Source organism: Curtobacterium sp. ABR8, from assembly GCF_057812125.1.
Window position 1 is genome coordinate 1,295,216 of sequence record NZ_CM173818.1, and the last position, 449,654, is coordinate 1,744,869.

Consider the following 449,654-nt stretch of genomic DNA (forward strand, 5'->3'; position numbering starts at 1 on the left):
GACGTACCGCAAGCTCACCCGCGACTGACCCGCGTGGCGAGACTGCACGCTCCCATCCGCATGCGGTGGAGCGACATCGACGCCTACGGTCACGTCAACAACTCCGCGATGCTGCGCCTGCTCGAAGAGGCGCGCATCGTGGGGTTCTGGGGGCCGGATGCGGGCGAGCTGACGGATGACGGCAGCCTGCCCGAGCCGATCATCGACGGTCGGCCGGGCTCCGGCACGATGACGGTGATCGCCGGACAGCGTCTCGAGTACCTCGCGTCGATCCCGTACCTCCGCCAGCCGCTCGACATCCAGATGTGGATCGGGCGCCTCGGCGGGGCGAGCATCGACGTGTCGTACGAGGTCTGGTCGCCGGTCGGGCAGCAGCCGGCCGAGCTCTACACCCGGGCGACGACGGCGCTCGTGATGGTGGACGCCGCCACGAACCGTCCTCGGCGGCTGACCGAGGCCGAGCGTGCGGCGTGCGAGCCGTACCTCGAGGCCCCGGTGGAGTTCAGCCGCCCGTAGGCACCCGCATCATGCCCTCCTGCGCCACGGTCGCCAGCAGGCGGCCGTCGCGGGAGAACATCCGACCGAACGCGAGCCCCCGGCCGCCCTGCGCGCTGGGGGACTCCTGCGTGTACAGGATCCACTCGTCAGCCCGACCGTCGCGGTGCCACCACATCGCGTGGTCCAGGCTGGCGCTCTTCACACCGGGTGTGCCCCAGGCGACACCGTGCCGCCGCATGATCGGTTCGAGGATCGACAGGTCGCTGGCGTACCCGAGGACCGCGCGGTGCAGGGCCGGGTCATCGGGCAGGTCGCCCTGCACGCGGAACCAGACCGCCTGGTGCGGGACGTGTTCGCCCTGCACGTCGACGAACACCGGGCCCTCGACGTGCCGGAGGTCGATCGACCGCTCGGCCCAGGCCTTGGCGACGGGGTGGTCGATGGCGGACAGGATCGACGCGGCCGACGGCAGCGACTCCGGCGCCGGGGTGTCGACCGGGTACGGGTCCTGGTGCTCGACCCCGGTGTCCGGCACCTGGAACGACGCGATCATCGAGAAGATCGGTACGCCGCGCTGGTAGGCCTGCACCCGCCGGGTCGCGAACGACCGGCCGTCGTGGATGCGTTCGACGCCGAAGGTGATCGGCACGTCGATGTCACCGGGGCGCAGGAAGTACCCGTGCATCGAGTGGATGTCACGCCCCTCGATGGTGGCCTGCGCGGCGACGACGCACTGGGCGAGCACCTGGCCGCCGAACACCCGCCCGCCGGGGGACCAGTGGTTCGCGCCGGTGAGGATCGTCTCACCCGTGCTCGCACCGGTGTCCTCGAGTCGGAGTGTCCGCAGGAAGTCGGGTTCGCCGTTCACGAGGTGCAGTCTACGAACACAGGGTGCGCCGGTAGGATCGGTGCGACATGGGCACCTCGTTCACGCTTCCCGACGCCGCCTCCCTCGGGGACCTCCGCACGTACCTCGGACGTGCCGCTCGGATCGAGGACGGCTCGGTCCGGTTCATCGCCGACTCCGGCGTCCTCGCGGTCTACACGGCGATCCTCTACCCCCTCGGACTCCTCGACGAGCTGCCGACGGTCCTCGGACTCCGGACGTTCTCGCTCACCGAGCCCGCGACGATCGACGCCGTCGTGCCGCTGCAGTCCCTGCTCGAGCGGCTGCGACTCCTCGCCGAGGAACAGGACGCCGAGCACGCCGACGGTGCCGACCCGACGCGGGCCACCCCGATCGAGGTCGAGCTCCCGCACGAGGTCCACACCGTGACCTGGGCAGCGATCTCACCGCCTCGTGGTGGGTGGGTGCCGCTGCCCGACATCTCGCCGGAGCTGCTGCGCCGCGCCACCCGCGACGGCATCGCCGAGGTCGCCGACGCCGTCCCGACCAACGCGGGCGAGGCGATCATCCGCAAGGTGCGCTCCGAGGTCTGGGGCCGTCCGGTGCCGGGCATCGAGCACCTGCCCGCTGGTGCAGGCTTCGCGGGGGAGAGCCTCGGCTTCCTCGGTCACGACCCCGTCCGACTGTTCGAGACGGGTCCGTGGAGCCGTCTGACGACGTCGCGCGGGCACGTCCTCGTCAAGCGCCGCGCCTGGACCCTGAACCCGTAGCGAGCGTCGCGTCCTGCCCGGGTGGTTGGCTGGCGGCATGCACGTCTTCCTCACCGGCGCGTCCGGCTACATCGGTTCCTCCGTCCTCCGCGCCCTCGTCGCCCACGGGCACCAGGTGACCGCCATCGTGCGCTCCGACGAGAAGGCGCAGCGCGTCCGTGACGCCGGCGGGCACGCCCTCGTCGAGGACGTCACCGACACCGAGGTCGTCGAACGGCTGCTGCACGAGACCGACGGCGTCGTCCACACCGCGTCCGCTCCCGATGTCGACCCCGACTTCGTGGCGACGGTCCTCCGCGCCTACTCCGGCACCCCGAAGCCGTTCGTGCACACGGGCGGCATCTTCACCTTCGGCAACTCGACGGACATCTCCGAGCAGTCCCCGATCGACCCGCCCGAGCTGACGTCGTGGCGCACGGCGAACGAGGCAGCAGTCCGGGCGAGCGACGTGCGGACCACGATCGTCGCCCCGGGCATCGTGTACGGGCGCGGTGCGGGGATCCCCGCGATGTTCGTCAGCGACGGCACACAGCCGGTCACCCTGGTCGGCGACGGCTCGCAGCGCTGGACCACGGTGCACGTCGACGACCTCGGCGAGCTCTACGTCCTGGCGCTGGAGCGGACCGAGCAGGACGGGTACATCGTCGCCGCCACCGGGGACAACCCCACGGTGCGCGAGCTCGCCGAAGCGGGGGCGCACGGCGCTCCTGTCGTCCCCGAGAGCGTCGACGCCTCGCGTGAGCGACTCGGCGCGGCGTTCGCCGATGCCCTGCTCCTGCACCAGGAGGCTTCCGGTGCGCATGCCCGCTCCGCGTACGGCTGGAACCCGACGCACCCGTCCCTGGTCCAGGACCTCGCCACCGGCTCGTACGTGCGCTGAGGACGACCAGCGGCCCTCGACGACGGCTTCAGCGCCGCCGAGGTTCCACAACATGCCGCGCACCGTTCGCCGAGGTTCCACGAACGGCGCGAGAGGCCGCCGAGATGTGCAGATTTTGGAACCTGAAGGGCAGTCGGGACCTGCCGGCAGTCAGGACCCGACGGCAGGGGTCAGTCGAAGGTGTTCGTCATGGCGTGCGCGGCGCGGTCGAGGTACGCCCAGAGCTCGGCCTCGTCCAGGGGCGCGAGTTCGAGTGACTCGACGGCCTCGCGCATGTGGTGCAACCACCGCTCGCGGGCCTCGGACGTGATGCGGAACGGGTTGTGCCGCATGCGCAGCCGGGGGTGTCCGCGCTCTTCGCTGTAGGTGCCCGGCCCGCCCCAGTACTGCTGCAGGAAGGCCGACAGGCGCCAGATCGCGCCCTCGAGGTCGTCGGCGGGGTACATCGGCCAGATGACCTCGTCGTGCTGCACACCCTCGTAGAAGCGCCGGACGAGCCGGTCGAAGGTCGGAGCTCCGCCGATGCGGTCGAAGAGCGAGCCGGTGGCCGAGACCCCGTGCTCGCCGACCCGCAGCGTGATCGGCTGCGCCGGGACGCCGGGCACGCCGAGGCCGCCAGCCCCGCCGGGCACACCGACGCCGCCAGTCACACCGGGCTTGCCGGGGCTGTTGCTCGGGGGAGTGGGATCGGTCACTGGGGGTCCTTCCCACCGTCGTGGTGGTCGTCGGTGCGGATCGGCTGCCCGAGCACGTTGCGCTTCGTGCGGCGCGGCTTGGTCGGTGCCGGGGTGGGCCGGGTCTGGACGGATCGCAGCCCGTTGATCGAGGTCGCGTTCTCCCAGCCCTCGGGCATGATCATCGCCATGGCGGGAAGGGTGATGCCGAGGCCGTCGACGGCGTGCTTCAAGCGGGCGCGGAGTTCGCGTCCGACGACGTCGAGCTCGGATGCGCGGGTCTTCACGACGAGCCGGAAGACCATGCCGTCCTCGGAGATCGACTGCAGCCCCCAGATCTCGGGCTTCTCGACGATGCGCTGGCGCCAGCGGGGCTCCTGCGACATGGCGACCGCGGCCGCGAGCAGGGCGTCCTGCACGGCGTCGATGTCGGTGTCGTAGGGGACCGTGATGTCGACGAGGACCCGTGACCAGCCTTGCGACAGGTTGCCGACGCGCAGGATCTGGCCGTTCGGCACGAACCACAGGATGCCGTTGACGTCTCGCACCTGCATGACGCGCAGCCCGACGTTCTCGACCACGCCCGTGGCCTGTCCGGTGTCGACGACGTCCCCGACGCCGGCCTGGTCCTCGAGGATCATGAAGATGCCGGACACCAGGTCCTTCACGATCGACTGCGCGCCGACGGCGAGGCCCGCGGCGACGAGCGAAGCGCCACCGACGATGCCGACGGCGGCGTTCGGAACCAGGAGCGGAATGATCACGACGAGGGCGATCACCACGACGATGACCGTGGCCAGGTTCTGCAGGACGCTCCCGAGTGTGCGGGTGCGCTGCACGACGCGTGCGGTCTGCACCGGCGACGCGATGAGCGCCTGCGTGTCGGTCGCTCCCTGTCGCTTCTTGACGCCCGAGACGACGCGGTCGACGACCTGACGGATCACTCGGCGCAGGATCAGCCGGAGGACGACGGCGACGAGGATCGTGATCACGATGACGATCGCGTCGTGCCAGGTGGTCACGAAGTCGGTGAAGGCGTTCGAGACGGCCTTCGTGGTCTCATCGGTGGTTGCAGCGAGGCTCATGATCCGGACGATGCTAGAGGGCGGGGCCTCGGCGTTCCATGAGGAACGCCAAGACCCCGCCGATCAGAGCTCGATGCTCAGGCGTCCGCCGCCTGCACCCGGAGCGCGCGCTCCGTGCCCGCGACGCTCTCGGAGACGATGCGCCGCAGCGCCGGGGTCTCCGGGTGCGCCTCGAGCCACGCGTGCGCGGCGTCGCGGAGCTCGGCGGACGCGAGCGGCGCCGGGTACAGGCCCGAGACGATCGTGTCGGCCATGTGGTAGCTGCGCTCGGCCCAGATGCGCGTGAGCACCTCGAAGTACTTCGGCACGAGGCCCTCGAGCACGACGGGGCTGTTCACGTGCTGGAACCCGACCGTGGTCTGCCGCACGATCGCGTTCGGCAGCTCGGACGAGTCGACGAGCGACGCGAAGGCCGCGAGCTTGCCCTCGGCGGTGGGGATCGTCGCACGGGCGCGGGCCGCGGCCTGCTCACCCGACGCGGTCTTGTCCGCCGCGAGTTCGGCGTCGACCTCGGCGTCGGAGGCGGCACCGGCGAGCACGAGGCCCTCGAGCAGCTCCCAGCGCAGGTCGGTGTCGATCTCGAGGCCCTGCAGCGTGACCGATCCGTCGCGCAGCCCCTGCAGGGTGGCGACGTGCTCGGGCGTCGACGCGATCTGCGCGAAGAACTTCACGAACTGGAACTGCGCGTCCGAACCGGCCTCGGCCGAGGCCGCGAGCTGCCAGAGGGTGTCGCCCACCGTGCGGACCGTGGCGTCGACCTTCGACGGCGCCACGTAGTTGCGCGTCGTCAGGAGCAGCTGCGACAGGGTCGTGCGGATGGTCGTCGACTCGGACTCGGTCGCGATGTTGCCGAGCGCGAGCCGGACGTAGTCGCTGGCGGGCGACTCGGCGTCGCGCGTGGCGTCCCACATCGCACCCCAGACGATCGAACGGGCGAGCGGGTTCGCGATGGCCGCGAGGTGCTCGATCGCCGTCGTGCGGGACTGCTCGTCGAGACGGATCTTGGCGTAGGCCAGGTCGTCGTCGTTGAGGAGCACGAGGTCACCGCGCTGCACACCGACGAGCTCGGGGACCTCGGTGCGTGCGCCGTCGACGTCGATCTCGACGCGGTGCACGCGCTCGAGCTTGCCGCCGGACGACGCGGTGTCGGCACCGAACGGCGCGGAGTCGTCCGTCCCGAACGCGTAGACGCCGATGGCGAGGCGGTGCGGGCGGAGCGTCGGGTGGTCGGCCGGCGCTTCCTGCAGGACGGCGAACGAGGTGATCGCGCCGGACTCGTCGACCTCGATCTCCGGGCGGAGCGTGTTGACGCCCGCGGTCTCGAGCCAGAGCTTCGACCACCCGGACAGGTCGCGGCCGCTGGTGGCCTCGAGCTCGACGAGCAGGTCACGCAGTTCGGTGTTCGAGTGGTGGTGCTTCTTGAAGTAGGCCGAGACACCCGCGAAGAACGCGTCGATGCCGACCCACGCCACGAGCTGCTTCAGGACGGAGCCGCCCTTGGCGTAGGTGATGCCGTCGAAGTTGACCTGGACGTCCTCGAGGTCGTTGATCGTCGCGACGATCGGGTGCGTCGAGGGGAGCTGGTCCTGGCGGTAGGCCCAGGACTTCTCCATCGCCTGGAACGTGGTCCAGGCCTCGGTCCACTCGGTGGCCTCGGCGGTGGCGATCGTGGACGCCCACTCGGCGAACGACTCGTTCAGCCAGAGGTCGTTCCACCACTTCATGGTGACGAGGTCGCCGAACCACATGTGCGCGAGCTCGTGCAGGATCGTGACGACCCGACGCTCCTTGATGGCGTCGGTCACCTTCGAGCGGAAGACGTAGGTCTCGGTGAACGTGACGGCGCCCGCGTTCTCCATCGCGCCGGCGTTGAACTCCGGCACGAAGAGCTGGTCGTACTTCTCGAACGGGTACGGGACGTCGAACTTCTCCTCGTAGTAGGCGAAGCCCTTCTTCGTGGTCTCGAACACGTACTCGGGGTCGAGGTACTCGGCCAGCGACTTGCGCGCGAAGACGCCGAGCGGGATGGTGCGGCCGTCGCTGCTCGTCAGTTCGTCGCGGACGACCTCGTACGGGCCGGCGATGAGCGCCGTGATGTAGCTCGAGATGGTGGCGGTGGGCGGGAAGGCCCAGGTCGCGACGTCGCCGTCGACGTGGGGCTCGGGCGTGGGCGAGTTCGACACGACCTGCCACCGTGACGGTGCCGTCACGGTGAAGGAGAACTGTGCCTTGAGGTCGGGCTGCTCGAACACCGCGAACATGCGGCGCGAGTCGGGGACCTCGAACTGGGAGTACAGGTACACCTCGTCGTCCACCGGGTCGACGAAGCGGTGCAGGCCCTCGCCCGTGTTCGTGTACAGCGCGTCGCTGACGACCACGAGCTCGTTCTGCTCCTGCAGGTCGTCGAGCTGGATGCGGACGCCGTCGTTCACCGCGGCGACGTCGAGCGCGGTGCCGTTCAGGGTGACGGAGTGCACGGTCTTCGTGATCGCGTCGATGAACGTGGAGGCACCGGCGGTCGCGGTGAAGCGCACGCGGGTGGTGCTGCCGAAGGTCTCGGCGCCGCGGGTCAGGTCGAGCTCGACGTCGTACGTCTGCACGCTGACGATGCCGGCACGTTCCTGGGCTTCGGTTCTGGTGAGGTTCTCTCCGGGCACGCAACGCTCCATCTTCGCTGGGGACGCGGACGATCGTGTCCGCGAGGGGAGTCCCGGCACGGCGTCGTGCACCGGCGGGACGATGGGTTCCAGCCTAGCGACGCCGCGTACCCTCGGAGCGTGAGCGAGACGACTGTGGACAAGACGACGGAACACCCGACCGGACACACGACCGAACGAACCACCGTGGAGTTCTGGTTCGACCCGAACTGCCCCTGGGCCTGGATGACGAGCCGCTGGGTGGGCGAGGTCGCCGAGCACCGCGACCTCGACGTGACGTGGAAGGTGATGAGCCTGTTCGTCCTCAACGAGGACCAGGACGTCCCGGACACCTACAAGGAGCGCCTGCAGGCGGGTCAGGTCTACCCGCGCATCGTGACGGCGGCGCGGCTCCGGCTCGGCCAGGACATCGTCAAGCCGCTCTACGACGCCCTCGGCGAGCACGTCCACCACCGCCAGGAGCAGGACCCCGACCAGGTCGTCCCCGCCGTGCTCGCCGAGCTCGGTCTCGACGCCGACCTGCTCGAGTACGCCTGGACGGACGAGGTCGACGCCGCCGTGCGCGCGAGCCACCAGGACGGCATCGACCGGGTCGGACAGGACGTCGGCACGCCCGTCATCGCGGTCGCCGGCACCGCGTTCTTCGGACCGGTCATCTCCCCGGCACCCAAGGGGCAGGAAGCGCTCGACCTGTGGGACGGCGTCGTCGCCGTGGCCAAGTACCCCGGCTTCTTCGAGCTCAAGCGCTCGCGCACCGTCGGCCCGGTCTTCGACACCACCGACTGACGGGAGGCGCGGCTCGCCACCGCCACGTCCGTCCCGTCAGGCGAGGGGCAGGCGCATGAGCGTCAGGTCCAGCCAGCGGTCGAACTTGCGTCCGACCTCGGGCACGACCGCGACCGTGCTGAACCCGAGCTTCTCGTGCAGGGCGATCGATCCGGTGTTCGTGCTGCAGATCCCCGCCATCATGACGTGCCGGCCCTCGGCGGTCGCCCGCTCGACGAGGGACCGCATCAGGGTCGAGGCGATGCCCCGGCCGCGGAACGACTCGACCACGTAGACGCTGTGCTCGACGGTCAGGCGGTACCCGTGGTGCGGCCGCCACTGCGAGTACGTGGCGTACCCGGCGACGGTGCCGTCGACCTCGGCGACGAGCACGGGGTACCCGTCGCCCTGCCGTTCGGCCAGCCAGGTGTCGAAGTACGCGCGCGGGTGCGGCTCCTCTTGCCAGATGGCGGTGGAGTGCAGCACGGCGTCGACGTGCAGGGCGTGCACGACGTCGAGGTCGGCCGGGGTGCAGTCGCGGACCACGACCCCGTTCGTCGCATATGCTGTCGTCATGTCTCACATCGTAGACGACGAGCCGGGCCTCGCGGAACGGGCCCTCGGCGAGCGACTCCAGCGCCTCCGGACCGAACGGAAGTGGAGCCTCACCGAGCTCGCCGAGGAGTCCGGCGTCTCCCGCGCCATGATCAACCGCGTCGAGCGCGGGGTCTCCAGCCCCACCGCGACGATCCTCGGGCGGCTCTCCGGCGCCTTCGGCCTGACGATCTCGCAGCTCCTCGACGAGGCCCTCGAGCACGAGGTGCCCAGGGCGACCGATCCCGACGACGCACGCGGCATCCAACGCGGCGCGACCGCCGAGTCCTGGACCGATCCCGACACCGGGTACCGCCGCCGTCCGGTCTCGAGCGCGGCCTTCCCCGCTGACGTCACCGAGGTGCGCCTCCCGGCCGGCCGCGAAGTGGCCTACCCGGCGTCCGCCTACGCGTTCCTGCGCCACTGCATCTGGGTGGTCGACGGCGTGCTCGAACTCGTCGTCGGCGGCGAGTCGACGCGGCTCGCCGCGGGCGACCGGATCGAGCTCGGCGACCCCGCCGACGTGGTCTACCGGAACCCGGGCGACGGGTCCACCCGGTACGTCGTCGTGGTGGTCCGGGGGCAGTAGCCGCAGGAATAGGATCGGTTCCATGCGCATCCACCTCGGAACGGACCACGCCGGCCTCGAGTTCAACCAGACCCTCGCGACGCACCTGTCGGAAGCCGGGCACGAGGTCGTGGACCACGGACCGACCGAGTACGACGCGCTCGACGACTACCCCTCGTTCTGCATCAACGCCGCGCACGCCGTGGTGCAGGACCAGCGCGCCGGTGTCCAGGCGCTCGGCGTCGTGTTCGGCGGCTCCGGCAACGGCGAGCAGATCGCCGCGAACAAGGTCGAGGGCGTCCGCGCAGCGCTCGTCTGGAACGAGTCGACCGCGCTCCTCGCGCGGCAGCACAACGACGCCAACGTCATCTCGATCGGTGCCCGCCAGCACACCGAGGACGAAGCGATCCGCTTCGTCGACCTGTTCATCGCCGAGCCGTTCTCGGGCGAGGAGCGTCACGCCCGCCGCATCGCGCAGCTCGCCGAGTACGAGCAGACGGGGCACATCGCCGGCAAGCAGATCGACGGCTCGGCCGAGTAGACAGGTCCCATGCCCGAGGGTCACTCCGTCCACCGAATCGCCAACCAGTTCACCCGGCACTTCGTCGGCAAGCGCTGCGAGGTGTCCAGTCCGCAGGGGCGGTTCGCCGCCGGGGCCGCGCAGCTCGACGGCAAGCGGATGATCGCTGCCCGGGCGGTGGCGAAGCAGATGTTCCTCGAGTTCGAGGGCGACCTGTTCCTCCGCGTGCACCTCGGCCTCTACGGCGCGTGGGACTTCGCGGGGGTGATCTCCACCGCCGAGGCGCTGTCGGACGACGACGACCGCGAAGAGTCGCTCAGCTCGATCGGCGCACCGCGGCTGGCCCGCTACCGGATGGCCGAGCAGGAGAAGGCGGAGGACCCGATCGAGTCCTTCCCCCCGGACCCCGTCGGCCAGGTGCGCGTCCGGATCCTGACCGAGGACACCGTCGCCGACCTGCGCGGCCCGACCGCGTGCGTCGTGGAGACGCCGGCCGAGGTGCAGCGCGCCCTCGACAAGCTCGGCCCCGACCCGATGAACGACGACGGCCCCGAGGCCGAGAAGGTGTTCGTCGACAACGTCCGGAAGCGCAACGTCGCCATCGGGCAGCTGCTCATGGACCAGTCGGTCGTGGCCGGCATCGGCAACATCTACCGTGCCGAACTGCTCTTCCGGCAGCGGATCGACCCGTACAAGCCGGGCAAGAAGATCACCGTCAAGCAGGCGAAGGCGCTCTGGGCGGACTGGTCGAAGCTGCTGCACGACGGCGTCCGTGACGGCCTGATGATGACGATGGACGACCTGTCCGAGGCCGACCACAAGAAGGCCCTGCGCTCGCGCAAGGACCGCCACTGGGTCTACCACCGGCAGGGCGAGCCGTGCCGGGTGTGCGGCACCGAGATCCGGATGGCGGACATGGCCGGTCGGAAGCTCTACTGGTGCCCGAAGGACCAGAAGTAGCGCGCCTCAGAACCGAGAGCTCAGAGTTCGCAGTACGTGAACCGCCCGGCGATCGCGGTCGCGAGCACCCGCATCGAACGCAACGCGGACGACGACGCCGTGAGCGGGTCCGACCCGACGAGCACGAGGTCCGCGACGTCGCCGACGGCCACGCTGACCCGTCCGTCCGTCGACCCCCGCCACGCGGCGAGCGCCGAGAGCCGTTCGGCGGGGTGCCAGGGGTCGCGGCCGTCGCGGTCGCGCCCGACGGCCGCGGCCATCGACACCCACGGGTCGAGGGGCGCCACCGGGGCGTCCGACCCGAGCAGCAGTCGGGCTCCGGCTCGGGCGAGCGACGCGAACGCGAACGCCCGGTCGGTGCGGCCGGCCCAGTGCCGGTCGGCGATGTCGCGGTCGTCCATGGCGTGCTCGGGCTGCACCGAGGCGGCCACCCCGAGCCTGGCGAACCGGTCGACGTCGGTGTCGACGAGCAGTTGCGCGTGCTCGATGGTGCCGCGGGCGCCGACGGCCTCGAAGACGTCGAGCGCGAGGGTGTTCGCCCGGTCGCCGATCGCGTGGATCGCGGGGACGAGTCCGGCGTCGACGGCCCGGCGGGTGACGGCCACGAGGTCGTCGAACTCCCACGCGAGCACGCCGGACCCGTCGGTCATGGCCGCGGTCCGGGTGCCGAGGGACCCGTCGGTGACGACCTTGAACGGCCCCATCGTCAGCAGGCCGCGGGTCCGGTCGACGACGTCGCCGGTGCGGAGCCCGCGGTCGATCGCGGCGTCGAGTTCCGCCGGGTAGACCCCGGACGCCACCCGGAGCGCGTCGGTGCCGGCGTGGATCCGGCGCGCCCAGCGGTCGAGGCCGAAGCGCATCTCGAGGTCGACGATGCCCGTCACGCCGCGGGCGGCAGCGGCCTCCACCGCGTCGGCGACGTACCCGTCGAGCAGGTCGTCCGGCACCTGCGAGAGCGCACCGGTCACGTCGAAGGCGTCCTGCTCGCGCAGGACCCCGTCGGCACCCGCCTCGAGCGAGCGGCCGACGAGCGCGGAGAAGTGGGCGAGCGCGAGGGCGTTGCACCAGACCGCGTGCAGGTCACCGCTGATGACGACGGTCGGGAGGCCCGGTGCGGCCTGGTCGAGCAGCTCGCGTCGTGCGGGGGTCGGCCACAACCCGTCGCGGTAGCCGTGTCCGATCAGCACGCGGTCCGGCACCCCGGTCCGCGCGACCGCTGCGAGGAGGTCGGCGGTCGACTCCGCCGAGTCGCAGCCGGAGACGTCGACGCGGCGGCGCACCAGGGCCCACTGGTCGAAGTGCGTGTGGTGGTCGCGGAGGCCGGGGCCGAGCCACGCGCCGGCGGTCTCGACGACCTCCGTGTCGGGTCCCGAAGGGTCGAGCGTGCCGGCCGGCGCGATCTCGGCGACCCGGCCGTCGGCGATGCGGACGTCGGCAGGGGCCCCGGAGGTGCCCACCCTGCGGACGGTCCTGAGCAGGATCTCCGTCACCGTTCCTCCCGGTCGTCAGCGCGCGCAGCGTGCGCTCGTTCCATCTCGTCGGCGAGCGCCGGCGACGCGTAGGGGCCGTCGCCGCGCAGGCCGGCGATGATCCGGTCGACGACCTCGGGCGCCTTGTTCTGCGAGAGCTTCGCGCGGGCGTCGAACCGGGTGATCCGGATGCGGATGCCCACGGTGCCCTTCGCCATCCGGCGTGCGGTCTCCTCGTCGATCTCGAGGGACACCGGCTCGGGCATGACACGCTCGAAGTGGTCGACGAGCTCGCCGAGCACCCGGAAGTTCTCGTCGTCGGACAGCAGCTCCGGCGTGCCCCACAGGTGTGCGGTGACGTGGTTCCAGGTGGGCACGAACTGTTCCGGCGGGTACCAGGCGGGGGACACGTACCCGTGCGGACCCTGCACCACGACCAGGACCTCGTGGCGGCCGAGTTCGTGCGCGACCTCGTCCGGACGGCCGACGTGCGAGACGAGCACGATCTCGCCGGGGTCGTCGTCCGGCCCGGGCGCCTCGAGCAGGAACGGGTAGTGCGACGCGACGATCCCGGCGTCGGTGTGCGACACGATCGTGGCCCACGGGTTGCCCGCGACCAGGCGCTTGACCTCGTCGACGTCCGTCATCAGGAAGTGGGGTGTGTGCCGCATGATCCGAGCGTGGCACACGGCTCCGGCCGAGCGCGACACCTGTCGTTTCGCGAGTGTTTCAGACCGGTAAAAGTTTCAGAGTTCATTGAAAGAAGCATTGTGCCGGGGGTCGCTGCGGGCCTAGCTTCACTCATCAACGACGACCCGGAGGAGACCCCATGCGACGCAGGACCATCGCCACGCTGGCCACGGCGGCCACGCTGGCACTCGTGGTGACCGGCTGTTCGGCGAGCGGCACGGCCGACTCCGACGGCGGATCGAGCCTGGTGTACGCCACCGGCGAGCCCGACCACCTGACGCCCGGACGACAGACCGTCGCGTTCGACCAGGTGCAGAGCCTGTTCGCACCGCTGACGCAGACCGACGCGAAGGGCGAGCTCCACGACGTCGCCGCGAAGAGCGTCGAGAGCGACGACGCCACCACGTGGACCATCACGCTCCGGGACGGCTGGACGTTCCAGAACGGCGAGGCCGTCACCCCGGAGAGCTACGTGACGGCCTGGAACCACGTCGCCTACGGACCGAACGCGTGGGAGAACAGCGGGCAGCTCGCCGCGATCGTCGGGTACACGGACCTCAACCCGGCGAAGGGCACCCCGAAGACGAAGGAGATGTCGGGGCTCAAGGTCACCGGCAAGGACACCTTCACGGTCACGCTCACCCACGCCGACAGCCAGTTCCCGCTCCAGCTCAGCCAGGCCCAGACGGCGTTCTACCCGATGCCGTCCGCCGCGTACGACGACCTGAAGGCGTACGACAAGAAGCCGATCGGCAACGGCCCCTACGAGATGCAGTCGGCGTGGAAGGCGGACAAGGAGTTCACCGTCACCGCGTGGAAGGACTACGAGGGGACGAAGCCGGTCACGAAGGACGTCACGTTCCGGAGCTACTCCGACATGAACACCGCCTACACCGACGTCCTCGCGGGCAACGCCGACGTGCTGTTCCTGCCGACCGACAAGATGACCAGCGCGGAGGCCGACTTCGGCGACCGCCTGCACTCCTTCGACGCCCCCGGCATCGACTACCTCGGGTTCCCGCTCTGGGACGACCGGTACTCCGACCCCGACGTCCGACGCGCGATCTCGATGTCGATCGACCGCGACGAGGTGAACACCGCCATCTACGGCGGCCTGTACGACCCCGCCACCGCGCTCACGCCGCCGTCGATGTCCGGCACGGAAGAGGGCATCTGCGGCGAGGCGTGCGAGTTCGACCCCGCCGCGGCCAAGAAGCTCCTGGCGAAGTCCGGCGGCTTCGACGGCACGATCACCCTCGTCTACCCCGGCGGCAGCGGCCTCGACTCGCTCTACGAGGCGTACGCCAACCAGATCCGGCAGAACCTGGGCGTCGACACCGTCGCGAAGGCCACCACCGACTGGGCCTCGTACTACTCCGAGCTGACGGACAAGAAGGTCGCCGGCCCGCACTTCGGCCACTGGGGCGCGCTGTACATCAGCCAGCAGAACACCCTCCGCGCCCTGTTCACCACGGCCGGCGGCTGCGCACCCTGCACCGGGTACTACCAGTCCGACACCGTGGACGCCCTGCTCGCGAAGGCCGACTCGGCCGGGTCCCAGGACGAGGCGAACGAGTACTACACGAAGACGCAGGAGGCCGTGCTCGAGGACTTCCCCGTCGTCCCGACCTTCTTCGACAAGTACTCCTACGTGACGAGTGACAAGGTCACGAAGCTCCCCGCGGTCGCCGGCAGCCCGGTCGTCACGCAGATCGCCGTGAAGTAGGGCACCGCATGGACCAGCGCACCATCCTCCGTCTGGCGGCCGAGGTCCCCGACCGCGACGGCTTCCCGCTCGTCGACGACCTGCACGCCCGGTTCGACGCGCTCGCCGCGGCCCACCCGGACCGGGTCACGGTCACCCGGATCGGCACCAGCCGGCTCGGTGAACCGCTGCACTCCTACCGGATCGGCACCGGGTCGCACGCCGCCGTCGTGGTCGGCGGCGTGCACCCGAACGAACCGATCGGCTCGTGGACGGCCCTGCACCTCGCCGAGACGATGACCACCGACGACGAGGCCCGTGCGCTCGACGTCACCTGGCACATCGTCCCGACGATCGACCCGGACGGCATGCGGCTCAACGAGGCCTGGTTCCACGACCCGCACGACCGGGTGTTCTACTCGCGGCACTTCTACCGCCCGGCCCCGGACAGCCAGGTGGAGTGGACGTTCCCGAACAGCTACCGGTCGGTGTACTTCGACCAGGTGCTGCCCGAGACGCTCGCGTTCATGCGGCTCATCGACGACACCGAGCCGGACCTGCTGGTGTCGCTGCACAACGGCGAGATGGGCGGGGTCTACTACTACCTGTCCGAGGACCTGCCCGACGTCGTCGACACCCTGCACGCGGTACCGGCCGCGCTCGGGCTGCCGCTCGACACCGGGGAGCCGGAGTCGCCGTTCCTGCGTGCACTCGCCCCCGCGGTGTTCGCGATGGACGGGATCGAGACCGCGTACGACTACCTCGAAGGACTCGGGGTCGATCCGGGCGAGCACATCCACGGCGCGTCGAGCGCAGCGTGGGCGATGCGGCACGGGGCGCTGTGCATGGTCGCCGAACTGCCGTACTGGAGCCATCCGGACGCCGACGACCAGACCCCGACCGACGAGTCGTACGCCGACCTGCTCCGGCGCTGCTCCGCCGAGCTCGGTGCCTCGGGCGAGGAACTCCAGCAGCTCCTCGACGAGGCGTCGCCGATGCTGTCGATCGAGTCGCCGTTCCTCGAGGCCTCGCGCGCCTTCGTGCCGATGCTCGTCAGCACGGCCGACACGGACCGCCGTCGCGCCGACCGCGAGCCGGCCGAGCGGATGGCCACGGTCGCGGAGCGTTTCGGCTGCGAGGACCTGGTCCGCTGCTTCCGACTGCGCTACGGCGGCATGCTGCTCCGTGCGGTCGAGGCGGAGACCACCGCCGGCACGGCGTCCGCGCCGCTCCGGCGCCTGTGCGACCGCCTGGTGGAGCGGTACGCGCGCTGGCAGGCGGACGCGTCCACGGACGCCCAGCCGATCCCGGTGCGGAAACTGGTGGGGGTGCAGTACGGGGCGATCCTCGCCTGCGCGAGCCACGTGTCGGACCCGGCCCGCGCCTCCCGTCCGCCCCTGGTCACCACGAGCAGGTCGGGAGGCGCGTGATGCGTCCGACGCTCGCCGTCGGTCGCCGGCTCGGCGGCCTGGCCATCGTGTTCCTCGGGGTGACGTTCCTCATCTACGCGATGACCTTCGCGCTGCCCGGCGACCCGATCAAGGCGCTCGGCGGCGAGCGACCGCTCAGCGACGCGGTCGTCCGCACGCTCCGCGCCGAGTACCACCTGGACCAGCCGCTCTGGCTGCAGTACGTGCAGTACCTCGGCGGGCTGTTCCGCGGCGACTTCGGTACCGACTTCAACGGGCAGTCCGTCGGCGAGCAGATGGCGTCGCGCTGGCCGGTCACGATCACCCTGGCGCTCACCGCCTGGGCCCTCGAGATCGTCCTGGGCATCGGGCTCGGGGTGCTCTCCGCCCTGCGGCGCGGCACCGCCCTCGACAAGACGGTCCTGGTCGGCACCATCGTCGTCGGCGCGATCCCCGTGTTCGTCCTCGGGGTCGCCCTGCAGCTGGTGTTCTCGGTGCGGCTGCACTGGTTCCCGGTCGCCGGCGTCACCGCGGGCTGGCCGACGGCGTACATCCTGCCGGCGTTCGTCATCGCGCTGTTCGGCCTCGCCGCGGTGTCCCGCCTCACCCGCACCTCGATGATCGAGACGCTCGACGCCGACTACGTCCGAACCGCACGGGCCAAGGGGCTCGCGCCCGGTCGGATCGTCGGCGTGCACGTGATGCGGAACTCGCTCATCCCCACCGCCACCTACCTGGCGACCGACCTCGGGTACCTGATGGGCGGCACCGTGATCATCGAGGGCATCTTCAACCTGCCCGGCGTCGGCAACCTGCTGTTCCAGGGCATCCGGTCGCACGAAGGCGCGGTCGTCGTCGGCATCTCGACCGCGCTCATCCTGGTGTTCCTCGTCACGAGCGTGCTCGTCGACCTGCTGCACGCCGCCCTCGACCCCCGCGTCCGGACCGGAGCAGCCGCATGACCACCTCAGCGCTCAGCGCCACCGTCGAACCCGTCGTCGGCGGTCGCCGCCGGCCCCTGCTGGCTGCGGCCCGCACCCCCGGCTTCTGGGTACCCGCCTCGGTCCTGGTCGTCGTGCTGCTCGTCGCGTCGTTCCCGCAGCTGTTCGCCGGACTGTTCGGCCACGGCGACCCCCGGGTGTGCGACCTCGGGCAGAGCGGCGCCTCGCCGACCGGCGGGCACCCGTTCGGCTTCGACCTGCAGGGCTGCGACGTGTACGCCAACGTCGTGTACGGCACCCGGTCGTCGATCGCCGTCGCGGTGCTCACCACCGTGCTCGCCGGCATGGTCGCCGTCGTCGTCGGGACGATCGCGGGCATGGTCGGCGGCTGGGTCGACGCCGTGCTCGCCCGCCTGACCGACGTGTTCCTCGGCTTCCCGTTCCTGCTCGGCGCCGTCGTGGTGCTCAACAGCGTGGGGGAGCGCTCGGTGCTCACCGTGTCGCTCGTGCTCGCACTGTTCGGGTGGCCGACGATGGCCCGGCTCGTGCGGTCGAGCGTCCGCAGCGTGCGGAACGCCGAGTTCGTGCTCGCCGCCCGCACGATGGGGCTGTCCACCTGGCGGATCACCACCCGGTACGTCCTGCCGTCGTCGATCTCGCCGCTGCTCGTGCTCGCGACGATCACCGTCGGCGGCGTCATCGTGTCCGAGTCGTCGCTGACCTACCTCGGCATCGGGCTCGAGAGCCCCGCGATCTCGTGGGGACTGCAGCTCTCCGCCGCGACCTCGCAGTTCCTCCGCGCCCCGCACATGCTCATCGCACCCGCCACGTTCCTCGCCGTGACCGTGCTCTCCGTCATCGCGCTCGGCGACACGCTGCGCGCCGCGCTCGACCCGCGGCGGCGCTGACACGCACGGCGCGCGCCGCGTCGCGGCGGGCACCGCCGCGGCCGACGCGCCAGACTCGCTGCAGAACCGTTCTCGAAAGGACCACCGTGACCGACACCCTCTCCGCGTACCGGAAGACCCTGCCCTACGTCCACGAGTGGGTGTCGTACAAGGTCTGGCAGCTCCGGGTGCCCGGCGTGCAGGTCGCCATCGGGTTCGGCGGCGAGGTGCTGTTCGACGAAGCCTGGGGCTACGCCGACGTCGAGGCCGGGCGTCGCCTGACCACCACCGACCTGTTCCGCATCGCCTCGCACTCGAAGACCTTCACCGCGACGGCCCTGCTCCAGCTCGCCGAGCGCGGGTCGCTCCGGCTCGACGACACCGTCGGCACGTACATCCCCGCCCTCGTCGACGGCGGCTCCCCGCTCGCCGACGCCACGATCCGGGAGCTCATGGAGATGGGCGCCGGGGTCATCCGCGACGGCCACGACGGCGACTACTGGTCGCTCCTGCGGCCGTTCCCCGACGAGCAGGAGCTGCTGGCGCTCGTGCTCGACCGCGGTCAGAAGGTCCCCACCGGGTCGTCCTTCAACTACTCGAACCTCGGCTACTCGCTGCTCGGACTCGTCATCGCCGCGGTCTCCGGCCGGTCCTACAACGACTTCGTCCGCGAGTCCATCACCGAACCCCTGGGACTCCGCAACACCGGCCCGGACTGGGACCCCACCCGTGCCGACGACTTCGTGGTCGGGTACACCGGGTTCCACACCGCGCGGCGCCGGCAGCGCATCGACCACGTGGACACCCGCGCGATGGCCGCCGCCACCGGGTTCCACGGCACCGCCTCCGACCTGGTCAGGTACTTCTCGCAGCACGTCATCGGGCACGGCAGCCTGCTCGACGACCACTCGAAGCGCCTCGCGCAGCGCAAGGCCTGGAGCGCCACCGACGACCCGGCCGCCCGCGGGTACGGCGCCGGCTTCATCGTCGACCGCATCGGAGGCCGTGAGGTCCGCGGCCACTCCGGCGGGTTCCCCGGACACATCACGCAGTCGCTGTTCGACCCGGCATCGGGCCTCGTCGTCTCCGTGATGACGAGCGCTGCCGCCGGACCCGCCACCCTCATCGCCACCGCCGTCGTGCAGATGCTCGACGCCGCGGCGGACGCGTCCGCGCCCGGCACCCCCGTGCCCGACGACGTCGACACCGCCGCGTACACCGGCCGCTTCGCCAACCCGTGGGGCGTCAGCGACATCGCCCGCATCGGCGACCGGCTCGTCGAGGTCGACCCGTCCGGACCCGAACCGCTCGACACCCCCACCCGGCTCGAGGTCGTCGACGCGGACACGCTCCGGATGACGCACGGCAACCGCTTCGGTTCGATCGACGAGGACATCACCTTCACGCGCGACGCCGACGGTACCGTCCGGTCGATCCGCGCCGGTGGCGGCATGACCGAGGAACCGTGGACGATCCCGACCGAGTCGCCCGAAGTCGCGGCGGGGCTGGCACCGTGAGCGGCGTCGACGGTCGGGACGACGGTGTCGGGCACGACGACGTCGTGCTCGAACCCGAGCGGCAGGCGTTCGTCGAGGAGTTCGCCCTGATGCTCAACGACGGTGCGGGCATGCCCCTCACCGACGCCCGCGTGCTCGGCTACCTCATGATGACCCGCGCGCCGCACTCGTCCTCCGCCGACCTGCAGGACGCCCTCGGCGCCAGCTCGGGCTCGGTGTCGATGGCCACGCGACGGCTCGTCGACTCGGGGTTCGTGAAGCGCCACATCGTCGCCGGCGAACGCAGCCACTACTTCCGTGCCGAGGCGGACGTCTGGGGTTCCTGGCTCGCGAGCGAGCGGAAGTACCTCGACCGGCAGCGCGACATCATCGGCCGCGGACTCACCGTCGTCGAGGCCGCGGGCCGCACCGGCGAGGGCGACGTCGACGCCGAGGTCCGCGAGCGCCTGCTCAACGGCCGCGACTACATGCAGTGGCTGCAGGGGTACCACCGCAAGATGCTCGAGGAGTGGGAGGCGTTCAAGGCCGCCCGCGACCACACCGACCGTTCGGAGACCCCATGACCGACGTCCTGACCGTCGACCACCTGTCCGTGACCTTCGACGTCGACGGCGCCGAGGTCCGCGCGGTCGACGACGCCTCGTTCACCGTCGGCCGCGGGGAGGTCGTCGCCGTCGTCGGGGAGTCCGGGTCGGGCAAGAGCATGACCGCGATGACGGCGATGGGGATCGCCCCCGACGGCGCGCGCGCCTCCGGCAGCATCCGGCTCGGCGACCTCGAGGTCATCGGCTCCGACGAGCGCACCCTGCGCGGGGTCCGGGGCCGCAGCGTGTCGATGGTCTTCCAGGACCCGTCGGCCGCGCTCAACCCGGTGTTCACCGTCGGGTTCCAGCTGGCCGAGGCCGTCCGCCGCGCCGACGCCTCGCACGACCGCGCCGCCGTCCGCGAACGATCGCTCGAACTCCTGCGCGCCGTCGAGGTGCCGGAACCCGAAAGCCGACTCGGCCAGTACCCGCACGAGCTCTCCGGCGGACAGGCGCAGCGCGTGATGATCGCGATGGCGCTCGCCGCCGACCCCGACCTGCTCATCGCCGACGAGCCGACGACCGCACTCGACGTCACGGTGCAGGCCGAGGTGCTCGACGTCCTGCGTGCGCTGCGGGAACGCACCGGCACCGCGATCCTCCTCATCACCCACGACATGGGCGTCGTCGCCGACATCGCCGACCGCGTGGTCGTCATGCGCCGCGGTCGCGTCGTCGAGACGGGCACCGTCGCCGCGGTCTTCGCCGCGCCGTCCGCCGAGTACACCCGCGACCTGCTCGCTGCGGTCCCACGCATGGGCACCGGGTCCGGCCAGGAGGCCCGGGTCGACCCCGTCACGGAGGCCCCCTCGGTCGTCCTCGACGTCCGGCACCTCGTGGTCGAGTACGGCGGTGCGCTGCGCGGGCGGTTCCGCGCGGTCGACGACGTGTCCTTCACGGTCGGTCGCGGTGAGATCGTCGGACTCGTGGGGGAGTCCGGCAGCGGCAAGACCACCATCGGCCGCGCGGCCGTGGGACTCGCACCGATCACGTCCGGATCGGTCGTCGTCGAGGGCACCGACGTGGCGGTCGCCCGGCGAGCAGCTCGTCGCGAGATGCGGCGACACGTCGGTGTGGTCTTCCAGAACCCGCTCCGGTCGCTCAACCCGCGGTACACGGTCGGACAGACCGTCGCCGAGCCGCTCCGGCAGGTCCTGCGCCTGCCGTCGGCGCAGATCGACGAACGGGTGGACCGGCTGCTCGCCGACGTCGGCCTGGACGGCGGGTACCGTGAGCGCTTCCCGCACGAGCTCTCCGGCGGGCAACGGCAGCGCGTCGCGATCGCCCGCGCGGTCGCGCTCGACCCCGCACTGCTCATCGCCGACGAGCCCACGAGCGCCCTCGACGTCTCGGTGCAGGCGCGGGTGCTCGACGTCTTCCGGGAACTGCAGGAGCGCCTGGGCTTCGCGTGCCTGTTCGTCACGCACGACCTGGCCGTGGTCGACACGCTGTGCGACCGGGTCGTCGTGCTGCACGGCGGGGAGGTCGCCGAGCAGGGGACCCGCGACGCCATCCTCCGGTCGCCGCAGGACCCCTACACGCGCCGGCTCATCCAGGCCGCGCCGGTACCCGACCCGGCCGAGCAGGCCGTCCGCCGGTCCGAGCGCCTGGCGGCACGGGTCGGCTGAGGGGCGCACGGAGGCTCGGCGCAGCTGCGGGGTCGGCGCAGCTGCGGGGTCGGCGTCCGTGTGGCGTCAGCGCACCTCGGCTGAGACCCACAGGGCGTTCGCGCCCCGGCCGACCGGACGCAGGAGCGGGACGGCGACGAGCACCGTCGCCGCCAGGTACGCCACGGTCTGCAGCAGCCCCGGGACGGCCAGCACGATGCCCAGCGCCTCCTGTGGGGTCGCCAGGATCAGCACCGTGTTGGACAGGAGCGCCGCGACGAACCACAGCGACGCCGCCACGGTGACGACCCAGCCGAAGGCCCGCTGCACGCCGTCCTCGTTCCGGACGGTGAGCACACCGAACGCCACGAGCGCACCCTGCGCGACCACGAGGAGCACCTCGGTGGCCCAGCCCGGCGCCGGCCACAGGAGCGCGAACGCCAGGACCGACACCGCGAACGCGAGCGCCCGGCGGTCCCGAGCGCGCACCGCTGCGACGAGCACGACCGCAGCTGCCAGCCCGGCGAGCGCCGTGGCGGCGAGGAGCAGCCCGTTCGGCAGGTCCCACGACGCGAGCCAGATCGTCCCCACCAGGCCGCGCGCCCCGAACACGACCGCTGCGACGACTGCCGCGGCCGAGACCACCCGAACCCCCGTGGTGTTCTGCATGCCCGCACACTACGCGCTCGTCGTGCGGCGGGGGAAGCACGATCTGTCCGGGCGGCTGACGGCCCTGGTTCGGGAACCGCGGGATCCGTGGACCAGAACCGTCAGAAGCGCCGAGGGAGGTCGGTCTCCGGTGCGCGGACCCGTTGCAGCGCGCGTCGCATGGAGGCGGTGGTGCTGAAGCCGAAGCGTGCAGCGACCTCGCCGGAACCACCGCCCGAGCTGGGCCGGCGTGCAGCCCGCGGTCTCGGTGCACCGACGTTCGAGCGTGCGCACCGACATACGGACGCCGTCGAGCAGATCCGCGGTCGAGTGTCCGCCCGTAGCGTCGAAGAGCCGGTCGAGGACCCTTGCCAGGCTGTTGTCGCGAAGGAACGGCGGCGGGTTGTCGTGGAGGACGGTCGTGACCACGAGTCGCGCGAGTGCATCCTGCTGCACGCCGTGCCACCGGCCGCCGTCGAGGTGACCGACGTGACGCAGCGCCAGCACGACGTCCGCCGAGGGGAAGCCCGCGGGCTGCGTGGTGGCGATCGGCGGGAGCGCGAGGACCTCGGCAGCGAACGGCCCGAGCGTCGCCGATCCGACGACGACACCGGTGTCGGCGAACAAGGCCTCGTGCGGGAAGTCGTACGAAGGAGCAGTGCGAGGTGGGGCTCTCCGCCCGGGGTCGGAGCCGATCGACGTCGTCGGGTGCTGCTCGACCAGGATCGAGATCGAGCGTCCAGTGGTCGTCGTCGGATCGGATCTCCTCGCCGGAGCCGACCTCGAGGCCGACGGCGTCGATCAGTGCTCGGAGTGCGTCGCCCATCACCACGAGCATGTCGTGCGGATCGCCCCGCGACGGTCGACCTCGGGCGATCTGTGCAGAGGGGGGATAACCCCACCCGGGTTGGGGAGGGGGCAGGATGGGGGAACGGCCCCGTGATCGCGAGGCTGGAGTCATGACCGACACCGACCGCCTCGACCAGGCGCGAACCGTCCCGCTGGACGACGTCACGCCCTCGCCCGACCAGGCCCAGACCGTGCCGCTGGGCGACTCCGTCCCACCTGGAGCCACCAAGCCGATGCCGCAGTACCCGCGACAGCACGACCAGCAGACGCCGCCGGCGTCGTGGGGCGCGACCCCGCCGAACGGATCGGCACCCGTCGGCGGCCACGGCCGCGGTCCGGGTTCCGGCATGACCGCCGGTGCGTTCTACCGCGAGTCCTGGAAGCGCCTGCCGCGCGACTTCGGCTACATGGCCCTGACGGCCGTGCTGCTGTGCACCCTGTACGTCGCGTTCCCCGCAGCGATCTTCGGTGGAGGCTTCCGCGACCTGTTCAACCCGTTCGTGCTGCTGATGTTCTTCATCGCGCTGTTCGTGGCGCGGTGGCTCGGACAGTTCGAGAAGCTCCGCATCGGATGGGCAGACCGGCGTCCGATCCGGCCGGTGGACTGGACGCCCCGCTGGCAGCAGAACTGGTGGACGCGCACGGGGTCCGCGGTCGCCAACCCGCACTACTGGCTCTACCTGCTGCACGCAGCGGTCGTGTACCCGCTCGTCGCCCTGGTGACCGTCGGGGCCGGAGCGATCCTGCTCGCCGGGTTCCTCTGGCCGATCGCCGTCGGCGGGTTGTTCCTGCTCAACAACGTCCGGTCCGGGTACTTCCCGGACGGCATCGGGTTCGCCACGGGCATCGGGTTCCTCGGGCTGCTGTCGATGGCGGCCTCGGTCGTGCTGTTCCCGCTGTGGGCCCGCGGCTCGGTCATCGCGCACTACTGGGTGGACTTCGGCCTGCTCGGCGGGTTCCGTGCGGAGCAGCTCGAGCAGCGCGTCGCCGGACTGCAGGCCTCACGTGCCGGTGCGGTGACCGCCGAGGGACAGGCGCTGCGCCAGATCGAGCGCGACCTGCACGACGGCCCCCAGCAGCGCCTGGTGCGGCTCCGGATGGACCTGTCCGCCGCCGAGCGCGCGTTCGAAAAGGACCCGAAGAAGGCGAAGCAGCTGATCGGCGAGGCATCGGAGCACGCGCAGGACGCCCTCGACGAACTGCGTGCGCTGTCCCGCGGGTTCGCCCCGCCGATCCTGCTCGACCGCGGGCTCGTGGCGGCCCTCGAGGCGCTCGTCGCCCGCACGCCGATCCCGGTCGGCCTCGACGTCCGTCTGCCCGAGGGCCTCGAGCTCGCGACGGAGATCCAGCGCAACGTGTACTTCACGGTGAGCGAGCTCCTGACGAACACCATGAAGCACGCCGGTGCGACGACCGCCGGGGTGTACCTCGGGCTCGTGGTCGACGCCTCCGGGCTCTGGTACCTGACCGTCAGCGTCACCGACGACGGCCGTGGTGGCGCCCGACCCCAGCAGGGCCACGGCATCGAGGGCCTGATCGGCCGGATGCGCGCGCTCGACGGCGACCTGGTCGTCGCGAGCCCCGAGGGCGGACCCACCGAGGCCACGGCCCGCATCCCGCTCGGCGCCCTGAACGGCGTCCCCACGACGGCGAACCCGCGGTCGTGACCCCACGGGAGCGCCCGCGCTCCCACTAGGCTGGTCGGCATGACAGACGGCCCGGATGCAGCACGCATCCGGGCCGTCGTCGTCGACGACGCCGTCCTGCTGCGCGAGGGCTTGGCCCGCGTGCTCGACGAAGCCGGCATCGACGTCATCGGGCAGTACGCCGACGCCCGCGCGTTCCTCGCGACGCTGCCCGACGGCGCTCCCGACGTCGTGGTCATGGACGTCCGGATGCCGCCGACCTTCACCGACGAAGGCGTCCGCGCGGCCGTCGAGACCCGCCGGATCGCCCCGCGCACGGGCGTGCTCCTGCTCTCGCAGTACGTCGAGGCCACCTACGCCGAAGACGTCCTCGCCGCCGGCGCGACGGGCATCGGCTACCTGCTCAAGGACCGCGTCACCAGGCTCGAGGAGATCGACGACGCCGTGCGCCGGATCGCGGCCGGTGGCACCGTGCTCGACCCCGAGGTCGTCACGCAGTTGATGAGCCGTCGGCGCGACCCCCTCGCCGCGCTCACCCCTCGTGAACGCGACGTGCTCGGCCTGATGGCCGAGGGGCGCACGAACGCAGCCATCGCCCGCGCGCTCGTCATCGGCACCGGCGCCGTCGAGAAGCACGTGTCGAGCATCTTCGGCAAGCTCGCGCTCGAGGACACCGGTGAGGACCACCGCCGCGTCCTCGCCGTGCTCGCGTACCTCGGATGACCCGGGCGCGCGGATGAACCAGGCCCGCGGCACCGATCGGGTCCCGGCTCCGCTGCTCGCCCTCACCGCGATGGTGTCCGTCCAGCTCGGCGCCGCGATCGCGAAGACCCACTTCGACGACGTCGGCGCGGTCGGGGCCGCGGCGCTCCGGCTCGTCATCGGTGCGGTGGTGCTCGCCCTGGTCGTCCGTCCCCGCGTCCGGCACTGGACCCGCGCGCAGTGGGTCGGTGCCGTCGGTCTCGGGCTGGCGCTCGGCGGGATGAACGTCTTCATCTACCTGGCGTTCGCGAGCATCCCGATCGGGGTCGCGGTGACGATCGAGTTCCTCGGCCCGCTCGCCCTGTCCCTCGTGCACACCCGACGCTGGCGGGACGCGCTCTGGGCTGCCCTGGCGCTCGCCGGCGTCGTGCTGCTCGGGGTCGGCCCGAGCGCCGTGACCGAGGTCGGCGGGGTCGTCTGGGCCGTGCTCGCGGCGGCGTGCTGGGCGGGCTACATCGTGATGAACCGGCACGTCGGCGCGGCGATCCCCGGGGTCGACGGCCTGGTGGTGTCGATGGTGGTCGCGATGCTCGTGTCGCTGCCGTTCGGGCTCACGTCCGCGGTGGACGGCGTGGTCCGCGAACCCGTGCTCCTGCTGGTCTTCGGTGCGGTCGCGGTGTTGTCGAGCGTGCTGCCCTACGCCCTCGAGATGGCGGCGTTGCGGCGGATGCCGACGCGGGTGTTCGGCGTCCTGCAGAGCCTCGGCCCGGCGATCGCCGCGCTGGCCGGCCTCGTGGTGCTCAGCGAGGGGCTGTCGGTGCTGGAGACGGTGGCGCTGGTGTGCGTCACCGCTGCGAGCGTCGGCGTCACGCTCTCGGCGCGACGCCGACGCCGCTGAACGACCGTCTACTCGTCGCCGAGGAAGTCGGCGTACGTGGGTTCCGTGTGCTCGCCCGACAGCAGGGCGGGGTCGTTGACCCGGGCCTCGACGTAGGCGCTGATGACCTCGGGCGGGGTGAGCACGTGGGCGACCCAGGACGGCACCGCGGTGTTCTTCATGGTGCCTCCTCGTTCCGGAGCGGCACTCGAACGAATGCCTCGATCAGTGAGTTACTTACCGAACCGGTGTTCGCCAAACGATCCTCGGGGTGCGACCGGAAGTCAACGCGCTGCGTTCTGCGGACTCCGGATCGCGCGTTCCGACTGGTCGGCGCGCAGGGTGCGGTGCTTCACGGCGGACCGCCACACCCAGGCGTCCGCCTGCTGTCCGAACTGCGCCCACTCGACCATGACGGCATCGCGGGTCCAGCTCTTGGCGAAGGCCTTCACCCGGACGTGGAAGGTCGGGAACTGGATCCACGCCCAGACCGGCACCGGGGTGACGGCGTGGCAGACGTCGGGCCCGCGGGCGTCCTCGGACAGCGAGTAGGCGCGCGGACGTTCGACCTCCGGGTGTTCCGGGGGCTGCCACCGGTTCTCGCGACGCCGTCCCACGACGGTATTCGAACGTGTGTTCGAACGGGAGTCAAGTCCGCCGCGCGCAGTGGACCTCGGTCGGACGCCCGCTGGGCGTGTCGCAGCGGAGCGCCGGTGCGGCGTCTCAGGACCCGGCGCGCGCCGTCGACTCCCGGACGCTCAGTGTCAGCGGTGGCCCGGGGCGTGACGGCAGCGGCGCGTCGGCGTCGATCTGCGCGCGCAGGAGCGTCGCCGCCCGCTGCCCGAGCTCCACGGTGTCGCGGGTCAGCGAGGTGATGGACGGCCGGACCAGCTGGATCATCGCCGAGTCGTCGAACGACACGATCGAGACGTCGGTCGGCACGGCGACGCCCATCTCGCTCGCGACCCCGAGCCCGGCCACCGCCAGGACGTCGTTGTCGTAGACGATCGCCGTCGGTCGGCTGCTGCGGGACAGCAGCGTGCGGGTCGCACTCGCACCGGCCTCGGCCGAGTAGTCGGTCGGGATCGACACGGCGTCGGCGAGCCCCTCGGCCGCGGCGAACGCCCGGACGCGGCCGATCCGCATGGCGGTGTGCTCGAACTCGGGGCGCCCGGCGACGTGCGCGATGCGTCGGTGCCCGAGCGCGTGCAGGTACCGCAGGACGGTGTCCGTCGCGTCACCGTCGTCGATCCACACGCTCGGTGCGGAGCCCTCAGGCGACGGGTGGGACCCGACGACGACCGTGGGCATGCCGAGTTCGGCGAGCAGGGTCAACCGGTCGTCGTCGCGCCGCGGGTCGATGACGACCACCCCGTCGACGCGGTGCCCACGCCACCACGCCCGGTAGGTCTCGAGTTCCTCGGCAGCGTCGCGCGCCACGAGCAGGTTCATCCCGACGTGGGTGCCGGCGAGTCCGAGCTGGATGCCGGAGATCAGGTCGCCGAAGAACGACTCGGTGCCGAGGGTGCGGGCCGGGCGGTTCAGCACGAAGCCGATCGAGCCGGCCTTGGCGCCGCCCAGTGCGCGGGCTGCGGTGTGCGGTTGCCAGTCGAGTTCGCGGGCGATCGCGCGCACGCGAGCACGGGTCTCGTCGGACACACCGGGGCGGTCGTTCAGGGCGAACGAGACCGCGCTGACGGACACGCCGGCACGCGCGGCGATGTCGGAGATCGTCGTTCGACGGTTCGCGGCCACAGGCTTGACTATAGCGTTTTAGTCCTTCATAGTCACTGCCACGAGCGGGTTCGGGGACAGGAACTGAACCGGTTCAGCACACTGACGAAGCAGGATGACGAGGGAGTCAGACGCCATGAGGACCACCACACGTGCGACGAGGAGCCGTGCTGCGGCGCTGCTCGTAGGAGCTGCCGCCACGGCACTCGTCCTGACCGGCTGCTCGGGCGGCAGCACCGCGGCCGACAACGGCGGCGGGGAGATCAGCGGGTCGATCACGCTGCAGACGTGGGCGCTCACGCCGACGTACACGGACTACCTGAACGGGGTGATCGCCGACTTCGAGAAGGCCCACCCGGACGCGAAGGTGAAGCTGCAGGACCAGCCGGGCGACGGCTACGCCGACAAGGTGCTCAGCCAGGCGTCGTCGAACTCGTTGCCCGACGTCATCAACCTGCCGCCGGACATCGCCCTGCCGCTCGCCAAGCGCGGGTTCCTGCAGGACGTCGCGAAGGACGACACCGAGCTCGCGAGCACCTACGTCGCCGGTGCGTTGGACTCGTACGAGTACAAGGGCGTGGACGGCACGTTCGGGTACCCCTGGTACCTCAACACCGACGTCGACTACTGGAACGCGACGATGTTCGCGAAGTGCGGCCTCGACGCGGAGAACCCGCCGAAGACCACCGACGAGCTGTTCACGCAGGCGAAGACCATGCACGAGAACTGCCCGACCGACTACCTGATGAGCCGCAAGCCCGGCCTCGGCGACTTCACCCTGGCAGGCGTCAAGGTCCTCAACGCGGACGGGACGAAGTTCACCTTCGCCGACTCGTCGAAGGCCGCCGACCTGATCGAGCGGTACAAGGACGCGTACCAGGACGGCTACATGCCCTCGAACGTGCTGAACAGCGACTACCTCGGCAACTCGACGCTGTTCACGCAGCAGAAGGTCGCGTGGACCACCGGTGGCGCCACCTCGCTCGCCGACTTCGAGAAGAACAACCCGTCGCTCAAGGGCAAGGTCACCGTCAGCCCGGCGCTCGACACCCCGCCGCTGTACGTGCAGGGGCTGTCGGTGTCGGCGAAGTCGAAGCACCTCGCCACGGCTGAGGCGTTCGCGAAGTTCATGACGAACGCGAAGAACCAGGAGGCGTTCGCGCACCAGGTCAACATCTTCCCGTCGACCACGTCGTCGCAGTCCGACCCGTACTTCTCGAAGGACGACGGCACCGTGAACGGTGAGGCCCGCGTGCTGGCGAACGAGGCCCTGAAGACCGCGAAGGTCCTCAACCCGGTCGAGGCGAACTCCGCCATGACGGACTTCCTCGACCAGCAGATCGCCCTCGCCATGAAGGGCCAGGTCGCGCCGGAGCAGGCACTGCAGACGGCGCAGACCAAGATGAACAGCCTGCTGGCCAACGGCTGATGCGCGCCAACCGCTGGTTCACGCCCTGGCTGCTCGTCCTGCCGGCCCTCGTCTGGCTCGTCGCGTTCAGCCTCTGGCCGTCGATCAACACCGTCCGGCTGTCGTTCACGAACGCCAGCCCGCTGGGGGGCGTGAGCCAGTGGGTGGGTCTTGCGAACTTCGAGACCCTGCTGGCCGATCCGCAGGTGTGGGAGGCGCTGCTCAACAGCGTCATCTACATGGCGATCTGCCTGCCCCTGCTGACCGTGCTGCCGCTGCTCATCGCGGTGCTCGTCCAGCAGAAGCTCCCGGGGATCGCGTTCTTCCGCACGGCGTTCTACACGCCCGTCATCGCCTCGGCCGTGGTCGTCGGGCTCATCTGGACCTGGATCCTCGACGACCGCGGCGTCATCAACGAGATGGCGCAGGCGCTCGGCGTCGTACAGGGCAGCGTCCCGTTCCTGACCGACCGGTGGCTGCTGCTCCTCAGCGCGATCAGCCTGACGGTCTGGAAGGGCCTCGGCTACTACATGATCATCTTCCTCGCGGCCCTCGGGAACGTCGGCAAGGACCTGCACGAAGCGGCCGCCCTCGACGGCGCCGGATCGGTGCGACGGTTCTGGTCGGTCACCATGCCGGGGGTCCGCGGCACCATGACGCTCGTCGGGATCCTGGTGTGCGTCTCCGCGCTCCGGGTGTTCAGCGAGCTCTACATCCTCACCAACGGCACCGGTGGACCCGGCGGGCAGGACAACTCGCTCGTCATGCTCATCCAGCAGTACGCCCGCGGTTTCACCGGCAACCTCGGGTACGCGTCCGCCCTGAGCCTCCTGCTCTTCGTCGTGACGCTCATCCCGATGCTCGCCCTCGCGCGGATGAACAGCAAGGCGGACAAGTGACGAACACGACGACCACCGAACCCGCACTGGGCGGCGCGCGCGGTGCAGCCAGCCCGACGCCGGACGTGACCGGCGCGACGGACGCGGGACGGGCCTCCCGACCGAACGGGCGAGACGGACGCAAGCGCCGTCGCGCGGTCTGGGGCGTCATGTCCACCCGTGAGAAGGTGCTGCGCTACGTCCTGCTCATCGTGGTGCTCTTCATCACGATCGGCCCGTTCCTGTGGCAGCTGTCCACCTCGCTCAAGGGCGCCGGCGAGGACATCTACACCGCGAACCCGTCCTTCATCCCGACCGAGCCGACCTTCGAGAACTACCTCAAGGTGGCTGCCGCGATCCCGGTCTGGCGGTACATCGGCAACTCGTTGCTCGTCGCCGCGATCGACGTGTTCGGCAACATCGTCTTCGCGACGCTCGCCGGGTTCGCCCTGGCGCGACTGCAGTGGCGGCACCGCAAGCTCGTCCTCGGGCTGTTCCTCGCCACGCTCGTCCTGCCCGGTGAGGCGACGATCATCTCGCAGTTCGTCACCGTCAAGGACCTCGGCCTCGCCGACAACCTCGTCGGTGTCGCCCTGCCCGGGATGATCGCCGCGCTCAACGTGCTGCTCATGTTCAACGCGTTCCGGCAGATCCCGGAGGAGATCGACCAGGCTGCCGTGATGGACGGCGCGAACGCGATGCAGCGGCTGCGGTACATCTCGCTGCCCGCCGTGCAGGGGACGATCGCCGTCATCGCGATCTTCTCGTTCATCGGGGCGTGGGACGACTTCCTGTGGCCGCTCATCGTGCTGCAGTCGCCGGAGAACCTCACCCTGACCGTCGGGCTGCAGTACCTGCAGGGCACGTTCGCGACCGACCAGCGCATGATCGCCGCCGGCACCATGATCGCGTTCATCCCGATCGCCGTGATCTTCGCCGTCCTGCAACGCTTCTTCTTCAAGGGCGTCGAAGAGGGCGGTGTGAAGGGCTGATGCGCTTCGGGGTCAACTACACGCCCTCGGTCGGCTGGTTCCACTCGTGGCTCGACTTCTCGCAGTCGGACACCGCCAGGGACCTCGAGGCGATCGCCTCGCTCGGCGCCGACCACGTGCGGATCTTCCCGCTCTGGCCGGTCGTGCAGCCGAACCGGACGCTCATCCGGGCCTCGGCGCTGCAGGACGTCGCGACGGTCGTGGACATCGCCGGCTCGTTCGGGCTCGACGTCAACGTCGACGCCCTGCAGGGGCACCTGTCGAGCTTCGACTTCGTGCCCGCGTGGCTGGACAGCTGGCACCGCCGGAACATGTTCACCGACCCGGACGTGGTCGCGTCGACCGCGGCGTACGTCCGGGCGCTCGCCCGAGCGGTCGCGGACAAGCCGAACCTGCTCGGCATCACCATCGGCAACGAGGTGAACCAGTTCGCGCACGCGCCGCACCCCGCGCCGCACGACATCACGGCGGAGCAGGGCCACGCGTGGGCGGCGGCGATGGTCGCGGCGGCGCGTGACGGGCTGTCGGCCGGTCCGGCCGGTTCGTCCGGCGGGTCCGGCCTGGAGGCACGGCTCGACCCCGCCACGTCGGCGCCGTCCGGCGCCGGGTCGCGTCCACGGCCGCTGGTCACCGTCGCGCAGTACGACGCCGCCTGGTACGACGACGCGCAGCCCTTCGGCCCGGAGCACGCGGCGGACCACGGTGACGCCACCGTCACGCACTCGTGGGTGTTCAACGGCTCGGCAGCGCTGCACGGCGCACTCGGACCGGGATCGGTGCGGCACGGTGAGTACCTGCTCCAGCTCGCCGCCGCCTGGAACCGCGACCCCGCGCGGCCGAACTGGCTGCAGGAGGTGGGGGCGCCCACCAACGTCATCGCCCCGGAGGACGCCGCCTCGTTCACCGAGCAGACCATCCGGCACGTGCTCGGGGCGCAGCAGGTGCTCGGCGTCACGTGGTGGTGCTCGCACGACGTCGCCCGGTCGCTCGCCGACTTCCCGGAGCTCGAGTACGACCTCGGGCTCTTCACCAACGACGGCCGCGTCAAGCCGGCGGGTGAGGCCTTCGCCGCCGTCGCACGGTCAGGCGCCGCCGCCGCCGCCGCTGCGCCGCCGGCCACCGCGCTCGTGCTCGACGACGTGCTGCCCGACGGCTCGGACCGGCACGGGATGCGTGCCGACTGCGCCCCCGGAGGCCGGTTCGCCGCCGCCTGGCTCGCCGTCGCGTCGGCGGAACCGGACGGTCGCGGTCCGCAGGTCGTCCTCCGTTCCCGACTCGGCGACACCGAGATGCTCGCCGCCCGTGGCATCGACCGCTGCGTGGACGTGCCCGCCGACCTCGACTCCACCACCATCCGCGTCGCGCACCCCGCGACCACGCCCTGACCTGCGACAACGCCCCGACCCTGGAAGGCTCCATGCACGACGACATCCCCCTCACCACCGGACGGGCCCGCCGGGTCCTCGACGAGCGGATCACGCCCGCGGTGCACGCCACCGCCGTGCCGCTGGAGACCGCGTGGCACGAACTGCCCGGTGAGCCGATCACGCCGACCGAGGGCTTGCAGCTCGCCTTCGAACCGTACGAGGTGGGCACTCCGTGGGGTGCGGCTTGGGGCACCACGTGGTTCCGGCTGACCGGGACCGTGCCGACCGAGTGGGTCGGACGTCGGGTGGAGGCCGTGATCGACCTCGGGTTCGACAAGAACATGCCCGGGTTCCAGTGCGAGGGACTCGTCTACCTGGCCGACGGCACTCCCGTGAAGTCGATCAACCCGCGCAACCAGTGGGTCCTGGTCACCGAGCGGGCCGAGGATGGCGAGACGATCGAGCTCTTCGTCGAGGCCGCGTCGAACCCCGTCCTGCTCGACTACCACCCCTTCCTGCCGACGCAGGAGGGCGACGTGCAGACCTCGTCCTCGAAGCGCCTCTACGCCACCCGCCGGATGGACCTCGCCGTCTTCGAGTCCGAGGTGCACGAGCTCGCCCTGGATATCGACGTCCTGCTCGAGCTGCAGGCCGAGCTGCCCGAGGGCCCACGGCGGATGCGGATCCTGCAGGCCCTCGACGACGCGCTGGACCGGCTCGACCTGCAGCACATCGCCGCGACCGCCGGAGACGCCCGCGCGGCGCTCGCCGACGTGCTCGCCGCCCCCGCCGAGGCCTCCGCCCACACGATCTCGGCGATCGGCCACGCCCACATCGACTCCGCCTGGCTCTGGCCCGTGCGCGAGACCATCCGCAAGGTCGCCCGCACCACCTCGACGATGACCGAGCTCATCGACCAGACCGACGACTTCCTGTACGGCATGTCGAGCGCGCAGCAGTACGCGTGGATCAAGGAGCACCGCCCCGAGGTCTACGCCCGGGTCACGGCCGCGGTCGAGGCCGGCCGGTTCCTGCCGATCGGCGGCATGTGGGTCGAGTCCGACACCGTGATGCCGACCGGCGAGAGCATCGTCCGGCAGTTCTCGCAGGGACAGCGGTTCTTCGAGCGCGAGTTCGGCATCCGACCCAAGGGCGTCTGGCTGCCCGACAGCTTCGGGTACTCGCCGGCGCTGCCGCAGCTCATGCGTCGCGCGGGCTTCGAGTGGTTCTTCACGCAGAAGATCTCGTGGAACCAGGTGAACAAGTTCCCGCACCACACGTTCCTGTGGGAGGGCATCGACGGCTCGCGGGTGTTCTCGCACTTCCCGTCGATGGACACCTACAACTCCCGCCTGTCGGGCAGCGAGGTCGCGAAGGCCTCCCGCCAGTTCCGTGAGAACCGGCTCGCCACGGGCTCGATCGCACCGGTCGGCTGGGGCGACGGCGGCGGTGGCACGACCCGCGAGATGACCGGCACGGCCGCACGCCTTGCCGACCTCGAGGGCAGTGCGAAGGTCCGGTGGGAGCACCCTGACACGTTCTTCGACCGCGCGAAGTCCGAGCTGACCGACCCGCCGGTGTGGGTGGGGGAGCTGTACCTCGAGCTGCACCGCGCCACGCTGACCAGCCAGCACGGCACGAAGCAGGGCAACCGCCGGTGCGAGCAGCTGCTCATCGAGGCCGAGCTCTGGGCCGCGACCGCCGCCGCCCGCACCGACTTCGCCTACCCGTACGACGAACTCGACGCCCTGTGGCAGCAGGTCCTGCTCCAGCAGTTCCACGACATCCTGCCGGGCACCTCGATCGCCTGGGTGCACCGCGAAGCGGTGGCGAAGTACGCCGAGACGGCCGCGGCCCTGACCGCGATCATCGACCAGGCGCTCTCGGCGCTCGCCGGCACCGGACAGGCAGCCGTCGTCGTCAACCCGGCCCCGTTCCTCCAGGCCGGCGCACCCGCGCAGGGCGCGGTCCTGGCGACCGACGTGCCGGAAGCCACCGCCGTCACCCTGACCGCGCAGGACGGCGGGTACGTGCTGGCGAACGAGCTGGTGCGCGTCACCGTCACCGGCCAGGGGCTCGTCACGAGCGCCGTCGACCTGGCGAGCGGCCGCGAGGCGATCGCTGCCGGACAGGCCGCGAACCTGCTGCAGCTGCACCAGGACTTCCCGAACATGTGGGACGCGTGGGACGTCGACCGGTACTACCGGAACCGGGTCGAGGACCTCGTCGCGGTGACGTCGCTCGACGCGTCCGTCGATGCCGACGGCGTCGCGCGCGTCGTCGTCTCGCGGGCCTTCGGCGACTCGACCGTGCGCCAGGAGATCACGCTCGCGCCGGACTCCCGCACCCTCGAGTTCGACCAGACGACCGACTGGCACGAGACCGAGAAGTTCCTCAAGGTCGCGTTCCCGCTCGACGTCCGCGCCGAGCACACCGTCGCTGAGACGCAGTTCGGAGCACAGAAGCGGGTGACGCACACGAACACCTCGTGGGAAGCCGCGAAGTTCGAGACGTCGATGCACCGCTACGTGCTCGTGTCCGAGCCGGGCTTCGGTGTGGCGCTCGTGAACGACTCGATCCACGGGTTCGACACCACCCGCGACGCCGTCGACGGGCACGTCACCACCACCGTGCGGCTGTCGCTGCTGCGGGCACCGCGGTTCCCGGACCCCGAGACCGACCAGGGCGTGCAGACGCACCGGTACGGCATCGTCATCGGGACGGACCAGCTCGGGGCCACGGCGGCCGGTGTGCGGATGAACGCCGGCGCGCGGACGATCACCGGGGCGCACGGGTTCGCACCGCTCGTACGCGTGTCCGGCGGGGTCGTGCTGTCGAGCGTCAAGTTCGCCGACGACCGCTCCGGCGACCTGGTCGTGCGGGTGTACGAGCCGGTGGGGCGGCGGGGGACCGGTGGGGTCGCGGTGGACGGGCCGTTCGGTCCGGCTGCCGAGGTCACCCTGCTCGAAGAGCCGCTGGCCTCGGCCGGCACCGTCGACGCGTCCTCGTTCGCCGTCGACGCCTACGAGGTCCGCACCTTCCGCTTCCCACACAACTGAACGACCGACCCATTCAAGGAGGAATGACATGAAGAAGTCCATGAAGTTCGGGATCGTGGCGGCCATCGCCGCGATGGTGGCGGCACCGCTCGTGCCGTCCGCAGCGACGGCCGCGCCCGGTGCGGCCGCCGCGACTGCCATCGGCGCTGCCGCCGGAACCAAGTCCGGGCCGACGAGCATCGCCTACGTCGAGGTCAACAACGACCAGCTCGCCAACGTCGGCCGGTACACGCTGTCCGGTGGGGCGAACGCCTTCGACGTCGCGATCATCTTCGCGGCGAACATCAACTGGAACGGCTCCAAGGCCGTCCTGGTCAACAACGACAAGGTGCAGGCGACGCTCGACGACGCAGCGACGCAGATCAAGCCGCTGCAGGCGAAGGGCATCAAGGTGTCGCTGTCGGTCCTCGGCAACCACCAGGGCGCGGGCATCGCCAACTTCCCGACCCAGGCCGCGGCGTCGGACTTCGCGTCCCAGATCGCCGCCACCGTGTCGAAGTACGGACTCGACGGCGTCGACCTCGACGACGAGTACTCCGACTACGGCGCGAACGGCACCCCGCAGCCGAACCAGCAGTCCATCGGTTGGCTCATCACCGCGCTGCGTGCCCAGATGCCCGGCAAGCTCATCTCGTTCTACGACATCGGCCCGGCGTCGTCCTCGCTGTCGCAGTCGAGCAGCACCATCGGCTCGAAGCTCGACTACGCCTGGAACCCCTACTACGGGACGTACTCGGCGCCGTCGATCCCGGGGCTCGGCAAGGACCGGTTGTCGGCTGCCGCGGTGGACATCCAGAACACCTCGCAGTCGACGGCGGTGTCGCTCGCACAGCGCACGAAGGCCGACGGGTACGGCGTCTTCATGACGTACAACCTGCCGGGAGGCGACAAGTCCGCCTACGTCTCGGCGCTGACGCAGAAGCTGTACGGGCAGGCCGCGTCGTACCGCTGACGCGTTCGCGCTGACGGCAGCGGCTGGGGGCTCGGCCTGGTGCGAGGTTCCGCACTCGGTGCGAGCCCCCGGCCGTCGCACCGAATGTGGAACCTCGCACGGAGTTCCGTCGACCTCGCACCGTGCGAGGGATGCGGCCGTACGATCGCCGCATGGAGCTCGAGTTCCGCGGCGAGGTCGTCGAGTGGCGCGGGCCGTCGCCGTTCTTCTTCGCCGTCGTGCCGCCGGACGCCGCCGAGGTCATCGCCGACCTCGCACCGATGCTCACCTACGGGTGGGGTGTGATCCCCGCCCGGGTGACGATCGGCGCCGTCACCTGGACCACCTCGTTGTTCCCGAAGGACGGCGGGTACCTCGTGCCCCTCCGTGCTGCAGAGCGTCGCCGTGCTCAGGTGGAGGTCGGCGAGGCCCCGCAGATCACGCTCGAACTCGGCGGCCCCTGACATTCCTCCACAGCTCGGGCAGGCGTGGAGCATGTCCACAGTGCTCGCAAGCGCGCCTCGGTGTCGCTGCCGTTCTCCCTACCGTCGAACGAGTGGAAGGGAGGTGGCGATGGTCGAGCTACCTCGACATCCGAAGAAGGACATCGAACGCGTCATGCGTGTTGCGGAGTCGCATGGTTGGCGGTTCGCGAAGGGGAAGAAGTACTACAAGGCGAACTGCCCCTGCGGCGAGCACCTGCACACGGTCCACGTGACGCCGTCGAACCCCTGGTACGTTGTGCATCTGAAGTATCGGTTCGAGAGAACAGGCTGCTGGGACAGGAGGAGCTCATGACGAACTACATCGTGCGCGTCGAGTGCGCAGCACAGCTCGAGGCAGCGGACGACCTCCGCGCCGAGCTCACGGCGGACTTCGACGTCATCGCGGACGCGCTCTTCGATCTCGACGACGTCCACGATCAGGACCTGGCCGTCGACATCGCGACCGGCACCCTCAACTTCTCGATCGGGGTCGTCTCGGACGACGAGTTCGGTGCGCTCGACCGTGCGCTCGGGGCAGTCCGGACTGCGCTGCACGCCGCTGGGCGCGGCACCCCTGGTTGGGAGCGGCAGTACCGGATGCTGCGACAGGAGGTCGACGAAGAGCCGATCGGCGCGCTCTGACAACCGAGCATCGGCGCCGCTACCAGCAGGCATGCGTCACAGCCAGACGGCGACGCCTCCGTGCCCAGAGCAGGTTCCTCGCCGTGACTGGCTGAAGCTGTAAACGCCGTCGACGCACTCGGCTGTCGCGCCAGCGGGCGCACTCGAAGCCGCTTCTGGTCGACAGACCGTTGCTCCCGCCGCGTTGACGTAGGTGCCGTTCGTGCACGTCGGGGCCGCGGGAGCGGCAGGTGCTGCGGGGGCAACGTAGGTCCCGACCGTGGTGACCTGCGTCACTGGCGGCGTCGTGACGCGTTCGCTCCGCAGAACACGGTCGGTTTCCACACCGTCCGTGTACGTGACGAGGTACGTCTTCGTGTTGACACCGCGGACCCCGGGCGTCGTCACTGAGGTCGTGCCCTGGGGCAGGGTCGAGCTCTGCACCGTCGTCGAGCCGAACGCGATCCGTGAGGTCTCCGTCACCGCCTTGGTCGTGACCATCGGCGTGGGGGTCGGCGTCGGCGTGGGCGTCACCGTGCGTGTCGGTGTCGGTGTCGGTGTCGGAGACGTCTTCGGCTTCGCGGCCACCGTCGTGCTCGGAGTCGTCGCGGCGACGACCTGTGCCGGTGCGTCCGGCAACGGGTGGGTCGCCCCGTAGGCGGAGGTGGATCCGATCAGTGCGGCGAGAGCGATGCCGGCACCGATCGCGGCAGTAGCGCGCTTCCTCGGGATCCGGAGCCACGTCGAGCGGCGGAAGGCGACGGCGTAGAGCGTCGTGGGCAGGACCACGAGCGCGATCATCATCAGCATTCCCCAGACTCCGCTCGATGCGAGGCCGGCGAGTGCGAGGACGGCGGTTCCCACGATGCCGATCCACGTGATGATCGGTACCCGTCGACGGGGACGTGGCGCACGTGGGCTTGTGGTCTGGCGGGGGTTCGGCACTGAGCTCCTTGGTATGACGAGGACCGCTCAAGTGTCGCGGAAACAGCTCCGCCGCCCCATCCCCAGTTCAGGGTGGTGCCGAAATGCACGGTGCGCGCGTGTTCGCTCCGTGCGGAGTTGATCGCTCGGTGCGCCGGAACGACCTCGCACCGAACAACCCACCGTGCACGGGCTGGAGAACACCGCACCGTGCGGGGACGGCAGGCAGGGGAAGAAGAGAGGGGATGACGGGAATCGAACCCGCGTGGCCAGTTTGGAAGACTGGGGCTCTACCATTGAGCTACATCCCCGCGCCTGCGCACCAGGCGCAGCCAGACCATCGTAGCGGACGAACGAGCACCGAACGAACGAGCACGACATGCCAGGGCGCGTCATCCCCAAGCCGGACGCCGGCGCCGAGCGCACGATCCGCTGGTCGCGGGTGGTCTCGTACGCGCTGGTGGTCCTCGCGGCGATCGTCTTCTCGATGCGCCCGGAGCTGTTCGGCGATCCGCAGTCGCAGCCCGCGCACGCCCTGCTGCACGTGTGGCGGATCGTCGTCGGGATCGTGCTCGGGGTGGCGGCGCTCGGGGTCCAGGTGCTCGTCGGCGTGCGGTGGCGCAACGGCCTGCGACGCGCCGCAGCGGACGAGTGACGTTCCTCCCGGGAACCGACCGGCCCCGGACCGCTAGACTCATCGGCGTCGCGTGCGCCCTTCGGCGTGCGCGAACACCCTGGCCCAGTCAAACGGGGCGTAGCTCAGCTTGGTAGAGCGCCCGCTTTGGGAGCGGGAGGTCGCAGGTTCAACTCCTGTCGCCCCGACCAGGTCCTCGAGAACCATCGACCACACGAACGTCAACCAACAGGAGAACATCCCGTGGCCACCAGCACCGTCGACAAGGTGAGCGACACCCGCGTCAAGCTCACCGTGAACGTGACGCCGGAAGATCTCAAGCCGAGCATCGACCACGCGTACAAGCACATCGCCGAGCAGATCAACATCCCCGGATTCCGCAAGGGCAAGGTCCCGCCGGCGATCGTCGACCAGCGCGTCGGCCGTGGCGAGGTCCTGAACCACGCCGTCGGTGACGCCATCGACAACTTCTACCGCCAGGCGGTCGAAGAGCAGGAGCTGCGCATCCTCGGCCGTGCCGAGGCCGACGTCGCCGAGCTGCCGAACCTCGCCGACTTCGCCGGCGACCTCGTCCTCACCTTCGAGGTCGACGTGCGGCCCGAGTTCGACCTGCCGGACTACTCCGCGTACGAGCTCACCGTCGACGCCGTCGAGGTGTCGGACGACGAGATCGAAGAGGAGCTGCAGAACCTGCGCACCCGCTTCGGCACGCTCGTGACGGTCGACCGTCCGGCGAAGACCGGCGACTTCGCGCAGATCGACCTGACCGCCAGCATCGGCGACGACGAGGTCGACTCGGCCACCGGCGTCTCCTACGAGATCGGCTCCGGCGACCTGCTCGAGGGCATCGACGAGGCGCTCGAATCCCTGACCGCTGGTGAGTCGACGAACTTCGAGTCGAAGCTCGTCGGTGGCGACCGCGAGGGCGAGACCGCCCAGATCGCCGTCACCGTCACCGCCGTCAAGGAGCGCGAGCTCCCCGAGGCCGACGACGAGTTCGCGCAGATCGCCAGCCAGTTCGACACGATCAACGAGCTCAAGGCGGACCTGAAGGAGCAGATCGCGAAGTCCAAGACCTTCGGTCAGGGCGCCGCGGCTCGCGACAAGCTCGTCGAGAAGCTCATCGAGGACGTCAACATCCCGATCTCGGCGCAGCTCATCGAGGACGAGGTGCACCGTCACCTCGAGCAGGAGAACCGCCTCGAGGACGACGAGCACCGCAAGGAGGTCTCGGAGTCCAGCGAGACGGCCTTCCGCTCGCAGATCCTCCTCGACTCGATCGCCGAGAAGGAAGAGATCCAGGTCTCGCAGGAGGAACTGACCCAGTACCTCATCCAGGCTGCTGCGCAGTACGGCATGGAGCCGGCCGAGTTCATCAAGGTCATCGACCAGAACGGCCAGATCCCCGGCATGGTCGGCGAGGTCGCCCGTTCCAAGGCCGTCGCGACCGTCCTGTCGAAGGTGACCGTCAAGGACACCAACGGCGACGTCGTCGACCTGTCCGCCTTCACGGCGGGCGTTGCGCAGGCTCCTGCTGAGGACGCCGAGTAACGATCTCGACGCCACCAGGACGACGGACGGGAGGCACGGTGCCAGCTGGCACCGTGCCTCCCGTCTCGTATTTCCGCACCACCGCATTGCTGTCGGCGAACACACGCGAAGTGGTGCGTTGCAACCGATAAGTTCGACAACAAGCGACAACTGAACGGGAGCTTTTCCATGGCCGAAGCAACACTGAACCCCAGTGTTTTTGACCGCCTTCTGAGAGACCGGATCGTGTGGCTCGGCTCCGAGGTCCGCGACGACAACTCGAACGAGATCGCAGCCAAGCTGCTGCTGCTCGCCGCCGAGGACCCTGAGAAGGACATCTACCTCTACATCAACTCGCCCGGTGGTTCGATCACCGCCGGCATGGCGATCTACGACACGATGCAGTTCGTCCCGAACGACATCGTCACCGTGGGCATCGGCCTGGCCGCGTCGATGGGACAGTTCCTGCTGTCCTCCGGCACGCCGGGCAAGCGCTACATCACGCCGAACGCCCGCGTCCTGCTGCACCAGCCGTCCGGCGGGTTCGGCGGTACCGCTGCCGACATCCAGACGCAGGCCAAGGTCATCCTCGACATGAAGCAGCGCATGGCGGAGCTCACGGCCGAGCAGACCGGCAAGTCGATCGAGCAGATCCTCAAGGACAACGACCGTGACAACTGGTTCACGGCGCAGGAAGCGCTCGAGTACGGCTTCGTCGACCACCTCCGCGCCTCGAGCGCCGAGGTCATCGGTGGCGGCGGCACCGTCGCCGACGGCGAGACGCCCACCAGCGCGGCCGACCCCGACGCCCAGTCCTGATCCCCACCGAAGAAAAGGAAACGAGAATGCATCTCCCAATGCTCGGTGGCGCGCAGAACGTCCCGGCTCCGTCCAATCGGTACATCCTGCCGAGCTTCGAGGAGCGCACGGCCTACGGCTACAAGCGCCAGGACCCGTACGCGAAGCTCTTCGAGGACCGCATCGTGTTCCTCGGTGTCCAGGTCGACGACGCGTCGGCTGACGACGTCATGGCCCAGCTGCTCGTGCTCGAGTCGATGGACCCGGACCGCGACATCGTCATGTACATCAACTCGCCCGGTGGCTCGTTCACCGCGATGACGGCGATCTACGACACGATGCAGTACATCCGTCCGCAGATCCAGACGGTCTGCCTCGGTCAGGCTGCCTCGGCCGCGTCGGTGCTCCTCGCCGGTGGGACGCCGGGCAAGCGTCTGGCCCTGCCGAACGCGCGAGTGCTCATCCACCAGCCCGCGACCCAGCAGGGTGGCGGTCAGGCGTCCGACATCGAGATCCAGGCGGCGGAGATCCTCCGCATGCGCACCTGGCTCGAGGAGACGCTGTCGAAGCACTCCAACAAGACGCCGGAGGAGATCAACCACGACATCGAGCGCGACAAGATCATGTCCGCGCAGGAAGCCGTGGAGTACGGCCTGATCGACCAGGTCCTCACCAGCCGCAAGAACCTGCCGGCGCTCGTCAAGTAGCACCAGCAGGAACGACGAAGGCCCCGCACCGATCGGTGTGGGGCCTTCGTCGTGCAGCGGTGTCAGTCGTCGGCGTCGTCCGTCTCGGGCGCGGGGCGGCGCCGCAGGAGCAGCAGCACCGCGACGACCGCGGCGACGAGGACGACGCCGCCGGCACCGATCCAGAGCGCGTCGGTCGCGGCCGAGTCGGTGTCGCCCGAGGCGGTGCCGGTGGTGGCGGCCTCGGTCGAGTCGTCGCCCGCGGTGGCGCAGGTCGGCGGCGTCGACGATCCCGTCGCGGCCGAGAACCCGGACGGGGCCTTCCACGTGAAGGCGTACTCGTCGGAGACGGTGTGGCCGTCGGCGGAGACGATCTGCCACTCGACGGTGTACTTCCCGGAGTCGCCGAGCGCGGCGGGCGTGGTCATCGAGGGGCCGTCGACGTCGACGCAGCCGTCCTCGTAGTACTTCCCGTCCGGACCCACGACCCGGAAGGCGAAGCCCGACCCGGAGTCGCCGATGTCGAGCAGCTTGTCGTTCGTGGTGATCTCGAACGTCTTCGGCAGCGCGGCGAGCGTGCCGTCGACCTCCGGTGTGGACGCGATCAGGTAGTTGTGCGCGCTGGCGGGCCCCGCGAGCCCGAGGACAGCACCGCCCGCGATCGCGACGGCCGCGGCGGACCCGGCCACGAGCCTCCGGGCAGAGGACCGCAGTCGAGTCCGACGCGAGCCGCGCTGCGTCACTTCGCGGAGCTCCGGCGGCGCGTGCCGGCGACGGCGACGACCAGGGCGACGGCGCCGAGGACCAGGCCGCCCAGGCCGAGGAAGCGGCCGACCAGGTCGGGGTCCGCGGGGGCCGTCGAGCCGGCTGCGGCCTCGGCGGTCGGCGTGGCCGCGACCGGGTCACCGTCGTCGTCCGTCGCCTCGGCCGCGGTCAGCGTGATCGAGGGGGCCGGGTGCTCGGGCTCGGCCTCGCCGGCCTGCTGCTCCTGGTTCCACTCGACCGAGCCCTTCTCGCAGGTCTGGATCGCGGGGAACTCGACGAGGTCGCCGGCCTTGCCGTCGGGCAGCGAGAAGGACAGCGCGAAGGTGTCGCGCTCGTCGGCGGGGAGCGGGGTCTTCGCGGTGTAGGTGATGCTCGTGACGCGCTCGGCGGCGTCCTCGGCGTGCTCACCGTCGGCCGCGGCGGAGGGGCTCGTGTACGGCTCGGTCGCCTTCGTGATCTTCCAGTTCGGGTTCACGGTCGGGGTGACCTCGATGACCGACTCCGGCACCTGGAACTCGATCTTCGTGGTGGGGGAGCCGTCGCAGCCGTGCGGGACCGAGAAGGTCGCCGTGGTGTACGAGTTCGCGGCGGTCGAGGTGGCCGTCGCGGACACGTGCGCGCTGGCTGCGCCGGCGGTGCCGAGGACGATGACGGCCACTGCTCCGAGGGTGACGACGCCGCCGGCGGCGAGACGCTTCTGCATGGGGATCCTTCGGGGGTTGGTTCGAGGGGGTTTCTACAACTTGTAGAGACGACGGGATCACGGTAGCAGGCCCGAACGCCCTGGGCGAACGCGCGCGCGAAATCCCGCGGCGCCGCACGGTCGGTGTCACCGGTTGCGGTTAGGCTCGTGTCCACGACGAGGTGCCCACCAGCAGCGGTGCACCAGCGGCCGGTGCGAGCGCGCGGGCCGGCATGTCCAACCAGGGAGGCACGGCAATGGCACGCATCGGAGAGAGCGGGGACCTCCTCAAGTGCTCCTTCTGCGGCAAGAGCCAGAAGCAGGTCCAGCAGTTGATCGCCGGTCCGGGTGTCTACATCTGTGACGAGTGCGTCGAGCTGTGCAACGAGATCATCGAGGAGCGCCTGGCCGAAGCCGGCGAGGACACCTCGAGCGGTGACTTCGAACTGCCGAAGCCGCGCGAGATCTTCGACTTCCTGCAGGAGTACGTCATCGGGCAGGACCCGGCGAAGCGCGCCCTCGCCGTGGCCGTCTACAACCACTACAAGCGCATCCGGGCACAGGGGCAGATCACCGCTGCCGAAGACCGCGACGACATCGAGATCGCGAAGTCGAACATCCTGCTCATCGGTCCGACGGGTTGCGGCAAGACCTACCTGGCGCAGACCCTGGCGAAGCGTCTCAACGTGCCGTTCGCCGTCGCCGACGCCACTGCCCTGACCGAGGCCGGCTACGTGGGCGAGGACGTCGAGAACATCCTGCTCAAGCTGATCCAGGCCGCCGACTACGACGTCAAGCGGGCCGAGACCGGCATCATCTACATCGACGAGGTCGACAAGATCGCCCGCAAGGCCGAGAACCCGTCGATCACGCGCGACGTCTCGGGTGAAGGCGTGCAGCAGGCACTGCTCAAGATCCTCGAGGGCACCGTCGCCTCCGTCCCGCCGCAGGGTGGTCGCAAGCACCCGCACCAGGAGTTCATCCAGATCGACACGACGAACGTCCTGTTCATCGTGGCCGGTGCGTTCGCCGGGCTCGAGGACATCGTGTCCTCGCGCGTCGGCAAGCGGGGGATCGGCTTCGGGGCGCCGCTGCACAGTGCGACCGACCACCAGGACCTGTACTCCGAGGTCCTGCCGGAAGACCTGCACAAGTTCGGCCTGATTCCCGAGTTCATCGGACGTCTGCCCGTCGTCACCACGGTGTCGCAGCTCGACCAGGCGGCGCTCATGCAGATCCTGACCGAGCCGAAGAACGCGCTGATCAAGCAGTACCAGCGGATGTTCCAGATCGACGGCGTCGAGCTCGAGTTCGACCAGGGCGCGCTCGAGGCGATCGCCGACCTGGCCGTGCTGCGACAGACCGGTGCCCGCGGCCTGCGTGCCATCCTCGAAGAAGTGCTCGGCCCGGTGATGTTCGACGTCCCCTCCGACGACGACGTGGCCCGCGTGGTGATCACCCGCGAGTCCGTGCTCGAGAACGCCGCGCCGACCATCGTGCCGCGGCCTCGGGCGAAGCGCGTCGAGAAGTCGGCGTAGCGCTCCGGGACGCCACGAAGGCCCGCACCGTTCGGTGCGGGCCTTCGTCGTGGTGGGGCGGTACGCCCGGAAGCGCCCGCTCGCGCGCCCGGGAGCGCCCGCGCGGCGCCCTACTCCAGCCCGCGGCGCCGCAGCAGCGGCCCGACCTCGGCGTCACGGCCGCGGAAGTCGCGGTACGCCTCGAGCGGGTCCTTCGACCCACCGACGCCCAGCAGGAGCGAAGCGAACCGCCTGCCCGCGGACCGGTCGAGCCCGCCGTTCTCGCGGAACCACTCGACCGTGTCGGCGTCGAGCACCTCGGACCAGATGTACCCGTAGTACCCGGCGTCGTACCCGCCCGAGAACGTGTGCGCGAAGTACGTCGACGAGTACCGCGGCGGGACGGCCTCGACGGCGATCCCGGCCGACTCGAGTGCCGAACGCTCGAAGTCCTCGACGGACGTCACCGCTGCGGCCTCCGCGGCGGAGAGGCGGTGCCACGCCTGGTCGAGCAGCGCTGCGGCCAGGTACTCGGTCGTGCCGAAGCCCTCGTTGAAGCCCTCGGACTCGCTCAGGCCCAGGACGAGCTCGGGCGGCAGCGGGGCACCGGTCTCGTGGTGCTTGGCGTAGTTCGCCAGGACCGACGGCCACGACACCCACATCTCGTTCACCTGGCTCGGGAACTCGACGAAGTCGCGTTCGACGTTCGTGCCGGAGAAGCGGGGGTAGGTGGTGCGGGCGATGAGGCCGTGCAGCGCGTGGCCGAACTCGTGGAAGAGCGTCTCGACCTCGTCCTGGATGAGCAGCGTCGGCGACCCGGGTGCCGGCTTCGCGACGTTGAGGTTGTTCACCACGACGGGCAGCGTGCCGAGCAGCTCGGACTGCTCGACGACGGGGTTCATCCACGCGCCGCCGCGCTTGCCGTCGCGCGTGTACAGGTCGAGCAGGTAGAGCCCGACGGGTTCGTCGTCGTCGCCGGTCACCTCGAAGACACGGACCTCGTCGTTGTAGCCGTGCAGGTCCGGACGCTCGGTGAACGTCAGGCCGTACAGCGCTCCGGCAGCGTGGAAGACGCCGTCGTGCAGGACCCGGTCGGCCTCGAAGTAGGGCCGGAGCGCGGAGCTGTCCGCGGCGAACTGCTCCCCGCGCAGGATCTCGGTGGCGTACGCCCAGTCCCACGACTCGATGTCGAACCCGACGGTGCGGGACCGGACGGCCCGCTCGTCGTCGGCGTTCCGTGCCGCGGCGCCGACGAGCGACGACAGCAGCCCGTCGACGGCCTCGGGGGTCTTGGCGGTCTCGTCGGCGGTGACGACCGCGGCGTGGTTCGGGAACCCGAGCAGTTCGGCACGCTCGGCCCGGAGCCGGACGATGCGCAGCAGCACCTCGCGGTTGTCGTACTGGTTCCCGCGGCGACCGCGGGCGAGCGAGGCCCGCATGATCCGCTCGCGCAGGTCGCGGTTCGCCAGCGACGGCAGCCACGGGTGTCCGGTGTAGAGCGGCAGCGTGATGAGCCACCCCTCGAGCCCGCGGTCGGCGGCGGATCCGGCGGCGGCGGACTTCGCACCGTCGTCGAGGCCCTCGAGCTCGGCCTCGTCGGTCACGTGCACGGCGGAGTCGTTGGTGTCCTCGAGCAGGTTGCGCTCGAAGGTGGTGGTGAGCGTCGACAACTCCTGGTTGATCGCGGTCAGGCGCTCCTTGCCGGAGTCGTCGAGTCCGGCGCCCGCCAGGGTCATCTCGGCGTGGGTGCGCTCGACCAGTCGGAGCGCTTCGCCCTCGAGCCCGGCCGCCTCGGCGCCGTCGAGCACGGACTGCACCCGGGCGTAGAGCCGCGAGTCCAGCGTGATGGCGTCGCGGTGGGCGGCGAGCAGCGGCGAGATCTCGGCTTCGAGGTCGTGCAGCTCCGGCGTCGAGTCCGCCGACGACAGCGTGAAGAACACGTGGCTGACGCGGGTCAGCAACTGCCCGGAGCGCTCGAGGGCGATGAGGGTGTTCTCGACCGTCGGTGCGTGCGGATCGGTGGCGATGGCCTCGACCTCGGCGCGCTGCTCGGCCATGCCGGCCTCGAAGGCCGGCCGGTAGTGCTCGAGTCGCACGTCGCCGAAGGGCGGCAGCGCGTAGGGGAGGGTGCTCGGGACGTCGAACGGAGTTGCCATGGTCACCACACTACGGACGTCGCGCCGCGACGGGACGGACGGGAGGCCCGTGGCGGCCTGGCCCCGCGCCTCCCGTCCGCCCTGTGGGCGCGTTCCTTCCCATCGCGACCGGCCTGGAAAACGGAATCGGGCGTACCGGGTCAGAAGAAACGACCCGGTACGCCCGAACCGACCAGGTACGCCCGGAGCGACCAGCTACGCGCGGGACGGCGCCGTCGCGGCGCCGATCAGCGTGGAAGCCGCACGGCGGGCGTGCGCGGCGGGCGCCGTGGTGCCGGCGATGGCGGCCGTGGTCTGCGCGCCCTCGGCCAGCAGCGCGAGCTGGGCGGCGAGCTCCTCGGCACGCTCCGGATCGGTGACGACCTCGGCGGTGAGCTCCTGCACGAACCGCTGGAACGAGTCCTTGTGCTCGCGGGCGATCTCGGCGACCGCGGGCGACGTGGCCCCGAGCTCCCCGAAGGCGTTGATGAAGCCGCAGCCACGGAACGTGTCGTCCCCGAACCACGACTCGAGGAAGTCGTACACGGCGAGCAGCTTGTCGCGCGGGGAGGTGGCGGCCTCGACCGCACCGTGCACGCCGCGCTCCCACAGGTCGTGGCGCCCGGACAGGACGGCCGCGATGAGCTGCTCCTTGCCGGGGAAGGCCGCGTAGAGCTTCTTCAGCGAGACGCCGGCGCCGGTGCGGATCTCGTCCATGCCGACCGACTGGATGCCGCGCGCGTAGAACAACTGGTCCGCGACGTCCACGATGTGTGCGCGGACATCCGGCTCGACGGTGCTGGTTGCCATGACGTACCCCGTTCGCTGTGTGTTCACCGTTCCCGAGTTGCGCCGGGAACGATCGTTCTCTAGTGTAATCCACATCGGCGGAGAACGGTCGTTCTCCGCGATACTCAGGGAAGGAACGATCATGGGTGCCATCACCGTCGGAACCGAGAACAGCGTCGACATCGAACTCCACTACGAGGACAAGGGGACCGGGCAGCCGATCGTGCTGATCCACGGCTTCCCCCTCGACGGCAACTCGTGGGAGGGCCAGACCCCGGCCCTGCTCGAGGCCGGCTACCGCGTGATCACGTACGACCGCCGCGGCTTCGGGCAGTCCTCGCAGCCGAGCACCGGCTACGACTACGACACCTTCGCCGACGACCTGCACACGGTCCTCGAGACCCTCGACCTGCGCGACGTGATCCTGGTCGGCTTCTCGATGGGCACCGGCGAGATCGCCCGCTACATCGGCCGCCACGGACAGGACCGGATCGCCAAGGTCGCGTTCCTCGCCTCGCTCGAGCCGTTCCTGGCCATCACCGAGGACAACCCGGACGGTGCCGGCCCGATGTCGTTCTTCGAGGGCATCGCCGCCGACGTCGAGAAGGACCGGTACGCGTACTTCACGAACTTCTACCAGGACTTCTTCAACCTGTCGGAGAACCTCGGCTCGCGCATCTCGGAAGAAGCCGTCCGCAACGCCTGGAACGTCGCCGCCGGCTCGGGAGCGATCGCGTCCGCCGCAGCACCGCTGACCTGGCCGACCGACTTCCGCCAGGACATCCCGAAGGTCACCGTCCCGGCACTCATCGTCCACGGCACGGCGGACAACATCCTGCCGATCGACGCCACCGGTCGCCGCTTCACCAAGGCCCTGCCGCACGCTGCGTACGTCGAGATCGAGGGCGCCCCGCACGGCCTGCTCACCACGCACACCGCCGAGGTGAACGAGGTCTTGCTCACCTGGCTCGCCGAGTCCTGATCCCTCGGCGATCACGCGGGCGTCTCGGGGCGCCCGCATCGTGAGCAGAAATGGTCGGGTTCCCATCGGGGACCCGACCATTTCTGCTCACCAAGCGAACCGCGAACCGCCGACCGCGCGCTAGTCCTCTTCAGCCGCGTCGTCGGGGTTCGTGACCTGTGCGTGCCCGGCATCGTCGAGGTGGATCGAGGTGCCGTCGTCGAGCTCGACGATCGGCTTGCCCTCCAAGAACGTCAGGGTCCAGCCCCACGCCCCGGTGTCGACCGACTCCGCAGCGAGCTCGTCCTCGACCCCGCGCACGGCGACGACCATCGCCTCGGGCAGTCGCGCAGGTGGTTCCGCACCCACGCCCCATCGTGTGCCCAACTGCATCCGTGCCTCCTGTCCGGTGGTGGACGGGCCGGGTCGCCGACGCGACCCGGCCCGGACGGCCGACCTTACGCCTGCTGCTCCGCGAGCTCGATCTCCGTGACCGCGAGCTCGTCACCGTCGACGAACGACAGGTTCTCGATGCGGCCGACGGCCGCCAGGTCGACCGCCGCGCGCTCGATGAGCACCCGCGTCTCGGCCGGCGCCGCGACCACGGCGCGCGTCACGGGCGTCTTCTGGGACGCCTTCGCCGCCGTCTTCGCGCCGCGGATCCCGATGAGCGCCTGCCCGACGGCCGCGAGCAGCCCGGTGGGGGCCGCGTCGGTCGGCAGGTCGGCAGCGGTCGGCCAGGAGGCCCGGTGCACGCTCGTCTCGTGGGTCCAGGCCCACACTTCCTCCGTCGCGTACGGGAGGAAGGGTGCCAGCAGTCGGAGCAGCACGTCGATCGCGCCGCGCAGCGCCAGGACCGCGCTCGCCTGGGTCTCGTGCGTCGCGTCGGCCGCCGTGCCGTAGGCACGCTCCTTCACGAGCTCGAGGTAGTCGTCGCAGAAGGTCCAGAAGAACCGCTCCACGATCTCGAGCGCACGGGCGTGGTCGAACCCGTCGAACGCGGCGGTGGCCTGCTCGACGACCGCGCCGAGCTCGGCGAGCATGTCGACGTCGAGTGCCTCGGTCACGTCGCTCGCGCCCTCCGGCAGCGGGAACCCGTAGACGAACTTCGCCGCGTTCAGGACCTTGATCGCCAGACGACGACCGACCTTGATCTGCTTCGGGTTCTGCGGGTCGAACGCCGCATCGGTGCCGAGCTTCGACGACGCCGCCCAGTAGCGGACCGCGTCGGCGCCGTGCTGCTCGAGGATCGACAGCGGCGTGACGACGTTGCCCTTCGACTTCGACATCTTCTTGCGGTCGGGGTCGACGATGAAGCCGGAGATGCTCGCGTGCTTCCACGGCACGGTGTCCGCTTCGAGCTGGCTGCGGAGCACCGTCGTGAAGAGCCACGTCCGGATGATGTCCTGCGCCTGCGGGCGGACGTCGTACGGGTACACCAGGTCGTAGAGCGCCGGGTCGGTCTCCCACTTGCCCGCGAGCTGCGGGGTGAGCGACGAGGTCGCCCAGGTGTCCATGACGTCGAGCTCGCCCTGGAACCCACCGGCGACGCCGCGCTGGTCCTCGGAGTAGCCCGGCGCCGGGTCGGACGACGGGTCGACGGGGAGCTGCGCCTCGGTCGGGACGATCGGCTGGTCGAACACCGGGTTGCCATCGGCGTCGAGCGGGTACCAGACCGGGATCGGCACCCCGAAGAACCGCTGGCGCGAGATGAGCCAGTCGCCGGACAGGCCACCGACCCAGTTGTCGTACCGGACGCGCATGAAGTCCGGGTGGAACGCGATCTCCTCGCCGCGGGCGCGGAGCGTCGCCTTCAGGGCTTCGTCGCGGGCGCCGTTGACGATGTACCACTGGCGGGTCGAGACGATCTCGAGGGGCTTGTCGCCCTTCTCGAAGAACTTCACCGGGTGGTTGATCGTCTTGACGTCGCCGACGAGCTCGCCGGACTCGGTCAGGGCGTCGACGACGACCTTCTTCGCCGAGAACACGGTCTTGCCGGCCATCTCGGCGTAGAGCGCCTTGCCCTGCTCGCTCTCGATCCACGCGGGCTCGTCGGAGCGGACACGGCCGTCGAAGCCGAGGATCGCGCGGTTCGGCAGCTGCAGCTCGCGCCACCACACGACGTCGGTGGTGTCGCCGAAGGTGCAGACCATCGCGATGCCGGCGCCCTTGTCCTTCTGTGCCAGGTGGTGCGCGAGCACCGGGACCTCGACGTCGAACAGGGGGGAGCGGACGGTGGTGCCGAACAGGTCCTGGAACCGCTCGTCGTCCGGGTGTGCGACGAGGGCGACGCACGCCGGCAGCAGCTCGGGGCGGGTCGTCTGGATCACGACGTCGTCGCCGCCGTCCGCACGGTGGAACGCGATGCCGTGGTAGGCGCCGGGCATCTCCTTGTCCTCGAGCTCGGCCTGCGCGACCGCGGTGCGGAACGTGACGTCCCACAGGGTCGGGGCGTCGGCCTGGTAGGCCTCGCCGCGCTCGAGGTTGCGGAGGAAGGCCCGCTGGGCGCTCGCCCGCGAGGTCTCGTCGATGGTGCGGTACGACTGCGTCCAGTCCACCGACAGCCCGAGGGTGCGGAAGAGCTCCTCGAACTGCTGCTCGTCCTGCACGGTCAGCTGGTCGCACAGCTCGATGAAGTTGCGGCGCGAGATCGGCAGCTGGTCGGCGGCCTTCGACGACTTGCCGTCGCCGCCCTCGAACGGCGGCGTGAAGTCGGGGTCGTAGGGCAGGGTCGGGTCGCAGCGGACGCCGTAGTAGTTCTGCACGCGTCGCTCGGTCGGCAGGCCGTTGTCGTCCCAGCCCATCGGGTAGAACACGTGCTTGCCCCGCATGCGCTCGAACCGCGCCTTGAGGTCGGTGTGCGTGTACGAGAACACGTGGCCGATGTGCAGCGACCCGGAGGCGGTCGGCGGCGGGGTGTCGATCGAGTACACGGCGTCGCGGTGGCCGGCGGCGTCACGGTCGAAGCGGTAGGTACCGTCCTGCTCCCAGACCGGCCCCCAGACCTGCTCGAGTCCGTCGACGCTGGGCTTCTCGGGCATGGGCTTGGTCATGGCTGCGCCTTCCGTGCGTGTGTGCGGCACCGAGTCCGTGATGAGGTGCCTGAGTGTCCCCGCGCGATGCGAGGTGTCCCAATCGTAGCGGGCGGGGCCGACGCCGTTCGCGGGCGGTCGGAGCGGCGATTACCACACCGACCTGTCGGACACGCCGGACACCTGGTAGTCTGTCGGAGTTTGTCCGGCGAGCGCGGGTTCGCAGGAACTGCACCGTTGCCGTCCGCCGGACGCCCGAAGGACGCACCGCACACCGGAGGAACGACTTGGCACCGAACGACGCACCCCACCCGCACGGCGATCGGCCGTTGCCGCACGGCGACCGACCGCTGCGCTCGAAGGGCGCTGCGAAGCGCGCTCGGCGCAAGCTCACGAAGGACGACGTGACCGTCGTCGAGGAGTCGCTGCTCAAGCGCGCCGTGGCGGCCGCCGCCCTCGGCAACGCCATGGAGTGGTTCGACTTCGGCATCTTCGCGTACCTGACGGTCACCATCTCGCAGGTCTTCCTGCCGCAGGGCGACCCGGCCGCGAACATCGTCGCGACCTTCGGGTTCTTCGCCGCAGCGTTCATCGTCCGACCGATCGGTGGCGCCGTGTTCGGCCCGATCGGCGACAAGATCGGTCGGCAGAAGGTCCTCGCACTGACGATGATCCTGATGGCCGCCGGCACGCTGATGATCGGCCTGATCCCGTCGTACGACTCGATCGGCTTCTGGGCTCCGGTCCTGCTCCTCGTGGCGCGCTTCGTGCAGGGCTTCTCGACCGGTGGTGAGTACGGCGGCGCCGCGACCTTCATCGCCGAGTACTCGCCCGACAAGCGCCGCGGGTTCATGGGCTCGTGGCTCGAGTTCGGCACCCTCGCCGGCTACGTGCTCGGTGCGTCGATCGTCACCGGCCTGCAGTTCGGCCTGTCCGAGGACGCCCTACTCAGCTGGGGCTGGCGCATCCCGTTCATCATCGCGGGCCCGCTCGGTCTGATCGGGCTCTACCTGCGCCTCAAGCTCGAGGAGACGCCGGCCTTCCAGAAGCAGCAGGAGCAGGCCGCCGAGCGCGAGGGGCAGAAGACGCCGTTCCTCAAGCTCTTCGCCGAGAACTGGCGCTCGCTCATCATCTGCATCGGCCTGGTCCTGGTCTTCAACGTGACCGACTACATGCTGCTGTCGTACATGCCGACCTACCTCGAGCAGAACCTCGGCCAGAACGCCACGTTCGGCCTCATCCTGATCGTCGTCGTGATGCTGCTCATGATGGTCGTCATCACCTTCGGTGGCCGGCTGTCCGACAAGTTCGGCCGTCGTCCGGTGCTCGCTGCCGGCTGCATCGGCTTCATCCTGCTGTCCTGGCCGGCGCTCAAGCTCGTCCAGACCGGCACGGGCGTCGGGGTGTTCTCCGGCCTGCTGATCCTCGGTGTCGTGCTCGTCACGTTCACCTCGACCATGCCGTCGACGCTGCCCGCGCTGTTCCCGACGATCATCCGCTACGGCGCCCTCGCGATCGCGTTCAACGTCTCCGTGTCGCTGTTCGGTGGGACGACCCCGCTCGCGACGTCCGCGCTCATCAACGCCGCGAAGGACGCCGGCTACGGCTGGGCGGAGGACATCCCGGCCTTCTACCTGATGCTGGCCGCCGTCATCGGGCTCGTCGCGGTGTACTTCACGAAGGAGACCGCGGCCACGCCGCTCATGGGCTCCGGCCCGACGGTCGGTTCCGAGGACGAGGTCGCCGGCGTGATCGACGACTACAACGACCCGAACTCGGAGTTCGCGCAGTCCGACTGGGCGAAGGAGTTCGCGACGAGTGAGATCCCGATCATCTCGGGTGACACGCCGAAGAAGGAGTCCGCGGACTCCTGACCCCGGTCAGACCCGCCCTGGAGGCCCGGTGCACGTCCGTCACGGACGCGCACCGGGCCTCCGGTCACGTCCAGGGCCGTGGCCGGCGGCGAGCCGCTCGGCCGCCTGCAGCAGGTGCGCGGTCACCGGGTGTGCCGGGCGCGCGAACACCGTCGCGGCGGGGCCGTGCTCGACGACCGCGCCACGGTGCACGACTAGTAGGTCGTGGGCCATCCGGCGTACGGCCCGGAGGTCGTGCGACACGAACACCATCGCCACGCCGGTGTCGTCGCGGAGCCGTTCGAGCAGGGTCAGCACGGCGTCCTGCACGGTGGCGTCGAGGGCGGTCACCGGCTCGTCGAGGACGATCACCTCGGGGTCGGTCGCCAGCGCCCGGGCGATCGCCAGGCGCTGCCGTTGCCCGCCGGACAGCGTGCGCGGGGAGCGCGGTCGGAGCGCCGGGTCGAGGTCGACCTGCCGCAGGGCTGCGTCCACCCGGGCGGCGAGCGGACCCTGGGCACGTCGAGCGTCGCCCCGCGAGAACGCGTCGGCGAGGACCCGCTCGACCGACCACCGCTCGTCGAAGGTGGCACCGGGGTCCTGCACGACGGCCGACACCCGGTGTCGTCGGGGGCGTCGGTCGTGCTCGGGGAGCGGTACCCAGGGCGCTCCGTCGAGTGCGACCGTGCCGGCGTCGGGCGTCTCGAGCCCGAGCAGCATCCGCGCCAGGGTGGTCTTGCCCGACCCCGAGGCACCGATCACCCCGAGCACCCGCCCGCGGTCGAGTCCGAACGACACGTCGTCGACCGCGCGGACGCCCTCGTAGTCGCGTGCGAGGCCCTCGGCGACGAGTACCCCCCTCGCACCGTGCGAGGTCGCGCGCTCGGTGCCGCAGTCGCCGATCGGCGCACGGTGCGTGGTCGTTCGGTCGGTGCGAGGTTGCCCGCTCGGTGCGCCGTCAGAGGACTGCACGGAGCCATCAACCTCGCACCGGTCGACCAGATCGGCACCGTGCGGCTCCGGCTCCGGCTCCGGCTCCGGCCCCGCGACGGCACCGGCACGCGCCGCACGCACCAGGGCCTGCGTCGCTGCGTGCTCGGGCGCGGCGAACACCGAGGCGACCGGACCCTGCTCGACGATCCGCCCCTCGTGCATGACGGCCACGCGGTCGGCCCACCCCGCGACGAGCCCGAGGTCGTGCGTGATCACGAGCAGCCCCGCCCCGCGCTGCTGCGCCGCCCGCAGGTGTTCCATCACGGTGACCGCGACCCCGGCGTCCAGTGCGGTCGTGGGCTCGTCGGCGACCACGAGCGCGGGCGACCCGATGGTGGCCGCGGCGATGAGGGCCCGCTGCCGCATCCCGCCCGACAGCGTGCCGGCGAGTCGGCCGTCGGTCGCGATGTCCGGATCGAGGCCGACCGCTCGCAGGGCATCGCGCACGGCGTCCACGCGCTCGGCCGCACCCATCTCGGTGTGCAGGCGGAGGCTGTCGGCGACCTCGCGCCCGACCGGTCGCAGCGGGTCCAACGCGCCCAGGGCCTCCTGGCCGACGTAGCCGACCCGCGACCCGCGCACCTGGCGCCACCGCCGGTCGGAGAACGCCCGGACGTCGAGACCGGCGACGGTGAAGGCGTCGGCGCGGACGGCGGAGCCGGGCGCGGACAGGCCGAGCGCGGCGCGCGCGGTGACGGTCTTGCCGGAGCCGGACGCGCCGACCAGCGCGACGCACTCGCCGGCGTCCACCCGCAGGGCGACGTCGTGCACGATCGGCGTGCCCGCGATGGCGACGTGCAGCCCCTGGACCTCGAGGACGGTGGTCATCGGACGACTCCTGTTCGGCGGATCGCGCGACCGAGCACGGTGACGGCGGTCGCGAGCACCACGATGGCGAGTCCGGGGAAGGTGCTCATCCACGGCGCGGTCTGCAGATAGGTCCGGCCGTCGGCGAGCATCGCGCCCCACTCCGGGGCCGGGGGCGGTGTGCCGACGCCGAGGTAGCTCAGTGCCGAGGCCCAGACGATCGCCTGACCGACGCCGAGCGTGGCGACGGCGACGACGGGCCAGAGTGCGGTGGGCAGGACGTGCCGAACCACGATGCGGACGGGGGAGCGGCCCTGCAGCACGGCCGTCTCGACCACCTGCGACGACCGGGCGGCACGGACCAGCCCACGGACGATGCGGGCGTAGCCGGGGGCGGTGGCGAAGCCGACGGCGAGCACGGCGGGGACCGGCCCGGGGCCGGTGACGGCGATGACCACCAGGGCGACGAGCAGCAGCGGCAGGGCGAACGCCACCTCGGTCACGCGGCCGATCACGGCGTCGAGCAGGCGGCCGAGCCGGTCCGCCCCGGCACCGAGCCCGGCGACGCCGCCGAGCAGGACGCCCGCTCCGCCCCCGATCAGGGTCGCGGCGACGCCCACGACGAGCGATGCGCGGGTCCCCGCGACCACCCGTGCCAGGACGTCGCGACCGGACTCGTCGGTGCCGAACGGGTGGGCGCCGCTCGGGGCGGTCAGGGCGTCCGTGGGGTGCACCGCGAGCGGGTCGCCGCCGCCGAGCAGCGCCGGCCACGCGGCCGCCACGACGGCGACGAGGACGACCACCGCCGCGGCGGTGCCGCCGACGCCGAGCGTCCCCCCACGGACGCGCTCGGTGCCGGCGGCGGTCTGGTGGCCGGTCGCTCCGGTCTGGAGGCCCGGGTCGGCGATCCCGCTCACCGCGCGTCCGCCGGTCGGCCGGGTCCACGGCGTCGCGCGGTGCCGCCGCGTGCGCCGCCGTTCCGCGCACCGCTGCCCGCCGATGTGCGCGGGTCGACGACGCGCTCGACCAGGTCGGCGACGGCCAGCACCACGACGTACGCGGCTGCGGACACCAGCGCGATCCCGGCGACGAGCGGCATGTCCCGCTGCGTGACGGCGGTCACGAGGGCGCGGCCGATGCCGGGCAGGGCGAAGACGGACTCGACGACCACGGCTCCGGACACGAGCGAACCGAAGGCCCAGGCGGACAGGGCGATCCCGGGCAGCGCCGCGTGGCGGAGCAGGTGCCGGGAGAACAGCCCGAGGCGGGTCTCGCCACGGCCACGGGCGGCGAGCGCGAAGGCGGACCGTTGCGCGTCGACGACTCCGTCGCGGACGGTCTCGGCCAGGTACCCGGCGACCGGGACGGCCACCGTCAGCACCGGGAGCACCCAGCCGCGGGCAGTGCCGTCGCTCACCGCGGGCACCCAGCCGAGCGCGCTCGCGAACACCACGATGAGCACGCTGCCGAGCCAGAAGTGCGGCATCACGCTCGCGGTGACACTCAGTGCGCTCGTCATTCCGGCCGCGAACCGGCCGCGCTGCGTCGACCACCAGGCCGCGACGATCGCCAGGACCCACGCGACGACGAGCCCGGCCACCGCCAGGGTCAGCGTGACCGGGAGCTGCTGGCCGAGCAGGGTGGCGACGGGGGTGCGGAAGGCGTAGGAGTCACCGAGCTGCAGGGTGGCGAGGCGACCGAGGAACACCGCGTACTGCACGAGCACGGGCTGGTCGAGGCCGTACTCGTGGCGGACCTGGGCGACGGCCTCGGCGGAGGCCTGCGAACCCGGACCCCCGAGGATCGCGAGTGCGGGGTCGCCGGGGATCAGCCGGATCGCGACGAAGACGATCGTCGCGACGGCCCAGAGCACACCGATGCCCCCGGCGAGCCGCCGGACGGCCCACCAGACCCATCGCATCCGTGTCAGCGGTCGATCCAGGCGGTGCCGAACCAGGGAGTCGAGACGGAGGTCGTCTGGATGCCGTGCACGGCCGAGCGCTCCAGGAAGTGGTTCTGCTGGTCGTACAGGGGGAGCACGGTGTCGCTCGCGAGGATCGCCTTCTGGGCCTGCTCGTACAGGTCGGCGCGCTCGTCGGCGTCCGAGGTGCGGGCCGCCTGCTCGAGCAGGGTGTCGAGCGCGGGGTCGTCGAGCTGGGCCAGGTTCGCGAAGTAGCCGGACGGTGCCGGTTCGATGCTCGCGCTGTCGTACAGGATGCGCAGGACGTCGGGGCCGACCTTCGTGTACGGGGCGCTGACCACGTCGTACTCGTTCGCCGCGAGGGCCGCGTACCAGCTGGACAGGTCGAGCTCGTCCAGCACGACCTTGAACCCGACGGCCTTCTCGGACGCCTGGATCTGCTGGAACAGGCTGCGCTCGGCCGGCACCGACTGGTTCGTCGACACCGGGAACGTCACGGTGAGCTGCTGGTCGTCCTTCTGCCGGATGCCGTCCGACCCGACCTTCCAGCCGGCGTCGTCGAGCAGCTGCTTCGCCGTGGTGGGGGAGTAGTCGAACCGGCTCTTCTCCGAGTACGCCAGGGGCTCGGCGCTCGAGAGCACCGAGTACGAGCGCTTCGCGGTACCGAGGAACAGTGACTGCAGGCCCGGGTCGATCTCCGCGCCGGCGATGAACGCCTGGCGCACGGCCTCGTCGCGGAACACACCGTGGCCGGAGTTCAGTTCGAGACGGTTCGAGGCACCGGGGCGCGGGGCGTCGAGGTCGCGGATCGCGCCCTTCGCCGACGCGGCCTTGAGCTGGTCGGGCTGCGCGTTGTCGATCACGTCGACCTGGCCGGACTGCAGCGCGGCGTAGCGCGAGGTGGAGTCGGGCAGGAACCGCCACGTGATGCCGGACAGGCGCGGCTTCGTCTTCCCCCAGTAGTCGGTGTTCTTCGTCAGGGTGACGCGGTCGCCGTGCTTCCAGCCGGTCACTTCGAAGGGCCCGGTGCCGACGGGGGACTCGCAGTTCGTCGCCTGCTTGCGCTCGAGCGCCTTCGGGGACTCCATGCCGACCCAGGGCTGCGAGAACGACTCGAGCAGCGCGCTGTCCGGACGGCTCAGCGAGAGCGTCACGGTGTGGTCGTCGGTGGCAGTCGCCTTCGTGATCGACTGCAGCGCCAGGTAGCCGGTGCTCGACGCGGTGGCCGGGTCCTGTACGTGCTCGATGTTCGCCACGACGGCGGCGGCGTCGAACGGGGTGCCGTCGGTGAAGGTGACGTCGTCACGCAGCGTGAAGGTGAGGGTCTTGCCGTCGTCGCTCGTGGTCCACTTCGTCGCGAGCTCGGGCGTCGGCTCGCCGTCCTCGAGCCCGACGAGCTCCTCGATGTACTGCGTCGCCAGGAGCGCCTGCGGGTAGTTGCCGCCGACGTGCGGGTCGAGGCAGGTGGGCTCGGCGTCGCCGGACGCGTACGTCAGGGTCCCGCCGCTCACCGGCTTGCTGCTCGTGGTGCTCGTCCCCGCGCCGCTGCAGGCGGCGAGGACGAGGACGACGGCGGTGGCGCTCGCGACGGCGGCGACGGTTTTCTGTACTGAGTCCAAGATCATGGCTGGACGAGTCTAGCGGTTTACTGGGGCCCATGGACGAACCGATCCGCCGCGGTGGGCGGCCCAGACGCTCGAGCGCCGAGGTCCTCGCGGACGCCGCCGCCGAGCTGTTCCTCGAGCAGGGGTACGGACGCACCACGGTCGACCAGATCGCCGTGCGTGCCGGGGTCAGCCGAGCGACGTTCTTCAACTACTTCACGGCGAAGTCCGACGTCATGTGGCTCGAGCTCGACGCCGCGGTGGCGGGGCTGCCCGGGTACCTGGCGTCCTCGACCGAGGCGAGTGCGGTGCGTGCGGTCGAGCAGGCGCTCCTCGCCGCCGCCCGTGCCCACGACCCCGAGCGGGTGCCGTGGGCGGTCGCGCAGGCCGAGGTGATGGGCATCGGATCCGAGCTCGTCGCCGGCGTCGCCGTCCGGGTGATGGCGCAGCACGGGGCCGTCGCCGCCTTCGTGGCGGGGCGCACAGGGGAGCAGCCGGGGTCGCTCTGGCCGCAGACCGTGTCGGGCGCGATGCTCGGTGCCGCCGCAGCGGCGTTCGGGGTGTGGGTCGCCGACGGGGTGGCGCGCCGGCCGCTCGTCGAGTACGTCGCCGCAGCGCTGTCGCCGGTGGTCGCGGGCCTCGACGCGCGCTGACGCGCGGACGCTCACTCCGTGCGCAGGGTCCCCGCACCGCCGGACGCCACGTCCTCCACGGTGCCGTCCCGCACGACCTCGGGTACGTCGTCGTCGGTCGGCACCAGGGACTCGTCACCCGGGTAGCTCAGGGTGAGGACGGCCTCCTCGATGTAGGGGCTGTCCTCGAGCGACTTCTCGACGTCGCGCAACCGCACCGCGACGTGCTCCTCGTTCTCGTTGCCCGTCAGGTCGACGGCGGCGACGAGGTACACCCGTGACGGTCCGACGAACTCCAGGTGCAGGTAGGTGACGCGTTCGACCTGCGAGCGGCCGAGCAGCTCGACGAGCACGGCGTTCTCGAGCTCGGGGGACGTGCTCTCGCCGAGCAGGAAGCGGCGGTTGCGGTCGATGAGGACGATCGCCACGACCCCGAGCAGCACGCCGATCGCGATGGACCCGATCGCGTCGAAGACCGCCAGGCCGGTGACCTGGTGCAGGAACACCCCGAGGAACGCGACGACGAGGCCGATGAGCGCGGCGGCGTCCTCGGCGAACACGGCTCGCAGCGTCGGGTTCGAGGACTGCAGCACGTGGCGCAGCACCGGCACCTTGCGCTTCGTCGCGGCACCGTGCGCCTGGCGGTACGCCTGCAGGAAGCTCGTGCCCTCGAGGCAGAACGACAGCGCCAGCACGATGTAGTTGAGCAGGACGTCCTCGGCCGGGCCGGTGTCCCCGAGCTCCGAGATGCCGTGGTAGATCGACACGATGGCGCCGGCGGTGAACAGGCCGAACGCGGCGAACATCGACCAGATGTACGTCTCGCGCCCGTAGCCGAGCGGGTGTGCGGTGTCGCGCTTCCGCGCGCCGCGTCGTTCGGCGACGAGCAGGAAGACCTCGTTGCCGGTGTCCGCCCACGAGTGCGCCGCCTCGGCCACCATCGATGCCGAACCCGAGACGAGCGACGCGATGGTCTTCGCGATCGCCACGAGCAGGTTCGCGCCGAAGGCGATGATGACGGTGAGGGAGGACTCCGGGCGTTCGCCGGAGGCAGAGTCGTCGGGCATCCCTCCAGCATGCTCCCGTCCGCTAAACTCGTGTCACACGAGCGTCGATCCGGCCATCACCGGGGAGCTCCCGGAAGAACGCGGTCCGCGCGAGCGGCTCGTCAGTAGAACCGGGCGGACCGGGCCGCGCCGAACCCGAACACGAGCGGTCGTGACGCGCCGAACAGCGCGCCACGGCAAGCGAGGTGGTACCGCGGAGCCCGCTCCGTCCTCGTGGTCCGAGAACCGGCAACCCACAGGAGCCCCGCGGTGCGCTACCCCTTGAACCGTCCCGACGAGCACGACGGCGCCGCTGGCGTCGTCCCCTCGCCGTCCTTCCCCGCCGTCGAGCGGGGGATCCTCGCCTTCTGGAAGCGCGACGACACGTTCCAGGCGTCCATCGACCAGCGCCAGGGCTGCGACGAGTGGACCTTCTACGACGGCCCCCCGTTCGCGAACGGCCTTCCGCACTACGGCCACCTGCTGACCGGGTACGCGAAGGACGTCTTCCCGCGCTACCAGACCATGCGCGGCAAGCAGGTGCACCGGCGCTTCGGCTGGGACACCCACGGCCTGCCCGCCGAGCTCGAGGCGATGCGCCAGCTCGGCATCACCGAGAAGCACGAGATCGACGCCATGGGCATCGACGTGTTCAACGCCGCCGCCAAGAAGTCCGTCCTGCAGTACACCGACGAGTGGCAGCAGTACGTCACCCGCCAGGCGCGCTGGGTCGACTTCGAGGACGACTACAAGACGCTCGACACCACGTTCATGGAGAGCGTGCTGTGGGCGTGGAAGCAGCTCTGGGACAAGGGCCTGGCGTACGAGGGCTTCCGGGTCCTGCCGTACTGCTGGAACGACCAGACGCCGCTGTCGAACCACGAGCTGCGCATGGACGACGACGTCTACAAGATGCGCCAGGACCAGTCCGTCACGGTGTCGTTCCCGCTGCACGGCGACCGCGCTGCCGCGCTCGACCTGACGGGTGTCCGCGCGCTCGCCTGGACGACGACCCCCTGGACGCTGCCGACGAACGCCGCGTTGGCCGTCGGGCCTGCGGTCTCGTACGTGGTGCTGCCGGCCGGACCGGGAGGCGCGGCTGACGGTGCCGACGCCGGTTCCGTCCACTACCTGCTGGCTTCGGACACCGTGGCCGCCTACGCGAAGGACCTCGGCTACGAGAGCGCCGAGGACGCCGCTGCCGCGGTCGTCCGCACCCTGACGGGCGCGGAGCTCGACGGCGTGGAGTACGAGCGCCTGTTCGACTTCCTCGCCGACACCGAGGGCATGGAGAACGCCTGGAAGATCCTCGTCGCCGACTACGTCGAGACCGGCGAGGGCACCGGCATCGTGCACCAGGCCCCGGCCTACGGCGCCGACGACCAGGAGGTCTGCGCCGCAGCCGGCATCCCCGTCGTGCTGTCCCTCGACGAGGGCGGTGTCTTCACCTCGCAGTTCGGCGAGGTCGCCGGCATGCTCTGGTCCGACGCGAACAAGCCGCTCACCAAGGCCGTGCGCGACGCCGGACGCCTGCTCCGCCAGGCGTCCTACGAGCACAGCTACCCGCACTGCTGGCGCTGCCGGAAGCCCCTCATCTACAAGGCCGTGTCGTCGTGGTTCGTCCGCGTCACCGAGCTCCGCGACCGCATGGGCCAGCTGAACCAGGACATCAACTGGGTGCCGGACAACGTCAAGGACGGCCAGTTCGGCAAGTGGGTCGGCAACGCCATCGACTGGTCGGTCTCGCGCAACCGCTACTTCGGCACGCCGATCCCGGTGTGGCAGTCGGACGACCCCGAGTACCCGCGCACCGACGTGTACGGCTCGCTCGCCGACATCGAACGCGACTTCGGTCGCCTGCCGCTGAACGCCGACGGCGAGGTCGACCTGCACCGCCCGTTCATCGACGACCTGACGCGGCCGAACCCCGACGACCCCACGGGGAACTCGACGATGCGCCGGATCACCGACGTGTTCGACGTCTGGTTCGACTCCGGGTCGATGCCGTACGCCCAGGTGCACTACCCGTTCGAGAACCGCGAGTGGTTCGAGTCGCACAACCCCGCCGACTTCATCGTCGAGTACATCGGGCAGACCCGTGGCTGGTTCTACGTCATGCACGTGCTGTCCACGGCGCTGTTCGACCGGCCGGCCTTCAAGAACGTCATCAGCCACGGCATCGTCCTCGGCTCGGACGGCCAGAAGATGTCGAAGTCGCTGCGGAACTACCCGGACGTCTCCGAGGTCTTCGACCGCGACGGCGCCGACGCCATGCGCTGGTTCCTGATGTCCTCGTCGGTGATCCGCGGCGGCAACCTCGTCGTCACCGAGGAAGGCATCCGCCAGGGCGTCCGCGAGTTCATGCTCCCGCTGTGGTCGACGTACTACTTCTTCACCCTGTACGCGAACGCCTCCGGGCCGGACGGCTACCAGGCCACCCGCCGGACGGACAGCACCGACGTGCTCGACCGCTACCTGCTCGCGAAGACCCGGGTGCTCGTGTCCGACGTGCAGCAGCACCTCGACGCGCTCGACACCCCGCTCGCGGCCCAGGCCGTCCGCGACTTCGCCGACGTGCTGACGAACTGGTACGTCCGCCGGTCGCGCGACAAGTTCTGGACCGGCGCCGACGGCGTGGCGGCGGACGACGCGCGTGCCGCGTTCGACACGCTGTACACGGTGCTCGAGACCCTGACCCGTGTGGCGGCCCCGCTCGCCCCGCTCGTCACCGAGGAGATCTGGAAGGGCCTGACCGGCGGTCGGAGCGTGCACCTGACGGACTTCCCGGACGCGGCCGAGTTCCCCGCCGACGACGCCCTCGTCGCGGCGATGGACCGCGTGCGCGACGTCGCCTCGAAGGGCCTCGCGCTCCGCAAGGCGACCGGCAAGCGCGTCCGGCTGCCGCTCGCCACGCTCACGCTCGTGGTGCCGGACCCGGCGGCGGTCGAACCGTTCGCCGACATCCTGCGCGACGAGCTGAACGTCAAGCGGGTCGTGCTCGAGGCGCAGGCCGAGGAATCCCTGGCGCAGTACGGCATCGAGCGGAAGCTCACCGTCAACGCCCGTGTCGCCGGTCCCCGGATCGGCAAGCAGGTGCAGCAGGTGATCCCGGCCGCCAAGAAGGGCGACTGGACCGCGACCGAGTCCGGCGTCACCGTCGGCGGTGTCGACCTGGTCGAGGGCGAGTACACGCTCGACCTCACCGTCGCCGACCCGTCGGTCGCGGTGGCGTTCCTCGACGAGGGCGGTTTCGTGGTGCTCGACACCGTGACCACGCCCGAGCTCGAGGCCGAGGGGCTCGCCCGCGACGTCGTCCGCGCCGTCCAGCAGGCCCGACGCGACGCCGACCTGGACGTCAGCGACCGCATCGTCCTCACCCTCGGGGTCGACGAGGCCGCCGACGCGTCGGTGCGCACCCACCAGCAGCTCATCGCGGGGGAGACCCTGGCGACGAGCGTCGAGATCGTGCCCCTCGGGGCAGGCGCCACCACCGATGTCGGTGACGGCGCGAAGGTGACCGTGGAGGTGTCACGCGCATGAGCGACGACGACCAGTACGACGAGCGCGACCAGCACGACGAGGACGGCATCCGGATCCCGGTGGGTCCGTCCGGTGACGCCCCGGTCGAGGCCGTGCCGTACGGCGGTGACGACGACGAGGTCAAGCGCGTCGAGGCCGCCCTGTACGCCCGGATCGGCGAGCAGTCGCCCGAGCACCGCCTGACCGCGACCCGTCGCGCCGTCGAGCTGCTCGGCGACCCGCACCTGGCGTACCCGGTGATCCACATCACCGGCACGAACGGCAAGACCTCGACGGCCCGGACGACCGAGAGCATCGTCCGTGCGCACGGTCTGCGCACCGGCCTGATGACGAGCCCGCACCTGGTGTCGATCCGGGAGCGCATCGTCATCGACGGTCAGCCGATCGCCGCCGAGCGGTTCGTCGAGAACTGGGACGACATCGCCCCGGTCCTCGAGCTGACCGACCAGGAACTCACCGACAGGGGCGAACTCCCGCTCACCTTCTTCGAGGCACTGACCGTGCTGGCCCTGGCCTGCTTCGCCGAGGCGCCGGTCGACGTGGCCGTGATCGAGGTCGGCATGGGCGGCGAGTGGGACTCCACGAACGTCGTGCAGAGCCAGGTCGCGGTGTTCACCCCGATCGCCATCGACCACGCGAAGCAGCTCGGCAGCACCGTGGCGGAGATCGCCCGCACCAAGTCCGGGATCATCAAGCCGTCGTCCGCCGTGGTGTCGAGCGAGCAGGTCCCCGAGGCCCTCGTCGAACTCGAGCGGGCCGCCGAGCTCACCGAGTCGACCCTGGCCGTCGAGGGCACGGGCTTCTCGGTGGTCGACGTCACCCCGGCCGTGGGCGGTCAGCTCATCACCGTGCAGGGGATCGCCGGCCGCTACGACGACCTGTTCCTGCCGCTGTTCGGGCGGCACCAGGCGCACAACGCGGCCGTCGCCATCGCCGCGGTCGAGTCGTTCCTCGGTCGCGGCACCCAGGCGCTCGACGAGGACGTCCTGTCCGAGGGGCTCGCCGGTGCCACGAGCCCCGGCCGCCTGCAGCCGATCGCCACCGAGCCGACCGTGGTGGTCGACGCGGCGCACAACCCGCACGGCGCCAAGGCCCTGGCCGAGGCCCTGCCGGTGGCGTTCCCGTCCGAGCACGTCGTCGGCGTCGTGGGGATCCTCGGCGACAAGGACGCCCGCGGGTTCGTCCGCGCGCTGAAGGGCACCGTCGAGACCTTCGTCGTCACGCAGCCGCCGGGGGATCGTGCGCTCGACGCGGACGCCTTCGCGAAGGTCGTCGTGGACGAGGTGGGCGCGGACCGTGTCGTCGTCGAGCCGTCGCTGGCCGCCGCGCTGCAGCAGGCACGCGACCTGGCGGACGAGGCGGACGCCGAGGACGCCCTCGTGCTCGTCGCGGGCTCCATCGTGATGGTGGGTGCGGTCATGGACCTCGTCCACCGGGAAGGCGAGACGAAGTGACGGACGCACCACGTGCCTCCCGGCCGGGACGTGCACCGCGCACCCGGAAGCCGCGACGCGACCGCGGGGCGCAGGAGAGCCTGCTGTCGATCGCGCTCGTGCTCGAGGCGATCATGTTCTTCTTCCCGATGCTCGTCGTGTTCGGCAAGGGGACCCTGCCGCCGGCCCTGGCGTTCGGCGGCGGCATCGGTGCCATGGTCGTGCTGGCACTGGCCTCACGCCTGACCGGCAACCCCGCCGGTGTATGGTTCGGGTGGCTGCTGCAGGCGGCCATCCTCGCCACCGGGTTCATCGAACCGTTCATGTTCGCGGTCGCCGTGGTGTTCCTGGCGCTGTGGGTCTTCTGCTTCGTCAAGGGCGGTCAGCTCGACCGTCAGAACGCCGCGCGCCGGGCCGCCATGGGCGAGGACTGACCACCCCTCCGATCCCGCGAACACACTAGGAGTACTGCGTGTCCGACCTCGAAGAGACCCTCGTCCTCGTCAAGCCCGACGGCGTCGCCCGCCAGCTCACCGGTGAGATCCTCCGCCGCATCGAGTCGAAGGGCTACGAGATCGTCGACCTGAAGATGCTCACCGCGCCGCGCGACCTGCTGGACGCGCACTACGAGGAGCACCAGGGCAAGCCGTTCTTCGAGCCGCTCGTCGAGTTCATGCAGTCCGGTCCGGTCGTCGCCGTGCGCGTCGCCGGCAACGGCGTGATCGCCGGCTTCCGGTCGCTCGCCGGCACCACCGACCCGACCAGCGCCGCACCCGGGACCATCCGTGGCGACCTCGGTCGCGACTGGGGCCTCAAGGTGCAGCAGAACCTGGTGCACGGATCCGACAGCACCGAGTCGTCGGCGCGCGAGCTCGCGCTCTGGTTCGCCTGAGCGACGGGGAGAGCATGACGAACAACGACCGACCCACCAAGAACGAACGTCGTCAGCACGCGCGCGAGGTCTCGCGGCAGCGCGCCGACGCCGAGAAGCGTCGCAAGCGCCGCAACAAGTGGTTCCTGCAGGGCGGCATCGGCCTGGGGATCATCGCGATCGCCGCGATCATCACGCTCGTCGTGGTGAACGTGAACAACGCGCCCGCCGTGTCCGCTGCCGGGCCGAAGAACATGGCCACCGGCGCGATCCAGTTCACCGGCGAGGGCGGCGAGGTCACCCCGGTGACGACGAAGGCCGTCACCGCGAAGGGCACCCCGTCGGCGGTCCCGACGTCGAACACCGACGGCGCCGTGGCGGTCACCGAGTACGTCGACTGGGCCTGCCCGGTCTGCAAGCAGTTCGAGGCCGCCTACGCCGACCAGATCCTGGACAAGGTGAAGTCGGGCGACGCGACGCTGGCCATCCAGCCGGTGTCGATCCTCGACCGCAGCTACCAGAGCTCGCGCTACGCCAGCCGGGCCGCGAACGCGGCGATGTGCGTCGCGAACTACGCGCCGGACAAGTTCCTGGACGTCCAGACGCAGTTCTTCGAGAACCAGCCCACCGAGGGCACCTCGGGTCTGACGAACGCCGAGATCGCGAAGCTCGTCAAGGCCGGGGGCGCCACCGGGTCGAACGTCTCCGAGTGCCTGTCGACCGAGCAGTTCAAGGGCTGGGTGACCAAGTCCACGAAGCTCGTCACCGCGGACGAGGCACTGCAGGGCCCGCAGGGCTTCGGCACGCCGACCGTGGTCGTGAACGGCAAGCGCCTGGACAACCTCAGCACGGTCATCACCGCGATCGACGACGCGGCGAAGTAGCGCCACCCGCACGAGCGAAGGCCCCCGCTTCCATCCGGAAGCGGGGGCCTTCGCTCGAGTCGGGCGCCTTCGGGTCAGGCGGCGCCACCGTTCTGCTCGACGAAGGACGCGAAGGCGTCGGTGTCGGTCAGGGAGCCGGTGAACTGCTTCCCGTTCACGATGATCGTGGGGGTGCTCGTCACCTTGTCGAGCGACGAGTTCGGGATCGGGTCGTTCATCACCCGGTTCGTGGCGTCGGCGACCCACCCGGCGAAGTGCTGCCCGGTGATGCACGAGGCGACCTTGCTGCTCGTCGCGCCGGCCTCCTTCGCCAGGGACGCCAGCTCGTCGTTCGTGAGCCCCTTGGTGCTCTCGGACGGCTGGTTCTCGTAGAGCGACGTGTTGTACGCCAGGAACGCGTCCGGGTCGTGGTCTGCCACACAGGCGGCCGCTGCTGCGGAGCGCGTCGAGTACTTCGACCCGAGGGACACCCGGTCGAGCAGGTTGAACGGGTGCAGTTCGAGGGTCGCCGAGCCGCTCTTCACCCACTGCTCGATCTGGTCCATCTGCGCCGTCTCGAACTGGTTGCAGTACGGGCACATGTAGTCCGAGTACACGGTGATGTTCGCCACCGAGTCGTCCTGCTTCGTCGCCGTCGGGGTCCCGCCGTCGGGCGTCGCCTTCGTCTCGACGGGCACGATCTTGCCGCTCTGGCCGGTGAACAGGATGCCGTCGCTCGCCATGTTGCGCGGCCCCGGCCCGGCGGGTTGCACCGAGTTCGCGATCACCAGGACGACCACGGCGACGACCGCCAGGCTGCCGACGATGATGCCGCTGATGCCGAGCGTCCTGTTGCGGCGGCGTCGCGCCTGTTCCTTCACCCGGGCTTCGCGCGCGCGCTCTCGGGCGGCGTCGCGACGGACCTTCTTGCTCTCGTTCTCGCTCATCGAGATCGAGCGTAAGTGCTGCCCGGACGCCGATCGGGCGTCTTGCCTGGGAAGCGCCCAGGAATTCGGTGACACGTCATCGACACGTCATCGACACGTCATCGTCGCCGCATCGGGAACGTCCAGCAGTGGATCAGAAGACCGTAAGGATGGTCGGGAACTTGATGATGATCGTCACGATGATGAACAGGTAGTTCGCCAGCGGGAACGCCCAGCAGAAGGGGAGCAGCACCCGGCCGACGCGCTGGGTCTTCGCGCCGAAGCGACCCTGCGCGGCGTTCCAGATCGTGAACACCCAGAACATCGGGATCGTCATCGACCACACGAGCATGCACCAGGGGCAGAGCGCGCCGATGAACCACACGGTCTGGGTGAAGAGCCACGTCACGAAGACCCACGCCAGGAACACGCCGGCGTTGAACGCGATCCAGAACCACCGCGAACCGTTCCGGAAGCCCGCGAGCATCAGCACGGCGACGGCGATCGGCGCGACGAAGCCCATCACGCCGAGCAACGGGTTCGGGAACCCGAACAGGTGGCCCTGCCAACTGGCCATGACGTCCGAGCAGCTGATGAACGGGTTCACGTCGCACGACAGCACGGTGTCCGGGTCTGCGTACTTCTTGAACTCGTCGAGCACCAGGGAGAACGACCCGTACAGGCCGACGAACCCGGTGATCAAGAGGAAGACGGCCATCGCGACCGGACGACGGGGGGCAGGCGCTGACGTGCTCACGCCGTCATCATCGCACGCGGGTTCCGGTCCTTTCCGGGAGCGGCGTGCGATACTGGCCGGAGGTCGTGCGGGCAACCGCAGACCGAAGAGAGCTTTCCGGGCGGTGCCCCACGGGGCAGTGTCCGGACGATCAGGTGCGGTGAGAGCGCACCGTGGTCGGGACAGCGTCACTCCGACGCCGAGCCGACCCGGGCCGGGTGCCCGGACCGGAACGGCCGCGGACGCAACGAGAAGTTGACGCAGACCGGTCACGAAGACAGCGAGCGCGGGGCGTCGACGCCACCGCCACAACCAAAGAATTCCCGCCGCCTGACAAGGGTGCGAGTGGGGCCGAGGAGTGCGCCAGTCCATGGTGGAGCAGAACAACGACAACACGACCAACGACGAGAACGCCCCGAAGCGTCGGACCCGCCTGTTCGGCGGACGCCGCGCCCGGTCGTCCGGCCTGCAGGGTCAGGCCGGTGCCGTGCAGGCGCCGGCCGTCGACGAGGCCTCCGCGCTGACGGACGGTTCGTCCGCCGACGCAGCGGCCGAGCCGACCGGAGCCGAGACGGTCTCCGTCGCGGTCGAGGCCGTCGCCGCCCAGAGCGCCGAGCCGGACGACGTGAGCACGCTGACCGGCGACCTTCCGGTGGTCACGGCCGAGCCGACCGAGCCCGCGACCGACGTGACGGAGGCGAGTGGTGCCTCCCGTCCGACCGAGACCGAGCCGACGACCGAGGCGAGCGAACCCGCCGCCCCGGCCGAGCCGTTCGTCCCGAAGGCGACGAGCACGCTCAGCCTGATCTTCCACGCCCCCGTCCTGCCGGAGCTGCCGCGCCGCGCCGCGCGGTACGAGCGCGACGAGGACGACCGTGACGACCGCTTCGACCGTTCCGAGCGCGAGGACCGGTTCGACCGCGAGGACCACGACGAGGAGCCCGGCGGCTCCCGCCGTCGTTCGCGTCGTCGGGGGAGCAGCGCCGACCGCGAGTCCCGTGCCCCGCGCGAACCGCGCGACCACCAGGAACCCCGCCGCCGCGAGCCCGAGCTGATCACCGAGCCGCAGCGCATCAAGGGTTCGACCCGGCTCGAGGCGAAGAAGCAGCGTCGCCGCGACGGCCGTGACGCCGGACGTCGTCGCCAGGTCGTGAGCGAGGACGAGTTCCTCGCCCGCCGCGAGAGCGTCGACCGTCAGATGATCGTCCGCTCCAGCTCGTCGACGATCGAGATCGGCGTGCTCGAGGACGGCATCCTCGCCGAGCACTACATCACCAAGTCCGAGAACGTGTCGCTCATCGGCAACGTGTACCTCGGCAAGGTGCAGAACGTGCTGCCCTCGATGGAGGCAGCCTTCGTCGACATCGGCCGCGGCCGCAACGCCGTGCTCTACGCCGGCGAGGTCGACTGGAACTCCGTCGACACCAGCCACGGCCGTCGCATCGAGGCCGCGCTCAAGCCGGGCGACAAGGTCCTGGTCCAGGTCACGAAGGACCCGGTCGGCCACAAGGGCGCCCGTCTGACCAGCCAGGTCTCGCTGCCCGGTCGCTACCTGGTCTACGTGCCGAACGGCTCCATGAACGGCATCTCGCGCAAGCTGCCCGACACCGAGCGCGCGCGCCTCAAGAAGATCCTGAAGGAGGTCCTGCCGGAGCACGCGGGCGTCATCGTGCGCACCGCTGCCGAAGGTGCGACCGAGGAGCAGCTCACCCGCGACGTGCAGCGCCTGACCAGCCAGTGGGAGGCCATCCAGAAGAAGGTCGCCGGTGGCCAGGCCCCGGTCATGCTGCACTCGGAGCCCGACCTGCTCGTCAAGATCGTGCGCGACGTCTTCAACGAGGACTTCACGAAGCTCATCATCGACGGCGAGGCTGCCGGCGGCACCATCGACGAGTACCTGTCGGCCGTCGCACCCGACCTGAAGGACCGCGTCGTCCGCTACGAGGGCCCGGACTCCTTCGAGGAGTACCGCCTGAACGAGCAGATCGACAAGGCGCTCGACCGCAAGGTCTGGCTGCCCTCCGGTGGTTCGCTCGTGATCGACCGCACCGAGGCCATGACGGTCGTGGACGTCAACACCGGCAAGTTCGTCGGCTCCGGGGGCAACCTCGAGGAGACCGTCACGAAGAACAACCTCGAGGCCGCCGAGGAACTCGTCCGCCAGCTCCGCCTGCGCGACATCGGCGGCATCATCGTCGTCGACTTCATCGACATGGTGCTCGAGGAGAACCGCGACCTCGTGCTCCGTCGCCTGATCGAGTGCCTGAGCCGCGACCGCACGAAGCACCAGGTCGCCGAGGTCACCTCGCTCGGCCTCGTGCAGATGACCCGCAAGAAGATCGGTGTCGGCCTGCGCGAGTCGCTCGACGAGGTCAACGCGAAGGTCAACGACAACAACGCCGACCCGGGCCCGAGCAAGGGGCGTCGCAAGGGGCGCAGCGGTGCGGCCGGGAACGGCGGCAACGGGAACGGGAACGGCGGCAACGGCGGCAACGGGCACGGCAACGGCGGGGGCAACTCCGGCGGTGGCTCGGGTTCGTCGAACGGGCAGTCGAGCCAGGCACACCAGATCACGGACGACGTGAAGAACGCGCTGTCCCGGATCGCGGCCTCCACGATCCCGCACGAGGAGTCGCCGGCATCGCCGACCTCGGCAGCGGCCCCGACCTCGGCCGACGCGCCGGCGGGGACCGCCGAGTCCGCAGACGCCGGTGAACAGCCCAGCGGCTCGAAGCGTCGGCGCCGTGGCGGCCGTGGCGGACGGAGCGGTGAGCAGCCGAACGCTGCCACGACCGAAGTCACCGAGTCGGCATCCACCGAGTCGGCATCCGCCGTGGTCGAGCCGGAGCCCGTCGCCGAGCCGAAGCGCGACGAGCCGAAGCAGGCCGCGTCGAAGCGCGACGAGCCGAAGCAGGCCGCGCCGAGTCAGGCTGTCGACCAGTCGGCGGCTGCCGCTCCTGCTGCCGAACCGAAGGCCAAGGCCCCGGCCCGCCGACGGGTCAGCTCCAGCGCGACGGTGACCCCGACCGAGAACACGGTCGCGATCCTGGACATCCCACTCAACGCCGCACCGAAGCGCGAGCCCCGCCAGGTCGCCCCGGACGCCGAGTCGCTGTTGGACTCCGTGCTCCAGGCGCTGCCGGAGCCGAAGCAGCCGGGCCAGGGCCGTTCGCGGTCCCGCCGCGTGTCGTCGCCGAGCATCAGTGCTCCGGCCACGACCGAGGACGCATCCGGCGACGACACCGACGGCTCCGTCATCCTGGGGAACTGAGCGTGGCGAACCCCGGTGACCCGCAGCAGGATCGTGGGTACTACGGTGCGGGCTGGCAGCAGCCCGCACCGCCCGGACCCGGGGGAGCCGGCGGTCCCGTGCCGCCGTACGGTGGGCAGCCTGGTGGGCAGCCGCCGTACGGTGGGCAGCCGCCGCACGGCGCACAGCCGACCGCCGGGGTGCCCTACGCCCCGCCACGGCCGCCGCGCACGCCGGCCGACCCGCGTCGGGCCTTCGCGCCCGGCGCCTCGGTGAACAACACGGCCGGGGCGCTCATCGCCGTGGTGTCGCTCGTGCTCGTCGAGTTCGTGTCCGGCGTCGTCGGCCTGATCGGGACGTCGCTCGTCGTCAGCCCGTTCGCGCACTACGGTGCCGGTGCGAGCCTCGTCGGCAGCTTCATCGCCGGGGTCTTCCTCGCGCCGTTCCCGTTCTACGCCGGGGCCTTCCTGGCGCTGGCGTTCCTGACGCCGATCGCCCGGCGCAGCCCGCTGCCGACGGTGTTGCTCCGAGCGGTGCTCGCCGGCGCCGCGGGGACGATCGCACTCGCCCTCGTCGGGGTCTTCACCGGCGCGTTCGGCGCGATCACCTCGGGCGGGTCCCGCCTGGTCATCGACGTCGTCACGAACCCGCTCCGCAACGGGGTGCCGTACACGGTGATGCTCCTGGCGACCGCCACTGCCGCGTGGCTCTGGCTCGGCCGCCCCCGACGGAACCGCGGTGCAGCGCCGACGTCCGGCCTGCCGGGCACGGTACGGCCCGCAGACGCCGTCCCTCCCGCGACCGTGCAGCCGGGGCCGCAGCAGCCGCAGCAGGGCCCGTACGGACAGGGTCTGGTCCAGCCGGACCCCCACGGGCAGTACGGCGGTCAGTACGGCGCACAGCCCCGTCCGGACCAGCAGCAGCCGCCGGCCGCGCCATGGGGTGGTCCGGCGCCTCGCTGACCCCCGGTCGTCGCCGCGCGGTCGCTGCACGGTGCGAGGTTCTCCGGGCGGTGCGGCGTTCGCGTCGCGGTGCGAGCCTCTGACGCCGCACCGAGCCACCAACCTCGCACGCTGCGGGGAATCTCGCACGGTGCGGCCGGGAGGCCCGGCGCACGCCCGCCACGCGCCTCACCTCGCACGGTGCGACGCCACGTCCAGGGCGCGTGCGCACCGTGCGAGGTTCCGGACACGGTGCGAGCTGGCATGCGTCGCACCGAGTCCGGAACCGTGCACCGTGCGCCGTGCGCCGTGCGCCGTGCGCCGTGCGTTCCGGACGGACGCGGCACGCGGCCCGCGCGTCAGTGCGCGCGCTTGTCGCGCTGCGCCACGCGCAGCCCGCTGCGGATCAGCCGCAGCACGAGCTCGCGTCCGGACACCGCCGACGCCCCCGCGGCGACGAGTTCGTCGTACTTCGCGAGCGGCACGTCGTAGTGGTCATGGTCGAACGCACGACGCGGCACACCGGCGCGTGCAGCGAACGCGTGGAGTTCCGCGTAGGATTCATCACTGACGAGGTGCGACCACAGAGTGTCGTGAGCGGGCCACGTCGGTGGGTCGATCAACACGGTCACCGTGCAATCGTACGTGTGTCGCCGTTTGACCGGACCCATGGGGATCGAGTATTCTCGATCCCTGGTGTCAGCGGGCCGTTCTGCCTGCGTCGCCGATCGGGCCCGGCCTCCCGGGAGCCGCTCGTGCAGAAGTGGGCACCCGAGACTTCCCTCAAGCAGAGTTACGTAAGGATTTCCACGTGGTTTACGCAGTAGTGCGCGCCGGCGGCCGTCAGGAAAAGGTCGAGGTCGGCACCATCCTGACCGTCGACCGTGTCAAGGCGGACGACAAGGGCAACATCGACCTCGCCCCCGTGCTCCTCGTGGACGGTGACAAGATCACGTCGGCGGCTTCCGAGCTCGCCAACGTGACCGTCACCGCCGAGGTGCTCGACGACCTGCGCGGTCCGAAGGTCATCATCCAGAAGTTCAAGAACAAGACCGGGTACAAGAAGCGCCAGGGTTTCCGCGCTGAACTGACCCGCGTCAAGATCACCAAGATCGCGTAAGGGAGTCAGCTCATGGCACACAAGAAGGGTGCGAGTTCCACTCGCAACGGTCGTGACTCGAACGCACAGCGCCTCGGCGTGAAGCGCTTCGGTGGCGAGGTCGTCAACGCCGGCGAGATCATCATCCGCCAGCGTGGGACCCACTTCCACCCGGGCGCCAACGTCGGCCGCGGTGGCGACGACACGCTGTTCGCCCTCTCGGCCGGTTCGGTCGAGTTCGGCACCAAGGGTGGCCGCAAGGTCATCAACATCGTCAACGCGTAGTCGCGACGATCAGCTTCAGCGGGAGGGGCGGGCCGAGTGCCCGCCCCTCCTTCGCTTTTCCCGCCGACGGATGCCGTCGGCACAACGCGCTGACGGATCCCGTCGGCACAACGACCTTCCAGGAGTGGAACCATGGCGACCTTCGTCGACCGCGTGACCCTGCACCTCAGCGCGGGGAAGGGCGGCAACGGTTGCGTCTCGGTCCGCCGTGAGAAGTTCAAGCCCCTCGCCGGGCCCGACGGTGGCAACGGCGGTGACGGCGGCGACATCGTGCTCGTGGCCGACCCGCAGGTCACCACGCTGCTCGGCTACCACCGCTCGCCGCACCGTTCGTCCAAGAACGGTCAGCCCGGCATGGGTGACCACCGCAGTGGTGTGAGCGGCGAGGTCCAGGAGCTCCCGCTCCCGATCGGCACCGTCGTGTACGACGAGGCCGGCGAGGTCATCGCCGACCTGACCGAACCCGGGATGCGCGTCGTCGTGGCCCCCGGTGGGCAGGGCGGTCTCGGCAACGCGGCGCTCTCCACCACGAAGCGCAAGGCCCCCGGCTTCGCGCTCCTCGGCACCGAGGGCTGGGCGGGTGACATCAGCCTCGAGCTGAAGACCATCGCCGACGTCGCCCTCGTCGGGTTCCCGAGTGCCGGCAAGTCCTCGCTCATCGCGGCGATCTCGGCCGCGAAGCCGAAGATCGCCGACTACCCCTTCACCACGCTCACCCCCAACCTCGGCGTCGTCGAGTCGGGCGAGAGCCGCTTCACGGTCGCCGACGTCCCCGGTCTGATCGAGGGCGCGTCGGAGGGCAAGGGCCTCGGCCTCGAGTTCCTGCGGCACGTCGAGCGCTGCGAGGCCCTGCTGCACGTCATCGACTGCGCGACGATGGACCCGGGCCGCGACCCGATCAGCGACCTCGACGTCATCCTCGGCGAACTCGAGCGCTACCCGGTCCCCGAGGGCCAGGTGCCGCTGCTCGAGCGTCCGCAGCTCATCGCGCTCAATAAGATCGACGTGCCGGACGCCGCCGAGCTCGCCGAGTTCGTCACCGCCGAGCTCGAGGGCCGCGGCTACCGCGTGTTCCCGATCTCGACCGCGTCGCACAAGGGCCTGCGTGAGCTGACGTTCGCGCTGGCCGAGGTCGTCGAGCAGGGTCGTGCGAAGCGCGCGGCCGAGCCGGTCGTCGAGCGCATCGTCATCCGCCCCCGCGCGGTCAACGACCAGGGCTTCACGGTCCGTGCCGAGGGCGGCGAGGAGCACCGCTTCTACCGCGTGCGCGGTGCGAAGCCCGAGCGGTGGGTGCAGCAGACCGACTTCACCAACGAAGAGGCGATCGGCTTCCTGGCCGATCGGCTCGCGAAGCTCGGTGTCGAGGACGGCCTGTTCAAGGCCGGCGCCGTCGCCGGCTCGACCGTCGTGATCGGCGGCGACGGCGGCATGGTCTTCGACTGGGAGCCGACGCTCACCTCGACGGCGGAGCTCATCACGAGCGCCCGAGGCACCGACGCCCGCATCGGCGCGACGTCGCGTCCGACCCGCAACGAGCGTCGCGAGGAGTACTTCGAGCGCATGGACGCCAAGGCGGCCGCCCGTGCCGAGCTCGAGCAGGAGCGCGTCGCCGGCCTCTGGGTGAACGACGACGTCGTGACCAGCGACGACCTCGAGACGACCAGCGACCAGAAGGACTGACCGCGGCATGACCGACACGACCGCCCGCACCGACCTCGGACCCGTCACCCGGCGCGAGGACATCCCGCGTGCGCGGCGGATCGTGGTGAAGGTCGGCTCGTCGTCGGTCAGCGGTGACGCCGCCGGTCAGATCGGACCGCTGGTGGACGCCCTGTCCGCGGCGTACGGCCGGGGCACCGAGGTCGTGCTCGTGTCGTCCGGCGCGATCGCCACCGGGTTCCCGTTCCTCGGGCTCGAGGGCCGCCCGGACGACCTCGCCACGCAGCAGGCCGCCGCGGCGACCGGCCAGAACGTCCTGATGTTCCGGTACCAGAAGGAACTCGACCGGCACCGGGTCGTCGCGGCGCAGATCCTGCTGACCGCCGGTGACCTGCAGAACCCGACGCACCGGGTGAACGCGCAGCGCGCCGTCGACCGCCTGCTCGCCCTGCGGGTACTGCCGATCGTGAACGAGAACGACACCGTCGCCACGCACGAGATCCGCTTCGGCGACAACGACCGGCTCGCCGCCCTGGTGGCGCGGCTGCTCGGTGCCGACGCCCTGGTGCTGCTGTCCGACGTCGAGGCCCTGTACACGAAGCCCCCCGAGCAGCCCGGTGCCGAGCGCATCGACGAGGTCCCGTTCGGCGACGAGCTCGCCGGCGTCACCTTCGGCTCCGTCGGCAAGTCCGGCGTGGGGACCGGAGGTGCCGGCACGAAGGTCGCGGCCGCACGGCTCGCGGCCGAGGCGGGCACGTCGGTCCTGGTGACCGCCACGGCGCTCGTCGACCGCGCCCTGTCGGGCGAGCACGTGGGCACCTGGTTCCACGCGGCGCCCCGTTCCTGACACGCGTCGTCCACAGCGGTCGGGAGGCCGGGGTCGCGTCCGTCACACGGGATCGCCTCGGGCCTAGGATCGGTCCATGTCGTCGATCGCGCCCGCCCCGACCCTGACCGACACGCTCGTGGCGGCCCGCACCGCTTCGTCGGCCCTCGCGACCGCGACGACGGCGGTCAAGGACGCCGCCCTCGTGGCGATCGCCGCCGGCGTCCGCGCCGCCACCGACGAGATCGTCGCCGCGAACCACGGTGACCTGGTCGCGGGCGAGGAGAGCGGCCTGTCGTCCGGGCTCGTCGACCGTCTCCGGCTCGACCCCGCACGCATCGAGGCGCTGGCCACCGCGGTCGAGGACGTCGTCGGTCTGCAGGACCCGGTGGGGGAGCACCTCCGTGGCTCGCTGCTGCCGAACGGCCTGCAGCTGACGCAGGTTCGGGTACCGTTCGGGGTCGTCGGTGCCATCTACGAAGCACGCCCGAACGTCACGGTCGACATCGCCTCGCTCGCGCTGAAGTCCGGCAACGCCGTCGTGCTCCGCGGCGGATCGGCGGCACAGCGGACGAACGCCGTGCTCGTGGCCCGCATCCAGGACGCGGTGGAGTCGGTCGGCCTGCCGCGCGAGCTCGTGCAGACCATCGACGAGTTCGGCCGCGCCGGCGCCACGGAGCTGATGCGCGCCCGGGGCCTGGTCGACGTCCTCATCCCGCGTGGCAGCGCCTCGCTCATCCAGACCGTCGTCACCGAGTCGCAGGTCCCCGTGATCGAGACGGGTGCCGGCGTCGTGCACGTGTTCCTCGATGCGTCCGCCCCCGAGCAGCGCGCCGTCGACATCGTCCTGAACAGCAAGGTGCAGCGGCCGAGCGTGTGCAACGCCCTCGAGACCCTGCTGGTGCACGAGCAGGCGGCCGAGCGGCTCCTGCCCGTGCTGGCGGACCGGCTCCGCGCCTCCGGGGTCACGCTGCGCGGCGACGACGCCACCCGGGCGATCGTGCCGGGGGTGCTCCGCGCCACCGACGAGGACTGGGCGACCGAGTCCATGGACCTCGACCTGTCGATCCGGGTCGTGCCGGACGTCGACGCCGCGATGGCGCACATCGCGCGTTGGTCCACCCACCACACCGAGTCGATCGTGACGAACGACGTCGACACGGCCGAGCGGTTCCTGGCGACGGTGGACTCGGCAGTCGTGATGGTGAACGCCTCGACGCGCTTCACCGACGGCGGCGAGTTCGGCTTCGGCGCCGAGGTGGGCATCTCGACGCAGAAGCTGCACGCCCGTGGTCCGATGGGGTTGCCGGAGCTCACGAGCACCAAGTGGATCGTGCGCGGGAACGGCCAGATCCGCGGCTAGACTGAACGGCGTCTTTCCCCGACCGAACGGAGCACCGAACGATGACCTTCCTCGCAGAAGCTGCTGAGCACGCCTCCGGGGCCCCGGCGTTCGTGTTCCCGCTCGTCGGTGCGCTGTTCTTCGTCTTCCTGGGCTTCGTCACCTGGAGCTTCCGCGACGTGGCGTACCGCCACTCGCAGAAGTTCGAGGCGACCCGCCACCACGAGACGGGTGTCGACGAGTTCGGCCACACCAAGATCTGATCTGCACTCGATGCTCGAGAGCACCGGACGACCGCGCATCGGGGTGATGGGCGGCACGTTCGACCCCATCCACCACGGTCACCTCGTCGCGGCGTCCGAGGTGGCTCGGGCGTTCGACCTCGACGAGGTCGTGTTCGTCCCCACGGGGCAGCCGTACATGAAGTCCGGCGTCACGGATGCCGAGCACCGCTACCTGATGACGGTCATCGCGACCGCATCGAACCCGATGTTCACGGTGAGCCGCGTCGACATCGACCGCCCCGGCCCGACGTACACGGTCGACACGCTCCGCGACCTGCACGAACAGCGGCCCGACGCGCAGCTCGTCTTCATCTCGGGCGCAGACGCCGTTCAGCAGATTGTCGACTGGAAAGACCATGATGGTCTCTGGGACCTCGCGCACTTCGTCGCTGTGACGCGTCCGGGACACGACCTGAGCATCAGTGGACTCCCCGAGCGAGACGTAAGCTTGCTCGAAGTCCCCGCACTGGCCATCTCGTCGACCGACTGCCGCGACCGGGTGAGACGTGGTTCCCCCGTCTGGTACCTGGTCCCCGACGGGGTCGTCCAGTACATCTCCAAGCACCACCTGTATCGGAGCGTTGCATGAGTTCGTCCGACGCGCAGCCGCCCCTGTCGCGGCGCCAGGCGCGCGAGCGGGAGCGTGCCGCAGCAGCCGGTTCGCAGCCCGCGACGCCACCACCGACCGTCGCCGCACCCGCCGAGTCGACGGAACCCCGTCCTCGGCCCGGTTCGCACGTGGCACCCGCCCCCGGCGGTCCGACCCAGTCCTCTGCCGCGGCATCCGCCGCGACGGGCACGCCGGCCTCGGCGCCCTCCGTGCCGGTGACCTCCGTGCCCGCGGCCGGGGTGTCGCCGTTCCCGCCGGCCTCCGCGACCGAGATCGTCCCCGGCAGCGGTGGTCTGACCCGCCGCCAGATCCGCCAGCAGCGCGCCGCCGAGAACCAGGCGGTCCTGCCGGTACCGCTGCAGAACCCGACGCCGCAGTCCTCCGACCGCACCGTCGAGGACGTCCTCGGCTCGGTCGACACCATCGAGCCGACCTCGGCGCCGCGCGCCGCGGACGAGCCGTCCGGTCCCGAGGGTCACACGGTGCTCGACCAGGCTGCGGTCGCCCAGGCCACCGAGGCCGACGGGTCGCCCGACGCCCTCGAACCGCTCGACGAAGCCGCTGCGCACGCCGAGGAGCCCCGGCGCCACCGGTCGACCTGGTCACCGCCCGCCGACGACGCTTCCGACGCACAGCCCGCAGCCGGGTCCACGGACGAGCTCGCCGCAGGGACGCCGAGCGACCAGTCGAACACCGACCAGACGGGCATCGACGAGACGGGCGCCGCCGAGACGGGCGCCGACGAGGCGCAGAGCGACGCGGAGACACCGGCCGACGTCGCCGCGCTCGAGCACCCCTCGGCCACGCCGCTCCCGGGGATCCCGGACGGCGCGCCGTCGACCCCGGCGGTGTTCCCGCTGTCCCTCGATCCCGAGGACGACGACACCAACGAGGTCCCGATCCCGGAACCCGCCCGGACCGAGCCCCCGAAGGTCCCCGCGTCCTTCCAGCGGCCGTCGGAGCCGAAGCCGATGACGACGGCCTTCGAGCCGCCCGTCGGGCACTGGTCGCAGCAGGCGCACGGCTCGAACGACGCCGAGGTGCACGACGACTCGACCGGCACCCGCCGGATCGCGGTCACCGACACCAACGCGATCATCCTGCCGAACTCGGCCCTCGCCGACCCGACCGGTGCGCTGAACGCGACGGGCGAGGTGATCCTCACCGGATCCATCGACCTGCCCGCGTCGCTCTCGTCGACCGGGTCGCACCGGCCGATCGACGGCGCCGAGGTCGACCGCCTGCTCGAGCAGCACGACGAGCAGCCCGAGACCGACGCCAGCCCGGTCCGCGCCAGCCGCGCCGTGTCCAGCCACACCTCGACCCGCCAGGTCGTCCTCGCCGCCGCGAAGCCGAAGGAGTCGCGCACGCCGCTCATCCTCGGCGTCACGGTGGGTGCGGTCGGACTGGCAGCGGCCGGTGTCATCATCACCGCCCTCCTCACCACCCACATGGGCGGCTGACCGCTGCCCTCCCCGACGTCCGTCGTGCCCCACCCCGTCGCCCTGGCCTGGCCGCTGTCGGCGGGGTGGCTTATGATCGTGACCCACCAAGCGATCCGGCTCCCTGCCGGGTCGACGACCGGAAGGAATCCGTGACCGCCTCCACTCGCGCACTGGAACTCGTGCAGGCCGCTGCTCTCGCGGCCGACGCCAAGCAGGCCGAGGACCTCGTCGCGCTCGATGTGACCGGGCCGTTGCAGCTCACGGACGTGTTCCTGCTCGCAACCGGTCGGAACGAGCGCAACGTGCAGTCCATCGCCGATGCGGTCGAGGAGCGCCTCCTCGAGCTCGGCGCCAAGACCCTCCGCCGCGAAGGCCGGAGCGAGGGCCGCTGGGTCCTCATCGACGTCGGCGACATCGTGGTGCACGTCTTCCACGACGAAGACCGCCAGTACTACTCGCTCGAACGTCTCTGGGCCGACTGCCCGACCATCCCGCTCGAGCTCCCGGTGGACCACACCGCCTGATCAGCGACGCGCCCGGGTGACGGCTTCGATTTCGTTGCCCGGCGTTCGCATGGTGTACGCTTCTATGGTGCCTCCGGGGAACCGGACGGCACGAAAGTAAGACATCTGGGTCTGTGGCGCAGCTGGTAGCGCACCTGCATGGCATGCAGGGGGTCAGGGGTTCGAGTCCCCTCAGATCCACCCTCAACCCCCGTCGTTCCCCGGAACGGCGGGGGTTTCCTCGTGGTGCGGGTGGCCGCACGCGCCCGATACGCTGAGCGCATGAGCAACGATGCGCCGCTGTCCGGGACCCCGCTGACGATCTCCGCCGCCGGGTACACGGCCGACATCGCAACGGTCGGTGCGACGCTGCGGACGTTCCGCCACGAGGGCCGCGACCTGGTCGTGCCGTTCGACGCCGACGAGGTCCGCCCGGCCTTCCGCGGTGCGGTCCTCGTCCCGTGGCCGAACCGCGTCGTCGACGGCGAGTACACCTTCGGGGGCGTCGACCACGAGCTCGCGCTCACCGAGCCGGCACGGCACCACGCCCTGCACGGACTGGTCGCCTGGACCGACTTCCGGGTCGAGGCCCAGGAGCCCGACCGCGTCGCGCTCAGCACCACCGTGCAGGCCCAGGCGGGCTACCCGTACCGCGTCGAGGTCCTGGTCGAGTACCGACTCGACGCCACCGGGCTGCACACGACGATCACCGGCACGAACTCCGGTGCCGACGACGCCCCGTGGGGGACCGGCCCGCACCCGTACCTGGTGGCGGGCTCCGGCACGGTCGACGACTGGACCCTCACCCTGCCCGCGGCCGAGGTGCTCGAGGTCACCCCGGACCGGCTGATCCCGACCGACCTGGTCCCCGTGCACGACGAGTTCGACCTGCGCACGCCCACCCTCATCGGCGACCGGTTCATCGACCACGCCTTCACGGGCTTCGACCGCGACGTCGACGGGACCGCGGCCATCACGCTGACCGCTGCGGACGGCCGTGGTGTCCGCGCGGTCTTCGGGCCGGAGTGCCCGTGGGTGCAGGTGCACACGGCCGACCACGTGGTTCCCGAGTACCACCGCGCCGGGCTGGCGGTCGAGCCGATGACGTGCGCGCCCGACGCGTTCAACGACGGGGTCGACCGTGGTCTCGTGGTGCTCGCCCCGGGTGTGTCCCACGCCGCCGCATGGACGATCTCCGCGATCTGACCGGTCCGTCGGCCGGCGTGCGCATCGAGGTCCGCCGGCTCGACCCGGCCCCCGACCTCGGTGCATTGGCCGCTCAGGCCCGGGGCGACGTGGTGTGGCTCGACTCCGCGTTGCCGGACGGCGCACCGGCGACCGCACGACCACGCGCGCGGTGGTCGGTCCTGACGTGGACGGACGGGCCGTTCCGGGCACGGTTCCGCCACCAGGACCGGCAGGCGTCCGTCGAGGTCGCCGCGCCCGCCGCCGGGTGGTTCGGTCCGTCGTCCACCGACGACCGCGCGGCCTTCGCCGTGCTGGCGGAGCTGCTGGACCGGACGCCGCACCTGCCCGAGCCGATCGTCGGCTGCGGCTTCGCGCTCGGCTGGGTCGGGTTCCTCGGGTACGAGCTCGGTCGCGAGTCCGGCGGCCCGGACCGCACCGCCGACGGGCACGCCGACGCCGACCTGCGGTTCGTGGACCGCGCCGTGGTCGTCGACCACACCGGAGGCGCCTGGGCGCTGACGCTCGTCGCCGACGCCGAACCGGCGGCCAGCGCGCGGAACCGGGCGTGGCTCGAGACGGTGACCGGGGCTCCGTCGCAGGCCGACGTGACGGACGCGGCCACGGGCCTCCCGGCCGGGGTGTCGTCATCGGTCGGACGCGTGTCGCGTGCCGACCACGAACGCGCGGTCGACGCGTGCCGCGCCGAGATCCGCGAGGGCAACGCGTTCCAGGTCTGCCTCACCACGTCCTTCTCCGTGCCCGTCGCGGACCGGGAGGCCCGGGTCGACCCCGACGCGGATCCGCACCTGGCCGACCCGCACCTGGCCGACTACGTGCGGATGCGGGCGTCGGACCCTGTCCCGTTCGGTGCGTACCTGCGGCTCGGCCCGCTGCGCGTGGCGAGCCGATCGCCGGAGCGGTTCCTGCGGATCGACGCGGACGGGAGCGTGCTCGCGGAGCCGATCAAGGGCACGCGGCGCCGCCTCGCCGACGCTGCCGCCGACGCGGCCGTGCGGGACGACCTCGCGGTGAGCGCCAAGGACCGTGCCGAGAACGTGATGATCGTTGACCTGCTGCGGAACGACCTGCTGCGGACGGCGATCCCCGGGTCGGTGCACGTCGACCGGCTGTGCGCGGTCGAGACCTACGCGAGCGTGCACCAGATGGTCTCCACGATCGGTGCCGTGCTGCCGTCGGGGACGTCACGAGCGGACGTGGTGCGGGCGGCGTTCCCTCCGGGGTCGATGACCGGGGCGCCGAAGACCAGTGCGATGGCGATCGCCGACCGGCTCGAGGGAGCACCGCGCGGGGTCTACTCGGGCGTGATCGGGTACTTCTCGGCGAGTGGAGCGGTCGACCTGTCGGTGGTGATCCGGACACTGGTGACGGTGGTGGACGCCTCGGGTCGGGTCCGGTCGCGGACGCTCGGGGCCGGGGGAGCGGTGACGTGGTCGTCGGTGGCGGCGGACGAGGCGGACGAGGTCGTGACGAAGACGCGGTCGGTGCTTGGCGCGGTCGGGGCGACGGCATCATGGAACGTCAATATGTGAAATACCTTGCATTACGATGTGGTTGCCGCGTCTCGCGGTCCCCCACATCAAGGAGTTCACTTTGGCAATCCCTCGCACAGCACGCCTGACGGCCCTCGGGGTCGTCGTCGCAGTCGGTCTCAGCTGCACGATCGGCGCGTCCGCCGCCGTCGCCGCCGCTGCTCCGTCCACCACCACCGCACCCGCGTCGTCGACCGTCTCCGACGTGTCGGTGCCCGCGCCCGTCGTACAGCGCATCGACACCGAGGCGAACGGCACGCAGCGCATGCTCGGGACTGCCGGGTCCGACCGCGTCGAGGTGCTCGCCGGCGACACCGTCGTCGACGCGTGGCCGGGCGGCGGCGGACTCTTCTCGCTCGCGGTCGGCGAGCGGTACCGCGACACCGAACTGACCATGGTCGCCGAGCGCATCGTCGACGGCGAAGCCCGGCGTTCCGATCCGGTCGTCCTGCCCCGCACGCTGCAGGTGGCAGGGCTCACCACGGACTCCACGACGTTCACCCCCGGAGAGCACGAGTTCCAGGGCACGGCGGCGGCCGGCGCGACCGTCACGGCCACCGACGGCGACGGCACCGAGCTCTTCCGCACCGAGGTGCCGACCGCGAAGGCCGCCGCCGGGAAGTGGTCCGCTCTGGCCGACCTGTCGGACGCCACGCACACCGTCACGTTCACGCAGACGGCACCGTCGGGCATCACCACGCGGATGGCGGACATCGCCTACGTGCCCTCCGTCGTCGCGTCCCCGCAGATCGAACAGGTCGACCGTGGTGTCCGCGGTGAGTACTTCCTGCACGGCACGGTCGGCGGGGAGGGCATCCGTTCCGTCGTCGCCACGGTGGACGGGACCCCGTACACCGCCGACGTCCGCGACGGTTCCTTCTCGATCACGGTCCCGGGCTCGCGAGTCGGTGCGACGGCGCAGGTGGTGGCTCGCACCGACGACGGTGCCTCGGCCCCGGTGGCGGTCGAGCTCGCCGCGGCGTCGGAGGACCCGGGCATCGCTGCCCCGACCGTGCGGGACGTCTTCAACCTGCCGGACGGACGCATCATGGTGACCGGTGACCCGCACGCGCCTGGGGCGATCTGGTTCATGCACGGTGACCGCGTCGTCGCGGGCACGTCGCCGGACGGCGGGTTCTCGTACACGATCGGGTCCGAGTACACCGACCAGCAGATCGACATGGCCACGATGCAGTTCGGCGCGATCTCGGCGCGGACCGCCCTGCCGCGCCTGCTGTCGGTCGACGGCGTGACCGACGGCGCGAACGCCTTCGTGCCGGGCAAGCAGACGTTCTCGGGCCGGGCGGAAGCCGGTGCGACGGTCACCGCGCGTGACGCCGACGGCACGGAGTTGTTCTCGGTCGAGGCTTCGGGTGCGAAGGCGGGTGTCGGCACCTGGTCCGCCGACGCTGCACTGTCCGCCGGCTCGCACGAGGTGACGTTCACGCAGACCACCCCGGACGGGCGGACGTCCGTGATGCGGGACATCGGGTTCACCTCGGACGACGATGCGCCGGTGGCGCCGGTGGTCGTGACCGCGCCGGCCGAGGGGTCGACGGTGACGTCGAAGCGTCCGGTGTTCGAGGGCACCGGTGACGAGGGCGCCACGATCGTGGTGCGGGGTTCGAGCCGCACGGTGGCGACGACCACGGTGGTCGACGGCAAGTGGTCCGTGCCGGCCGACTTCGACCTGAACCCGAACGGCTACCGTCTGCTCGTCGTGCAGGAGCCGGTCCGCGGCGTCCCGACGGACCCGGTCGTCCTGACGTTCACCGTGGACTACGCGGTGGCACCGGTGGCGCCCGTCGTCGTCACCTCGCCCGCCGAGGGGTCGACGGTGACGTCGAAGCGTCCGGTGTTCGAGGGCACCGGTGACGAGGGCGCCACGATCGTGGTGCGGGGTTCGAGCCGCACGGTGGCGACGACCACGGTGGTCGACGGCAAGTGGTCCGTGCCGGCCGACTTCGACCTGTCGGACAACGGCTACCGCCTGCTCGTGGTGCAGGAGCCCACCCAGGGCGTCCCGACCCTCCCGGTCGTCCTCTCGTTCACCGTGCGGCACGCCGCCGCCGCGCCGGTCGTGGTGACCGCGCCGACCGAGGGGTCGACGGTGACGTCGAAGCGTCCGGTGTTCCAGGGCACCGGTGCGGAGGGTGCTCGGATCGAGGTCAAGGGGTCGAGCCGCACGGTGGCGACGACCACGGTCGAGGACGGAACCTGGTCGGTCCCGGCCGACTTCGACCTGGGGAACGGCGCCTACCGCCTGTGGGTCACGCAGGCCCCGACCGGTGGTGCGGCTCCGACCACGGTCGACGTGACGTTCCGGGTCGCCGCGAACTGACGCTGACACCGTCTGCCTGACGCGCCGGGCATCCTCGTCACGAGGGTGCCCGGCGCTGTCGTTGCACGGGTGTGTGTCGGTCGTCCGCTGCAGGATGGGCGGATCCCGGCAGGCTCCCGGCGTGTCGAACGCACGTTCGACCAGTTCTGTCCGCCGATGTCGGACGCGATTGACATCATCGAACACATGTTCGAATATGAGGGCATGCAGACGGCGGCGGCACTCCGGTCGCCCGGCCCGGACCGGGTCGGGCGGAGTGGTGCTGCACGTGGGGGTGACGGTCCCGCGCGCGGGAACGGCGCGGGCGGTGCGCGTGGAAGCAGCGCCGACCACCTCGGCGATGCCCGGGCGGCGCTCGACCGCATCACGTCCCTGCGGTCCCGGGTCACCGACATGGAGTCCACCCGCGTGGACACCGCGGGGCTCCCGACCGCTCCCGCCCTCGAGCCCCTGTTGCCCGGTGGGGCGATCCGGGTCGGCGGCACCTACGCCGTCCCCGAGTCGGTGCTGCTCGCGATCACCATGCTGCAGGCTGCCTCGGCGTCCGGTGCGTGGTGCGCGGTCATCGGGGTGCCGTCCTTCGGGATCGAGGCGGCCGCCGCCGCGGGCATCGACCTCGAGCGGCTCGTGCTCGTCCCCGATCCGGGTGACCAGTGGCTCGCGGTGACCGCGGCGATGGCCGACGTCGCCCAGATCGTCCTCACCCGGCCGCTCGGCCGGGTCGTGCCCGGCGACGTCGCCCGGCTGTCGGCACGGCTCCGGCAACGCGGTGGCGCCCTCGTCGCGCTCGGCTCCTGGCCGGGCGCGGACGTCACGCTGCGGATCACGTCGTCGGTGTGGAGCGGCATCGGGCAGGGCCACGGGCACCTGACCGAGCGTCGCGCCACCGTCACGGCGACCGGTCGTGCGGGTGCAGTGCGCCCCACGAGCACCGAGCTGCTGCTGCCGGCGGCCGACGGCTCGGTCCGGGCAGCCGCCCCGGTGCCGAAGGTGGGCTCCGGCGACACCCGGGTGCTGCGCCCCGTGGCGGTCGCGTCGTGATCGCCGGGGTGTCGTGGTGCGCGGCGGTGGCGTCGTGATCGCGCCGGGGCGTGTCCGGGCCGACGCGATCGCCCGCGGCGGTGCGCTGCCCGAGCCGCCACCGACCCGCACCATCGTGCTCTGGTGCCCGGACTGGCCGGTGATCGCGGCAGCCCGCGCAGCCGGTGCGCCGCCGGAGCAGCCCTTCGCCGTGGTCGCGAAGGGCCTGGTGTTCGCGAGCTCCGCGTCCGCACGGCAGCACGGCGTCGTCCGGGGCCTCCGGGTGCGCGAGGCGCAGGCGCGCTGTCCGGAGCTCGTCGTGCAGCCCTACGACGACGCGCTCGACCACCGTGCGTTCGAACCCGTCATCCGCGCGGTCGAGGCGGCCGTCCCCGGGGTCGAGGTGCTCCGGCCCGGCACCCTCGCCCTGCGTGCCCGGGGGCCGGCGCGGTACTACGGCGGCGAGCGGGCGGCCGCGGCGACCCTGGCGGGGATCGCGGCCGACCACGGTGCCCCGGCGGTGCGGGCCGGTGTGGCGGACACCCCGTTCGCGGCGGAGCAGGCAGCACGGGCCCGGCCGGTGCGTCCCGGCGAACGGGTGCGGATCGTGCCGGTCTCCGGCTCGTCGGACTTCCTGGCGGACCTGCCCCTCGGAGTGCTCGGCGACCCCGAGCTCGCGACCGTCCTCGACCGGCTCGGCATCACCACGCTGGGCGCGTTCGCATCGCTCAGCGACGAGCAGGTCCGCGACCGGTTCGGGGTCGCCGGGGCGTTCCTCCACCGGCTGGCGGGCGGGCGCGACCCGCGGGAGATCTCGGCGCGCGCGATCCCGCCCGAACTCCGGATCGAGGCCGCCTTCGAGCCCCCGCTCGACCGCGCCGACCAGATCGCGTTCGCGTTCCGGCGCTCCGCCGACGACTTCGCCGCACGCCTCCGCGCTGCTGGGCTGGTCGCGACGACCATCCGGGTGGGGATCGTCGACGAGCGGGACATCCTGCTCGAACGCACGTGGGCGCACCCCCGCTGGTTCGACGCCGCCGACGTCGTCGACCGGGTGCGGTGGCAGCTCGCCGGCGGGGTCGACCCGACCGGGCTCGAGGCCCCGGTCACGTCGGTCGTGCTCGAACCGGTCGCCGTCGACGACATGGCGAACCACGAGCGCGGGCTCTGGGGCTCCGGGCCGGACGAGCGCGTGCACCACGGGCTGGCACGGATCCAGGGCATGGTCGGACACGACGGTGTGGTGAGCCCGCGCGTCGGTGGCGGTCGGACCCTGTCCGAGCGGGTGGTGCTCGTGCCGTGGGGCGACGCCCCGCCCGGCGGCGAGCGTGCCCTGGCCACCGTGCGCGACCGCCCGTGGCCCGGCAAGCTGCCCGGGCCGCCGCCCGCCACCGTCCTCGAGCGTCCCCGTCCGGTCGACGTGGTCTCCGGGGACGGCGCGAGCGTCGACGTCGACGACCGCGGCGTGCTGTCCGGCGCACCCGAAGGCTTCCGCGCCGAGGGGGACCGGGGTGGCGGGTTCGCGCCCGTCACCGCCTGGGCCGGTCCGTGGCCCCTCGTCGTGCGGTGGTGGGAGTCCGGCGGTCGACGACTGCACCGGCTGCAGCTCGTCGACGCCGAGGGCCGTGCCTGGTACCTGGTGCTGGCCGACCACCGGTGGTGGGCGGAGGCGATCGCCACGTGAACCGATCCAGGAGCAGGACCTGATGGGCTACAGCAACCCACCCATCCCGTGGTCGCAGTTCGAGCGCGCCCTGTCGGACAAGCGGAGCCCCGGATCGGGCAACGCGGGCGACGGCGGGGACAGCCCGGCGTGGTCGCGGAAGCGCGAGCGCTACGTGCCGACGGCCCTGGACACCGACGGCACTCCGGTCGTGCCGTACGCCGAGCTGCACGCGCACTCGGCCTTCAGCTTCCTCGACGGTGCGAGCCAGCCAGAGCAGCTGTTCGAGGAAGCCGCACGGCTGCGCCTGCACGCCCTCGCCCTCACCGACCACGACGGCTTCTACGGTGCTGCCCGGATGGCCGAGGTGGCCGAGGCGTACCCGCAGGTCGGGACCGTCTACGGCACCGAGCTCTCGCTGGGACTCACCGAACCCCAGAACGGCGTCCCCGACCCCGAGGGCTCCCACCTGCTCCTGCTCGCCGACGGGCAGGACGGCTACCACCGGCTCGCGGGCGCGGTGACGAGCGCGCACCTCGCGGCCGGGTCCGAGAAGGGCAGCCCGCGCTACGACCTCGACGAGCTCGCGGCGCGGGCCGACGGACACTGGCGGGTGCTCACCGGGTGCCGGAAGGGCACCGTCCGACAGGCGCTCGAGCAGGGTGGGGAGTCCGCGGCGGAGACCGCCCTGCGCGTGCTGCTCGACCGCTTCGGCCGCGGCAACGTCGTGGTGGAGCTCCTCGACCACGGCGATCCGCTCGACAGCGCACGGAACGACGTGCTCGCGACCCTCGCCGAGCGGTACGCGCTGCCCCTGGTCGCGACCGGCAACGTCCACTACGCCACCCCGGACCGGTTCCCGGTGGCGACGGCACTGGCCGCGGTCCGAGCCCGGCGCAGTCTCGACGAGATCGACGGGTGGCTGCCGGCCGCCGACACCGCGCACCTGCGTTCCGGTGTCGAGATGACACGGCGGTTCGGGCGCTACCCCGGAGCGATCGAGAACACCGTCACGCTGGCCGACGAACTCGGGTTCCGGCTGCGCACGGTCAAGCCCGGGCTGCCGGACCTCGACGTGCCGGACGGGCACACCGCGATGTCCTGGTTGCGGGAACTCACCTGGACCGGAGCCCGCCGGCTCTACCCGGGCAGCGCCGACGGGGTGGACCCGCAGAAGCGCGAGCGCATCGAACGCGAGCTGGCGGTGATCGAGGACAAGAACTTCCCCGGCTACTTCCTGATCGTGCGCGACATGGTGCAGTACGCCCGTGGTCGGGGGATCCTCTGCCAGGGGCGCGGCTCCGCCGCGAACTCCGCGGTCTGCTACCTGCTCGAGATCACCGCGGTGGACTCGATCCGCTACGGTCTGCCGTTCGAGCGGTTCCTGTCGGCGATGCGTGACGAGGAACCCGACATCGACGTCGACTTCGACTCGGACCGCCGCGAAGAGGTGATCCAGTACGTCTACGAGAAGTACGGCCGGTACAACGCCGCCCAGGTCGCGAACGTCATCACGTACCGGCCGAAGGGCGCCGTCCGCGACATGGCGAAGGCCCTCGGTCACAGCCCTGGGCAGCAGGACGCCTGGTCGAAGCAGGTCGAACGGTGGGGCTCGGTGACCGAGAGTCAGGACCACGACATCCCGCCGGCGGTCGTCGGGTTGGCGAGCGACGTCCTGGGGTTCCCGCGCCACCTCGGGATCCACTCGGGTGGCATGGTGCTCACCGACCGGCCGGTGGGCGAGGTCGTGCCGATCGAGCACGCGCGGATGGACGGCCGCACGGTGCTGCAGTGGGACAAGGACGACTGCGCCTTCATGGGGCTCGTGAAGTTCGACATGCTCGGCCTCGGCATGCTCGCGGCGCTGCAGTACTCGTTCGACCTGGCGGCGGAGCACTGCGGGGAGCGCTGGGAGATGCACTCCATGCCGAAGGAGGAACAGGGCGTCTACGACCAGCTCTGCCGTGCGGACACGATCGGGGTGTTCCAGGTGGAGTCCCGCGCGCAGATGGGCACGCTGCCCCGGCTGCTCCCGCGGCGCTTCTACGACCTGGTGATCGAGGTCGCCCTCGTCCGCCCCGGTCCGATCCAGGGCGGCGCCGTGCACCCGTACATCCGACGGCGCACCGGCGAGGAACCGATCACGTACATCCACCCGTCGCTCGAGCCGGTGCTCGAACGGACCCTCGGGGTGCCGCTGTTCCAGGAGCAGCTCATGCAGATGGCGATCGCGGTCGGCAACTGCTCGGGCGACGACGCCGACCTGCTGCGGCGGGCGATGGGCTCGAAGCGCGGCCACGAGAAGATCGACCGGCTGCGCGACAAGCTCTACGCCGGCATGTCCGACAACGGCATCCACGGCGAGGACGCCGACGCGATCTACGCGAAGATCCAGGCGTTCGCGAACTTCGGCTTCGCGGAGAGCCACTCGATCAGCTTCGCCCTGATCGTCTACGCGAGTGCGTGGATGCGGCTGCACTACCCGGGGGCGTTCCTGGCCGCGCTGCTCCGGGCGCAGCCGATGGGGTTCTACTCGCCGCAGACCCTGGTCGCCGACGCCCGGCGGCACGGCGTCCAGGTGCTCCGGCCGGACATCCTGCGGTCGGGCGTCGACGCGACGCTCGAGCCGCTCGGCGACGACCAGGTGCTGCCACCGTGCGGCGACGACGCCTGTCTGGTCACGGAGCAGCCGCCGGTGCTGCCCTTCGACAAGGCACTGCCCGACGACACCGCCAGGCACCGCCGCGACGGCGCCTTCGCGGTCCGGCTCGGGCTGGCCGAGGTCGCCTCGCTCAGTCGGAAGAGCGCCGAGAAGATCGTCGCCGAGCGCGACGCGAACGGCCCGTTCACCGACATGTCCGACCTCGCCCGCCGGGTGGGCCTGACGACGGCGCAGCTCGAGGCGCTCGCCGCGGCTGACGCCTTCGCCCCGTTCGACATCGACCGCCGCGGCGCGATGTGGTCGGCGGCCCAGGCTGCGGCGGAGCGCGCCGACCAGTTGCCGGACACGCAGGTCGTCGTCCAGCCGCCGCTGTTCGGGCAGATGACGAGCGGCGACGTCCTGATCGCCGACATGTGGTCGACGGGGATGACGACCGACGACCACCCCGTGCGGCACGTGCGCGACCGGCTCGCCGCCCGCCGGGTGCTCAGCGTGCAGGACACCGCGACCGCCGAGACGGGGCGGCGGGTCGAGGTCGGCGGGATCGTCACGCACCGGCAGCGTCCGGCGACGGCGTCGGGGATCACGTTCCTGAACGTCGAGGACGAGACCGGGCTGGTCAACGTGATCTGCAGCGTCGGCGTCTGGGGACGCTACCGGCGGGTCGCCCGCGAGTCCCCGGCGGTGATCGTCCGGGGCATCCTCGAACGGTCGCCCGACGGCGTGGTCAACCTGGTGGCGGACCGGATCGAGCACCTGTCGCTGTCCGTGCGCACGCGGTCGCGGGACTTCCAGTGAGTGGTCGCGGGTGAAGGGCGCGGAACGGGTGCGGCTACTCGACCTCGGGCAGTCGCACCGTGACCTCGAGCCCACCGGAGCGCACGTTCCGCAGCGACGCCGTGCCACCGGCGCGCTCGGCCACCGCGCGCACGATCGCGAGCCCGAGTCCGGAACCGCCGGGCAGCGCGATCGCGCCGGTGGCCGGATCGGGGCTCGGGCGTGACTTGCGGGCTTCGTCCGGTCGGGTGAACCGGTCGAACGCGACCGGGATGAACGACTCGGGGACACCGGGGCCGTCGTCGGTGATCTGCAGGACGCCCTCGCCCCCGGTGCTGCGCCAGGACACGAAGATGCCGCCACCGCGGGGGAGCGCCGACACCGCGTTGCCCGCGATGTTCGTCACGAGCTGCGCCATGCCACCGGTGTCCAACCGGTAGCGGGGCTCGTGGGTCCCGCCGCCGATGCCCGGCCCGGAGCCGCCGACGGCCACGGGGGCCTCGAGGTCGAAGTCGACGGTGATGTCCTTGGCCGACGCGATGAGTCGCACCCGGTCGACGGCGGCCATGACCTCGTCGCCCAGGTCGGACCAGCCGGTCTCCGGCCGCTGGTCGCCGTCCTGCTCCCGCCGCTCGGACTCCTCGATCCGCGACAGTGCCAGCAGGTCGTTCGCCAGCCGCGAGAGGCGGGCGACGCTGTGCTTGGCGCGCTCGATGTGGGCGGCCAGCGCAGCGGCGTCGTCACCGTCGAGCGATGCCAGGTCGAGCTGCGTGGTGAGGATGGCGAGCGGGGTGCGGAGCTCGTGACTGGCGTCCGACACCATCTGCCGCTCTCGCTCGGTGGCCTGCCGCGTGCGGGCGAGGAACGCGTTGAGGGTCGTGGCGAGGGACGCGAGTTCGTCCTGGGCGGGGCCGACGGGCAGTTCGGCACGTTCGGGCGCGACGGACAGCCGCTCGGCTTCACGGCGCATCCGGTTGACGGGGCGGAGCGCCGCGGTCGCCAGGATCCAGGACGCGATCCCGAACGCCAGCAGGATCGCGACGCCCGTGAGCGACAGCGTCGAGGTGAGGTCGTCGACCACGATCGCCTCGGCCTGCGAGTTCCGGGCGGCGACCACCGTCCACCGTCCGGCCTGGTTCACGGGGTGTTCGACGACCACGCGGTACTCGGACCCGGACACCCGGATGATCGAGGTGCCGGCAGCGGTCGAGGTCAGGCTGCCGAGCGCGCTCTCCACCCGGGTGGGCATCGTCGAGAGCACGATGTCGCCGGACGGGGAGACCACGGCGACGAGCTGGGCGTTGCCCGGTGGGGACAGGTCGGGGTCGCTGTCGACCTCGAGCGTGGCGACGTACGGGTCGGCGTCGGCGTCGAGCAGGGTCCGGGTCGCACTGGCGACGACGCTCACCACCTGGAACCGCATCACCAGCACGAGCAGCACGATCACGACCGCCGCGATCGCCGTCGAACCGATCGTGATCCGTGCTCGCAGGGACAGCAGGCGCAGGGGCCGGACCAGACCGCGTCGTGGGCGGTCCGGCTCCGGGCGAGCGGACGCCCTGCTCACGCCCCGAGCAGATCCAGGCGGTACCCGCGGCCGCGGACGGTGGCGATCGCCACGGTGGCCTCGTGCGAGGTCAGCTTCTTGCGGAGGTACGAGATGTACTGCTCGACGACGTTCGGGTCGACGTGCTGCGAGCCGTCCCAGACCTCCTCGAGGATCTTCGGACGGTCCACCACGCTGCCGGCGGAGCGTGCCAGCAGTCGGAGCAGCGCGAACTCGGTCGGGCTGACGGCGACGCGCTGGCCCTTGATCGAGATGCGGCGGGCCTCGGAGTCGATCGAGACGTCGCCGACCTCGATCGTGCGCGGCGCGCCGGCGGACTCGCGGCGACCGAGGGCACGGAGCCGGGCTGTGAGCTCGGCGAAGGCGAACGGCTTGGTGAGGTAGTCGTCGGCGCCGGCATCGAGGCCGAACACGCGGTCGTCCACGGCGTCGCGCGCGGTGACGAGCAGGATCCGCACGGGGTCCTCGCGTTCGCGGATCCGGCGTGCGAGCTCGAACCCGGACATGCCGGGCATCATGACGTCCACGACGGCCAGGTCGAACGCCTGCTCGCCGAGGGCGATGAGCGCCTCGACCCCGTTCTCCACCGCCGTCACGCGGTACCCCTCGGCAGCGAGACCGCGCTCCATCAGGGCACGCATCTCGTCGTCGTCCTCGACCACCAACAGCCGCATAGTGGACCTCCTCGGACCCATCGTGGCATCGAACCGGCGCCGAGGGCCGATGTCGGGGCCGAACTCACTGAATCTCGTCACAGGAGCGGGTACCGTTGCTGCCAGCCCACTGTGCAGAACGGTCTGTCCCGCGTTCTAGGGACATGAGGACTTCTTGCGTCGTTGCTAGGCTCCCGGAGCGGACAGCGCTTACCCGAAGCGCGGTCCGTTGCACCAGGGGGCACCATGAACGACCCGTCCGACCACCCGTCTGTCGACCATCCGGCCATCGTCCGTCTCCGTGCGGAGCTCGATGCCGCGTGGAAGGGCATCGGCGCCCTCGGCCAGTTGGAGGGCGTCCGCCGCGACCGCGTGGTCGCCGAGCTGCGGACGGCCGTGCCCGACGTGGCGAGCCGTGCGGCGCGCGAGGTCGGCACCGAAGCCGTCGTGGCGGAGATCGACCGGTTCGCCGACGCCGGTGCGCCCGGGACGGACCCCGCCGTGCCGGCCGCGGTGATCTGGGAGGACGTCGTGCAGACCGCCGCAGAAGCGGCCCGCGCCACGCGCTGACCCGAGGACCCGCGTCAGTCGTCCTCGCCGAGCAGCTCCTCGCGCACACGCCGGACGTCCTCGAGCAGGGCGCCGATGAGCACCCAGTGGCGTGAGTTCGGTCGGACGATCTCCATCGGCGCGGTCAGTGCGGGTTCGGCGGTCGACACCTCGGCATCGTCGCCGCCGGCGCCTGCGGTGGACGACGGGTCCAGCCGCGTCGACTCGACCCGGGCGCTCAGCGCACGGACGTCCGCGCCGATCCGGGCCACCTCCGTCGCGATGCCGCCGACCACGGGGTCGGCGCGCAGGTCGGGCGCGGTGTTGTCGCGGATCGCCCGGGTCATGCCGGTCACGCGCGTGACCAGGACGCGCAGGTGCTCGGTGATGGCGTCGTCACGGTCGAGGATCGTACGGTGCCGTCCGCCGCGCGGGTTCATCGTCAGCGACTCGCGGGCCGCGTTGAGGGACGCCTCGGTCTTCGCGTGCTGCGCCCGGAGTGCGCGGGCGCGGACCAGGGCGTCCTGCCAGCGGTCGCGGTCCCAGCCCTCGGTCAGGCCGATCGCGACCCGTTCGAACGCCACGGCGGTGTCGCGGGCGAGTCGCGCGACGGCCAGGTGCGCCGGCTCGAGCAGCACCGGCGGGATGATCAGCGCGTTCACGACGAGGGCGACGACCGCTCCGATCACCGTCTCGAGGATCCGGTCGGCCGAGTAGTTCGGCGTGACGACCCCGGCGGTGAGCACGAGCATCCCGCTGATGCTGACCTGGGTGGCCGAGGTCGGGGTCAGCCGGAGCGCCCAGGCGATCAGGATCGCGAGCACGACCACGAGCAGCACGACCCACACCGAGTCGCCGAGCAGCAGGTGGAACCCGGTGGCCAGCAGCACCCCGAGCACGACGCCGGCGCTCCGTTCGAGGCCCTTCACGAACGACTGGTTGATGCTCGGCTGCACGACGAGCAGCGCGGCGATCGCGGCGAAGGTCGGGAACGGCCCCTGGATCAGCAGCCGGCACAGCAGCACCGCCGCCACGACCGCGACCGCGGTCTTGACGACCTGCAGGAACGGCGTGCGACTCGAGCTGCGGAGACGCGCGACCGGGTTCACCCGGACCACGCTAGCCATCGCCCGCACGCCGAGCCGTGCACGAACGCGACGAAAACGCCCGGACACGGTTGACTGATGTCGTGTGGCCCAACCATGAGCGCGTCATCCCGCAGGCCTTCGCCGGCTCCGGGACCTCCGTCGTGGCCGCACGGGCGCACTCCGTCGAGCCCTCGGGCAACGGCTACCTGTACGGCTACGAGGTCGACACGGTCGACCGGAACGGCCAGCGCGCCACCGTCCTGACCTACGTCGACACCGGCGGCACGCACGACCAGAACAGTGCGATCGTCACCGATCCCGCGACCGGCGAGCCGGTCTCGGTGTGGGCGTACCCGAACGACCCCGGCCTGCCGGTGCTGCCGCAGGTGACCTACCGCGATGCGGTCGCCGAGCTCCTGACGACGCTCGGCATGCCCGTCACCGACCCGGTGCTGACGGTCGCCGCCTACCGACCGGGCAAGCGTGCGGTCGTGCGTGTGGACGCCCCCGAGCGCACCCTGTTCCTGAAGATCGTCCGCCCGCACCGGGTCGCGCCGATCGTGCAGTCCCACGAGCAGTTCGTGGCGGCCGGCCTCCCCGTGCCCCGCGTACTGTCCAGCCGCGGCGACGGACTCCTCGTGCTCGAGCGGATCCGCGGGGTGCCGGCCGGCAGCCGCATCCTCGACATCGCCGACGACCCTCGGTTCGTCGCGTCGCTGGCCGCCCTGAGCGGTCGGGTCGCCACCGTGCCGATGACCCAGCAGGCCCGTGCCGACGCGATGGACCACGCCGACTGGCACCGGCGCACGCTCGTCGCCGCACTGCCCCAGGACGCCGAGGAGATCGACCGCCTGTACGACGCCATCGGCCGCCGGTCGATCGGGTGGACGAGCGCGACGAAGCAGGTCGTGCACGGCGACCTGCACCTCGAGCAGGTCTTCGTCGAGGAGGACGAGCCGTGGCGGATCTCCGGGCTCCTGGACATCGACACCGCCGGCTGGGGCTTCCCGGTCCGCGACATCGGCGCGGTCGTCGCGCACCTGGTCGTGACCGGTCTCTGGCACCGATCGCGCGGCGACGCCGAGCGCGGTGCGGCGGCCGAGCGCCTCGCCGACGGGATCGCCCGCGACTGGGTCGCCCGCAACCCCGGCGAGGCCGACCGCATCGGACCCGCCATCGGCGCCCAGCTGCTGGCGCACGCCGGTGGCCAGGCGACCACCGGCTCCGCGAACGGGATCCAGACCGCCGAGCAGCTCCTCGCGGCGACGCGGGCCGCGCTGGCGGACGCCGCACCGGTCCCGCCGGTGGCAGGCCTGGTCCGCCCGCGGTCCGCACCCCGCGTCTGAGGGCTCGCGTCCCCGGCCGCGAAAGCGACAGATCCGCGCGGAAGGTCGGCGTGGATCTGTCGCTTTCGCGGGGTGGTCGACGTGGGGATCCGGGATCTGTCGCTTTCGCGGGGTGGACGCGCCCGGCGTCGGACGGGAGGCGCGTGGCGGGCCTGCACCGTGCCTCCCGGCCGTCCTGCAGCAGGATCCAGGGCACGCGACGCGCGCGGGCGACGCGGAGTCGTCGCTGTCGGGGGTCGGGGAGTAAACTGACCCCGCACGCACCGCGTTCCCGCGTGCCGCGTCGATTCCGGACGCAGCCGTCGATCACTTGATCGACGCGGGAACCGGGCCGTGACCGCCCCGCGGGGGCGTCACGTGCGTGTGACGACGCCGGATCCCGGCGCGGACCGTCGCACCCGGCGCCGAGCAGGCGCTCGTGGTGGAACGGACCGCGGGACTCCACCGGACGTCCCGAAGCGGGGACCGGCGATGCGGTGGGCCACGGTGGCCCGCAGCCGAACCGGAGCCGTGTCAGGACCCGGTGCAGGACTTCCGCCCCACGGGCGGCTCGCCCCGATGTGTGGGCGGAACAGGAGGAGCGTTGGCTCGATCAGGCACCCGGCGAGCTGCCGGCGGGACGCGGACCGCGTCACGTCGGACGAGGCCGCTGGACAACGACGGCGTGATCCCCGTCCTCGCCCGCGCAGTGCGCGAGGTCGAGGCGGCGGCGCAGCGTGGACCGCTCAAGGCGCCGAACCGGACGAAGTTCCAGGCCGTGGCACTGCTCATGCGCGAGGAGCGTGCACGGGTGAAGGGCGATACCGACCTCACCGACTCGCAGCGCGCCGAGCAGCTCAAGCGGCTCGACGGCGTCGCGACGATCCTGGCGAAGACGGCGGCGCGCGACACCAGCGTGATCCAGCTGCTCGCCGAAGAGGTCCAGGTCTCCGAGGCGACCCGAGCCGTCAAGCGCGACATGATGATCGCCGGTGGCATGGAGCTGCAGCCGGAGGACCTCGTCATCGCGACGGAACCCGCCCCGGTCGCCGAGACCCCGGTGCGCGCGGTCACCCCGCAGGCGGTCGTGCAGCGCCAGCTCGCGAATCCGTTCCTGCCGCCGGACTTCGCGCTCGCCGACCAGCCCGTCGCGCATCCGCGCCGCCTGGCGAACTGGGAGCTCTTCGGCCCGCTGTTCAAGTCGTTCGAGTACGGCGCAGGCGGGGGAGCGGCGACGATGCCGTTGCCCGAGCCCACGTCGCTGCACTCGCGCTCGGGCACCACCCTGATGAAGCACCAGGCCGAACTGGTCGCCGCCGCGTCGCAGGGGCACCGCACGTTCCTGCTCGCCGACGAGCCGGGTCTGGGCAAGACGGCGCAGTCGCTCCTCGCAGCCGACGCCGCGAACGCGTTCCCGCTGCTCGTGGTCGTGCCGAACGTCGTCAAGACGAACTGGGCACGCGAAGCCGAGCGCTGGGTGCCGAACCACCGCGCCACCGTGATCCACGGCGACGGCAACGACCTCGACGGGTTCGCCGACATCGTCATCGTGAACTACGAGATCCTCGACCGGCACGCCGGCTGGCTCGGCGGCTTCGGCTTCAAGGGCATGGTCGTCGACGAGGCGCACTTCATCAAGAACAAGGACTCGCAGCGCGCCCGGTTCGTGCTGCAGATCGCCGACCGCATCCGGCAGCGCACCGCAGCGCCGCTGCTCATGGCGCTGACGGGTACCCCGCTGATCAACTCGGTCGAGGACTTCCGCACCATCTGGGAGTACCTCGGCTGGATCGACGACAAGAAGCCCCGCGCGAAGCTCATGAACGAGCTCGAGGAGATCGGGCTGACCCCGGCCGACCAGGGCTTCTTCGTCGAGGCCCGCCGTGCCGTCATCGACCAGGGCATCGTCCGACGCCGCAAGGTCGACGTCGCCGCGGACATCCCGGCCCGTCGGATCGCCGACATCCCCGTCGAGCTCGACGGCGACGAGGGCCGCTCCATCCGCGACGCCGAGCGCGAGCTCACCGCGAAGCTGGTACGCCGCTACCACCAGGCGCTCGACGCCCGCACCGGGCAGGACCCGGTCGTCGGCATCGACCACAAGCTCGTGCGGCAGGTCGCCCGCTGGGAGCTCGAGGACCAGGACGCCTCGTCGACCGGTGAGAACGTGTTCTCGATGGTCCGCCGCATCGGTCGTGCGAAGGCCCAGCTCGCCGCGGACTACGCGGCGCAGCTCGCGTCGAACGTCGGCAAGGTCGTGTTCTTCGCCAAGCACCTCGACGTCATGGACCAGGCGGAAGAGGTCTTCGCGCGTCGGGGCCTGCGCACCGCCACGATCCGTGGCGACCAGACGGCCACGCAGCGCACGGCGCAGATCGACTCGTTCGTGAACGACCCCGACGTCGCCGTGATCGTCTGCTCGCTCACCGCGGCCGGCGTGGGCCTGAACCTGCAGGTGGCGTCCAACGTCGTGCTCGCCGAGCTGTCGTGGACGAGCGCCGAGCAGACCCAGGCGATCGACCGTGTGCACCGCATCGGGCAGGAGGAGCCCGTCACCGCGTGGCGCATCATCGCCGCGCAGACGATCGACACGAAGATCGCCGAGCTCATCGACTCGAAGGCGTCCCTGGCCGCCCGCGCACTCGACGGGTCGGACGAGGAGCTCGTCGACTCCGGCGACATCCAGCTCGACGCCATGGCCGCGCTGCTGACCGAGGCGCTCGGCGGCTAGCGACCGAGTCCGGCGGCGCGAGTCGCGGCGCGAGTTCGTCTCGCACGACCGAAGTCCGTCCGAACCACGCGATCACGCGGTTCGGACGGACTTTGGTTGTGCGGGGCTTCGCGCCGGGGGCGCCGGGGTGCCGCTGCTCAGATGCGGGACTGCACCTCGGCCAGGGACGGGTTCGTCGCCGTGCTGCCGTCGGGGAACACCAGCGTCGGCACGGTCTGGTTGCCGCCGTTGACCTCGGCGACGAGTTCCGCCGTACCCGGGGTCTGCTCGATGTCGACCTCCGTGAACGGCACACCGGCCTTCGTCATCTGGTTCTTCAGGCGGGCGCAGTAGCCGCACCACGTGGTCGTGAACATCGTGACGCCGCCGGCTCCGGGAGTGAACTGCTCGCGCGTGATCGTGTCGCTCATGGCGCCAGGCTAACCCCGCTTTCTGGACGCCCTTGACGCGCTTATCCGATATAGCTAGGTTAAGCCGCATGGATCCGATCCAACGCATCACCGTCCCGACGCTCGACGTGCTCGACGCACTGCTGACCGTCGACGGCCCGGCATGGGGGCTGCTCGTCATCAAGGCCACCGGGCGCCAGGCCGGTACCGTCTACCCGATCCTCGAACGACTCGAGCGGCAGGGGTGGATCACGTCGTCGTGGGACGACGAGACCGACCGACCGGGACCGCGTCGTCGGCTCTACGAGTTCACGTCCGACGGGGTCGAGGCCGCACGCGACCTCGTCGCCGCCCGTCCGTCCGCTGCGACGCCCGCGCGTCCGGCTCGCTCGGCCCGGCCGGTGACCTCGTGAGCGCGCTCGACCGGGTGCTCGTGGGGGTCGCCGTCGCGGTCTCACCCGCGGCACACCGCGCCGCCCGCCGCGAGCAGTGGCTCGCCGACGTCCGCGATGCCCACGAACTCGACCTCTCGCCGACCGCACTCGCGTTCGGCGCGTTCACCACGGCGCTGTTCCACCGACGCGCCGGCCACCGTTCCACCTGGGGGGACACCATGACCGCACTGCCGACGCCCGTCCGTTCTGCACCGCACACCATCCGCACGATCCCGGTGCTCGTCGCGTTCGCAGTGCTGTCCTTCGTCGTCTCGGTGGGCGTCCTCGCGCTCCTGCAGCGGTACAACGGCCTGCCGGAGGCGCGTCCCGTCTTCGACCTGGTGGGGATCGGGCTCGCGGTGGTGCCGGGCGTCGCTGTCGCGACGAGCGTCCTGCTGGTGTCGGAGGTCGCGCGCCGCCGTCGGGTCCTCGGCGCTGTCGCCGTGGTCGCCGTCGCCGCCGTGTGGTGGGCGATCACGAACGGTTCGCTCAACGTCCCCGCGTACGCCCCGGTCCAGGTCGGCGTCATCGCGGCTGGGCTGCTCGCGGTCTGGCTCGTGGTGCTCCACCGACCGGGATGGACGTACTCGCTCCTCGTCCTGCCCGTCGTCGCTGCCGTGCTGGTGTCCCCGCTCGCGGAAGCAGCGAACGGCACGGCCATCCCGTACTCCGTCATGACGCTGGTGTCGTGGGCCGGGCAGCTCGTCCCGTTCCTGGTCGCCGTCGTCGGAGCCATGGTGGCGTCACGGTTCTCCACGGATGCGCCCGCGATGGTCGAGGCGCACGGCGAAGCCCTGGTAGACAAGACCCCGTGAGCGACACCCACCTCGAGATCGAGCGCACCTACGACCTGCCAGAGGGCGGTGCCCTGCCCGACCTCGTCGGCGCCGGTGGCATCCTCCGCACCGAGCACCAGGAGCCGTTCGAGCTCGATGCGACGTACTGGGACACCGAACGGTACGACCTGGTGGCGGCGCGGGTCACGGTCCGCCGCCGCACCGGTGGCCCCGACGCCGGGTGGCACATCAAGCGCTCCGAGTCGGACACCGTCCGCCACGAGCAGCACTTCCCGCTGACCGACGACGCCGACGCGGTGCCGACCGAGGTCCTCGCCGCGCTCTTCACCGAGCGCCGCGGCCGCGGCCTGCGACCCGTGGTCCGCATCACCACCACCCGTACCGTCACACTCCTGCTCGACGAGGACGGCGACCAGGTCGCCGAGCTCGCCGACGACCAGGTCACCGCCCAGCGCCTCGACGACGACGCACCGGAGACACCACGCACCTGGCGCGAGGTCGAGGTCGAGGCCGTCGCGGGTGTCGACCCGCAGGTCGCACACGAACTCTTCACCGCCCTCGAAGGGCGCTTCGCGGCCGTCGGCGCCGGCCCCGCCGCCGTCGCGTCCAAGCTGGCACGCGGGCTGGCAGGAGCACCGGCACCGCGCCTCCAGACCGAGGAGAAGCCGGACAAGGGCACGACCGCCCGCGTCCTGGCGAAGCGGCTGCGGAAGCTGCGCGCTGCGCTGCTCGGCCAGGAATCGCGCCTCCGCTCCGGCGATGCGGCCGACCTGCGTCAGACGGCCGAGACCGCCCTCGAGGTCGCTGCGATCCTGAGCGCCTACCGGCCGGCGTTCCCCACCGGCGACGCCGTCGACCGCGCCGCCGAGGCAGCGGACGGGCTGGCCGCCGTCACGGCGCGCGCCGCCCTGAACGAGTACCTGATCGACCGGCTGCCGCGCGCGTCAACCCCGGCGCAGGACGACCTGGTCGACTCGATGACCCGCGAACGCATCCTGGCCTCGACCCGTGAGCGTCGCGACCAGTCGGTGCGGGACGTCGTCGCGTTCGTGCACGGCGAGCCGTTCCTCGAGCTGCTCGACGCCCTCGACGACGCGGTCGAGCGGCCGGCCCCGACCGAGTGGTCGCTCCGTTCACCGAAGAAGGTCGCACAGGACGTCGGGGCGGTCGTGAAGCCGCACATCCGGGAGCTCGTCCGGGCCGCGGTCGCCGACGACACCTCAGACACCGCCGCCGAGCGCGAGGCCGCCGACCGCGCGACCACCGAAGCCGCGTGGCAGGCCACGATGCGGGCGCGGATGGCGATGGACGTCCTCGGCGACGACGCGTTCCCGCACGCCCTCTGGAAGCGGATCGGCAGCGCGGCCGACGTCCTGACCGAGCGGGTCCGGTCGCTGCACGCCCTCGACGCACTGCGGACCAACGCGGCGATCGCCGAGCGCGGTGGCGAGGGGACGTTCGGGTACGGCGTGCTCGCGGGGGACCGGGTGCGGCTGGCCGAGGAGTCCTACGACGAGGCGGTGCACGCGCTCAACCGCGTGTGAGCCGCTCAGTCGCTGAAGTCGACCGCCGCCGACTCCGGCACCCGGAACCGCCGACCCGGGTAGCGCAGCCCGGACCAGTACATGTTGGTGTGGGCGATGACGTGCGCCGCCGGCACCGTGACGCCGTCGTGTTCGGCATCGGTCGTCGTGTGGGCGTCGGCGACGAGTGAGACGTCGTACCCCTCGGTCGCCGCTCGCCCCGCGGTGGTCCGGACGCAGTAGTCGGTCTGTGCCCCTGTGACGACGAGGTGCGTGACGTCGAGCCCGTCGAGCACCGCTCGCAGGTCGGTGTCGACGAACGAGTCCCGGTAGGTCTTGCGCACGAGCGGTTCGGTGGCGTCGCGTACGAGCGGGGCCGCGAGCCGCCAGTCGTCGGTGCCGAACGGGAAGTCCTGCTCGTCCTGCACCCAGACGACGGGGACCCCTTTGGACCGAGCCCGCGCCACGAGGGCATGGATGCGCGCGATCACGGCGTCGGCGTCCAGGCAGGGGCGGACCACCCCGGCCTGGACGTCGATCACCAGGAGGGCGGTGCTCATCCGGCGGCGATGGGCGCGGCGCTCGCGGCGGCAGGTGCCTCGTCCGCCAGACCCAGCACGTCCAGCAGCCAGGCCAGCTCGAACGCCCGCTCCTTCCACGAGGCGTACCGACCACTCACGCCACCGTGGCCCGCGGACATCTCGGTCTTCAGCAGCACCGGCGCCCCGACCTCGCGCAGCTTCGCGGCCCACTTCGCCGGCTCGACGTACAGCACACGGGTGTCGTTGAGTGACGTCACGGCGAGGATGCGGGGGTACTGCACATCGTCGCGGACGTTCTCGTACGGGGTGTACTCGCTCATGTAGCGGTAGACCTCCGCGTCGTGCAGCGGGTCGCCCCACTCGTCCCACTCGATGACGGTCAGCGGCAGGTCGGGGTCGAGGATGCTCGTGAGCGCGTCGACGAACGGCACCGCGGCGACGATCCCGGCGAACCGGTCCGGCGCGATGTTCGCCACGGCACCCATCAGCAGCCCGCCGGCGCTGCCGCCCTCGGCCACGAGCCGGTCTGCGGTGGTGCGACCGGACGCGATCAGGTGGTCGGCGACCGCGACGAAGTCGGTGAAGGTGTTCTTCTTCGTCAGGGTCTTGCCGTTCTCGTACCAGTGCCGACCCATCTCACCCCCACCGCGCACGTGGGCGACCGCGAAGACGACACCGCGGTCGAGCATCGACAGGCGCATGACGCTGAAGCCCGGGTCGATCGAGTGCTCGTACGAGCCGTAGCCGTACAGGTGGAGCGGCGAGGGGGTGTCCGCGTCGACGGCGTCGCGGCGCCACACGAGCGAGATCGGCACGCGGGTGCCGTCCGAGGTGGTGGCCCAGTCGCGCTCCTGCGCGTAGTCGGCCGGGTCGTAGCCGCCGAGCACCGGCTGGCGCTTGAGGACCGTCACCTGGCCGGTCGCCAGGTCGAGGTCGCTGACCTCGGACGGGGTGACGAAGGACGTGAACCCGATGCGGAGCGTCGGCTGGTCCCACTCGGGGTTGCCGCCGAGCCCGGCCGAGAACAGTGCTTCGTCGAACGGGACCTCGTGCGCGTCGCCGTACCCGTCGCCCTCGATGGGGATGATCGCGATGCGGGGGAGCGCCTCGGAACGGTACTCGAGCGCGAGGTGCCCGGCGAAGGCGTCGACGGACTCGATGCGGCGCTCGCTGTCGTGCGCCACGACCACGCGGCGGTCACGTTCGGACGTCGGGTCGTCGGCGGGGACGTCGACGAGCTCGAAGTTCTCGGCGCCGTCGTTGTGCAGCACGAGGAACCGGTCGCTGCCGCCGACGATGGCGTGCTCGATCTCGTACTCGACACCGTCGCGCCGCGGCCAGACGACCTGGAACTCGCCGGTGGGGTCGGCTGCGTCGAGCACCAGGGCCTCCGAGGTGATCTTCGACCCGAGCTCGATGACGATGTACTGCGACGATCGGGTCACGCCGACGCCGACCCAGTAGCGGTCGTCCGGTTCCTCGAACACCAGGACGTCGTCGGACGCAGCCGCGCCGACCGCGTGCCGCCAGATCTTGTCCGGGCGCCACGACTCGTCCACCGTCGGGTAGAAGACGTACCGGCCGGCGGGGTCGAAGGTGGCGCCGGCCCCGGTGTTCGGGATGGCGTCGCCGAGGTCGGCGCCGGTCGTCAGGTCGCGGACGTGCAGGGTGTACCGCTCGTCGCCCTCGACGTCGATGCCGTACACCAGGCGGGTGCCGTCGTCGCTGATGTCGTAGGTGCCGAGCGAGAAGAACTCGTGGCCGTCGGCCAGGGCGTTGCCGTCGAGCACGACCTGCTCGCCGGGCAGGGTGGACTCACCCTCGACGACGGCCGGCGGGGTCCAGTCGTCCGGACCGGCAATCGGCGCGCGGCAGTGCACGCCGTACTGGCTGCCCTCGGCCGTGCGGGTGAAGTACCACCAGTCGCCCATGCGCACCGGCACCGAGAGGTCGGTCTCCTGGACGCGGCTCTTGACCTCGGCGAAGACGCGGTCGCGCAGCGGCGCGAGGTGCTCGGTCGCAGCGTCGGTGTACGCGTTCTCGGCCTCGAGGTAGGCCAGGGTGTCCGGCGACTCCTTGTCGCGCAGCCACTCGTAGTCGTCGACGAAGTCGATGCCGTGGTGGGTCCGCGTCACGGGCCGCTTGGCGGCGGTGGGAGGGGTGGCCTGGGAGTGCTCGGTGCTCACCGTCCCACCCTATTCGCACCGCCCCGCGGCGAGCCGGGCGTCATGCCACCGCACGGACCGGGTTCGATCGCCCGGCGACCGCAGCCTGCACGCGCTGCTCGAAGGCCTCGAGCTCGTCGACCACCGCCGGCGCCACCCAGGCCCGGTCGCGCCGCCGCTCGGTGACCGGACGCAGCACCCCGGTCCGCACGAGGTCCGCTGCGACGGCATCAGCGGCCCCGGCCGGGACGAGCTCCTGCAGCCGGGCCTCCGTCAGGACCGGATCGTCGGAGAGCGCCCGGCCGACGACCGCGTGCAGCCCGTCGGCGCACGGCCCTGCAGCCCGGTCGGCCGCGTGTTCGTCGAGGAGCAGGGCGGTCACGGTCGCCTCGTCGCACACGGTGCCGATGGCGATCGCGACGTCTGCCACGAGGGCGTCCACGACCCCGTCGCGGTACCGCTCGAGGTGCCGGAAGTACCGGCCCCGATCCGCTGCGAGCGCCGTGGCGATCGGTGCGGTCACCGTCGTCGTGACGCCCCGGCGTCGCAGCACGGCGCTGATCAACGCACGTCCGACCCGGCCGTTGCCGTCGGTGAACGGGTGGATCGACTCGAACTGGGCGTGCCCGATCGCAGCCTGGGCGATCGGGTGCAGGTCCGTCCGGTGCAGGAACGCGAAGAGGTCGGTCATGAGCGGCGCGACGAGCTCCGGCGGAGGCGGGACGTACGTCGCCAGCCGCGGGGTGTCACCGCCACCGATCCAGTTCTGGACGCTGCGGTACCGCCCGGCGTACCGCCCGTCGACCGGGTCGTCCCGCATGAGCAGCCGGTGCGCCTCGAGCAGCGCGGCCTCGGTGATCACGCCCGTGTCCGCTGCTGCGACCAACCCCTCGATCGCACCGGCGGCGCGGACGACGACGGTCGCAGTCGGGTTCGCGCGGATGCCCACGAGTGCTCGGGCGCAGTCGTCGAGCGACGCGGACTCGTCCTCGATCCGTGAGGACGCCGCCGCCTCGGTCCGGCCGATCACCGAGCCGAGCGGCGCGAGTCGGGAACCGTGGTGGACGTCGAGTGCGCGGAGCGCGGCCGCGGCGCGGTCGAGGAGCGCCACGGTGGCATCGCCGGGCACCCACCGGACCCGGGCGATCCGCGGCGGCAGCGACACCCGCACGGACGTCGTCATGCGGTCCTCGCGGGAGCCCCGACGGGAACTGCGCCACGGACGCTCCGCACTGCGGTGCACGGGCCAGCTGCCGGGTGCGGTCGACGTGCCGAGGTGGTCCGCGGGCTCGATCCGATGTGCCATGCCGCGAGCGTAGGGACCTCCAGACGCCCGACGCCAGGAATCCGTATTTCGCCGGCCCGCGTAGCGTTGGTGGCATGCGCAACTCCTTCGCGATCACCGGTGCCCACGTCGTCCCCGTCTCCGCCCCCGCCTTCGACGGCGGCGCGGTCGTCGTCGAGGACGGCCGCATCACGGCGATCGGCCCGGACGTCACGCCGCCCCCGGGGATCGCGGTCGTGGACGCCGCCGGAGCGTGGCTGGTCCCCGGGTTCGTCGAGTCACACGGCCACGTCGGCATCCACGAGGAGGCGAACGGCGAGGCGGGCAACGACACGAACGAGATGACCGGCCCCAACATGGCCGGGGTCCGTGCGATCGACGCGATCGACATCGACGACGAGGGCTTCCGCGATGCGCTCGCCGGCGGCATCACGAGCATCGTCGTGAAACCCGGCTCGGGCAACCCGATCGGCGGCCAGACCGTCGCCATCAAGACCTGGGGCGGCCGGACCGTCGACGAGCAGCTCATCTCGGACTCGGTGAGCATCAAGAGCGCCCTCGGCGAGAACCCGAAGCGCGTGTACGGCGGCAAGGGCCAGACGCCGTCGACGCGCTTGGGCGTCGCGAAGATCATCCGGGACGCCTTCGTCGAGGCGCAGAACTACCGTGCCGCCCGCGACGCCGCCGCGGCCAAGGGGGAGCCGTTCGCGCGGGACCTGTCGAAGGAGGCCCTGGTCCGGGTCCTCGACGGCGAGCTCGTCTGGGACCAGCACACGCACCGCCACGACGACATCGCGACCGCGATCCGGCTGTCCGAGGAGTTCGGGTACCGCCTCGTGGTGAACCACGGCACCGAGGCACACAAGATCGCGAGCCTGCTCGCCGAGAAGGACATCCCGGTCATCTACGGCCCGCTGTTCACGAGCCGTTCGAAGGTGGAACTCCGGGACCGCGGCATCCCGAACCTCGCCACGATCGCTGCCGCCGGCGTCCGGGTCGCGATCACCACCGACGCCCCCGTCGTGCCGATCGGCATGCTCGTCGACCAGGCGACGGCCGCCGTGAAGGAGGGCCTGCCCGCACAGACCGCGCTCGAGGCGCTCACCGTCAACCCGGCCGAGTTCCTGGGCTTCGGGGACCGCGTCGGTCGACTGGCCGAGGGCTACGACGCCGACCTCGTGCTCTGGGACGGCGACCCGCTGGACGCGACCAGTCGCGCGACGCGCGTCTGGATCGACGGTGAGCCCGTCTTCGAGTGGGCGGACGGCGTCGGCGTCACCACCCCGCGCTGGTAACGGGGGAGAGCCGGGAGGCGCGGATCGCGACGTGCCCGGACGTCGCGATCCGGGCCTCCCGTCCGTGGCGCCGGGGCGCTGGGTGGTGACGGTCGGCGGACCCGGCCGGCTCAGACCTCGCGCGCCAGCAGGAACTCGTTGATGCGTTCCGTCAGGTCCGCGTCGATCGCCAGGGTGTCGCCGTTCACCGAGCGGATCGGCGCCGCCTGACGGACGCTCGACACGAGCCAGAGTGCGTCCGCCGCCGCCAGGTCGGCGAGGGTGACGAGTTCGTAGGCGGTCTCGATGCCCTCCTGCTCAGCGAAGCGGAACACGTCGGCCTGCGTCGTGCCGGCCAGGATCCCGATGTCGGTGCGCGGCGTCACGAGCCGGTCGCCGACCTTCAGGACGAGGTTCGCGCGCGTGCCCTCGAGCACGTAGCCGTCGCTCGACACGAACAGGGCGTCGTCGGCCCCGCGGCGGGCGGCCTCGCGCAGGGCGGCCATGTTGACGGCGTACGAGAGCGTCTTCGCGCCCTGCAGCAGCCACGGCGAGGTGCGCTCGACGTCGTGCCGGTACCCGCGGTCCAGCACCACGACGGAGATGCCCTCGGTGCGCGCCGCGGTGGAGTCGACGGACGGCGCGGCGTACACCCACCCGGTGGGGCGGTCGGTGCCCTCGACACCACGGGTCAGGACGGTCTTGGCGAAGGCCTCGCGGACCGGGTCGAGCCGGGCGCAGACGGCCTCGATCGCCTGCCGCCATGCGTCGGGGTCCGGCGCGGGCAGGTCGAGCATCGCGGCGGAGCGGCCGAACCGGGCGAGGTGCGCCTCGAGTGCCTGGGGGCGACCGTCGACCACCGTGATGGTCTCGAACACGCCGTCGCCCCGGGTGATGCCGAGGTCCTGGACCTGCAGGTGCTCCTCGAGCGGCTTCGCCCAGGTGAAGGCGTCCGCTGCGGGGTCGTGCGGCGCGGCGTCGCGGGAGGGCTGGTTGAGGATCGCGAGCACGGTTTCGGTCATGCACCCATCCAACCGCAGCTCAGCCCGCTTCGGGCAGTGCGCCCAGCAGCTTCCACACCGCTGGCGTCAGTTCGGGGTGCTGCAGCGCGATCCGGCGCAGCCGGTGGTACTCCTCGCCCAGCCTGGTGCCCTGCCCGGACGCCGGGTGGCTCGACCACTGCGCGTGCCGCTTGCCGATCGCCTCGTCCAGGTCGACCGCGTCTGCCCGGAGGATCAGCACGACCTGCTCGTCGACCGTGGGGAGCGTGGGCATGAACTCCCACGGGTCCTCGCCCTGTCGGCTGCGGTGTTCGACGAGCATCGAGATCTCCTCGGCCGCCTCGGCGCGCAGCACTTCGAGGCTGCGCCCGGTCCTGCGGGGCTCAGCCATGGTGCCCCCGCAGCCCGCCTGCCATGGGAAGAGCGTACGGCACTTCTTCGGTCACACTGGACGGGTGACCCCGCGCGACGAGAGCAAGTCCCAGCACCCCCGAGTGGTCGTCGTCTACCTGCTCCGCGATGGTGCGAACGGCCCCGAGGTGCTACTGGGCGAGAAGCGCCGCGGCCTCGGCACGGGCCGACTGGTCGGCCCTGGCGGCAAGCGCGAGCCCGGCGAGACGGCGGTCGAGACCGCCGTGCGCGAGGTGCGTGAAGAGGTCGGCCTGCGCCTCGACGCGGTCGACCTGGAGGCCCGTGGCACGTTGGACTACCGGTTCCCGTACCGACCGTCCTGGTCCCAGGTCTCGGACGTCTTCGTGTGCCGCCGCTGGCAGGGCAGCCCGTCGGGCTCCGACGAGCTCGAACCGCGGTGGATCCCCGTCGCCGACGTCCCCTACGGGGCGATGTGGGACGACGCGAAGTACTGGCTGCCGGGGGTGCTGCGTGGGGGTTCGGTGCGTGCACGCTTCACGTTCGCCGACGACGACGCGACGGTCGCGGGTTTCACCGGGACGGGCGTCGAGACACCCGCGTAGTCGGCGTCAGCGGGTCTGCTGGTGGGTGCGGGTGTTGCCGGTGCGCGCCTCTTCGGCAGCGGCGATGACCTCGGCGTCGCCGCTCCGACCACCGAGGGGCCGGACGAAGAAGTCGATGATCCCGAACACGATCGCGCCGACCATGGCGAACATCGCCCAACCGACGTAGAGCCCGGCGGTGTTCCGACCGTCGGCGGGGGCGAGCACGATGCTCGCGACGTAGAAGCCGACCGTCAGCACGAGGAGCACGACGACGACGCTGACGAGGACGCGGTGCCAGGTGATGCGGGGGTTCATGCGACCCAGGATACCCGGCCGCCGTGGCTCACCGGTCGGCGTGCCGGCCGTGCGGCTGCTCGTCCGTGGCCTCGACGCGAGCCGACGTGTCGGACCGGACCGGGCCCCTGGAACCCTCGGTGCGTGGGACGGGACGGGTGCGTGGTCCGGTCCCCGCGCCTCCCAGTCGCTGCACCGGGATGCGGCCGGTGGGGGTGGTCTCGGTCTCGAGACCGTCGCGGCCGCCCGTGAAGACGTCGCCGCCGACGCGGGCGTCCTCCCAGTCGTCGTCGCTCAGGACGCTCAGGGTGCCCGTCTCCGTCGACTCGAGGCCGTGGCGCTCGAGCTCGGCGTCGCGCTCCTTGCCGAGGAACTCGCGGTTCGCGGTGTTGGCGTCCTGGAACATCGTGGTCCGGCCGGTGACGATGGCGCGGATGCGGCGCCGCTCCCACCACTTCTTGCCGAAGTACATGAGCACCAGGCCGGCCGCGGCGTAGCAGCCCATCGTGATCAGGCCGCGCGCCGGACCCGGGCCGACGCCGTAGATCTGGTGCTTGATCATGTCGACCATGCTCGACCCGACGACGACGTTGTTGAGCCAGGCGAACGGCTCCGGCATGAACCACTTCGGGTACGCGCCCCCGGACGACGGCATCGACAGGAACACGAAGCAGATCATGGCGGGGGCGGCGATGAACCGGCCCACGAAGTAGCTCAGCCCGTTGACGGCGAGACCGATCGCGACGATCCACCCCCACGCTATGAGCACGAGCTGGATCCAGTGCCCGTGGATGGCACCGACCACCGGTCCGGCGAGCGTGTTCGTGATGAGGGAGATGACGAGGCCACCGACGACGATGACGGCCATGCGGGTGCGGTGCCGGAGCGGACCGCCCATGATCCCGATGAACATCGCGACCATGTAGCCGCCGATGCACCAGGCGAGCATGACGTACATCGGCACGGTGCCGTACTCGTCCCAGGCGGGCAGGGGAGCGAGCTCGGTGACCGTCGGACTCGCGACCCCGATGCCGGTCAGGACCGCGGTCAGCGTCGCCGGCACGAGGCTCGCGACCTGGAACTGGTGTGCGCTCGCCTTGAAGAACTCGTTCGTCGCGGGGTCGTACGCGACCGCCATCGAGCCGGCGAGGACGTCACGCTTCGCGGCGGCCAACGAGTCGTACGTGTGGAAGACGAACTCGCCCGGCAACGCCTTCTGCACGGCGGCGACGAGCGTCGGGTCGCTGCCGACCAGGGCGATCGGCACGTCGTGCGGGTGCGGTGCGTGGAAGGCGAAGACGTAGCAGAGGCAGAAGCCGACGATGAAGAAGAGCGGCATCCAGAGCTGCAGGCCGATGAGCTGCAGCGACGGGTGCAGGGTGGCGTACCAGCGGCGGTAGGCGCCGTGCTGCTGCGGCTCCGGGACGGGCGCCTGACGACGCGGGGCCGGGCGGGATGACCCGGCGACCTTCGCGCCGCGACGGGGCTTCGTCCCGCGGGCCGAGGGCCGGGTGCTACGTGGCTTCGGGGCCGACGTCGGCCGGGACGCTCCGGGACGTTCCGGGGTGTCGTCGTTCCTGGGGACGTCGTTCCGCGGCGTGCTCACGTTCGCGCTGTGCTCCTGTTCTCGTAACGGAGCGCCAGGATACGCCGGGGCCCTCAGGAGCGGCTGCGTGAGGCCTGCGCCGAGTCCATCGCGAGTTCTTCGGCGTCGAGGGTCACGAGCACGCGGCGCATGACCTCCTCGTCGAGGTTGCCCTTCTCGCGCTCCTCGAGCACGATCTCGCGTCGGCGGTCGAGCAGCTCACGCCGGATGTCCTGGATCTGCGAGCCGCGCAGCCGCATCGGGGCGTTCCGCTCCTCGTCCTCTTCCTCGAGAGCGTCCTGGCGGAAGGTCTCGACCTGCCGCTCGAGCCGGGCCTTCAGCCGGTTCACCACGGAGTCGACGGCGACGGCGCCGTACTGCTTCGACCAGTCCGGGCGGCGCTTCTCGAGCAGCTCGATCGCCGCCTCGGTCGTGCGCTGGTTCAGGCGCATCTCGCTGCGGACGTCCTCCTCGCCCTCGGCCGGGTCCTGCACCTTGAGGGCGCGGATGACGAACGGCAGGGTCAGGCCCTGCAGCAGCAGGGTGCCGACGGTGACGAAGAACGCGATGATGAAGATCGTGTCCTGTGCGGGGATCTGCGTCGGGCTCGCGACCACCGACACCGCGGCGGCGAGCGTCACCACGCCGCGCATGCCGGTCCACGAGATGACTGTCAGCTCGCGCCAGTTGAGCTTCGGTTCGGCCGTACCGCGCATCCACCGCAGGGACGGGTGCCCGCGGGACAGCTTGATGCGCAGTGGACGGAGCCACCGCCCGTTGAAGCGGTTGCGCACGTACGACTCGAAGATGAAGAGGGGCCGCACCAGGATCACGACGCCGAGCACCACGGCCGCGGCGGTGAGGGTCTGTCCGAGGCTCCGCTCGCTCTCGACCAGGTCCTGCACCACCGTGTTCAGCTGCAGGCCGATCAGGGCGAAGACGAAGCCCTCGAGGATGACGTCGATGCTGGTCCACAGCGGGCGCTCCTGCAGCCGGGTGGCGTAGCCCTCCTTCGGCGAGTTGTAGCCGATGTACAGGCCGGCCGTGACGACCGCGATGACGCCGGAGCCGGAGAGGTCCTCGGCCAGGATGTACGCGACGAAGGGCAGCAGGATGCTCATGATCGTCTCGACCACGGGGTCGTTGAGACGCATCCGGATCCAGTGCACGACGACGCCGAGCACGATGCCGACGGCGAGCCCGACGCCGATCGCCAGGCCGAAGATGCCGAGGTCCTGCCAGATCGTCAGCGACGTGCCCGCGATGATCAGCGTGAACACGCGCACCAGGGTCAGGGACGCGGCGTCGTTGATCAGGCTCTCGCCGGACAGCACCGTCATCACCCGGCGGGGGAGCCCGAGCTTGCGGCCGATCGCGGCGGCCGACACGGCGTCCGGCGGGGCCACGATCGCACCGAGCAGGATCGCCGCCGGCAGGGTCATGTCCGGGATGAGGAAGTACGCCACCGCGCCGACGACGAGTGCCGTGACGATGACCAGGAAGATGCCGAGACGCCGGATCTGCTTGATCGACGTGCGGAAGCTCTGCCACGACACGTCGAGGGCCGCCGAGTAGAGCAGCGGCGGCAGGATCACCGTCAGGATCACCTCGGAGTCGATCTCCATCGCGGGGAGCCCCGGCAGGAACGACGCTGCGAGCGCGACCGCCGTCACGAGCAGGGGAGCGGGGAGTCCCTTCGCCCGTGCGAACCCGGTCACCGCGAGCGATCCGACCAACAGGATGAGGAGCTCGACGGTGTCCATGGGACTCATTCTCGCATCGGCATGGTTCCGAATCTGAACGAGTCTGAAGCTCCGGTGAACGGCGGGTTGCCGATCAGGTTTGCCCCGGAGGCCGTCGATGGGGAACACTGGCCCGCGGTGGACATCACACTCATAGTCGTCCTGGTCATCGCGTTGGCCCTCTTCTTCGACTTCACAAACGGTTTTCACGACACCGCCAACGCGATGGCGACTCCGATCGCGACCGGGGCCATGAAGCCCAAGGTCGCGGTCACCGTCGCCGCGGTGCTCAACCTCGTCGGTGCGTTCCTCAGCACCGCGGTGGCGACCTCGATCTCGCACGGCCTCATCAACGAGGGCCCGGGCGGCGTCGCGATCTCACCGGAGATGATCTTCGCGGGGCTCATCGGAGCGGTCGTGTGGAACATGATCACGTGGCTCCGCGGGCTGCCCTCGTCGTCGTCGCACGCGCTGTTCGGCGGACTGATCGGAGCCGCGATCGTCGGCGCCGGGTTCCAGTCCGTGAACTACGTCGCGCTGCTGACGGTGGTGATCATCCCCGCCTTCGCGTCCCCGGTGATCGCGTCGCTCGTGTCGTTCCTGTCGACACGCATCGCGTACCGGATCACGAAGCGCCCGGTGTTCCCGAACGAGCGCGGTGGCTTCCGCGTCGGGCAGATCTTCACCTCGTCCATGGTGTCGCTCGCGCACGGTACGAACGACGCCCAGAAGACGATGGGTGTCATCACGCTGACGCTGATCGCGTCGGGGGCGCAGTCGTCGAACCAGGGCGTGCAGTTCTGGGTCGTCGTGGCCTGTGCCCTGGCGATCGCCCTCGGTACCTACACGGGCGGGTGGCGCATCATCCGCACCCTCGGGTCCGGCATCACCGAGATCCGTGCGACCCAGGGCTTCGCGGCCGAGGCGTCGACCGCCGCGACGATCCTGGCGTCCAGCCACCTCGGCTTCGCGCTCTCGACCACGCAGGTGTCCTCTGGGTCGATCATCGGTGCCGGGCTCGGTCGCCGGGGCTCGAAGATCCAGTGGTCCACCGCCGGCAAGATCGTGATCGCCTGGTTCATCACCCTCCCCGCCGCCGCAGCCGTGGGCGCCGTGGCGTCGGGCATCGCACGCCTCGGCGTCGTCGGGCTCGTCATCGACACGGTCGTCGGTGCCGCCGTGATCCTCGGCCTGTACCTGTGGTCGCTCCGGAAGCCGCACGAACAGGCATCGGCCATCGAGGTCGACGTCGCCGCGAACGCCGTGTACACCCGCAAGGAACTGCGCGACCTGCAGCGCAAGAAGCGTGCGGACGCCGTCGCGGACCGTCGCGCCGCACTGAGCCGCGAGCGCACGCTCCGCCGCATGGCCGCACGCAAGGGAGGCCGTCGCTGATGGGCATCGACTGGTTCGCATTCCTCACCGTGGCGCTCGTCGCCGTGGTCTCGTCCTGCTTCGTCGTCGCCGTCTACTCGGTCGGCCTCCGCTTCTGGAGCGCCGCGGACACCCGCGCCGGCAAGTTCACCGTGAAGGACGACGGCACGATCGGTCCGGCGACCGCCGGGTTCCCGAACCCCGCCGGAGCGACGACCGCGGTGCGTGCTTTCCGTGCGCTCGCGATCCTCTGCTACGCGGTCTGCGGCGCCGTCGTCCTGTACGGCATCTACCTCATCGTCCCCCAGTTCCACTGACGCTCCGGCGCGCGCGACGCGCGCTTCGTGAGCAGCAATGGTCGGGTGCCCTCCGGCGACCCGACCATTTCTGCTCACCATGCACGCGCACGCGCGCGCACGCACGCACCCCGCCCGGCGCGGTCCCGTACACGCCCCGAGCTCGTCCCGGACCGGCCGGACGGACTGGGCTAGCCTCGACGTGTGACCGGCAACGAAGCAGCACAGGCCCCCGCAGGGGCGCAGACCCGTACCGAGAGCGACTCGCTGGGGTCGCGCGAGGTCCCGATCGACGCCTACTGGGGCATCAACACCCTGCGTGCGCTGGAGAACTTCCCGATCACGTCGGTGCCGATCTCGGTGTACCCGGACCTCATCGAGGCCCTCGCCACCGTGAAGCAGGCGGCGGCGCGGGCGAACCGGGCGATCGGGGTCCTCGACGAGGAGCGCGCCGACGCCATCGACCGTGCTGCGCAGGAGGTGCGTGACGGTGCCCTGCGCGAGCAGTTCGTCGTCGACGTCGTGCAGGGCGGCGCCGGCACGAGCACGAACATGAACACGAACGAGGTCCTGGCGAACCGGGCCCTCGAGCTCCTCGGCCGCGAGCGGGGCGACTACGGGTACCTGCACCCGATCGACCACGTGAACCGCAGCCAGTCGACGAACGACACGTACCCGACGAGCATCAAGATCGCGATGATCTTCTCCGCCCGGCGGCTCATCGAGCAGCTCGAGCAGCTCTCCGCGGCGTTCGCCGAGCGGGGGAACGCCTTCGCCGACGTGCTCAAGGTCGGCAGGACGCAGCTGCAGGACGCCGTGCCGATGACCCTCGGGCAGGAGTTCACCGGGTTCTCGCACACCATCCAGGAGGACGCCGACCTGCTCCGCAAGGTCCTGCCGCTGTTGGCCGAGATGAACCTCGGCGCGACGGCGATCGGCACCGGGATCACCGCGGACCCGCTCTACCGCGACGAGGTCCGCCGACAGCTGCAGGACGCCAGCGGCATCGACGTCGTGACGGCGCCGGACCTGATCGAGGCGACGAGCGACGCCGGCGCCTTCATGACCCTGTCCGGCACCGTGAAGCGCAGTGCCGCGAAGCTCTCGAAGATCTGCAACGACCTGCGGCTGCTCGCGTCGGGGCCGCAGGCGGGGCTCGGCGAGATCACCCTGCCGGCGCGCCAGGCGGGCTCGTCGATCATGCCGGGCAAGGTGAACCCGGTGATCCCCGAGGTCGTGAACCAGATCGCGTTCGCCGTGGTCGGCGCCGACACCACGGTGACGATGGCAGCCGAGGGCGGCCAGCTGCAGCTCAACGCGTTCGAGCCGATCATCGCGCACTCGATCCTCCAGTCGCTGCAGTGGATGTCCCGGGGCTGTGCCACGTTGCGCGAGCACTGCGTGACCGGCATCGAGGCGAACGAGGCGAAGCTCGCGGCGCAGGTCGACACGAACGTCGGGGTGGTCACGGCGCTCACCCCGTACATCGGCTACGCGGCGGCGGCGTCGATCGCGCACACGGCACTGACGACGTCGACGCCGATCTCGACGCTCGTCGTCGCGGCTGGCCTGATGGACGAGGACCAGGTGCAGCGTGTGCTGAGCCCGGCGCGGCTGTCCGGCATCGAGCTCGCGACCGGTGCGATCCCGGTGGTCACCGAGGAGATGCTGGACCAAGCGGCGCGCGAGCGCTGAAGCCCCCGCGCGACCGCCTTCACGGCATCGGTGCCTCGCCGACGCGCACCTGCTGCGCGACGTCGCGCAGGTGCTCCTGCGCCGGGGTCGGCTCGGCGTCGTCGTCGGCAGCGACCTGCGCCGCGACGCTCCGGACGTGCCGAGCAGCCGCGATGTCGGCGTCGCGCCAGCGGGCCAGCGTGAAGTTCCGCGTCACGTCGCGCAGCGGCAACCGGATCGACTCGTCGGCCTCGATGCCGGCCAGGAGCTGCCGCATCCGGATCACCTCGGAGTCGAGTTCGCCGCCGACCACGAGCACGAAGTTCGAGATGTACAGGTAGACGAGCAGCAGGATCCCGCCGCCGAGCCACCCGTACGCACGGTTGCCGCCGCCGATCGTCTCGACGTAGACCGCGAAGCCGACCGTCGCCAGGGCCCACGTGACGATGGCGAACGCGGCACCGGCGGACACCCACCGCAGCTGCGGCGTCTTCACGTTCGGGGTCGCGTAGTACAGGACCGCGACCATGACGACCAGGTCGGCGGCGAGCACGGGCCACTTCACGACGTTCCACACGTCGTCGATCCACGGCGCCCAACCGAACGACGCGACGATCGCCGCCGAGATCGTCGGGGTGCCGAGCAGGATGACGATCGCGATCGCCCCGCCCACCATCACGAGCAGCGTGACGAGCAGCATCATGCTGCGGAACTTCCAGATCCGCCGCCCCTCCTCGACCTCGTACGAGGTGTTCATGGCGCGTCCGAACGCCGTCGCGTACCCGGACAGCGACCACAGCGTCAGCACGACACCGATCGCGAAGCCGAGCCACGGGTTGTCGAGGGTCAGCAGCTGCCGCAGCGGGGTCTCGAGGTGCTCCGCCGTCTCCGGTCGCAGGATGAACCCGAGCACGCCGATGATGTCGGACAGGCTGTCGCCCTCGCGGTCCACGATCGACAGCGCGGACACCACCGTCAGCGCCGTCGGGAACACGGTCAGCAGTGCGAAGAACGTCAGCGACGCGGCCGCGTCGACGACGCGGTGCCGGATGACCGAGTGGTAGGTGCGCCGGACGACGGCGCGGACTCCCGTCCGCTGGAGATCGCGCGATGCGCTGTCCGGCATGCGTTGTACGGTACCCGACACCTGGCGGACGGGAGGCCCGTGGCGGGCCCGCCACGGGCCTCCCGTCCGTCTCGCGAAAGCGACAGACGACCGCGGAAGGTTCGCGCAGATCTGTCGCTTTCGCGGAAGGGGGTGGTCCGGTACTGCGGCCGCTCACCCGTCAGTTGGCGTGGGGGTGCAGGGCGTCGTAGCGGCGGAACGACGGGACCAGGCGGAGGAGCAGCGCGACGAGCGCGACGATGAGCACGCCGCCGATGATCGGTGGGTACGCGATGCCGGCCGCGACGACCAGGCCGGCGTACAGGTCACCGAGCCGCGGGCCTCCGGTGACGACCACGATGAAGATGCCCTGCAGCCGACCGCGCATGCCGTCCGGCGACGCCGCCTGCAGGATCGTGTTCCGGAACACCGAGCTGACGTTGTCCGCACCGCCGGCCATCGCCAGGAACAGCGCCGCGAGCCCGAGTGCCGGCAGGATCTCGACGCCGAACGCCTCGCCTGAGCGCCCGCCGAGCACGTGCGCCAGCGCGATGACCACACCGAACGCGCCGATCGCGCCGCCGTACGCCGTGATGGCCCAGCCGACGGCCTCGCCCTGGCGGCGCACGTGCCCGAGCGGGCCGGAGAAGACGCTCGACAGCAGCGCACCGATCGCGTACGCGGCCGTGAGCGTGCCGACGGTGATCGATCCGCCGCCGATCACCAGCGCCCCGATCGCGGGGAACAGGACGCGGGGCTGCCCGAACGTCATCGCGACGATGTCGAGGACGAACGTCATGGTGATGTTGCGCGACCGCCGCAGGAACTTCGCACCCTCGACGAGCGAGCTGAGCCCGGGGCGGAGCGCACCGTGGTCGGCGGCCATGCGCGGCAGCGTGAACACCCCGAGGAACGCGAACGTGAACAGGACGACGTCGATCGTGTAGGTCGGCGCGAACCCGACGCTCGCGATCAGCACACCGGCGACCGCCGGACCCACCGTGACCTGGAAGCCGGACGCGATCCCGCCCAGGGCGCTCGCCGCGGGCAGCAGGTCGGTGCCGACGAGCCGCGGGACGATCGCCGAGCGCGAGGCGTTGCTCACGGTCGCGGCGACGGCGTTCACGGTCGCCAGGACGTAGAGCAGGGCGACGCTGTGCAGCCCGAGCCACGAGTGGGTGGCGATCAGGGCGACCGCGACCCAGGCGATGATCGACGACACGAGCGCGACCGTGCGGCGGTCGAAGGCGTCGGCGAGCATGCCGCCGTACAGGCCCGCGACCACCATCGGCAGCAGGGCGATGACCCCCACGAGTGCCACCGCGAAGGTGGAGTGCGTGATCTCGTAGACCTCGAGCCCGACCGCCACCGTGGTCATCTGCGTGCCGATCCCGGCGATGGCGGTGCCCGCCCAGAGCCGGGCGAAGGCGGGGGATCGGCGGAGCGGGGTGAGGTCGGCGAGCAGGCGGCGGCGCGGCGGTGCGGGAGTGGGTCGTGTCACGGTGGAACCATTCTGCGGCCTGGACGCCTGGCGGAGCTAGCAGCGCTCAAGCCGCGATCTACACCAACGAGGTCGAAATAAGGGATGCTCGCGTACTGCTATCGTTGCTGGGTGAAGGTTTTCATTAGTTGGTCAGGTCCACGCAGCGGTCTGCTCGCGGAGGCGCTGAGTGAGTGGATTCATGATGTCATTCAGAGTGTCGAGTGTTTCTACTCTAGTGAGGACATTCGAGCTGGCCAGCGTTGGAATAATGAGATCAACAGCTGGCTATCCGATACCGACTTTGGAATCCTTTGCGTGACCCCAGAAAATGCTAAGGCGCCGTGGCTCAATTTTGAAGCCGGGGCGCTGGCAAAGCGCATCAACGACGACGCGCGCGTCGTTCCGGTTGCACTTGATTTCTCGCCCGCGTCCCTGGATGAACCACTAAAGCAATTTAATGGTGTTCGCGCGGATAAGCTCGGTATCACCCGAATGATGCAATCGATCGCGGAAGTCTCGGGAGCGTCGCTCGATGTCAACCGCTCCGTTGATCGCTGGTGGCCCGATCTCGAGGAAAGGCTTCGCGCCATCCCGGAATCTGAAGCGGCGGTGGACACGCCGAAGGAACCAGAAGTCCCTGAAATGTTCTCGGACATCATGTCGTCGATGCGAGGCCTCGCTCACGACGTCCGCAACCTCCGTATGGCGCCGGCTAGCAGAGTTACCTCCGTCGAATACCGGCAAATTGCGATGGTCCTCACCGAAAATGAACCTCTTCGTGAAGATGTGATGGAGGGAAACCCCCGCGCAGTCCGCTTCCTCCGCGAAGAGGTCCGTCGTGGCTTGAGTCGTCGAGCTGAAGAAAAGAACGCTCTCAGCGAGAGCCGGACCCGCCTTCCACTGCTCGACGGCGACGCGGACCTTGAAGGCTAGAGGGCGCTTCAGGGTCAATCCTGCCCGCGGCGCTCGTCGAGAGTTCCACAGTGAGGCGGGTGGACGTGCGGTGCCATGTCCGCGCGCTCTGGTTGACTGGATCGCATGACTGACCTCAACAGCAAGCCCGAGTTCGACGCGCCCGAGGGCCCGGCCCCCACCGACCTCGTCGTCACCGACATCGTCGAGGGTGACGGTGACGTCGCGAGCGCCGGGTCGACCGTCAAGGTCCACTACGCCGGCGTCGAGTACGAGACCGGCGAGGAGTTCGACAGCTCGTGGAACCGCGGTGAGCCCATCGACTTCCCGCTCGCGGCGCTCGTGCGCGGCTGGCAGGAGGGCATCCCCGGCATGAAGGTCGGCGGCCGCCGCAAGCTCGTCGTCCCGCCGGAGCTCGCCTACGGTCCCGCCGGTGGCGGCCACTTCCTGTCCGGCAAGACCCTGATCTTCGTGATCGACCTGCTCGGGGTGCGCTGATGCAGGTCGGTGCCCCGACCATCGAGCTGAACGACGGCCACCGGTTCCCAGAGCTCGGCCTCGGCACCTACGGGCTGAACGGTGACGAGGGTGCGGCCGCGGTCGGCACCGCCATCGCCAGCGGCTACCGGCTGCTCGACACCGCGCTGAACTACGGCAACGAGGACGCCGTCGGCCGCGCCGTCCGCGAGTCCGAGGTGGCGCGCGAGGACCTCGTCGTCACCTCGAAGCTCCCCGGCCGGCACCACGGCTACGACGAGGCGCACCGCTCGATCGACGAGACCCTGGGCAACCTCGGGCTCGACCACGTCGACCTGTACCTGATCCACTGGCCGAACCCGTCGGTGGACAAGTTCGTCGACACCTGGAAGGCGTTCGTCGACCTGCGCGACAGCGGCAAGGTCCGCTCGATCGGCGTCTCGAACTTCACGCCGGAGCACCTTCGTCGCATCATCGACGCGACCGGCGTCGCACCGGCGGTGAACCAGGTCGAGCTGCACCCGTACTTCCCGCAGGCGGCACTGCGGAAGGTGCACCAGGAGCTCGGCATCGTCACCGAGAGCTGGAGCCCGCTCGCGGTCCGTTCGGAGCTCCTCACCGAGCAGCCGATCACCGACGCCGCAGCGGCCCACGGTGTGACCCCCGGCCAGGTCGTGCTGCGGTGGCACGTCCAGCTCGGCGCCGTGCCGGTGCCGAAGTCGGCCGACGCCACCCGACAGCGCGAGAACCTCGACGTGTTCGGCTTCGAGCTGACCGACGCCGAGGTGCAGGCCATCTCCGGCCTCGAGCGCGGCCGGCTCTGGGACGCCGACCCGGACACGCACGAAGAGATGTGAGCGACGACCCTTCGGGAACTGCGGGGCTCCAGCGGGCAGTACACTGGATTCCCCTCTTCCCGAAGGGTTGCGTGTGTCCGAACCGACCGAGATCGACCGCGAGCGCGGCTACGTGGACGGCCTCTTCCGCCGTCTCGACGAGCTGACCGCCGAGGCCGAACAGCGTCTCGCCGAGACCCGTCGTCAGGCGGTCGGCGGGAACCACCAGAGCCGCAGCGAGCGCGATGCGTACGCCCGGCTCTACGAAGACACCGTGGCGACGCTCGAGCGTGTGGGGGACCGTCTGGTCTTCGGCCGGCTCGAGGTCTCCGAACCCGACAGCGCCGAGGACGCCTTCCGGTACATCGGCCGGGTGGGGCTCCGCGACGCCGACCACCGCCCGCTGCTGCTCGACTGGCGCGTGCCCGGCGCCAGTGCCTTCTACCAGGCCACCGCGGCGCACCCGATGGGGATGCGCTCGCGCCGCCACCTGTCACTCGAGGGTCGTCGGGTCGTCGGTGTCGAGGACGAGGTGTTCGACGCCGCGCTCTACGACGACGAACGCACCCACCTGCAGGGCGAGGGGGCGCTGCTCGCCGCGGTGACCGCCGAGCGCACGGGCCGGATGACCGACATCGTCGCCACGATCCAGGGCGAGCAGGACCGGATCATCCGCTCCCCGCTCGAGGGCGTCCTGATCGTGCAGGGCGGCCCCGGCACCGGCAAGACCGCCGTGGCGCTGCACCGTGCCGCGTACCTGCTGTACTCGTACCGCGAGCGGCTGCGGGGCTCCGGGGTCCTGATGGTCGGTCCGTCGCCGGCGTTCCTGACGTACATCGAACAGGTCCTGCCGTCGCTCGGCGAGACCGGCGTCGTGATGGCCTCGCTCGGGTCGCTCTACCCGGGTGTGCACGCGACGACGCACGACGCCCGCGACGTCGCCGCGGTGAAGGGCTCCGCGCAGACGGCCGCACTCCTGCGCCGCGCGGTGCGCTCCCGTCAGGTGGTGCCGACCGAGTCGGTGACGCTCGACGTCGAGGGCGAGCGACTCGTCGTGCCGCCGCAGCTCGTGGCCGACGCGATGAAGCGCGCACAGGACCGCGGCAAGCCCCACAACGCCGCGCGCGTGACGTTCAACAAGCTCGCGCTCGACGCGATGACCCGGCTGCTCGCCGACCAGCTGCGCGAGCGTGGGACGACGGTGGACGAGGCCGACGAGAAGGTCCTGCGCGAGGACATCCGGAGCTCGTACGACGCCCGGGTGCTGCTCAACACCGCGTGGTTGCCGCTGCCGCCGGAGAAGTTCCTCGAGGACCTGTACGCCCGTCCGAACTGGCTCGCGTCGCTGACCCCCGACTGGGCCCCGGAGCGTCGCGCCCTGCTGCACCGTGCCCGCGGTGCGGCGTGGACGGTCGAGGACGTCCCCCTGCTCGACGAGGCCGCCGAGCTGCTCGGCCCGTTCGACCCGACCGGCGGCGCCGCCAAGCGCGCGGCGAAGGCCAGCCGGAACCGTGACATCGAGAACGCCCGCCAAGCGATCGAGAACATGGGCGTCGAGGGCATCGTCACCGCCGAACAGGTGGCCGGCTCGTTCGCCGAGGGCGGCGACCCCCGGTCGACGGCCGAACGCGCAGCCGACGACCGTGAGTGGACCTACGGGCACATCGTGGTCGACGAGGCGCAGGAGCTGTCGCCGATGCAGTGGCGCGTGCTCGCCCGCCGCAACCCGCTGCGGTCCTTCACGATCGTGGGCGACATGGCGCAGGGCTCCTCGCCCGGGGCCGCGCGCACCTGGGACGACGTGCTCGGCGCGCTGGCCCGTCGTCGCCGTGGCCGGGCGCCGCTCGTGCCGCTCGACCACCGCATCGAACAGCTCACCGTGAACTACCGCACCCCGCGGTCGATCGTCGAGGCCGCCGGTGTCTTCGCCGACGGTGCCGGCCTGACCGTCACCCGGAACGAGGCCGTGCGCGACGGCGATCCCGTCGAGCGCGTCCGCGTCGCCCGCGCCGACCTGCTCGACACCGTCGTGTCGGTCGCCGACGCCGAACGGTCGCGGATCGGTGCCGGCACCATCGGCGTGATCGTCCCCGAGTCCGAGGTCGACGCCGTCCGGCAGCGCCTCGCCCGCACGGAGGCCGACGTGCGCGGGCTCGCCGCGCCGCACGCCGGTTCGCTCACGGTGCTGACCGGGGCCGACGCCAAGGGCCTCGAGTTCGACGGCGTGCTGCTCGTCGACCCCGACCGTGTCGGTGGCGACGCCGCGCGCCCCGCTGCCGCGGTCTACGTCGCGATGACCCGCCCGACGCGGCGCCTGACGGTCATCGACGTCGCCTGACGGTCATCGACGTCGCCTGAGCCGGGAGGCCCGTGGCGAGCCCGTCCTGTGCCTGCTGACTCAGGACGGGTCGCCTGCAGATCGGACGCGCGCGACGAGGTCGGCCCACGGTCCGTCCAGGCGTCGGCCCGGGATCGTCACGGTCGTGCGCTCGACGGTGATCGTCCACGTGAAGTCGTCGGGGACCGGTGGCCCGGACGGCGACGGCGTCGCGGCGGTGCGGGGGAGCGCGTCGAGGACCTCGGACCACGCCGCGGGGTCACCGCACGTGTCGGTGTCGACCCGCCAGCGCCGCGTGGTGCCGGCGAAGCCCCCGGAACGACGGACCTCGATGCGCATGCTCCCGACCGTACGCGCCCGTGGCGTGCTCAGGCGAGCACGCCCACCGTCCGCCAGGCGTCCTGCACGGCGGCGTGCTCCGCTGTCCCGTCGCCGAACCGGGTGGCGGCGGCGTCGATCGTGACGGCGGCGAACCCGGCGAAGTCGATCGAGGCGGTGACGGCGTCCGAGGTCAGGGCGTCCCACCACACGGCACCGGCACCCTGCCAGGCGTACCCGCCGATCGCCGTCGCCGCCAGGAAGAACGCGTGGTTCGGGATGCCGGAGTTGGTGTGCACCCCGCCGCCGTCGTCGGTCGTCACGACGAAGTCGGCCATCGTCGCGGGCTGCGGGTCCTTGCCGAGCACCGGGTCGTCGTAGGCGGTACCGGGGGCGCGCATCGACCGGAGGGCGTCGCCGTGCACGGCATCCGTGAAGAGTCCCTCGCCGATGAGCCAGCTCGCCTGTTCGGCGGTCTGCCCGGCCGCGTACTGGGCCACGAGGGAGCCGAACACGTCGCTGATCGACTCGTTGAGCGCCCCGGACTGCCCCTGGTAGGTGAGGTCGGCCGTGTACTGCGTGACGCCGTGCGCCAGCTCGTGACCGATGACGTCGAGGGCGATCGTGAACCGTCGGAAGACCTCGTCGTCGCCGTCACCGAACACCATCCGGCTGCCGTCCCAGTAGGCGTTGTCGTAGTCCTGCCCGAAGTGGACCGTGGCGTCGAGGGGGAGCCCGGCGCCGTCGATCGACGCCCGGCCGAAGACGTCGAGCCAGAAGGCGTGGGTCGCGCCGAGTCCGGCGTACGCCTCGTCGACGGCCGCGTCACCGGTCTCGGGGTCGCCCTCGTTCCGGACGACCGTGCCCGGCAGGGTCGTCGTGCCGCGGGCATCGGTGATCGTGCGCTGCGGTGAGCGGTCGGCCGTGCCGGTGCCGTCGACGCCGGCACTGACGCCGCGCGGGGCGATGAGGTGCCGGTGCTTCGGGGTCTGCACGAGCTCGAGCGACGCCAGTGCGGTGCGGGCGGCCGATGCCGCGCGGGGGAACTCGGCCGCCTGGGCCACGGCGTGGAGCAGGTAGGGCGGGACGACGGAGCGCCGGCTGTCGGTCGGGGTCATGCGCTCATGCAACCACCGGGCACCGACACCCCGGCCACGGGTCAGTCGCGCTTGCGGTTCTCGACGAGACCGAGCGCGTAGCTCTCCCACCACTGTCCGGCGGCCGGTCCGCCGTTGCACGTGCCGTCGCTGAGCCCCGGCGTCTTGACCCACAGCAGGGCGTCGAGTCGGCTCGATCCGCCGGTGACGTGCGGGGCCTGGCCGAGCCCCGCGCCCTCGGGGTTGCACCAGGTCCCGCGCCAGCCCTGCCCGTTGCGGGAGACGTCGATGACGAAGTGCGGATCACCACCGATCGCGTCGGCGAGCTCGTCGGCGTAGGCACGTTCCTGGTCGACGCGGTAGAAGTTCGACACGTTCGTGAAGAAGCCCTGCACCTGATCGACGCCCGCCTGCCGCAGCCAGTCGGCCATCGTCGCGGTCGGGACACGGTTCTCGTTGCCGCCGTCGAGGTACACCGTCAGCCCGTGCCCGGTCAGCGCGTCCACGGCCTTCCGGAGCAGGGGGAGCCGGGAGTCGCGCAGGCGCTGGCAGTTCTGGATCTGCGCGATCGCGTCCGGCTCGACGAGCACGACGGCCCCGGACCCGGCCATCGCCCGCACGGCGGACCGGACCCACGGCAGGTAGGCGTCGTCGGTCGTGCCGCCCTTCGAGTAGCTGCCGCAGTCGCGGTCCGGCACGGTGTACAGCACGAACACCGGGGTGGCCCGCTGCTGCTCGGCGTTCCGGACGACCGCGCGGATGGTGGCGCGTGTCTCGGACCGCGAGGTGTTCGTGAGCCAGGTCGCGATCGGCTGGTCGGCGATGCGGGCGATCTGCGCCGCGGTGTCGTCGTGTCCGGCGGCTCGTGCCTGGCGCTCGCGGATGCCCGGCTGGTTCACCGCCGACGGCTGGTGCGCGAGTCCGCCGGGGAACGCCTGCTCCACGGTCTTCCGCGTCGCGACGTCACGTCCGCTCGCCGTCGGGTCGGCATCCGGCCCGCTGCCGTGCGGCACGACCACGACGAGCGTCGTGACCACCGCGGCGACGACGACGACCGCGGCCGCGATCCACAGCCACTGCCGGCGCGCCGACCTGCGCATCCCCTGGTCCTCCGGCATCCGGCGGTCCTCCCTGTTCGCTCTCCATGCTGACAGGTGCGGGGGAGTCCTGACCAGGCCACCGGGGCGTTCGTCCAGGTCCGCCGACGGCTTCTGCCAGGAGCGCTCCAGCGACCGCGCAGGACGGTGTTGCACAATACCGGGATGTTCCGTCGACTCCTCCTCCTCGCCGTGACCGCGGCGTACGCCTGGGTGATCTGGCGGATGACGCTGACCCCGCAGGTGTTCACATCGGCACAGAACTCGTTCGTGCTGCACGCGATCGCCTGGGTCCAGCAGCTGCCGCACGGTGCCTGGTTCACGTACGAGCGCACCGAGTTCCTCGCCAACATCGCGATGTTCGTGCCGGTCGGCATGCTCGCCGCGCTCTGGTTGCCACGGCGCTGGTGGATCCTCGGCGCGCTGGTCGCGGTCGCCCTGTCGACCGGCATCGAGTTCGCGCAGGCCACCTACCTGCCCTACCGCGTCGCCGACCCCCGCGACGTGCTGTCGAACGGCCTCGGCGGACTGCTCGGCGCGACGCTCGTCGGGCTCGTCCGCAGCCTGCTGCCCGCGCCGCGTCGTCGTCGCCTGCGCGCCAGGACGGTCTAGGACTCTGGTAGTCTTGCGCGGTTGCCGTCGAACGGCCGCGGACAAAGAGCGCTCGTGCATCAGGCACGGGCACCGCGCAACGGACTGAAAGGGGATCTACGCATGGCACTTGACGCGAAGGTCAAGCAGGAGATCATCGAAGAGTACGCGACCCACCCGGGCGACACCGGTTCCCCCGAGGTCCAGGTCGCCGTTCTGACGCGTCGTATCAACGACCTGAACGAGCACCTCAAGGAGCACAAGCACGACCACCACTCGCGTCGTGGTCTGCTGCTCATGGTCGGTCAGCGTCGCCGTCTCCTCGGTTACCTCTCCGACGTCGACATCGCCCGCTACCGTGCGCTCATCGAGCGCCTCGGCCTGCGCCGCTAGTCGACGCCCCACGGCTTGACCGAACGCCCCGGTCCTCCTCGAGAGGACCGGGGCGTTCTCCGTTCTGCGGGAATGGTTGCGCGTGGCGCACGGTTCGGTACGATGTTCATGCAAACGCATCGAAAGTCGGGAACCACCATGACCACCATCGCCGTCGTCTCCGCCGGACTCTCCGAGCCCAGCTCCACCCGCCTGCTCGCCGACCGCCTGGGCGAGGCCGCCGTCGCCGCGCTCGTCGCCGAGGGCACGCCAGCACAGGTCCTGCACGTCGAGCTCCGGCCGCTCGCCCACGAGATCACCGACGCGATGCTCACCGGGTTCGCCGCGCCCGCGCTGTCCGCCGCCATGGCCGCCGTGGTCGAGGCCGACGCGGTCGTCTTCGTCACGCCGATCTTCACGGCCGGCGTGAGCGGTCTCGCGAAGTCGTTCCTGGACATCCTGGACAAGGACTCGCTCGCCGACCTGCCCGTCCTCCTCGGCGCCACCGGCGGGACCTCGCGGCACTCGCTCGCCATCGACCACGCCCTGCGCCCCGTGTTCGCGTACCTCCGCGCAGCGGTGGTACCGACCGGTGTCTTCGCCGCGACCGACGACTGGGGGAGCGACGGTGACGCCGCGGCCCTGGACGGACGCATCCGTCGGGCCGGAGCCGACCTGGCCTGGGCGATCCGGGCCTCCCGTCGGGCCCCGCAGGAAGCCGACGCGCTCCCCGCGACCGCGGACTTCGCGAGCCTGCTCGGTGGCCTCGGCCACTGACCCGGATCGCTGACCCCGCGGCTCGCTCTTAGGCGGACCACAGGGTTCGTGGGGTCGGAGTGCGGCTGGCTGGCGGCTCGCTCATCGGTGGCCTCGGGAACCTCGTCATGACGACGAGGAGGACCGATGGACACCAGAGGCACCGGCAGGCGGTCCGCACGGATCACGAGTGCGCTCGTGAGCCTGGGCGGACTCGCGGTCGCGACGGTCACGGGTGCCGGGCTGTGGTTCGGGCACGAGCAGGCCGGTACGACGACGACCGACACGTCCACGAGCACGACGACGGACTCGGGTTCGGGTACCCGGACGTCGAGTGATGCCGCCACCGACTCCGGGTCCTCGTCCTCGTCGTCGTCGACCGACACGTCGACCGACACCGGGGTCTCGCAGGGCACCACCGGTGGGTCGTCGGACACGACGACGACGGGTTCCTGACCGTGCGCGCCGCCGCCGAGTGGGACCTCTGGACCACCACCGCCCGGGTCGTCCTGGACCACCGCGACCGCCGCCACCTCGCCGCCGCCGAGTCGTGCGTCCGCGAGGTCACGGCGGCCGTCGACGCCGCGTGCAGTCGGTTCCGCGACGACTCCGAGCTCCTGTCCCTTGCCGACGACCTGGTGCGCGGAACCGAGGTCTCGTCGCTGCTGGCGACCCTCGTGCACCAGGCCGTCGACGCCGCGCGACTGTCGGACGGGGACGTCGACCCGACCCTCGGCCGGCGGATGGCGTCCCTCGGGTACGACGCCGCCTTCGCCGACGCGCCCCCGGTCCCGTCGCCCGACACGGTCGCCCGAGCGCTCGACGGTCGACCCGCCTGGCAGCGGATCCTGCTGTCCGGCACGTTCCTGCGGGTCCCCGCGGGCGTCACGCTCGACCTCGGCGCCACGGCGAAGGCCGCCGCCGCGGACATGGCCGCCGCGAGCATCACCGCGCGGCTCGGCATCGGCGCCCTCGTCTCGCTCGGTGGGGACGTCGCCACGGCCGGCCCGGACCCCTCCGGCGGCTGGCAGGTGCGCGTGCAGGACCAGGCGGGCGACCCCGTCGACCACGTCCGCATCGCCTCCGGGTGGTCCGTCGCGACCTCGAGCACGCAGAAGCGCCGCTGGGAGCAGGACGGGACCGCGCGGCACCACATCCTCGACCCGCGCTGGGGCCTGCCCGCCGACCCGGTGTGGCGGTCCGTGACGGTCGTCGCCCCGTCGTGCACCACGGCGAACACCATGACCACCGCCGCGGTCGTCCGGGGTCACGGCGCCGTGGAGTGGCTCCGGCAGAGCGGCCGTGCCGCCCGACTCGTCGCGGCCGACGGCTCGGTGCTGCGGATCGGCGGCTGGCCCGACGACCAGGTCGACCACCTCGGCGGGGCGGACGCCGCCTGATGGACACCGCGCTCTGGGTGGTCGGCCGCGGGACCGGGGTCGCCGCGGTCCTGCTCCTGACCCTGACGGTCCTGCTCGGCATCGTGACCCGCGGCGGACGACCGCTGCCCGGCCTGCCGCGGTTCGGCGTGCAGCTCGTGCACCGGGACGTCGCCCTGGCGTCCACCGTGTTCGTGGTCGTGCACGTGGTGACGCTGCTGCTCGACACCGAGGCCGAACTCCGCCTGCTGGACGCCCTCGTGCCGTTCGCCGGTGCGTACCGCTGGTTCTGGCTCGGGCTCGGCACGCTGTCGGCGGACCTGCTCGTGGTGCTCGTCGTCACGGGGATGCTCCGCCGGGTGATCGGGCCACGCGTGTTCCGCGCCGTGCACTGGGCCGCCTACGCCATGTGGCCGATCGCGATGGCGCACGCGATCGGTACCGGGACCGACGGCACGTCCGCCTGGTTCCTGGTGATCGCCGGGGTCTGCGCCGCAGCCGTCCTCGGCGCCGTCGCCTGGCGCTGCACCGCTGGCGTCACCGCGTTCCGTCCGACCCCGAGGGAGGTCCTCCGATGACCCTGACCCACCCGCTCACCGTCCCGCCACCGACCGGCACGCAACGCCTCCTCGCCGCCCCGGGGCCCGGACTCGACGACCACCAGCGCACGCACGGACCGCTCCCGCACGTCGGGCCGACCGCCGTCGGCGAGATCGCCCTGGCCGGTGTCGACGGCCGCGGGGGAGCCGGGTTCCCGCTCGCCCGGAAGCTCGAGGCCGTCGCGGGACGGCGCCGCCGACGCGGTGCCCCGATCGTCATCGCGAACGGCGTCGAGGGCGAACCCGCCAGCCGCAAGGACGCCGTCCTGCTCGAACGAGCACCGCACCTGGTGCTCGACGGCGTCGTGGTCGCGGCGCTGGCGATCGGTGCGACCGAGGCCGTGGTCGCCACGAGCGAGCGGCTCGCCGACCGGGTCCGCCAGGCCCTGGCCGAACGCACCGACGCCCGGCCCGGCACCGAGCCGGTCACGATCGCGGTCCGCGCCCTGCCGCACAGTACCTTCGTCGCCGGGCAGGCCACGGCGCTCGCCTCGGCCGTCGCCGGTGGCCGAGGTCTGCCGGAGGACCGCACCGTCCGGCTGGCCGAGCGTGGACCGGGCGGACGACCGACCCTGGTGTCGAACGTCGAGACCCTCGCGCAGGCAGCGCTCGTCGCACGGTACGGGGCGGCGTGGGCGCGGAGCGTGGGCAGCGCGAGCGCTCCCGGCACCCGCCTCGTGACCGTCAGCGACGTGACGGACCCGGCCGGTGCCGTGGTGCTGGAGACCGCCGGGGGTGCGCCGCTCGGGCAGCTGCTGGGTGCCTCCCGGCTGCCGGCGGCCGATCCGCGACGGACGCGAGCCGTCCTGGTCGGCGGGTGGGGCGGCACCTGGGTGCCGGCCGCAGCGCTCGACGCGCCCTTCGACGTCGACGGACTGGCACCGTGGGGTGCGGCGCCCGGGGCCGGCGTGCTGGCCGTGCTCGACGACCGGACCTGCCCGGTCGGGGTCACCGCGGGACTCGCCGCGGCGCTCGCCGGAGCGTCCGCCGGGCGCTGCGGGCCGTGCGTGAACGGGTTGCCGCGGATCGCCGACGTGGTCGCCGACCTTGCCTCCGGGCACCGGGCGGGCGACCTGGCCGGCGAGGTCCGGCGGATCGCTGGCCTCGTCGACGGACGCGGGGCCTGCCAGCACCCGGACGGCGTCGCACGGATGGTGCGGAGCGCGCTCGACGTGTTCCACGACGACGTGCAGGCGCACCTGCGGGGCACCTGCCTGGTCGGGGGACGACCGTGAGCGGCACGCCGGGAGGTGCCACCGCCGCCGGTCTCGTTGCGCTGCACGTCGACTGGACCCGCTGTCGGGGACGCGGCCTGTGCACCGAGCTGTTCGCCGAGCGGCTGGCGCGCGACGAGTGGGGCTACCCGATCGCGCGGGACGGCGGCGGCACCCGCGACGTGCCGGTGCGGCCGGACGAACGCGCCGCCGCTGCGGACGCGGTGGCGATGTGCCCGCTGCAGGCGCTGCGGCTGGTGGGGCGGTGAGCGCGGGAGCTCAGTACCAGTGCGGGTTGACGCTCATCTCGTGCCCCCACGCACCGCACGGCGACCCGTACGCGCTCTTGATGTAGGCGAGCCCCCAGTTGATCTGCGTGTTCGCGTTCGTCCGCCAGTCCGCTCCGGCCGCCGACATCTTCTCGGCCGGCAGCGACTGCGGGATGCCGTAGGCGCCGCTGGAGGCGTTCAGTGCGTTCGCCCGCCAGCCGGACTCCTGCGTCCAGAGCGACACCAGGCACGAGAACTGGTCGTCGCCCCAGCCGTAGGACCCCAGGGCGCTCCGGGCGTAGGCCTGGGCAGCAGCGGGGTCCACGACGACCCCGCCGGTGCTCGGGTAGCTCGTGCCCGAGCCGCCGCTGGCGCCGGTGCTCCCGCCACCGGTGTCGGCGCTCGCCGAAGCTACTGCCGCCGCCTGTGCTGCAGCCGCCGCCGCGCGCTTGCGCTGCTGTTCGGCCTTCTGCGCCGCGACCTTCTGCCCGAGCTCGTACCCGGCGGCCTGCTCGGCGGTGGTGTCCCGGAGCGACGCCAGCTGCGCGTACAGCTCGTCGCTGTGCTGCTCGGTCGACTCGACGGCGGCGTTCGCCACGGCCTCGGCCGACTTCGCCGCCGCGGAGCGTTCCTCGGCTGCCTGCGCACGTGTCGCCCGCTCGGCCTCGGCGCGTTCGGCCTGCTCGTGCAGCGACGACGCCGTGCCGGCCGCGACGGACGCCTCGTCCATCACGCCGGACCAGGTGGACGACAGCTGGTCGAGGGCGCCCAGCTGGTAGAGCAGCTGGTCCGGGTTGCCGGCGGTCGCGATCCGGGTGGTCATCTGGTTCGTGCTGCCGTCGCGGTACAGGTTCGCCGCCAGCTGACCGGCGCGCGTCTGCGCGCGTTCGGCCGTCTCCGACGCGCGTTGCGCCTGGGCCTGGAGGCTCGTGGCGGCCTGGGTGGCCTCCGCCAGCTCCGCCTCGGCCGCGTCCGCCTTCGACGAGGCCGTCAGCGCGGCCTGCGACTTCGCTGCGGCCTCGTCCTGCGCCGACTGCAGCGCGGCCTGGACCTTGGTCACCTCGGCACGCTTGGCGGTCTCGTTGCCCTTGGCCCGCTGCACGTCCTGCCAGGTCGGGTACTCCGTCGCGGTCGCCGGGACAGCGGTGAGGACCGGGGCGACGAGCGCGCCGACGACCACGGCGGCCGCGACGAGCACGCCCCGCGAGGGGGTGAGACGCATGGCAGCAGGCTACCGAGGCTCGCCCGGGTGTCAGCGAGCCGCGCCGCCGATTCCCTGTGGACTGGTAAAGTCCATCGTGTCCGGGGACCGTTTCCCCGGACGCACGAAAAAACACTGCGCAGGCCGGGCACGGAGCTGGTCATCGGTGGTGGCTCGCGGGCCGGAACGGTTTCCCGAGTGCTTCTACTGCTGGCCAGACATGCGTCCGGAACGATCGGCGCGCACGCACCATCGAGTGCCGTCGCCAAGGCCTGCCGAACACACTTCAAGGAGGCACCCTTTTGGAGGGTCCCGAGATCAAGTTCGCCGAAGCCGTCATCGACAACGGCAAGTACGGCAAGCGCACCGTCCGGTTCGAGACCGGTCGGCTCGCACAGCAGGCGCAGGGCGCGGTCGCCGCGTACCTCGACGAGGAAACGATGCTCCTCTCGGCCACCAGCGCCGGCAAGCACCCGCGTGAAGGATTCGACTTCTTCCCGCTGACCGTCGACGTCGAGGAGCGCTCCTACGCCGCCGGCAAGATCCCCGGCTCGTTCTTCCGCCGCGAAGGCCGCCCGTCGACCGAGGCCATCCTGGTCTGCCGTCTGATCGACCGGCCGCTGCGCCCGTCCTTCGTCGACGGCCTGCGCAACGAGGTCCAGATCGTCATCACCGTCCTGAGCATCGCTCCGGACGAGTTCTACGACGCGCTGGCCATCAACGCCGCGTCCGCCTCGACGCAGATCTCCGGTCTGCCGTTCTCCGGCCCGATCGCCGGTGTGCGCCTCGCGCTCATCGGTGACCAGTGGGTCGCGTTCCCGAAGGCGTCGCAGCTCGCTGACGCCGTCTTCGACCTCACCGTCGCCGGCCGTGTCGTCACGGACGAGGCGGGCAACGAGGACGTCGCCATCATGATGGTCGAGGCCGAGGCCACCGAGCACAGCTGGGAGCTCATCCAGGGCGGCGCCACCAAGCCCGACGAGGCCGTCGTCGCGCAGGGCCTCGAGGCGGCCAAGCCGTTCCTCAAGTCGCTCGTCGACGCCCAGGCCAAGCTCGCCGCGCAGTCGGCCAAGGAGATCCAGGACTACCCGGTCTTCCCGCCGTACGCGCCCGAGGTCTACTCGGCCGTCGAGGCCCTCGCGCTCTCCGAGCTCGGTGACGTCTACAAGATCGCCGCCAAGACCGAGCGTCAGGACGCCGACGACGCGCTCAAGTCGCGCGTCAAGGCCGCCATCGCGGAGCAGGTCACCGCGGGCGAGCTGCCCGAGGTCGCCAACTCGCAGGTCAGCGCCGCGTACAAGTCGGTCACGAAGAAGGTCGTCCGCGGCCGCATCCTGACCGAGCAGATCCGCATGGACGGCCGCGGCCTCGCCGACATCCGTCCGCTCGACGCCGAGGTCGCCGTGATCCCGCGCGTCCACGGTTCGGCGATCTTCCAGCGCGGCGAGACGCAGATCCTCGGCGTCACCACGCTGAACATGCTCAAGATGGAGCAGCAGATCGACTCGCTGTCGCCCGTCACGAAGAAGCGCTACCTGCACCACTACAACTTCCCGCCCTACTCGACCGGTGAGACCGGCCGTGTGGGTTCGCCGAAGCGTCGCGAGATCGGGCACGGCTTCCTCGCCGAGCGCGCCCTCGTGCCGGTGCTGCCGACGCGTGAAGAGTTCCCGTACGCCATCCGTCAGGTCTCCGAGGCGCTCAGCTCCAACGGCTCGACCTCGATGGGTTCCGTCTGCGCCTCGACCCTCTCGCTGCTCAACGCCGGTGTGCCCCTCAAGGCCCCGGTCGCCGGCATCGCGATGGGCCTGGTGTCCGACACCGTCGACGGTCAGACCCGCTACGCGGCGCTGACCGACATCCTCGGTGCGGAAGACGCCCTCGGCGACATGGACTTCAAGGTCGCCGGTACCTCGGAGTTCGTCACCGCGATCCAGCTCGACACCAAGCTCGACGGCATCCCGTCGACGGTGCTCGACGCGGCGCTGAAGCAGGCCAAGGAGGCCCGCTCGGCCATCCTGGGTGTGCTCAACGAGGCGATCGACGCTCCCGACGAGATGGCGGACACCGCTCCTCGCGTCATCTCGGTGCAGATCCCCGTCGACAAGATCGGCGAGCTGATCGGCCCGAAGGGCAAGACGATCAACGGCATCCAGGACGAGACCGGTGCCGACATCTCGATCGAGGACAACGGCACCGTCTACATCGGTGCCGTCGACGGTCCGTCGGCCGAGGCCGCTCGTGCGTCGGTCAACGCGATCGCGAACCCGACCAACCCGGAGATCGGGGACCAGTTCCTCGGCACCGTCGTGAAGATCGCCACGTTCGGCGCCTTCGTGTCGCTGCTCCCGGGCCGTGACGGTCTGCTCCACGTCTCCGAGGTGCGCAAGCTCGCCGGTGGCAAGCGTGTGGAGAACGTCGAGGACGTCCTGGGCGTCGGCCAGAAGGTCCTGGTCGAGGTCACCAAGGTGGACGACCGCGGCAAGCTGTCGCTCGCGCCGGTCGTCGCCGAGGAGTCGGACACCGACTCCAGCGGTGCCCGCGAGGAGTCGACGGACGCCACCGTCTGATCCACCCCTGGCACACGAACGGCCGTCGTCCCTCGCGGGACGGCGGCCGTTCGTCGTTGCGGGATCGTTCTACGCGGCGGGGGTCTCCTGCGTGCCGACGAGCTGGGCGCGGCCGAGCAGGTGCTCGCGCAGCACGAACCCGACGACCGCGGGGGTCGCGTCGGCCGGCGCCTCGAGCAGCGGTACGTCGAGGGCGCTCAGCGTGAAGAAGTAGCGGTGCACGCCGTGGCCCGCGGGCGGCGCGGCGCCGAGGAACGTGTCGGTGCCGAACTCGTTGCGCCGGCGGAGTGCCTCGGCGGGCAGCAGGGCGTCGTCGGTGCCGGCGCCGGCGGGCAGCGAGGTCGCGGAGCCCGGGATGTCCGTGAGGCTCCAGTGCCAGAAGCCCGAGCCGGTCGGGGCGTCGGGGTCGTACACGGTGAGGACGAAGCTCTTCGTGCCCTCCGGTGCGCCGGACCACTCGAGTGCGGGGGAGCGGTCCTCGCCACCGGCGTCGGTGCCGCGCGCCGAGGTCGGCAGCTCGCCACCGTCGGTGAAGTCGGGGCTGGTCAGGGTGAACGAGGGGACCTCGGGGAGGTTCCAGTTGGGGTCGTTGGCCATGCCCCCAGCCAACACCCGCAGCCTCGGGCTGCCCTGCGGAAGCGACAGATCTGCGTCACGCGGGTGCATCCGTGCCGCGAAGGCGACATGATCCCGCGAACTGTTCGCGGTGATCTGTCGCTTTCGCGAAGGCGACGGCGCCAGGGAAGGCGGCAGCGACCGCCGGACGTCAGTCGGCGAGGACGCGGTCGACGACGCGACCGAGGGCGGCCGTCGCGGCGATCGCGTCACCGGCGTAGGCGCCGGCCATCGCACCGTCTCGCGCGAGCATGAGCTCGTCGGCACCGTCGCCCGGCAGCTTGTGGCCGGACTCCTGCAGCAGGGTGGCGAGCCGGTCGGTGTACCAGTCGCGGTGGGTGGCGACCACCTCGCGCACGGGGTCACGGGGGTCGTGGTACTCGGCGGCGGCGTTCAGGAAGGCGCACCCGCGGAAGTCGGGGTCGTTGACCTCGTCGGCGAGGGCGGCGACCCAGGCGCGGACGGCTGCTGCGGGGGAGCCGGCGTCGGCGACGAGTCGCTCCATGCGTTCCTGCACCCGTTCGTGCTGGGTGCGGATGTAGGCGAGGATCAGGTTGTCCTTCGACCCGTAGTGCTTGTAGAACGTCGCCTTCGTGACGCTCGCCTCGGAGATGAGGCGGTCGACGCCCACGCTGTGGATGCCCTCTTCGTAGAAGAGTCGCGTGGCCGTCTCGAGGACGCGGACCTTCGCGCCGCCGGAGCGGGGAGTCGGGGGGACGCTCGACCCGTCCGGCGACGCGAGGTTCGTGCTCGGACCGAGGAGACGCTGGACGGCCGGTTGGGGGGAATCGACCGTCACAGCGTGGCTCCTTGGTTCATCGGCTCCGCGGACGAGTGGGGGGACTCGTGGCCGCGAGGACTGATGTCCCGAGCCGCCGGATCGGAACTTAGGGGGGCTTTCGATCCGGCAAGAACGACTGTACCACAAGGAGGACAGACAGACGAGTCGGTCTGTCCGCAATTTCTGTACCCCTCTTCGAGTGACAGTCGGCGGGCGTGTGGAAACTGGGATGCGGGCTCCGGAGCATCAGTAGGCTCGTCTGCGATGAACCAGCCAGTGCCACTGCCGCTCGGGGCCCCGGACACGTCGTTCCTGACGTCCGGCGGGGCCTTCGTCCGCCGCACCGTGCTGCCGTCGGGTGTGCGTGTGCTCACCGAAGCCGTTCCCGGTGCCGCCTCCACGAGCATCGGGTTCTGGGTCGGCGTCGGCTCGCGGGATGAACGCGACGGCCAGTTCGGATCGACCCACTTCCTCGAACACCTGCTGTTCAAGGGCACCGAGACCCGGTCGGCGCTCGACATCGCCATCGCGTTCGACTCGGTCGGCGGCGAGCACAACGCCGCGACGGCCAAGGAGTACACCTGCTACTACGCACGGGTGCGGGACGCCGACGTCCCGATGGCCGTGCAGGTCATCGGGGACATGGTGACCGGCTCGGTGCTCGACCCCGAGGCGTTCGCCGTCGAGCGCGGCGTCATCCTCGAAGAGCTCGCGATGGCCGCCGACGACCCGGCCGACGTGGCGGGCGAGGCGTTCTTCGCCGCGGCCTTCAGCGGACACCCGCTCGGTCGCCCCATCGGTGGCACCCCGGACAGCATCCGTGCGGTCCAGCGCGACGAGGTCCTGGCCCACTACCGCGAGCACTACGCACCGAACGGCATCGTCGTGACCGCCGCCGGCGCCGTCGACCACGACCGGTTCTGCGACGCGGTCGCTGCCGTGTTCCACGACGCCCCGCGCGCCGAACCGCTCGCGCGCCGCACACCGCAGACCGTCGCAGACCCCATCGAGCCGAAGCTGTCGGTGGTGCACCGGCCGACCGAGCAGGTGAGCATGCTCCGCGGCTCGCAGGGACTCGACCTGCGCGACGACCGCCGGCCGTCGCTCAGCGTCCTGAACGCCGTGCTCGGCGGGGGCATGAGCTCCCGGCTGTTCCAAGAGGTCCGCGAGCGCCGCGGCCTCGCCTACGCGGTGTCGTCGTTCGCGCCCGCCTACCTCGACAACGGCGCCTTCGGCGTCTACGCGGGCTGCGCGCCCGACAACGTCCCCGGGGTCATCGAGATCATCGACGCCGAGTTCCGCCGCATGGTGGACCACGGCATCACCGACGACGAGCTCCGCCGCGCGAAGGGCCAGATCGAGGGTGCCCTGACCCTCTCGCTCGAGGACTCCGACGCCCGGATGACCCGCCTCGGCCGGTCCGAGCTCGGCACCGGGGAGTACACCGACCTGTCGACCGCACTGGAGCGCGTCGACCGGGTCACCACCGACGGCGTGCTCGAACTCGCCCGCGACCTCCTGACCCGTCCGACGATCACGTCGGTGGTCGGAGCGGTGCAGCAGGACGAACTCGCCGCAGCGATCGGGATGGGCAGCTGAGCACGGACATGTCCCACTACCTGTACCTCGTCCGGCACGGCGAACACCAGGACGCCGAGCACGGCCTCCGCGACGGCAAGCTGTCGGAGCGCGGCAAGCGGCAGGCGATGCTCGTCGCCGACCGACTGGGTGGCCTGCCCTTCGACGGCGTGTACCACTCCCCGTTGCAGGCCCCGAGCGAGACGGCTGCGTTCCTGGCGCAACGGCTGCCCTCGATCCAGCCCGAACCGTCGACACTGCTGTTCGACTGCGTCCCCTCCGGCCCGACCCCGGACATGCCGCACGCCTACCAGGGCTGGTACGGCGGCGTCACCGAAGAGGAGATCGTCGCCGGACAGGCCCAGATGGGCGATGCCGTCTCCGAGTGGTTCACCCCGGCGCGCGAGGACCGGCACGACCTGCTCATCACGCACAACGCCGTGATCGGCTGGTTCGTGCGCGAGGCGTTCCAGGCCCCCGAGTGGCGCTGGATGGGCACGAACGTCGCGCACACCGCACTCACGATCATCCGGATCCGCTCCGCCAAGCCGGCCGAGGTGGTCGCCCTGAACGACCTGGCCCACCTGCCGGTGGAGCTGCGGACCGGGCTGCCGGTCGACCAGCCCGTCTAGCGGGTCGTCGGCTTGCGGTACCAGGCGGTCGCGTTCGGGTTGTCGTTGAACGCTGCGACGCGCTCGTAGCCCCGACCGCGGTACATCGCGCCCGCGGCGACGAGCGAGTCGTTCGTGTCGAGCACGATGCTCGTCGCTCCCAGCAAGGCACCTTTCCGTTCGAGCAGGTCCATCAGCGCCGACGCGATGCCCTTGCCCCGTCCGCCCGGGGTCACGAAGACGTGCTTGACCTCGAACCGGACGTCGTCGGCGCCCGTCTCGTCGACCCCGTCCGGGATCCGCCGGAGCCCGCCGCACCCGACCGCGGTGCCGCCGTCGTAGGCCACCGCGAAGACCCCGTTCGGCGGCGTGAACTCGGCAGCCGGTGTCCGCTTGCGCGAGTAGGTGCCCTGCGCGCTCGGGAACGTCGCCTCGCGCTCGTCCAGGTACGCGTCGAGCAGGACGTCGACCTCGGGCAGATCGGCGGGCACGGTCCTGACCTCGACTGACATGGGTCGATCCTAGGATGGACCGCATGGTCACTCCCGTCGCCGTCGTCGGCGCCACCGGTCGTCTCGGGGGCCTCGTGGCCTCCGTCGTCGAGGAACTCCCGGAGTTCGAGCTCGTCGCCCGTCTGTCGTCGAAGGACGGTGCCCACGAGGCGCCTCCGTCGGTGTTCGGCGGCGCTGCGCTCGTCGTCGACGTGACGGTGCCGGCGCTCAGCCCCGCGATCGTCGAGAACGCCCTGTCGAGCGGGGCGAACGTGCTCGTCGGCACCTCGGGTTGGTCGGCCGACCGTCTCGCGAAGCTCCGCACCGCCCTGCAGGAGCGGCCCGACCAGGGCGTCCTCGTGGTCCCGAACTTCTCGATCGGCTCGGTGCTCGGCACCCACCTCGCCACGATCGCGGCGCCGTGGTTCCCCTCGGTCGAGATCGTCGAGACGCACCACGCCGGCAAGATCGACTCGCCGTCCGGCACCGCGGTGCGCACCGCCGAACTGATCGCCGAGGCGCGGCGCGACGTCGGTCCGGTCGAGGCCCCGCACGTCGACCAGCGCGCCCGCGGTCAGCAGGTGGCGAGCGTGCCGATCCACTCGCTCCGACTGCCCGGGGTGAAGGCGGTGCAGGACGTCCTGCTCAGCGGCCCCGGCGAGACCCTGACCATCCGGCACGACACCAACGACGACGTCGCCTACGTCGCCGGGATCCGGGCGGCACTGTCGGCACTCGGGTCCGCCCGCGGACTCACCGTGGGCCTCGGCAGCGTCCTCGGCATCGGCTGACCCGGTGGGACGTGCAGCGCGGGCCGGGCGCGCGATCCGGTCGCCGTTCTGGGGTGCGGCGCTGATGACCCTTCTGCTGGCGCTCTACATCGTGCTCGTCGGGCAGCGGGCCGTCGCGTTCATCGCGACCGGCATCCCGATCGGGATCGGCATCGGCGTCGCCCTGTTCGTCGTCGCCGCGATCGGGGCACTCCTGCTCGTGCTCGAGTTCCGGTTCGGTGTCCGGATCACCCGGCTCGGGTCCCGGCTCGAGGCCGAGGGCGGCGCACCGGAGGACGTCGTGCCGGTCCGGCCCTCCGGCCGACCGACGCGCGAGGCCGCCGACGAGGTCTTCCCGAAGTACCAGGCCGCCGTCGAGCAGGACCCTGCCGACTGGCGTGCCTGGTACCGACTCGGGGTCGTCTACGACGCCGCGGGGGACCGGAAGCGTGCCCGCGCCGCGATGCGCACCGCGCTGTCGCGGGCGAGCGCCTGACCCCCGGTCAGAGGACCGCGTCGACCGCGTCCGACGCGCGGGTGTAGCGGAAGGCGTAGCCGGACTCGAGCAGCTTCGTCGGCACCATCCGCTGACTCGACAGCAGCATCTCGTCCGCCGCGTCCTGCAGGGCGAGGCGCAACGCGAACTCCGGGATCCGGAACAGGTACGGCCGGTGCAGGTCCTCGGCGACGCGCTTCGTGATGCGATCGGCGACGACGGCCTCCGGCCCGGCCAGGTTCACCGGCCCGCTGACCCCGGACGCCGACGGGCTCGTGGCCAGGTGCACGATGGCGCCGACCTCGTCCTCGAGCGCGATCCACGGCCAGTGCTGCCCGCCGGTGCCGAGGCGGCTGCCCAGCCCGAACCGGGTCAGCGGCAGGATCGGTGCGAGCGCGCCGCCGCCCTCGCCGATGACGATGCCGGTGCGCAGGGTGATGACGCGCACGCCGTCCGGCGCCGCGTTCGCCGCGGCCTCCCATGCGGTGCAGACCTCGGCGAGGAACCCGGTGCCGGGCGCCGCGTCGTCCTGCAGGACGTCCGCCGGGCGGTCGCCGTACACGCCCGAGGCCGATCCGGACAGGAACAGCGCCGGGGGCGTGCTGGCGTGCCGCATCGCCTCGACCAGGGTGTCGGTCGCGTCGACGCGCGAGCGCCGGATCTCCTCGCGGTACTTCGCGGTCCACGGCAACTTGCCGATGTTCGCACCCGCCAGGTTGATCACCACGTCGGCGCCGTCGACGATGGCCGGGTCGAGCGGACGCTGTCCGGGGGCCCAGCGGAACTCGGTGGCCGTGTGCGGCTCGCGTCGCACGAGCGTGGTCACGTGGTGGCCCGCCTCGCGCAGGGCGCGGACGAGCGGGGTGCCGATGAAACCGGACGCGCCGGCGATCAGGATCGAGAGCGGCTCTGCCGCCGTGTCTGCCATGCCGCCAACGCTACTCATGCCGACGTAGTCTTCTGTGTGTGAGCGACAGCGAGACCGTGCAGCCCGACCCCACCGTGCCGACCCCCTACGAAGACCTGCTCCGACGGGTCCTCACCGAGGGCACGCCGAAGGGCGACCGCACCGGCACCGGGACCCGCAGTCTGTTCGGTGCGCAGCTCCGCTACGACCTGTCGAAGGGCTTCCCGCTCGTCTCCACGAAGCGCGTGCACTTCAAGTCGATCGCGTACGAGCTGCTCTGGTTCCTGCGCGGCGACGGCAACGCGACCTGGCTGCAGGAACACGGCGTCCGGATCTGGAACGAGTGGGCGGACGAGGACGGCGACCTCGGCCCGGTCTACGGCGTGCAGTGGCGCTCGTGGCCGACCCCGTCCGGCGAGCACGTCGACCAGATCGCCCAGGTGATCGACCAGATCCGCACGAACCCGGACAGCCGACGGCTCATCGTGTCGGCCTGGAACGTGGCGGACATCCCGGACATGGCACTCGCGCCGTGCCACGCGTTCTTCCAGTTCTACGTCAACGACGGCAAGCTCTCGTGCCAGCTCTACCAGCGCAGCGCGGACATGTTCCTCGGGGTCCCGTTCAACATCGCGTCGTACGCCCTGCTCACCCACATGATCGCCGCGCAGACCGGGCTCGAGGCCGGTGACTTCGTCTGGACCGGCGGCGACTGCCACGTCTACGACAACCACGTCGAGCAGGTGGAGGAGCAGCTGTCCCGCACGGCGTACGCCCTGCCCACCCTGGAGCTCGCACCGAGGGACTCGATCGACGACTACGAGTACGAGGACTTCACGGTCGTCGGCTACCACCACCACCCGGCGATCAAGGCCGCGGTCGCGGTCTGATGATCGGCATGGTGTGGGCCCGGTCGACCGGCGGGGTCATCGGGGCCGACGGTGGCATGCCCTGGCACGTGCCCGAGGACCTCGCGCACTTCAAGCAGGTCACGGGTGACGCCACGGTGCTGATGGGCCGGCGCACCTGGGACTCCCTGCCCGAGCGGTTCCGTCCACTGCCCGGTCGGCGCAACGTGGTGCTCACCCGCGACCCGTCGTGGTCGGCGGACGGCGCCGAGGTCGTGCACGAGCTGGCGGCCGCGCTCGACGGTTCCGGCGGTGCCGACGAGGCCGTCTGGGTCATCGGCGGCGGGCAGGTCTACGCCGCAGCGCTGGACCGTGCCGAGCGGGTGTCCGAGACCGTGATCGACGTCGACGTACCCGGGGACACCGTCGCTCCGACGCTCCACGAGTCGGCCGACTGGTCGCTCGTCGACGAGGGCCCCTGGCAGAAGTCCCGGAACGTCGGCACCCGCTACCGGTTCCTGGAGTGGCAGCGCCGCGCCTGAGCGCCCGCACGGGCCGGGCGTGACCGGCGGGACGGACGCGATCCGGGCCTCCCGTCCGCGCCGCAGGCAGGCGACCGTCCACCCGGACGGCGGCCATCGCGCCCATCCCCGGTACGCTGGTGCCCGTGTCCCCGCGTGAGAATCCCTTCGGTCAGGTCCTCGTCGCCCTCGTGACCCCGTTCACGGCCGACGGCGAGGTCGACTGGCCCGGCGTCGAGCAGCACATCGACGACTGCATCACGGCCGGCGCCGACGGCATCGTCGTCACCGGCACCACCGGCGAGACGAGCACCCTGACCGACCCCGAGAAGCTCCGTCTGGTCGAGGTCGGCAAGTCCGTCGCCGCGGGCCGCGCGAAGATCATCACGGGCGGTGGCTCGAACGAGACCGCGCACGCGATCCACCTCTACAAGCAGAGCGAGCGGGCCGGCGCCGACGGCGTCATGATCGTCACGCCGTACTACAACAAGCCGACCCAGTCGGGCGTGCTCACCCACTTCCGGATGATCGCCGACGCCACCGACCTGCCGGTGATCCTGTACGACATCCCGGGGCGCACGGGCATCCCGATCACCTACGACACGATCCTGCGTGCGTCGAAGCACCCGAACATCCTCGCCGTGAAGGACGCCAAGGGCGACTTCGCCGAGGTGTCCCGCGTGCTGAACAACACCGACCTGATGTACTTCTCCGGCGACGACACCAACGTGCTCCCGCACCTGTCCATCGGCGCGACGGGCCTGATCGGCGTCACCGCGAACATCACGAGCACGCCGTACCGCACCATCGTCGACGCCGTGAACCGCGGCGACCTGGCGACCGCCACCGCCGAGCACAAGCGCGTCGAGCCACTCGTCCGTGCCGTGATGACCCACGTGCCCGGCACCGTCGCGGCGAAGTACATCCTGCACGGGCTCGGCCGCATCGGCAGCCCGCGCGTCCGTCTGCCGCTCGTCGGCCCCGAGGACTCCGAGGCGTACGCCATCGAGACCTCGCTCGAAGCCGTGCACGACGTGCCCGGCGCCGACTTCTCGAACTTCCGCCCCGACCGCAACGCAGCGGCCGGCGGCGCACTGCCAAAGGTGCCAGGCACCACCCGCTAGCGAACACCGCGGCGCGCTCCCCGCGCGTCGCCCGAATCCGTAGGACCGAATGCCCACACAAGTCTCCACACCGCAGCCGCTCGAACCCGGCACCCTCCGCGTCGTCCCCATCGGGGGACTCGGCGAGATCGGTCGCAACATGACCGTCTACGAGTACGAGGGCAAGCTGCTCATCGTCGACGCCGGCGTGCTCTTCCCCGAGGAGCACCAGCCCGGGGTCGACCTGATCCTGCCGGACTTCGCGCCGATCCGTGACCGCCTCGACGACGTCCTCGGTGTCGTGCTCACGCACGGTCACGAGGACCACATCGGCGCCGTCCCGTACCTGCTGAAGCTCCGCGACGACATCCCGCTGATCGGCTCCACGCTGACCCTCGCGCTCGTCGAGGCGAAGCTCAAGGAACACCGGATCAAGCCGTACACGCTCGTCGTGGCCGAGGACCAGACGGAACAGCTCGGCCCGTTCCACCTCGAGTTCGTCGCCGTGAACCACTCCATCCCGGACGCCCTCGCCGTCGCGATCACGACCCCCGCCGGTCGTGTCCTGCACACGGGCGACTTCAAGATGGACCAGCTCCCGCTGGACGACCGCATCACCGACCTCCGTGCGTTCGCGCGTCTCGGTGAGGCCGGCGTCGACCTGTTCCTGCCGGACTCGACGAACGCCGACGTGCCGGGCTTCACCGCGCCCGAGCGGGACATCGGACCGGTGCTCGAGAACATCATCATGCGGGCACGCAAGAAGGTCGTCGTGGCGAGCTTCTCGTCGCACGTACACCGTGTGCAGCAGGTCCTCGACGCCGCCGCGGCCGCGAACCGCAAGGTCGCGTTCATGGGGCGCTCGATGATCCGCAACATGACCATCGCCGCCGACCTCGGCTACCTCCGGGTGCCCGAGAACGTCCTCATCGACACGAAGAAGGCGAAGAACGTCCCCGACGACCAGATCGTCTACATGTCGACCGGGTCCCAGGGCGAGCCGATGGCCGTGCTCGCGCGGATGGCGAACCTCGAGCACCAGATCGAGATCGGCGAGGGCGACACCGTCATCCTCGCGTCGTCCCTCATCCCCGGCAACGAGAACGCCGTGTACCGCGTCATCGACGGGCTGACGAAGCTCGGCGCGAAGGTCGTGCACAAGGGCAACGCCAAGGTGCACGTCTCCGGACACGCCTCGGCCGGCGAACTGCTCTACTGCTACAACATCCTGCGTCCGCGCAACGTCCTGCCGGTCCACGGCGAGCACCGCCACCTGTACGCGAACGCCGACCTGGCGATCCAGACGGGTGTGCCGCCGCGCAACGTGATCCTCGGGCAGGACGGCATCGTCGTCGACCTGAAGGACGGCGTCGCGACGGTCGCCGGGCAGCTCGACATCGGCTACGTGTACGTCGACGGCTCGACCGTGGGCGAGATCACCGACGCCGACCTCAAGGACCGCCGTGTCCTGTCGGAGGAGGGCTTCATCTCGGTCTTCGCCGCGGTGGACTTCACCACCGGCCAGTGCGTCATCGGCCCGGAGATCCAGTCGCGCGGCTTCGCCGAGGACGACTCCGTGTTCGACGACGTCCGTCCGCAGATCGCCAAGGCGATCGCCGAGGCGGCCGCCAACGGCACGCGCGACTCCCACGCGTTCGCTCAGGTCGTCCGCCGCACGGTCGGCCGCTGGGTCAACACCAAGCACCGCCGCCGTCCGATGATCGTCCCGGTGGTCATCGAGGCGTAGCGCCCGCAAGCTCCTCGCTCGACCGGGAGGCCCGTCCAGCGTCCGTCACGGATGCTGCGGCGGGCCTCCCTTGGTTTGTCCTGAGTGGGGATTAGGGTTCTGCCCATGGCCGGAGGCACCAAGTCGACCACGCGCTCGCGCGCGTCCACGTCGTCCCGAGGGAACGGGACGCGTGGTTCGTCGCGCACCCAGGCCACGACGAAGAAGCTGCCGCAGGTTGCACCGACACCGGTGTTCCGGGAGCAGAACCCGCTCGTGACCTTCTGGCTCGCGATGGCGCACGGCGTCGGCGCGGTGTTCCGGCTGCTCGGCAAGGAGTCGCTCGAGAAGGACCAGCGGCGCGACGGGTTCCCGTTCCTGCTGTTCGTGCTGGCCATCGCCGGTGCGGTCGTCGAGTGGCTCAACCCGACGAACGACGTTTCCGTCGCGCTCGACGCCTACACGTTCGGTGGACTGTTCGGCCGGTTGGCGTTCGCGCTGCCGGTGATCATGATCGTCTTCGCCGGATGGCTGTTCCGGCACCCGGCCTCGGTGCACGACAACACCCGCATCGGCATCGGCCTGGGGATCCTGCTCGTCTCCATCGCCTCGCTCTGCCACGTCTTCGGCGGGCAGCCGAGCGCAGCCGACGGCATGCCCGCGCTGGCCGCGGCCGGCGGGGTGCTCGGCTGGGTCGTGATCGGCTGGCTCGTGACGATCGCGACCGCGTGGGTCGCGGTTCCCGTGGCGGTCGTGCTGCTCGTGCTCTCCCTCTTCATCATCACCAAGACGCCGCCGAACAGGGTCGGCCGTCGCCTGCACGAGCTCTACGCGTACCTGTTCGGAGCCCCGGCCCCGGCGGCAGAGCCCGAGGTCGAAGCAGCAGCAGCGGCGCCCGCCACCCGCACCAAGACGACCAAGCGCGGCAAGAAGGGCGACACCGACTTCCAACTGTTCGACGACCTCGGCTTCGGCGACGAGCCGGCCGCTGCCGAGGGTGCGGCGGACGGCGACAACGTGCCGTGGTGGCGCCGGAACAAGTCCGGGCGCGAAGAGGACCCGGCGTACGACAGCCCCGTCCTGCCCCCGGCGACCGGTGTCGCTCCGACGGCCCCGCCCGCGGCTGCGGCTGCTCCCGCGGCGGCCGCACCGACCACGAACCCGAACGCCGGCGCCGCGGCCGGCCTGGTCGACCTGACACCCGCCGAGCCCGCGTCGGTCAACCTCAACGACTCCGTCGAGCAGGACCTGCAGGACGCCGAGCAGGCGCTCCGGGCGTTCGGCACCGACGTCCCCGCGCGTCCGGAACCGACCGCCGACATCCGACCGGCGGTGCCTGCGGTACTGTCCGAGCCCGAGGTCGTCGAGGAGCCGGACGAGGCCGACGCCGCCGCCGAGCTGAGCGCGGCCGCAGCCGGGTCCGACGAGGACCCGTCGAAGCCGTACCGCCTGCCCGCCGCCACGACCCTGAGCTCCGGCACGCCCTCGGTCGCCCGCAGCCAGGCGAACGACGACATCGTCGCCGCCATCACCGGCGTGCTCACCGAGTTCAAGGTCGACGCGAAGGTCACCGGGTTCTCCCGCGGGCCGACGGTCACGCGGTACGAGATCGAGCTCGGTCCGGGCGTCAAGGTCGAGCGGGTCACGGCCCTGTCGAAGAACCTGTCCTACGCCGTCGCCTCGAACGAGGTCCGCATCCTCTCGCCGATCCCCGGCAAGAGCGCGATCGGCGTCGAGATCCCGAACACCGACCGCGAGATCGTGTCCCTCGGCGATGTCCTCCGCTCGAACGCCGCGCGCAAGTCGAAGCACCCGATGACGATCGGTGTCGGCAAGGACGTCGAGGGCGGCTTCGTCGTCGCGAACCTGGCGAAGATGCCGCACCTGCTCGTCGCCGGTTCGACCGGTTCCGGCAAGTCGGTCTTCATCAACTCGATGATCACGTCGCTCCTCATGCGGGCGAAGCCGTCCGAGGTCCGGATGGTGCTGGTCGACCCGAAGCGCGTCGAGCTCTCGATCTACGCGGGTGTCCCGCACCTCATCACGCCCATCATCACGAACCCGAAGAAGGCGGCCGAAGCGCTGCAGTGGGTCGTGAAGGAGATGGACATGCGGTACGACGACCTGGCGTCGTTCGGGTTCCGCCACGTCGACGACTTCAACAAGGCGATCGAGAACGAGGAGATCGTCCTGCCGGCGGGCAGCGAGCGGAAGCTCAAGCCGTACCCGTACCTGCTCGTCGTCGTCGACGAGCTCGCCGACCTCATGCTCGTCGCCCCGCGCGACGTCGAGGAGTCGATCGTCCGCATCACCCAGCTCGCCCGTGCAGCCGGCATCCACCTGGTGCTCGCGACGCAGCGTCCGTCGGTGGACGTCATCACCGGCCTGATCAAGGCGAACGTGCCCTCGCGCATCGCCTTCGCGGTCACCAGCGTCACGGACTCCCGCGTCATCCTCGACCAGCCCGGTGCGGACAAGCTCATCGGCCAGGGCGACGCGCTCTTCCTGCCGATGGGCTCGTCCAAGTCGCTCCGCGTACAGGGTGCCTGGGTGCAGGAGGGCGAGGTCGCCGAGGTCGTCCAGCACGTCACGCGGCAAGCCCAGCCCGAGTACCGCCAGGACGTCCAGGCCGTGGTCGAGCGCAAGGAGATCGACGCCGACATCGGCGACGACCTCGAGCTGCTCCTCGCGGCGGTCGAGCAGGTGGTCTCGACGCAGTTCGGGTCCACCTCGATGCTGCAGCGCAAGCTCCGTGTCGGCTTCGCGAAGGCGGGTCGCCTGATGGACCTGATGGAGTCCCGCGACATCGTCGGTCCGTCCGAGGGGTCGAAGGCCCGCGACGTGCTCGTCACCGCGGACCAGCTGCCCGCGGTGCTCGCGAAGCTCCGTGGCGAGGAGCCCCCCGCCGCTCCGGCGCCCGTGGCCCCCGCGCCCGGTCCGAGCGACGACGGCGACCGCTACGGCGCCGACCCCGTGGGCGACATGACCCGCGGGTACGATGAAGTGCACGACGAGCCCGATGAGGACGCGTGGGGACTGACGGGCAGGGAGTGAAGGCGATGACCGCCTCGGACGGCACGGACACGACACACGGCGCGAAGTTCCCCTGGCGCGGGCGACTGCTCCGCAAGGGCCCCGGCCCCGCATCGACGGCGAACGTCGCGAACATCATCACCGTGGTGCGCATCCTCATGGCGCCGCTGTTCTTCGTGCTGCTCCTCGCCGACGCCGGCGACGACGGCCCACTGCGCATCTGGGCCGCGGTCGTGTTCGTCGTCGCGATCGTCACCGACAGTGCCGACGGCATCATCGCCCGCCGGCAGAACCTGGTCACCGACTTCGGCAAGCTCGTCGACCCCATCGCCGACAAGGTCCTGATCGGCGGCGCGCTCGTCGCCCTGTCGATCCTGCAGGAACTGCCCTGGTACGTGACCGTGATGATCATGGTGCGCGAGATCGGCATCACGGTGTTCCGCTTCGCGGTGCTGTCGGACCGGGTGATCCCGGCCAGCCGCGGCGGCAAGATCAAGACCGTGCTGCAGGCCGTCGCCCTGACGGCGGCACTGTTCCCGTGGTGGGAGCTCGTCGGCGACTGGGCGCACTGGGTCAACGGCATCCTGATGACCGCCGCCTTCCTGGCGACCGTGCTGAGCGGCATCGACTACCTGTACCAGGCGTGGAAGCACAACCGGACCACCGCGTGACGCAGGCCGACGACGCGACCGGCACCGTGCCTCCCGGTCCGGCCGACACGGTCGACGCGATCGCGCAGTCCCTGGTCGCCGAGCTGACGCGTCGCGGTGAGACCGTCGCCGTGGCGGAGTCGCTCACCGGCGGATCGGTGGTGTCGACGCTCGTCGGTGTACCGGGGGCGAGCGCCGTGGTGCGCGGGGGAGTCGTGGCCTACGCGACGCCCGTCAAGCACAGCGTGCTCGGGGTCTCGGCCGAGTTGCTGGCCGCCAACGGCGCCGTCGACCCGGAGGTCGCGCGGCAGATGGCTGCCGGTGTCCGGACCGCGCTGTCCGTCGACGGCGAGCCGGCGACGTGGGGGATCAGCACGACCGGGGTCGCCGGGCCGGACCCGCAGGACGGCAAGCCCGTCGGCACCGTGTTCGTCGGGATCGCGTCGGCGGACGGCGCCACTGCCTGGGAACTCCACCTCGACGGGGACCGCGGTGCAATCCGGACGGCGTCCGTCTCCGAACTCCTGACACGGATGTCGTCCGTGGTCCGGGGCCGGGAATAGGTCCCGTTTCCACTGGGTTACATCTCACGCAATCTCCAGCAGGACGGCAGCCAGCCTGGTTAGCATGCTTCAACCGGCAACGCTAAAGTTGCTGAACCCGAACTCGATCCTCCGGATCGGGCGGGCGCGGAGACGACAGAGAGGAGGAGTTCTCATGGTTCTCGTTCGTCAGGAAATCGGCGATGTGCTTCGGGACTTCCGCTTGCAGAAGGGCCGGACCCTCCGTCAGGTCGCGTCCAAGGCCAGTGTGGCACTCGGGTACCTCAGTGAGGTCGAGCGTGGTCAGAAAGAGGCCAGCTCGGAGATCCTCGCGTCCGTCGCGGATGCGCTGGACACCCCCATCTCCACGATCATGCGCGAGGTGGGCGACCGCCTCGCGATCGTCGAGGGACTCACTCCCGTCCCCGACACGCTCCCGGACGACCTCGTCGCAGAGTTCGACAACGACCTCGCGGTGCGCTGAGCGCCTCGCACTGAACGCCCCCGCCGGAACCTCCCGGCGGGGGCGTTCTGCGTCCGGGGGTACCGCGCGTGCGGGGAGGCCCTGCGTTCGCGGACGCTCTAGGCTTGGTGGATGCGGGTGAGTGAGTTCTGGCGTGCCGTCGACCAGGTGTTCGGCGAGGCCTACGGATCCGTGGTCACCCGTGACGTCGTGCTCGAGGACCTCGGTGGCCGCTCGGCCGTGGACGCGCTGGACGCCGGCATCGACGCCCGCCGGGTGTGGGATGCGCTGTGCGATTCGCAGGACGTCCCGCTGGACCGGCGGCACGGCAAGGGGCTGGCCGAGCCGCAGAACTGAGGCGCGTGCTCCTCCGATCGCGCCAGCTCCGTCGCCCGAAACTCTGTTCGGCGTGTTGCTCGAACGGGTGTTCGATCGGTGGTACGTTCCTCCACAGCGGCGTCGCCCGGGTGTTCCATCCACAGATCGCGTGACCGTCGGCAGTGATGTCGGTGGCCAGCCATAGGTTGATGGACATCGGGAACAGCCCGAAGCCTTGTCGCAGAACCATCGGCCTTGCACCACCGGCCGGCGTGGACGCGACAGCCTACAGGCGGCCGAACACGAGCACGAAGGAGCACCCCATGCCATCACCGGCAGACCGCGAAAAGGCCCTCGAGACCGCACTCGCACAGATCGACAGGCAGTTCGGCAAGGGTGCGATCATGCGCCTCGGTTCGGACGAACGGGCCCCCGTCAACGTCATCCAGACCGGGTCGGTGGCGCTCGACGTCGCGCTCGGCATCGGCGGGCTGCCCCGCGGCCGCATCGTCGAGATCTACGGTCCGGAGTCGTCGGGCAAGACGACCCTCACGATCCACGCCATCGCCAACGCCCAGCGCGCCGGTGGCATCGCAGCCTTCATCGACGCCGAGCACGCGCTCGACCCGGAGTACGCGAAGAAGCTCGGTGTCGACATCGACGCCCTGCTCGTGTCGCAGCCGGACACCGCCGAGCAGGCGCTCGAGATCGCGGACATGCTCGTCCGCTCCGGCTCGATCGACCTCATCGTCATCGACTCCGTCGCCGCACTCGTGCCGCGCGCCGAGATCGAGGGCGAGATGGGCGACTCCCACGTCGGTCTGCAGGCCCGCCTCATGTCACAGGCCCTGCGCAAGCTCGCCGGTGGGCTGAACCAGACGCAGACCACGATGATCTTCATCAACCAGCTGCGCGAGAAGATCGGTGTGTTCTTCGGTTCCCCGGAGACCACCTCTGGCGGTAAGGCGCTGAAGTTCTACGCGTCCGTCCGCCTCGACATCCGTCGCATCGAGACGCTGAAGAGCGGGACCGACGCCGTCGGTAACCGCACACGCGTCAAGGTCGTCAAGAACAAGATGGCGCCGCCCTTCAAGCAGGCAGAGTTCGACATCCTGTACGGCGTCGGCATCTCGCGCGAAGGCTCGCTGCTCGACTTCGGTGTCGACCACGGCATCGTCAAGAAGTCGGGTGCCTGGTACACCTACGACGGTGACCAGCTCGGGCAGGGCAAGGAGAACTCGCGTTCCTTCCTGATCCAGAACCCGGACACAGCTGCTGAGATCGAGGGCAAGATCCTCGCCAAGCTCGGCGTCGGCGGTGCCAAGGCCGAGGACGCCCCGGTCGAGTCGATCGCACCGAAGCTCGCGGAGCGCAAGGGCGCGTGAGCACCGACCACGACGACGACGGCCTCGCACCGGTCACCGACCTGTTCGGTGCGAGGTCCCGTCGTCGGGCCCCGGCACCTGCGGAGCCCACCCCTCCTCCCACGCCCGAGCGGCCGCTGTCCGACATCCCGGATCCCGTACTCGAGGACGACGCGGACACCCCCGTCCCACTGCCGATCCGCGGGCCGCGTGCGCAGGCGGACTGGGTCTCGCCGGTCATCGGTGACGGCTCCGGCCGGAGCGCTCGGGCCGAGCAGGACGGCTACGCCGACGACGGCGCGGACGCCACCACGGCATCGGTCTTCTCGATCGCCGGTGGCGGGGAACTCGACCCCGCGGATGCTCCTCGTCCGCTCGACGAACAGCGCGCCGACGCCGAGCGGCTCAGCATGCGCGCGCTCGGGCGCAAGGGCGTGAGCGAGTCCGAGATGCGGACGCTCCTCACGCAGCAGGACCTCGACCCCGACGTGGTCGAGCACGAGATCGAACGCCTGACCGGCGTCGGGCTGCTCGACGACGTCGCCCTCGCCACCGACCTGGTGGACCGCCTGCACGCCCGCAAGGGTCTCGGGCGGCAGGGCGTCGTGACCGAGCTCCGGCGACGCGGCATCGACCAGATCGCGATCGACACCGCGCTCGACGAAGCCGCCGACGACGAGGACGACGAGTTCATCCGCGCCCAGGAGCTCGCCGACAAGCGTGCGCCGCAGATGCGCGGGCTCGACCGAGCGACCGCCGAGCGTCGGTTGTCCGGCTTCCTGATGCGCAAGGGCTACGGCTCGGGCGTGGTGCGCATCGCCGTCCAGCGCGCCCTCGACGGCGGCGGACGTCGGCCTCCGACGGGCCGCGGGACCGTGCGCTTCGAGTAGTCGCTCCGACCTACACTGGGACGACCATGGCCACCGTCGCAGCGCGCCAGCGCACCTACGAAGTCCGCACCTACGGGTGCCAGATGAACGTCCACGACTCCGAGCGACTGAGCGGGTCGCTGCAGGCGGCGGGCTACACGGCGGCGGACGGCGAGCAGGCCGACGTCGTCGTGATCAACACCTGTGCGGTGCGCGAGAACGCCGACAACCGCCTGTACGGCAACCTCGGGCAGCTCGCCGGCATCAAGCGCGACCACCCGGGCATGCAGATCGCCGTCGGTGGGTGCCTGGCGCAGAAGGACAAGAACGTCATCCTCGAGAAGGCGCCGTGGGTCGACGTCGTCTTCGGGACGCACAACATGGGGTCACTGCCGACGCTGCTCGAGCGTGCACGGCACAACGACGAAGCACAGATCGAGATCCTCGAGGCGCTCGACGTGTTCCCGTCGACGCTGCCCACCAAGCGTGACTCGACCCACAGCGGGTGGGTGTCGATCTCGGTCGGCTGCAACAACACCTGCACGTTCTGCATCGTCCCGTCGCTCCGCGGCAAGGAGAAGGACCGCCGCCCCGGAGACGTCCTCGCCGAGATCCAGGCGCTCGTGGACGACGGTGCGATCGAGGTCACCCTGCTCGGACAGAACGTGAACTCGTACGGAGTCGAGTTCGGCGATCGCCAGGCCTTCGGCAAGCTGCTGCGCGCGGCCGGCACCATCGACGGCCTCGAGCGCATCCGCTTCACGAGCCCGCACCCGGCGGCCTTCACCGACGACGTCATCGACGCCATGGCCGAGACCCCGAACGTGATGCCGCAGCTGCACATGCCGTTGCAGTCCGGCTCGGATCGGGTGCTCAAGGCGATGCGCCGCAGCTACCGGAGCGAGCGGTTCCTCGGCATCCTCGACCGGGTGCGCGCGAAGATCCCGAACGCTGCCATCTCCACCGACATCATCGTCGGGTTCCCCGGCGAGACCGAAGCGGACTTCGCGGACACGCTCCGCGTCGTGGAGCAGGCACGGTTCGCCAGCGCCTTCACCTTCCAGTACTCGATCCGCCCCGGCACCCCCGCGGCGACGATGGACGACCAACTGCCGAAGCAGGTCGTGCAGGAGCGGTACGAGCGGCTCGTCGCCCTGCAGGAACGCATCACCGCCGAGGAGAACGCGGCGCAGGTCGGCCGGAGCGTCGAGGTGCTGGTCGCGACGGGCGAAGGGCGGAAGGACGACGCCACTCGCCGATTGTCCGGACGCGCCGAGGACTCGAGGCTCGTGCACTTCGCCGTGCCGGAGGGCTCCGCGGTCCCGCGTCCCGGTGACGTCGTCACCGTCCAGATCACCCGGGCTGCTCCGCACTTCCTCATCGCCGACGACGATGCTCCGCTGCGCATCCGACGCACCCGGGCGGGTGACGCCTGGGACCGTGCCGAGGCCGAGAGCTGCGGTGTGCCGACGCCGGCGGCGCCCGGCGACGGCCCACGCCCGGTGTCGCTCGGGCTGCCCACGCTCCGTGTCGGGCGCTGACCTGCCGGCCGCCACTGCCGGTGGCGCTGCCGCTGCGGAGCTGATCGCGGTCATCGGTGCGACGGGGACGGGCAAGTCCGACCTCGGTATCGCCATCGCCGAACGCCTCCGCGCCGCCGGCCGGAACGCCGAGATCGTCAACGCCGACGCCATGCAGCTGTACCGCGGCATGGACATCGGCACCGCGAAGCTGTCGCTCGACGAACGGCACGGCATCCCGCACCACCAACTCGACGTCCTCGACGTCACCGACGAGGCGAGCGTCGCCGCTTACCAGGTCGCTGCCCGAGCCGAGGTCGACCGGATCCGGGCCGACGGTGGCGTCGCCGTGCTCGTCGGCGGCAGCGGGCTCTACGTGTCGTCGGTGCTGTTCGACCTGGCGTTCCCCGGCACCGACCCCGAACTCCGCGCGCGGCTCGAACGCGAGCACGACGAGCTCGGTCCGGGCATCCTGCTCGAACGGCTGCGCGGCATGGACCCGGCAGCCGCAGCGGCGATCGACGCACGCAATCCACGGCGGTTGATCCGCGCACTCGAGATCGCGAGCCGATCCGAGGTCGTGACCCCGAGCCTCCCGTCCGCGCCCCGCGCGTGGCGACCGTCCCGGATCCTGCACCTGCGACGGGACCGCGAGCAACTCGTCGCGGCGCTGCACGCGCGCGCGGCGGGCATGTTCGCCGCCGGGCTCGTCGACGAGGTCGCAGCGCTGCGCGAGCAGGGCATCGAGCAGGGCAGGACCGCGCGGGCCGCGATCGGGTACTCGCAGGCGCTCGACGTGCTGCGGGGGAGCTCCACGGTCGAGGCCGCGGTCGGGGCGACCGGCATCGCGACGCGCAAGTACGCGCGGCGGCAGGTGTCCTGGTTCCGCCGCTACGCCGACGCCGAGACCCTCGACGTCACCGGAGCGGACCGCGGGGACCTGTCGGAACTGGCCCGTAGGATCGTCCCGTGACCGAGCTGCACTTCACCAAGGGCCAGGGGACCGGCAACGACTTCGTCCTGTTCGCCGACCCCGACGCCACCGTCGACCTGACCCCCGAGCGGATCCGCGCCATCGCGGACCGACGCTTCGGCGTGGGCGGCGACGGCGTGATCCGTGCGGTGCGGTCCGAGGCGATCCCCGAGGGGCGCGCCCTGGTGGCCGTCGAACCCGCCGCGACCTGGTTCATGGACTACCACAACGCCGACGGCACGGTCGCCGAGATGTGCGGCAACGGGATCCGGGTGTTCGCGCGCTACCTGACCGAGTCCGGCCTGGTCGAGCTGGCGCCCGGCGAGACGCTGACCGTCGGCAGCCGCAAGGGCCTCGTCGACATCCAGCGCACCACGAACGGCTTCGCTGCCGACCTCGGCCGGTGGGGGCTCGGCATCGAGGACGGCGGCTCCGACGACGTCATGGTGCGCGCCAAGAACCTCGACGGTGCTCGTCCCGGGATCGGTATCGACGTGGGCAACCCGCACGTCGTCGTCGCCGTCGCGACCGAGGACGAACTCGCCGACCTCGACCTGACCTTCCTGCCGGTGCTCGACCCGGCGCCCGAACACGGCGCCAACGTCGAGTTCGTGCTGCCCGGCGACCCACTCATCAACGACGGCGTCGGCGAGATCACGATGCGGGTGCACGAGCGGGGCAGCGGCGAGACGCTGTCGTGCGGGACCGGTGCGGTGGCAGCGGCCCTGGCGACGCGGTACTGGGTGGGCTCCGGCGCGCCGGACACCTGGCGCGTACGGGTGCCGGGCGGGGTCGTGACGGTTCGGATGTTCGCGGCGGAGGACGGCGAGCACGTGTCGTTGTCCGGGCCGGCCGAGCTCGTGTTCTCCGGGGACCTGACGGTCTGACGCCGGCGCTCGGTGCCGTCCCTACGCCGTCCGGCGCACGCGGATGACGCGGAACCCCTTGTCCGTGGACGCCCGGGCGACGTGGAACCCGGTGCCGAGCGCGCCGACGAGCCACTTCTGCAACGAGTCGCCCCCGAGGTCCTTCGACACCACCAACCAGGCATCGCCCTCGACCTCGAGCCGGGGCAGCCAGGTCAGCAGGATCTCGTGCAGCTCGTCCTTGCCGACGCGGATGGGCGGGTTCGACCAGATCGTCCGGAACCGCAGGTCGGCCGGCACGTCATCGGGCAGGGCGATCGTGACGTTGGTGGTTCCGGCCGCCTCGGCGTTCGAGCGCGCCAGCCCGAGCACGCGCTCGTTGACGTCGACGCCCCACACTTGGGCGTCGGGGGAGTGCAGCGCCATCGTGATCGCGATCGGCCCCCAGCCGCAGCCGACGTCGAGCAGGGCGCCGTCGTGCGCGGGCGGCGGGACGGCACCGAGCAGCACGCGTGTGCCGCGGTCGAGGCCGTCCGGGCTGAAGACCCCTGCCGCGGTGGTCAGCGTGAGCGGCCGACCGGCGAGGGTGACGTCGATCTGGCGTTCGCGGGTGTCCGATGACGGGTTCGCGGAGAAGTAGTGGTCGTTCGCCATGGATGAACCGTAGCGGGAACCCGGTGTGTCCGAGGGCCGCCGGAGGTACCCTGTGGACAGGATGACGGATACCCATCAGCAGAACGACCAGACCAACGACGACAGCGCAGACGGTGTCGTCGAACGGGTGTTGCGCAACGCCGACCGCCGCGCAGCATCGTCCATCTTCGCCCCCGCCCAGGCGATCCAGACCCGATCGGTCGACGACCCGAGTTGGGACGGCGACGGCGACCAGTACGACCGCGAAGACCGGGCCGCCCTGCGCCGTGTCGCGGGCCTGTCCACCGAGCTCGAGGACGTCACCGAGGTCGAGTACCGCCAGCTGCGGCTCGAACAGGTCGTCCTGATCGGCGTGTACCCGCACGGCGATGCGCAAGAGGCCGAGAACTCGCTGCGCGAGCTGTCCGCCCTGGCCGAGACCGCGGGCGCTGTCGTCCTCGACGGACTCCTGCAGCGCCGGCCGAACCCCGACCCGGCGACCTACCTCGGCAAGGGCAAGGCCGAAGAGCTCGCGATGGTCGTCAAGGCCACCGGCGCCGACACGGTGATCGCGGACACCGAACTCGCCCCGTCGCAGCGTCGTGCGCTCGAGGACGTCGTGAAGGTCAAGGTCATCGACCGCACGGCCGTGATCCTCGACATCTTCAGCCAGCACGCGAAGACCCGGGAGGGCAAGGCCCAGGTCGAGCTCGCGCAGCTCCAGTACCTGCTGCCACGACTGCGCGGCTGGGGCGACTCGATGTCCCGCCAGGCCGGTGGCCAGGTCTCCGGCGGGGCCGGCATGGGGTCCCGTGGCCCCGGTGAGACGAAGATCGAGCTCGACCGTCGTCGCATCCACACCCGCATGTCGAAGCTCCGCCGCCAGATCGCCGGGTTCCGGCCCGCGCGCGAGGCGAAGCGCGCCGACCGACACCGCAACGAGGTGCCGAGCGTCGCGATCGCCGGCTACACCAACGCGGGGAAGTCCTCGTTGCTGAACCGTCTGACGAGCGCCGGTGTGCTGGTGCAGAACCAGCTGTTCGCGACGCTCGACGCCACGGTCCGCCGGACCGAGAGCACCAAGGGCCGTGAGTTCACCTTCGTGGACACGGTGGGCTTCGTCCGGAACCTGCCGCACCAGCTGGTCGAGGCGTTCCGCTCCACCCTCGAGGAGGTCGGCGAGGCCGACGTCATCGTGCACGTGGTGGACGGCTCGCACCCCGACCCCGCGGCGCAGCTCGCCACCGTGCGCGAGGTCATCGGCGACGTGGGTGCGCACGACATTCCCGAGATCGTCGTGTTCAACAAGGCCGACCTGATCGACGACGCCCAGCGTCTGGTGCTCATCGGCCTGGCGTCGGACGCGGTCTTCGTGTCGGCGCGCACGGGCGAGGGCACCGACGAGCTGCTCCGCGTCATCGAGGACCGCCTGCCGGAGCCCGACGTCGAGCTCACGGTCGTCGTGCCGTACGACCGCGGCGACCTCGTGTCGACGCTGCACGACACCGGTGCGGTGGAGTCCGTCGACTACGTCGAGGACGGCACGCGCCTGCGCGTGCGCGTCTTCCAGCGCCAGGTCGCGGAACTCGATCCGTACGTGGTCGCCCCCGTCACGTCCTGACGGCCGGCCACGACTGACGGCCGGGAGGCCCGCCCCGCGTCCGCCGCGCGGGTCCGGTCCGGCCGCGGTTCCGTTCAACGCCGCACGACGCAAATCGGCTCGAACCACGAGATCTCGTGGTTCGAGCCGATCTTGGTTGTGCGCGGGTGTGGACCCTGCGCGGATCAGTTCGGCCGGCGCCCGGCGCGGGTCAGAGGGAGCGGAGGACCGCGACGACCTTGCCGAGCACCGATGCCGCGTCGCCGAGGATCGGTTCGAACGCGGTGTTGCGGGGGAGCAGCCACGTGTGACCGTCGCGCTGGCGGAAGACCTTGACGGTCGCCTCTTCGTCGAGCATCGCGGCGACGATGTCCCCGTTCTCGGCGGTCTGCTGCGAGCGGACGACCACCCAGTCGCCGTCGCAGATCGCGGCGTCGATCATCGACTCGCCGACGACCTTGAGCATGAAGAGGTCGCCCGAACCGACGAGCTGACGGGGGAGCGGGACGATCTCGTCGACGTGCTGCTCGGCGGTGATCGGCACACCGGCGGCGATCCGGCCGACCAGGGGGACGAGCGTGGTGGCGTCGACGTCGGGTCCGGTGACGTCGGGCGTCGGCTCGTCGACCAGGACCTCGAGCGCGCGAGGGCGGTTCGGGTCACGGCGGATCCAGCCGCCGAGCTCGAGCTGGCCGAGCTGGTGGGACACGCTCGACAACGAGGACAACCCGGCCGCATCGCCGATCTCGCGCATGCTCGGCGGGTACCCCCGCGAGGCGATGGACGCACGGATGGCGTCGAGGATCGTCTGCTGCTTCGCGGTCAGCGGCTTCTGGCCCCGCAGTTCGTCCACCACGTCGTCTCGCTTTCGTCGGTGCTGAGCGGCCGTGGCGGGAATGTCGGTGGTCCCCGCTTGACTTGTCCCAGTCGATCGAAACAGTATCCGACCGGTCAACCCCGGACAAACACCTGTTCGAGCGTGTCGTAAGAAACCCCCGCAGAAATCCTCTCCCAGGACTTGTGCGACGTCCGATTCGAAACTATGTTCGGTACACGACTTCGGTTCACCCGAACGGGAAGGCAAGAACGACATGAGCACCATCGCCATCGCTGACATCCAGCGCACCGCGGCCCCCGCCGCGCGCGTCCGCCTGCGCCTGACGCGCCGCGGGCGCATCGTCTTCACGACGCTCGCAGCACTCCCTCTCCTCATCGTCGTCGCCTTCTTCGTCCTGAACGGCGGGCAGGCGTCCGCCGGTGATGCCGCCGCCGGTGGAGCCCGGACGCACTTCGACACCGTCACCATCCAGCCGGGCGAGACGCTCTGGCAGCTGGCCGAGGACACCGCGCCGAACGCCGACCCGCGCGACTTCGTGCAGGACGTCATCAGCCTCAACGCCCTCGACGGCTCGGGGCTGCAGGCCGGCGAGCAGATCGCCATCCCGACGAAGTACACCTCCGGCCAGTAATCGCCGCCAGTCATGGTGGGCAGCCCCGTCCAGACGGCTGGTCACGGGTCGCGCTCAGCGGCCTACGATGGATCGGTGGCATTCACGCTCGAAGACCTCCCGATCCGAGACGACCTCCGCGGTCAGAGCCCGTACGGCGCTCCGCAGAAGCACGTCCGCGTCCAGCTGAACGTCAACGAGAACACGCATCCGGTGCCGGACGACGTGGCTGACGACATCGTCGCCTCGATCCGACAGGCGCTGGCAACGGTCAACCGCTACCCCGACCGCGAGTTCACCGAGCTCCGCGAGTCACTGGCTCGCTACCTCGGGCACGGCCTGTCGGCAGAACAGTTGTGGGCAGCGAACGGGTCGAACGAGGTCCTCCAGCAGCTGCTGCAGGCGTTCGGCGGCCCGGGCCGAACGGTCCTCGGGTTCCCGCCCACGTACTCGATGCACTCCATCCTGGCGTCCGGCACCGGCACGACCTGGATCCCGGCGGAGCGCGACGACGAGTACCGCATCTCGCCGGAGACCGTGGTGGCGGCGATCGAGCAGCACCGGCCGGACATCGTGTTCCTGTGCGGGCCGAACAACCCCACGGGCACGCCGCTGCCGATCGAGACGATCGAGGCCGCGTACGCCGCGACCGACGGCATCGTGATGGTGGACGAGGCCTACGCCGAGTTCATGCCGTCCGACGTCCCGAGCGCGCTCACGCTGCTGCCCGGTCGTGAGCGTCTCGTCGTCTCGCGCACCATGAGCAAGGCGTTCGCCTTCGCCGGCGCCCGTGTCGGGTACATGGCAGCGCACCCCGCCGTGATCGACGCCCTCCGGCTCGTCCGGCTGCCGTACCACCTCTCCGTCCTGACGCAGGCTGCGGCCGTCGCGGCGCTGCGCCACGCGCCCGAGATGCTCGCGATGGTCGACGACATCAAGCAGCAGCGCGACCGGATGGTGACGGAGCTGCAGGCCATGGGCTACCGGACGTACGAGACGTGGTCGAACTTCGTCCTGTTCGGTGGGGTCGCCGACCCGCACGCCGCGTTCGAGTCCCTGCTCGAGCGGGACGTCATCGTGCGCGACCTCGGCATCCCGCACCACCTGCGGGTGAGTGCCGGTACGGAAGAGGAGACCACCGCGTTCCTCGACGCGATGCGCCAGGTCGCCGCCGAGCAGCCGCCGGTTAGGGTTGGGGCATGACCGCCCGCACCGCCTCGATCAGCCGCAGTACGAGCGAATCGAGCGTCGAACTCGAGCTCGACCTCGACGGCACCGGCTCGTCCGACATCTCGACGAGCGTGCCGTTCTTCGACCACATGCTGACGGCGTTCAGCAAGCACTCGCTCATCGACCTGCGCGTGCGTTCGACGGGTGACACCGACATCGACGTGCACCACACGGTCGAGGACACCGGCATCGTGCTCGGCCAGGCCCTCAAGCAGGCGCTCGGCGACCGCTCCGGCATCGGCCGGTACGGCGACGCCCTCGTGCCCCTCGACGAAGCGCTCGCCCAGGCGGTCGTGGACGTCTCCGGGCGTCCCTTCCTCGTGCACTCCGGCGAGCCGGCCGGGTTCGAGTTCCACCGGATCGGCGGGCACTTCACCGGGTCGATGATCCGCCACGTGTTCGAGGCGATCACGTTCAACGCCGGCATCACCGTGCACGTCCGCGTGCTCGGGGGTCGTGACCCGCACCACATCGCCGAAGCCGAGTTCAAGGCGTTCGCGCGTGCGATGCGCAAGGCGGTCGAGCTCGACCCGCGGGTCGACGGCATCCCCTCCACGAAGGGCGCACTGTGACCGCGAAGCCGAACGTCGTCGTCCTCGACTACGGGTCGGGGAACGTCCACTCCGCCGCGAAGGCGCTCGAGCAGGCCGGTGCCGACGTCACGCTGACCTCGGACAAGCAGGCGGCGCTCCGAGCCGACGGGCTGCTCGTGCCCGGGGTCGGGGCGTTCGCCGCGGTCATCGACCAGCTCGAAGGCGTCCAGGGCGGCGAGATCGTCGACCACCGTCTGGCCGGCGGCCGTCCCGTCCTCGGCATCTGCGTCGGCATGCAGGTGCTGTTCTCGCGGGGCATCGAGCGTGGTGCCGACGTCGAGGGGCTCGGGCAGTGGCCCGGCACCGTCGAGCAGCTCGAGGCCGAGGTCCTGCCGCACATGGGCTGGAACACCGTCCAGGCGCCGGAGGACTCCGTGCTGTTCGACGGGCTGCACGACGAGCGGTTCTACTTCGTGCACTCGTACGGGGTGACCGACTTCCCGCTCGACGCCTACGGGCCGTTCCGTGCCCCCGGCCTGACCTGGGCCGAGCACGGGCAGCGGTTCATCGCCGCGGTCGAGAACGGGCCGCTCACGGCGACCCAGTTCCACCCCGAGAAGTCCGGCGAGCCGGGCATCCGCCTGCTGACCAACTGGGTGCGCTCGCTCTGAACCCGGCCCGCGACGGCCGCGACGGCGCCGCCGGACGCGCCACGGGCCTCCAGTCCGAACACCGCACCTCCTCCACCGCGACGAAACCGACAGGACCATGACCGACCTCACCGACACCTCGCCCCTCGTCCTGCTGCCGGCCGTCGACGTCGTCGACGGCCAGGCGGTCCGGCTGACCCAGGGCGAGGCGGGCAGCGAGACCGGCTACGGCGACCCCGTCGCCGCCGCACGCACCTGGCGCGACCAGGGCGCGGAGTGGATCCACCTGGTGGACCTCGACGCGGCCTTCGGGCGGGGCGACAACCGCAAGGTCATCGCGCACGCGATCCGCGAGGTCGAGGGCGTGTCCGTCGAACTGTCGGGCGGCATCCGCGACGACGCCTCGCTCGAGGCGGCCCTCGCGACCGGTGCCGCGCGCGTCAACCTCGGCACGGCGGCCCTCGAGAACCCGAACTGGGCCGCTCGGGTGATCGGCGAGTACGGCGAGCAGATCGCCGTCGGGCTCGACGTCCGGGGCACGACCCTCGCCAGCCGCGGCTGGACCGAGGACGCCGGCGACCTGTGGGAGGTCCTGGACCGCCTCGAGGCCGCGGGGTGCGCTCGCTACGTCGTCACCGACGTGACGAAGGACGGCACGCTGCAGGGCCCGAACGTCGAGCTGCTGCGCCAGGTGTGCGACCGGACCGACCAGCCCGTGGTCGCCTCGGGTGGGATCTCGACACTCGACGACCTGCGGGCACTCCGCGAGCTCGTGCCGTTCGGGCTCGAGGGCGCGATCATCGGCAAGGCGCTGTACTCCGGGGCGTTCACGCTGCCGGCCGCGCTCGACATCGCCTCGGAGTAGCGGCGTGGCGGGGATCTCCAACGGGCGCGGGACCGGGCCCGACGCCGACGACGCGCACACCCCGGGTGGCGCGGCGGACTCGGCCGGCTTCGCGTGGGAGGGCCGCACGTTCGACCACCACGACACCGCCTTCGCCGACGACGACGGTCTGGCCGACCCTGCCGTGACCGCAGCGATCACGGGCCTGGCCGCCGGTGCCTCGCAGGCGGCGGTCATCGAGGCGCTGCGCACCGCCCGGCTGCTCATCCCGCTCATCGCCGAGGCGGGTGACCTCGGCGAGACCGACGCCGGCAAGGTCGTGGACAAGACCCAGGAACTCTCCATCGTGACCGTCGCCGGGCCGGACGGGCGGAGCGTGATGCCCGCCTTCACCTCGGTCGACGCGATGCACGTGTGGGACGCCGATGCCCGGCCCGTGCCCGTCGAATCCCGCCGGGTGGCGATGGCCGCGGCGAGCGAGGAGACCCAGCTCGTCGTGCTCGACCCGAAGTCCGCCACCGAGTTCGTGCTGCGCCGTCCCGCTGTCTGGGCGCTCGGCCAGGACCTGCCGTGGACACCGTGCTTCGAGGACCCCGAGGTCGCCCAGGCGTTCGCGGACTCGGTCGTGGGGGAGCGCAGCGTCGCCCGCGTCGAACTCACCCCCGGGGATCCGGTCGGACGTTTCGCCGGACCGGAGCTGACCGTCGGGCTGGCGCTGCACCCGGGGCTCGACCGCGAGCAGGTCGGCGACCTCGTCGGCCGGCTGCAGCAGCGGTGGTCGACGGACCCGGTCATCGCCGAACGCGTCGACAGCATGCGCGTGGCCCTCCGCGCAGCCTGAGCCGCGCGCGGCGGTGCGGCCTCGGCCCGGGCGGCGTCGCCGGTACGATGGCCGGGTGAGCACGAACCCGACGACCAACCCCACCGGCGCGACCTCCATCGGTCCGACGGGTCGTCCTGTCCGGGAGTTCCCCGTGCCCGAGGAACTCGACAGCACCGGCCCCGCGCGCATCATCGCCCTCTGCAACCAGAAGGGCGGCGTCGGCAAGACGACGACGGCGATCAACCTCGGTGCAGCGTTGGCGGAGTACGGCCGCAAGGTCCTGGCCGTCGACTTCGACCCGCAGGGTGCGCTCTCGGCGGGTCTCGGTGTCCGCACGCACGACATCCACACCGTCTACGACCTGCTCATGGGCGCCGTGAAGGACCCGATCCAGGTCATCCAGCCGACGAACACCCCGGGGCTCGACGTGATCCCCGCGAACATCGACCTGTCCGCGGCCGAGGTGCACCTGGTCAACGAGGTCGCCCGCGAGCAGATCCTGGCGAGCGTGCTGCGCAAGGTCGCGAACGACTACGACGTGATCCTGGTCGACTGCCAGCCGTCGCTCGGCCTGCTCACCGTCAACGCCCTGACCGCGGCGCACGGCGTGCTCATCCCGCTCGAGTGCGAGTTCTTCGCCCTGCGCGGTGTCGCCCTGCTCATCGAGACGATCGACAAGGTGCGCGACCGTCTCAACCCGGCACTGACGCTCGACGGCATCCTGCCGACCATGTACGACTCCCGCACCCTGCACTCGCGCGAGGTCATGGAGCGCGTCGTCGACACGTTCGACGACCGGGTCCTCGACACCGTCATCGGGCGCACCGTGAAGTTCCCCGACGCCACGGTCTCCGCGCGGCCGATCACCCAGACGGCGCCCGACCACGCCGCCGCCCACGCCTACCGGCAGCTCGCACGAGAGCTCGTCCAGCGTGGCGCCGTCGCCTGAGCCGGGGTTCCGGGTCCGACTCGCCAACTTCGACGGCCCGTTCGACCTCCTGCTGTCGCTCATCACGAAGCACGAGCTCGACATCACCGAGGTCTCGCTCGGCGCCGTCACGGGGGAGTTCATCCAGTACGTGCGCCAGGCCGAGTCGGCGGACGAGCTCGACGAGGCCAGCGAGTTCCTGGTCGTCGCCGCGACCCTGCTCGACCTGAAGATCGTCGGGCTGCTGCCGCAGGGTGAGCTCGTCGACGCCGAGGACGTCGCCCTGCTCGAGGCCCGCGACCTGCTGTTCGCGCGGCTGCTGCAGTACCGGGCGTTCAAGCAGGCCGCCGACTGGTTCGGCGAACGCTGGGGCGTGGAGTCGCGTCGGCACGTCCGCAGCGTCCGGCTCGAGGAGCGGTTCCGCGCGCGCACGCCCGAGCTCGTGTGGACGCTGTCGGTGCAGGACTTCGCGGCGCTTGCGGCGCTGGCGTTCGCCCCGCGGGAGATCCCGACGGTCGGTCTCGACCACCTGCACGCGCCGCTCATCAGCATCCGCGAGCAGGCCGCGATCGTCGTCTCGATCCTGCGGACACGCGACGGCGAGGGCGTCTCGTTCCGCGAGCTGGTCGCGGGCGTCGACCAGACGGGTATCGTGGTGGCTCGCTTCCTCGCGATCCTGGAGCTGTACCGGAACGCATCGATCTCGTTCGAACAACTCGAGCCGCTCGGGGAACTCACGCTCCGGTGGACCGCCGAGGACTGGTCCGACGAGAGCCTCGCCAACCTGGGAGCCGACTATGACGGATGACGCACACGACGCGTCCAGCGCCGAACCCGGCGGCGCCGACGAGATGGCCGATGCCCGCGCGATCGAGCACGCGATCCACGAGCGCGCCGAGCACGACCGCGCCCCGCAGGCGCACCCGGCGATCCCGCTCGACCGCCAGCTCGAGGCGATCCTGATGATCGCCGACGAGCCCCAGTCGCTCGTCGCACTCGGCGCCGCCGTGGACGCCCCGGTGCCCGCCGTCCGCCAGGCGATCAAGCGCCTCGTCGCGGACTTCGACGGTGTCGACGGCACGATCCGACGCGGGTTCGAACTCCGCGAGGTCGGCGGCGGCTGGCGTTTCTACGTCCGCCAGGACCTGGACGCCGTCGTCGAGCAGTTCGTCGAGGCCGAGCGCCCCTCGCGTCTGTCGCAGGCCGCGCTCGAGACCCTGGCGGTCGTCGCCTACAAGCAACCGATCACGCGATCCCAGATCGCGGCGATCCGTGCCGTCAACGTCGACGGCGTCGTCCGAACGCTGGTCGCGCGCGGTCTCATCGAGGAGTCGTTCACCGACTCCGAGACCGGCGCCATCAACTACGTCACGTCCGATCTGCTCCTGCAGCAGCTCGGCATCAACTCGCTCGACGAGCTGCCGCTCATCTCGCCCCTCCTGGACGACGGTGCGGACGGCTTCGAGCAGAACGAAGGGATCCCCGATGGCCGGGTTTGACGACCGGGGGCGCGGCGCGCCCCGAGACCGAGACGACCGCAACGGACGCTCAGGAGGCCCGGACCGCCCCGGGCGTTCGGCTCCCGGCCGCGGCGGGGCCGGCTCCAGTGCCGGTGGCCGCTCCGGCGGGTACGGGCGCGACGACCGCGGGGGCGCACGTCCGCCGCGTGACGACGACCGTCGTGGCGGGTACCCGTCGCGCGACGACCGCGGTGGCGACCGTGGTGGGTACCGGGGCAGCTCGGCTCCGCGTGATGACCGTGGTGGGTACCGGGGTCGCGACGACCGCGGTTCGGCTCCGCGCGACGACCGTGGTGGGTACCGTGGCCGCGACGACCGCAGTTCGGCACCGCGCGATGACCGTGGTGGGTACCGCGGGCGCGATGACCGCAGCGCCCCGCCCCGTGATGACCGTGGCGGATACCGGGGCAACTCGGCTCCGCGTGACGACCGTGGCGGGTACCGGGGTCGCGATGACCGCGGTTCGGCTCCGCGTGATGACCGTGGTGGGTACCGCGGGCGCGACGACCGCAGCGCCCCGCCCCGTGATGACCGTGGCGGATACCGGGGCAACTCGGCTCCGCGTGATGACCGTGGTGGGTACCGCGGGCGCGACGACCGCAGCGCCCCGCCCCGTGATGACCGTGGTGGATACCGGGGCAACTCGGCTCCGCGTGATGACCGTGGTGGGTACCGGGGTCGCGATGACCGCAGTTCGGCGCCGCGTGATGACCGTGGTGGGTACCGGGGTCGTGATGACCGCAGTTCGGCGCCGCGTGATGACCGTGGTGGGTACCGGGGTCGTGATGACCGCAGTTCGGCGCCGCGTGATGACCGTGGCGGCTACCGCGGCCGCGACGACCGCAGCTCGGCACCTCGCGACGATCGTGGCGGCTACCGGGGTCGTGACGACCGCAATGCCGCTCCCCGTGACAACCGCGACGACCGTGGCGGCTACCGCGGCCGCGACGACCGCAGCTCGGCACCTCGCGACAACCGCGACGACCGCCGCTCGGCCCCGCGTGACAACCGCGACGACCGCCGCGGCCCCGACGGCCAGCAGAGCCGCGTGTGGCACAACGGCCGTCGCTACGTCGGCGGTACCACGAGTGTTCGCAACAGCGACCGCAGCAGCAACGGCCGCACCACGCCGAAGCCGAGCGGTGAGCGCGACAGCAACGGCATCCCGGTGGAGGGCACGCCCGAACGGCCGATCATCGAGGACTGGGACGCGGCGGACGGGACGGCGACTGCCGGGGCCGAGCCGGGCCTCCAGGCAGAGGGGGAGCGCCTGCAGAAGGTGATCGCCGCTGCGGGCGTGGCATCTCGCCGCGTCGCGGAGAACCTGATCGTCGAGGGCCGCGTGACGGTCAACGGCCAGGTCGTGGACGCTCTCGGGCGTCGTGTCGACCCCGCGACCGACGCGATCTCGGTCGACGGCGTGCCGGTGCAGATCGATTCCTCGCGGCGGTACATCGTGCTGAACAAGCCGACCGGTGTCGTCTCGAGCCTGCAGGACGAGCGTGGTCGCCGCGACCTGACCGAGTTCGTGGACCGCTACGAGGAGCGCCTGTTCAACGTCGGCCGCCTGGACACCGAGACCTCCGGGCTGCTCGTCCTGACGAACGACGGCGACCTGGCGCACGTGCTGGCGCACCCGTCGTTCGGGGTGCAGAAGACGTACATCGCGAAGGTGCACGGCAACGTGAACCCCGCCGTGGTGCAGCGTCTGACCGAGGGCGTCGAGCTCGAGGACGGTCCCATCAAGGCCGACAAGGTGCGGTTGCTCGAGTCCTCGCGGGGTGAGTCGCTCGTCGAGATCACGCTGCACTCCGGCCGCAACCGGATCGTCCGACGCATGCTCGAGGCCGTGGACCACCCGGTCCTCGAACTCGTCCGCCGGTCGTTCGGGCCGCTGCACCTCGGCAGCCTGCCGCCGGGCAAGATGCGCGAGCTCGGCACGGTCGAGGTCGGCAAGCTGCTCGGAACGGTCCGTGACGCCAAGCCCTCCGCTCGTGACGACCGCGACGTCGCCCTCGACCAGGGCGAGGACGACGAGTGGGACGACGAGACGGCGGACTGACCGTGCTCGGTCGGTAGGCTTGCCCGGTGACCGACGTGACCCCGACCGACATCGACCGCCGTCTGCGCGGCCCGGTCCGGGTCGTCGGTGCCGGGCTGCTGGGCGCCTCGATCGGTCTTGCCCTGCGTGAGAAGGGCGTGGACGTGGTCCTCGACGACGTGTCGCCGGCCGCGCTGGCGCTCGCCGTGGACTACGGCGCCGGGCGTCGACCGGCAGCCGGCGACCAGCCGGAGCTCGTCGTCGTCGCGGTGCCGCCGGACGTCGTCGCGACCGTGGTGGCGCGTGAGCTCGCCGCCCACCCGAGCGCCGTGGTGACCGACGTCGCCAGCGTGAAGTCCGGTCCGTTGGCCGCCCTGGTTGCCGCCGGTGCCGACGTCACCCGCTACATCGGCTCGCACCCGATGGCCGGACGCGAGCGCAGCGGTCCGACCGCCGCCCGCGCCGACCTGTTCGTCGGACGCCCGTGGGTGATCGCCGGGCACGACGGCATCACGTACCAGCGTGCCGCGGTGGTCGAGGACCTCGCGCTCGACGTCGGCGCCACCGTCGTCCCGATGGACCCCGAGTCGCACGACCTCGCCGTGGCCTACGTCTCGCACGCGCCGCAGCTCGTGTCGACGCTCATGGCCTCACGTCTGCGGGACGCCCCGGACGGTTCGCTCGGCCTGGCCGGCGGCGGCGTCCGCGACGTCACGCGCATCGCCGCGAGCGACCCCGGACTCTGGGTGCAGATCATCGGGGCGAACGCCGGGCACATCCGGCCGGTGCTCACCGACCTGCGCGACGACCTCTCGCGCGTGATCGACGCCCTCGGCGACCCGGACGGCGCCGGCTCGCCGCGCACCATCGCCGAGACGATCGCCGCCGGCAACCGCGGGGTCGAACGGCTGCCGGGCAAGCACGGCACCACCAAGCGCTTCGCCCAGGTGGTCGTCCTCGTCGACGACACCCCCGGGCAGATCGCCGCGCTCCTGACGTTCATCGGGGAGATCGGCATCAACCTCGAGGACATGCGCCTCGAGCACTCACCGGGCGCGCAGATCGGCATCGTCGAGGTGTCGGTCCTGCCCGAGCAGGAACAGCGACTCGTCGAGGAACTCGAGGGGCGCGGATGGAGGATCGCAGCAGCATGGGCCTGAACGACGACACGAACGCAGCGACGAACGAATCCGGTGTGACCGGCGGCCCGGACGGGCCCGACACCGGTCTGCCGACCCCGGGCCAGGGTGGTGCCGGCGGTCCGCTCAGCGGCAGCGGCGACGGCGGCGCACTCGGCGGTCCGGCCGGCGGCCTCGGCGAACCCGGCGGCGAGCCCGGTTCGACCAGTGCCCCGGTGCCGGCCGGTCTCACCGACGGCGCCTACGTCGCGAAGATCGTCATCGCGGTCGACGGCCCCGCGGGCAGCGGCAAGTCGAGCGTGTCCCGCGCGGCCGCCCGTGCCCTCGGCTACGGCTACCAGGACACCGGCGCCGCCTACCGTGCGCTCGCCTGGCACGCCCTGCAGCAGCGGGTGGACCTCGACGACGCGGCGGCGATCCTGGCGAGCTGGGACACCTTCGACTACGCGATCGGCACCGACCCGGACGACTACTACGTGCGCGTGGGGGAGACCGACGTCACCGACGCGATCCGCACCCCGGACGTGACGGGTGCGGTCGCCCACATCGCGAAGCTCCCGGACGTCCGGCACCGCCTCGTGCAGCTGTTCCGGAACGTGATGCGGAAGACCGACGCACCGGGCATCATCACCGAGGGGCGGGACATCACCACGGTGGTCGCACCCGACGCCGAGGTCCGGATCCTGCTGACGGCCGACGAGTCGGTTAGAATGGCCCGGCGCTCGGCGGAGGTCACGACCCAGTCGGCCGCAGAGACCTCCGCCGCACTCGCTCGCCGAGACGCGGCGGACGCGAAGGTCGTCGACTTCATGAACGCCGCGGACGGCGTCACGACGCTCGACTCCACCGACCTCGACTTCGACCAGACCGTGCAGGCGGTCGTCGACCTGGCCCGCGCGGCCACGCACTGACGCACGACCGGACGGCCTCGGCCGCCTGGTCACACCACGGCCGGAACTCCGGCCCGGCCGGGAACGGCCACCGACACCGCGGCTCCGGCCGCTCGCGAGGAACCCACCATGGCTCAGTTGGACAACCCGGACAACGACGACTTCCCCCAGTACGACGACGCCCTCGGCGAGCGGCTCGCCGGACTCGACGAGGCCGAGGCCGAGCAGCGCGCCACCGCGCTCCGCGCCGGGCTCGAGGAGTACGACCTCGAGGACGAGGACCTCGCCCTGCTCGAGGCCGGCCAGGTCGGCGAGGACGGCGTCCACTACCTGCCGGCCTACCCGGTGCTCGCGATCGTCGGCCGCCCGAACGTCGGCAAGTCCGCGCTCGTCAACCGCATCCTCGGTCGTCGCGAGGCCGTCGTGCAGGACGTCCCCGGCGTCACGCGTGACCGCGTCAGCTACAAGGCGGACTGGAACGACAAGCGCTTCACGCTCGTCGACACCGGTGGCTGGGAGCCCGGCGCCGAGGGCATCAACGCCTCGGTCGCCGCGCAGGCCGAGGTCGCGATCGACCTCGCCGACGCCGTCCTGTTCGTCGTCGACGTCACGGTCGGCATCACCGCCACCGACGAGCACGTCGTCAAGATGCTCCGCGGCACCGACCGCCCCGTCATCGTCGTCGCGAACAAGGCCGACGACGAGCGCCGTGAACTCGACGCCTACGAGCTCTGGAACCTCGGGCTCGGCGAGCCGCACCCGGTGTCGGCCCTGCACGGCCGTGGCGTCGCGGACCTGCTCGACCTGATCATCAAGACGCTCCCCGACACCTCGGCCGTCGCCAAGCAGGAGGTCGGCGGTCCCCGCCGCGTCGCGATCCTCGGCCGCCCGAACGTCGGCAAGAGCTCGCTGCTCAACAAGGCCGCCGGTGAAGAGCGCGTCGTCGTGAACGACATCGCCGGCACCACCCGCGACCCGGTGGACGAGCAGATCGAGCTCGGCGGCAAGGTGTGGCGGTTCGTCGACACCGCCGGCATCCGGAAGCGCGTCCACATGCAGCAGGGCGCCGACTTCTACGCGTCGCTCCGCACCACCGCGGCACTCGAGAAGGCCGAGGTCGCCGTCGTCGTCCTCGACGTCACCGAGCCGGTGTCCGTGCAGGACCTCCGCATCATCGACCTGGTGCTCGAGTCCGGCCGTGCGCTCGTCCTGGCCTACAACAAGTGGGACCTGCTCGACGACGAACGTCGCCGCTACCTCGAGCGCGAGATCGAGCAGGACCTGGCGCACGTCGCCTGGGCCCCGCGCGTGAACATCTCCGCCCGCACCGGCCGTCACCTCGAGAAGCTCGTGCCGGCGCTCGAGACCGCCCTCGAGTCGTGGGACACCCGCATCCCCACCGGCAAGGTCAACGCCTTCATCGCCGAGCTCGTCCAGGAGCACCCCCACCCCGTGCGCGGCGGCAAGCAGCCCCGCATCCTGTTCGGGACCCAGGCGTCGAGCCAGCCGCCGACGTTCGTGCTGTTCACCTCGGCGTTCCTCGACCCGCAGTACCGACGGTTCATCACCCGTCGCCTCCGCGAGGTCTGGGGCTTCTCCGGCACCCCGATCAACGTCAACATGCGGGTGCGCGAGCGCCGGAAGCGCTGAGTCGCAGCCGCACCACACACAACGCGTCTCGTCTGCACGGGGCGCGTTGTGCGTTCGTCGCACTGTCCGGCGCGTTCGGCCGGGAGGCCCGGATCGCGTCCGCAGCGTCGGTGCGGCACCATGGGAGCGTGCGCATCGGGCGGTGGGGAACGGACCGACGTCGGCTCGCCCTGGTGGGAGCCCTCGTCGCCGTGGTCGTCGTCGGCTCGGTGTCGCTCTGGACGGTCTCGCACGGCCCAGCCGAGGAAGGCCTCGTCACCCGTTCCGATCGAGCCGTCCCCGAACCAGCGCAGTCCCCCTCGGAAGGGCTGCGGCCGTCGAACGGCCTGGGCGCACCCCTGCCGGAGGAGTCCCCGGCCGTGCAACCGGTCGACGCGTCGCCGATCGAGCCGTGGTGGCGCCGTGTCCCGCCGGTCTCCGGGGACATCGTCGGCATCGACGGCGCCGCTGCCTCGGGCCACGTCCACATCGCGGGGAACACGAGTGACGCCACCCTCGCGGTCGAGATCGCGCACCTGAAGACGGGGACGACGGGGCCGGTCGACGTCGTGTTGTCCGGTGGGACCGTGACGGGCGGGGAGGACCCGACGTGGACGCCGGCGGGGGAGTCCTTCGACGTCTTCCAGGCCGCCGGTCTCGAAGAGGGGCTGACGGTCGTGCTCGGCGAACCGTGGACGTTGCCCGACGAGGTCCGTTCCCTCGTCCTGCTCGACGCGGCGACCGGCACGGTGTTGGGTGGCGCGGCGCTCGTGCCGAGCGACTGAGCGGTCGGCGCGGTACGTCGGCGGTCGCTCGATGCGGCACGATGTACTGGTGACGCAGCGCAACGACGGACTCGGTGGCCTCGCCGACCGTCTGTGGTGCCGGTTGCGGCTCGACCGGCTGGCCGGAGGCCGTCAGGGCGGGTACGTCATCCGGCAGGACATGCTCGAGCACCCCGACACCGTTCGGTCGTTCCGCTGGATCCGGTGGCTGCTCGTCGCCGAGACGATCGTCGGACTCGCTGCCATCGTCGTAGCCGTGCTGCTGACGCGCGCGGGGGAGACCGTGCCGTGGGCGGTGTGGTTCCGGGCGACGGTCGTGCTGCTCATCACCCTGACGCTGTACGTGTTCGCGTGGCGGGCGCAGCTCGGGTACTACTGGGCGTACCAGCGGGTGCGGTTGTTCAGCCGGATCTTCCCGATCGTGACGCTCATCGTGGCGGCGATCCCCGGGCTGTACCCGTTCTGGATGGTGATCGAGCAGATCGTGTTCTCACTGCTCATGATCGGCATCGGCGACGTGCTCACCACCGACCACATGCGCGCCACGTTCCCCAAGCCCGCCCGCCGCTAGCGCCCGCGGCGGCTACGCGACCGTGGCCAGCGCGAAGGGCAGCACGGCGGCGGCCCCGGCACGCCGGAGTTCGCGGCCCGCGACGGTCACCGTCCACCGGCTGTCGACCAGGTCGTCGACGAGCAGCACCGGGCCCTGGTGCGACTGCAGCGCTTCCGCGAGTTCCGGCCCGACCTGGAACGTGTCCCAGACGCCGGACAACCGGTAGGCGCTGTTCGTCGCACCGTCGCCGCGGGGTGTGCCGCCGTTCCGGTCGAGCGTGCCGAGGAACTGCAGCCGCCCGATCGTCGACAGCGCCTGAGCGAGCGACCCCACGAGCTGCGGCCGTGACCGCGATGACATCGCCACGACGCCGGTCGGCCGGGTCTCCCACGGCCAGTCCTTGAGCGCCCGCACACAGCCGTCGACGAGCTCGCGCGAGATCGGGGCGTCGGGTGAGGACGGCGAGAACAGTGCACGCAGCGGTCCGCCCCAGCCGAGGTCGGTCAGACGCGCCACCGCGCGGCCGGGCTGCACGAGCTCGTCGGCGCCGATCTTGCCCCGCACCGAGACCCCGAGCGACGACATCCCCGAGGGCCACTGGGCACGCGGGGCGATCTCGACGCCGACCTTGTCGAGCGCGGCAGCCGCACCGGACGAATCCGAGTCGGAGACCGAGGTCGGGAACCACGCCCCGGCGCAGTTGTCGCAACGACCGCAGGGCTCCGCGGAGGGGTCGTCGAGGTCCTGCTGCAGCAGCTGCATGCGGCAGGCCGAGGTGGACTCGTAGTCGAGCATCGACGCGGCCTCGGCAGCGCGTGCCGCAGCGACCCGCTCGTACCGCGGGGCGTCGTACTGCCACGGCTGTCCGGTCGAGACCCAGCCGCCGGTGACGCGTCGGACCGCCCCGTCGACGTCGAGCACCTTGAGCAGGAGTTCGAGGGTCGAGCGCTTGATGTCGACCAGGCCCTCGAGGGCGACCGTCGACATCGCGGTGTCGGTGGACAGGGCGCCGAGCACGGCCGAAGCGCGGGCCTCGGTCGGCATCGACGCGCTGGCGAAGTACTGCCAGATCTCGCGGTCCTCACGCCCGGGCAGCAGCAGCACGTCGGCGTTGTCGGTGGCACGCCCCGCACGACCGATCTGCTGGTAGTAGGCGACGGGCGACGAGGGAGCACCGACGTGCACGACGAACCCGAGGTCCGGCTTGTCGAACCCCATGCCGAGCGCACTCGTGGCGACCAGGGCCTTCAGTTCGTTGCCCTTGAGCTGCTGCTCGAGCTGCTCCCGCTCGTCGGTGTCGGTGCGCCCCGTGTAGGCGCGGACGGCGTACCCGTTGTCGCGCAGCAGTCGGGCGATGTCCTCGGCCGCCGAGACCGTGAGCGTGTAGATGATGCCGCTGCCGGGCAGGTCGCCGAGGTGCGCGAGCAGCCAGCCGAGCCGCTGCCGGGCATCCGGAAGCGTCAGCACGCCGAGCCGCAGCGATGCCCGGGCGAGCGACCCGCGGATGGTGAACACCGGGTCGGCCGGGCCGGCGGTCAGCTGCTCGGCGACGTCCTCGACCACGCGCTCGTTCGCCGTCGCGGTCGTCGCCAGGACGGGGACGCCGTGGGGGAGCGAGCGGATGAGCTCGGCCAAGCGGCGGTAGTCCGGTCGGAAGTCGTGGCCCCAGTCCGAGATGCAGTGCGCTTCGTCGACCACGAGCATGCCCATCCGGGCGATCAGGGTCGGCATCTGCTCGTCGCGGAACTTCGGGTTGTTCAGGCGCTCGGGGGAGACGAGGAGCACGTCGACCTCGTCACGGGCAAGGGCTGCCTGGGTCTCGCCCCACTCGTGCGCGTTCGCGGAGTTGATCGACACCGCACGGACCCCCGCGCGGGCAGCCGCTGCCACCTGATCGCGCATCAGCGCCAGCAGCGGCGAGACCAGGACGGTCGGGCCGCCACCACGGCGACGGAGCAGCAGGGTCGCGAGGAAGTACACGGCGGACTTGCCCCACCCGGTGCGCTGCACGACCAGGGCACGCTGTCGGTGCTCGACCAGGGCGGAGATCGCCTCGAGCTGGCCGGGGTGGAAGACCGCGTCGGGGCGCCCCGTGAGCGCAGCGAGCGCCTGCTGTGCCTCGGCGGCGATGTCTGCAGACGGCGAGACGACAGACGGAGCGGCGGTGGGGGTGTCCATGCCCCCATGCTGTCAGCACCGACCGACGAAACCCGACCCGCGCCTCCTATCTGTGGACAGCGCGACGGAACGCGCTTACTGGTAGGTGACCAACGACGGCGTCGGCTGCACGTCCTGCATGGTCTGCGATGGCGTCAGCATGGGCGTGTCCTCGTCGTAGAAGTTCTTCCAGCCCCAGTGCAGGCCCTCGGGCGCGCCCTGGTGCAGCGCCTTCCACGTCGCCTGCTTGTCCGGCTGCGAGCCCTGCCCGTCGACGTGCACGAGCATGTCGAGCTCCGGGTGGGTCTCGAGCGTGGAACGGTCCTGGATCATCGACAGCCGGAACTGGTGCAGCACCAGGGCCTTCGGCGGCAGCCGTTCCTTGCGCACGAGCGCAGCCAGCCACGAGGAGACCTCGTTCACCTCGGACGCCGAGACACTCCCGATCTGCTGCAGGGGCACCTGGTCCTTCGTCAGCCGCCACTCCGGGTCGAGCGCGAGCCAGACACCGGGCTTCTCCAGCAGCGACTCGTACTTCTTGGCCTGCGACAGGAAGTCCGAGCGGCCCGGCTGCAGGTCGATGATGACGGGCATGTCGGCGTCGTGGGCGGCATCGACGTAGGGCTCGAGCGTCGAGACCGGCAGCTCCGTCGAGTAGTCGCCGTCGGCTCCGGCGTCCCCGGCGGCGACGGTCGCGATGACCTCCATCGCGGGCGTCACGAGCTCGTCGGACTCCGCCCGGTACGGCTTCGCGACCTGCTCAGCACGCCGGACGGTGGCCTCCGGCCCCTGCTCGCCGAGCACGCCCAGCGCCGGCGCCCCGGGAGCCCCGTACAGCGCGACGTACCGGTGCCCGTCGAACGGCCGCTGGCCGCCGTTCCGCAGCTGGAACCCGCCCTCGGCTGCCCGCACCGTCCACTCCGGGTCCTGCAGCGCGTCGAACGCCGCACCGACCAGGACGGTCGGGTGCTTCGCCCGCTCGTGCAGCGCCGTCACCACCTCGGGTGCGGCAGCCGGGTCGGTCACGCCCTTCGGCATGGTCACCACACGAGCGCCGGCGGCCTTCGCGGTCGCCACGGCAGCGGCGTCCGCACTGGCGTCCGCCACCACCACGGTCGCCTGCCGGGAGGCCCGGGTCGACTCCGGCGCGTCGCCACCCTCCGGCGCCTTCCGCTGTTCGACGTCCGTGTCGACCGACACGTCGCCCTCTGCCTGGTACCAGCCGGCCCCGAGCCGGTCGAGTTCGCGGGCGACGGCAGCGCTCGTGTTCTTGGTCGTCAGCAGCACCGGGACGTGGGCGCTCGCCGCAGCCTTGGCGGCGTCACGGACCCCGTCGGTGTCGCCGGCCCGGGCGACGACCGCTCCCGGAGCACTCGCGAACAGGGCCGTGCTGACGCGGACGGACCGGGCTGCGGCGTCCGAGGCATCGGCCACCGTGACGGTGTCGGCCGAGGCCTTCGCCAACGTCGGGCGGCTCGTGTCCGGCCCGCTGGACGTGCACCCGGCGGCTCCGAGCAGCAGTCCGGAGACCGCGATCGCGACGAGGACACGAGGGGTGGGACGAGAACGCATCGGGCCACCCTACGAGCCACGCGGAGAGGTCCCTGGGAATCCGACGGGTGTCGTCTCGTAGAAGGGAGGCATGCCCCACCACCCCGACGACCACCCTCTCATCGGAGCCGTCCGGTCGCCCGAGGTCCACTGCATGACCCTGAACGTGCGGCGCCGCGTGCCGCGGCCGCCCGCGCATCCGGACGCCTGGGAGCGTCGCCGCGACGCGATCGCCGCGCTCGTCACGTCCGAAGCGCCCACCGTCCTCGCCGTCCAGGAGGCCCTCCCCGCGCAGGCGGACGACCTGACGGCCGGCCTCGGGTCCGGTTGGGAGCCCGTCCTGGCCGGGCGCGGCGCGCGCGGCGGTGGCGAACAGGTCGGGCTCTTCCTCGACCGCTCCCGCCTCGACATCGTCGAGCGCCGCACGTGGGCGCTCTCCCGCACGCCGCACCGTCCGGGATCCCGCTCGTGGGCCACGTTGTTCCCCCGGCACGCCGTCGGCGCCGTCGTCGACGACCGCGCGACCGGCGTCCGGTTCCTGGCGATCGCCACCCACCTCGACGTCGCCTCGCCGTGGGCCCGGCTGCGATCCGCCGAACTGCTCGGCCGGATCGTGCGACAGCGCGGCCTGCCCGCCGTCGTGATGGCCGACTGGAACAGCCCGGCAGGATCCGCACCATGGCGAGCACTGGCGGACGCTGGTGTCGTCGACAGCTGGGGACGGGCCTCCCGGCAGGTGGGTGAGCCGTACGGGACGTACCCGCACTACGGGAGTCCGCGTGTCGGCGGCCGGCGCATCGACGGTGTCCTCGTGACGCCGGACGCGACCGTCGAGCGGGTCGCCGTGTCGAACCGGCGGCCGGGCGGCGTGTGGCCGTCCGACCACGCTGCCGTGCACGCGGTCGTGCGGTGGGCGTCGTGATCGCCACGCTCGGGCCGACGTTCCTGCGGCCGCGGTTCCTGGCGGCCGACGTGGTGCGTGCCCTGACGCTCGTCAGCCTGGTCGTCGCGAGCATCGGATGGGGCGGGACCGCGCTGCCGGTGATGGCGCTGTCGCTGCTCGGGGTCGTGGTGCCCCGGATGCTCGGGCTCCGGCCCGCGTTCGACCTCGCCGTGTGCGTCCTCGTGCTCCTCGCCGGGTGGTCGAGCGTGCTCGAGTGGTACACGAGCGTGTTCCTGTGGGACAAGTTCATGCACGTCGTCCTGACGGGGCTGCTCGCCGCCGTGCTGTACGTCATCGGGTCGGACCTGCGCGCGGTGCCGGCGCCGGACGGGGAGCGACGAGTGGTCGTCGCGATCCTCGGACTGTGTGCGGGACTCGCCATCGGGGCCGCGTGGGAGATGGGGGAGTGGCTCGGGCACAACTTCGTCGACTCGAAGATCTTCGTCGGGTACGACGACACGATCGGGGACCTGGCGGCGGACGGGGCCGGCGGGTTGCTCGTCGGGCTCGGGTTGCCGTGGTTGGCGGCGCGGCGCGAGGTGGTGCGGCCGGACTGAGCGTGTCGTTCGGGTCGCGTTGCTCCGACTCGCCGTGGCACGGAGGGGGTCCGACGTCCGCTATGCTGGACCGGTCGCTCGCGCTCCGGTCGGACGCGGGCGAGGATCCTCCGGGATCCTGAGTTCTCCGGAACTCGCGGGCTGTGGCGCAGCTTGGTAGCGCACTTGACTGGGGGTCAAGGGGTCGCAGGTTCAAATCCTGTCAGCCCGACCGAAACGTGTCTGACACGACGACAGAAGCCCACCGAGGATCTCGGTGGGCTTCTGTGTTCTCGGAGGCCGAGCGTTCCGTCTACGGTGCTGTCGTGGCCCAGCGGGTTGGTGTCACTTCGAACTCGGCCGTCCGGGGATGTGGCTGAGGATCGACTTCGAGAACCCTCCGTCGACGCAGACGTCCTGCCCGGTGACGTAGCTGGCCAGAGGGCTGACGAGGAACTCGATGACGTTGGCGATGTCGACGGGTTCGCCGATGCGGTGCATGGGGATGATCTCCTCCCGAGCAGCTTTCACGTCCGGGTCCAGGTACATCTTCTCGGTCATCGCGGTCCGGGTCATGCCCGGGGACACCACGTTCACGCGGACCCCTTCGGGCGCCCACTCGAGGGCGAACGTCTGCGCCATCAGGGTCAACGCCGCCTTGGTGGGGCTGTACGGTCCGGAGCCGGCGTGGGGGAGCTGTCCGGACATCGACGAAGTGAAGCACGCGGAGCCACCGCTGGCCTGCAGGTACTCGAAGCTCGCCTTCGCCAGGAGCCACGCGCCGCGGAGGTTGACCGCGAACATCTCGTCCCAGTCCTCGAGGCTGACGTCGTTCAGTGGCGCAGGGTTCGCGACCCCGGCGTTCGCGACGAGAGCGTCCAGACCGCCGAACGCGTCCACGGTGTCCTCGACGAGTCGACTGGGGACCGCAGGGTCGCCGAGGTTCCCGCTCAGGGCGATGGCGGTACCACCCATCCTCTGGATGGTCTGGAGGACCTCCTGCTGGCGCTCGTTCGCCTCGTGCCCTGCGACCGCGATCATCGCTTGCTCGCCGCGGGCCAACGCCGCTTCTGCGAGTCGGACGCTCGCCGCCGCGCCGATGCCGCTGCTTCCGCCAGTGACCAGAGCTCTCATGGGTTTCTCCTTCTTCGTGTCGGGGATCGTGAGCGGCACTCAGGCCGCGACGTCCCAGCCGGTGCTGCGCAGTTCGGTCATCGCCTTGTCGAACTCGAGCAACGGGTTCTCTTCGCGGATGACCTCGAGGACGACGTTCTCGGTGCCGATCGTCGAGCCCACCGCGGCGCCGAGCGCTCGCCAGTCGATGATCCCGGTACCGATGGGGTCGTGCCCCCAGGTCTCCAGGCCGGTGTCGGAGACGTGCATCAGCGCGATGGAGTCGGCGTGCGCGAGGAGACCGGCGACCGGGTCCTCCTCGATGAACGCAGCGTTGGCGGCGTCGTACACGATGCGGAGCGCATCATCGTCGACGGTGCTGACGATCCGGGCGAGGTCGCCGATCGTCGGCGCGAAGCAGTACGGCGTGTTCTCGAAGAGGAGCCGCTGTCCACTTCGGCGGGCGATCGGGAGGAGTTCCTCGAGGCTCTCGTACATCCAGCCGTGCACCTGGTCGACCGTGGGCGAGATCATGGGCCGCCGTGTGCCGGGGGAGATGACGACGTCCCGGGCGCCCCACTCCGCGGCCAGGTCGGTCACGGACGCGATGTGCTCGATGCTCTTGCGCCGCATGCTCGCCGCAGGGCTCGCGAGGTTGAGGTCGTACCCGCCGGCGTTGAGTGACCGGATGGACGCCCCCGCCTGGTCGAGTCGAGTGCGCGTCGACGCGCGTTCGGCGGCGTCGATCTCCTCCGGCCAGCAGTGCGGAGAGCTGATCGGGATCTCGAACGTCGTGTAGCCGTGGTCGATCAGCTCGGAGATCGCATCGGTGGCCGTCGTGGACCAGAGGTAGGAGAAGGTGTTGATGATCATGTGGGACTTCCGTTCGGTTCTGTGCCGCTGTCGTTCCGGGTCCTGATCGGGTCAGACCTGCGAGGACTCGTTGTGCACGTCCGTCGTGTCGGCCTTCTTCTTCGCCGACTTGTCCTCGACGACGGCGATGCTGTCCGTCACGGAGACGGTTGCCTGCGGGTTCCGGCTGCCGGTCTCGGGGAGGGTGAAGTACACGACGAGGCAGATCGCGACGATGACGATCATGTAGACGGCGACGAGCATCGGGTGACCGGAGCCCACGAACGCAGCCGCGATGAGCGGTGCGGTGCCCCCGAAGACCGCGATGACGATCTGGTGTGCGAACCCGATGCCGGAGACGCGGACGGCCGCCGGGAAGAGCTCGGCCTGGATCGTGGGGTAGACGGCCTGCCAGATGCCGAGGACCACCCATCCGGAGGCGGCGACCAGGATGTAGACACCGAAGCCGGGCTGCTTCAGGAGCAGCAGGAGCGGGTAGAAGAGCACGACCATGCCGATCGCGCCGATGATGGGGAAGATCTTCCTGCGACCGAGACGGTCCGACAGGTAGCCGGTGAGCGGGACGGTGATCACGAGCAGGACCAGACCGATGACGCTGCCGGCGAGGGTCTGCGACAGGTCCCGACCGGAGGTCAGGTTGGCGTAGGTCGGCAGGAACGTCGCCCACGTGTAGTAGGCCACGGCCGGCGCTGACAGCGCGGCTGTCTGGATGATCGCCTTGGGGTGGTTGCGCAGCAGCTCGAGCAGCTTCTTCGGTGCGGACTTCTGGTCGACTGCGGCACTGGCTTCGAACTCCGGGGATTCGTCGGACCGGGCTCGCATGATGAGACCGATGACGCCGATGAGCCCGCCGAAGACGAACGGGATCCGCCACCCGTACGACGCGAGCGCCTCGGGGGCGAACGCCGAGGTGACGATCGCAGCGGCGCCGGTCGCGGCGAGGGTGGCGAGACCGCTGGCGAGGTTCGTGAGGGACCCGAAGAGGCCACGTCGCTTCGCGGGCGCGTGCTCGACGAGGTACGCGATGGCGCTCTGCCCCTCGCTGCCCGCGGAGATGCCCTGGAGGATCCTGGCGACGACGAACATGATCGGGGCGAGGACGCCCACGGTCGCGTACGGCGGCGTCAGCCCGATGATCAGGGCGCCGAGCGCCATCCCCGAGATGCCGAGTGCCATGATGCGGCGTCGTCCGTACCGGTCGGCGATCGGCGAGATGATGATGCCGCTGAGCGGGCGGACGACGAAGCCGATGGCGTAGGTCAGGAACGCGGCGATGAGCGACGCGAAGGCGGAGTGCGAGGGGAAGATCTGCGCGGAGAAGATCGCGGCGAGCAGGCCGTAGACGTACCAGTCGTACCACTCGACGAAGTGGCCGACGGTGCCGGCGACGAGGTTCTTCGTGCGGCCCTTGTGTGCGAGGGGGTCGGTGCTGTCCGGAGCGGACGGGTCCGACGTGGAGTGCGAGGTCGTCATTGAACTCTCCTGTTCGAGTGGTCGTCGTGCGTTCGGGGGCACGCCGAGGTTCGACGCGAGGGCGCGCCGGAGAAGGGGACCTCCACGGGCGGGAGGAAGCGAGGTTCGGGAGGTGCGGTGCGGGTTCGGTCTACGCGCTGACGGATTCCGAGGTGAGGTACGCGTAGGACGGCCAGGTGGCGGCGATCTCGTCGGCAGCCGCGATGACGGCCGGTGCGAGGTCGGCCAGACGGGCCCGGGTCATGCGCACGGACGGGCCGGCGATGCTGATCGTGCCCGTTGCGGGACGGTCAGGCCCGGCACCGAAGATGGGGGCGGCGACAGCACTGATGCCCGGGTCCATCTCCTCGTAGGTGGTGGCGTACCCGCGGTGTCGCACCGACGCGAGCTCCTCGGCGAGTGCCTCGGGGTCGACGACGGTCCGCGGGGTCTGCGGGGTGAGGTGGTGCTGGTCGATGACCCGCTGCACCTCGTCCGGGGTGAGCGTGGCGAGCCAAGCCTTGCCGGAAGCGGTGGCGTGCGGCACGGCGTCCCTGCCCATGACCGGGTCGAGCCGGAGGGAGGAGTTCGACCCCTGCGCCTTCGCGATCCACTGCAGCGAGTCGGAGGACGCGACCGCGAGGCGGACGAGCTCCTCGCTGGTGGTGGCGAGAGCGTCGAGTTCGCGCTGTGCCCACGTGTCGATGCCGGACGCCGAGAGCTGCAGGAGTCCGAGTGCACCGAGCCGGTGCGTCGCCGAGTAGGCCGAGGTCTTCGGATTCTGGGCAACGTAGCCGGCCGCGACGAGGGCGGCGAGCAGACGGTGCGCGATCGCCTTGTTGAGACCGAGGCTGGTCGCGACCTGGCTGACGCCGAGGCCGTCGGCTTCGGGTGCGAGCAGGTGCAGCACCTTCATGCCGTTGGTGACATCGTCCTGGAGCGCCATTGCCTCTCCTCATCATCGGGTCTGTAACAGCGTTACTAGGTAACGCTGTTACAGACCATTGCACGGCCCGCAGGGCCTGTCAAGCGCTCGTCTGGCTCACGAGGTGCTCGAGGTCGACGGCGGCCTGCGCCGCGTCGAGGTTGCGGATCGTGGCGTGGTGCGCCCCGTCCCAGGTGCAGGTGCGTTCACCGAACCGCGCCCAGTACGTGTCCCAGTCCGCGAGCTTCGCGCGGTCCCGATCGAGCCCTCGCTCCTGGAGCCGGGCCCGGACGATCTCGGCCGAGACGCGGACGTGGACGACGTGGACGTTCGTGGCGGGCCAGCCGGCAGCGACCGTCGACCGTGACAGGAACGCCGGATCGTCGAGGTAGGCGACGAACGGCGCATCGAGCACCACCGAGTGGCCGAGCGCCAGGTTGTCCGCGGCCACGGCGAACAGCGTCCGGTACTCGAGCGGCATGATCCGCTCGACGTACGTCGGGTTCGACTCGCGATCCGTGGGGTCGTGTCCGAGTGCCTCGAGGGACGCCTGGACCAGGGCGCCGGACATCGTGTCCTTGTCGAGGTACACCGCTCCGGTCATCCGGCTGAGCTCTTTCGACACGGTGCTCTTGCCGGACCCTGCGCCTCCGAGCGTGATGAAGGCGCTGGGCAGCGCTCCCGTCACCTCCGTGCCCGCTCGATCGCCTCGACGAACTCCGCAGCGGCCGCGGTGATCTTCGTGGTGTCGCCTTCGGGGCCGCCAGCCTTCGTGATGGCACTGCCGACACCGACGGCCGTGACCCCGGCGGCGAACCACTCACCGACGTTCGCGGTCGTCACGCCGCCGGCCGGCACCATCGGGATCTGTGCGAGCGGTGCGAGCATGGCCTTGACGTACGGGATCCCGCCGGCCTCGGTCGGGAAGATCTTCACCATGTCCGAACCGGCTTCGGCCGTGTCGAGCACCTCGGTGGGCGTGTAGGCACCGCTGATCGTCGCGACCTGGTAGCGGTTCGCGACCCGGATCATGGCCGGGTTGAGGTTCGGGCTGACGAGGAACCGTGCGCCGGCCTGGATGCTCGCCCACGCCGCGTGCTCGTCCAGGACGGTGCCGGCGCCGAACACGACGTCGCGATCGGCGAAGCGTTCCGAGAGCCGTTCGATGACCCGCAGCGCTCCGGGGATCGAGAGCGTGATCTCGAGGGCGCGGATGCCGCCCTCGACCGCGGCCGAAGCGGCGTCGAAGGCCTTGTCGGCGGTGTCGAGGCGCACGATGAGCACGTTGCCGGAGTCGCGGATGGTGTTGAGGACGTCGAGTTTCTGAGGCATGGGTCAAGTGGATACACCACTTTTCGGACGCCGTCGACTCAGCGACCTCCCAGCCTTGACACCGTTTCGGTCTGCGTGGCACGATCACTGCAATCGATCTCAGCAATCGATCTCAGAAATGCTCCGCAACGACGAGGAAGTCACGTGACCAGCGCACCCGCACCCCGCGAACCCGGCCGCAGCCGTGCCGTCGTCCTGGGCGCTTCGCACTGGCACACGCCGCTGTACCGCGACGCCGTCCTGCGTCGGCACGACGTGCTCGCCGTCCAGGACGCCCAGCCCGCCGCCGTCGCCGACGGTGCCGCCTGGGGCGCCCCGATCGTCGCGTCGGTCGACGAGGCGCTCGCGTTCCCGGACATCGATCTGGCCTACGTCCTCAGCCCGCACGACGAGGTCGCAGCTGTCTGCCGGACGCTCGTCGACCGCGGGACCCCGTTCGCCGTGGAGAAGCCGCTCGGCGTGGACCTGACGGAACTCCGCTCCGTCGTGGCCGCCGCACACGCCGCAGACGTCCCGGCCACGGTCGCACTGGTGCAGCGCGGCGGCCCGGTCGATGCCTGGCTCCGCAAGGCCGGTCGGATCCGCTACGAGCGCGCGTCGTTCATCGCCGGTCCGCCGAGCCGGTACCGCCACGGCGGGAGCCCCTGGATGCTCGACCCGGCGCGCGCCGGCGGCGGAGCGCTCGTCAACCTCGGCCCGCACTTCGTCGACCTCGCGCTCCAGCACCTCGGTCCGGCGGCGGTCTCCCTGCGATCGCGCAGTCACGCGCTGCACGGCGAGGCCGTCGAGGACCACGCCACACTGGTGCTCACGACCGACGCCGGTGCCGAGGCCGTCATCGAGGTCGGCTACGCCTTCCCGGACGCGCCCACCAAGCGCTACTGCAGTTTCACCGCCGCCGGCACGGACGGGTTCGTCTCGATCGACACGGACGGGACGGCGCGGTTCACCGGGACCGCCGGCGTCACGGAGCAGACCGTGATCGACGTCGACAGCGACCCGCTCTACACGCGGTTCGTCGACGCGGTCGCCGATTCGCTCGCCGACGGGTTCCGTGGCATGCCCACGCTCGACGACCTGGAGGACACGATGGTCCACATCTGGCACGGCGGCGGAACCGAGGGGGTGCAGCGATGACCGACGCGAGCATCGACGACGTCGCGGCAGCGGCGGGTGTCCACCGTTCGACCGTCTCCCGTGCGTTCTCGAACCCGTCCGCCGTCCGGGCGCAGACCCGCGAACACGTGCTCCGGGTCGCGGCAGAGCTCGGGTACTCCACGAACCCGCTCGCCCAAGCCCTCCGCCGCCGGTCGAGCACACTCGTGCCGCTGGTCATCCCGGACATCACGAACCCCTTCTTCGCCGAGCTCGCCCGCGCGACGGCTGCGGCGGCGGAACAGCGCGGCTACCAGCTCGTGCTCTGCGTCACCGAGAACGACAGCAGCTCCACGGCCGGGTACGTCACCGCGATGCAGGCGATGTACTCGCCGTTCGGCATCGTCGCTCCGTCCACCCGCGTCGATCTCGAGGCGTTGCGGACCTACGGTTCGGGGAACCGGGTCGTCGTGCTCGATCGGGTGGAGGACGACCCGAAGGTACCGACGGTGACGGTGGACAGCCGCCGGGGCGTCGAGCTCGCGTTCGAGCACCTCGCGCTGCTCGGGCACCGTGCCATCGCGTACGCCCCGGGCATCGTCGGCACCTACACGGCGCAGGACCGGCACGAGGCGTACGAGGAGATCGCGGCTGGACACGGCGTCGCGCCGCTCGTGCTCGGTGCCCCGGACGGCGTCGAACTCGGCCGCGGCATCGTCGATCACTGGCTCGCCGAGTCGGTCCGCGCCACCGCGATCATCGCATCGAACGACGTCATCGCGTTCGCCGTGATCGCCGAGCTCGAAGCGCGCGGTCACCGGGTGCCGGACGAGGTGTCGGTCGTCGGGTTCGACGGGCTCGACCTCGGCGCGCACGTGGCGCCCCGGCTCACCAGTGTCCGACAGCCCGTCGGGGACCTCGGGCGCATCGCGGTCGACCTCGGCGAGGGCCTCCTCGACGGCAGTCCCGTCCGACACGAGGTGCTCCCACCGTCCCTGCTCATCCGATCCTCGACCTCAGGACCCCGATCATGACCGACTTCCGGACGCTGCCGGGTCTGCGCTGGGTGGACCACACCGCGTTCACCGTCCCCGACCTCGAGGCAGCCGTCGCCTTCTTCACCGGTGTGCTCGGCGCCGAGGAGCTCTACCGTTCCACTCGGGGACCCGACGAGTCGTTCATGCCGCTGCACTTCGGTGTGCCCGCGGACGCGCGTCTCGAGCTGGCCATGCTCCGTCTGCCGCCGAACCTCAACATCGAGTTGTTCCAGTGGTGGAGCGACGACCGGTCCGCGGTGTTCCCCCGTGCGAGCGACGCCGGCGGCCACCACCTCTGCTTCGTGGTCGAGGACGTCGACGCCGTCGTCGACGCCATCGCGGAGCACCCGAGCGTCGAGGTGCTCGGGCACCGCAAGGAGGTCGGGGGCGACAGCCCCGCGGTCGCCGGGAACCGCTGGGTCTACGCGCGGACCGACTGGGGACTCATCCTCGAGTTCGTCGACCGCTCACGGGTGCAGGACCCTCCACGCCTGGTCGGACCAGCCGACTGGACGACGCCGACCACCACGACCACGAAGGACCTCCCATGAAGATCGCCGGCCACACGCTCGGCACGCCCGACCAGACCGTTCCGGAAGCACTGCGACTGTTCCGCCGCGCCGGCCTGGACGCCGCCGAGGTCATCTACCAGGACGACTACCGGAGCGGCCTACCGGTCCGTGACGCGGCTGCCGCGGCCGAGGCGGCCCGGGTCGCGGACGGAGAGGGGATCCCGATCGTCGGACTCACCCCGTACACGACCGCGATCAACGCCACCGATGATCGGGTCCGCAGCGGCGCGGTGGACGAACTGCGATCCGCGATCGACACCGCGCACATGATCGGTGCAAACCGTGTGCGCGTGTACTCCGGAGCGTGGCAGCCGGATCAGCAGGACCACGCGGCGCACTGGTCGCAGCTCGTCCGCTCCTTCCAGGACCTCGCCGGCCCGGCCGCCGATGCCGGTGTCGTGCTCTGCGCCGAGAACCACTTCGGCACGATGACCCAGACCGCCCGGGACACGGCCGCCCTCGTCCGCGCGGTCGGCTCGCCCGCCGTCCGGGTCCTCTACGACCAGGCGAACCTCACCTTCACCCACGACGAGGACGTCGACGCGGCGTTCGCCGTGCAGGGGGACCTCATCGGCCACGTGCACGTCAAGGACCTCGTGTTCAAGGACCCAGACGCTCCGTTCGTCGCCTCGGAGACGGCCCGGGTGCACGCCGAGGAGCGCGCCGTGACGTCACGCGTCGTCGGCGACGGTTCGCTCGCCTGGTCGCGGATCCTCCGACGCCTGCGCGAGGTCGGCTACGACGACGTGCTCTCCCTCGAGTACGAGTACCGGTGGCACCCTCAGGACCTCGACGACCCGGAGACCGGGTTCCGGCGGGGCGCCGAACACCTGCGGAACCTGCTGCTCCAGCTCGAGCTGCACGACGCCGACCAGGGCGCCGGGGTCCGCTCGTGAGCGCGCTCCGCATCGGCGTGGTCGGTGCCGGCAACATCGCCAGCATCGCGCAGCTGCCGACCCTCGTGCAGCGTGACGACGTCGAGCTGCGCGCGCTGGTCTCGCGGCGCGACGACCCGAGCGCTCTGCAGCGGCGGTGGGGGTTCGGCGCGGTGTACCGCGGTGTCGACGAGATGCTCGCAGCCGAGACGCTCGACGCAGTCTTCGTCCTCACCCCGCGCTCCGAGCACGTCGCCGCCGTCGAGAGCGCGCTCCGTGCCGGTGTCGACGTGTTCTGCGAAAAGCCCCTCGCCACCTCCACCGCCGACTCGGTCCGCCTCGCCGAACTCGCCGACGAGCACGGTCGAGTCCTCATGGTCGGGCTCAACCGACGCTTCGCCCCGGTCTACGTCGCCGCGCGCGAGGCGTTCGGCGAGTCGGGCGCATCGTTCTGCGTCGCGCAGAAGAACCGCGCCGGCTCGGAGTACCGGGCGACCTTCGAGAACGCCATCCACATGGTGGACCTGCTCCGGTGGTTCTGCGGCGGGGACGTCATCGATGTGACGGCTGCGGCTGCCGGGACGGACCAGTGGGAGGAGGACGGCACCGCGGCACTCGTCCGGTTCTCGACCGGCAACACCGGCGTCCTCGTGGCGGCCCGTGCCGCCGGCGCCTGGGGCGAGAAGCTCGACGCGTACGGACAGAAGCGCTCCGCCGAGGTCATCGCACCCGACTCCGTCGCGGTGACCGTCGACGGTGTCCGCACCGTGCGGTCGATGAGCCCCGAGGCCTTCGGGTGGGCGACGGCGACGGAGAGCTTCGGGTTCGCCGACGCCGTCCGCCACTTCCTCGACCGCCTCCGCGACCGGCAGCAACCCCTCACCTCCGGATGGGAAGCAGTGAAGACCCAACAACTCCTCGATCGGATCCTCGCCGCGGCAGGGCTGCCGACCGAGGAACAGGAAGGACGCACATGGTCCAGCAGAGCGAAGCAGTAGCAGCGACGGCGGACAGCCAGATCGCGCTCGTTACCGGCTCGAGCGGCGGGATCGGCGCCGCCGTGGTCACCGCGCTCCGTGCTCGCGGCGACCTCGTCGTCGGAGCAGACCGCGCCCCGCTCGACGGCCAGGACATCGACGGGTTCCTCGAGCTCGACGTCACCGACGAGCAGCGCACCGCGGACGTCGTCCGGCAGGTCGTCGCCGAGCACGGCCGCGTCGACGTTCTCGTGCACGCCGCGGGCGTGCTCGGCGGGACCCCGGACCCACTCGTGACGACGACCGAGGAGTTCGAGCGCATCATGCGCATCAACGCCACCGGTACCTTCACCATCACCCGCGAGGTCGCGAACACGATGCGCGACGCAGGCACCACTGGCACCATCCTGCTGCTGTCGTCCGTGGCCGCGAAGGAAGCGCGGGTCGACTACCTGCCCTACAACGCCAGCAAGATCGCGGTGCTCCACATCATGTGGTCGATGGCGAAGATCCTCGGACCGGCTGGCATCTCGGTGAACGCCGTGAACCCCGGGCCGGTGAACACGCCGCTGTGGTCGCAACTCGCCGACCAGTCCGGATCCGCCCAGGCCGCTCGCGACGCCCGCGCCGCGCAACTCCCGATGCAGCGTTTCGCCGAACCCGACGAGGTCGCCAGCGCGATCACCTTCCTCACCGACCCGGCGAACCGGTACGTCACGGGAGTCTCCCTCGACGTCGCCGGCGGTGCGCACCTCGGCATCGGATCCTAGGAGGCGCGCGACGCGGATGTGCTCGTCGGGATGTGCTCAGGTCGGCTGGACGACGCCCCCGCGGTCGAGCGTCCCGGTGATCGCGATGAGGAGCGCGGTGATCCGTCGTGACTCTCGGGGGGACAGCCCGGACACGAGTGCGTCGATCTCGTGCCGGGGGTCGCCGACCGCTTCGGCCACTTCGCGCGCCGCGACCTCCGTGAAGTGGAAGTGGTGGCCGCGTCCGTCGCGCGGGTTGCTGGTCCGCGTGAGGTAGCCGCGTTCGACGAGCCTGGCGAGGATGATGGTGCTCGCACCACGGCTCACCCCGAGTGCGTTCGCGACGTCGGTCGCCCGGACGGGCTCCCTCAGGTGGTCGAGGCGCATGACGAACTCGAGCGCCATGATCTCGTTGGCGCGGAGCGTGAGACGATCGCGGAGTCGCCACCGCAGGAGGGCGTCGGCAGTCTGCATCGCCGACATCGCCGCCATGAGTGTGGCGGGACCATCGTCGTCCGGCGTCGGTTCTCCGGTCTGCAGGGAGTGGGCGAGGCTGCTCATGGTGGACCTTTCGATCGGGTCCGCGACTATCCGTCAGTGATCGGTGAACATCCGCGAGTGGCCATGGAAGCAGATGCGACTGGTGTCTGCGTCCCTTTCTGCCGATTGATCGTGGTCCGGTTCGGCCCCCGATCCGGCACCCTTCGATGCCGATTGTTCACGGATTGAACCAGACCCGCGTCTCACGGCTAGAAAGTCGTTCACGGATTCAACCAACCTGGCAAGTCGCCTGGATCCTCGGAGATCGGCGGAAACAGGCCCTTACTGAGAACACGTCGACTGGCGGGCCGAGTACCGGACCGCCGGGCGGGCTCAGGGGCTCACGGCGGGTGCGGGAGCGCTGATTCGGGTCATGCTCCCGCTCCGCTATGAGGGAAGACACGGTTCGGGTCCGTCGGCGCCCTCATCGCAACCGACTCTGACCCCCGAAGCTCCGTGTGCGCCGCGAACCAGGAGGTTCAGGCCGCTGCGGCCCAGCTGCCGAGCATGCGCAACGACTCCAGCGTCGTCGACCCCGGTGCGGCCCGGTAGGTGACGAGGCTCTTGTCGTCTTCTCCGGCGACGCGGAAGGTCTCGACGTGCAGGTCGAGCAGGCCGACCTCGGTGTGGCGCAGCTGCTGGACGCCGTGGCAGCGTTCCCGGATCTCGTGCCGGGCCCAGAGGCGTGCGAACGGCTCGCTCCGCACGGCGAGCTCGCCGACGAGGGCCGAAAGGTGCGGATCGCTCGGGTGGAAGCCGGCGTCCACCCGGAGCTGCCCGACGACGTCGGCGGCCTTCTGGTCCCAGTCGACGAACAGGTCCCGGTACGTCGGGTCGAGGAACACGAGCCGTGCCAGGTTCCGCTCCTCGCGGGGCAGGTCGTGGAGCCCGCCGAACACGATCGACCCGAGTCCGTTCCATGCCAGGATGTCCGACCGGCGGCCGATGACCAGTGCCGGCACGTCGACGAGCACGTCCAGCAGCCCCTGCAGCGCTGGCCGGACTGCGGTGCGGCTGCACGCTTGCCGGCGTGCTTCTCCTCGCGGGTTCGCGAGCCGGAAGAAGTGGTCGGTCTCCGCGTGGCTGAGGTGGAGTGCCTGCGCGAGCGCGCCGACGACCTCGTCGGACACACGACCGACGTCGCCCTGTTCGAGCCGCGTGTAGTAGGCCGGGGAGACGCCGGCGAGCATCGCGACCTCCTCGCGACGTAGCCCCGGCACCCGCCGACGCCCGCCACCCGGTAGCCCGACGTCGCCCGGTCGGATCCGAGCTCGCTTCGCAGCCAGGAAGCGCCCCAGCTCGCGACCTTCGTCCTCGTCCGCCGTCACCAGCGGCTCTGTCGAAGACGAGGAGCTCATCAGCCCAGTATGTGGGTGATCGTTCCGGTTGTCCCACCACTGCCAGTGGTACCCACGGCGGACGTACGCAGCAGAGGAGTCTGGCTCGGGCAGTCGTTCCGAGTGAGTGTTGAGGGGTTCGTGGAGCAGGGCTGAGCCTGCTCCGGCACCACCGTCGAGGAGAACCACCCATGCCGATCGTCCCCGCGTACGCCGCCCCCGCCGCCGGAGCGCTCTTGGAACCGTCGTCGGTCGAGATCCGAGAACTCGGTGCGCACGACGTCCTCATCGACGTCCGCTTCACCGGCCTGTGCCACACCGACATTCACCTGACGCGCGACGAGTGGGGCCCGGGGACGTACCCGATGGTCCCCGGGCACGAGATCGCGGGCATCGTGGCCGCTGTCGGCTCCGAGGTCACGGCGCACCAGGTCGGCGACCGTGTCGGCGTGGGGTGCCTGGTCGACTCGTGCGGCGAGTGCGAGCGCTGTCTCGCGGGCCAGGAGCAGCAGTGCCTCCGTGGTGCCACCGACACGTACAACGCGATCGGTCGCGACGGGAAGCCGACGTACGGCGGGTACGCGAAGCAGGTCGTCGTCACCGAGGCCTTCGTGCTCCGGATCCCCGACGCACTTCCGCTCGACGTCGCGGCACCGCTGCTCTGCGCGGGCATCACCACGTACTCGCCGCTGCAGCGCTGGAACGCCGGCCCCGGCAAGAAGGTCGCGGTCGTCGGACTCGGCGGGGTCGGCCACATGGCGGTGAAGATCGCCCACGCCATGGGCGCTGAGGTCACGGTGCTGTCCCAGACGCTCAGCAAGCAGCAGGACGGGTTGCGTCTCGGAGCGTCGGACTACCGTGCGACGTCTGACCCGACGACCTTCACCGAACTCGCCGGCCGATTCGACCTCATCCTGTCGACGGTGTCCGCCCCGATCGACCTCGGCGCGTACCTCGGTCTCCTGCACGCCGAGGGGACCATGGTCATGGTCGGCATCCCCGACGAGCCGCTGCCACTGCACGCGTTCTCCCTGATTGCCGGCAACCGTGCCCTGGCCGGCTCCATGATCGGCGGCATCGCCGAGACCCAGGAGATGCTCGACTTCTGCGCCGAGCACGGGCTGGGCGCGGAGATCGAGACCGTCGCCGCGACGGACATCAACGACTCGTACACACGGATGCTCGCGAGCGACGTCCGGTACCGGTTCGTCCTCGACGCCAGCACGATCTGACGCCGGGGCCGTCCGGCTTCCGGCCGACGCTGCGGTTGCTGCGGAGTGCGCCGACCCGGTGGTCGAGGTGGGTCCGCTTTCCGGAAGAGGTGCTGCGTGGCTGGAAGACGGGAGGAGGGTGCGGCTCGAGGTGACCGGCCCCTCCTCCCAGTGGTGCGCTACTTGCCCTCGGCCTCGCGGGAGACGGGAGCCCACGCGGCCCACTCCGCCAGGCGCTGCTGGTAGATGTGCGGCGCGATCTGGGTGGGCCGCTCGCCGAAGAACACCCGGAGCGGCGCCTTCTCGGCATCGACCACCTTGAGGATCGCGGACCCGAACCCGACTGGCTCGGGACTGGCGTTGCCGGACATCTGCTCGGCCATGGCGTCGTGCAGCGGCTGGTACGGCGGGAGCGCGTCGGCGAACACGGCGGAGCTGCCGGCCCAGTCGGTGTTGAACCCGCCGGGCTCGACGAGGGTCACCTTGATGCCGAACCCGGCGACCTCCTGCGCCAGCGACTCGGTGAGGCCTTCCAGCGCCCACTTCGAGGCGTGGTAGCCGCCGAGGCTCGGGAACGCGGCGACGCCGCCGATGGTGGAGATCTGGATGATGTGACCAGAACCCTGCTCGCGGAGGATCGGGAGGACGGCCTGGGTGACGTGGAGGACGCCGAACAGGTTCGTCTCGAGCTGGTCGCGGAGCTGCTGCTCGGTGATCTCCTCGACGGTGCCGAAGAGGCCGTAGCCGGCGTTGTTTATGACGACGTCGAGCGACCCGAAGGTCTCGTGTGCGGCCTTCACGGCGGCGGCCACCTGGTCGCGGTCGGTGACGTCGAGCTGGAGGGGGAGTACGGCGTCGCCGTGCTGCTCGACCAGGTCGTTCAGAGTTTCGGTGTTGCGCGCGGTCGCTGCGACCTTGTCTCCGCGCTGGAGCGCGGCGAGCACGAACTCCCGGCCGAAGCCCTTCGAGGCTCCCGTGACGAACCAGACCTTGCTCATGGTGCTCCTTCGATCGATGGCGTCTCAGTGACGATGGGTAGACCCTACGCCGTAGATGACACCGGGTGTCAACTCTGCCTCCTGGGGTTATGCTGAGGGTATGAGCGAGCCCCGTCCGATCACGATGCGCGAGCGCACTCGTCGGATCGCGCAGACCGAGTTGACCGTCGTTGCGCAGGACCTCTTCCTCGAGCACGGGTACGAGGAGACGACCGTCGACCAGATCGCGGCGGCGGCGGGCATGTCGAAACGCACGTTCTTCCGGTACTTCCCGTCGAAGGACGCCCTCGTGATCGGCAAGTACGACCTCTTCGGCGACCGGATGGCCGAAGCGCTCGATCAGCGCCCCGCCGACGAGCCGGTGTGGGAGTCCCTGCGGCGGGTGTTCGACATCACCCTCGACTACGTCCAGGACGACCACCAGCGCGCCCGGAACGATGCCATGGAAGCGATCGTGCGGAGCACCCCGCAGCTCTCCGCCGGCTACCTCGAGAAGATGCAGCGGATCCAGCAGCTGCTCATCGGACGTGTCGCGAACCGGATCGGATCGGACGAGGCAGATGACGGAGATCCGCGAGCCTCCGCCATCGTCGGAGCAGCGTTCGCGTGCATGCAGGCTGCTCGTGCGAGCTGGTTCGCTTCCGACCAGACCGGGACGTTCGACCTGGTACTCGACCGCGCCATGGGCGTCCTGGCTGTGCAGCAAGCCTCCTGACCGTGTTCCGGCATTCGCCTGCCCGAGCGAGCGTCAGAAGTACATGCGTCCCCGCGCGATGTCCGATTCGGCCTGCCGAAGCGCGTCCGCGACCTCAGGGTCAGTCCCCTCGAACTTCGCCGCCCGAGCGCCGAAGTCGGTCCAGCGGTGCATCACGAACCACAGCACGAGCAGCACCGCGAGGACGACTCCGGTTCCGATCCACCACCACATGCGGGCAGCGTAGGTGTGACCGACCGCCGGCGCAAGGACCGTGATCAGCCGTTGCAGGATCGGCGATCGGGCACGGATCGCCGGGGTGACGTGGACCCGCGCCAGGCGTGTTCGCATCCCCGGACCGTAGTGTGGCGGCACGCGGTCTTCGACTGCTGGAGCAGGGCACGACCGGCCACTTCTGATCACAGCGTCTGGAGTGACCCCGTGGGTGCCGATCGCGAACGACGACTGTTGCAGACGATCATCGCGCTGGTCGGCAGTGCCACCAGCTCCGAGGACCTCAGCGGGCGGCTGCAGCACCTGGTGGACGAGTCGGCGGCGTTGTTCGACGTTCACGCTGCCGGGCTGATGTTGTTCGGCTCGGACCACCGGTTGCAGATCACCGCCTCGGTGGGGCACCACAGCGGACTGCTCGAGCTCCTGCAGCTCGAAGTCGGCGACGGGCCCTGTCTCGAGGCAGCGCGGACGGGGAGCGTGGTCTCGATCCCCGACGTCCGGCTGGCCGAGCCGCGATGGCCGCACTTCTGCCGGGCTGCGGCTGACGCCGGGTACACGGCCGTCCACTCGATCCCGCTGCGGCTCCGGACGACCGTCATCGGATCGCTCAACCTGTTCGGCGAGTTCGCCGGCGCGTTCGACGAGGACGACCTCGTCGCCGCCCGAGCGCTCGCCGACATCGCAGCGGTCTCGCTCTTGCAGCAGCGCACCATCGATGACGCGGTGACGACGCAGGGGCAGCTGCAAGCAGCACTCGACAGTCGTATCGTCATCGAGCAGGCGAAGGGGTGGATCGCGAACCGCAACGGGGTGGACACCGCGACCGCGTTCTCCCTGCTGCGCGACCACGCGCGGCGGAACCAGCTCCCGCTCGCCGAGGTCGCCCTCGCCGTCCTCGCCGGACGGACCACCCTCGGCTAGTCGTACTCGGCCACGGCCACGGCCGTTTCCGGCACCGCCCCACCCCAGCCGTTGAACCCGCCGAACACGACCCGCACCGGGACGGCCTGCGCCCGGTCGGTCACGTACCGGTACACGCCGCCGGGGCGTCCGAGCCACAGCACACGCGCCGGCGTCGCGGTCGTCGCCACTGTCCGGAGCTCGACCACGTACTGCCCGGAGGGGATCTGGAACTGCGCCGTCTGCTCGCTGTCGAGCAGCGTCGAGAACCGGGTCGAGAACGACGCCCCGGTCGTCGTGTCCGTCACCGTGACCCTCGCGCCACTCAGCTGCGCCGACGGGGCGCGGGACGACGTGGCCGCGAAGACGACCAGGTCGTAGTCGCTGTGCGCGTAGTGCTGCGACAACGTCACCTGCGACGCCGGGAGGGTCCCGCGCTGCTGGTACACCCGGGTCTTCCAGACGGCGGGCGACGCCGTGCCGCTGGCGTACGCCTCGATGCGGTACTTCCCGGTGCTCAACCCGACGAACCGGTACTGGCCCGCGCTGTCCGAGGTCGTCCGGAACACCTGCGAGGTGTCCTCGTTCCACGCGTACATCAACCGTCCGGCAGCGGGACCCGAGGGACCGACCACCCCGCCCTGCACGGTGGCGCCGCGCACCAGCGGCACGGTGACCGCGACCGTCGTGCCGCCGCGGACCGCGATCTCCGAGCGGAGTCCGGGGGCGTAGGTCTGCGTTCCGCGCGGCGGGAGTTGCCGTGTGGTGACCGTCACGGTGTCCGGGGCGGGGATGCCGGTGAACGTCGCGGTGCCGTCGGCATCGGTGGTGGCGTTCCCGACGACGGCGTCGATGCCGATCGCAGCCAGTTCGACGTCCGCCAGCCTGATCGGGGTGCCGTCCGGCGTCGCGAGCTGCACAGCGATCGTCCCTGACCCGGCCGCAGCCGCTGGCGGCGCCAGGCCGACCATCGCAGCGGCGGCAAGCGCCACGACCAGTGTCGTCCCCGTGATCAGTCGCATCGCGTTCCCCGCTCACCAGTCGTACCTTGCGGGGGACTGTACGCGTCTGGCGGGCGGTGGGGAAGAACGGCGTCCCGGTTGTGCACCAGGGACGTCGGCGTTCAGTACCTCGTTTCCGCGGCTTCTTGCACAGTGCGGTGCGCGCTCCGGAGCGTCGCGTGCACTACTGTCGTCGGCAGAGGGAAAAAGCCCGCGCTGCTCCGGCAGGCGGGACCGCACACGCGTCTCACGGGAGTCGCCACTTCTTCATCGAAGGAGTTTGCCCGTGTCCGACACCATCGCCCGCCCGCCGTTCGACCCCGAACTCGCGACCTTCCTGACGGCGCTCGAGGCCCGCGGTCCGTTCACCCTCACCGCAGAGATGCTGCCCCGTATGCGACAGCTCGACGTGCCCGAGGAAGTCGTCGACGAGCGCCTGCGTTCCCGCGGGTACCAGCGGCGGAGCGTCACGGTGCCAGGGCACCTCGGCGACCCGATCGACCTCGCGATCATCGACCGTGTCGAGCGCACCGGAACGACCGCGGCCGTCTTCTCGATCCACGGCGGGGGCACGGTGTTCGGCCACCACCTCGGGAACCTCGACTCGTTCGACGACTGGCTGCTCGACCACGACGTGGTCCTCGTCAGCGTCGACTACCGCCTCGCACCCGAGTACCCCGATCCGTACCCGGTGGAGGACTGCTACGCCGGTCTCGTCTGGGTGGCGGCGCACGCCGACGAGCTCGGCATCGACCCGGCACGGATCGTCATCGCGGGGCAGAGCGCCGGCGGTGGACTCGCCGTGGGGACGGCCCTGCTCGCCCGTGACCGGCAGGGTCCCGACCTGATGGCGCAGATCCTGGTGTCACCCATGCTCGACGACCGTGACGACACCGTCTCGACCCAGCAGATCGACGGCGTCGGGGTCGCCGACCGCCAGATGAACCGTTTCGCGTGGGATGCGTACCTCGGACCACGCCGCGCCACCCCTGACGTCTCGGAGTACGCCGCTCCGGCTCGTGCTGCAGACCTGTCGGCGCTGCCGCGCACTTACATCGACTGCGGCAGTGCTGAGGTCTTCCGCGACGAGGACGTCGCCTTCGCGAGCCGCCTCTGGGCAGCGGGGGTCGACGCGGAGCTCCACGTCTGGCCTGGTGCCTTCCACGGGTTCACGAGCATGATGCCCGACGCCGCGATCTCGAGGACCGCGACCGCGGCCCTTGCGGACTGGACCCGACGGCTGCTCGGCGATCCTTCGCCGATCGAACGCGCAGGCTGGCCCCAGCGCGGGATCGTGGACGATGTGTCTCGGTAGACGCCCCACGAGCGGGACGGGAGGCCAGGTGCGGTCCGTCACCGGGCGTTCAGCGGACGAGCCGGACGGTCGTCCCGATCGGGCCGAAGCTCGACGTCGCGCCGTCGGCGACGAAGCCGTTCCTGCCGTAGAACGAGTGCGCTCGCGGGTTGTCGGCCGCGACCCAGAGGGACGCCGGACGGTCCCCGAGGACGGCGTCCAGGAGTGCCTGGCCAGCACCGCTCCCGTGAGCGCGGGCGAGCACGTAGAGCATGGTGAGCTCTTCCGGCCGGACGGCATCGGGCTCGGTCACGACCTGTGCTGCGGCGAAGCCGATGATCCCGCTCTCGTCCTCGGCGATCAGGGTCGCGAAGGTCTCGTGTTCCAGGTTCGATCGCCACATCGTGATCCGTCGCTCGACGTCGAACCACGGGTTGGTTGCCGGGTCGTCCACGAACCGGCCGTAGGTCTCATGCCAGGACGTGGTGTGGACGTGGGCGATGGACTCCGCGTCGTCGACGGTCGCGTCCCGGATCACCATGATGCCCGCCTCACGCCGCACTCCGCAGGTCCTGCACATCCCCGCCGGAGCACTCCGAGCCGCCGCTCTCGAACCGCTCCGTCGTGATGCCCTTCGCCTGCCAGAGCTCCTCGACCGCACGGATGTCAGCCGCGTCGGTGTCGCTCCGCTCCGGGATGTACACGAAACGGGCGCCGTCTCCACCGTCCGACCGGGTGCAGACCTCGGCGGCAGGGCCGCGGTACACGGTCCAGTCACCGCCGACGGCGTCGGCGGATTCCTCGACGATGCTGATGATCGACTGCTTCGCTTCGGACGGAGCCGCTGCCTGGCTCCCGGGAGCGTTGCTGCAACCGGCAGCGCTCAGAGCCGCCGTCAGGATGACGGCGGCACCGACGCCGACGCGGCCAGGGATTCGTGCGTTCACGTCTTCAGTGTCCACTGTCGGGGCGACGAGGGACGGGAGGCGCGGTGCCAGCCGGCACCCCGCCTCCCGTCCGCCAGGGGGTCGCGTCCCGGACCCGGTCCGCGCGCGCAGGAGCGCGCTCACGTGGTTGCATCCGCCTCGGAAGCGGCTAGTGGGTGGTCCAGCCGCCGTCGATGACGAGTTCCTCGCCGGTGACGTACTTCGCCTCGTCGGAGGCGAGGTAGACCATGCCGTAGCCGATGTCGGTCGGTTCGCCGACGTGCGGCGGCAGGGGCACCTCGCCGCCGAGCTGCTCGGCCATCGACTCCTTCGTCATGCCCGCAGCGGCGGCGAGGCCGGTGTAGACGGAGCCGGGGTGGATCGAGTTGACGCGGACACCGTCCCCGGCGAACCACTGTGCGGCGTGCTTCGTGAGGGACCGCACGGCGCCCTTCGACGCCGAGTACGCGGCTCCGCCGGCATCGGAGACGCCGCCGACGATCGCGGCGATGGACGACACGTTGACGATCGATCCGCCGCCCTGCCGCTGCATGTGCGGGATGACCGACTTCATGCCGAGCCACACGCCGGTGGTGTTCACCGCCATGACCGTGTTCCAGTCGTCGAGCTCGGCTTCGAGGATGCCCTTCGCGATGTGGATGCCCGCGTTGTTGACGAGCACGTCGACGCGTCCGTGGTCGGCGACCACCCGTTCGACGACGCCGTTCCACGATTCCGGCGACGTGACGTCGAGCGTGATCGCGGTGGCCCGACCTCCTTCGTCGCGGATCGTGGCCGCTTCCCGCTGCAGTGCTGCTTCGCTGACGTCGGTCATGATGACGGTCGCGCCCTCCCGGGCGAACAACTGGGCTCCGGCGAGGCCCATGCCGCTCGCTGCGCCGGTGATGATCGCGACCTTGTCGTCGAGTCGTGCCATGTCGTGTCTCCTGCTCTCGTGGTGGGGGTCAGATGCGTTCGGGGCGTCGGATGCTCTCGGCGCCGCCGTCGATGAAGACGATCTGTCCGGTGACGTGCGTGTTCTCGGCGCTGGCGAGCCAGGCCAGGAGCGCTGCAGGGGCTGCGGGTGGTGCGGCCGGACCGTTCAGGGGAGACGGGGCTCCCGCGTCGAGGGCGGCGCGGCCTTCGGCGCTCTCCAGTGCTGCGGCGGTCATCGGCGTCTCGATGACGCCGGGAGCGATGGCGTTCAGTGCGATGCCGGCGCCGGCCCACTCCGGGTCCTTCGCGTGGGTGCGGACCCACTGCGCGATCGCCTTCTTGGTGGTCGAGTAGATGGCGCTGGACCCGGCGGCGTTCGTCGCGGTGCCGATGCGCTCGGCCTCCTGGCGTGCGCCCGGCTCGTCGTCCGCGAGGAGCCGCTCGTACAGGCCGTCGTCAACCTCCTCGAGGGCCGCGAGGGACGCGACGACCACGGCGCGCGGGGCGTCGGAGCCGGCGAGGAGCGGGCGGAGTCCCTCGAGCGTGGCCGTCGCGCCGAAGTAGTTGACCCCGACCGTCACGGGACTCGCCGCGACGAGCCCGGCGACGGCGATCACGCCGTCGACCCGGCCACCGGAGCGCTGCTCGACCTCGTGCACGAGCGCGGTGCGGCCCTCGGCGGTGCTGAGGTCCGCGACGACGTCCGCGTCCTTGATGTCGACACCGATCACGCGGTGCCCGTCGGCCTCGAGTCGTTCTGCGGTGGCCTTGCCGATACCGGAAGCGGCTCCGGTGACCACGTACGTCCTGCTCATGGTGGTTCCTCTCGTCATCGTCGACGTCGGCGCGCGGGAGCGCGCGAGCTCCGCTCGGGCAGCGGAGAAGTCAGGGGGTCAGCCGCTGCCGACCAGCCACTCGGGCATGACGGCGACCAGTCGTTCGGCCATCGCGTCCTGTTCGGCGGGAGCGTCATCGCGCAGCCACGCCGTGAGCATCGCGATCGCACCGCCGGCGATGAACCGGGCGGTGTCCTCGGCGTGGACGGTCCCGGGGACGCGTACGCCGAGCAGTCGGATCGTCGCGAGGACCTGCTGCGCGTACGCGGCGACCACGCTCTCGTGCACCCGCCCGGACAACCGCCAGTCCAGGGACGCCCGGTAGAAGGCGGAACGCGAACCGATGTGCGCGAGCATCCGGCGGTTCGCCGCGACGGCCAGGGTGCGCAGGTCGGTATCGTGGTCGTCCCGTGCCCGGAGGTCGTCGAGCCCGATGTCCCGGAAGGCGTCGACCAGCATCGCGACCGCGAGGTCGTCGAGGTCGGCGAACTGCGCGTAGAACGCGCTCCGGCTCACCCCGGCAGCGCGGGCGATCGCGTTGACGGTGATCTCCGTCGACGCGTCGGCGGCGAGGCCCTCGACGGCCCGGACGATCGCGGCACGGGTCCGGGCTGGACGAGGATCGGTTGCCCGCACGGGCGCGCTGCTCTGCACGGTCCCACCATACGACTTTTCCGACACGTGCGTGGAAAATGCCGGGATGCGCCGTTCACCAACCGGACGCCCGCGCATGGCAGGGTGGTCCGGGGCATCGTCGCCCGCAGCCCAGCCAGCCGCGAGCGGAGCACGATGCCACCACCCGACCTGATGGTCGTCACGGACCTCGACGGGACGTTCCTCGATCACCACGACTACTCGTTCGACGCCGCCCTGCCGATGCTCGAGCGCCTGCGCGCGGACGGCGTGCCGGTGGTCTTCTGCAGCAGCAAGACCCTGGCCGAGATCACCGCCCTGCAGCGACGGACCGGTCTGGAGGGGCAGGCGTTCGTCGCGGAGAACGGCGCGATCGTCGTGGGACGAGACGGCAACGTGCTCGCGGGACCGCCAGACGGCGAAGTCGCGCGGCTCCGCGCAGACCTCGACCGCATCCGAGCGGACCTGGACCTGCACTTCGCGACGTTCGGCGGCGAGACCGACGCGGTCGTCGCCGCGTGGACCGGCCTCGACCTCGATGCAGCCGGTGATGCCCGGCGGCGCGAAGCCTCCGAGGTCCTGCTCTGGCACGCCGAGGACAACGACCGGGCGGACGCGTTCCGCACGGCGCTCGCCGCGGTCGGCCTCGACCTCGTGCGCGGGGGCCGCTTCTGGCACGTCCTGCCGGCCGGACGTGACAAGGGCACCGCGGTCCGCCTACTCGTCGCCGACCACACACGCCGCACCGGCACCGTCCCGCGCACCATCGGGCTCGGCGACGGCCCGAACGACACCGCGCTGCTCGACGCCGTCGACCTGGCAGTCGTCGTGCGCGGCCACGGCCCGGCACCCGGACCCCTCGCCGACGACCGCCCCGAGCGCGTCCACCGCACGACCGCCCCCGGCCCGCAGGGCTGGACCGAGGGCCTCACCCGGTTCACCACCCCGTCCGTCAGGAGCCACCGATGAGCGACTTCCACCAGAACGGCGTCATCACGACGTTCCACGACCTCGGCCGCCGCAGCACCGCGAGCATCGAGGACGACCTGCGCGGGTTCGCCGAGAAGCGCCCGATGAGCCTGATCCTGCCGGCGCTGTACTCGGAGCTCGAACGTCCCGCGCTCGCACGGATCGTCGACGAGCTGGCCGAGGCCGACTGGCTCAGCGAGATCGTGATCGGGCTGGACCGCGCCGACCGCGCGCAGTTCGAGCACGCGCGGGAGTTCTTCGCGCGGCTGCCACAGCGGCACCGCATCCTGTGGAACGACGGGCCGCGCCTGCGGGAGCTCGACGCCGAGCTGGAGCGCGAGGGGCTCGCTCCCGGCGAGCCGGGCAAGGGCCGGAACGTCTGGTACTGCACGGGCTACGCGTTGGCGTCGGAGCGCGCCGAGTGCATCGCGCTGCACGACTGCGACATCACCACGTACGAGCGGGGCATGCTCGCGCGGCTGTTCTACCCGGTGGCGAACCCCGCGTTCGACTACGAGTTCTCGAAGGGCTTCTACGCCCGCGTCGCCGACGGCCGGATCAACGGGCGCGTCGGACGCCTGCTCGTCGGCCCGCTGCTCCGGTCGCTCCGCCAGGTCTACGGCGAGTCCGAGTACCTGGAGTACCTCAGCAGCTTCCGGTACCCGCTGTCGGGCGAGTTCGCGATGCGCGCGCACGTGCTGAACGGGTTGAAGATCCCCGGGGACTGGGGCCTCGAGATCGGCATGCTGTCCGAGGTGTACCGCGACTACGCGACGCGCCAGGTGTGCCAGGTGGAGATCGCCGACGCCTACGACCACAAGCACCAGCCCCTCGCCGAGGCCGACGGCACCGGCGGACTCGCCCGCATGGGGAACGACATCGTGCAGTCGCTGCTGCGGAAGCTCGCGACAATGGGCGTGCCGCTCACCTCGGACTCGTTCCGGGTGCTCAAGGCGACGTACTACCGGAACGCGCTCGACATCGTCGAGGTCTACCGGCACGAGGCCGAGATGAGCGGGCTCGGGTTCGACCAGCACGCGGAAGAAGCCGCCGTCGAGCTCTTCACGAAGGCGATCCTCGACGCCGGTGGCGCGTTCACCGCGCGCCCGAACGACAAGCCGTTCATCCCGAGCTGGAGCCGGGTGCGCTCGGCGGTGCCGGACGTGCTCGACCGGTTGCGGGATGCGGTGGAGGCCGACCAGCAGGACTGACCACGCGCCCTGGGCGCGACCACAGAGCGGACGGGAGGCACGGCGAAAGCTCGCCCCGTGCCTCCCGTCCGGCGGTCTGGCGCCGTTCTCAGGCCGCCGGTCCCGGCGCCCAGCCGAGTTGCGGACCCAGGTGCTCGGCGATGTCGGTGATGATCTGCGCGTAGTCGTCCGGCTCGAAGGAGAACGGCAGTGCGAAGGCGACCTCGGTGACCGCCTGGTAGCCGGCGTCGGCGCGCAACCGATCCGCGATCTGGGCAGAGGTCCCCACCAGGTCGGCGGCGAAGAGCATCCCCGCGGGGCCCATCGGCACACCCACACGCCCCGAGCGGCTCTCGACGTAGGCGCGGTAGCGGGCTTCCTGCTCGCGGGTCGCGGTGTCCGTCGGGATGACGACCAGACCCTGCGAGACACGGGCGGAGTCGGGGTCGCGGTGGACGTCGAGGTAGGCGTCGATCTGGGCCCGCTGGTTGGTGGCGAAGTCCGTGCCGTTCTCGCTGCGGGTGACGCTCGACGTCAGCAGGTGGAAGCCGTTCTCGCCCGCCCAGACCGCCGACTTCGTGCTGCCGGTGCCGTACCAGATGCGGTCGGCCAGGCCGGCGCTGTGCGGCTGGACGGTGCTCGCGAACTCCTCGATGCCCCGACGTTCGACGGTGTCGGTTCCGGTCACGTGGTCGCCGCGGACCAGGTCGCGGAAGCGCAGGAGCCGGTCGTTGCCGAGGTCCTCGTGCTCGAGGGTGTCGGGGTAGATCGCGTCGCGGTACAGGTCGAAGTTCATCGGGGTGCCGACCGAGAAGCCGGGGTTCAGTCGGCCGCCGAGGAGCACGTCGACGGTGCCGAGGTCCTCCGCCAGGCGGAACGGGTTCTCCGCCCCGATCGGCGTGACGGCGGTGCCGAGGTCGATCCGCGAGGTCCGCTGCGACGCCGCGGCCATCACCGCGACGGGGGAGGAGATGCCGTGCTGCAGGTGCCGGTGGCGCAGCCACGCGCTGTCGAAGCCGAGCGCTTCCGCACGCTCGATGACGCGGAGCGTGTCCTCGTGGCCCTCGGACGGTCGGGCGGGGTCGAACGACCCGATCGTCAGGAAGCCGAGCCGGTGCAGGGGAGTTCCGTCGAGGGGCATGGGTCGATCGTGCCAGATGCGTCGTGCCCGGTGCATCGCTCAGACTCCGGTCTTGTTGGTCAGGGCCGTGGCTCCTTGATCAGCGCCTCGACGTTGTTGCCGTCCGGGTCGGAAACGAAGGCCGTGTACGCGCGGTACTCGGCCCAGTACCGCGGCTCGTGTCGTGACACCCCGCCGGCGGCGACGGCCTCGCGGTGGAACGCGTCGACCTCGCTCCGTGACCCGGCCTCGAACGCCAGGTGGAGCCCGCGTGTCACCGCCTCGGGGGCCCGGGCGGTCTCGAGCGAGACGCTCGGGGTGTCGTCCCCGTGCTGCCAGAACTCGGCGACGGAGTCCGTGCGGTAGCCCGCTCCGATGCCGAGCGGCGCGAGGGCGGCGGTGTAGAACGCGTCGCTCGCGGCGAAGTCGCTGGCGAAGACGCCCAGGTGGTGGATGAGTCGCTGACCCGGCATGGGACGACCCTAGGCCGACGTCTCCGAATCCGTCCGGGCGGCTCTCCAGGTGCGCTGGCAGGCTGGATCCGTGCACATCACCCTCGACTCCGCGACCGACATCGTCATCTCCGGCATCCGGTTCCCGGAGGGCAACCGCTGGCACGACGGGCGGCTCTGGTACTCGGACATGCACACCGGCCAGGTGTTCTCGGTCGATCCCGCCTCGACCGACGGTCCCCGGCTCGAAGCCACCGTCGACGGGCAGTCGTCGGGACTCGGGTGGCTCGCCGACGGACGGCTGGTCATCAGCTCGATGGAGTCCCGCACGGTCGTCGCCGTCGAGCCGGACGGCAGCACGTCGGTGTTCGCCGACCTGTCCACCATCGAGTCGTCGCTCGTGAACGACCTGGTCGTCGACGCCCACACCGGCCGGACCTACATCGGTGCCTTCGGGTACGACCTGTACGCGGGCGAGGAACTGCGCCCCGGCCCGCTCTACGTGATCGACCCTGACGGCTCCGTCCGGCTCGCCGCGGAGGGCCTGGTGTTCCCGAACAGCGCCAACATCCTGCCCGGCACCCGCACCCTGGTGGTCAGCGAGACGTGGGGCGGCCGGCTCACCGCGTTCGACATCGAGGACGACGGTTCGCTGACCGGGCGGCGCGAGTGGGCAGCCCTGCCCGGCGGCGTGACCCCGGACGGCAGCACCGTCGACCGTGACGGCGCGATCTGGGTCTGCTCGGTCGACACGGGGGAGTTCCTGCGGGTCCTCGAGGGCGGCGAGGTGACCGACCGCATCGATGCACCAGGCGAGTGCGCGATCGACTGTGCGCTCGGTGGCGAGGACGGCCGCACCCTCTACCTGGCGACCGCCGACAGCTACGACCCGGCCGTGACGGCGCAGACGCGCGCTGGTCGGATCAGCGCGGTGCGGGTGGCCGTGCCGGGTTGGTGACCGCGCCCGAGGTTCCAGAATCTCGGCATCTCACGCGCCGCGGAGCCTGCCCGTGGAACCTCGGCGACATGCACGCGGCAGGTCATGGAACCTCGGGGAGGTGCCCCGGGCGTGGCTGGCGCGAGCGTGTGGCGCGGTCGGCCGACCACGTCATCACGAGGGCCGCGACCCCCATCGCGATACCGATGACGCCGGAGCCGAGGCACAGGAGCATCAGCAGCCCGAAGCCGATGTTGGCGCCGCCACCCTCCGGCCCGTAGTTCGCGTCGAACATCACGGCACCGACGCCGAGGAACCCGATGGCCAGACCGATCGTGCTGATCAGGTGGAACGTGCGCGCGGTGGTCATGATCGAGCCCTTCGTCGATGTGGTCGACGAATCCTCGCACGACCCCGTATCGACGTATTCCTGCCCCGGCATCCGATGGCGGCAGTGGGCGTGCGTAGGGTGCAGTGGTGAGCATCAGACGACTCGACGCCATCGGCTGGGCACAGCTCCTCGGCGTCCCCGCCCTCTTCGTGGGGCTGTGGCTCATGCTGGTCGGCCTCCACTTCCCGGAGATGTCCCAGACGGTCGTCCTCGTCGTCGTGGCCATCCTCGCCGCAGCCGGGTTCGCGCTCATCCTGAGCAGCTGGTCGCGCTTCGGCGGCTACGACTCGTACCGGGCGATGAACCGATGGGTGCGCGGCGGGCCTGACCCGACGGGTGTCCCGGTCGTGATCCGGAGGCGTTTCCTGCGACGGCAGTCCGACCAGGGCGCGGTCACCGGGTGGATCTGGATCAGCTTGGCCGTCCTGTGGGCCGCGCTCGCCGTGCCGGATGTCGTCCAGGGGGACCCGGCGTCCATCGGGCGTGGGGTGGTGGCCGTCCTGTGGGCCGTGATCGGCATCGTCCGCGTCGTGTTCATGCGCAGGTGGGGAGCTCGTGTCGACGAGCTGGTGCGCGAGACCGAAGCGCAGATGGCCGATCCCGGCGCGACGCCGCACCTCGACCTGTTCCGGTGACCACGACCCCCGAGCCCGCACTCGTCCCCGAGCTCCTCGTCGCCGACCTGGACCGGAGCCTCGCGTTCTGGTGCGGCCTGTGCGGCTTCGAGATCCGCTACGCCCGGCCCGAGGAGCGCTTCCCTGCTCCGTGCCGGCACGGAGCTCTTCATGCAGCCCGAGACGAAGTGGTACGACGTCGGGAGCGAGCAGGCGGGCGTCGACCAGTTCCTCGTGCAGGACCCGGACGGGTACCTGGTGCGGTTCCAGTCCTCGGCGGGACGGCGCCCAGCGGCCGACTGAACTCGTAGGATCGGCTGTGCCTTCCATCCAGATCGAGAGCCCCCGGAGCGACGACGTCCGCAGCCTGCTCCGCCAGGGGGATGCCTTCGCCCTGGCGTTGTACCCGGCCGAGAACTACCACGGCCTCAACGTCGACGCCCTGGAAGCCGACGGGGTCTCGCTGTTCGTCGCCCGCGAGCACGACGTGGCCGTCGGCACGGCGGCGATCGTCGATCGGCGCGACGGATCCGGCGAGGTCAAGCGGATGTTCGTCACCGACGACGCCCGAGGACTCGGGGTCGGCCGAGCCCTGCTCCAGGCGCTCGAAGCCCGTGCACGTGACGTGGGCATCTCGACGCTGCAACTGGAGACCGGCCTGCCGCAGGTCGCGGCGATCGCCCTGTACGAGAAGCTCGGGTACCGCCAGGTCCCGCGGTTCGCGCCGTACACCGACGACCCGACGAGCTACTGCATGGAGAAGCGCCTCTGAGGCTCCGTCCGTCATCCCTCCGTGGGGCGCCGTGCGCTCTCCGCAGCCGGCTCGTCGTCGAGACTCGCGTCGACCGCCGGGTCGGGTGAGACCGACTGGGGTCGGACCGGGACGTCGTCCAGGACGGCGGCACCAGAGGGTCCCGACCCGCCGCGCACCCGCTTCTTGACGGCGGCCCACGGCCGACCGAACGCGGATCGTGGCGTGCGCTCCGACGGCCCGTCGACCTCGAGCCCGTAGTACGCGCCGACGTGTTCGAGCAGGACCTCGCGTTCGGCCTTGTCGTACGCCCGCCGCTCCCGGGTGAAGGCGATGATCGTCGACCAGCAGGTGAGCAGCAGCACGACGCTGAAGGGCAGTGCCGTGGTGATCGCCGCGGTCTTCAGGGCATCGAGGCCACCGCTCAGCAGCAGGGCGACCGCGAGCAGGGCCGAGACGAACGCGAAGAACACCCGCAGCCAGTTCTTCGGCTCGATGTCGCCGCCGGACGCGATCATCGCCATGACCAGGGCGCCGGAGTCCGACGAGGTTACGAAGAACACGCCGATGAGCAGGATCGCGCCGAACACCAGGACGGTGCCGGCGGGCAGATCGCCGAGCAGGGTGAAGAGGGAGCCCTCGACGTCGACCGAACCGTCCGCGCCGACGAGCCCGCCGCCGCCGTCGGTCTCGCGGTGGATCGCGGCGCCACCGAGGACGGCGAACCACAGGAACGTGAGCACGGTCGGCACGAGCAGGACGCCGAAGACGAACTGGCGGACGGTGCGGCCCTTCGAGATGCGCGCGATGAAGACGCCGACGAACGGCGCCCACGACATCCACCAGCCCCAGTAGAACGTGGTCCACGCGCCCTGCCAGGCCTCGCCCTCGGCGCCCTGCTGCGCGGTGACGTTGAACGACAGACCGACGACGTTCTGCAGGTACGAACCGATCGACTGCACGAAGTCGCGGAGCAGGAACTGGGTCGGGCCGACGATGAGCACGAACAGCAGCAGCGCTGCGGCGAGCAGCAGGTTGAAGTTCGACAGGATCTTCATGCCCTTCGCCACCCCGGTCACGAGCGAGACGATGGTGACGGCGGTGATCGCGGCGATGATGACGATCTGGCTGACGATGCCGCTGTCGGCGATCCCCGCGTTCTCGAGCCCGGCGCCGATCTGGATCACGCCGAGGCCGAGCGACGTCGCGACGCCGAAGACGGTGCCGACCAGGGCGAGCACGTCGATGAGGTTGCCCCAGCCGCCGCGCACGCGGTTGCCGAGCAGTGGTTCGAGGGCCCAGCGGATCGAGACCGGACGGCCGCGGCGGTGGATGGCGTACGCGAGTGCGAGGCCGAGCACCACGTAGATGGCCCAGGCGTGGAGTCCCCAGTGCAGGAACGTCTGGGTGAGGGCCTGCTGCGCGAGCTCGCTCTCCGAACCGGTCACGCCGGGACGCGGCGAGGCGAAGTGGCTGAGGGGTTCCGAGACGCCGTAGAACACGAGGCCGATGCCCATGCCCGCCGCGAAGAGCAGCGAGAACCACGAGCCCGTCGAGAACTCGGGCTCGTCCCGGTCCTTGCCGAGCTTGATGTCGCCGAACCTGCTGAAGCCGACGAACACCGAGAAGCCGACGAAGAAGGCCGCGATGAGGACGTAGTACCAGCTGAAGTTCCGGACGATGCCGTCCTGCAGGCCGACGAACATCGCCTCGGCACTCGACGGCGAGACCAGCGTGAACGCCACGAACCCGAGCACGAGGACGGCGGCAGGCCAGAACACCCACCGCCGGACCTCCGAGGTCGTCGTTCCTGGGCCGGACGGAGGAGCAGAGGTGGTGCTTGGCATGCGTTCCATGGTGCCTGGCGGCGGCTCTGTGCGTTCGCTCAGGCGTATCGCACCGGATGGCGGCGTGCGCACGGTGCGCGCGGCGGTCGCGCTGACGACTGCCGGACGGGAGGCACGGGGCGGGGTCGACCCGCGCCTCCCGTCCGCCTGCTCGTCGCCCGCACCCCGTCGGGTGCGATTACAACGTTGACTTCCGTTTTACAGCGCTGTAAACAAGACGTGCGCGACGACGCGCACGAGGGAGTTGCCCGATGGTGGGAAGCAGGACCGGAACGATCAGCGCGGCCGTGAGCCGGCGGGGGTTCCTCGCCGGAGCAGCCGGCGGGATCGCGCTCGGCACGATGGCGCTCGCGGGGTGCGCGGCACCGCGCGCAGCGGCCGGGGGTGCGACGACGCTGCGCTTCTACGAGCAGAAGCAAGAGGTCATCGCGTACTTCGACAAGCTGCTGCGGAAGTACGAGGGGGAGCACACCGGCTTGTCGGTCGTGCACGACAGCACCGCGGCCATCGCCCCGCAGTTCGTCCGCGGTGAACCGGCCGACGTCGGCTGCTTCAACGACAACCTGGAACTCGCGCGGTACATCTCGCGCGGCGTGCTGAGCGACCTCGGCGACCTGCCGTCGGCGGCGCGCGTCCGGCCGGACATCGACACCCTGACGAACCAGTACGCGAAGTTCGAGGACCGCACGAGCGTCCTGCCGTACTCGCTCGCCGCCGCCGGGGTCATCTACAACAAGCGCATCTTCGCCGACCACGACCTGCCCGTGCCGACGACGTGGGACGAGTTCGTCGAGGTGTGCCGGACGCTCCAGAAGGCCGACGTCACACCGATCTACGCGACGGACCGCGACACGTGGACGCTGTGGCAGGGCCTGTTCGACTACTCCGTGGGCAGCCTGGTGGACACCGGGTCGTTCTTCACGAAGATGAAGGCGCTCGGCACCGACGTCGGGCCGGACTCCGCGGTGTCGTTCGAGAAGGACTTCGCGGTGCCGATGGAGCGTGCGAAGACCATCTCGACGTTCTTCAACCCCGACCACGCCACCCGTGCCTACGCGGACGGCAACCTGGCGTTCGGCAAGGGCGAGGCCGCGATGTACCTGCAGGGGCCGTGGGCGCTCGGACAGATCGCGCTCGTGGACGAGGAGCTCGAGGTCGGGACGTTCGCGCTGCCGGTGTCGAACGACCCGGCCGATCGGCAGGCTCGCGTGAACATCGACCTCGGCCTGTGGATCCCGACCGCGTCACAGCACCCGGACGAGGCGAAGGAGCTCGTCGAGTTCCTCATGCAGCCCGAGGTCATCGACGCGTACAACCGCGACAACCTGGCGTACTCGCCGACCAAGGATGCGCCGCCGCAGCAGGACGAGCGACTCGCCGGCCTGCAGCAGTACGTCGACGACGCCGCGTTCTACCAGGGCGCAGGCACCTTCATCCCCACCTCGATCCCGCTCGGCAACTACCTGCAGTCGGCGATCCGGAGCGGGGACTTCACCTCGATGCTGCAGCGGCTCGACTCGGACTGGCGGCGTCTCGCCGGCCGTTCGGCGACGGTCTGAGCCGGACCAGGACTCCAGGAGCCACCATGACCATGCAGACCCCGCTCTCCCGCGACACCGACCCGGCGACGTCCGGGCCGGCCACCGCGGCCGCCCGCACGCACCGCCGCGTCGGTTCCCTCCGTCGGACCGAGGGCATGTACTACCTGTTCCTCGTGCCCGCCCTCATCGCGTTCACGGCCTTCGTCGTCGCACCCGCGTGCGTCGGCATCTTCTACAGCTTCACCGACTACCTCGGCTTCGGGCAGTGGGACTTCCTCGGGCTCGAGAACTACCGGGCGCTCGTGTCCGACCCGGCGATCCTCGCCTCGTACGGCTTCACCCTCGGGTTCGCCGTCGTCACCGTGATCGTCACGCAGGTCATCGCGCTGGCACTGGCGATCGCGCTGGCGAAGAAGATCCGGTTCGCCGCCGGACTCCGGTCGATCTTCGTGATCCCGATGGTGATCTCCGGGATCATCGTCGCCTACGTGTTCAACTTCCTGTTCTCGAACACCGTGCCGGCACTGGCCACGAGCGTCGGGTTCGGACCGCTGGAGCAGAGCATCCTCGGCGACCCGAACCTGGCCTGGGTCGCGATCGTGATCGTCTCCGCCTGGCAGACCGTGCCGGGAGCCCTCCTCATCTACACCGCCGGGCTCACCTCGATCCCGGAGGAGCTGTACGAAGCGAGCTCGCTCGACGGCGCGACCGGCTGGAAGCAGCTGCGGGCGATCACACTCCCGCTGCTGGGCGGCTTCATCGTCATCAACACCGTGCTCGGCGTGAAGGGCTACCTCGGCGCCTACGACGTCATCGTCGGTCTGACGAACGGCGGGCCGGGCAGCGCGACGAGCAGCGTCGCGATGACCATCTTCGGCGGCTTCACCGGCGGCGACTACGCCTACCAGATGGCGAACGCGACCGTGTTCTTCATCATCACCGTCCTCATCTCCGTGCTGCAGCTCGCGGCGACCCGCGGAAGGAACCTGCGACTCGCATGACCGCCATCGACACCCGCCCACCCACCGACACCCGCGCGGTGACCACCGGCGACGCCCGACGACCGGGCCGCGGTCACCGCCGACGCCTCGGCGGCACGAACTGGACCCTGACCGTCGTGCTCGGACTCGCCGCGCTGACGGTGCTCATCCCGCTGTACGTCACCGTCGCGATGGCGTTCAAGACGAGCGAACAGTCCGTCGACGGCAACGCCCTGTCGCTGCCGTTCCCGTTCAACCCCGGCTCGTTCGCGTCGGCCTGGGAGCTCACGCGCTTCCCCGTCTCGTTCTCGGTGTCGCTCGGCGTCGCGGCGCTCACGGTCGTCGCGACCCTGCTGCTCAGCTCGTTCGCCTCGTACGCGATCGTCCGGAACTGGCACAAGCGGTTCTTCCGGTGGTCGTTCGTCTACCTGCTGGCGGCGATGTTCCTGCCGTTCCCCGTCGTGGCGCTGCCGCAGATCAAGCTGACCGCCCAGATGGGACTCGACAACCCGATCGGCGTCGGCATCCTGCACGCCATGTTCCAACTGTCGTTCAGCGTGCTGCTGTACTCGGCGTACCTGCGGTCGATCCCCGTCGAACTCGAGGAGAGCGCCCGCATCGACGGTGCGAGCACGTGGCAGATCTTCTGGCGGATCATCCTGCCGCTGCTCGGGCCGATGAACGCCACCGTCGGGATCTTCGCGTTCCTGGCGTCGTGGAACGACTTCATGATGCCGTCGCTCATCACCGCCGACCCGACCCTGCAGACACTGCCCGTGGTGCAGAACATCTTCCAGAGCCAGTTCGGCACGAACTACAACGTCGCCTTCGCCTCGTACCTGATGGCCATGGCACCGACGATCATCGTCTACCTGTTCGCGCAGCGCTGGGTCATCAGCGGCGTGACACAGGGCGCGGTCAAGAGCTGAGGGGTACGACGTGACCATGACCGAGACCACACTGCCGACGATCCGGCCGTTCCCCGGATCCGACCCGGTGGCCGACCCCGCTGCCGTCGTCACCGGCGAGCACTGGCGGATCACCGTCCTGGACGCCGGCACGTTCCGCATCGAGTGGAGCGACGACGGCGGGTTCGAGGACCGTGCCTCGACGTTCGCGATCCGACGACGGGTGCCGGTGCCGGCGTTCACGACGGAGCGCGTCGGTGCCGCAGCCGGGGGCGCTGGCGGCGCAGGCGGCATCGTCATCACGACCGAACGGGCCCGGCTCCGCTACGACGGCGGTCCGTTCAGCCCGAGCGGCCTGGTCGTCGAGACCATCGGCCCCGACGCGAACCGCTGGCGCTGGGGACAGGAGCCCCGCGACCTCGGCGGTACCGGCCGCACCCTGGACGACGTCGACGGCCGGATGCCGCTCGAACCCGGCGTCCTGGCCCGCGACGGCATCACCGCGCTCGACGACAGCGAGTCGTTCCTGTTCGAGGACGACGGCTGGATCGGCACCCGCGTGCCCGGCCGCCGCGACGTCACGGTGTTCGCGTACGGCCGTGACTTCGACGCCGCACTCCGCGCCTTCCACCAGGTGTCCGGTGCACCCACACGCCTGCCCCGGTGGGCGCTCGGCAACTGGTGGAGCCGCTACCACCCGTACAGCGACACGTCGTACCTGGAGCTCATGGACCGGTTCGCCGAGGAACGCCTGCCGTTCTCGGTCGCGGTCATCGACATGGACTGGCACCGCGTCGACTCCGTGCCGCCGGAGTTCGGCGACGGCTGGACCGGCTACTCGTGGGAGCCGTCGCTGTTCCCCGACCCAGGGGCGTTCCTGGCCGAGCTGCACCGGCGGGGGATGCGCACCACGCTCAACCTCCACCCCGCCGACGGTGTCCGTGCGTTCGAGGACGCCTACGCCGCGGTGGCCGAGGCGATGGGGATCGAACCGGCGACCGGACAGCCGATCCCGTTCGACCCCACCGACCGGCGGTTCCTGCAGGCGTACTTCGACCAGCTGCACCGACCGCTCGAAGCGCAGGGCGTCGACTTCTGGTGGATCGACTGGCAGCAGGGCAGCGAGAGCGGCCTGCCCGGCGTCGACCCGCTCTGGCTGCTCAACCACTTCCACCTGCTCGACTCCGCGCGGGCCGGAGACCAGGGCATGACCTTCTCGCGCTACGCCGGCCCCGGCAGCCACCGGTACGCCGTCGGGTTCTCCGGCGATGCCGTCGTGTCCTGGGCGTCGCTGGCGTTCCAGCCCGAGTTCACCGCCACCGCCGCGAACATCGGCTACCCCTGGTGGAGCCACGACATCGGCGGCCACACCCGCGGTGTCCGCGACGACGAGCTCGCCACGCGCTGGGTGCAGTTCGGGGTGTTCTCGCCGATCATGCGCCTGCACTCCGCCAACAACCCGTTCATCCGCAAGGAACCGTGGGTGTTCCCGGCCGAGGCACGCACCGCGATGGGGGAGGCCCTGCGCTTCCGCCACCGCCTCGTGCCGTACCTGCACACCATGAACCACCGGACCGCCGAGGGCACCGCGCTCGTCCGTCCGCTGTACCACCTGGAACCGCGGCGCGACGAGGCGTACCGGGTACCGAACACCTACGCCTTCGGGTCGGAACTGCTCGTCGCCCCGATCGTCGCACCACGCGACCCGGTCACCCTGCACGGATCCGCACGGGCCTGGCTGCCGCCGGGGACCTGGACCGACGTCTTCACCGGCACGGTGTACGCCGGCGACCGGTTCGTCGACCTGCACCGCACCCTCGACACCGTGCCCGTGCTGCTGCGCGACGGCGGGGTGCTGCCACTCGCCGCCGAGGACGAACCCGACGCCACCGCGAACCCGACGGCGTTCGAGGTCCTCGTGGCCCCCGGTGCCTCCGGCTCGTTCACCCTGGTCGAGGACCAGGAGGGCGACACCGACCGCACCGCCTCGACCCGCCTGACGTGGGACGCGGCGCTCGCCGAGTTCCGCGTGCACGCCACCACGGGCGCGGTCGACGTCGTCCCGGCCCGACGCGACTGGCGGATCACGTTCCTCGCCGCCCCGGCCGACGGGCAGGTCGTGTCGGCCCGCGGCGCGGACCGGTTCTCGGTCGACCTGACGGTCGACGCGGCGACGGGCGGAGCGGTCACGCTGACCGGGCCGCCGGTGGTCGGCGTCGATGCGCGCGAGGCCGTCCGGCGTGTCCTCGAGCGCGCACAGGCCGGCAACGCCGAGAAGCTCGCCGCGTGGGAGATCGTGTCGAAGGACCTGCCGCGCGCCGACCGCATCGTCGAGTTCGGCACCGTCGACCTGCCCGAGAGCCTGCGTGCCGTCGTCGTCGAGCTCCTGGGGAGCGTGCACCCGGGCGAGCGCTGAGCGGCCCCGAGGCTCGCGCTGGGCGACACTTCTCGGGCGGATCGCCACGAGGAGTGTCGCTCAGGCCGAGGCTCGGCCCTGCGCCTGCCCGCGGTCGACCGAGCCGTCCGCGAACGGCGCGCTCTCGCCCACCAGCAGCCGGTGTCCGACCGTGACCAGCCGGCCCGGCACCGCCGAGCCGTCGATGCGCTCGAGCAGCAGGTCGAGGGCGGTGTCCGCGAGTGCGACGGTGTCCGGCGCGACGGACGTCAGGCTCGGCACCAGGCTCGAACCGAGCCCCATCGCGTCCCAGCCGACCACGGCGATGTCCCGCGGCGCGTCGAGCCCGCGCAGCCGCATCGCCCGCAGCACCCCGAGGGCGGCGAGGTCGTCGCGGCACAGCAGTGCGTCGACCCGCAGCCCGGCGTCGAGCGCCCGACCGAACGCGGCCTCGGCACCGGCGGCGTCGCCGACCTCGCGGGGGACCAGGAGCGCATCGTCGACGGGCAGCCCCGCGGCGGCGAGCCCCGCGCGGTAACCGTCGAGTCGCAGCCCGGAGGTGCGGGACTCCGGACCGGTCTCGTGCCCGAAGAAGCCGATGCGCCGGCGACCGAGGGCGACCAGGTGCGCGACCGCCTGCGCCGCCGCGCCCGCGTTGTCGATGACCACCTGGTCGGCGTGCTGGGGGCGGACGTCCTCGCCGAGGAACACCACGGCGGTGTCCCCACGGATCCGGTCGATCGCCTCGGGGGTCAGGACCTGGGGGTGGATGACGACGCCGTCGACCACCCCGGCCTCGCGACCACGCACGGCGGAGCGCTCGCCGTCGGCCTCGCCGAGGGTCTCCTCGAGCAGCAGCTGGTAGCCGCGTTGCGCACAGACACGGGAGAACACGTGCGCGAGCTCGGCGAAGTACGGCCGCCGGAGGTCGGGGAACGCGAACGCGAGCATGTTCGACCGGCCGGTGGCGAGCGACCGTCCGGAGACGTTCGGGCGGTACCCCAGCTCGTCGATCGCGGCCTGCACCCGGTCGCGCATCGGCGGGCTGACGTGCTGGTAGCCACGCACGACGTTGGACACGGTCTTCATCGAGACGCCCGCGTGCGCGGCGACGTCCTGCAGCGTGACCTTGCCCATCCGATCACCGTAGTGGGGCAGGCGGATTGCCAGGTGGAATCGCACCTTCAGGCCCTAGGGTCGCACCAAGCGCAATCGCGTGAACTCTCTCGAACCGGCCGAAGGGCCGGTCCGTACCGGAAGGTCGGTCCTCTTGACCACCACTCCGCTCGCTCCGGGCTACACACGTACTCGTCCGGGAACAGGAAGCCCCAAGGGCACCTCGACCTACTCCGCTCTGCTCGCGCAGGTGAAGGAGAACGGACTCCTCCGCCGCCGCACCGGGTTCTACTGGTCGCTGTTCGGCACACTCATCGTCACCTTCGCCCTCGCATGGGTCGCGTTCGCGTTCCTGGGCGACTCCTGGTTCCAGCTGATCGTCGCCGGCGCGCTCGGCGTGATCTTCACGCAGTTCGCGTTCCTGTCGCACGAGGCCGCGCACCGCCAGGTCTTCGCCTCGCAGAAGTGGAACGACCACGCCGGCCGCTGGCTCGGCACGTTCCTGGTCGGCCTCAGCTACTCGTGGTGGATGAACAAGCACACCCGACACCACGGCAACCCGAACACCGTCGGCAAGGACCCCGACATCGCACCGGACGGCATCCGGTTCCTGCCGGAGGACGCCGCCGCGGTCAAGGGGCCGCTCATGACCACCTTCATGCGGTTCCAGGGCTGGCTGTTCTTCCCGCTGCTGACGCTCGAGGGCCTCAACCTGCACCGGTACGCGGTGCAGAGCATCGTCACGGGCAACGGCACCAAGGCCGACGTGAAGCACCGCTGGCTCGAAGCCGCCCTGCTCGTCGCCCGCTTCGGCATCTACCTGACGGTCGTGTTCTGGTTCCTGCCGTTCGGCATGGCCTGCGCGTTCCTCGGTGTGCAGCTCGCCGTGTTCGGCGTGATGATGGGCGCCTCGTTCGCCCCGAACCACAAGGGCATGCCGACCATCGCGCACGACGCCAAGGTCGACTTCTTCTCGCGCCAGGTCCGCACGTCGCGCAACATCCGCGGCGGCTGGTGGGTTTCGTTCCTGATGGGCGGCCTGAACTACCAGGTCGAGCACCACCTGTTCCCGTCGATGCCGCGTCCGGCGCTGAAGCAGGCCCGCCTGCTCGTCCGCGACCACTGCGACACGCTCGACGTGCCCTACACCGAGACCACGCTGCTGCGCTCCTACGGCATCGTCGTCCGGTACCTGAACCGGGTCGGGCTCGCTGCCCGCGACCCGTTCGCCTGCCCCATGGTCGCGCAACTGCGCATTCACTGACCCCGTGCTGTCGACCATGCCGACCGGCACCGTGAAGTGGTTCGACCACGCCAAGGGGTACGGCTTCATCCACCCCGACGACGGGTCCGAGGACCTGTTCGCCCACTTCTCCAGCATCATCGCGACGACCGGCTACCGGTCGCTCGAGGAGAACGACCACGTGCAGTACGACGTGGGCCCCGGCAAGAAGGGCCCGCAGGCGGACAACATCTCGATCATCCGCTGACGCGTCGTTCTTTCCCATGAAATCCGCGCTGGGATGCGGAATCGGGCGTACCCGGTCGAAACAATCGACCGGGTACGCCCGTTTCGGCTCGGTACGCCTGCCGCCCGCGCTACTTGATGCCGGTCGACGCGATGCCCTGCACGAACTGCCGCTGGAACGCCAGGAACACCACGAGCAGGGGCAGGACGGTCACGGTCGCGATGGCCATGACGGCTCCCCACGGCGAACTGAACGCCGGGTTGTTCGTCAGCGTGGACAGGGCCACCGGCACGGTGAGGTTCTCGTTGCCCTGCAGGACCACGAGCGGCCACAGGAAGTCGTTCCACCGGGTCATGAAGCCGAGGATGACGAGCACGCCGACCAGGGGACCGCACGATGGCAGCACCACCCGGAAGAACGTCTGGAACTCGCCGGCGCCGTCGAGCCGAGCGGCCTCCATCAGGGCGTCCGGCACCCCGAGCATGAACTGCCGGGCGATGAAGATCCCCACGACGTCGAACACGGTCGGCAGGATCACCGCCCAGGGGGAGTCGACCAGGCCGATCTTCGCGACGACCAGGAAGCTCGGCACCAGGGTGACCTGGATCGGGATCATGATCGTGACGAGGAACGCCGAGTACAGCAGCCCGCGGCCCACGAAGCGGAACTTCGCCAGGGCGTAGCCGGCCATCAGCGAGACGACGACGCTCAACGCGGTGCCGACGCTGGTGATGAGCGCGGAGTTGCCGAGCCACCGCCAGACCGGTTGCGTGCTGAACACCTGCGTGTAGTTCTCGAACGTCGGCCGGGTCGGGAACAGCGAGAACGTGCCGCTCTGCGACTGCCCGCCGGGGGTGAGCGCCGAGACGACCATCCAGTACAGCGGGAACACCATCAGGATCGCCAGGGCGGTGAGCCCGGCGACGAGCACCCAGCGACCAGGCCGGCGCCGGGCGCGGGCTCCGACCGGACGGCTGCGGGGACCACGGACATCGAGTACGGCCATCAGAGCATCTCCTCCGCCTTGAGGTTGGCGCGCTGCCGGAGCAGCGTGAACACGAGCAGGATCGCGACGAGCACCAGTCCGAGCGCCGCGGCGTAGCCCATCCGGGCATCGATGAACGCCGACCGGAACACGTACTGGATCAGCACGGTCGTCGAGAAGCCGGGGCCACCGCCGGTCATCACGTAGATGACGTCGAAGGCCTGCAACGAGAACACGACGTTCAGGATGAGCAGGATCGACGTCGTCGGACGGAGCAGCGGCCACGTGATGGTCCGGAACCGGACCCATCGCGAGGCGCCGTCGATCGCGGCGGCCTCCTTGAGCTCGGCGGGCACGGACTGCAGCGCGCCGAGGTAGATCACCATGCAGAACCCGATCCGGGTCCAGACCACGACGACCACCAGGGTCGCCATCGCCCACCCCGGCGCGGTCAGCCAGGGCACGCGCCCCAGCCCGAGCGCCTCGAGCAGGTTGTTCACGACGCCGTAGTCGCCGTTGAAGATCCACGACATGATGACGCCCACCACGACGCCGGCGGCGACCATCGGCACGAAGAACAGTGCGCGGAACACCGAGCGCCCGGGCAGTGGCCGGTTCAGGGCGACGGCCAGCGCGAGCCCGATCGCCATCGAGGTCGGCACGGTGCCGAGCGTGAACACGAGCGTGTTCCGGAGCGCCGTGCCGATGAGCGGGTCGGAGCCCATGTCGACGAAGTTCTTCCCGCCGACCCAGGTGCCGTCACCGAGCGAGGTGCTGGAGTCCTGGAAGCTCAGCGCGATCGCCGTGATGATCGGGACGAGCGAGAACCCGAGGAACAGCAGCGCCGCTGGGCCGATGAACACGTACGGGACGAAGCGGCCCCGACTTCGGCGGGCGCCGCCGCCCGCGGGGAGTCCGCCGGTCGGTGGGGCGGTCGACGCCGTCGTGCGGACCGGCGCGGTCTCAGTTCGCAGTGACACTGCGCATCGCCTCCATCATCTGGTTCGAGGCCTCTTTCGGGCTCAGCTGCCCGAGCAGGCAGAGGTCGAGGTAGTCGGCGAACACCGCGTTGAGCGAGCTGAAGTACTCGCCGCTCTCGGCCTTCACCATCGAGAGCGGGATCGTCGTCCCCTGGTCGATGAACCGCTGCATCGTGTCGGTGTTCGCGGCGTACCCGATGTCCTTCGCATCGAGGGACTTCCGGGCGGGCAGCCAGTTCCCGTCGTGGCAGAACTGCTGCATCTTCGACCGGGACGTGATCATCGCCACGAGTTCCGCCGCGAGCTCCGGGTGCTTGCTCGACTTCGTGACGGCCAGGGCATTGCCGCCCAGGTCGCTCGCCTCGCCGACGTTCCGGATCATCGGGGCCGTGCCCCAGTTGTCCGGCATGTCGGTGTCGAGCTGCGCGATCGACTCCGGGTTGTTGAGCATCATGCCGATCTGCCCGGTCAGGAACAGGTTCCGCGAGACGTCGCCGCCGCCGCTCTTGCTGAGGTTGCCCGTGGTGGCGAGTCCCTCGGCGTACCACTTCCGGCCGAAGGCCAGAGCGTCGATCGCCTCCGGGGTGTCCATCGACGGGGTGGCGCCGTCCTCGCCGAGGAACGCGCCGCCGTTCTGGTGGACCAGCGGCAGCCACCGGTAGGCCGTCTCGGGCGAGGACCAGCCGTAGCCGAACGCGTACTTGCCGGTGACCTGCTTGACCTCCTTCGCGATCTCCAGGAACTCGTCCCACGTCCACGCGTCGGCCAAGGCCTCGGGCGGCGTGACACCGATCTGCTCCATGACGTCGCGGTTGTAGTACGTGATGAAGTTGTCGGTGTGCTGGAAGACGCCGAACACGCCGTCGTCCCGCGCGCCGATCGCCCAGAACGGGTCGCTGTAGTCCTTCCGGTAGTCCGCCGGGACGGCACCCGAGATGTCGACCAGGCTGCCGTTCGCGGCGTACCGGCCGATCTGCTGCGGGGTGATCCGGATGACGTCCGGCGCCAGGTCGGCGGCGAGCCGGGTGATGAACCACTGGTGGAACTGCCCGGTCGTCACCTCGACGGCGACGCTCGTGCCGGGGTGCGCCGCGACGAACTCGTCGGCGATCGCCTGGTAGCTCGTGATGTCCGTCGGGATGTTCCAGGTGGACAGGCGGATGTGCTTCGTCCCGCCGCGGCCGGTCGTGCCGCCGCCGGCGCACGCGGCCAGCGCGCCGGTCAGCGAGATGCCGGCGAGGGCGAGGAACCCCCGTCTGGCGAGCTGGGGGGATGGTCGGGTCGGCATGGTCCTCTCCTTTGAGGTCGTGGTGCCGTGCAGGTCGGCCGGGAGGCGCGGGGTGCGCACACGGGGCGCCGCGCGTCCGACGTGGGGTCGCGTCCTGGACCCGACCCCGCGTCGGGCGCGACGGTTCAGACGAGCGCGGGGCGGGCCTCCCGGTCGGCCACCTGGTCAGCGGCGACCGCGTCCGCCGGACGCAGCGACTCGGGGAGCAGCGCCGCGTGGGCGTGCAGGAGCTCGTCGGTCATCTCGGCGATGCGGTCGAGCGTCAGGTGCGCCGCCGTCAGCGGGTCGAGCGCGACCGCGTGGTGGACGTGCTCGACGTTGCCCGTCAGCGCGGCGCGCACCGCCAGGGTCTGCACGTTCGTGTTGGTGCGGTTGATCGCCGCGAGCTGGGGCGGCAGCTCTCCGAACGACGTCGGCTGCACCCCCTTGCCGTCGACCAGGCACGCGACCTCGACGCAGGCGTCGGACGGCAGGTTCTGGATCACGCCCGTGGCGTTCGGCACGTTGCCGTAGACCACCGCCGGCACACCCGTCACGATCGCGTTCACGATGCTCGCGCCGTACTCGACGCTCGGCGACAGGTCCGCCTTGAGCTTCTCGAGCTGCGTGTCCACGTCGCCCTGCTCGTCGTGCGCCAGGCAGATCTCGTAGTAGTCCCAGCGCTCCGGGATGTACTCGAGCACCGTCTCCGGGTCCTTGCGGAAGTACGGCACGTACTCGCTGGCGTGGTGGCTCGACTCGGTCTCGAAGTACCCGAACGAGCGCATCAGCTGGGTGCGGACCTGCTCGTTGCCGCCCTCGTAGTTGCTCGCCGCCGCAGCAGCCTCGCTGTGGTCGCCGTCGTCGTCGTGCAGGTCGGACGCCGCGACACCCCGCTGGTGCTTCGCCGTCATCACCTCGCGCAGACGCGGGTACAGGTCCTCGCCGTTGCGACGCCTGAACTCGAGGATCCACGCCTGGTGGTTGATGCCGGCGCTGACGAACTCGACCTCGTCGTACGGCACGCCGAGCGTGCGGGCGAGCATGCGGGTCGTGCCCTGCACGCTGTGGCAGAGCCCCACCGTCCGGAGCCCCTTCGCGTTGAGGAACGCCGTGGCCATCGCCATCGGGTTCGCGTAGTTGATGAACTGGGCGTCCGGGCAGAGCTCGAGGGCGTCGCGGGCGATGTCCTCGTACGCGCGGACCGACCGCAGGAAGCGGAAGACACCACCCGGGCCGACGGTGTCGCCGACCGCCTGGTCGATGCCGTACCTGCGGGGGATCTCGACGTCCCACTTGTACGACTCGACGCCGCCGACCTGGAACGTGATGATGACGACGTCCGCACCCGCCAGGGCCTCGCGACGGTCCGTGGTCTCGAGGACCTCGACACCGAGGCCGTGGTGGGCGACGAGCTCGCGGGCTGCGGTCGCGGTGCGGGCGACCCGGCCCGCGTCGAGGTCCATGAGGTGCAACGTCGCGTCCTGCAGGGCCGGGAAGGAGACGAGGTCGCCGATGAGGCGGAAGGGGAAGACGAAGCCGCCGGCGCCGATGATGGTGATCTTGGTCATGTCTCGACGGTAGGAAGCGCGGGGGTGCGCGGTCCTCCGGATCCGGACGGTGGGGTTCCAGGATCCTCGGATCGATCGCGGACGGAGTGCGACCTGAGGTCGCCTCGAAGGATAGGGTCGATCAGCGCCGACGCTCGGCGTCCGATGGACCCGAACGGAGCCCGCCATGCGATGGCGCCCCACTCTCACCGCGATGGTCGGCGTCGGTCTCCTGACCGCCGGCCTGGTCGTCCCGACCTCGGCCGGCGCTGTGACGACGACCGCTGCTGCGCTGCCCGCGATCGTCCCGACCCGTCTGGCGTACCCGGCCGGTGGCAACAGCGTGGCCGGCCTGGGCAACGACGGGGCGAACCAGAACGCCCAGTTCACTGATTCCGTGCCCGCGACCGTCGCGCCGAGCTGGCGCAACGGGCCGCCGCTCTGTCCGCAGTCGGGCGGGGTCGGCGCGTCCTCGATCAGCGTCAGCCGGACCCTCACGATCGTGGCGGAGTCGCAGTACCAGTGCGCGAGCGTTTCCGCGTACACCATCGCGACCGGTGCCCTCGTCTGGCGGAAGCAGTACCACTCGGTCGACGAGGCGATCGTCTCCGGTGGCACGGTCTACGTCAAGCGCGACGACCCCGCCACCAGTCAGACCATGGTCGACTCGCTCTCCGCCCGGACCGGCGGTCGACTGTGGACCGGTCCCGTGAGCACCCGTGGTGGCAACCTCAGCGTCGGAGCCGGGCTCATCACCAACGACGACGTCGTCCTGTCGGCTCGAACCGGCGGGGCACTCTGGAAACCACGGGTCGACGTCGGCCGCCCTGGCTGGTCCTTCGTCGCCGGCGGACGTCTGTTCTACGCGTCCGGGATGGGCGCCACCGCGTCCGACGCATCGGGCCGCGGCCTCTGGCGCACGCTGTACCCGAAGGACCTGACGGGCATCTGGCCGAACCAGAGCAGCGCCAGGCCCTCGCTGCACGACGGACTGGTCTACGTGCCTGGGCCGAAGACGATCGTGCTCGGCGCGAAGACCGGGAGGATCGTGCGGACGCTCCCGCAGTCCGCCCAGTCCATCGCGTTCGACGGCCGCACGGGCTTCTTCACGACGTACGGTGACACGTCGTCGCCCGCGAAGGCGGCCACACTGCGCGCGGTCGACCTGGTCACCGGCACGGTGCGTTGGACACACTCGTTCCCGATGAACAGCATCTTCCCGTGGGATGCAGCCAGCGCTCCGCTGGTCGCGAACGGTCTCGTGTGGATCACGTCGATGAGCGGATCCACGGACGAGACGACCGTCCTGGCGCTCGACGAGTCGACCGGCGTCCGCCGTAGTGAGTTCGTCGCACCGTGCACGGACGGCGGATCTGGCGGGAACCTGGCGATCGCACAGCACCGCTTGTTCGTCTCCACCGCCTGTGGTGTCCAGACCTACGTGCCATCGAAGTCGATCCCGGTCGTGACCACCCCCGGCGAGATGCTCTCCGACCCCGGCTTCGAGCGCGGCAAGGACGGATGGCTGCCGATGGGGAACGGGTCGGTGGACCGGACGACGACGGTGACGCGCAACGGCAAGGGGGCGATCACCGTGACTCCGGCCTCGACCACCGCCGGTACGGTCGGCGCGACGCGCACCGTGGCGACCGATGCGCAGCGGCACGCGTGGTTCCGGGCGTCGTGTTGGGTCCGTCCGAGCACGACCGGCACGAGTGTCGCGTTCCGCAGTCGGGAGTGGGCCCCATCAGATCCGCCGACGACTCCGACCACACCGATCGCTCCGCACTCCGGGTGGACCGGCTTCGACGTCCGGGAACTCACCGTCGGGGTGTGGACGCGCCTCGATGCCACTGGCTCCGTGCAGGAGGCCGCGGATTCCCTCGCGATGCAGGTCTTCTCGATGAACGCCGCCGCCGCAGGCGGCACGCTCACCGTGGACGACTGCTCCGTGACGGGGTACCAGCCGTCCTCCTGAGCCTGAACCCGCGGGCCGACCCTCGCTGACGTAGTCTCGACATCGTGCTCGACGTGGAGACGATGGAAGCGGCGTACTGGAGCCACCGCGGCCCGGCCCCGCTCATGGCGTCGTCCCACCGGCACGACGACCTCGAGATGAACCTGGTGCTCGACGGGCACCTGGACTACCGGTTCGGCGGGGCGCCGGTCAGCGTGCACGCGGGCGAGATCGCACTGTTCTGGGGATGGACCCCGCACCAGCTCGTGGGTGACGGCACCGGCACGGGCGAGTTCCGGTGGGTGCACATCCCGCTGGCCGAGGTGCTGGCGTGGGGACTGCCCGACCACGATCTCGGAGCGATGCTCCTGAACCGCCCGGTCGTCGTGCCGACCACCGCTGCCGGTCGGGACGTCGAGTCGATGCTCGGGTCGTGGCAGCGGGACTTCGCGGACGACGGTGCGGAGATCATCGCCAACCTGGAGGCGCAGGCGCTCGTGCGTCGCCTGCTCCGGCACCACCGCGACGCCGTGGACCTGCGGCCCGGCGGCGGGCACGGCACCGCGGATGCCATGCACCGCGTGATCGACATGGTGCGGTTCGTGGTGGACCGGTTCCGTGAACCGATCGAGGTCGCTGACGTCGCAGCGGCCGCACACTTGCACCCGCACTACGCGATGTCGGTGTTCCGGCAGGACGTCGGCACCACGATCGTCGAGTACCTGACACGGTGCCGGGTGGCCGAGGCGCAGCGGTTGCTCGCAACGACGTCGATGACGACCTCGGACATCGCGCACGCCGCGGGCTTCGGGTCGCAGTCGAGTTTCTACGTGCACTTCACCCGCGCCTGCGGGAGTGCACCGGGGGCGTACCGGGCGCGGGCTCGCTGACCCGGTGCCCCCACACACGAGCAACGCCCCGTCGCGAGCGACGGGGCGTTGGCCGTTCCGGTCTGCCATGCACAGCCGGAGTACGTGGGGGTGTTACTTGATCTGTGCGGTGATGGTGGCGGTGCCGACGAGGAGGCCGCGCTTGACGGCGTCGGTGCCGAAGGTCTTGTTCAGCAGGCCGGCGGCGTCTTCGGAGACGTGGACGGTGGTGCCGGTGAGGATGGCGTTGTCGCCCTCGAGCTGGAGGGGCTTGAGCGAACCGCCCCAGAGCTCGAACAGGTACGCGTTGGACGCGGCGACCTTGCCGTTGACCAGGACGTCACCGTAGAGCTTGGACGAGCCCGGGTTCACGACGAAGTTCTCGAGCGTGACGGTGGTGTCGCCGGCCTTGAGCGTGAGGCCGGAGTCGTCGTGGTTGAGCATGCCCTGCACGTAGGGGCGGTAGTTGCCGTCCGGCGACCAGTACGTGACCGATCCGGCGGTGATCGGGAACGACACGGACCCGTCGGCGAGGGTCGCGTCTCCGGAGACGCCGGGGGTGAGCTTCAGGGCGGTGAGGGCGTCGGTGAAGCCGGAGTCGAGCTTCACGGCGGTGGACCCGCCGAGGACCTCGGGGACCGATGCGACCGGTGCGGGGATCTTCGACTCGGACGACGACACGGTGTGGATCGAGGGGGTGGCGGCCTGGGCGGAGGAGATGCCGAACGCGGCACCGCCGAGGACGAGGGCGCCGGTCGTGGCGAGGGTGATGGAGGTCTTCAGGCTCTTGCGCATGGTGATCGTTTCCTTTGCTGAGGTGTCGCGCTCGGCGCGGCTGCTGTGTGCGCGCCGAACACACCCTGGTGCAGGGTGGAGAACCAGCAGTGTGCGGCTGGTGAGCGCTCCGGGTGGTTCCCGGTCTGTGCAGGTGATTCGGCGCCCTGCCCGAAGTCGATTGGAACCAGTTCGGACGAGTTTCGCCGACCCCCCGCTGTCCTAGGCTCGGTCCATGCAGGGGATCACGATCCGACCGACGACCGAAGCCGACTGGGAAGCCGTCCGAGCGCTCCGCCTGGAGATGCTCCGGGACACCCCGATGGCCTACGCGGAGCACCTGGCCGACGCCGAGCAGCTCGACGAGGCGGAGTGGCGTGCACGGGGCCGGCGCGGTCAGGACACCGGCGGCACCGCACTCGTGGCGATCGACGCCGACGGCCGCTGGGTCGGTGCGATGGGGTCGTTCATCCCCGATGCCGTGACCGGCCCGTTGCTGGTCGGCGTGTACGTGGCGCCGTCGCACCGCGGCCGTGCGGCTGGTGTGACCGATGCCCTGCTGGACGCGATCGAGTCGTGGGCATCCGGCCACGGCGACACGCTCCGACTCCACGTGCACGAGCGCAACCTGCGGGCCCAGGCCTTCTACGCGCGGCGCGGGTACGAGCCGACCGGAGCGACGGAGCCGTACGTCCTCGCGCCCGACGAGCGGGAGCTCGAGATGATCCGTCGACTCGACGGGGCCTCCGCATGACGGGCGGTGGGGTGCGGTGGCTGCTGCTCGACGTCGGCGGGGTGCTCGAGCAGGTCGACGACGCAGCGTGGCCCGGGCAGTTCCGCACGAGGTGGGCGGCTGCGTTCGGCATGACGGACGAGGAGTTCTCGGCGCGGTTGTCGAACGCCGACCTGCCCGATGCCGCGCGGCGGACCGGGGTCGACGACGAGTACTGGGGAACGATCGGCGCGGCCCTCGGAGCCTCGGCCGAGGTGCTCGCGTCGATGCGAGCCGACTTCTGGGATGCGTACTGCGGCACGTTGAACCAGCCGCTCTTCGACTTCCTCGCCGGTCTGCGCGGGCAGGTCGGACTCGCGATCCTGTCCAACTCGGGGGACGGCGCGCGCGAGGAGGAAGAGCGACGGTTCGGGTTCTCGGCGGTGTTCGACCCGATCTCCTACAGCCACGAGATCGGGGTCACGAAGCCGGAACCCGAGGCGTTCCGGATCGTGCTCGACCGGCTCGACGCCGCACCCGCCGATGTCCTCTTCATCGACGACGTGCCGGAGAACATCGAGGCTGCCCGCGCGATGGGGATCCGCGCGCACCTGCACGAGGCGACCGCCGACACGATCGCGGCGATCCGCGCCGCGATGCCGGAGGATCGGGAGCCGTGACGGAACCGGTCCGCGGCATCGTCTTCTTCGACGTCGACGGGACCCTCGTGTCGACCGGTTCGAGCAGCAGTCACCTCGCAGCGCGTCTCGGCCATCGGAAGGCGTTGGACGAGGCCGAGCGGCAGTACGCCGACGGCACCCTCACGAACCGTCAGGTGAGCGAGATCGACGCCGCCGGCTGGCGCGGTGCATCGACGACGGCCGTCGAGCGATGGCTCGAGGACCTGCCGGTACTCGCCGGCTTGGAGCTCGTGGTGGCGTGGTGTCGCACGCACCAGATCCTCCCCGTGCTCGCGTCGCTCGCGTGGCAGCCCGTCACGGTGTCACTCGAACGACGGTTCGGGTTCGTCGCCAACGGCGGACCGCGGGTCGGGGTGACGGGCCAGACCCACGACGGGACGGTGGCGGAGCACTTCGACGAGTTCGACAAACGAGACGCTGCGCTTCGGTACGCGCTGACTCGTGGCGTGCCGATCGAGCGGTGCTGTGCGATCGGGGACAGCCGGTCGGACATCCCGCTCTTCGAGGTGGTCCCGGCGGCACTGGCTCTCAACGCGACCGGAGCAGCACGGGCGGCAGCGTCGTCCGCGATCGACACGACGGACCTCTCGGAGGTCGTGCCGTGGCTCGAGACGTGGCTGAACGGTCTGGACTGATCCGGTTCAGCGACCGGGTGATCCGGACTCCGTCGTGAGCGATTCGACCCAGCCCTGCGCCGCGCGGAGGAGGTCGTCGCGGGACGCACCCTCGAACGCGCTGAGACGCAGGAAGTGCTGCGTGATCGTGATGCCGAGGATCCCGCTCACGGTCATCACGGCCCGCAGCCGCGCGTCGTCGCCGTCGAGTGACCGCGTCAGGTTCTCGACCCGTTCATCGAGGTAGCCGCGCATCGTGTCCGTGGCCTCGGGCACCGTCAGCATCGACCGGACGAGGGCCGCCGTCTCGGCGGGGAGTGCGTCGAACCGGATCCCCAGGACGTCGAGCAGGTGGTCGGCAGCCGCGCGCTCAGCCCCGCCGTCCGACACGGCTGGCAGCTGCACGGCGGTCGCGAACAGCGCTGCCTTCGACCCGAAGTGCTGCATCACGAGCGACGGATCGATGCCCGCCGCTGCGGCGATGCTCCGGATCGTCGTGCCCTCGTACCCGTTCGCACCGAACTGCTGCCGCGCAGCTTCGCGGATGCGCTCGGCGGTCTGCGCGCGTCTCGCGTCACGAGAAGTCTCGGTCATGCGACTGACTCTACGGTGTTGAGTGAGGTGTACGGTTCACTCAACGCCGATGAGCGACTGCGTCGGCGCGAGACCTGACGGAGGCACCCGATGACCCTGATCGCGATCGAAGAGCACTGGAACCACCCGGCACTGACCGACGCGGTCAACGCCCTGCCCGAGGACCGCCGCGACCCGAGCACCGCGCTGGACGAGCTCGGCGACAACGGTGAGCGACTCCGTGACCTCGGCGACGCCCGGCTCGCGGCGATGGACGAGCAGGGGATCGACGTGCAGGTGCTGTCGCTCGCACCTCCCGGAGCGCAGCCGCTCGACGCCGCGGACGCGATCCCGCTGAGCCGGCAGGCGAACGACATCGCGATCGCCGCGGTGGCGGACCACCCGGACCGGTTCCGTGCGTTCGCGACCCTGCCGATGGCGGACCCGGCGGCCGCCGTCGCCGAGCTGCAGCGCACCGCCGGCCTCGGCTGCGTGGGGGCGATGGTCTACGGGCGGACCGGCGAGGTGCCGCTCGACGACCGGCGGTACGACGACCTCTTCGCCGCCGCGGCGTCGCTCGGGCAGCCGGTCTTCATCCACCCGCAGATCCCGTCGAAGCGTCTGCGCGAAGCGGCGTACGAGGGATTCGACCCGATGGTCGAGCTCGGGTTGGCGACCTTCGGGTGGGGGTGGCACCTCGAGGCGGCACGAGCGGCACTCCGTCTCATCGTCGGTGGCACCTTCGACCGGTACCCGGACCTGCAGATCGTGCTGGGCCACTGGGGCGAGCTGCTGCTCTTCTGGCTCGACCGTGCGGACAGCCTGTCGCGGGTCGCCGGGCTCGAGCGGAAGGTCTCCGACACCGTCCGCTCCAACGTCCACATCACCAGCTCGGGCATGCTCAGTCCCACCCTGCTCCGGCACGCGCTCGAGGTCACGACGCCCGATCGGCTGCTGTTCTCCACCGACCACCCGTTCCAGCAGCCCTCCGCCGACGAGATCGAGGCGTTCCTGCAGGAGTGCCCCTCGGACGCGGCCCGCGATGCCTTCACATCGGGGAACGCACGTCGGCTGTTCGGGATCGGCGACCAGACGGATGCGGCATGATCGGTCCGTGCCCAACCCGAACGTGACCGCCGCGTACCGCGCTGCTCGTGACCAGTTGCTCTCCGCAGAGTCCGCCGATGCCGCCCGTGCCGACTTTCGGTGGCCGGACCTCGGCGACACCTTCAACTGGGCGGACGACTGGTTCGACGTCATCGCGGCCGGCAACGACCGCATCGCGCTTTGGATCGTCGACGCGGCCGGCTCGGAACAGCGACTCAGCTACGCGGAGATGGCCGCCCGGTCCGACCGCTTGGCCGTGCGCCTGCACGAGCACGGCGTCCGCAAGGGCGACCACGTGCTGGTCATGCTCGGCAACCAGCTCGAGCTGTGGGAGACGATGCTCGCGGTGATCAAGCTCGGAGCGGTGATCCTGCCGACGTCGACGATGCTCGACACCGCCGACCTGCAGGACCGCGTCGACCGCGGAGCGGTGGCGCACGTCGTCACGAACCGCAGCGAGACCGCGAAGTACGACGACGTCCGCGGGGACTTCTCCCGTATCGCGATCGGTGGCGCTGCGGACGGCTGGACGGAGTACCCCTCAGACCTCGGCGAACCAGCGCCCGCGGGGGAGTCACGACCGGTCGTGGTCACCAAGACCACCGATCCCTGCCTCGTCTACTTCACGTCGGGAACGACCTCGAAGCCGAAGATGGTCGTGCACACCCAGACGTCCTACCCAGTCGGGCACCTCAGCACGATGCACTGGCTCGGCCTCCGGACCGGGGACGTGCACCTGGCGATCAGCTCGCCGGGCTGGGGCAAGCACGCGTGGAGCTGCTTCTTCGCGCCGTGGATCGCCGAGGCGACCGTCTTCGTCCACGACACCCCGCGGTTCGATCCGGCCGCGCTCCTCGCCCAGCTGGACGCCGCCGAGGTGAGCACGTTCTGCGCACCGCCCACCGCTTGGCGGATGATGCTCCAGTCCGAGCTCGGCGCGCGCCCTCGGGCACTGCGCGAGGTCGTTTCGGCCGGTGAACCACTGAACCCCGAGGTCATCGACCGGGTCGAGCGCGCCTGGGGCCTGACCATCCGCGACGGCTACGGGCAGACCGAGACCACCGCGATCATCGGCAACGCCCCCGGCGGCACCGTGACCCCGGGCGCGATGGGGCGCGCGTTGCCCGGCGTCACCGTGACGCTGCTGGACCCGGTGACGGGGCAGCCCGGCGACGAGGGCGAGGTCTGTCTGGACCTCGACGAGCGGCCGGTCAACCTGATGGCGGAGTACCTCGGCGACCCCGACCGGACCGCGGCGTCGATGCGTGACGGCTTCTTCCACACCGGCGACATCGCGGTCCGGGACGCCGACGGAGAGCTGACCTTCATCGGTCGGACCGACGACGTGTTCAAGTCGTCCGACTACAAGGTGTCCCCGTTCGAGGTCGAGAGCGCCCTGCTGCAGCACCCCGCCGTGGCCGAGAGTGCCGTCGTGCCCGCCCCGGACGACGCCCGGCTCAACGTCGTCAAGGCGTACGTCACCCTCGCCGCCGGGTTCGAGGCGACCGCGGACACCGCCGAGCAGGTGCTCGCGTACGCGCGGACCGCGCTCCCGGCGTACGCACGCGTGCGGCGGGTCGAGTTCGCGGAGCTGCCGAAGACCATCTCGGGCAAGATCCGACGCGTGGAGCTGCGGGAGCGCGAAGAACGTGCGGCCGTGAGCGGCGTGCCCGTCGACGGTGAGTGGCGTGACGAGCAGTTCCCAGGACTGCGCGCATCCCGTCCGCTGCCGCCGGCCGCCGGCTGATCACATGGCGGTCGCCCTGCGCCCGTGGTCGGTCGACGACGCACCCGCGCTGCTCCTCGCCCGGCGGACGACGCCGGACCTGGACACGCAGTTCCCCGACGCCGACCTGCGCGACGAGGCGCAGTCGCGCGAGCACATCAGCCGTTTCCTCGGATTCGGCGACCGCGCGAAGAACTGGGCGCTCGTGGACGACGGTGTCGCGGTCGGGAACGTCGGGCTCGCCGCGATCGAGTTCCGGCACGGAACGGCCTGGGCGTCCTACTGGCTGGCGCGTGGGGCACGCGGACGCGGACTGGCGACGGCGGCGCTCGCCGGCGTCTCGTCCTGGGCGTTCGGCGTCGGGCTGTTCCGCCTGGAGCTCGGGCACCGGGTGAACAACCCCGCGTCCTGCCGGGTCGCCACCGCCGCGGGGTTCGCCGCAGAGGGCATCGAGCGACAGAAGCTGCGGTACGGCGTCGAACGCTTCGACGTGGAGACCCACGCCCGGCTCGCGACGGATCCGGCCCCGGCTCTGCCGACGCTGCCGGTGCACGCGGACGGTGCCGGTCGGGGCTCGTCCTAGGCTCGGCAGGTGAAACTGATCACCGACGTGTCCCGCGGCGCCTGGCTGCTCGCCCGGGCGGGGGCGTTCGCCACCGTGGGTGGGACAGTCGGAACCGGCTTCGACGCCTCCGCACGCATCCTCCACCCGGTGTCGGCGGATCGCGAGGACCGTTCGATCGAGGACGAGTGGGGCGACCACCCGGACGTCGAGTCGGCGGTGTGGCCGTGGGCGGAGGTCGCGGCTCGCACCGGGAAGACGATGCATCCGCTGGTGCAGTGGCGGAGCCTGACCGGCCGGCCCAACGAGTCCGACCTGGTGTTCGAGGACGGATGGCGCGTCGACCCGCCCGAGGAAGGCTGGTTCGAGCCGATCCTGCTTGCTGCGCTCACTGAGCACCTGGCCGAGGCCACGTCGACGCCGGACGACCTGGTCGCGGCGGTCTGGGGTGGGTGGGCGGAACTGAGCGGCGGTTCGACGCTCGCCGTCGGTTGGCAGGGTCCGGACGAGCCCACCGCAGAGGAGATCGAGTCGATGCAGCGGTACGTCGTCGAGCGGCGAGCGGCGCACCACGACGAGCAGGCGGCGGTCCGTGCTGCCCTCGCTGTCGAACGCTTCGACTGGCCGCACCGCGAGTGCCTCCTCCTCTCGATGACCCTGCCGCAGCTCGCCGACCCGACGTGGCTGGACCGCGCCCGGATCGGGACGGTCGCGGATCTGCACCACACGCCGCAGATGCTCTGGCCGGAAGACCACTCCTGGGTGCTCGCGTCGGAGATCGACTGGGACTCGACGATCGTCGCCGGGTCACGCGCCCTGGTCGACGCGGTCCTGGCCGACGACCGGTTCGAGGCGTTCCCGGTCGACGAGGACAGCGACTTGACGTGGGGCGGCGACCTCGTCAACGGTTGAACCGTGGCGGTGTCGGCGGCCTCGTCCGCCGGCTGTCGACTAGAGCCGCGCCGGGAACGCCGACCGCCGGCCCACCAGCGTGAGCAGCGCCGCGACCGTCCCGAAGACGATCATCACCACGGCCAGGACCAGTCCGTCGAACACGGTCAACAGCGCGGCTCCGAAGACCCCGGCGACGAAGATCGCGATGTTGAACGCGACCGGCAGGAACGCGCTGGCGACGTCGGCGTTCTCTCCTCCGGCCGTGGTGAGCGCCGCCTGCAGCTGCGTCGAGGCACCACCGAAACTGACACCCCACAGGACGGCGGCGACGAGGACCGCAACCGGCGACGCGTGACCGACGAGCAGGACGACCCCGGTGACGACGAACAGTCCGACGCTCAGGTGCAGCAGGGGACGAGGATGCCGGTCGAGGAGCGCGCCCGTGATCACGACGCCGAGGATCGCCGCGATGCCGTAGACGAGGAGGACGAGCCCGGCGCTGAGGTCGGTGCCGGTCACCCGCAGGTACGGCGAGATGTAGGTGTAGATCGTGTTGTGCGCGACCATCCACGTGGCGATGACGGCGAGGATGACCGCGATCCCGCGGATGCGGAACACCTTGACGACGGAGAGCTTCGCGGTGCCGGTCTGGCCCGGTGCATCCGGCACGAACACGGCGATCAGCGCGAGGATGACGACCCCGACGAGGCTGAGGCCGATGAACGACCACCGCCAGTCCAGGGCGGTACCGATGAACGACCCGAGCGGCGTGCCCAGCGCGAAGCCGACGGGCGCGCCCGTGGAGACGATGGCGAGCGAGACGCCCGCGAACCGAGCGGGACTGATGCGCCGCGCGTAGGTGGCGAACATGCCCCAGATGACGCCGGACGCCGCGCCGGCGACGAACCGTGTCACGAGCGCGACGGTCACGTTCGGGGCGAACGCGGTGAGGGTGTTCGCGATGACCAGCACGGCGATGGCCGTCATGAGCAACGGCTTGCGACGCAGGCTCCGGGTGAGGGCGATCGCCGGCACCGTGGCGATGACCGTGCCGATCGCGTAGGCGCTGACGAACAGTCCGACCGTGCCCTCGGACGTCCCCATGCCGTCGGCGATGACCGGCAGGAGCCCCGCGGGCATGGTCTCCATGGCGACGAGCACGAACCCGATCGCCGCGAGCAGTGCGAGCGGGAACCACGGCAGCCGGTCGTCGGCAACCGGAGTGGTCGACGGAGTCGACGGGGTCGTGGTCACGAGGGGGTCCATGTCCCTGACGGTAGGGCGGCTCGAGCGGCGGAAGGGAGGTTCTGCTCGACCCCGTTTCGGCAGAGCCTCACTCGTTGCGCGGAAGTGGTCTTCGCTGGGAGCATGACCGAACCCCAGACCTTCTTCATCACCGGGACCAGCCGCGGCATGGGCACCGACTTCGCGCGTGCGGCCCTGGACGCCGGACACCACGTCGTCGCGACCGGGCGGGACCCGGAACGTGTCGTCGCGGCCGTCGGCCAGCACGACGAGCTGCTCGCCGTCGCGCTGGACGTCACGGACGAGCGCACCGTCCGGAGCGCGGTCGACGCCGCGATCGAACGGTTCGGCCGCATCGACGTGCTCGTGAACAACGCCGGCAGCTTCCAGGGCGGCTTCTTCGAAGAGGTCTCGCCGGAGCAGTTCCGCGCGCAGATGGAGACGAACTTCTTCGGTGCGCTGAACGTCACCCGCGCGGTGCTCCCCGTGATGCGGGCACAGCGCTCCGGTCGGGTCATCACCATCAGCTCGACCGCCGGCATCGTCGCCGGTGTCGGAGGGAGCGCGTACGCCGCGTCGAAGTTCGCGCTCGAGGGGTGGATGGAGGCACTGCACGACGAGGTCCTGCCGTTCGGCATCCACACCACCGTCGTCGAGCCCGGTTTCTTCCGCACCGACCTGCTCGCGGAGGGCAGCTCCACGTTCTGGGGCGACGTCCACCTCGACGACTACCGGTCCTCTTCGGACCAGACCAAGGAGTTCTTCCGCGGCATGGAGGGCAAGCAGATCGGCGATCCGGAGAAGCTCGCCCGCACGCTCCTGGCGCTGACCGAGATGTCCGAGCCGCCGGTGCGCCTCGTGGCCGGAGCGGACAGCGTCGCGGGGGTCCTGCGGAAGGCACAGCAGCTGGACGAGCAGGCACGGGCGTTCCCGGAACTGACCTCGTCGCTCGACCTGGAGGACCAGCAGCGCTGAGTCGGGGATCCGCACACGACCAAACCCCTCGAACGGGGGCTCCGAATGAGTCCGGTCGTTCATGACCCGTTACCGGACGCGCCCTCGTCGTCGACCCGAACTTCGACGTGGGCGCGTTCGTACGCCCGGGCAATCGATCCGGGGCCCGGTTCCGAACAACCCGCAGTAACGGGATCAGGAGTTGTCCGTCCGGCCCTGTTCGGGTCAGGCACCGGACGGGCAGCTCTCCCGTCATCGCACGACGCCGCGGATCACCTGTGACACAGGCGGTGCCGCGTAGCACCCGGGACACAGCGCGCTCGACCAGCTCCCCAGCGCAGCACGAGGCGGCGAGACTGGTTCGGTGCGCGCTCGTCTCGTCCTCGGTCTCCTCGTCACCCTTGCCTGCACCGTGCCGCTCACGGCGTGCTCGACCGTCGAGGGCCTGGCACACGACGCACTGCGGTCGTCCGACGGATCGAACGGCACCGAGACGGCGCCCTGTCCGCGCGACGACGTGCCAGCACCGGAGCAAGCGGACCCTACACCGGAACAGACCCCGGCGCCGACCCTCGACCCCGCCGTCGCGAGCCAGGTCGGCACCGCGCTCCGACAGGTCCGTGCGTTCCCGTCCGTCGCCGAGGCCACGCAGACGACCACGAACACCCCCAGCTCCACTCCCGACCCGACCTGTTCCACCCGGTGGGTCACGGCGAACCACTTCGCGTCGCGGTTCACGGTGACGATGGACCCCGACGCGACACCGTCGGAGGCCGGAGCCGTCCCGACGACGATGGCCACCGAGCTGGCGTGGACCGGCGTGGACCTGACCCTGACCGTGCCGGCGGGCGAAGGGCACATCGCGAGCACCCTGCACTACGACGGCACGTTCGACCAGCAGATCCCCGAGTCGACGTCGACCGCGGTGGCGCAGGGACTCGCGACCCTCGCCGCGACCCCGCACGTGACCGGGCTCGAGGCCTCGATCCCGTACACGATGCGCGTCGACCACGGTTCACTCGTCATCGGCGTGGACTCGGAGGACCAGGGCGTCCTCGACCGCGTCCGCGCCGTGATCGACACGACGGCCTTCGCGGACACGACCCTGCACGGTTCGTTCGGCAACGGCGCGAAACCGTGACCCGCGGCGGCGGAGCGTGCCGGTAGCGTCGAACGGTGATCTCCACACCTCGCCCCGGTGTCCGCCCGTCCGTTTCCGACGACGGGCCACAACGTCAGCTCACCGATCGTGCGACGCCGGAACGGTGGGGACGTCTCGTCGCGAGCGCCCTGGCACTGCCGGACGTGGTCGAGGGCCACAGTCAGGTCTCGCCGGCGTCGTCGCGCGCACTGTTCCTCCGCGACCGTGCCGACCACGTCGTGCCGTGGACGTCGCTCGCTCCCGAGGGGCGCCTCGAACCCGTGCACGTGCACGGTGTCGACGACACCTCGGTGCACCTGTGCCTGCCGGCGGCTCGCGGCGTCGAGCTCACCGCTCTCGGGTGGGCGACCCCGCACCAGTACGAGGACCACGGCACCGAGTTCCTCGTCTACGGGCCGCGCGACGACCACGAGGTGGACGTCGTGCTCGCGATCATCGCGGAGAGCCTGGCCTTCGCCCGCGACCCCGGCGACGAACAGCCCGGACACGGCCCGGTCTGAGGCCCGCGGCGCGCCATACTGACCCCATGACCCGCGCGCTGCTCCTCGTCGACATCCAGCTGGACTACTTCCCGGGCGGGGCCTTCCCCCTCGTCGAACCCGAGGCCGCCGCCGCCGCCGCCCGCGCGGTGCTCGACTCCTTCCGCGCTGCCGGCGACCTGGTGGTGCACGTCTTCCACGTGTCCACCGACCCCGACGCCACGTTCTTCGTGCCGGGCACGCCGGGCCTCGACTTCCACCCGTCGGTCGCTCCCGTCGACGGCGAGACGATCATCGAGAAGCACGCTCCGAACAGCTTCATCGGCACCGGACTGCAGGAGCTGTTGACCGACGCCGGAGTCGACGAGGTCACCATCGTCGGGATGATGAGCAGCATGTGCATCGACTCGACGACCCGGGCCGCACACGAACTCGGCTTCACCGCGACGGTCGTCGCCGACGCGTGCGCGGCGCCGGACCTGACCTCCGGGGGCGTCACCGTCCCGGGTGCGAGCGTCCACGCCGCCTTCATGGCGGCGCTCGACGGCAGCTTCGCGACCGTCACGACGAGCGACGCGCTCAGCCGCTGACGTCCGCGGGGCGGGTTCGGGGCCCTGAGATGGGACGGAGCGGACGGGAGGCCCGTGGCGGCCCCGCCCCGCGCCTCCCGTCCGCGAGCCGGCTCAGTTGATGATCTCCCCGCGCTCGTCCGCGCGCAGTGCGGCCAGGCGCTCGCGCCACAGGCGCAGCGCGTCGGACGTGAGTCGGGGCCAGTCGGTGACCTCGCGGACGATCCGGACTGGTTCGGTGCTGCGGTAGGACCGGGTCGGGTTGCCGGGGAACTTCTTGTCGGTGACGTTGGGGTCGTCCTCGTACGGGCCGATCGGCGCGACCTCGTAGACCCGCGGTTCGGCGTCACCGGCGGCGAGCTCGGCAGCGAGCCCGGCGCCGTCGGAGACCGCCGTGAAGTAGACGTGGTTCATGACCACCTCGGGGCGGTAGTTCGACCGGAAGCCCGCGGTGAGCAGGTCGCCCGGCACGAGGTCGGCCTTGGTGCCGTGGAAGAACGGTCCGTCGTCCTGTGCCTGCTTCACGGCGTCAGGCTAGCCGCCGGTGCGGCCCGTGCACGAGCATCCTTCGCGCGATTCCTGTTCTGGGAATACTCCCGTTGCGGGTATATGCTTCTGGTCATGAGCAGTGGGGAACTCCGCGAACCCGTCTTCTGGATCCTGACCAGCCTGACGGGCGGTCGACAGCACGGGTACGCGATCATCCAGGCGGTGGCCGAGCTCTCCGAAGGACGCGTCGCACTCGCGGTCACCACGTTGTACGCGTCGCTCGAGCGTCTCCAGAAGGACGGGCTGGTGCAGGGCGATGGTGACGAGGTCGTCAGCGGTCGACTTCGGCGCTACTTCGTGATCACGATCGAGGGCGAGCAGCGGCTGGCCGACGAGGCAGCACGGTTGGACGCGAAGCTGCGCGTCCTCCGCACCCGGCTCGGGCGTGCGTCGACGGCGACGGCCGGGGGAGCGGCATGACCGCCCAGCGGAGCGGCTCACCGCTCGAAGCCCGGTACCGCCGGCTCACGAGGTGGTACCCGCGCACGTGGCGAGCAGCGAACGAAGACGCCTTCGTCGGGACGCTCCTCGACGTCGCGGACGCCGAGGGCCGTGCCGCTCCGACGCGACAGGAACGGCTGGACATCGTCGGGCACGCGGTCTCCGCGCGGTTGGACCGGATCGTCGTGCCGCACGTCCGCGACGCGGGCAGCACGATCGCCCTCACCATGGGCACCGGCTTCGCGCTCGCCGAGTTCCTGGTCAGCAGCTGGGCGCCGTGGATCCACGGCAACCCGGCGCCGGAGTCGCTGGTGCAGGTCGGGCTGTTCCGCGACACCGGCTTCGTGTTCGCCGCGCTCTGGCTCGTCGCCCTCGCCGCGGCGCTCGCGGGTCGGTGGGCGGTCGGGCGGATCGCGCTGACCGTCTGCATCCTCGCTGCCGTTGTGACCCCGTACTGGTTCGTCCGGTTCCCGGGGGTCTGGAGCGTCGACCGCGGCACGCTCGCCCTCTTCACGGCCTGCGCGCTGGTCGCACTCGTCGGTCGACCGTTTCGAAGCCACCACACCGCAGCAGCCGCGGTCGGGTGGTTCCTGCTGGGCGTCGCCAGCTACGGCAGCGTCGTCCACCTGACGGGGACGTGGCTGACCAGCCGGAGCCTGTGGGACGGCAACCTCTGGGCCTGGTACGCCGTCGGGGTGATCGAGGTCGTGGCCGTCGGGTTGGCGGTGGCGCGGCTCTGGACGGTCGTCTTCACGATCACGCTCGGCCTGACTCCGTACATCCTCACGGTCGTCGGCAACGAGTTGCGCGGGATCCTGTCCGACAGCGGTTCCGCGGGCGTCATCGCTGCTCCAGTAGCGCTGGGACTGCTGCTGCTCGTCCTGCACAGCAGTGGCAAGCTCGAGCTCACCGACCGGACGCGGCGCCGGGTCGAGCGGATCCGGCCGCCGCGCACCTGACACATCCCCCTTCCGACGGACGCGCCACCGGACACCGCTGCAATAGCGTGGCCGCCGTGATCGAAGTCAGCCACCTCACCAAACAGTACGGTCCGAAGACCGCCGTGGACGACGTCTCGTTCGTCGTCCGACCCGGCAGTGTGACCGGCTTCCTGGGGCCGAACGGCGCCGGGAAGTCCACCACGATGCGCATGATCATGGGCCTCGACCGGCCCACCGCGGGGAGCGCGACGGTGAACGGCCAGCCGTACACGACGTTCCGCGACCCGCTCCGACAGGTCGGCGCCCTGCTCGAGGCGAAGGCGGTCCACTCGGGCCGCAGCGCCTACAACCACCTGCTCTCGCTCGCGGCGACCCACGGCATCCCGAAGGCCCGCGTGCACGAGGTCATCGACATGACCGGCCTCGAGTCGGTCGCGAAGAAGCGCGTCGGCGGGTTCTCGCTCGGCATGGGGCAGCGCCTGGGAATCGCTGCCGCACTGCTCGGCGACCCGAAGACCCTGATCCTCGACGAGCCCGTCAACGGCCTCGACCCCGACGGCGTGCTGTGGGTCAGGCAGCTCGCCCGGCGGATGGCCGCCGACGGCCGCACCGTGTTCCTGTCCAGCCACCTGATGAGCGAGATGGCGCAGACCGCCGACCGCGTGGTCGTGCTCGGCCGCGGCAAGGTCCTGGCCGACGCCCCGATCGCCGAGTTCGTCGCCGGTGGGGGAGCCGCACCTGGCGCCGCCGGTGGTGGCAGCCGGGTCATCGTCCGGACGCCGTCGCCCGACCAGCTGTTCCAGGCCATCGGCCCGAACGCGACCGTGACCCCGCGCGAGGACGGCACCTTCCTGGTCGTCGGTCCCGACGCACCGACGGTCGGCAACATCGCCGCCCAGGCCGGCGTCGCACTGCACGAACTCACCCCGACCGGCGCGAGCCTGGAGGAGGCCTACATGGCCCTCACCCGCGACGACGTCGAGTACCGATCGGAGGGCACCCGATGAGCGCCACCACCTCGCCCGTCACGCCGTCGACCCGCATGCACGGCGCGACCCGTCTGTCGTTCCCGCACCTGGTGCGGAGCGAGTGGATCAAGCTGCGCAGCATCCGGTCCACGTTCTGGTGCTACGCGATACTGGTCGTCGTCACCATCGGCATGGCCGCGCTCGTCGGTGCCAACACGAACAGCGGTGGGCAGGACCTGCCCACCGACATCGCCAACGGAACGTTCGTGAACGCCAACACCGTGGGCGTCCTGCTCTCGTCGCTCGTCGTCGGGGTGCTCGGCGTCCTCATCATCACCGGTGAGTACGGTACGGGCCAGGTCCGCTCGACGTTCACGGCCGACCCCCGGCGCACCGGTGTGATGCTCGCGAAGGCCGTGGTCCTGGCGGTCACGACGTTCGTCGTCAGTGCCGTCGCGACCTGGGTCGGCGTGCTCATCTCCCTGCCGCTGCTGGCCGGCAACGGTGTGGAGCCGGAGATCGGGAACCCGTCGGTGTTCCTGCCGATCCTCGGTTCGTCGGTGTTCCTGACCCTGCTGGCGCTCCTGGCGTACGGCATCGGTCTGCTCGTCCGCTCGAGCGCCGGTGGCATCGCGATCACGCTCGGCCTCCTGCTGGTCGTGCCGACGGTGCTCGCGCTCATGAGCGGGCTGATGAACGTCGAGTGGCCGACGAACATCGCGACGTTCCTGCCGGACATGGCCGGAGCCCAGCTCTACGCCTACTCGTACGACGGCCAGAACGCCACCGACGGCGGTGTCGTCCTGAACGGCTGGGGCGGCTTCGGTGTCCTGGCGGCCGAGGTGCTCGTCGTGGGTGCACTCGCGCTGACGGTCGCACGTCGACGCGACGTCTGACCCGACCGCCCGGGCTGCACACGCGTTCTGCGACGTCCCACCTGTCGATCGACAGGTGGGACGTCGCACGTTGCACACGCATCGACTGCTCGTGCGACGAGTGACCCCACGGCGTCGCTAGGCTCGCACCGTGCGACACCTCCCCGCCCTGGTCCTGCCGGCGCTCGCCGTCGTGGCCCTGCTCGCCGGCTGCACGTCGGCGCCGCCCGTCGACGAAGAGGCCCTCAGCGCGTGGCAGGACGCACAGGAGAAGTCCGGGCCGGCGACGACGCGCTCGCCACGCTGTACTCCCGGGTCGACACCGGCGAGGGACAGACCGATGCTTCTGGCGAACTGCAGCGCGGCATCACGATCACCTTCGAGCACCCCGAACAGATCGACCACCTCGAGTTCTCCTGCTTCGGCGGCGCCCGGATGAGCGGCCAAGTGACGACGACCTCCGAGGCGACGTCCCGGACCACGTCGACCGACCCGATGCGGTGCAGCGATGGGCAGCAGCGCGTCGACCTCCCGCGCACCTGGAAGCGTGACGTGCACAGCATCTCGTTCAACGCCTTCGACAGCGACCGCGACAGCGCGTGGCAGGTGCTCGTCGTCAGCGCCGGCACGGACACCGACTGATGTCACGAGGCCGTCGCTTCTCCGCCCTGGTCCTGCCGGCGCTCGCTGTCGTGGCCCTGCTCGCCGGCTGCACGTCGGCGCCGCCCGTCGACGAAGAGGCCCTCAATGCGTGGCAGGCGAAGCAGGAGGCGAGGACCGAGACCGACGACGCCGTCCTCGGGGTGCTGAGCGCCGATGCCGCCCCCGGCAACGAGGATCCGGAGGACGTGGAGCCGGGCGTCCGGCTGCAGTTCCCGGCCTCGCAGACGATCGACCACCTCGAGTTCTCGTGCTACGGCAACGGGCACATGCGCGGCATCGTGCGGACGACGGCCGCAGAGGCGTCCGGGAGCTTCGAACTGGCCGCGATGGCGTGCCGAGACAGTCCGCACCGCATCGACCTGACCGCGATGGCGAGCAAGGACGTCGATGCGATCGGCTTCAACGACTTCGACAGCGACCGCTCGAGCGCCTGGCGGCTCGTCATCGTCGGAGCAGGCCCGACGGGGGAGTGACTAGCGCAGCACCTGGTAGCGGTGCAGCGTGACACCGTTGTGGTACTGCTGCTGCTCGAGCAGGTCCAGCAGCACCGGCGGCCGTCCACCCGAGGCAGGCGGATCGAACAGCGGACGGCCGGCGCCGAGCACCGCGGGGTGCGTGTAGAGCAGGAGCTCGTCGAGCAGCCCCGCGTCGAGCAACTGCGTCGCGAGGTTCGGGCCGCCGACACCGATGTCGCCCTCGGACTCCTCGCGCAGGACGGCGAGCTGCGCGATCGCGTCGTCGCCGCCGATGATCCGCGTGTTGTGGTCGGCGCTGGTCCGGGTGCGTGAGACCAGGATCTTCGGCTGGTCGGTCCAGATCTCGCCGTACTCGCGCATGAACGCCGGCATCGACTCGTCGGTGCGGGCGTCCGGCCAGAACGGGTCCATCATGTCGCGGACGACCCGACCCTCGACGGACAGGGTCATCGCGGCCGCGCGGGCGTTGAACTCGCGGTGCAGCGGCTCGTCGATCCGCATCCACTCGGGTCCATCGACGTCGCCGAGTTCGCCCTCGTCGCGCTCGACGAAGCCGTCGATCGACACGTTCATCCAGTACACGAACCTCGCGGGCATCCCTGACTCCTTCGTCGCGCGGAACCGGACGGAACCGGCCCGGTCCGCTGCCCGCGAGCGTACGCTCGCGCAGGCAGCCCTTCCTCGACGATGAGAGCAGGACCCCGTGCGCCGAACAGTCGCAACCATCCTCGCCGTCGCGACGCTCACGGCGGTCGCGGCCACGGGCCTCCCGGTCGGCGCCGCCGCAGCGTCCGCGCCCGTGGCGGACCGGACCACCGGACACAGCAGCGCGGGACACGGCACCGCCGCGCCGACCCACCGGAACCCGGTCGCGCTCAGCCTGCCCGATGGCGAGACGGCGGCGAGCTGCGCCGACCCGACCGCGATCCGCGGGGTCGGACGTGACCGCAACTGGTACCTGTACTGCACGACCGACGCGCTGACGGCGACGGAGCAGAACGCGGACGGCTCCCTCGTGCAGCACGGCGTGCCGACGTACCGGTCGACCGACCTGACGCACTGGACGTACGTGAACGACGCGTTCCCGACACGACCGGCGTGGGTCGGGTCCGCCAACGGGATCTGGGCACCGGACGTCGTGTACCGCGCGGGCGAGCGTGGTCGTCCCGGCACCTGGTACCTGTACTACGCCGCGTCGGACACGCCCTCGGCATCGGCAGCGACCGGCGGGGGATCCGCGGTGGGCGTCGCGACGAGCTCGAGCCCGACCGGTCCGTGGACGGACTCCGGGGGCCCCGTCGTCGCTCCGCAAGCGGCCGCGAACGGCACCGGGCAGCGATGGGCATTCGACCCCGAGGTCATCACCGACAAGGGCACCACGTACCTGTACTTCGGCAGCTACTTCGGTGGCGTCAACGTCCGCACCCTCAGCGCCGACGGGCTCCGGTCCGACCCCGCGAGCGAACGGCAGATCGCGATCGACAACCGGTACGAGGGCGCCTACCTGATGCGCCACGGCGGCTGGTGGTACTTCACGGGCTCCGCCACGAACTGCTGCAACGGCGCACTCACCGGGTACGGCGTCTTCGTCGCCCGGTCGCGCAGCCCGCTCGGACCCTTCACCGACCAGGACGGTGTCGCGATCACGAGCACCCGGGTCGGCGGGACCCCCCTGCTCGCGCAGAACGGCAACCGCTGGGTCGGCACCGGGCACAACACGGTGGTCACCGACCTCGCCGGCCAGGACTGGATCATCTACCACGCGGTCGACCGGGGCGACCCGTACTACGCCGGGCAGCCGACGTACACGAAGCGGCCAGCGCTCATCGATCCGCTCGACTGGCGCCACGGCTGGCCAGTCGTGCGCGGGGGTGCTGGTCCGTCCGACACGGTGCAGCCGGGGCCGGTCGCGCAGCCGGGGCAGCGTGCGACCTACCGGGCGACCACTGCACCGGTCGACGTGCCCGGAAGGACCATCCGCGCGTCGTCGACGTCGTTCGACGGGAGCACGCTCCCCGCGGCGCTCCGCTGGACGCGCGAACCCGACCGCTCGACCTGGACCGTCGCGGGCGGTACGTTCCGCTGGCAGACGCAGGACGCCGACATCCACCCGCCCGCGACACCACTCGCCTCGGTCCTGTCCGAACCGGCGCCGCGGGGCGACTACGTGCTGCAGACGACCGTCGCGGTGGACACCCCCGCCACCGGCGACGGGGTGAACTACGTGCAGGGCGGACTGATCGTGTGGGGTGACGACGGCAACTACGTCCGGCTCACGTCGAACTCGATCTTCAACACCCGGCAGACGGAGTTCGGCAAGCAGGTGTCCGGGCAACCGGCCGCGGCACCGAGCTACGGCAACACGGTCGTGGGTCCGGTCGGCGACACCACCACGCTCCGGATCGTGCACCGGGCCGTCCGCGGGGAGCACCGGTACACGGCGTACACGAGTGTCGACGGGCGGCACTTCGTGCGCGGTGGGACCTGGACAGCGGACCTCGGCAGCTCGCCGAGGATCGGGCTCATCTCGCTCGGCGGTGCCGGGTTCACGAGCACGTTCGACGACCTGCGGGTGAGCACGGTGGCGACGCACCGGCGGTGACGGGCTGCCGAGCCGGGTGCGCCGGCGGCGTCCATCCGGAGAACGCCGCGGGCCACCACGATCCCCGTCGGGATGGGAGGATGCACCGACGCCTGCCCGCACCGAGAACGAGGTTCGATGAGTCCGACCGAGGACACCCAGTCCGCGGCCCCACTGCTCGACGGGCGCTACCGACTCGAACACGCCATCGGTCAGGGCGGCATGTCCGTCGTGTACCGCGGCATCGACGAGAGCCTGCACCGCCCCGTCGCCGTCAAGGTGTTCCACGCCGGCACCGTCGACATCGCACGGCAGGAGGCCGAGCTCGGCGTGCTCGCCTCGCTCGAGCACCACAACCTGGTCAGCCTGCTCGACACCGGGGTCGTGACCGGCCACGACGGTACCCACCAGCGCTACCTCGTGATGGCACTCGTCGTCGGACAGGACCTCGAGGAACGCCTCGCTGTCGGCCCGCTCGCCTCCCGCCACATCGCCGAGATCGGCTACGACATGGCCGAGGCGCTGCACTACATCCACAGCCACGGCGTGGTGCACCGCGACATCAAGCCGTCGAACATCCTGCTCGTCGACTACGGCAACGACTCCGACCGTGCCCGTGCACGGCTCACCGACTTCGGCATCGCGCTCGCCGCGGGCGTCGAGCGGCTCACCGCCGACGGTGTCACCACGGGCACCGCCGCCTACCTGAGCCCCGAGCAGGCCCGAGGCGGCGACGTCGGGAGCCCGAGCGACGTGTACTCACTCGGCCTCGTGCTGCTGCAGTGCTTCACTCGGCGCCGTGAGTTCCCCGGTTCGCTCGTCGAGTCCGCCGTCGCCCGGCTGTCCCGCGACCCGGTCGTCCCCGAGCCCCTGCCCGAGCACTGGAAGCAGCTGCTCCGCGCGATGACCGCACAGGACCCGTCCGCACGCCCCGCCGGTGCCGAACTCGTGACGCTGCTGCGCGACGTCGTCATCGCCGAGACCGCCGGTACCGACCACGTCGTGGACACCTCGGCGTCGGCTCCCGCCGCCGCTGCCGATGCTCCGCGTGCCGACGCCGACACGGCCCGCCCGGCGACGCTCGACACCCTGCCCGACGAGGCCCTACACCGCACCACCGCGATGGCCGCCCGCCTGTTCGACGCCCCGATCGCCCTGGTCGAGGTGCTCGACGAGGACCGCGCCTGGTCGCAGTCGTACATCGCCGAGGGTGTCGACGAAGCAGCGCGCCACATCAACTTCCGCAACGGGTTCGCCCCGGTGCCGGTCCCCGTTGTGATCCCCGACGGCTCCACACACCCCGAGATGCAGCACAGCCCGCTCGTCACCGGGCCGCTCGGCATCCGGTTCTACGTGAGTGTGCCGCTCGTCAAGCACGACGGAGCCCCCATCGGGACGCTCGCCGTGCTCGACACGAAACCGCGGCAGGCGACCGAAGCCGACCTGGCGAACCTGCACGACCTCGCCGCCCTCGCCGTCACGCAGCTCGAGCTCCGGCAGGAGTCACTCCGCACGACGAGCGACTCCCTGCCGGTTGCGCAGGTGACGGGGCAGCAGGAGGGCGCGCGGCCCTAGACGGTCCCCGCTGACGGACGGGAGGCGCGGTGCGGGCCCGCACCGCGCCTCCCGTCCGCCCTGCGGTCGCGTCGCGTGCGTCGCTCTCGTGCGCGGGCGTCCGCCAGCGTGCGCCCGCTGCCAGTCAGCCCGCTGTCCGTCAGCGCGCCGGCCCGTCAGCGGGCGAGCGGGCGAAATACCGGGGTGCGCGGCCCCTCCACCCGGGCATTTCGCCCGCTCGTGCAGGCATGCCGCAACTCGCATGCATCCGCTGGAATACGAGCGCCCGTTCCCGCGAGCGGGCGAAATGCCAGCGTTGGGCGCCGTGGACACCCGGATGTTTCGCCCGTTCGCGGGTGGGGTGGGGGTTCCCGACGGCTCGAGCGGGCGAAATGCCGGGGTCGGATGCTGGACGGACCACGGTGTTTCGCCCGTTCGCCGTCGGGTCGCGAACGGCACGAGTGCGTCGTGGTGACCCGACACCGAGCGGCGGCGGGGCGGGGCGGGAACCGTCAGGCGTCGGTGAGGGCAGCGGCGTAGGCGCGGACGGAACGGTTGTAGCGGGGGAGCGTCGGCTCGACGGCCTCGATCGCGACCCGGAGCGCTTCGTCGTGACGGCCCGCACTGTGCAGGGCGAGCGCGAGGAACACCTTCGGCGCGGCGCCGGTGGACGGGTGCTCCGGTGCGTCGCGGAGCATCGCGATGGCCTCGTCGATCCGGCCGAGGTTCCGCAGGGTCGAGGCGTGCTGGACGACCATCTGCGCGGCACGGGCGGGATCGACGTCCGCGAGTCCCGCGGCCGCGGCCGCTGCGTAGTGGACGTCGGCCTCGGCCTCGTGGCCGCCGGAGTCGTTCGCGCCGCCGAGCTCGAAGGCACCGAGGGCCGGGTGCGGTGCAGCTGCGGCGAGCTCGCGCATCCGCTCGATGCGCTGCTGGTCGTCGATGGTCTCGTCGGCCCAGAGTGCGGCGACGCGGGCTTCCCAGTCTGCGGTGCTCATCGGTCCAGCGTATTGCCGGGCAGGACGGCACCATCGGTGATCGTCGCGCGGAAGGAGCGGACGAGCGGGACGCCGGGGCGCACGAGCGCCGGTTCATGCCAGGCGAGGGCCGAGCCGATGGCCGGGTACTCCGCGACACGGACGAACCAGGGGTCACGGTGGTCGAGTGCTTCGAGCCGGACCGTCGCCGGGGCACCCTCGAACGTCGCGGACCACTCGATCCACGGGGCGACGGAGCCGTGCACCGCTTCCTCGCCCTCCGCGTCAGCGGACCGGACGACCACGTCGGTGCACGCGGCGAACCGCCAGGAGAACCCGCCGTAGCCGGCACCGACCCGACCGTTGCTGCCGGGGCTGCCGAGGTGCACGATGTCGTTGCCCGGAGCCCGGAACGACGACGACCAGCTCAGTTCCCACCCGGAGTCGACGGCACGCCAGGCGAGGGTCCGGTCTTCGTGCAGGACGACCGTGTGGTCGGGGCCGCGCCAGGCGAGCTCCTGGACCGTACCGCCGCCGCGCGGAGCCGGAAGATGCTCGGCACGCAGCACGTCGGCCCGGCCGTGGTCGTCGCGCCAGACGTAGCCCTCACCGTGCACGTAGGTGGGACCGCCCCAGCAGTTGACGCCGTCGACGTCCGGGATCGCGACCCCGACACCGCAGTGCCATTCGTGGTCGGCCGGGTGGTGGGCAGTGAGGACGGTACGGCCGAGGGTCCGCACCGGGTGCAGGTACGGGCGAGGGGACGAGGTCGCGGTGGTCCCGGCGCCGTCGCGTTCGACGGCGACGGCGATCTCGACGGCACCCACGCCCACCTCGATCGTGCGGAGGCGGTCGTCGGTGTTCACCGCTCCGACGCTACCCGCGCGAACGGCGGACCAGCACCACGCTGTCGACGACCTGGTGCGGGTCGCCGTCGGGTGTGCTCGCCGTGCGCGGCCGGAGCTCGGCGGCGATGACGTCCCAGGTGTCGTCGAGCTGCAGCGCGGTCAGGTCCTCGTCGGGCGTCGGGAACCGGTACTCCCGCAGTTCGACGGGCAGGTCGTCGTGCGGAGGTGCAGCGTGCGCCGTGACGAGCAGGTGCCCGCCGACCGCGACGAAGCCGGCGGCTCGTCGCAGGATCTCCGCGCGCGGGATCTCCACGGGCCACGACTGCAGGAACGACGCCGTCACCAGGTCGAACCGCGCGGCCGTCTCCCAGGTGGCGAGGTCCGCTGCGACGAACGCCGTCTGGTCCTCGACCCCGGCGGAGACCGACGCCCGCGAGCCACGCTCGATCGCCGTCACCGACAGGTCGATCCCGAGGGCGTCCCACCCCTGCTCGGCGAGCCACACGACGTCGCCGCCCTCACCACAGCCGAGGTCGAGCGCACGGCGCGCACGGTCGCCCGGCGCCGGTGGCAGCTCTGCGGCGACGTCGGCCAGCACCGCGTTCACTCGACCCGACCAGATCCCGTCGCGCTCCGCGTACCGCTGCTCCCACCACTCCCGCGCGGGAGTGGACGCGGTGGCGGCGCTGTCGTCGTGGGTGTGCATGCGCCCACTCCAGCGCACGTGCCGGGCCAGAGCCAAGCCCTGTTGCCACCCCGGCAACGACGCACCGTGCGAGGCGGACGCGCACCGCGCCTCCCGGCCGCCGGATGGTGAGCAGAAGATGTCGGGTCGTCGTCACGGACCCGACCATTTCTGCTCACGAAGCGCGCCCGCCGCGCGCCCGCCTCCCGCCCGCTACTCGACGGGCGGGACGGGCTCCGCGTTCTCGATGCGGGCGCTCGCAGTGGCCATGTGCTCGTCCATCGCCCGCTGCACGGCGGGCACGTCGCCGGCCCGCAGTGCCTCGTAGATCGCGCGGTGTTCCTCGTAGGCCGCCTCGGTGGCCTGTCGGGTCTGGACGCGGCGACCGACCCACACGCTGAGCATCGACCGCAGGCTCTGCAGCAGATCACCGAGCACGTCGTTCCCCGCGGCTCGGGCGAGCAGGACGTGGAACCGGACGTCGGCGTCGATGAAGGCCTCCGGGTCGTCGAGGGTGGCCTCTTGTCGGACGAGGTACTCGCCGAGCTCGGCGACCTGCTCGGGCGTGGCGCGCTGCGCGGCGAGGATCGCGACCGTGCGCTCGAGCGACGACCGGACCTCGAGCAGCTCGCGGGTGCGGTTCGAGGCGAGCATGAGCCCCCACGACAGCGTCGTCGGCAGCAGGTCCGAGGTGCCGCCCTGCAGGTACGTGCCCGAGCCGGGGCGGATCTGCACGATGCCCAGGATCTCGAGGGCGGCCAGCGCCTCGCGCACGGCGGAGCGACCGACGCCGAGCCGTTCGGCCAGGATCCGCTCGGACGGCAGCCGCGAGCCCGGTGCCAGTTCACCCGCGGTCAGCAGGGACACGAGCTGTCGGGCGACCTCGGAGGCGGGCGATCCCGCGGGCACGGACTCGAGTTCGAGTCGGATGTTGAGGGGATCGTCCGGGCTGAACGCGGGCATGCAGTGAGCGTACCGTCCGGTCAACCGGTTGGGCCTGCGTGCTCTGGTCAACCGGTTGACAAGTCGAACTGGAATCCGCACACTGGATCCGGCGCACCGATGCGTCCGCTCCACCCGGGCGCAGCAGCACGGGTCGGAGTCGTACCACCCCCACCGAGCAGGAGTCATCGTGGACATCCCCGCCACGCGAGGCATCCCCACCTCGGTCGTCGAGAAGACGGCCATCCGCAAGATCGCGATCCGCATCGTGCCGTTCGTGGCACTGATGTTCTTCATCAACTTCCTCGACCGCACCGCGATCTCCTTCGCGGCCCCGAACGGCATGGAGGCGGATCTCGGTCTGACCGCCGCCCAGTTCGGGTTCGCCTCCGGCGTGTTCTTCATCGGCTACCTCGTGCTCGAGGTGCCCTCGAACCTGGCGCTCCACAAGTTCGGCGCGCGCATCTGGCTCGCCCGCATCATGATCACGTGGGGCATCGTCTCGCTGCTCTTCACGTGGGTGCAGAACTACCCGCAGCTCGTCGGCCTGCGCTTCCTGCTCGGCATCGCCGAGGCGGGCTTCTTCCCCGGCGCGATCCTGTTCCTGTCGACCTGGGTGCCCGCACGCCACCGCGGCAAGATGCTCGCGCTGTTCTACCTGGCGCAGCCGCTCACCAGCGTCATCGGCTCCCCGCTCGCCGGCTGGCTGATGACCCACGAGGGGCTGCTCGGCGGACTCGCCGGCTGGCGCTTCATGTTCCTCTGCGTCTCGATCCCGGCGATCGTCGTCGGCATCCTGTGCCTCTTCGTCCTCAAGGACAAGCCGTCGCAGGCGAAGTGGCTCGACGAGGACGAGAAGACCTGGCTCGAAGGTGCCCTGGCGAAGGAGAACAAGGAGAAGAGCGGGGGAGACGGTCACGCCAAGGGCGGTCTCCGTGCAGCCTTCGGTTCCGGCCGCGTCTGGATGCTCGCGGCGGTGTACTTCGGCTTCATCTACGGCCTGTACGCGCTGAGCTTCTTCCTGCCGACGATCATCGACGGCTTCCAGGAACAGTTCGGCACCACGTTCGACCTGTTCCAGAAGGGCATGATCACGGCGATCCCGTACGTCCCCGCCGCGGTCGTCCTGTACTTCTGGTCGCGTGACGCCTTCCGCCGCGGCGTCCGGGTCTGGCACATCGCCGTCCCCGCGCTCGTCGGTGGCCTGAGCATCCCGGTCGCGCTGTACATGAACAGCCCGGCCACCACGATCGCCGTCATCGCGGTCACCGCCTGCGCGATCTTCGCCGCGCTGCCGAACTTCTGGACCGTGCCGACGCAGTTCCTGACCGGAGCCGCAGCAGCCGCGGGGGTCGCGCTGATCAACACGATCGGCAACCTCGGTGGCTTCGCCGCCCCGTACATCACGGGTGTGGTCAGCGGGTGGACCGGCGGCTACCAGGTGCCGATGTTCATCGTCGGCTTCTTCATGGTGCTCTCGAGCGTGCTGATGTTCGTGCTCGGCCGGAGCACGAAGCGGAACGAGCAGCGTGACGCGGACGCGGCGGCGCACGGCGCGACGACCACGACCCAGGAGACCCACGCATGACCCGCCTGTTCAACGACCCCGCCGACTTCGCCGACGAGATGGTCGACGGCTTCGTGGCCGCGAACCAGTCCCGGGTCCGCAAGGTGCACGGGGGCGTCGCCCGCTCGACCACCAGCCCCGAGGGGACCGTCGCGCTCGTCGTCGGTGGCGGCTCCGGCCACTACCCGGCGTTCGGCGGACTCGTCGGGCACGGCCTGGCCGCCGGTGCGGCGATGGGCAACCTGTTCGCCAGCCCGAGTGCCCAGCAGGTCACGGCGGTCGCGAAGGCCGCCGAGCACGGCGGCGGGGTGCTGCTGAGCTACGGCAACTACGCGGGCGACGTGCTGAACTTCGACGCCGCGGCGCGGGCACTGGCCGACAGCGGGATCGAGGTCCGCACGGTGCGCGTGACCGACGACGTCGCGAGCGCTCCGACCTCCGAAGCGCACAAGCGCCGCGGGATCGCCGGTGACCTGTGCGTCTTCAAGGTCGCCGGCGCCGCGGCCGAACGCGGGGACGACCTCGACGCGGTCACCGCGATCGCCACCCGCGCCAACGACCGCACCCGCAGTTTCGGTGTCGCGTTCTCCGGATGCTCGCTGCCCGGCGCCGACGAGCCGCTCTTCACCGTCCCCGAGGGCCGGATGGCCATCGGCATGGGCATCCACGGGGAACGCGGCATCGCCGAGGCCGACGTCCCCACTGCCGACGGTCTCGCCGACCTGCTCGTCGACAAGCTCCTGACGGAGCTGCCGGAGACCGTGGACGCGCACGCAGGCCAGCGCGTCGTCCCGATCCTGAACGGGCTCGGCAGCGTCAAGTACGAGGAGCTCTTCGTCGTCTTCAACGCCGTGCAGCGCAGGTTGACCGCGGCCGGCGTCGTGGTCGTCGAACCCGAGGTCGGCGAACTCGTCACGAGCTTCGACATGGCCGGCGTCTCGCTGACGCTCTTCTGGCTCGACGACGAACTCGAGCAGCTCTGGGCAGCGCCCGCCGACAGTCCCGCGTACCGCAAGGGCGGCGCCGTCCCGCAGGAGCCGGTCGCACCCGAGACCCTCGCCGCGGACGAGCAGGCGCCGGTCACGCCCGGCACCGAGGCGTCGCAGGCGTCCGCCGCTCGGGTCGCCGCGGCGATCACGGCGATCCGCGTCACCATCGACGACCACGCCGACGAGCTCGGCCGCATCGACGCCGTCGCCGGTGACGGCGACCACGGCATCGGCATGCAGCGCGGCTCGACCGCGGCGGACCGCGCCGCACAGGACGCCGCCGCGCGCGGCGCCGGTGCCGGCAGCGTCCTGGCGATCGCCGGAGACGCCTGGTCCGACAAGGCCGGTGGCACGTCCGGTGCGATCTGGGGAGCCGCCCTGGAGGCACTGGGTCGCGTCCTCGGCGACGACCAGCGTCCGTCAGCCACCACCGTCGCACAGGCCGTGCACGCGGCCGTCGAGGCGGTCCTCGCCTTCGGTGCCGTCCCCGGCGACAAGACCATGGTCGACGCGATCGTCCCGTTCGACCAGGTCCTCACCGACCGCGTCGCGGCCGGCGACGACCTGGTCAGCGCCTGGTCGGCCGCGTCCGCCGCCGCGACGGCCGCTGCCGACGCCACCGCCGACCTGCTGCCCAAGATGGGCCGCGCTCGCACCCACGGCGAGGACGCCGTCGGTACCCCCGACGCCGGCGCGATCTCGTTCGCCCTGATCACCGCGGCGGTCCTGTCGACCGTCTCCGTCCCCGCCTGACCCACACCACCACGAAAGGCACCCGCATGAGTGACCAGCAGTTCCGCATCGTCGTCGGCTCGGACGACGCCGGGTTCGACTACAAGGAGATCATCAAGCAGGACCTGCAGGCCGACCCGCGCGTCGTCTCCGTGGTCGACGTCGGCGTCGACGCGGACGGCCACACCGCGTACCCGCACGTCGCGGTCGACGCCGCACGCTTGGTCGCGAACGGCGAGGCCGACCGCGCGATCCTGATCTGCGGCACCGGACTCGGTGTGGCGATCGCGGCGAACAAGGTCCCCGGCATCCGGGCGGTCACGGCGCACGACTCGTTCAGCGTGGAGCGCTCGGTCCTGTCGAACGACGCGCAGGTCCTCTGCATGGGGCAGCGGGTCGTCGGCGTCGAGGTCGCGCGCCGGATGGCGAAGGAGTGGCTGGGCTACACGTTCGACGCTTCGAGTGCCAGCGCATCGAAGGTCGCGGCGATCTGTGCCTACGACGGCTCGGCCCCGGTCGGGACCGACGCCTGATGCCGGCGACCACGGCGGCCGCCCCGATCACGATCGGGGTGTCGCTCAAGATGTACTTCGGGCACGCCCGGACGCTCGAGTGGGCGGCCGCCGTGGCCGACATCGCCCGGACCCACCCGGCGGTGCAGTCCGGCGCGGTCGAGCTGTTCGTCATCCCGACGTTCCCGTCGCTCGTGCCGGTGCACGCCGTGCTCGAGGGCACCCCGGTGCTCCTCGGCGCGCAGGACCTGGCGTGGGCCGACGAGGGCGCCTTCACCGGTGAGGTGTCGGGCCGCGAACTCCGCGAGATCGGGGTCGACCTGGTCGAGATCGCGCACGCCGAGCGCCGCTCTCTGTTCCACGAGTCCGACCAGGACATCGCCGGCAAGGTGCACGCCGCGTTCCGCAACGGGCTGCGTCCCCTCATCTGCATCGGCGAGACCGATTGTGCAGCCGACGGCGACCCGTCCGCCGCCGTCGCCGAGGTCACCGCGCAGCTGGACCGCTTCGTCGCCACGGCCGTCGCCGACGGGCTCGCCGGCCCCGTGATCGCCGCCTACGAGCCGGTCTGGGCGATCGGTGCGCCGCAGCCCGCGCCCGACGAGCACATCGTCGCGGTGCTCGAGGGCATCGAGCAGCACCTGTCGACCCGCCCGGAGCTCGCCGGTTCGGTCGTCATCTACGGCGGCAGCGCCGGACCGGGTCTGCTCACGCGCGGTGACGGCCGCATCGGCGGCCTGTTCCTCGGCCGCTTCGCCCACGACCCCGCGGCGATCCGCACGATCCTCGACGAAGCCGAACTGCTGGGGGCGAGCGCATGACCTCCCTGCTCGGCCTCTCCACCTACGCCTACTCCTGGCGCATGTCCGACCGTGTCGACGCGCCGATGTCCCTCGACGACGCCCTGCGCGACGCTGCCGCCCACGACGGTGTCGACCTGTTCCAGATCTGCGACCACCTGCCGCTCGACACCGCGTCGGACGACCGGCTGACCGCGATCCGGACGCTCGCAGACGACCTCGGGCTCACGCTCGAGGTCGGTACCCGCGGCACGGACCCGGCGCACCTCGCCCGGTACCTGCACATCGCGCAGGTGCTCGGCGCGACGCTCGTCCGGTCGATGTGGACGAGCGGCGACGACCAGCCGGACGCCGTCGAGACCGAACACCGCCTGCGCCAGGCGATCCCCGCCTACGAGGCGGCCGGGGTGACGCTCGCCCTCGAGACGTACGAGGTCGTCGCCACCGCCGACCTCGTCGCGGTGGTGCAGGCGATCGGCTCCGACCGGCTCGGCATCTGCCTGGACCCGGCGAACACCGTCGCACGGCTCGAACACCCCGCCGACGTCGTCGCGATGACCGCACCGCACGTCGTCAACTGGCACGTCAAGGACTCCGGGTTCACCCGGTCTCCGGGGTGGGTCGGCTTCCAGTACACCGGCGTCCCGATCGGCACCGGGGTCGTCGACCACGACGCCGTCCGCACCGCGATCGACCCCGACGCCCGCGGGATCAACCGCGTCATCGAGTTCTGGCTGCCGTGGCAGGACGCACACGCCGGCGCCGAGGCCCACCCGGGCGAGACGCCCGCACAGACCACCACCCGCATCGAGGCGGCGTGGACCGAACACACCATCGAGTACACCAGGAGCAAGGAATCATGACCGACACCGTCACCACCACCCACACCGTCGCTGCCGGATCCGGTACGGCCGACGTCACCGTCGCCGTGATCGGTGCCGGCGGCAAGATGGGCACCCGCGTCTCGAACAACTTCGCGAAGAGCGAGTACACGACGCTCTACAGCGAGGCCTCGCCCGCGGGCCAGGAGCGCATCCAGGCTCTCGGCCGCGAGCTGACCGACAGCCTCGACGCCGCCAAGGTCGCCGACGTGGTGATCCTCGCCGTGCCGGACGTCCTGCTCGGCAGCATCTCGGAGCAGCTCGTCCCCGCCATGAAGTCGGGCGCGACGATCCTGACGCTCGACCCGGCCGCCGCCTACGCCGGACTGCTCGCCAAGCGTGAGGACATCCACTACGCCGTGGCGCACCCGTGTCACCCGTCGGTGTTCCTCGAGCGCACCACCAAGGCCGAGTGGGACGACACCTTCGGTGGCATCGCCGCCCCCCAGGAGGTCATCGCGGCGTTCGACGCCTCGGAGTCGCTCGGCGACGAGGGCGACCGCGCCAAGGCGATCTCCGAGGCCGTCATCACCACGATGTACGCACCCGTCATCCAGGTGCACTGGGTGACCGTGAAGCAGCTCGCCGTGCTCGAGCCGACCCTGGTCGAGACCATCGCCTGCATGATCGGCGACTTCCTCAACGACGCCCTCGAGGAGACCGTCACCGGTGTCGGCGTGCCCCGCGAGGCCGCCCGCGCCATGCTCTACGGCCACACCTGGATTGCATTGACCAACGGTTTGCGCGGCTCGAACCCGTTCTCGGACGCCTGCCACATCGCGATGGGCTACGGCCGCGAGAAGCTCATCAAGGAGGACTGGAAGCAGGTCTTCGACGACAGCGAGCTCGACTCGGTCATCGCCAAGATGCTCAAGATCGACGCCGTCCGCCGCTGACGTTCGTCTGATCCGCCGAAGCGACAGATTCCCGCCGACCATCGGCAGGGATCTGTCGCTTTCGCGGCACTCACCGCCCGCCCGCCGCGCACCCACCGCCCGCCGCGCACCCACCGCCCGCCGCGCAATCACCGCCCGCCGCGGGGTCCCCAGGCCTCGGCGAGGGTGATCGAAGCGACCCCCGGCACCGTCAGCGCCTCCACGGACGCCGCGAACCACGCCCGCGCCGCGGGGGAGTGCTGCTCCGGATCGGTCGCGTCCGGCACGAACTGCGGCCCGTACCCGGCCTCGATCGTCGCGTCGGTCACCGCCGGGCGCGCGGACGTCGCGACCGCGTTGAACCGTGGTCGCAGCGTCACCGGTCCGACGTGGAGCGCCCTGCCGGCGGCCAGCCGGGAGGCGCTGCTCACCACCCAGCGCTGCATCCGGATCGACTCGGTCACCTGTTCGGGCGACCGGTCGTGCATCTGCGGCGTCACGCTGAAGGTCAGGGGCCCGTCCCAGTCGCGGAACAGGTCGGCGGTGCGGTTCAGCTCCGTGAAGTGCGCGCGGGTGCCCGCCACGACCTCGAGGTCGCCCACGGAAGCCGCGGCGTCGCGCAGGGCCTGCTGCAACGCCGGGGTCGTCACGTGTGTGGTCGGGTCGAACGCGCCGATCCGCACGACCGCGCCCGAGTCGAGCACGTCGTCGATCGCGGCACGGAGCAGGTCCGGGTCCTCGGTGACGAACCGGACGTCGAGCGGGCCGCCGCCGGCATCGCTGCGAGCTGACGCCAGCACGGCCCTGACGTTCGGGTCGCCGAGCACGGGCTCCACCAGGACCGGCACGTCGAGCGGCGCCGCGGCCGGGCGCGCAGCGGCCGGGGCCGAGGCCGCGAGCAGCTGGAGCGTCGGCGGCGGGGCGACCACGGTGGTGGGAGCCGGCCCGTCCAGGAACGCGAGGTCCGGGGCGGGGGAGGCCGTGCCTCCCGGTCGGTCGGCCGTCGTCGTCGTCGCGCGCAGCGTGAGCGACTGGTGGACCACGGAACCGGCGTCGAGCGCGACGCGGAACGGCTCGGACAGCGGCGTCGAGTAGGTCTTGAACGACGCGTCGGTCCAGTTGCGCTGGTCCTCCGTCTCGAACGCGTCGCCGGCCAGGTCGAGCGTCAGCGCGACCCGACCCGTCGACCAGTCCAGGCCCGACAGGTCGGTGGCCGGCTGGTGCGGCGCGATCCACGTCGGGAACGCGGACCCGGTGACGGAGCCAGACGGGTGCCGGGCGGTGAACGGCACACCGGCGAGGGTCGGCGGGTGCAGCACGACCAGGCCGATGCGGTTGCGGCGGAAGGGCGCCGTCGTGGTGGCGACCGCGTCGACGTGCAGGGTCGGGCCGTCGACGGTGACCTCGAGGACGTACCGGAGCACCTCCGTGCCGTCGTACCGGCTGCTGGCCTCGATGCGGAGGCGTCCGCCGGTGCCCGTGCCGGACGGCTGCGTCCGTGCGAGCACGGTGTCGTCGGCGGTGCGCCAGTCGTGGTCCCGTGTCACGAACCGGATCGCCCGCAGCACCGGTTCACCGTCGTACGCGAGGTCGGCGAGCTCGGCACCGCGCAGGGTGAACCGCCACGCACCGATCGACGACTCGGTGCCCATCGACGTCACGGTCATGGTGCATGACTACCACCGGTCAACCGGTTGGGCAATGATGGGTCCGTGGAGCGACGACGCTCCCAGGACGGAGCGCCCGCATGACCGCACGACTCGACCACAGCACCGCACTCGTCACGGGGGCGGGCTCCGGCATCGGCCGCGCGATCGCGGACCGGTTCGTCGCCGAGGGCGCGCGCGTGGTCTACGCCGACCGGGACGCGACGGCGGCGGACGCCGCGGCAGCGGCAGCCGGTCCGCGCGCACTGCCGCTCACCGTGGACATCGCCGACGAGGGCAGCGTCGCGGCCGGGTTCGCCGCCCTCGCCGCGCAGGAGTGGACCCCCGACGTCGTGGTCGCGAACGCCGGCGTGCAGCTGTTCGGCCACGATGCCGCGGTCGCGGACGTGTCGCTCGAGACCTGGAACCGGACGGTGGCGGTGAACCTGACGGGCACGTTCCTGACGGTGAAGCACGCCGTCCGGGCGATGCTCGCGGCCGGCGGTGGCGGGTCGATCATCGCGACCGGCTCACCCACCGGACTGAACGGCGAGGGTGCCGACTTCGCGGCCTACTCGTCGACCAAGGGCGGTATCCACGCGCTCGTCCGTGCGACCGCGATGGCGTACGCGCGGGACGGCATCCGGGTGAACACCGTCGTGCCGGGCTACACCGAGACCGGGCTCGTCCGGACGATCTCCGGCGATCCCTCGGCACGCGCGGCGATCGTCTCCCGCACACCGCTCGGCCGCCCCGGGACCCCCGACGACGTGACCGGGATCATGGTCTACCTGGCCAGTCCGGAGTCGTCCTACGCGACGGGCGCCGAGTTCCGCGTCGACGGCGGCATGACGAGCCTCTGACCCGACCGGGAGGCCCGGTGTTCCGCGAAAGCGACATTGTGCCGCGAACGGTTCACGGCACAATGTCGCTTCCGCGGCGGTGACGGCGCGCGGCCGACGAGATCTGTCGCCTTCGCGGCACGCACCACCACCCCGACCGGGAGGCCCGGCGCGGCCCCGTCAGGCCGGCGTGCGCTGGGCGAGCAGTGCGCCCAGGGCCGCGGCCCCGCCCGCAGCGTCCGGCACCGTCACCATCCGCGCCTGCCCGCCGCGGAGCCGTGCCACGAGCCCCGGCCCGGACCGCACCACGTATGCGACCCCGCGGCCGGAGAACCGGTAGCCCCACCCGCCCCACTGTCCGGGCGACACGTCCTCCCACCCGCAGGACTCGATCCGCTCGAGCGGGACGCGCATGAGGGGGATGCGGGTCCAGGTGGAGGTCAGCCGCATCCCGCGACGGTCCACGGTGAGCTCGACCCGGGCGAGGACCAGCACGGCGAGCCCGGCGACGACCATCGCCGCTCCGGACACGACGGCCGTGCCGACGCCGGCCGGCGCCGTCGCGATCCCCGTGCCGATGCCGAGTCCGACGACCACGGCCCCGACTGCCGCGAACCAGCGACTGCCGATGCGCGCGCGCCACGCGACCCGCGTGTCCGACCCGACGCGCAGCGGTTCGACATCGTGCGCGGGCACCGGGGCGGCCGACCGGACGAGTGCGACGACCGGCACCGCGGCGATGACCGCGCTGACGGCCAGGAACGGGACGGTCCACCAGCCGGACAGCGTCCCGTCGCCGACGGTGTTCGTCGCGGCGAGCACGATCCAGGCGGTGCCCAGACTGCCGGCGAAGAGGTTGGCGACGAGCACCAGGGTGGCGGCGGTCCGACGGTCGGGCATCCGCAGCGCCGCGAACGCCAGGGCCACCGCGCCGGCGGCCACCGCGAGCGTGATCCAGAACACCGGCCAGGGCGAACTCCAGCCGTCCGCTGTGCCGTCGGCCCTGAAGTGCACGGCCATGCGGTCCGGCAGGCTCGGTGCGGCGACGAGCGCCGCGATCACCAGGGCTGTCAACACCACCAGCCCGGGTGCCACCACCGCCGTGCGCGTCGTCGTGCGCAGCGTTCGGTTCGTCGCTGGTCGGTTCGTCATCGTGCCCCCTTGATCATCGTGAACAGGTCGTCGAGCGGGACCCCGAGCGTGTCGGCCTGGTCGCGCAGCTCGTCGACGAGCGTGCGCAGCCGGTCGAACGAGGCGTTGCCCGATCGCAGGACGGTGGCTCCGCGACCACGCCGCAGCTCGATCAGTCCGTCGTCCTGCAGCTGTGCGTAGGCGCGCAGCACCGTGTGCATGTTGACGTCGACCGCGGCGGCGAGGTCGCGCGCCGACGGCAGGCGCTCCCCGCTCGCGAGCTCGCCGCGGGCGATCGCGTACCGGATCTGCGACGCGACCTGCTCGGCGAGCGTGGCCCGAGCGGTCGGGTCGACGGTGATCAACATGTTCGCATTGTATGCGAACAATCCCGCCGACTCCAGGGTGCTCGCACTGCGTTCTCCGACCATTGGCCGCGGAACGCAGGCCCCCGTCCGGGGGTACGTCGTCCGGGTACTTTCGGCTGCAGCGAACCACTCGCGAATCAGGGAGAAGCACGATGACGAACTACGAATCCGCCGACGGGGTGGAGCCCGTCCAGGTCACCACCTACCGTCTCGTCCGCAAGGCCGCCCGCCGTGGTTGGGCCGTACCGACCGACGAGGCCGAGCCGTCCCTCGCCGACCTCGTGAGCACCCGCGGCTCCGCGCGCCCCGAGGGCCGCTGACCCGCACGCCGACGACCAACCCGAGACCGCAGTACCGTCGGGTCATGCCCCCTTCGGCCCGAGCGGTCACCCACGGCGTCGAGGTCGGGACGCGAGGCTCCGACACCGGCGTCCCCGTGCTCGTCCTGCACGGCAGCCCCGGCGGCATCGACGTCGCCGAGCTGATGGCCGGCTTCCTGCCGTCCGAGGACTTCCGGGTGGTCACGGTGTCACGGCCCGGGTACCTCGGCACCCCGTTCGACAGCGACCGCGCCACGATCGACGACGAGGCCGACCGGCTTTCCGCGCTCCTCGACGGCCTCGGCATCGACCGGGCCGGCGTGCTGGCGTGGTCCGGTGGCGCTCCGGCCGCGTACCGTCTGGCCGTCCGCGACCCGGACCGGGTCAGTGCGCTCGCCGTCGCCTCCGGGGTGTCCGGTCGCTGGGTCCCCGGACCTGCCGGCCTGGCCGAACGACTCGTGACCGGCACGGCGTTCGGCGCCGGGATGGCAGCGGCCGCAGCGCGCATCGCCCCGGCCGCAGCAGCACGCGCTGCAGTGGCCGGCGTGAGCACCCTCCGCGGCGGGGCCCTCCGCGACCACGTCGCCGGCGTCCTCGCCGACCCCGACCGGCGGGCGTTCCTGCTCGGGCTCGCACGAACCGGCAACGCCTCCGGGCCGAGACGCACCGGCTGGGAGAACGACGTGCGCCAGCTCGCGGCCGTGGGGTCGCTCGACCTCGGTGCCGTCCGGGCTCCCACGCTCCTGGTGCACGGCGACGCCGACACCGAGGTCCTGCCGGACGACAGCACCCGCGCCGCCGCAGCGATCCCCGGCGCTGAGCTCGTCACGCTGCCGGGCGGCACGCACTTCGCGCTCTGGGACCACCGCGACGCCGCCGCCGTGCAAGCGCAGGTGCGCGCACACCTGCAGCGACCCTGACCACCGGCTCGCCCGCTTGCTCACGATCCGGTATCGACGAGGTCTCGATCGCGACACGACGCCCGGACGTGACGACTTCGCTGCCACGATGGCGGGCATGACTTCCCTCCGACTCGCGCTGCCCCTGGTCGTCGGCGCACTGCTCGCGTCCGTCTCCCTGACGTCGTGCTCGGCCGACGCCTCGTCGGCACCGGCGCCGACCTCGTCGAGCGCCCGGTCAGCGGACGCAGCGGTGGACGCGCCGGCGTCCCCCACGGTGGACCCGATGGAGGAGGACCGGAGCGCCGCGGCCGTCTGCGGGCAGCTCAGCGCGCTGTCGACGATCGCCCTGAACGCCTCGGACGGTCGTTCCCGCGGTGTCCTGTCCGATGCGCAGTACGAGGCGCTCATCGCCGCGGAGCGCTTCGGCTACGAGCACCTGTCGAGCAGCGACGAGCGGCTCGACGACGCCATCGACTACGCACTCGAGTACCTGGACGCCCACCCGGCGCCTGCGTCGGGGCCGGCGCTCGAGGACAACGCCGAGTGGGAACTCGTCGGGCGCACCCTGAACACCGCGTGCCAGCAGGCCGGTTCGAACGTGGTGGCGACCGCCCAGAACGGCGGCTGATCGGGGGCACCCGGCGGTTCGCTCGCACCAGCGCCACCGAACGGTCTAGGCCCGCTCGACCGCCGCGACCAGCGCGTCCAGCGCCCGGTCCAGCTCCGGGACCGTCACCGCCCCGTACCCCAACACGATCCCGGCCGGCGTGCTGCCGGGCGCCATCCCGTACTCCTCGAGCGTCGAGACGAGCACGCCGTCGTCCGCCATCCGCGCGGCGACGTCCCGTCCGGTCGCCGGACCCGACCACACGACCACCGCGTGCAGTCCACCGGTCAGTGCACGGGCCTCCAGTCCGGCGACGCCGTCGAGCCGAGCCGCGATCCGTGCGCGACGGTGCGTGTAGTCGCGTCGGACCCGGCCGAGGTGTCGGCGGAGCGCGCCGGTCCTGAGCAGGTGCGCGAGCGCGACCTGCACCGGTTCGGCGACGACCGCGCCGCGGGCGCGACGGGCAGCCAGCACCGCGGCGGAGCGATCATGGGCGGTACCGGAACGAGCCGCCGCAGCCGGTAGCACGACGTAGGCGCAGCGCACCCGCGGGTCGAGCGTCTTCGAGAACCCGCCGACGTGCAGCACCACCCCCTCGGTGTCGAGCGCCGCGAGTGCGGGCACGGGGCTGCCGCGGTGCCGGAACTCGGAGTCGTAGTCGTCCTCGACCACGAGCGTGCCCGTCGCCGCGGCCCAGGCGAGCAGTCGCTGCCGTCGTGCCACCGGCATCACGGAGCCGAGCGGGTACTGGTGTGTCGGCGTGACGAGCACGACGTCCACCGGCGGGGCGGCCGTCAGCGCGTCGAGGTCCATCCCGTCGTCGTCCAGCGGGATGCCGACCACGGTCCCGCCCGCACTGAGCACGGCACGCTGACCGGTCCGGTACCCCGGGTCCTCGACCGCGAACACCGGTGCGCGGCCGAGGTGCACGCGGAGTGCCTCGGTAACGAGCGACAGTGCCTCGGACGTCCCCGCGGTCAGCAGCACCCGGTCGACCGACGGGGCGAACCCGCGACCCAGGCCGAGCTGCGCGACGACCTGCGCTCGGAGCTCCGCCGTGCCGAGGGGGTCCGCGACCGCGTTCCGCAGTGGCGCGGTGGCCGCCGCCCGCCAGGCCGCGCGCCAGTCCCGCTGCGCGATCGCGGTGACGGCGGGGACCCCGGGGCGGCAGTCCACGATCCGGGCCGCGGTGGCCGCCACCGACGCTGACGACGCCGCGCTCGGGTCGGTCGCCGCCGGCCGGACCCCGGGTCGGGCGACGACCGGGGCGGCAGCGGTGGCTGCACCGGCCGACGCGACCACCCGCGCCACGGCACCGTGCCGCGTCCGGATCCAGCCCTCGCCGTCGAGCTGGTCGTACGCGGCGACGACCGTGCCGCGCGCGACACCGAGCTCGGCTGCCAACGCCCGGGTCGAGGGCAGCGGATCGCCCTCGCGCAGCGTGCCGTCGTGCACCATGCGCCGGATGCGCGCCACGACCCCCGCGGTCTTGCCGGACTGGTCCACCACGATCACCTCGATCTGGTCCATGTACTGGACCACTGACGAACCTAGCGTGGCCCGCATGAGCACCACGCCCCACCAGTACGAGCCCACCGACGGCCCCGACCTGCGCGTCCGTCGCATCCGCGAGCGCCAGTCCGACGACCCTGCCGTCCTCCGCGCGATCCTCGCCGAGGCCCACGTCGCCCACGTCGGGTTCGTCCGCGGCGGCCACCCGATCGTGCTGCCCTTCCTGTGCGGCGTCGGCGACCTCGGGGCCGGCCCGGTCCTGCTGCTGCACGGCTCGACGGGCGGAGGCCTCTTCCTCGAGGCCGGACCGGCCGGCGTGCAGGTCGCAGCGACGGTCACGCACCTGGACGGGCTCGTGTTCGCCCGCTCGACCTTCGACAGTTCGGCGAACTACCGCAGCGCGATGATCGCCGGCGCCGCGACGGTCGTGCCGCCCGAGCTCCGCACCGAGGCGCTCTGGCAGGTCGCCGACCACCTCATGCCCGGCCGCCGCGACGAGGTCCGCGAGATGACCGCGAAGGAGGTCCGCGCCACCCAGGTCCTGCAGCTGCCCCTCGAGCGCGCGAGCGTGAAGGTGCGCTTCCAGGGCAACGGCGAGGCACCGGACGACGGCGAGGACCACACGGTCTGGGCCGGCGTCCTGCCGCTCGCCGTCCGCGCCGGCGTCCCGGTACCGGGGGACATCTCGGGGGACGCCCCGGTCGACGCGTCCGTCGTGGCGCTGGCGGCTCGCCTCGATCGCCTGTCGTCGGACCGGGAGGCCCGGATCGCCGCCGTCATGCGGGTCGCGTCCGTCTGAAGCGGGGTCCACGGCACCTGGATCGCGGATCCGCCGCATCAGAGCGACCTGCGAGGACCGCCCGTTCCTGTGACGAGCTGCAGGAACACTCCGGGACTGCCCAGCCGCGATCCGGGCCGTGACCAATACGTTACTTTCCGGATCGCCCAGCGGTCCCGACCCGGAAGGACCCATGGGACGCCACGCCCTGCCTGCAGCAGCCGATGACCGACAGCCCTCGCGAGCGACCCCGCGCACCGCGGTGGGACCCGCATCGCCGTCGCCGGAACCGCAGCAGCTGCGTCCCCGCGGTCGGCGCTCGGCGCTCGGGCCCGCCGCCGCACGGGCGACGTTCGTCGAGCACCCGAAGCCGACCCGGACCGTCCGGATGCAGTCGCGCCCCGCACCCGTCGCCTCGGTCGCCGGTGCCGCCGTCCTGAGCCGGACGGCCGTGCTGCGTGCCGAGCGCGCCGTGGACCCCCGGCACGTCCGCCGCGCCGCGAACGCCAAGCGCGCCGCGATCCTGCTCGCACCCGCGATCGCCGTGACCTCGAGCCTGACGCTGGCCGTGCCGGCGAACGCGGCGACCCCGGCCGAGACGCAGCAGGGCACGACGACCGCGCAGGCCGCGCAGACCTTCACCGTGGCGCACGACGTCAAGGTCCCCGTCGTCACCACCGACGGCATGACCACCACGACCACGGTCGTCTCCTACCCGACGCTCGACCTGCGCTTCGGCGTCACGACGGCCCAGGCGCAGTCGGCCCTGTCCGCTGCGTTGTCCGCCGGGGGAGACCGCGCCACGATCGTCGAGACCGCCCTGCAGTACATGGGAGACCCCTACGTCGAGGGCGGCGCGAGCCACGAGGGCATCGACTGCTCCGGCCTGACGATGGTCGCGTACGCCGCGGTCGGCATCCCGCTCGTCCACTACGTGCCGACGCAGGACGCCGCCGCGACCACGATCCCCGAGTCCGAGGCGCTGCCCGGCGACCTGGTCGTGTACGACGACGAGGACCACGTCGGCCTGTACCTCGGCCAGGGACTCGTGCTGCAGGCCCCGCACCCGGGCGAGGTCGTCGACATCGTGCCGATGTACTCGGCCGCGCACCACTTCGCGCGCCTGCTGCCCGCCGGCAGCTGACCCGACGCAGGCGGGGCCGTCGACGGTGACCATCCCGGCCACCGGAGGGTCCGGCACCGACGTGTCACGGGCCTCCCGTATCCTGGTCCGATGGCTTCCGAGACCCGCACTCCGTTCGAACAGCAGCAGTCTGCTCGTCCGCAGGTGCGTCCGCGCACCGAGGGCTGGAAGCAGGCGACCGACACCGACGGCCGCCCGCTGCTGCAGTTCGCGTCGCCGAAGCGCGGCAAGCCGCCCGTCCACCTCGCCGACCTGACGGCAGCGGAGCGCGAGGCACGCGTCAAGGAACTCGGCCTGCCGGGCTTCCGGGCGAAGCAGCTCGCGACCCACTACTTCACGCACTACACGTCCGACCCGGACAAGATGACCGACCTGCCGGCCGCCCAGCGCGAGCAGCTCGTCGCCGGGATGCTGCCGCCCCTGCTGACCGAGACCCGGCGGCTGGCGACGGACAACGGCGACACCATCAAGTTCCTGTGGAAGCTGCACGACGGCGCCCTGGTCGAGTCGGTGCTCATGCGCTACCCGGGTCGCATCACGCTCTGCGTCTCGTCGCAGGCCGGCTGCGGCATGAACTGCCCGTTCTGCGCCACCGGGCAGGCGGGTCTGACCCGCAACATGTCGACCGCCGAGATCATCGAGCAGATCGTCCGGGCCAACGCGGCCATCGCCGCGGGGGAGCTCGGTGGCGATCCCCGCAAGGGCGGCAAGGACCGCGTCGACGCCGAGCGCGTCACGAACATCGTGTTCATGGGCATGGGGGAGCCGCTCGCCAACTACAAGCGGGTGATGGACGCCGTCCGACTGATGGTCGCGCCGCAGCCGAACGGCCTCGGCATGAGCGCCCGTGGCATCACGATCTCGACCGTCGGGCTGGTCCCCGCGATCCTCAAGCTGGCGGAGGAGGACATCCCGGTGACCTTCGCACTGTCGCTGCACGCCCCGGACGACGAACTCCGCGACGAGCTCATCCCGGTGAACTCGCGCTGGAAGGCCGATGAGGCGATCGACGCCGCGCACAACTACTACGTCAAGACCGGCCGCCGTGTCTCGATCGAGTACGCGCTCATCAAGGACATGAACGACCACGCCTGGCGTGCCGACCTGCTCGCCGAGAAGCTCAACAAGCGCGGCAAGGGCTGGGTGCACGTCAACCCGATCCCGCTCAACCCGACGCCGGGCTCCGTGTGGACCTCGTCCGAGGTGCACGTGCAGGACGAGTTCGTCCGCCGACTCAACGCCGCGGGCATCCCGACGACCCTGCGCGACACCCGCGGCAAGGAGATCGACGGGGCCTGCGGGCAGCTCGCTGCCGCCGAGTAGGCCCCGCGCCGACGGGGCCTCCCGGGCCGACACGCCCGGGAGGGACAACGGTTGGCGAGGCCCCCGGAGCCTGTGTAGTGTTACCTCTCGTTGCCATGGCGGCGGAGAACGGAACGGCTGAGACGGTCACTGGGTTCACCCGGAGATCTTGTCCGCCACGGTTCTTCCCCGGGTAGCGGATTTCACAGCCTCTCTGGCGGAGCATCTTCGGGTGTCGAGTGGGGAGTGCGTCTGGTCCTTGAGAACTCAACAGCGTGCACATTGTCAATGCCAATTTATTGATTGACCTCGTGCCTGGCCTTCCTTCGGGTTGGTTGGGTTTGAGACAATTCCTTTTGGATTGAAGATTGTCAGTAGACAGTCAACAGTCAGAATCAACTCGGTCTGACACTTTCGGGTGTCGGGTCTGTATTTTTTTACGGAGAGTTTGATCCTGGCTCAGGACGAACGCTGGCGGCGTGCTTAACACATGCAAGTCGAACGATGATGCCCAGCTTGCTGGGTGGATTAGTGGCGAACGGGTGAGTAACACGTGAGTAACCTGCCCCTGACTCTGGGATAAGCGTTGGAAACGACGTCTAATACTGGATATGATCACTGGCCGCATGGTCTGGTGGTGGAAAGATTTTTTGGTTGGGGATGGACTCGCGGCCTATCAGCTTGTTGGTGAGGTAATGGCTCACCAAGGCGACGACGGGTAGCCGGCCTGAGAGGGTGACCGGCCACACTGGGACTGAGACACGGCCCAGACTCCTACGGGAGGCAGCAGTGGGGAATATTGCACAATGGGCGAAAGCCTGATGCAGCAACGCCGCGTGAGGGATGACGGCCTTCGGGTTGTAAACCTCTTTTAGTAGGGAAGAAGCGAAAGTGACGGTACCTGCAGAAAAAGCACCGGCTAACTACGTGCCAGCAGCCGCGGTAATACGTAGGGTGCAAGCGTTGTCCGGAATTATTGGGCGTAAAGAGCTCGTAGGCGGTTTGTCGCGTCTGCTGTGAAATCCCGAGGCTCAACCTCGGGCTTGCAGTGGGTACGGGCAGACTAGAGTGCGGTAGGGGAGATTGGAATTCCTGGTGTAGCGGTGGAATGCGCAGATATCAGGAGGAACACCGATGGCGAAGGCAGATCTCTGGGCCGTAACTGACGCTGAGGAGCGAAAGCATGGGGAGCGAACAGGATTAGATACCCTGGTAGTCCATGCCGTAAACGTTGGGCGCTAGATGTAGGGACCTTTCCACGGTTTCTGTGTCGTAGCTAACGCATTAAGCGCCCCGCCTGGGGAGTACGGCCGCAAGGCTAAAACTCAAAGGAATTGACGGGGGCCCGCACAAGCGGCGGAGCATGCGGATTAATTCGATGCAACGCGAAGAACCTTACCAAGGCTTGACATACACCGGAAACGGCCAGAGATGGTCGCCCCCTTGTGGTCGGTGTACAGGTGGTGCATGGTTGTCGTCAGCTCGTGTCGTGAGATGTTGGGTTAAGTCCCGCAACGAGCGCAACCCTCGTTCTATGTTGCCAGCGGGTTATGCCGGGGACTCATAGGAGACTGCCGGGGTCAACTCGGAGGAAGGTGGGGATGACGTCAAATCATCATGCCCCTTATGTCTTGGGCTTCACGCATGCTACAATGGCCGGTACAAAGGGCTGCGATACCGTAAGGTGGAGCGAATCCCAAAAAGCCGGTCTCAGTTCGGATTGAGGTCTGCAACTCGACCTCATGAAGTCGGAGTCGCTAGTAATCGCAGATCAGCAACGCTGCGGTGAATACGTTCCCGGGCCTTGTACACACCGCCCGTCAAGTCATGAAAGTCGGTAACACCCGAAGCCGGTGGCCTAACCCTTGTGGAAGGAGCCGTCGAAGGTGGGATCGGTGATTAGGACTAAGTCGTAACAAGGTAGCCGTACCGGAAGGTGCGGCTGGATCACCTCCTTTCTAAGGAGCATCTGGCCTCGTGGTGTCCCTTCATTGGGGCACGCATGGTCCAGGCGCCTGATTCGGACCGAACGTGTCCGACGGGTAGCTCATGGGTGGAACATTGACAGTGCAGCTGGTACCGATGGTGCTGGCCTCAGTACGCTCCGCTTGCGGGGTTGGAACGGGTTGGTGTCGCACGGGCTGGCTGGTGCACGTTGTTGGGTCCTGAGGGACCAGGCTTCCTGATCTGCTGTGAGGCGGGTTGGGGGTTGGGCCGCATGGAGTGATCCGTGGTGTGTCCTTCGTTGGGCCGCATGAAGCACTGTCACTGGACGGTGGGGAGTGTGGTGCCGATCGTATGTTGAGAACTACACAGTGGACGCGAGCATCTTTGATTCGCGTCATCCAATCGATCTGAGGTCTTCGGGCTGATGGTTGTGGGTGATGACGGATCGCAATTTTAATCTTTGTGGTCAAGTTTCTAAGAGCAAACGGTGGATGCCTTGGCATCTGGAGCCGAAGAAGGACGTAGAAATCTGCGATAAGCCTCGGGGAGCTGATAATCGAGCCCTGATCCGAGGATTTCCGAATGGGGAAACCCCGCTGGGCGCTTTTGTGACCTGGTGACTCCCGCCTGAATATATAGGGCGGGTAGAGGGAACGTGGGGAAGTGAAACATCTCAGTACCCACAGGAAGAGAAAACAACATGTGATTCCGTGAGTAGTGGCGAGCGAAAGCGGATGAGGCTAAACCGATCATGTGTGATAGCCGGCGGGCGTTGCATGGTCGGGGTTGTGGGACACGTCACTCAGTTCTGCCGGACTGGGGCGGTTACAGCGCATCATAGTCGAACCGGTTTGAAAGCCGGGCCGTAGTGGGTGCCAGCCCCGTAGACGAAATGGTGTTATGGCCGGATGTGTATCCCAAGTAGCACGGGGCCCGAGAAATCCCGTGTGAATCTGTCAGGACCACCTGATAAGCCTAAATACTCCCAGATGACCGATAGCGGACAAGTACCGTGAGGGAAAGGTGAAAAGTACCCCGGGAGGGGAGTGAAATAGTACCTGAAACCGTTTGCTTACAAACCGTCGGAGCCTCCTTAGTAGGGGTGACGGCGTGCCTTTTGAAGAATGAGCCTGCGAGTTAGTGATATGTGGCGAGGTTAACCCGTGTGGGGCAGCCGTAGCGAAAGCGAGTCTGAATAGGGCGTTTGAGTCGCATGTTCTAGACCCGAAGCGAAGTGATCTATCCATGGCCAGGTTGAAGCGACGGTAAGACGTCGTGGAGGACCGAACCCACTTCAGTTGAAAATGGAGGGGATGAGCTGTGGATAGGGGTGAAAGGCCAATCAAACTTCGTGATAGCTGGTTCTCTCCGAAATGCATTTAGGTGCAGCGTTGCGTGTTTCTCGCCGGAGGTAGAGCTACTGGATGGCCGATGGGCCTCAACAGGTTACTGACGTCAGCCAAACTCCGAATGCCGGTGAGTGAGAGCGCAGCAGTGAGACGGTGGGGGATAAGCTTCATCGTCGAGAGGGAAACAACCCAGACTACCAACTAAGGTCCCTAAGCGTGTGCTAAGTGGGAAAGGATGTGGAGTTGCATAGACAACCAGGAGGTTGGCTTAGAAGCAGCCACCCTTGAAAGAGTGCGTAATAGCTCACTGGTCAAGTGATTCCGCGCCGACAATGTAACGGGGCTCAAGCACACCACCGAAGTTGTAGATTTCGCACATTGACAAGCCTTCGTGGTTCAGTCGTGCGGAGTGGTAGGAGAGCGTCGTGTGGCGAGTGAAGCGGCGGAGTGATCCAGCCGTGGACGCTACACGAGTGAGAATGCAGGCATGAGTAGCGAAAGACGGGTGAGAAACCCGTCCTCCGAAAGACCAAGGGTTCCAGGGCCAGGTTAATCCGCCCTGGGTAAGTCGGGACCTAAGGCGAGGCCGACAGGCGTAGTCGATGGACAACGGGTTGATATTCCCGTACCGGCGAACAACCGCCCAAGCTAATCCAGTGGTGCTAAGAGTCCTAACCCGGACGACCGGATCCCTTCGGGGTGATGGTGGCCGGTCTAACGCTCGACCCCATGCTGGTGCGGTTAGCGTATGAACAGGTGTGACGCAGGAAGGTAGCTGAGCCAGGCGATGGTATCCGTAAGGTGAACCTGGTGTAAGGATGTAGGGCTGACGATAGGCAAATCCGTCGTCTGTGTGCCTGAGATCCGACGCGTACCCGTAAGGGGAAATCAGTGATCCTATGCTGCCGAGAAAAGCATCGACGCGAGGTTGCAGCCGCCCGTACCCGAAACCGACTCAGGTGGTCAGGTAGAGAATACCAAGGAGATCGAGAGAATCGTGGTTAAGGAACTCGGCAAAATGCCCCCGTAACTTCGGGAGAAGGGGGGCCGGACACGTGACCGGATTTACTCCGTGAGCGTTGAAGGCCGCAGAGACCAGTGGGAAGCGACTGTTTACTAAAAACACAGGTCCGTGCGAAGTCGCAAGACGATGTATACGGACTGACGCCTGCCCGGTGCTGGAAGGTTAAGAGGAAGGGTTAGCCTTTGGGCGAAGCTCTGAATTTAAGCCCCAGTAAACGGCGGTGGTAACTATAACCATCCTAAGGTAGCGAAATTCCTTGTCGGGTAAGTTCCGACCTGCACGAATGGCGTAACGACTTCCCAGCTGTCTCAACCGCGAACTCGGCGAAATTGCACTACGAGTAAAGATGCTCGTTACGCGCAGCAGGACGGAAAGACCCCGTGACCTTTACTACAGTTTGGTATTGGTGTTCGGTGTGGCTTGTGTAGGATAGGTGGGAGACTGTGAAGCGGGCACGCTAGTGTTCGTGGAGTCATTGTTGAAATACCACTCTGGTCACTCTGGATGTCTAACGTAGGACCCTGATCGGGTTCATGGACAGTGCCTGATGGGTAGTTTAACTGGGGCGGTTGCCTCCCAAAGAGTAACGGAGGCGCCCAAAGGTTCCCTCAACCTGGTTGGCAATCAGGTGGCGAGTGTAAGTGCACAAGGGAGCTTGACTGTGAGACTGACAGGTCGAGCAGGGACGAAAGTCGGGACTAGTGATCCGGCAGTGGCTTGTGGAAGCGCTGTCGCTCAACGGATAAAAGGTACCTCGGGGATAACAGGCTGATCTTGCCCAAGAGTCCATATCGACGGCATGGTTTGGCACCTCGATGTCGGCTCGTCGCATCCTGGGGCTGGAGTAGGTCCCAAGGGTTGGGCTGTTCGCCCATTAAAGCGGTACGCGAGCTGGGTTTAGAACGTCGTGAGACAGTTCGGTCCCTATCCGCTGCGCGCGTTGGAAATTTGAGAAGATCTATCCCTAGTACGAGAGGACCGGGATGGACGAACCTCTGGTGTGTCAGTTGTTCTGCCAAGGGCACCGCTGATTAGCTACGTTCGGACCGGATAACCGCTGAAAGCATCTAAGCGGGAAGCCGTCTTCGAGATGAGATTTCCATGCACCTTGAGTGTGAGAGGCTCCCAGCAGACTACTGGGTTGATAGGCCGGATGTGGAAGCGGGGACTAACGACCCGTGGAGCTGACCGGTACTAATAAGCCGAAGACTTGATAACACACTGATTTCCGTGCACTTGTTGCACGGGCTCGCGTCCACTTTGTGGTTCCCGACAGACGATCGGGAATCAAACTGAATAACTCAGCTACAGCTGGGACATGTTTGAGACCAGATCATGGTCGACAGTGTTCCGGTGGTCATAGCGAGAGGGAAACGCCCGGTCACATTCCGAACCCGGAAGCTAAGCCTCTCAGCGCCGATGGTACTGCAAGGGGGACCTTGTGGGAGAGTAGGACGCCGCCGGACTTAACCTCAGTAAGACCAGGGACCCCCTGACCAGCACTGGTCAGGGGTTTTCTGCGTTTCCGGGCAGGCCGTAGGATCAGCCGACGACGGAGGAACGATGACCGAAGCCTGGCCGGCACTGCCCGAGGGTTCCCGCTTGGCACTGCGGGAGATCCTCATCCACGGCACGCTTTCCCGCGCCGAGATCGCTCGGTCGCTCGGGCTGTCGCGGGCGAGCCTGACCCGGGCGATGCGCGTCCTCGTGGCACACCGGCTCGTCGTCGAGGTCGGCACCGGTGTGCGGGGTGCGACTGGCCGGCCCTCGGAGCTGCTGCAGTCGAGCTCGGGGCAGTGGGAGTTCCTCGGTGTGAAGCTGACGCGTGAGCGCCTCTACGCCGCCGTGACCGACCTGGGCGGCCGCGTGCTCGCCCTGCACGAGGAAGCCGTCGCGTCCACGGTTCCGGAAGCCCTGGCCGACCAGATCAGCGCGGTGCACGAGCGCCTCCGGGCCGCACACCCCGCGATCTGTGCCGTCGGGGTCTCCCTGCCGGGTGACGTGCTCGTCCGGGGCGGAGAGGCCGTCGTCGCCTCGTCGCCGTTCCTCGGGTGGACCGACGTACCGTTCGCGCGGATGGTCCGGGAGCGCACCGGGCTGGCTGCCTTCACGGCGAACGACGTCCACGCCCTGACCGTCAAGGAGCACTGGTTCGGTGCCGGCGCCGGCCGTGGTTCGATGGCCCTGGTCACCGTCGGCGAGGGGCTCGGTCTCGGGCTCATCGTGAACGGGCAGGTGTCCACCGGCGAACACGGGCGACTCGGCCGGATCGGGCACCTGCCGGTCCTCGGCGGGGGACCCGACTGCGGCATCGGGCACGCGGGGTGCGCCTCGAGCTTCCTGCCGAGCCCGGTGATCGTCCGCAACGCCGGGCGGGAGGGCTCGACGTACGAGCAGGTCGTCGAGCTCGCGCGTACCGGCGACGAGCGGGCCGTGGCCGCGTTCGAGGACGCCGGCCGAGCGCTCGGGGTGGTGCTGGCGACGGCCGTCCACATCGCCGATCCCGCCGCCATCGTCCTGACGGGGGACGGACTGCCCGTGTACGACCTGGCGCGGTCGACGGTCGACGAGGCACTCCGGGCAGCCCTGGCTCCGTACCGGCAGCCGGTGACCGTCGAGGTGCAGCCGTTCGAGTTCTCGGAGTGGGCGCGCGCGGGTGCGGTCGTCGCGATCCGGCAGCTGCTCGAGACCTGACACGGCAGCACTCCCAACGCGTTAGTTACACACGTTGACAAACGTCGCCGGAGACGGGAGGCTGGTGCGGTCCACCCATCGAAGGAGATGCCGTGACCGCTGCCCCCACCGTCCCGTGGCCGACCGACGGCTTGTCGTTCGGCGGCGACTACAGCCCGGAACAATGGCCCCGTGCGGTCTGGCTCGCGGACGTCCGCCTGATGCGCGAGGCCGGGGTGAACCTGGTCACGATCGGGGTCTTCTCGTGGGCGCTGCTCGAGCGGTCGCCGGGGGAGTACACCTTCGACTGGCTCGACGACGTCATCGCCCTGCTGCACGAGAACGGCATCGCGGTCGACCTCGCGACGCCGACCGCCGCCCCGCCGAACTGGCTGCTGACCGCCCACCCGGAGGTCCTGCCGGTGGACGCCACGGAACGCCGTGAGCGTCCGGGTGGACGCCTCGGGTGGTGCGCCGCATCGACGGTCTTCCGCGAGCACGCCCTGCGGATCGTCGGTGCCCTGGCCGAACGCTACGGGCACCACCCGGCGGTGCGGCTCTGGCACGTGAGCAACGAGCTCGGCGGCGGGAACGGTCGCTGCTACTGCGAGGAGTCGGCAGCGGACTTCCGGCGCTGGCTCGCCGAGCGGTACGGGGACGTCGACGCCGCGAACGCCGCGTGGGGAACGGCGTTCTGGGGGCACACCTACACGTCCTTCGACGAGGTCTCGCCGCCTCGAGGCGTCGGCGGCGCACCGAACCCCGGCCTCGCGCTGGACTTCGAGCGGTACTCCTCCGACGCCCTGCTCCGACACTTCGACGCCGAGAAGGCCGTCATCGAGCAGCACTCGGACGTCCCCGTCACGACGAACTTCATGGTCGGAGCGGGATCGCAGGTCGTCGACTACGCCGAGTGGGCGAAGCACGTCGCGATCCCGGCCAACGACCACTACACGCTCGTCGACGACCCGCACCGTGAGCAGGACCTCGCCCTCGCCGCCGACCGGATGCGCGGCATCACCGCCGGCCGGAACCCCTGGCTGCTCATGGAGCACTCGACGGGTGGTCCGAGCTGGCAGCAGCGCAACCGGGCGAAGGAGCCGGGGGAGATCCTGCGGAACTCGCTCGTGCACGTCGCCCGCGGATCCGACGGCGCGCTGTTCTTCCAGTGGCGGGCGTCGACCGCGGGGGCCGAGCAGTTCCACTCCGCGATGGTCCCGCACGCCGGCACCCGCACGCGCACCTGGCGGGAGGTCGTCGCCCTGGGGCGTGCACTCCGTGACCTCGCCCCGGTGCAGGGCAGCCGCGTCGAACCGGCGCGGGTCGCGATCGTCGTCGACGAGCCGTCCGGCTGGGCACTGCAGTCCGGGCTGAAGCCGCACCGAGCCCTGCGGTACTCGCGGGAGCTCCGTGCCTGGTACGCCGCGTTCCACGACCGGCAGGTGCTCACCGACGTCGTGCCCTCGGACGCCGACCTCGACGGGTACGACGTGGTCGTCGTCCCGACGATGCTCGTCGTCGACGATGCCACCGCCGCGCGGATCGCCGCGGTGGTCGACCGTGGTGCGACCCTGATCGTCACCTACCTGTCCGGCGTGGCCGACGAGACCGCCCGCATCCGCGCTGGCGGCTACCCGGGCGCGTTCCGGCAGGTGCTCGGCGCCTGGAGCGAGGAGTTCACCCCGCTGCAGCGCGACGAGACCCGCACGCTCGACGACGGCGGGACCGTCACCGACTGGGCCGAGGCCGTGGTGGTCGACGACGCCGACGTCGTGCTCCGGTACACGCGCGGCCCGCTCGCGGACCGCGCAGCGGTCACCCGCCGCGCCGTCGGCGGCGGCGCCTGGTACGTGTCCGCGATGCTGCCTGCCCAGAGCACCCAGCGGCTCGTGGACCGGGTCATCGAGGAGCGCGCGCTCCCGCGGACGGTCGCCGCGCCTCCCGGCCTGGAGGCGGTGCGCCGCGTCCACGACGACGGTTCCGTCTTCCTGTTCCTCGTCAACCACCGCGCTGACGACGTCACGGTCACCGCGTCCGGTACGGACCTGCTCGACGGCTCCGGCCACGGGCCGGAGACCGTCGTCCCCGCGGGACGCGTCCGCGTCCTGCGCGAGGAGCGTGCGTCGTGACCGTCGTGGACCGCGACCCGGCGCCGGCGCACGCGCTGGACGGCCGGCGGGTGCACGTCCTGCGCGACGGCGGGGTGTCGCTCGTGCTCGCGACCGCCGACGCGGGACTGCCCGAGGTGCTGCACTGGGGCCGCGACGTCGGACCCGTCGCGGAGAGCGACGGCGACGACCTGCGGCTCGCGGTCGGACGGCCGCTCGGACCGAGCGCCCTCGACGCGGCCTGGCCGCTGACCGTGTTGCCGACCGAACGCGACGGGTGGGAGGGCCGACCGGGGATCGCGGGGCACGTCGACGGGCTGCCGCTCGTGCCGCGGTGGCGCGACGTCGAGGTGACCGCGGAGCCGGGCTCCCTGGTCGTCACCGCGGTGTCCGACGAACTGCTGCTGCGGAGTGCCTTCCGGCTCGACGGCGCTGGGGTGCTGCGCGTCGGGCACACCGTGACGAGCGGGGCCGCGGTGCCCGTGCACCTGCAGGCGCTCGAGGCGACGCTGCCCGTCGACGAACGGGTCGGCGAGGTGCTCGACCTGGCCGGACGCTGGACCCGGGAGCGGACCCCGCAGCGTCGAGCCCTGACCGCCGGGAGCCACGCGCGGGAGAGCCGTCGCGGTCGCACCGGCCACGACGCCCCGACGCTGCTCGTGCTCGGGACGCCCGGGTTCTCGGACGCTTCCGGTGCGGTCTGGGGCGTGCACCTGGCCTGGAGCGCCGACTCGGTGCACCGGTACGACGTGCTCGCCGAGGCGCGACCGCTGCTCGGCGCCGGGGAACTCCTGCGCGCCGGCGAGGTCGTCCTCGGGCAGGGGGAGTCCTTCGCCGCGCCCGAGGCCGTCTTCGTCTGGAGCGACGCCGGGCTGGACGGCCTGTCCGACCGGCTGCACGATTCGCTCCGCAGCCGCCCCGGCCACCCGAAGCGCCCGAGGCCCGTGGTGCTCAACACCTGGGAGGCCGTCTACTTCCGGCAGGAGCTCGCGCCCCTGGTGGCCCTGGCCGAGACCGCGGCGGACATCGGCGTCGAGCGGTTCGTGCTCGACGACGGCTGGTTCCTCGGACGGCGTTCGGACTCGACGTCGCTCGGCGACTGGCGCGTCGACCCGACGGTGTGGCCCGACGGCCTCGGCCCGCTGGTCGACCGGGTCCGCGGACTCGGCATGGAGTTCGGGCTGTGGTTCGAGCCCGAGATGGTGAGCCCGGTGTCCGAACTCGCGGCAGCGCACCCCGAGTGGCTGCTGCAGCGTCCCGAGGACGACGTCCGCACCTGGCGGAACCAGTACGTGCTCGACATGGCGAACCCGCTCGCGCGGGCGTACGTGCTCGAGGCGATGTCCGCCGTGATCGCGGCCCACCACGTCGACTTCGTGAAGTGGGACCAGAACCGCGACATCGTGCACGCGGTGCACGCCGGACGCGCCGGCATCGACGCGCACACCCGCGGGGTCTGGGCGCTGATGGACGCCCTGCGCGCCCGGCACCCGTGGCTCGAGATAGAAGCGTGCGCGAGCGGGGGCGCCCGAGTGGACCTCGGCGTGCTGGAGCGCACCGACCGGGTGTGGCCGTCGGACTCCAACGACGCCTTCGAACGGCTGCCGATCCAACGCTGGACCGAGGCACTGCTGCCGCTCGAGCTGATCGGTTCGCACGTCGGCCCCGAGGTCTCGCACACCACCGGGCGGCACCTCGACCTGGACTTCCGGATGGCGGTGTCGTTGTTCGGCTCCGCGGGCATCGAGACCGACGTCACCCGGCTGTCACCGTCGGAGCTCGACCGGTTGCGCGCGTGGACGGCGCTGTACAAACGGGAGCGCGGGCTGCTGCACACCGGGCGGCTGCGGCACCTGGAGCTCGGCGACCCCGGGCTCGTGGCGACCTCGGTGGTGGCCGTCGACCGGTCGCGGGCGCTGGTGCGGGTAGCACGGACCGAGACCGGGCCGCAGTCGCTGCCGGTGCCGTTGCGGATGCGGGGGCTCGACCGGGCTCGGCGCTACCGGCTGGCCCCGGTCGCAGGGCTGCGGGTGCCGCACGGACTCGACATGGTGCCGCCGGCGTGGCTCGTGCGCGGGCACCTGGAGCTCTCGGGGGCGGTGCTCGAGGACGTCGGAGCGCGGCTGCCGTTGCTGGCCCCCGCGACCGCGATCGTCTTCGAGCTGACCGCCCTCGACTGACTCCCGCCGAGCGGGCGAAGTGCCGGGGTGCCGGGCGTGGAGACCCGGGCATTTCGCCCGCTCGCGGATCGCCCGCTCGCCGACGGAACGGTCGGCGAGCGGGCGCCCGCGTCAGGGGAGCAGCGAGCCCGCGTGGCGCAGGACGAGCGTGGCGACGAGTGCCTCGGGGTCGATACCCGGCGCACCCGTCACCGTGAACGTCACCGACTCGCCGGCGAGCAGGGACACCAGTCCGTCGTCGACCCGAGCGGCCGGGGCCACGCGGTCCGGGAACAGCGAGACGTCCCGCGCGTAGGACGTCGCCGTCACCGTCACGACCGCCCCGTCGTCGGTCGACGTGACCGACGTCGAGAACGGCGACCGGGCGAGGATCTGGTCGACGACCTCGGCGAAGTCGAACACTGTGCGGGTCCCCGCTCCGGTGACGACCAGCACCTCGGAGCCGGCATCCCCGGGCACCGCGAGCGCAACCGGCAGCGTGACCCGGTCGGCGTCGGCGGGCCCGGCGGTGAGCGGGAACGAGGACGACTCGAGCACGGTGCCGTCGAAGGCGACGCGGGAGACTGTCACCTCCTCGGCGACCGATGCCCCGGACGCGTTCACGAGCACGACGTCGAGCCCACCCGCAGCACCCGCAGCACCGGACGCAGCGGGCTGCACGGTGAGCAGGACCGGCTGGTAGGCCTGCCGCACCGCGTACCAGACCGGCTTCCGGATGCCCGCGTGGTCGACGAGTGCCCAGGACACCACGGGCCAGTCATCGTTGAGCTGCCAGACGATCATGCCGGTGTTGTCGGGCGTGCGGGACCGGAACCACTCCATGCCGAAGCGGATCGCGTGCGCCTGGTTGAGCTGCGCGGCGAAGTGCCAGTCCTCGATGCTCGTCGGTGCGGGCAGGTGCCCGCGCATGCCGTCGGCGAGCTTCCGGTTGCCCTGGTCGGCCTTCTGGTGCACGAGCATCTCGTGGCCGTCCGGGTCGAGCGGCTCGTCGTGGACCACCGCGGTCAGGGTCGACCACGCGGGCGGCCCCTGGAACCCGAACTCCGCCACGAACCGCGGGTTCCAGTCGGCGTAGGCGCAGTAGTCGAGCCGGTTCCAGACGTCCCAGATGTGCACGCTGCCGTTCCGCTCGTCGTTCGGCGTCAGGTACTCGTCGAACGAGAACGGGCTGCCCGGTGTGTACGGACGGGTCGGGTCGAGCTCGGCGACGATCGACGGCAGCAGCGAGCGGTAGTAGCCGTTGCCCCAGGTCCGGCCGACGAGCGACGGCCGCCACCCCCACTCGGCGTACGCGACGAGGTTCTCGTTGTTGCCGTTCCACACCACGAGCGACGGGTGCGGGCTGAGCCGGGTGACGGCTTCGCGGACCTCGGGCTCGACCTCGTCGGCGAGCCAGGGTTCCTCGGCGTAGGCGGCGCAGGCGAACAGGAAGTCCTGCCAGACGAGCACGCCGAGTTCGTCGCACCGGTCGTACAGCTCGTCGGACTCGTAGATCCCGCCGCCCCAGACGCGGAGCAGGTTGACGTTCGCGTCGATCGCGTCGTCGATCCGGTCGGCGTAGCGCTCGGGCGTCATCTCGGTCAGGTACGCGTGGTCGGGGATCCAGTTCGCGCCGCGCACGATCACGGGTCGGTCGTTCACCCGGAGCAGGAACGGCGCTCCACCGGCGTCGGCCGCGGTGTCGAGCGAGACGGTGCGGAACCCGACGCGGCCGGTCCACACGTCGTCGCCGACCTCGACCCGGACGTCGTACAACGGCTGGTCGCCCTCGCCGCGCGGCCACCAGACGGCGACCTCGGGCACTTCGAGCCGCACGACGGCGGACCCGGCCGTGCGGTCCGGACCGGTCACGACGGGGCGCGCGCCGACGACCCGGCCGGCGGTCTCCGCGTGGTCGGCGGGGCGGACGGGAGGCACGGTGTCCGCACCGGGGTGCGCTGCGGACGCGTGGTGCGGGGCCAGGGTGATCCGGGTCTCCAGTCCGGCACCGGCGTCACCGCCCGCGGACGCGACGGGTGCGCTGCCGATGGCCTGCGAGAAGGCGCCGGAGGAGCCGGCGAACTCGACGTCCACGTGCGCGGTGAGCACGCCGGTGGTGACGTCGACGTCGACGAGCGGGCGGACGGCCGCGATGCGGGCGCCGCTCCACGACTCGATGCCGATCGACTTCCAGATGCCGCTCGTGGCGACGTCGATGCCCCAGTCCCAGCCGAAGTTCGACGCGTTCTTGCGCAGCGCGTTGTAGGGGTGGTGGTTGACGTGGGGGAGTTCGCCGCCGTGCAGGGCGGACAGCCGCTCGGCCGCGGGGACCGGGGCGTCGAAGGTGACGACGAGCTCGTTCGCGCCGGGGCGCAGCAGATGCCCGACGGGGAACCGGTACGCGCGGTGCTGGTTCGCGGTGGTCGCGACGACGACGCCGTTCAGCTCGATCGTCGCGAGGGTGTCCAGGCCCTCGGCGACCAGGTCGTGGCGGTCGTGCGTGCCCGTGCCCGACCACTCGAAGGTGCGGCGGTACCGCCAGACCGTGTCGCCGATCCACTGGGTCGCGGCCTCGTTGTCGCCGTCGAACGGGTCGGGGATCCGACCCGCCCGCAGCAGGTCGGTGTGCACGCAGCCGGGGACGATCGCGGCGACCGGCTCCCGGTGCGCATCGGCCTGTGCCGGTCCGTGCACCGCCTCGACCGTCCACGTGCCGTCCAGGGTGGTCCGCTCCATTGCGTCTCCTCATCGTTACGGGGCCGTGACACGACCCCTTGACCGCCTTAGTTTACGCGTGTAACAATCACGCTCACAACGTGGATCCTGCGACGACGCAGACCGAGAGGACAACGATGTTCAACCCAACCCGTTCACGGCTCGCCATCGGCGCCGCCGTACTCCTCGCCGCCGGCCTCGCGCTGAGCGGCTGCAGCGCGAGCGGCAGCGCCAGCACGAAGGGCGACGCCGCCTCGACCCTGGTCGCCTACACCGGACAGTCCGGCGACTACCAGATCAACTTCAACCCGTGGTCGCCGTCCAACATCGGTGGCGTCGGCACGATCTACGAGTCGCTGTTCTTCATCACCAACGTCAACACGAAGGACCCGAAGCCACTGCTCGGCAAGTCCTACGAGTGGAACACGGACGGCACCCAGCTCACCATCACGCTGCGCGACGGGGCGACCTGGAGCGACGGCGAGCCCTTCACGTCGAAGGACGTCGTCTTCACGCTCGACATGCTCACGAAGCAGAAGGCCCTGAACTCGATCGGCTACGACGGCACCGCGAAGGCCGACGGCGACGACAAGGTGGTCGTGACGTTCGACAAGCCGTCGTTCGTGCTCGGCCCGAACCTGCTCGGCAAGACCTGGATCGTGCCGGAGCACCTGTGGAAGGAGATCGACCCGACCACCGACGTCGTGCGCGAGCCCGTCGGCACCGGCCCGTACACGCTCGGCACCTTCAAGGCGCAGGCCTTCACCCTCGAGGCGAACAAGGAGTACTGGGACGGCGCCCCGGCCGTGAAGACCATCCGCTACCTGTCGCTCTCCGGCAACACCGCCGGCGCCGACGCGCTCAAGCAGGGCTCGATCGACTGGCAGACCGGCCCGGTGCCGAACATGGACGACATCGCCGGCAACTACAACGGCTACGACGGCATCACCGTCGGCCAGAACCAGATGGCGCTGCTCACCTGCGCGAACACGGACCTCGGCTGCGCCGGCCCGCAGACCGACCCGGCCGTCCGCCACGCCATCGCCGACGCCATCAACCGCAAGCAGCTCAACTCGCTGGCGTTCGAGAACACCGCGAGCGAGATCTCGCCGACCTTCGCGCTCACCACGACGCAGAAGGACACCATCTCGAAGGACATCGAGCCCGCCGTGATGCCGGAGACCGCCGACAAGGCCGCCGCCGCGTCGACGCTCGAGGACGCCGGGTGGAAGAAGGGCGCTGACGGCATCTACGCCAAGGACGGCAAGAAGCTGTCCCTGACCGTCGAGGTCGTCACCGGCTGGACCGACTACATCACCGCGATCGACACGATGACGCAGCAGCTCAAGGCCGCGGGCATCGAGCTCAAGGCGCAGCAGTCGTCGTGGAACGAGTGGACCGACAAGAAGACCAAGGGCAACTTCGAGCTCGCGATCGACTCGCTCGGCCAGGGCCCGACGGCGAACCCGTACTACCTGTACAACAACTACTTCACGACGGCGAACACCGCGAAGGTCGGTGAAGCGGCCCCGATGAACATCTCGCGGTACAGCAACCCCGACGTCGACAAGGCCATCGCGAAGCTCGCCACGATCAACCCCGAGGACACCGCCGCCACGCAGCCGGAGCTCGACACCATCCAGCAGCACATCGTCGAGGACCTGCCGTACATCCCCGTCATGACCGGCGGCACGACGAGCGAGTTCCACGCGGCGAAGTTCACCGGCTGGCCCACGAAGGACGACCTCTACGCCTTCCCGGCGGTCTGGGCGAGCCCGGACAACGCCGAGATCTTCAAGGCACTGAAGCCGGCGAAGGGCTGACCACGATGGGATCGCGACCGAGGAGCACTCGACGATGACCTACTTCCTGCGCAAGATCGGCTTCTACATCGTCGCGCTGTGGGCGGCACTGACGCTGAACTTCATCATCCCGCGGTTGCTGCCCGGGAACCCGGTGGACATCCTGCTCGCCAAGCTCCAGCAGCGCGGCGGGCAGGTGACCCCGGCGACACGGCAGGCGTACGAGCTGCTCCTCGGTGGCGATTCCTCGGAACCGTTGATCTCCCAGTACGGCCACTACCTGGTCAACGTGTTCCGCGGTGACCTCGGGGTGTCCGTCAGCTACTTCCCGGCGCCCGTCACCGAGGTCATCGCGAGCTCGCTGCCGTGGACGATCGCCCTGGTCGGGATCGCCACCATCCTGGCCGCGATCATCGGCGTCGGCCTCGGTGCCTTCGTCGGCTGGCGTCCGGGCACCTGGCTCGACTCGTTCGTGCCGGCCACCACCCTGCTCGCCGCGGTGCCGTACTTCTGGCTCGCGCTGATCCTGGTGTACTTCTTCGCCACCGGCATCCACCTGTTCCCGGCGCAGGGCGGCTACGACGTCATCCTGACCCCCGGGTTCAACTGGGACTTCATCGCCTCGGCGGTCCAGTACGGGGTGCTGCCCGCCGTGACGATCGTGCTCGCGTCCCTGGGCGGCTGGCTGCTCGGCATGCGCAACATGATGGTGTCGACGCTGTCCGAGGACTACATCACCACCGCCCAGGCCAAGGGGCTCTCCGACGGCAAGATCCTGCGGAACTACGCCGCCCGGAACGCCGTCCTGCCCTCGGTCGCCGGCTTCGCGATCTCCCTCGGGTTCATCGTGTCCGGCTCCGTCGTCACCGAGCAGGTGTTCTCGTACCCGGGCATCGGGTCGAAGCTGCTGTCCGCCGTGACCAACAACGACTACGCGCTCATGCAGGGGATCTTCCTGTTCATCACCCTGGCGGTCCTCGGCGCGAACCTCGTCGTCGACCTGCTGTACGGGCTCATCGACCCGCGGACGCGGGCGCGGAGCTAGGGAGGACACGCCATGACCAACATCCAGCAGGACACCGAACCCACCATCGGTGCACTCGCCGAAGAGGCCGACACCACCACGTCGATCGCCACCCGGCGGCAGACGAACGGCGGCATGCGCCGTTTCCTGCCGACCCTGACCCCGTGGCTCGTCACGGGCATCGCCCTCGTCGCCGGCGTCACGCTGTTCGGGGTGATCGGGCCGCTGCTCGTCGGCGACCCGACCACGATCCGCGACTCCGGACTGCAGGGGCCGAGCGGCTCGAACGTCCTGGGCACCACCCAGACCGGGCAGGACGTCCTCGCCCAGCTCGCCTACGCCACCCGCGGCAGCCTGCAGATCGGCCTGATCGTCGGCGTGCTCGCCACGGTGCTGTCCGCGTTCTTCGGGATCCTCGGCGCTTACCTGGGCGGGATCATGGACGAGGCGTTCTCGCTGTTCTCGAACGTGTTCCTCGTCATCCCCGGCCTGCCGCTCGTCATCGTGATCTCCGGCCTGGTGCCGCGCGAGGCCCGCGGGCTCTGGACCATCGCGGTCGTCCTCGCGATCACCTCGTGGGCCGGGTCCGCCCGGGTGCTGCGTGCGCAGACGATGTCGATCCGCAACCGCGACTACGTCTCCGCCGCCCGCGTCGCCGGCGAACGGCCCTGGCGGGTCATCGCCGTCGAGATCCTGCCGAACCTGCTGCCCGTCTTGGCGTCGCAGTTCGTGTTCGCGGTGATCGCCGCGATCCTCGGGGAAGCAGGGTTGTCGTTCCTCGGTCTCGGGGCGTCGAACTCGTCGACGCTCGGCACCATGCTCTTCTACGCCCAGAACGGCTTCGCGCTGGCGAACGGTGCCTGGTGGTGGTTCGTGCCACCCGGCCTGCTCATCGCGCTGCTCGGCATGGGCCTGTCCCTGGTGAACTTCTCGATCGACGAGGTCATCAACCCGCGGCTGGCCAACGTGCGGGCGCAGCGACGGCGCGACCGTCGTGCCAAGCGCGCCGCCCGCGCCACGCGTTCCGCACGCACCACGAAGGAGTTCGTCCGATGAGTGCCGAAGCCGTGCTGACGATCGACCACCTCGACGTCGTCTACGAGACCGAACACCCCGTGCACGCCGTCAAGGACGTGTCGCTCACCCTGGCCCCTGGCGAGATCCTCGGGCTGGCGGGGGAGTCCGGCTGCGGCAAGACGACCCTGGCCTACGCCATCACCCGGCTGCACCGACCGCCGGCGAAGGTCGCCTCGGGCAGCATCACGTTCCACGACCGCGACGGCACCGACATCGACCTGCTCGGGCTGCCGCACGAACAGCTGCGGGCCGTGCGCTGGTCGAAGCTGTCGATGGTGTTCCAGGGCGCGATGAACGCCCTCAACCCGGTCACCACCATCCGGGCGCAGCTCGACGACGCCCTGAAGGAACACCGGCGCGACCTGTCCCGCAAGGAGCGCCGTGCCATCGCCGAGGACGCCCTGAGCCGCGTCGGCGTCGACCCGTCCCGGATCACCGCGTACCCGCACGAGCTGTCCGGCGGCATGCGGCAGCGCGTGATGATCGCGATGGCGATGCTGCTCGAACCGCAGATCATGATCATGGACGAGCCCACCACCGCCCTCGACGTCGTCGTGCAGCGCGAGATCCTGCGCGAGATCGTCCGACTGCGCGACGAGCTCGGGTTCGCCGTCGTGTTCATCACGCACGACCTGCCGCTGCTGCTCGAGATCAGCGACCGGATCGCGATCATGCTGCGCGGCGAGGTCGTCGAGTGCGACCGCGCCTCGGTCATCCAGCACGACCCGAAGCACCCGTACACGCAGAAGCTGCTGCAGTCGTTCCCGAGCCTGTCGGGGGAGCGCGGCGCGTTCATCCGCTCCGGCGTCGACGACCACGCGGCCGCCGTCCACGAGGAGATCCGATGACCAGCGTGACCGTCAGCCACCTCGGCAAGGACTTCCACACCCGCAAGGGCCTGCAGCGGACCACCCTGCGCGCCGTCGACGACGTGTCGTTCGACCTGTTGCCGGGCCGGACCGTCGCGCTCGTGGGAGAGTCCGGCTCGGGCAAGTCGACCATCGCGCGGATGCTCGCCAAGCTCGAGAGCACCACACGCGGCTCGATCGACGTGCGGCTCGAGGACGGCACGCCCGTCGTCGGCAGCATGTACCGCCGGCACGTGCAGATGGTGTTCCAGGACCCCTTCGCGTCGCTCAACCCGTTCCACTCGATCGAGCACCACATCGCCCGGCCGCTGCAGCTGCACCACCGAGCCCGGGGTGCCGACGAGACCGCCGAGAAGGTGCGGGAACTGCTCGGCCGCGTCAACCTCGACGAGGACTTCGCGAGCCGCCGCCCGCACGAGCTCTCCGGCGGGCAGCGGCAGCGCGTCGCCATCGCCCGCGCACTCGCCCCGGGCGCCCAGGTGCTCATCGCCGACGAACCGGTGTCGATGCTCGACGTGTCGATCCGGCTCAGCGTGCTCAACCTGATGGGACGCCTGCAGCGCGAGGACCACCTCGCCGTGCTGTACATCACGCACGACCTGGCGACCGCACGCCACTTCTCCGACGAGATCCTGGTGCTGTACCGCGGCCGGGTCGTCGAACGCGGACCCTCCGACGCCGTGATCCTCAACCCGCAGCACGACTACACCCGGCTGCTCGCCGAGGCCGCCCCCGACCCCGAGCGGATCGACCGCAAGGTGACCTCGGGCAGCGCCCTCGACCGCGCGAAGATCGACAACACCACCTGCTACGACCACGGCATCGGTGACTGGGTGACGAGTTCGCCCGCGCCGGTCGGCGCACGGTGAGCGGAGCCTTCGCCGACTGGGTCACGCCCGGGTTCTCGGCGCGCTTCCGGATCGGCGACGACCAGCCCGCCGCACTCGTGTCCTTCGTGCCGGCCGGTGGAGCGCTCGCCGACGGACCCGACGACCCGCAGCCGTTGGTCGAGCTGACCACGATCGGACACGGGCGGTTCCCGGGCGGGTTCCGGCACGTGGACTCCACGATCGGGGCGCGACTGCGACCCGTTTCCTGGCGTGGGTCCGACGACGCGACCGATCCGTGGTTCCGCATCGTGCAGACGGACGCGGCCACGGGCCTCCAGGTCGAGTCGGTGTTCCGGGCGCGCGCCGACGTGCCGGGTTTCCAGACGTGGACCGAGGTGTCCGCCGATGACGGCGAGCACGTCGTGGACTTCGTGTCGTCGTTCGCGACCGGGGCGTTCCTGACGGACTCCGGGGTCGGCGTCGACGACCTGGCCCTCGTGCACGCGGACAACGACTGGGCGGCCGAGAGCCGGTGGCGGACCGATCCGCTGCGGTCGATCGGGCTGGCGCGCATCGACCGCGAGGCGCAGCACCACCCGCCCCGCAGCCGCGCGGTCGTGCAGAACCGGGGGTCGTGGTCGACGGGCGAGGCGCTGCCGATCGGGGTGCTGCAGGCGGACGGCGCTGTGCCGGCTCCGTACGCGCTCGTGTGGCAGATCGAGCACAACGGGCCGTGGCTGTACGAGCTCGGCGAGACCCGGCGGCACGCGTACGTGCTGCTGAGCGGACCGACCGACCAGGAGCACCAGTGGACGGCCGTCGTCGCTCCGGGGCAGCCGTTCGTGTCCGTTCCGGTTTCGGTGGGGATCGCCGGTTCGGTCGGTGGTGCCTTCGAGGTGCTCACGGCGCAGCGTCGGGCGTTCCGGCACGTGCGCGAGGCCGACCGTGCCCTGCCGCTCGTGTTCAACGACTACATGAACACGCTCATGGGCGACCCCACCACCGAGAAGCTGCTGCCGTTGATCGACGCCGCTGCCGACGCCGGAGCGGACCTGTTCTGCATCGACGCGGGCTGGTACGCCGAGGGGCACTGGTGGGACACCGTCGGAGCGTGGGAGGAAGCTGCGTCGCGGTTCCCGACGGGGCTCGGGTCCGTCATCGACCACATCCGGTCGCGGGGCATGCAGGCCGGGCTGTGGCTCGAGCCCGAGGTCATCGGCATCCACTCGCCGCTGGCCGCAACCCTGCCGTCGTCGGCCTTCGTGCACCACCACGGCGTGCGGGTCGCGGAGCACGGCCGGCACCTGCTCGACCTCCGTTCGCCGGAGGCTCGGGCGCACCTGGACACGGTCGTCGACCGGCTGGTCGGGGAGCTCGGGGTGACGTTCTTCAAGATGGACAACAACACCATGACGGGGCCGTTCGCCGGGATGCTCGACCACCAGCGGGCGCTGCTCGACTGGCTCGACGACGTGCAGGCCCGGTACCCGTCGCTGCTCATCGAGAACTGCGCCTCGGGAGCGATGCGCGCCGACTCCGCGATGCTGTCCCGGTTGCACATGCAGTCGACCTCGGACCAGCAGGACCCGGTGCTGTCGGCGTCGATCGCCGCCGCTGCCCCCGCCGCGATGCTGCCCGAGCAGGCGGGGAACTGGGCGTACCCGGCACCGTCGATGTCGCCCGACCTGTTCGAGCTGTCGCTCGTGAACGGGGTGCTCGGGCGGATGTACCTGTCGGGCTACCTGAACGAGATGTCGCCGGCGCAGCGGGCGGTCGTGCGTTCTGCGATCGAGGCACACCGCGCAGTGCTCGAGGTCATCGAGTCGTCGGTGCCGGTGTGGCCGCTCGGGTTGCCGGCGTGGGAGGACCCGTGGGTCGCCCTCGGGTTGCGCGCCACGTCCGGGGAACTGTACTTGTCGGTCTGGGCGCTGCCCGGTGCCGGCTCGTCGGTGTCAATGCCGCTGTCGGGCTTCGCCGGGCAGGCGGTCGTCGTCGAGCCGCTGTTCCCGACGGCGCTCGGATCGTGGTCCGTCTCGTGGGAGGCATCGGCAGGCGTGCTCCACGTCGGTCACGGTGGCGCCACCCCGACGGCACGGGTGTTCCGCGTCCGACCGGAGGGGGCGGACGCGGAGCACTGAGCCGGTGGTGACACCGGGTGGGCGCGCGTCGATGGCAGCGGCGTGCGTCAGCTGGTGAGCAGGAATGGTCGGGTCGCGGTGACGCACCCGACCATTTCTGCTCACCAAGCGCGCGTCGGGAAGCGCGCGGGTCAGGGGAGGAGTCGGAGCTCCATCGCGCGGGTCACGGCACGGGTGCGGTCGTTGACGCCGAGCTTCTCGAACACGTGCCCGAGGTGCGTCTTCACCGTCGTCTCGCTGAGGAACAGGGCGCGGCCGATCGCCGGGTTCGAGTTGCCCTGGGCGACGAGTTGCAGGACCTCGAGTTCGCGTGGGGTCAGGGACGGGCCCGTCGGGATCCCACCGGTGGCCCGCCTGACGAGCGCAGCCGCGGCCGACGGGGCCAGTGCCGTCTCGCCCCGCGCCGTCGCCCGCACCCCGGCGAGGATCTCGGACTCCGGAGCCGCCTTGAGCAGGTAGCCGGTGGCCCCGGCCTCGATGGCCGCGAGGATCTGGTCGTCGGACTCGTACGTCGTCAGGATCAGGACGCGGACGCCCGGTTCCGCCGCGAGGATCTCCGCCGTCGCAGCATCACCGTCGAGCTCGGGCATTCGCAGGTCCATCAGCACGACCTCGGGGCGCTCCGCCAGCACGACGGACACCGCGGCACGGCCGTCGCTGGCCTGGCCCACCACGTCGATGTCGTCGGCGTCCTCCAGCAGCGCGACGATGCCGGAGCGGACGATCGGGTGATCGTCGGCGACCACGACGCGGATCACCGGGTCACCTCCGCCACGGGGTGACGAACGGCGGACGGGAGGCCCGGTGCGGCTCCGGTGGGCAGGATCGCCTCGACGACGGTGCCCCGGCCCAGGGCGCTCGTGATCGTGCAGGTACCGCCGGCGAGGGCGAGGCGCTCGCGGAGTCCGCGCAGGCCGTGCCCGGCGGTGGGCTGCTCGGGGTCGAACCCGGCGCCGTCGTCGGTGACCCGCAGCACGGTCTGCTCTTCGTCGCGGAACAGACCGACCTGCACGGAGGCGGAGCCGGCGTGCGCGCGGACGTTGGAGAGGGCCTCTTGCGCGACCCGCAGCAGGACCACCTGCGCATCGCGATCCAGCACGCAGTCGGACGCGTCGACGGTGACGACTGCTCCGGTCTCGCGGGTGTGCCGTTCGGCGAGACGGTGGAGGGCGCCGGCGAGGCTGTCGTGGGTCATGCCGGCTGCCCCGGCTGCGACGAGCGTGCGGGACTCCTCGAGGGCGGCGCGGGCGGATTCCTCGAGGACGGTGAGTCGTTCCTCGAGCGCGTCGGAGCGGTCGTTCGCCAGGTCCCCGCGGGCCCGTTCGGTGAGCATGACGATGCCGGCGAGGTTCTGCGCGACGGTGTCGTGGATCTCGCGGGCCAGGCGCTCCCGTTCGCTCGCGATGCCCGCCGTGCGGTTCGCGTCGGCGAGGGACTGCTGGGTGGCGCGGAGTTCCTCGACGAGCTGGCGGCGCTCCTCGGACAGGCCGGCGACGCTCGAGATCCACACGCCCATCGCGCAGGCGCCGATGACGCTGATGCCCTCGATGAGCAGGGTGCTGACGAGGGCGTCCGGGCCCTCGGAGACCTGCAGGCCGATGCCGCTCGCGACGCCGATCGCGATGGACAACAGGACCGCGGTGCGGACCCGCTCGGACTGCACCCAGACCAGCGGGAACACGATGCACTGCACGAAGGCGGTGCTCGGCACGACGGCGGGCAGCGCCAGGGCGGCGACGACGACGAGTGGCAGGAACGCGGCGGCGGCTCGGGGGCTGTCGTAGCCGCGGTGCCCGTACGCGATGTACGCCACGACGAGGACCACCACAGCGAGGTACGCCGGCCAGCGGGTCGACCACGGGGACCAGCCGAGCGCGGTGATCACGGCGGTGAGGAGCATCGTGCCCGCGAAGAACACGTGCAACCACCGGTTGCGCACCCACGTCTCGCCGCTCATGACCACAGCATCCCATCGATGCAGCACCTCGGAGCGGTTCTCCACAGGCCCCATCAGGCGTCCTTGCGGTTCCAGCGGAAGGTGAGGGCGCAGGCCACCGTGCCCCCGACCAGCCACGCGACCAGGACGAGCGTTCCGAGGGCGAGGTGCCACGCGCCTCCCGGCTCGGCGGACGCGAATGCGTCGGGCAGGAAGACGGACCGCATGCCGGACGCCATCCAGCGCAGGGGGAAGACGGACGCGACGTTCTGCAGCCAGTCGGGCAGCTGCGTGAAGGGCAGGTAGACGCCGGAGATGAACTGCAGCACCAGGACGATGGGGACGATGGTGGCGGTGGCACGGCGGCCCTCGCGGGGGAGCGCCGAGATCGCGATGCCGAGAACGCAGCTGGTCGCGATGCCGAGGACCATCACGCCCGCGAAGACGCCCCAGTTGCTCGCCGCGGTCGGCAGGTCGACGCCGAACACCAGGCTCGCGATGCCCAGCAGCAAGGCCGTCTGCGCGATGGTCGTGACGAGGACCATGCCGATCTTGCCGACGAAGTAGCTCAGCACCGGCAGCGGTGTGCCACCGAGGCGCTTCAGCGTGCCGTCGCTGCGCTCGGTCGCGATGTCGACGCCGAGGGACTGGGTGCCGGAGAGCAGGATCCCCGTCGCGACCAGCCCGGGCAGGTAGTAGGTGGCGTAGTCGACGCTGACCGGTCGCCCGTTGCTGGCGACGGCGCGGATCGGGTCGGCGTCCGCGAAGGCGACCGAGAAGAGCGCCAGCATGATGATGGGGAAGAGGAACGTGAAGAAGACCGCGTCGGGGGCGCGGAAGTAGGAGCGGATCTCATACGAGATGCGGCTGGTCGCGGTGTTCACTGCTGGCCCACCATTCCGAGGTAGACGTCCTCGAGGGACGGGCGGATGACTTCGAGGTCGTGCATGGCCGTGGTGCTGCTGCGGACGAGTGCGGTCGGGTCGGTCGTCCGCTCGTCGTGGTGTTCGCCGGCATCGTCGCGCCAGCGGACCCGTGGTGTGCGGGCTGCGGCGCCACCGATCTCGTCGATCGGGGCGATGTCGAGCAGCTTCCCGTCCGCGATCACCGCTGCGCGGTCGGCGAGCTGGGCTGCTTCGTCGAGGTAGTGCGTGGTGAGCAGGATCGTCGTGCCCTCGGACTGCACCTGGCGCAGGAGGTCCCAGAACTGCCGGCGGGCCTCGGGGTCGAAGCCCGTGGTCGGTTCGTCGAGGAACAGGACCTCGGGGCGGCCGATGATGCCGAGGGCGACGTCCACGCGGCGGCGCTGGCCACCGGACAGTCGGGCGATGCGGGTGTTGCGCTGGTCGGTGAGCCCGACTGCCCCGAGGAGTTCCTCGGTGCTGCGGTGCTTCGGGTAGAGCGTCGCGAAGTGGTGCAGCTGCTCGGCGACGGTGGCGTTCGGGGACTCGGCGCTGGTCTGCAGGACGATGCCGATTCTCTCTCTGTGTCGTCGGGACGCCTTGTTCGGGTCAACGCCGAGGACGCGGACGTCGCCGGCGGTGCGGGAGCGGTACCCCTCGAGGATCTCGACCGTTGTGGACTTGCCGGCACCGTTCGGGCCGAGCAGAGCGAAGGTCTCGCCCGGCTCGATCGTGAAGGAGACGTCGTCCACGGCGCGTTTGCCGGTGGCGTACTGCTTGCCGAGGTGCTGGACCTCGATGGCGGGGGACTCGGGCATGGGTCCAGCCTGGCCGGTGGGGCGCCGCGGGGGATCGGTGGGGGCGGTGGCGCTGCATCCTCCGATCGGGGGATGGTGCGGATGGACGGACGCGCTTTCCGGGAGCTCTTGCATGGAAACGGCATGTCGTATTACGAATATCCGAAACTTCAGATTTCGATGCTCTTCTGGTTTGCTCCTCGTCGGGCCGATTCGAGCTCGCCGTTGCAACCAGAAAGGCCGATCCATGAACCGATTCGGAAAGCTGTCCGCTGTCATCGCCGGGGTGTCGCTCGTGGGGGCGCTCTCGACCGGCGTCGCGCACGCAGCACCGGCCGAGGTCTCCTCCGTGACGAGCGGAAGCGCATCCGTCGATGGCGTCAGCACGAACGGGACGCAGGCTGTCGGTGGCGGTCTCTGGTCGTACACCGTGACCCGCGACAACGTCGTCTCGGCGTTCGAGAACCACCGCTTCATCCACAGCACGGCGGTCAAGTCATCGGGCAAGACGAAGTCCTCGGGGCTCGTCGCGAAGGGGCGGCTCGCCAGCGCCGTTCGACCGAAGGCGCTGTTCGGAAACCAGGCGTTCTGGGGCATCTACTGATCCGGAGCTTCGCGGCCGCCACCGTCCTCGCGGTGGCGGCCGTACCCGTGCTCGTCGCCGGCCTCGTCGTGTTCGTGGTCGGGAGCGGCGAGGCGAGCGGGTACCTCTCCGCACGGACGATGATCGACGTCGTCGACCTGCCGTTCGGACCGACGAAACAGGAGCACGTCGAGCAGCTCACCGAACTGGCCGAGGAACACGACGTCTCGCTGGCCCTCGTGGTACCCGACCGCTCCGGTGCACCGAACTCGGTCGACGCGTACGCGTTCACCGGTTCGGTCGCCGAGCCGGTGTTCTGGGGGACGGTCGTCGAGCACCCCGCGAGTGACATCGGCGATGCCGTGATCGTGTGGTCGTACGCCGTCGACGGGACTGCTGACCACGTGCGGTCGTTCCTCGACGCATTGCACGGCGCGGAGTTCAGGTTCATGGATGCGACACCGACGGCCCGTGTTCTGGTCCCCGCGGTGATCCAGCAACCCGGCGTGCTGGCGATCTCGGCGTGCGTCGTGCTCGGGATCGTCATCGCGCTCGTCGCTGAGTCGGACCGGCGCGCGAGTCGACAGCGCCTTCGCGAACTCGCCGGGTGGTCGCCGAAGCGGGTCGCAGCTCGTGAGTCGCTCGAGGTCGCGGGGCTGCTCGTCGCCTGTTCCGTGCTGGTGTGCGGAACATTCGCCGTGTACCTGCTCGTCCGCGGGGCATCGCCGACGATCTGGTCGTTCAGCTCCGGACTCGCCGCGGTGGTGTTCCCCATCACCCTCGTCAGCGTCGTCGGAGTGCACGTGGTCTGCTCGATCGCGGGCCGTCGCAGGTTCGGGAGCCTCGCGGCCCCGGTCTGGCGCCCGATCGTCGTCTCGCTGTGTGGCGTCGCACTCGTCGGCATCCTGACCTCGAACGCCGGCGCTGTCGCAGAGAACGAACGACGGGCGACTGCACTCGAGCGGTCGCTGAGCCGCGAGGCTCCGCACGGCGATGACGTCGTGCTGGGTGTCGGCAACGACACCATCGAACAGGAGCGAACGTTCGGGCAAATCGCCCGTCGAGCCCTCGATGCCGGTACCGCGGAATTGGCGCAGACGACCTTCATGCAGGACGCCCTCCTGCTCGCCGGCGACTCCGCTGAGCAGCTGACCGCTCCGAACCGCGACGGCGTGACCGTGCTGGTGCCGCGCAGCATGGCAGGCGACGCTGACGCCATCGTCGATCACGTCCGTACGGCTTTCGATGACGGCTGGGAAGTGGACGGTGATCGTCCGCCCCGAACGGTTCCGATCCGCCCCGAGGTGGTGGACACGACCGTTCCGATCGTCGAGTCCGCCGATCGATGGGTCGACTGGGTGACGCCACGAACCACCGACGCGCTGGACGTCCCTGTGATCGTGGTGGCAGATCTGCGAGACGTCCCGCCCAACCGGCTCGGGACGGCGGCTCGCAACGGTGAGGTGCGGTTCGCCGATCGGTCGACGCTCGTCCGCGAACTCCGCGCTGCGGACCTACTCGACGTCGTCACCCAGATCAACCGGGTCGGTGCCGTGCTCGAGCGTGAGCTCGCTGCCGTCCGCACCGAGCGAGTGGTCGTCATCGGGGCATCGCTCGGCGCCGTACTCGCGAGCCTGTTCGCTGCCGCCACCCTGGTCGCCGACCACCGGATGCGACGTCGACGCGCGGGACGCCTGCGATTCCTGGTCGGTCGCCACCCAGCCGTGCAGCACAGACAGTTCGTGTGCACCGCGAGCGGGATCGTCGCCGGAACCACCGTCGTCGTGCTGCTCGGTGGTCAGACCGTCGATGTGATCCACGTTGCCGGGACGGCTGGCGCCGCCGCTGTGCTCGCCGCTGTGGCCCTGTCCCTCCTGCTCGCTGCCACACACCACCGAGAAGGGATCCGACGATGACCGAGCAACTGCGACTCCGCGCCGAGGGGATCGGGTACGACATCGCCGGTCGGACGCTCTGGGACGGCGTCTCGTTTCGGCTCCGCGCCGGGGAAGCCCTCGCCCTCCGCGGGCCTTCCGGGCAGGGCAAGAGCACGATGCTCCGCTGCTTCGGAGGACTCGAACAACCGACACGGGGGCGGATCACCGTCGATGGCAACGTTCTGCAGACGGCAGGAGAGGGAGAACGTCGGGCGCTGCGCCGGGACACCGTCGGCCTGGTCATGCAAGACCACGCCGTCGTGCCGGAGTGGACGGTCACGCAGAACTTGCGGGTGTTGCGTCCGAGCGGCGTCACCCGTGCCGAGCTCGGCGACCGGATCGACGAGGCGCTACAGATCGTCGGGCTCGGTGGTCGCCGTGCTGCTCGTGCCGGGACGATGAGTGGCGGAGAACAGCAGCGGGTCGCTGTCGCACGGGTCCTGGCGCAGCGACCACGGCTCGTCCTGGCCGATGAGCCCACCGCGTCGCTCGACAGCGAGAGCGCGGCCCGCGTCAGCGCCGGTCTGGACGCGCTGCGTGCATCCGGCAGCGCCGTCGTCGTGGCGACCCACGACCCTGCGCTCATCGCATGGGCCGGCGCGGAACTCGCGCTGGCAGTCGACGCGACCACCTGACGGACGCCGGGCGCGTAGCGAGCTGGCACCGGGCCTCCCGTCCGAACGAAGCACCCATCGAAAGGCGACCATGGACGTCCGTGAGACCACGCTGCAAGAGCTGTTCGGAGGACCGAAGCAGTACCTCGTCCCGCTCTACCAGCGGCCCTACGCATGGGAAGCCCGCCAGCGCGAGCGGCTCTGGGCCGACGTGCTGGAACTCAGCGAGACCCGACGCTCCGAGCCCGGCGCCACGCACTTCACCGGTTCGCTCGTGTTCTCGACCGGCACGGTCGTCCCGAGCGGCATGGAGTTCCTCGTGGTCGACGGCCAGCAGCGGTTGACGACGCTCTCGATCCTGCTCTGCGCCCTGCGCGACACGTTCCGGGAGCGCCGTCCGGAGTCGCCCGTGCTCGCCGAGAGCATCCACGAGCAGTACGTCGCCGATCGCTTCAAGCCCGGCGACGCCAGGCTCAAGCTCCTGCCGACCCAGGCGGACCGCGACGCGTACCGAAGCGTGGTCGACGGCGGCGCCGACGTGCCGGACGAACCCGATGCGTCGGTGTCCGGCGTGCGCGACGCGTACACGTACTTCCGACGCGAGCTCGGCCGGGTCGACGACCTCGAACTGACCCGTGACGCCGTCCTTGGCGGCCTGGTCTTCGTCTCGATCACCGCGAAGGACGAGGACAACGTCTACCGGATCTTCGAGTCCCTCAACAACACGGGGATGCGGCTGACACAGGGGGACCTGGTGCGCAACGACCTCTTCATGCGACTCGGGCACCGTGGTGAATCGGCCTACTCGTCGTGGTGGCTGCCGATGCAGCGTCGGCTCAGTGTGAACGACCTCGAGCTGCTCTTCTGGTTGGACGCCGTGGCCGAGGAACCGCTGCTGAAACAGGGCGACATCTACAGCTCGCAGCAGGCCCGCCTGGCGGCGATGGACGACGAACAGATCCTGGCCGAGATCGAACGGTTCAGCAGACTGTCGGAGCACCTCATGCGCATCCGGGACCCGTCGCAGGAGTCCGACCCGACCGTCCGGAAACACCTGCGGCACCTGGCCGAGTGGTCCTCCACCACGACCGTCCCGCTCACCCTGCGGTTGCTGTCCCGTCGCGCAGCCGGCACCAGTACCTCTGCCGAGGTCGCCGGTGCGCTCGCGACCCTCGAGGCGTACCTCGTCCGGCGTACCCTCGTCGGGCGGCCGGGGCAGGGACTCAACCGGATCATCCTGCAAGCATGCGGGGAGCTCGACGACCGACCCGTCGACCAGGTGCTGCTCGACTACTTCTCCACCGGCCGGAAGCACTTCGCGACCGACGAGCAGGTGCGCGAAGCCATCCGGACGCAGCCGTTCTACCTGCGCGGGCTCCGCAACCAGCAGAAGCTCATCCTGAAGTGGGTGCAGGAGGAGCTGAACCCCAACGAACCGATCGACGTCGAGCGGTCCACCATCGAGCACGTCCTGCCGCAGACGCTCACCCCGGACTGGCGGGCAGCGCTCGCCGCAGACCCCGACGGGGAGTCCGTCGACGCCGTGCACGAGCGGCTCGTCCACTCACTCGGCAACCTGACGCTCACCGGGTACAACGCGACGCTCGGCAACCGCCCGTTCCCCGAGAAGCAGGCGGAGTACCGGCAGAGCAGCTTCACCGCGCTCAACCGACTGGTGCTCGATGCGCCGGTGTGGGGACGCACGCAGATCCTGGCGCGGAGCGAGTGGTTCGCGGACCGCATCATCCGCCAGTGGACCGGCCCGAACGTGCGCGCCCGCTCGGTCGGCGGCCGCCGGGACTGGTCGGTCGTGCACCGGGCGATCGCGGCCATCCCCGCTGGGCGCTGGACCTCGTACGGCGACCTCGCGGCCCTCATCGGCACGCACCCCGCTGCGGTCGGCGCGCACCTGGCGGGGACCGAGATCCACGGGACGCACCGGGTCCTGCAGGGGAGTGGCACCGTGGCGCCGGGGTTCCGCTGGCCGGATCCGTCGGACGACCGCGATCCACGGGCCGTCCTGGAGGCCGAGGGACTCGCGTTCTCGGCGAGCGGCGTCGCACGCGCTCGAGATCGGCTGTCGACCGCCGCGCTCGCGGCGCGGATTGGCCGGACGGCCGAGTGAGCGGGTCGCGTGGCCAGTGGACGTCACCGTCTTCTGTCTGGAGGCCCGTGGCGGGCTGGCACCGTCCCTCCCGGCACGGCCGCCGTGCCGCTGGCGCGTCACGCCGGAACCGGCGGGTGGGGCCCACCTCCCGTCCGATCGTGGGTCGCGTCAGGTTGCGTCAAGCAACGCGCGCGTAGACCGGGAGGATGCAGGTCGTCGGAGTCGAACAGTTCGGAGGGCCGGAGGCCCTCGCCGTCCACGAGGTGCCGGAGCCGCACGCCGGTGCGGGATCCGTGCGGATCCGGGTGCAGGCGTTCGCCGTGAACCCGACCGATACAGGGGTGCGTGCCGGGGAGCGGGACAGCTCGCAGGCCTCACCGCCGTACGTGCCGGGGATGGACGCCGCTGGGGTGATCGACGAGGTCGGGCCCGACGTCACCGGTTGGCAGGTCGGCGACGAGGTCATGGCGATGGCCTTGCCGCTCACCGCCCACGGTGGCGCCTACGTGCAGGAGCTCGTCGCGCCGGTGGGGTCGTTCACGCGGATTCCGCGTGGGACGTCGCTCCCGCTCGCCTCCACAGTGCCGATGAACGGGCTGACGGCGTTGCAGATCCTGTCGCACGCCTCGCTCGCGCCGGGACAGACGCTCGCCGTGACCGGGGCCGCGGGGCTGCTCGGGAACTACCTGGTGCAGCTGGCGAAGGCCGCCGGGCTGACCGTGATCGCGGATGCTGCTTCGGCGGACGAAGCGCTCGTGCGGTCGCTCGGGCCGGACCACATCGTGCCTCGTGGTGATGGGTTCGCTGCCGCGGTGCGCGAGCTCGTGCCGGACGGGGTCGATGCGCTCGCCGATGCTGCGGTGCAGCGTGGGGTCGTCGTCGATGCTGTTCGAGACGGGGGAGTGTTCTTCGACGTACGTGGGTGGCAGGGCGACGGGGCTCGGGGGATCGAGTTCGTGCAGGTGATGGTGTTCTCGGAGTACCGGTCGTTCGACAAGCTCGAGCAGCTGCGGCATGCGGTGGAGAGTGGGACGTTGACGCCGCGGGTTGCCGAGGTGCTGCCGGCTGCGCGGGTTGGGGAGGCGCATGAGCGGTTGGAGGCTGGGGGGACGCGGGGGCGGTTCGTGTTGACGTGGTGAGTCGCCGACGTAATGGGTGGGAGGCGCGGTGCCGGCTGGTTCCGCGTCCCTCGTTGTTCAGCGGGCGCCTTCTCCTTCGGTCACTCGTAGTCCGCGATGTCGCCAGCGCCGCAGGCTGACTGCACCTCAATCGAGACGCGTCGAGGGCTGGCATTGATCGAGATCGAGTCCATCGCGTGCCCGGTGGTGACCGCGGACCAGAGTGGCCGACCGTCGTCGATCGTGTCCTGCCTGATGGACACGTCGTAGTCGTGCTCCTCCCACGTCTTTGCGACCGCGCGGACGAGCGACTCCAAATTCGTGGCGCCGGTTCGCTCCTGATCCCATGAGAACGTGACGCCTGAGCTGCGGTCGGCCGTCGAGCACTCCGACGATGCGGGTCCGCCTGAGAGCGCTGTCCAGTCACGGCCGACGGCATCGATGGTCAGCTGAATTAGAGCGAACATGTCGCCTCGTGCATTGGACGCCAATCCTCGATCACGGCCCGTCCGAGCACACCCGCCCAGGGAAGCGATCATTGTCCACGTTGTGGTGAGGAGGAGCGCTTGTGTGAGATCTATTTTGAAGCGCATCGCGAAGACAGGCTGTCAACCCTGCCACGACTCGCGCCGCTCGTCACTCAACCGACGGCGACGGCCTTAAGCCGGTTGCACGGCTCGCACAGCACCTGGAGGTTTTCCGGCTCACTGCTCCCGCTGCCTGACGCCGGGATGATGTAATCGAACTGCAGCTCGATGCTCAAGCCGCAGGCGCCGCATCGGCCGCCATCGCGAGCCCAGACGAGCCGCTTCACGTCCATCGGGATTGCGCCGGGACGGTGCTGCGCGGGCTGCGGAGGGCTGTTTGCGATGGTGTGTGCTCGAGTGATCGTCGCACCCTTGCGACGAACCCTCGTCTCGAGCAACGCGAAGACCTGCTCGGGCAGAAGCGTGTCGTTGTCCCAGAACCATCGTCCGCGGAACCGCCAGTACTGGCAATCCTTCACGCACCCGATCTTGACCGGCTTGCGACCAGACGAAGCGAAGGCCTCGCTGAGCTCGTCCTTCCGGATCTCTGCGCCCACGCAGTAGGTCGAGGGTCCGACGGCCGGCTCGACCAGGCCTCCGCATGAACAAGTTCATGCGATGCCTCTTCGACACGTTCTCGGCTCTGCGTAGCACTGAATATTCCTCTTACACCATGGCTAATCTTGACGTCCATCTTCGCTAGGGCCGAGTAGCCGGGACAACGCCCATTCGGTGTGGGGGCTTTCCGTGCCCTCGTCGTTCGGCCGCAAGACGCCACAGGCCTGCTACTGTGCCAACATGACTGATGATGTGTTGCGCGAGGAATTTTGCGCGTTCGTCGTAACGGCGGCCGCAAGCTAATCTGTCCGCCTGCCACTCGACATGTCTGAAATACAAGAACGGACAGAGTATTTTGCAGTGCCGTCACCCATGCGGTCTGGGACAGTGCATTTCGATAGGCGCCTGAAGCAGCGAGCACGCACGTTGCTAGGCTCCGAGTACCCAGTTGCGGTCGACCGCTAGTGTCCGAACGGAGCGCTGCTTCCGAATGGCGGTACCGCTCCTGACCGTGCATTGCCGAGTCATGCTACCGAGATGCGAATGGATGCTCATGATCGCCTTGACACTGCTGCGGGTGCGGCTGATCGGGCAATCACGGCAGGTGGCCTGTCGCTGAGGCGGGAATGATCTCGTAGTGCGTCCGGATCACCTCGACGAAGGTCCGAGTCGTTAAGTCAGCCTCCGCAGAGGCGCAAGCAGTCGTCGGCGCGCTTCGGAGTGTTGAGGCGGCGAGCTGCCAGCTGCCAGCTGCCACGTCCCGCCGGCGCGCGGGATCGTCTCGAGCAGGGGTGAACCCGTCACGCCGACGAGGAGAGATCGAATTGGCAGCGCCTCCAGGGGATGCTCGCGCGACACGCGATAGCGTAGCCATGCCCCAAGAGCGGGGACCTCTTACGACCGGAGACTCGATGACGCTGGTGCCCGCAAAACCCGACCACCTCACGCAACGAGAGCTCGAGCAGGCGCTTTGGGCTGCCGCGAACGCCCTGCGTGGGCCGGTCGACCCAGGTGACTTCAAGGCCTACGTCTTCCCCGTGCTCTTCTACAAGTGGATCAGTGACGTCTACGACTACCGTCACGAGGAGGCGCTCGAGGAGCTGGGAGACGGTTGGACGCAGGAGATCGAAGATGAGGACTACCAGACGTTCCTCGTCCCTGACGGCGCCCATTGGGATGACACGTTTGGAGTGACAACGAAACCTGGCGCCGTTCTGAACAAGGCGCTCGTCACCATCCAGGAAGTCAATCCCGGCAAGCTCGCCGGTGTATTCGGCGATGTGAACTGGGCAAACACAGAGCGCATCCCGGAGTCGGCGCTGAAGGCGCTCATGGGCGTGTTCGATCGCCTCACGCTCGACCCCGCGCACGTGTCCGGCGACATGCTGGGCTCCGCGTATGAATACCTGCTACGAGAGTTCGCGGAAGCATCGGGTAAGAAGGCGGGCGAGTTCTTCACTCCTCGGCATGTCGTGCATCTGCTGGTGAAGATCCTCGACCCGCAGCCGGGAGACTCGATTTGTGACCCCGCGTGCGGGTCCGCCGGCATGCTCGTTGAAACAGTTGAAGCGGTGAGGCTCGCCGGAGCTAACCCGGACTCGCTTCTGCTGTACGGCCAAGAGCAGAACCTCACCACCGCGGGCATTGCCCGTATGAACCTGTACCTCCACGGGCTCGAGGACTTCGAAATTAGGCGCGGCGACACGTTTCGGGAGCCGAAGCTTCTCGATGAAAGCGGCAAGCTTCGCACATTCGACATCGTCATAGCGAACCCGCCGTTTTCCCTGGACAACTGGCCTTCGAATACCTGGGTGAAGGATAGATATAAGCGCGCCCTGGGGGGCATCGTCCCTCCGGCAAAAAACGGCGACTGGGCGTGGATCCAGCACATGCTTGCCACGATGAACAACGACACCGGACGCGTAGGCGTCGTCATGCCTCATGGAGCGCTTTTCCGCGGCGGTCGCGAGTCCGACATGCGCCGATGGGTAATCGAAAACGACCTACTCGAGGCGGTGATCGGTCTCCCGAACAACCTGTTCTACTCGACAACGATTCCGGTGTGTCTGCTGATTTTCCGGGCGAACAAGGTCGCCAGGCGCCGCGACCATGTCCTGTTCATTGACGCCCGTTACCGGTTTAAGTCCGCGAAGAACCAGAACATTCTCAGCGACGAAGACGTTAATGCGATCACGTCGAGCTACGTGATCGGCGAGGACGCCGACGGTGAACATGGCGTCGCCGTCAGTCTTATCTCGCGCGGAGACATCAAGAGCAATGGCTATGACCTCAACATCGGTCGGTACATCCAGACAGAGTCCGAGGCCGAAGCTGACGTCGATGCAGCACTGGCCGCACTTCGCGAGGCGCAGGAGCGCATGGACACTGCGCGGGCGGCTCTTGATCTGCGGCTGAAGGAAGCCGGTTTCGATGCGTGACGGTTGGCGTGAGGCGAGGCTGGGTGATGTGGCAGTCCGGCGGAACGACTTCACCGCCGTCGAAGCCGAGACGCTGTACCGGGTCGTCGGCGTCCAGCGCAGTGGATGGGGGCTCGTCGACCGAGACCCAGTTCGCGGGGATTCAATGAAGTTCGACAAGCTTCTCAGGCTTAACGCCGACGACCTGGTATATCGGACAATCACGGCCTTCGAAGCACCAAGTGCGGTAGTGCCAAGTGGGTTCGAGGGTGCGTTCGTCACCCCGCAAACCTTCCCCACCTACGTGATCGATCGATCTCAACTGCTTCCGGCATATATGGCGGTTCTGACCACATCACCCGAGTTCCATGAAGCAATGTCGACGAGGTGTGTCGGAACTGTGCTGCGACGAAAGACACTAAGTCAAGGCGCGTTTGAGTCAATTCCGCTGGTCCTCCCGTCACTCGACGAGCAGCGGCGAATTGTGGACCTTGTCTCAGCCTTGGACGACGCTGTGGAAGCGGCCGAGGTGGAGGTTCAGGGCGCGGAGAAACTTGTCGAATCGACACGCGATCTGCGGATCTGGTCGTGCAGTGAAGATAGGGTAGCGCTCTCGAATGTTGCGCGCGTCGTTGGGCGACTCGTGCCACCTACTGGTGAGGCCGCTTCCCTCCCGCACATTGGTACTGACAGGATCGAGTCGATTACTGGGCGGCTTATTGGCGTGCGTTCTGCGGCGGAAGATCAGGTCATTAGCGGCAAATATTTGCACGAAGCTGGGGCCGTCATCTACTCCAAAATTCGGCCGAACCTGCGAAAAGTGGCAATACCAACCTGGCGCGGACTATGTAGCGCAGACGCGTATCCAATGCTCCCAACCGATGACGGCAGCGTCAGCTTCCTTAGGCATCTTCTTGTCTCACGCCCGTTCACTGACTCGGCCGTTGCGCGCTCGGGTCGCACTAAGATGCCGAAGATCAACCGGACTGAGCTCATGTCGATCGAAGTTCCCGAAATCGGCTCTGAGCAACAAGTAGGAATCGCAGCTGATCTCGATGCGATGAGTGATGCCGCGGACGCCGCCCGCGCCACTGCTGAGTCGCTTCGCTCGCTGCGTGCAAATCTATTGACTGTGCTGTTGTCGGGAGAGCACGAGATTCCGTCGTCCTACGATGCTCTGGTTGAGGGAGAGGCCGCGTGAACGGGGGGTACAACGAAAAGAGCACGGTGCAGGATGCAGCAGTGCAGTTGCTGGTGGGTGCCGGGTGGGTATATATCCCAGGTAAGGACCTCCCACGGACCATGTCGCAGGTGTTCGTCGAATCAGAGTTGAGCGCCGCGATTGAGCAGCTGAACCCGGAGCTTCTCGGACGCACTGACGCTGTGCTGGCGAATTTACGCCGAGCGGCGCTGACGGCGCCCGACGAGGGCCTAATGGCGGCGAACCAGGCCTTCACGCGGCTGCTGCGTGGCCGCGGGACCGTACTGATGCCCGACACAAACCATGATGAGCCTTACGAGGTGATCGACTACGCTCGTCCGGAGCAGAACACGTTCATCGTATCGGACGAGGTCACATATCAGGGGGCCCGGTTCGACATTGTGCTGTTCGTGAACGGTATCCCCGTCGCCGTGGGGGAAACGAAGACCCCTGTGTCAACGACGGTGACGTGGAAGGACGGCGCGAAGGACATCTTCACCTCCTACGAGGTGCATCAGCCGACGTTCTTCACATCGAACCTGCTGTCTTTCGCAACCGACGGTAAGGACTTTCGATATGCAGGCGTGCGCACGCCTCTGGAGCACTGGCAGCGTTGGGGCTCATCGGAGGTGCCAGCGACGGTCGAGGGGTGGGACCGGGTGAAGATGAGCGTAGTGGGGCTGCTCAGCCCGAAGGTCATCCTCAATCTTATCGAGCACTACGCGACGTTTGACGTGCAGGACGCAGACGGCCCCGGCCGTACGATCAAGCTCCTGCCGCGGTACTTCCAGTACGAGGCAGTCGAGCAGATCGTCGCCAGAGCCACCCGCGAGCGGAGCTCGCGCGGTCTGATCTACCACACGCAGGGCTCGGGTAAAACGCTGACGATGTCGTGGGTGGCAACGCGGCTGTACTTCGACTCGCGCATGCACAACCCGACGATCGTCGCTGTGGCTGATCGCACTCAGCTGGTCACGCAGACCTTCTCGCAGTTCGCCTCCGCGGGTGTCCCTGAGCCGGTGAGGGCTGCCACGCTCGCGTCCTTGCAGACAGCGCTCAAGCAGGGTCAGCGCGGCATCATTGCAACGACCGTGCACAAGTTTGCCGGCGCCGGCCTTCTCAGCGAGCGTGACAACATCGTCTTGCTCGTCGACGAGGCCCACCGCACCCAGGAGGGTTCGCTGGGAGAGGCGATGCGCGCAGCTCTCCCGAACGCTCACCGATACGGCTTCACCGGCACCCCGATCGCAGACTTGGACCGGAACACCTACCAGCTGTTCGGAGACGAGCGGGATCCGGGATCGGCTCTCGGAATATACGATTCGGACCGTTCCATCGCCGATGGAACCACCGTGCCGATGAGGGTTGTTCCTCGGCCAGTGAAGTTCGACATCGCCAAGGATGAGCTCGACGCGGCATTCGATGTGCTTGCCACCGAGGAAGAGCTCACTGAGACGCAAAAGGAGTCCTATGCGCGGCGAGTCGCGAACGCTCGGGCGATCTTCCACAATCCGGAACGGATCGCAGCGGTCAGCGCCAACATCGTCGACCACTTCTACAAGTCGATCGACCCGCTGGGGATGAAGGCGCAGATTGTCGTAGCAGATCAGGAGCTCTGCCTCCTCTACGATGCAGCACTCCGTGGCGTGCTAGCCGGCTCCGGGCGCGCCGCCGAGGTGGCGGTCGTTATCTCGGCGTCCGGGAAGAGTGACTACGGGCAGTACAAGCTCAGCGACGCCGAAGAGGAAGCGCTGCTGAACCGGTTTCGGGACGCGCACGACCCGCTGAAGTTCCTCCTCGTGACCGCTAAGCTTGGCACTGGGTTCAATGCTCCAATTGAGGGCGTTCTGTACCTAGACAAGCCGATGAAACTCCACACGCTTTTTCAGACAATCACCCGAACGAACAGGCCGTGGCGCAACCCGGACACGGGCTTCGTCAAGAGCTACGGCACGATCGTCGACTATGTCGGCCTCGGCGACGGATTCGCTCGCGCGATCGCTCCGTCCAACCCCGAACACGCACAGCGCCAGATCGACACCGAGGAGCTGCTGAGCACCCTCAAGGGCGCTCTTAAGGAGATTCGGCGCCGCTTCGTCGGCATCAACCGAGATGAATCCATGGACTCGCTGCAGGCGGCGCTGGAGCGGGTGCCGGCCGACAGCGAGGACCGCGCAGAGTTTCGCGCAGAGTTCGCGTTCTCGCAGGGACTGTGGGAGACGATCTTCCCGGACGCGGCTCTCGACGACTGGGCTGACGACTACCGCTGGTACGCGCAGGTGTACGCCGCAATACCTGCTGATAGCGACGACGATGATTTGCTGTGGGAGCGTCTCGGGCCGAAGACGCGTGAACTGGTTCACCAGCACATGCGCAGCGTCCGAGTCTCCGATCGGAACATCGCTGTCGTTATCGCCGACGCAGAGACGATCCGCAAGATGAGTGAAACCGGTCAGCTGCCGCCGGTCCCGACCGAGTACGAGGGGAAGTCTGCAAGGGAGATCCTCGATTCGCTCACCGCTCGCATTCAGCGCAAGCTCGACGGTGGCGGTGAGGGAGGGCTTCGCTACTCGTCGATCGCGGAGCGCCTGGATCAGCTGCGTCAGCGGGTGATTGCGACGGCGGAGGACTCCATCGAGTTCCTCACTACCTTGTTCGGCGTCGCAAACGACCTCAAGATCACAGAAGTCGAATCAGGCGGCGGGGTCCTGGCAGATCTCCCGGACCCGAACATCGGCATGCTCACGCGCATCTTCGAAGAACACCGTCCCGAGGGCATGACTGTGCTCGTATCGCAGGTTGTCGCCGAGGTCGATGCCTTGGTCAAGCAGGCCGTACATCCGAACTGGGCGACGAAGGACGCTTCCAAGAAGGCGATCCGCCGTCAGCTGCGTCAACTGTTTCAGAAGTACAAGCTGCATCTCACCGGTGAGCCGTTCGACTCTGCCTGGGGATACATCCTGAAGCACTACTGACGACTGGAGTCTCAGCGATCTGCAGCGACAGGCTGTCATCGGACGTCCCTTGGACGTACTGGCGAGTGACGATTGGAATCGCGTCTGCCGGCCACGACCCCCTGGCAACCGCTCGACTTCAGTGAGTACCAGGTGCGCCGGGTCGACGAAGGCGAGTCGGAGCGGTCCGTCTCTCGCCGCGAGTTCGAGCTGCAGACGCGCTTCGGCGAATGGCTCCGTGCTCGCGGTGAGGACGTGCAGGTGCTGCGTCTCACGGAGGACGGGGTGACGATCCTGCCTGACCTGTACGTCGCGACGTTGGGCCAGGTCATTGAAGCGAAGAAGTCGACGGCCCGGGCCTACGTCCGAACGGCGATCGGGCAGGCACTCGACTACGCGGCGGTCGCGCGACGTCGCGGTCTGTCGGTGACTCCGGCCGTACTCTTGCCGTCCGAACCGAATTCTTCGATGGTGGAGCTCTGCACCTCGGTCGGGATCACCGTGTGGTGGCCGAGCTCGAGTGGGGACTTTCGGGGAGTCAGGCCGTAGCCGATCCGTCGGTCAGCACACGCACGGTGGGGAGATCGGGCGTTGCCCATCGGAGCGAGCCGAGGTCGGTGGGGGAGAGCCAGCGCAGCTCGTCGTGGTCGGTGCTCGACGTCGGCCCGGGTCCGAACCACGGGACACGGTACGTGGCGAGGTCGATGTCGATGCTGCCCACACGGGTGACGGAGCGGTCGATCGGCTCGCCGATGACGACGTCGAGGCTCAGCTCCTCGCGCAGTTCTCGTCGCAGGGCTTCCCCAGCGAGTTCTCCCGGCTCGACTTTTCCGCCGGGGAACTCCCACTGCCCCGCCGCAGATCGACCCGGCGCCCTTCGACAAGCGAGTACCCGGCCGTCAGGTCGGGTCAGCACACCGGCGACGACTTCGATCATGCGGTCCATCCTGCCCGGCATGATCATGGCGGCGCGAGCGATCGCACTCCATCGATCGAGCGCTTGCTCGACAGATGCGGCGGCGTCCGCGGGATCTTGGTGCTCCCAGAACCGCAGCACATGCCAGCCTTCCGACACCAGGATCGCCTGGTTCTGTGCATCCCTCTGGCGGTTGGCGAGCAACTTCCGACGCCAGAGCTCAGCGTTAGCCCTCGGCAGGTGGGCGTGCTCCTCGCAGTAGTGCCAGAAGCATCCGTCGACGAAGACGGCGATCCGTGCGCGCGGGAACACGAGGTCTGGCCGCACGCGGCACTGCCGGCTGACCTGCCGGTCGATGAAGAATCGACGGCCCCGCCGGTGCAGCTCCCGACGCAACGACAGCTCGGGCGCCGTGTCGCGTCGACCGAAGCGAGCCATGTGTCGTCGCCGAGCGTCGTCCGCTTCCCATTCCTCCACGCCCCGATCCTCGTCGGGCGGTCATCGCTTCGAGGATCGAGGCGCTGATCTGTGGAGCGGTGGATGGCCGAACGGGTAGGTGAGGGAACGAGCGATCAGCGATAGCTGCCTGAGGTGACCGCGACCGGCACATCGAGGGGCGCAGCCGGAGCGACAGGATCCCCAGTCGAAGCAGCCGACTGCGCCTCCAGATCGGCCCGCACTGAGTCGGACACCCCGAACAGCAGCGTCGCCACGAATCCGACGACGTACGCCACGATGAGCCCCGACCCGTACCCGAGCAGCGCCCACCCGTAGCCGGACGACCCGTTCAGCAGCGGGATGAGCGACAGGTCCGAGGCACCGATGGCAATCGCTCCGACGGAGTGCCCGAGCTGGTCGAACAGCCCGACGACCCCGCCACCGAACGCCCCACCGATGCACGCGGTGATGAACGGCCGACCCAGGGGGAGCGTCACACCGTAGATCAGGGGTTCCCCGACTCCGAGGAACCCGGCCGGCAGCGCACCACGGATCGTGCGGGAGAGCGCCTCGTTGCGACGGAAGCGCATCCAGAGCGCGAGCGCGGCACCGATCTGCCCGGCCCCTCCCATCGCGAGGACAGGCAGCAGCACGGTCCACCCGGTCTGGTCGATCAGGGTGGTGTGGATCGGGATGAGTCCCTGGTGCATGCCCGTCATGACGAGCGGCAGGAAGAGCCCTCCGAGCACGAAGCCGGCGAAGGCCCCGCCGTTCGCGAGGAGCCAGGTGGCAGCAGTGCCGATCGCGACGGAGACCACACCGGCGACGGACATCAGGATCCCCAGCGTCACCGAACCGGCGACGAGGACGGTCACGGTGGGCACGACGATGAGCGCGATGACGTCGGGGGTGACCCGGCGCATGAACCGCTCAACGTAGGCGGCGAGGATGCCACCGGCCAGTGCACCGAGCACACCGCCCTGCCCGGGAGCCAGGGTCTCGCCGAACACGGTGACGTTCGCGACGCCGGCCGCGACGATGATGCCGCCGACCGCACCACCGAGGATGGGTGTGCCGCCGAACTCCTTCGCGGCGTTCATCCCGACGAACACGGCGAGCAGGGATAGGAAGCCGGACGAGAGCACACCGAGGAACGGCGTCACGCCGGGTACCCACCCCAGGTTCGTCAGGATGCCGTTGATCCCGGCGATCAGCCCGCAGGCGATCAAGGCGGGGATGAGCGGGATGAAGATCGCGGAGATCTTCCGGATCGCACGCATCGTGCGGCCGTCGGAGCGGGACCGTGCGGACGCCTTGATGGATGCGCCGCGAGCGGCGAGCTCCTCGGGCGACGCACCCGACGCACCCGACGCACCAGCGACACTGGACGAACCAGCCCCACCAGCCGCAGTCTGCGGGGCGGACGCGCGCAGGGCCTCCAGGTCGTCGGCCACGCGGTCGACGAGACCCGGGCCGAGCACGATCTGCAAGTTGGAGCCGGCCGCGATGGCGGCCATGACGCCGTCGGTGGCCTGGAGCGCCGGCAGGTCGACCGACGCGGGAGACGAAACCTCGACCCGGAGTCGGGTCATGCAGTTCTCGACGTCGGCGATGTTCGCGGAGCCTCCGACGGAGTCGAGGATCTGCTGGGCGAGTTGCTGTGCATCGGGCATTGCTGTGCTCCTCGGGGGAAAGGAATCGAGCGGAAGGAAAGCGGAGAAGGGGAGAGCGGGTCAGGAGATGACGGCGCGCAACGAGCCGGATGCAGCATCGAGACGCGAACGCACGTCGCTAGCGGAGGCACCGGTCAGGATCACGGCGATGGCGGTCTTCACCTCGCCGTCGGCTTCGGACAACGCAGACGAAACGATCGAGTCGGAAGCGCCGGTGACGTCCTGCACCAGCGAGAACGCCCGCGCGACGAGCTTCGCGTTCGTCGCGCGCACGTCGACCATGCGGTTGCCGTAGGTCTTGTGGCTGCGCACCATCGCGAGCGTGGTGAGCATGTTCAGCACGAGCTTCTGCGCGGTACCCGCCTTCAGGCGGGTCGAGCCGGCGATGAACTCGGGGCCGACGACGACGTCGATGGCGATGTCCGCCTCCCGCCCCGCGGCCGAGTCGGGGTTGCACGCGACGGAGACCGACAGGGCGGAGCGGCGCCGGGCCTCCAGGATGGCTGCGATCACGTAAGGGGTCCTGCCGGACGCGCTGATCCCGACGACCACGTCGTCGGCCGTCAGGCCGAGCGCGTCGAGGTCGCGGACGGCCGCTGCTTCGTCGTCCTCCGCGCCTTCGACGGCGGTGGTCAGGGCGACGTCGCCGCCGGCGATGACGCCCACCACCTGGCCCGGGTCGGTGCCGAAGGTGGGCGGGCACTCGCTGGCGTCGAGGACGCCGAGCCGGCCCGGCGTGCCGGCGCCGACGTAGACGAGTCTGCCGCCGCGCGCGAACGCTGCGGCGATCGAGTCTGCCGCCAGGGCGATGGCCGGGAGGCACGGCTCCAGTGCCCCAGGCACGCTGCGGTCGCCGGCGTTCATGCGCTGGGCAGCTTCGAGCGTGGAGATCGTGTCGATGTCGTCCAGCGAGTGGTCGGTCGCCTCGGTGGTGAGGGCGGCGAGTTCGTCGCGGAGGGCGTCGTGGTTGTGGGTCATGGTGGTGCTCAGTTCCGGTGGTGGGTGCGGACGGCGTCGCGGCTGCGGGCGAGGAGCGGCTGGGACCGCTCGTCGGTGCGCTGCGCGACGACGATGAAGAGGGCGTCGACGATGGCGAGTTGGCTCATGCGGCTGCCCATGGCGGCGGGGCGGAGGGCGCTCTCGGCACCGGCGACGCCGAGCAGGACGTGGTGGGCCGCGGTGGCGAGCGGAGCGTTGGCGTGGCCGGTGATCGCGACGATCGTCGACCGCTGGGCGGCGGCGGCGTGGGCGACCTCGAGGGTCTCGGTGGTGGAGCCCGAGTGGCTGACGAGCACCAGGACGTCGTGCTCGCCGATGACGCTCGCGAGGGTCAGGGCGTTGTGCGGGTCGTCGGCGATCGAGCTCACGATGCCGATGCGTTCGAGCTTGAGGTGCAGGTCCCGCGCGACGATGCCGCTCGCGCCGACGCCGTACAGGACGACCCGGCGGGCTTCGCTCACGGCTGCGGCCGCTGCGTCGAGCGCGTGCGGGTCGAGCGCGGCACGGGTGTCGGCCATCACGGCGCGGACGTCCTCGGTGACCTTCGCGATGACGGTGGCGACGTCGTCGTCGACGGCGACCCCGGCGTGGATCTCGGTGTGCTCGCGCTCGTGGATGCCGCGTTCGACGGCCCGGGTCATGCTGCGCTGCAGGGCGGCGAAGTTCGCGAAGCCGAGGTGCTGGGCGAAGCGGGAGACGGTGGCGGGGGAGACGCCTGCGCGGCCGGCGAGTTCGGCGGCGTTCGTGGTCGCTGCGGCTGCCGGGTCCTCGAGCACGGCGTCGGCGATGGCGCGCATGCTCGACGGCATCGTGGCCGACTGGGTGCGGACGAGGGCGAAGGCGTCGGCGCGCTCGACCCGGTCGGCTCGCTCGGTGATCGTCATTCCGCCATGAAAGCGTCTTTCGTGCGCGAGCACCAGTCGTGAAAGTACATTGCGCGTTACAGGGTTGCGGAGGGGTGCGGCTCCGTCACCCCCGCCGGTACCGCGTCGCCGGCTTCCCCGGCCCGTCCGCCCGCTTCGTGTCCGTCGCGACCAGCTTCGGCAGCATCGCTCGCCGGAACGAGTCCGGCAGCAGGCGGTCGCCGAGGACCGCCTCGTGCAGCTGCCGCAACTCCGACATCGTGAACGGCTCCTCGAGCAACCCGTGTGGATCCGGTGCGTCGATGGAGACGGACCGGAGCCGAGCGACCGCGAACTCGAGGATGTCGTCGTGCCCGTGCACCATCCCGCGCGCCTCGACCACCGGCGCGAGTCGCACCCGGGGTTCGTCCAGGTCCAGAGTACGAGCCGGCACCACGTCGAGGTGCGCCACTGACAGCACCCACCCGCGGTCGTCTCGCGAGGGGTCGTCGAACACGTGGAGCTGCTGCGGTGCGAGCCCCGTCACGCCCGCCTTGGAGGAGAGCGACCGCAGCACCGCGTCCGCCAGTCGCTCGCCCTCGTGCACGAACGTCCCGGGGAGTCGCCAGTCACCCTCGGTGGCATCGCGCACCTGCACGACGGACAGTGGACCGCCCACGGGAACGGTCAGCACGGCGGTGTCCACGGCGACGGAGGGTCGCGGGTAGTCCGTCAGGCGTCGGCCGCTCGCGTCGCGGTACTCGTTGGTCATGTCGGTGAGTTTACGCACACTTGCGTAAAAGCGGCGAGCAATGCAGGATCGGTTTTACGCAATTCCGCGCAAACCAGATCCGGAGGTCCACATGACCACCCCGCAGATCCACGACCGAGCAGTCGGTGCCGTCCTCGGCTCCGCCGCCGGCGACGCCCTCGGCGCCGGGTACGAGTTCCGACCGGCAGTACCCGCGCCGACCCCGATCACGATGACCGGCGGCGGCTCCCTCGGGTGGGCGCCGGGGGAGTGGACGGACGACACGAGCATGGCCGTTCCGATCCTCCGCACGGTCGCCCGCGGCGGCGACCCGGCGTCGGAGGCAGCCCTCGACGGCCTGGTGGCCGCCTGGGCAGCGTGGTCGGTCAACGCGCCCGACGTCGGCATCCAGACGCGCAACGTGTTGATCGGTCTGGAGGCGCGGATCGCCTCCGTCGCGCGGGCTGCGGCCCGGCAGGAGCACGAGTTCACGGGCCGCTCCGCCGGTAACGGGTCGCTCATGCGGACCGCACCGCTGGTGCTCGCCTACCTCCGCGGTGACGCCGGCGAAGAGGAGCGGCTCGCGGCTGCGGCTCGCGCGATCAGCGACCTGACGCACTACGAGTCCGACGCAGGGGACGCGTGCGTGCTCTGGTGCGTGGCGATCCGGCACGCGGTGATGACCGGCGAGCTCGACGTCCTGCGTGGGATCGACCTGCTCGACCTCGACCGGCGCCGACTGTGGGTGGACCGCATCGTCACGGCCGAGCACTCGGAGCCCGTCGACTTCACGGAGTCGAACGGGTGGGTGGTGTCCGCGCTGCAGGCCGCCTATGCCGCGGTCAAGCAGAGCTCCTCGCTCGAGGATGCCCTGGTCCGTGCAGTGCGCACCGGCAACGACACCGACACGGTTGCTGCGATCGCCGGTGGCATTGCAGGTGCGCTGTACGGGGCGTCGTCGTTGCCGGCCGAGTGGCGGGAACTGCTGCACGGATGGCCGAACCTGCGAGCGGACGACCTCGTCGCGCTCAGTGAGCAGGCGCTCGCCGTCTGACCGACCCGGCGTCGGAGGCTGCCGTGGGGGGAGCCTCCGCCGCCGCACAACCGGAGTCACCTCGAACCGCGGAATCGCGCGGCGCGAGGTGATTCCGGTTGTTCGCCGGGCGGTGGACGTGACCAGACCGACGGCGCGGGCGGCGGGGCGGAAGCGGGCTGGGCCTCCCGGTCGACCGCCGTCAGGCGATGCCGCGTCGCGGACGGAAGACGCCCGCTCGGACCAGCCACACGTAGAGCACGCAGCCGATGCAGACGTCGAACACGGCGTTGAGGAAGGCTGCGACCAGGGCGACGGCCGCGCCGATCGGGGCCGCGTACGGCACGCCGAGCAGGGCGAGGAGCAGCGCGACCGCGGTCACGAACAGGCCGACCTGCTGGGCGAAGGTCGGGGGTTCTGGGGCCTCGAGCTCGGCGGGCGGGGCGAGCCGCGGCCGGACGAAGCGACGGAAGATCGCGCCGTAGGGGTGACGGCGGATGCCGGCGATGCCGCCGATGGCGAACAGTACGACGATCACCGCGAGCAGGACGATGCCGACGACCCACGTCGCGGGGATCAGCGTCAGGACGATGGTCAGGGCGAGCAGGACCGTGGTGATCGCGGCACCGAAGCGCGGGGAGCGCGGGTCGATGCCTGCTTTGGCGGGTGCGGTGGTCATCGGGACTCCTGTGGGCCGGTGAGGACGGTGTCGAGGGCTGCGGCGAGCTCCGGCGGGCGGGGTGGGCCTCCGAAGCGGGTGCGAACGGCACGGGCGCCGTCGACGAGCAGGACCGTGGGGGTCTGCAGGACGTTGAAGCGGGTGGCGAGGTGCGGGTGCTCGGCGAGGTCGATCTCGAGCCGGGTCACGCCGGCGTGCTGCGCTGCGAGGCTGTCGAGCTGGCGGGCCGTCGCGGGGCAGCGGGCGCAGGTCGGCGTCGAGAACTGGACGAGGGTGGCGCGTGCACCGAAGGCGGTCGCTGGAGCGATGTCGGCGACGGTGCTGTCGGTATTGGCTTCCGTGTTCCGCGCGCGGCCGGTGCTTGCGCGCAGGAGCAGGCCGATCACGGTGGCGAGGGCGAGGACTCCCACCGGGACGGCGACGGCCACGATGACGGTCATGCCGTGACGCTACGTCGTTCCGGTGCGTCGGAGGCAAACGTGACCGAACGTGACGGTCTCGGGGCACGAGGCCGGCGGCTCGTTCGCTGTCGCAGCGTCGCCGTCGGCGTCGGCGTCGTCGTCAGAGCGCGGTGCGCGCCTGGTCGATCCGCTCGATGAACGCCCGGACGCCCCAGATGACGAACGTCAGGCGCTGCCCGTCCTGCAGGACGACCTGCATCTGCCGCGAGACGTTGCGCGAGGTGTCGTGGAGCTCGGCGATCGAGTCGAGCGGGATGCCGAACGTCGGCCGGACGACGTTGAACGGGTGGGCGCGGAACCAGAGGACCGCGGGGGTCAGAGTGAGGCGGCCTCCAGCGGCTTCGTGACGGCGCATCCCGAACCGGCCGGGTGCTGCGATCGAACGGACGAGGCCGGCCTCCGCTGCCGCTTCGTCGATGACGAAGTTCGCGTTCTTGCGTGCCAGCACGGTCTCCGCGTCCCCCAGGCCCATGCGCTGACCGTACCGTGCTCAGACGCGGCGCAGCAGCCGGGCGACGGTGCCCTGCAGCACGAGGAGCAGGGCCCAGAGCAGGCCGATGCTCGGGAACACCACCGAGAGGATCAGGGCGAGCGACAGCAGGCCGGTGGCGATGAGTCCCCGCGCCGAGTCGCCCAGCGGCGTCGAGAGCAACTCCGGGTTCCGCCGCAGCACCAGCTCGATGCCGGTGAGCGCCAGGCTCGTCACGACCATGCTGCCGAGGTACAGCGCGTGGGCCACCCGGTCGTCGTTCTCGCCGCTGTTGAGCAGGTTCGCGGCGAAGGGCAGGAACACGATGCTGATGAGCCACACGAAGTTCAACTGCATGACCCGGGCGTTGTAGGAGCGGACGTGCTCGAACACCTGGTGGTGGAGGATCCAGAACCGCGAGATCAACCAGAACGTGATGAGGAACTCGAGCAGGGCGGGCCAGTGCGCTCTGAGCAGGTCGCCTGCGCCCTCGCCGTCGCGCAGGTCACTGGCGATGTCGACCAGCGGCAGGATCAGGAGCGTGATCGCGATGGCGACGGTGGCGTCCGAGAAGTTGACGAGTCGGTCGAGGCCGCGGTCCGTTCGAGCGTGCTCGGTCATGGCCCGAGTGTAGGAGCGCTCTGCCGCCCGGCCCTAGCATCGCGGGTGTGAGCGACGACGTGACTCCTGGCCGGTACCGCCACTTCAAGGGCAACGACTACGAGGTGCTGCTCGTCGCCCGTGACGTCGAGACCGAGGAGCCGGTCGTCGTCTACCGGGCGCTGTACGGCGAGCGGGGGCACTGGGTCCGCACGCTGGCGGACTTCACGGCGCACGTGACCCGTGACGGGTACGACGGGCCGCGGTTCGTACCGGCACCGAGCGCGGACCAGCCGGATTTGTCATTTCAGTCACCACATTGATATACCTTGCAGCGGCAACCAGAGCGGTTGACTGACTGAAAGGGGGGTGTGCAGTGCAGCACACCATGAAGCAAATGCTGGTCGTCGCCGCGGTCGCCGCGGTCGCCGCGGTCGCCGCGGTGGTCTCACCGTTGCTGGCAGCTGGCCCGGCGGTCGCGGCCGAACCTGACCCATCGTCGGCCGTTCCCGACAACCTGGTCGTCGACCCGACCTTCGACCCCGCGAACGCGACCCGGGTCGATGAGGACGGGAACTCGATCAGCCGGAAGAATCCCTGCCATGACCGCGCGTTCGCGGCGATCCCGAAGATGCTCACGTCCGTGTCGGGGTGCAGCATCATCGGGTCGAGCACGAAGACGAAGGTCACGTACAGCTGGTACCGCGACCAAGGCCGGGTCGGGGTCTGCGTGTGGAGCAAGGGCTTCAACGCTCGTGCGCAGACGACGTGGACCGCGTCGGGATGCGGGACCGGTCGCCGTGGCGTGGTCATCAACTGGGGCAACGTTGCGGCATCGAAGCAGATCCGGGGAATGACTGCTTCGGGCGTCGCGGGCGTGCAGTGGGGCTGATCGCGAGACGTCGGCGCAGGCGCTCGCTCATCTGGGTGGGCGCTTGCGCCGTCGCGGTCGCCGCGACCGGGTGCGGTGCTCCCGACCCGACGACGACCCGAACGCCCCGGACCACCACAACCGTTCGCCCGGCGACGGAAAGCGCTCGGATCATCGAGACCGTTTCGCAGCAGCGTCTTGCCGATGTGCTCGTTGCGGGGCTCCCTTGTGCGGACCGGGACGACTACCAGGACGACTTGACGTTCTGGGACTCGATGCGTGGCTACGACTGCGTGGACGCGGCCGACACGGTCTCCGTTCGTGTGTACGGCAGCAGTCGGTCGGTCGACCAGATCCTCCCGTCATGGGCTGACGCTCTCGTGGAGGGACGCGGAGCCCGGCGTGGCGCGAACTGGTTCGTCGTCGGACCGCGCGATCTGATCTCCCAGGTCGATCCGCCTCGCGAGGATCCCGAGGTGCGGTCGTCGTCGACATCCGCCCCTGCCCCGACGGCGCAGCAGGAGTTCCTGACCAACTGCTCCCAGTACACGTTCGACGAGGCCGTCCGTGCGATCCGCGGTGAGCGGGTGACGGAGACGGACGGTGCGTACTACGACCGGGCGTTCTCTGGCGTCGGCGAAGCCGTGCGAGCGTCGTTGGACCAGCGTGATCTCGCCCTCCTCCGTGCGGAGGACGACGAGGCGCGATGGCCATCGATGCTGTCCGAGCGCGGCCCCGCGTGGAAACAGGTGTGTCGAACAGCCATGTCACGGCACGACGACCTGCTCCGGTCTGGAGCGGAGGACTGATGCGCGTTGTGTCGATCGGACGAAGCGCCGGGGCGCTCGGGGCTCTCGGAGTGACGATCCAGGCAGCCGATGACTTCACCCGCATCTTCTTCGAGAGTCCGATGGCCGGCTCGTTCGCCGCGTTGACGGGTGCGAGTGTCGTGCTGCTGCTGATCGGGGTCGTGCTCAGCTGGCGTGGAGACCGGATCGTGTGCTGGACGCTCGGTGCCCTGGCTGTTCAGGTGGTTGGTCGCATGGCTGTCGATGTGGAACCGATGGCCGTGTACTGGTCGGTGTCGGTTGCGCACATGCTCGGGCCGGTCCTCGCGCTCGCCATCGGCGTGGTGATCGCCCGTCGGGCCGGTTCCACGGCACTGCGGCGTCTCGGGTGCATCATCGGGATCGCCGCGGGCTGCTGGATGCTCGCGAGTTGGACGCAGGTGCCGTTGCTGCTCGTTCCGCTGACGCGCGCCGTCACGGACGGCTGTCTGCTCGCCGTGGTCGTTTGGCCTGCCGTCCTCGAGGTCGGTCGGCTGGCGCGCCGCCTGTGGGACTCCGCGGAAGTGCGCTGACGCCGGCCGTTGCCGTCTGACCGCGCGCGGCGCCGGTGTCGGCGGGCGGCCCTAGGCTCGCAGGGCACCAGAGAGACGGGGGAACGCATGCAGATCGGCGTCGACGGGCACGTGCTGCTCAGCCCGAGCGACCTCAGCACGTGGTCGGCCTGCGAGTGGGCGTTCCTGCGCCGCCTCGACGTCAAGCTCGGTCGCGGGGAACCCCTGCCCGAGGCGCACGACGACATGCTCGAGCGCACGGCTCGGCTGGGGGACCAGCACGAGCTCGACTACCTCGACATCCTGAAGCAGACCCGGAACGTCGTCGAGTTCGACCGCCCTGCACCGCCGGACTACGCGCGCGCTGCAGTCGAAGCGCGACAGGCCTTCGCCGCCGGTGCCGACGTGCTGTACCAACCGACGTTCCACACGGCGCCCTCGAACCAGAACCCGGGCTTCATCGGCTTCGCGGACTTCATCATCCGCAACGACCGCGGCGAGTACGAGGTCTACGACACCAAGCTCGCCCGGCACGCCAAGATCAGCGCCCTGCTCCAGCTCGCCGCCTACGCCGAGCAGATGCAGGCGCACGGCATCCCGACCGGGCAGCAGGTCCACCTGGTGCTCGGCGACCGCACGACGACCACGCACGACCTCGCCGACATCGCGCCGGTGTACCGCACGCAGCGCGCCGAACTGCAGCGGGTGATCGCCGAGCGCATCGCCGCCGACGGGCCGCTGCAGTGGGGTGACCCGCGCTACTCCTCGTGCGGCCGCTGCGACGTCTGCTCGACCCAGGTGGCCGAGCACCGCGACCTCGTCCTCGTCGCGGGTATGCGCCTGGACCAACGGGCGAAGCTCATCAAGCACGAGGTGCGGACGATCGACGACCTGGCGGTCCGCACCCGGGCAGTGCCGGGCTTGTCCCGCGCGACGCAGGATCGGCTGGTGCGCCAGGCGAGCCTCCAGATCGAGACGGAGACCGCCCGACGGAACGGCACCGACCGGCCGGACCAGCCCGCGAAGCCGCGCTTCGAGGTCCTCGATGCTCGCGCGCTCGACGCGATCCCGGCACCAGATCCGGGCGACGTCTTCTTCGACTTCGAGGGCGACCCGCTGCACACCGAGGACGGCGTGCACTGGGGCCTCGACTACCTGTTCGGTCTGGTCGACGACCGCGCGGAGTTCACCGCGTTCTGGGCGCACACGATCCGCGACGAGCGAGTTGCGCTGGAGCAGTTCCTCGCGTTCATCGAAGCCCGGCGGCAGCAGTACCCGGGCATGCACATCTACCACTACGCGGCCTACGAGCGGACGCACCTGCTGTCGCTCGCCGCCCGGCACGGCGTCGGTGAAGAGGCCGTGGACGACCTGCTGCGCGCCGGGGTCCTGGTCGACCTGTACCCGATCGTCCGCAAGGCCCTGGTCGTGGGGAGCCACAGCTACTCGATCAAGAAGCTCGAGCCGCTCTACATGGGCGACGACCTGCGCGAGAGCGACGTCACGAACGCCGCCGACAGCATCACCGCCTACGTCGACGCGATCGAGGAGCTCCGGAACAGCGACCCCGCCGCCGGCCAGCACATGCTCGACGAGGTCGCCGACTACAACGCCTACGACTGCCGCTCGACCCTGCGCCTGCGCGACTGGCTCCGATCGCTGCGCAGCGATGATGTCGACGCAGCCGATCCCGCGCTCGAACTCGAGCTCCCGCCGATCCCCGTCGAGCGTGAGCCGAACCCGGTCTACGTCGCACTCGCATCACATCTCGAGGGCGTCGACGCCCTCGACCGCACGCCCGACGAGACCGCATTGGCGCTCGCCGCAGCCGCGATCGACTACCACCGGCGCGAGGCGAAGACCTTCTGGCAGGACCACTTCGACCGCCTGCGCAACCCGGTCGACGACTGGGCTGACACCCGCGATGTGCTCGTCGTGGAGCGTGCGTCCGTCGAGCGGGACTGGGACACGCTGCCGCGTGCCCGCTCGCAGTCGCGAGAACTCCGGTTGTCGGGGACGCTCGCGCCCGGTTCGCGGCTCCGTCCGGGAGGCACGCCCCACCTCGTCTACGACGACCCACTCCCGCCGTCGGTCGTGTCTCCGGGCCCCGGGTCGAAGGGCGCGTCATCTCGCGCCGTGATCGTGGACGTGTGGGACAACGGCGATGCGGTCGAGGTGCTGGTGAAGGAGGGACTGCCCGTTGGTGGCGAGCCCCACCACGAGTTCCCGGTCGCGCTCGCGCCGTCCGCACCGCCCCGCGCGAAGCCGCAGCCCGAGGCGATCGCCGAGTGGGGGCAGCAGGTCCTCGACGAGCTGCCCTCGATGGTGGCGGACCCGGCCTTCGACCTGCTGCGCCGGGTGCCGCCGCGCGGTGCGATCGTGCCTGTGCAGGGCGACGACACAGTGTCCGCCGTGGTGTCGACGCTGCTCGGCCTCGACCACTCGTACCTGGCGATCCAGGGGCCTCCCGGCACCGGCAAGACCTACGTCGGGTCGAACGTCGTCGCACGGCTCGTCCGCGAGTACGGCTGGCGCGTCGGCGTCGTCGGGCAGTCCCACGCGACGTCGGAGAACTTCCTGTCCTCGGTCGTGAACGCCGGCGTGCCCGCGGACCGGGTCGTGAAGGTGCCGAAGTCCGGTGCGACCGAGGACGAACTCGACGCCGCCGCGTGGACGCCCGTGAAGAACGGTGCCGCCGTCGCCGCGTTCCTGTCATCGTGCGAGGCGTCCGGCACCGGCGGCGTGGTCGGCGGGACCGCGTGGACGTTCGCGAACGCGTCGACGGTTGAGCGCCGGTCCCTCGACCTGCTCGTCGTCGACGAGGCCGGGCAGTTCTCCCTCGCACCGACCATCGCCTCCTCCGTCGCCGCGACCCGGCTCCTGCTGCTCGGAGACCCGCAACAGCTCCCGCAGGTCTCACAGGGCTCGCACCCGGAACCCGTCGACGAGTCCGCGCTCGGCTGGCTGGCGGACGGCGAGCACGTCCTGCCGCCGGAGTTCGGCTACTTCCTGGCCCGCACCCGGCGCATGGAGCCGGCGTTGACCGAGTCCGTGTCGGCGCTGTCCTACGACGGGCAGCTGGCGTCGATGGTCTCCGGGCGGCACCTCGACGGCATCGGCGCCGGGGTGCACCCCGAGCCGGTCGTGCACGCGGGCAACACGACGTCCTCTGTTGAAGAGGCCGCACGGGTCGTTGCACTCGTCGCCGACGTCGTCGGCCGCACGTGGACCGACGGTTCCGAGACCCGCTCTCTGACCGACGAGGACGTCATCGTGGTGGCGCCGTACAACGCGCAGGGTGCCCTGATCCGTCAGGAGCTCGACCGTGCGGGCTTCACCGGCACCCAGGTCGGCACGGTCGACCTGTTCCAGGGCCGCGAGGCCGTGGTGTCGATCGTGTCCCTGGCGGCATCGAGTGCGGCCGACATCCCGCGCGGCCTCGACTTCCTGCTCATGCCGAACCGGTTGAACGTGGCGATCTCGCGGGCGAAGTGGGCGGCGTACCTCGTGCACTCGCCTGCGCTGACCACGGGCCTGCCGCCGTCGATCGCGGGGCTGTCCCTGCTGTCCCGCTTCATCGAGCTCGTCGACCCGGCTCGCTGACCGAGGCGACGCGCCGAGTCCTCTAGGCTGCAGATGGCCGAGGGGGCCAGGGAGCGGGGGACGATGTCTGCAGGATCGCAAGGATCACTGCCGGCCGGGGGACCAGCGCCGGACACGGTCACGGCACCGAAGCCGAACGTGGCTCGGACGGTTGACCTCGTCGTCACCGTCGCCCTGTTCGTGGTCATCGCGATGCTCAGCGGCTTCGCGGTGCTGTTCGGCTGGGTCCTCGGCACGATGTCGCAGTACGGGTGTGACTGGGAGTCCTCGACGCGCGTGTGCAACCGGTCCATGGGCATGCAGACCGCAGTGGTCGAGGCGATCGTCCTGGTCTTCGTGTGCACGGCGGGCGGAGTGCTCGCGGCGAAGGTCCGTCGGAAGCGGCCGCTCGGGTGGCTCGTCGCGCTCGGGACGGCTGCGGCGGTAGCGATCGCGATCGCACTGACGCTTGCGGTGATGGGGGCGGCGTCGGATTCCTGACGCCCGCTTGACGGTTTCGGTTCACGAACCCCGAGGATCGCGAACCAGAACCGTCACCCAGCGGAAATGCCCCGCACTCGCCCCGGAGCGGGCGGTCAGACGGAGCGGGCGGTCAGACGGAGCGGGTCACTCGTCGCTGGTCGGGACGCCGCTCTGCATCTGCACCCGCATCTCGGCGAGGACGTCGGCGTGCAGGAAGTTCGCTTCGGCCGCACTGGTGGGGTCGACCACGATGCCGAACTCCTCGGGCAGCGCGGTCACGAGCTCGGACATCGGCACCGGACGGCCCTCGGCGTCGGGCAGGCCGGCGGCGAGTTCGCCCGGATCGGTGAAGACGGGCACGAACGGCTTGTCACGGATCATGACGTGGGCGACGCTGCCGGCCTCCGGTGTACCCGATGGCTTCCAGGGGACCCACGCCGCACTCCGCAGGAAGCCGGCTGGCGAGGCTGCCATCCGGCGGCGGAGTTCGGCGGCCGCGGTCGGCGGGGCCTTGTCGACGCCCCGGCCGAAGGCTGATCCGTTGGTCTCATTGGTGCTCACGCCAGCCATGCTGTCACGGAGCGGCTCAGTACGCGGCCGACTGCCCGCCGTCGATCGGGACGACCGTCGCGTTGACGTAGGACGCGTCGTCGGACAGCAGGAACGCGACGACGGCAGCGATCTCGGGGGCTTCGCCGTAGCGCTTGGTGGGGTTGACCTGGATGAACTCCTCGGCGGCCTTGCGGGGGTTCTCCGCGTCGAGCTGCTTCATCGAGTTCTCGACCATGGGGGTCCAGATGGCGCCGGGGGCGATGGCGTTGATGCGGATGCCGTAGCGGCCGTACTCGACGGCGGAGTTGCGGGTCAGGCCGACGACGCCGTGCTTGGCGGCGGCGTACCCGGACTGGTTGCCGATGCCGCGGATACCGCCCACGCTCGCGGTGTTCACGACCATGCCGGAGCCCTGCTCACGCATGACCTTGAGCACCTTCTCGAGGCCGAGGAACACGCCGCGCAGGTTGATCGACACGACGCGGTCGAACTCGGCGGCGGTGAAGGACTCCGTGGGGTTCTGCTTGCCCTCGATGCCGGCGTTGTTGAAGAAGCCGTCGATGCGGCCGAAACGCTCGGTGGTTGCGGTGACGTACGCGTCGACCTGGGCCTCGTCGGAGACGTCGGCGACGGTCGTCAGGACCTGTGCATCCGGGGTGGCCTCGAGCACAGCGGCCTTCGTGGCGTCGAGTCCCTGCTCGGAGACGTCGACGAGGGAGAGTGCGGCGCCCTCGGCGGCCAGGCGGACGGCGGTGGCTCGGCCGAGGCCGGAGCCGCCGCCGGTGATGAGGACGACGCGGTCGGCGAAGCGGGACGTGACGGAGTTGGTGTCGGGCATGGGGGAGGCCTCCTGAGGTCTTCGACGGTGAAGGGCTCGGGGTCCGCGGTGGGGCAGCGAGTCCGATCGATGCATCTGCATCGAGACGTCTAGACTACACCTGTTGTTTTACGTGGCGACCAGGGCCGATCGCGCCACCGGCCTCAGCTCGTGACGATCGTGGTCGTCGTCGCGGTGGTCGCCGCCATGATGGCGATCATCGCCGCGGCTTGGATCTCCTCGAGCACGGCCTTCACCGCGGGGCTCGCCCAGGTGCCCGAGGTGATCTCCTTGACCAGGTCCTTGTCGACGGCGCCGAACTGCTTGCGCAGCGTGTTCGTCGCGTCGAGCAGCCCCATGACCGCGGCGGAGAACGGCGTCGGGCCCGCCCGCCGAGCCAGGACGTCCGCGATGCCGGATCGCAGCAGTGCCTCCGGGGCTCCGTCGCGCTCCGGGTGCTTCGTGGTGGGGAAGAGCCCGAGCACCTTGCCCTGCTCGACGCTGATGGTCCCTCGCTCGACGAGTCCGGCGACGACGTCGTCGCGGAGCCGCTGCTTGCCGAGCCGGCTCACCCACCACTTCGCCTTGCGCGGTGTACCGGACGCCGCGATCGAGCCGACGACGCCGTCGAGCACCGGGTCGCCAGTGGCAGCGCCGTCGATGACGGTGACCAGGCCGTTCTGCAGCGAGACCGCACCGCGGAGCGCGAGGTCGGCGAGGACCGCGCCCGCGAGACCAGTGTCCAACGTCTGCCCGTCGAGGGACTTCCGGCCGTCGGGCTCGATCTGGAGGAGCGCGAACGCCTGCGGGACCGTGAGTTGCTCAGCCATGTCCGCAGCCTGCCACGCGGGGCGGAGGTGCGCCGGGCCTCCAGGCCGACACCCAGCGGCGCCAGCCCGCCCGACATCAGCAGGCGTCCAGCACCCGAACCATCGCGTCCCGCTCTGCCGGAGCCACCCACAGGCGGTACTTCGCCTTCACCGTGACCTGGTGCTCGATGTAGGTGCAGCGGAAGGCCGTGTTCGCGGGCAGCCAGGTCGCGGCGTCACCCGAGCGCTTCTGGGAGTTCGACCGGCCGTCGACGGCGAACAGGTTCGACGGGTCGTTCGCCAGGGCCTCCCGCTCCGACTGGCTCAGCTGCTGCGCGCCGGTGCGCCAGGCGTTCTCGAGCGCGACGACGTGGTCGATCTGCACAAGGGTCGAGGTCGTGTTCCCGCGCACGAAGTCGATCGTCGCGCCGGTGTACGGCGACACGAGCGTGCCGGTCACCACCTTGCACGGACCCTGGCGGACGATGCGGCGGAGATCGCGCGCGAGCACGTCGTTCCGGGTGTCGCAGCCGTTGTGGTCGACGTCGATCCACGCGCTGCCGAACTCACCGGTGCGGTCGTACCCGGTGCCGGCGGCCTTGCCCTTGACGGGCAGCGTGGCGAGGAGCGCGCGGGCGTCCGCAGCGTCGGTGTCGGTCGACGAGCTGACGGTCGGATCCGTCGGTCTGGAGGCTCGGCTCGGCTCCGGTGCACCGCTGTCCGTGCCGACGGTGGCCGTGGCGACTGCCGTGGGCCCGGCAGCCGCGTCGGCGTCCGGTCCGAGGACGCCGGTGGCGTCGAGCGCGTAGCCACCGACCGCGAGGGCGAGGACGACGAGGACGGAGGTGAGGCTGATGCGGGTACGGCGGCGTCGGCGGGACGTCATGCGGGTGGAACTCCTGGTGGTGCGGTGGTGCTGTGGTGCCGGCCGGGTCGGCCTCGACGATCATGGCGGAGACCCCGGACATGGCCGTGGACCGCCACGCTCCGAACCGACGCACGACCACGGCGTAGACAGGTCCGCATGACCGATTACGCGAATCCGTCCGTGTCCGTCACCGGCGGGTCGATGCCGCTCCTGGGCTTCGGCACCTGGCAGATCCCCGACGGCGAGGCGCCCGCCGCCGTCGGCGAAGCGCTGGCGGCCGGGTACCGCCACATCGACACCGCCACCGGCTACAGCAACCAGCGTGGCGTCGGGAGAGCCCTCGCCGCGTCCGGCCTGGCCCGCGACGACGTGTTCGTGACGACGAAGCTGCCGCCGGACAACGCCGACCGTGTGCGCGAGACCATCGAGGAGAGCCTCGACCAGCTGGGCCTCGACCACCTGGACCTCTGGCTCGTGCACTGGCCGCCGAACGGCGAGGCCCGCCCCGACGTGTGGGAGCAGGTCGTGCAGGCCCAGTCCGACGGGCTGACCCGAGCCGTGGGTGTGAGCAACTACTCGCTCGACCAGATCGACGAGCTCGTCACCGCGACCGGCACCACCCCGGCCGTGAACCAGATCAAGTGGAGCCCGGTCGAGTACGACCGGACGATCGCGGACGGTCTCGCCGAACGCGGGGTCGTCCTCGAGGGCTACAGCCCCTTCAAGGCGAGCAACCTGCAGGACCCGACGCTGCTCGACATCGCGACCGCACACGACGCCGACAGCGCCCAGGTCATCGTCGCGTGGCACGTCGCGCACGGCTTCGTCGTCATCCCGAAGTCGTCGAACCCGGAGCGCATCCGCTCGAACGCCGCCGGTGCCCGCATCGAGCTCTCGACGGACGAGGTCACGGCGATCGACGCGCTCGCACGCTGACAGCCGCGCTGACACCCGCACCCGCGCCCGCGCTCGCCTGATCGCTCCGGCGCGTCAGGCGAGCAGCGAGCGGATGTCGTCGGCCGTCAGGTCCTCGGCGAACAGTGCGTCGTCGTCGATCATCGTGGCGAACAGTTCGGCCTTGCGCGCGGCGAGGGCGAGGACCTTCTCCTCGATGGTGTCCTCGGCGATGAAGCGCTGCACGCTGACCGACCGGGTCTGCCCGATGCGGTGGGTGCGGTCGACGGCCTGCGACTCGGCGGCGGGGTTCCACCACGGGTCGAGGACGAACACGGTGTCCGCCTCGGTCAGGGTGAGCCCGAAGCCGCCGGCCTTCAGCGAGATGAGGAACGCCGGCGCGGTGCCCTGCCGGAAGCGCTCGATGACCTCCGGGCGCTTGCGGGTCGACCCGTCGAGGTACTCGTAGCCGACACCCCGCTCGTCGAGGGCGTCCGACACCATCCGCAGGAACGACGTGAACTGGCTGAACACCAGGGCGCGGCGGCCCTCGGCGGCGAGCTGTTCGAGCTCGTCGAGCAGCAGGTCGAGCTTTGCGGAGGGGATCGGCGTCGACGGAGACGTGACGTCCGGATCCGCTGAGCCCGAACCGTTCGAGACCAGCGCGGGCGACAGCGCGAGCATCCGCAGGAGCGTCAGCGACCGGAACACGATCATCCGGTTCTTCGACAGGTCGTCGATGAGGTCGAGGACCTTCAGCCGCTCGCGGTTGAGCGTGCGCTCGTACAGTTCGCGGTGCGCGGGGTCGAGCGTGACGCGGACGACCTGCTCCTGCTTCGGTGGCAGGTCGGCGGCGACGGCCTGCTTCGTCCGGCGGAGCATGAGCGGCCGGATCCGACGCCGGAGCTTCGCGGTCAGTTGTTGGCGGGCCTCGCCCCGCAGGTCGGGGGAGGCGAGCGGCTTGACGTAGTCGTCGCCGAACCGGGTCCACGTGGACAGCAGTCCGGGCGCGACGATGTGGAACAGCGCCCACAGGTCGGTCAGCCCGTTCTCGAGCGGGGTGCCGGTGATCGCGAACTTCACCGGTGCCTGCAGCTCGGACGCCACCCGGTGGGTCTGCGACTGCGGGTTCTTCACGAACTGCGCCTCGTCGAGCACGAGCGCCGACCACGGCAGGTCGGTCCACGCCGGGGAGTCGAGCCGGAGCAGCGCGTACGAGGTCACGACGACGTCGGCCTGCGACGCGGTGCGGGCGACGAGCCCGGGGTCCTTCAGTGACGTCGAGGTGACGGCGGACACCCGCAGTGACGGCGTGAACTTCGCGGCCTCGGCCACCCAGTTGCCGACGACCGAGGTGGGCGCGACGACGAGGAACGGCGGCGCCTCGGGGTCTGCTGCACGGCGGGCGGCGACCATCGCGAGCACCTGCAGGGTCTTGCCGAGGCCCATGTCGTCGGCCAGCACCCCGCCGATGCCGTGCGACGCCAGGAACGACAGCCACGCGTACCCGGCGTGCTGGTACGGCCGCAGTTCGGCGTGCACGGTGTCCGGCGCGGGGACGTCGCCCGGGGGAGTCGCCCCCATCAGCCCCGCGGTGATCTCCTGCCAGCGTTCGTCGTGCGAGGTCTCGTCGGCGAGCAGGTCGAACTCGGTCCACAGCCCGGCCTGCAGCGGCGTCACCTGGATCGGCTGGTCGGGCTCCCACTCGTCGAGGTCGCGGGCCTCGTCGATGAGTTCCTTGAGCCGGTCGAACGCGGGGTCGGCCAGTGACAGGTAGGAGTTGTCGACGAGCTTGAGTCGCCGCTGCCGACCCGCGAGTGCGGTGAGCAGCGGCGTGAACGGGATCTGCTTGCCGTTGACACTGACGATGATCCCGAGGTCGAACCAGTCGTGCTTGTCCGACGGCATCGTCGTGACGCGGATGTGTGGCCGCCCGCTCAGCCGCTCGTAGTCGAGCCGTTCGCCCTGCACGACGGTCCGGACGCCGAGCGCCGGCAGCTCGGGCAGGAACTCGTTCGCGAACACCGCGACGTCGGCTCCGTCGACGGTGCCGTCCTGGAACCAGTCCAGTCCGCCACCGGGGCCGGCAGGGCGGACGGGAGGCTCGGCTGCCGTCGCGTCGTCGGCCGGCGCCGTCGACGTGGCCGGGTCCAGGGCTTCGGCCGCGTCCGCCGCGTCCGCCGCGTCCGCAGGATCGTCGGTGCTGGCGGGATCGTCCGCGGCGCGCAGCCCGGACAGGTCGGGGAGTGGCCCGTGCAGCGAGACCGGGTCCTTGCGGCCGTCGACGTGCCAGCGCCAGTGCAGGTGCACCCGGTCGTCGGTGCGGGGCGCGCGGGCCGGCTCGAACGTCGCCGTGAGCACGAGCTCGGGCGGCGTGCGCTCGGGCAGCTCGACCGACCCGTCGGAGCTGACGAGTCCGAGCGCACCGCGCAGTCGGGGGGACCAGTCGGCCAGGAACTCGTCGACCTCGGCGGTCGGCACCGTGATGCGGGTGCCCTCGAGGAGCATGCGGCGTTGGTCCTCGGGCACGGGCGCCGGGGTCGGTGCGAGTCCGACGGTGAACTCGGGGCTCTCGCGGAACACGTACACACCGTGGTCGCCGACCATCCGCGCTGCACCGTGGACGACCGGGCGGCCGTCGAGCACCGCGCTCGCACCGATCACCACGGCGTCGTCGTGCCGGGCGACGTCGAGCAGTACCTGGGCCTGCTCGCCGAGGACCGCGCCGCCCTCGCGCTTGCCGGTCACGAAGGCGATGCCGAGCCCCGACGCCTGCCGGAGCAACGGCCACAGCAGCGGACTGCGGAAGTCGTCGAGGTGGAGCCAGTCGCTCTCGCCGGGTAGCCCCGCGAGCTGACCGGCGCGGTGCAGGGCCGCGAGCTGCATGAACCACCCGTGCTGCTCGGCGCCGAGGCCCAGGCGGTTCTGCGAGTAGGGGAGCGTGCCCCAGGTCAGCTGCCCGCGCACCCAGTTGCCGGCGTCGCTCCGGGTCACCGGCCGGACCCCGAGCCGCACGCTGCGGGACGGCGCCGGCAGCGCGCGCCCGGCGGCCCGGGCTCGGGCTGCGAGCGCAGCGGGGACCGCGTCACGCAACTCGAACTGCAGACCCATGCGGGTGCTCTGCGGGGTGACCGCCTGCGCGTCGTCACCGGCGAGGCGGGCGAGGTCGTGCCTCCAGTCCGAGGGCGGCGGAGCCGGCGCTTCCGGCCGCGGCCCGGCGTTCGCGGCCAGGGCGCGGGCGTTGATGGTGAGCAGCGCAGCGGCGACGTGCTTGCAGTCGCCGCCGAGGGGGCAGCTGCACGTGCTGCGGACCGGCCGGATGAAGTCGCCGCGGGCCACGGTCATGTCGATGCGGCACTCGTAGGGGTCGTCGGCGGTGCCGGAGACGGTCGCCGTGACGGTGCCGTCGACAGCGTTCCAGACCGCGTCGTCGACCAGGCCCGCGCGGACGACGTCGCGCGCACGGCCGAAGGTCTGCGGCCCGACGAACCGGATGACGTCGACGGCGTCGATCATCGGGGCTGCTGGCACGGGTCAATCGTGCCAGGTGCCACCGACGTCCGTTGCTACGGTGGAACCGCGCCGGAGCGGCGCACCACGACAGGGGGAACACCATGGGGACGAACCGACGGATCGGCATGCTGCTCGCGGGAGCGGCGCTCGTGACCACTGCGCTCGCGGGGTGCGCGTCCGGTGGGACGGACGGGTCCGGTGACGCGGGACCGACACCGACCGAGACCACCGCGGCGACGACGCCGGGGACCGCAGCCTGCGACCTCGTCACCGGCCGCGGCAGCGTGACGCTCGAGGAGACCGCCGACGCGTACCGCATCGAGTGGACGGGTGTCCCCGTCGACTCGGACGACAACCGCACCACCTACGAGGTGCAGCTCGGCAACGACGAGATGCAGGGCGGCGTCGACCTGTACATCGAGTACGACACCGTCACCGGCACCACGTACGGCGTCATGCCGCAGGGATCGAACGACGTCGACCCGATCGACGGTGAACCCGAGACTTCGGGGGACACGATCGTCGGGACGTTCCCGAAGGACGACGCACTCACCCCGACCTGGTGGTCGCCGAAGTACACCGTCATCGACGACTCCGGCGCGACCTCGACCGTGTGCACCGACGACGGCCAGGTCATGGACTACGAGCCCCTGTCGTAGCGGACCCGAACGGCACACATCGGACAGGGCTACCGTCTGCGTGGACGGGCGACGACTCCTCGCCGCTCTCCACTCGATTGGACACGCTCATGCCGGACCGCTTGCGGTGGGTGCACGATTCTGCAGACCACTGGAACGTGTGGCTGGGCTCCGAGGTCGTCTGCGACGTCACCCGGACGGACCAGTTCACCGTCGGTTCGCCCGACAACTCGATCGCCGGGGCGCACTCGTCGCTCGAGAGCGCTGCGGCGCAGGTGCAGGGCTGGGTACGCTGGAGCGGACGCTAGGCCGCGGAGCGCAACGAACGCACTCGCCGGCCCGCTGGTCCGTAGCGTGTAGGGGCACCGCTGATGCCCGCGGTGCTGTTCCGTGAAGGAGGCGCCCGCATGACCGACACCGAGACGTCGACGCCCACTCCGAGCACGCCTGGCCCGAGCACGCCCGGCCCGAGCACGCCCGGCGCGGCACGCTCGCTCGTCGCGGTCGGCGGACGGGACACCGACTCCGCCATCGCCTCCCTCGCCGGCATGTACGCGGGGAAGGCCTGGTACTCGCGAGCGCTCGACCAGGACTACTGGTTCAAGTACGTCGGCGTCGGTGACGAGCACCTGAGCATCCGGCGCTCGCAGATGCACGGGTACCTGCGCGGTGACGTCGCCACCGAGGGCGAGGTCGTCGTGCAGTGGCTCGAGCGCGGCGAGGCCCGGGTCGACGTCGGCGGTGACGAGGTGCGGATGCGCCCCGGTGTGCCGACCTTGTTCCCCGTCGAGCGCCGGTTCGAGATGGAGTACCAGGACTGGGACCAGCGCCTGGTGCACCTGCGCCGCGACCTGGTGCTCGACGTCGCCGCCGAGCGCCACCTGGTCGACGGCACCATGACCTTCGACCGCTTGACCGAACCCGGCGCCGAGGCGGTCGCGCAGTGGCGGACGTCGGTCGCCGGAGCCCTGCGCGCCCTCCGTGAGCACGGCGACGGCTCGCTCGCCTGGCACGAGGCGCAGCGCGACGTCGCGCGGGCACTGCTCCGGATGTACCCGCTGCAGGCCGAGCGGTTCCCCGCGGGCTACAGCACACGGAGCGACGGACGTCTGCGCGCCGCGGTCGAGTACGTCCAGGCACACGCGCACGAACCCCTGACGGTCTCCGACGTCGCCCAGGCCGCCGGTCTGAGCGTCCGCGGGATCCAGGAGTCGTTCCAGCGGGCATTCGAGCGCTCGCCGATGACCTACCTGCGCGAGGTCCGGCTGGGGCGCGTGCGCGAGGAGCTGCGCACGCTCGACCCGTCGACGACCTCGGTTGCCGACGTCGCGCGGCGGTGGGGCTTCGCGCACCTGGGTCGGTTCGCTGCGGCGTACGCGGCCCGGTTCGGGGAGTACCCGCGGGAGACGTTGCGGCGCTGAGCGGGATCAGTCCTGCTGGGGCTGTTGCGGCTGTTGCTGTTGCGCGAGCTTGCTGTGCTTCCGGGAGTACCCGAAGTACACGCCCAGGCCGATCGCGAACCAGATCGCGAAGCGCACCCACGTCTCCCACTGCAGGAACGTCACGAGCCACAGCGACGCGATGACGCCGATGATCGGGATGACCGGCATGAACGGCAGCCTGAACTGGCGGTCGAGGTCGGGCTGCCGGTAGCGGAGCACGATCACGGCGGAGCAGACCACCACGAACGCGAGCAGGATGCCGATGTTCGTGAGCTCGGCCACGACGCCGATCGGCAGGACGCCCGCCAGGATCGCCGACGCGATGCCGAGGATCCAGGTCACGCGGGTCGGGACGTGGCGCTTCGGGTCGGTCTTCGCGAACCACTTCGGCATGAGGCCGTCGCGGCTCATCGAGAACCAGACGCGGCTGGCGCCGAGCATGAAGGTGACGAGCACCGTGACGATGCCGACGATGGCGCCGATCGCGATGACGTTCGCCACCCCGCCGAGCCCGACCGAGGCGAACGCCGACGAGAAGCCCGAGGCCGGGTCGATGTCGGTGTACTTCTGCATGCCGGTCAGCACGAGGGTCGCCAGCACGTACAGGACCATCGAGATGCCGAGCGACAGCAGGATCGCCTTCGGCATGTGCTTGCGGGCGTCGGTCGACTCCTCGGCCGCGGTGGACATGGCGTCGTAGCCGAACACCGCGAAGAACACGGTCGCGGCACCGGTCATCACGCCGCCGAAGCCGAACGGGAAGTAGGGGGAGTAGTTCGCGCTGTTGATGTGGAACACGCCGAGCACGACGATGAGCACGACGAGTGCGACCTTGATGCCGACGGCGACGAACTCGAAGCGGGCGGCGCTGCGGATGCCGCGGGTGAGCACGAACGCGGTGACGAGGCACAGGATGATCGCGAAGACGTCGATCACGTGGCCGTCGCCGGTGCCGGGCGCGCCGAGCATCCAGGCGGGTAAGTCGATGCCGAACTGGCCCACCAGGAAGCCGACGTACCCCGAGATGCCGATCGCGACCACTGCCACGATCGCGGTGTACTCGAGCAGCAGGTCCCAACCGATGAACCACCCGACGATCTCACCGAGGACCGCGTAGCCGTACGTGTACGCACTGCCGGCCTTCGGGATCAGGCCGGCGAACTCGGCGTACGACAGCGCTGCCGCGGCACTCGCGACGCCGGCGACCAGGAAGCTGATGAGGACCGCGGGACCGGCGACGCCGTTGGCCACGGTGCCGGCGAGGGTGAAGATCCCCGCGCCGATGATGCCGCCGATGCCGATCGCGGTGAGCTGCCAGAGGCCGAGGTGCCGTTTCAGGCCACCCTCGGCTCCGGTGTCGTCATCGATCGTCTCGATGGGCTTCCGTCGGAAGAGCGTGCGTGTCGTCGTCGTCACCCGCCCATGGTGCACCCTGCGGCGGTCGCGTGTCCGTCCCGGCCGGGCGGGCCCGCACCCCGCAGGCCGACCGCAGCCGCGCGGCGTACACATGACCCCATGCGCCACCCGAAACGGATCGAACCCGGCCCCGGACAGGAATCGGTCTGGGACTACCCCCGCCCGCCCGCCGTCGAGCCCGTCACCGCCCGCGTCGTCGTCCGGTTCGGCGGCGCCGTCGTAGCCGACACGACCGATGCGGTGCGGGTCCTGGAGACCTCGCACCCGCCGGTGTACTACCTGCCGATGGCGGACCTCGACCTCCGCCCCGCCCAGGGGTCGAGCATGTGCGAGTTCAAGGGCCGTGCGCGGTACTTCGACGTGGTCGGCGGGGACGGCACCGTCGCGAGCCGTGCCGCGTGGAACTACCCGACGCCCGAGCCCGGCTACGAGTCGCTCCGGGACCGCGTCGCGATCTACCCGTCGGCGATGGACTCGTGCGAGGTCGGCGGTGAGGTCGTGCAGTCGCAGGACGGCGACTTCTACGGCGGCTGGATCACGTCGGACGTCGTCGGCCCGTTCAAGGGGGCGCCGGGCACGCTCGGCTGGTGAGCCGTCGCTCCGCGGGTGACCTGCGTCAGCGGTTCGCGTAGGGCGACCAGAACGGCGGCGGGAACGCGCCGGCGGTCGCGATGACCAACAACTGCCAGACGATCATGACCAGCCCGGCCGCACCGATGACGATGCCGATCCACGCCCAGACCTGCACCGCCCGGCGACGGCGGCCGGCGATCGTGATCGCGCGCCAGCCGCTCAGCACGCAGACGATGCCGAACGCGGCGCCGAGCAGGACGTGCCGGACCGTGCCCTGCGCCGGCACGATGATGCCGAGGTAGAACGCGACCGGTCCGAGCAGCACGGCGAAGGTCGCGGGGGCTGCTGGCGGTTCGTGGTCCCGAGCGGGTGCTCCCATGCGTCTGAATCTACCGAGCGGGCCGCGTTCCGTACACGCCCGAGCGCCGTCGTCCGGGAGCGGGCACCATGGAGGCATGCGTTCCTTCCTCCGCGTCCTGCTCGGCCTGGCGCTCGTGTTCGCCGGCACGAGTCACCTCACCTTCGCGCGCAAGGAGTTCACGGCCCAGGTGCCGGAGTTCGTGCCGTTGTCGGAGGACACGACCGTGCTGGCTTCGGGCGTCGCGGAGATCACCCTCGGTTCGGCGCTCGTCCTCGCTCCGAAGCCGGCTCGGCGCTTCGTCGGTTCCGTCGCTGCACTGTTCTTCACGGTGATCTTCCCGGGCAACCTGTCGCAGTGGGTGAACCGCCGCGACGCCTTCGGACTCGACAGCGACGAGAAGCGGGTCGCGCGCCTGTTCGGTCAGCCGCTCCTCATCGCCGCTGCCCTCTGGTCCACGCGCGGCCGGCGGTCCTGATGGACGCGCCCGCCCGGTCGTCCGGCCCGGCCGACGTCGGCCCGGTTCCCGGGTCGAGTCCGGAGTCGGTCCGAGGGTCGGTTCCGGGTTCGGCTCTCGATCCGCTCGGGTCGGCTCCGGCACGGTTCGGACGGGAGGCCCGCCACCCGCTGGCTGGACGCCGCCGCGTCGCCGACATGGTCGCCTCCATCGCCCTGCTCGTCGTGCTGACGCTCGAAGCGTTGGCAGCGGGCTGGGGCATCAAGCTCATGTCGTTGGCGTTCGTGTCGTGCGCCGCCCCGGGGAACACCTGCAACGTGGGGCTGGGCGACTCGGTCGTGACCGTCGGGCCGATCCTGATCGCGCTGGTGCTGGTCGCCTCGATCGTGGTGTGCATCCTGCGGCTGGTGCGGCGTCGGCTGGCGTGGCCGGTCGTGCTCGTGGGGATGGCGGCGGTGGTGGCCGTGTTCTTCGCGGCGCTGCTGCTCATCGAGAGCTCGGTGACGCACGGCATCTGACCGGCGCTGCCGTCCCGAGGTTCCGAGTCGTCCCGAGGTTCCGAGTATTCCCGAGTCGTCCCGAGGTTCCAAAATCTCGGCATGTCGGCGTTCCATTCGTCGAGATCTGGAACCTCGGCGATCAGCGTGCGGCATGTCGTGGAACCTCGCCGAGCCGGTCAGATCCGGACTGAAGGCTCGTCCAACGTCGTTATCGCGCTGGTCGAAGTCGGTCGGCTCGCGGCCTCAAGGTCGTCCTCCACAGATGGCTGCGGCGGCGAGGTTGTCCACAGATGCACACGATGGTCGTCGGTGAGCGGGTGGTGTTCGCGACGCTGGGGGCATGCCTGACACCGACACCCTCGACCGCCTGATCCGAACCCCTGTCCGCACCGACGACGACGTCGTCCAACTCGTCGCCGCCCTGGTTGACCGCCCGGTGCGCCGGCAGTGCTGGGTGGTGTTCCTCGACGAACTCGGGATGTCGATCCCGTTCCTGCTGCCCATTGCCGACCTGCCGTACCAGCCGGACGAGCACGTCAACGACTTCGCGTCGTTGATCTCCGAGATCGTCGGGCAGCTCGGCGCGGTCGACGTGGTGCTCGCGTGGGAGCGGCCGGGCGTCGACCGGGTGCACCCGGTCGACTGGGAGTGGGTCGACGCGTGCGCCTGCGCCCTCGACGAGCACGCGATCCGGCTGCGTGCCCAGGTGATCGTCCACGACGGCGGTGCCGCGATGATCGAACTCGACGAGCATGACCAGGAAGCGGCGTGACCGTCGGGCCCGGTGGTCTCGTGACTGGTCAGCCCTGTGGCGCGGTGTCGGGCACGGTCTCGCCCGTCAGCCCCTCGACGACGGCCTTGGCCGCGGGCCAGGACTTCGCGTAGTGCTCGGGGTCCGAGTTGATCTGCACCGCGTGCGCCATCTGCGTCGGCGTCATCGTCTTCCAACCGGGCACCTTGACGAGCTTCGCGTAGAACATCGACGCCGCCGTGTACGGGTCCATCCGCTGCTCGTACGTGCCCCAGGCGCCGTTGTCGCGCTGCTGGAACAGGCCGCGGCTGTCCGGGCCGGCGGCGTCGCCGTGGTCCAGGTTCACCAGACTCGACTCGCCGATCGCCGTCATGACCCCGACGGCCTGGGTGTGCGGCCCGATGCCGAGCGCTTTCGCGGCCTGGATCACGGACGCAGCGTTGACCAGGCGGTCCTGGCAGAAGCCCGCGATGGGACCGGCGGGGACGACCATGCCACCGACGGTCTTCGAGGCGACCTTCGGGCACGTGGGGGTGGCGTCGGCGGCGCTGGACTTCGCGATCCCGGCGATCGAGTTGACCGCGATGACGACGAGCACCACGACCCCGATGCCGACGACCACGATGCCGGCGCCGAACACCGACGCGAGCGTGATGCCGACACGGCGCATGACGGGACCTCTCGACGGACGGGGCGGGGCAGGCGGAGCACGACGAGCGTACGGGCGCCGCCTGGGAACCGCACCCGCCCGATCGGGGGCCGCGGTCGCGTGCTGACGGTCCTGGTTCGCCGAACGCGGGGTTCGGGAACCAGGACCGTCAGCGGCAACACGAGCTTCGGCCCGACGTCAGCTTCGGCCCGACGTCAGCTCCTTCCCGACGTCAGCGGCGGCGTCGGCGTGACCTGCTCCGACCCCATCCGCCAGCGGAGAGCGAGACGAGCGCGATGGCCGCGATGACGATCGTCCAGATGACGGCGGTCGCGTCCATCAGACGTCGCGGTGGTCGTGCGGCGGGTGCTGCACCTTCGTCGGTTCGGTGACCAGGCCGGTCGGGGCCTTCTCCGGCTGCTTGCGGCCGTGCGTGAACCACGTCACCGCCCACAGCACCACGCCGAGGGCCAGCAGTGCGCCGGCGATCTGGTACTGCTGCGGGTCACGTCCGGACGAGAACGGCAGGACGAGCCACAGGCAGGTGATGATGCCGATGACGGGGATGATCACGCCGGCACGGAAGTGCTTGTGGTCGACCTTGTCGCGGCGGAGCACGAGCACCGTCAGGTTCACGACGGCGAACACGGTGAGCAACAGGAGTGACGTCGTGCCACCGAGGACGACCACGATCGGGGAGTCCGGGTCGAGCGAGACCCAGCCGATGAGCAGCAGGGAGATCGCGGTGGTGAAGACGATCGCGTTCGACGGGGTGCGACGGGCGGGGGAGATGCGGGCCAGGAAGCCCGGCAGCACGCCCTGCTTGCTCATGCCGTACAGCAGGCGGGACGCCATCATCATGTTGATCAGGGCGGTGTTGGCCACGGCGAACATCGAGATGAACGGCAGCAGGTCGGCGATCGGGAAGTCCGGCGCCGCGGTCTGCACGACGGTCACGAGCGGGGTCTCGTTGCCGGCGAGCTCACCGATCGGCACGACGGCGACGGCGCAGATGGACACGAGCGTGTAGATCACGGCCGTGATGCCGAGGCCGGTGAGCATGACCTTCGGGAAGATCCGCGAGGGGTCCTTGGTCTCCTCGGCCATGTTCACCGAGTCCTCGAAGCCGACCATCGCGAAGAACGCCAGCGACGTCGCCGTGGAGATCGACATGAGCAGGGTCTTGTCCTCGGGGGTCTCGAACATGACCACGCGCGAGAAGTCCGCGTTGCCGCCCGCGATGGCCCAGAAACCGATGAGGATCACCATGACGAGACCGGACAGCTCGACCAGGGTGAGGACGACGTTCGTCTTCACGCTCTCGCTGACGCCGCGGAAGTTGATCGCCATCACCGCGAGCATGAAGCCCATGGCGATGAGCATCACGACGACGTTCGGCAACTCGAGGCCGAACCCGACGCCGAGGTTGGCGGCGAACGCGCGCGACGCCGTCGACGCCGAGGTGATGCCGGAGCACATCACGATGAAGGTCACGATGAAGGTGATGAAGTGGACGCCGAACGCCTTGTGCACGTAGAGCGCAGCGCCCGCGGTCTGCGGGTACTTCGTCACGAGTTCCAGGTACGAGAACGCCGTCAGCAGGGCGACCGCGAAGGCGATGAGGAAGGGGAGCCACGCTGCTCCTCCGACCTCTGCCGCGACCTGACCGGTGAGCGCGTAGACACCCGTCCCCAGGATGTCGCCGACGATGAACAGCAGCAGGAGCTTGGGACCGATGACCCTGCGGAGCTCGGGCTGCTCCTGCTGTGGTCGGTCCGTCTTGGTGGTGGCCATGCGTCACCCTTGCGCGCGGGACGCCTTGCTGTCTAGTCCCACAGGAAGGTTTCTCGCGATCGCAACACGGTCGCTCGGCGACGGATACTCTCCGGGCCATGGACCACGAGTCGAACACCACCGAAGAGCCCGTCGAGTTCGCCGACTTCAACGCGAAGCTGCTGGTGCTCGACGTCCTCTGCTACGACCTCGACGTCCTCGACCCGTACGACCCGGAGACCGCCGACGAGACGGACGAGGACCTCGACGTGGACGGCCAAGACGACCGCGCCCGCGAGTACTACGACGACCTGGAACTCCTGCCGTCGCACCTGTCGCTCGTCACGGAGCTCACCGTCGACACCGACCTCGAGGTGCTCCAGGACGTGCACCCCGGGTGGGAGGGCTCCGACGACCGCTTCGACCCGCAGAACTGGGACGACGTCCTCGACCTGCCGGCACTCCGCACCGTGTACGCCGCGGCACCGCTGCTAGCCCACGTCGCCGAGGCCCTGGCCGCGAAGGGCATCGAGGTCCGCTCGGCCTGAGCGGAGGAACCGGCACGGGCTAGCGGTCCAGCGCTCGCAGCTGCTCGGTGAACTGCGTCGCGCCGCCCTGCGCCGGGTGCCGGACGGCGATCGCCTCGATGCCGGCCAGCGCGAGCGCACCCTGGGCCTTCCGCCCCACGGCGACGACCCGGACCCGGTCGACGCCGCCGAGTGCCTCGAGCAGTGCGAGGGCGACGGGTGCTCCCGAACGCACCTCAGCCGGACGAGGTGTGCGGTTCGTCAGGCGGTCCGGGGTGACGAACGGGTGGTGCGGGAAGATCGCCCACGCCACGGGCAGCGGTCCGGTCCAGTCGGACAGCGCAGCCTGCACGACGCGCGAGGACGCCTCCCACGGTGCCGTCGGCTCAGGAGGTGCGGAGTACCCGGGGCCGAGCTCGCGCATGCTCGTGAACGGGATGCCGGTGTTCGTCATGCCGCGCCACCCGGGCGCCTCGGCCACGAGCAGGGTGTCCGCCGCCGGCCCGAAGCGCTCCAGGTACCGCTGCAGGTTCGACCGGCGCAGTCGTCCCTCGGCCGAACCGAGGTCGTACAGCGCTTCGGCGTCGGGCTCGACCGGCACGGCGTCGAGCGCCGCCCAGAACGCGTCGAACGCCGTCACCTCACGATCCGATCCGCGACCCGCTGCCGAGCACCCGGCGGTACACGTCCTCGAGGCCCGAAGCCGACCGTTCCCAGCTCAGACGCTCCGCGTGCTCGCGGCCCGCCGAGGCCAGCCCCGCCGCGTACCCGGAGTCCGTCAGGATCCGCTCGATCTCGGCAGCCCACACCGACGGCTCACGGGACTCGAGCACGACGCCCGTCTCCCCGTCGACCACGGCCTCGCGCAGACCCCCGGCAGCGGCCGCCACGACCGGCACCCCGGACGCCGAGCCCTCCAGCGCCACGAGACCGTACGTCTCGGAATGCGACGGCACGAGCACGGCTGCCGCGCCACGGAACAGGAACGCCAGGTCGGCACGCGACTGCGGCCCGATGAAGGTGACGCGGTCGGCGATGCCACGCGCGGCGGCGAGCCGACGCAGTTCGTCCACGTAGTCACCCGCCTCACTCGAGGCATCACCCGCGATGACCAACGTGGGGCGGGCCTCCTGGCTGATGCCCGCGATCGCCTCGATGGCCAGGTCGAGCCCCTTCAACGGCTGGACGCGAGCCGCTGCGACGACGTAGGGGGTGGCGGCTCGGCGCGCGCCGACGGCCGCGGGGCGGAAGACGGACCCGTCGACCCCGGGCGGCACGATCCAGATGCGCGCGTCGGCACCGCCGAGCCGCGTCCGGACCGTCGAGGCCTCGGCCTCGGACACCACGACGACTGCGTCGGACTCACGGGCCAGCAGCTGCTCGCCCGCGATGCGCCCGGCTGACTCAGGCCGTTCGCCCTCGGACAGCGGTGTCTCGGGGTCGGCCGCGATCGAGTGGAAGGACTGCACGTGCGGGATGCCGCGCTCCCGGGCGACCGGCAGCGCAGCGGCACCGGAGAACCAGTGGTGCGAGTGCAGGACGTCGAACGGCCCCAGCTGCTCGAGCTCGCGCCGGAACGGCTCGATGAACGCGTCGTGCTCGCCCTTCGGCACCGGCTCCGCCGGACCCGCCGACAGGAACCGCAGACACACACCCGGCACGAGCGACACCGAGTCCGGCTGCGTCGGCGCCGAACGCCGCGTGATGATGTCGACGTGGTGGCCACGGTCGGCCAACGCCTCGGCCTGGTGCCGGACGACGACGTTCATGCCGCCGACCTCGCCCGACCCGGGTTCGTCTCCGGGGGAGGTGTGCAGCGACACCAGCCCGATGTGCAGGGGTTCGCTCGTCGTGCTCACCGGTCAACCCTAGCCGCGCGGCCTCCGCTGCGACGGGCGCGCGGGCGCCACCACGACGGGCCGGCGGCCCGCCTCGTCCGCGCGATCGGACGGGAGGCGCGGATCGCCTCCCAGGATCTGCACGCGCTGGTCGCCGTGTCGCTCCCAGAACGCCGCCGTCCAGGCACAGAGGGCGCCGTCGAGCAGGTCCTCGCGGTGCTTGTGCGTCGGACCGTGCAGCACCGACGGGTCGGCGAGCCGCGCTGTCAGCGGGTGCGAGTCGAGCAGCAGCGCCGGGTCGAGCGGCGTCTCGCGCAGCCGCCGGACGAGCTCGTCGAACGCCTCGGCGCGACGGGCACGTGCCTCGGCAGCGGGGATCCGGAGGTCGAGTCGCTTGTAGCGGGGACGTTCCACGTCGTAGCCGAGCTCCTCCACCCCGACGAGCGTCGTGTAGGGGTAGCACTCGAACACCGCCGGCCCGGTCCTGTCGTGCATCGATGCGGTGTCGGACACGTAGTCGACGCCGAGCTCGGTGAGCCGGTCGAGCAGGTGGGCGCCGGCGCTCGCCGCGGAAGCCTGGTTCGTCGGGTTCGCCGCGACCTTCCACCGGCCGTACCGCTGCCCGACCTGCCGTTCCGCTTCGCGGATGCCCGTCGGGTTCGTCACCACGAGTGAGGCGTCGACCGCGATGAGCGACCGCGGCCCGAGGTGTGCCGCGATCCAGTCGGCGACGTCGTCGACCCCGCGGGCCCATCCGGCATCGGTGATCGTGCCGTCGGACTCCATCGCGACCAGTCCGGTCTCGTTCGGGGCGCGGCTCGCGGTGCCGAGCCCCCACGCCAGGTCCACTCCGAGGTACGCGCTCACTCGTCCATCGTGCACCGAGTACCTTCCGCTGCATGGCGAGCGAAGCGACGACGGTGCGGGTACCCGGGCCCGACGGGGACCGCGAGGTCCGGATCAGCAGTCCATCGCGCGTGCTCTGGCCGGACGCCGGGATCACGAAGCTCGACCTCGCCGAGTACCTGGTGACCGCGGGCGACGCCTTCGTCCGGGCCAACGGCGACCGGCCCATCTCGCTGCAGCGGTTCCCCGGCGGTGTCGACGGCGAGCAGTTCTTCTCGAAGAACCCGCCGAAGGGCGCCCCGGACTACGTGCGATCGGTCACGGTGACGTACCCGAGCGGCCGGAAGCACCCGCAGCTCGTGGTCGACGAGCCGGCCGTGGCGGTGTGGGCGGCGCAGATGAACACCGTGGTCTTCCACCCCTGGGCGTCGCGCGCCGAGGACAGCGACCACCCGGACCAGCTCCGCATCGACCTCGACCCGCAGCCCGGCACGGACTTCTCGGACACGGTGCCGGTGGCGCAGGAGCTCCGGAAGGTCCTGGCGGAAGCGGGCCTGACGGCGTGGATCAAGACGAGCGGCAACCGCGGTCTGCACGTGTTCGCCCCGATCGCCCCCGAGCACGAGTTCCTCGACGTCCGGCACGCCGTGATCGCCGCCGCACGCGAACTCGAACGGCGGATGCCCGACCGGGTCACGACGGCGTGGTGGAAGGAGGAGCGGGGCCAGCGGGTCTTCGTCGACTTCAACCAGGCGAACCGCGACCGCACGATGGCCGGTGCCTACAGTCCGCGGGCGCTGGCGCACGCTGCGGTGTCGACGCCGATCACGTGGGACGAACTGCCGACAGCCGACCCGACGACGTTCACGATCCGGACGGTCCCGGAACGTCTGGCGACGATCGGTGATCCGTGGCAGGCGATGCACGACGAGCACGCGAGCATTGCCACGCTGCTGGAGTGGTGGGAGCGCGACCTGGAGAACGGCGAGGGCGAGCTGCCCTTCCCGCCGGACTTCCCGAAGATGCCCGGTGAACCACCGCGCGTGCAGCCGTCGCGAGCGAAGAAGCCCTGACCCGGGCCAGCGCGACCCGTCAGACGGCGGGCAGCGTGTCCGTCGACCGATCCGGGTCGTCGACACGCGACGTCTGCAGGGGCAGTCCGACGCTCGCCGTGTGCAGGCGGGTCAGCCGCGACCAGGTGCCGCGGTGCGCGTCGCTGATGCCGTCGACGATCACGAGCCCAGACCGATCGTGACCAGGGCGAGCGCCGTGGCGGTCACGCCGGCGATGGCGCTGATGACCGCACTGAGCTGGAGGGTGCGCTGGCGGCGTGCCTCGCGCACCTCGGTGAAGGGGTTCCGCTGCGAGTGGCGGACAAGCGTGCTGGTGCTCATGTCGATCCGCTTTCGATCCTGGGGCTCCCGGGATGGGTGCCTCGTGCTGCTGAGCACCATGCTGGCAGTGCGTCGCTAGTTTGCCTAACTACTTTCCTGCTGGTGCCGCGAACACGTCGAAAAACGGACAACGAGGCGTCAGGACAGGACATCCCGCAGGTCGTACGCGGAGGGCACCTCGAGCTGGTCGAAGCCGCACGACTCCGCGTCGCGGTCCGGGCGCCACCGCTCGAACTGCACCGTGTGCCGGAAGCGGTCGCCCTCCATCTGGTCGTACCGGACCTCGAGCACGACCTCCGGCGCCAGCCGGACGAACGACGTGTCGCGACCCGACGAGAAACGCGACCGTTCCCCGTCGCCGGTGACGGGCCTCCCGTCCGCATCGCGGAGCACGACGGGCTCGAGCTCGTCGACCAGGGCGAGCCGGCGCTTGTCGGAGAAGGCGGAGACGCCGCCGACCTGGCGGAGCTCGCCGTCGTCGCCGTACAACCCGACGAGCAGCGACCCGACCCCCGAACCGCTCTTGTGCACGCGGTACCCGATCGCGACGACGTCCGCTGTCCGGTGGTGCTTGATCTTGAGCATCGTCCGCTTGCCCGGCTCGTACGGCTTGGCCCGGCGTTTGGCGACGACACCGTCGAGTCCGGCGCCCTCGAAGGTGGTGAGCCACTCGCGGGCCTGTCCGACGTCGAGCGTGGTGCGCGTGACGAACAGCGGGTCGGACATGCCGCTGGCGAGCTGCTCGAGGCGTTCGCGTCGCTCGTCGAACGGCAGGTCGACCAGTTCGTCGCCGTCCGCCGCGAGCAGGTCGAACGCCACGAACTGTGCCGGCGTCTCGGCGCTGAGCTTCGCGATCCGCGACGCCGCTGGGTGGATGCGTTGCGACAGCGCCTCCCAGTCGAGGCGTTCGGCTCCGGGCTCGCCGGAACGCAGGATCACCTCGCCGTCGAGCACCACCGGGTGGTCGCGGCCACCGAACTGGGCGCGGAACGCCTCGACGAGTTCGGGGAAGTAGCGGGTGAGCGGTTTCGCCCCGCGGCTGCCGATCTCGACGTCGTCGCCGTCGATCGTCACGATGCCGCGGAAGCCGTCCCACTTGGGTTCGTACCGCAGGCCGCCGGTCACGCTGTCGGGGTCCGGGACGTCGGCGACGGCCTTGGCCAGCATCGGTGCGATCTCCATGCGCCCTGTCTACTCGGGCGCGGGTTGGGCTTGCGTGGGCGGGGAGTGCGCTTCGTGAGCAGGAATGGTCGGGTCCGGCGCGACGACTCGACCATTCCTGCTCACGAAGTGCGGCCGGGAGGCCCGGCTCGCCCTGGGCGGATCGGCGCGCGTCAGTAATGTGGTGCGGGTGACGACCGTGCCCCCGTCGGCAGTGCCGGCTCCGGAACCGATCAGCCCCGTGCAGGCCGCCGCGCTCCGCGACGGCGTCCTGCCGCCCGTCGAACAGGTGCGGGCGGGCACCTGGACCTTCGCGGTGCCGTTCCGGTTCGGTGTGCCCGACGCGACCCTGGTCTACGCGGTCGAGGGGGCGGACGGCTCGCTCGCGCTGATCGACCCCGGGTGGTCGGCCGACGGCGGGGTCGACGAGGTCCGCGCCGCACTGTCGACGATCGGTCGGTCGCTCGACGACGTGTCCCTGGTGGCCGTCACGCACCTGCACGCCGACCACCTCGGCGCCGCCGCTGCGATCCGCCGAGCGACCGGTGCGCGGGTCGCGATGCACGGGCTCGAGGTCGAGGCGCTGGACCGCGAGCGCACCGACGCCGTGCAGAACGACGCCGACATCGCCACGTGGGGCCTGCCGCCCGAACTGCACGACGGCGTCGTCGCGGCCTGGGGAAGCGGGCGACGGATCGGGCTCGGGCGGAGCGAGGCGCCGTACGCCGACCTGCTGCTGGCGGACGGCGACGTGCTGCCGATCCCCGGTCGCACCATCCGGACGCTCTGGACGCCCGGACACACCGCCGGGCACGTGTGCTTCGTCGACGAGGCCGACGGACTGTTGTTCACCGGCGACCACGTGCTGCCGCGGATCAACTCCGGGATCGGCCTCGGCGGTCGGACCGCCACGAACCCGCTCGGCGACTACCTGGCGTCGCTCGGCCGACTCGACGTGTACGCCGGGCTCGAGGTCTGCCCGGGCCACGAGTACCGGTTCACCGACGTCGTCGCCCGCGCACGGACGCTGGCGCGGCACCGCGAGGAACGGTCACGGCACGTCGCCGAGGCGCTCGACGTGCTCGACCGGCCCACGCTGTTCGAGGTCGCCGCGCGCGTGCCGTTCAGCGGCGGGATCGAGTCGATGACCGGGTTCCTGCTCGCGAGCGCGCTGACGCAGACGGCGTTCCACGCGGAGCTGCTCGGACGTTCCGACGAGATCCGTCCCGCCTGATCGTTCCTCCACAGCCGTGTGGGTGACCGCCTGTCTGCACAGGTCGGCGCCACCCGCGTGATCCACGAACGGTGCTTTGGAAGACTCGTGTCGAGGCCAGGATTTCTAGTGGCCCTTGATGGATCTGACTAGAAGGGCTTGATATCGTGGTGCGAGCTGTTCAGCACCGGGCCGTCACGACGTTCCTCCGGCATCGGGGGTGGTGGTTGGACCGAACCCGAGGGAGCCACGAGGTCTGGCGCGGACCCGACGGTGGTCGCCTCGTCGTACCGAGGCACCGAGAGCTGAGCCCCGGCGTGGTGCGGCAGGTGCTCAGGATCTTCCCGGATGCACCGGACAGCTGGCGATGAACGGAGGCACGATGACGACGACGTACCGAGCGAATGCGCGCCGAGAGGGCCGCTGGTGGGCGATCGAGATCCCCGCGGCCGGCGCGGTCACACAGGCCCGGCGAGTCGCCGATGTCACGTGGATGGCGCGGGAGTGCGTCGCCCTGACACTGGACGTCCCGGAGGAGGACGTTGCGATCGACGTCGAGTTCGTCCTCCCCGACGACGCCCGTGCCGATTGGGAAGCGTCCCGCACACTCGCTGAGCAGGCACGGCAGGACGGGGCCGAAGCGGCTCGGCTCGCGCGGAACGTGGTGACGCGGATGCGGGCCGAGGGGTACACGTACGCGGAGATGGCGTCCGTGCTCGGGCTCTCCGCACAACGGGTGCACCAGCTCGCGAACGCTTCCTGACGTCAGCCGAGGGTGGTGGCCAAGCGCTCGAGCGTCGTCTTCGCGTCGGCGAACTCGGCGGACGCGTGCTCGGCGAGCGGCGCGAGGTCGGGCAGCCGGTCGGCCAGGGTCGCACTGACCGTGATCGGGTAGGGCTTCATGCCGAGCGCCGTGCCGAGGATGAGGTGCAGGACGGGCGATCCGTGGTCCCAGTCCTCGGTCGGAGTGCCGGCGTCGTACGTCGCGCCGCGGGTGACCACGGTGACGACCGGACGGCCGGCCAGGGGCTGCACGTCGCCGGCCAGGACGCCGGGGACGTGGACGCGGTCGATCCACGCCTTGAGCGTCGACGGCACCGTGTAGTTGTACAGCGGCGAACCGACCACCACGACGTCTGCGGCGAGGAGTTCGTCGATGACCTCCTGGCGGAGCGCCTCGGCCTCGGGTGCGACGGTCTCGTCCGCGGTGCGGTCCGTTGCTGCCCAGTGCAGCGCCGAGGTCTCGAGGTGCGGGAGCTGGTCGACGTGCAGGTCGCGGCGGACCACCGTGTACTCCGGTCCGCGGGCGCGCCAGGCGTCGGCGAACGCGGCGGTCAGCGCGCGCGAACGGGAGTGAGCGAGGTCGGCCGAGGAGTCGATGTGCAGCAGCGTGGGCATGGTGCCCACGCTACCGACGGTGGCACGGAAACGGCCCCGCCGCCCCGGTGCGGGGTCAGGCGGGGCCGAGGTGGGCCTCCCGTCCGTCACGCGGGCACGCGACGGACGGGAGACGACGGGGGCCGTCAGCGCTCGTTGTCCGTCAGCGCTGTGCGCGGCGACGGCGCAGGGTGCGGGCGCCGATCAGGCCGGCACCGGCGACGAGCAGGCCGAGGGCCCAGGGCAGGGCGCCGGTGGCGTCCGAACCCGTGTATGCGAGCTGGCCGCCACGGTTCGTCGGGGTGACCGGTGCGGCCGCGGGCACCGGGGTGACCGGGGTTGCGACGCCGGGAACGGCCGGGACCGCGGTCGGCTGGACGTCCACCGCGAACGAGGTGCTGAACTCGCCGGCGGCGACGGTCAGGTTGTGGATCGACGCGTGCGGGAACGTGACGTTCACGAGACCGAAGAAGTCCAGGTCGGGGTCCGGAGCGATGACGTCGCTGGCGACGTCGGACGTGACGGTCGGGACGATCGACTCGTCGTTCTCGTCGAGGATCTCGTTGCCGTACCGGTCGACCAGGTTGCCGGAGACGACCAGGGTGCCGCCCTGCTTGATGGTCGGTCGACCACCGTCGACCTCGGTCCCGACGGACCCACCTTCGCCGTCACCCTTCATGGTGATCGTGTAGACCTTGCCCTCCGGGTCGATGACCCAGGTGGTCCGGGTGCTCGTGTCGTCGTCGTCGAAGTCGAACGCGCCGGCACGGTCCGTCGTGAAGACCACCACGCCCAGCGGTGCTGCTGCCTCGACGGTCAGGTCGACGTACTGCGTCACGGTCTCGGTGCCGCTGGTCGCGGTCACGGCGAAGGTCCAGTCGGAGCTCCAGGTCGTGACACCGCTGAGCTCACCGGTCGACGCGTCGAAGGTCAGGCCGTCGGGCAGCTGGTCGGCGGGGGAGTCGTTGAACTCGGCATCCTCGTCGAAGAAGTACGCGAGCTTGTACGTCGGCTCCGGGAAGCCCTGCGCACGGAACGTGTACGAGAACGCGTCACCGGCGGTGGCGCTCAGCTCGAGCGGGTGGTCGACGTCGGCGCCGGCCTTCGTCGGCTTGCCGTCCTCGCCGAGGAAAGCGGGGGTCTGGCTGACGGGCGCCGTCGCGTCGGAGGTCACCGAGGTGGTGTCCGTGGCGCCGGGCAGCGTGCCGGTCACCGTGACGGTGATCGTCTTGCGCACGTCGGTGGGGTCGATGCGGTAGGTCGCGGTCTTCGACAGGACGTTGCGGTCCTGGTCAGCCCAGACGTACTTGTACGAGGAGTCCTCGTCGAAGCCGGTGACGACGGCGCTCAGGAGCGTGCCGACCTTCGCCGCGCCGTCGATGGTGACGGAGGCGTCGGCGGCCTTGGTGGTCACGTCCGGCGTCGGCTTCGCGGTCGGCGCCGGGGTCTCGGCGGCCGGAGCCGTGGTCTCCGGGGCGGCCGGCTCGTCGGCCGGGGCGGTCGCGTCGTCGCTCGGGGTCGGGGCCGGGGTCTCCTCGGCGGGGGCAGGGGCGGGGGTCTCGTCTGCGGGGGCCGACGGGTCGTCGGTCGGTGCGGGCGTCTCCGCCTGGTCGACGGGTGCCGGGGTCTCCTCGGAGACGACGGGCTGCGTCGAGTCGACCGGCTCGACGGCGCTGGCGGCGGTCGCGGACATGATGCCGAGACCGGTGGTCAGACCGACGAGTGCGACGGTGGTGCCGACGGCGCATGCGCGACGAACGGCGGAGGTGCTGCGGTGCACGGGTTCCCCCCATGTTCAGGTCCGGCTGGGTGGCCGGATCGTGAGAATCTGCCGAGAGTTTCGGCCTGCTCGGATCGTAGTGCGGCTGCGGGGCCGTTCAGGCTTCGGTGATCGGAATGTGACCATGGTTGGGGGTCCGTGCGGGAATCCGCGACGGACGGGAGGCCCGTGGCGGATCCGCCACGGGCCTCCCGTCCGTCATCCGGCGCGGTCCACCGCGTCAGGCGCGTCGGCGACGCAGGCGGTGGACGAGCAGCCCGCCGCCGGCGGCCAGCAGGCCGAGCGCCCAGGCGAGCGGGCCGGACGTCTCCGCTCCCGTGAATGCGAGGGCGCCGGTACCGGCGGTCGGGGTCGTGGTGCCGACGGCGGCGGCCGTGGGCTGCACGTCCACGTCGAACGAGGTCGAGACGTCACCGAGTGCGACCGTGATCGTGTGCGGCGACGCGTGCGGGAACGCGACGCGGGGCTCCCACGGTCCGTGCGGGAGCGAGACCTCGTCGCTGGACACGGTGCTCGTCACGACTGGCTGTGCGCCGTCCGACTCCTGCGTGCTGTTCCCGAACGCGTCGAGGGCCGTCACACGGATGGCCATCGTCGACCCCTGCGTCACCGGGACCGCGTCGAACGGGATCGACTCCCCGCTCTCCGCGAAGACCTCGCGCAGCCCCTCGGTGTCGCGGAGCCAGCCCCTCGGGGACCCGATCGTGCCGACGAGCAGGCTGAGTTCCTCGGTGGCGGCCGGACGGATCGACAGGTGCACGTACTGGGTGGCTGCGCGGGAGCCGTTCGTCGCCATGACCTGGAAGTCGTACTCACCGGCCACCGTCGGGGCGCCGCTCAAGACCCCGCTGGTGTCGCCGACGGTGAGCCCGAGCGGCGCGATCGGGTGCTCGTTGCCCGGGACGGGGAACGCGGTGGCACCGGTCAGCAGCACGTAGTGGAGCTCGCTCGAGGACCCGGTGGCGGTGAAGGTGCGTTCGATCTGCTCGCCCGCGATCGTGTCGATGCGGATCGGGGACTCCGGCGTCGACTGCTCGTCGAACGTGATGGTGTCCGGGGCGGCGGGTTCGTCGGCGCCGTCGGCCCCGACCACCACGTCGAACGCCGTGGAGACGCCGCCCTCCGAGACCGTCACGGTCCGGGTACCGGTCCCGCCGAAGGTCACGGTCGTCGAGGAGTCTCCGTCGTTCCACGTCGTCACGTCGGAGTCGTCCGTGCTGCTGACCGTTGATCGCGGGTAGTCGTCGTCACCGCCGGGGGTGGTTCGGTTGCCGTAGGCGTCGACGGCGAGCCCGGCGAGGGTGAGCGGGGTGTCCTCGGCGACGGGGACGTCCGGCACGACGCGCACTCGGCCCTGCCCGGCGGCCTGCTCCCAGATCGTGCCGTCGGCGTCGACCTGCCAGAGGCCGTCGTGGTCCGGCGTCGCGACCCCGAACGTCACGCCCACGGGGGCACCGGGGGAGACGGTGAGCTCCACGTACTCGGTGATCTGGGTCGAGCCGCTCAACGCGACGACCTCGAAGTCGAACGTGCCGGCTTCTGTCGGGGTGCCGCTCAGGACGCCGGTCTCCACGTTGACGCTGTACGCCGCTGACGGGGCGTCCTGGATGGCGTAGCCCACGGTGCCGTTGCCGCCGGTGGTCTCGAAGGTGTGCGAGAACGGGGTGCCGGCGGTCGCGGTGAGGACGAGCGGGGCGTCTTCGGTCGACGGCTCCGTGAACGCGAGGTCGCTGCCGTCGTCGTCGTCGGCGGGCGCAGCGGGCAGTGGGGTCTCCGACTCGGCGGCGTGAGCCGGCGTCGGAGCGGGAGTCGCGCCTCCCGGCTGCTCGTCGGGGGCGTCGGTCGGGACGGGCATCTCGGGCGAGGCGGACGCAGCAGGTGTCGCGGCGCTCGCCGCCACCGGTGTGTCGGTGCTGGTCGCCGCCGGTGTCGCGGTGCTGGTCGCGGTCGGTTCCTCGGCGGCGACGGCGGTCGTGGCGCCGATGCCCAGGGCCGACGAGGCGGCGACGATGGCGACGGCGGCGCCGATCGCGGCGACGCGACGCGTGGTGGACGTGCAGGGCTGACTCATGGGATCCCCCTCGGATACCGGACGGGGCACCGAGAAGTGCCCTCACCGAGGAGGTGTCGTCGATCCCGCGATCCTGACGGCCCGTCAGGTCTCGGTTCGGTCTCGGCACAGTCAGCCGGATCGCGAACGGGTCCCCTCAGTCGCCGACGGCCGCCGCGGCGCGTTCGAGGGCTGCGCGCAGCGCACGGACCGCGGGCGAGGACGCCCCGGCCGCGCGCACGACCGTGAAGATCGTGCGACGGGGCTGCTCGGGGAGTTCGAGCAGACGGCAGGTCGTCGTGCGCCCGGTCCACATCAGGTCGGGCATCAAGCTGACGGCGTTGCCGGACTCGACCAGGCGGATCTGGGTCTGCAGGTCGGCGGTCTCGTAGCGGACGTCCGGCTCGAAGCCCCAGCGTCGGCACACCTGCTCGGCGAAGTGCCGCGAGGCCGTCCCGCGCGGCTCCATCACCCACGGCAGGGCCTCGGCGTCCTCGAGGCTCGAGACCGGCAACAGCGCCGTGTCGAGCGGCGGCAGCGCCAGCCGGACCGCATCGGTGGTCAGGTCGGAGCGGTCGAGTCCGGACAGGTGCGGTGCGGCGTGCGCCGGGTACTGCTCGGCGATGACCATGTCGAAGTCGCGCGCCCACGTCTCGTTCAGTGCGGTCTCGGGCTCGCGCTGCACCATCTCGACGCGGACGTCGGGGTGCTGGGTGGCCATCTCGTGCAGCGCGTTCGGCATCAGGGCCAGGGCGGCGGACTGGAACACGGCGACGCGCACCCGCCCCTGGACGGACGGCAGGGTGTCCTCGACCTGCGCCTGGGCCTGCTCGAGCACGTCCTGCACGTGGCCGGCGGCGGCGACGAGCACCTCGGCCTGCGGGGTGAGCTGCAACCGCCGTCCGGCCTTGCGCAGGAGCTGGACCCCGGCCTCGCGTTCCAGAGCGCTGAGTTGCTGCGACACCGCCGATGGGGTGAAGTTCATGGCCTCGGCGACGGCCGCGATGGTCCCGCGAATCGACAGCTCGCGGAGCAGGACCAGGCGGCGGACGTCGAGCATGATCCGACGGTAGCGGGGTCCCAGCGGATTCGGTAGTGCAACTGAACGGTACCCATCAGGAACGGTCGCTTCCGCTACCGTATCCCGGGCCTCCACACTGATCCCATGACGACCCTGCACGAGCACCCCGCCACCGACCACGACGCCCTGGCGGACCAGTCCGTCGCACTCGTCCGACAGTGGCTGGCCGAGGCCGAGTCGTTCCCGGTGGACGGCTCTGCCAAGCAGCTCGCCGGGGTGCTCGCCGACCCCGCCGGTCTGGACTTCGCGGTCGGCTTCGTGGACGGCGTCGTCCGTCCGGAAGACCTCGCCGTCGCCGCACGCAAGCTCCGGCAGATCGCGCCCGGCGCCCCCGGGTTCCTGCCCGCCGCGATGCGCGGACTCGTGCGCCTCGGTGGCGGCATGGCACCGGTCCTGCCGAACGTCGTCGTGCCCATCGCCCGCCGGGTGCTGCGTGGCATGGTCGGCCACCTCATCGTCGACGCGACCGACTCGAAGCTCGGCCCCGCGATCGCCAAGATCAAGCGGGACGGCGTCCGGCTCAACGTGAACCTGCTCGGTGAGGCCGTGCTGGGTGAGCGCGAGGCGGCACGCCGGCTCGAGGGCACGCACAAGCTCCTGGCCCGCGACGACGTCGACTACGTGTCGATCAAGGTCTCGTCGACCGTGCACCCGCACTCGCCGTGGGCGTTCGACCACGCCGTCGACGACATCGTGGAGCAGCTCCGCCCGCTGTTCGAGCGTGCCGCCGCCGCGACCCCGGCGAAGTTCATCAACCTCGACATGGAGGAGTACAAGGACCTCGACCTGACGATCGCGGTCTTCACGAAGCTCCTCGACGAGCCCGCGTTCCTCGGCCTCGAAGCCGGCATCGTGCTGCAGGCGTACCTGCCCGACGCCCTCGCCGCGATGGAGCAGCTGCAGGAGTGGTCCGCCGCTCGCCGGGCCCGCGGTGGTGCCGGCATCAAGGTCCGCCTGGTCAAGGGCGCGAACCTGCCCATGGAGCAGGTCGAGGCTTCGGTGCACGGCTGGCCGCTCGCCACCTGGCACACCAAGCAGGACTCCGACACCAACTACAAGCGCGTGCTCGACTGGGCGCTCACGCCGTCGCGCGTCGAGAACGTCCGCGTCGGCGTCGCCGGGCACAACCTGTTCGACGTCGCGCACGCGTGGCTGCTCGCCGGTGAGCGGGGCGTGCGGGACGGCATCGAGTTCGAGATGCTGCTCGGCATGGCGCAGGGCCAGGCCGAAGCCGTCCGCCGCACCGTCGGTTCGCTGCTGCTGTACACGCCGGTCGTGCACCCCGGCGAGTTCGACGTCGCGATCGCGTACCTGATCCGTCGCCTCGAGGAAGGCGCCTCGCAGGACAACTTCATGTCGGCGGTCTTCTCGCTGGTGTCCTCGCCGCCGCTGTTCGCCCGCGAAGAAGAGCGCTTCCGCGCCTCGCTCGTGCCGCTCGCCACGCCGGAGGGCCTCGCCGCCCCGGCGTCCCACCGCGTCGCCGACCGCTACGCGGCCGTCGGACGCCCCGGACCGGGTCGGTTCGAGAACACGCCGGACAGCGACCCGTCGGTCGCCTCCGTCCGTTCGTGGGGCGACGCGATCACCGCACGCGTTGCGTCGTCGACGCTCGGCGTCCGCGCCGTCCAGGAGGCCCGGGTCGACTCCGCCACGGCGCTCGACGCCGCGCTCGGCCGCGCCAGGGCCGCCGGTGCCGTCTGGGGCACCTGGTCCGGTGGCGCTCGTGGCGCCGTGCTGCACGCCGTCGGCGACGCGCTCGAGGCCAACCGCGCCGCACTCATCGAGGTCATGGCCGCCGAGACCGGCAAGACCATCGACCAGGCCGACCCCGAGGTGTCCGAGGCGATCGACTTCGCGCACTTCTACGGCACGCTCGCGTCGCAGCTGGACGAGGTCGACGGCGCGACGTTCACCCCGGCGAGCCTGACCCTCGTGGCGCCGCCGTGGAACTTCCCGGTCGCGATCCCCGCGGGCTCGACCCTGGCCGCGCTGGCCGCCGGGTCCGCCGTGGTCCTCAAGCCGGCACCGCCAGCCGAGCGCTCCGGGGCCGTCCTCGCCTCGATCATCGAGACCGCGCTCGACGCCCACGGCGCCCCGGCCGACGTGCTCGCGTTCCTGCAGGTGTCCGAGAACGAGCTCGGCCAGCAGCTCATCGCCTCGCCGATGGTCGACCAGGTGATCCTCACCGGTGCCTACGAGACCGCCGAGCTGTTCCGTTCCTTCCGTCCGGACCTGCCGCTGCTCGCCGAGACCTCGGGCAAGAACGCCGTCATCGTCACCCCGTCGTCGGACCTCGACCTCGCGGTGAAGGACGTCGTAGCCTCGGCCTTCGGGCACGCCGGTCAGAAGTGCTCGGCCGCGTCACTCGTGGTGATGGTCGGGTCGGTCGCGAAGTCGAAGCGCTTCCGCAACCAGCTCCTCGACGCCGTGTCCTCACTCACCGTCGGCTACCCGACCGACGCCGCGACGCAGATGGGCCCGGTCATCGAGCCGGCGGCGGGCAAGCTGCTCGACGGCCTGACGACGCTCGGCGCGGGCGAGTCCTGGGCCGTCGAGCCGAAGCAGCTCGACGAGACCGGAAAGCTCTGGAGCCCGGGTGTCCGTCAGGGCGTCCGCCGCGGTTCGGAGTTCCACCGCACCGAGTACTTCGGTCCGATCCTCGGCATGATGACCGCCGACACCCTCGACGAAGCGATCGACATCGTCAACGAGGTCGACTACGGCCTGACCTCGGGCCTGCACTCGCTCGACCCGGCCGAGATCGGGACGTGGCTCGGCCGGATCCAGGCGGGCAACCTCTACGTCAACCGCGGCATCACGGGCGCGATCGTCCGCCGCCAGCCGTTCGGTGGGTGGAAGAAGTCGGCCGTCGGCGCGGGCACGAAGGCCGGTGGGCTGAACTACCTGCTCGGGCTCGGGTCGTGGACGCCCGCTGCTGCGACCGCTTCGGCGGTTCCGTCCGCCCCGATCCGGGCGTTCGTCCGGGCGGCCGAGGTGTCGTCGCCGGCGCTCGACCGTGCGCTGGCGTCCGACGAGCAGGCCTGGTCGACGCTGTTCGGCACCGCGACCGACGTCTCGGCCCTGAGCGCCGAGCGGAACATCGCGCGGTACCTGCCGTTCCCGTCGGTGCAGGTGCGGCTCGCGTCCCAGGACGAGGACGCTGTGCCCGAGCTCGTCCGTGTCGTCGCCGCCGCACTCCGGGCCGGTACGACGATCGAGGTCTCGACGGCGGGGGCGCTGCCCTCGGCCGTCACCTCGGCGATCCGCTCGCTGCCCATCGTGCGATCCGTGTCGCAGTCGGTCCCTGACGAGGCCTTCGCGTCGTCGATCGCGGCGGGTCCGTCGACCCGTGTCCGGCTCATCGGCGGCGACACGTCGGCGCTGTACTCGGCGATCGGCGGGCGTCCGGACGTCGCGGTGTACGGCGGCCCGGTGACGGAGGCCGGCCGGCTCGAGATCCTGCCGTTCGTCCGCGAGCAAGCGGTCTCGATCACGGCGCACCGCTTCGGCACGCCGAACCACCTCTGGAAAGCAATCGGCGACGTGCGCGTCGGTGATCCAGAACCTGAGGCATAACGCCTAGGCCAGCGCGAAACTCAGCGACGTGTTCCGCTGAGCATTCCCGTCGCGCATCTGAGCTATGCTCCGAAACGTGAAGGTCTTTGTGAGTTGGTCCAGAAGTGCGAGCAAGTCGGTGGCTGAAGCGTTCGCCGACTGGCTTCCTCGCGTCATCCAGGAGTGCGAGCCATTCATATCCAGCGACACCGAGAAGGGCGATGCTTGGTTCGATACGATTGAGAAGAATCTTGCCGAGGCTCGTGTCGGAGTGCTCTTCCTGACCCCGCAGAACAAGAACGCTGCCTGGCTCAACTACGAAGCTGGCGCGCTTCGAACGTTGCGGAATGGCAACATGAAGCGCCTTTGCGCGGTTTTTGTCGGTATGAAGCCGGCGGACTATGACGGTCCTATCAAAAACTTCCAAATGACGAACTTCAGCGACAAGAGCGATATGTTCAAGTTGCTACAGGCGATTAACGGCGCGGCAGATCGGTCACTGAGTGATCGTCGCCTTGAAGAGGAGTTTGAGGAGAAGTGGGACCGACTTGCGGCAGATGCTGATGCGGCGGTTCGGGAAGCTGCGGCTGGAGTTCGCGAAGCGGAGTCAGTCCCCGAGCGGACACGATCAAGCGATGACAAACTTGATGAGGTGCTCGATCTACTGCGTGAAATCCGGTTTAGTTCGGCGGAGGTGAGGACACCGTCGTCCGCCCCGGCATCGAATAGCGAGCGGGCTGGAAAGATCATGCCTCAGCTGCGCGGTATGTATCTGATGGATAAGGAGGAGGGGTACAACCGTGAGGTGCTGGAAGCGCTCCGTTTCGGCGACAACGTCATCATGACATTGGATGACGGCTCGACTGTTGAAGGTGCGCTGAATTCGTTCAGCTTCTCCAATGCGCCCTTCTAGGTGATGAGAGTTGCTAGCTCGTCATTACGCGGCGCTACCTAAGCGATTCGCGACGTATGCACTAGCGCGGGCCCCTAGCTCCCTAGCTAGCGGCTCGGACCGTCCCACAGCCTCGTAGTCGAGGATGTGTTGCGACAGCTCGTTGGCCCGCGAAACGTCAAGGCCTAGCAATCTTCCTCGATTGGCTGCCTCCGTCGCGGCGTCTGGGTGCTTCTTGCGCATCTTGGCCGCGGCCTGGATGAGCCCGAGCGCCTCGTGCCCAACTCCAGGCCCATCGATCAGCCAAGGCTCCGTGCCGTCGAGTGTGAACTGCAGACGTCCGATCGCGCTATTTAGCGTCCGCGTCACACGACGCGGGGCCGTCGTCGCGGGAGTCTTCGCCCGGCGCACGACCGACGCTCTTTCGGTTCCTGGCAAGCAAACGTAGTCAGACGGTGCTCATCAGTCCATCTGACGTGCCAGTTCCCCGAACATGCCGACGGCGAGCGCAAAGGATTTCCCGAACGACGTCGCAGTCATGTAGCCCTTCTGGATGTCGAGCATGTACGACTCCTGCTGTTCGCCTTCCTTCGGAACAGGAGCGACCCGCTCCTCAACAGTGGAGCGAGCCGAAGCGGTCTCTGGTCGAGCCTCAACCCAGCTGTAGGCGCTGTCGTCCGTAAGGAAAGCGTCGTAGTGAACTTCCAACAGACCGAGCCGAATCCAGTTGTCCACGTAGGTTGGGATGGAGGTGTTCAGTTCGGGCTGCCCGTTGTCGTCGCGGATATCCAACAAGTGCCGGTAGATCAGCGTGGTACCGATGCCGGGCCGCACTGCGGATTGCAGGGAGACGATCGGGATGTTCGAGTCCCCGGCGGAGGCGGCCAAGTAGTGACGCAGCAACTCCGCTTCCTCCGCCGATAGCTGCCGGATCACTTCAACAAATGATGGATGAGCCATGTCGGCGTACTTTGCGTCCACGGCCCGTGCTAGCAGTTCGAGGTAGAGGTCACGCAGCCCTGGCTCGTCAACTACATGGCCAAGTCCCTCGAACGCGGGGGCTGCGATGGATCGCTTGGGTGGCTGCAGGTCTTCGTCGGGAATGTTGTCCAGCTTCCCGGCTAGGTCGTCTGCGGCTTTGGTGTCCAGATACTCGCTTGGAACCCTGATCGCTCGGCCGAACAGCTTAAGAAGCCATGTGCTGATGCCCTGCCGAACCGCTGCCCGCTCGCCGTAGTGCTCGACGGCCTTCTGGAAGTTCGGGGTGTCGCGAACCGCTTCGACGAGGGCCTTGTTCAGTGCCTTTTGATCGGCTGCGTCGGCCGCGGCCGCCTTCGTGATCGCTTTACCTATCGCCGCCGCCGCCGCTGCTTCCATCCCACCACTCATGAGTTGACTGTAGCGGCCTTTGTGGCTGCAAGGCGTCAAAACATGGGCAACGGTCATTTTTCTGCGTCGGTCACCGCCGACGCGCGGGTCGGGCTAGGGCACGGCGAGTGGTTGCCTCGGACCATGAACACCATCAGGCCGGAGGGGTCGTTGGCGTCTGGACAGTGTTGTCGCCGGGGCGGGCCACCCGCGGCCTTCATCCAAATCGCGGGAGGCCTCGTTGTCGGGCGGGGCCGGGGGGCGTCTGAGCGCAAACCCGACCACGGTGAGCGGCCGACACGACGAAAAGCCCCCGTCGCTGCCGGAGGAGTGACGGGGGCTTTGCATGGAGTTAGGACGAGATCGCTTCACTCCCGGCCACTCTTCTGCGGAAAGTAGCGCCGCCGCTTCAGTCGGTCCCCAATCGAGGTGTGCCGGGATCGAGGCGCACCGCGTTGAGGTCGGCGGCGGCAGACTCGGCTAGTTGCGAGGGCAGCTATCCGGTGACGCCCCGCATGGGCGGAAGTTCGCTCAGCGGGGCGGCGTTCGGTTCACCGCTCCCGGATGCTGGCCGTACTGCTGCGCACGCCTCAGGGACGCGAGGTCGCCGCCGCGGGCTTGCGCTTCGCGCACAGCGCGAGGGGTATGCATGGCGACCGCGTGTGCTCGGGCGGGGGTGGTTTCGTATTGCATCAATGGCCTCCAGGCGTGTGAAGGGCAGGTAGAAGTTGAAAACGGGCGCGTCGCGAGACGACGATGCCGGACGGCATGCCGAAGCCACTTGGGACATGAGGGGGCCGGGGGCGGCAGGGAGTGCGCCACGAGCGGAGCTGGAACCTCGCCGACCGGCGACGCTCCAGACGAGAAATGGAGGCGGCCAACCAGCCTTCCGAGCTGGCCACGCGAGTTCGATTCCCGTCATCCCTCCCTTGTAGCTGCTGGGAAGTAGGCCCGTCCGGGAACCGGACGATCAGGCCGAACTTCTCCATAAGCCCTCGTAGGTGCGGGATGGCTGCTCAACCGGAGGCGAACTTCGAGCTAAAGTCAGGTCGGAGATTGGGGACCTTGTTTGAGTCACGATGACAACCGCCGCCACCTGGGCAAGAAGTTCCAAGAGAAGCAGCGCTTTACCAACTTCGGCCCGATCCTCGAGAAGATCACGATCAGCGGCTTCCGCGGCGTCGCTTCGCTTGGGCTGGAGCTTCGCTCGCCCGTCACTGCGCTGTCAGGACTGAACGGGACCGGTAAGAGCACGATCGCTCAGCTCGCCGCATGCGCATACCGCCCCCTTGGTTCAGACTTCGGCCCGCGCAACTACGTGCGAGACTACTTCCCGGTATCGGCCCTGGACCCCCAGCCGTTCAGCGATGAAGCACGTGTCGTTTACGACTACGCTGCCGCGACGCAAGCGACACAGCAGGTGACCGTCAGTCGTGCAAATAAGGAGTGGTCCGGCTATAAGCGGCAGCCCGAGCGGTTGACGCACTACGTCGGGCTCACATCGTTCCTGCCGAAGATTGAGAAGCGTGACTTCTCCGTATACGGCGGAGCTCGGGTAGAGCTCGGCCCATCTCACCCTGTGCAGGAGCAGACGCGGTTGGCGCTCCAGAAGGTGCTTGGCCTGTCGTACCAGGAAGCTGACTTCACGCGAGTGATCCTCGGTAAGCAGGCTGCCGATCTAGCACGCGTACTTCGGAGCGGTCAGCGCTACTCCGAGAACCACATGGGGTTCGGCGAGGGACGGATGTTCTACCTGGTCAATCTCCTGGAGACCGCTCCAGAACGGAGCCTCTTCGTCATCGAAGAACCCGAGACGTCGCTGCATGGTGACGCGCAGTCGCGCTTGGCTGAGTACTTCGTCGAGGTCGCCGATCGCCGCAGGCACCAGATCATCGTCACAACGCACAGCTCGGCTGTTCTCGATCGCCTTTCTCGCGAATCAGTGGTCTACCTGCGAAGGGAGCCGGGCGGGGCCGTAAGTGCGACGACTGGCCTCAGCACCTACCAGGTGGACTCATACCTGAACGTTCACCACAAGAACGACGCGACCATCTGCGTGGAGGACGACTTTGCGCAGGCGCTCGTGACCGAAGTCTTGCGAGCTGCGGACCCCGACCTGCTCGCCGGCGTCTCTTTCCACCCCGTTGGTAGCCACGACATCCTCCGGAAGACGGTGCCGATCCTGCGTCGCGCTGGTCTGCGCGCCCTCGCGGTCACCGACAGCGATTGCAATGACGCTGGCGAGAACTACGTGATGAGCATGCCTGGGGCTGTCGCGCCGGAGAAGGAGGTGTTCGATGATGAGGACGTGCGGATGTTCTTCGGTGCAGCGCCCTACCGACTTGACATCGAACCGCATACGGCGTCGCAGCCCGACCATCATCGGTGGGTCGGCACCATCGCCAACGCGCTGGCACTACCGGACGCCGTCATTACGACGGAAGCCTGCCGCGTCTTCGTGGCGACGAGGCCGGAGGGCTACTTCGACGCGCTGGTGCACTTCGTTCGCAGCACGCTCGCCGATCACTCTTAGTCGGACGCTCCTGTCAGGGGTGCCTGACATTGTCTCAGGGATTGGCCGTTGGGCCAGAATGAGGGGCTGCATCGTGGCAGTTGAGATCACGCTCGTTCACTTCGGTAGCACGCCGCGGTCAGAGAAACCATCACCTCCTAACGATGGGCGAACATCTGCAACGGAACGACTGGCGACAGCGACAAGGCGTCGATGGTGCAGTACATCGACGTGAGTGAGGGAACGGTATACGTCGGCATGGGACCAGCGCGGGTCTCGGTGGGCGTCGTCCGCCCGACGTACGGTACGCCGAACCACCTGACCGACGAGCTGATCTAGCGGCGCTGTCCGGTCGCCGCACCGCCTCGGGCGGCTCGGAGGGGCACAGCGTTGCCTCGGGTGCGCGTTCCAACCACGGCGCGCACCCGACGGCCCTGCGTCGGGTCGAACCCGGAGGAGCTCCACCATGACCGAACCGTTCGCACGCCCGACCGCCCTCGCCCACGTCCGCGTCACCGTGACCGACATCCACCGCAGCAAGGCGTTCTACCAGCAGCTGCTCGGCACCGACCCGGCGATCGACTTCAGCGACCAGGTCGACGAGCCCGGCGTGCGCGAGGACCGCGAGCGCTTCTACGGCGGCTCCGTGTTCCGGCTCGGCGATCAGGTCTTCGGCCTGCGCCCGGTCGCTCCGGCGGGGCAGACGTTCAACCCGGACACGGTGGGACTCGACCACGTGAGCTTCGTCGTGGGCTCGGTCGACGAGCTGCACCAGGCGGCCGCACGTCTCGATGCCGCGGGGGTCGAGCACGGCGAGGTGACCGACCTCGGGGACGCCGGCATGGTGATCCTGTCCGTGCAGGATCCGGACGACATCAACCTCGAGCTCGCAGCCCTCAAGTCCTGAGCAGTCCTCGGGCCGCGGGCTAGCATGGGGTGACGAGAGGGGACGTCATGCACTTCGCACACGCCATCGGCCGGGGGATCGGCTTCGTCTTGTCGACCATCGCGAAGGTGCTCGGAACCCTGAACGGCGGGAAGCCCGCGGGCGACGACCTCGCGGCGCGGCTGAACCAGCCCCGTCGCGACGACTACCGCCCCTGACACGTTCTCTGCGCCGCGCGCAGCGTCAGTCGGCGACGGCGGGCTGCTGGGCGACCATCGTGCCGGTCACGAGCTCGCGGAGCGCCGAAGGCAGGGGGATCGGTCGGCGGGCACCCTCGCGGTCGATGATCACGTGCACGAACTCGCCGGTGGCGAGCAGCGCGCCGTCTGACTGGCGGAACAGGCCGAACTCCCACGACAGGCTCGTGGTGCCGAGGTGCTTGGACCGCATCCCGACCTCGATGACGTCCGGCCACACGGCGGACTCGACGAATCGACAGCTCGACGACACCAGCACGGCGATCCACTCCGACGAGAACGGGTCGAGCCCCGCTTGCTCGCGGAACCAGTACGTCGACGCGTTGTCCATCGCCGAGTAGTAGATCGTGTTGTTGACGTGCCCGAACATGTCGTTGTCGTTCCAGCGCGTGGGGTAGAGGCGGCGGAACGGGTACTCGTCGATGGTCATCGGTCTCCGATCGGAGGTGCGGGTGTGGCGTGATCGGCGGCGGGGCGCAGCACGTACTCGAACGCGGCGCGTGCCCGGACAGGGTCGGGGGCCTCACCGGAGATGAACTCAGCGTAGGTGAACGACTCTGAGATCCGGACGAGCAGCCGGGCGAGCTCCTCGGCGGAGAGCGGGGCCGGATCGAACTCGCCGGACGACTGTTCCTCGACGACGAGTGCGGTGATCCGGTCGACGAACCGGCTCTGCACGTCGCTCTCCGAGGTGGTCAGCAGGCGCATCGCCCGCGCGGGCTCGCGGGTGAGGAACGCGCGGAAGTAGGTGGCGTCGATGAGGTCGACGGTGAACCGGTCGAGCACGTCGACGATGCGTGCTGCGCCGGTCGACCCGATCGTGTCGGCAGCGCGGGACGCCCGGTCGAGCGTCGGGACTGCGAGGGACCACAGGATCTCGGACAGCAACCGGTCACGGTTGCCCACCCACCGGAACAGCGACGTACGGTCCACGCCGAGTGCGGCAGCCAAGGCGCCCATGTCGATCCGTGCGCCGTCGATGAAGGTGTGGCGGGCCTCCCGGAAGGCGCGCAGCGCAGAATCCGATGTGTACACGCGACCCTCCCTTGCAACGTTTTCGAGAATGATGCATCGTTGGTTCCATGTCAACGCTGACGCCCACGACGGGCCTCCTCGAATCGGACTTCTACGGCTTCCAACAGCAGCTGACCGAGCCGGAGCGCGCGTCGATCGGGCGGCTCCGCGAGTACCTCGAACACGAGGTCGCGCCCATCGCCGACGGGTACTGGGCACGTGCCGAGTTCCCGATGCAGGTGATCGCCCCTCTGGCCGAGCTGGGCATGTACGGGCCGGGGATCCCGCTCGTGCGCCAGTTCGAGAACTCGGCCGTGTACCGCGGGTGGGCGGCGCTCGAACTCGGACGGGTCGACGCGAGCGTCGCGACGTTCATCGGCGTCCAGTCCGGCCTGGCGATGAACTCGATCGCGGTGGCCGGCAGCGAGGAGCAGCAGCGCGAGTGGCTGCCGCGCATGGCGGCCGGCGAGCTCATCGGGGCGTTCGGCCTGACCGAACCGCTGTCCGGCAGTGACTCCGCCCGCGGACTGCGCACCACTGCCCGGCGCGACGGCGACACGTGGGTGCTCGACGGTGAGAAGCGCTGGATCGGCAACGCCACCTTCGCCGACGTCGTCGTCATCTGGGCGAAGGACGTCGCGGACGAGCAGGTGAAGGGATTCCTGGTCACCACGGACACCCCCGGTTTCACCGCCACCAAGATCGAGGACAAGATCGCGCTGCGCGGGGTGCAGAACGCCGACATCGTCATGCAGGGCGTCCGCGTGCCCGAGTCGCGTCGACTGCAGCGTGCGGACTCGTTCCGGTCGACGGCCGAGGTGCTGCGCCTGACCCGCACCGAGGTGGCCTGGCAGGCCGTCGGCATCGCGGTCGGCGCGTACGAGGCAGCCCTTTCCTACGCCCGCGAACGGATCCAGTTCGGCAAGCCGATCGCGTCGCACCAGCTCGTGCAGGACCTGCTCGTGAAGTCGCTGTCGAACATCACCGCGTCGATCGCGCTCTGCACGCAGGCCTCGGCGATGCAGGACGCCGGTGTCGGGGGCGACGAGCACTCCGCCCTGGCGAAGGCGTTCGCGACCGCGAAGATGCGCGAGACCGTCGGCTGGTGCCGCGAGGTCCAGGGCGGCAACGGCATCGTGCTCGACAAGGGAGTGGCCCGGTTCTTCGCGGACGCCGAGGCGATCTACTCGTACGAGGGCACACGCGAGGTGAACACGCTCATCGTCGGGCGGGCGATCACCGGGCAGGCCGCGTTCGTCTAGGCCGTGCCGGGTCGGGGGGATCCGACCCGGAACGACCTCCACGATGTCGTACGACGTCGAACATGTCGTTCCGGGTCGACCGCGGCCACGACTACCCGAGCAGCTCCGGCCGCTCCCACTCCTGGCCGAGCACGTGCTGCCCGAGGAACGCGAACACCGTCTCGTACCAGACCACGGCGTGCTGCGGCGAGAGCACCCAGTGGTTCTCGTCCGGGAAGTACAGGAAGCGGTGCGGCATCGTGCCGTCCGGCGCCGCGTGGTGCTCCGCGAGCTCGGACCAGAGCCGCAGCCCCTCGCCGATCGGCACCCGGTAGTCCTTGTCGCCGTGGATGACGAGCATCGGTGACGTGATGTCGGCCACGAAGCGGTGCGGGTCGTTCGCCTCGATGCCGGCGGCGTCGAAGATCGACGACCAGTACTGCGACGAGTCCGTGGTGCCGTTGAACTGGTCGAGCGCCCACAGGCTGGCGTGCGTGACGATCGCGCGGAACCGGCCGGTGTGCCCGGCGACCCAGTTCGCCATGTAGCCGCCGAACGAACCGCCCATCGCGGCTGTGCGGGTCTCGTCGATGTCGCCGCGCGCCTCGACCGCATCGGTGATCGCCATCAGGTCGGTGTACGGAGCCTGCCCCCACGCGTTCCACCCGCGGTTCACGAAGTCGAGCCCGTAGCCGGTCGACAGCGCCGGGTCCGGCAGCAGCACGGCGTACCCGCGCGCCGCCAGGAGCATCGGGTTCCACCGCCACGACCACTGGTTCCACGAGTTGAGCGGTCCACCGTGGATCCAGAGCAGCAGCGGGTGCGGCCCGTCGCCCTCCGGCACCACCAGCCAGCCGCGCACGCGCGCACCGTCGGCCGCGGTGGTCTCGACCTCTTCCAGGTGCGCGGGGACGTCGGGCAGGGCCGCCGGCGTCGCGAGCGGGGTCACCACCCCGTCCGTCGCGATCCGCACGGGGTGCAGCGGCGCCGCCCAGGAGGCCCGGAGCGCCACGACCGCACCGGTCGCCTCCGCCACGCGCAGGCTCGAGTACGCCCAGTCGTCGTGGGTCAGCTGCTCGACGGCTGCGCCGTCGAGCGGGATGCGGAAGACCGGAGCCCGGCCGCCCTGGTCGGCCACGGCGAGCAGTGCCCGGTCGCCGTGCTCGAACACGAGCTCGCTCGGCCAGCGGTCCCAGTCGGTGGCGATGCGGCGCGGGTCCGACCCGTCGATGCCGGCGGTCCAGACCTCTTGCTGGGCCGCGCCGGCGGGCGTGGAGCGCACCGTCCTGACCCACGCGATCGTGCGGCCGTCGTGGCTCAGGGCGGGCATCTCGTGGTCGACGTCGGCGTCGTCGAACAGCACCGTGCGGTGGCCGCTGGAGCAGTCGATCGTGACGAGCGTCGAGCGGTCCCCACGGGCCTCCCGGACGCCCACGGCAGCCAACAGGACCGAACCGTCGGGCGTGAGCGCCCCGGCGACGTGGTCCAGCGACCGGCCCGGGGCCGGTGTGCGGTCGGTGAGGCGGGGGAGTGCGGCGTCCCCGGCGTCCTCGGTGTGGCCGTCGGCCAGGTCGAGCGTCAGCACGTGCGTCTGGTCCGGGCCGAGGTCGTGGTCCCAGTACCGGACCGGGTACGTCTCGTGCAGGATCGCGCGGACCTTCTTGTCCGTGCGGGCTTTGCGGAGCTCGGCGTCGGCGTCGAGCACGGTGGTCGGGTCGGAACCGGCCCCGGGCAACAGGTCGGCGGTGAGCGCGACGGTGTCGGCGGCTGCAGCGGTCGCGAGCACACCGCCGACCCCGCCGGTGAGCCGGGTGAGGGGGCGTGCCTCACCACCGGCCGCCGGGAGGACCCAGAGCTGGGCGGCCTCGACGTCGGCCGCGTCGGCATCGGGGCGGGCGGAGACGAAGAGCAGGTCGCCGGTGCGGGTGAAGGCCACACCGCCCTCGCCCTTGGCGGAACGGGTGAGGCGGACGGCGGTACCAGGTGCGTGACCGCTGGCCGCGTCGGCGTCGTTCCCTGCTGACACCTGCCAGATCGAGCGGCGGTACCCGGTGCGGTCCGGGTCGAGCGCACTGACCGTCAGGGCGACGCGCTCACCGTCGGGGCTGATCGCGATCCCGTCGACCCGGGGGAGGGCGATGTACTGGTCGAGGTCGGAGAACGGCGTCGTCATGCGTTCACGCTCACCAGGTCGTCCGCCCAGAACGCGGCGATCTGCTCGGCGACCGCCGTGCCCTGGGTGCGGCCGGCCTCGGCCGACGGCGCCTGGGTGGCCAGCGAGAGCGAGTTCGTGCCGAAGGCTTCCTGCGCGGTGCTGTCGGCCACGACGACCTCGACCGAGCTGCCGCCGGCGCGGAGCGACTCGACCGCGACGTCGAGCCAGGGACCGACCGGCGACGGACCCTCGGGACCACAGGCGATGACGAGGACACGCTCGTGGCCGGCGGCGGCGTCGGCGTTCGTGCCGGAACGGACCCCGCCGTCGACGTACGGTCGCCCTTCGATGCCGACGGGCGACCACACGAAGGGCACGGAGCAGCTCGCGGCGACCGCGCGGGGGAGCGGGACGCCGTCGGCCGCGGTCAGCAGCCGGAACGTGCCGTCGGTGGCGTCGACCGCGGTGATCGCGAGCGGCTTGACCGGCCACTCGGTGGACGGCAGGGTCTCGGCGAAGGTCGCCACGCGTTCGTCGTCGGTCTGACCGTCGGTGACCTGCTGGGCGGCGAGGCCGAGGCGGGCGCGGGCGTCCTGCTCGCCGGTCGCCCCCTCGAGCGCGGCGCCGATCCGCTGCTGGACGGCGTCGGTGTCGATGGCCGGCGGCTCGACGTAGGTCGTCGGCGCCGGGGTGTGCTGCTGGTCGTACGCCTGCTGTACCGCGCCGTTGCGGACGAAGGCCCCGACGACGCTGCCGGCGCTCGTGCCGACGACGAGGTCTGCTGCGTCGAGGTCGACGCCGGCGTCCTGCAGGGCGGAGAGCACACCGACCTCCCACGCGATCCCGGCGACACCACCGCCGCCGAGGACGAGGGCTCTGGTTCCGGGTACGGGCGTCGCGACGTCGGTCATGGGTCCTGCTTACCAGCTGCCGGCGACGCGCTGGTGGAGACCCGGTCTCGCTGTGGAGAACTGCCCTGTGGACAACTCCGATCGCGTCGGTGGCGTGACCTAGCGTCGTGGTCATGGGGCAACAGCGTTCAGGACGGGTCGGCACGGTCGGGTGGCCGATCGTGGTGGCGGCCGCGCCCACCGCGGCGTTCCAGCTGCCGAACCTGTTCGTCACCCCGGCGGTCCGGCTGTCGCTCGTCGTGTTCGGGCTCGTCGTGCTTGCCGTCGCCGTGGCGGTGCAGGTGGTCCGGACCCGACGCAGCGACGCCGCGCGCTCGGCGGCCGAGGAGAACGCGACCGCGGCAGAGCTCGAACAGTCGACGGCGGTCCGGTACGCGTTCGGCCAGATCGCCACCCGGCTCGTCCGGTTCGCCGAACTGCCCCGGTCCGAGCGTCACGCCGAACTCTCCGTCGTCGCCGACCGCGTCGCCGTGGCCCTGGCGTTCTACCTGCTGCCGAAGGTGCCCGACGTCCGCGCCAACGTGTACCAGCTGTCCACCGATCTGCGTGCGCTCGAGCCGATCGGTCACGGGGGTGCCGGCGACACCGCCGGGGTCTTCCGCGCGGGCACGCCCTACGGCGACCGCAACCTCGAGTGGGTGCTGGTCGGGGGATCACCCCGGATCGTCGGCGACCGCTCCGCCGACGTCGATGTCGACCAGGACGTGTCCGGCTTCGAACCGCGGTACTCCTCGTACGTCTCGGTGGTGATCCGGTCCGACCAGTACTCGTTCGGCATGCTCACCGTCGACTCCCCGGTCCCCGACGCCTTCACCGAACTCGACGCGAAGAACATCGCGATGATGGCGTCGTTCATGGCCGTGGCGTTCTCGTTGACCTACTCGTTCCCCGAGCGCGACCGCAATCCAAGGAAAGGCCCGTGATGCTCACACGCTCTGTCGGACGCTCGACGTACCATGCCCCCATGACGACCGTGAACCCTGCTCCGCCGTCGTTCGGGCGTGCCCGGATCTCATCGCCCAACTGGAACGACACCACCACCGACGCCGACTACGAAGACCTCGACGTCATCGCCGCCAACATCGAGCGCGAGCGCGAAGCAGCCCGGATCCGGGTCGCCGCAGCCATCGCCGCGCGTCTGGGTCGCTGACCCTTCCCGCATCCTCCACGACGAACGGCTCCCACGTGTGTGGGAGCCGTTCGTCGTGGAGCGTCGAGGCTCCGGGCGTCGGGGCTACTGCGCCTCGGGCACATCGATCAGCACCTTGCCGACGGTGTCCTGCTCGACGGCGTCGTGCGCGTCCGCGGTGCGGGCAAGGTCGAAGCGCGTGAGCGGGAGCCCGGCGTCCTCGCCGACCGGCAGCACGCCGTCGTGCAGTGCCTCGGTGACGTCCTCGGCCGCGGCGGCCAGGGCCTCATCGCCGATCGTGTAGAGCAGCAGGAACTGGTACCGCGCGTTGACGCTCATGTTCGGGCGGATCGGAAGCGAAGCCTCGTCGCCGCCGTTGTTCGCGTAGATCGACACGACGCCGTGGTTCGCGAGCACGTCGGCGACCAGGGCGGCGTTCTGCGGGATCGACACCTCGACGACGATGTCGACGCCGTCGGGAGCGATGTCGCGGATTCGAGCCGCGGCGTCGTCCTGCCGGTAGTTCACGACGTGGTGAGCGCCCGCGGCGGTGGCGAGCGCGGCCTTGTCGTCCGAGCTGATGGTCGTGATCACCGTCGCGCCGGCCCAGCGGGCGAGCTGGATCGCGGCGTGCCCCACGGCGCCGGCACCACCGGCGACGAGCACGGTGAAGCCGTCGAGGGATCCGGGGCCGAGTCGCGACGGACCGTCCTCGTGCGTGGTCAGGGCGCGGTGTGCCGTCATCGCCGGCACCCCCAACGAGGCGCCGACGTCGAACGAGATGCCGTCGGGCAGGCGGACCGCGCGGGTCTCCGGCACGACGGTGTACTCCTGCGCGGTGCCGGTCGGGCGCGAGGCGGCGGCCATGAAGAGCCACACGCGGTCACCGACGGCGAGGTCCTCGACACCCGGGCCGACCGCGTCGACGATGCCGGCGCCGTCCTGGTTCGGGGTGATCTCGGGGAACGGCAGGCCGTCGCCGTAGGTGCCGCCGGCCCGGGCCTTCCAGTCCGTCGGGTTCACGCCGGAGACGACCACGCGGACGCGGACCTCGCCGGCGCCGGGTTCGGGGACGTCCCGCTCGACGAGTTCGAGGACGCTGCTGTCACCGGGCTTCGTGTAGACGATCGATCGCATGTCCCCAGGCAACCACTCGCCGCCGTCGGGGATTCCGAGTGTGGGCGTGGCGACACTTCGTGAGCAGGAATGGTCGGGTGCGCGCTGCCGACCCGACCATTCCTGCTCACGAAGCGCCCCGCGCCCCGCGCCCCGCGCCCGCCCCGCGCCCCCGCCCGCCGCGCCAGCTCAGCGCGCGTCGTACTCCTCGCGCGACACGGCGACGTCGTCCATGTGGGACGTCGCCCACGCCTCGAGCGGCTCGAGCACCCGGCGGAGCGACCGCCCGCGATCGGTCAGTTCGTACTCGACGTGCGGCGGGATCTCCGGGAACACCGTGCGCGTCACGAGCCCGTCCCGTTCGAGCGCGCGGAGTGTCTGCGTGAGCATCTTCTGCGACACGCCCTGTACCCGGTTCGCGATCGCCGAGTACCGTTGCGGCCCGTCGGCGAGGGTGCCGATCGTCAGCACGCTCCAGCGGTCGCCGATGCGGTCGAGCAACTGTCGGCTGGGGCAGTCCGCCGCGTAGGGGCTGTACTCGAGTGCTGACATCCTGGCCTGGCCTCCGTGACGACGGGCTCCGTTACGCACTGTGAGGTGCCTACTTACTCAAAGAGAGTAACTCTTGTACGGTGAGCAGCACCAGCCCCACGAAAGGAACAGCATGACCAGCATCGTCGTCTTCGGAGGCACCGGCTACGCCGGCTCCGCCATCACCCGCGAAGCCCTCTCCCGCGGCTTCGCCGTCACCGCCGTCGCGCGCGACACGAGCAAGCTCGACGCCGCCGAGGGCCTGACCCTGGCGCAGGGTGACGCGTTCGACGCCGACTTCGTGGCCGAGGTCACGAAGGACGCCGACGTCATCGTCGTCGCGCTGCACGCGGTCCAGTCGGACGGCAGTGAACTCAAGGACAAGTTCCAGCACTTCGTCGACGCTGCGGCCAGCGCCGGTGCGCGGCTCGGCATCGTCGGCGGCGCCGGTTCGCTGCTCGTCGCCGAGGGCGGTCCGCGCCTGTTCGACTCGGCCGAGTTCCCGGACGCGTTCAAGGGCGAGGCGAAGAGCCACGCGCAGATCCTCGACGCGCTCCGTGCCTCGGACACCGACGTCGACTGGTTCTACGTCAGCCCGGCCGCCGGCTACGGCAGCTACAACCCGGGCGAGCGTCGCGGCACGTACCGCACGACCGACGAGGTCCTGCTCGCCGACGCCGAGGGCAACTCGGACATCTCCGGTGACGACTTCGGTCTGGCCTTCGTCGACGAGATCGCGAACCCGGCACACCACCAGACGCGCTTCGGCGTCGCCTACTGAGGCGGTTCGCTTCCGCTTCGCACGACCAAGGTCACCCGGAACCGCGCAACGGCGTGGTTCCGGGTGACTTTGGCTGTGCGGCGCGCGTCCGACATGGCCAGCCGGCCGACGGGAGGCGCGGGGCGGGGCCGCCAGGGGCCTCCCGTCCGCTGGTGGGTGCGTCCACCGCCTCCGGGTCAGTGCGCGACGATCGCCGGCAGCGGCACGTGGTGGCGCATGCGCACCGCCACGTGCAGGCCTCCGCGGCGGGCGAGCACGAGCGCGATCACGGCGGCGGCCGCAGCGGGCACCCCGCCGGCGACCATCATCCCGACGTGGGCGCCGAAGTGGTCGACGACCTGGCCCATCAGCGGCCCGCCGATCGCCTGGCCGCCGAGCAGCACGAGCACGTAGAGCGACATCACCCGGCCGCGGACGCTGATGTTCGAGGACAGCTGCACGAGCGAGTTCGACGCGGTCTGGAACAGCAGCTGCGACATCCCGACGGCGACGAGCGCCACGGTGAACGGCGCGATCACGGGGATGCTCCCGGAGACCACGAGCAGCACCCCGGTCCAGAACACCCCGCCCACGATGGTCCGGAGCCGCACGACCGCCCGCCGCGTGGAGAGCAGGGCGCCGACGAGTGCGCCGATCGCCACGGCGGAGTTGAACACGCCGTACCCGGCGGCGCCGACGTCGTAGACCTGGGACGCGAAGGCCGACAGCAGCACGGGCATCGTCAGTGCGAACACCGAGAAGAACGCGACGAGGATCACCGGCACGATGATCGTCGGCTTGTTCACGGCGTAGCGGAGCCCCTCGATCAGCTGCCCCTTGCCGCGGGGTGCCGGGGGCGTCCGGTGCAGCTCCGAGACCTTCAGGAACCCGAGCGTCACGACGACGGCGACGCAGGCGATCGCGTTCACGCCGAACGACCACCCCGCCCCGACGGCGACGAGCAGTGCGCCGGACAGCGCCGGTCCGATCATGCCGCCCAGCTGGAACACCGACGAGTTCACGCTGATCGCGTTGCGGAGGTGCTGGTGCCCGACGATCTCGGTGACGAACACCTGCCGGGCGGGGTTGTCGATCACGGTGACCATGCCGACCAGGAACGCGATCACCCAGATGTGCCAGGCCTCGACCACCCCGGCCAGCGTCAGCACGGCGAGCAGCGCGGACAGCACCGCGAAGGCGCCCTGCGTGATCATCATCAGCGCGCGCTTCGAGAACCGGTCCACGAGCACCCCGCCGAGCAGCCCGAACAGCAGCATCGGCGCGAATTGGCAGGCGACGGTGATGCCGACCTGCGCGACCGAGCCGGTCAGCTGCAGGACGAGCCAGTCCTGGGCGATGCGCTGCATCCACCCGGCGGTCATCGCGACGAGGTTGGTGGCCGTGAACAGCCGGAAGTTCGGCACGGACAGGGCGATGAGGGTGTGCCGCCAGGGCGGGCGGGTGGCCTGGATCGGGAGTGGTTCGGTGGGCGGGGGGAGGGTCGTCGATGACGCACTCACGGTGAGGGGTTCTCCGGACGTCGTTGCGGATCTGGTACCCCAACGAAACTACGTGACCGCAGTCCATTCGACACCCCTATGGTGGCTATCAATCCATTGCGATGTCGAATGACCGCGCGAACGCCCGCGCGAACGAACGAGGTGCCCCGTGCTCGATCCGGTCCTGCTGCAGACCTTCCTGGCCGTCGCCGAGACACAGAGCTTCACGCAGGCCGGAGCCCGCCTCGGCATCAGTCAGCCCACCGTGTCCCAGCACGTCCGGCGGCTCGAGACCGCGGTGTCCCGCACCCTCGTCGCACGCGACACCCGTGGCGTCACCCTCACCGACAACGGCGACGCGATGGCCGGCTTCGCCCGGACGATCCTCGCCGCGCACGCCACCGCGGACGCGTACTTCTCCGGGTCGGCGACGCGCGGGCGGCTCCGGTTCGGCGCGGCCGACGACCTGGCGATCACGCAGTTGCCGCGCATCCTCCGCGACTTCCGGCGGCTGCACCCGCAGGTGAACCTCGAGCTGACGGTGAACCAGTCGTCGCCGCTGCTGCGCCGGGTGCACGCCGGCCAGCTCGACCTGGTGTTCATCAAGCAGACCGCGGGGGAGTCCGCCGAGGGCACCCGCGTCGCGACCGACCAGATGGTGTGGATGGCGCAGGACGGCATCGCGGTCGAACGCGACGAGCCCGTGCCGCTCATCGCGTACCAGGCGCCGAGCATCAGTCGGCAGATGGCGATCGACGCCCTCGAGGCCGCCGGCCGCACCTGGCGGATCACCTGCAACACCCGTGACGTCAACGGTGTCCTGGCGGCAGTGCGGGCGGGGATCGGCGTGGCGGTGTTCCCGCACTCGCTCATCCCGGCGGACCTGGTGAAGGTGTCGCAGCGGCTGGGGCTGCCGGACCTGCCGGCGGTCGACTACGTCCTCATCGCCAACCCGACGGTGCAGCGCGAGCCGATCGATGCCCTGACGAACGCGATCCTGTCCCGCGGGGTCGTCCGCGCGGTCTGACCGCGACCGGCGTGCAGCGGACGCGCGGGCTACGGCGCGAGGGTCGGAGTCGTCCCGGTGCCGGTCAGGTCGGGCAGCGTCACCCCGGCGAGCGGCAGCAGCGCCGACGCGACGGCCCACAGCAGCACGAGCGTGCCGACGCCACCGAGCACGGCACCGAGCAGCGCGACCGGCCGTTGCCACGTCGCCGCACGGTCGCGCAGCGTCACGATCGACACCACCAGCGCGAGGAGTCCGAGCACGACGCCGACACCGTGCACGGTCGCCGGCGCGGTGAACCACCACGCCGCGAGTCCGAGCGTCGCGATGCCCGCCACGGCGGCCAGGATCGCCCCGGGCGTCGCACCGAGTGCACGGCGCGGCTCCGGCTCGGCGGCTGCGGCCACGGGCTGGTCGAGCAGTTCGGTCGGGAGGCCCGGCTCGGCCCCGACGGACGCACTCGCCTCGGCACGGGGTGCGGTCACGGGCACGACCGGGTTCGGCGCCATCGGCGCGGTCGACGAGGCGGTCGGCACCGACGGCGCCTGCAGGACCGCGTCGAAGGACCGCACGTGGGCGGACGCCGGCGTCGGTGCCGGTGTCACGGTGGCGGCGGCCTGCTGGTGGGCGAAGCGGCGGGGCGTGCGGAAGCCGATCGGGCCCACGGGTTCGGGCTCGGTGCCCTCGACGACGACGTGCTCCAGGCCGGGCACCGAGAACCGGGGCTGGCCGGCGGAGGGCACGGGCGACGGCGCGGGAGCCGGCGCGGTGCCGGGAGCGGCGTCGATCGGCGAGACCGGGGCGGGGGCGGAGGCCACGGCGGCGGTGTCGAACGGCACGGTGTGCACGGACGGTGAGGTCGGTGCCGGCGGCAGGAGGTCCTGCTGCGGCGGGTAGTCGGGGACCGCGACGTCGTCCTCGACGAGGGCCGCGATCGACGCGGGCTCCGGCGTCGGCACGGCCGTCGGGGCGAGCGTGGTCGTCGGCTGCGGGGCGGAGCCGACCACGGCGGTGGGGGCCGGCGCATCGTGGGCGGTGCGCGACGTGGCGGGGATGTGACGGGCCTCCTGGCCGGTGCTCGCTGCGAGGTCGGGGGTGAGCCGCTCGACGGCCACGGCCGGTTCGACGACCGGTGCGGTCACCCAGGACGGGACGGGACGGCGCGGCCGTTCCGAATCCTGCATGCGATGCGACGCCACTGCGGTGCTCCCTTCGTCGACTGATCCATCGTCAGTTCTAGCGGCAACGGTCGCGGATGTCGCAGCCCCAGTTCCGGGGTCGCCGGTACGTTCGGGGCATGACCGGAATCGAACACCGTCCACTGGGTCCCTCGGGGCTCGTCGTCTCCACCGTCGGCCTCGGCTGCAACAACTTCGGGCGACCGGGGACCGCCTCCGAGTCGCAGGAGGGCACCGACGCCGTCGTGCGGGCGGCCCTCGACGCCGGTGTCACGCTCTTCGACACCGCGGACATCTACGGCGGCCGGCCCGGCATGTCCGAGGAGATGCTCGGCAGGTCGATAGCGGGGCGGCGGGACGAGATCGTGCTCGCGACGAAGTTCGGCATGGACATGCAGGGCGCGAACGGCCCGGACTGGGATGTCCGCGGCTCGCGACGGTACGTCCGGCTGGCCGTCGAGTCCTCGCTCCGTCGCCTCGGCACGGACTGGATCGACCTGTACCAGATGCACCGACCCGACGACGTGACGCCGATCGAGGAGACGCTGTCCGTCCTCGACGACCTGGTCCGCGAGGGCAAGATCCGGTACGTCGGACACTCGAACTTCGCCGGGTGGCAGATCGCCGAGGCCGAGCTGACGGCGTCGATCGCCGGCACCACCGCGTTCGTGTCCGCGCAGAACGAGTACAGCCCGCTCGCCCGAGCCGCCGAGGCCGAGGTGCTGCCGGCCGTCCGTGCCTACGCGCTCGGGTTCCTGCCGTTCTTCCCGCTGTACAACGGGCTGCTGACCGGCAAGTACACGAAGGCCGGGGGCCCGGCCGACGGGCGCCTGTCGACGTCGAAGCCGCAGCTGCTCGAGGACGCCCCGTGGGACGTCCTCGACGACTACCAGCGGTTCTGCGACCACCGCGGCGTCACGATGCTGCAGGCGACGTTCGCCTGGTTGCTCGCGCAGCCGGGGTTGTCGAGCGTCATCGCCGGTGCGACGAAGCCGGAGCAGATCACGCAGAACGTCGAGGCGGGGACCACCTGGACGCCGACCGAGGACGACATCGCCGACATGACGGAGATCTTCGACCGGGCGTAGTGCCCGCCGCCCGCCGCCGGGGCCGAGCCTCGGGCGTCAGCGGGTCGCGGCCTGCAGGGCCTCGCGCAGCTGGTCGGCGGTCAGGCGCGGGCCGTAGCCGGGGGTGTCCCGCTGGATGCGCCAGCCCTCGGCGAGGGGACCGGCGTCGACGACGTCGAAGCCGAACTGCTCGATGAGGTCCGTGGTGACCTGCTTCGCCTCGGCGTCGTCGCCCGCGACCACGAGGGCGCGGCGGTCCGGGGTGCCGGCCGGGGTGGCGTGGCCGGTGAGGTCCGCGGCGCCGATGTGGTTGAAGGCCTTGACGACCCGGGCGCCGGGCAGGTGGTCCTGCAGCAGCTCGGCGGTCGTCGTCGACCCGTCGTCGAGCGCGGCGATGTGGCCGTCGCGCTCCCAGTAGTAGTTGTTCGTGTCGATGACGACCTTGCCGACGAGCGGTTCCGCCGGGATCGTGTCGATCGCGGCGAGCGGCACGGTGACGACGACGACCTCGCCCGCGGCGGCGGCTTCGTCGCGGGTGGCCGCACGGGCCTGGTCGCCGAGCTCGGTGACCAGGTCGGTCAGGGTCTCGGGGCCGCGGGAGTTCGCGATCACCACCTGGTGGCCGTGCTGCACCGCGAGTCGTGCGAGTTGGGATCCGATGTTGCCTGCGCCGATGATGCCGATCGTTGTCATGGTGTCCATCCAACGCCCGGTGGCCTCGAGCATTCCCCGTGGAGCGCGTGCGGCCCGGGCGGAGCATGATGGCGGCATGGACCACGAGTTCCGCGACGAGACCGACCAGGACCGCTACGCCATGTACGTCGGCGGTGAGCTCGTGAGCGTGCTCGACTACCGCGAGAACGGCGACGCGATCGCGTTCCCGCACACGTACACGGTGCCGAAGCACCGCGGGCACGGCTACGCGGCCGAGCTCGTCGAGTACGCCGTCGCGGACGTCGAGTCGAACTCGACGAAGCGGGTCGTGCCGATGTGCTGGTTCGTCGGCAAGTGGTTCGACGAGCACCCCGAGAAGTCAGACCTGCTCATCCGCAGTGCCGCGGACTGAGCCGACGCGAGAAGAGGGCCACATGCCCACCATCACCCCGTTCCTCTGGTACGACGACCAGGCCGAGCAGGCAGCCCGGTACTACGTCGACCTGTTCCCCGGCAGCTCGATCGACAGCGTGGCGAAGACCCCGGACGGCGCGACGCTGGTCGTCGAGTTCACGTTGCTCGGGCAGCCGTACCGGGCGATGAACGGCGGCCCGGGACACCCGCACACCGACGCCGTCTCGTTCCAGGTCGACGTGGACACGCAGGACGAACTCGACCGCATCTGGGACGCCCTGCTCGCCGACGGCGGGAAGCCGAGCATGTGCGGCTGGTTGTTCGACCGTTGGGGCGTCGCCTGGCAGGTGACGCCGTCGATGATGGGCGAGCTGATGACCGGGTCGGGCGACCCCGAGGCGAACGCCCGTGTCTTCCAGGCGATGATGACGATGCAGAAGCTCGACATCCCCGCACTCCGGGCCGCCGCCGCCGGCCACTGAGTCCGAACCTCGCGTACCGCCCGGTATGGTGTCGGCACGGAAGACCGCCGGCCGGCGCCGGCACCGACAGGCTGGAGCCACGATGGACCACCCGAGCTCCCAGATCCGGAACAGTGAGATCGGCCGGGCCTACACCGAACTCGCCCGGATCACCCGGCGCGCGAGCATCCGCGCCCGCGGGTCCGACGACGCGCTGAGCGTCGTCGACCAGTCCCTCGTCGACTTCGTGGTGCAGCACCCCGGCTGCATGGCCATCGACATCGCCCGGTACCTGCGCCTGAACCGCTCGACGATCTCCCGCCAGCTCTCCGGGCTCCTCGCAACGGGCCTGATCCGGACGACCGACGGCGGCACCGGCAACGCGAAGCCGCTCGAGGCGACGGACGCCGGCCGCACCGCGCTCGAACGCTCCGTGCAACTGCACCGCGACGCGCTGGAGGAGCGGCTCGCCGGCTGGTCCGACGACGACATCGCCCTGCTCGCCGGCCTGCTGGAACGGCTCGGCGCCTCGGACGAGGCCGGGCTGCCGATGCCCGGGCGCGCGTCGACGTGACGACCTCGTTCGTCCTGCTCTCCGACACGCACCTGCCGAAGCGGGCGAAGGACCTGCCGGCGGCGCTCTGGTCCGACGTCGACGCCGCCGACCTCGTGGTGCACGCGGGGGACTGGGTCGACCTCGCCACCCTCGACGCCGTGCAGGCCCGATCGCGCCGGTTCGAGGGAGTGCGCGGCAACAACGACGGCCCCGAGTTCGACGACCGGCTCCCGCTCGTCGCCCGCTTCGCCGTCGAGGACCTGCGCTTCGCCCTGGTGCACGAGACCGGCGCCGCGACGGGCCGGGAGCGCCGGATGGCCGCCGAGTACCCGGACGTCGACGTGCTCGTCTTCGGGCACTCGCACATCCCGTGGGACACCGTCGCGCCGTCGGGCCTGCGGCTGCTCAACCCCGGGTCGCCCACCGATCGTCGCCGGCAGCCGGACTGCACGTGGATGCGCGGGACGGTGACCGGCGCGGACCTGACCGTCGAACTGGTGCGCCTGCCGCCGCCCGCCCGCTGACCCGAGATCCGCCCCAGCCACCCCGTTCGCGAAAGCGACAGATCCCCGCGGAACATCGGCGGACATCTGTCGCTTTCGCGGGGTGGTCGGCGGTCGTCAGCGTAGAAGTGTCGCTTCCGCGGCGATGACCCCGGTACCAGCGCCGGCACCCAATCCCAGCGGCATCTCGAAGAACGCCAGCTCCCACTCGGTCGAGCGGCGGAACGCCCGCGCCATCCGTCCCCGCTCGGCCGGGGTCGCGGCGGCTGCCATCTCCTCGACCAATCGGGTCGCCTCGGCGCTCGACGCCGCGAAGCCCTCGTCGCCGTACGCGGCGATCCAGTCCGCGAACGGGTGTCCGTCCGGCGCCGTGCCGAGCTGCGCGCCCACCCAGGCGTAGACCCGGAAGCAGGGGAGCACCGCCGCGGCGAGCACGGCCGCCGACCCGGAGTCCGCCGCCTGTTGCAGGTGTGCCAGGTAGCCGGCGCACGTCGGGTGGACGGGGTCGTCGGCGTGGGTGCCGGCGAGTCGTCGGTGGTGCAGGTCGCGGGCCTCGGCGGCGCACCCCTCGGACGCCGCAGCCCAGAACGCGGCAGCCGCAGGACCGGCACCAGCACCGGCAGCGCTCGCCGCCAGCGCCGCGAGGTGCCGCTCGTAGGCCCGCAGGTAGTGCACGTCCTGCGCGAGGTACCCGGCGAACACGTCCGCATCGAGCGTCCCGTCCCGCAGCCCCACGAGGAACCCGCACGCGATCGTCGACCGCAGCAGGGAGCCGACGTCCTCCCACCACACGTCGGTGGACGGGACCACGGGCAGCGCCGCACGGGCCACGGCGCCGTGGTCGATCGGCCCGTTGCCGGACCCGACCTGCAGCCCATCGGCTCCCTGCAGCGCCGCCGTCAGCCAGGGCTTCGCCACCCCGACCGCGAGTTCCCAGTCCCCGTGCCGGGCGGCGAGCGTCGCGATCGCGCTCGACAGCGAGCACCCGGTGCCGTGCGTGTTCGTCGTCGCAACGCGGGGAGCCGTGAACCGCCGAACGGATCCCGAGGGCGACACGAGCACGTCGTCGGAGGTCGGCCCCTCGTCGTGTCCGCCCTTCGCCAGCACGAGGACGTCCCACGTCGACGCCACGAGCCGCGCAGCATCCAGCGACGACAGCGGAGCCCGCGACGGAGCCCCGGCCAGCTCCGCCAGCACCGCCAGCTCGGCCCGGTTCGGCGTGACCAGGTCGGCCAGCCCGAACAACGTGCCCATCGCGGCGGCGGCGTCCTCGTCGAGCAGCCGGTCGCCGCTCGTCGCCACCATCACCGGGTCCACGACGACCACGGGCGGCCGGTGCTCCCGCAGCCAGTCCGTCACGGTCCGCACGACCTCGGCGGTGCCGAGCATGCCGATCTTGACGGCGTCGACGACCACGTCGTCGGACACCGCGTCGAGCTGCTCCCGCAGGAACGCGACGTCCGGCACGTGCACCGACCGCACGCCGTGCGTGTTCTGCGCGACGAGAGCCGTCACCACCCCCATGCCGTAGCCGTCGTGCGCGGCGATCGCCTTGAGGTCGGCCTGCAGCCCGGCGCCGCCGGTCGGGTCGGTCCCGGCGACGGCCAGGACGCGCGGGACGGTCACGACGAGGCCCCCGACGGGAGGAACGGATCGCCCGCTGCGAGCCGCTCCGACTCCGCCCCGCGGTCGGCTCCAGGGCCCCACGCGGCCACGTACGCCGCCGCGGCGGATCCGGGGTCGGCCGCGGCACAGATGCCCGAGACGATCGCCACGCCAGCGGCGCCGGCTGCCCGGAGCGGCGCGACGTCGTCGAGGGTCACCCCGCCGATCGCCACGCAGGGCACCTCGGTCGCCGCCGCGAGCCGGGCGAACCCGTCGTGACCGAGCGCCGGCGGATGGTCGGCCTTCGTCGCCGTGGGGTGCACGACCCCGACGCCGAGCAGGTCGACGGTGCCGCGGGGCAGCCGCTCGACGGCAGCCAGGTGCTCGAGCGTGTTCGCCGTCAGCCCGACGTGCGCGTCCGGCCCGAGCAGCGCCCGGGCGACGGTCACGGGCACGTCCGACTGGCCGAGGTGCACCCCGGCGACCCGGTGCCCCGCGTGCCGAGCGGCGAGGGCGACGTCGAGCCGGTCGTCGACCACCACGATCGCGCGGTCCCCGACGGCGTCGGCCACGGCGGCGGTCAGGGCGAGCAGGTCACGGGCCGAGGCGTCCTTGTCCCGCACCTGGACGATCCCGACCCCGGCGTGCACCGCAGCGCGGACCACCCCGAGCACGCCGACACCGTGCCGGTCGGCCAGCGAGCCGTCGGTGACCAGGTAGACGCCGACGTCCCGCTGCGGCCCGCTCATGCCGGCACCACCAGGGACGCAGGCTCGGCCTCGACCGTGATCCGGGCCTCGCGGACGACGTCCTCCGGGGTGAGCGACGCCAACCGGTCGAGGAACAGCGGCTGGAACGTGCCGGGGCCACCGGCCTCGCGGGCGGCGAGCTCCGCGGCGATGGTGTGCACCGCGGTCGCGGCGACGGCGGCCGCACCGGCGTCGTCGGGTACGACCGACGTGAACGCGGCGACGACCGCGCCGAGGGCACACCCGCCCCCGGTGATCCGCGTCAACAGGTCGGTGCCGTTGGCGACCCGCACCACACCGGTGCCCGGCGCGACCAGCAGGTCGACGGGACCCGACACGGCCACCGCGGCCACGAGCCTCCCGGTCGACGCCTGCACGGACGCGAGACGGGCGTCCTCCGTGCCCACCGTGCTGTCGACGCCGCGGCCACCGGCCGAGTCGCCGAGCAGGGCGAGCACCTCGGAGGCGTTGCCACGCAGCACCGTCGGGTGCAACCCGAGCAGGTCGCGGGCCAGGACGGTGCGCACCGGCAGCGAGCCGACGGCGACGGGGTCGAGCACCCACGGGGTGCCCGTGTCGCGGGCGGCGCGAGCGGCCTCGAGCGCGGCCGTCCGCGGTTCCGCGTGCGGGGTGCCGGTGTTCACCAACAGGGCATCGGCCACCCGGGCGAACGGCCCCGCCTCGGTCGGGACGTCGACCATCGCGGGTGACGCACCGAGCGCCAGCAGCACGTTCGCGGTGACGTTCTGCACCACGGTGTTCGTGATGCACTGCACCAACGGACTCCGGGCACGGACGGCCTCGAGCAGCTCGGCGGTTCGGTGGGCCCAATCAGGGGAGGGCGCAGCGGTTTCCATGGACGATCCCTTCGCGAGTACGAGCTCGAGCAGGTTCGACGGGTGTGATCTCAGCCGCTGGTTGCGGCACCCCGTGTCTCGAGCGACACCGTACACGAGCCGCTGCGTCGTGCCACGGCCGTCGTCTCCGGTCACATGTCCGGCCCCGTGTGACAGGGTTGACGGGTGCCAGACACCACGCCTCCCGGACCGCCCCCGGGTCCCCGCGACCCCGGCGACGCCTGGGCGGTCGGCCCCGACGGCACCAAGGCCTGGGGACTCTTCGGCGCCGCCGGACTGCTCGTCGACGACGGCGCCGGACGCGTGCTCCTGCAGCACCGCGTCGAGTGGAGCCACCACGGCGGCACCTGGGGCATCCCCGGCGGCGCACGACACCAGGGCGAGGACGCCGTCACCGGCGCACTCCGCGAGTCCGCGGAGGAAGCCGGGGTGCCGCACGACGGCGTCGACCTGCGCCACACCGCACTGCTCGACCTGGGGTTCTGGACCTACACGACCGTCGTGGGGCGCGCCTCCCGGCCCTTCGAACCGGTCATCGCGGACCGCGAGAGCATCGCGCTCTCCTGGATCCCCGTCGACGACGTCGACGACCTCCCGCTGCACCCGGGGTTCAACAAGTCGTGGCCGGCCCTCCGCGCGTCCATCACCACCACGCCGCACATCGTCGTCGACGCCGCGAACGTCGTCGGCAGCGTGCCCGACGGGTGGTGGAAGGACCGCGCGGGTGCCGCTGCGCGCCTGCTGTCGTCGGTGACGGCGCTCGCCGCGTCCGGGGTGCCGGCCGACCTGCTCGCGTTGCCGTTCGACCGGTGGTGGCCGCGGTGGACGGTGGTGCTCGAGGGTGCGGCCCGTGGCGCCACGGCGGACGGGACCGACGGGTCCGGACCGGTCGAGGTCGTGCATGCGCCGGGCTCCGGCGACGACGCGATCGTGTCGGCCGCGCAGTCCGCGGTGGACGCGGGGGACGGACCCGTCGTGGTGGTCACCGCCGACCGCGGGCTCCGCGCCCGGGTCGAGGCGATCGGCGCCGTCGTGCACGGACCGTCCTGGCTGCGCGACCAGTCCTAGCGAGGCGGCGCGGCACGACCCGCCGTGTCCTTCGTTGTGACGTGTTGTTCACACCGCTGTGTCACGAGCCGACCCACTCGTCGGTACGCTGGCCGGACGTCAACGGAGACGCACACACAGGAGGTTCTCCATGGAGCGGATCACCAGGGCCGACGACCGAGTCCACCGCCCGGCCGGGCCGTGGACACCGACCGTCCACCGGCTGCTCGCACACCTGCACGAACAGGGGTTCGTCGCGGCACCGGAGCCGATCGAGCACGGCGACACCCTCGAGACGGTGTCGTTCGTCCCCGGGGTCGCGGGGGAGTACCCGTGGACCGAGGACGTCGCGAGCGAAGCCGCCCTCGTCACGAGCGCCCGCCTGCTCCGGCAGTTCCACGACGCCGCAGCCACCTATCCGTTCGACGCATCGCGGGACTGCTGGTCCCAGGCCGAGCGCACACCCGTCGAGACGATCGTGCACGGCGACTTCGCCCCGTACAACTGCGTCTACGACGGCATCCAGGCCGTGGGGCTCATCGACTTCGACACCGCACACCCCGGGCCCCGCGTCTGGGACGTCGCGAGTGCCGTGTACCGGTTCGCCCCGTTCACCACCGGAGCCGTCGAGGGCATGACCGCCCCCGCCCTCGAGGACCGGCTCGCCCGTGCCGCGGAGTTCTGCCGCGCCTACGACCTCGACGCCCGCTCCCGCAGCGTCCTCGCCGAGACGATGACCGCGTCACTCGTCGCGATGGTCACCACCATGGAGACCGAGGCCGCCGCGGGCAACCCGAAGTTCGTCAGCGACCTGGCACACGGGCACGCCGACCTGTACCGGGCCGACGTCGCCTACCTCGAGCAGCACGCCGACGCCATCGCCGCCGCCGTCGCGTGACCCCGACCCCTGCGCAGCTCCGCACGCTGCGGCTCGCCGCGCAGGGGATCGCGGTCCCCGGGCTCGACCCCACCGCCGCAGTCGAGCGGATGACCGCCGTGCAGGGGCAGGACCTCGGCCAGGCGCTCTGGGCCATCGGGGTCCGCGCACCCGGGGCGACCCGCGACGACGTCCGCGCCGCCTTCGACCGCGGTGGACTCGTCCGCTCCTGGCCGATGCGGGGGACCCTGCACGCCGTGCGCCCCGACGACCTGCGACTCCTGCTCTCCCTGACCGCCGAACGGACCCTGCGCAGCATCGCCCGACGCGCCACCGAACTCGGCATCGACCGGCCCCTGCTCGACCGAGCACGGGACACCACCGTCGCCGCACTCTCCGGCGGTCGTTCCCTCGTCCGCGACGAACTCTTCGAGGAGTACCGCGCCGCCGGCATCGACCCCGGCGCCGGGCGCGGCTACCACCTGCTGCTGCAGCTCGCGCAAGAGGGACTCGTCGCCTGGGGACCCACCGCCCGCGTCGGCCAGGGACTCGTGCTCCTCGACGAGTGGGCACCGGCGGCCGCCGAGGTCCCCGACCGCGACGAAGCACTCCGCCGCGTCCTCGTCGGCTACCTGCGCGGCCGGGGTCCCGCAACCGAGACCGACGCCGCCGGCTGGACGAAGCTCCCGCTCGGCGACCTCCGCCGTGCCCGAGCCGCAGCCGGCGACGCCGTCGAGGACCTCGGCGACGGACTCCTCGCGTTGGCCGACCGTCCCACCACCGGCGGGACACCCACCGGGCACCTGCTGCCCGGGTTCGACGAGTACCTGCTCGGGTACGCCGACCGCTCCGCCCAGCTCGACCCCGCACACGCCGACCGGGTGGTGCCGGGTGCCAACGGCGTGTTCCTGCCGATGGCCGTCGTCCGTGGTCGGGTCGTCGGCACCTGGAAGCGGACCGAGCGCGCCGGCGGGGTCCTCGTCACCGTCACGCCCTTCGCGGCACTCGACACCGCTGCGGTCCGCGCGCTCGAGGCGGCCGCCGCCCGGTACGCGCGGTTCCTCGACGCGCCCGTCGCGTTCGGGGTCGTGGAGGCGACCAGCCGCAGCGCCTGAGCCGGCGGCGTGGGCCCAGACCGTACCCAGCAAGCACGCGGCGGACTCGTACCCTGCCTCGGGTAATGTCGCAGGGCCATGACCGACAGCCCGGCCGACGCCACCCCGTACGAAGTCCTCGGCGTCCCCGCGACCGCCGACGACGACGCGCTCCGCCGCGCCTACCGGCGCGCCGCCCGCGAATCCCACCCCGACCTCGGCGGTGACGCGCAGCACTTCCGGCGCGTCCAGCTCGCCTGGGAACGCATCGGCACGCCCGCTGCACGCCGCGCGTACGACGCCGGCTCCCGCGGCTCGTTCACCAGCAACGGTACCGGGCCGTTCAGCGCGTCCGGTGCGTCCGGTTCGTCGACCGGGAGGCCCGACTCCGGTCGCGACGCCTACGCACCTCCGTCAGCCCGTCGCGACACCCGCCCCCGCGCGCGGTCCCACGGACACCCCGGCGGACGCTCCCGCGAGGTCTTCCTGCAGGCGGAACGCGAGTGGGTCGGACTCGGCGACCCCATCGAGGATCCCTACGACCCCACCCTCATCCGGTCCGCGCCCCGGCACATCCGGCGGCTGCTCGGCGAAGCACTCGCCGAGGAGGCCACCGCCTCGATCGTCTCGGACATGGGCATCGGCGTGACGGTGTGGCACGACCTGGACGCCGGCGCCGAGGGCAAGCTCGACCACGCCGTCCTGACCCCGAGCGGACTCTGGGCCGTCGAGTCGATCGACTGGGGCGCCCCGGTGCGGGTGGAGCACGGCGACATCGTCGGCGAGACCCTGGCGCCGGGGGAACGACCGGTGAAGGAACTGGTCCGCGCCGCCCGTGCCGTGCAGAAGCAGACCCGGGTGCGGTTCACCGGCCGCTTGCTCGTCGTGCCGGACTCCGCCGTCGAGGTCGACGTGCAGCTCGTCGGCTCCCCGAAGAAGCCGACCGCGCTCGTCGTCCGGCGCAGTGCGCTCGGGCAGGTCCTGAACGGCGTGTGGTCCCCGCCCGGCTCGGTCGACGTGTTCGAGATCCGCGACCGCCTGCAGCAGACCGTCCGCTTCGTCTGACGTCTGACGTCCGGCGGGCGTCGACGGTCGGCGCGCCTCGGTGCTCGGTGTCAGTAGCCGCGGAGCTTCTCGAGGTCTCGGCGCTCCCGCTTGCTCGGGCGTCCGGCACCGCGGTCGCGCATCGGGACGAACCCGGCCTCTTCCTTGGAGAGCCGCGGCGGCGTCTTGTCCTCGAAGTGCTTCGCGGCCTCGGGCGCACTCGTCCGCTTCAGGATGATCCCCGTGACGACGACGATCCGGTCGAAGCCGTTCTGCCGCACCCGGACCTCGTCGCCGGGGCCGATCGGCTGCGCGGGCTTCGCACGCTCCCCGTTCACCCGGACGTGCCCGGCCTTGCACGCGGCGGTCGCGGCGGAGCGGGTCTTCGTGATCCGCACCGCCCAGATCCAGCTGTCCACGCGAGCCTTGGCCATCCCCTCACTCTAGGCGGCCCCTACGCTGGGCGGGTGAGCACCGGGGAGCAGGCAGCGATCGCGCGGGCCCGTGCGCTCGGTGTGCTGCACGACGCCGAGGTCGGGGACCGTCTCGTGGTCCGGGCGCACCACGGCGACGGCGCACAGGACGCCCTCGGAGACCTCGTCGCCCGCGGCCCCGACACCGTGACGATCGCCACCCGCCGTGGCCCGGTCGAGGTCCGGCTCGCCGACGTCGTCGCCGCGAAGCCCGTCCCGCCGCCCCCGGCCCCGCGCGCGCCCCGCCGCTGATCCCGCACCGTGCGAGGTTCGGGCGCCGTTGGTCGTGCCCGCACGGTGCAGGTTTGGTCGAGCCGTGCGGGCGTGGCCGCTCGGGCGCGCTTGCTGCGCTGCACGGGGCGGTCGAAGCCGCACCCGTTGGCGGTGGCCGCACCGTGCGCGTTTCGCGTCGTCGCGCCCGCACGGTGCGGACTTCCTCGGCCCGTGCGGGCGAGACAGCTCCGTGCGGCGTTGTGTCGGGGCACGGAGCCGACAACCTCGCTCCCGACGACGAGACGTGCACCGTGCGTCGCCCGCGCCGCCGCCTGCCGCGCACGCCACCCGCCCGCCCGCGCGTGCACGGCGAGCCGCACCCCTCCGCGCCCCGCACCCGACGTAGCCTCGTGCCATGGCAGTCCCCGTCCCGCTCGGCACCGAGGACCGCACCGCCCGCCTCACCCTCCGCCGCCCCGACCAGTGGCGCCGCGAGGACTCAGCCCAGGCGGACCTGCGCGTCACCGGCGACGACATCGTCCTCACCGTCCGATCCCGCCCCAGCGACCGTGCGATCGGCGACGAGAACACGGGGCTCCTCGCGAGACTGCCCGGCTCCGTCGACGGCCTGCTGCTCGTCGGCTGCGACACCTGGACCGCCGCCGGTGCTCCCGCACGCCTGGTTGAGTACGTCCGTCCCGACGAACACGGTGACGTCGCCGGCGCACACCTGCTCTTCGTCACCGGCCGGCACCGCGTCGACCTGACGATCGAACGGCCCCTGGCGCGACTGCTGGAGACCGACGAACTCGTGTTCGCCGTCCTCGAGAGCGTCCGCGCGACCGAGCCGTCCCCGGTGCGCCCCGAGCGCGACCTCGAACCACTGCCCGCCCCGGTGCCCGGCCCGGAGCTCGACGGCCCCCGCCTGAGCGCCGACGCGGTGGGCACGCTCAAGAGCCTCGCCGGACGCCGCTGGAACCCGACGCTCCTCCGCACCGCGGCGGGCCGCGAACTCATCGAGGCGGGCCTCGTCGGCCGGCTCGGCACGCTGCCGGAGTCGACCCAGACACTGCTCGAACCGTGGCAGGGCGATGCCCAGCCGGTCACGCTGGAACAGCACCTGCCCGACGGTGGCGAGTCGCGCCTCCAGGTCTGGTCGCAGACCGTCGTGGACGGGACCGCCGAGGCGGGCGCGGTGGTCGCGTCCGTCACGCCGGACCGCGCGGTCGCGCTGACGGCCGGGAGGCTCGGCATCGGTCCGACGTGGACCTTCCCGTTCCGCACGGGGTCGCTGCCAGGGCACCTGCTCGGCCGCCGGCTGGCCGGCGGCTCCGACGCGCCGGACCTGCCGGAGGCACTCGTCGAGGCGGACCCGCGGCTCGCGCGCTTCTGGGCGGCGCCGTGGACGGTGTCGTACCTGCGGCGACCGGGCAAGCCGAAGCCCGTGACGATCGTGCGCGCCGAGGGGATCGGCTTCGCGCGGGTGGGCAAGACGGAGGCCGGGGAGACCGTCTTCCAAACGGACTCCCCGGCCAACGTGTACCGGTCGGTGGTGCGGGCGCTGCTTCCTTCCGCCTAGGCGGCCGGGCCGGCGGTCAGGGTGACGGTGACGGTCTTGGCGGCGCCGGTGCTGTCGGTGTAGCCGACCACGACCTTGTCACCGACGGCGTGCGACTGCACGGCGGCGGTGAGCTCGTCCGAGGTCGTGACCGTGGTCCCGCCCAGGCTCGTGATCGTGTCGCCCTCGGCCAGGCCGGCGCTCGCGGCCCCGGAACCCTCGACCGTACCGGCGACGGCCACACCGCTCGTGGCGCCCGCGGTGCTGCTGACCTGGACCCCGAGGAACGCGGGCAGGCCGATGGTGATCGTGCTCGAGGACTCCCCGTCGAGGATCTTCTCGGCGATCGCCTTCGCGGTGGTGATCGGGATCGCGTACCCGGTGACGTCCGCGGTGCCCGAGGACGCAGCGGTCGCCATGCCGACGACCTCGCCCTCGCTGTCGACGACGGGGCCGCCGGAGTCGCCGGAGACGATGTCCGCCGCGATCTCGATCAGACCGGACAGCGACTCGGTGCCGGTGCCGGACTCGCTCTGCACCTGGATGTCCTGGTCGGTGGCCGTGACGGTGCCCTCGGCGGCGACGAGGTTGCCCGTGCCCTCCGCGTTGCCGACGTCGGTGACGGTGTCGCCGGTGCTCGGCTCGCCGTCGTCGTCGAGCGTGACGGTGGACAGGCCGGACGCGTTCTCGAGCTTCAGGACGGCGACGTCGTTCGTGGCGTCGGTGCCCACCACGTCGGCCTTGTACTCCTTGCCCGTGGTCTCGTCGGTGACGGTGATGCTCGTGGCGCCCTGGATGACGTGGTTGTTCGTCAGGACCGTGCCGTTCGCGCTGAGGATCATGCCGGTGCCGGCAGCCTGCGAGGACTCGTCGTAGTTCAGGACGGTGTTGATCGTCACGACGCCCTTCTTCTGGGCGGCGGTCGCTGCGGTGGCGGGGGACTGGGTCGTCCCGGTCCCGGTCCCGGACCCGGTGCCGCCGTCGCTCCCGGTGCCGTCGCCGGGCACCGTGAAGCCGTTCGTCCCGTCGCTGCTGCCGGTGCCGCCGGTACCGGACCCGCTGTCGGGCAGCGTCGTGGTGCCCTGCGACTGGCTCGACGTGGTCGTCGTGCTCTGCGAGGACAGACCCAGTGCGGTGCCGCCGGCGGCGCCCACGATGGCGAGGGCCGCGATGCCGGAGCCGATCATCAGGCCGAGTCGCCGCGGGCGCTTCGTGACCGCGCCCGGGTGGTTCGCCGTCGCCGCGGTGTGCGCCCAGGCGTGGTGGGTGCCGGTGAGTGCCGGGCTGCCGATCAGGTACGGGCCGCGGCCGTCGGGGGAGTAGGCGTAGGGGCCGGAGCCGTCCGGGCCGTACAGGTACGGACCGGAGCCGTCGAAGGCGTAGGCCGGTCGGAGGGTGGTGGGGTCGGCGTGCGGTGCCTCCCAGGGCATCCCGTACGCCTGCTGCTGCCGCTGCTGCTCCGCGCCGTCGGTCCGGGCGCTGCCCTGCTCGTCGTGCTGGCGGTCGGCGTCGGCGGCGGGGTTCGGGGTCTCGTTCATCGGTGCTCTCCGGTCGTCCCTCGACGACCCGGGCGGGTGTCGATGGAGACCAGTACAGGCGGCGATCCGATGACGAGCCTATGAACGGACCCAGCGGATGCTCCGGGCTTGCTCGGGGGACGCCGAGTGCGCTGCCCGGTCGGTCGCGCGGGCGTCCGTTAGGGTTGCCTTACTCCCCATGCGCTCCTCCACGTCCACGTCCGCGCCACCGGCGCCCGCCTCCGTCTCCCGCCTGGTCGGGGCGACCGTGCTGGCCGTCGTCGTCCTCGCCGTGGCGTGCGCGCTGTCGATCGCCTACGGATCACGGCCGATCCCGCTCGGCACCGTGCTCGACACCGTCCTGCACCCGGGGCGCAACGACGAGGTCGGGCTCATCGTGCTCGGCAACCGCGTCCCGCGCACCGTCGTCGGGCTCCTCGCCGGTGCGGCCCTCGGTGTCGCCGGCTCGGTGATGCAGGGTGTGACCCGCAACCCGCTCGCCGACCCGAGCGTCCTCGGCATCAACTCCGGGGCAGCCCTCGCCGTGGTCGCCGGCATCGCGCTCTTCGGGGTGAGCGGCACGGCCGCCTACCTGCCGTTCGCGTTCGTCGGCGCTGCCCTGGCGGCACTGCTCGTCTACGGGATCGCCGCCGTCGCCCGCCGCGGGCTGTCACCGGTCGGCCTCGCGCTGTCCGGTGCCGTGGTCGCCGCCGCGCTGTCGTCGATCACGACCGCGGTGCTCGTGACGAACGCGAGCCTGCTCGACCAGCTGCGGTTCTGGCAGGTCGGCGCACTCGCCGGCAAGGACCTCGGCACCGCGGGCATCATCACGGCCCCCGTGCTGATCGGTCTCGTGATCGCGTTCGGCCTCGGACGGTCGCTCAACACCCTCGCCCTCGGCGACGAGCTCGCGGCGTCGCTCGGACAGCGCGTGGTGCTCGTGCGGGCCGTCGGCGGACTCGTGACGGTGCTGCTCGCCGGGTCCGCGGTGGCCGCAGCCGGGCCGGTCGCGTTCGTCGGGCTCGCCGTGCCGCACGCCGTCCGTCGCCTGAGCGGCCCCGACCACCGGTGGACGATCCTGCTCTCCGCGATCGTCGCCCCGGCGTTGTTGCTGGTGGCCGACGTCATCGGGCGCGTCGTGGCGTACCCGGGCGAGCTGCAGGTGGGCATCGTCACGGCGCTCATCGGTGCGCCGGTGTTCATCGCGCTCGTGCGGTCGAGGGCGGTGCGGGGCCTGTGACGGTGTCGACGTCCCTTCGGGGCACGCTCGTCGGTGTCCGGCGCGAGCTCGTGGTCCTGGCGGCCGTCGTCGTCGTGCTCGTCGCGCTGGTGCTCGTCGGACTCGGTGTCGGTTCGATCCCGCTCACCCCGGCGCAGGTGGCCGGCGCACTGTTCGGTCAGGGCGACCGCATCTCGGACTTCGTCATCGGGCAACTGCGCGGTCCGCGGGTGCTCGGTGCGGTGCTGGTCGGCGCGAGCCTGGGAGTCGCCGGCGCCATCGTGCAGAGCGTCGTCCGCAACCCGATCGCGAGCCCGGACGTCATCGGCATCACCTCGGGTGCCAGTGCAGCGGGTCTCACCGCGATCGTGCTGTTCGGGGCCTCCGGCGGCACGCTCTTCTCGGTCGTGCTCGTCGGCGCGGTCGTCGTCTCGGTCGTGATCGCCACACTGGCCTGGCGCCGGGGGATCACCGGCAACCGGGTCGTGCTCGTCGGGATCGGCGTCGCGGCGATCTGCTTGAGCATCACGGGGTGGATGCTCACCAGCGGTACCGTCACCCAGGCCGGCACCGCGCTGCTCTGGCTGTCCGGGAGCCTGAACGCCGTCGACCGGAACCTGGTCGGGGTGCTCGGTGTCGCGTTCGTCGTGTTGTTCCTGCTCGCCTTGCTGCAGTCGTCGCGCTTGACCGTCCTGACGCTCGGTGACGAGGTCGCGGCGGCCCTCGGGCTCCGGCCGGACCGTGCGAAGGTGCTGCTGCTCCTCACCGCGGTGTGCCTGACCGCCGCCGCGGTGGCCACGGCGGGGCCGGTGTCGTTCGTCGCACTGATGGCGGCGCCGATCGCCCGTCGCCTCGTCGGGGGCGGCCGCGTCGCCCTCGGACCGGCCGCCGCGGTGGGGGCGGCGATCACGCTCGGCAGCGACCTCATCGCCCAGTTCGCGATCCCCGGTAACGCCCTGCCCGTCGGTGTCGTCACGGGCGTCGTCGGCGCCCCGTACCTGCTCTGGCTGCTCGCGCGCGGTCGCTGAACCCGGACCGCGCGTTCGCGCACCGCGGACGATCGTCCACAGGCCCAGTTCGGGGCTGCCGCTGGAGCCCTCCTTTCCGATACGCTGGTGGGCCAAGAGGAGGAGGTCCACCGATGCCAGATCCAGTGGTCCCGCAGCCCGACGGTCAGAAGACCCCGGAGCAGCGGCTGGTCGACACCACGCTGACCTTCAGCATGGACATGGGCGCGGCGCTCACCGCCGAGTCCGGTGTCTCAGCCGAAGAGCGCGAGGCGGTCAACGCCCTACCGTCCGGATCGGCGCTGCTCGTCGTGCGCCGCGGTCCGAACGTGGGTGCGCGATTCCTCCTCGACTCCGACGTCACGACGGCCGGTCGACACCCCGACGCCGACATCTTCCTCGACGACGTCACGGTCTCCCGCAAGCACGCGCAGTTCCTGCGGCAGGGCACGGCCTTCACCGTCAAGGACAACGGCTCGCTGAACGGCACGTACTTCGACGGTGCACGCATCGACGAAGCGCCGCTCACCGACGGGGCCGAGGTCCAGGTCGGCAAGTTCCGTCTGACGTTCTACGCGTCCCGGGTCGACCTGGCGCGCCTGGCGAACGCGTAGTGGCCGCACGGTCCGCTGCGGCCCGGGCGGGGTCAGCGGCACCGGACCTGCTCACGATCGGGCAGGTCCTCGCTCGCCTCAAGCCCGAGTTCGCGGACCTGTCGAGTTCCAAGCTGCGCTTCCTCGAAGAGCGTGAGCTCGTCACGCCGATCCGCACGGCCAGCGGGTACCGCAAGTTCTCGGCGGCCGACGTCGACCGCCTCCGGGTGATCCTCGGCCTGCAGCGCGACCACTACCTGCCGCTCAAGGTCATCAAGGACTACCTCGCCGACCTCGACGCGGGGCGCGAACCGGTCCTACCCGGTGGTGGCGACGCCCCTCGCCCCTCGATCCTCGGGCGCGAACGTCGGTACACCCGCGACGAGACCGCGCGCGCGGCCGGCGCGTCCCCGATGCTCCTGGCAGACGCGGTCTCCGCCTCGTTGCTCCCTGCCACCGAGACCTACGGCGAGGACAGCGTGTCCGTCCTCAAAGCGCTCGTCGAGCTGCAGCGGACCGGCATCGAGCCGCGCCACCTGCGCACGCTCCGCAGCACCGCCGAGCGTGAGGTCGGGCTCATCGAATCCGCACTCATGCCCGTGTCCCGCCGGGGTGACGCCACGTCGCGGGCGAAGGCCACCGAACTGGCACGCGAGATCGCCGTCCAGCTCGAGGTCATCCGCTCGAGCCTCATCCGCGCGGCGATCGGTCGTCTCGACGCATGATGCGTTCCGGTGCTCCGCGGGGGCTTGTGCGTCAGTGGGTGGGGCGTATCCTCGACACGCCGGACGCGCCGAGTCGGATGTCCCGCGCGGGAGCGGTCGGAGTCGCTACCGTTGACCTCGGAACAACTCTCAACCCGTCGTTGAACCTTCGGGTGGGAGCTCGATCGTCGTGGAAGGCAAGCGCATGAGTGGGAACGACACCCCAGGCACCGAGTCGGACACGACGCGGTACGACCTCGGGCTGCTCTTCACCGACGGCCTCCCCGAACACGACGAGCAGAACGGGTACCGCGGCACCGTCGCCGCTCGTGCAGCCGGCATCTCGTACCGTCAGCTCGACTACTGGGCTCGCACCGAACTCGTGCAGCCCACCATCCGCGGTGCTGCCGGCTCCGGTTCGCAGCGTCTCTACGGTTTCCGCGACATCCTCGTGCTCAAGCTCGTGAAGCGCCTGCTCGACACCGGCATCTCGCTGCAGCAGATCCGCACCGCCGTGAACCAGCTCCGCGAGTCGGGCGTGTCGGACCTCGCCCAGACGACCCTGATGTCCGACGGCGCCTCGGTGTACCTGTGCACCTCTGACGACGAGGTCATCGACCTGGTGTCCCGCGGCCAGGGTGTCTTCGGCATCGCAGTCGGCAAGGTCCTGCGCGAGGTCGAGACCTCCCTGGTCGAGCTCGACGCCACCGCGGCGGCCGACCCCTCCGACGAGCTCGCCGCTCGTCGCGCTTCCCGCGCGTCCTGACCCCGGGGCCGCGCCCGCCCCGACGCCTGCTCCCAAGGTTCCGAAATCTCGGAACCTCGGCGCGCTCGGGGTTCAGGAGTGGAACCTCGGCGAACCTGAGCGGCGTGTCCTGAAACCTCGCCCGCGATCGACCGGCCGCGTGACGTCAGCGGACGCAACACTCGGGCGCGCCACTCGGACGGGCGACTCGGACGAGAGCCCCGACCGTGGCGCCCCGACCGGGCGCCCTCGAGGTTCCGAGATCTCGGAACCTCGGCGCGCTCAGGGCTCGTGAGTGGAACCTCGGCGAACCTGAGCGGCGAGTCCTGGAACCTCGGCGAATGCGAGCGGGCGCGCCGAACACCCGGCGCCGAACAACCCCGGCGCCGAACGACCTCGGCGCCGAACGAACTACCGCCTAGGCGCCGGCCGCACCCGCACCGTCGGCGTACGGACCGATCTTGCCGGTGCGCATGATGCGCTCGAGCAGCTGGTCGAAGTTGCGCGCCATCTCCTGCGCGGACTCACCGGGCCACACGTGCAGGGGCTTCGCGGCACCCTGCGCCTGCTGCAGCGAGGTGCGCTCGGGGAGCTGCGGGGAGAGCACGAGCGGGCCGAACATGTCGCGGAGCTCCTTGATGCGGAACTGGTGCTCGAGCGACTGCACGCGGGCGCGGTTCACGATGATGCCGAGGGGCTGCAGGCGGGGGGAGAGACCGCGGCGGATCTCCTCGATGGCCCGGAGCGCGCGGTCGGCGGCGGCGACGGAGAACAGGCCGGGCTCGGTGACGACGGTCACGCGGTCGGACGCTGCCCACGCGGTACGCGTGAGGGCGTTCAGCGACGGCGCGCAGTCGATGAGGACGAGCTCGTAGTCCTGCTCGACGTTGGCCAGCGCCTCTTCGAGCTTCCAGATGTCGCGGATCGACGGGTGCGGACCGTCGAAGTTGATCGCGGAGGGCGATCCGACCATCACGTCGATCTTGCCCTGCGACCCCTTCGTCCACCCGGACGGGGCGATCGCCTGACGGACGATCTTCTCCTTCGGGTTCTCGAGGACGTCGGCCACGTTGAGGTGTCCGGCGAGGTTGATGTCGAGGCCCGTGGAGACGTCGGACTGCGGGTCGAGATCCACCACCAGCGTGCGCAGTCCCTTGGCGAAGGCGGCCGAAGTCAGGCCGAGCGTCACCGTCGTCTTGCCGACACCACCCTTGAGGGAGCTCACGCTGAGTACATGCACGATCAGCAACGTTACCGCCACTAGGGTTGTCTCACCTCAACCCGGGCTGAAAGGGACGTCGTGTTCAGCAAGATCCTCGTGGCGAACCGCGGTGAGATCGCCATCCGTGCGTTCCGTGCCGCGTACGAACTGGGGGCGCGCACCGTCGCCGTCTACCCGTACGAAGACCGGAACTCCCTGCACCGACTGAAGGCCGACGAGGCCTACCTGATCGGTGAGCGGGGCCACCCGGTCCGGGCGTACCTGGACGTCTCCGAGATCATCCGCGTGGCGCGCGAGTCGGGTGCCGACGCGATCTACCCGGGGTACGGATTCCTGTCCGAGAACCCGGAGCTCGCCGCCGCGGCCGCCGCAGCAGGGATCACGTTCATCGGCCCGGGTGAGCACGTGCTCGAGATGGCCGGCAACAAGGTGACCGCGAAGGAGCACGCGATCGCGGCCGGTGTCCCGGTCCTCGCGAGCACCCCGGCGAGTCGTGACATCGAGGAGCTCCTCGCCGGCGCCGACGCCATCGGGTTCCCGGTGTTCGCCAAGGCCGTCGCCGGTGGTGGCGGTCGCGGCATGCGCCGGGTCGAGACGAAGCCCGAGCTCCGTGCGGCGCTCGAAGCGGCGATGCGCGAGGCCGACAGTGCGTTCGGCGACCCGACGATGTTCCTCGAGCAGGCGGTGATCCGGCCCCGGCACATCGAGGTGCAGATCCTCGCCGACGCGACGGGCACCGAGGCGGGCACGATCCACCTGTTCGAGCGGGACTGCTCCGTGCAGCGTCGCAACCAGAAGGTCGTCGAGATCGCTCCGGCGCCGAACCTCGACCCCGCGATCGCGCGGGCGCTGCACCGCGACGCCGTGGCCTTCGCCCGGTCGATCGGGTACGTCAACGCCGGCACCGTCGAGTTCCTGCTGGACACCGAAGGCGAGCGCGAGGGACAGCACGTCTTCATCGAGATGAACCCGCGCATCCAGGTCGAGCACACCGTCACCGAAGAGGTGACCGACGTCGACCTCGTGCAGTCGCAGATGCGGATCGCCTCGGGCGAGTCGCTCGCCGACCTCGGCCTGTCGCAGGACACGGTCGCCGTGCACGGGGCCGCGCTGCAGACCCGCATCACCACGGAGGACCCGACGCAGGGCTTCCGCCCGGACACCGGCCGCATCACCACCTACCGCAGCCCCGGCGGCGCCGGCGTGCGCCTGGACGGCGGCACGGTCGCCACCGGTGCGCAGATCAGCCCGCACTTCGACTCGATGCTCGCCAAGATGACGTGCCGCGGACGCGACTTCCCGACGGCGGTCGCCCGTGCGAAGCGCGCCCTCGCCGAGTTCCGGATCCGCGGCGTCAGCACGAACATCCCCTTCCTGCAGGCCGTGCTCGAGGATCCGGACTTCGCCCGGGGCGACGTCTCGACGAAGTTCATCGAGGAGCGCCCGCAGCTGTTCAGCGGCCACGTGTCGAAGGACCGCGGCACCAAGGTCCTGAACTGGCTGGCCGACGTCACGGTGAACAAGCCGAACGGCGAGCGGTCGCCGCTGGTCACCGAACCGAGCGCGAAGCTCCCCGCCCTCGACCTCAGCGCCCCGGTGCCCGAGGGCCAGCGCGACCTGCTGCTGGCGACCGGCCCGGCCGAGTGGGCGAGGGCACTCCGCGCCCAGACCCCGCTCGCGGTGACGGAGACGACGATGCGTGACGCACACCAGTCGCTGCTCGCGACGCGCGTCCGCACGAAGGACCTCGTCGCGGTCGCGCCGTACGTCGCGCGGCTCACGCCGCAGCTGCTCAGCGTCGAGGCCTGGGGCGGGGCGACGTACGACGTCGCCCTCCGGTTCCTCGGCGAGGACCCGTGGGAGCGGTTGGCCTCGCTGCGCGAGGCGATGCCGAACATCCCGATCCAGATGCTGCTGCGCGGCCGCAACACGGTCGGCTACACCCCGTACCCGACCGAGGTGACGGACGCCTTCGTCGCCGAGGCCGCCGCCACGGGCGTCGACGTCTTCCGCGTGTTCGACGCGCTCAACGACGTCAGCCAGTTGCGACCGGCCCTGGAGGCGGTGCTCGCGACCGGCACGGCCGTCGCCGAAGCGGCGCTCTGCTACACCGCCGACCTCCTCGATCCTGCCGAGGACCTGTACACGTTGGACTACTACCTCCGCCTCGCGGAGCAGATGGTCGAGGCCGGCGCGCACGTCATCGGGATCAAGGACATGGCCGGCCTGCTCCGCGCCGGCGCCGCCGAGAAGCTCGTCGGCGCGCTGCGCGAGCGCTTCGACCAGCCGGTGCACGTGCACACGCACGACACCGCCGGCGGTCAGCTCGCGACACTCCTCGCCGCCGCGCGTGCCGGCGCGGACGCGGTGGACGTCGCCTCGGCGCCGATGGCCGGTACGACCAGTCAGCCGAGCATGTCCGCCCTGGTCGCCGCCCTGGCGCACACCGAGCGCGACACCGGCCTGTCCCTCGACGCGGTCGGCGACCTCGAGCCGTACTGGGAGGCGGTCCGTCGGGCCTACGCCCCGTTCGAGTCCGGGCTGCCCGGGCCGACGGGTCGTGTCTACAAGCACGAGATCCCCGGCGGTCAGCTGTCGAACCTCCGCCAGCAGGCGATCGCGCTCGGCCTGGGCGACCGGTTCGAGCAGGTCGAGGACTGGTACGCCGAGGCGAACCGGATCCTCGGACGCCCGACCAAGGTGACACCGTCGTCGAAGGTGGTCGGTGACCTCGCGCTGCAGCTCGCCGCGGTGGACGCCGACCCCGCCGACTTCGAGCAGAACCCGGACAAGTACGACATCCCGGACTCGGTGGTCGGGTTCATGGCCGGCGAGCTCGGCGATCTGCCCGGTGGGTGGCCGGAGCCGTTCCGGACGAAGGTCCTGGCGGGCCGCGACGTGCGCCTCGAGATCACGCCGGTGCCGGACGCCGAGCGCGCGCACCTCGACACCCCGGGGCCCGAGCGTCAGCAGGCGCTGAACCGACTGCTGTTCCCGCAGCCCACGGCGCAGTTCGAGCGGGTCCGCGACCAGTACGGCGACCTGTCCGTGGTGCCGACCGTCGACTACCTGTACGGGCTGCGCCCCGGGCAGGAGCACGTCGTGCCGCTCGGCAAGGGCGTCAACCTGTTCGTCGGGCTCGAGGCGATCGGCGAGGTCGACGACAAGGGCATCCGCACGGTCATGGCGACGATGAACGGGCAACTCCGCCCGGTCTCGGTCCGTGACCGGTCGATCGAGGTCGAGACGAAGGTCGCCGAGCAGGCCGACAAGTCCGACCCGAAACACGTCGCTGCACCGTTCTCCGGTGTGGTGACGCTCAAGGTCGCCGTCGGTGACGTCGTCGAGGCCGGAGCGGCCGTGGCGAGCATCGAGGCGATGAAGATGGAAGCGGCCATCACGGCGCCCGTGGCGGGCACCGTCGGCCGTCTCGCGATCCCGGTGACCCAGCAGGTGGACGCCGGCGACCTCCTGGTGGTGCTGCAGTAAATTGACCGTCCGTCCCATCCGCCTGTTCGGCGACCCCGTCCTCCGTTCGCCCGCCGACCCGATCGCTCCGGCCGCACTCGGGTCGAGCGGGGTCCGCGACCTCGTGCAGGACCTGATCGACACCGTCAAGGAGCCCGGCCGCGCCGGCGTGGCCGCGCCGCAGATCGGTGTGGCCTTGCGCGCCTTCTCCTACAACGTCGACGGCGAGGTCGGCTACGTCCTGAACCCGGAGATCGTCGAGGTCTCGGGGGAGCCGGAACTCATGGAGGAGGGGTGTCTGTCCGTCCCCGGCCTCGGCTACCCGACGAGACGACACCCCTACGCCAAGGTCCGCGGCGTCGACGTCGACGGCGCCGAGGTGGTGCTCGAGGGCACCGGGCTGATGGCCGAGGCGCTGCAGCACGAGGTCGACCACCTCGACGGCACCGTCTACGTCATGACGCTCGATCCCGAGGTGCGGCGGCAGGCGCTGCGGGACATCCGGGCGCAGGAGTGGTTCCACTGATCGGGTGGCGCTGAGCACCTGCTCATGACACCCCCACGGGGGATTGTCGCTTTGTCCTGACGAAGAGGTACCGTATCGGCGTCGGCCTCCCACCGACGACCATCCCATCCCCCCAGGACTCCCGCATGACCAGTCAAACTGACGAGCTCAGCTCCCACCGCACCCGCACCAACCGTCGTCCGGCCGACACCACCGTCGCCACCGGTGCGACCGCCGTCCTCGACGCCCCTGCGACGGAGCAGTCACCGGAGGCCTGAGCCCCCTGCACCCCGCGCGCACCTGGCGGAATCGGGCGTACCTGGTCAGGAGAAACGACCTGGTACGCCCGAAACGCCCCGGTACCCCGAGACGATGGGGCGCTACGCGCGGCGCCCGCGACGCTCCTCGATGACGGGCGTCGCGGTGGTCTGCACCTTCGACCCCGAGTAGATGTGGTCGATGTCCGCCGCGAAGTCGCGGAGGATGACCGACCGCTTGATCGTGAGCTTCGGCGTCAGGTGTCCGGAGCCCTCGGACAGCTCGGTGTCCAGGATCGTGAACGACCGGACCGACTCGGCTCGTGAGACCCGGCCGTTCGCGGTGTCGATGGCCTCCTGCACGGCGCTGAGCACGCGTTCGTCGTACGCGGCCTCGTGCGCGGAGAGCGCCGGGGTGATCCCGCGGCTCTCGCACCACCCCGGGAGCATCTCGCGGTCGAGCGTGACGAGGGCGGCGACGAAGGGCTTGCCCTCGCCGACGACCACGACCTGTCCGACGAGCGGGTGTTCGCGGATGCCGTCCTCGAGCGGCGCGGGGGCGACGTTCTTGCCGCTGGCGGTGACGATGAGCTCCTTGGCGCGGCCGGTGACCGTCAGGATCCCGTCGGCGTCGAGCCGCCCGAGGTCGCCCGTGCGGAACCAGCCGTCGTCGGTGAAGGCGTGCTCCGTGGCCTCGTCGTTCCGCCAGTAGCGGTCGAACACGTCGACCCCGCGGATCAGGATCTCCTGGTCGTCGGCGATCCGGATCTCGACGCCGGGCAGCGCACGGCCGACCGTGCCGATGCGGAGCTCTGCAGCGCGGTTCACGGTCGCGGGGGCCGTCGTCTCGGTGAGCCCGTACCCCTCGAGGATGAGCACGCCGATCGACCGGAAGAAGTGCGACAGCCGCGGTGAGAGCGGTGCCGAACCACTGACCGCGTACTCGGTCCGACCGCCGAGGGCGTTCCGGAGCTTCGCGTAGACCAGCTTGTCGAAGAGCTTGAACTTCAGGCCGAGCACGAGCGGCACCCGCCCGGCGGCCAGCGCTTCGGAGTGCGCGACCGCCGTGTCCGCCGCGGCCCGGAAGATCTTCCCCTTGCCGCCGAGGTCGGCCTTCTGCTCGGACGCGTTGTAGATCTTCTCGAAGACCCTGGGGACGGCCAGCAGGAACGACGGTTCGAAGGACGACACCGCCTGCATGAGGTCCTTCGTGTCCGGCTCGTGGCCGACGAGGACACCGGCCGACACCGACATCGCCGCGATGAACCGGGCGAACACGTGGGCCATCGGGATGAAGAGCAGGGTCGAGGCGCCGTCCGCGACGACCTCGGGCATCGCGACGCTGGCGTTCTCGACCGTCGCGGTGAAGTTGTCGTGCCGCAGGACGCACCCCTTCGGGCGTCCGGTCGACCCGGAGGTGTAGATGATGGTCGCGTCGTCGTGGCCGTGCACGGTCGCCGTCCGGGCGTCGAGTTCGTCGTCGGTGACGTCCTCGCCGAGCCGGGTCAGGTCGTCGAGCCCACCGCCGTCGATCGTCCAGTGCTGTCCGAGGTGCGGCAGGTCCGGTGCGATCGAGGCGACCCGACGCGCGTGCTCCTCCTGTTCGACGACGATCGCGACGGCCTCGGAGTCGGAGAGGATCCACCGGACCTGGTCGGGCGAGCTCGTCTCGTAGACGGGGACGGAGACCAGCCCCGCGGTCCACACCGCGAAGTCGACGAGGGTCCACTCGAGGCGCGTGCGGGACAGGATGGCGACGTGGGCGCCGGGCTCGAGGCCGGCGGCGACGAAGCCCTTCGCGATGCCGCGGACCCGCTCCAGGACCTCGCCGGCGGTGATCGTCGTCCACGTGTCACCGTGGCGCTGGGCCAGGATCGGACGCGACGGCGTCAGTCGGGCGCGGTCGCCGAGCAGCCGCGCTGCGGAGCCGTGGTCAGGAGCGACGGGGCCGCTGGTCGGACGCGATGCGTGCCTCCCGGTCGACGCCTCGGTGCCGGGTACGGGTCGCTGATCGTTCACGGTGACTCCCTTGTCTGCCGGTTCGATTCGAGGGCGCCTCATCCTTCGAGGCGTCACAGTCAGCATAGGGCGCGTGACCGGGCGTTCCGTGAGTTCGCGGCGAACCGGTAGGCTCTTGGACCGTGCACGCCATCGGAATCGACATCGGGGGCACCAAGATCGCGGGAGCGGTCGTGACGGAACTCGGCGAGATCATCGCCGAGGACCGCGTGGCCACCAACGCTGCGGACCCGAACGCCATGCTCGACGACGTCGTCTCGATGGTCGAGCGACTCAGTTCGGGACACGAGGTCGGCGCCGTGGGCGTCGCGGCTCCCGGGTTCATCGACGCCTCGCAGTCGATCGTCTACTACACGCCGAACATCCGGTGGCGGAACGAGCCGCTGCGCCAGAAGCTGCAGCAGCGCCTCGGCGACCTGCACATCACGGTCGACAACGACGCCAACGCCGCCGGCTGGGCCGAGTTCCGCTTCGGCGCCGGCCGCCTCGTCTCCGACATGACCATGCTCACCATCGGCACCGGCGTCGGCGGCGCCATCGTGACCGAGGACCGCCTGTTCCGCGGCGGCTTCGGCACCGGTGGCGAGATCGGGCACCTGCGCATCGTGCCGAACGGTCTGCCCTGCGGCTGCGGTGCCCGTGGCTGCATCGAGCAGTACGGTTCCGGCCGTGCCCTGCAGCGGATGGCGAACGACGTCGCCGACGCCGGCGGCATCGGCTCGGCCCTGGCCGACGCGCGCGAAGCCAACGGCGGCGAGCTCGACGGTCACATCGTGGGCGACCTGATCCTGGCCGACGACCCGGGTGCCCTCGCGGCGCTCCGCCGTCTCGGTCGGCACCTCGGTGAAGCCTGCGCCTCACTGTCGGCGGTCCTCGACCCGCAGCTCTTCGTGTTCGGTGGCGGTGTCGCCAGCGCGGGGGACCGGCTGCTCGACCCGATCAAGCAGGCGTACCTCAACAACCTGCCGGCGCGTGGCTACCACCCCGAGCCGGACTTCGTGATCGCCGAGCTGGTCAACGACGCCGGGGTCGTCGGTGCCGCCGACCTGGCCCGCATCCACGCCCGCACGGCGTAGGCGCATCCGCGTCCGCACCGCGTAAGGTCGCTCTGGCCCGCCCACCACCTGGAGTCGTCGATGACCTACTGGCTGCTGAAGAACTTCCTGCTCGGCCCGCTCATCCTCACCCTGTTCCGCCCCTGGGTGGTCGGCCGCGAGCACGTCCCCGCCAAGGGGCCGGTCATCTTCGCGTCGAACCACATCTCGTTCATCGACTCGGTGATCCTGCCGGCCGTGCTCGACCGGCGGCTGTCCTTCCTGGCGAAGAGCGACTACTTCACCGGGCGGGGCATCAAGGGGTGGGCGACGAAGACGTTCTTCAACGCCATCGGTCAGCTGCCCATCGACCGCTCCGGCGGCAAGGCGTCCGAGGCGTCGCTCCGCACCGGCCTGCAGGTCCTGGCCCGCGGTGAACAGCTCGGCATCTACCCGGAGGGCACCCGCAGCCCCGACGGCAAGCTCTACCGGGGCCGGACCGGCATCGCGCGCATGATCCTCGAGGGCCGTGTCCTCGTCGTCCCCGTCGCGATGGTCGGCACGCGCGAGGTGCAGCAGATCGGGCAGCGCTTCCCGAAGATCAAGCGGGTCGGCGTCGTGTTCGGCAAGCCGCTCGACTTCTCGCGGTTCCAGGGCTTCGAGACCGATCGGTTCATCCTGCGGAGCGTCACCGACGAGGTCATGCACGAGCTCGCCGGGCTGAGCCGGCAGGAGTACGTCGACGTCTACGCCACCAGCGTCAAGGAACGCGCGAGCTCCGCACGCGAGGCCGTCATGCGGGAACGGAAGTCGTCGCCCGCACGTTAGGCTCTGATGGTCCCGGCACTCCGCCGGGACGCCCGTTCTGCCGCCTTCCGGCGGCCAGGCGGGCCGCCCGCACAGAACACCGAGGTAACGCCCTTGCCCGAGTCGACCGACTTCGTCGCCCTGCAGGATCCGGACGTCATCGAGGGGCTCGACTATTGGCGCACGCTCCCCATCAAGCAGCAGCCGACGTGGCCCGACGCGAGCGCGGCCGAAGCCGCCTCGGCCGAGATCGCCACCCTGCCGCCCCTCGTCTTCGCGGGCGAGGTCGACAAGCTCCGCGAGCGGCTCGCCGCCGCCGCCCAGGGCAAGGCGTTCCTGCTGCAGGGCGGTGACTGCGCCGAGACGTTCGCCGGTGCGACCGCCGACTCCATCCGTGACCGGGTCAAGACGATCCTGCAGATGGCCGTCGTGCTGACCTACGGCGCCTCGATGCCCGTCATCAAGATGGGCCGCATGGCCGGGCAGTTCGCCAAGCCGCGCTCGAGCGACTACGAGACCCGCGGCGACGTCACGCTGCCCGCCTACCGCGGCGACATCGTGAACGGCTACGACTTCACGCCCGAGAGCCGGACGGCCGACCCGCGCCGCCTGGTGCAGGGGTACCACACTGCCGCGTCGACCCTGAACCTCGTCCGCGCCTTCACGCAGGGTGGCTTCGCCGACCTGCGCCAGGTGCACTCGTGGAACAAGGGCTTCGCGTCGAACCCGGCGAACGCCCGGTACGAGCACCTCGCCAAGGAGATCGACCGCGCGATCCGCTTCATGGACGCCTGCGGTGCCGACTTCGAGGCGCTCAAGCACGTCGAGTTCTACGCGTCGCACGAGGGTCTGCTCATGGACTACGAGCGTCCGATGACCCGCATCGACTCGCGCTCGGGTCTGGCCTACGACACCTCGGGCCACTTCATCTGGATCGGGGAGCGTACCCGTGACCTCGACGGTGCCCACGTGGACTTCCTGTCGCGGGTGCGGAACCCGATCGGCGTGAAGCTCGGCCCGACCACGAGCGTCGACGACATGAAGGCCCTGGTCGACAAGCTCGACCCGAACCGCGAGCCCGGCCGCCTGACGTTCATCACGCGCATGGGTGCCGGCAAGATCCGCGACGAGCTGCCCAAGCTGCTCGAGGCGATCAAGGGCATGGACGCCAACCCGCTCTGGGTCACCGACCCGATGCACGGCAACGGCCTCACCACGCCCACCGGCTACAAGACCCGTCGGTTCGACGACGTCGTGGACGAGGTCCTCGGCTTCTTCGAGGCGCACCGCCAGGTCGGCACGTACCCGGGCGGCATGCACGTCGAGCTCACCGGTGACGACGTCACCGAGTGCCTCGGCGGCTCGGAGCACATCGACGAGGCCACCCTCGCCACCCGGTACGAGTCGCTCTGCGACCCGCGGCTGAACCACATGCAGTCGCTCGAGCTCGCGTTCCTCGTGGCCGAGGAGCTCGGCGCGCACCCGCACGTGCGCGCGTAGCGCGCAGCGGAGCGGGTCAGTCCCGCCAGAGCGACAGAACCCCGCGAACCGTTCGCGGGGTTCTGTCGCTTCCGCGTGCCGGACGGGAGGCCCGTGGCGGCTCCGCACCGCGCCTCCCGTCCGCCGTGCCGGTCGCGTCCACTGCCCGTCCCGCGAGGAGACACCGGCGCCGGTTCGCGAAAGCGACAGTGTGCCGCCGATGTCCGGCGGCACACTGTCGCTCTCGCGGTGGCTTCGGCGAGGCACGCCGGAACGGTGTCGCTTCGGCGGACCGGACTGCCCGACCGCTACTGGTCGTAGGCGAGCGTCACCGTGTCGCCGCGGTACACCGTGGCCCCGGCGCCCGGGTCGGTGCCGGTCACCGGGAGCTTCGACTTCCAGTCGTAGAACCCGCACAGGATGTTCGTGCAGTCCGGTACGGCGACCTTGAGCCCGAGGCCCTCGAGCGTCGCGGTGGCCTCGTTGATCGTCGCGCCGACGACGCCGTCCTCGGGGACGGTGATCGGAGCCGGACCCTTCGACACGACGACGTCGATCGCGGTGCCGCGCACGGCGGGGGAGTCCTGCACCTCGGCGGAGACGATCTGGCCGGAGGGGACGGTCTCGCTGTACTCCTCGGTGCGTGCGCCGAGGATCAGTCCGACGTCGTCGAGTGCTGCCGACGCTTCGTCGACGGTCTTGCCGACGACGTCGGGCACGGCCCCGAGGGACACCGTGAGGGTGACCGGACCGGTCTCGCCGTAGGCCTTGACCGCGGTCAGGTCGAGCGCCTTGCCGCCCGACGCGCGCCCGGTCGCCGCGATGACGGTGTCCTTCGCGGCGTCGGCGGAGAACTCGTACCGGTTGTCCTGCAGTTCGAAGTCGTCGTCGAGCGCTGCGGTGACGGTGGAGATCGGCTGCCCGACGATCGCCGGCAGCGCGATCATCCTCGGGCCGTTCGACACGACGAGCTGCACGGACGTGCCCTTCTGCACCTCGCGCTCCGCGGCCGGCTTCGTGACGGACACCTGTCCCTTCGCGACGACGGCGTCGAACCGGGTTCCGGTCTTCGACGCCGCGTGCAGGCCCTGGGCTTCGAGCAGCTGCCGGGCCTGCGAGACCGACTTGCCCGTCACTTCGGGGATGCGCACGTTGCCACCCGGCCCCGGCCCGAAGTACCAGCCGAAGCCCGCGCCGATGAGCAGGAGCACGACGAAGACCGACAGTGCGATCCAGCCGCGCTTCCGGCGCTTCGCTGACAGGTCGGCCAGGCGCTGCCCCGCGGGGGACAGCACGCCGGGCTGCGCGCCGGTGCGGCGGGGGCCCGGACCGGTGTTGCGGTTGCGGGTCGCCGGGCGGCTCCGCTCGGGGGAGTCGATGATGGCCGTTGCGTCGGTCGCCGCCGCCGGTGCGTCGGCGGCGGCTGCGCGGGAACCGGCGCCGGCCGCGCCGGCCCCGGCCGTGGCGCCGCCGCCGGACGGCAGGATCGCCGTCGCGTTCTCGGGCCGCAGCACGGCCGTCCGGTACTGGCCCGTCGCGCGCTGCTGGTTGCCGGCCATGTGGTCGAGCATCTCGCGGGCGTCGCGCGGGCGGTCCTCGGGGTCGCGGGCGGTCGACCAGGCGACGAGTTCGTCGAGCTCGGGCGGCACGCCGGACACCGCTGCGCTCGGCACGGGCACCGTGTCGTTCGCGTGCTGGTAGGCGATCTGCATCGGCTGCTCGCCCTTGTAGGGCTGTTCGCCGGTGAGCATCTCGTAGAGCATGATGCCGAGCGCGTAGATGTCGCTGCGCGAGTCGGCAGCGCCACGGGTCACGAGCTCGGGGGACAGGTACGCGATCGTGCCGAGCAGGGCGGCGCCGGTCGCGGTGTTCGCGGTCGTCGCGCGGGCCAGACCGAAGTCGCCGAGCTTGATGCGGCCGTCGTCGGCGAGCAGGACGTTCTCGGGCTTCAGGTCGCGGTGCACGATGCCGGCGCGGTGGGCCGAGGCGAGGCCGGCCAGCACCGCCCGCAGGATGTCGGTCGCCTGCTCCGGCGTCAGGGCGTGGTGCTCCTGCAGCAGGTCCCGCAGCGTGATGCCCGGGATGTACTCCATGACGATGTACGCGGTGTCGTCCTCGGCGCCCTGGTCGTAGACACCGACCAGGTTCGGGTGGGACAGCCGTGCGGCCGACCTCGCCTCTTGGATGAAGCGTTCGCGGAAGGCCTGGTCGTCGGCCAGGTGCCCGTGCATGATCTTGATCGCGACGCGTCGCTCGAGGCGGACGTCGGTCGCGAGGTACACGGTCGCCATGCCCCCGCGCGCGATGCGGGAGCGGACGCGGTACCGCTGATCGATCATGCGACCGATCATCGGATCCGTGGCGGCGTTGGTGGTCATCGGCGGCATTCTACGAATCGAGACTGCACGGGACCGCACCGGCGCACCGGTCGTGACCCAATCTCGATCTTCCGGATGAGACTCAGAGGGTGGCCAGCCAGCCCTCGGCGGCGCTCGCCCAGTTGGCGTAGGCCTTCGGGTAGGCGGAGAGCTGCACGGCCTGGGCGGCGTCGGTGATGCTCATCGACGACCACCCGGGCACGTCGAGCAGCCCGCGGGTCTTGCCCGCGTTCGGGTTGTTCCGCCCGCCGAAGAACAGCTTCGTCGCGTACGCCGGGTCTTGCAGCTTCGCCGCACTGCCCCAGCCCTGGCTCGGTCGCTGCTGGAACAGGCCGACCGAGTCGCGGTCACCGTGGGGCAGGTTGCGCAGGCTCGACTCCTGCATCGCCGCGGCCAACGCCACCACGATGCCGCGGTCGGACACCCCGAGGGAGCGGCCGACGGCGACGATGGTGGCCGCGTTCTGGCGCTGCTCGGCACTCAGTCCGACGGCGGCGCTCACCGCGGCACGCGACGGCGCGGCGGCCGTCGCCGCGGCGGAGCTCGACGACGGGATGACGAGGGTCTTGCCCGCGTAGATCGTGCTCGTGTAGGTCAGGCCGTTCGCCGACAACAGCGCGGCGACGGAGACGTGGTGGGACGCGGCGATCGAGCCGATCGTGTCGCCCGAGGAGATCTTCACACTCGACTTCGACGAACCCGACGACGCGGCGACCGTCGACACCGAGCCGCCACCGGACGAGCCGTGCGGCACCCGAAGGGTCTGGCCGGGGTAGATCACGCTGCGCTGCGAGAGCTTGTTCGCACTGAGGAGCGCCGTCGTCGAGACGCCGACCCGCGACGCGATGCCGGACACGGTGTCGCCCGACTTGACGTGGTAGCTCGAGGTGCTCGACCCCGAGCCGGACGTCGATCCGGCGCTCGTGGTCGTGCGCGCCGTCGTCACCGCAGGTGTCGACGCCAGGTGGAGCGTCTGCCCGGGGTGGATGATCGTGTTCCAGCCGAGGCCGTTGCGCACCAGGACCTCCTGCGCCGACAGGCCGAAGCGGGCGGCGATGCCCGAGACCGTGTCGCCCTGTCGGACCGTGTAGTTCGTGGGGACGGCTGCCTTCGTCGTCGCGGCGACCGTCGTGACGGTGGTCTGCGACGGACGAGCGACCGCGGTACCGAAGACCGGACGGTTGCCGACGTTGCGGTCCTGGTCGACGTGGCGCTTGTGGTTCGCGTCCGCGTCGTCGTGTCGCGGTTCGGCGTGGGCGACCGGGCCGGTCAGGCCGGCGGTCACCGCGATCGTGCCCGCGAGGACGATGGGCATGGTCGCGAACCGGGCGGATCGTGCGCGTCGGGCGGCTTCGTCTGCAGCGTTGTCCACGGTTTCTCCTGATCTCGACTGTCCCGTGCGCGTGCATGCGCGCACTCACAGGTGGCACAACGCTGGCATGGTGTGATTCCCAAGTCAACCAGAGAGCCGGATGTGGTGCGTGTGACGAATGTGACGAACGAGGCGTACTCACTCGGTGCCCCGCTCTGGCACCATGGGCGTGTGAGTGCTGCACCCGTCGACGACCTGACCCTCTCCGAGCGCTGGCTGACCGTCCCCGAGCTGGTGGACCTGTTCAGCACCAGCCCCGGTCGGATCCACCGCCTGTTCGAGGAGCGGACCCTGCTGGCGGCCCGCGTCGGTGGCGTCCTGCGCGTGCCGAGCGAGTTCATCGAGGACCGCGAGCCCCTGCCCGAGCTGCGTGGCACCCTCACCGTGCTCGGCGACAACGGCTTCACCGACGACGAGGCGGTCCGCTGGATGCTCACCGTGGACGACTCGATGGGCGTCTCGCCCATCGCGGCGCTGCGCGCCGGTCGCAAGGCCGAGGTGCGTCGCGTGGCGCAGTCGCTGCTCTAGACGCGTCCCGGATGGACGGGAGGCCCGTGGCGGTGTCGCCACGGGCCTCCCGTCTGTCCTGGTGTCGCGTCTAGGACGACCGGCGGCTGACCGTGTCGGCCAGCGACGCGAGCTGCTCGCGTGCCGACGGCGTCAGCGGCGACGCGTCGAGCGCCGCCTTCGCGCGCTGCACGTGCCGGTCGATGGAACGCTCGACCGCGGCGACCGCACCGGACTCGGTGAGGGTGGCGCGGAGCATCTGCACCTGCTCCTCGTCGAGGTCCGGGTCGCCGAGGAGCTCGTCCAGCAGCTGCCGCGGGCCGCTCGCCAGGGCCTTGCGCGCCGAGGCGATGAGCACGGTGCGCTTGCCCTCGCGCAGGTCGTCGCCCGCGGGCTTGCCGGTGACCTCGGGGTCGCCGAACACGCCGAGCATGTCGTCGCGCAGCTGGTACGCGACGCCGAGGGGGAGCCCGAAGGCGCGGAGGCCCTCGAGCTGCGACTCGCTCGCGCCGGCCACGAGGGCGCCGATGACGAGCGGTGCCTCGATCGAGTACTTCGCCGACTTGAAGACGATGACGCGCTGGGCGCGGAGCAGGTGCTCGGACTCGTCGATGACGGGCCAGGCTGTTTCTTCGTGCACGTCGAGGTACTGGCCCGCGGTGACGTCGAGGCGCATGGCGTGGAACTCCTGGCGCACGATGCGGCCGCGCACCGGGTCGAGGAGCGCGAGGCCCTCGTCGAACACCGAGTCGCTGAGGGAGAGCAGCAGGTCGCCGAGCAGCAGTGCCGAGTTCGTGCCGTACTGTCCGCGGTCGCCGACGAAACCGGACTCCTGGTGGAGCGACTCGAAGCGGCGGTGCGCTGCGGGACGCCCGCGACGGGTGTCCGAGCGGTCCATGATGTCGTCGTGCACGAGGGCCGCGGCGTGGAAGACCTCGAGCGCCGCGGCGACCGTGACGATCGCCTCGGCCGTGGTCTGGCGGGAGCCCTCGGCGAGCGGGTCGAACGAGCCCGAACGGCCCGCCACCGACTGCCATCCCCAGTAGCAGAACAGCGCCCGGAAGCGCTTGCCGCCGGACAGCAGATCACGGGCGTACAGGTCGAACGGGGCGAGATCGGGGCTGATCGCGAGGAGCCGCTCACGCTGCTCGTCGAGTGCCCGGTCGATACGCGCCGATACGAGGTCCACTAATCGCGTACTCTCAGCCACAGTCCCTACCCTAGTGGAGCGGTTGGGACGTAGAATCGGTCCATTCAACCGAGTGTTTTCCAGCCCGGTTGTTCAACCCCGCGTCGATCCCAGGAACAGAGGGAACCCAGATGCCGCTCTCGGAACAGGAGCAGCGCCTTCTCGAAGAGATGGAGCGCAGCCTCTACCAGAACGATTCCGATTTCGTGGCGCGTGTCACACGTCGACAGGGTCGTCCGACGTACACGGCCATCACGCTCGGTGTGCTCGGTGCACTCGCCGGCGTCGCGATCGTCATCGTCGGTCTCGTGATCAAGGCCCCGCTGCTCGGCATCCTCGGCTTCGTCGTGATGCTCGCCGGTGTCCTCTTCGCCTTGCGCCCGGGCATGCGTGCCCCGAAGGCGAAGCCTGCTCGGCCGGGTGCTCCGGCGTCCGGTGGTTCGGCTCGTCCGGCCAACGGTGGCGGTCGCGGTGGATCGTTCATGGACCGGATGAACGACCGCTGGGACAAGCGGAACGACCAGGGGCAGTAGCAGCCCTCCACACTCCTCCCTCGTGACGGGGTCGGCCTTCGGGTCGGCCCCGTTTTCGCGTTCCCGGGGGCGTTCGTGCGGGCGAGCGCGGGCGAGCGCGGGCACGCGTCATCGAGGTTCCGAAATCTCGGCATCTCGCGCGCCCTGGCGTCCGTTCGTGGAACCTCGGCGACTCGCACGCGGCATGTCGTGGAACCTCGGCGCGGTGCCGGTGCCGTGGTGTGAACCGCCGGGCACCCCGCACTCCATCGGGCCGTGCTCCGCCGCGCCGCCGTGACGCTCCACCGGCTGCGAAAGTCCTCCACTTTCCTCCACGCACTCCACTCCGGTCCAGATCCCCGCCATGACAGGCATCCGCGGCGATGGCTCAGCGGTAACCGGCGCCCGAACGGCCCCAGAAGGGGTGTCACGGGGCGAAAAGGGAGCGGAATCCTGCGCGTGGGGAGGGGAATGGAGTAAAGTGGGGCTTGCAACGGTCCGGTGGAGCGGAGGGGAGGCCCGACGTGCTGCTCGGTACTCATGCCCCGAAGCTCGACGAGAAGGGTCGCGTGATCCTCCCCGCCAAGTTCCGGGACGAACTGTCCGGGGGACTCGTGATGACCCGCGGCCAGGAACGCTGCGTCGTGGTCTTCAGCGCCCGGACGTTCGAGGAACTCCACGAGCGCATCCGGACCGCACCGATGACGTCGAAGCGCACCAGGGACTACATGCGCCTGTTCCTCTCGGGGGCCAGCGCCGAACAGCCCGACAAGCAGAACCGCGTGACGATCCCGCAGAACCTCCGTGAGTACGCGGGGCTCGAGCGGGACCTGACGGTCATCGGCAGCGGTGACCGTGCCGAGATCTGGTCGACCACCGCGTGGGAGGCCTACTACGCCGAAGCCGAAGAGGCGTTCGCCGACAACGACGAGGAGGTGATCCCGGGGATCTTCTGATCCGTGGATCGGGACTCCCAGCCGTGAAGCCCTGACATCACTTCCCCGATGTCAGGTCGCATGGATGGGGATCCGGACCCGCGGCCCAGGAGACGAGGGGCTGCACATGGCCGACAACGACAACGGGACACCACGCTTCCCGCACACGCCGGTGATGCTCGAGCGCATCGTCGACCTGTTCACGCCGACGCTCGACGGACCGGGCAAGGTCGTCGTCGACGCCACGCTCGGTATGGGCGGCCACTCCGAGGGGCTGCTCGAACGGTTCCCGGAGCTGACGCTGATCGGTCTCGACCGCGACACCGACGCCCTCGGCATCGCGGGGGAGCGGCTCGCCCGCTTCGGCGACCGCGTCCGTCTGGTGCACACCGTGTACGACGGCATCGTCGACGCCATCGAGGGCGAGGGCTTCCGTCAGGTCGACGGCGTGCTGTTCGACCTCGGTGTCAGCTCGCTGCAGCTCGACCGGGCCGAGCGCGGCTTCGCCTACAGCCAGGACGCCCCGCTCGACATGCGGATGGACCGGACCGAGGGGCAGACCGCCGCCGACGTCCTGGCCACCTACGACGAGGGCGAACTGCGCCGCATCTTCCAGCGCTACGGCGAGGAGAAGCTCGCCGGCCGGTACGCCCGCGCCATCGTCGAGCGCCGAGCGAGCGCACCGTTCACGATGTCCGGCGACCTCGTCCAGGTGCTCCACGACGCGACCCCGGTCGCGATCCAGCGCCAGGGCCACCCGGCGAAGCGCGTGTTCCAGGCGCTGCGCATCGAGGTCAACGCCGAGCTCAGTGTCCTCGAGCGCGCGATCCCGGCGGCGCTCGACGCCATCGCGGTCGGTGGCCGGATCGTCGTCGAGTCGTACCAGTCGCTCGAGGACCGCATCGTCAAGCGGGCACTCGTGGAGCGCACGAAGTCGAGCGCCCCCGCCGGGCTGCCCGTCGAGCTCCCCGAGCACGCCCCCACCTTCTCCCTGATCGTCAAGGGCGCCGAGCTGGCCGACGAGGCCGAGCGCGCTGCCAACCCCCGAGCAACACCCGTGCGCCTGCGCGCGGCCGAGCGGATCCGGAAGTGACATGAGCACGAACCTCGCACTCGTCGACCCCGCCGTCGTCCCGTCCCGCGCCCCGCGCCCGGACCGACAGAGCCGACCGGAGCTCGTCGAGGTCACCCCGACCGCGGCGCAGCGTCGTGCACGGCCCCGCATCGGCTACGCCGTCACGGCGGTCGTCGCGCTCGGCATCCTGCTGCTCGCCCAGCTCGGCATCAGCATGGTGCTCAGCCAGGGGGCCTACACGCTGAGCGCCCTCGGCACCGAGCAGACGAACCTCTCCCGCACGCAGCAGTCGCTCTCCGAGGAACTCCGCGTGCTCGACTCGCCGCAGAACCTGGCCCGCAACGCGCAGTCGCTCGGGATGATCGCCAACTCCACGCCGGTGTACCTCGACCCGAAGACGGGCCGGGTGTACGGCACGCCGACGCCCGCGGTCGCCGACCCGGCCACCGCGAGCACGGAGAACCAGGTGCCGAACTCGCTGCTGAACGACGTCCCCCTCGCCGCGAAGCAGGGCGACACGTCGACGAGCAAGGAGACGGGCTCGACCACCGGCAGCGCGAGCACCACCGGTAGCGCCGGCGCCGCCGGCAGCGCCGACGCGAAAGCCGATGACGCCGCCGACAGCGCGACGAGCAGCACGGCCGGCAGCGCCGCGTCTGAGAAGACGAGCGGCGCCAGCGCGTCGGACGGGGGTTCCTCGAAGTCCTCCGTAGAGTCCGACGCGAACCAGCTCCAGGCGCCCTCCACCCGGTGACCTGCGGGTCTGCACCACCCTCAGCACCATCCGGGAAGGACCGCACCGCGTGACGAAGACGATCCGCAACCGCCGACTGCGATACAGCATCGTGATGATCGCCGTGATCGCCCTGGTGGGCGTCTTCGTGGTCCGTCTCGTCGACATCCAGGTCGTGCAGGCCTCGGCCCTCAACGAGCAGTCCACCCAGAAGCGCAGCATCCCGGTGACCATCTACGGCACCCGCGGCTCGATCGTGGACCGCAACGGCACCGAACTCGCCGACAGCGTCACCCGGTACAACATCACCACCGCCCCGCGCCTCGTCAAGAAGTTCACGGGCAAGCTCGGTGGGACACGGGTCAAGGACATCAGCGTGTCGACGGCACTCACCGCCCTGGCGAAAGCCTCCGGCGGCGACGTCGCGACCATGCGGAAGAACATCGCCGCGAACCCGAAGTCCGACTTCGCCTACCTGGTCAAGGGCCTCGACGTGAAGCACTACGAGGCCGTCACCGACCTCGGCATCCCGTGGATCTACAAGGAGCAGCAGGCGTCGCGGGTCTACCCGACGGGCGCGACCACGGGCAACGTGACCGGCTTCATGGGCACCGACGGCGCGCAGGCCGGCCTGGAGTACGCGTACAACAAGTGCTTGGCCGGCACGAACGGCTCGGAGACCTACGAGCGCGGTGAGGACGGCGTCCAGCTCCCGGGCAGCACCGTGACGAAGAAACAGGCCAAGGACGGCGGCACGCTCGTCACGACGATCGACAGCGACTTGCAGTACATGGCGTTGCAGACCATCGCGTCCGCCGCGAAGACCCTGCAGGCGGAGTCCGCGACGGCCACGGTCACGAGCGTGAAGACGGGTGAGCTGCTCGCGGTCGCCGACTACCCGACGGTGGACCCGAACGACGTGGACGCCACCACCGACAAGGGGGCGTTCGGTTCTCGGGCGCTCACGGCGAGCTACGAGCCCGGATCGACGATCAAGGCCGCCATCGCCGCTGCCCTGATCGACCAGGGCAAGTCGAGTCCGACCGACCAGGCGGTCGTGCCGTACTCACGCACGTTCCCCTGGGGTGGCACGATCCACGACTCGGAGTTCCACGAGACCGAGAACCTGACGCTGACGGGCATCCTGCAGAACTCGTCGAACGTCGGCATCACCGAGCTCGGCTCGCGGCTGACGGCCCAGCAGCGCTACGACTACATGCAGAAGTTCGGACTGTTCGAGCCGGAGTCGGCGATCGACTACCCGGGCCAGCCGTCGATGGACTACGGCTCGAGCCCGAACTGGGACCAGCAGACGAACATCAACTCGATGTTCGGCCAGGGCATCTCGACGACCGCGGTCCAGGTCGCCAGCGTGTTCCAGACCATCGCGAACGACGGTGTCCGGATCCCGTTGCACTTCGTCAAGGGGTGCACCACCTCGGACGGCACGACCATCGACGCGCCCGACGTGCAGAAGCAGCGCGTCGTGTCCGCCGACGCCGCGACGCAGGTCACCGACATGCTCCAGAGCGTGGTCACGGGCGGCACGCTCGTGGGCATGAAGCCGATCTCGGGCTACAACATCGCCGCGAAGACCGGTACGGCCGAGGTGGCCGAGGGCTCGAAGGGCTACGGCGGTCAGCGCATCACCTCGGTGGCCGGAATGGCACCCGCCGAAGACCCCCAGTATGTTGTCACGGTGACGTTCACGAAGCCGCAGACCAACAAGTGGTCGAGCGGAGCGGCTCCGGCGTTCCGCACTCTCATGTCCCAGGTGCTCGAGAAGTACCGAGTAGCCCCCTCCGCGTCCGAGGCGAAGCTCTACCCGTCCACGTGGTGAGGAAGAAGGAATACTTGTCCGCACGGATCCCCCCGGTCCTCCGGCCCGAACACCCCACCCCGAGGGCGGTCGCCGAACTCGCGAACGCGTTCGGCCTCCGCGTCGTCGGCTCGGTCGACGCCGTCGAGACGACCGGTGTCACGCTGAGCGCCGCCGAGGTGCAGCCGGGTGATGTCTTCGTCGGCGTGCACGGTGCGAACCGTCACGGTGCGGAGTTCTCCGCCGAGGCCGCCGAGCGCGGTGCCGTCGCCGTCCTGACCGACGACGCCGGTGTGGCGAGCGCGCAGGCCGCCGGTCTACCGGTGCTCGTCGTGGACGACCCCCGTGCTGCCCTGGGCGACGTGTCGGCCTGGGTCTACCGCACCCACCCGGACGAGGCCACCGACCTGCCGCAGCTGTTCGCCGTCACCGGCACGAACGGCAAGACGAGCACGTCCTACATCCTCGAGGGGATCCTCAAGCAGCTCGGCCTGGTCACCGGCCTGAGCTCGACCGCCGAGCGCCACATCGGCGCGCTCAGCGTGACGAGCCGCCTCACCACGCCCGAGGCCAGCGAGATGCACGCGCTCCTCGCCCGGATGCGCGAGAGCGAGGTGCGCGCGGTCGCCGTCGAGGTGAGCGCACAGGCACTCAGCCGCCACCGGGTCGACGGCATCGTCTTCGACGTCGCAGCCTTCACGAACCTGTCGCACGACCACCTCGACGACTACGCCGACATGGAGGAGTACTACCAGGCGAAGCTCCCGCTGTTCCAGCCCGAGCACGCCCGTCGCGGCGTCGTCTCGCTGGACACCGACTGGGGCCACCGCGTGGTGCAGGACTCCCGCATCCCGGTCACGACGATCACGGTGCACCCGGACGTCGAGGCCGAGTGGCACGTCGACATCGTCGAGGCACACGCTGCCTACACCGAGTTCCGTCTCACCGGTCCCGAGGGTCGCGAGCTCACCACCCGTGTGCCCCTGATCGGCTGGCACATGGCCGCGAACGCCGCGCTGGCGATCGTCATGCTGGTCGAGGGCGGCTTCGAGCTCGGTGCGATCGCGCACGCGCTCGAGACGAACCACCGCCGCTACCCCGACGAGGACGAGCGCGAGCAGCGCGGCGAACGGACGAGCGCGATCGAGTGCTACCTGCCCGGCCGGACCGAGCGCGTCTCGGGCGAGCACGGCCCGAGCGTCTACGTCGACTTCGGGCACAGCGCCGACGCCTTCGAGAACACCCTCGCCGCCGTGCGCCAGTTCACGCCGGGCAAGGTCCTCATGCTGTTCGGCGCCGACGGCGACCGTGACACCACGAAGCGCGGCGACATGGCCCGCGTCGCAGCGGCCGGCAGTGACATCCTCGTCGTCACCGACCACCACCCCCGCTTCGAGGACGCCGCATCGATCCGGAAGACCCTGGTCGACGCCGCGCGCGACGCGTTCCCGGACCACGAGCTGCACGAGGTGAGCCCACCAGAGGCCGCCATCCGCCTGGCCGTCGGTCTGCTCGGCGAGGGCGACTCGATCCTCTGGGCCGGCCCCGGGCACCAGGACTACCGCGACATCGCCGGCGTCCGCACCCCCTACTCGGCACGCGACGAGGCCCGTCAGGCCCTGCGCGAAGCGGGTTGGGAACCGAACTCCGGTCCGGCCGAGGACCTCCGATGATCGCGCTCACCCTCGCCGAGATCGCCACCGCGGTCGGCGGCGAGCTGATCGGTGGCGCCCAGGCGACCGACGTCGCCGAGCCCGGCGACCTGGTCGTCGAGGGCTCGGTCGAGACCGACTCGCGCCTGGTCCGCCCCGGCAGCGTCTTCTTCGCCCTGCCCGGTGAGGTCACGGACGGTCGTCGCTTCGTGCCCGCCGCGACCGAGGCCGGCGCAGCGCTCGTCATCACGCCCGAACGGGTGGACACCACCGCGCCGCAGATCGTCGTCGCGGACGGGTACGCCGCCCTCGCCGCGCTCGCGCACGAGGTCGTCACCCGTGTCCGGATGGCCTCCGCCGACCGCGTCGACGCCGAGGGACGGCCGGCACCCCTGCGGGTCGTCGGCATCACCGGCTCGAACGGCAAGACGAGCACGAAGAACATGCTCCGGACGATCCTCGAGCAGCACGGCGAGACCGTCGCACCCCAGGGTTCCTTCAACAACCACGTCGGGGCACCGATCTCGATGCTCCGGGTCACGTACGACACGCGGTTCCTGGTCGTCGAGATGGGGGCGAGCGGCGTCGGCCACATCGCCGCACTCGTGCGCATCGCCGAGCCGGACGTCGGTGTCGTGCTCAAGGTGGGCCTCGCGCACGCCGGCGAGTTCGGCGGCATCGAAGCCACGCAGCGGGCGAAGTCCGAGATGGTCACCGACCTGCCCGCGTTCGCGACCGCGCTGCTCAACGTCGACGACGACCGTGTCGCGTCGATGCGCGAGCTGACGGCCGCGCAGGTGGTCGGTTTCGGCACGTCGGCGGATGCCGACTACCGCATCACCGGCATCGAGACGGACCGCAGCGGCACCCGCTTCACCCTCACCGCGCCTCCCGTACCAGCGGACGACCCGTCTGCCGACGGCGGCCGACCGGGAGGCCCGGATCACGTCGACGTGCGCCTCGCGATCCTGGGTGAGCACCACGCGATGAACGCGGCCGCCGCCCTGACGGTCGCCCACCGCTGGGGTGTCCCGCTCGCCGACGGCGCCGCGGCGCTCGCGTCGATGACGCGCGCCGAGCGCTGGCGCATGGAGCTGCTGCAGGGCGGCCCCGAGGGCGTCACCGTGATCAACGACGCCTACAACGCGTCACCGGACTCGACCGCAGCGGCGCTGCGGACCCTGGCGCAGATCGTGCGTCCGGGGGAGCGGACCGTCGCCGTGCTCGGCGAGATGGCCGAGCTCGGTGATTTCTCGACCGAGGAGCACGACCGCATCGGTCGGCTCGTCGTCCGTCTCGGCATCGGACAGCTCGTGGTCGTCGGCCGCGGCGCGATGCCCATCCACCAGGCCGCCACCCTCGAGGGATCGTGGGACGGCGAGTCGGTGTTCATCGAGGACGTCGACGACGCCGTCCGGTCACTCCAGGACATGCTCCGCCCCGGCGACGTGGTCCTGGTCAAGTCCTCGAAGTCGGCGGAACTGCGATTCCTCGGCGACCGCCTCGGAGGTGTCACCGAATGATCGCGCTCCTCATCGCCGGCGCTGTGTCGCTGGTGTTCACGTTGCTGCTCACCCCGTTCTTCATCAAGCTGTTCCACCGTCTCGGGTGGGGGCAGTTCATCCGTGACGACGGCCCGCAGTCGCACCACACGAAGCGCGGCACCGCGACGATGGGCGGCATCGTGCTCATCATCGGCGCGGTGATCGGGTACTTCGTCGGCCACCTGGTCGGACCGGACCCGATCACCCTGTCCGGCCTGCTCGTGCTCTTCCTGATGGTCGGCCTGGGCTTCGTCGGGTTCATCGACGACTTCCTGAAGGTCCGGCGCCAGCGGAGCCTCGGGCTCGGCGGCTGGGCGAAGGTCCTCGGTCAGGTCATCGTCGGGGTCATCTTCGCGACGGTCGCCCTGGTGGTGCCGACGTCGAACGGCAAGCCCCCGGCGTCGACCATGATCTCGGCGGTCCGGGACATCCCGTGGCTCGACTTCATGGCGCTCGGCACCGTCATCGGCACCGTGCTGTTCCTCGCCTGGATCGTCCTGCTGACGGTGTCCACGTCGAACGGCGTGAACGTGGCCGACGGTCTCGACGGTCTCGCGACCGGTTCGAGCATCCTGGCGATCGGCTCGTACGTGATCATCGGCTTCTGGCAGTCGAACCAGATCTGCGGCGGTGCCCGGCTCGACGCGAGCACCGAGCACGCCTGCTACACCGTGAGCAACCCGCTCGACCTGGCAGTCGTCGCGGCCGCGGTCTGCGGTGGGCTCATCGGCTTCCTCTGGTACAACACGTCGCCGGCGCAGATCTTCCTCGGCGACACCGGTTCGCTCGGCCTCGGTGGTGCGCTGGCGGGTCTCGCGATCCTGAGCCGCACCGAGCTGCTGCTCATCCTGATCGGCGGCCTGTTCTTCATCGTCACCGGCTCGGTCATCCTGCAGCGGGCGTACTTCAAGATCACCCACGGCAAGCGGATCTTCCGGATGAGTCCGCTGCACCACCACTTCGAACTGAAGGGGTGGGCCGAGGTGACGGTCGTCGTCCGGTTCTGGATCATCGCGGGGCTCTTCGTCGCCGCGGGGGTCGGCCTCTTCTACCTCGAATGGATCGCACGCGTTGGTTGACCCGGTGTCCTCGTCCTCCCGCCTCGAGTCCCTCGACAGCTGGTACGCCGAGGGGTGGAAGGGCCTGAACGTCGCCGTCCTCGGCCTCGGCGCGACCGGCTTCTCGGTCGCCGACACCCTGGTCGAGCTCGGCAGCGCGGTCACGGTGTACTCGACCGACGCGCCGTCGGACAGCGTCGAGCTGCTCGACGTCATCGGGGCCCGCTTCGTGCAGACCCCGCTCGACGCCGTCCCGGCCGCGCTGCAGGAGCAGGCGCCCGACGTCGTCATCGTGTCGCCCGGCCTGCCGCCGCACAACGCGACCGTGCAGTGGTCCGTCCGGAACAGCACCGTGTGGGGCGACATCGAGCTCGCCTGGCGCGTGCGCGACAAGGTCGTGCGCGGCCCGGTCGCGGCGCCGTGGATCACGATCACGGGCACCAACGGCAAGACCACCACCACGCAGCTCACGACCGCGATGTACGAGGCCGGCGGCCTGCGTGCCGTGGCCTGCGGCAACATCGGTGTGCCGGTGCTCGACGTCGTGCGCGACCCGGACGGCTACGACGTCCTCGTGGTCGAGCTCTCGAGCCACCAGCTGCACTACATGGCGACCTCGGGGGACGGTGCGGTCGTGCCGCTCGCGAGCGCCTGCCTGAACATCGCCGACGACCACCTCGAGTGGCACGGCTCCGCCGCGGCCTACCGGGCCGCGAAGGCCAAGGTCTACGAGCGCACCGTGATGGCGTGCGTCTACAACACCGCCGACGACGTCACGCGCGACATGGTCCAAGAAGCCGACGTGGTCGAGGGCTGCCGTGCCGTCGGCTTCACGCCCGGGGTGCCCGCGCCCGGCGACGTCGGCATCGTCGAGGACGTCCTCTGCGACCGGGCCTTCACCGAGGACCGTCGGAACAGCGCGCTCGAACTCTCGACCGTCGCCGACCTCGAGGCCGCCGGGCTCGCCAGCCCGCACATGACGATGAACGTGCTCGCCGCCGCCGCGCTCGCCCGCGCCGGCACGGTCCAGCCGAGCGCGATCCGTTCCGCGGTCCGCGCCTTCCGCGCCGACCACCACCGCACGGAGCTCGTGGCCGAGTCGGCGGGCATCGCGTGGGTCGACGACTCGAAGGCGACGAACCCGCACGCCGCCACCGCGTCACTGGCGTCGTTCGACACCGTCGTCTGGATCGTCGGGGGCCTGTTCAAGGGCGTCGACGTGGACGCCCTCGTCGAGCGGTTTGGCCCCGAGGTGCGCGCCGTCGTGGTGATCGGCACCGACCGGACCCCCGTCCTGGAGGCATTCGCGCGACACGCGTCCGGGGTGCCGGTGCTCCAGGTGGAGACGACGGACACTGATCAGGTCATGCCCGAGGCGGTCCGGCATGCCGCATCGGTCGCGAGACCGGGCGACACGGTCCTCCTCGCCCCGGCGGCTGCGTCGTTCGACCAGTTCGGCTCCTACGCCGACCGGGGGCGTCGTTTCGCGGCGGCGGTCCACGAGCACCTGGGAGGCAACGCCGATGGCGACGACGGATCTTCCGAACAGTCGTAGCACGCCGGCGACGGGCACCCCGCGTCGCACGAACGGCGCACTCGTCGCCGTCAAGAACGTCTTCGTCGCCGAGTCGAGCACCTTCTACACGATCCTCGGCGTCACGCTGTTCCTGGTCGTCTTCGGCGTCGTGATGGTCCTGTCGTCGTCGAGTGTCGAGCAGTACGCCGCGACGCACGACTTCTTCGGTGCGGCGTCCCGCCAGGGCCTCTACGCCGTCCTCGGCGTGCCGCTCATGCTCGTCGCGAGTCGTGTCCCGACCCGGCTGTGGCGGAAGTGGGCGATGCGCCTGCTCGGCGCCGCGCTCGCCCTGCAGCTCCTCGTCTACACACCGCTCGGCATCGACGTCCAGGGCAACCGGAACTGGATCGGCATCGGCTCGTTCACCGCGCAGCCGTCCGAGGTCGTCAAGCTCGGACTGGTGCTCGGCATCGGCGCGATCATGTACGTCAAGCGCGACAAGCTCGACGACTGGAAAGAGGTGTTCATCCCGATCGGGATCGCCTCGCTCCTGTCGCTCGGCCTCGTGATCCTCGGTGGCGACCAGGGCACCGCGATGATCATGCTCATCCTGGTCCTCGGTGCGCTCTACGTCGGCGGCGCCCGGGCTCGGCACCTGCTGGTCGGCCTGGCGGCGATGGCCGTCATGCTGCCGTTCGTGACGATGGCCTCGTCGTCCCGTCAGGTGCGCATCAGCGCGTGGCTGTCCGGCTGCACCGACTCGAACCAGTACGCCGACCTGTGCTGGCAGCCCGTGCACGGCATGTGGGCGCTGGCGTCCGGTGGCGTGTTCGGCGTCGGGCTCGGCAACTCGAAGGCGAAGTGGTCGTGGCTGCCGGAGGCGGACAACGACTACATCTTCGCGATCATCGGCGAGGAGCTCGGGCTGATCGGCGCCGTCGTCGTGCTCGCACTGTTCGTCGTGCTCGCCGTCGGCATGATCAAGATCATCCGGCAGTCCCGCGACCCGTTCGTGAAGACCGTCACGGGCGGCATCCTCGCGTGGATCATCGGCCAGGCGCTGGTGAACATCGCCGTGGTCCTCGGCCTGCTCCCGGTCCTCGGCGTCCCACTGCCGCTCATCTCGGCCGGCGGGTCCGCGCTCATCATGACCCTGGTGGCGATCGGCGTCGTGCTGTCGTTCGCCCGTGATCTGCCCGGCAAGAACGACCCGCGCACCACGAACCCGCCCCTCGACAGCACCACCACGAACGGACGACTCCGGTGAGCAAGTACCTCTTCGCCGGCGGGGGCACCGCCGGCCACGTCAACCCGTTGCTCGCGGTCGCCGACCGGCTGACCGAGCGAGAGCCGGACGCCGAGGTGCTCGTCCTGGGCACCGCCGAGGGGCTCGAGTCCCGCCTGGTGCCGATGCGCGGCTACGAGCTCCTCACGATCCCGCGTCTCCCGTTCCCCCGGAAGCTGGGCGGCGCAGCCCTGCGCTTCCCGCAGCGGTTCGCAGCGGCCGTCAAGCGCACCGAGCAGATCATCCGGGAGCGCGAGGTCGAGGTCGTCCTCGGCGTCGGCGGCTACGCGGCGGCACCGGCGTACATCGCGGCCCGGCGCACCGGCACCCCGATCGTCGTGCACGAGCAGAACGCGAAGCCCGGGCTGGCCAACCGCCTCGCCGCGTTCCTCACCGACCACGTCGGCCTGACCTTCTCGAACACCCGACTGCGGCACGGCCGGGTCGTGGGCATGCCGCTCCGGCGTGAGATCGAGTCGCTCGACCGTCGTGCGAGCCGGCCTGCGGCCCTCGCGGAGTTCGGGCTCGACCCGTCCCGCCCCGTGCTGCTCGTCACGGGTGGCTCATCGGGCGCCCGCAGCATCAACCGCACGATCAACGCGTCCGCGGCGACGATCGTGGGTGCCGGTTGGCAGGTCCTGCACGTCGTCGGTGCGGCGTCCGACATCGGTCCGAGCGACCTCGACGGCTACCACGTGCTGGCGTACTGCGACCGGATGGACCTGGCGTACGCGGCGAGCGACTTCGTCGTGTCGCGCTCCGGCGCCGGCATGGTCTGCGAGCTCACCGCGGTCGGGCTGCCGAGCGTGCTCGTGCCGTACCCTGTCGGCAACGGCGAGCAGCGCCACAACGCGAAGGACGTCGTCGACGCCGGGGGAGCGGTGCTCGTGGCGGACGGGGAATTCGACCAGGACTGGGTGACGTTCCAGCTCCTGACGATCCTGCAGGACCGGTCCCGCATCGCGGACATGACGGTCCGGGCGGGCAGCGTCGGGCACCGCGACGGTGCCGACCGGATGACCGACCTCGTCCTCGACGCCGCGAGGCACGCGCAGCACGGCACCGGCGCAGCCAGCACCACGGAGGAACCATGACCATCAAGCCCGACCTGACGCAGCCGATCCCGGACGACCTCGGCACCGTGCACTTCGTCGGCATCGGCGGCGCCGGCATGAGCGGCATCGCACGGATGTTCCTGGCCGCCGGCCACCGCGTCACCGGCAGCGACTCCCGCGAGACCGAGACGACGGGCATCATGCGCGACCTCGGTGCCGCGGTGCACATCGGCCACGACGCCGCGAACGTCGGCGACGCGGACACCATCGTCGTCACGAGCGCGCTGTGGCCGGACAACCCCGAACTGCTCGAGGCGCAGCGCCGCGGTCTGCCGGTTCTGCACCGGTCGCAGGCCCTGGCCGCCCTGATCGCCGAGCACCGTCTCGTGGCGGTCGCCGGTGCCCACGGCAAGACCACCTCGACCGGCATGATCGTCACCGCGATGGTCGAGCTCGGCCTCGACCCGAGCTTCGTCAACGGCGGCGTCATCCAATCGCTCGGGACGAGCTCGGCGCCGGGCACGAGCGATCTGTTCGTGGTCGAGGCCGACGAGTCCGACGGTTCGTTCCTGCTCTACGACGTCGCCGTGGCCCTCATCACGAACGTCGACGCCGACCACCTCGACCACTACGGCAGCGAGGAGGCGTTCACCGAGGCGTTCGTCGAGTTCGCCGCGAAGGCGAGCGAGCGCATCGTCATCTCGAGCGACGACGCCGGTGCCAAGACCGTCACGGCCGGCATCCGGCAGCGCGCCGACGCCCCCGAGGTCGTCACCTTCGGCGAGGCCGTCGACGCCGACGTGCGCATCGAGCGGATCACCGAGGCCGCGGGCGTCGAGGTCGAGTTCCGCGCCGGCGGCGAAGCACACCACCTGACACTGCGCGTGCCGGGCCGACACAACGCGATCAACGCCGTCGGCGCCTTCGCGGTCCTGACCGGCCTGGGCGTCAGCGCCGCGGACGCGATCCGCGGGCTCGAGGCCTTCGGCGGCACCCAGCGGCGCTTCGAACTGCACGGCGTCGAGCGCGGGGTGTCCGTCTACGACGACTACGCGCACCACCCGACCGAGGTCGCGGCGGCACTGAAAGCCGCCCGCAACGTCGTCGGCGACGGCCGCATCATCGCCATCCACCAGCCGCACCTGTATTCCCGCACCCGCCTGATGGCCGGTGACTTCGCCCGGGTCTACGAGGAACTCGCCGACCACACCGTCGTCCTCGACGTCTACGGTGCGCGCGAGGACCCGGAGCCCGGCGTGACCGGTGCCCTGGTGCAGGAGCGGTTCGCCGACCAGTCCCGCGTGGAGTTCCTGCCCGACTGGGACGAGGCCGCCGCCCGTGCCGCCGCGGTCGCCCGTGACGGCGACATCATCATGACGCTCAGCTGCGGTGACGTGTACCGGATCATCCCGCAGGTGCTCGGTGCCCTCCACGACGACGGCGCGCTGACGCGGTGAAGCGACCAGAGGGGTTCGACGAGGGGGACGTCCGCAGGGACGTCCCGGCCGAGGGCGCCGACGCGCCCCGGCAGCGTCGTGGTCCCTCGATGCCGCGGCTCCCGTTCCGTGGGCGCTCCGCGGACGACCGGGAGGCCCGTCCCGCGTCCGACGAGTCGGCTGCGGTCGACGAGGCCCCGGCCCCCACCACCCCGACCACCGATGCTGCCGACTCGACGCGTGACCGCGTCGGCACCCTCGCGGGCGCGGCCGGCCGCCGCGTCGGCGCCGGCTTCGGGGCCGTCGCCGACCGCCTGCGCGAGTACACGCCGGACGAGGACCACCGCGACTCGCGCCCCGACGCGGGCAACGCGCCCCGAGGAGACGGGGCGCGACGACCGTCCGGGGGCGCGGCGGGCAGTGCACGCGACCAGGACGCGACCGTGACGGACGTGCTCGACGCGGGCAGTGCCTCCCGGCCGGTCCACCACGACGACGCACCGATCGGTGCCGGCGTCCGCGCGGCCGAGACCGCACGCGAGGCGCGCGTCGCGAAGCGCCGCCGCCGCCTGCTCGAACGGGCAGAGGTCCGTCGCTTCACCCGCCGCAGCCGTCACCGGCGCGCTGCCTGGATCACCGCGGCCGGCATCGTGCTCGTGCTCGGCGTCTCGATCCTGGTGGCGGTCTTCTCGCCGCTGATGGCGCTGCAGACGATCGAGGTGAAGGGCACGAACCGCGTCGACGAGACCGCGTTGCGACAGGCACTGTCCGACCAGGTCGGCACGCCGCTCGCGCGACTCGACTTCGACGCGATCAAGCAGGACATCGCCGGCTTCCCGCTCATCGAGAGCTACGTGACGGAGGAGGCGCCGCCGCACACCCTCGTCGTGACGGTCACCGAGCGCACGCCCGTCGTGGCCGTGAAGTCCGGCAGCTCGTTCGACCTCGTCGACCCGGCCGGCATCGTCGTGCAGTCGTCGCCGAAGCGTCCGGCCACGATGCCGCTCGCCGACATCGCCCGCGCGCGCCTCGGGTCCTCGAGCTTCCGCACCATGACCGAGGTCGTCCTGGCGCTGCCCTCGACGGTGCGGTCGCAGGTCACGCGGGTCGCCGGGTCCACCGCCGACGACGTGACCCTGACCCTCAAGGACGGCTCGACCGTCGTGTGGGGGAGCCCCGACGACTCCGACACGAAGGCCGCGCTGCTCGCCGCCCTGGTGAAGGACCACGCGGCACGGAACCCGGGCGTCGTCGTCGAGTACGACGTGTCGGCACCGGACAACGGCGTGATCCGCGCGAAGGACTGAATTGCCGACCTGATCGGCGACACGCGGCGTGGCGGGGCGACAGTGCGCGGAACCCACCCGTAGCGTCGGAGCCAGCACCACATCTACCAGCATTGCCCCTGAACTTCAAGTAGAGGTTGAGGGTTCAACCGGAGGCCTGACTGACGTGACCACGAACCACAACTACCTCGCCGTCATCAAGGTCGTCGGTGTCGGCGGCGGCGGCGTCAACGCCGTCAACCGGATGATCGAACTCGGCCTCCGTGGCGTCGAGTTCATCGCGATCAACACCGACGCCCAGGCGCTGCTGCTCAGCGACGCCGACGTCAAGCTCGACGTCGGCCGCGAGATCACCCGCGGTCTCGGCGCCGGCGCGGACCCCGAGGTCGGCCGTCGTGCCGCCGAGGACCACGCCGAAGAGATCGAAGAGGCCCTCGCGGGTGCCGACATGGTCTTCGTCACCGCCGGCGAAGGCGGTGGGACCGGCACGGGTGGTGCGCCCGTCGTCGCCCGCATCGCCAAGTCCATCGGCGCGCTCACCATCGGCGTGGTCACGAAGCCGTTCAGCTTCGAGGGCAAGCGTCGTCAGTCGCAGGCCGAGAACGGCGTCGCCGGGCTCAAGGACGAGGTCGACACGCTCATCGTCGTACCGAACGACCGCCTGCTCGAGATCAGCGACCGCGGCATCTCGATGGTCGAGGCCTTCGCCACCGCCGACCAGGTGCTCCTCGCCGGCGTGCAGGGCATCACCGACCTCATCACCACCCCTGGTCTCATCAACCTCGACTTCGCCGACGTCAAGTCCGTCATGCAGGGTGCGGGATCCGCGCTCATGGGCATCGGCTCGTCGCGGGGTGCCGACCGCGCCATCAAGGCCGCGGAGCTCGCCGTGGCGTCGCCGCTGCTCGAGGCCTCGATCGACGGCGCGCACGGCGTGCTGCTCTCGATCCAGGGTGGCTCGAACCTCGGCATCTTCGAGATCAACGACGCCGCCCGTCTGGTGCAGGAAGCCGTGCACCCCGAGGCGAACATCATCTTCGGTGCGGTCATCGACGACACCCTCGGCGACGAGGTCCGCGTGACCGTCATCGCCGCGGGCTTCGACGGCGGCGAGCCGGCGCAGCAGCAGAAGGAGCGTCGCTCGAGCTACGTCGACCCCGAGTCGAGCGCGACGGCCCCCGTCGCCGCGTCGACCGGTGCGATCGAGGACTCCAGCACGTCGAGCCCGTCCTGGGCCTCGCAGGAGCACCAGCCGCCGGTGCAGCGCGCCGCCGACCCGGCGTTCGACGACGACGACGAGCTCGACGTCCCCGACTTCCTGAAGTAACCGTTCCATGGCAGGTGATCCGCGCCTCCCGTCCTCGTCACCAGACGACGGACTGGAGGCGCGTCTCGCGTCCGTCCGGAGTGGCATCGCCGACGCGGCGCGCGCCGCCGGGCGCTCGGCCGACGACCTCACGCTCATCGTCGTCACGAAGTACCACCCGGCATCCCTCGTCCGGGCCCTGGCGTCGCTCGGGGTCACCGACGTGGGGGAGAACCGCCACCAGGAGGCCCAGTCCAAGGCCGCCGAGCTCGACGACCTCGCCCTGACCTGGCACTTCGTCGGGCAGCTGCAGTCGAAGAAGGCCCGGCAGGTCCGTCGGTACGCGCACGTCGTGCAGTCCCTCGACCGCACCTCGGTGGTGGACGCCTTCGCGCCGACGGAGGCCGAACCGGAGCCGCCGGTCATCGACGGGTTCGTGCAGGTCAACCTGACCGACGACCCCGGCCGAGGCGGCGTGCAACCGGACGACGTCGAGGCGATGGCCACACGCGTGCTCGAGACCGGCACGATCCGGCTGCGGGGCGTCATGGCGGTCGCACCCCTCGACGAGGAACCCCGCGCGGCCTTCGCACGACTCCGGACGATCTCCGAGCGGGTCGTGTCACTCGCACCCGGCGCCACCGACATCTCGGCCGGCATGAGCGGCGACTACGCCGACGCCGTGCTCGAGGGCGCGACACACCTGCGGATCGGCACCGCAATCACGGGAAATCGGCCGGCGGCACCCTAGCCTCGTTGCAGGGCATCCACGTGCACCAACCTCCGGAGGAACCATGGCCAACCCGCTGAAGAAGACGATGGTCTACCTCGGCCTCGCCGACGAGGAACTCGACTACGAGGACGAGCAGCCGCAGCAGGCTGCCCCCGCGCGGCAGCAGGCCCCGGAGGCGAAGGCGGCCGCGCCGCAGGAGTCGGCCGCCCCGGCGGACGCTCCCGCCGCCGCCGCGGCTCCGGCCCCGGCCGCCGCTCCGGCGCCCAAGACGCACACCCACCAGCGCGGCGCCCAGGTCACTCCGCTCCGCCGCTCGCACACGACCGCACAGAAGGCGACCCCGGTCCAGGAAATGAACGAGATCCTCACCGTCCACCCGCGCGAGTACAAGGACGCCCAGTCCATCGCCGAGAGCTTCCGCGACGGCATCCCCGTCATCATCAACCTCTCGCAGATGACCGAGAACGACGCTCGTCGCATGATCGACTTCGCGTCGGGCCTGTCGCTCGGCCTGTACGGCAAGATCGAGCGCGTCACGAACAAGGTCTTCCTCCTGTCGCCCGCACACGTCGCAGTGAGCGGCGAGCCGGCTGAGGTAGAGTCCGACATCGAGGCGAACTTCTTCGCCCAGTCCTGAGCCGCCCGCGGCCACCCGCCCGTGAGCGTCGTCGCATGACGCCGCTCGCCCGAGACGAGCGAGCCCCATCGTGTCCGTGATCCTAGGGATCATCTCCCTCGCCCTCCTGCTGTACTTCTTCGTGATGTGGGGGCGGTTCGCGCTCGACCTCGTGCAGAACTTCAACCGGTCCTGGCGACCGCGCGGGGGACTGCTCGTGGTCTCCGAGTTCGTCTACACGATCACCGACCCGCCGATCCGCGCGGTCCGGCGGGTCCTGCCGCCGCTCCGCATGGGGCCGGTGGCACTCGACTTCGGCTGGACGATCGTCATGCTCGTCGTGATCATCGCCCGGGTCGTCGTCAACGGGATCGCCGTCGCGGTCTGACCCGATCCGGGTCCTTCCCGGGTCGATCCTGGCCCGCGACACGCGCCGCGCCGAGAGCGCGGTGATCGTTCCGGTCCGTCGTCGGTGTACGGTGGTCGGGATCGATGCTCGCCTCCGGCGCGGCATCCGCACCACAGGGCGCGACTGGTAGGTTCGGTCGCGACGCAAGTGGTTCCACACGTTCAGCAGTTCTATTGAGGTGACGGCAATGGCTTTGACGCCGGAAGACGTAGTCAACAAGCGGTTCCAGCCGACGAAGTTCCGCGAGGGCTACGACCAGGACGAGGTCGACGACTTCCTCGACGAGGTCGTGGTCGAGCTGCGCCGCCTGACCGCGGAGAACGACGAGCTCCGCCAGCGCCTGCAGGCGGCCGAGTCCGCTCCGCAGTCGGCGCAGACCGAGCAGCCCGCTCCGGCGGCCGAGCCCGAGCCGGAGCCCGTGCCGGCCCCGGTCGAGGCGGCTCCCGAGCCCGCTCCGGTCGCAGCGGCTGCCCCGGCGACCACGGTCCCGGCGGACGAGGACACCGAGGGCACCACGAACCTCCTGACGCTCGCGCGCCGTCTCCACGAGGAGCACGTCCGCGAAGGCATCGAGAAGCGCGACGCGCTCATCGCCGAGGGCACCGCCCAGGCAGCGCGTCTGGTCTCCGAGGCCGAGGCCAAGCAGCGCCAGATCATCGCCGACACCGAGAACACGAACCGTCAGCGTGTCCAGGTGCTCGAGCAGGAGCAGCGCCAGCTCGAGGGCAAGATCGACGAGCTCCGGACGTTCGAGCGCGACTACCGCGCCCAGCTCAAGAGCTACATCCAGGGGCAGCTCTCCGAGCTCGACTCCTCGAACGAGCAGTCCGGTCTCACCCCGGCGCCGGCATCGGCGCAGGGCTTCGGCAACTGACGTTGTCGCGACCAGCAACACGAGCGAAGGTCAGTGTCCGCGCTATCGCGGCACTGGCCTTCGCCGCTGTCGTGGTGGTGGCGTTCGACCAGGTCGCCAAGGCGCTGGTCGTCGCGAACCTTCCGTACGGCACCCCCGTCCCGGTCCTGGGCGGGGCGCTCCAGTTCCTGTACGTCCGGAACCCCGGGGCGGCGTTCTCCTTCGCGGTGAACATGACGTGGGTGTTCTCGGTCATCTCGGCCGCGGTCGTCGTCGCGATCATCATCTACTCGCGGCGGATCCGCTCGATGTGGTGGGCCGTCGTGCTCGGCATGCTGCTGGGCGGCGCGCTCGGCAACCTGATCGACCGGCTCTTCCGTGAACCCGGCTTCGGCCGAGGCCACGTGGTGGACTTCATCTCCACCCCGTGGATGATGCCGGCGATCTACAACGTCGCCGACTCGTTCATCTGCATCAGCATGGTGGTCTTCGTGCTGCTGGTGATCGTCGGCGTGAACCTCGACGGGTCCCGCACGGTCTCGGCCAAGCGCGCAGCACAGGCGGACACGGCGGAGCCGCTCGACGGCGGGGCCGCGTTCTCGGTCCCCGCAGCCGACGCGGGATCGCCCGCAGCCGACGTGGCGGAGCCGGAGCGGGCCTCCCGTCCGGACCGCCGCGACCGTCGCGACACGCTGGGGCACGACGCCACGTGACCGAGTCGCGTTCCCTCCCCGTCCCCGACGGGCTCGCCGGCGAGCGTGTCGACGCCGCCATCGCGAAGCTCCTCGGGTTCAGCCGGTCGTTCGCGGCCGACGTCGTCGCAGCGGGCGGGGTCCGGGTCGACGGCGTCCCCGTCGAGAAGTCGGACCGCCTGCACGCCGACTCGTGGCTCGAGGTCGAGTGGTCCCCGAAGGAGCCGCCGCGCATCGTGCCGGCGGTCGTGCCGGGGATGACGATCGTGCACGACGACGAGGACATCGTCGTCGTCGACAAGCCCGTCGGCGTCGCCGCACACCCCTCGCCCGGGTGGGACGGCCCGACCGTGCCCGGGGGCCTGGCGGCCGCCGGCTTCACGATCGCCACCTCGGGTGCCGCGGAGCGCGCGGGCATCGTGCACCGCCTCGACGTCGGCACGTCCGGGCTCATGGTCGTCGCGAAGACCGAGCTCGCCTACACGCACCTCAAGCGTGCCTTCAAGGAGCGCACGGTCGAGAAGGTCTACCACGCGCTCGCGCAGGGGCACCCCGACCCGACCTCGGGTACCGTCGACGCCCCCATCGGGCGGCACCCGTCGAGCGACTGGAAGTTCGCGGTCACCGCCGACGGCAAGCCGAGCGTCACCCACTACGAGACGCTCGAGGCGTTCCGCTCGGCGACCCTGCTCGAGGTGCACCTGGAGACCGGCCGCACCCACCAGATCCGCGTGCACATGGCGGCGACGCGCCACCCGCTGGTCGGCGACACGATGTACGGCGCGGACCCGGCGCTCGCACAGGAGCTCGGGCTGACGCGCCAGTGGCTCGACGCCGTGCGCCTCTGGTTCGACCACCCGCGCACCGGTGAGTGGGTGTCGTTCCGGGCGGAGTACCCGGACGACCTGCGCCTCGCGCTCGACCGGATCCGCGCCGCCTCGTCCTGACGGGGGCGCGCGTCGGGCCCGCGCGGTCGCGTCGGCCGTGTCGTGTCGCCGCGTGGTCCGTCGAGGTTCCGAAATCTCGGCATGTCGGCGCCCTCGGCACCGGTTCGTGGAACCTCGGCGATGCGCGGGCGGCATGTCGTGGAACCTCGACAGGGGCGCCACGGGCGCGTTGCGCGCGTGCTCCGGTCGGGAGGCCCGTCTCGGCCCCGCCCCGTGCCTCCTGCCCGCCACGCGCGGACTCCACCGCCGAGGGGCCACGATCTGCACACCTCGCGCCCGCCACGCGTCGGTTCCTGCACCCTCGCCGGACTGCGTGCGGCGTGTCGTGCGACCTCGGCGGGAGACCGCTCCGACGCGCGCGGGTTTGTCCTCGGTCGCGGTTAGGCTGTTCGCGTCCCGCAAGCAGCTCGTTCGACCGGAGGTTCCGTGGCGGATTCCGACTCCTTCGTCCACCTGCACGTGCACAGCGAGTACTCGATGCTCGACGGCGCGGCCAGGCTCGGCGACCTCGTGCAGGAGACCGCTGCGCAGGGCATGCCGGCCGTGGCGGTGACCGACCACGGCAACATGTTCGGCGCATTCGAGTTCTGGAAGGCCGCCAAGGCCGGTGGCGTGAAGCCGATCATCGGGACAGAGGCGTACATCACGCCCCGGACGCACCGCACCGACAAGACCCGTGTGCGCTGGGGCGACGGCGGTGGCGACGACGTCTCCGGCGCCGGCTCGTACACGCACATGACGATGTTCGCCGAGAACACCACGGGCATGCACAACCTGTTCCGGCTGTCGTCGAAGGCCTCGCTCGAGGGCTACTACTTCAAGCCGCGCATGGACATCGAGCTGCTGCAGGAGTACCACGAGGGCATCATCGCCACGACCGGCTGCCCCTCGGGCGAGGTCCAGACGCGTCTGCGCCTCGGCCAGTACGACGAAGCCGTCAAGGCCGCCGCCGACTACCGGGACATCTTCGGCAAGGAGAACTACTTCGCCGAGGTCATGGACCACGGGCTCGAGATCGAGCGCCGGATCATGAGCGACCTCATCCGGCTGGCGAAGGACCTCGACATCCCGCTGGTCGGCACGAACGACCTGCACTACACGCACTCGCACGACGCCAAGTCGCACGCCGCCCTGCTCTGTGTGCAGTCGGGCTCGACGCTGAACGACCCGAACCGCTTCAAGTTCGACGCCGACGAGTTCTACCTGAAGTCCCCGCAGCAGATGCGGCACGTCTTCCGCGACAACCCCGAGGCGTGCGACAACACCCTGCTGATCGCCGAGCGCTGCAACGTCGAGTTCGACACCTCGGCCAACTACATGCCGAAGTTCCCGGTGCCCGAGGGGGAGACCGAGCACTCCTGGTTCGAGAAGGAGGTCGCGAAGGGGCTGGAGTACCGGTACCCGGGCGGCATCCCGGCCGAGGTCCAGGAGCGTGCCGACTACGAGGTCGGCATCATCAACCAGATGGGGTTCCCCGGGTACTTCCTGGTGGTCTCCGACTTCATCCTCTGGTCGAAGAACAACGGCATCCGCGTCGGCCCGGGCCGTGGTTCCGGTGCCGGGTCGATGGTCGCTTACGCGATGCGCATCACCGACCTCGACCCGATCCGCCACGGGCTCATCTTCGAGCGCTTCCTGAACCCGGACCGCGTCTCGATGCCCGACTTCGACGTCGACTTCGACGACCGTCGCCGCGGTGAGGCGATCAAGTACGTCACCGAGAAGTACGGGTCCGAACGCGTCGCGCAGATCGTCACGTACGGCACGATCAAGGCGAAGCAGGCACTGAAGGACTCCTCGCGCGTCCTCGGGTTCCCGTTCGGCATGGGTGAGAAGCTCACGAAGGCCATGCCGCCGCCCGTGATGGGCAAGGACATCCCGCTCACCGGGATCTTCGACAAGGACCACCCGCGCTACAAGGAAGCCGTCGACGTCCGCACCGTGGTCGAGACCGACCCCGAGGCGAAGACCGTCTTCGACACCGCGCTCGGGCTCGAGGGGCTGAAGCGCCAGTGGGGCGTGCACGCGGCCGGCGTCATCATGTCGAGCGACCCGCTCATCGACATCATCCCGATCATGAAGCGGGAGCAGGACGGCCAGGTCGTCACGCAGTTCGACTACCCGGCAGCGGAGTCGCTCGGCCTGATCAAGATGGACTTCCTGGGGCTCCGCAACCTCACGATCATCAGTGACGCCCTCGACAACATCAAGACCAACCGTGGGATCGAGCTCGACCTCGAGACCATGGGACTCGAGGACCCCGAGGCGTACGCGCTCCTGCAGCGCGGTGACACGCTCGGTGTCTTCCAGCTCGACGGTGGACCCATGCGTGGGCTGCTGCGCCTGATGAAGCCCGACAACTTCGAGGACATCTCCGCGCTCATCGCCCTGTACCGCCCGGGCCCCATGGGTGCGAACTCGCACACGAACTACGCCCTCCGCAAGAACGGCGAGCAGGCGATCACGCCGATCCACCCGGAGCTCGAAGAGCCGCTGTCGGAGATCCTCGGCGGCACCTACGGCCTGATCATCTACCAGGAGCAGGTCATGGCCATCGCGCAGAAGGTCGCGGGGTTCTCCCTAGGCCAGGCGGACATCCTCCGCCGCGCGATGGGCAAGAAGAAGAAGTCCGAGCTCGACAAGCAGTACGCGGGCTTCGAGAAGGGCATGCAGGACAACGGCTACTCGGCCGCTGCGATCAAGATGCTGTGGGACATCCTGCTGCCGTTCTCCGACTACGCGTTCAACAAGGCGCACTCCGCCGCGTACGGCGTCGTGTCGTTCTGGACCGCGTACCTGAAGGCGCACTACCCGGCCGAGTACATGGCGGCGCTGCTCACCTCGGTGGGCGACGCCCGCGACAAGCTCGCGCTGTACCTGAACGAGTGCCGCCGCATGGGCATCAAGGTCATGCCGCCGGACGTCAACGAGTCGATCGGCTTCTTCGCGGCCGTCGGTGAGGACATCCGTTTCGGCATGGGCGCGATCCGCAACGTCGGGTTCAACGTCGTCGACGACATCGTGAAGGCCCGCACCGAGAAGGGCGCGTTCGAGTCGTTCCACGACTTCCTGCGCAAGATCCCGATCTCGTCGGCGAACAAGCGCACGGTCGAGTCGCTCATCAAGGCGGGTGCGTTCGACGAGTTCGGCGACTCCCGCCGCGCCCTGGTCGAGATCCACGAGGGTGCGGTCGAGGGCGCCGTCAAGGTCAAGCGCGACGAGGCCCACGGCAACGTCGGCTTCGACTTCGACTCCCTCTTCGCCGAGGTCGCCGAGGAGTCGCCGGCCACCGGTCCGGTGTCGCAGGTGCCCGACCGGCCGGAGTGGTCCAAGCGCGACAAGCTCGCGTTCGAGCGCGACATGCTCGGGCTCTACGTCTCGGACCACCCGCTCGCGGGGCTCGAGATCGAGCTCGCGAAGCACCAGTCGATCACCATCGCCGACCTCATCGCGGCCGACGACTCGATCGAGGGGGAGACCGTCACGGTCGCGGGGCTGCTGACGAGTGTGCAGCACCGGGTGGCGAAGACGAGCGGCAACCCGTACGGCATCGTCGACATCGAGGACTTCGGCGGCCAGATCGGCGTGATGTTCCTCGGCAAGACCTACCAGGAGTTCGGGCCGTCGCTCGTGGCCGACTCGATCGTCGTCCTGCGCGGTCGTGTGAACGTCCGCGACGACGGCAAGGCCCTGCACGCGGTGAGCATGTTCCAGCCGGCGATCGGCGACGCGATGGGCTCCGGCCCGCTCACGTTGTCGCTGCCGGAGCGGCAGGCGACCACGTCCACCGTGACGGAGCTCGCAGCCGTGCTCGGACGGCACCAGGGGGAGACCGAGGTCCGGCTGAAGCTGCTCAAGGACGACGTCGCGCGCACGTTCGAGCTGCCGTTCCCGGTGAACCTGACACCCGACCTGTTCGGCGAGCTGAAGAGCCTGCTCGGGCCGCGGTGCCTGGTGTAGCAGGGATGTGACCGTGGCCGGACACCGGATCTTCGGGACGCCCTTCGCGGCGGTCTACCCGCACTACCTCGCGAAGGTGGAGCGGAAGGGCCACACGAAGGCCGAGCTCGACACCGTCATCCGGTGGCTGACCGGCTTCGACGAGGCGGCGCTCGCGCGACACCTTGCCGACGAGACCACGTTCGAGGACTTCTTCGCCGCCGCGCACGTGCACCCGAACGCGCCGCTGATCACCGGCGTGATCTGCGGTGTGCGCATCGAGGAACTCGACGACCCGCTCATGCGGCAGATCCGGTACCTCGACAAGCTCGTCGACGAGGTCGCGAAGGGCCGCCCGATGACGAAGGTGCTGCGGAGCGCGTGAACGGCACCGAGCTGGTCGCTCCCGACGCCGGGGCGCTGCACGCGTTCGGTGTGGGAGCGTTCATGCCGGTGCCGCTCACGGGCGGGCGTGGACTGACCTGGCGCGCGGGCGGCGTCGTGCTCCGTCCGCACGACGGCCCGGCGGTGACCGACTGGCGTGCCGACCTCCTGGCCGACCTCGAGCACTCGGCCGGGTTCCGCACACCCCGCCCGGTGGCCACCCACGACGGGAGCTGGCGGTCGGGGAACTGGGAGGCCTGGGAGTTCGTCGCCGGTCGAGCCGACGAGTCCCGCGTCGAGGACGTGGTCCAGGCAGGCCGTGCCTTCCACCGCGCGGTCGCGGGCGTCGATCGACCAGCGTTCCTCGGCACGGCGTCCACCACCGGAGCCGCCACGGACCCGTGGGCCCGTGCCGACCGGATGGCGTGGGGCGAGGAACCGCTGTCGACGGACCCCACCCTCGACCGGCTCGCGGCGTCGTTCCGTCCGGTCCACGCGCCGTCGCAGCTGGTCCACGGTGACCTGCTCGGCAACGTGCTGTTCGCCGAGGCGTCAGCACCGACGATCATCGACTGGCCGCCGTACTGGCGTCCGGCGGCGTTCGGCACCGCGATCGCGGCCGTCGACGCGGTGTGCTGGCACGGCGTCGCGGTCGAGCGACTCGACACGCTCGGAGCCGGTGAGCCCGAGTGGCGGCAGCTGCTGGTCCGGGCCCTCGCGTTCCGCATCGCGACGCTGCACCTGTTGGGTGCGTGGGACGCGACGAGCATCGCACGCCACCGTGCGATCATCGACGCGGTCGTCTGACGGGAGGCCCGTGGCGGGTCCGCCACGGGCCTCCCGTCATGACACGGCCTGGGGCAAGAGCAACGACTTCTTCTTCGGGTCCCGCTATGCAGCAGGGTTCGGGTTGACCGAGCAGAGAACTCGTGCCACTGGGAAGGCGGGGAAGAGTCGTGGCGCCGCCGTGGACTGAGCCGTCAGCCGCAGGCGGAAGGATCCGGTGATGTCGAACCAGGTTCCACGAACCTGTCCGACGCCGACATCGGTCGAGTACCTGGTGGTGCCGTCTGTTGACACGCTCATCGCAGCGTGACTGCCGGACTCCGACTCGTCCGTGACCCCGAACTTCGACGAGAACGTCGTGCAGTGGTATCCGAGGTTCCACTCGGACCACGTGGAGTCGTCGCCACTCATCCAGTACTCGCCTGCGATCGCGGAGGGGTAGCGCGTCCCTGCAACGCGGACGTTCGAGACTGCAGACATCGCGGAGTAGTTGTTCTCGTCCACGATCTCCTGCTCGGTCAGCGGGAACCACTGCCAGACGTAGATGCCCTGAACGGCCTGGGATTTCGCGAGCGTCCTGGTCCCGGCGAACCGGAGGACGTACTTGACGGAGCCGGCATTCTGGTTCACCGGGATGGTGACTTTGAACTTGCTGGCCGAGTTCACACGGGTGGACACCCCGAGCGCCGCGGTGTTCTTGCCTCGGACGACGTACACGTTGAGAACTTGGTTCCGGAGGTTGGCGGAGGTCCAGCCGCTGAGGGTGAGCTTGTCGCCCTTCACCACCTTCGATTTGCTGGTCGTCGAGGTCGCGGTGATCGCGATCTTGGACGGGGACGCTGCGGCCTGTGCCGGGACGGCGGTACCGAGGAGCGCAGCGATGGTGAGGCAAGAAGCAGCGATCGCGGACACCGTCAGGCGTCGCGATCGACCGAGGGGTCGGGGCATGGTGTGAGTCCTTCGGGTGAGCTCAGTTCAGTACCGGCGGGTACTGCTGGGCTCAACCTAGTGATTGCCGCAAGAACTGACAAGAGTTCGCTTTGAGAGGGCGGAAACCCGGCGTCGCTGAGTCAGAGGCTACGGCCGGTGATCGCGCGGATCCGCGCGACGATGCGTGGGTTCCGGGCCCCGAAGCTCAGGGCCGTGAGCCGGCGGAGCGACACGGTCGCCCGGTGGACGAGCAGGCCCGTCGCCTCGGCGATGTCCGAGACAGCGTGCCAGCGCGCTCGGAGCGACGCGGGGTCGATCTCGGTGTCGGCCGCCATCCGGATCAACTCGACGAGTCCGTCGCCGCCGCGCCAGGACGTGCTCTGGTTCTCGAAGCGACGGAGGATGCGGTCGATCGCCGACGCACGGTGGTTCGCGACCGCGTGCGACCAGCGGATGTCGTGGGAGACCGGGTCGACGAGGATCCAGCGCGGCGCATTGGCGTTGAGCGCGGACAGCTGCGCGAAGGTCGTCAACGCCCCGAGCGCGACGGCCACGTCGAAGATCTGGCGAGGACGGCCGCCGACGGCGATGAGGGCTCCGGGGAACGTCTGCCGTGCCGACCGGATCTGCGCCTTCGAGACGATGACCGTGACGACCACGTCGTCCGCCGCGCACGCGAGGGTGTCCCGGACACGTGCCACGACCTCCGGGGTGATCTCCGTCGGCAGGTGCAGGGCCACGCGCACGACGTCGTCGTCGGGCAGGAACGCGTCGGCGAACACGTCGACGGCGTCACGGTAGCGGGCGAGGAACAGCGCGACTGCGCCGGCGTAGAACGGGTACCGCTCGAGCAGGATGCGCTCGTGCTCCAGGCGGAGCGAGGGGCCGCGGTCGCCGCTGAAGCTCGTCGAGCCGGTGTGCAGGACGAGCGCGCGGTTCGCCAGCACCGAGGTGTAGCCGTGCTCGTTGATGCGCAGGCAGAAGTCGTTCTCCTCGCCGTAGCCGGGGGAGAACACCTCGTCGAACAGGCCGAACCGGTCGATCACCTCACGCCGGATGAGGAAGCAGAAGCCCATCGCCACGGGCGAGACCGTGTGCCGGGGGAGCAGGTACTTCGTCCGGCCGTGCAGCTCGCGTGTGCGGCGCGGGGGCAGCGTCGCCCGGGGGTTGCGCCGGGCGTAGGGGAACGACGCGATGGTCGCGTTGTCGCTCCGCGCGCACACCACCCCGATCGCGTCGTCGGACGCCAGCACGGCGGTCATCTCGTCGAGGAAGCCCGGCATCGGCACCGTGTCGCTGTTCAGCAGCAGGACGTCGTTGCCGGTCCGGTCGAGCTCGAGGACGGCGCGGTTGCAGTTGCCGACGAACCCGAGGTTGCGCGGGTTGCGGGTGTACTCGAAGCCGGGGTGCTCACCGACGAGCTCGAGGACGCGGGCCTCGATGGCGTCGACGTGGGGTCCGACGTCGTTGGCCAGCAGGACCCGGTCGACCGAGAAGTCGACGGTCTCGAGGAGCGCCTCGATGCAGCGCTCGAGGCCGGGGAGGTCGTCGTAGATCGGGACGACGATCGTCACCGGACGCCGGTCGCGGCTCATCGGCGCACCAGCTTCCGTGCGACCACACCCGGTCGGGCGAGGAGTCGGCCGACCGTCCCGGAGCGGGCGCGGACACGGTTCGCGAGCAGGCCGAGCGCGGCGCGCGCACTCGTGGCGCCGAGCGAGGCGTAGGCACCGGGGAGCTCGAACCAGTACCGCGCAGCCTGGGGGAGTCGGTAGCCCTCGGTGCCGACCAGCGCGACGAGGCATGCGATCGCCGCCGCGTTGTCGTGACCCGCGCCGGTGACCGACGCGAGCCGGTCCGGAGCAGCCGCGCCGTGCCTCCTGGCCGTCTCCGGCTCCGCCGCGTACGTCGCGAGCGCGTCCGTGAGCGCCGTGACGTCGTCGGCGTCCACGAGCACGCCGGTGATGCCGTCGTCGACGAGCTCGGCGCTCCCGCCCTGGCGGGTCGCGACGACCGCCTTGCCCAGGGTCATGTACTCGGCCGTCGTGCGACCGAAGGCCTCGATCGTCGACGGGGTGATGCAGACGTCCGCAGCCTCGATGAACGGGGCGGGCGTGTGCTGCTCGCCCGCGAACACGACACGGTCGGCGACGCCGAGCGCGCGGGCGCGCTCGGTCAGGCGCTGGTCCTCGCCGGGGTGCTTCCAACTGCCGACGAAGCAGACGCTCGCGGCGACCCCGCGCTCGTGCAGCGCACCCAGGGCGTCCACGACACGGTGCTGGCCCTTCGACTCCTCGACACGGCCGAGGACCGTGATCCGGAGGCCGGGCTCGGCCTGCGGGAACGGCGCCACCGCCGGCGTCTCGTCCTTCGAGGCCAGGAGGCGCTCGGTGTCGACCGTCGGGTAGGCGACGGAGAGCTTGTCGGCGGGGATGTACTGCGCCAGGTGCTCGCGCATCGCCTCGGAGTTGGTCACGACGGCACCGGACAGCATGCCGATGTCACCGAGGACACCCGCACGCCCGGTCTGGAACTGCAGCCCGTGGTCGAGGTCGCCGTACTCGCGGACGAACCACGCCTGCGGGATCCCGAGGACCGCGGCGGCGAAGGACGCCCACGGTGCGACGAGGGTGTTCGTGACCACGAGGTCCGGGCGTTGCCGCTCGTACAGGCGGATGATCGCGTTCACCGCGGCGTAGTCGACGGTGGCGAACGCCGCGCGTTCCGCGGCCGGAGCCGGCTGCGGGCTCGGCAGCGCCCACCCGCGGAACCGCAGCGCGTCGTAGGACCAGCCGCGGTCGTCGAGCGCCTCGGTGAACTTGCCCTTCGGGGCCTTCGTGACGAAGGTCGGGGTCATCGTCGGGTCGATCGCCAGCCAGTCCTCGACGAACCGGAGGAGGGACCGCTCCGCGCCGCCGAGGTTGACGGGCGCCGTCGAGTGGTTGGCGAAGCTGACGATCACTGTGTCAGCCTACAAACGTTTGGGCGAGTCTTCGTCATGTCGATGCCGCGCGGGTCCGCTCGAACATGCAGAAGACAACGACTGTGCGAGAATGTCTCGTCCCCGAATCCCTGTGAGGAGCGCTCCGTTGCGCCCCGGAGGAGCCAGCACCCGAAGCATGACGTACCTGAACGAGCTCATGTCGTCGCGCGAGTTGCTGGCGAACCTCACCGCCCGTGAGGTCAAGGGCAAGTACCGCCGCACGGTCTTCGGGCAGCTTTGGTCCCTGATCAACCCGCTCGCAACGATGCTGATCTACACGATCGTGTACTCGTTCATCTTCCGGGCGCGGCTCGAGGTCGGTGACCCCAGCGGACTGAGCATCTACCCGCTGTGGCTCATGTGCGGCTTGCTGCCGTGGATCTTCGCGCGCAACGTCATCAACTCGGGGATGACCTCGATCGTTGCCAACGGGTCGCTGATCAAGAAGGTCTACTTCCCGAGGATGGCCCTCCCGATCGCCGCGGTCGGTTCCTTCGGGTTCACCTGGCTGGTCGAGATGGGGGTGCTCCTCATCGCCCTCGCGATCGCCGGTTCGAACTTCTGGGTCTACCTGCCGGTCATCGTCATCACGATGCTGCTCCTGGCCATGTTCTCCTGCGGTGTCGGACTCGTCCTCGCCATCGTCAACGTGCACTTCCGTGACATGCAGCACCTCGTCGGCATCGCGCTCCAGATGTGGATGTACCTGTCGCCGATCATCTACCCGATCTCGCTCGTCGAGGACGCCGCCGACAAGGCGGGGCACCCGTGGATCCTCACGCTGTACCGGCTCAACCCGATCGAGCGGTTCTCGACCGTCTTCCGGAACCTCATGTACGACAACCGATTGCCCGAGTGGGGCGATCTGCTCGCCTGCCTGGTCTGGGCATGCGCGAGCCTGGCGATCGGCTACGTGGTGTTCTCCCGGAACGAGAAGAAGTTGGCGGAACTGCTGTGAACGACGTCGCTGTCTCCGTGGAACACCTCGCCAAGCGGTTCCGCATGTTCCACGAGCAGAACAACACCCTGAAGAGTGCAGTGATGCGCGGACGGAAGTCGGTCCACGAGGACTTCTGGGCGCTCAAGGACGTGTCGTTCGAAGTGCCTCGCGGAAGTACGTTCGGACTGATCGGCCGGAACGGGAGCGGGAAGTCGACGCTGCTCAAGTGCCTCGCGAAGATCCTGTACCCGGACCAGGGTCGTATCCAGGTGCATGGTCGCCAGGCGTCGCTCCTCGAGGTCGGATCGGGCTTCCACCCGGAGCTGTCCGGTCGTGAGAACGTGTTCCTCAACGGGTCCATCCTCGGGATGACGAAGAAGGAAGTCACTCGCAAGTTCGACGAGATCGTCTCCTTCGCGGGCGTCGGCGACTTCATCGACCAGCCCGTGAAGAACTACTCGTCCGGCATGTACGTCCGACTCGGCTTCTCGGTGGCCGTGGCGGGGACTCCCGATGTGCTCGTCGTCGACGAGGTGCTCGCCGTCGGTGACGCGACCTTCCAGAAGCGCTGCCGCACGAAGTTCCGGGAGATGCGTGAAGAGGGCCGGACGGTGATCCTCGTGTCCCACTCGATGAGCACGGTCCGCGACATGTGCGATCAGGTTGCCTGGCTCGATGCAGGGCAGCTGCGTGGCGCGGGTGACGCGACCCCTGTCATCGACGCGTACAACGCCACGGTCTGATCGAGGTTGCGCTCGTCGGTGATCGTGACCGTTAGTTGACTCAGAATCACCTATGATTCTGCCGAAACTGTTCGTTCCCTCCTGAAACGAGTTTGCCCTGAACACCCGTCTCTCCGGGGAACCGGCCGCCGTCCGTCCTCGACTGCTCCGGCCTCTCGGGGCGCTCGCTCTGCTCTCGATCGTCGCGATGATCGTCGGGGGAAGCGGTGCCACCGCCTACGCCGCAGCCCCAGTCACCAAGGTGACCGCCAGCGCGAACGCCAGCGGCGTCGCTCTCGGCAAGAGCGTCACCATCACTGGGTCCGTGTCGGTGTCCAATCGCCCGGTCTCGGAGGATGTGCGCATCGTCGGCATGCCGTCTGGGAAGACGACCTGGGTGCTGATCGGGACGACGCGTTCATCGAGCACCGGGAAGTGGACGTTCGGCTTCACCCCGACCACGAGCTACAAGCTGAAGGCAGAGGTCGCCAAGACCGCTGGCCACGGTGCAGCCGCGAGTGCGTACCTGCCGGTGGCAGTGCAAGCACAGATCTACTCGTCGGTCCCGGCCGCACGCTCGTACGCGGTTGCCGGAGCAGAGAAGTCCGCGAGCGCCGCCGTCTACGCACAGCTCGCGGGCCAACGCGTCAAACTCGTCGTCCTGCGCGGCGGGAAGTGGGTCGACTCGACCGTCACACGCGTCGCCAAGGGCGGCACGTTCGTCCTGCCGTTCCGCGTCGCCGCCGGCGACACTGCCATGCGCGTCTACCTTCCGGCGTCCGGCGGTCTCATCTCGAAGCTCGGTCCGGTCCAACAGCTCACCACTGTCGCTTCCGTGGACGCCCTGTCCGCGAAGACGACGTGCGTCGGTGCCGCAGGCGCGCCTTCAGCAGCGACGTGCACCAACCGCGCACTCGATGGACTCGCGCTGCCGACGACGGACGCAGCTGGGCTCTCGGCCGACACCGGCGGAGCATTCGCGAAGGGGTGCTGGACGGCGGACGGTACCGCTCTGGTCCCGAGCTGCAGCTACGGCTCGACGCAGAAGACCGCGTACCGGGTCGCGCTGGTCGGTGACTCGCATGCGGCTGGCTACGTCGCCGGCATCCGAAATCGCCTCAGTGCGCGCAACTGGCACCTCGACACGTTCCTCGGCGTCACATGTCGGTGGTTGGGGCAATCCGCCGGTGACCCCTGCGCGCCACGGTCGGCCGACATCGAGCGACGACTCCTGGCCGGCGACTACGACATGGTGGTCGTCGCAGGGCTCCGTCAGCCCCGCAGTACCGCGGGGAGCGCGGGAGCCGCAGCCACGTCGGAGGGCTACCGGACGGCCTGGGCGCCCGTGCTGGCATCAGGGGCAAAGGTCGTGGCCATCGCAGACCAGCCGTACCTCACCGACGAGTTGGTTGCCTGCACCACGACCGGGGGAGCGTTCGCAGCGCAGCAGTGCTCGACCTCGCGCACGTTCGGGCTCGGGGGGATCGATCCGCTCGCGGCTGCCGTGCGGGCCTCGCCCGGCGCGTCGCTGGTCGACCTGACATCGCACTACTGCACGGCTGACGCCTGCCCGCTCGTCATCGGCGGCGTCATCGTCTTCCGAGATCGCCATCACATCTCGGGAACGTGGAGTGCCACACTCGGACCGTACGTGCTGAACGCACTCGACCAGATCAGACGAGGGGCCTGACCATGATGAACCGTGCTCGAGGACGTTTCACGGTCCTGTTGACGGCTGCGGCCGTGGTGTTGGCGGGCCTCGGGCTCGCTTCGCCCGCGACCGCAGCGAGCACTTCGGCGGTGTCGCTCCGGTCGTCGACGACAGGTGCCGCTTACGGACAGGGCATCACCTTGTCGGGCACGGTGCGCAGCGCCAGCGCACCCGTCGCTGCAGCGGTCACGGTCGAGTCGCGTGACCTTGCCAGCACGGGCTCGTGGCACGCAGTCGCTGCGGTCAAGTCCGCGGCGACCGGCACCTGGTCGACTTCGCTGCAGGCACTCAAGGGCGGCCAGTTCCGGGCACGGGCCGTCGTCGGCTCGGCGACGGTCGCGAGTGCGGTGGTGCGGGTCCAGGTCCAGCCACAGCTCTACGATGCGGCGGCGGCGGGAACGGCGGACGTCGCAGTCGGTGGTGTGCGCGAGTTCACCGGTCGGCTCCACGGCGGTCTGGCAGGCAAACGGGTGAAGGTCGAGCAGTGGACCCCGACGGGTTGGACGTTCGCCGGGCAGTCCTACGCGAAGACGGGCGGAGGTGTCTCCATCCCGGTCAAGGTCACTCGTTGGGGTGCCGGCGCCTACCGCATGGTCGTCCCGTCCGGCGACGGACTCATCGTCAAGGCGAGCGGCGTGCTGCGAGCTGGTGCCTACGGGGCCGCGACCGCGAAGCTCGACGACGGCAAGCAGTGCTGGGGTGCCGACGCAGGGGCGACTCCGACGTGCGACGGTTCCCGCTGGGGCGACACCATCTCGCCCAAGCCCGCCGAATCCGAGAAGGACACGCAGGGAGCTTTCTCCTGCTACACCTCGGACGTCTCCGTGCCAGTGCCGTCGTGCCGGTACGGTTCGTCCCGTGCGGACGCACTCCGGGTAGCGGTCACCGGGGACTCACACGGCGCGATGCTCCTGTCGGGTCTGAAAGCGACGGCATCGACGCTGAACTGGCGGGTGGACTCCTTCGTCGGTCGGGGCTGCGTGCTCGCTTCGACGAGTGCAGGGGATCCGTGCCAGAAGCGGCGGACCGACCTCGCGAAGCGGCTTGCTGCAGGCGGGTACGACGTCGTGGTCGTCACTGCCCTGCGAAGTGACTCGGTGGACCCGGCGTCGTTCTCCGCCGCGTGGAAGCCGCTCATCGCGAAGGGTACGAAGGTCATCGCCGTGGCTGACGACCCGATGCAGTCCGAGGCCGCCATCTCCTGCGCAGTGGGTTCGAAGACCGCTTCGACCGCAACGAAGTGTGCGACCACGAAGTCTTCGGCCTTCGCGGTGCAGGACCCCTTGCGCGCGGCTGTGGCATCCACACCGGGTGCAGTGCTCATCGACCAGACCGGCCGCATGTGCGACGCGGCCCGATGCCCCGTGGTCATCGGTCACGTGATGGCCTACCGTGACCGGCACCACATGTCGGCAACCTTCGTCCGAACGCTCGTCCCGTACCTCGTCCAGGAGATGGCAGGCTCGTTGTGAAAAGGCCCTCGATGATCCTCGCGCTCGTCACGGCACTCGTGGTGAGCGCGGTGACTGCGATCGACATCGCGCCGGCGCGCGCGGCCAGCACCGTTCAGTACGGCGTGGGCTCGACGTCGCTGGCCAGCCCGTCGGCGGGCGGACGGTACCTCTACGTCTCGACCACCGGCACCGACTCGTACAAGCAGTACTCCCGTGTGCCCTGCCTGAAGGACCCGGCTTCGCGGCCCCCGTACCAGGACGCGTGCCCTGAGCCGAATGCGACCGCTCCGCTGCGGACGGTGCAGGCCGCCGTGCGCTCGGCTCACGCCGGTGACGTGATCGTCGTTCGATCCGGAACGTACGCGGAGGCGATCGGCTGGGGGATCGAGCGAGGTACCAGTACTCGACCGATCGTGCTGCAGGCGGCTCCGGGCGAGCGGGTCCAGATCAGCGGCACACTCATCATGACCTCGCCCGACTACTGGACGGTGCAGGGAATCCGGTTCCTCTACAACTCCGCTGTCCAGAAGAGCGGGCAGGCGGTCGTGCTCATGTCCGGCGGAGTCGGTTGGACCTTCCGGAACAACGAAGTGACCGGATCGACCGGAGTCGCGAACCTCCTCGTCAACGCAACCACTGCGTCCGGGACGGCCAGTGCCCTCCGCGCCGCGGCGCCACGTGACTTCCGGATCGCTGGGAACTGCATCCACGACAATCGAGCGACCGGCACCCAGGGCACCGATCACAACATCTACCTCATGTCGAGCATCTACTCGACCGGCGGCGTCATCGAGAGGAACCTCATCGCGGGAGCGCCGCGTGGGTCGAACATCAAGGCGGCCGGGAGCACACCGAGCACCGCCAACGGAAGCCCGCGCAACGTGTCGATCCGCTACAACACGATGCTGGCGGCGGCCTCCGGTGTCACCATCGGACTCAAGGCCCAGGCGGTCGTCGCCCAGCGCAACGTGATCGCGCTGCCATCGGGATCCGGTCCGTACGACGGTGCGGTGAAGACCTACCAGCTCGCGGCCCCGGGGAAGAACGCGGCGACCGACTCGCTCTTGTCGGGCTACGCGAGGCCCGTGTCAGAGGACTACGGAGTGAGCGCGCACCTGTTCACCGCCAGGAACAACACGAAGACGCCGTTCTCGTACACCGGATCCATCGCCAACTGCACCGCGCGCGCGTCGTCGGCGGCTGTGCTCGCGAACTACGGGCAGTACGCAGGATGAGTGCCGCCGAGGGATCGACATCCAGCAGGGCAGGAGACGAGGGTCCCGCTGTCCCTGAGAGCAGTGATACCCCGCCGACCTCCGCTGAGCTCCGAGACACCGTGGCCCGGCTCGAGCGCGAGGTCGCGAGCCTCCGGAACGAGTTGTTCCCTTCGTCGACGTTCGCCCCGTCCGTCCGGCGCGGCGAACGTGTCCGCGTGGACGAGCGCGTTCGGATGCACAGCTCGGACGAGGCTCCCATCGAGCTCGCGGACGACGTGAACATCTACCGTGGTGCGGAACTCTTCGGGCCGCTCACGATCGGTCGCGGCACCTTCCTCAACCGCGACGTGTACGTGAAACCGGGTGTCACCTTCGGCGTGCGGGTCGCGGTCGGCCCCTTCACTCGGTTCCTCACCGAGGGCCACGAGATCGGGGTCCGGGCGTCGCGAGCTGGCAAGAAGAGCTCGAAGCCGATCAGGGTGGACGACGGCGCGTGGATCGGCGGGGACGTCACGGTGCTCGGTGGTGTGACGATCGGCGCCGGTTCGGTGGTGGCGTCCGGTTCCTTGGTCAACCGGGACGTGCAGCCGAACACGGTGGTCGCCGGTGTGCCGGCGCGGCTCGTTCGGACGATCGGCGCCGAATCGATCCCGAACCGTCCGGAAGCCGATCAGGGCGTTCCGGACGGCCGCCGCCGACGCTGGCTCTCGCCGCGTCGGTGAACCAATAGGCTTGTCTGTCGTGGAGAACGACTACGCGGAGGACGTCCACGGCGTCCGGGTCGTCCGATGGAACCCCGGTGCCGATGGCGGCGGCCGGGTCGACAACTTCGGAGACCTTCTCGGGCCCCTTCTCACCCGTCGTCTCGTGAGCAGCCCGGCCGAGCAGGACGCGCGCCAGCCGTCCTTGCTCACCATCGGTTCGATCATGCAGTTCGCTGAGCCTGGCGATGTCGTCTGGGGTTCCGGCGTGAACGCGAAACTGCGTCCCCGTCGCCTGGACCCACGGCGGGTGTTCGACGTCCGAGCCGTCCGAGGACCACTGACCGCGGTCGCCCTCGAGTCGGAGGGCAGCAGCGTTCCGCCCTGCTTCGGCGACCCTGGTGTTCTCCTGCCCGCACTGTTCCCGGAGACCGCGGTGTTGGCATCGCCCGAGCGCAAACGACATGCCGTCGTCGTCGTCCCGAACGTGAACGACGTCGGACTCGATGCTGCTGGCGAGCACGTGGTGAGTCCGACCGGAGCGCCTTGGCAGGTGATCGAGGAGTTGCTTGCTGGCGACCTCGTCGTGGGGACGTCCTTGCACGCGATCATCACGGCTGAGGCGTACGGAGTCCCAGCCCGAGCTGTCCGGTCCTCGACGGAGAGCCCGGTGAAGTACGTCGACTACTACGAGGGCACCGGGCGCACCGACGTCGTCATCGCGGAGAGCGTCGAGGAAGCGATCGCGCTCGGCGGGGCCGAGGCGCCGGACGTACGGCACCGGACCGCGCTGCTCGAAGCCTTCCCGAGCGAGCTCTGGACAGGCGATCCTCCTCCGGCGTCCATCCCGGTTCGGTCTCTCGCGACGGTGGTGTCCGAGACGACCGAACGTGCGCTGACTGCTCGGCCCGGGGCCACTCTCGATGCCTGGAAGGAGATCGCGCGGAGGATCGCTGTCCCGGTGCTGCGAGACCGAGCCATGGTGCTGGACGACGCCGAACTCGAGCGCGTCGTCAGCGACGTCCGTCGACTCGACGCCGCCGGCATGCTCCAGGGTGTCGACGAGCGTTGGAACCGGACTCGCGATCTGGCGAGGTACCGGCTCGGCGATGCGCTCCGTCGAAGTGCGATCCTGAACGTGCGGGGAGCGGACTCGGTACTCGACAACGTCCAGCGAGCGGGGGACGACGGGCGCCTCGTGGTCGGCGGGAGCCTTCAGCTGCCCGACGGCGGGCTCGACGACTTCACGGTGTCGCTGTTGATCGCGGACGACCGACTCCTCGACCGGCACCCGGTCGAGGACGTCATCTGGGACGAGGTCGAGCCCACCATCGGAACCGTCCGGTGGTCAGCAGGGGTCCCGCTCGCGGAGACGCCGAACGGCGACTGGGTCCTCCTCGTACACATCGACGGTCCTGGTGGATCGCGTGATGTCGTGGTCAGGTCGGCGCCCACGATGACGTTCCCACGCTGGTGGCACGACGGTTCGCCCTACCGGGTCGACCGGACAGGACGAGGGTTCGCCGTCATCCACAAGGAGATCGAAGCATCGTGAGTACGCCGCTCCCGGCACAGGACGACCATCTGCGTCGCGACACGGAACCGCTCCTCTCCGTCGTGATCCCGACCCACGACGTCGAACCGTGGATCGACGAGCTCCTCGGAAGCGTTCTCGAGTGCACCCTCACTTCGATGGAGGTCGTCGTCGTCGATGATCACTCCTCCGACGGAACGTTCGAGCGTCTGACCGACTTCGCGTCGGCGGACCCTCGCGTCCGGGTCGTCCGTGCACACAAGCGAGGCGGCGCAGGCGCTCGCAATGTGGGATTGGCGGTCTCTCGCGGCAAGTACATCGCTTTCGCGGACGGTGACGACATCGTGCCCCCGGGAGCGTACGAGCGCCTGGTCGCATCGCTTGAGGAGTCGGGCTCGGACATAGCGTTCGGCGACTGGCTGAAGTTCTCCTCCGTTCGGACCTGGCAGCCGTCGAAGAACTGGCGTGTGTTCGACGAGTCGCGAGCCGAGGCCACGATCACCGACGTGCCAGCGCTGATCCGGGGCCGAGCAGTGTGGAACAAGGTCTTCCGTCGAGCCTTCCTGACCGCGATCGGGCTCGAGTTCCCGGAGGTGCCACGGTCGAACGACATCGTGCCGATGACACGTACGTACCTCTCCGCGCGGACCATCGACGTCTTGCCGGACTGTGTCTACCTCTACCGTGACCGGCCCGGTACCGGATCCATGACCTCGCGCGCGGGAGCCGACGCGGCGGCAGTGAGCTACTTCACCCAAGAAGCAGCGTGCGCCGAGCTCGTCTCGGCGCACGGGGACACCGGGCTCGCGAAGACGTACTCATCGCTCGTGTTCGATGCCGATGCTTGGCTCCACCTCAGCCGGTTCCTCCGTTCGGTCTCGTCCGATCGTGTCCGGGCAAGCGGAGCGCTCGCGGCGCTGGAGCACCTGGTGGAAGCCACGCCGCACTGGTCACTACCGGTTGCGACGCCGCACAAGCAGGTGTTGTGGTGCCTGGTCATGGCCGGTGAACTCGACGTGGCGATCCGCTTCAACCGCCTCGAGGAAGATGCCCGACAACGGGACACCTACGACGTGGAGACGCTGGACGCCTGGGTCGACGCCCTTGAGGTGATCGCTCGCCGGACCGATGTCCTGCCCAAGGTGAGTCGCGAACGAATCCTGACGGACGGCTTGGCGACCGTCCTGCTGCACCACGCACGCGATGTCGGACGCGACGCCGTCGACGCGTTGACCGAGCGGGTGGCCGGTGCTGGCCTGGCGGACTCGGTCGACCTCGCCGCGGTGAAGCGCGGCCCCGTGCGTCAGATCGTCCGCG

General features: G+C 70.6%; 425 protein-coding genes, 4 tRNA genes, 3 rRNA genes and 1 riboswitch (2 of these 433 running past the window's edge). Of the genes, 282 read left to right on the forward strand and 150 right to left on the reverse strand.

The features are described from left to right. Together ettA and ACXKZB_RS06275 are read left to right on the forward strand one after the other, a co-directional pair. A protein-coding gene (gene ettA / locus ACXKZB_RS06270) for an energy-dependent translational throttle protein EttA (protein WP_488825211.1) crosses the window boundary here: on the forward strand, positions 1–28 show its final stretch. Its footprint begins 1,658 nt before the window's first position; 28 of the gene's 1,686 nt are visible here — the last part of the coding sequence; the start codon falls outside the window, past its left edge; the stop codon is at positions 26–28. Between the two features lie 32 nt (positions 29–60). Next, positions 61–516: an acyl-CoA thioesterase gene (locus ACXKZB_RS06275; RefSeq protein ID WP_222660160.1), complete on the forward strand. Its 456-nt coding sequence runs from the start codon at positions 61–63 to the stop codon at positions 514–516. On the opposite strand, the gene ACXKZB_RS06280 is transcribed toward ACXKZB_RS06275, so the two are convergent. After that, entirely contained in the window at positions 503–1,366 is an 864-nt protein-coding gene (locus ACXKZB_RS06280; RefSeq protein ID WP_488825212.1) for an acyl-CoA thioesterase, read from the reverse strand. The genes ACXKZB_RS06275 and ACXKZB_RS06280 overlap by 14 nt on opposite strands. 47 nt (positions 1,367–1,413) lie before the next feature. On the opposite strand from ACXKZB_RS06280, the gene ACXKZB_RS06285 reads away from it, so the two are divergent. Together ACXKZB_RS06285 and ACXKZB_RS06290 are read left to right on the forward strand one after the other, a co-directional pair. Continuing rightward, on the forward strand, positions 1,414–2,115 hold the full coding sequence (locus ACXKZB_RS06285; protein WP_123313433.1) for a DUF8185 domain-containing protein: 702 nt from the start codon (positions 1,414–1,416) through the stop codon (positions 2,113–2,115). Positions 2,116–2,152: 37 nt separating this feature from the next. Further along, positions 2,153–2,995: an NAD-dependent epimerase/dehydratase family protein gene (locus ACXKZB_RS06290; RefSeq protein WP_488825214.1), complete on the forward strand. Its 843-nt coding sequence runs from the start codon at positions 2,153–2,155 to the stop codon at positions 2,993–2,995. 170 nt (positions 2,996–3,165) lie between these two features. Here ACXKZB_RS06290 and ACXKZB_RS06295 read toward each other — a convergent pair whose 3' ends face one another. The 3 genes from ACXKZB_RS06295 to pepN all read right to left on the reverse strand — a co-directional run bounded on the left by ACXKZB_RS06295 (position 3,166) and on the right by pepN (position 7,411). Continuing rightward, entirely contained in the window at positions 3,166–3,690 is a 525-nt protein-coding gene (locus ACXKZB_RS06295; RefSeq protein ID WP_488825215.1) for a globin, read from the reverse strand. Then, positions 3,687–4,754: a mechanosensitive ion channel family protein gene (locus ACXKZB_RS06300; protein ID WP_488825216.1), complete on the reverse strand. Its 1,068-nt coding sequence runs from the start codon at positions 4,752–4,754 to the stop codon at positions 3,687–3,689. Before ACXKZB_RS06300 ends, ACXKZB_RS06295 begins: the two co-directional genes overlap by 4 nt. 77 nt (positions 4,755–4,831) lie before the next feature. Continuing rightward, positions 4,832–7,411: an aminopeptidase N gene (gene pepN, locus ACXKZB_RS06305; protein ID WP_396290575.1), complete on the reverse strand. Its 2,580-nt coding sequence runs from the start codon at positions 7,409–7,411 to the stop codon at positions 4,832–4,834. Positions 7,412–7,636: 225 nt separating this feature from the next. Here pepN and ACXKZB_RS06310 point away from each other — a divergent pair, with 225 nt between their 5' ends. Further along, a complete protein-coding gene (locus ACXKZB_RS06310) occupies positions 7,637–8,197 on the forward strand; it encodes a mycothiol-dependent nitroreductase Rv2466c family protein (RefSeq protein WP_488825866.1) in 561 nt (186 codons plus the stop codon). Positions 8,198–8,233: 36 nt separating this feature from the next. Here ACXKZB_RS06310 and ACXKZB_RS06315 read toward each other — a convergent pair whose 3' ends face one another. Beyond that, positions 8,234–8,752 (reverse strand): GNAT family N-acetyltransferase, encoded by a 519-nt coding sequence (locus tag ACXKZB_RS06315; protein ID WP_488825219.1) that lies wholly within the window; start codon positions 8,750–8,752, stop codon positions 8,234–8,236. Here ACXKZB_RS06315 and ACXKZB_RS06320 point away from each other — a divergent pair. From ACXKZB_RS06320 to ACXKZB_RS06330, 3 genes are read left to right on the forward strand one after another with little or no spacing between them, the layout of a single operon-like run. Beyond that, positions 8,751–9,359, forward strand: coding sequence for a helix-turn-helix domain-containing protein (locus ACXKZB_RS06320; RefSeq protein ID WP_488825220.1), 609 nt, complete (start codon positions 8,751–8,753; stop codon positions 9,357–9,359). The two genes, ACXKZB_RS06315 and ACXKZB_RS06320, sit on opposite strands and share 2 nt — an antisense overlap. A gap of 22 nt (positions 9,360–9,381) precedes the next feature. Continuing rightward, complete coding sequence (locus tag ACXKZB_RS06325) at positions 9,382–9,879, forward strand: ribose-5-phosphate isomerase (RefSeq protein ID WP_488825222.1); 498 nt, start codon at positions 9,382–9,384, stop codon at positions 9,877–9,879. Positions 9,880–9,888: 9 nt separating this feature from the next. Continuing rightward, positions 9,889–10,818, forward strand: coding sequence for an Fpg/Nei family DNA glycosylase (locus ACXKZB_RS06330; RefSeq protein WP_123313440.1), 930 nt, complete (start codon positions 9,889–9,891; stop codon positions 10,816–10,818). A 20-nt stretch (positions 10,819–10,838) separates the two neighbouring features. Here ACXKZB_RS06330 and ACXKZB_RS06335 read toward each other — a convergent pair whose 3' ends face one another. Next, positions 10,839–12,275, reverse strand: coding sequence for an amidohydrolase (locus ACXKZB_RS06335; protein WP_488825224.1), 1,437 nt, complete (start codon positions 12,273–12,275; stop codon positions 10,839–10,841). Between the two features lie 29 nt (positions 12,276–12,304). Next, a complete protein-coding gene (locus ACXKZB_RS06340; protein ID WP_488825226.1) occupies positions 12,305–12,958 on the reverse strand; it encodes an FMN-binding negative transcriptional regulator in 654 nt (217 codons plus the stop codon). Between the two features lie 158 nt (positions 12,959–13,116). Between ACXKZB_RS06340 and ACXKZB_RS06345 the strand changes: the two genes are divergently transcribed. From ACXKZB_RS06345 to ACXKZB_RS06375, 7 genes are all read left to right on the forward strand, one after another. After that, positions 13,117–14,703, forward strand: a complete 1,587-nt coding sequence (locus ACXKZB_RS06345) for a peptide ABC transporter substrate-binding protein (RefSeq protein ID WP_488825228.1) — start codon at positions 13,117–13,119, stop codon at positions 14,701–14,703. An 8-nt stretch (positions 14,704–14,711) separates the two neighbouring features. Beyond that, positions 14,712–16,112, forward strand: a complete 1,401-nt coding sequence (locus tag ACXKZB_RS06350; RefSeq protein ID WP_488825229.1) for a M14 family zinc carboxypeptidase — start codon at positions 14,712–14,714, stop codon at positions 16,110–16,112. Further along, entirely contained in the window at positions 16,112–17,053 is a 942-nt protein-coding gene (locus tag ACXKZB_RS06355) for an ABC transporter permease (protein WP_488825230.1), read from the forward strand. Before ACXKZB_RS06350 ends, ACXKZB_RS06355 begins: the two co-directional genes overlap by 1 nt. Then, positions 17,050–17,940, forward strand: a complete 891-nt coding sequence (locus ACXKZB_RS06360; RefSeq protein ID WP_123313444.1) for an ABC transporter permease — start codon at positions 17,050–17,052, stop codon at positions 17,938–17,940. Before ACXKZB_RS06355 ends, ACXKZB_RS06360 begins: the two co-directional genes overlap by 4 nt. Before the next feature lie 86 nt (positions 17,941–18,026). Then, positions 18,027–19,436 (forward strand): serine hydrolase, encoded by a 1,410-nt coding sequence (locus ACXKZB_RS06365; RefSeq protein ID WP_488825232.1) that lies wholly within the window; start codon positions 18,027–18,029, stop codon positions 19,434–19,436. Further along, positions 19,433–19,999 (forward strand): GbsR/MarR family transcriptional regulator, encoded by a 567-nt coding sequence (locus ACXKZB_RS06370; RefSeq protein ID WP_396290583.1) that lies wholly within the window; start codon positions 19,433–19,435, stop codon positions 19,997–19,999. The genes ACXKZB_RS06365 and ACXKZB_RS06370 overlap by 4 nt, the downstream gene beginning before the upstream one ends. Beyond that, positions 19,996–21,648 (forward strand): dipeptide ABC transporter ATP-binding protein, encoded by a 1,653-nt coding sequence (locus ACXKZB_RS06375; RefSeq protein ID WP_488825234.1) that lies wholly within the window; start codon positions 19,996–19,998, stop codon positions 21,646–21,648. The genes ACXKZB_RS06370 and ACXKZB_RS06375 overlap by 4 nt, the downstream gene beginning before the upstream one ends. A gap of 66 nt (positions 21,649–21,714) precedes the next feature. Here the strand turns inward: ACXKZB_RS06375 and ACXKZB_RS06380 are convergent, their stop codons facing one another. Both ACXKZB_RS06380 and ACXKZB_RS06385 read right to left on the reverse strand, forming a co-directional pair. Continuing rightward, positions 21,715–22,296: a hypothetical protein gene (locus tag ACXKZB_RS06380; protein WP_488825235.1), complete on the reverse strand. Its 582-nt coding sequence runs from the start codon at positions 22,294–22,296 to the stop codon at positions 21,715–21,717. 9 nt (positions 22,297–22,305) lie between these two features. Then, the gene (locus tag ACXKZB_RS06385; protein WP_488825237.1) at positions 22,306–22,902 is read right to left on the reverse strand and encodes a helix-turn-helix domain-containing protein; all 597 of its coding nucleotides are present in this window, start codon (positions 22,900–22,902) and stop codon (positions 22,306–22,308) included. A gap of 332 nt (positions 22,903–23,234) precedes the next feature. On the opposite strand from ACXKZB_RS06385, the gene ACXKZB_RS06390 reads away from it, so the two are divergent. The 3 genes from ACXKZB_RS06390 to ACXKZB_RS06400 are packed head-to-tail and all read left to right on the forward strand — an operon-like array spanning position 23,235 to position 26,370. Next, the gene (locus tag ACXKZB_RS06390; RefSeq protein ID WP_488825239.1) at positions 23,235–24,791 is read left to right on the forward strand and encodes a sensor histidine kinase; all 1,557 of its coding nucleotides are present in this window, start codon (positions 23,235–23,237) and stop codon (positions 24,789–24,791) included. 39 nt (positions 24,792–24,830) lie between these two features. Further along, complete coding sequence (locus tag ACXKZB_RS06395; RefSeq protein WP_111084503.1) at positions 24,831–25,493, forward strand: response regulator transcription factor; 663 nt, start codon at positions 24,831–24,833, stop codon at positions 25,491–25,493. 13 nt (positions 25,494–25,506) lie between these two features. Continuing rightward, positions 25,507–26,370 (forward strand): EamA family transporter, encoded by an 864-nt coding sequence (locus tag ACXKZB_RS06400; RefSeq protein WP_488825241.1) that lies wholly within the window; start codon positions 25,507–25,509, stop codon positions 26,368–26,370. A gap of 8 nt (positions 26,371–26,378) precedes the next feature. Here ACXKZB_RS06400 and ACXKZB_RS06405 read toward each other — a convergent pair whose 3' ends face one another. From ACXKZB_RS06405 to ACXKZB_RS06415, 3 genes are all read right to left on the reverse strand, one after another. Then, entirely contained in the window at positions 26,379–26,531 is a 153-nt protein-coding gene (locus ACXKZB_RS06405) for a hypothetical protein (protein WP_159572741.1), read from the reverse strand. Positions 26,532–26,633: 102 nt separating this feature from the next. Continuing rightward, on the reverse strand, positions 26,634–26,966 hold the full coding sequence (locus ACXKZB_RS06410) for a hypothetical protein (protein ID WP_488825243.1): 333 nt from the start codon (positions 26,964–26,966) through the stop codon (positions 26,634–26,636). Between the two features lie 106 nt (positions 26,967–27,072). Continuing rightward, the gene (locus ACXKZB_RS06415; protein WP_456795777.1) at positions 27,073–28,104 is read right to left on the reverse strand and encodes a LacI family DNA-binding transcriptional regulator; all 1,032 of its coding nucleotides are present in this window, start codon (positions 28,102–28,104) and stop codon (positions 27,073–27,075) included. A gap of 115 nt (positions 28,105–28,219) precedes the next feature. On the opposite strand from ACXKZB_RS06415, the gene ACXKZB_RS06420 reads away from it, so the two are divergent. The 9 genes from ACXKZB_RS06420 to ACXKZB_RS06460 all read left to right on the forward strand — a co-directional run bounded on the left by ACXKZB_RS06420 (position 28,220) and on the right by ACXKZB_RS06460 (position 37,845). After that, on the forward strand, positions 28,220–29,512 hold the full coding sequence (locus ACXKZB_RS06420) for an ABC transporter substrate-binding protein (RefSeq protein ID WP_488825244.1): 1,293 nt from the start codon (positions 28,220–28,222) through the stop codon (positions 29,510–29,512). Continuing rightward, on the forward strand, positions 29,512–30,390 hold the full coding sequence (locus tag ACXKZB_RS06425) for a carbohydrate ABC transporter permease (protein WP_123673340.1): 879 nt from the start codon (positions 29,512–29,514) through the stop codon (positions 30,388–30,390). The genes ACXKZB_RS06420 and ACXKZB_RS06425 overlap by 1 nt, the downstream gene beginning before the upstream one ends. Continuing rightward, positions 30,387–31,361: a carbohydrate ABC transporter permease gene (locus ACXKZB_RS06430; protein ID WP_221180565.1), complete on the forward strand. Its 975-nt coding sequence runs from the start codon at positions 30,387–30,389 to the stop codon at positions 31,359–31,361. The genes ACXKZB_RS06425 and ACXKZB_RS06430 overlap by 4 nt, the downstream gene beginning before the upstream one ends. After that, positions 31,361–32,746: a glycoside hydrolase 5 family protein gene (locus ACXKZB_RS06435; RefSeq protein ID WP_488825245.1), complete on the forward strand. Its 1,386-nt coding sequence runs from the start codon at positions 31,361–31,363 to the stop codon at positions 32,744–32,746. The genes ACXKZB_RS06430 and ACXKZB_RS06435 overlap by 1 nt, the downstream gene beginning before the upstream one ends. A 32-nt stretch (positions 32,747–32,778) precedes the next feature. After that, the gene (locus ACXKZB_RS06440; RefSeq protein WP_488825247.1) at positions 32,779–35,787 is read left to right on the forward strand and encodes an alpha-mannosidase; all 3,009 of its coding nucleotides are present in this window, start codon (positions 32,779–32,781) and stop codon (positions 35,785–35,787) included. A 28-nt stretch (positions 35,788–35,815) separates the two neighbouring features. Continuing rightward, positions 35,816–36,739, forward strand: a complete 924-nt coding sequence (locus ACXKZB_RS06445) for an endo-beta-N-acetylglucosaminidase H (protein ID WP_488825249.1) — start codon at positions 35,816–35,818, stop codon at positions 36,737–36,739. Between the two features lie 152 nt (positions 36,740–36,891). Further along, the gene (locus ACXKZB_RS06450; RefSeq protein WP_123313456.1) at positions 36,892–37,182 is read left to right on the forward strand and encodes a DUF1905 domain-containing protein; all 291 of its coding nucleotides are present in this window, start codon (positions 36,892–36,894) and stop codon (positions 37,180–37,182) included. A 31-nt stretch (positions 37,183–37,213) separates the two neighbouring features. Then, positions 37,214–37,516, forward strand: a complete 303-nt coding sequence (locus tag ACXKZB_RS06455; RefSeq protein WP_488825251.1) for a hypothetical protein — start codon at positions 37,214–37,216, stop codon at positions 37,514–37,516. Next, positions 37,513–37,845: a hypothetical protein gene (locus ACXKZB_RS06460; protein WP_222660213.1), complete on the forward strand. Its 333-nt coding sequence runs from the start codon at positions 37,513–37,515 to the stop codon at positions 37,843–37,845. Before ACXKZB_RS06455 ends, ACXKZB_RS06460 begins: the two co-directional genes overlap by 4 nt. A gap of 36 nt (positions 37,846–37,881) precedes the next feature. Here ACXKZB_RS06460 and ACXKZB_RS06465 read toward each other — a convergent pair whose 3' ends face one another. Further along, entirely contained in the window at positions 37,882–38,268 is a 387-nt protein-coding gene (locus ACXKZB_RS06465) for a DUF3761 domain-containing protein (protein ID WP_488825868.1), read from the reverse strand. Here ACXKZB_RS06465 and ACXKZB_RS06470 point away from each other — a divergent pair. Continuing rightward, positions 38,183–38,482, forward strand: a complete 300-nt coding sequence (locus tag ACXKZB_RS06470; protein ID WP_488825954.1) for a hypothetical protein — start codon at positions 38,183–38,185, stop codon at positions 38,480–38,482. The two genes, ACXKZB_RS06465 and ACXKZB_RS06470, sit on opposite strands and share 86 nt — an antisense overlap. Before the next feature lie 506 nt (positions 38,483–38,988). Here ACXKZB_RS06470 and ACXKZB_RS06475 read toward each other — a convergent pair. Beyond that, positions 38,989–39,059 (reverse strand) — tRNA-Gly (locus tag ACXKZB_RS06475). Positions 39,060–39,127: 68 nt separating this feature from the next. Here ACXKZB_RS06475 and ACXKZB_RS06480 point away from each other — a divergent pair. From ACXKZB_RS06480 to ACXKZB_RS06500, 5 genes are all read left to right on the forward strand, one after another. Then, the gene (locus ACXKZB_RS06480; protein WP_123313457.1) at positions 39,128–39,403 is read left to right on the forward strand and encodes a hypothetical protein; all 276 of its coding nucleotides are present in this window, start codon (positions 39,128–39,130) and stop codon (positions 39,401–39,403) included. 93 nt (positions 39,404–39,496) lie between these two features. Next, positions 39,497–39,573: transfer RNA gene (locus tag ACXKZB_RS06485), tRNA-Pro, on the forward strand. Positions 39,574–39,625: 52 nt separating this feature from the next. Beyond that, positions 39,626–40,933 (forward strand): trigger factor, encoded by a 1,308-nt coding sequence (gene tig, locus ACXKZB_RS06490; RefSeq protein ID WP_488825253.1) that lies wholly within the window; start codon positions 39,626–39,628, stop codon positions 40,931–40,933. A 168-nt stretch (positions 40,934–41,101) separates the two neighbouring features. Then, complete coding sequence (locus tag ACXKZB_RS06495; protein ID WP_123313459.1) at positions 41,102–41,731, forward strand: ATP-dependent Clp protease proteolytic subunit; 630 nt, start codon at positions 41,102–41,104, stop codon at positions 41,729–41,731. Positions 41,732–41,757: 26 nt separating this feature from the next. Continuing rightward, the gene (locus ACXKZB_RS06500) at positions 41,758–42,417 is read left to right on the forward strand and encodes an ATP-dependent Clp protease proteolytic subunit (protein ID WP_027464696.1); all 660 of its coding nucleotides are present in this window, start codon (positions 41,758–41,760) and stop codon (positions 42,415–42,417) included. Between the two features lie 62 nt (positions 42,418–42,479). Here the strand turns inward: ACXKZB_RS06500 and ACXKZB_RS06505 are convergent, their stop codons facing one another. Together ACXKZB_RS06505 and ACXKZB_RS06510 are read right to left on the reverse strand one after the other, a co-directional pair. Further along, positions 42,480–43,085 (reverse strand): copper resistance CopC family protein, encoded by a 606-nt coding sequence (locus ACXKZB_RS06505; RefSeq protein WP_488825255.1) that lies wholly within the window; start codon positions 43,083–43,085, stop codon positions 42,480–42,482. Positions 43,086–43,135: 50 nt separating this feature from the next. Continuing rightward, positions 43,136–43,864: a YcnI family copper-binding membrane protein gene (locus ACXKZB_RS06510; protein WP_123313461.1), complete on the reverse strand. Its 729-nt coding sequence runs from the start codon at positions 43,862–43,864 to the stop codon at positions 43,136–43,138. Positions 43,865–44,100: 236 nt separating this feature from the next. Here ACXKZB_RS06510 and clpX point away from each other — a divergent pair, with 236 nt between their 5' ends. Further along, on the forward strand, positions 44,101–45,381 hold the full coding sequence (gene clpX, locus ACXKZB_RS06515) for an ATP-dependent Clp protease ATP-binding subunit ClpX (protein WP_111084519.1): 1,281 nt from the start codon (positions 44,101–44,103) through the stop codon (positions 45,379–45,381). A 110-nt stretch (positions 45,382–45,491) separates the two neighbouring features. Here clpX and ACXKZB_RS06520 read toward each other — a convergent pair whose 3' ends face one another. After that, a complete protein-coding gene (locus ACXKZB_RS06520) occupies positions 45,492–47,516 on the reverse strand; it encodes a M3 family metallopeptidase (protein WP_488825256.1) in 2,025 nt (674 codons plus the stop codon). 195 nt (positions 47,517–47,711) lie between these two features. Beyond that, positions 47,712–48,305 (reverse strand): TetR/AcrR family transcriptional regulator, encoded by a 594-nt coding sequence (locus tag ACXKZB_RS06525; protein WP_488825257.1) that lies wholly within the window; start codon positions 48,303–48,305, stop codon positions 47,712–47,714. 121 nt (positions 48,306–48,426) lie between these two features. Between ACXKZB_RS06525 and ACXKZB_RS06530 the strand changes: the two genes are divergently transcribed. Continuing rightward, complete coding sequence (locus tag ACXKZB_RS06530; protein ID WP_488825259.1) at positions 48,427–49,266, forward strand: alpha/beta fold hydrolase; 840 nt, start codon at positions 48,427–48,429, stop codon at positions 49,264–49,266. A 120-nt stretch (positions 49,267–49,386) separates the two neighbouring features. Here the strand turns inward: ACXKZB_RS06530 and ACXKZB_RS06535 are convergent, their stop codons facing one another. Both ACXKZB_RS06535 and valS read right to left on the reverse strand, forming a co-directional pair. After that, positions 49,387–49,638 carry a hypothetical protein gene (locus ACXKZB_RS06535; protein WP_123313465.1) on the reverse strand — a complete coding sequence of 84 codons (252 nt, stop codon included), beginning with the start codon at positions 49,636–49,638 and terminating at the stop codon, positions 49,387–49,389. 65 nt (positions 49,639–49,703) lie between these two features. Beyond that, positions 49,704–52,298, reverse strand: coding sequence for a valine--tRNA ligase (gene valS, locus ACXKZB_RS06540; protein ID WP_488825261.1), 2,595 nt, complete (start codon positions 52,296–52,298; stop codon positions 49,704–49,706). Between the two features lie 266 nt (positions 52,299–52,564). Here valS and proP point away from each other — a divergent pair, with 266 nt between their 5' ends. Continuing rightward, the gene (gene proP, locus ACXKZB_RS06545; RefSeq protein WP_260233110.1) at positions 52,565–54,151 is read left to right on the forward strand and encodes a glycine betaine/L-proline transporter ProP; all 1,587 of its coding nucleotides are present in this window, start codon (positions 52,565–52,567) and stop codon (positions 54,149–54,151) included. A 39-nt stretch (positions 54,152–54,190) separates the two neighbouring features. On the opposite strand, the gene ACXKZB_RS06550 is transcribed toward proP, so the two are convergent. Genes ACXKZB_RS06550 through ACXKZB_RS06565 form a run of 4 tightly spaced genes read right to left on the reverse strand, consistent with a single transcriptional unit; the run spans position 54,191 to position 59,476 of the window. Next, complete coding sequence (locus ACXKZB_RS06550) at positions 54,191–55,951, reverse strand: ATP-binding cassette domain-containing protein (RefSeq protein ID WP_488825262.1); 1,761 nt, start codon at positions 55,949–55,951, stop codon at positions 54,191–54,193. Beyond that, positions 55,948–56,847 carry an ABC transporter permease gene (locus ACXKZB_RS06555; RefSeq protein ID WP_488825264.1) on the reverse strand — a complete coding sequence of 300 codons (900 nt, stop codon included), beginning with the start codon at positions 56,845–56,847 and terminating at the stop codon, positions 55,948–55,950. The genes ACXKZB_RS06550 and ACXKZB_RS06555 overlap by 4 nt, the downstream gene beginning before the upstream one ends. Continuing rightward, a complete protein-coding gene (locus ACXKZB_RS06560; protein WP_488825265.1) occupies positions 56,844–57,851 on the reverse strand; it encodes an ABC transporter permease in 1,008 nt (335 codons plus the stop codon). The genes ACXKZB_RS06555 and ACXKZB_RS06560 overlap by 4 nt, the downstream gene beginning before the upstream one ends. A 5-nt stretch (positions 57,852–57,856) precedes the next feature. Then, the gene (locus tag ACXKZB_RS06565) at positions 57,857–59,476 is read right to left on the reverse strand and encodes an ABC transporter substrate-binding protein (protein ID WP_488825266.1); all 1,620 of its coding nucleotides are present in this window, start codon (positions 59,474–59,476) and stop codon (positions 57,857–57,859) included. 32 nt (positions 59,477–59,508) lie between these two features. Between ACXKZB_RS06565 and ACXKZB_RS06570 the strand changes: the two genes are divergently transcribed. Continuing rightward, positions 59,509–60,108 carry an acyl-CoA-like ligand-binding transcription factor gene (locus tag ACXKZB_RS06570; RefSeq protein ID WP_488825267.1) on the forward strand — a complete coding sequence of 200 codons (600 nt, stop codon included), beginning with the start codon at positions 59,509–59,511 and terminating at the stop codon, positions 60,106–60,108. A gap of 11 nt (positions 60,109–60,119) precedes the next feature. Here ACXKZB_RS06570 and ACXKZB_RS06575 read toward each other — a convergent pair whose 3' ends face one another. After that, positions 60,120–61,154: a cation diffusion facilitator family transporter gene (locus ACXKZB_RS06575; protein ID WP_488825269.1), complete on the reverse strand. Its 1,035-nt coding sequence runs from the start codon at positions 61,152–61,154 to the stop codon at positions 60,120–60,122. A 249-nt stretch (positions 61,155–61,403) separates the two neighbouring features. Between ACXKZB_RS06575 and ileS the strand changes: the two genes are divergently transcribed. Genes ileS through ACXKZB_RS06600 form a run of 5 tightly spaced genes read left to right on the forward strand, consistent with a single transcriptional unit; the run spans position 61,404 to position 67,861 of the window. Next, positions 61,404–64,673 (forward strand): isoleucine--tRNA ligase, encoded by a 3,270-nt coding sequence (ileS, locus tag ACXKZB_RS06580; protein WP_488825271.1) that lies wholly within the window; start codon positions 61,404–61,406, stop codon positions 64,671–64,673. Beyond that, positions 64,670–66,127 carry a bifunctional folylpolyglutamate synthase/dihydrofolate synthase gene (locus tag ACXKZB_RS06585; RefSeq protein WP_488825272.1) on the forward strand — a complete coding sequence of 486 codons (1,458 nt, stop codon included), beginning with the start codon at positions 64,670–64,672 and terminating at the stop codon, positions 66,125–66,127. The genes ileS and ACXKZB_RS06585 overlap by 4 nt, the downstream gene beginning before the upstream one ends. Beyond that, positions 66,124–66,540 (forward strand): DUF4233 domain-containing protein, encoded by a 417-nt coding sequence (locus tag ACXKZB_RS06590; protein WP_396290611.1) that lies wholly within the window; start codon positions 66,124–66,126, stop codon positions 66,538–66,540. The genes ACXKZB_RS06585 and ACXKZB_RS06590 overlap by 4 nt, the downstream gene beginning before the upstream one ends. 38 nt (positions 66,541–66,578) lie before the next feature. Next, positions 66,579–66,998, forward strand: coding sequence for a nucleoside-diphosphate kinase (gene ndk, locus ACXKZB_RS06595; protein ID WP_111084529.1), 420 nt, complete (start codon positions 66,579–66,581; stop codon positions 66,996–66,998). 14 nt (positions 66,999–67,012) lie between these two features. After that, a complete protein-coding gene (locus ACXKZB_RS06600) occupies positions 67,013–67,861 on the forward strand; it encodes a DsbA family protein (protein WP_488825273.1) in 849 nt (282 codons plus the stop codon). 74 nt (positions 67,862–67,935) lie between these two features. Here ACXKZB_RS06600 and ACXKZB_RS06605 read toward each other — a convergent pair whose 3' ends face one another. Further along, positions 67,936–68,787: a DsbA family protein gene (locus ACXKZB_RS06605; RefSeq protein ID WP_488825275.1), complete on the reverse strand. Its 852-nt coding sequence runs from the start codon at positions 68,785–68,787 to the stop codon at positions 67,936–67,938. A 133-nt stretch (positions 68,788–68,920) separates the two neighbouring features. Further along, entirely contained in the window at positions 68,921–69,523 is a 603-nt protein-coding gene (locus ACXKZB_RS06610; protein WP_396290615.1) for a vitamin K epoxide reductase family protein, read from the reverse strand. Between the two features lie 349 nt (positions 69,524–69,872). On the opposite strand from ACXKZB_RS06610, the gene ACXKZB_RS06615 reads away from it, so the two are divergent. Further along, positions 69,873–72,773 carry an Rne/Rng family ribonuclease gene (locus tag ACXKZB_RS06615; RefSeq protein ID WP_488825277.1) on the forward strand — a complete coding sequence of 967 codons (2,901 nt, stop codon included), beginning with the start codon at positions 69,873–69,875 and terminating at the stop codon, positions 72,771–72,773. A gap of 2 nt (positions 72,774–72,775) precedes the next feature. After that, positions 72,776–73,714, forward strand: coding sequence for a hypothetical protein (locus ACXKZB_RS06620; RefSeq protein ID WP_488825279.1), 939 nt, complete (start codon positions 72,776–72,778; stop codon positions 73,712–73,714). Positions 73,715–74,052: 338 nt separating this feature from the next. Here ACXKZB_RS06620 and ACXKZB_RS06625 read toward each other — a convergent pair whose 3' ends face one another. Then, complete coding sequence (locus ACXKZB_RS06625; protein ID WP_123313478.1) at positions 74,053–74,325, reverse strand: DUF4031 domain-containing protein; 273 nt, start codon at positions 74,323–74,325, stop codon at positions 74,053–74,055. A gap of 179 nt (positions 74,326–74,504) precedes the next feature. Here ACXKZB_RS06625 and rplU point away from each other — a divergent pair, with 179 nt between their 5' ends. From rplU to ACXKZB_RS06705, 16 genes are all read left to right on the forward strand, one after another. Then, entirely contained in the window at positions 74,505–74,813 is a 309-nt protein-coding gene (gene rplU / locus ACXKZB_RS06630) for a 50S ribosomal protein L21 (protein ID WP_123313479.1), read from the forward strand. 12 nt (positions 74,814–74,825) lie between these two features. Continuing rightward, positions 74,826–75,077: a 50S ribosomal protein L27 gene (gene rpmA / locus ACXKZB_RS06635; RefSeq protein WP_071257351.1), complete on the forward strand. Its 252-nt coding sequence runs from the start codon at positions 74,826–74,828 to the stop codon at positions 75,075–75,077. A gap of 132 nt (positions 75,078–75,209) precedes the next feature. After that, complete coding sequence (obgE, locus tag ACXKZB_RS06640) at positions 75,210–76,757, forward strand: GTPase ObgE (protein WP_488825281.1); 1,548 nt, start codon at positions 75,210–75,212, stop codon at positions 76,755–76,757. Positions 76,758–76,764: 7 nt separating this feature from the next. Then, on the forward strand, positions 76,765–77,583 hold the full coding sequence (proB, locus tag ACXKZB_RS06645; RefSeq protein ID WP_260233112.1) for a glutamate 5-kinase: 819 nt from the start codon (positions 76,765–76,767) through the stop codon (positions 77,581–77,583). 76 nt (positions 77,584–77,659) lie between these two features. Next, the gene (locus ACXKZB_RS06650) at positions 77,660–78,925 is read left to right on the forward strand and encodes a glutamate-5-semialdehyde dehydrogenase (RefSeq protein WP_133936707.1); all 1,266 of its coding nucleotides are present in this window, start codon (positions 77,660–77,662) and stop codon (positions 78,923–78,925) included. A 41-nt stretch (positions 78,926–78,966) separates the two neighbouring features. Further along, entirely contained in the window at positions 78,967–79,167 is a 201-nt protein-coding gene (locus ACXKZB_RS06655) for a hypothetical protein (RefSeq protein WP_111084539.1), read from the forward strand. Between the two features lie 10 nt (positions 79,168–79,177). Then, on the forward strand, positions 79,178–79,777 hold the full coding sequence (nadD, locus tag ACXKZB_RS06660) for a nicotinate-nucleotide adenylyltransferase (RefSeq protein ID WP_111084540.1): 600 nt from the start codon (positions 79,178–79,180) through the stop codon (positions 79,775–79,777). Continuing rightward, positions 79,774–81,261, forward strand: a complete 1,488-nt coding sequence (locus ACXKZB_RS06665; protein WP_488825282.1) for a hypothetical protein — start codon at positions 79,774–79,776, stop codon at positions 81,259–81,261. Before nadD ends, ACXKZB_RS06665 begins: the two co-directional genes overlap by 4 nt. 131 nt (positions 81,262–81,392) lie before the next feature. After that, complete coding sequence (rsfS, locus tag ACXKZB_RS06670) at positions 81,393–81,767, forward strand: ribosome silencing factor (protein WP_111084542.1); 375 nt, start codon at positions 81,393–81,395, stop codon at positions 81,765–81,767. A 107-nt stretch (positions 81,768–81,874) separates the two neighbouring features. Next, positions 81,875–81,947: transfer RNA gene (locus ACXKZB_RS06675), tRNA-Ala, on the forward strand. A gap of 81 nt (positions 81,948–82,028) precedes the next feature. Continuing rightward, positions 82,029–82,952, forward strand: coding sequence for an aldose 1-epimerase family protein (locus ACXKZB_RS06680; protein WP_488825283.1), 924 nt, complete (start codon positions 82,029–82,031; stop codon positions 82,950–82,952). After that, positions 82,931–84,484, forward strand: a complete 1,554-nt coding sequence (locus ACXKZB_RS06685) for an anthranilate synthase component I family protein (RefSeq protein WP_488825285.1) — start codon at positions 82,931–82,933, stop codon at positions 84,482–84,484. Before ACXKZB_RS06680 ends, ACXKZB_RS06685 begins: the two co-directional genes overlap by 22 nt. A gap of 61 nt (positions 84,485–84,545) precedes the next feature. Beyond that, a complete protein-coding gene (locus ACXKZB_RS06690; protein WP_488825287.1) occupies positions 84,546–86,825 on the forward strand; it encodes a hypothetical protein in 2,280 nt (759 codons plus the stop codon). A gap of 186 nt (positions 86,826–87,011) precedes the next feature. Continuing rightward, positions 87,012–87,866, forward strand: a complete 855-nt coding sequence (locus ACXKZB_RS06695; RefSeq protein WP_488825288.1) for a hypothetical protein — start codon at positions 87,012–87,014, stop codon at positions 87,864–87,866. A 16-nt stretch (positions 87,867–87,882) separates the two neighbouring features. After that, positions 87,883–89,529 carry a DNA polymerase Y family protein gene (locus ACXKZB_RS06700; protein WP_488825289.1) on the forward strand — a complete coding sequence of 549 codons (1,647 nt, stop codon included), beginning with the start codon at positions 87,883–87,885 and terminating at the stop codon, positions 89,527–89,529. 22 nt (positions 89,530–89,551) lie between these two features. Next, positions 89,552–92,968, forward strand: a complete 3,417-nt coding sequence (locus ACXKZB_RS06705) for an error-prone DNA polymerase (RefSeq protein WP_488825290.1) — start codon at positions 89,552–89,554, stop codon at positions 92,966–92,968. Between the two features lie 34 nt (positions 92,969–93,002). Here ACXKZB_RS06705 and ACXKZB_RS06710 read toward each other — a convergent pair whose 3' ends face one another. Beyond that, positions 93,003–94,514 carry a sensor histidine kinase gene (locus ACXKZB_RS06710; protein WP_488825292.1) on the reverse strand — a complete coding sequence of 504 codons (1,512 nt, stop codon included), beginning with the start codon at positions 94,512–94,514 and terminating at the stop codon, positions 93,003–93,005. Further along, positions 94,511–95,188 carry a response regulator transcription factor gene (locus tag ACXKZB_RS06715; RefSeq protein ID WP_123313488.1) on the reverse strand — a complete coding sequence of 226 codons (678 nt, stop codon included), beginning with the start codon at positions 95,186–95,188 and terminating at the stop codon, positions 94,511–94,513. The genes ACXKZB_RS06710 and ACXKZB_RS06715 overlap by 4 nt, the downstream gene beginning before the upstream one ends. A 225-nt stretch (positions 95,189–95,413) precedes the next feature. Here ACXKZB_RS06715 and ACXKZB_RS06720 point away from each other — a divergent pair, with 225 nt between their 5' ends. After that, the gene (locus ACXKZB_RS06720; protein ID WP_488825293.1) at positions 95,414–95,737 is read left to right on the forward strand and encodes a hypothetical protein; all 324 of its coding nucleotides are present in this window, start codon (positions 95,414–95,416) and stop codon (positions 95,735–95,737) included. Between the two features lie 14 nt (positions 95,738–95,751). Here ACXKZB_RS06720 and ACXKZB_RS06725 read toward each other — a convergent pair whose 3' ends face one another. Beyond that, positions 95,752–96,825 (reverse strand): FUSC family protein, encoded by a 1,074-nt coding sequence (locus tag ACXKZB_RS06725; protein WP_488825295.1) that lies wholly within the window; start codon positions 96,823–96,825, stop codon positions 95,752–95,754. A gap of 80 nt (positions 96,826–96,905) precedes the next feature. On the opposite strand from ACXKZB_RS06725, the gene ACXKZB_RS06730 reads away from it, so the two are divergent. Together ACXKZB_RS06730 and ACXKZB_RS06735 are read left to right on the forward strand one after the other, a co-directional pair. Then, positions 96,906–98,150, forward strand: coding sequence for a phosphotransferase (locus tag ACXKZB_RS06730; protein WP_488825297.1), 1,245 nt, complete (start codon positions 96,906–96,908; stop codon positions 98,148–98,150). A 583-nt stretch (positions 98,151–98,733) separates the two neighbouring features. Continuing rightward, a complete protein-coding gene (locus ACXKZB_RS06735) occupies positions 98,734–100,860 on the forward strand; it encodes a DEAD/DEAH box helicase (RefSeq protein ID WP_488825298.1) in 2,127 nt (708 codons plus the stop codon). A gap of 137 nt (positions 100,861–100,997) precedes the next feature. On the opposite strand, the gene ACXKZB_RS06740 is transcribed toward ACXKZB_RS06735, so the two are convergent. Continuing rightward, positions 100,998–101,270 (reverse strand): mycoredoxin, encoded by a 273-nt coding sequence (locus tag ACXKZB_RS06740; RefSeq protein ID WP_123313492.1) that lies wholly within the window; start codon positions 101,268–101,270, stop codon positions 100,998–101,000. 68 nt (positions 101,271–101,338) lie between these two features. Here ACXKZB_RS06740 and ACXKZB_RS06745 point away from each other — a divergent pair, with 68 nt between their 5' ends. From ACXKZB_RS06745 to ACXKZB_RS06755, 3 genes are read left to right on the forward strand one after another with little or no spacing between them, the layout of a single operon-like run. After that, the gene (locus ACXKZB_RS06745) at positions 101,339–101,662 is read left to right on the forward strand and encodes a PadR family transcriptional regulator (RefSeq protein ID WP_488825299.1); all 324 of its coding nucleotides are present in this window, start codon (positions 101,339–101,341) and stop codon (positions 101,660–101,662) included. Further along, a complete protein-coding gene (locus tag ACXKZB_RS06750) occupies positions 101,659–102,498 on the forward strand; it encodes a hypothetical protein (RefSeq protein WP_488825300.1) in 840 nt (279 codons plus the stop codon). The genes ACXKZB_RS06745 and ACXKZB_RS06750 overlap by 4 nt, the downstream gene beginning before the upstream one ends. Next, positions 102,495–104,024, forward strand: a complete 1,530-nt coding sequence (locus ACXKZB_RS06755) for a CYTH domain-containing protein (protein ID WP_488825301.1) — start codon at positions 102,495–102,497, stop codon at positions 104,022–104,024. Before ACXKZB_RS06750 ends, ACXKZB_RS06755 begins: the two co-directional genes overlap by 4 nt. A gap of 5 nt (positions 104,025–104,029) precedes the next feature. Here the strand turns inward: ACXKZB_RS06755 and ACXKZB_RS06760 are convergent, their stop codons facing one another. Genes ACXKZB_RS06760 through ACXKZB_RS06770 form a run of 3 tightly spaced genes read right to left on the reverse strand, consistent with a single transcriptional unit; the run spans position 104,030 to position 108,016 of the window. Then, positions 104,030–104,563, reverse strand: a complete 534-nt coding sequence (locus ACXKZB_RS06760; protein ID WP_488825302.1) for a cysteine hydrolase family protein — start codon at positions 104,561–104,563, stop codon at positions 104,030–104,032. Next, the gene (locus ACXKZB_RS06765) at positions 104,560–106,731 is read right to left on the reverse strand and encodes a S9 family peptidase (RefSeq protein WP_488825303.1); all 2,172 of its coding nucleotides are present in this window, start codon (positions 106,729–106,731) and stop codon (positions 104,560–104,562) included. Before ACXKZB_RS06765 ends, ACXKZB_RS06760 begins: the two co-directional genes overlap by 4 nt. Positions 106,732–106,771: 40 nt before the next feature. Continuing rightward, positions 106,772–108,016: a Fic family protein gene (locus tag ACXKZB_RS06770; RefSeq protein ID WP_488825305.1), complete on the reverse strand. Its 1,245-nt coding sequence runs from the start codon at positions 108,014–108,016 to the stop codon at positions 106,772–106,774. Between the two features lie 74 nt (positions 108,017–108,090). Here ACXKZB_RS06770 and ACXKZB_RS06775 point away from each other — a divergent pair, with 74 nt between their 5' ends. After that, positions 108,091–109,290, forward strand: coding sequence for an amidohydrolase (locus ACXKZB_RS06775; protein ID WP_488825306.1), 1,200 nt, complete (start codon positions 108,091–108,093; stop codon positions 109,288–109,290). Positions 109,291–109,400: 110 nt separating this feature from the next. Here ACXKZB_RS06775 and ACXKZB_RS06780 read toward each other — a convergent pair whose 3' ends face one another. Together ACXKZB_RS06780 and ACXKZB_RS06785 are read right to left on the reverse strand one after the other, a co-directional pair. Continuing rightward, positions 109,401–110,291 carry an aminodeoxychorismate lyase gene (locus tag ACXKZB_RS06780; protein WP_488825307.1) on the reverse strand — a complete coding sequence of 297 codons (891 nt, stop codon included), beginning with the start codon at positions 110,289–110,291 and terminating at the stop codon, positions 109,401–109,403. Positions 110,292–110,310: 19 nt separating this feature from the next. Further along, a complete protein-coding gene (locus ACXKZB_RS06785) occupies positions 110,311–110,661 on the reverse strand; it encodes a tryptophan synthase subunit alpha (protein ID WP_027464736.1) in 351 nt (116 codons plus the stop codon). A gap of 64 nt (positions 110,662–110,725) precedes the next feature. On the opposite strand from ACXKZB_RS06785, the gene ACXKZB_RS06790 reads away from it, so the two are divergent. Continuing rightward, complete coding sequence (locus ACXKZB_RS06790) at positions 110,726–111,244, forward strand: 8-oxo-dGTP diphosphatase (protein WP_488825309.1); 519 nt, start codon at positions 110,726–110,728, stop codon at positions 111,242–111,244. 6 nt (positions 111,245–111,250) lie between these two features. Here the strand turns inward: ACXKZB_RS06790 and ACXKZB_RS06795 are convergent, their stop codons facing one another. The 3 genes from ACXKZB_RS06795 to ACXKZB_RS06805 are packed head-to-tail and all read right to left on the reverse strand — an operon-like array spanning position 111,251 to position 114,868. Beyond that, entirely contained in the window at positions 111,251–111,541 is a 291-nt protein-coding gene (locus ACXKZB_RS06795) for a hypothetical protein (protein ID WP_488825310.1), read from the reverse strand. Positions 111,542–111,569: 28 nt separating this feature from the next. Further along, on the reverse strand, positions 111,570–113,126 hold the full coding sequence (locus ACXKZB_RS06800; protein WP_488825312.1) for an ABC transporter permease: 1,557 nt from the start codon (positions 113,124–113,126) through the stop codon (positions 111,570–111,572). Positions 113,127–113,179: 53 nt separating this feature from the next. Then, positions 113,180–114,868, reverse strand: coding sequence for a cation:proton antiporter (locus tag ACXKZB_RS06805; RefSeq protein WP_123313503.1), 1,689 nt, complete (start codon positions 114,866–114,868; stop codon positions 113,180–113,182). 117 nt (positions 114,869–114,985) lie between these two features. Here ACXKZB_RS06805 and ACXKZB_RS06810 point away from each other — a divergent pair, with 117 nt between their 5' ends. The 3 genes from ACXKZB_RS06810 to ACXKZB_RS06820 all read left to right on the forward strand — a co-directional run bounded on the left by ACXKZB_RS06810 (position 114,986) and on the right by ACXKZB_RS06820 (position 118,212). After that, entirely contained in the window at positions 114,986–116,242 is a 1,257-nt protein-coding gene (locus ACXKZB_RS06810) for an inorganic phosphate transporter (protein WP_488825314.1), read from the forward strand. Beyond that, complete coding sequence (locus ACXKZB_RS06815) at positions 116,242–116,538, forward strand: hypothetical protein (RefSeq protein ID WP_111084565.1); 297 nt, start codon at positions 116,242–116,244, stop codon at positions 116,536–116,538. The genes ACXKZB_RS06810 and ACXKZB_RS06815 overlap by 1 nt, the downstream gene beginning before the upstream one ends. Positions 116,539–116,721: 183 nt before the next feature. Beyond that, positions 116,722–118,212, forward strand: coding sequence for an aspartate ammonia-lyase (locus tag ACXKZB_RS06820; protein ID WP_123313506.1), 1,491 nt, complete (start codon positions 116,722–116,724; stop codon positions 118,210–118,212). Positions 118,213–118,231: 19 nt separating this feature from the next. Here the strand turns inward: ACXKZB_RS06820 and ACXKZB_RS06825 are convergent, their stop codons facing one another. Continuing rightward, entirely contained in the window at positions 118,232–119,317 is a 1,086-nt protein-coding gene (locus ACXKZB_RS06825; protein ID WP_488825316.1) for a YihY/virulence factor BrkB family protein, read from the reverse strand. Positions 119,318–119,477: 160 nt separating this feature from the next. Then, the gene (locus ACXKZB_RS06830) at positions 119,478–120,797 is read right to left on the reverse strand and encodes an MFS transporter (RefSeq protein ID WP_488825318.1); all 1,320 of its coding nucleotides are present in this window, start codon (positions 120,795–120,797) and stop codon (positions 119,478–119,480) included. A gap of 111 nt (positions 120,798–120,908) precedes the next feature. Between ACXKZB_RS06830 and ACXKZB_RS06835 the strand changes: the two genes are divergently transcribed. The 4 genes from ACXKZB_RS06835 (at position 120,909) to ACXKZB_RS06850 (ending at position 125,342) form a co-directional block, all read left to right on the forward strand. After that, a complete protein-coding gene (locus tag ACXKZB_RS06835; protein ID WP_488825320.1) occupies positions 120,909–121,712 on the forward strand; it encodes a toll/interleukin-1 receptor domain-containing protein in 804 nt (267 codons plus the stop codon). A gap of 105 nt (positions 121,713–121,817) precedes the next feature. After that, positions 121,818–122,189, forward strand: coding sequence for an FKBP-type peptidyl-prolyl cis-trans isomerase (locus ACXKZB_RS06840; protein ID WP_123313509.1), 372 nt, complete (start codon positions 121,818–121,820; stop codon positions 122,187–122,189). After that, a complete protein-coding gene (locus ACXKZB_RS06845) occupies positions 122,189–123,025 on the forward strand; it encodes an aldo/keto reductase (RefSeq protein WP_340196194.1) in 837 nt (278 codons plus the stop codon). The genes ACXKZB_RS06840 and ACXKZB_RS06845 overlap by 1 nt, the downstream gene beginning before the upstream one ends. Before the next feature lie 73 nt (positions 123,026–123,098). Next, positions 123,099–125,342: a HelD family protein gene (locus ACXKZB_RS06850; RefSeq protein ID WP_488825322.1), complete on the forward strand. Its 2,244-nt coding sequence runs from the start codon at positions 123,099–123,101 to the stop codon at positions 125,340–125,342. Positions 125,343–125,402: 60 nt separating this feature from the next. Here the strand turns inward: ACXKZB_RS06850 and ACXKZB_RS06855 are convergent, their stop codons facing one another. The 3 genes from ACXKZB_RS06855 to ACXKZB_RS06865 are packed head-to-tail and all read right to left on the reverse strand — an operon-like array spanning position 125,403 to position 127,857. Next, entirely contained in the window at positions 125,403–125,681 is a 279-nt protein-coding gene (locus tag ACXKZB_RS06855) for a protealysin inhibitor emfourin (RefSeq protein ID WP_488825323.1), read from the reverse strand. A gap of 29 nt (positions 125,682–125,710) precedes the next feature. Then, positions 125,711–126,778 carry a M4 family metallopeptidase gene (locus ACXKZB_RS06860; RefSeq protein ID WP_488825324.1) on the reverse strand — a complete coding sequence of 356 codons (1,068 nt, stop codon included), beginning with the start codon at positions 126,776–126,778 and terminating at the stop codon, positions 125,711–125,713. 41 nt (positions 126,779–126,819) lie between these two features. Next, positions 126,820–127,857 (reverse strand): glycoside hydrolase family 6 protein, encoded by a 1,038-nt coding sequence (locus ACXKZB_RS06865; RefSeq protein WP_488825326.1) that lies wholly within the window; start codon positions 127,855–127,857, stop codon positions 126,820–126,822. Between the two features lie 162 nt (positions 127,858–128,019). On the opposite strand from ACXKZB_RS06865, the gene ACXKZB_RS06870 reads away from it, so the two are divergent. The 8 genes from ACXKZB_RS06870 to ACXKZB_RS06905 all read left to right on the forward strand — a co-directional run bounded on the left by ACXKZB_RS06870 (position 128,020) and on the right by ACXKZB_RS06905 (position 133,034). After that, a complete protein-coding gene (locus tag ACXKZB_RS06870; RefSeq protein WP_222660315.1) occupies positions 128,020–128,466 on the forward strand; it encodes a VanZ family protein in 447 nt (148 codons plus the stop codon). A gap of 102 nt (positions 128,467–128,568) precedes the next feature. After that, positions 128,569–128,838: a 30S ribosomal protein S15 gene (gene rpsO / locus ACXKZB_RS06875; protein WP_070416523.1), complete on the forward strand. Its 270-nt coding sequence runs from the start codon at positions 128,569–128,571 to the stop codon at positions 128,836–128,838. A gap of 138 nt (positions 128,839–128,976) precedes the next feature. Then, positions 128,977–129,594, forward strand: coding sequence for a CE1759 family FMN reductase (locus ACXKZB_RS06880; protein WP_488825327.1), 618 nt, complete (start codon positions 128,977–128,979; stop codon positions 129,592–129,594). Positions 129,595–129,720: 126 nt separating this feature from the next. Continuing rightward, positions 129,721–130,029: a hypothetical protein gene (locus ACXKZB_RS06885; RefSeq protein ID WP_488825329.1), complete on the forward strand. Its 309-nt coding sequence runs from the start codon at positions 129,721–129,723 to the stop codon at positions 130,027–130,029. A gap of 2 nt (positions 130,030–130,031) precedes the next feature. Beyond that, entirely contained in the window at positions 130,032–130,973 is a 942-nt protein-coding gene (locus ACXKZB_RS06890) for an FAD:protein FMN transferase (protein WP_488825331.1), read from the forward strand. Beyond that, positions 130,973–131,530: a ferric reductase-like transmembrane domain-containing protein gene (locus ACXKZB_RS06895; RefSeq protein WP_488825332.1), complete on the forward strand. Its 558-nt coding sequence runs from the start codon at positions 130,973–130,975 to the stop codon at positions 131,528–131,530. Before ACXKZB_RS06890 ends, ACXKZB_RS06895 begins: the two co-directional genes overlap by 1 nt. After that, positions 131,527–132,786 carry an NADH-ubiquinone oxidoreductase-F iron-sulfur binding region domain-containing protein gene (locus ACXKZB_RS06900; protein WP_488825333.1) on the forward strand — a complete coding sequence of 420 codons (1,260 nt, stop codon included), beginning with the start codon at positions 131,527–131,529 and terminating at the stop codon, positions 132,784–132,786. Before ACXKZB_RS06895 ends, ACXKZB_RS06900 begins: the two co-directional genes overlap by 4 nt. Further along, positions 132,783–133,034, forward strand: a complete 252-nt coding sequence (locus ACXKZB_RS06905) for a ferredoxin (protein WP_488825335.1) — start codon at positions 132,783–132,785, stop codon at positions 133,032–133,034. The genes ACXKZB_RS06900 and ACXKZB_RS06905 overlap by 4 nt, the downstream gene beginning before the upstream one ends. A 10-nt stretch (positions 133,035–133,044) precedes the next feature. On the opposite strand, the gene ACXKZB_RS06910 is transcribed toward ACXKZB_RS06905, so the two are convergent. Next, positions 133,045–134,256, reverse strand: a complete 1,212-nt coding sequence (locus tag ACXKZB_RS06910; RefSeq protein WP_488825336.1) for a coiled-coil domain-containing protein — start codon at positions 134,254–134,256, stop codon at positions 133,045–133,047. Positions 134,257–134,537: 281 nt separating this feature from the next. On the opposite strand from ACXKZB_RS06910, the gene ACXKZB_RS06915 reads away from it, so the two are divergent. Beyond that, a complete protein-coding gene (locus tag ACXKZB_RS06915; protein ID WP_123313521.1) occupies positions 134,538–136,805 on the forward strand; it encodes a polyribonucleotide nucleotidyltransferase in 2,268 nt (755 codons plus the stop codon). A gap of 69 nt (positions 136,806–136,874) precedes the next feature. On the opposite strand, the gene ACXKZB_RS06920 is transcribed toward ACXKZB_RS06915, so the two are convergent. Further along, a complete protein-coding gene (locus tag ACXKZB_RS06920) occupies positions 136,875–137,402 on the reverse strand; it encodes a YbhB/YbcL family Raf kinase inhibitor-like protein (protein ID WP_123313522.1) in 528 nt (175 codons plus the stop codon). Positions 137,403–137,571: 169 nt separating this feature from the next. Further along, positions 137,572–138,219, reverse strand: coding sequence for a TetR/AcrR family transcriptional regulator (locus ACXKZB_RS06925; RefSeq protein ID WP_340196204.1), 648 nt, complete (start codon positions 138,217–138,219; stop codon positions 137,572–137,574). Positions 138,220–138,465: 246 nt separating this feature from the next. Here ACXKZB_RS06925 and ACXKZB_RS06930 point away from each other — a divergent pair, with 246 nt between their 5' ends. Both ACXKZB_RS06930 and ACXKZB_RS06935 read left to right on the forward strand, forming a co-directional pair. After that, the gene (locus ACXKZB_RS06930; RefSeq protein WP_123313524.1) at positions 138,466–139,800 is read left to right on the forward strand and encodes a M16 family metallopeptidase; all 1,335 of its coding nucleotides are present in this window, start codon (positions 138,466–138,468) and stop codon (positions 139,798–139,800) included. Between the two features lie 8 nt (positions 139,801–139,808). Continuing rightward, on the forward strand, positions 139,809–140,411 hold the full coding sequence (locus ACXKZB_RS06935) for a histidine phosphatase family protein (RefSeq protein ID WP_123313525.1): 603 nt from the start codon (positions 139,809–139,811) through the stop codon (positions 140,409–140,411). Here the strand turns inward: ACXKZB_RS06935 and ACXKZB_RS06940 are convergent. Continuing rightward, positions 140,408–140,902, reverse strand: a complete 495-nt coding sequence (locus ACXKZB_RS06940) for a GNAT family N-acetyltransferase (protein ID WP_488825339.1) — start codon at positions 140,900–140,902, stop codon at positions 140,408–140,410. The genes ACXKZB_RS06935 and ACXKZB_RS06940 overlap by 4 nt on opposite strands. Positions 140,903–140,925: 23 nt before the next feature. On the opposite strand from ACXKZB_RS06940, the gene ACXKZB_RS06945 reads away from it, so the two are divergent. Next, positions 140,926–141,672, forward strand: coding sequence for a 4-hydroxy-tetrahydrodipicolinate reductase (locus tag ACXKZB_RS06945; RefSeq protein WP_228505012.1), 747 nt, complete (start codon positions 140,926–140,928; stop codon positions 141,670–141,672). Positions 141,673–141,676: 4 nt separating this feature from the next. Beyond that, entirely contained in the window at positions 141,677–142,147 is a 471-nt protein-coding gene (locus tag ACXKZB_RS06950) for a tetratricopeptide repeat protein (protein WP_396290710.1), read from the forward strand. A gap of 7 nt (positions 142,148–142,154) precedes the next feature. Here ACXKZB_RS06950 and ACXKZB_RS06955 read toward each other — a convergent pair whose 3' ends face one another. Beyond that, positions 142,155–143,075, reverse strand: a complete 921-nt coding sequence (locus ACXKZB_RS06955) for a TIGR01777 family oxidoreductase (RefSeq protein ID WP_488825341.1) — start codon at positions 143,073–143,075, stop codon at positions 142,155–142,157. Positions 143,076–143,113: 38 nt separating this feature from the next. On the opposite strand from ACXKZB_RS06955, the gene ACXKZB_RS06960 reads away from it, so the two are divergent. The 14 genes from ACXKZB_RS06960 to dapF all read left to right on the forward strand — a co-directional run bounded on the left by ACXKZB_RS06960 (position 143,114) and on the right by dapF (position 157,871). Next, a complete protein-coding gene (locus ACXKZB_RS06960; RefSeq protein ID WP_488825343.1) occupies positions 143,114–143,944 on the forward strand; it encodes a thymidylate synthase in 831 nt (276 codons plus the stop codon). Then, complete coding sequence (locus ACXKZB_RS06965; RefSeq protein ID WP_488825345.1) at positions 143,944–144,444, forward strand: dihydrofolate reductase; 501 nt, start codon at positions 143,944–143,946, stop codon at positions 144,442–144,444. The genes ACXKZB_RS06960 and ACXKZB_RS06965 overlap by 1 nt, the downstream gene beginning before the upstream one ends. Before the next feature lie 125 nt (positions 144,445–144,569). Beyond that, positions 144,570–145,547, forward strand: a complete 978-nt coding sequence (gene dapA / locus ACXKZB_RS06970) for a 4-hydroxy-tetrahydrodipicolinate synthase (RefSeq protein ID WP_222660341.1) — start codon at positions 144,570–144,572, stop codon at positions 145,545–145,547. A gap of 49 nt (positions 145,548–145,596) precedes the next feature. After that, positions 145,597–147,273: a ribonuclease J gene (locus ACXKZB_RS06975; RefSeq protein WP_488825347.1), complete on the forward strand. Its 1,677-nt coding sequence runs from the start codon at positions 145,597–145,599 to the stop codon at positions 147,271–147,273. A gap of 105 nt (positions 147,274–147,378) precedes the next feature. Beyond that, on the forward strand, positions 147,379–150,306 hold the full coding sequence (locus ACXKZB_RS06980) for an FtsK/SpoIIIE family DNA translocase (RefSeq protein WP_488825348.1): 2,928 nt from the start codon (positions 147,379–147,381) through the stop codon (positions 150,304–150,306). Positions 150,307–150,311: 5 nt separating this feature from the next. Beyond that, positions 150,312–150,956 carry a CDP-diacylglycerol--glycerol-3-phosphate 3-phosphatidyltransferase gene (pgsA, locus tag ACXKZB_RS06985; RefSeq protein WP_488825350.1) on the forward strand — a complete coding sequence of 215 codons (645 nt, stop codon included), beginning with the start codon at positions 150,312–150,314 and terminating at the stop codon, positions 150,954–150,956. 26 nt (positions 150,957–150,982) lie between these two features. After that, positions 150,983–151,498, forward strand: a complete 516-nt coding sequence (locus ACXKZB_RS06990) for a CinA family protein (protein WP_396291108.1) — start codon at positions 150,983–150,985, stop codon at positions 151,496–151,498. Positions 151,499–151,652: 154 nt separating this feature from the next. Further along, entirely contained in the window at positions 151,653–151,961 is a 309-nt protein-coding gene (locus ACXKZB_RS06995; RefSeq protein ID WP_027464765.1) for a helix-turn-helix domain-containing protein, read from the forward strand. Positions 151,962–152,072: 111 nt separating this feature from the next. Next, positions 152,073–152,297 carry a DUF3046 domain-containing protein gene (locus ACXKZB_RS07000; protein WP_123313534.1) on the forward strand — a complete coding sequence of 75 codons (225 nt, stop codon included), beginning with the start codon at positions 152,073–152,075 and terminating at the stop codon, positions 152,295–152,297. 284 nt (positions 152,298–152,581) lie between these two features. Next, a complete protein-coding gene (gene recA, locus ACXKZB_RS07005; RefSeq protein WP_123313535.1) occupies positions 152,582–153,643 on the forward strand; it encodes a recombinase RecA in 1,062 nt (353 codons plus the stop codon). Further along, positions 153,640–154,512, forward strand: a complete 873-nt coding sequence (locus ACXKZB_RS07010; RefSeq protein ID WP_488825351.1) for a regulatory protein RecX — start codon at positions 153,640–153,642, stop codon at positions 154,510–154,512. Before recA ends, ACXKZB_RS07010 begins: the two co-directional genes overlap by 4 nt. 26 nt (positions 154,513–154,538) lie before the next feature. After that, positions 154,539–156,032: a tRNA (N6-isopentenyl adenosine(37)-C2)-methylthiotransferase MiaB gene (gene miaB / locus ACXKZB_RS07015; protein ID WP_340196211.1), complete on the forward strand. Its 1,494-nt coding sequence runs from the start codon at positions 154,539–154,541 to the stop codon at positions 156,030–156,032. Beyond that, complete coding sequence (gene miaA, locus ACXKZB_RS07020) at positions 156,019–156,984, forward strand: tRNA (adenosine(37)-N6)-dimethylallyltransferase MiaA (protein WP_488825352.1); 966 nt, start codon at positions 156,019–156,021, stop codon at positions 156,982–156,984. Before miaB ends, miaA begins: the two co-directional genes overlap by 14 nt. Next, positions 156,981–157,871 carry a diaminopimelate epimerase gene (gene dapF, locus ACXKZB_RS07025; protein ID WP_111084599.1) on the forward strand — a complete coding sequence of 297 codons (891 nt, stop codon included), beginning with the start codon at positions 156,981–156,983 and terminating at the stop codon, positions 157,869–157,871. The genes miaA and dapF overlap by 4 nt, the downstream gene beginning before the upstream one ends. A gap of 21 nt (positions 157,872–157,892) precedes the next feature. On the opposite strand, the gene ACXKZB_RS07030 is transcribed toward dapF, so the two are convergent. Then, positions 157,893–158,504: a class I SAM-dependent methyltransferase gene (locus ACXKZB_RS07030; RefSeq protein WP_488825354.1), complete on the reverse strand. Its 612-nt coding sequence runs from the start codon at positions 158,502–158,504 to the stop codon at positions 157,893–157,895. A gap of 61 nt (positions 158,505–158,565) precedes the next feature. Here ACXKZB_RS07030 and hflX point away from each other — a divergent pair, with 61 nt between their 5' ends. Further along, positions 158,566–160,104 (forward strand): GTPase HflX, encoded by a 1,539-nt coding sequence (gene hflX, locus ACXKZB_RS07035; RefSeq protein WP_488825355.1) that lies wholly within the window; start codon positions 158,566–158,568, stop codon positions 160,102–160,104. 190 nt (positions 160,105–160,294) lie between these two features. Here the strand turns inward: hflX and lexA are convergent, their stop codons facing one another. Beyond that, positions 160,295–160,939 carry a transcriptional repressor LexA gene (lexA, locus tag ACXKZB_RS07040; RefSeq protein ID WP_123313540.1) on the reverse strand — a complete coding sequence of 215 codons (645 nt, stop codon included), beginning with the start codon at positions 160,937–160,939 and terminating at the stop codon, positions 160,295–160,297. Between the two features lie 235 nt (positions 160,940–161,174). On the opposite strand from lexA, the gene ACXKZB_RS07045 reads away from it, so the two are divergent. The 15 genes from ACXKZB_RS07045 (at position 161,175) to ACXKZB_RS07115 (ending at position 175,114) form a co-directional block, all read left to right on the forward strand. Next, positions 161,175–161,552, forward strand: a complete 378-nt coding sequence (locus ACXKZB_RS07045) for a LysM peptidoglycan-binding domain-containing protein (protein ID WP_123313541.1) — start codon at positions 161,175–161,177, stop codon at positions 161,550–161,552. A gap of 75 nt (positions 161,553–161,627) precedes the next feature. Next, positions 161,628–162,734, forward strand: coding sequence for a histidinol-phosphate transaminase (locus ACXKZB_RS07050; protein WP_488825358.1), 1,107 nt, complete (start codon positions 161,628–161,630; stop codon positions 162,732–162,734). Then, positions 162,731–163,333, forward strand: a complete 603-nt coding sequence (hisB, locus tag ACXKZB_RS07055; RefSeq protein WP_340196216.1) for an imidazoleglycerol-phosphate dehydratase HisB — start codon at positions 162,731–162,733, stop codon at positions 163,331–163,333. Before ACXKZB_RS07050 ends, hisB begins: the two co-directional genes overlap by 4 nt. Continuing rightward, positions 163,330–163,965 (forward strand): imidazole glycerol phosphate synthase subunit HisH, encoded by a 636-nt coding sequence (hisH, locus tag ACXKZB_RS07060; RefSeq protein WP_488825360.1) that lies wholly within the window; start codon positions 163,330–163,332, stop codon positions 163,963–163,965. Before hisB ends, hisH begins: the two co-directional genes overlap by 4 nt. Positions 163,966–164,062: 97 nt before the next feature. Continuing rightward, entirely contained in the window at positions 164,063–164,809 is a 747-nt protein-coding gene (gene priA, locus ACXKZB_RS07065; protein WP_488825361.1) for a bifunctional 1-(5-phosphoribosyl)-5-((5-phosphoribosylamino)methylideneamino)imidazole-4-carboxamide isomerase/phosphoribosylanthranilate isomerase PriA, read from the forward strand. Positions 164,810–164,813: 4 nt separating this feature from the next. Next, positions 164,814–165,629 (forward strand): SseB family protein, encoded by an 816-nt coding sequence (locus ACXKZB_RS07070; protein ID WP_488825363.1) that lies wholly within the window; start codon positions 164,814–164,816, stop codon positions 165,627–165,629. Between the two features lie 55 nt (positions 165,630–165,684). Further along, positions 165,685–166,560, forward strand: a complete 876-nt coding sequence (locus ACXKZB_RS07075) for a ParA family protein (protein ID WP_111084609.1) — start codon at positions 165,685–165,687, stop codon at positions 166,558–166,560. Next, positions 166,544–167,347 (forward strand): segregation and condensation protein A, encoded by an 804-nt coding sequence (locus ACXKZB_RS07080; protein WP_123313547.1) that lies wholly within the window; start codon positions 166,544–166,546, stop codon positions 167,345–167,347. The genes ACXKZB_RS07075 and ACXKZB_RS07080 overlap by 17 nt, the downstream gene beginning before the upstream one ends. Further along, complete coding sequence (gene scpB / locus ACXKZB_RS07085) at positions 167,337–168,038, forward strand: SMC-Scp complex subunit ScpB (RefSeq protein ID WP_488825365.1); 702 nt, start codon at positions 167,337–167,339, stop codon at positions 168,036–168,038. The genes ACXKZB_RS07080 and scpB overlap by 11 nt, the downstream gene beginning before the upstream one ends. 1,291 nt (positions 168,039–169,329) lie before the next feature. Then, entirely contained in the window at positions 169,330–170,121 is a 792-nt protein-coding gene (locus tag ACXKZB_RS07090) for a pseudouridine synthase (RefSeq protein WP_228510267.1), read from the forward strand. 26 nt (positions 170,122–170,147) lie between these two features. Continuing rightward, positions 170,148–171,260 carry a prephenate dehydrogenase gene (locus ACXKZB_RS07095; RefSeq protein ID WP_488825366.1) on the forward strand — a complete coding sequence of 371 codons (1,113 nt, stop codon included), beginning with the start codon at positions 170,148–170,150 and terminating at the stop codon, positions 171,258–171,260. Positions 171,261–171,454: 194 nt separating this feature from the next. Then, positions 171,455–172,150 (forward strand): (d)CMP kinase, encoded by a 696-nt coding sequence (gene cmk / locus ACXKZB_RS07100; protein WP_173169681.1) that lies wholly within the window; start codon positions 171,455–171,457, stop codon positions 172,148–172,150. Between the two features lie 108 nt (positions 172,151–172,258). Then, positions 172,259–173,779 (forward strand): ribosome biogenesis GTPase Der, encoded by a 1,521-nt coding sequence (der, locus tag ACXKZB_RS07105; RefSeq protein WP_027464783.1) that lies wholly within the window; start codon positions 172,259–172,261, stop codon positions 173,777–173,779. A gap of 128 nt (positions 173,780–173,907) precedes the next feature. After that, positions 173,908–174,543 carry a hypothetical protein gene (locus tag ACXKZB_RS07110; RefSeq protein ID WP_488825367.1) on the forward strand — a complete coding sequence of 212 codons (636 nt, stop codon included), beginning with the start codon at positions 173,908–173,910 and terminating at the stop codon, positions 174,541–174,543. Between the two features lie 49 nt (positions 174,544–174,592). Further along, positions 174,593–175,114, forward strand: coding sequence for a hypothetical protein (locus ACXKZB_RS07115; protein ID WP_123293894.1), 522 nt, complete (start codon positions 174,593–174,595; stop codon positions 175,112–175,114). 12 nt (positions 175,115–175,126) lie between these two features. Here the strand turns inward: ACXKZB_RS07115 and ACXKZB_RS07120 are convergent, their stop codons facing one another. Then, on the reverse strand, positions 175,127–177,274 hold the full coding sequence (locus tag ACXKZB_RS07120) for a RecQ family ATP-dependent DNA helicase (RefSeq protein WP_488825369.1): 2,148 nt from the start codon (positions 177,272–177,274) through the stop codon (positions 175,127–175,129). Positions 177,275–177,349: 75 nt separating this feature from the next. After that, the gene (locus tag ACXKZB_RS07125; RefSeq protein ID WP_488825370.1) at positions 177,350–178,825 is read right to left on the reverse strand and encodes a hypothetical protein; all 1,476 of its coding nucleotides are present in this window, start codon (positions 178,823–178,825) and stop codon (positions 177,350–177,352) included. 70 nt (positions 178,826–178,895) lie between these two features. Between ACXKZB_RS07125 and ACXKZB_RS07130 the strand changes: the two genes are divergently transcribed. The 3 genes from ACXKZB_RS07130 (at position 178,896) to ACXKZB_RS07140 (ending at position 180,515) form a co-directional block, all read left to right on the forward strand. Next, complete coding sequence (locus ACXKZB_RS07130) at positions 178,896–179,726, forward strand: endonuclease/exonuclease/phosphatase family protein (RefSeq protein WP_488825371.1); 831 nt, start codon at positions 178,896–178,898, stop codon at positions 179,724–179,726. Then, positions 179,723–180,304 carry a DUF2238 domain-containing protein gene (locus ACXKZB_RS07135; RefSeq protein ID WP_488825372.1) on the forward strand — a complete coding sequence of 194 codons (582 nt, stop codon included), beginning with the start codon at positions 179,723–179,725 and terminating at the stop codon, positions 180,302–180,304. The genes ACXKZB_RS07130 and ACXKZB_RS07135 overlap by 4 nt, the downstream gene beginning before the upstream one ends. A 137-nt stretch (positions 180,305–180,441) precedes the next feature. Next, positions 180,442–180,515: transfer RNA gene (locus tag ACXKZB_RS07140), tRNA-Pro, on the forward strand. A 113-nt stretch (positions 180,516–180,628) separates the two neighbouring features. Here the strand turns inward: ACXKZB_RS07140 and ACXKZB_RS07145 are convergent. The 6 genes from ACXKZB_RS07145 to ACXKZB_RS07170 form a co-directional block, all read right to left on the reverse strand. After that, a complete protein-coding gene (locus tag ACXKZB_RS07145) occupies positions 180,629–181,417 on the reverse strand; it encodes an SDR family NAD(P)-dependent oxidoreductase (protein WP_488825374.1) in 789 nt (262 codons plus the stop codon). A gap of 39 nt (positions 181,418–181,456) precedes the next feature. Next, positions 181,457–182,269 (reverse strand): sugar phosphate isomerase/epimerase family protein, encoded by an 813-nt coding sequence (locus ACXKZB_RS07150; protein WP_488825376.1) that lies wholly within the window; start codon positions 182,267–182,269, stop codon positions 181,457–181,459. 51 nt (positions 182,270–182,320) lie between these two features. Beyond that, complete coding sequence (locus tag ACXKZB_RS07155) at positions 182,321–183,742, reverse strand: MFS transporter (RefSeq protein WP_488825377.1); 1,422 nt, start codon at positions 183,740–183,742, stop codon at positions 182,321–182,323. Between the two features lie 130 nt (positions 183,743–183,872). Beyond that, positions 183,873–184,667 (reverse strand): IclR family transcriptional regulator, encoded by a 795-nt coding sequence (locus tag ACXKZB_RS07160; protein ID WP_488825379.1) that lies wholly within the window; start codon positions 184,665–184,667, stop codon positions 183,873–183,875. 79 nt (positions 184,668–184,746) lie between these two features. Further along, positions 184,747–185,334 (reverse strand): P-loop nucleotide/nucleoside kinase family protein, encoded by a 588-nt coding sequence (locus ACXKZB_RS07165; protein WP_488825381.1) that lies wholly within the window; start codon positions 185,332–185,334, stop codon positions 184,747–184,749. Beyond that, positions 185,331–185,978 (reverse strand): bifunctional 4-hydroxy-2-oxoglutarate aldolase/2-dehydro-3-deoxy-phosphogluconate aldolase, encoded by a 648-nt coding sequence (locus ACXKZB_RS07170; RefSeq protein WP_309779111.1) that lies wholly within the window; start codon positions 185,976–185,978, stop codon positions 185,331–185,333. Before ACXKZB_RS07170 ends, ACXKZB_RS07165 begins: the two co-directional genes overlap by 4 nt. Positions 185,979–186,122: 144 nt before the next feature. On the opposite strand from ACXKZB_RS07170, the gene ACXKZB_RS07175 reads away from it, so the two are divergent. Genes ACXKZB_RS07175 through ACXKZB_RS07200 form a run of 6 tightly spaced genes read left to right on the forward strand, consistent with a single transcriptional unit; the run spans position 186,123 to position 191,304 of the window. Continuing rightward, positions 186,123–187,115, forward strand: coding sequence for a Gfo/Idh/MocA family protein (locus ACXKZB_RS07175; protein WP_488825382.1), 993 nt, complete (start codon positions 186,123–186,125; stop codon positions 187,113–187,115). Continuing rightward, positions 187,112–188,107: a LacI family DNA-binding transcriptional regulator gene (locus ACXKZB_RS07180; RefSeq protein WP_488825383.1), complete on the forward strand. Its 996-nt coding sequence runs from the start codon at positions 187,112–187,114 to the stop codon at positions 188,105–188,107. Before ACXKZB_RS07175 ends, ACXKZB_RS07180 begins: the two co-directional genes overlap by 4 nt. Beyond that, positions 188,104–188,661, forward strand: coding sequence for a VOC family protein (locus ACXKZB_RS07185; RefSeq protein ID WP_488825384.1), 558 nt, complete (start codon positions 188,104–188,106; stop codon positions 188,659–188,661). Before ACXKZB_RS07180 ends, ACXKZB_RS07185 begins: the two co-directional genes overlap by 4 nt. Next, entirely contained in the window at positions 188,658–189,578 is a 921-nt protein-coding gene (locus tag ACXKZB_RS07190) for a sugar phosphate isomerase/epimerase family protein (RefSeq protein ID WP_488825386.1), read from the forward strand. The genes ACXKZB_RS07185 and ACXKZB_RS07190 overlap by 4 nt, the downstream gene beginning before the upstream one ends. Then, positions 189,575–190,555 (forward strand): Gfo/Idh/MocA family protein, encoded by a 981-nt coding sequence (locus ACXKZB_RS07195; RefSeq protein ID WP_488825387.1) that lies wholly within the window; start codon positions 189,575–189,577, stop codon positions 190,553–190,555. Before ACXKZB_RS07190 ends, ACXKZB_RS07195 begins: the two co-directional genes overlap by 4 nt. After that, positions 190,531–191,304 carry an SDR family NAD(P)-dependent oxidoreductase gene (locus tag ACXKZB_RS07200; RefSeq protein ID WP_488825388.1) on the forward strand — a complete coding sequence of 258 codons (774 nt, stop codon included), beginning with the start codon at positions 190,531–190,533 and terminating at the stop codon, positions 191,302–191,304. The genes ACXKZB_RS07195 and ACXKZB_RS07200 overlap by 25 nt, the downstream gene beginning before the upstream one ends. 36 nt (positions 191,305–191,340) lie before the next feature. Here the strand turns inward: ACXKZB_RS07200 and ACXKZB_RS07205 are convergent, their stop codons facing one another. Further along, positions 191,341–191,844 (reverse strand): MarR family winged helix-turn-helix transcriptional regulator, encoded by a 504-nt coding sequence (locus tag ACXKZB_RS07205; RefSeq protein WP_488825389.1) that lies wholly within the window; start codon positions 191,842–191,844, stop codon positions 191,341–191,343. Between the two features lie 458 nt (positions 191,845–192,302). Then, a complete protein-coding gene (locus ACXKZB_RS07210; protein WP_488825390.1) occupies positions 192,303–193,181 on the reverse strand; it encodes a helix-turn-helix transcriptional regulator in 879 nt (292 codons plus the stop codon). Between the two features lie 170 nt (positions 193,182–193,351). Here ACXKZB_RS07210 and ACXKZB_RS07215 point away from each other — a divergent pair, with 170 nt between their 5' ends. Continuing rightward, positions 193,352–194,392 (forward strand): NAD(P)-dependent alcohol dehydrogenase, encoded by a 1,041-nt coding sequence (locus ACXKZB_RS07215; protein ID WP_488825391.1) that lies wholly within the window; start codon positions 193,352–193,354, stop codon positions 194,390–194,392. A gap of 158 nt (positions 194,393–194,550) precedes the next feature. Here the strand turns inward: ACXKZB_RS07215 and ACXKZB_RS07220 are convergent, their stop codons facing one another. Next, positions 194,551–195,369 (reverse strand): SDR family oxidoreductase, encoded by an 819-nt coding sequence (locus tag ACXKZB_RS07220; protein ID WP_488825393.1) that lies wholly within the window; start codon positions 195,367–195,369, stop codon positions 194,551–194,553. A gap of 100 nt (positions 195,370–195,469) precedes the next feature. On the opposite strand from ACXKZB_RS07220, the gene ACXKZB_RS07225 reads away from it, so the two are divergent. Next, positions 195,470–196,084, forward strand: a complete 615-nt coding sequence (locus ACXKZB_RS07225; RefSeq protein ID WP_488825395.1) for a TetR family transcriptional regulator — start codon at positions 195,470–195,472, stop codon at positions 196,082–196,084. A gap of 33 nt (positions 196,085–196,117) precedes the next feature. Here ACXKZB_RS07225 and ACXKZB_RS07230 read toward each other — a convergent pair whose 3' ends face one another. Then, positions 196,118–196,414: a hypothetical protein gene (locus ACXKZB_RS07230; RefSeq protein WP_488825397.1), complete on the reverse strand. Its 297-nt coding sequence runs from the start codon at positions 196,412–196,414 to the stop codon at positions 196,118–196,120. Between the two features lie 90 nt (positions 196,415–196,504). Between ACXKZB_RS07230 and ACXKZB_RS07235 the strand changes: the two genes are divergently transcribed. After that, positions 196,505–197,218, forward strand: a complete 714-nt coding sequence (locus ACXKZB_RS07235) for an ANTAR domain-containing protein (protein ID WP_488825399.1) — start codon at positions 196,505–196,507, stop codon at positions 197,216–197,218. Here the strand turns inward: ACXKZB_RS07235 and ACXKZB_RS07240 are convergent. Beyond that, the gene (locus ACXKZB_RS07240; protein ID WP_488825400.1) at positions 197,215–198,219 is read right to left on the reverse strand and encodes a carboxypeptidase-like regulatory domain-containing protein; all 1,005 of its coding nucleotides are present in this window, start codon (positions 198,217–198,219) and stop codon (positions 197,215–197,217) included. The two genes, ACXKZB_RS07235 and ACXKZB_RS07240, sit on opposite strands and share 4 nt — an antisense overlap. Positions 198,220–198,484: 265 nt before the next feature. Here ACXKZB_RS07240 and ACXKZB_RS07245 point away from each other — a divergent pair, with 265 nt between their 5' ends. Next, on the forward strand, positions 198,485–199,513 hold the full coding sequence (locus ACXKZB_RS07245) for an alpha/beta hydrolase (RefSeq protein ID WP_488825401.1): 1,029 nt from the start codon (positions 198,485–198,487) through the stop codon (positions 199,511–199,513). A gap of 49 nt (positions 199,514–199,562) precedes the next feature. On the opposite strand, the gene ACXKZB_RS07250 is transcribed toward ACXKZB_RS07245, so the two are convergent. The 5 genes from ACXKZB_RS07250 to ACXKZB_RS07270 all read right to left on the reverse strand — a co-directional run bounded on the left by ACXKZB_RS07250 (position 199,563) and on the right by ACXKZB_RS07270 (position 202,844). Further along, positions 199,563–200,033 (reverse strand): GNAT family N-acetyltransferase, encoded by a 471-nt coding sequence (locus ACXKZB_RS07250; RefSeq protein ID WP_488825403.1) that lies wholly within the window; start codon positions 200,031–200,033, stop codon positions 199,563–199,565. 10 nt (positions 200,034–200,043) lie between these two features. Next, a complete protein-coding gene (locus ACXKZB_RS07255; protein WP_488825405.1) occupies positions 200,044–200,439 on the reverse strand; it encodes a hypothetical protein in 396 nt (131 codons plus the stop codon). A 148-nt stretch (positions 200,440–200,587) separates the two neighbouring features. Further along, positions 200,588–201,355: an SDR family NAD(P)-dependent oxidoreductase gene (locus ACXKZB_RS07260; RefSeq protein WP_488825407.1), complete on the reverse strand. Its 768-nt coding sequence runs from the start codon at positions 201,353–201,355 to the stop codon at positions 200,588–200,590. 28 nt (positions 201,356–201,383) lie between these two features. Further along, entirely contained in the window at positions 201,384–202,169 is a 786-nt protein-coding gene (locus tag ACXKZB_RS07265) for an SDR family oxidoreductase (RefSeq protein WP_488825408.1), read from the reverse strand. 78 nt (positions 202,170–202,247) lie between these two features. Further along, on the reverse strand, positions 202,248–202,844 hold the full coding sequence (locus ACXKZB_RS07270; RefSeq protein ID WP_488825409.1) for a TetR/AcrR family transcriptional regulator: 597 nt from the start codon (positions 202,842–202,844) through the stop codon (positions 202,248–202,250). 135 nt (positions 202,845–202,979) lie between these two features. Between ACXKZB_RS07270 and ACXKZB_RS07275 the strand changes: the two genes are divergently transcribed. Further along, on the forward strand, positions 202,980–203,792 hold the full coding sequence (locus tag ACXKZB_RS07275) for an HAD-IIB family hydrolase (RefSeq protein ID WP_488825411.1): 813 nt from the start codon (positions 202,980–202,982) through the stop codon (positions 203,790–203,792). Then, positions 203,789–205,003 carry a glycosyltransferase family protein gene (locus tag ACXKZB_RS07280; protein WP_123313578.1) on the forward strand — a complete coding sequence of 405 codons (1,215 nt, stop codon included), beginning with the start codon at positions 203,789–203,791 and terminating at the stop codon, positions 205,001–205,003. The genes ACXKZB_RS07275 and ACXKZB_RS07280 overlap by 4 nt, the downstream gene beginning before the upstream one ends. An 88-nt stretch (positions 205,004–205,091) precedes the next feature. On the opposite strand, the gene ACXKZB_RS07285 is transcribed toward ACXKZB_RS07280, so the two are convergent. Next, a complete protein-coding gene (locus ACXKZB_RS07285) occupies positions 205,092–206,123 on the reverse strand; it encodes an LLM class flavin-dependent oxidoreductase (RefSeq protein WP_488825413.1) in 1,032 nt (343 codons plus the stop codon). Positions 206,124–206,182: 59 nt separating this feature from the next. Then, on the reverse strand, positions 206,183–206,575 hold the full coding sequence (locus ACXKZB_RS07290; protein WP_222660449.1) for a VOC family protein: 393 nt from the start codon (positions 206,573–206,575) through the stop codon (positions 206,183–206,185). Between the two features lie 70 nt (positions 206,576–206,645). On the opposite strand from ACXKZB_RS07290, the gene ACXKZB_RS07295 reads away from it, so the two are divergent. After that, on the forward strand, positions 206,646–207,512 hold the full coding sequence (locus ACXKZB_RS07295) for an SMP-30/gluconolactonase/LRE family protein (RefSeq protein ID WP_488825414.1): 867 nt from the start codon (positions 206,646–206,648) through the stop codon (positions 207,510–207,512). A gap of 82 nt (positions 207,513–207,594) precedes the next feature. On the opposite strand, the gene ACXKZB_RS07300 is transcribed toward ACXKZB_RS07295, so the two are convergent. Beyond that, complete coding sequence (locus tag ACXKZB_RS07300) at positions 207,595–207,861, reverse strand: hypothetical protein (RefSeq protein WP_488825416.1); 267 nt, start codon at positions 207,859–207,861, stop codon at positions 207,595–207,597. A 107-nt stretch (positions 207,862–207,968) separates the two neighbouring features. On the opposite strand from ACXKZB_RS07300, the gene ACXKZB_RS07305 reads away from it, so the two are divergent. The 3 genes from ACXKZB_RS07305 to ACXKZB_RS07315 all read left to right on the forward strand — a co-directional run bounded on the left by ACXKZB_RS07305 (position 207,969) and on the right by ACXKZB_RS07315 (position 209,268). After that, on the forward strand, positions 207,969–208,517 hold the full coding sequence (locus tag ACXKZB_RS07305) for a hypothetical protein (RefSeq protein WP_488825418.1): 549 nt from the start codon (positions 207,969–207,971) through the stop codon (positions 208,515–208,517). A gap of 150 nt (positions 208,518–208,667) precedes the next feature. Continuing rightward, complete coding sequence (locus ACXKZB_RS07310; protein WP_488825420.1) at positions 208,668–208,799, forward strand: hypothetical protein; 132 nt, start codon at positions 208,668–208,670, stop codon at positions 208,797–208,799. A 16-nt stretch (positions 208,800–208,815) separates the two neighbouring features. Beyond that, complete coding sequence (locus tag ACXKZB_RS07315) at positions 208,816–209,268, forward strand: GNAT family N-acetyltransferase (protein ID WP_488825421.1); 453 nt, start codon at positions 208,816–208,818, stop codon at positions 209,266–209,268. An 11-nt stretch (positions 209,269–209,279) separates the two neighbouring features. Here ACXKZB_RS07315 and ACXKZB_RS07320 read toward each other — a convergent pair whose 3' ends face one another. Beyond that, positions 209,280–211,094 (reverse strand): BCCT family transporter, encoded by a 1,815-nt coding sequence (locus tag ACXKZB_RS07320; RefSeq protein ID WP_488825423.1) that lies wholly within the window; start codon positions 211,092–211,094, stop codon positions 209,280–209,282. Positions 211,095–211,381: 287 nt separating this feature from the next. Between ACXKZB_RS07320 and ACXKZB_RS07325 the strand changes: the two genes are divergently transcribed. Genes ACXKZB_RS07325 through ACXKZB_RS07340 form a run of 4 tightly spaced genes read left to right on the forward strand, consistent with a single transcriptional unit; the run spans position 211,382 to position 216,939 of the window. Next, positions 211,382–212,653 carry an ABC transporter substrate-binding protein gene (locus tag ACXKZB_RS07325; protein WP_488825424.1) on the forward strand — a complete coding sequence of 424 codons (1,272 nt, stop codon included), beginning with the start codon at positions 211,382–211,384 and terminating at the stop codon, positions 212,651–212,653. A gap of 26 nt (positions 212,654–212,679) precedes the next feature. Then, positions 212,680–213,636 carry a carbohydrate ABC transporter permease gene (locus tag ACXKZB_RS07330; protein ID WP_488825425.1) on the forward strand — a complete coding sequence of 319 codons (957 nt, stop codon included), beginning with the start codon at positions 212,680–212,682 and terminating at the stop codon, positions 213,634–213,636. After that, positions 213,633–214,544 (forward strand): carbohydrate ABC transporter permease, encoded by a 912-nt coding sequence (locus ACXKZB_RS07335; protein ID WP_111086707.1) that lies wholly within the window; start codon positions 213,633–213,635, stop codon positions 214,542–214,544. The genes ACXKZB_RS07330 and ACXKZB_RS07335 overlap by 4 nt, the downstream gene beginning before the upstream one ends. A gap of 16 nt (positions 214,545–214,560) precedes the next feature. Then, the gene (locus ACXKZB_RS07340; protein WP_488825426.1) at positions 214,561–216,939 is read left to right on the forward strand and encodes a glycoside hydrolase family 31 protein; all 2,379 of its coding nucleotides are present in this window, start codon (positions 214,561–214,563) and stop codon (positions 216,937–216,939) included. 60 nt (positions 216,940–216,999) lie between these two features. Here ACXKZB_RS07340 and ACXKZB_RS07345 read toward each other — a convergent pair whose 3' ends face one another. Continuing rightward, positions 217,000–218,055, reverse strand: a complete 1,056-nt coding sequence (locus ACXKZB_RS07345) for a LacI family DNA-binding transcriptional regulator (protein WP_488825427.1) — start codon at positions 218,053–218,055, stop codon at positions 217,000–217,002. A 133-nt stretch (positions 218,056–218,188) separates the two neighbouring features. On the opposite strand from ACXKZB_RS07345, the gene ACXKZB_RS07350 reads away from it, so the two are divergent. Further along, complete coding sequence (locus tag ACXKZB_RS07350) at positions 218,189–219,298, forward strand: fatty acid desaturase family protein (RefSeq protein ID WP_123313590.1); 1,110 nt, start codon at positions 218,189–218,191, stop codon at positions 219,296–219,298. Between the two features lie 16 nt (positions 219,299–219,314). Beyond that, entirely contained in the window at positions 219,315–219,524 is a 210-nt protein-coding gene (locus ACXKZB_RS07355; protein WP_111086735.1) for a cold-shock protein, read from the forward strand. A gap of 109 nt (positions 219,525–219,633) precedes the next feature. On the opposite strand, the gene ACXKZB_RS07360 is transcribed toward ACXKZB_RS07355, so the two are convergent. From ACXKZB_RS07360 to melA, 4 genes are all read right to left on the reverse strand, one after another. Beyond that, positions 219,634–220,509, reverse strand: a complete 876-nt coding sequence (locus ACXKZB_RS07360) for a carbohydrate ABC transporter permease (protein ID WP_488825428.1) — start codon at positions 220,507–220,509, stop codon at positions 219,634–219,636. Then, positions 220,509–221,468, reverse strand: a complete 960-nt coding sequence (locus tag ACXKZB_RS07365) for a carbohydrate ABC transporter permease (RefSeq protein ID WP_488825430.1) — start codon at positions 221,466–221,468, stop codon at positions 220,509–220,511. Before ACXKZB_RS07365 ends, ACXKZB_RS07360 begins: the two co-directional genes overlap by 1 nt. Further along, positions 221,452–222,756: an ABC transporter substrate-binding protein gene (locus ACXKZB_RS07370; RefSeq protein WP_488825431.1), complete on the reverse strand. Its 1,305-nt coding sequence runs from the start codon at positions 222,754–222,756 to the stop codon at positions 221,452–221,454. The genes ACXKZB_RS07365 and ACXKZB_RS07370 overlap by 17 nt, the downstream gene beginning before the upstream one ends. A gap of 125 nt (positions 222,757–222,881) precedes the next feature. Continuing rightward, positions 222,882–224,306 carry an alpha-galactosidase gene (gene melA / locus ACXKZB_RS07375; protein ID WP_488825432.1) on the reverse strand — a complete coding sequence of 475 codons (1,425 nt, stop codon included), beginning with the start codon at positions 224,304–224,306 and terminating at the stop codon, positions 222,882–222,884. A gap of 166 nt (positions 224,307–224,472) precedes the next feature. On the opposite strand from melA, the gene ACXKZB_RS07380 reads away from it, so the two are divergent. Continuing rightward, positions 224,473–226,263 carry an outer membrane protein assembly factor BamB family protein gene (locus ACXKZB_RS07380; RefSeq protein WP_488825433.1) on the forward strand — a complete coding sequence of 597 codons (1,791 nt, stop codon included), beginning with the start codon at positions 224,473–224,475 and terminating at the stop codon, positions 226,261–226,263. Between the two features lie 44 nt (positions 226,264–226,307). Beyond that, positions 226,308–227,132: a helix-turn-helix domain-containing protein gene (locus ACXKZB_RS07385; protein WP_488825434.1), complete on the forward strand. Its 825-nt coding sequence runs from the start codon at positions 226,308–226,310 to the stop codon at positions 227,130–227,132. A 93-nt stretch (positions 227,133–227,225) separates the two neighbouring features. Here the strand turns inward: ACXKZB_RS07385 and ACXKZB_RS07390 are convergent, their stop codons facing one another. Next, a complete protein-coding gene (locus tag ACXKZB_RS07390) occupies positions 227,226–227,906 on the reverse strand; it encodes a hypothetical protein (RefSeq protein ID WP_123310723.1) in 681 nt (226 codons plus the stop codon). 214 nt (positions 227,907–228,120) lie between these two features. Here ACXKZB_RS07390 and ACXKZB_RS07395 point away from each other — a divergent pair, with 214 nt between their 5' ends. Genes ACXKZB_RS07395 through ACXKZB_RS07405 form a run of 3 tightly spaced genes read left to right on the forward strand, consistent with a single transcriptional unit; the run spans position 228,121 to position 229,933 of the window. Further along, positions 228,121–228,639 (forward strand): GNAT family N-acetyltransferase, encoded by a 519-nt coding sequence (locus tag ACXKZB_RS07395; RefSeq protein WP_488825436.1) that lies wholly within the window; start codon positions 228,121–228,123, stop codon positions 228,637–228,639. Next, positions 228,636–229,277, forward strand: a complete 642-nt coding sequence (locus ACXKZB_RS07400) for an HAD-IA family hydrolase (protein ID WP_488825437.1) — start codon at positions 228,636–228,638, stop codon at positions 229,275–229,277. Before ACXKZB_RS07395 ends, ACXKZB_RS07400 begins: the two co-directional genes overlap by 4 nt. Further along, complete coding sequence (locus tag ACXKZB_RS07405; protein ID WP_488825439.1) at positions 229,274–229,933, forward strand: HAD family hydrolase; 660 nt, start codon at positions 229,274–229,276, stop codon at positions 229,931–229,933. Before ACXKZB_RS07400 ends, ACXKZB_RS07405 begins: the two co-directional genes overlap by 4 nt. Positions 229,934–229,939: 6 nt before the next feature. On the opposite strand, the gene ACXKZB_RS07410 is transcribed toward ACXKZB_RS07405, so the two are convergent. Further along, entirely contained in the window at positions 229,940–230,506 is a 567-nt protein-coding gene (locus ACXKZB_RS07410; RefSeq protein WP_488825441.1) for a TetR/AcrR family transcriptional regulator, read from the reverse strand. A gap of 90 nt (positions 230,507–230,596) precedes the next feature. On the opposite strand from ACXKZB_RS07410, the gene ACXKZB_RS07415 reads away from it, so the two are divergent. Genes ACXKZB_RS07415 through ACXKZB_RS07430 form a run of 4 tightly spaced genes read left to right on the forward strand, consistent with a single transcriptional unit; the run spans position 230,597 to position 234,792 of the window. Further along, on the forward strand, positions 230,597–231,592 hold the full coding sequence (locus tag ACXKZB_RS07415; RefSeq protein ID WP_488825442.1) for an amidohydrolase family protein: 996 nt from the start codon (positions 230,597–230,599) through the stop codon (positions 231,590–231,592). Further along, the gene (locus ACXKZB_RS07420; protein WP_488825444.1) at positions 231,582–233,339 is read left to right on the forward strand and encodes an AMP-binding protein; all 1,758 of its coding nucleotides are present in this window, start codon (positions 231,582–231,584) and stop codon (positions 233,337–233,339) included. Before ACXKZB_RS07415 ends, ACXKZB_RS07420 begins: the two co-directional genes overlap by 11 nt. Positions 233,340–233,343: 4 nt before the next feature. Further along, positions 233,344–233,901, forward strand: a complete 558-nt coding sequence (locus ACXKZB_RS07425) for a GNAT family N-acetyltransferase (RefSeq protein WP_488825446.1) — start codon at positions 233,344–233,346, stop codon at positions 233,899–233,901. Between the two features lie 9 nt (positions 233,902–233,910). Next, the gene (locus ACXKZB_RS07430) at positions 233,911–234,792 is read left to right on the forward strand and encodes a hypothetical protein (protein ID WP_488825448.1); all 882 of its coding nucleotides are present in this window, start codon (positions 233,911–233,913) and stop codon (positions 234,790–234,792) included. A gap of 39 nt (positions 234,793–234,831) precedes the next feature. Here the strand turns inward: ACXKZB_RS07430 and ACXKZB_RS07435 are convergent, their stop codons facing one another. Beyond that, on the reverse strand, positions 234,832–236,040 hold the full coding sequence (locus tag ACXKZB_RS07435) for an MFS transporter (protein WP_488825450.1): 1,209 nt from the start codon (positions 236,038–236,040) through the stop codon (positions 234,832–234,834). A 102-nt stretch (positions 236,041–236,142) separates the two neighbouring features. Here ACXKZB_RS07435 and ACXKZB_RS07440 point away from each other — a divergent pair, with 102 nt between their 5' ends. The 4 genes from ACXKZB_RS07440 (at position 236,143) to ACXKZB_RS07455 (ending at position 239,204) form a co-directional block, all read left to right on the forward strand. After that, positions 236,143–236,994, forward strand: a complete 852-nt coding sequence (locus ACXKZB_RS07440) for an SDR family NAD(P)-dependent oxidoreductase (RefSeq protein ID WP_488825452.1) — start codon at positions 236,143–236,145, stop codon at positions 236,992–236,994. 343 nt (positions 236,995–237,337) lie between these two features. Then, complete coding sequence (locus ACXKZB_RS07445) at positions 237,338–238,114, forward strand: hypothetical protein (RefSeq protein WP_488825454.1); 777 nt, start codon at positions 237,338–237,340, stop codon at positions 238,112–238,114. A gap of 35 nt (positions 238,115–238,149) precedes the next feature. Next, entirely contained in the window at positions 238,150–238,635 is a 486-nt protein-coding gene (locus tag ACXKZB_RS07450; protein ID WP_488825456.1) for a luciferase domain-containing protein, read from the forward strand. A 26-nt stretch (positions 238,636–238,661) separates the two neighbouring features. Next, a complete protein-coding gene (locus ACXKZB_RS07455) occupies positions 238,662–239,204 on the forward strand; it encodes a cysteine hydrolase family protein (protein WP_488825457.1) in 543 nt (180 codons plus the stop codon). Between the two features lie 93 nt (positions 239,205–239,297). Here ACXKZB_RS07455 and arr read toward each other — a convergent pair whose 3' ends face one another. Next, the gene (gene arr, locus ACXKZB_RS07460) at positions 239,298–239,708 is read right to left on the reverse strand and encodes an NAD(+)--rifampin ADP-ribosyltransferase (RefSeq protein WP_488825458.1); all 411 of its coding nucleotides are present in this window, start codon (positions 239,706–239,708) and stop codon (positions 239,298–239,300) included. A gap of 96 nt (positions 239,709–239,804) precedes the next feature. Here arr and ACXKZB_RS07465 point away from each other — a divergent pair, with 96 nt between their 5' ends. From ACXKZB_RS07465 to ACXKZB_RS07490, 6 genes are all read left to right on the forward strand, one after another. Further along, positions 239,805–240,152: a PadR family transcriptional regulator gene (locus ACXKZB_RS07465; protein ID WP_488825459.1), complete on the forward strand. Its 348-nt coding sequence runs from the start codon at positions 239,805–239,807 to the stop codon at positions 240,150–240,152. Then, on the forward strand, positions 240,149–241,132 hold the full coding sequence (locus ACXKZB_RS07470; RefSeq protein ID WP_488825460.1) for a hypothetical protein: 984 nt from the start codon (positions 240,149–240,151) through the stop codon (positions 241,130–241,132). The genes ACXKZB_RS07465 and ACXKZB_RS07470 overlap by 4 nt, the downstream gene beginning before the upstream one ends. Positions 241,133–241,188: 56 nt before the next feature. Then, positions 241,189–242,121 (forward strand): ABC transporter ATP-binding protein, encoded by a 933-nt coding sequence (locus tag ACXKZB_RS07475; protein ID WP_123314435.1) that lies wholly within the window; start codon positions 241,189–241,191, stop codon positions 242,119–242,121. Further along, the gene (locus tag ACXKZB_RS07480; protein ID WP_488825461.1) at positions 242,118–242,978 is read left to right on the forward strand and encodes an ABC transporter permease; all 861 of its coding nucleotides are present in this window, start codon (positions 242,118–242,120) and stop codon (positions 242,976–242,978) included. Before ACXKZB_RS07475 ends, ACXKZB_RS07480 begins: the two co-directional genes overlap by 4 nt. Before the next feature lie 231 nt (positions 242,979–243,209). Continuing rightward, entirely contained in the window at positions 243,210–243,599 is a 390-nt protein-coding gene (locus ACXKZB_RS07485) for a hypothetical protein (RefSeq protein WP_488825462.1), read from the forward strand. After that, the gene (locus tag ACXKZB_RS07490) at positions 243,599–244,093 is read left to right on the forward strand and encodes a hypothetical protein (protein WP_488825463.1); all 495 of its coding nucleotides are present in this window, start codon (positions 243,599–243,601) and stop codon (positions 244,091–244,093) included. Before ACXKZB_RS07485 ends, ACXKZB_RS07490 begins: the two co-directional genes overlap by 1 nt. On the opposite strand, the gene ACXKZB_RS07495 is transcribed toward ACXKZB_RS07490, so the two are convergent. Next, the gene (locus tag ACXKZB_RS07495; protein WP_488825464.1) at positions 244,094–244,693 is read right to left on the reverse strand and encodes a dihydrofolate reductase family protein; all 600 of its coding nucleotides are present in this window, start codon (positions 244,691–244,693) and stop codon (positions 244,094–244,096) included. A 106-nt stretch (positions 244,694–244,799) separates the two neighbouring features. Here ACXKZB_RS07495 and ACXKZB_RS07500 point away from each other — a divergent pair, with 106 nt between their 5' ends. Continuing rightward, complete coding sequence (locus ACXKZB_RS07500; protein WP_488825465.1) at positions 244,800–246,698, forward strand: family 43 glycosylhydrolase; 1,899 nt, start codon at positions 244,800–244,802, stop codon at positions 246,696–246,698. Positions 246,699–246,815: 117 nt separating this feature from the next. Then, positions 246,816–248,252 (forward strand): protein kinase domain-containing protein, encoded by a 1,437-nt coding sequence (locus ACXKZB_RS07505; protein ID WP_488825467.1) that lies wholly within the window; start codon positions 246,816–246,818, stop codon positions 248,250–248,252. 491 nt (positions 248,253–248,743) lie between these two features. Here the strand turns inward: ACXKZB_RS07505 and ACXKZB_RS07510 are convergent, their stop codons facing one another. The 4 genes from ACXKZB_RS07510 to ACXKZB_RS07525 form a co-directional block, all read right to left on the reverse strand. Then, a complete protein-coding gene (locus tag ACXKZB_RS07510) occupies positions 248,744–249,229 on the reverse strand; it encodes a tetratricopeptide repeat protein (RefSeq protein WP_488825468.1) in 486 nt (161 codons plus the stop codon). Continuing rightward, a complete protein-coding gene (locus tag ACXKZB_RS07515; RefSeq protein WP_488825469.1) occupies positions 249,226–250,074 on the reverse strand; it encodes a DUF6807 family protein in 849 nt (282 codons plus the stop codon). The genes ACXKZB_RS07510 and ACXKZB_RS07515 overlap by 4 nt, the downstream gene beginning before the upstream one ends. A 10-nt stretch (positions 250,075–250,084) precedes the next feature. Beyond that, on the reverse strand, positions 250,085–250,762 hold the full coding sequence (locus tag ACXKZB_RS07520) for a class I SAM-dependent methyltransferase (RefSeq protein WP_488825470.1): 678 nt from the start codon (positions 250,760–250,762) through the stop codon (positions 250,085–250,087). A gap of 192 nt (positions 250,763–250,954) precedes the next feature. Further along, positions 250,955–251,704, reverse strand: a complete 750-nt coding sequence (locus tag ACXKZB_RS07525) for a FadR/GntR family transcriptional regulator (RefSeq protein ID WP_123314411.1) — start codon at positions 251,702–251,704, stop codon at positions 250,955–250,957. A 169-nt stretch (positions 251,705–251,873) separates the two neighbouring features. Between ACXKZB_RS07525 and ACXKZB_RS07530 the strand changes: the two genes are divergently transcribed. Genes ACXKZB_RS07530 through ACXKZB_RS07555 form a run of 6 tightly spaced genes read left to right on the forward strand, consistent with a single transcriptional unit; the run spans position 251,874 to position 258,060 of the window. Continuing rightward, positions 251,874–253,271: an MFS transporter gene (locus ACXKZB_RS07530; RefSeq protein ID WP_488825472.1), complete on the forward strand. Its 1,398-nt coding sequence runs from the start codon at positions 251,874–251,876 to the stop codon at positions 253,269–253,271. Beyond that, positions 253,268–254,992: a dihydroxyacetone kinase family protein gene (locus tag ACXKZB_RS07535; protein WP_488825473.1), complete on the forward strand. Its 1,725-nt coding sequence runs from the start codon at positions 253,268–253,270 to the stop codon at positions 254,990–254,992. The genes ACXKZB_RS07530 and ACXKZB_RS07535 overlap by 4 nt, the downstream gene beginning before the upstream one ends. Positions 254,993–255,018: 26 nt before the next feature. After that, positions 255,019–255,504, forward strand: a complete 486-nt coding sequence (locus ACXKZB_RS07540; protein ID WP_111086530.1) for a ribose-5-phosphate isomerase — start codon at positions 255,019–255,021, stop codon at positions 255,502–255,504. Continuing rightward, positions 255,504–256,304, forward strand: a complete 801-nt coding sequence (locus ACXKZB_RS07545) for a triose-phosphate isomerase family protein (protein ID WP_488825474.1) — start codon at positions 255,504–255,506, stop codon at positions 256,302–256,304. Before ACXKZB_RS07540 ends, ACXKZB_RS07545 begins: the two co-directional genes overlap by 1 nt. Then, complete coding sequence (locus ACXKZB_RS07550) at positions 256,301–257,146, forward strand: sugar phosphate isomerase/epimerase family protein (RefSeq protein WP_488825476.1); 846 nt, start codon at positions 256,301–256,303, stop codon at positions 257,144–257,146. Before ACXKZB_RS07545 ends, ACXKZB_RS07550 begins: the two co-directional genes overlap by 4 nt. Then, positions 257,143–258,060: a phosphogluconate dehydrogenase C-terminal domain-containing protein gene (locus ACXKZB_RS07555; RefSeq protein WP_488825477.1), complete on the forward strand. Its 918-nt coding sequence runs from the start codon at positions 257,143–257,145 to the stop codon at positions 258,058–258,060. Before ACXKZB_RS07550 ends, ACXKZB_RS07555 begins: the two co-directional genes overlap by 4 nt. Positions 258,061–258,188: 128 nt before the next feature. Here ACXKZB_RS07555 and ACXKZB_RS07560 read toward each other — a convergent pair whose 3' ends face one another. Beyond that, on the reverse strand, positions 258,189–259,706 hold the full coding sequence (locus ACXKZB_RS07560; RefSeq protein ID WP_488825478.1) for a D-apionate lactonase family protein: 1,518 nt from the start codon (positions 259,704–259,706) through the stop codon (positions 258,189–258,191). A gap of 80 nt (positions 259,707–259,786) precedes the next feature. Between ACXKZB_RS07560 and ACXKZB_RS07565 the strand changes: the two genes are divergently transcribed. Beyond that, complete coding sequence (locus ACXKZB_RS07565; protein ID WP_488825479.1) at positions 259,787–260,548, forward strand: SDR family NAD(P)-dependent oxidoreductase; 762 nt, start codon at positions 259,787–259,789, stop codon at positions 260,546–260,548. A gap of 159 nt (positions 260,549–260,707) precedes the next feature. Here ACXKZB_RS07565 and ACXKZB_RS07570 read toward each other — a convergent pair whose 3' ends face one another. Together ACXKZB_RS07570 and ACXKZB_RS07575 are read right to left on the reverse strand one after the other, a co-directional pair. Beyond that, complete coding sequence (locus ACXKZB_RS07570) at positions 260,708–261,679, reverse strand: DUF1648 domain-containing protein (protein ID WP_488825480.1); 972 nt, start codon at positions 261,677–261,679, stop codon at positions 260,708–260,710. Next, on the reverse strand, positions 261,676–262,026 hold the full coding sequence (locus ACXKZB_RS07575) for a GntR family transcriptional regulator (protein ID WP_222660525.1): 351 nt from the start codon (positions 262,024–262,026) through the stop codon (positions 261,676–261,678). Before ACXKZB_RS07575 ends, ACXKZB_RS07570 begins: the two co-directional genes overlap by 4 nt. A 152-nt stretch (positions 262,027–262,178) precedes the next feature. On the opposite strand from ACXKZB_RS07575, the gene ACXKZB_RS07580 reads away from it, so the two are divergent. The 3 genes from ACXKZB_RS07580 (at position 262,179) to ACXKZB_RS07590 (ending at position 263,876) form a co-directional block, all read left to right on the forward strand. Continuing rightward, positions 262,179–262,346: a hypothetical protein gene (locus ACXKZB_RS07580; RefSeq protein ID WP_185021522.1), complete on the forward strand. Its 168-nt coding sequence runs from the start codon at positions 262,179–262,181 to the stop codon at positions 262,344–262,346. 44 nt (positions 262,347–262,390) lie between these two features. Beyond that, a complete protein-coding gene (locus tag ACXKZB_RS07585) occupies positions 262,391–263,266 on the forward strand; it encodes an alpha/beta fold hydrolase (RefSeq protein WP_488825482.1) in 876 nt (291 codons plus the stop codon). 97 nt (positions 263,267–263,363) lie between these two features. After that, positions 263,364–263,876, forward strand: a complete 513-nt coding sequence (locus ACXKZB_RS07590) for a hypothetical protein (RefSeq protein WP_488825483.1) — start codon at positions 263,364–263,366, stop codon at positions 263,874–263,876. Between the two features lie 45 nt (positions 263,877–263,921). Here the strand turns inward: ACXKZB_RS07590 and pdxR are convergent, their stop codons facing one another. Next, positions 263,922–265,397, reverse strand: coding sequence for a MocR-like pyridoxine biosynthesis transcription factor PdxR (gene pdxR, locus ACXKZB_RS07595; RefSeq protein ID WP_488825485.1), 1,476 nt, complete (start codon positions 265,395–265,397; stop codon positions 263,922–263,924). A 22-nt stretch (positions 265,398–265,419) separates the two neighbouring features. Between pdxR and ACXKZB_RS07600 the strand changes: the two genes are divergently transcribed. From ACXKZB_RS07600 to ACXKZB_RS07640, 9 genes are all read left to right on the forward strand, one after another. Further along, the gene (locus ACXKZB_RS07600; protein WP_488825487.1) at positions 265,420–266,166 is read left to right on the forward strand and encodes a pyridoxamine 5'-phosphate oxidase family protein; all 747 of its coding nucleotides are present in this window, start codon (positions 265,420–265,422) and stop codon (positions 266,164–266,166) included. Between the two features lie 172 nt (positions 266,167–266,338). Continuing rightward, positions 266,339–267,289, forward strand: a complete 951-nt coding sequence (locus ACXKZB_RS07605; protein ID WP_488825488.1) for a C40 family peptidase — start codon at positions 266,339–266,341, stop codon at positions 267,287–267,289. 90 nt (positions 267,290–267,379) lie between these two features. Further along, positions 267,380–268,612: a dual-specificity RNA methyltransferase RlmN gene (gene rlmN, locus ACXKZB_RS07610; protein ID WP_123314398.1), complete on the forward strand. Its 1,233-nt coding sequence runs from the start codon at positions 267,380–267,382 to the stop codon at positions 268,610–268,612. Positions 268,613–269,027: 415 nt separating this feature from the next. After that, positions 269,028–270,549 (forward strand): 16S ribosomal RNA (locus ACXKZB_RS07615). Positions 270,550–271,002: 453 nt separating this feature from the next. Continuing rightward, positions 271,003–274,129: ribosomal RNA gene (locus tag ACXKZB_RS07620) — 23S ribosomal RNA — on the forward strand. Positions 274,130–274,260: 131 nt separating this feature from the next. After that, positions 274,261–274,377 (forward strand): 5S ribosomal RNA (gene rrf, locus ACXKZB_RS07625). The 16S, 23S and 5S rRNA genes sit together here, the layout of an rRNA operon. Positions 274,378–274,474: 97 nt before the next feature. Beyond that, positions 274,475–275,605 (forward strand): ROK family transcriptional regulator, encoded by a 1,131-nt coding sequence (locus ACXKZB_RS07630; RefSeq protein ID WP_488825489.1) that lies wholly within the window; start codon positions 274,475–274,477, stop codon positions 275,603–275,605. 92 nt (positions 275,606–275,697) lie between these two features. Then, positions 275,698–277,713: a beta-galactosidase gene (locus ACXKZB_RS07635; protein ID WP_488825490.1), complete on the forward strand. Its 2,016-nt coding sequence runs from the start codon at positions 275,698–275,700 to the stop codon at positions 277,711–277,713. Further along, complete coding sequence (locus ACXKZB_RS07640; RefSeq protein ID WP_488825491.1) at positions 277,710–279,872, forward strand: alpha-galactosidase; 2,163 nt, start codon at positions 277,710–277,712, stop codon at positions 279,870–279,872. The genes ACXKZB_RS07635 and ACXKZB_RS07640 overlap by 4 nt, the downstream gene beginning before the upstream one ends. 111 nt (positions 279,873–279,983) lie before the next feature. Here ACXKZB_RS07640 and ACXKZB_RS07645 read toward each other — a convergent pair whose 3' ends face one another. Then, the gene (locus tag ACXKZB_RS07645) at positions 279,984–282,587 is read right to left on the reverse strand and encodes a glycoside hydrolase family 2 protein (RefSeq protein WP_488825493.1); all 2,604 of its coding nucleotides are present in this window, start codon (positions 282,585–282,587) and stop codon (positions 279,984–279,986) included. 116 nt (positions 282,588–282,703) lie between these two features. On the opposite strand from ACXKZB_RS07645, the gene ACXKZB_RS07650 reads away from it, so the two are divergent. Genes ACXKZB_RS07650 through ACXKZB_RS07675 form a run of 6 tightly spaced genes read left to right on the forward strand, consistent with a single transcriptional unit; the run spans position 282,704 to position 290,306 of the window. Further along, positions 282,704–284,389 carry an ABC transporter substrate-binding protein gene (locus ACXKZB_RS07650; RefSeq protein ID WP_488825494.1) on the forward strand — a complete coding sequence of 562 codons (1,686 nt, stop codon included), beginning with the start codon at positions 282,704–282,706 and terminating at the stop codon, positions 284,387–284,389. A 34-nt stretch (positions 284,390–284,423) separates the two neighbouring features. After that, a complete protein-coding gene (locus tag ACXKZB_RS07655; RefSeq protein WP_123313060.1) occupies positions 284,424–285,413 on the forward strand; it encodes an ABC transporter permease in 990 nt (329 codons plus the stop codon). Positions 285,414–285,425: 12 nt separating this feature from the next. Continuing rightward, entirely contained in the window at positions 285,426–286,448 is a 1,023-nt protein-coding gene (locus ACXKZB_RS07660) for an ABC transporter permease (RefSeq protein ID WP_488825496.1), read from the forward strand. Then, entirely contained in the window at positions 286,445–287,317 is an 873-nt protein-coding gene (locus ACXKZB_RS07665; protein ID WP_123313058.1) for an ABC transporter ATP-binding protein, read from the forward strand. Before ACXKZB_RS07660 ends, ACXKZB_RS07665 begins: the two co-directional genes overlap by 4 nt. Beyond that, positions 287,314–288,207, forward strand: coding sequence for an ABC transporter ATP-binding protein (locus ACXKZB_RS07670; RefSeq protein ID WP_340195890.1), 894 nt, complete (start codon positions 287,314–287,316; stop codon positions 288,205–288,207). The genes ACXKZB_RS07665 and ACXKZB_RS07670 overlap by 4 nt, the downstream gene beginning before the upstream one ends. Next, positions 288,204–290,306 (forward strand): glycoside hydrolase family 36 protein, encoded by a 2,103-nt coding sequence (locus ACXKZB_RS07675; protein WP_488825499.1) that lies wholly within the window; start codon positions 288,204–288,206, stop codon positions 290,304–290,306. Before ACXKZB_RS07670 ends, ACXKZB_RS07675 begins: the two co-directional genes overlap by 4 nt. A 131-nt stretch (positions 290,307–290,437) precedes the next feature. On the opposite strand, the gene ACXKZB_RS07680 is transcribed toward ACXKZB_RS07675, so the two are convergent. From ACXKZB_RS07680 to ACXKZB_RS07695, 4 genes are read right to left on the reverse strand one after another with little or no spacing between them, the layout of a single operon-like run. Beyond that, the gene (locus ACXKZB_RS07680) at positions 290,438–291,064 is read right to left on the reverse strand and encodes a response regulator transcription factor (RefSeq protein ID WP_488825500.1); all 627 of its coding nucleotides are present in this window, start codon (positions 291,062–291,064) and stop codon (positions 290,438–290,440) included. Beyond that, the gene (locus tag ACXKZB_RS07685; RefSeq protein WP_488825502.1) at positions 291,061–292,263 is read right to left on the reverse strand and encodes a sensor histidine kinase; all 1,203 of its coding nucleotides are present in this window, start codon (positions 292,261–292,263) and stop codon (positions 291,061–291,063) included. Before ACXKZB_RS07685 ends, ACXKZB_RS07680 begins: the two co-directional genes overlap by 4 nt. Before the next feature lie 53 nt (positions 292,264–292,316). Next, positions 292,317–293,126 (reverse strand): ABC transporter permease, encoded by an 810-nt coding sequence (locus ACXKZB_RS07690; RefSeq protein WP_488825503.1) that lies wholly within the window; start codon positions 293,124–293,126, stop codon positions 292,317–292,319. Then, positions 293,123–293,962 carry an ABC transporter ATP-binding protein gene (locus tag ACXKZB_RS07695; protein ID WP_488825504.1) on the reverse strand — a complete coding sequence of 280 codons (840 nt, stop codon included), beginning with the start codon at positions 293,960–293,962 and terminating at the stop codon, positions 293,123–293,125. Before ACXKZB_RS07695 ends, ACXKZB_RS07690 begins: the two co-directional genes overlap by 4 nt. A gap of 72 nt (positions 293,963–294,034) precedes the next feature. Between ACXKZB_RS07695 and ACXKZB_RS07700 the strand changes: the two genes are divergently transcribed. From ACXKZB_RS07700 to ACXKZB_RS07715, 4 genes are all read left to right on the forward strand, one after another. Then, positions 294,035–296,440 carry a hypothetical protein gene (locus ACXKZB_RS07700; protein ID WP_488825505.1) on the forward strand — a complete coding sequence of 802 codons (2,406 nt, stop codon included), beginning with the start codon at positions 294,035–294,037 and terminating at the stop codon, positions 296,438–296,440. After that, positions 296,437–297,096, forward strand: coding sequence for an ABC transporter ATP-binding protein (locus tag ACXKZB_RS07705; RefSeq protein WP_488825507.1), 660 nt, complete (start codon positions 296,437–296,439; stop codon positions 297,094–297,096). The genes ACXKZB_RS07700 and ACXKZB_RS07705 overlap by 4 nt, the downstream gene beginning before the upstream one ends. A 70-nt stretch (positions 297,097–297,166) precedes the next feature. Further along, positions 297,167–299,200, forward strand: a complete 2,034-nt coding sequence (locus ACXKZB_RS07710) for a GmrSD restriction endonuclease domain-containing protein (protein WP_488825509.1) — start codon at positions 297,167–297,169, stop codon at positions 299,198–299,200. A gap of 188 nt (positions 299,201–299,388) precedes the next feature. Beyond that, positions 299,389–300,321, forward strand: a complete 933-nt coding sequence (locus tag ACXKZB_RS07715) for an NADP-dependent oxidoreductase (protein WP_488825511.1) — start codon at positions 299,389–299,391, stop codon at positions 300,319–300,321. Between the two features lie 80 nt (positions 300,322–300,401). Here the strand turns inward: ACXKZB_RS07715 and ACXKZB_RS07720 are convergent, their stop codons facing one another. Further along, on the reverse strand, positions 300,402–300,767 hold the full coding sequence (locus tag ACXKZB_RS07720) for a hypothetical protein (RefSeq protein ID WP_488825512.1): 366 nt from the start codon (positions 300,765–300,767) through the stop codon (positions 300,402–300,404). Positions 300,768–300,940: 173 nt separating this feature from the next. Beyond that, on the reverse strand, positions 300,941–301,384 hold the full coding sequence (locus ACXKZB_RS07725; protein ID WP_488825514.1) for an HNH endonuclease: 444 nt from the start codon (positions 301,382–301,384) through the stop codon (positions 300,941–300,943). Positions 301,385–302,296: 912 nt separating this feature from the next. On the opposite strand from ACXKZB_RS07725, the gene ACXKZB_RS07730 reads away from it, so the two are divergent. The 4 genes from ACXKZB_RS07730 (at position 302,297) to ACXKZB_RS07745 (ending at position 308,506) form a co-directional block, all read left to right on the forward strand. Then, on the forward strand, positions 302,297–303,823 hold the full coding sequence (locus ACXKZB_RS07730; protein ID WP_488825515.1) for a type I restriction-modification system subunit M: 1,527 nt from the start codon (positions 302,297–302,299) through the stop codon (positions 303,821–303,823). After that, positions 303,816–305,003, forward strand: coding sequence for a restriction endonuclease subunit S (locus ACXKZB_RS07735; RefSeq protein WP_488825516.1), 1,188 nt, complete (start codon positions 303,816–303,818; stop codon positions 305,001–305,003). The genes ACXKZB_RS07730 and ACXKZB_RS07735 overlap by 8 nt, the downstream gene beginning before the upstream one ends. Beyond that, on the forward strand, positions 305,000–307,978 hold the full coding sequence (locus ACXKZB_RS07740; protein ID WP_488825517.1) for a type I restriction endonuclease subunit R: 2,979 nt from the start codon (positions 305,000–305,002) through the stop codon (positions 307,976–307,978). The genes ACXKZB_RS07735 and ACXKZB_RS07740 overlap by 4 nt, the downstream gene beginning before the upstream one ends. 72 nt (positions 307,979–308,050) lie before the next feature. Then, positions 308,051–308,506, forward strand: a complete 456-nt coding sequence (locus ACXKZB_RS07745) for a hypothetical protein (protein ID WP_488825519.1) — start codon at positions 308,051–308,053, stop codon at positions 308,504–308,506. Here the strand turns inward: ACXKZB_RS07745 and vsr are convergent. The 5 genes from vsr to ACXKZB_RS07770 form a co-directional block, all read right to left on the reverse strand. Then, positions 308,496–309,350 (reverse strand): DNA mismatch endonuclease Vsr, encoded by an 855-nt coding sequence (gene vsr, locus ACXKZB_RS07750; protein WP_488825521.1) that lies wholly within the window; start codon positions 309,348–309,350, stop codon positions 308,496–308,498. The two genes, ACXKZB_RS07745 and vsr, sit on opposite strands and share 11 nt — an antisense overlap. Positions 309,351–309,445: 95 nt before the next feature. Beyond that, complete coding sequence (locus ACXKZB_RS07755; RefSeq protein ID WP_488825522.1) at positions 309,446–310,984, reverse strand: PTS transporter subunit EIIC; 1,539 nt, start codon at positions 310,982–310,984, stop codon at positions 309,446–309,448. A 60-nt stretch (positions 310,985–311,044) separates the two neighbouring features. Continuing rightward, positions 311,045–311,962, reverse strand: a complete 918-nt coding sequence (gene murQ / locus ACXKZB_RS07760) for an N-acetylmuramic acid 6-phosphate etherase (protein WP_488825523.1) — start codon at positions 311,960–311,962, stop codon at positions 311,045–311,047. Between the two features lie 8 nt (positions 311,963–311,970). Then, the gene (locus ACXKZB_RS07765) at positions 311,971–312,867 is read right to left on the reverse strand and encodes a MurR/RpiR family transcriptional regulator (protein WP_488825524.1); all 897 of its coding nucleotides are present in this window, start codon (positions 312,865–312,867) and stop codon (positions 311,971–311,973) included. 85 nt (positions 312,868–312,952) lie between these two features. After that, positions 312,953–313,597 (reverse strand): NUDIX hydrolase, encoded by a 645-nt coding sequence (locus ACXKZB_RS07770; RefSeq protein ID WP_488825526.1) that lies wholly within the window; start codon positions 313,595–313,597, stop codon positions 312,953–312,955. Positions 313,598–313,688: 91 nt separating this feature from the next. Here ACXKZB_RS07770 and ACXKZB_RS07775 point away from each other — a divergent pair, with 91 nt between their 5' ends. Then, complete coding sequence (locus ACXKZB_RS07775; protein WP_488825528.1) at positions 313,689–314,630, forward strand: ADP-ribosylglycohydrolase family protein; 942 nt, start codon at positions 313,689–313,691, stop codon at positions 314,628–314,630. Between the two features lie 181 nt (positions 314,631–314,811). Here ACXKZB_RS07775 and ACXKZB_RS07780 read toward each other — a convergent pair whose 3' ends face one another. From ACXKZB_RS07780 to ACXKZB_RS07795, 4 genes are all read right to left on the reverse strand, one after another. Then, positions 314,812–315,288 (reverse strand): DUF4395 domain-containing protein, encoded by a 477-nt coding sequence (locus ACXKZB_RS07780; protein ID WP_488825530.1) that lies wholly within the window; start codon positions 315,286–315,288, stop codon positions 314,812–314,814. Beyond that, positions 315,285–315,728: a thioredoxin family protein gene (locus tag ACXKZB_RS07785; protein WP_488825532.1), complete on the reverse strand. Its 444-nt coding sequence runs from the start codon at positions 315,726–315,728 to the stop codon at positions 315,285–315,287. The genes ACXKZB_RS07780 and ACXKZB_RS07785 overlap by 4 nt, the downstream gene beginning before the upstream one ends. 121 nt (positions 315,729–315,849) lie before the next feature. Further along, positions 315,850–316,221, reverse strand: a complete 372-nt coding sequence (locus tag ACXKZB_RS07790; RefSeq protein WP_488825533.1) for a hypothetical protein — start codon at positions 316,219–316,221, stop codon at positions 315,850–315,852. Between the two features lie 18 nt (positions 316,222–316,239). Next, positions 316,240–316,839, reverse strand: a complete 600-nt coding sequence (locus tag ACXKZB_RS07795) for a TMEM175 family protein (protein WP_488825534.1) — start codon at positions 316,837–316,839, stop codon at positions 316,240–316,242. A gap of 47 nt (positions 316,840–316,886) precedes the next feature. Here ACXKZB_RS07795 and ACXKZB_RS07800 point away from each other — a divergent pair, with 47 nt between their 5' ends. From ACXKZB_RS07800 to ACXKZB_RS07825, 6 genes are all read left to right on the forward strand, one after another. Then, complete coding sequence (locus ACXKZB_RS07800; protein WP_488825536.1) at positions 316,887–317,141, forward strand: DUF1653 domain-containing protein; 255 nt, start codon at positions 316,887–316,889, stop codon at positions 317,139–317,141. Between the two features lie 53 nt (positions 317,142–317,194). Then, positions 317,195–317,710 (forward strand): hypothetical protein, encoded by a 516-nt coding sequence (locus tag ACXKZB_RS07805; protein WP_488825538.1) that lies wholly within the window; start codon positions 317,195–317,197, stop codon positions 317,708–317,710. Further along, positions 317,701–318,498 (forward strand): hypothetical protein, encoded by a 798-nt coding sequence (locus ACXKZB_RS07810; RefSeq protein WP_488825540.1) that lies wholly within the window; start codon positions 317,701–317,703, stop codon positions 318,496–318,498. Before ACXKZB_RS07805 ends, ACXKZB_RS07810 begins: the two co-directional genes overlap by 10 nt. Positions 318,499–318,599: 101 nt before the next feature. Continuing rightward, positions 318,600–319,049, forward strand: a complete 450-nt coding sequence (locus tag ACXKZB_RS07815) for a hypothetical protein (RefSeq protein WP_488825542.1) — start codon at positions 318,600–318,602, stop codon at positions 319,047–319,049. 87 nt (positions 319,050–319,136) lie between these two features. Beyond that, complete coding sequence (locus ACXKZB_RS07820; RefSeq protein WP_488825544.1) at positions 319,137–322,631, forward strand: TM0106 family RecB-like putative nuclease; 3,495 nt, start codon at positions 319,137–319,139, stop codon at positions 322,629–322,631. Positions 322,632–322,769: 138 nt separating this feature from the next. After that, entirely contained in the window at positions 322,770–323,111 is a 342-nt protein-coding gene (locus ACXKZB_RS07825; protein ID WP_488825546.1) for a hypothetical protein, read from the forward strand. A 126-nt stretch (positions 323,112–323,237) separates the two neighbouring features. Here the strand turns inward: ACXKZB_RS07825 and ACXKZB_RS07830 are convergent, their stop codons facing one another. From ACXKZB_RS07830 to ACXKZB_RS07845, 4 genes are all read right to left on the reverse strand, one after another. Further along, positions 323,238–323,654 carry an SseB family protein gene (locus ACXKZB_RS07830; RefSeq protein WP_488825548.1) on the reverse strand — a complete coding sequence of 139 codons (417 nt, stop codon included), beginning with the start codon at positions 323,652–323,654 and terminating at the stop codon, positions 323,238–323,240. Positions 323,655–323,679: 25 nt separating this feature from the next. Further along, complete coding sequence (locus ACXKZB_RS07835; protein ID WP_488825550.1) at positions 323,680–324,483, reverse strand: SDR family oxidoreductase; 804 nt, start codon at positions 324,481–324,483, stop codon at positions 323,680–323,682. Positions 324,484–324,626: 143 nt separating this feature from the next. Next, on the reverse strand, positions 324,627–325,292 hold the full coding sequence (locus ACXKZB_RS07840) for a GOLPH3/VPS74 family protein (RefSeq protein ID WP_488825551.1): 666 nt from the start codon (positions 325,290–325,292) through the stop codon (positions 324,627–324,629). A gap of 76 nt (positions 325,293–325,368) precedes the next feature. Continuing rightward, positions 325,369–326,157, reverse strand: coding sequence for an HNH endonuclease family protein (locus ACXKZB_RS07845; protein ID WP_488825553.1), 789 nt, complete (start codon positions 326,155–326,157; stop codon positions 325,369–325,371). A gap of 138 nt (positions 326,158–326,295) precedes the next feature. Here ACXKZB_RS07845 and ACXKZB_RS07850 point away from each other — a divergent pair, with 138 nt between their 5' ends. Beyond that, positions 326,296–327,075: an aldo/keto reductase gene (locus tag ACXKZB_RS07850; protein ID WP_488825555.1), complete on the forward strand. Its 780-nt coding sequence runs from the start codon at positions 326,296–326,298 to the stop codon at positions 327,073–327,075. 54 nt (positions 327,076–327,129) lie between these two features. Here ACXKZB_RS07850 and ACXKZB_RS07855 read toward each other — a convergent pair whose 3' ends face one another. After that, positions 327,130–330,564 carry a DEAD/DEAH box helicase gene (locus ACXKZB_RS07855; RefSeq protein WP_488825556.1) on the reverse strand — a complete coding sequence of 1,145 codons (3,435 nt, stop codon included), beginning with the start codon at positions 330,562–330,564 and terminating at the stop codon, positions 327,130–327,132. Positions 330,565–330,647: 83 nt separating this feature from the next. Between ACXKZB_RS07855 and ACXKZB_RS07860 the strand changes: the two genes are divergently transcribed. The 3 genes from ACXKZB_RS07860 (at position 330,648) to ACXKZB_RS07870 (ending at position 332,605) form a co-directional block, all read left to right on the forward strand. Beyond that, positions 330,648–331,205 carry a hypothetical protein gene (locus tag ACXKZB_RS07860; protein ID WP_488825557.1) on the forward strand — a complete coding sequence of 186 codons (558 nt, stop codon included), beginning with the start codon at positions 330,648–330,650 and terminating at the stop codon, positions 331,203–331,205. An 89-nt stretch (positions 331,206–331,294) separates the two neighbouring features. After that, entirely contained in the window at positions 331,295–331,492 is a 198-nt protein-coding gene (locus ACXKZB_RS07865) for a hypothetical protein (protein WP_111086991.1), read from the forward strand. 99 nt (positions 331,493–331,591) lie between these two features. Further along, a complete protein-coding gene (locus ACXKZB_RS07870; protein ID WP_488825559.1) occupies positions 331,592–332,605 on the forward strand; it encodes a helix-turn-helix transcriptional regulator in 1,014 nt (337 codons plus the stop codon). A 6-nt stretch (positions 332,606–332,611) separates the two neighbouring features. Here ACXKZB_RS07870 and ACXKZB_RS07875 read toward each other — a convergent pair whose 3' ends face one another. Further along, positions 332,612–334,042, reverse strand: a complete 1,431-nt coding sequence (locus tag ACXKZB_RS07875; protein WP_488825560.1) for an amino acid permease — start codon at positions 334,040–334,042, stop codon at positions 332,612–332,614. Positions 334,043–334,141: 99 nt separating this feature from the next. Between ACXKZB_RS07875 and ACXKZB_RS07880 the strand changes: the two genes are divergently transcribed. Continuing rightward, a complete protein-coding gene (locus ACXKZB_RS07880) occupies positions 334,142–334,633 on the forward strand; it encodes a DUF427 domain-containing protein (RefSeq protein WP_123313014.1) in 492 nt (163 codons plus the stop codon). Between the two features lie 25 nt (positions 334,634–334,658). On the opposite strand, the gene ACXKZB_RS07885 is transcribed toward ACXKZB_RS07880, so the two are convergent. After that, a complete protein-coding gene (locus ACXKZB_RS07885) occupies positions 334,659–334,994 on the reverse strand; it encodes a hypothetical protein (protein ID WP_396290887.1) in 336 nt (111 codons plus the stop codon). A gap of 76 nt (positions 334,995–335,070) precedes the next feature. Between ACXKZB_RS07885 and ACXKZB_RS07890 the strand changes: the two genes are divergently transcribed. From ACXKZB_RS07890 to ACXKZB_RS07900, 3 genes are all read left to right on the forward strand, one after another. Further along, positions 335,071–335,451 (forward strand): DoxX family protein, encoded by a 381-nt coding sequence (locus tag ACXKZB_RS07890; RefSeq protein ID WP_222660605.1) that lies wholly within the window; start codon positions 335,071–335,073, stop codon positions 335,449–335,451. Then, on the forward strand, positions 335,451–335,948 hold the full coding sequence (locus ACXKZB_RS07895) for a DUF6264 family protein (protein WP_456795997.1): 498 nt from the start codon (positions 335,451–335,453) through the stop codon (positions 335,946–335,948). Before ACXKZB_RS07890 ends, ACXKZB_RS07895 begins: the two co-directional genes overlap by 1 nt. Before the next feature lie 322 nt (positions 335,949–336,270). Next, positions 336,271–336,702 (forward strand): hypothetical protein, encoded by a 432-nt coding sequence (locus ACXKZB_RS07900; protein WP_488825561.1) that lies wholly within the window; start codon positions 336,271–336,273, stop codon positions 336,700–336,702. 28 nt (positions 336,703–336,730) lie between these two features. Here ACXKZB_RS07900 and ACXKZB_RS07905 read toward each other — a convergent pair whose 3' ends face one another. Together ACXKZB_RS07905 and ACXKZB_RS07910 are read right to left on the reverse strand one after the other, a co-directional pair. Next, positions 336,731–337,351, reverse strand: coding sequence for a hypothetical protein (locus tag ACXKZB_RS07905; protein ID WP_123313009.1), 621 nt, complete (start codon positions 337,349–337,351; stop codon positions 336,731–336,733). Between the two features lie 318 nt (positions 337,352–337,669). Beyond that, on the reverse strand, positions 337,670–339,124 hold the full coding sequence (locus ACXKZB_RS07910; RefSeq protein ID WP_222660609.1) for an APC family permease: 1,455 nt from the start codon (positions 339,122–339,124) through the stop codon (positions 337,670–337,672). A 98-nt stretch (positions 339,125–339,222) separates the two neighbouring features. Between ACXKZB_RS07910 and ACXKZB_RS07915 the strand changes: the two genes are divergently transcribed. Further along, a complete protein-coding gene (locus ACXKZB_RS07915; protein ID WP_488825562.1) occupies positions 339,223–339,651 on the forward strand; it encodes a DUF6892 domain-containing protein in 429 nt (142 codons plus the stop codon). 19 nt (positions 339,652–339,670) lie between these two features. On the opposite strand, the gene ACXKZB_RS07920 is transcribed toward ACXKZB_RS07915, so the two are convergent. From ACXKZB_RS07920 to ACXKZB_RS07930, 3 genes are read right to left on the reverse strand one after another with little or no spacing between them, the layout of a single operon-like run. Further along, positions 339,671–340,270: a uracil-DNA glycosylase gene (locus tag ACXKZB_RS07920; protein ID WP_488825563.1), complete on the reverse strand. Its 600-nt coding sequence runs from the start codon at positions 340,268–340,270 to the stop codon at positions 339,671–339,673. 1 nt (position 340,271) lies between these two features. Then, complete coding sequence (locus ACXKZB_RS07925) at positions 340,272–341,489, reverse strand: glycosyltransferase (protein WP_123313005.1); 1,218 nt, start codon at positions 341,487–341,489, stop codon at positions 340,272–340,274. A 9-nt stretch (positions 341,490–341,498) separates the two neighbouring features. Then, positions 341,499–342,335 (reverse strand): DUF429 domain-containing protein, encoded by an 837-nt coding sequence (locus ACXKZB_RS07930; protein WP_488825564.1) that lies wholly within the window; start codon positions 342,333–342,335, stop codon positions 341,499–341,501. 32 nt (positions 342,336–342,367) lie between these two features. Between ACXKZB_RS07930 and ligD the strand changes: the two genes are divergently transcribed. Next, positions 342,368–343,387 carry a non-homologous end-joining DNA ligase gene (ligD, locus tag ACXKZB_RS07935; protein ID WP_488825566.1) on the forward strand — a complete coding sequence of 340 codons (1,020 nt, stop codon included), beginning with the start codon at positions 342,368–342,370 and terminating at the stop codon, positions 343,385–343,387. A 19-nt stretch (positions 343,388–343,406) separates the two neighbouring features. Here ligD and ACXKZB_RS07940 read toward each other — a convergent pair whose 3' ends face one another. From ACXKZB_RS07940 to ACXKZB_RS07950, 3 genes are all read right to left on the reverse strand, one after another. Then, positions 343,407–343,550: a hypothetical protein gene (locus ACXKZB_RS07940; protein ID WP_185021377.1), complete on the reverse strand. Its 144-nt coding sequence runs from the start codon at positions 343,548–343,550 to the stop codon at positions 343,407–343,409. Further along, positions 343,547–343,708 carry a hypothetical protein gene (locus tag ACXKZB_RS07945; protein WP_159573681.1) on the reverse strand — a complete coding sequence of 54 codons (162 nt, stop codon included), beginning with the start codon at positions 343,706–343,708 and terminating at the stop codon, positions 343,547–343,549. The genes ACXKZB_RS07940 and ACXKZB_RS07945 overlap by 4 nt, the downstream gene beginning before the upstream one ends. A gap of 138 nt (positions 343,709–343,846) precedes the next feature. After that, positions 343,847–344,890: an ATP-dependent DNA ligase gene (locus ACXKZB_RS07950; protein ID WP_488825569.1), complete on the reverse strand. Its 1,044-nt coding sequence runs from the start codon at positions 344,888–344,890 to the stop codon at positions 343,847–343,849. Positions 344,891–345,059: 169 nt separating this feature from the next. Between ACXKZB_RS07950 and ACXKZB_RS07955 the strand changes: the two genes are divergently transcribed. From ACXKZB_RS07955 to ACXKZB_RS07965, 3 genes are all read left to right on the forward strand, one after another. Further along, positions 345,060–346,103 carry an MBL fold metallo-hydrolase gene (locus ACXKZB_RS07955; protein WP_488825571.1) on the forward strand — a complete coding sequence of 348 codons (1,044 nt, stop codon included), beginning with the start codon at positions 345,060–345,062 and terminating at the stop codon, positions 346,101–346,103. A 149-nt stretch (positions 346,104–346,252) separates the two neighbouring features. After that, positions 346,253–346,453, forward strand: coding sequence for a type II toxin-antitoxin system HicA family toxin (locus ACXKZB_RS07960; RefSeq protein ID WP_488825870.1), 201 nt, complete (start codon positions 346,253–346,255; stop codon positions 346,451–346,453). An 11-nt stretch (positions 346,454–346,464) separates the two neighbouring features. Then, positions 346,465–346,845, forward strand: coding sequence for a hypothetical protein (locus ACXKZB_RS07965; RefSeq protein WP_488825573.1), 381 nt, complete (start codon positions 346,465–346,467; stop codon positions 346,843–346,845). 2 nt (positions 346,846–346,847) lie between these two features. Here the strand turns inward: ACXKZB_RS07965 and ACXKZB_RS07970 are convergent, their stop codons facing one another. From ACXKZB_RS07970 to ACXKZB_RS07985, 4 genes are all read right to left on the reverse strand, one after another. Further along, positions 346,848–347,480, reverse strand: coding sequence for an FMN-dependent NADH-azoreductase (locus ACXKZB_RS07970; RefSeq protein ID WP_488825575.1), 633 nt, complete (start codon positions 347,478–347,480; stop codon positions 346,848–346,850). A gap of 142 nt (positions 347,481–347,622) precedes the next feature. Next, the gene (locus ACXKZB_RS07975) at positions 347,623–349,239 is read right to left on the reverse strand and encodes a putative Ig domain-containing protein (protein WP_488825576.1); all 1,617 of its coding nucleotides are present in this window, start codon (positions 349,237–349,239) and stop codon (positions 347,623–347,625) included. 220 nt (positions 349,240–349,459) lie between these two features. Continuing rightward, entirely contained in the window at positions 349,460–351,310 is a 1,851-nt protein-coding gene (locus ACXKZB_RS07980; protein WP_488825577.1) for a hypothetical protein, read from the reverse strand. 136 nt (positions 351,311–351,446) lie between these two features. Beyond that, a complete protein-coding gene (locus tag ACXKZB_RS07985) occupies positions 351,447–352,349 on the reverse strand; it encodes a LysR substrate-binding domain-containing protein (RefSeq protein WP_488825578.1) in 903 nt (300 codons plus the stop codon). 105 nt (positions 352,350–352,454) lie between these two features. On the opposite strand from ACXKZB_RS07985, the gene ACXKZB_RS07990 reads away from it, so the two are divergent. Together ACXKZB_RS07990 and ACXKZB_RS07995 are read left to right on the forward strand one after the other, a co-directional pair. Continuing rightward, the gene (locus ACXKZB_RS07990) at positions 352,455–355,946 is read left to right on the forward strand and encodes a proline dehydrogenase family protein (protein WP_488825580.1); all 3,492 of its coding nucleotides are present in this window, start codon (positions 352,455–352,457) and stop codon (positions 355,944–355,946) included. Positions 355,947–356,010: 64 nt separating this feature from the next. Beyond that, positions 356,011–356,838 carry a TIR domain-containing protein gene (locus ACXKZB_RS07995; RefSeq protein WP_488825581.1) on the forward strand — a complete coding sequence of 276 codons (828 nt, stop codon included), beginning with the start codon at positions 356,011–356,013 and terminating at the stop codon, positions 356,836–356,838. A gap of 441 nt (positions 356,839–357,279) precedes the next feature. Here the strand turns inward: ACXKZB_RS07995 and ACXKZB_RS08000 are convergent, their stop codons facing one another. Next, complete coding sequence (locus tag ACXKZB_RS08000; protein WP_488825583.1) at positions 357,280–358,206, reverse strand: DUF4393 domain-containing protein; 927 nt, start codon at positions 358,204–358,206, stop codon at positions 357,280–357,282. A gap of 1,048 nt (positions 358,207–359,254) precedes the next feature. Here ACXKZB_RS08000 and ACXKZB_RS08005 point away from each other — a divergent pair. From ACXKZB_RS08005 to ACXKZB_RS08020, 4 genes are all read left to right on the forward strand, one after another. Then, positions 359,255–360,718 (forward strand): ATP-dependent nuclease, encoded by a 1,464-nt coding sequence (locus tag ACXKZB_RS08005; protein WP_488825584.1) that lies wholly within the window; start codon positions 359,255–359,257, stop codon positions 360,716–360,718. 192 nt (positions 360,719–360,910) lie between these two features. After that, positions 360,911–361,036: a hypothetical protein gene (locus ACXKZB_RS08010; protein WP_488825585.1), complete on the forward strand. Its 126-nt coding sequence runs from the start codon at positions 360,911–360,913 to the stop codon at positions 361,034–361,036. 127 nt (positions 361,037–361,163) lie between these two features. Continuing rightward, on the forward strand, positions 361,164–361,604 hold the full coding sequence (locus ACXKZB_RS08015; protein ID WP_144750519.1) for a VOC family protein: 441 nt from the start codon (positions 361,164–361,166) through the stop codon (positions 361,602–361,604). A gap of 47 nt (positions 361,605–361,651) precedes the next feature. Beyond that, entirely contained in the window at positions 361,652–361,801 is a 150-nt protein-coding gene (locus ACXKZB_RS08020; protein ID WP_488825586.1) for a hypothetical protein, read from the forward strand. A 25-nt stretch (positions 361,802–361,826) separates the two neighbouring features. Here the strand turns inward: ACXKZB_RS08020 and ACXKZB_RS08025 are convergent, their stop codons facing one another. Next, entirely contained in the window at positions 361,827–362,270 is a 444-nt protein-coding gene (locus ACXKZB_RS08025; RefSeq protein WP_488825588.1) for an acyl-CoA thioesterase, read from the reverse strand. After that, on the reverse strand, positions 362,267–362,875 hold the full coding sequence (locus ACXKZB_RS08030) for a QsdR family transcriptional regulator (RefSeq protein WP_456795985.1): 609 nt from the start codon (positions 362,873–362,875) through the stop codon (positions 362,267–362,269). The genes ACXKZB_RS08025 and ACXKZB_RS08030 overlap by 4 nt, the downstream gene beginning before the upstream one ends. A gap of 47 nt (positions 362,876–362,922) precedes the next feature. Here ACXKZB_RS08030 and ACXKZB_RS08035 point away from each other — a divergent pair, with 47 nt between their 5' ends. Next, positions 362,923–364,116 carry an acyl-CoA dehydrogenase family protein gene (locus ACXKZB_RS08035; RefSeq protein WP_488825590.1) on the forward strand — a complete coding sequence of 398 codons (1,194 nt, stop codon included), beginning with the start codon at positions 362,923–362,925 and terminating at the stop codon, positions 364,114–364,116. 91 nt (positions 364,117–364,207) lie between these two features. On the opposite strand, the gene ACXKZB_RS08040 is transcribed toward ACXKZB_RS08035, so the two are convergent. Together ACXKZB_RS08040 and ACXKZB_RS08045 are read right to left on the reverse strand one after the other, a co-directional pair. Next, on the reverse strand, positions 364,208–366,268 hold the full coding sequence (locus ACXKZB_RS08040; RefSeq protein ID WP_488825591.1) for a S9 family peptidase: 2,061 nt from the start codon (positions 366,266–366,268) through the stop codon (positions 364,208–364,210). After that, on the reverse strand, positions 366,265–367,161 hold the full coding sequence (locus ACXKZB_RS08045) for a patatin-like phospholipase family protein (RefSeq protein ID WP_488825592.1): 897 nt from the start codon (positions 367,159–367,161) through the stop codon (positions 366,265–366,267). The genes ACXKZB_RS08040 and ACXKZB_RS08045 overlap by 4 nt, the downstream gene beginning before the upstream one ends. 113 nt (positions 367,162–367,274) lie before the next feature. Between ACXKZB_RS08045 and ACXKZB_RS08050 the strand changes: the two genes are divergently transcribed. Together ACXKZB_RS08050 and ACXKZB_RS08055 are read left to right on the forward strand one after the other, a co-directional pair. Next, entirely contained in the window at positions 367,275–368,084 is an 810-nt protein-coding gene (locus ACXKZB_RS08050; RefSeq protein WP_488825593.1) for a hypothetical protein, read from the forward strand. A gap of 41 nt (positions 368,085–368,125) precedes the next feature. Further along, the gene (locus ACXKZB_RS08055; RefSeq protein WP_123312988.1) at positions 368,126–368,311 is read left to right on the forward strand and encodes a hypothetical protein; all 186 of its coding nucleotides are present in this window, start codon (positions 368,126–368,128) and stop codon (positions 368,309–368,311) included. A gap of 84 nt (positions 368,312–368,395) precedes the next feature. On the opposite strand, the gene ACXKZB_RS08060 is transcribed toward ACXKZB_RS08055, so the two are convergent. After that, the gene (locus ACXKZB_RS08060) at positions 368,396–369,427 is read right to left on the reverse strand and encodes an NADPH:quinone reductase (protein ID WP_488825595.1); all 1,032 of its coding nucleotides are present in this window, start codon (positions 369,425–369,427) and stop codon (positions 368,396–368,398) included. 168 nt (positions 369,428–369,595) lie between these two features. Then, positions 369,596–369,958, reverse strand: a complete 363-nt coding sequence (locus ACXKZB_RS08065; protein ID WP_222660651.1) for a winged helix-turn-helix transcriptional regulator — start codon at positions 369,956–369,958, stop codon at positions 369,596–369,598. 112 nt (positions 369,959–370,070) lie between these two features. Between ACXKZB_RS08065 and ACXKZB_RS08070 the strand changes: the two genes are divergently transcribed. Then, positions 370,071–370,718, forward strand: a complete 648-nt coding sequence (locus ACXKZB_RS08070; protein WP_488825598.1) for an NAD(P)-dependent oxidoreductase — start codon at positions 370,071–370,073, stop codon at positions 370,716–370,718. A 176-nt stretch (positions 370,719–370,894) separates the two neighbouring features. On the opposite strand, the gene ACXKZB_RS08075 is transcribed toward ACXKZB_RS08070, so the two are convergent. Next, a complete protein-coding gene (locus ACXKZB_RS08075; protein WP_488825600.1) occupies positions 370,895–372,217 on the reverse strand; it encodes an MFS transporter in 1,323 nt (440 codons plus the stop codon). A gap of 148 nt (positions 372,218–372,365) precedes the next feature. Here ACXKZB_RS08075 and ACXKZB_RS08080 point away from each other — a divergent pair, with 148 nt between their 5' ends. Beyond that, entirely contained in the window at positions 372,366–373,223 is an 858-nt protein-coding gene (locus ACXKZB_RS08080) for a LysR substrate-binding domain-containing protein (RefSeq protein WP_123292823.1), read from the forward strand. A gap of 29 nt (positions 373,224–373,252) precedes the next feature. Here the strand turns inward: ACXKZB_RS08080 and ACXKZB_RS08085 are convergent, their stop codons facing one another. Then, the gene (locus tag ACXKZB_RS08085; RefSeq protein ID WP_488825602.1) at positions 373,253–374,344 is read right to left on the reverse strand and encodes a hypothetical protein; all 1,092 of its coding nucleotides are present in this window, start codon (positions 374,342–374,344) and stop codon (positions 373,253–373,255) included. 155 nt (positions 374,345–374,499) lie between these two features. On the opposite strand from ACXKZB_RS08085, the gene ACXKZB_RS08090 reads away from it, so the two are divergent. Continuing rightward, positions 374,500–375,468: an aldo/keto reductase gene (locus tag ACXKZB_RS08090; RefSeq protein WP_488825604.1), complete on the forward strand. Its 969-nt coding sequence runs from the start codon at positions 374,500–374,502 to the stop codon at positions 375,466–375,468. A gap of 36 nt (positions 375,469–375,504) precedes the next feature. Here the strand turns inward: ACXKZB_RS08090 and ACXKZB_RS08095 are convergent, their stop codons facing one another. Next, complete coding sequence (locus ACXKZB_RS08095; protein WP_488825606.1) at positions 375,505–376,140, reverse strand: NADPH-dependent F420 reductase; 636 nt, start codon at positions 376,138–376,140, stop codon at positions 375,505–375,507. Between the two features lie 76 nt (positions 376,141–376,216). Between ACXKZB_RS08095 and ACXKZB_RS08100 the strand changes: the two genes are divergently transcribed. From ACXKZB_RS08100 to ACXKZB_RS08115, 4 genes are all read left to right on the forward strand, one after another. Further along, positions 376,217–376,513, forward strand: a complete 297-nt coding sequence (locus ACXKZB_RS08100; RefSeq protein WP_222660658.1) for a GNAT family N-acetyltransferase — start codon at positions 376,217–376,219, stop codon at positions 376,511–376,513. A gap of 22 nt (positions 376,514–376,535) precedes the next feature. Continuing rightward, the gene (locus ACXKZB_RS08105) at positions 376,536–376,997 is read left to right on the forward strand and encodes a VOC family protein (protein WP_123292436.1); all 462 of its coding nucleotides are present in this window, start codon (positions 376,536–376,538) and stop codon (positions 376,995–376,997) included. Between the two features lie 82 nt (positions 376,998–377,079). Then, positions 377,080–377,550 (forward strand): MarR family winged helix-turn-helix transcriptional regulator, encoded by a 471-nt coding sequence (locus ACXKZB_RS08110; RefSeq protein ID WP_488825609.1) that lies wholly within the window; start codon positions 377,080–377,082, stop codon positions 377,548–377,550. Then, positions 377,547–378,056, forward strand: coding sequence for a metallophosphoesterase family protein (locus ACXKZB_RS08115; protein WP_488825611.1), 510 nt, complete (start codon positions 377,547–377,549; stop codon positions 378,054–378,056). The genes ACXKZB_RS08110 and ACXKZB_RS08115 overlap by 4 nt, the downstream gene beginning before the upstream one ends. Positions 378,057–378,152: 96 nt before the next feature. Here the strand turns inward: ACXKZB_RS08115 and thiD are convergent, their stop codons facing one another. The 3 genes from thiD to thiM all read right to left on the reverse strand — a co-directional run bounded on the left by thiD (position 378,153) and on the right by thiM (position 381,246). Further along, positions 378,153–379,661 (reverse strand): bifunctional hydroxymethylpyrimidine kinase/phosphomethylpyrimidine kinase, encoded by a 1,509-nt coding sequence (gene thiD / locus ACXKZB_RS08120; RefSeq protein WP_488825613.1) that lies wholly within the window; start codon positions 379,659–379,661, stop codon positions 378,153–378,155. Further along, positions 379,658–380,389, reverse strand: a complete 732-nt coding sequence (gene thiE / locus ACXKZB_RS08125; RefSeq protein WP_488825615.1) for a thiamine phosphate synthase — start codon at positions 380,387–380,389, stop codon at positions 379,658–379,660. The genes thiD and thiE overlap by 4 nt, the downstream gene beginning before the upstream one ends. Continuing rightward, positions 380,386–381,246 carry a hydroxyethylthiazole kinase gene (gene thiM / locus ACXKZB_RS08130; RefSeq protein WP_488825617.1) on the reverse strand — a complete coding sequence of 287 codons (861 nt, stop codon included), beginning with the start codon at positions 381,244–381,246 and terminating at the stop codon, positions 380,386–380,388. The genes thiE and thiM overlap by 4 nt, the downstream gene beginning before the upstream one ends. Continuing rightward, positions 381,235–381,330, reverse strand: a riboswitch (TPP riboswitch). Its footprint overlaps the gene before it by 12 nt. 81 nt (positions 381,331–381,411) lie before the next feature. Between thiM and ACXKZB_RS08135 the strand changes: the two genes are divergently transcribed. From ACXKZB_RS08135 to ACXKZB_RS08150, 4 genes are all read left to right on the forward strand, one after another. Next, a complete protein-coding gene (locus ACXKZB_RS08135; protein WP_488825618.1) occupies positions 381,412–382,314 on the forward strand; it encodes an NUDIX domain-containing protein in 903 nt (300 codons plus the stop codon). Between the two features lie 130 nt (positions 382,315–382,444). Further along, positions 382,445–383,191: a phosphotransferase enzyme family protein gene (locus tag ACXKZB_RS08140; protein WP_123312974.1), complete on the forward strand. Its 747-nt coding sequence runs from the start codon at positions 382,445–382,447 to the stop codon at positions 383,189–383,191. Next, the gene (locus ACXKZB_RS08145) at positions 383,188–384,285 is read left to right on the forward strand and encodes a winged helix DNA-binding domain-containing protein (RefSeq protein ID WP_488825620.1); all 1,098 of its coding nucleotides are present in this window, start codon (positions 383,188–383,190) and stop codon (positions 384,283–384,285) included. The genes ACXKZB_RS08140 and ACXKZB_RS08145 overlap by 4 nt, the downstream gene beginning before the upstream one ends. Before the next feature lie 78 nt (positions 384,286–384,363). Further along, positions 384,364–385,329, forward strand: a complete 966-nt coding sequence (locus ACXKZB_RS08150; protein ID WP_488825622.1) for a J domain-containing protein — start codon at positions 384,364–384,366, stop codon at positions 385,327–385,329. A gap of 50 nt (positions 385,330–385,379) precedes the next feature. Here ACXKZB_RS08150 and ACXKZB_RS08155 read toward each other — a convergent pair whose 3' ends face one another. Next, complete coding sequence (locus tag ACXKZB_RS08155) at positions 385,380–385,742, reverse strand: RNA-binding S4 domain-containing protein (protein WP_123292446.1); 363 nt, start codon at positions 385,740–385,742, stop codon at positions 385,380–385,382. A 33-nt stretch (positions 385,743–385,775) separates the two neighbouring features. Here ACXKZB_RS08155 and ACXKZB_RS08160 point away from each other — a divergent pair, with 33 nt between their 5' ends. Together ACXKZB_RS08160 and ACXKZB_RS08165 are read left to right on the forward strand one after the other, a co-directional pair. Beyond that, on the forward strand, positions 385,776–386,033 hold the full coding sequence (locus ACXKZB_RS08160; RefSeq protein ID WP_488825624.1) for a putative acetyltransferase: 258 nt from the start codon (positions 385,776–385,778) through the stop codon (positions 386,031–386,033). Between the two features lie 376 nt (positions 386,034–386,409). Then, a complete protein-coding gene (locus ACXKZB_RS08165; RefSeq protein WP_488825626.1) occupies positions 386,410–387,573 on the forward strand; it encodes a hypothetical protein in 1,164 nt (387 codons plus the stop codon). Here the strand turns inward: ACXKZB_RS08165 and ACXKZB_RS08170 are convergent. Next, the gene (locus ACXKZB_RS08170; RefSeq protein WP_488825627.1) at positions 387,570–389,090 is read right to left on the reverse strand and encodes a S1C family serine protease; all 1,521 of its coding nucleotides are present in this window, start codon (positions 389,088–389,090) and stop codon (positions 387,570–387,572) included. The two genes, ACXKZB_RS08165 and ACXKZB_RS08170, sit on opposite strands and share 4 nt — an antisense overlap. 178 nt (positions 389,091–389,268) lie before the next feature. Between ACXKZB_RS08170 and ACXKZB_RS08175 the strand changes: the two genes are divergently transcribed. The 5 genes from ACXKZB_RS08175 to ACXKZB_RS08195 all read left to right on the forward strand — a co-directional run bounded on the left by ACXKZB_RS08175 (position 389,269) and on the right by ACXKZB_RS08195 (position 393,358). Then, positions 389,269–390,309, forward strand: a complete 1,041-nt coding sequence (locus tag ACXKZB_RS08175; RefSeq protein WP_488825629.1) for a FecCD family ABC transporter permease — start codon at positions 389,269–389,271, stop codon at positions 390,307–390,309. 2 nt (positions 390,310–390,311) lie between these two features. Beyond that, a complete protein-coding gene (locus ACXKZB_RS08180; protein WP_488825631.1) occupies positions 390,312–391,316 on the forward strand; it encodes a FecCD family ABC transporter permease in 1,005 nt (334 codons plus the stop codon). Between the two features lie 113 nt (positions 391,317–391,429). Then, positions 391,430–391,909 carry an FHA domain-containing protein gene (locus tag ACXKZB_RS08185; protein WP_111085805.1) on the forward strand — a complete coding sequence of 160 codons (480 nt, stop codon included), beginning with the start codon at positions 391,430–391,432 and terminating at the stop codon, positions 391,907–391,909. After that, positions 391,909–392,613, forward strand: coding sequence for a transcriptional regulator FtsR (ftsR, locus tag ACXKZB_RS08190; protein ID WP_123312968.1), 705 nt, complete (start codon positions 391,909–391,911; stop codon positions 392,611–392,613). The genes ACXKZB_RS08185 and ftsR overlap by 1 nt, the downstream gene beginning before the upstream one ends. Positions 392,614–392,797: 184 nt before the next feature. Beyond that, positions 392,798–393,358 carry a MerR family transcriptional regulator gene (locus ACXKZB_RS08195; protein ID WP_123312967.1) on the forward strand — a complete coding sequence of 187 codons (561 nt, stop codon included), beginning with the start codon at positions 392,798–392,800 and terminating at the stop codon, positions 393,356–393,358. A 397-nt stretch (positions 393,359–393,755) separates the two neighbouring features. Here the strand turns inward: ACXKZB_RS08195 and ACXKZB_RS08200 are convergent, their stop codons facing one another. Further along, positions 393,756–394,577: a ParA family protein gene (locus ACXKZB_RS08200; RefSeq protein WP_111085803.1), complete on the reverse strand. Its 822-nt coding sequence runs from the start codon at positions 394,575–394,577 to the stop codon at positions 393,756–393,758. A 60-nt stretch (positions 394,578–394,637) separates the two neighbouring features. Between ACXKZB_RS08200 and ACXKZB_RS08205 the strand changes: the two genes are divergently transcribed. From ACXKZB_RS08205 to ACXKZB_RS08215, 3 genes are all read left to right on the forward strand, one after another. Further along, positions 394,638–398,048, forward strand: a complete 3,411-nt coding sequence (locus tag ACXKZB_RS08205; RefSeq protein WP_488825632.1) for a pyruvate carboxylase — start codon at positions 394,638–394,640, stop codon at positions 398,046–398,048. A gap of 1 nt (position 398,049) precedes the next feature. Then, positions 398,050–398,553, forward strand: coding sequence for a peptide deformylase (locus tag ACXKZB_RS08210; protein ID WP_488825634.1), 504 nt, complete (start codon positions 398,050–398,052; stop codon positions 398,551–398,553). Between the two features lie 125 nt (positions 398,554–398,678). Further along, entirely contained in the window at positions 398,679–398,810 is a 132-nt protein-coding gene (locus ACXKZB_RS08215; protein WP_260233057.1) for a hypothetical protein, read from the forward strand. A 102-nt stretch (positions 398,811–398,912) separates the two neighbouring features. Here the strand turns inward: ACXKZB_RS08215 and ACXKZB_RS08220 are convergent, their stop codons facing one another. Then, positions 398,913–400,808 (reverse strand): AMP-dependent synthetase/ligase, encoded by a 1,896-nt coding sequence (locus ACXKZB_RS08220; RefSeq protein ID WP_488825635.1) that lies wholly within the window; start codon positions 400,806–400,808, stop codon positions 398,913–398,915. A gap of 122 nt (positions 400,809–400,930) precedes the next feature. Between ACXKZB_RS08220 and ACXKZB_RS08225 the strand changes: the two genes are divergently transcribed. The 3 genes from ACXKZB_RS08225 (at position 400,931) to ACXKZB_RS08235 (ending at position 404,149) form a co-directional block, all read left to right on the forward strand. After that, positions 400,931–401,884 carry an ROK family glucokinase gene (locus ACXKZB_RS08225; protein ID WP_111085799.1) on the forward strand — a complete coding sequence of 318 codons (954 nt, stop codon included), beginning with the start codon at positions 400,931–400,933 and terminating at the stop codon, positions 401,882–401,884. Positions 401,885–401,944: 60 nt separating this feature from the next. After that, positions 401,945–402,670 (forward strand): lysophospholipid acyltransferase family protein, encoded by a 726-nt coding sequence (locus ACXKZB_RS08230; RefSeq protein ID WP_488825636.1) that lies wholly within the window; start codon positions 401,945–401,947, stop codon positions 402,668–402,670. A gap of 93 nt (positions 402,671–402,763) precedes the next feature. Beyond that, a complete protein-coding gene (locus tag ACXKZB_RS08235; RefSeq protein WP_488825637.1) occupies positions 402,764–404,149 on the forward strand; it encodes a class II 3-deoxy-7-phosphoheptulonate synthase in 1,386 nt (461 codons plus the stop codon). Between the two features lie 287 nt (positions 404,150–404,436). On the opposite strand, the gene pknB is transcribed toward ACXKZB_RS08235, so the two are convergent. Both pknB and ACXKZB_RS08245 read right to left on the reverse strand, forming a co-directional pair. Next, the gene (gene pknB / locus ACXKZB_RS08240) at positions 404,437–406,506 is read right to left on the reverse strand and encodes a Stk1 family PASTA domain-containing Ser/Thr kinase (protein WP_488825638.1); all 2,070 of its coding nucleotides are present in this window, start codon (positions 406,504–406,506) and stop codon (positions 404,437–404,439) included. Between the two features lie 82 nt (positions 406,507–406,588). Beyond that, on the reverse strand, positions 406,589–407,878 hold the full coding sequence (locus ACXKZB_RS08245; protein ID WP_488825639.1) for a LysM peptidoglycan-binding domain-containing protein: 1,290 nt from the start codon (positions 407,876–407,878) through the stop codon (positions 406,589–406,591). A gap of 171 nt (positions 407,879–408,049) precedes the next feature. On the opposite strand from ACXKZB_RS08245, the gene ACXKZB_RS08250 reads away from it, so the two are divergent. Beyond that, positions 408,050–408,406, forward strand: a complete 357-nt coding sequence (locus ACXKZB_RS08250) for an Rv2175c family DNA-binding protein (protein ID WP_222660695.1) — start codon at positions 408,050–408,052, stop codon at positions 408,404–408,406. A 70-nt stretch (positions 408,407–408,476) separates the two neighbouring features. Here ACXKZB_RS08250 and ACXKZB_RS08255 read toward each other — a convergent pair whose 3' ends face one another. Then, positions 408,477–409,595: a polyprenyl synthetase family protein gene (locus tag ACXKZB_RS08255; protein ID WP_123312961.1), complete on the reverse strand. Its 1,119-nt coding sequence runs from the start codon at positions 409,593–409,595 to the stop codon at positions 408,477–408,479. Between the two features lie 110 nt (positions 409,596–409,705). Here ACXKZB_RS08255 and ACXKZB_RS08260 point away from each other — a divergent pair, with 110 nt between their 5' ends. The 23 genes from ACXKZB_RS08260 to ACXKZB_RS08370 all read left to right on the forward strand — a co-directional run bounded on the left by ACXKZB_RS08260 (position 409,706) and on the right by ACXKZB_RS08370 (position 436,166). Next, a complete protein-coding gene (locus tag ACXKZB_RS08260; protein WP_488825641.1) occupies positions 409,706–410,107 on the forward strand; it encodes a DUF3040 domain-containing protein in 402 nt (133 codons plus the stop codon). Between the two features lie 503 nt (positions 410,108–410,610). Further along, positions 410,611–411,042 (forward strand): division/cell wall cluster transcriptional repressor MraZ, encoded by a 432-nt coding sequence (gene mraZ / locus ACXKZB_RS08265; protein WP_071254530.1) that lies wholly within the window; start codon positions 410,611–410,613, stop codon positions 411,040–411,042. Positions 411,043–411,148: 106 nt separating this feature from the next. After that, positions 411,149–412,114 (forward strand): 16S rRNA (cytosine(1402)-N(4))-methyltransferase RsmH, encoded by a 966-nt coding sequence (gene rsmH / locus ACXKZB_RS08270; protein ID WP_222660701.1) that lies wholly within the window; start codon positions 411,149–411,151, stop codon positions 412,112–412,114. Between the two features lies 1 nt (position 412,115). Beyond that, positions 412,116–412,850: a cell division protein FtsL gene (gene ftsL, locus ACXKZB_RS08275; RefSeq protein WP_488825642.1), complete on the forward strand. Its 735-nt coding sequence runs from the start codon at positions 412,116–412,118 to the stop codon at positions 412,848–412,850. A 49-nt stretch (positions 412,851–412,899) separates the two neighbouring features. Continuing rightward, a complete protein-coding gene (locus ACXKZB_RS08280) occupies positions 412,900–414,669 on the forward strand; it encodes a peptidoglycan D,D-transpeptidase FtsI family protein (protein WP_456795960.1) in 1,770 nt (589 codons plus the stop codon). Between the two features lie 14 nt (positions 414,670–414,683). Beyond that, a complete protein-coding gene (locus ACXKZB_RS08285) occupies positions 414,684–416,321 on the forward strand; it encodes a Mur ligase family protein (protein ID WP_488825645.1) in 1,638 nt (545 codons plus the stop codon). Continuing rightward, the gene (locus tag ACXKZB_RS08290; protein WP_488825646.1) at positions 416,318–417,823 is read left to right on the forward strand and encodes a UDP-N-acetylmuramoyl-tripeptide--D-alanyl-D-alanine ligase; all 1,506 of its coding nucleotides are present in this window, start codon (positions 416,318–416,320) and stop codon (positions 417,821–417,823) included. Before ACXKZB_RS08285 ends, ACXKZB_RS08290 begins: the two co-directional genes overlap by 4 nt. Next, the gene (gene mraY, locus ACXKZB_RS08295; protein WP_488825647.1) at positions 417,820–418,923 is read left to right on the forward strand and encodes a phospho-N-acetylmuramoyl-pentapeptide-transferase; all 1,104 of its coding nucleotides are present in this window, start codon (positions 417,820–417,822) and stop codon (positions 418,921–418,923) included. Before ACXKZB_RS08290 ends, mraY begins: the two co-directional genes overlap by 4 nt. 4 nt (positions 418,924–418,927) lie before the next feature. Next, the gene (gene murD / locus ACXKZB_RS08300) at positions 418,928–420,457 is read left to right on the forward strand and encodes a UDP-N-acetylmuramoyl-L-alanine--D-glutamate ligase (RefSeq protein WP_488825648.1); all 1,530 of its coding nucleotides are present in this window, start codon (positions 418,928–418,930) and stop codon (positions 420,455–420,457) included. Further along, on the forward strand, positions 420,426–421,685 hold the full coding sequence (ftsW, locus tag ACXKZB_RS08305; protein WP_456795958.1) for a putative lipid II flippase FtsW: 1,260 nt from the start codon (positions 420,426–420,428) through the stop codon (positions 421,683–421,685). The genes murD and ftsW overlap by 32 nt, the downstream gene beginning before the upstream one ends. Further along, positions 421,682–422,797 (forward strand): UDP-N-acetylglucosamine--N-acetylmuramyl-(pentapeptide) pyrophosphoryl-undecaprenol N-acetylglucosamine transferase, encoded by a 1,116-nt coding sequence (locus ACXKZB_RS08310; protein ID WP_488825649.1) that lies wholly within the window; start codon positions 421,682–421,684, stop codon positions 422,795–422,797. Before ftsW ends, ACXKZB_RS08310 begins: the two co-directional genes overlap by 4 nt. Further along, positions 422,794–424,215 carry a UDP-N-acetylmuramate--L-alanine ligase gene (gene murC, locus ACXKZB_RS08315; RefSeq protein ID WP_488825650.1) on the forward strand — a complete coding sequence of 474 codons (1,422 nt, stop codon included), beginning with the start codon at positions 422,794–422,796 and terminating at the stop codon, positions 424,213–424,215. The genes ACXKZB_RS08310 and murC overlap by 4 nt, the downstream gene beginning before the upstream one ends. Then, positions 424,212–425,501, forward strand: a complete 1,290-nt coding sequence (locus ACXKZB_RS08320; protein WP_488825651.1) for a cell division protein FtsQ/DivIB — start codon at positions 424,212–424,214, stop codon at positions 425,499–425,501. The genes murC and ACXKZB_RS08320 overlap by 4 nt, the downstream gene beginning before the upstream one ends. Before the next feature lie 145 nt (positions 425,502–425,646). After that, positions 425,647–426,807, forward strand: coding sequence for a cell division protein FtsZ (gene ftsZ, locus ACXKZB_RS08325; protein WP_111085783.1), 1,161 nt, complete (start codon positions 425,647–425,649; stop codon positions 426,805–426,807). Positions 426,808–426,814: 7 nt separating this feature from the next. Next, a complete protein-coding gene (locus ACXKZB_RS08330; RefSeq protein ID WP_488825652.1) occupies positions 426,815–427,537 on the forward strand; it encodes a YggS family pyridoxal phosphate-dependent enzyme in 723 nt (240 codons plus the stop codon). Positions 427,538–427,580: 43 nt separating this feature from the next. Next, positions 427,581–428,156 (forward strand): cell division protein SepF, encoded by a 576-nt coding sequence (locus tag ACXKZB_RS08335; RefSeq protein ID WP_488825653.1) that lies wholly within the window; start codon positions 427,581–427,583, stop codon positions 428,154–428,156. A 70-nt stretch (positions 428,157–428,226) separates the two neighbouring features. After that, positions 428,227–428,523, forward strand: a complete 297-nt coding sequence (locus ACXKZB_RS08340) for a YggT family protein (RefSeq protein WP_111085780.1) — start codon at positions 428,227–428,229, stop codon at positions 428,521–428,523. A 208-nt stretch (positions 428,524–428,731) separates the two neighbouring features. Further along, positions 428,732–429,418, forward strand: a complete 687-nt coding sequence (locus ACXKZB_RS08345) for a DivIVA domain-containing protein (protein WP_340197015.1) — start codon at positions 428,732–428,734, stop codon at positions 429,416–429,418. A gap of 2 nt (positions 429,419–429,420) precedes the next feature. Beyond that, positions 429,421–430,110: a signal peptidase II gene (lspA, locus tag ACXKZB_RS08350; RefSeq protein WP_488825654.1), complete on the forward strand. Its 690-nt coding sequence runs from the start codon at positions 429,421–429,423 to the stop codon at positions 430,108–430,110. After that, entirely contained in the window at positions 430,107–431,036 is a 930-nt protein-coding gene (locus ACXKZB_RS08355; RefSeq protein ID WP_488825656.1) for an RluA family pseudouridine synthase, read from the forward strand. The genes lspA and ACXKZB_RS08355 overlap by 4 nt, the downstream gene beginning before the upstream one ends. Positions 431,037–431,513: 477 nt before the next feature. Beyond that, the gene (gene dnaE / locus ACXKZB_RS08360) at positions 431,514–434,996 is read left to right on the forward strand and encodes a DNA polymerase III subunit alpha (RefSeq protein ID WP_396291110.1); all 3,483 of its coding nucleotides are present in this window, start codon (positions 431,514–431,516) and stop codon (positions 434,994–434,996) included. A 13-nt stretch (positions 434,997–435,009) separates the two neighbouring features. Further along, positions 435,010–435,360 (forward strand): DUF2200 domain-containing protein, encoded by a 351-nt coding sequence (locus ACXKZB_RS08365; RefSeq protein ID WP_488825657.1) that lies wholly within the window; start codon positions 435,010–435,012, stop codon positions 435,358–435,360. Then, entirely contained in the window at positions 435,357–436,166 is an 810-nt protein-coding gene (locus ACXKZB_RS08370) for a hypothetical protein (protein WP_488825658.1), read from the forward strand. The genes ACXKZB_RS08365 and ACXKZB_RS08370 overlap by 4 nt, the downstream gene beginning before the upstream one ends. Positions 436,167–436,250: 84 nt before the next feature. On the opposite strand, the gene ACXKZB_RS08375 is transcribed toward ACXKZB_RS08370, so the two are convergent. The 3 genes from ACXKZB_RS08375 to ACXKZB_RS08385 form a co-directional block, all read right to left on the reverse strand. Continuing rightward, positions 436,251–437,093 carry a hypothetical protein gene (locus tag ACXKZB_RS08375; protein WP_488825659.1) on the reverse strand — a complete coding sequence of 281 codons (843 nt, stop codon included), beginning with the start codon at positions 437,091–437,093 and terminating at the stop codon, positions 436,251–436,253. Between the two features lie 122 nt (positions 437,094–437,215). Continuing rightward, positions 437,216–438,670 carry a glycosyltransferase family 2 protein gene (locus ACXKZB_RS08380; protein ID WP_488825660.1) on the reverse strand — a complete coding sequence of 485 codons (1,455 nt, stop codon included), beginning with the start codon at positions 438,668–438,670 and terminating at the stop codon, positions 437,216–437,218. Next, positions 438,667–440,037: a glycosyltransferase family 4 protein gene (locus ACXKZB_RS08385; RefSeq protein WP_488825661.1), complete on the reverse strand. Its 1,371-nt coding sequence runs from the start codon at positions 440,035–440,037 to the stop codon at positions 438,667–438,669. The genes ACXKZB_RS08380 and ACXKZB_RS08385 overlap by 4 nt, the downstream gene beginning before the upstream one ends. 157 nt (positions 440,038–440,194) lie before the next feature. On the opposite strand from ACXKZB_RS08385, the gene ACXKZB_RS08390 reads away from it, so the two are divergent. From ACXKZB_RS08390 to ACXKZB_RS08425, 8 genes are all read left to right on the forward strand, one after another. Further along, entirely contained in the window at positions 440,195–441,016 is an 822-nt protein-coding gene (locus ACXKZB_RS08390; RefSeq protein WP_396290960.1) for an ABC transporter permease, read from the forward strand. Then, on the forward strand, positions 441,013–441,741 hold the full coding sequence (locus tag ACXKZB_RS08395; RefSeq protein WP_488825663.1) for an ABC transporter ATP-binding protein: 729 nt from the start codon (positions 441,013–441,015) through the stop codon (positions 441,739–441,741). The genes ACXKZB_RS08390 and ACXKZB_RS08395 overlap by 4 nt, the downstream gene beginning before the upstream one ends. A 187-nt stretch (positions 441,742–441,928) precedes the next feature. Beyond that, positions 441,929–443,410, forward strand: coding sequence for an SGNH hydrolase domain-containing protein (locus tag ACXKZB_RS08400; protein ID WP_488825665.1), 1,482 nt, complete (start codon positions 441,929–441,931; stop codon positions 443,408–443,410). Between the two features lie 2 nt (positions 443,411–443,412). Beyond that, positions 443,413–444,903: an SGNH hydrolase domain-containing protein gene (locus tag ACXKZB_RS08405; protein WP_488825667.1), complete on the forward strand. Its 1,491-nt coding sequence runs from the start codon at positions 443,413–443,415 to the stop codon at positions 444,901–444,903. 11 nt (positions 444,904–444,914) lie between these two features. After that, the gene (locus ACXKZB_RS08410; RefSeq protein WP_396290964.1) at positions 444,915–446,120 is read left to right on the forward strand and encodes a chondroitinase-B domain-containing protein; all 1,206 of its coding nucleotides are present in this window, start codon (positions 444,915–444,917) and stop codon (positions 446,118–446,120) included. A 215-nt stretch (positions 446,121–446,335) separates the two neighbouring features. After that, positions 446,336–446,824, forward strand: a complete 489-nt coding sequence (locus tag ACXKZB_RS08415) for an acyltransferase (RefSeq protein ID WP_488825668.1) — start codon at positions 446,336–446,338, stop codon at positions 446,822–446,824. A 19-nt stretch (positions 446,825–446,843) separates the two neighbouring features. Then, positions 446,844–448,358 (forward strand): polysaccharide pyruvyl transferase family protein, encoded by a 1,515-nt coding sequence (locus ACXKZB_RS08420; RefSeq protein ID WP_488825669.1) that lies wholly within the window; start codon positions 446,844–446,846, stop codon positions 448,356–448,358. Positions 448,359–448,420: 62 nt separating this feature from the next. Beyond that, a protein-coding gene (locus tag ACXKZB_RS08425; protein ID WP_488825873.1) for a glycosyltransferase family 2 protein crosses the window boundary here: on the forward strand, positions 448,421–449,654 show its 5' portion. It continues 467 nt past the right edge of the window; 1,234 of the gene's 1,701 nt are visible here — the first part of the coding sequence; the start codon lies at positions 448,421–448,423; its stop codon lies off the right edge, out of view.

What these genes read in the sequence shown, in the direction of transcription:
- ACXKZB_RS06275 (WP_222660160.1), top strand. Translation starts at nt 61, where the DNA reads ATGCGGTGGAGCGACATCGACGCCTACGGTCACGTCAACAACTCCGCG.
- ACXKZB_RS06285 (WP_123313433.1), top strand. Translation starts at nt 1,414, where the DNA reads ATGGGCACCTCGTTCACGCTTCCCGACGCCGCCTCCCTCGGGGACCTC.
- ACXKZB_RS06290 (WP_488825214.1), top strand. Translation starts at nt 2,153, where the DNA reads ATGCACGTCTTCCTCACCGGCGCGTCCGGCTACATCGGTTCCTCCGTC.
- ACXKZB_RS06300 (WP_488825216.1), bottom strand. Translation starts at nt 4,754, where the DNA reads ATGAGCCTCGCTGCAACCACCGATGAGACCACGAAGGCCGTCTCGAAC.
- ACXKZB_RS06310 (WP_488825866.1), top strand. Translation starts at nt 7,637, where the DNA reads ATGACGAGCCGCTGGGTGGGCGAGGTCGCCGAGCACCGCGACCTCGAC.
- ACXKZB_RS06320 (WP_488825220.1), top strand. Translation starts at nt 8,751, where the DNA reads ATGTCTCACATCGTAGACGACGAGCCGGGCCTCGCGGAACGGGCCCTC.
- ACXKZB_RS06315 (WP_488825219.1), bottom strand. Translation starts at nt 8,752, where the DNA reads ATGACGACAGCATATGCGACGAACGGGGTCGTGGTCCGCGACTGCACC.
- ACXKZB_RS06325 (WP_488825222.1), top strand. Translation starts at nt 9,382, where the DNA reads ATGCGCATCCACCTCGGAACGGACCACGCCGGCCTCGAGTTCAACCAG.
- ACXKZB_RS06330 (WP_123313440.1), top strand. Translation starts at nt 9,889, where the DNA reads ATGCCCGAGGGTCACTCCGTCCACCGAATCGCCAACCAGTTCACCCGG.
- ACXKZB_RS06340 (WP_488825226.1), bottom strand. Translation starts at nt 12,958, where the DNA reads ATGCGGCACACACCCCACTTCCTGATGACGGACGTCGACGAGGTCAAG.
- ACXKZB_RS06345 (WP_488825228.1), top strand. Translation starts at nt 13,117, where the DNA reads ATGCGACGCAGGACCATCGCCACGCTGGCCACGGCGGCCACGCTGGCA.
- ACXKZB_RS06350 (WP_488825229.1), top strand. Translation starts at nt 14,712, where the DNA reads ATGGACCAGCGCACCATCCTCCGTCTGGCGGCCGAGGTCCCCGACCGC.
- ACXKZB_RS06355 (WP_488825230.1), top strand. Translation starts at nt 16,112, where the DNA reads ATGCGTCCGACGCTCGCCGTCGGTCGCCGGCTCGGCGGCCTGGCCATC.
- ACXKZB_RS06360 (WP_123313444.1), top strand. Translation starts at nt 17,050, where the DNA reads ATGACCACCTCAGCGCTCAGCGCCACCGTCGAACCCGTCGTCGGCGGT.
- ACXKZB_RS06375 (WP_488825234.1), top strand. Translation starts at nt 19,996, where the DNA reads ATGACCGACGTCCTGACCGTCGACCACCTGTCCGTGACCTTCGACGTC.
- ACXKZB_RS06380 (WP_488825235.1), bottom strand. Translation starts at nt 22,296, where the DNA reads ATGCAGAACACCACGGGGGTTCGGGTGGTCTCGGCCGCGGCAGTCGTC.
- ACXKZB_RS06390 (WP_488825239.1), top strand. Translation starts at nt 23,235, where the DNA reads ATGACCGACACCGACCGCCTCGACCAGGCGCGAACCGTCCCGCTGGAC.
- ACXKZB_RS06395 (WP_111084503.1), top strand. Translation starts at nt 24,831, where the DNA reads ATGACAGACGGCCCGGATGCAGCACGCATCCGGGCCGTCGTCGTCGAC.
- ACXKZB_RS06400 (WP_488825241.1), top strand. Translation starts at nt 25,507, where the DNA reads ATGAACCAGGCCCGCGGCACCGATCGGGTCCCGGCTCCGCTGCTCGCC.
- ACXKZB_RS06405 (WP_159572741.1), bottom strand. Translation starts at nt 26,531, where the DNA reads ATGAAGAACACCGCGGTGCCGTCCTGGGTCGCCCACGTGCTCACCCCG.
- ACXKZB_RS06420 (WP_488825244.1), top strand. Translation starts at nt 28,220, where the DNA reads ATGAGGACCACCACACGTGCGACGAGGAGCCGTGCTGCGGCGCTGCTC.
- ACXKZB_RS06425 (WP_123673340.1), top strand. Translation starts at nt 29,512, where the DNA reads ATGCGCGCCAACCGCTGGTTCACGCCCTGGCTGCTCGTCCTGCCGGCC.
- ACXKZB_RS06435 (WP_488825245.1), top strand. Translation starts at nt 31,361, where the DNA reads ATGCGCTTCGGGGTCAACTACACGCCCTCGGTCGGCTGGTTCCACTCG.
- ACXKZB_RS06440 (WP_488825247.1), top strand. Translation starts at nt 32,779, where the DNA reads ATGCACGACGACATCCCCCTCACCACCGGACGGGCCCGCCGGGTCCTC.
- ACXKZB_RS06445 (WP_488825249.1), top strand. Translation starts at nt 35,816, where the DNA reads ATGAAGAAGTCCATGAAGTTCGGGATCGTGGCGGCCATCGCCGCGATG.
- ACXKZB_RS06450 (WP_123313456.1), top strand. Translation starts at nt 36,892, where the DNA reads ATGGAGCTCGAGTTCCGCGGCGAGGTCGTCGAGTGGCGCGGGCCGTCG.
- ACXKZB_RS06455 (WP_488825251.1), top strand. Translation starts at nt 37,214, where the DNA reads ATGTCCACAGTGCTCGCAAGCGCGCCTCGGTGTCGCTGCCGTTCTCCC.
- ACXKZB_RS06460 (WP_222660213.1), top strand. Translation starts at nt 37,513, where the DNA reads ATGACGAACTACATCGTGCGCGTCGAGTGCGCAGCACAGCTCGAGGCA.
- ACXKZB_RS06480 (WP_123313457.1), top strand. Translation starts at nt 39,128, where the DNA reads ATGCCAGGGCGCGTCATCCCCAAGCCGGACGCCGGCGCCGAGCGCACG.
- ACXKZB_RS06495 (WP_123313459.1), top strand. Translation starts at nt 41,102, where the DNA reads ATGGCCGAAGCAACACTGAACCCCAGTGTTTTTGACCGCCTTCTGAGA.
- ACXKZB_RS06500 (WP_027464696.1), top strand. Translation starts at nt 41,758, where the DNA reads ATGCATCTCCCAATGCTCGGTGGCGCGCAGAACGTCCCGGCTCCGTCC.
- ACXKZB_RS06510 (WP_123313461.1), bottom strand. Translation starts at nt 43,864, where the DNA reads ATGCAGAAGCGTCTCGCCGCCGGCGGCGTCGTCACCCTCGGAGCAGTG.
- clpX (WP_111084519.1), top strand. Translation starts at nt 44,101, where the DNA reads ATGGCACGCATCGGAGAGAGCGGGGACCTCCTCAAGTGCTCCTTCTGC.
- ACXKZB_RS06520 (WP_488825256.1), bottom strand. Translation starts at nt 47,516, where the DNA reads ATGGCAACTCCGTTCGACGTCCCGAGCACCCTCCCCTACGCGCTGCCG.
- ACXKZB_RS06525 (WP_488825257.1), bottom strand. Translation starts at nt 48,305, where the DNA reads ATGGCAACCAGCACCGTCGAGCCGGATGTCCGCGCACACATCGTGGAC.
- ACXKZB_RS06530 (WP_488825259.1), top strand. Translation starts at nt 48,427, where the DNA reads ATGGGTGCCATCACCGTCGGAACCGAGAACAGCGTCGACATCGAACTC.
- ACXKZB_RS06535 (WP_123313465.1), bottom strand. Translation starts at nt 49,638, where the DNA reads ATGCAGTTGGGCACACGATGGGGCGTGGGTGCGGAACCACCTGCGCGA.
- valS (WP_488825261.1), bottom strand. Translation starts at nt 52,298, where the DNA reads ATGACCAAGCCCATGCCCGAGAAGCCCAGCGTCGACGGACTCGAGCAG.
- ACXKZB_RS06550 (WP_488825262.1), bottom strand. Translation starts at nt 55,951, where the DNA reads ATGACCACCGTCCTCGAGGTCCAGGGGCTGCACGTCGCCATCGCGGGC.
- ACXKZB_RS06560 (WP_488825265.1), bottom strand. Translation starts at nt 57,851, where the DNA reads ATGCGATGGGTCTGGTGGGCCGTCCGGCGGCTCGCCGGGGGCATCGGT.
- ACXKZB_RS06565 (WP_488825266.1), bottom strand. Translation starts at nt 59,476, where the DNA reads ATGATCTTGGACTCAGTACAGAAAACCGTCGCCGCCGTCGCGAGCGCC.
- ACXKZB_RS06570 (WP_488825267.1), top strand. Translation starts at nt 59,509, where the DNA reads ATGGACGAACCGATCCGCCGCGGTGGGCGGCCCAGACGCTCGAGCGCC.
- ACXKZB_RS06575 (WP_488825269.1), bottom strand. Translation starts at nt 61,154, where the DNA reads ATGCCCGACGACTCTGCCTCCGGCGAACGCCCGGAGTCCTCCCTCACC.
- ACXKZB_RS06585 (WP_488825272.1), top strand. Translation starts at nt 64,670, where the DNA reads ATGAGCGACGACGACCAGTACGACGAGCGCGACCAGCACGACGAGGAC.
- ACXKZB_RS06600 (WP_488825273.1), top strand. Translation starts at nt 67,013, where the DNA reads ATGACGAACAACGACCGACCCACCAAGAACGAACGTCGTCAGCACGCG.
- ACXKZB_RS06605 (WP_488825275.1), bottom strand. Translation starts at nt 68,787, where the DNA reads ATGAGCGAGAACGAGAGCAAGAAGGTCCGTCGCGACGCCGCCCGAGAG.
- ACXKZB_RS06615 (WP_488825277.1), top strand. Translation starts at nt 69,873, where the DNA reads ATGGTGGAGCAGAACAACGACAACACGACCAACGACGAGAACGCCCCG.
- rpmA (WP_071257351.1), top strand. Translation starts at nt 74,826, where the DNA reads ATGGCACACAAGAAGGGTGCGAGTTCCACTCGCAACGGTCGTGACTCG.
- obgE (WP_488825281.1), top strand. Translation starts at nt 75,210, where the DNA reads ATGGCGACCTTCGTCGACCGCGTGACCCTGCACCTCAGCGCGGGGAAG.
- proB (WP_260233112.1), top strand. Translation starts at nt 76,765, where the DNA reads ATGACCGACACGACCGCCCGCACCGACCTCGGACCCGTCACCCGGCGC.
- ACXKZB_RS06650 (WP_133936707.1), top strand. Translation starts at nt 77,660, where the DNA reads ATGTCGTCGATCGCGCCCGCCCCGACCCTGACCGACACGCTCGTGGCG.
- ACXKZB_RS06655 (WP_111084539.1), top strand. Translation starts at nt 78,967, where the DNA reads ATGACCTTCCTCGCAGAAGCTGCTGAGCACGCCTCCGGGGCCCCGGCG.
- nadD (WP_111084540.1), top strand. Translation starts at nt 79,178, where the DNA reads ATGCTCGAGAGCACCGGACGACCGCGCATCGGGGTGATGGGCGGCACG.
- ACXKZB_RS06665 (WP_488825282.1), top strand. Translation starts at nt 79,774, where the DNA reads ATGAGTTCGTCCGACGCGCAGCCGCCCCTGTCGCGGCGCCAGGCGCGC.
- ACXKZB_RS06680 (WP_488825283.1), top strand. Translation starts at nt 82,029, where the DNA reads ATGAGCAACGATGCGCCGCTGTCCGGGACCCCGCTGACGATCTCCGCC.
- ACXKZB_RS06685 (WP_488825285.1), top strand. Translation starts at nt 82,931, where the DNA reads ATGGACGATCTCCGCGATCTGACCGGTCCGTCGGCCGGCGTGCGCATC.
- ACXKZB_RS06695 (WP_488825288.1), top strand. Translation starts at nt 87,012, where the DNA reads ATGTTCGAATATGAGGGCATGCAGACGGCGGCGGCACTCCGGTCGCCC.
- ACXKZB_RS06705 (WP_488825290.1), top strand. Translation starts at nt 89,552, where the DNA reads ATGGGCTACAGCAACCCACCCATCCCGTGGTCGCAGTTCGAGCGCGCC.
- ACXKZB_RS06715 (WP_123313488.1), bottom strand. Translation starts at nt 95,188, where the DNA reads ATGCGGCTGTTGGTGGTCGAGGACGACGACGAGATGCGTGCCCTGATG.
- ACXKZB_RS06720 (WP_488825293.1), top strand. Translation starts at nt 95,414, where the DNA reads ATGAACGACCCGTCCGACCACCCGTCTGTCGACCATCCGGCCATCGTC.
- ACXKZB_RS06740 (WP_123313492.1), bottom strand. Translation starts at nt 101,270, where the DNA reads ATGAGCGACACGATCACGCGCGAGCAGTTCACTCCCGGAGCCGGCGGC.
- ACXKZB_RS06745 (WP_488825299.1), top strand. Translation starts at nt 101,339, where the DNA reads ATGGATCCGATCCAACGCATCACCGTCCCGACGCTCGACGTGCTCGAC.
- ACXKZB_RS06760 (WP_488825302.1), bottom strand. Translation starts at nt 104,563, where the DNA reads ATGAGCACCGCCCTCCTGGTGATCGACGTCCAGGCCGGGGTGGTCCGC.
- ACXKZB_RS06770 (WP_488825305.1), bottom strand. Translation starts at nt 108,016, where the DNA reads ATGGCACATCGGATCGAGCCCGCGGACCACCTCGGCACGTCGACCGCA.
- ACXKZB_RS06775 (WP_488825306.1), top strand. Translation starts at nt 108,091, where the DNA reads ATGCGCAACTCCTTCGCGATCACCGGTGCCCACGTCGTCCCCGTCTCC.
- ACXKZB_RS06780 (WP_488825307.1), bottom strand. Translation starts at nt 110,291, where the DNA reads ATGACCGAAACCGTGCTCGCGATCCTCAACCAGCCCTCCCGCGACGCC.
- ACXKZB_RS06785 (WP_027464736.1), bottom strand. Translation starts at nt 110,661, where the DNA reads ATGGCTGAGCCCCGCAGGACCGGGCGCAGCCTCGAAGTGCTGCGCGCC.
- ACXKZB_RS06795 (WP_488825310.1), bottom strand. Translation starts at nt 111,541, where the DNA reads ATGAACCCCCGCATCACCTGGCACCGCGTCCTCGTCAGCGTCGTCGTC.
- ACXKZB_RS06805 (WP_123313503.1), bottom strand. Translation starts at nt 114,868, where the DNA reads ATGGACACCGTCGAGCTCCTCATCCTGTTGGTCGGATCGCTCGCGGTG.
- ACXKZB_RS06815 (WP_111084565.1), top strand. Translation starts at nt 116,242, where the DNA reads ATGGGCATCGACTGGTTCGCATTCCTCACCGTGGCGCTCGTCGCCGTG.
- ACXKZB_RS06825 (WP_488825316.1), bottom strand. Translation starts at nt 119,317, where the DNA reads ATGCCGGACAGCGCATCGCGCGATCTCCAGCGGACGGGAGTCCGCGCC.
- ACXKZB_RS06840 (WP_123313509.1), top strand. Translation starts at nt 121,818, where the DNA reads ATGACTGACCTCAACAGCAAGCCCGAGTTCGACGCGCCCGAGGGCCCG.
- ACXKZB_RS06845 (WP_340196194.1), top strand. Translation starts at nt 122,189, where the DNA reads ATGCAGGTCGGTGCCCCGACCATCGAGCTGAACGACGGCCACCGGTTC.
- ACXKZB_RS06855 (WP_488825323.1), bottom strand. Translation starts at nt 125,681, where the DNA reads ATGCGCATCGAGGTCCGTCGTTCCGGGGGCTTCGCCGGCACCACGCGG.
- ACXKZB_RS06860 (WP_488825324.1), bottom strand. Translation starts at nt 126,778, where the DNA reads ATGACCCCGACCGACAGCCGGCGCTCCGTCGTCCCGCCCTACCTGCTC.
- ACXKZB_RS06865 (WP_488825326.1), bottom strand. Translation starts at nt 127,857, where the DNA reads ATGCGCAGGTCGGCGCGCCGGCAGTGGCTGTGGATCGCGGCCGCGGTC.
- ACXKZB_RS06870 (WP_222660315.1), top strand. Translation starts at nt 128,020, where the DNA reads ATGTTCCGTCGACTCCTCCTCCTCGCCGTGACCGCGGCGTACGCCTGG.
- rpsO (WP_070416523.1), top strand. Translation starts at nt 128,569, where the DNA reads ATGGCACTTGACGCGAAGGTCAAGCAGGAGATCATCGAAGAGTACGCG.
- ACXKZB_RS06880 (WP_488825327.1), top strand. Translation starts at nt 128,977, where the DNA reads ATGACCACCATCGCCGTCGTCTCCGCCGGACTCTCCGAGCCCAGCTCC.
- ACXKZB_RS06885 (WP_488825329.1), top strand. Translation starts at nt 129,721, where the DNA reads ATGGACACCAGAGGCACCGGCAGGCGGTCCGCACGGATCACGAGTGCG.
- ACXKZB_RS06895 (WP_488825332.1), top strand. Translation starts at nt 130,973, where the DNA reads ATGGACACCGCGCTCTGGGTGGTCGGCCGCGGGACCGGGGTCGCCGCG.
- ACXKZB_RS06900 (WP_488825333.1), top strand. Translation starts at nt 131,527, where the DNA reads ATGACCCTGACCCACCCGCTCACCGTCCCGCCACCGACCGGCACGCAA.
- ACXKZB_RS06910 (WP_488825336.1), bottom strand. Translation starts at nt 134,256, where the DNA reads ATGCGTCTCACCCCCTCGCGGGGCGTGCTCGTCGCGGCCGCCGTGGTC.
- ACXKZB_RS06920 (WP_123313522.1), bottom strand. Translation starts at nt 137,402, where the DNA reads ATGGCCAACGACCCCAACTGGAACCTCCCCGAGGTCCCCTCGTTCACC.
- ACXKZB_RS06930 (WP_123313524.1), top strand. Translation starts at nt 138,466, where the DNA reads ATGAACCAGCCAGTGCCACTGCCGCTCGGGGCCCCGGACACGTCGTTC.
- ACXKZB_RS06935 (WP_123313525.1), top strand. Translation starts at nt 139,809, where the DNA reads ATGTCCCACTACCTGTACCTCGTCCGGCACGGCGAACACCAGGACGCC.
- ACXKZB_RS06940 (WP_488825339.1), bottom strand. Translation starts at nt 140,902, where the DNA reads ATGTCAGTCGAGGTCAGGACCGTGCCCGCCGATCTGCCCGAGGTCGAC.
- ACXKZB_RS06945 (WP_228505012.1), top strand. Translation starts at nt 140,926, where the DNA reads ATGGTCACTCCCGTCGCCGTCGTCGGCGCCACCGGTCGTCTCGGGGGC.
- ACXKZB_RS06955 (WP_488825341.1), bottom strand. Translation starts at nt 143,075, where the DNA reads ATGGCAGACACGGCGGCAGAGCCGCTCTCGATCCTGATCGCCGGCGCG.
- ACXKZB_RS06965 (WP_488825345.1), top strand. Translation starts at nt 143,944, where the DNA reads ATGATCGGCATGGTGTGGGCCCGGTCGACCGGCGGGGTCATCGGGGCC.
- ACXKZB_RS06975 (WP_488825347.1), top strand. Translation starts at nt 145,597, where the DNA reads ATGCCCACACAAGTCTCCACACCGCAGCCGCTCGAACCCGGCACCCTC.
- ACXKZB_RS06980 (WP_488825348.1), top strand. Translation starts at nt 147,379, where the DNA reads ATGGCCGGAGGCACCAAGTCGACCACGCGCTCGCGCGCGTCCACGTCG.
- pgsA (WP_488825350.1), top strand. Translation starts at nt 150,312, where the DNA reads ATGACCGCCTCGGACGGCACGGACACGACACACGGCGCGAAGTTCCCC.
- ACXKZB_RS06995 (WP_027464765.1), top strand. Translation starts at nt 151,653, where the DNA reads ATGGTTCTCGTTCGTCAGGAAATCGGCGATGTGCTTCGGGACTTCCGC.
- ACXKZB_RS07000 (WP_123313534.1), top strand. Translation starts at nt 152,073, where the DNA reads ATGCGGGTGAGTGAGTTCTGGCGTGCCGTCGACCAGGTGTTCGGCGAG.
- recA (WP_123313535.1), top strand. Translation starts at nt 152,582, where the DNA reads ATGCCATCACCGGCAGACCGCGAAAAGGCCCTCGAGACCGCACTCGCA.
- miaB (WP_340196211.1), top strand. Translation starts at nt 154,539, where the DNA reads ATGGCCACCGTCGCAGCGCGCCAGCGCACCTACGAAGTCCGCACCTAC.
- ACXKZB_RS07030 (WP_488825354.1), bottom strand. Translation starts at nt 158,504, where the DNA reads ATGGCGAACGACCACTACTTCTCCGCGAACCCGTCATCGGACACCCGC.
- hflX (WP_488825355.1), top strand. Translation starts at nt 158,566, where the DNA reads ATGACGGATACCCATCAGCAGAACGACCAGACCAACGACGACAGCGCA.
- ACXKZB_RS07045 (WP_123313541.1), top strand. Translation starts at nt 161,175, where the DNA reads ATGAGCACCATCGCCATCGCTGACATCCAGCGCACCGCGGCCCCCGCC.
- hisB (WP_340196216.1), top strand. Translation starts at nt 162,731, where the DNA reads ATGACCGCCCGCACCGCCTCGATCAGCCGCAGTACGAGCGAATCGAGC.
- priA (WP_488825361.1), top strand. Translation starts at nt 164,063, where the DNA reads ATGACCGACCTCACCGACACCTCGCCCCTCGTCCTGCTGCCGGCCGTC.
- scpB (WP_488825365.1), top strand. Translation starts at nt 167,337, where the DNA reads ATGACGGATGACGCACACGACGCGTCCAGCGCCGAACCCGGCGGCGCC.
- der (WP_027464783.1), top strand. Translation starts at nt 172,259, where the DNA reads ATGGCTCAGTTGGACAACCCGGACAACGACGACTTCCCCCAGTACGAC.
- ACXKZB_RS07120 (WP_488825369.1), bottom strand. Translation starts at nt 177,274, where the DNA reads ATGGACACCCCCACCGCCGCTCCGTCTGTCGTCTCGCCGTCTGCAGAC.
- ACXKZB_RS07125 (WP_488825370.1), bottom strand. Translation starts at nt 178,825, where the DNA reads ATGCGTTCTCGTCCCACCCCTCGTGTCCTCGTCGCGATCGCGGTCTCC.
- ACXKZB_RS07130 (WP_488825371.1), top strand. Translation starts at nt 178,896, where the DNA reads ATGCCCCACCACCCCGACGACCACCCTCTCATCGGAGCCGTCCGGTCG.
- ACXKZB_RS07145 (WP_488825374.1), bottom strand. Translation starts at nt 181,417, where the DNA reads ATGAGAGCTCTGGTCACTGGCGGAAGCAGCGGCATCGGCGCGGCGGCG.
- ACXKZB_RS07150 (WP_488825376.1), bottom strand. Translation starts at nt 182,269, where the DNA reads ATGATCATCAACACCTTCTCCTACCTCTGGTCCACGACGGCCACCGAT.
- ACXKZB_RS07155 (WP_488825377.1), bottom strand. Translation starts at nt 183,742, where the DNA reads ATGACGACCTCGCACTCCACGTCGGACCCGTCCGCTCCGGACAGCACC.
- ACXKZB_RS07160 (WP_488825379.1), bottom strand. Translation starts at nt 184,667, where the DNA reads ATGGCGCTCCAGGACGATGTCACCAACGGCATGAAGGTGCTGCACCTG.
- ACXKZB_RS07170 (WP_309779111.1), bottom strand. Translation starts at nt 185,978, where the DNA reads ATGCCTCAGAAACTCGACGTCCTCAACACCATCCGCGACTCCGGCAAC.
- ACXKZB_RS07180 (WP_488825383.1), top strand. Translation starts at nt 187,112, where the DNA reads ATGACCGACGCGAGCATCGACGACGTCGCGGCAGCGGCGGGTGTCCAC.
- ACXKZB_RS07185 (WP_488825384.1), top strand. Translation starts at nt 188,104, where the DNA reads ATGACCGACTTCCGGACGCTGCCGGGTCTGCGCTGGGTGGACCACACC.
- ACXKZB_RS07190 (WP_488825386.1), top strand. Translation starts at nt 188,658, where the DNA reads ATGAAGATCGCCGGCCACACGCTCGGCACGCCCGACCAGACCGTTCCG.
- ACXKZB_RS07200 (WP_488825388.1), top strand. Translation starts at nt 190,531, where the DNA reads ATGGTCCAGCAGAGCGAAGCAGTAGCAGCGACGGCGGACAGCCAGATC.
- ACXKZB_RS07205 (WP_488825389.1), bottom strand. Translation starts at nt 191,844, where the DNA reads ATGAGCAGCCTCGCCCACTCCCTGCAGACCGGAGAACCGACGCCGGAC.
- ACXKZB_RS07210 (WP_488825390.1), bottom strand. Translation starts at nt 193,181, where the DNA reads ATGAGCTCCTCGTCTTCGACAGAGCCGCTGGTGACGGCGGACGAGGAC.
- ACXKZB_RS07215 (WP_488825391.1), top strand. Translation starts at nt 193,352, where the DNA reads ATGCCGATCGTCCCCGCGTACGCCGCCCCCGCCGCCGGAGCGCTCTTG.
- ACXKZB_RS07220 (WP_488825393.1), bottom strand. Translation starts at nt 195,369, where the DNA reads ATGAGCAAGGTCTGGTTCGTCACGGGAGCCTCGAAGGGCTTCGGCCGG.
- ACXKZB_RS07225 (WP_488825395.1), top strand. Translation starts at nt 195,470, where the DNA reads ATGAGCGAGCCCCGTCCGATCACGATGCGCGAGCGCACTCGTCGGATC.
- ACXKZB_RS07230 (WP_488825397.1), bottom strand. Translation starts at nt 196,414, where the DNA reads ATGCGAACACGCCTGGCGCGGGTCCACGTCACCCCGGCGATCCGTGCC.
- ACXKZB_RS07240 (WP_488825400.1), bottom strand. Translation starts at nt 198,219, where the DNA reads ATGCGACTGATCACGGGGACGACACTGGTCGTGGCGCTTGCCGCCGCT.
- ACXKZB_RS07250 (WP_488825403.1), bottom strand. Translation starts at nt 200,033, where the DNA reads ATGGTGATCCGGGACGCGACCGTCGACGACGCGGAGTCCATCGCCCAC.
- ACXKZB_RS07260 (WP_488825407.1), bottom strand. Translation starts at nt 201,355, where the DNA reads ATGGCACGACTCGACGACAAGGTCGCGATCATCACCGGCGCAGCGAGC.
- ACXKZB_RS07265 (WP_488825408.1), bottom strand. Translation starts at nt 202,169, where the DNA reads ATGAGCAGGACGTACGTGGTCACCGGAGCCGCTTCCGGTATCGGCAAG.
- ACXKZB_RS07275 (WP_488825411.1), top strand. Translation starts at nt 202,980, where the DNA reads ATGCCACCACCCGACCTGATGGTCGTCACGGACCTCGACGGGACGTTC.
- ACXKZB_RS07280 (WP_123313578.1), top strand. Translation starts at nt 203,789, where the DNA reads ATGAGCGACTTCCACCAGAACGGCGTCATCACGACGTTCCACGACCTC.
- ACXKZB_RS07285 (WP_488825413.1), bottom strand. Translation starts at nt 206,123, where the DNA reads ATGCCCCTCGACGGAACTCCCCTGCACCGGCTCGGCTTCCTGACGATC.
- ACXKZB_RS07290 (WP_222660449.1), bottom strand. Translation starts at nt 206,575, where the DNA reads ATGCCGGGTCAGCGACTCATCCACCACCTGGGCGTCTTCGCCAGCGAC.
- ACXKZB_RS07300 (WP_488825416.1), bottom strand. Translation starts at nt 207,861, where the DNA reads ATGACCACCGCGCGCACGTTCCACCTGATCAGCACGATCGGTCTGGCC.
- ACXKZB_RS07310 (WP_488825420.1), top strand. Translation starts at nt 208,668, where the DNA reads ATGCAGCCCGAGACGAAGTGGTACGACGTCGGGAGCGAGCAGGCGGGC.
- ACXKZB_RS07320 (WP_488825423.1), bottom strand. Translation starts at nt 211,094, where the DNA reads ATGCCAAGCACCACCTCTGCTCCTCCGTCCGGCCCAGGAACGACGACC.
- ACXKZB_RS07330 (WP_488825425.1), top strand. Translation starts at nt 212,680, where the DNA reads ATGACCATGCAGACCCCGCTCTCCCGCGACACCGACCCGGCGACGTCC.
- ACXKZB_RS07335 (WP_111086707.1), top strand. Translation starts at nt 213,633, where the DNA reads ATGACCGCCATCGACACCCGCCCACCCACCGACACCCGCGCGGTGACC.
- ACXKZB_RS07340 (WP_488825426.1), top strand. Translation starts at nt 214,561, where the DNA reads ATGACCGAGACCACACTGCCGACGATCCGGCCGTTCCCCGGATCCGAC.
- ACXKZB_RS07345 (WP_488825427.1), bottom strand. Translation starts at nt 218,055, where the DNA reads ATGGGCAAGGTCACGCTGCAGGACGTCGCCGCGCACGCGGGCGTCTCG.
- ACXKZB_RS07355 (WP_111086735.1), top strand. Translation starts at nt 219,315, where the DNA reads ATGCCGACCGGCACCGTGAAGTGGTTCGACCACGCCAAGGGGTACGGC.
- ACXKZB_RS07360 (WP_488825428.1), bottom strand. Translation starts at nt 220,509, where the DNA reads ATGGCCGTACTCGATGTCCGTGGTCCCCGCAGCCGTCCGGTCGGAGCC.
- ACXKZB_RS07370 (WP_488825431.1), bottom strand. Translation starts at nt 222,756, where the DNA reads ATGCCGACCCGACCATCCCCCCAGCTCGCCAGACGGGGGTTCCTCGCC.
- melA (WP_488825432.1), bottom strand. Translation starts at nt 224,306, where the DNA reads ATGACCAAGATCACCATCATCGGCGCCGGCGGCTTCGTCTTCCCCTTC.
- ACXKZB_RS07380 (WP_488825433.1), top strand. Translation starts at nt 224,473, where the DNA reads ATGCGATGGCGCCCCACTCTCACCGCGATGGTCGGCGTCGGTCTCCTG.
- ACXKZB_RS07390 (WP_123310723.1), bottom strand. Translation starts at nt 227,906, where the DNA reads ATGCGCAAGAGCCTGAAGACCTCCATCACCCTCGCCACGACCGGCGCC.
- ACXKZB_RS07395 (WP_488825436.1), top strand. Translation starts at nt 228,121, where the DNA reads ATGCAGGGGATCACGATCCGACCGACGACCGAAGCCGACTGGGAAGCC.
- ACXKZB_RS07400 (WP_488825437.1), top strand. Translation starts at nt 228,636, where the DNA reads ATGACGGGCGGTGGGGTGCGGTGGCTGCTGCTCGACGTCGGCGGGGTG.
- ACXKZB_RS07410 (WP_488825441.1), bottom strand. Translation starts at nt 230,506, where the DNA reads ATGACCGAGACTTCTCGTGACGCGAGACGCGCGCAGACCGCCGAGCGC.
- ACXKZB_RS07415 (WP_488825442.1), top strand. Translation starts at nt 230,597, where the DNA reads ATGACCCTGATCGCGATCGAAGAGCACTGGAACCACCCGGCACTGACC.
- ACXKZB_RS07420 (WP_488825444.1), top strand. Translation starts at nt 231,582, where the DNA reads ATGCGGCATGATCGGTCCGTGCCCAACCCGAACGTGACCGCCGCGTAC.
- ACXKZB_RS07425 (WP_488825446.1), top strand. Translation starts at nt 233,344, where the DNA reads ATGGCGGTCGCCCTGCGCCCGTGGTCGGTCGACGACGCACCCGCGCTG.
- ACXKZB_RS07435 (WP_488825450.1), bottom strand. Translation starts at nt 236,040, where the DNA reads ATGGACCCCCTCGTGACCACGACCCCGTCGACTCCGTCGACCACTCCG.
- ACXKZB_RS07440 (WP_488825452.1), top strand. Translation starts at nt 236,143, where the DNA reads ATGACCGAACCCCAGACCTTCTTCATCACCGGGACCAGCCGCGGCATG.
- ACXKZB_RS07455 (WP_488825457.1), top strand. Translation starts at nt 238,662, where the DNA reads ATGACCCGCGCGCTGCTCCTCGTCGACATCCAGCTGGACTACTTCCCG.
- ACXKZB_RS07465 (WP_488825459.1), top strand. Translation starts at nt 239,805, where the DNA reads ATGAGCAGTGGGGAACTCCGCGAACCCGTCTTCTGGATCCTGACCAGC.
- ACXKZB_RS07470 (WP_488825460.1), top strand. Translation starts at nt 240,149, where the DNA reads ATGACCGCCCAGCGGAGCGGCTCACCGCTCGAAGCCCGGTACCGCCGG.
- ACXKZB_RS07480 (WP_488825461.1), top strand. Translation starts at nt 242,118, where the DNA reads ATGAGCGCCACCACCTCGCCCGTCACGCCGTCGACCCGCATGCACGGC.
- ACXKZB_RS07490 (WP_488825463.1), top strand. Translation starts at nt 243,599, where the DNA reads ATGTCACGAGGCCGTCGCTTCTCCGCCCTGGTCCTGCCGGCGCTCGCT.
- ACXKZB_RS07495 (WP_488825464.1), bottom strand. Translation starts at nt 244,693, where the DNA reads ATGCCCGCGAGGTTCGTGTACTGGATGAACGTGTCGATCGACGGCTTC.
- ACXKZB_RS07505 (WP_488825467.1), top strand. Translation starts at nt 246,816, where the DNA reads ATGAGTCCGACCGAGGACACCCAGTCCGCGGCCCCACTGCTCGACGGG.
- ACXKZB_RS07510 (WP_488825468.1), bottom strand. Translation starts at nt 249,229, where the DNA reads ATGAGCACCGCAGACTGGGAAGCCCGCGTCGCCGCACTCTGGGCCGAC.
- ACXKZB_RS07520 (WP_488825470.1), bottom strand. Translation starts at nt 250,762, where the DNA reads ATGCACACCCACGACGACAGCGCCGCCACCGCGTCCACTCCCGCGCGG.
- ACXKZB_RS07525 (WP_123314411.1), bottom strand. Translation starts at nt 251,704, where the DNA reads ATGCCCGCGTTCAGCCCGGACGATCCCCTCAACATCCGACTCGAACTC.
- ACXKZB_RS07535 (WP_488825473.1), top strand. Translation starts at nt 253,268, where the DNA reads ATGACCCGCCTGTTCAACGACCCCGCCGACTTCGCCGACGAGATGGTC.
- ACXKZB_RS07540 (WP_111086530.1), top strand. Translation starts at nt 255,019, where the DNA reads ATGAGTGACCAGCAGTTCCGCATCGTCGTCGGCTCGGACGACGCCGGG.
- ACXKZB_RS07545 (WP_488825474.1), top strand. Translation starts at nt 255,504, where the DNA reads ATGCCGGCGACCACGGCGGCCGCCCCGATCACGATCGGGGTGTCGCTC.
- ACXKZB_RS07550 (WP_488825476.1), top strand. Translation starts at nt 256,301, where the DNA reads ATGACCTCCCTGCTCGGCCTCTCCACCTACGCCTACTCCTGGCGCATG.
- ACXKZB_RS07555 (WP_488825477.1), top strand. Translation starts at nt 257,143, where the DNA reads ATGACCGACACCGTCACCACCACCCACACCGTCGCTGCCGGATCCGGT.
- ACXKZB_RS07560 (WP_488825478.1), bottom strand. Translation starts at nt 259,706, where the DNA reads ATGACCGTGACGTCGATGGGCACCGAGTCGTCGATCGGTGCGTGGCGG.
- ACXKZB_RS07565 (WP_488825479.1), top strand. Translation starts at nt 259,787, where the DNA reads ATGACCGCACGACTCGACCACAGCACCGCACTCGTCACGGGGGCGGGC.
- ACXKZB_RS07570 (WP_488825480.1), bottom strand. Translation starts at nt 261,679, where the DNA reads ATGACGAACCGACCAGCGACGAACCGAACGCTGCGCACGACGACGCGC.
- ACXKZB_RS07575 (WP_222660525.1), bottom strand. Translation starts at nt 262,026, where the DNA reads ATGTTGATCACCGTCGACCCGACCGCTCGGGCCACGCTCGCCGAGCAG.
- ACXKZB_RS07580 (WP_185021522.1), top strand. Translation starts at nt 262,179, where the DNA reads ATGACGAACTACGAATCCGCCGACGGGGTGGAGCCCGTCCAGGTCACC.
- ACXKZB_RS07585 (WP_488825482.1), top strand. Translation starts at nt 262,391, where the DNA reads ATGCCCCCTTCGGCCCGAGCGGTCACCCACGGCGTCGAGGTCGGGACG.
- ACXKZB_RS07590 (WP_488825483.1), top strand. Translation starts at nt 263,364, where the DNA reads ATGACTTCCCTCCGACTCGCGCTGCCCCTGGTCGTCGGCGCACTGCTC.
- ACXKZB_RS07600 (WP_488825487.1), top strand. Translation starts at nt 265,420, where the DNA reads ATGAGCACCACGCCCCACCAGTACGAGCCCACCGACGGCCCCGACCTG.
- ACXKZB_RS07605 (WP_488825488.1), top strand. Translation starts at nt 266,339, where the DNA reads ATGGGACGCCACGCCCTGCCTGCAGCAGCCGATGACCGACAGCCCTCG.
- rlmN (WP_123314398.1), top strand. Translation starts at nt 267,380, where the DNA reads ATGGCTTCCGAGACCCGCACTCCGTTCGAACAGCAGCAGTCTGCTCGT.
- ACXKZB_RS07630 (WP_488825489.1), top strand. Translation starts at nt 274,475, where the DNA reads ATGACCGAAGCCTGGCCGGCACTGCCCGAGGGTTCCCGCTTGGCACTG.
- ACXKZB_RS07645 (WP_488825493.1), bottom strand. Translation starts at nt 282,587, where the DNA reads ATGGAGCGGACCACCCTGGACGGCACGTGGACGGTCGAGGCGGTGCAC.
- ACXKZB_RS07650 (WP_488825494.1), top strand. Translation starts at nt 282,704, where the DNA reads ATGTTCAACCCAACCCGTTCACGGCTCGCCATCGGCGCCGCCGTACTC.
- ACXKZB_RS07655 (WP_123313060.1), top strand. Translation starts at nt 284,424, where the DNA reads ATGACCTACTTCCTGCGCAAGATCGGCTTCTACATCGTCGCGCTGTGG.
- ACXKZB_RS07660 (WP_488825496.1), top strand. Translation starts at nt 285,426, where the DNA reads ATGACCAACATCCAGCAGGACACCGAACCCACCATCGGTGCACTCGCC.
- ACXKZB_RS07665 (WP_123313058.1), top strand. Translation starts at nt 286,445, where the DNA reads ATGAGTGCCGAAGCCGTGCTGACGATCGACCACCTCGACGTCGTCTAC.
- ACXKZB_RS07670 (WP_340195890.1), top strand. Translation starts at nt 287,314, where the DNA reads ATGACCAGCGTGACCGTCAGCCACCTCGGCAAGGACTTCCACACCCGC.
- ACXKZB_RS07685 (WP_488825502.1), bottom strand. Translation starts at nt 292,263, where the DNA reads ATGAGCGGCGAGACGTGGGTGCGCAACCGGTGGTTGCACGTGTTCTTC.
- ACXKZB_RS07695 (WP_488825504.1), bottom strand. Translation starts at nt 293,962, where the DNA reads ATGCCCGAGTCCCCCGCCATCGAGGTCCAGCACCTCGGCAAGCAGTAC.
- ACXKZB_RS07700 (WP_488825505.1), top strand. Translation starts at nt 294,035, where the DNA reads ATGGTGCGGATGGACGGACGCGCTTTCCGGGAGCTCTTGCATGGAAAC.
- ACXKZB_RS07705 (WP_488825507.1), top strand. Translation starts at nt 296,437, where the DNA reads ATGACCGAGCAACTGCGACTCCGCGCCGAGGGGATCGGGTACGACATC.
- ACXKZB_RS07710 (WP_488825509.1), top strand. Translation starts at nt 297,167, where the DNA reads ATGGACGTCCGTGAGACCACGCTGCAAGAGCTGTTCGGAGGACCGAAG.
- ACXKZB_RS07715 (WP_488825511.1), top strand. Translation starts at nt 299,389, where the DNA reads ATGCAGGTCGTCGGAGTCGAACAGTTCGGAGGGCCGGAGGCCCTCGCC.
- ACXKZB_RS07720 (WP_488825512.1), bottom strand. Translation starts at nt 300,767, where the DNA reads ATGTTCGCTCTAATTCAGCTGACCATCGATGCCGTCGGCCGTGACTGG.
- ACXKZB_RS07730 (WP_488825515.1), top strand. Translation starts at nt 302,297, where the DNA reads ATGACGCTGGTGCCCGCAAAACCCGACCACCTCACGCAACGAGAGCTC.
- ACXKZB_RS07735 (WP_488825516.1), top strand. Translation starts at nt 303,816, where the DNA reads ATGCGTGACGGTTGGCGTGAGGCGAGGCTGGGTGATGTGGCAGTCCGG.
- ACXKZB_RS07755 (WP_488825522.1), bottom strand. Translation starts at nt 310,984, where the DNA reads ATGCCCGATGCACAGCAACTCGCCCAGCAGATCCTCGACTCCGTCGGA.
- murQ (WP_488825523.1), bottom strand. Translation starts at nt 311,962, where the DNA reads ATGACCCACAACCACGACGCCCTCCGCGACGAACTCGCCGCCCTCACC.
- ACXKZB_RS07765 (WP_488825524.1), bottom strand. Translation starts at nt 312,867, where the DNA reads ATGACGATCACCGAGCGAGCCGACCGGGTCGAGCGCGCCGACGCCTTC.
- ACXKZB_RS07770 (WP_488825526.1), bottom strand. Translation starts at nt 313,597, where the DNA reads ATGACCAACGAGTACCGCGACGCGAGCGGCCGACGCCTGACGGACTAC.
- ACXKZB_RS07775 (WP_488825528.1), top strand. Translation starts at nt 313,689, where the DNA reads ATGACCACCCCGCAGATCCACGACCGAGCAGTCGGTGCCGTCCTCGGC.
- ACXKZB_RS07780 (WP_488825530.1), bottom strand. Translation starts at nt 315,288, where the DNA reads ATGACCACCGCACCCGCCAAAGCAGGCATCGACCCGCGCTCCCCGCGC.
- ACXKZB_RS07785 (WP_488825532.1), bottom strand. Translation starts at nt 315,728, where the DNA reads ATGACCGTCATCGTGGCCGTCGCCGTCCCGGTGGGAGTCCTCGCCCTC.
- ACXKZB_RS07790 (WP_488825533.1), bottom strand. Translation starts at nt 316,221, where the DNA reads ATGGGCCTGGGGGACGCGGAGACCGTGCTGGCACGCAAGAACGCGAAC.
- ACXKZB_RS07795 (WP_488825534.1), bottom strand. Translation starts at nt 316,839, where the DNA reads ATGACCGAGCACGCTCGAACGGACCGCGGCCTCGACCGACTCGTCAAC.
- ACXKZB_RS07815 (WP_488825542.1), top strand. Translation starts at nt 318,600, where the DNA reads ATGGCCGGCTCGTTCGCCGCGTTGACGGGTGCGAGTGTCGTGCTGCTG.
- ACXKZB_RS07820 (WP_488825544.1), top strand. Translation starts at nt 319,137, where the DNA reads ATGCAGATCGGCGTCGACGGGCACGTGCTGCTCAGCCCGAGCGACCTC.
- ACXKZB_RS07835 (WP_488825550.1), bottom strand. Translation starts at nt 324,483, where the DNA reads ATGCCCGACACCAACTCCGTCACGTCCCGCTTCGCCGACCGCGTCGTC.
- ACXKZB_RS07840 (WP_488825551.1), bottom strand. Translation starts at nt 325,292, where the DNA reads ATGGCTGAGCAACTCACGGTCCCGCAGGCGTTCGCGCTCCTCCAGATC.
- ACXKZB_RS07845 (WP_488825553.1), bottom strand. Translation starts at nt 326,157, where the DNA reads ATGACGTCCCGCCGACGCCGCCGTACCCGCATCAGCCTCACCTCCGTC.
- ACXKZB_RS07850 (WP_488825555.1), top strand. Translation starts at nt 326,296, where the DNA reads ATGACCGATTACGCGAATCCGTCCGTGTCCGTCACCGGCGGGTCGATG.
- ACXKZB_RS07860 (WP_488825557.1), top strand. Translation starts at nt 330,648, where the DNA reads ATGGGGACGAACCGACGGATCGGCATGCTGCTCGCGGGAGCGGCGCTC.
- ACXKZB_RS07865 (WP_111086991.1), top strand. Translation starts at nt 331,295, where the DNA reads ATGCCGGACCGCTTGCGGTGGGTGCACGATTCTGCAGACCACTGGAAC.
- ACXKZB_RS07870 (WP_488825559.1), top strand. Translation starts at nt 331,592, where the DNA reads ATGACCGACACCGAGACGTCGACGCCCACTCCGAGCACGCCTGGCCCG.
- ACXKZB_RS07880 (WP_123313014.1), top strand. Translation starts at nt 334,142, where the DNA reads ATGCGCCACCCGAAACGGATCGAACCCGGCCCCGGACAGGAATCGGTC.
- ACXKZB_RS07885 (WP_396290887.1), bottom strand. Translation starts at nt 334,994, where the DNA reads ATGGGAGCACCCGCTCGGGACCACGAACCGCCAGCAGCCCCCGCGACC.
- ACXKZB_RS07890 (WP_222660605.1), top strand. Translation starts at nt 335,071, where the DNA reads ATGCGTTCCTTCCTCCGCGTCCTGCTCGGCCTGGCGCTCGTGTTCGCC.
- ACXKZB_RS07895 (WP_456795997.1), top strand. Translation starts at nt 335,451, where the DNA reads ATGGACGCGCCCGCCCGGTCGTCCGGCCCGGCCGACGTCGGCCCGGTT.
- ACXKZB_RS07900 (WP_488825561.1), top strand. Translation starts at nt 336,271, where the DNA reads ATGCCTGACACCGACACCCTCGACCGCCTGATCCGAACCCCTGTCCGC.
- ACXKZB_RS07905 (WP_123313009.1), bottom strand. Translation starts at nt 337,351, where the DNA reads ATGCGCCGTGTCGGCATCACGCTCGCGTCGGTGTTCGGCGCCGGCATC.
- ACXKZB_RS07910 (WP_222660609.1), bottom strand. Translation starts at nt 339,124, where the DNA reads ATGGCCACCACCAAGACGGACCGACCACAGCAGGAGCAGCCCGAGCTC.
- ACXKZB_RS07915 (WP_488825562.1), top strand. Translation starts at nt 339,223, where the DNA reads ATGGACCACGAGTCGAACACCACCGAAGAGCCCGTCGAGTTCGCCGAC.
- ligD (WP_488825566.1), top strand. Translation starts at nt 342,368, where the DNA reads ATGGCGAGCGAAGCGACGACGGTGCGGGTACCCGGGCCCGACGGGGAC.
- ACXKZB_RS07945 (WP_159573681.1), bottom strand. Translation starts at nt 343,708, where the DNA reads ATGAGCACCAGCACGCTTGTCCGCCACTCGCAGCGGAACCCCTTCACC.
- ACXKZB_RS07950 (WP_488825569.1), bottom strand. Translation starts at nt 344,890, where the DNA reads ATGGAGATCGCACCGATGCTGGCCAAGGCCGTCGCCGACGTCCCGGAC.
- ACXKZB_RS07965 (WP_488825573.1), top strand. Translation starts at nt 346,465, where the DNA reads ATGACGACGACGTACCGAGCGAATGCGCGCCGAGAGGGCCGCTGGTGG.
- ACXKZB_RS07970 (WP_488825575.1), bottom strand. Translation starts at nt 347,480, where the DNA reads ATGCCCACGCTGCTGCACATCGACTCCTCGGCCGACCTCGCTCACTCC.
- ACXKZB_RS07980 (WP_488825577.1), bottom strand. Translation starts at nt 351,310, where the DNA reads ATGAGTCAGCCCTGCACGTCCACCACGCGTCGCGTCGCCGCGATCGGC.
- ACXKZB_RS07985 (WP_488825578.1), bottom strand. Translation starts at nt 352,349, where the DNA reads ATGCTCGACGTCCGCCGCCTGGTCCTGCTCCGCGAGCTGTCGATTCGC.
- ACXKZB_RS07990 (WP_488825580.1), top strand. Translation starts at nt 352,455, where the DNA reads ATGACGACCCTGCACGAGCACCCCGCCACCGACCACGACGCCCTGGCG.
- ACXKZB_RS07995 (WP_488825581.1), top strand. Translation starts at nt 356,011, where the DNA reads ATGCTCCGAAACGTGAAGGTCTTTGTGAGTTGGTCCAGAAGTGCGAGC.
- ACXKZB_RS08000 (WP_488825583.1), bottom strand. Translation starts at nt 358,206, where the DNA reads ATGAGTGGTGGGATGGAAGCAGCGGCGGCGGCGGCGATAGGTAAAGCG.
- ACXKZB_RS08010 (WP_488825585.1), top strand. Translation starts at nt 360,911, where the DNA reads ATGGTGCAGTACATCGACGTGAGTGAGGGAACGGTATACGTCGGCATG.
- ACXKZB_RS08015 (WP_144750519.1), top strand. Translation starts at nt 361,164, where the DNA reads ATGACCGAACCGTTCGCACGCCCGACCGCCCTCGCCCACGTCCGCGTC.
- ACXKZB_RS08020 (WP_488825586.1), top strand. Translation starts at nt 361,652, where the DNA reads ATGCACTTCGCACACGCCATCGGCCGGGGGATCGGCTTCGTCTTGTCG.
- ACXKZB_RS08025 (WP_488825588.1), bottom strand. Translation starts at nt 362,270, where the DNA reads ATGACCATCGACGAGTACCCGTTCCGCCGCCTCTACCCCACGCGCTGG.
- ACXKZB_RS08035 (WP_488825590.1), top strand. Translation starts at nt 362,923, where the DNA reads ATGTCAACGCTGACGCCCACGACGGGCCTCCTCGAATCGGACTTCTAC.
- ACXKZB_RS08040 (WP_488825591.1), bottom strand. Translation starts at nt 366,268, where the DNA reads ATGACGACGCCGTTCTCCGACCTCGACCAGTACATCGCCCTCCCCCGG.
- ACXKZB_RS08045 (WP_488825592.1), bottom strand. Translation starts at nt 367,161, where the DNA reads ATGACCGACGTCGCGACGCCCGTACCCGGAACCAGAGCCCTCGTCCTC.
- ACXKZB_RS08050 (WP_488825593.1), top strand. Translation starts at nt 367,275, where the DNA reads ATGGGGCAACAGCGTTCAGGACGGGTCGGCACGGTCGGGTGGCCGATC.
- ACXKZB_RS08055 (WP_123312988.1), top strand. Translation starts at nt 368,126, where the DNA reads ATGACGACCGTGAACCCTGCTCCGCCGTCGTTCGGGCGTGCCCGGATC.
- ACXKZB_RS08060 (WP_488825595.1), bottom strand. Translation starts at nt 369,427, where the DNA reads ATGCGATCGATCGTCTACACGAAGCCCGGTGACAGCAGCGTCCTCGAA.
- ACXKZB_RS08065 (WP_222660651.1), bottom strand. Translation starts at nt 369,958, where the DNA reads ATGTCAGCACTCGAGTACAGCCCCTACGCGGCGGACTGCCCCAGCCGA.
- ACXKZB_RS08070 (WP_488825598.1), top strand. Translation starts at nt 370,071, where the DNA reads ATGACCAGCATCGTCGTCTTCGGAGGCACCGGCTACGCCGGCTCCGCC.
- ACXKZB_RS08090 (WP_488825604.1), top strand. Translation starts at nt 374,500, where the DNA reads ATGACCGGAATCGAACACCGTCCACTGGGTCCCTCGGGGCTCGTCGTC.
- ACXKZB_RS08095 (WP_488825606.1), bottom strand. Translation starts at nt 376,140, where the DNA reads ATGACAACGATCGGCATCATCGGCGCAGGCAACATCGGATCCCAACTC.
- ACXKZB_RS08100 (WP_222660658.1), top strand. Translation starts at nt 376,217, where the DNA reads ATGGACCACGAGTTCCGCGACGAGACCGACCAGGACCGCTACGCCATG.
- ACXKZB_RS08105 (WP_123292436.1), top strand. Translation starts at nt 376,536, where the DNA reads ATGCCCACCATCACCCCGTTCCTCTGGTACGACGACCAGGCCGAGCAG.
- ACXKZB_RS08110 (WP_488825609.1), top strand. Translation starts at nt 377,080, where the DNA reads ATGGACCACCCGAGCTCCCAGATCCGGAACAGTGAGATCGGCCGGGCC.
- thiE (WP_488825615.1), bottom strand. Translation starts at nt 380,389, where the DNA reads ATGAGCGGGCCGCAGCGGGACGTCGGCGTCTACCTGGTCACCGACGGC.
- thiM (WP_488825617.1), bottom strand. Translation starts at nt 381,246, where the DNA reads ATGGAAACCGCTGCGCCCTCCCCTGATTGGGCCCACCGAACCGCCGAG.
- ACXKZB_RS08140 (WP_123312974.1), top strand. Translation starts at nt 382,445, where the DNA reads ATGGAGCGGATCACCAGGGCCGACGACCGAGTCCACCGCCCGGCCGGG.
- ACXKZB_RS08150 (WP_488825622.1), top strand. Translation starts at nt 384,364, where the DNA reads ATGACCGACAGCCCGGCCGACGCCACCCCGTACGAAGTCCTCGGCGTC.
- ACXKZB_RS08155 (WP_123292446.1), bottom strand. Translation starts at nt 385,742, where the DNA reads ATGGCCAAGGCTCGCGTGGACAGCTGGATCTGGGCGGTGCGGATCACG.
- ACXKZB_RS08165 (WP_488825626.1), top strand. Translation starts at nt 386,410, where the DNA reads ATGGCAGTCCCCGTCCCGCTCGGCACCGAGGACCGCACCGCCCGCCTC.
- ACXKZB_RS08170 (WP_488825627.1), bottom strand. Translation starts at nt 389,090, where the DNA reads ATGAACGAGACCCCGAACCCCGCCGCCGACGCCGACCGCCAGCACGAC.
- ACXKZB_RS08175 (WP_488825629.1), top strand. Translation starts at nt 389,269, where the DNA reads ATGCGCTCCTCCACGTCCACGTCCGCGCCACCGGCGCCCGCCTCCGTC.
- ACXKZB_RS08185 (WP_111085805.1), top strand. Translation starts at nt 391,430, where the DNA reads ATGCCAGATCCAGTGGTCCCGCAGCCCGACGGTCAGAAGACCCCGGAG.
- ACXKZB_RS08195 (WP_123312967.1), top strand. Translation starts at nt 392,798, where the DNA reads ATGAGTGGGAACGACACCCCAGGCACCGAGTCGGACACGACGCGGTAC.
- ACXKZB_RS08215 (WP_260233057.1), top strand. Translation starts at nt 398,679, where the DNA reads ATGACCAGTCAAACTGACGAGCTCAGCTCCCACCGCACCCGCACCAAC.
- ACXKZB_RS08230 (WP_488825636.1), top strand. Translation starts at nt 401,945, where the DNA reads ATGACCTACTGGCTGCTGAAGAACTTCCTGCTCGGCCCGCTCATCCTC.
- pknB (WP_488825638.1), bottom strand. Translation starts at nt 406,506, where the DNA reads ATGACCACCAACGCCGCCACGGATCCGATGATCGGTCGCATGATCGAT.
- ACXKZB_RS08260 (WP_488825641.1), top strand. Translation starts at nt 409,706, where the DNA reads ATGCCGCTCTCGGAACAGGAGCAGCGCCTTCTCGAAGAGATGGAGCGC.
- rsmH (WP_222660701.1), top strand. Translation starts at nt 411,149, where the DNA reads ATGGCCGACAACGACAACGGGACACCACGCTTCCCGCACACGCCGGTG.
- ftsL (WP_488825642.1), top strand. Translation starts at nt 412,116, where the DNA reads ATGAGCACGAACCTCGCACTCGTCGACCCCGCCGTCGTCCCGTCCCGC.
- ACXKZB_RS08290 (WP_488825646.1), top strand. Translation starts at nt 416,318, where the DNA reads ATGATCGCGCTCACCCTCGCCGAGATCGCCACCGCGGTCGGCGGCGAG.
- mraY (WP_488825647.1), top strand. Translation starts at nt 417,820, where the DNA reads ATGATCGCGCTCCTCATCGCCGGCGCTGTGTCGCTGGTGTTCACGTTG.
- ftsW (WP_456795958.1), top strand. Translation starts at nt 420,426, where the DNA reads ATGGCGACGACGGATCTTCCGAACAGTCGTAGCACGCCGGCGACGGGC.
- murC (WP_488825650.1), top strand. Translation starts at nt 422,794, where the DNA reads ATGACCATCAAGCCCGACCTGACGCAGCCGATCCCGGACGACCTCGGC.
- ACXKZB_RS08330 (WP_488825652.1), top strand. Translation starts at nt 426,815, where the DNA reads ATGGCAGGTGATCCGCGCCTCCCGTCCTCGTCACCAGACGACGGACTG.
- ACXKZB_RS08335 (WP_488825653.1), top strand. Translation starts at nt 427,581, where the DNA reads ATGGCCAACCCGCTGAAGAAGACGATGGTCTACCTCGGCCTCGCCGAC.
- ACXKZB_RS08345 (WP_340197015.1), top strand. Translation starts at nt 428,732, where the DNA reads ATGGCTTTGACGCCGGAAGACGTAGTCAACAAGCGGTTCCAGCCGACG.
- dnaE (WP_396291110.1), top strand. Translation starts at nt 431,514, where the DNA reads ATGCTCGACGGCGCGGCCAGGCTCGGCGACCTCGTGCAGGAGACCGCT.
- ACXKZB_RS08375 (WP_488825659.1), bottom strand. Translation starts at nt 437,093, where the DNA reads ATGCCCCGACCCCTCGGTCGATCGCGACGCCTGACGGTGTCCGCGATC.
- ACXKZB_RS08380 (WP_488825660.1), bottom strand. Translation starts at nt 438,670, where the DNA reads ATGAGCCGCGACCGGCGTCCGGTGACGATCGTCGTCCCGATCTACGAC.
- ACXKZB_RS08390 (WP_396290960.1), top strand. Translation starts at nt 440,195, where the DNA reads ATGACGTACCTGAACGAGCTCATGTCGTCGCGCGAGTTGCTGGCGAAC.
- ACXKZB_RS08400 (WP_488825665.1), top strand. Translation starts at nt 441,929, where the DNA reads ATGATCGTCGGGGGAAGCGGTGCCACCGCCTACGCCGCAGCCCCAGTC.
- ACXKZB_RS08405 (WP_488825667.1), top strand. Translation starts at nt 443,413, where the DNA reads ATGATGAACCGTGCTCGAGGACGTTTCACGGTCCTGTTGACGGCTGCG.
- ACXKZB_RS08410 (WP_396290964.1), top strand. Translation starts at nt 444,915, where the DNA reads ATGATCCTCGCGCTCGTCACGGCACTCGTGGTGAGCGCGGTGACTGCG.
- ACXKZB_RS08415 (WP_488825668.1), top strand. Translation starts at nt 446,336, where the DNA reads ATGCACAGCTCGGACGAGGCTCCCATCGAGCTCGCGGACGACGTGAAC.